Here is a 456,401-nt window from a genome sequence, read left to right on the forward strand (position 1 = left end):
TGTGGCCGTGACGCGATGGCTGGACGACGACGAGCAGCGCACCTGGCGCGCCTTCCTGGCCGCCTCGCAGCTCGTCCAGGAGGAGCTGGACCGGCAGCTGCAGCGGGACTCCGGCATGCCGCACGCCTACTACGCCGTGCTGGTGAAGCTCTCCGAGGCGCCCGAGCGGATGATGCGGATGAGCGAGCTGGCGACGGAGGTCAACTCCTCGCAGAGCCGCCTGTCGCACGCGGTGAAGCGGCTGGAGGAACGCGGCTGGGTGCGGCGCGAGCCGTGCGAGGCGGACAGGCGCGTGAGCTGGGCGATCCTCACCGACCAGGGCCTCGCGATCCTCACCGCCGCCGCCCCCGGCCACGTCGAGGCCGTACGCCAAGCCGTGTTCGACCGCCTCACCCCCGACCAGCTCCGCCACCTGACCGAGATCTGCGCCGCGCTCCTCCCCACCCCGAACCCCTCGTGACCTCGCGGGACACGCCCACAGGACGGGCACGGGAGGGGCGCTGACCGGCCCCTGCTCCAGACGTGCGTTCAGACCGCTTCGGCGCCGTGGCCGGTGGCGATCACGTCAATGTGGCGGGCGAGTTCGAAGATTTCTGTCTCCCTCTTCTTCCCGCCCCGAGCCGCCCGTCCCGGCCGCGCCCGCGGAGCCGCTGCCCAAGCGGATGCCCCGCCCGGCTGTACGGCCCGCCACCGCGACGCCCCGCGCCTCGGCCGGTCGAGACCGCCGAAGACCGCGCGGGCCGCTTGGCGCTCGCCCGCGACTCCCTCGGCCGCCGCCGGGCTCGCACCACGGCCCGCGCGCATGGCGGCCCGCCCCCGAGCACGAGCCAGCCGACCGTCCGGTCGCCGCTCACCCTCCTGCCGAACCCCCTCGATCACCAGACTCTCCGGCCGGGGCCACTCCCCGGACACCCCTCCGCCCCGACGGCACCAGCCCTCCCGATGGGAGGTCGCGGCATGAACGCGACCCCGCAGCAGGGCGATGCCCCCATGAGCAGGCGCGGCGACAGTCACGCTTTTCAGGCGAACGCCGCCGCGCTGATTTACTCTCCGAAGTGTGGTCATGACTGTGGTACTCGATATAGGTGAGACGCTGGTTCGCGATGACCGCTACTGGGGATCTTGGGCGGATTGGCTGAACGTCCCTCGCCATACCCTGTCCGCTCTGGTCGGCGCGGTGACAGCACTGGGCATGGACAACGCGGAGGCAATCCGCATTCTCCGGCCCGGCATCGACCTGCACGCAGAGCGCCGGGCCCGCGAGGAGGCCGGCCATGGCGAGCACCTTGACGAGACCGACCTGTACCCCGATGTGCGGCAGGGCCTACAGGCCCTGCGTGATGCGGGATTTCGTGTTTGCGTCGCCGGGAACCAGACACGCAGGGCCGGTGACCTCCTACGAGGGCTGTTGATTCCGGCCGACGCCATCGTCACGTCGGAAGAATGGGGCACCGCGAAACCCGATCCCGGGTTCTTCGCCAAAGTCCTACAGCTTGCCGAAGCGCCTGCTCGTGAAACGGTTTACGTAGGCGACCATCCCGCGAACGACATCATTCCCGCAAGGGCCTTCGGCCTGCGCACCTGCATAATCCGGCGCGGCCCTTGGGGACACCTCTGGGGAAACGACGCAGCCACCTTGAACGCCGCCGACTGGCAGATCGACAGCATCACACAACTGCCTCCTCTCCTAGCCGGAAGTGCGCACCGAAATGGCCCGCCAAGCTCCTAGAAACCGTCTCGGAAAGCGCGTCGCCGCGATTCGCAGCGCGCGCCGTATGTACCAGGCCGACCTCGCCCAGGCGGCCAACGTCTCCGTCAGCATGCTTCGGAAGATCGAGCAAGGCACACGCGTACCCAGCGACCAGGCCCTGGACGCCATCGCCGCAGCGCTGGGTGTTGATCCATCACGGCTCTTAGGGGACTCCGGCCGCCTCGACAGCCGCGTCCACGATGCGATCCCCGCGCTGCGTGAAGTCATCGCCGCTTATGACGTCCCTGACGAGGGTCCGGTACGACCCCTGCCCGCACTCCGAGCGTCCGTTACCGGCGCGGTCCAGAAACGCCTGGGCGCTCAGTACGTACTGTTGTCGCAGATCCTTCCTGGGCTACTCGGCGAACTCATCCGCGGGGCTCACACAACCGCTAATCCCGACGACCTCGCGGCGTTGCTTGTCGCCGCCTACCGAGCCTCCGATGCGGTCGCCTACAAATACGGCTACCTGGATTTGTCGGCCCGGCTGATCGAGCTGATGCGCCAGACCTCGGCCGCCGCCGAGGATCCCCTCCTGACCGCGTCAACAGCGTATGTGCGGACCGAAATCTTCTTCGCCGCACACGCGTACCAGGCGGGGTTGCGTGCCATTGAGTTGGCCATTGACCGCCTGCCAGAAAAAGCGGGGCGCCCACGTCTCGGCGTCCTGGGGTCCCTGCACATGCGAGCGGCCGTCATCGCGGCGCGGGCGGCCAACGCTGACGCCGCGATGACCCACCTGAGCGAGGCGCGGCGACTCGGCGACCTCGTTCCCGAGGACATCTACTACGGGACCGCGTTCGGCCCCTGCTCGGTCCGCGTCCACGAGGTATCCGTCGCGCTCGGCCTCGGAGACCGTCACCTCCGGCTCGCCCTCACCCTGGGCAGCAGTTGGTCACCGCCTCTGGACATGCCCGCCGAACGCCGCAGCGGCTTCTTTATCGACCTGGCCAGGGCGCAGCTGTGGGCCGGTCTGAAGGGCGCGGCATTTGAATCGTTGCGAACGGCCCGCCGGATCGCGCCGCAGCACACCCGAGAGCATCCATGGGTCCGTGAGGATGTCGAGACTCTCCTACGCCTGGAGCGCGCCAGCAGCGAAGCCCTGGTCAGTTTCGCCGAATGGGTCGGCGTGATCTAACAGCCGCTCCAGTGACACAAGGTGTGGCACTTCGCGGATTCCCTGCGAAGCACCATTGGGGTCGTCCGAGTCAAGGCGTAGACAAGCGGTGACGCTCCGTTTCTCTACGCGAAAGACGGAGCCCGCAGGCGCTGACACGCCGTACGGGCCCCTTGATCAGGAAGGCTCTCCTGACCCGTGAACAACCCTAATGCTCCGGTTCTCGACCGGACTACGGCGAGCGGCTGTGGCTGCTTCGCCGAAAGCCCGCCGCTGCCGATGGGCTGTGCCGACTGCGGCCACGCCCCCTACGCGCACGGCTGCCCTGGCCGACCCGCCGACCACGAGTACGCGCAGCCGTCGGCCGAGCTGATGGCCGTCCGCCTGGAGGCCCGCCGCCTCGGCGTCCTCCTGCCCGCCTTTGTGCCGACCGCCGATGAGGCGTCCGTCGAAGCCATCCCCCTCGTGCCCGCACAGGGCCGCCCCGAGCCGCCCGTCCCGGCCGCGCCCGCGGAGCCGTTGCCCAAGCGGGCCCCCCGTCCCTCCCTCCGGTCGGCGGCACGGCCTGCCACCGCGCCACCCCGACGCGACGACAGCCGGCGCCCCGCGCCTCGGCCGGTCGAGACCGCCGAAGACCGCGCGGCCCGCCTGGCGCTCGCCCGCGACCCGCGCTCCCGCCGCCGGGCCCGCACCACGGCCCGCGCGCACGGCGGCCCGCCCTCGAGCACGAGCCGGCCGACCACCTGGCCGCCGCTCACCCTCCTGCCGAACCCCCTCGATCACCAGACTCTCCGGCCGGGGCCCGCCGTCGCCCCCGGCCGGGGCCACTCCCCGGACACCCCTCCGCCCCGACGGCACCAGCCCTCCCGGCGGGAGGTCGCGGCATGAACGCGACCCCGCCGCAGGGCGACCCCATGAGCAGGCGCGGCGGCCGTCACACTTCCCAGGCATACGCCGCCGCGCCGCCCGTCACCGAGCCGAGTGAGAGCCAGGCCGCCGTACGAGCCGTGGAGCTCTCCGCCGTCCTTGACGACGTCTACGGCATCCCGTCCGACGTCCACGAACTCGCCTCCGGCAACGCCATCGTGTCCCTCTACTACGGGCTCCTGGCCTACACCGACGGCGAAACGTTCTGGTGGACCAGCCCCGAGCTCAGCGACGCGGGCAGCCCGCTGCTCAGCTCCGAACTGACACTGCCCGCCGCCGCCGAGCAACTCGCCCGGCACTACCGGATCCTGCGCGTCCGCCCCGCCACCAGCATCCTGGAAAGCGAGCTGCCGCTGCTGGCCGACGTCCTCACGGCCGATCATGTTGTCCCGCGCTGACGCCGACGCGGCCCGCGCCGCCAAGCAGGTGCAGGAACACGCGCCCACCTGGTGGGTCATCTGGAGCCTGCGCTTCCGCCGGTTCGAGGCATGGGAGTGGGCCCGGTGCCGCACCGTCCACGCCGACAGCGCCGGTGAACTGTGGGACTCCATGCAGCAGGTGGACCTCGACCTGTGGCGGACCCGGCCCCGAGACGACCAGCCGCCTGCGCCCGGTGCGGCCGGTCGCCTGGGCCCGCCACTCCCGGCGCCCCCGGGACCTGACCTCACCCCCCGTGGCCAGCCTCCGGAGCCACGGGGAAAGGTCCCGGAGCCACGCCTCCCGTTCGACGAAAGGAGCCGGGCATGCTCCCGCCCTATGGCACACCGGTAAGCGGACCGCTGAGCGCGGCCGTCCTGCGGCGCGACGCCGTCGCCGCTCTCCAGCTCCTGCGCGTCGAGCTGCACACCCACCGGATCTACCCGGAGATCTCCTACGACCAGGGCGAACCTCGCCTCGTGATCAGCGCCGACCTGACCGTGTGGGCCGACTCCGCGGGCATGTTCTTCTGCTGGGGCACCGCCTACCTGGAGGAACCGGCCGACCATGCCCCCGTGGACGACGTGCCGCAGGTCGCGCGCCGCGTCGCCGGACGACTCGGGAGGCACTACGTCGAACCGGCGGACCCTCCCTGAACGACGCGGCGGCACGGTGATCCCACCTCCCGTGCCGCCGTCCCCAACTCCCCGCGGGCGGTGGTGCGCAACCAGGGGCCGCCCGCGGGGCCGGACGCGACCGGCGACGCATCAGGAGGAAGCTCCGCACTGTCCGGCAACGCATCATGCCGCCGGAAACGAACCGACCAAGGAGGCGTTCGTGAGCACTGCCGCAGCGAGCACACCGCCAAGTCCCGGCGTGAACACCTACGGGTGGATCGGTGAAGGAGAGGCGTGAACCCTAGGACCGAGCCGTAGGCCCGGCCCGGCTCAGGACCGAGGCTGGCGGCGGGCGGCGGCACCGGCGCCCTGCTCTCCTGCCACGCCCGAGGCGATCTCGCTCCCGGCGTGAGCCCGCAGGGCGCCCTCGCCGGACAGGGCACGCCCCCCGACCGCGTCTTCGCCCGGCCAGGCCCCGAAGGAGCCCGGATCACGCCATGGCCGGCGCGGCAGCCGCGATCAGGCCCACGCCGTCTACAGGTGACTCCAGGGGTCGGCGATGACCCGGTGGATGACCTGCCCGGCGGCGCCCAGGGTCGCGGCGTCGCCGCCGAGGCGTGAGACGGTCAGCTCGGGGACGGCGCGGCGCATCACGCCCAGCCGCGAGGTCATCGTCTCGTGCGCCGGACCCCGGACCCACGGGAACAGCGGGGCGAACACCCCGCCCAGCACGATGGTCCCCGGGTCCATCAGGTGCACCGCCGAGGTGAGGGCGACGCCGAGCGCCTGTCCGGCGCGCTCGCAGGCCTCCAGCGAGTCCCGCTCGCCCGCGTGCAGGCGCGCCAGCAGCGCGGCCACCCCGTCGGGGACCCCGGCGAGTCCGGCGGCCCTCAGCAGCGCGTCCTGCCCGGCGTACTGCTCCAGGCACCCCCTGCCGCCGCAGCGGCAGGCCGGGCCGTCGGGGGAGACGACCACGTGTCCCAGCTCCCCGGCGAGGCCGCGGGCGCCGCGGAACAGGGTCCCGCCGACCACCAGGCCCGCGCCGATGCCGATCTCCCCTGACACGTGCAGGAAGTCGCCGGGCACGGAGCCGAACCAGAGCTCGCCCAGGGCCGCGAGGTTGGCCTCGTTGTCCACCTCGACGGGGAAGCCCAGCAGGTCGGAGACGCGGACGTCGTGCCAGCCGAGGTTGGGCGCCGCGTGGACCAGCCCTCCGTCCACGGGGCCGGGTACCGCGAGGGTCGATCCGGCGATGGAGAGGCCCTCCCCGCGAGCTTCCTCCACAGCCCTGTGGGCAAGTTCTTCCAGGTGGGAAAGGGTTTCCACAGGCGATGCCCTACGGTTATCCACAGCCTGTGTATATCTGAGCCGCACCGCGAGAGTGAGGTCGACCACGCAGGCCGACAGGTAGTCGACGTTGATCTCCAGGCCGAGCGCGGCGACCCGTCGCCCGCTGAGCGCGACGGCCGTGCCGGGCCGTCCCCGCTCGCCGTCCCTGAGCGCGCCCGACTCGGCGACCATGCCCGCCTCGATCAGGTCGCCGACCATCTTCGACACCGTGGTCTTGGTCAGCCCGGTGATCTCGGCCAGCGCCGCACGGGTGATCGGACCGCTCCTGCGGACCTCGCCGAGGACCACGCCGAGGTTGCGGGCGCGCATCGAATTGTGGCGCACGGCCTGTGTCATGAAGCAACCACCCCTTGACGATCCCACCACCTCGATCCATATTAAGTCCATAAAGTGGATTAAATCGGAGGAACGCAAATGAGCGCCTACACCCCCAAGCCCGAAGACCGCTTCACCTTCGGGTTGTGGACCGTCGGCTGGCAGGCCCGTGACCCCTTCGGGGACGCCTCCCGGGCCCCGCTGGACCCGGTGGAGAGTGTCCACCGGCTCGCCGAGCTCGGCGCGTACGGCGTCACCTTCCACGACGACGACCTGCTCGCCGTCGAGCCCGACCGTGACAGGGCCATCGCGAATTTCAAGAAGGCGCTGGCCGAGACCGGGCTCAAGGTTCCGATGGCCACCACGAACCTGTTCACCCATCCCGTCTTCAAGGACGGCGGGTTCACCAGCAACGACCGCGACGTCCGCCGCTACGCGCTGCGCAAGGTCATCCGCAACGTGGACCTGGCCGCGGAGCTCGGCGCGACCACCTACGTCTGCTGGGGCGGGCGCGAGGGCGCCGAGTCCGGGGCCGCCAAGGACATCAGGGCCGCGCTCAGCCGCTACAAGGAGGGCATGGACCTGCTCACCTCGTACGTGATCGAGCAGGGCTACGACATCAGGTTCGCCATCGAGCCCAAGCCGAACGAGCCGCGGGGCGACATCCTGCTCCCGACCATCGGCCACGCGCTCGCGTTCATCAACGAGCTGGAGCACTCCGAGCGCGTCGGCCTCAACCCCGAGGTGGGCCACGAGGAGATGGCCGGGCTCAACTTCGCGCACGGCATCGCGCAGGCGCTCTGGCACGGCAAGCTCTTCCACATCGACCTGAACGGCCAGCACGGCCCCCGCTACGACCAGGATCTGATCTTCGGTCACGGCGACGTGAAGAACGCCTTCTTCCTGGTCGACCTGCTGGAGAACGGCGGCTACGACGGCCCCAGGCACTTCGACTACAAGCCGCTGCGCACCGAGGACTCCGAGGACGTCTGGGTCTCCGCCGCGGCCAACATGCGCACGTACCTGATCCTGAAGGAGAAGGTCGCGGCGTTCCGCGCCGACCCCGAGGTCGCCGAGGCGCTCGCCGCGAGCAAGGTCGCCGAGCTCTCCGAGCCCACGCTGGCCCCCGGTGAGACGATCGCCGACCTGAACCGCGACGACTTCGACCTCGACGCGGTGGCCGCGCGCGGCTTCCACTTCACGCGTCTCAACCAGCTCGCCATGGACTACCTCCTCGGGGTCCGCGGATGACACTGGTGGCCGGGGTCGACTCGTCGACCCAGAGCTGCAAGGTGGTGATCAGGGACGCCCGCACGGGCGCCCTGGTCCGCCAGGGTCGCGCGACCCACCCCGAGGGCACCGAGGTCGATCCCGGAGCCTGGTGGGACGCGCTCCAGGAGGCGATCGCACGGGCGGGCGGGCTGGACGGCGTCGAGGCGATGAGCGTCGGCGCGCAGCAGCACGGCATGGTCTGCCTGGACGAGTCCGGCGACGTCGTCAGGAAGGCGCTGCTGTGGAACGACACCCGTTCCGCCGGAGCCGCCGCCGACCTGGTGAAGGAACTGGGCGGCCCGGAGGTCTGGGCCGAGGCGGTCGGCAGCGTGCCGGTCGCGTCGTTCACGGTGACCAAGCTCCGCTGGCTGGCCGAGCACGAGCCCGACTCGGCCCGCCGCACGGCGAGGGTGTGCCTGCCGCACGACTGGCTCACCTGGCGGCTGGGCGGGGAGTTCGTCACCGACAGGGGTGACGCGTCGGGCACCGGGTACTGGTCGCCCGCGACCGGCACCTACCGGACGGACCTCCTCCAGACGGCCTTCGGCGCCGTACCCGGCCTTCCCGAGGTGCTGGGTCCCCGCGACCCCGCGGGCGAGGTGCGGCCCGCAGCCGGCGTCTCCGGCGCGGGCGCGGTGCGGCTCGCACCGGGCACGGGCGACAACATGGCGGCGGCCCTCGGGGTCGGCGCCCTGCCCGGGGACGTGGTGGTGTCGATCGGGACGTCGGGGACGGCCTTCGCGGTCGCCGCCGGCCCGAGCGCGGACCCGACCGGTTCCGTGGCCGGGTTCGCGGACGCCACGGGGCGGTTCCTCCCGCTGGTGGCCACGCTCAACGCCGCCAGGGTGCTCGACGCCGCCGCGCGGATGCTCGGGGTCGGTCTCGACGAGCTCGGCAGGCTGGCCCTGGAGGCGCCCTCGGGGGCCGGAGGGCTCGTCCACGTCCCGTACCTGGAGGGCGAGCGCACCCCGAACCTGCCCACCGCCACGGGCTCGCTGCACGGGCTGACGCTGGCCACCTCCACCCCGGCGTACCTCGCCAGGGCGGCGGTGGAGGGCATGCTCTGCCATCTCGCCGACGCCTTCGACGCCCTCGGGCTCGACCCGGCCAGGGTGCTGCTCATCGGCGGAGGCGCCAGGTCGGAGGCCGTACGGCGGATCGCCCCCGCGGTCTTCGGGCGGCCGGTGGTCGTCCCGGAGCCGGGGGAGTACGTCGCCGACGGGGCGGCGAGGCAGGCCGCCTGGCTGCTCGGCGGTGACGAGCCCCCGGCCTGGGAGGCGGGCAAGGCCGAGCACTACGAGGCCGATCCCGCGCCCGAGGTCAGGGCCCGCTACGCCGAGGTCCGCGGCCTCGGCTGAGAGCTGAGAGCTGAGAGCTGAGACACGGGCACGCGGTCACGCGAACTCGCTCGCGGCGTGCTCCCGCCCCGGCGCGGAGCACGCCGTCGCGCGGGCTCCGCGCCGGGACGGTCCGGCCTCCTCCGCGGGGGACGGCCCGTCCCGGGGCGGGGCGTCTCAGGGGCGACTCAGGGTTGGATCAGGGGTGCCGCCGGATGTCTGAAACGTCCTCCGGCGGACAGTCTTGGCACATGCTCGCGTCAAAGAGGCTCTACCCCCTGATCGCATGTGCCGGGATCGTCGTGGCCGCCGTGGCCGCCGTCGCGGGACAGGCCGACCCGGTCCTCTACCCGGACCCGCTCGATCTGACGATCAGCGAGTACGCCGCGCTGGACCGCACCGGGGCCACCGGGTTCGCGATGACGGCGCTGGGGATCGCGGCCTTCGCGGTGGTCGCCGGGCTGCGGGCCGTGGGGGCGCCGGTGGGTGTCCTGGCCGAGCGGCTGATGCTGGTCTGGGGCGCGGGACTCATCGTGCTCGCCGTGGTGCCCGCGGCCCTTCCCGGTACGGGGACGGACCTGCTCGCCCAGGCGTACCGCTACGTGTCGATCGCCGTGCTGGCCGCGGTGCCCGCGGCGGGCGGCCTGACGGTGGCGCGGTTCGGCGAGGACGAGCGGTGGCGGCCGGTGGCCAGGCCGGTGGAGTGGCTGACGCTGGCTGGGGGTTTCGGACTGCTGGCGCTCACCTACGTGATGCTTCCCGGGGGCGGGGCGCTCGTCGGTCTCGTCGAGTGGACCCTGCTCGGCGCCGAGGTCGCGCTGGTCGGGGTGCTGGCCTTCCGGCTCGTACGACTGACCTGGACGCGGGACGCCGCTCCCGCATCACGCGCCGCTCTCGGCTGACGTACTCACTTCCGAAAACTCTTTCATGACATGTCACAAATAGGCTACAAATAGCAGGAGCCGCCAGTGCTATTCTCGTCGGCGATCTAGAGATCGTCCGGGGCCTCCCCCGGCGCTCCGAGAGCGAGCCGTTGAGGTGACATGGCAGCGAGCAGGTCCATCCGGTTCAAGGTCTCGGTGCTGCTGGTCATCCCGCTCGTCTCGCTGGTGGCGCTGTGGGGTTTCGCGACGGTCGTCACGGTCGGCGACTCGGTGAGCCTGCTCTCCGTCGGCACCCTGTACGACTCCATCGGCAAGCCCGCGGGAGACCTGGGCACCGCGGTCCAGCGTGAGCACATCCTGTCGGCCGAGTACCTGGCCACCCGCTCCGACGCGGACCGCGACACCCTCGCGGGACAGCGCTCGGTCACCGACCAGGCCCGTTCCCGTCTGCGCAGGCAGACGACCGGGGAGGCGGCGCAGGCGGAGATGTCCGACGAGATGCGGACGCGCCACGCCGAGCTGATGCGTCAGGTGGACGGCCTCGACGCGATCCGCGCCAGGATCGACTCCGGGCGGATCGGCCCGGTGAACCTCTCCGAGGAGTTCTCCCGGCTGCCGGACGCCCTGCGCCGGCTCTTCAACACCCTGAGCCTCAGCAACGACCTCCCGCTCTACCGCCAGTCGCACGGCATCACGATGATCAACCAGGCCATGGACCTGCTCAGCCGCGAGCGGGCACTCGCCGCTGGCGCGCTGGCGCTCGGGACCCCGATGACGGCGAGCGAGATGCGGCTGTTCGCCCGGCTCGCCGCCAACCGGACCTTCCTCATGGACCAGGCGCTCCCGGACCTGGAGCCCGCGCTGCGCGCCCCCTTCTCGGAGATGATCGCCTCCTCGACGTACGCCCGCTTCACCAGCCTGGAGAACCGCCTGCTGTCCGGCGCGGTCGGCGTGCCGTCCACCGTCTGGCGCACCGTCGGGGACGAGGTGGACGCCGCCTACCAGCGGTCCCTGACGGCGGCCGCCCCCGCGCTCGTCGAGCGGGCCACGCCCGTGGCCGTCGGCGTCTTCGTCCGCGCCGGTGTCGTCGGCGTGCTCGGCCTCATCGCGGTCGTCGCGTCGCTGCTGGTCTCGTACCGGATCGGCAGCGGGATCACCAAGGAGCTCGCCGCCGTGCGGCGGGCCGCCACCGACCTCGCGCGGACGCGGCTCCCGAGGGTGATGGAGAAGCTGCGCCGCGGCGACAGGGTGGACGTGGAGGCCGAGGCGCCCGAGCTGAGGCCGCCGGGCAGCACGGCCGAGATCCACGACGTCGCCGCCGCCTTCAACAGCGTCCAGCGCAGCGCCGTGGACGCCGCCGTGGAGCAGGCCAGGCTGCGCGAGGGCGTCTCACAGGCCTTCCGCAACCTCGCCCGCCGGAGCCAGTCGCTGCTGCAGCGCCAGCTCAAGCTGCTCGACGGAATGCAGAAGCAGGCGGAGGACCCCGCGGCGCTGGAGAACCTCTTCAGGCTCGACCACCTCACCACCCGCATGCGCCGCCACGCCGAGGGCCTGGTGATCCTGTCCGGCGGTGCGGCGGGCCGCAAGTGGCGCTCGTCGGTGCCGATGGAGGACGTGCTGCGCGGGGCCGCCGCCCAGGTCGAGGACTACGCCCGGGTGCGGATCTACCCGACGGGCGGCACCACCCTGGTCGGCAACGCCGCCGCGGACATGATGCACCTGTTCGCCGAGCTCCTGGAGAACGCCACCGTCTTCTCCCCGCCGGGCAGCCAGGTCTCGGTCAGGGGCGAGCTCGTCGGGCGGGGCTTCGCGGTCGAGATCGAGGACAGGGGGCTCGGGCTGACCGACGACAAGCGCGCCGCGATCAACGAGCGCCTGGCCAGCCCGCCGGAGTTCGACCCGGCCGACACCGACCGGCTGGGCTTCGCCGTGGTCGGGCTGCTGGCCGCCAGGTACGGGGTCGAGGTGGCGCTGCGCGCCTCGCCGTACGGCGGCACCGGGGTGGTCGTCCTCCTTCCCGAGCAGCTGCTCGGAGACCCCGAGCCCGTCGAGGAGTCGCTGGAGCCGCCGGTGCTCACCGTCATCAGCGTGCGGCCCGAGTCCGTGGGACAGGGCGCCGGGACCGTCGTGGAGCGGGTGGAGCGGCCCGGCGACTCCGGTGAGGTGCCGATCCCCGCGGACCTGTGGAAGCCGATGCGGCGCGGTGCCGACGGCCTGCCCCGCCGGGTGCGGCAGGCGAACACGCCGCCGCGCCAGGCCCAGGTGCCCCGCCCGCCCGCGGCCGAGGTCGAGGGACGGTCGCCCGAGGAGGCGAGGGCGCTGATGAGCGCCCTGCAGTCCGGCTGGCAGCGCGGGCGTGACGAGGACGAGGACGGCGGTGCCAAGCGGTGAACCGGGATCGTGAGGGCAGGGGCGGAGCCGCGGGACGGGGTTCGCCGAGCCTCGGCCGCGGGCCGCGGGCGCGGCCGGGCGACGCCGGTGGGAGTGAACCGGCGGGAACGGGTTCATCGAGCCTGTGGGTGCGGTCCGGCGACGTCTGTGGGAGCGGATCGGCGGGAACGGGTTCATCGAGCCTGTGGGTGCGGTCCGGCGACGTCTGTGGGAGCGGATCGGCGGGAACGGGTTCACCGAGCCGGTGGGGGCCGGCGACCAACGAGATCATCAGAGGGGAAGGGGTTTAACCACGTGCCGGGTGAGCTTTATTGGCTTCTGGATGACTTCGTCACGAGTGTGGCGGACGTCTCGCACGCGCTGATCCTGTCCAACGACGGGCTGATGATGGCCTCGTCCCGAGGGCTGAGCAAGGAGGACGCCGAACACCTGTCCGCGGTCGCCTCCGGCTTCCAGAGTCTCGCCAAGGGCACCAGCCTGCAGTTCGGCGGCGGTGCCGTACGCCAGACGATGGTGGAGATGGACTCCGCGTTCCTCTTCGTCACCTCCGCGGGCCAGGGAAGCTGCCTGTCGGTCCTGACCACCGGCGCCGCCGACGTGGGCCTGATCGCCTACGAGATGGCCCGCCTGGTCACCCGTGTCGGCCAGCACCTGGCCACCGGTCCCCGGATGGCAGGCCAATGAAAGACGACGTCGAGTGGGTCGACGAGGAGGCGGGTCCCGTCGTCCGTCCCTACGCGATGACGGGGGGACGCACTCGGGCGTCGTCCTCCTCGTTCGACATGCTCGCGATGGCGGTGGCGACGGGAGCGCCGGTCGCCTCGGGGGCGAACCTGGGCTCCGAGCACCGGCGGCTGCTCAACCTGGTCAAGCGGGCCCGCCCGGTCGTGGAGATCGCCTCGGACGCGGGCCTGCCGGTCGGCGTGATCAGGGTCCTCCTGGGCGACCTGCTGGACCAGGGCCTGATCCTGGTGCGGTCGCCGCTTCCCGCGGCCTCCATGCCCCCGGAGAACCTCCTGAGGGAACTGATCAGCGGCCTGCGGGCGCTGTGACCCCTCTCGCGGCCTCACCGGCCGGCGCGCCCGCCCTCCGGCCGTAGCGCCCGAGCCGGTGTCCGGCCCCCGGCACCGGGGGCCGGGGGGATCACCACCCCGGCCCGCTCCTCAGCTCTGGCTGGCCGTCAGCACCCTCAGGGAGTGCTCCACGAGCGTCACGAGCACCGTCTTCGCCGAGACGCGGCGTCGCACGTCGCAGAGCAGCACCGGCACGTTCGCGTCGAGGTCCAGGGCGACGCGCACGTCCTCCGCCTCGTGCTGTTCAGCACCGTCGAAGCAGTTGACGGCCACGATGAACGGCGTGCCGCGCTGCTCGAAGTAGTCGATGGAGGGGAAGCAGTCGGTCAGCCGCCGGGTGTCGGCGAGCACCACGGCGCCCAGCGCGCCGTAGGACAGCTCGTCCCACATGAACCAGAAGCGCTCCTGGCCCGGCGTGCCGAACAGGTAGACGACCAGGCCCTCCCTGATCGTGATGCGGCCGAAGTCCATCGCGACCGTGGTGGTGGTCTTGCCCTCGACGCCGTTGACGTCGTCGATGCCGATACCGCGGTCGGAGAGGACCTCCTCGGTGCGGAGCGGCCGGATCTCGCTGATGGCGCCCACAAGCGTGGTCTTGCCCACCCCGAAGCCACCCGCGATGAGAATCTTGAGGGCGACGGGTTCGTCAGAGGGCCCGAAGTCCATTGATCACTTCCTTGAGAATGCGCTCGCTCGCGGAAGCGCGCCCGATCGAGATGAGCTTGTGGTCCTGCAGGTCACCGAGCAGGACCCGCACCACGCCGAGTGGCAGGTTGAGGTCCGAGGCGACGTCGGCGACCGAGGTCGGAGTGGTGACCATGGCGAGGATGCGTTCCTGTTCGGGGCCTGGGAGGAACCCCCCGGACGGAGCGCCGCGAGTCGAGGTGACCATCGCGACCAGGTCCAGCTTGTCACCGGAGGAGCGGGTGCGACCCCCGATGAGCGCGTACGGCCGGACGACCGGTCCGGCCTCCTCGTCCATCCAGTGTGTCATCCGGACCTCCAGCACCGGGCTCGGGGATCCACCGGTCCGTCGACGACGTCGACGACGCGGCCACCCGCTCCCTTCCTCACGAGAGACCTTGACGTGGATTGGTGGAGATGTGCTGGCCGACCCGCTTGACCAGCATCGCCATCTCGTAGGCGATGTGGCCGACGTCGGCGTCGGAGCTGCTCAGCACGGCCAGGCAGGTGCCCTGTCCCGCGGCGGTGACGAACAGGAACGCCGACTCCATCTCCACGATGGTCTGGCGCACCTCGCCGCCGCCGAAGTGGCGTCCCGCTCCGCGCGCCAGGCTCTGGAATCCGGCGGCGACCGCGGACAGATGCTCGGCGTCCTCGCGCAGGAGTCCCTTCGAGAATCCGACGGCCAGCCCGTCGGTGGAGAGGATCACCGCTTGGCGTACCGCGCCCACCCTGGTGGTCAGGTCGTCGAGGAGCCAGTTCAGCTCGCCGGTGTTGGTCAATTTCCCGGTCATTTGTCCCCCTTGTCGCCTGTCGTATGGTGCGCGAAGTCATTGTCCTGCTCCTCGCGCCCGCGTCGAGCCCCCGCCTGGAAGGCGGAGAACAGTGCGCGGACCTCGTCCGGCGAACGCTCCTCGCTCGGTTCCGCCTTCGGCTCGGGCTCGGCCGACTCGGCCTCCTGGCGGAGCTGAGGCGCCAGGTTCGCCTGCCGGACCCGGCGGGGCAGACCGCCCGGCCCCGTGGGGGGCTGTGTGGCCGTCTGACGCGTCGGGCCGCCGTTGCCGCCCTTGTCCCGGGGGCGGGCCTCCCGGGGCGTCTCGTGGGTCTCACGGGGCTCCTGGGGTGATCCCTGGGGCCCGGAGGGCGCTGCCTGGAACGGCGCGTTGGGGGGTGCCTCGCGGGAGGCCGCGTCCCAGCCCGTCTCCCACCCCGCCTCGCCGCCCGTCCTCTGATCCGGGAACGGGGCGCGGGCGGGCAGGTCCGTCACCACGCTGAGGGACGGGGCGGCGGGCTGGGCCGGCTGGTTCGAGGAGGCCTGCCTCGTCCTGCGCGGGAGGTTGTTGCCGTTGGCCGGGGGAGCGAGCGCGCCGGGAGGGGCGGACTCGAACAGCTCTCCCGAACGCCCGGTGACGCGCTCGGCGGTGAAGGACGTCCGCTCCGAGGTGAGGGCGAGCGGCGAGCCCTGCTGGGCGATCACCGAGCGGGGAATGAGGACGATGGCCGTGGTGCCGCCGAACGGCGAGCCGCGCAGGATGACCTGGATGTCGTGCCGGGAGGCGAGCTGGCCCACCACGAACAGGCCGAGCCGGTCGCTGTCCGCCAGGTCGAACTCCGGCGGGCTGGCCAGCCGTTCGTTGATCGCCGCGTACTCCGCGGTGCTCAGGCCCAGGCCGCGGTCCTCGACCTCGACGGCGAACCCGTTGGCCACCACGTCGCCGCGCACGGTCACCGCGGTCTGCGGCGGCGAGAAGATCGTGGCGTTCTCGATCAGTTCGGCCACCAGGTGGGTGATGTCGGCGACCGCGGCCCCGTCGAGCGAGACGTCGGGCACCGGCGCCACGTTGACCCGGGTGTAGTCCTCGACCTCGGCGATCGCGGCCCGCAGGACGTCGATCACCGGTACCGGCTTGCGCCACGACCGGCCGGGCGCCGAGCCGGACAGGATGATCAGGCCCTCCGCGTGCCGCCGCATGCGGGTGGTCAGGTGGTCCAGCCGGAACAGGTCCTCAAGGCTGTCGGGGTCGGTCGCCCGGCGCTGCATGCTGTCGAGCAGGGTGAGCTGGCGGTGCAGCAGGCTCTGCTTGCGCCGCGCCAGGTTCACGAAGACCTGGCTGACACCGCGCCGCAGGTTGGCCTGGCCGACGGCGGCCTCCACGGCGGTGCGCTGCACCGAGCCGAACGCGTGGGCCACGTCGTGCACCTCGGTCGAGCCGCCCGCCTGGATCGGCGGCGCCTCGGCCCGTACGTCGACCTCCTCGCCGCGCCGCAGGCGTTCCACGACGCGGGGGAGCCGCACGTCCGCCAGATCCAGGGCTGCCGAGCGGAGCCCGGCCAGCTCGGCGGCGAGGCGGCGGCCGAAGCGGACCGAGATGATGATCGACGCGACCACCGCGATCAGGCCGACGCCACCCGCGATCACGATCCGGATCAGGACGCCGGTGGCGACCTCCTGGGCCCGGTCCGCCAGGATCTTGGAGGAGCCGAGGTTGACCTTGTCGAGCCAGGTCGAGATCGCGTTCGTGGTCGCCTTCCACTTGCTCGCCTCGGGGGTCAGCCGGCCGCCGGTCGACCCGACGATGGCCTTCTCCAGGTCGGTGAACTTCTCGAAGGCGGAGGAGGCGAAGGTGTCGCGGTACTGCGCGCCCAGCTCGGGATCCAGCGAGGCCGCGCCCCGGGCGTGCAGGAAGCGCCGGGTGGCGACGTACTCGCCGAAGGCCCTGCGCTCCTCCTCGGACAGCCGATAGTCGATCAGCGCCCCGCTGATCAGCGCGTTCTCCCTGGCGATCATGTCGTGGGCGTTGCCCATGCCCTGCATGGCCGTGGCCTGCTGGAAGATCGAGAGGTCGGGCACCGCGGCCATCTGGTCGTACACCAGGAAGACCGCGTCGAGGATCTGGTTGTAGTTCGACAGCACGCCCAGCCGGGTGTGCTGCCCGCTGTCGACGCCCGAGCGGACGCTCGGCAGCTTGTCGAGCTGGCGGAGCAGCTCGTCCAGCGAGTTGCGTAGTTCCGGGCTGCCGGAATCATCGGTTGTGGCGGCCTGCCTGAACCCCTCGACCGCGCGGTCGGTACGGGCGCGCTGGTCGCCCATCCCGCTCGTGAGGACCCGGGAACTGATCGCCACCGACGACTGCGTTCGCTCGGCCTGAAGCTGAAGTCCCAGCTCAGTGGAGGTGACGCCCACCGTCTGGTAGAGGGCGTTCGCCCTCAGCAGCGCGATGCCGTCACCGACGGTCAGGTTGAGTACGAAGCCCCAGAGCGCGCTCAGTGACAGCAGCGGCAGGAGCAACAGCAAGAAAATCTTGAACCGAATCGAGCGGTTTCTAGAGCCCATGTCCACTCGTCCCAACCTCTGAGCGTGTGGAGGCTCGTGCCGGTTTAGGGATGGATACGCCTCCGGAAGATCGCACAGGAGACTAGCACCGAATAAGGTTTTTGCGCAGTGGAGGATCTGATGATTAGTGTGATTACCGGGGCTAGTGCCGGAATTGGCGAAGCTGCGGCGGTAGAGCTCGCGAGACGCGGGCAGACGGTAGTTCTGGTCGGCCGTAATCCCGACAAGACAGCTCGGGTAGCGGAAAGGGTGCGAGAGGTCTCCGGGGTACTTCCGGATACGTTTACGTGCGATTACACCCTTTTGGATGATGTGCGTAGTTTGGGGGCTGAACTCCTGTCCCGCTACGACCGGATCGACGTGCTCGTCAACAACGCGGGCGTCATGACCACCAGGCGCACGCTCACGCGCGACGGTCACGAGACGATGATCCAGGTCAACCACCTGGCTCCCTTCCTGCTGACGAACCTGCTGCTCGAACGGGTCGTGGGGCGGGTGATCACCACGACCTCCAGGGCGGGCAAGACCGGGGGCCTCGACCCGTCCGACCTCGACCGCGAGCGGCGGCGCTGGAGCGGCTGGCTCCAGTACGGGGACTCCAAACAGGCGGGCGCCCTGTTCACGGTGGAGCTGGCCCGCCGCCTTCAGGGCACCGGGGTGACCGCGACCTGCTTCCATCCGGGCGTGATCAAGACCGAGTTCGCCCCGTCGACGTTCATGATGTGGATGGTGAAGAACGTTCCCGGCATGGGCCAGACCGTCGAGGAGGGGGCGAGCACCATGGTCCACCTCGCCACCCATCAGGACGGCGCAGCCCATCCGGGCCGCTACTTCGCCAAGAGCGCCCCCGCGGCCGTTCCCAAAAGGATGACCGACCCCGCGCTGGCCCGCGCCCTCTGGGACGCCAGCGCCGCCGCCGTCGCGTAACCGCCCGCGGGCCGTACGGCGGCGTTGCCCGCGCGGGTACCCGCGCGGGCAACGTGCCGTGGTCGCGACCGCGACGGGCGGTCGTACGGCGGGTGGGCGGTCGTACGGTTTCGCAGCGGGGATTTCCCCGCGCGTCACCGGGCGTTCGCCGGGCGTTGGGCGGGTCCGGTTACCGTCCGGGGCTGTGAGCGTCGCAACCCCGCTGCGGGCCGTCCTGCCGCCCGCCGCGGCCAGGGACCCGTTCTTCGACAACGCCAAGTTCCTCGCGATCACCCTGGTCGTGTCCGGCCACCTGATCGAGGACCTGCGGGACGTTCCGGCCGCGCACGCCGCCTACTTCTTCGTGTACACGTTCCACATGCCGCTGTTCATCGTGCTCAGCGGCTACCTGTCACGAAATTTCACCTTCTCGTCGGGCAAGGCGCGCAAGCTGATCAGCACCCTCGCCGTCCCGTACGTGATCTTCGAGCTGATCTACTCGCTGCCCCGCCTCTTCCTGTACGGCAAGCTCGACATCAGCCTCCTCGACCCGTACTACCTGACCTGGTTCCTGATGTCGCTGTTCCTGTGGCGGCTGTCCACGCCGGTCTGGCAGCAGCTGCGGTGGCCGCTGGTGGTCGCGGTCGGGCTGTCGCTGCTGTCGGGGATGAGCAACCTCCCCGACGAGCTGTCGATGAACCGCACCCTCGGCCTGCTCCCGTTCTACGTGCTCGGGCTCATGCTGCGGCCCGAGCACTTCGAGTGGCTCAGGAGGCGGTGGGTCCGGGTCGCGGGCGCGGTCATCCTGGTCGCCGGCGCGGTCCTGGCGTTCGCCGTGCACACCTCCGTGAAGACCGAGTGGATCCGCTGGCGGCACGCCAACGACGTGATCGGGGTGGACGACCTCACCGGCAGCCTGATCCGCCTGGGCATGTTGACCGCGGGGGCGCTGCTCGTCGCCGCGTTCCTGGCGATCACCCCGTCCAGGCGCACCTGGTACTCCGGGCTCGGCATGGCGACCATGTACGCCTACCTCCTCCACGGCCTGGTGGTGAAGGTCGCCGAGCGGTTCTACGGCGACTGGTCGCAGACCCTGCCGGGGGTGGCGGCCGTGGCTCTCCTCGGGGTCGGGCTCGCCGCCCTGCTGTGCACGGCGCCGGTGCGGCGCGTCACCCACTGGGCGGTCGAGCCCAGCATGAGCTGGGCCTTCACCAGACTGAGAAAGCCGGGCTGAGCAAACCGGGCTGAGCAAACCGGGCTGAGCAAACCGGGCTGAGAAACCGGGCTGAGAAACCGGGCTGAGAAAACCGGATTGGGCGGCCCGTCCTGTCGCCGGGTCAGGTCAAGAACGGGACCGTCCTGTCGCGGAATCAGGCCAGGAGCGGGGCCGTCCGGTCACGGGAGTCAGGCCAGGAGCGGCCCGCGGGAGGGGCGCGCGGGCCCGCTCCCGAGCTCCTCGACCGCGCGGTAGGCGGCGGTGACCGCCGCGTCGGCGCGGGCGGCGGGAACGGAGTCGGAGTTGGCGATCGCGATCCGGCCGTGCGTTCTGCGGGCGACGGCCGCCGGGGGCTGCCCGTCGGGGTAGAAGTCGAGGTCCCACGGGGTGGCGTACTCCGGCGCGTAGCCGTGTCCCCACCGGTTGACCGTGATCGCCTCGATGTCGCGGGCCGCGTCGAAGCCTCCCGGCCCGAGCAGCCGGGTGAGCTGGTCGCGGATGCTGTACTCCAGGTGCTCGTACGGCGTCTCGATCAGGGCGTACCGCCCGGCGACCGAGCCGTGCGCGGGTGACAGTCCGGGGGTGACGGGGGTGCCGACCAGGTGCGCGGTGATCGGCTCCTCGGGCCTCCTCGGGCACCGGTGGCCGCCGGTGTCGGCCGGGTCGTCGAGCTCGGCCACGCACCAGCGGGCGCCGGTGAACCGGGCGCGCCTGATCCCCATCCTCCGCCAGGCCCGCCAGTCGCGGAGCTGGACGGTCGCGTACAGCAGGGGCACCTTGACCGCCCGTCGCAGGGCCGCCTGTTGCGCGGGCGGTAGGTCGTCGACCAGGTAGGGGATCATCGAGTTCCAGCAGGCCATGATCACGCCGCCCGCCCGTACGGTCCTCACCCGCTCGCCGTCGAAGTAGCCGACGGTGGCGCCGACGGCCGTGTCGGGAAGGCCGTCGTTGGCGGCCGAGACCACCGGGCTGGACAGGCGTACGCGGACCCGGTTGCCCGGCCGGTCGAGCACGCCGTAGTCGAAGCTCGCGGTGGTGACGTCCCGCGCGCCGCAGGCCGTGGCGAAGCCGGGGATCATCCGGGCGGCGATCATCCGGACGATCGCCTGGTTGCCCTCGGGGAAGCGGCAGGCGCGCGGTTCGCCCGCGTCCCACTCCTTGATCACGGTCGGGGAGTTGTACCTGGACGGCTTGGACCTGTCGAGCCCGAGCCCCTGGAACCCCGCGTACCGGTGCTCGTCGGCGCTTCCCCAGGCGTCGATCGCGCCGAAGGCGTCGGAGCCGTAGCCCCACTCCTCGCTCGGCATGGTCCTGACGAACGCCGGCACGTCCGGGTGGACCCCGCAGACGTCCCTGAGGAAACCCGAGTAGGTCAGCCGGGCCAGCCGCGCCTGTTTCTCCTCGGCGGACAGGCCGGGGAACCAGTCGGGCGGGTCGCCGTACAGCATGAGCAGGTCCCTCCTGGCCCGCTCCGCGACGGGCAGCTCGGCGATCCACCGGGGGGCGCTCTTGCCGGGCGTGAGCACGACCAACCTCTCCTTGGAGAAGGTCTCCCGGTCGCAGAAGACGCTGTCGTGCATCCCCAGGCTCGCGTACAGCCCCCGGCCGGAGGACTCCGCGAGCCTCTCGGGGCGGATGCCCAGCTTGGCGAGCAGGTCCTTGCCCTCCGGGGTCCACGCCGACGGGCGCTCCATCGACCGCGAGCCGCCGTACGCGACCAGCGGCCCCTTCCCGGCCGCCGGGCGGAACTCGTTGCGTAAGGCGTGCCCGCCGATGTCGTCGTGGTTGTCGAGGATCAGGATCCGCGCGCCGGGGTCGCGCTCCAGCCACCGGTGGGCCGCGCTGAGACCGCTGATCCCCGCGCCCACCACGACCAGGTCGTAGTGCTCGCCGGTGGGCTCCGGGGCGCCCGCGTACGGCCAGAACCGTTGGTCGCGGAGGGCGTGGGGCACGCTCAGCGCCTCCGCGGTGTCGCCGCGCAGCCCCGTGCGGGACGGCGGATAGGACATGTCCGGCGAAAGCTCCAGATCCTCCGGGCGTGCGGGACGGGCGTCTCCCCCGTCGGCCCCGGGCAGCGAGCATGCCGCCGCGATCCCGGTGGCCGTGATCACCCCATCGAAGAAGTCCCGGCGGGAGATGGGCCGGTCCATGCCGAGTTCCAGGGCCTTACGTGGATTGATCTCGTGAGGATCTGTCATGGGGCGATCATCACGATGTGAATGGATCGGCGGGGCTGCCTCGCTGCGTTTTCGGGAAGTTTTTACCCACGCCATTAACGCACTGTCATGATATTTCCCATATAGGGGTTATCTCATGGTCATGAGGAATCAAAGGGAGTGAGGGGGTGATATGGCATTGGCGGTACGCTGACCCGTCCGGTCCGGGGGAAGGGGCCCTCGCCGCGAGCGCCCGGATGCGCACCACTCCGCGGCCAACCGTCCTTACCTGCTGCTCCATCCCTTTCCGCCCGTCCGGCCCCGGAAGTCGCCGAGCGAAGGCGTGCCGTGACGATTGTCGCGACAATGCCCGTCCGCGTGAAGGGAACCGGGAGGATCGGCGCCGGAAGTCCGGCCTCCCCGTGCCGCCGGACGGCGTGTGGTTAAGCGGGGCATGCCGGGTCTGGACCCTTATTCGGCCCCCCTTTTCGCGGCCGGTAAGGAAAGTGTCGCGCGGAAGGTAACCGGGGCCGCGACACCGGAAAGAGGCGCGCGGAACGAGATCCGGGGAAAGCGACGAGCGAAGTGGTGGCACCGGGAAAAGGGGCCGGGTAAAGCGGTTCCCAAGGGGGCGAGGAGCTGCTCGCCGGAGCCCTCATCCCCGGCGGTACCGGGTCTGTGCTCCTGCGATCCCTCCCGGACGGCGTCGCTCCCCGCGTCGGGAACACCGGGACGGCCCCCGATTCCCCGCCACCGGCACCGGTGCGCCCGGCCTTCGAACCCCGGTCGGAACCGATTCGCGGCCCCCTTGCGACGTGTCCCGTACGAGCTCAGGACGTGTCCGTACGAGCGGCCACCAATTTCGGGTCACCCCGTTATGTGTTGTTCCTCTTTCCCAGGGCATACGCCTGGCAGCTGAGCAGACAGGGAGCGTGGAACATGACAGTCACCGGCATCATTACCGCCATCGTCATCGGCGCCATCATCGGTGCCCTGGGTCGGCTCGTCGTGCCCGGCAAGCAGGGCATCCCGATCTGGCTGACCATCGTGATCGGTATCGTCGCCGCACTCATCGGCACCGCGATCGCCGGAGCCCTGGGGGTCTCCGCCACGTCCGGTATCGACTGGATCGAGCTGATCATCCAGATCGCCCTGGCCGCAGTCGGCGTCATCCTGGCGGTGAGCCTGTACGGCAGGCGAGGCGTCCGCTAGCCCGTGACCCGAGGTGGCCGGGTTCCGCGAGGAGATCCCGAGGAACCCGGAGACCACCGCCCCGGGCACCCATGACGGCCCCGCCCCGGATCTTTCCGGGGCGGGGCCGTCGTCGTGCGCGTCACCGTCATCCCGAGAACCGAGAACCGAGAACCCCATCCCGAAAACCGAGAAGACCGCCTCGCCCCCCTGTACCGAACCGGCCCCGAACGCGGCCCCACCGGAGGGGTGACGCTCACCCGGACACGCGGTCTTGCCCGGACGGCCGACGGTCAGTCCTGACCGTTCCCCGCCGGGGAGGCCGAGGGGAAGGCGCGCCGGTAGTCGGTGGGCGACACCCCCATGTGGAGTGCGAAGTGGTGGCGGAGGTTGTTCGCGGTGCCGAGCCCGCTGTGCTCGCTGACCTTGTCGATCGGCAGATCCGTCGACTCCAGCAGGCTCTGCGCGCGGGAGAGTCGCTGGTTGAGCAGCCATCTCATCGGGGTGGTCCCGGTGGCGGCACGCAGATGCCGGTGGAAGGTGCGCTGGCTCATCCCGGCACGTTCGGCCAGCGCGTCGACCGTGAGCGGGCGGTCGAGGTTCTCCACGGCCCAGTGCAGCACGGGAGCGATGCCGTCGTCGTCGGTCACGGGCACGACCTGCTCCACGAACTGGGCCTGGCCGCCGGGCCGGTGCGCGGGGACCACCATGAGACGGGCCAGCTGGTTGGCCACCCGCGCGCCGAGATCGCGCCGGACCAGGTGCAGGCACAGGTCGAGCCCACCGCTGAGACCGGCGCTGGTGAGCACGTCGCCGTCGTCGACGTACAGCACCGACTCGTCGACCCGCACCTTCGGATAGCGCCTGGCCAGGGTGGGGATGTGCGACCAGTGGGCGGTGGCGCGACGGCCGTCCAGGAGCCCGGCGGCGGCGAGCGCGAAGGCGCCGTTGCACAGGGAGACCATGCGCGCGCCGGCGGCGGCGGCCCGGCGGAGCGCCCGGAGCAGCTCTTCCGGGAGTTCCAGGTCACCGTCGATGCAGGCCTCGGGCACCGCGGGAACGATCACGGTGTCGGCGTCGGCCAGGCGGTCCATCCCGTGGGGGGTGTTCAGGACGAAGCCGGGTCCGCTGAGCGCGGTGCCCGCCTGCATGCCGCACAGCCACAGGTCGTACCACGGGTCCGCCAGGTCGGTGTGGGGCACGCCGAAGACCGTGCAGGCGATGCCCAACTCGTACATGTCCCACATCGGGATGGATTCGTCGTTGATCACGGCCAGGGCGACGGAACCGGCTCTCATGTTCGTCATCCTATGGCGGGAATTTGGTGTATGTCGTCAGTCCTGCCACTTTCGGGCCATGGCGGGCACTGCGAGGCTGATCGCGGTCCGGAGCCACCGGTGCCATGTCAGCGAACGGGGAACGAGCGGATGACTCGCACGACGAGCAATGACAGAACCGACGGCCGTCCTGCGGTGACGGTGATCGGACTGGGCCTGATGGGCCGGGCCCTGGCCGGCGCCCTCCTGGCCGGGGGCCACCCGACGACGGTGTGGAACCGTACCCGCGACAAGGCCGGCGAACTGGTCGCCGCCGGAGCGGTCGAGGCGGCCACGGTAAAGGAGGCGGTCGCGGCGAGCCCGTTGGTGATCGTCTGCGTACGGGACTACGACGCCGTGCGCGAGATCCTCGACCCGGCGGGCGACGCCCTGTCCGGCCGCGTCCTGGTGAACCTCACGTCCGGTTCCTCGGACGAGGCCCGCGAGATGGCCGGGTGGGCGGACGACCGCGACGCCGGGTATCTGGACGGGGCGATCATGATGACGCCGCCGGGCATCGGCACCCCCGAGGCCGTCATCCTGTACGGCGGGCCCCACGAGATCTTCACGGCGCACCGGCCCACGCTGGAGCTGCTCGGGGGCGGGACCACCCACCTGAGCGCCGACACGGGCATCCCGTCGCTGTACGACGTGGCCCTGCTCGGCATCATGTGGGGGACCTTCAACAGCTTCATGCACGCCGTGGCGCTGGTCGGCACCGAGAAGATCACGGCGACGACGTTCCTGCCGTACGCGACCGGCTGGCTCACCGGCGTGGCCTCGTTCATGACGGAGTACGCCCATCAGATCGACGCGGGCGAGTATCTGGCCACCGACGCCACGCTCGAAACCCAGCTGCCCCCGGTCGAACACCTCGTCCACGAGAGCCGGGCCCGGGGCGTCGACGCCGCGATGCCCGAGTACACCAGGACCCTCATCAAGGAGGCGATCGCCGGGGGCCACGCGCTCGACAGCTACGCGCGCATCGTCGAGCACTTCAGGGGCGCCCCTTCCCCGAGCGTCGCCGCCGCGCCCCTCGTCATGAGCGAGGATCGCCGCTCGTGACGAACCCCTGGCCACGCCTTGTCGGCGAGGCCACCGCCGAATGCGTGTCCGTGCTGGGCAAGGGGGTCGGGCACGACTGGTCCCGTGGCGCAGGGGACCTGGAGTGGGACTGCCGGAAGACTCTGGACCACATCGCCCTCGGCGTGGTCGGGTACGCCGGACTGCTCATCGCCCAGCCGACCGACCGCTACATCACCCTGTTCGCCTCGCTCGACGAACGGGCGCCCATCCCCGCGTGTCTGGAAGGCATCCGGATCGCGGGGACCATCCTCGCCTCCGCCGTCCGCGAATCCGGGCCCGAAGTACGCGCCTGGCATCCGTGGGGACACTCGGACGGCCCGGGATTCGCCGCCATGGGCGTCGTCGAACTGGTCGTCCACAGCCACGACATCGCGCGTGCCTTCGACCTCGCCTGGACCCCGCCGGACGACCTGTGCGCCCCCGCGGTCGAGCGGCTCTTTCCCGGTGCTCCGGACGGTCACGGCGCCTCCGACACGCTGCTGTGGTGCACGGGCCGCATCCCTCTTCCCGGTCTCGGCCGCAGAACGCGGTGGCAGTGGGACGGAACCGTCCGCTGACGCCCTGACCGGCGCGCGGGAGACGCCCGTGAAACCGGGACGTGCCAGGACCGGCCCGCTCGGTTCCTCTCCGGGTCCACCGGTGGAAACCGGGGCCGGACTTTCGTCTCCGAGGAAGGCGTGGCGGTGCTCCGGGTCCGTGTCGTACCCGCTGCCCCACAGCCTCGAACGACCCGGATGGCCGACCTCCGCCAGGGCCTCCAGAGGTGCGGCGGGAGCCCCGTGGGGATGGCCCGGCTCCGCCGCACCTGTGGAGGGGGTGGTCAGTCCCCCTTGGGCGGGCCGAGCGGGGCCTCGGTGCTGTCGACCAGCACGCAGTCGGCCACGGGGCCGTTGGAAACGCGCGCCCAGATGCCGGCGACCGCCATCCGCGGCTGCTCGGAGACGCTGAACTCCAGCACCGCGACCTGGCCGTCCCCGACGGCCCTGGGGTCGATCGTGAAGCCGGACTCCTGGGTCTCCGGTCCCGGCCAGACGGTGAGGGAAGGCTCCTCCTTGGGCAGGAAGCTCTGGCTGCGGGGCTGCGGGCTGCACTTCTTGCCCCTGGGGATGTAGTCGACGACCGCGTTGAGACCCATGTCCCGCAGGTCCGCCTGCAGGCTCTTGGGGTCCCTGGCCTCGTTGATGGTGATGAAGATGGTGCCGTCGTCGTTCTTGGAGACGGCGTGGGCCGCACCGCCGCCGAGGGCCGGCGGGGCGGCGACCGCCACGGCGGCGGCGACGGCGAGCAGGGGGACCAGGAGGGCAGGGCGCGGCAGCCGCCACTTCGGCCCGGCGGGCTGGGCGTCCTGGTGGATCTCGGTCATCAAGAACTCCTTGAGCGGTCGGCGACGGCCCGCCGGAAGATCCCGCTCCACCGGGACCGGCAGCAGCCGGGCCAGCTCCTCGATCTGATCGTGATCGGCCTGGGGCTTGGGGACATTCACAGGTGCTTCTCCCGAACGAGCCGGACCGCGTTGTCGCGGTCACCGTTTACCTGTCTGGACCGCGCCCGCGGTTCCCGACTCTCTCCCGTCGCCGTCGCCGTCGCCGTCGCCGTGTTCGTGTTCGTGTTCGTGGCGAGCCTCCGCAATCTCCTCCGCGCCCGCGAGAGCCGGGAGCGGATCGTGCCCACCGGTACGCCGAGGGCCTCAGCCGCCTCGGCGTACCCGAGCCCGGCCCACACGCACAGCGCGAGCACCTCCCGCTCCGGCCTGCGCAGCGCGTCCAGGGCCGCCCGCACGGAGGCCAGCAGCTCGTCGTCGTCGACTCGGCCCGCCACCTCCTCGGCGATGTCGGGCACCGCCTCGCCCGGAGGCAGCCTGGCCAGCGCGTCCGCGTGCCGCCGGGAGGCGCGGTTGACGTTGCGGGCCACGTTGGTCGCGACACCCAGCAGCCAGGGCCGCAGCGAGCCGCCGTCCGCGTCGACCCTGCCCCGCAGCCGCCACGCCTCAAGGAAGGTGAGGGACACCACGTCCTCGGCGGCCGACCAGTCGCCGGTCAGCCGGAAAGCGTGGTTGTAGACCGAACGCGCGTGGTCGTCGAACAGCCGGCTGAAGGCATCCGGATCCCCGGCGCGTACCCGGGCACGCATAGTCGTTTCCACACACATGTACTGTCCGCCCGAACCCGCCGGTTCCTGGATTCAGGACATCATGCCCATATGCCGTGCGGCCCCGGCCGACGGTCAACGCGACCCGCGGTTCCGGAAAATAAGACTTTCTTGACAATATAATTTGTCGGAAGTAGTCTGCGGACATGCAGGACATCGCCGTGATCGAGGACCCGGCCGCAGCCGAGGCCTCGCTGGACCCCATCCGGGCCCGGCTGCTGGCCGAGCTGAGCGAGCCCGGATCCGCGACCATGCTGGCCGCCAAGGTCGGCCTGCCCCGGCAGAAGGTCAACTACCACCTGAAGACGCTTGAGGCGCACGGGCTCGTCGAGATGATCGAGGAGCGGCGCAAGGGCAACGTCAACGAGCGCATCATGCGCGCGACCGCGGCCTCCTACGTGATCTCCCCGACCGCGCTGGCGTCCGTCGAGCCCGACCCGGCCCGTTCCCCCGACCAGCTGTCGGCGAGCTGGCTGCTGGCGGTCGCGGCCCGGCTGGTCCGCGACGTCGGGGCGCTCCTCACCGGCGCCGCCAAGGCGCGCAAGCGCGTCGCGACCTTCGCGATCGACGGCGAGGTGCGCTTCGCCTCGGCCGCCGACCGGGCCGCGTTCGCCGGGGAGCTCGCCGGTGCCGTCACGGCCCTGGTGTCCAAGTACCACGACGAGTCCGCCGAGAACGGCCGCGACCACCGGATCGTCGTCGCCCTGCATCCGAGCGTGAAAGAAGCGGGCTGACGCATCAGGCCGGCCGCGCGGGACGCCCGGCGGCCTGACCGGTTCGTGGTGGTCCGGACGCGCACGTGCTCGTCCGGACCGGTGACGCCACCCCTCAGAACACACCCCCCAGAGGAGCGGATTCCATGCGCATCATGATCATCGAGTTCATCAGCCTGGACGGCGTCGTGCAGGCGCCGGGCGGAGCCGAGGAGGACACCGACGGCGGCTTCGCCCACGGCGGCTGGTCCCACCCGTTCTTCGACCCCGACGTGGTCGGCGGCGCCTTCGACGGCGCGCTGATCGGGACCGAGGCACTGCTGTTCGGGCGCCGCACGTGGCAGAACATGGCCGCGGCGTGGCCCGAGCGGGCCGGTGACCCGTTCGCCGACCAGATGAACGCCCTCCCGAAGTACGTCGTGTCCCGGACGCTGGGCGACGACGAGCTGACGTGGAACAACACCACGCGCATCCCTGGCGGCGAGGCCGTCGCCCACATCCGGAAACTGCGCGAGACCGACGGCGGCAACCTGCTGGTCATGGGGAGCCCCATGCTCGCGCGCACCCTCCTGGGCGAGGGCCTGGTCGACGAGCTCCGGCTCGTGGTCATGCCGGTGATCCTCGGCGGCGGGAAGAGCATCTTCCCCGCCGACGGCGCCCTGCGTGCGTTCGAGCTGGTCTCCACGACCACCAGCGACGCGGGCGCGTACCTGTGCACCTACCGGGCGGCCGGCGAGTCGTGATCACCTGACGTCCCGGTGGTCAGAAGGTGACCGGGGTCTCCCTTTCGAGGCGGGCGAGCTCGTCGTCCGAGAGCCGCAGCGCTCCGGCGGCCACGTTGGCGACCAGGTGGTCCGGATTTCCGGTGCCCGGGATGGCCAGCACATGCGGCCCGTGCCGCAGCGTCCACGCCAGCCGGACCTGCGCGGCCGTCGCCCCATGGGCGCGCGCGACGGCGAGGACCGCCTCGTCGTCGGCGCCGCTCGCGCCCGCCTCGCGCCCCTCCCCGGCGATCGCGAAGAACGGCACGAACGCGATGCCCTGCTCGCCGCAGGCGCGCAGGAACCCGCGACGCTCGGGGCTCGCACCGAGGCCGTACCTGTTCTGCACGCAGACCACCGGGGCGATGGCGAGGGCCTCGGCGAGGTGCTTGGGCCTGACGTTGGAGATGCCCAGGTGGCGGATGAGCCCGGCGTCGCGCAGCTCGGCCAGCGCGCCGAAGCGCTCGGCGATCGAGTCGGGCCCGTGGACGCGCAGGTTCACCACGTCGAGGTGGTCGCGGCCGAGCTGGCGGAGGTTCTCCTCGACCTGGCCGCGCAGTTGCCCCGGCCCGGCCGGCGGCAGCCACGCGCCCGAGGGGTCCTTGCCCGGCCCGACCTTCGTGGTGATGACCAGGTCGTCGGGGTACGGGGCCAGCGCCCGGTTGATCAGCTCGTTGGCGGAACGCAGCGGCGAGAAGTAGAACGCGGCGGTGTCGATGTGGTTCACCCCGAGCTCGACCGCGCGGCGCAGCACGGCGATCGCCCGGTCACGATCGCTCGGCGTGCCGTCGGCGTTCGCCGTCAGCCGCATCGCGCCGAACCCGATCCGGTTGACCGTCAGGTCACCGAGCTCCCAGGTGCCCGCCACCGCCGCCGTGATGCTCTCCGAGTCCATGAGCGAAGTCTGTCACCACCCTCAGGACACCCGGAGACGGCGACCCGCGGGCGCGGATCTCCGCCAGACCGAAGCCCTTCGAACGGCTCGCCGGCGGGTCCGGTCCGCACTCTCGCCCGGAGCGGGTGGCCTCCGGCCAGGTAGGACGCGGCGATGTCCCGAATCCTATGAATCCTGTCGGTGGATACGTTTACCGTCCTCGGTGAGTGCAGATGATTCGATCATCCTGAAGCGCTTCAGTCGGCGACGGCAAAAGTCGGCTGACGGCTGCGGGAACCCGCCGGACACTGTCGGGAAGGGCATACATGTGCGCAGCACCATCGCATACAGGACTGGTCGGGCGAGACGCGGAGATCGCGCGCATCGAGGACGCGCTGAAGGCTCTCGCCGAGGGCCGGAGCACGGTGCTGGAGATCACCGGTAATCCGGGGATCGGCAAGACGAGGCTGCTGGGCGTCCTGAGGACGCGAGCGGCCGACAGCGGGATCCAGGTGCTGCACGCTCATGCCGTACGGGGCACGAAGATGGCCCTGCAGGTGTTCATGGACGCCTGGGGCGACCAGCCCGGCATCGAGATCCCCCGGATCCCGAAGCGGGACCGGGAACCGGTTCCGTGGCACACGCTGGGCTTCACCCCCACGCGCATCTTCCGGCTGGGCGTTCTCGTCCGCGAGCTGCTCGCGAACTGGGTGTCCGGCTCCGGCGGCGTGCTGATACTGGACGACCTGCACCTGTGCGACGAGGAGTCCGCGCGGCTCGCGGCCCACCTTGTTCGTACTCCCGTGCAGGGCCCCTTCCTGCTCGCCGTGGCCCACTGCCCCCGGCGGACCCCGTCCATGCTGCTGCAGGCGCTGGACCACGGCGCGCAGGCCGGGACCGTGATCCGCGTCGAACCGGGTCCGCTGGACACCGGAGCGGTGGCCGCCCTCGTCGAGGGCCGCCGACCGGTCGGCGGCCTACCGGCAGTCTTCCCGGTGGCCGGCGGCGGTGCGAGGCCCGCCGGATTCCAGTGGCGCGACGATCCCCGCGAGTACGCCGATCCCCGCGAGTACGTCGACCCTCGCGAATACGTCGACCCTCGCGAGTACGCCGACCGGCTGCGGGTCGCCGCCTGTGGCAATCCCCGCAACGTGCGCATCCTTCTCGCGGCGGGCTGGGATCCCGACCTCTGGCCGGACCAGCCGGGGACCGACAGGAACGGCCTGCTCCGCGAGTCGGTGGAGCTGGTCGTGGAGGTCGACGCGCTCACACCCGACGCCGGTCTGGTCGTCGAGGCGGCCGCCGTGCTGGCCACCCCGTTCAGCCTGGAGGACGTCGCCGAGGTCTCCGGTCTCGGCCTGGAACGGACCCTGCCGGCGCTCACCGAGCTCACCCGGGGCGACATCGTGCGGCCGTTCGCGTCGGGCCAGCGCTTCGCCGTACGCCACCCCCTGCTGGGACACGTCATCTACGAGCGCGCCGATCTCTCGTTCAGGTTGTCGGCCCACCGCCGGGCGCTGGACCTGCTCACCGCGCGGGGGGCCTCCGCCGTGGCGCGGGCGAGGCACGCCGAGCACGTCCTGGGCGCGGGCGAGCCCCTGGCGCTGCGGACGCTGGTCGAGGGGGCGGAGGAGGCCGTCGCCGAGGCGCCGTTCACCGCGGCGCGCTGGTTGCGCCTGGCTTCCGAAGCCCTGCCGGGCACGGAGCGGCCGAACACGTTCCGCGTCATCCTGACGCTCGCCCGTTGCCGCGCCCTGATCGCCGCCGGGCAGTTCAGGGATGCCCGGGACCTGGTTCACGAGGTGCTGCGCGACGACCGCGAGCTCCCCGTGGACCTCCGCCTGAAGGCTCACGCCGTCTGTTCCGACGTGGAGCGGCTGCTGGGCCGGTACGACGAGGCGGAGGCGGTGGCGCACACCGCGCTTGAGGCGCTGCCGCGCCCGCTGCCCGACCCGCTTCCCGCCGGGACCGCCGACCTGACGTTCAAGTACGGGCTGGTGCACATGGTGCGCGGGACCTTCCGGCAGGCGCGCCCGCTGGTCCGCGAGGTCGCGTGGTCTGCGGGGTCCGCGGGGTCCGCAGCGGGAGAAACGTGGGGAGGAACGGATGGAGAAGCGGACGGAAAGGCGGAGGGGAAGAGCGACGCCGCGATGTTCGGCCTGCGGATTCTCTCCGCGTTCGGCGACACCTGCATCGGCGAGGTCGACACCGCGGTGCCCGAACTGGCTCGGTGCGTCCGGCTGGTCGACGGGCTGCCCGACGCCGCGGTGGCGCGCGTTCCCGAGGCACTCGCCATGGTCGGCTGCTCGGAGATCTATCTGGAGCGATTCGCGGACGCCTTCAGGCACCTGCACCGGGGACTGAGAGGTCCGAGCGGTGGCGCGCAGCAGCACGTCGTGGTGCACTGCCTGCTCGCGCTCTCCATCCTTCACCAGTGGACCGGCCAGCTGGAGCAGGCCCGGCAGCGGGCGCTGGAGGTGGAACGGCTCGCCCACGGCATCGGGGCGGACAACGCGGTGGGACTGGCCATGGCGATGCGGGCCGGGGCCCTGATGTGGGCACGGGGGCGGCGGGACACCGCCGAGATCGTCGCGCTCGCCGAGGAGGGGGTGCGCAGGACCCTGCCCGTCCGGGGCTGGTGGGCGGGCACCGCGGTCGGGTTGCTGGCCCAGATACGCCTGATGGACGGAGACGCCTCCGGGTGCGTGCGGGTTCTGCTGGAGGAGGGCGGCGGCGAGGGACTGCCGCTGCTCCAGCCGATCTTCCGTCCTTCGATGCTGGCGCTGCTGTCGACGGCCGCGTCCCGGTGCGGGGAGCGTGACCTGGCCCGGCGCTCGGCCGACGGCGCGGACGCCGACGCCGAGCGGTTCGGGCTGCCCGCCCAGCGGGCGTACGCTCGCCGGGCTCAGGCCCTGGTCCATCTGACGGACGGCGGGCACGACGCGGCGGCCACGCTGTTCGAGCAGGCGGCCGAGGGCTTCCGCCGCGCGGGGCTGCCGGTGCAGCACGCGTGGACGCTGGTGGCCGGAGCCCGCTCGGCCGGGGCGGCCCGCGGGCCGGAGGTGGCGGCGGGCTGGCTGGAGGTGGCCGTGGCCGTCGCCGAGGGCTGCGGGGCGGTGCGTGTGTGCGAGGAGGCGTCGCGCGTACGCGAGGAGGAGCCGCGGGTGCGGAGCGCGTCGGAGGTCCGTGAGGAGAGCGCGCCGCCCACCGGCGCGCCCGGCGCCCTTGGGCTGCTCACCGGCCGGGAGTGGGAGATCGCCCGTCTCGCGGCGATGGGCAAGCGTTCGCGGGAGATCGCTGAGGAGCTCTTCCTCAGCCCCAGGACGGTGGAGACCCATCTCGCCCGGATCTACCGGAAGCTACAGGTCTCCTCCCGCGTCGCCCTGGCGAGTGCCATCGGCCAGGGCGAGATCCCCGGCACGACGGACCGCTGACCACTAACCGCTGACCACTGGCTGCCGGCCATTGACCGATGCCTGTCGGCCACTGACCGGCTGACCGCTCCATGAGGCGTCCGCCCGGCTGCGTCTCCACAGACCCCACGTGGCTATTTTCAGCACCAATGCACGTAATGCTCTGTGAGATTGAGTTATCGACACCGAATGCGTGGCCAAAAAGAGGTTACGTACACCGAATACGTAGTTCAACGGACGACGTGGATTCGCGTCTCTGTGAAGGTCAACTCCTGCCGGCTCGTTCGGAGTTCGCTCCGGGACGGCCCGCTGCGCCGCCACGTCGTGGCGGAACCGCGAGGCGATATCGACGGGAGTTGCCATGCCGATCGGCGAGAAGGGGATCCTCCCCGCCGCTGACTTCCCCCTCCAGGGACTCGTGCGATTGGTTCTTTCCGACCAGGGCGCGGACGACTGGGAGATGGTCGAGGACGACTTCTGGTGCCGCGTCACCCCGCCGGAGGTCCCCTCCCGCGTTCAGGGCTGGAAGCTGCACGTCTCCGCCACCCCGCTGTCCGCCCCCGAGGTGCTCCACCGGGCGGCGCGCGTGCTCGTCCATCACGGATGCTCGTTCAAGTTCGCGGCCCGCGCGGAATACGTCGAGGATCTGACCTCCGCCCGGTACGACCGGGCGCAGTGCGGCAAGTTCATCACCGCCTACCCCCGCGACGACGATCACTTCCGCGTGCTGGCGGAGGCGCTCGACCTGGCGACGGCCGGGCTGCCCGGTCCCGCGATCCTCTCCGACCGGCCGTACCGCAAGGGGAGCGTCGTCCACTACCGCTACGGCGCGTTCAGGGGCGTGCCGCACGTGAGCCACGAGGGTGTGCGGGAGGCGCGGCTGCGCGCGCCGGACGGCACCACGGTCGAGGACGCGCGCAAGCCGTGGTTCTGCCCGCCCCCGTGGGCCACGCTGCCGATTCCCGGGCCCGAGGGCAGGGCGGACGCGGCGTCCGCCAAGCCGAAGCAGGTCCTCCTGCGCGACAGGTACGTGGTCAGCGAGGCGATCCGGCACTCCGCGCGCGGCGGCGTCTACCGCGCCCTCGACCGTGAGACGGACCAGGACGTCGTGATCAAGCAGGCTCGCGCGCACGTCGGCGGCGGGCTCACCGGGCGCGACGCCCGCGACGGGCTGCGCGACGAGGCGGCGGCGCTGACCGCGCTCTCCGGCCTGGGCCCCGAACTGGTCGAGGTGTTCGAGCAGGACGACCACGTCTTCCTCGTCGAGACCGTGGTCCCGGGTCTCACGCTGACGCACTGGGTGCAGCGGTGCTTCGGCGAGCTGGAGGACCGTGACCTCGGCCTGCCCGCCGAGGACGTCCTCGCCATGGCGGCGAGCCTGGCCGGCCTGGTCGCCGAAGTCCACGACCGGGGACTGGTGTACCGGGATTTCAGCCCCAACAACGTGATGGTCACCCCCGAGGGCGAGCTGCGGCTGATCGACCCGGAGTTCGTCACCACGGCCGGGCGGTGGGGGCGACGTGCCTACACCCCGGGCTACGGGGCGCCGGAGTACGCGGCCGCCGAGCTCTACGGGCCCGCCCCCGGCCAGTCCGCCGATCTCTTCTCCCTCGGGGCGATGCTGTTCTACCTGGTGACCGGCCTCAACGCCGCCTTCGCCGCCGACCGGCCGGAGCCCCGGCCGGCCGTCGAACGGTTGGACGCCCTGCTGTCCCCGATCGGCGGGAACAACCACTCCGCGCGGCTGCTGGCCCCGGCGATCCGCGGCCTGTGCGCGCAGGATCCGCTGCGGCGCTGGTCGCTGGAGCGGTTGGCGGCGTTCCTCGCCGATCCGGAGTCCCCGTCCCCGGAGTCCCCGGAGCCCTCGCTCACCGGCGCCTCGTCAACCGGGCCGTCCACACCGGCCCCGCCGTCCCCGTCCACCGGCACTCCGCTCGCCGTCGCGGAGCCGTCGCCGCTCCCGGCCGGTGACCCCTCGTTCGTCCGGCTCGGCCGGGCACTCCAGGAACGGATGATCGACGACGGCCTGGGGCACGTCCTCGCCACGATGGCAGGGAAGGGCGCCGGCCGGTTGTGGCCGAGCACGCCGTTCGGCACGGGCACCGACGCGTGCGCCGTGCAGCACGGCGCGGCCGGGGTCCTCGGCGTTCTCACCCGGGCGGCCGGGGTTCTCGGCCGAGACGACCTGCGCGCGGCGACCGCCCGCGTGGCGGCCTGGATCGACGCGAGCCACACCGCCGCGCCGAGCGTGCTGCCCGGCCTGTACTTCGGCCGGGCGGGAACCACGTGGACCCTGTACGACGCGGCCGGGTACCTGGGGGACGACGACCTCGCGGAGAAGGCCGTACGGCTCGCGCTGGAGCTGCCGGTGCGCTGGCCCAACCCGGATCTCTTCCACGGCGCCGCGGGGGCGGGCCTGACCCAGCTCCACTTCTGGCGGGAGACCGGGCGGCAGGAGTTCCTCGACCGGGTCGCCGACTGCGCGGACGGCCTGCTGGCCGCGGCCGGGCACGCCGACGACGGCGTGTTCTGGCAGGTCCCCCCGGACTTCGACTCCATGCTGGCGGGCATCACCCACCTCGGGTTCGCCCACGGAGTCGCCGGGGTGGGCACGTTCCTGCTGGGCGCCGCCGAGGCGACCGGCCGGGAGGATTATCTCGACACGGCCCGTGCCGCCGGCCGGACCCTCGCGGACGCGGCCGAGCACGGTCCCTGGGGCGCGCGCTGGCGCACCGACCGAGGGGGCGGTCAGGGCGAGGGCATGCTCTACAACCTGTGCAACGGGGCCTCGGGCGTCGGCACGTTCCTGCTCAGGCTCTGGCGCGCCACCGGCGACCCCGTCGCCCTCGAGCTGGCCGAGGGGGCGGCGAGCGCGGTCTACCGGATCCGCTGGAGCAGCGGTTCCGCCATGTGCCACGGGCTGGCCGGCAATGGCGAGTTCCTGCTCGACATGGCGGACGCGGTCGGCGGGCCCTACCATGGCTGGGCCGAGGAGCTGGCGGCGTGCCTGCACGCCAGGCACGCTCTGCGCGACGGGCGGATGGTCGTGCCGGACGAGTCGGGCACGCAGGTCACCGTGGACTACGGCGTCGGCCTGACCGGCGTCGTCGGGTTCCTGCTGCGCCTGCGGCACGGCGGGCCGCGCATGCTGACGGCCGACGCCGGGTGGCCGGGATCCCTGGCGGGCGCGCACTCGGCCGCCGACCTCGTGGGCGGGCTGCGATGACCGGCCCGCCGATCATGTCGCGCGGCGGCGCGAGGTTCTCCACGGGAGGGACGCGCGCGGCCTGCCTGGCGTCCGACGACCGGGAGACCCCGTACGTCGAGGGCTGGGAACTGACCGGCGGCGGACCACGGGTGACGCTGCGCGCCGAACTCACCGGCGAGTCCGCGATGGCCCAGATCGTCGTCCTAGAGGACGGCGGGCTGGTGCTCGCCTGGCACGAGCCGGGGCGCCAGGTGGTCCGGCTGTTCGGCCCGGACGGGCGGGGGCGCACGATCGGCACCGTCGAGGGGTCGCTGCGGCTGCTGCCCGGTCCCGGCCGTCCGGGATGGCTCGCGACCGCGGTCGGCGTCGAGGCGGACGGATCCTCGGTCGTCCATCGGCTGACCGGGGAGGACCCCTGGCTGGAGCCGGTGGCGCGCGTCCCCGGCCGCCTGGGCGGCGCGGTGTTCCACGACGGGCGGATCGTCGCCACCGCGATCCTCGACGGCACGCCCACGCCGGTCACCGTCGACCCCGGCACCGGGACGACCGGCCCGTTCCTCGATCCGCCGGTGGACGGGGCCTGCCATGTCCTGCTGGCCGGTGCCGGCCGGGTCCTGCTCGCGGTCGAGACCGGAGCCGGGCCGCGGCTGGGCCTGGTCGAGTCGCGCGAGCCCGGCCCCGTACGCCTCCTGGAGGGGCTCGACGGGCTGCCCGGCGTGATCGCGCCGGTCGCGCTGGACCCGGCCGGTAGGAGCCTGGCGTTCGCCGTCACCCGAGGTGCCCGGTCGGAGCTCGCGCTGTACGACATCGAGGCGGAGACGCTCCGGTGGATCGCCGTGCCGCCGGGAAAGATCTCTCCCCCCGCGGTGTGGACCGGCCACGGGCTGTGGTTCCCGTTCTCCCCGTCGGCGCGGCCGACGGCCTTCGGCTGGCTGCCGCCGGGAGAGGCGGACGTCCGGATGGGCGAGGAGCCGGAGCCGGTCCGGGAGCCCGCCCGGTGGCAGGCCAGGCTGGAGACGTTCCGGGGACCGGCGGGACCGGTCGAGGCGGTGGTGCACGGTCCGGACTGGCGGGCCGGCGGCCGAGTGGTGGTGGCCCTGCACGGCGGCCCCGACCGGCACTGGAGCCTCGCGTTCGACGGGTTCTTCCAGATGCTCGCCGACGCGGGCCTGACCGTGGTCGCGCCCAACCAGCGCGGCAGCACCGGATACGGCAGGGCGCACGCGGAGGCCATCGTCGGCGCCTGGGGCGGTCCCGACCTCGACGACATCCGCGCCCTGTGCGGGACCCTCACCGCCGGGCGGCCTTCCGGCGCGGAGCCGCCCGCGCTCTACGGCAGCAGCTACGGCGGGTTCCTCGCGCTGCTCGCCGCCGCCGCCGATCCCGGCGCCTGGTCGGCCTGCGTGGCCGTGGCCCCGTTCCGCTCTGCCGCGTCGCTGTACGCGCAGGCTCCCCAGCCGGTGCGCAACCTCATCGACCGGCTGGGCGGCCTGGGCGAGGTGACCGACGCGCTGGGCCCCCGGGACCTGGCCTCGCTGGTCCCCCGTATCCGCGCGAGGGTGCTCATCGCCCACGGACTGCTGGACGAGACCATCCCGGTGACCCAGTCGCGCGAGCTGGTGGACCGGCTGATCTCCGCGGGACACCCGGACGTCACCTACCGCGAGCCCGCCAACCGCGGGCACATCGCGTTCGGAGCGCGGTCCGGCGACCCGCTGGCACGCGAGATCACCGCGTTCCTCACCCAAGACGGCCATCGGGTACGCGCCGCGGAGGCGGCGACGCCGATGGCGAGATGAGTCCACGGAGCGTGGACGGACGTTCCGCGCGGGTGCGCGTGAGGTACCGCCTCGCGACGGAACCACGCGAGAGGAGAGGAGGTGAGACGAATGGAACTCGAACTGGAGGCGCTGCAGCTGCTCAGCCCCATGGAGGAGGCGCTGGAGATCCCGGGGCCCGGCAACAACTGCGGGTGGACCTGCAAGGGATCGAGCTGCGAGGTGACCTGCTTCATTTCCTGTCTCGTCACCAACAACTGATCATCTCCGGGCCCGTCCCGGAGGCGACGACCGGTTTTCCGAGGGAGGTGAAAAAGATGGAACTGGACCTGGAATCACTGCAGATGCTCGAGGAGCGCTCCCTGTTCGTTCCCCCGGTGGACAACTCCAAGTGTCCCTTCACGTGCATGCTCAGCTGCCTGTTCTCGTGCGAGAAGAGCTGTGACATCACCGGGTGCGGCGGGACCTTCTAGCCGCACGGACACCTAGGCGCGGACCATCGTCCCGCACCCGTAGATGAGCGGGCTGTCCACATCATGATCGAAGGGAGGTGAGAAGTATGGAGCTGGACATCGAGGCGCTGCAAATGCTGCCGGACGATGAGTCGCGGCTGGAAAGGCCCATAGAGAACACCCCGGGCTGCCTGGTGACCTGCACCGCGAGCGGTGGGGGTGGCACCGGCTGCTGGTACACCTGCCACGTCACCGACCCCTGACCCGGGGCCGGCACACGTGATCTTTCGTCGCCGGGGGTGGGGAGTCGCCCGCCCCCGGCGACCATCCGATGGCACAGAGAAACTTCGACCCCGCGAGGAGAGCGTCCGGCGATGATCGAGCAGGAGGCGGTGAAGGTGCGCGGTGACGGGAGCCTGCGGCTGCTCGCGGCCACCGCGGCACGGGTGCGCGGCCGGTTGACGGTGGTCGTCGTGCTGCTGGTGGCGCGGGTGGGGGTGTCGCTGGCCGTGCCGGCTCTCCTCGCCACCGCGGTGCACGCGGCGCTGAACCGGGCCGACGTGGCCGGGGCGACGGCCACGCTGGGACTGTTCATCGCCGGGGGCGGGGTCCTTGAGGTCACGCTCGCCATGGTCGGCGTGTCCACCATGGGCGTGGCGGGCGTCTGGCTGCAGACCCGTACGGTGGGTCACCTACTGGCGCTGGGATCACGGTCGCCGCTGTCCCCGGGGGAGGCCACCGCCCGGGTGATGCAGGGCGCTCCCGGTGCGGCCGGCCTGCCGCTCACGGTGGCCGCCGCGGTGGTGTCCCTCATCGGCTCGGTGGTCGCGCTGGTGCTGCTCTGGTCGCTCGACTGGTCCGCCGGCCTCGTCTTCACGGTCTCGCTGCCCGTCGCGGTCCTGATCGCCAGGCGGTTCATCGGAGGGGCGACCACGGCGCAGACGCAGTACCTGCGGGCGCAGTCAGGCATCGCCGCGCGCCTGCTCTCCGCGCTCGCCGGGGCGCGCACGATCCAGGCGGCCGGCACGGTCTCCACCGAGACGGACCGGGTGCTCCGGTCGTTGCCCGAGATGTCGGCGTCCGGACGGGAGATGTGGAAGCTGCAGCGCGGCGCGGTGTGGCAGTTCAAACTGCTCACGCCGCTCACCCAGGTGGCCGTCCTGATGGTCGCCGGGCTGAGCGTGACCGGCGGCCGGATCGCCCCGGCCCAGCTGCTGGCCGTCGCAGGCTACCTGGGGATCGCCTCCGGGGCGCTGGGCCAGATCGACACGCTGCTGGAGATCGCGCAGGTCCGCGCGGGAACCCGCCGCCTGGCCGAGGTCCTTGCCCATCCGGAGCCCGTCGACGGCACCCGGCCCGGCCCGGTGCCGTCCGGTGAGGTGACCTTCCGCGACGTCACCGTGGCGCGCGACGGGGAACCGGTCCTGACGCACCTGTGTCTCGACGTTCCCGACGGGGCCGCGGTGGCGCTGGTCGGCCGCTCGGGAGTGGGCAAGAGCCTGGCCGCGGCGCTGATCGGACGGCTGGCCGACCCCGACGAGGGCGAGGTGGCCGTGGGCGGCGTGCCGGTCGCCGACCTGCGGCTGGCCGACCTCCGCCGCGACGTCGTGTACGCCTTCGAGCGTCCCTTCCTCGTGGGCGGCACGGTGCACGACGCGATCGCCTACGGACGCCCCGGCCTGTCCCGCGAGGACGTGGTCTCGGCCGCCGTGGCCGCGCGCGCCGACGCGTTCGTCCGGCGGCTGCCGGAGGGCTACGACACGCCGCTCGACCGGGCGCCCATGTCCGGCGGCGAGCGCCAGCGTCTCGGCCTGGCCCGCGCGCTGGTCCGTCCCGCCCGCGTGTACGTGCTCGACGACGCGACCTCCGGGCTGGACATGGTCACCGAGGCCGAGGTGAGCGAGGCGATCACCACGATGCTGGCCGGCCGGACCCGGCTGGTGGTCGCCCATCGGGCCGCCACCGCCGCCCGGTGCGACCTCGTCGCCTGGCTCGAGTCGGGCCGCGTCAGGGCGTTCGCCCCGCACGCCGAGCTGTGGAGTGACCCCGAGTACCGCGCGGTCTTCGGCCGCGACCCCGCCGAGGCCGACACCGAGGCCGACCCCGACACCGAGGCCGACCCCGACACCGAGGCCGACCCCGACACCGAGGCCGGCCCCGGCCCTGATGCGGAGGCCGAAGGCGACGCCCGTACCCGCACCCACACCCGTGACGAACCCATGCAGGAGGCGGCACATGCCTAGCACGACGGCGGCCCCGACGGCCCCGGCGCAGGCCCCGGACGGGCTGGGCCTGCTCAAGTCCGGGCTGCGTGGCAGCCGCACCCCGGCGACGCGGATCGCGGGCTGGTCGGTGCTGGAGGCGGCCCCGGCGCTGGTCTCCGGCTGGGCGACCGCCACCGCGCTGGACCAGGGCTTCCTGGCGGGCCGGCCGGGGACCGGCCTCGCCTGGCTCGCCCTGCTGGGCGTGCTGTACCTGGTACGGGCGGTGGCCGAGCGCGCGATGTTCCCGCATCTCGCCGACATCGTCGAACCCCTGCGAGACCACCTGGTGCGCCGCCTGGTCGAGGCCACCCTGGCAGGGGCGGCGGAGCGCGACCTGGCCGTCGACTCCGCCGGGGTGTCCCGGCTCACCCGCCAGGTCGAGTCGGTCCGCGGCCTGGTGGGAACCCTGCTGCGTACCGCGCGTCCGCTGGTGGTGACGCTGCTCGCGGCGATCGCCGGTCTGGTCACGCTCAACCCCGTCGCGGCCGTACTGGTGCTGCCGCCGCTCCTCGTCGCGCTCGCGGTCTTCCCGCTCTCGCTGCGCGCCGTGATGCGCCGCAGGCGGGAGGTGATCCTCGCGGAGGAGAGGGTGTCGGTGGAGATCGGCGCCGTACTCGGCGCGAGCCGCGACGTCGCCGCGCTCGGCGCCCAGGAGCACGCGGCCGGTGTGGCCGGCGAGGCCGCGCGGGGGTACATGGCGGCCAACGTCGCGGTGGCCCGCCTCGGTGTCCTGCGCGTGCTCATCGTCTTCCTGGGCGGCCACGTCCCGCTGCTGGCGCTGCTGGTGGCCGGTTCCCAGCTGGTCGGCGACGGGGGAATCACCGCGGGCGAGCTGGTGGGCGCCGTCACCTACGTGACCGGCTACCTGGTCCCCGCCCTGCAGTCGCTGACCGGTTCCGTGGGCGAGTACTGGGCCCAGCTCTCGACGACCCTCACGCGCCTGGCCGCGGCGACCGCCCCGGAACGGGTGCCGGAGTCCGCCGGGATCGAGGTCCTCGACGGGACCGGTCTGGAGGTCGACCGTCTCACCTTCGGGTACGGGCCGCACGCCGAACCCGTGCTGCGCGACCTGTCGCTGACCATCCCGCCCGGTGACCACCTGGCCGTCGTCGGCGCCAGCGGCATCGGCAAGTCGACCCTGGCAGCCCTGCTCGCCGGGCTGCGGACCCCCGACGAGGGAGGCGTCCGGATCGGCGGCGTGCCCGTCGGCGAGATCGGGCTACGCGTCCGGTCCGAGACGATCGCGTTCGTCCCGCAGGAGGCGTACGTCTTCGCCGGGACCGTGCGCGAGAACCTGTGCTACCTCAACCCGGCGGCCGGTGACGCCGACCTGGCGTCGGCGGCGCGGGCGCTGGGGGCGACGGAACTCGTCGAGCGGCTCGGCGGGTACGACGCGGAGATCGACGATCCCGCCACGCAGCTGTCCAGCGGCGAACGCCAGCTCCTCGTCCTGGTCAGGGTCCACCTGTCGCCCGCCGGGGTGGTGATCCTCGACGAGGCGACCTGCCACCTCGACCCGGTCGCCGAGGCGCGGGCGGAGGCGGCCTTCGCGGCCAGGCCCGGCACGCTCGTCGTCGTCGCGCACCGCCTCGCGTCCGCCTACCGCGCCCGCCGCGTCCTGCTCCTCGACGGATCGCGCGCCGACCTCGGCACCCACGCCGAACTGCTCGCGGGCAACCGCAAGTACGCCGACCTCGTAGGCCACTGGTCGCCCACCGGCCAGGAGCTGTAGCCCCGCCAATCGACAAAATGCCAGGGCGGCATGGTCGGGCCGCTCCGTTCGCCACCCCGCGCACCGGGTCCCGTGGACGCGCGGGTTCACCACGTCGAGGTGGTCGCGGAGGTTCTCCTCGACCTGTCCGGGCGCGGCGCTACCTGCCGGCGCACAGGGCGGTGTCGAGAGCGGCGTTGACCTGCTGGCCGACGGCCGGCGTGCCGGGCAGCGCGGTCACCGCGACCATGGCCGAGCGGCCGTCCTCGGTGACGCCGTTGCGGGTCTCGTATCCCGGGACGTCGCCGCCGTGGCCCCACGCGTAGCCGCCGCAGCTCAGCCTGATCTTCATCAGGCCGAGCCCGTAGCCCCAACCGGCCGGAGGCGCGGGCATCTCGACGGTGCGCCTCATCTCCTCCAGCTGCGCCGGCTTGAGCAGTTTGCCGCCCAGCAGCGCGACGAGGAAGCTGTTGACGTCACGCGGGGTGGCGATGAGCTGTCCGGCCGCCCATGCCGTGGACGGGTCCATTCGCGTGACGTCCACCATGGACGCGGGTCCCGTGGGTGCGTAGCCGTGGGGGTGGGCGCCGCGGATCTCCTGCTCGCCGACGCCCGGCCAGTAGGTGTCACGCAGCCCGAGCGGCTTGATGATCCGGCCGGTGACCTCCTCGCCGATCGGGCGGCCGGTGACCTTCTGCACGAGCAGGCCGAGCACGACATAGCCGGTGTTGCTGTAGCTCCACCCCTCGCCCGGAGCCGCCACCGGCTTTTGCGCGAGCCCCCTGTCGAGCAGTTCGCGAGGCTCGAAGTAGCGGTGCTGGAACTCGGAGAAGGGCGGCAGGTCCCTGGCGTAGTCCGGCAGGCCGGAGGTGTGCTGCAGCAGCTGGCGGATCGTGATGTTCCGGCCGTCGTTGCCGTTGCCGCGGATCAGACCGGGAAGATACTCCTCCACCGGCGCGTCCAGATCGAGTTTGCCTTCCCCGGCCAGCTGCAGCACGACCACGGCGACGAACGTCTTGGTGTTGCTGCCGATGCGCACCCGCCCGTTGACGGGGACCTTCGCCCTCGTCTTCAGGTCCGCCACACCGGCGGTGTAGTCGCGGGTACGCCCGTCACGGCCCCGCACCGCCGCCAGGGCGGCGGGGAAGCCGCCGTCGCGGACCAGGTCGTTCAGGCTCGTCTGCACGTGGTCGGCGGGACCGGTCCGCGGGGCGGCGTCGGCGGTGGCCGGAGCGGTGGCCAGGCCGAGGGTACCCAGCGCGACGGCGGCCGCGGTGGCCAGGGCCAGCAGGCCACGGCGCCCGGCGGACGCGGGCCTGGTCGACGGGGAGGCGACGGTGGAGTGGGGCATCGGGGGGCTCCCTGCTTAATGGCCTTTGGTGCGGTGCCAGTAAGCATGTCGGTGCGAGCAGATCATGATCGATCCCGCCCACCGGCCTGTGTGAGGTGCCGCACACCGGTCTGCGTGGGGTACGGCCAGCACTACCGCCGCACCGGGAGGGATGCCGCCACCAGCACGCCGACACCCACGGCGCCTTCTTCACGTTCGACAGCCCTGACCTGCCGCCACCACCTCAGCCCATCGCGTTGGCACCTCCAAGGGGAGGACGACGCGCCGCTCCCGCGCGGGCTGGTCTCATGAGGTGAGTCGTGAGATCGAGTTCCTGATCGCGGCCACCCGATCGGTCAGCCTCCCGGCTGCGATGTCGACGAGCTCGTAGCCGAACGCGCGATAGCTCTCCTCGTGCACGCGCTCGAACTCCAGCGAGTCCTCGAAGCTGATTCGCCGGGCGGCGGTGGGCTCGCAGAACCCGAGGTTGCGAACGAAGAACACCTGGCGCTCGTAAATCCGCTTGTGTGTGATCCGGTCGATCTCGGCGGACAGCGCCGCGGAGATCGGGTGTTCCAGATAGGTGCTGAGCGCATGGGTGCAGATCGGCGAGCGGTCGTAGACCTGGATGTTCGCGGCGGCGGATGTCCGCGTTTGCCGCTGTCGCTGCAGGGCGACGATGTCGTCGACGAAGGACGGCCGCGCCCACGGCTCGGCCTCTCCCCGCGCCTGCTCCAGCGCGATCACCGTGGTCGCCGCTTCCTCGACGACGCCATACCCCTGTGCTTCCAGAACCCGGAGAATCGACGTCTTCCCGGCACCGGGGGTGCCCGTGAGGATGTATCTCCTCACGGTTCTCCCGCCGCTGTCGTCCGTCGTGTCGATCACGGTTCTCTCTCTCCTTGATCTGAGGTACGTACGACGAGAGGATCTGAGCGGTCAGATAGCGTTCCGCACGTCGATGACGATCACGGTGATGTTGTCGGGGCCGCCGTGGTCGATGGCGAGTGTGACGAGGCGATCGGCCGCTTCTTCCGGATCGTTCGACGAGCGCAGGACGTCTCGGACGAGCTCACCGGGAACGGCTGAGCTCAGCCCATCCGAGCACAGCAGGAACCGGTCGCCGGAGCGGAGCTCCCGGGCGGTGAGGTCGGGGGAGCGGCCATCGGCCCGGCCGTCGAGGAAACGGGAGATGCGCCCGGCCAGGTGCGGCACGCTGTCGGCGTCGGCCACCAGGTTCCCGTAGGTGTGGTCCTCGGTGATCTGGACGATCCCTGACGCCCGTCCGGCGTCGCGCAGCAGGTAGGCGCGGGAGTCGCCCACGTTCGCCAGGACCGCTGTCGTCCCGGACCACAGCATCGCCACCAGTGTGGTGCCCATGCCCGCCACCTCGGGTTCGGCGTCGATCCTGCGGCGCAGGGCCCGGTTGGCCTCGTAGACCGCCCGTCCCAGAACGGTGGGCAGATCCGCCGGGTCGACCTGGCGGTCGTGGGGCCGCAAGGCTTCGATCACGGTGGTGCTGGCGACGTCACCGGCGGTGTGGCCGCCGAGACCGTCGGCGACGGCGAACAGGGAACGGCCCGAGTAGACGGCGTCCTCGTTACGTCGGCGCACGAGTCCGACGTGAGTGCGGGCGGCGGCTTCGACGGCGAGGGTCATTCGTTCACGCCCGTCTCGGTGTCGTCGGGCCACGGGACCTGTGCGGCTTCCTCGCGATGGAGAACGTGCACGGTTTCGACACGGTCACTGGCCACGATGTACTCGGTCACCTCGATGGGCCGGCCGTCGCCTCCCGAGGTGCCCACGCGCACGATCTCCAACACGGGCAGGCTGGTGGGGATCTCCAGCAGACCGGCCTCGTCCTTGGTCGGCATCCGTGCCCTGTGGATCTCCATCCAGCTGATGGGCCAGTGGCCGGCCCTCTCCAGCCGGTACAGCCAGTCACCTGGACCGGGAGCCTGGGCATCGACCTCGGGCGCGTCGGTGACACCACGCGGATGGATCCACGAGATGTTGATCTGGAACGGGGGCTCCGACTCGGGGCCGGTGACCCGGAACCGGCGCATCACCGGACTGCCCGCCGGAACACCCAGCAGCTTCGCGATCCGTGGATCGGTCAGAGGCTCGACGGACGCGGTCGGCGGGATGTGGTGCTTCCATACTTCCTGGGCGGAGGCTGACGGGAAGGAGTAACCGGGACCGTCGGTGGCGACGTTCCGTTTCACCAGGTTCCCGCGTGGTCTGCGCAGCCGCATCATGCCGTGCCGGACGATGATCCCGCGCCCCTGCACCGCCCAGACGAAGCCCTCCGACTCCAGCACTCCGATCGCCCGGCCGATCGTGTCCCGGTTCGCGCCGTACTGCGCCGCGAAGTCGTCCAAGCGCGGGAGCTTGGCTCCGGGCTCCCACTCCCCGGCCTCGATCCGTGCCCGGATCTGAGCGGCGAGATCAAGGTAACGCGAGTACACGGCCATCACACAACTCTCCCTTCCTTCAAAAATTGTCTTGGGATAATTGACAGAGGGTCGACGTGGGCTGACTATAGTCCCAAGACTATTTCCCCAGAAGAGCTAGTTCACCCTGACGACCCGACGTGATCAGCGGTCGTACGGCAGCGCGTACCAAACCCCTCCTGCGCATCTCATAAGACGGACTCATCCGACGCTCACGACATCGGGACGGGTCCTTGATCGGATGGAGGTCCAATCCATGCATGATGGTGGTTTCACACCGTTCGAGCCGGTGATCGTGGGCCGGCGGGTGTTCCTCAGCGACGGAGGGCGGCTGTGGGCCTCCCCTGTCGTGCCGTTCACCAGCGCCGAGACCGACGTCATCGTCTCGGCGGCGATCGCGTGAACGCGTACAGGCAGGCCGCCTGCCGCTACGAACGGCAACGGGCGGCCTCGGAACGCTGGGCCGTGCTGCACCCGCTGGGCCACGCCGAGTTCGCGGGAACCCCCTGCTCGGTCGCGACGGTACGCGCCTGGGCGCGACACCTCCTGAACGGGAGAGTCGCCGATACCGTCCTCGACGACGTGGTGCTGCTGCTCAGCGAGGTCGTGACGAACTCCGTCGTCCACTCCGACTCCGGACGCACGGCCGGAGGGTCGGAGGGTCGGTAACCGTCTGCCTGGGCCTGGGAGGTGGCATGGTGCACGCCGAGGTGATCGACGACGGCTCGGCGACCAGCCTGCCCTTCGTCCGCGCGGCCGGACTCGACAGCGACGGCGGGCGCGGCCTGCTCCTGGTGGAAACGATGGCGGCCGGGTGGGGCGTCCACCACGACACCGAGGCGGGCACCGCCGTCTGGTTCCACGTCGCGGACGGCTCGGCGGGGCCGGTTCCTTGACCCGCTACCGGCCGCGCCTACGGGGTGGTGATCGGGCGGCCCGCCTGGCGTGAAGGCTGGTTCCGGTGGTGGGGGACGCGACCGTGTCCCCCGAACGGTCGTCGACGAACCGTCGCGATCCTGGACAGGGCCAGGCTCAACTCATGGGCGGGTCAGCGGAGCTGGTGGGTGATGGACGGGTCGGTGATGGTGGTGTCCGAGGCCAGCAGGAACGCCTTGGAAAGGATGACCGACAGCATGCCGCCGTCTTCCTCGAACGGGAGGAAGACGCGGTCGACGGCACCGCCGGGAACGACACACAGGTAGGCGTCGTTGGGCTCCATCAGGATGTTGCCGGAGCCGAGGTGGATCCTGTAGGTGCGAAGGTCGCCCCGGACACGGAGAAAACGGTCGGTGAGTTCGAGTCGGTCGGCGATGGCCAAACGGGGTATCAGCCTGGTCAGGGCGTCGCGGCGGACCTGAGCGGTTTCGGTGAGGTCGCCGACGTTGTAGGAGTGCCAGTAGTCGTCATGGCCATCGGGGGCGAGGCCGGTGGAGGTGACGCCGACGGCCAGGTCGGCGTCGCGCAGCGCCTCTGACAGCACTCGCGGCGGCACCTCTGCCAGCGAGACCCGGTGCCCGTGTTCGTCGGTGAAATGGATGTCCCCGCTGACGCAGACCGAGGCGGTGCCGTACCCGTCGCGCTCGCCCGACGCCTCGTCCAGGTGGAAGTCCCAATGGGCGGTCAGCCCCGGGAGCTCCTTGACGGCCTCGGCCCGGTCGTATCCACCCTCCGCCCACCAGTGGCCCAGCGACAGACCGGTCCAGCCGCGTTCGGTGAGCAGCGCCTTGGCCTGGCCGTACCTGAGGAAGTGGTCGGCGAAGCGCCGCGAGTGGTCGCCGGTGCCCTCCTCGGCGGGGGTGAGCAGGTAGACCTCACGGAACGCCTGCTTGAACGGCTGCCGCAGGCCGATCGTGAGGACGTGGTCGCGCCAGGCGCGTACCTCGTCCACGGTGGCGGAGATGGGGTGCCACAGCTTCACCGGGGTGTCCGGGAGGGGCCGGACGCTCCGTCCTCGCGGGTCCGTCAGCTCCCAGCCGTCGGCGGTCCGGACGGGGAGACCGGCGAAGTCCTGTGAGATCTCCCAGATCAGCGCCCTGCCGTACCTGCCGGTCACCGGGTGGTCGAGGTAGTAGGCGCATATGTCGCGCCAGTGCCAGATCCGCTCGGTGGCCAGGGCGCGTTCGACCCGGAAACGCTCGGCGGGGAGCGTCTTCCTCAGCTCCTTGGCGGTGGCCTTGAGTTCGGCCAGCAACTCGCCGTGGGCGGAGCGCACGGTCTTGGGGATCGTCTTGCGGACCTTGCCGCCGTCGTCGACGAAGGCGATCACGCCGTCGGCGGACAGTCGCAGGCCGTGCTCGGTGCGGGTGCCGTCGGGTTCGAGCCCGAAGAACGGGACGGTCCGGTCCAGGAGCTGCTCGGGCGACAGGCCGGTCTGCTCGGCCACCCCGTCCAGGGTCCTGGCCGCGAGCGCGAGGATGCTCTTCCTGCGGACCTTGGCCTGCACCCGGGCGAGCTGGGTGACCGCGTCCAGGCCACCGCGCCGAGCCAGTACGCCGAGGGCGGCGTTGGTCGTCCGCTCGTTGCGCGAGTTGGGGCCCGAGCCGCCGACGCCGGTGCCGGTCGCGACGGCCACGTCGCCGAGCAGCCCCGTCACCCACGGCTCGTCGACCAGCTCGCACGTCCACACCATGCCGCGCACCAGGACCGCGGTGTGCTCGTGGAAGTAGGTGACGACGGTCCGGTAGGGATGCGGCTCGACGCGCTCGCGGTAACCGGGGATGCGGCTCAGCGCGTCCCTGACCAAAGTGACCGCGTCGGGCGTGAGCAGCGCCGTGGCCTGGTCGAGCCAGGCGGCGTTGGGCCGGGGGTTCGTGGCCGTGGTCCAGTGGCGCAGCAGCGGCAGCACCTCGGGAGCGCCGAACCGGGCGGCATATTCCTCACGCAGGAGCACGGCGAAGGGGTCCAGCTCGTTGATGAGGTCGCGGGCGGCGACCGCGGGATCGCCCGCGTGGTCGGCCAGCAGGTTGTCGATGACGCGTTTGACCGAGTCGGTCGCCACCCATGGCAACTCGGCCAGATGGTCCTTGACCTGCCGTAAGAACGTCACGTATGGCTCGCGTCCGGCGACCGGCAGCCGTCTGGTCGCGGCGAGGGGCAGCCGGTAGAGGTCCGCTATCTGCCTGTCTCCGGCCAGCGGGGTGACGGCTACGCGCCACAGCAGCTCGATATCCGCCGGGGTCCATCGGGGATCGCGCCGGAGCACCGGGGTGAAGACACTGGTCAACGCCCGGTGATAATCGCCCTTGCCCAGGCTGATGTGCAGGCGGAGCTGGCCCCACAGCCCCAGGGCGTGCCACTCGGCACCGCCGAACTCCTTCGCGAGCCTCCCCATCGGAGTGTCGGCGAGCTTCACGTCCCACGGCGCGTGCTCCGCCGGGTCGAAGACCGCGTCCAGCCGCTCGAAGACGTCGAACGTCGCCTCGTCCAGGCAGTCGAGCCAGGCCCGCTGAGCCGGGGGCAGCTCGTCCAGGATCGCCACGTCAGCCTCCCACCCGGGCCACGAATCCGACGACGGACCCCATCGAGTGGATCGGGCCGCTGAAGTGGTGGGTGGGCAACGCCATCGGTACATCCCTTGATCGTCGGGGGGGTGACAGCGTCATCTATAGCAACCCGAGCCGACAAAGACGCGGCCGACTTCACAGCGACGGGGGCGCGGCCCGCCCCCCCGGTGGAGGTCGTGGACACCGGATGGGGATCCCGGAACGATCACACGCACCCCCTGCCGCGAACTACGGTGAGCGCCCCTGCGCTCCCTTCCGCACGGGCGCTTCAGCTACGGCGCTCGGCCGCCAACGGCCCCGTACGGATCGCTTCAGCGTCAAAGGGCCCGATGGACGGTCCGTCGCAAAGCGACTACGGTCCGCACGGCGTACGGCGAGGCGGGGCGTGTGCGGAGGTGGGTGGGTGTTCCGGGCGGCTTATAAAAATCCGTAACCAGCGCGCCCGCCAGGCCGGAGGCCTGACACACCGGACGACCACCAACGACGGCCGCCCGGAGCACCCACCCACCGGAGCGCGAACCCACCCGGCCCTCAGCACCCACCCACCGGCCAGGAAGCCGACGAACAGCCACCCACCCGGCCCTACCGGCACCCACCGGCCAGGAAGCCGACGAACAGCCACCCATCGGAGCGCGAACCCACATCACACGCCGGCTCCACCGGCCAAGCACCCGACGAACAGCCACCCACCGGAGCAGTGAACGCACCTGACCGGCCGGGAAGCCGACGAACGCCGATACCCACCCGGCGGACGCCGTGTCCACGACCAGGGAAGGAACCCCCGGCCATCGGGAACCGCTCCGTGCCAAATCCGCCACAGCGAAAGCGAAAACGAATCAGATCATGACGTGCGCTTCCGGGTGCCCGGCGAAGGAGAACTGGGCGTTGCGGGTGAGCTTGATGTCGTCGGCCTGCCAGGTGTGCATGGTCTTGTCGCCGCTGCGCCAGTAGACGAAGTTGAAACGGTCGGCGGAGTAGATCTTGACGCGGTCTTCCTTGAGGCGGCGGACCAGGCGGGTGTCCTCGCCGCGGGTGACGTCCTCGAAGCCGTAGTGGCGGAACATGTCGGCCTTGCCGAGGAAGGTGCCGCCCTGGACGAGGAAGGCGTAGCGGTGCTCCAGGCCGGGCAGGCGCAGCATGGTGGTGTTGCCGCCCTCGAAGTAGGCGTAGTGGGCGCCCTTGCCGACCAGCTCGGCGTCGGAGTAGTCGAAGGCGCGGGCCAGGTCCGACAGGTAGTGCTCGCCGTACAGGTTGTCGTCGTCCATCTTGGCGATCAGCTCGCCCTCGGCGGCGGCGATGCCCATGTTGAGGCAGGCGCCCAGCGACAGCGACTCGTCGGCGGGCAGGACCACCACGTCGGTGATCCCGGCCATCCGGGCCTTGTCGGCGACGACGACGGGGTCGATGTCGAGGCCGTGCAGGACCATGACGAGCTGGACGGGCCGGTGGATCTGCCGGGCCACCGAGGAGATCGCGTGCTCGATCTGGGCGGCGCGGTTGGTGGGCAGGACCACGGAGATCGACCGGGTCCGCTGCTGCACCGGCTTGCCGAGGATCCCCAGGATCTGGTCCACGCGGTGTGAGAACAGGTGCTTGTCGAAGACCTCGCGCATGGCCAGGTGTCCCTGCCGGGCGCGTAGCTCGGGACTGTTGATCAGGTGCAGGACCTGGTTGTACGACTCCAGCTCGTCGCGGGCGATCGGGATCAGCGACCCGAAGGTCTCCTCGATGGCGCGGGACCAGCCGGAGACCATCGACGTCGAGCAGGCCGACAGCTCGAAGACGCGGCGGGCGCACATGGTCGGCGAGTCGAGCACCGAGTTCACGTTGAGGAAGACCTTGTACATCTTGTACGCGGCCAGCATCTGGTCGTACGGGAGTTCGCCCACGATGTGCGGGACGTACTCCTTCGGCCAGGCGTACTTCGGGTCCACGGTGCCGTTGCGGGCGAAGATGTGCAGCCCGAGCTCGCGGATCGGGGCGATGACGGTTTCCATCTGCTCGCGGCGCTCGGGGTGCTTGTCCCGGAAGTACATGCCCGCGAAGACCACGTCGTTCACGCGCCCGCGCTTCTCCTGGATGGGGTTGTGCACCCGGGGCTGCGCGGCGAACTGCAGCACGTCGACCCGGTCGTGGCCCAGCACCTCGCGGTAGCGGGGGACCATGTCGCCGTCGCAGGTGAAGACGTAGTCGAACAGCTTGGCCGTGTCGATGAAGAAGTCGAAGTTCGGCGGGTCCTCCTTGTTCCAGAAGACCGTGGGGATCCCCTCGGCGCGGCACCAGTCGATCAGGGCGAGCAGCTCCGGCTTGGGAGCCTTCGTGCCGGTCATCTGGTAGCGCCAGCGGCCCTGGTTGCCGTGCCAGGCCGACTCCACGAACAGCAGCTCCGGACGGCGTTCGGCGAAGATGTCCGGCCAGTCGCGGAGCCCGAACTCGATCTGGTCCCACTCGTACTTGAACGCCATCCGGGAGAAGTCGTCCAGGATGACCGCGACCTTCATGTCGGGGCGGACGATCGGACCGGCAGGCCACTTGACCTGCGGCACGTCGACCACGGGCCCCTGCTGGTCGAGCTCCGCGACGACCTCGGCCACCGGGCGGGGCGGCTTGGGCCCCTTGCGGGCCTGCATCGCGGAGCGCAGCCTGCCCGGCAGCGCGGTGACCCCCGGCCCCTTGGCCGCCGTCAGTGCCTCGGCCACCCGGTAGGGGCGCTGCACCTTGGTGGACTCCAGCTTCCACTGCGCGTAGTCGGCCCGCGCCTCGGCGATGGCGAGCCGCCGTTCCAGATCGTGAACGCGTTCCTCGAGGCGCTCGACGACCTTGCGCTCCTCGGGCAGCCAGTTGATCGGCCCGAGACGCTGGAACTTCGGCTCTTCTGGGGTCTCATCGCTCATGGGGAATCGCCTTTGTCAGGGGTCGTGCCAGCGTACGACCATAGCCGTACCGAAATAGTCGTTTTAAAGGGATTTGGGCGGTACGGATTGACCGGCCGGTGAGAGGTTGCCGCCGCGCAGCCAGCTCTCGATCACCCGGGCGATTCGGGGACCGGCCTTGCCGTCCCAGAGCGGGGGCAGCTCGCCCGACGGCGTCGCCGCGCCCTCCGCCAGCGCCCGGTCGGCGGCGGCGGGCAGCTGCGCGGGGGTGACGAGCCGGTTGGTGCCGTGCGTGATGGTGATCGGCCGCTCGGTGTTGGGCCGCACCGTGAGGCAGGGGACGCCCAGCATGGTCGTCTCCTCCTGCACGCCGCCGGAGTCGGTGACGACCAGCGTCGCGCCCCGCACCAGCGACAGGAAGTCCACGTAGCCCAACGGGTCGACGATGAGCAGGTTCTCCCCGTTCACCAGCCCCGCCTCCGCCAGGCGGGTCCGGCCGCGCGGGTGCAGCGGCACCACGACCGGGAGACGCTCGCTCACCGACAGCACGGCCTCGACCAGCTCCTTGGCGGAGGCCGGGTCGTCGACGTTGCCGGGACGGTGCAGGGTGGCCACCGCGTACCGCCCGGGAAGGCCGAGCCGGGAGCGGACCGGGGCGGGGTCGAGGTGGTCGAGCGCGGAGAACAGGCTGTCGATCATCGGGTTGCCGACGAGGTGCACCCGCGCCGGGTCGACGCCCTCGGCGGCCAGGTGGGAGAGCGCGTCCGGCGAGGTGGCGAAGAGGATGTCGGACAGGCCGTCGGTGACGATCCGGTTGACCTCCTCGGGCATCTCCCGGTCGAAGGAGCGCAGGCCCGCCTCCACGTGCGCGGTCGGCACGTTGAGCTTGGCGCAGACGAGGATCGCGGCGAGCGTCGAGTTCACGTCGCCGTAGACGACGACCAGGGTGGGACGGTGTTCGAGCACCACGTCCTCCAGACCGACCAGCAGGGCCGCCGTCTGGCGGGCGTGCGAGCCGGAACCGACGCCGAGGTTGGCGATCGGCTCGGGGAGACCGAGGTCGGCGAAGAACACGTCCGACATGAGCGCGTCGTAGTGCTGACCGGTGTGGACGATGCCCTGCCGCACCCCGAGCTCGGTGAGGGCGCGCACCACCGGCGCGGCCTTCACGAAGTTGGGGCGCGCGCCGAGCACGTGCAGGACGAGGGGATTCTCGGGGCCCTGAGCAGCGCCCGGACGGGCAAAGTCCCTCATTGACCTCGCCTTTCATGCGGCAGTGGGGCAAACGTTGCCTATGGTACGGTCACGGCGTGGTATCCGATGCCAACAGGCCAGACTCCCCCTCGGTTCCAGCGAAGGTTCCGGCGAAGCCCCCGGGTCCGGCGACGCCCTCGGTGCCGGCGACACCATCTCCTTCGGTGACGCTTCCAGCCGTTGAGACCCCCGCCGAGACATCCGCCGAGACCTCGGCCGCGGTGACGCCTCCGGCCGCCGCGCCCGCCGCGCTCTCCGGGCTCTCCGCCGAGACGGAGCCGGTGACGACCCCGGAGGCGGTGACGACCCCGGGGCCCGAGGGTTCCGAGAGGAAACCCTCCGCGCCGGAGACACCCTCGGAGCCGGAAGCCCCTGCCGCCGGGGAGACGACTCCGGTCGTGGCGGCACCCGCCGTGGACACGCCCACGGAGCCGCCACCCCCGCCGAGCGCGGAGACACCCCCGCCCGCGGACGCGACCCCGGATCCCACCGCGAACCGCGACACGGACCCCGTCGCGAACAGTGCCGCGGAACCGGACGGCGCCGCGGAACCGGACGGCGCCGCGGAAGTGGACGGCGCCGCGGAACCGGTCGCGGAGACGCCTCCGGCCCCGGACGCGGTCCCGGTCTCCGACATGCCCACCGTCACGGCGAGGCCCTCCGACGAGGACGAGGAGAAGGTCCCCGCGTCGCTCCCGGCCTCTCCGGGCTCCCCGGCGTCTCCGGGCTCCCCGGTCACCCCGGCGTCCCCGGGCTCCCCTGTGTCGGCGAAGTCGGCCAGGGCGGGACTGCGCGGGCTCATCAGAGGGTTCGTCCAGCACCCGGTGATCGTTTCCCGGGTCGTGGCGACCAAGGTGAAGTCCGACCCGGTACGCGTGGCGCAGGCGGCGGCCGAGACGCTCCCGCCGAGTGTCCGCCCCGTCGTGGGCCGGTTCGCCTGGCCCGTCGCGCGCCGCGCCAAGATCGTCGTACGCAAGCTCGGCATGCGCCTGGTGAAGGGCCCGTGGAGCGAGGCGAAGGAGCACTTCGACTCCGGCCGGATGAGCGAGGCCGCCGCGGTGCTGCAGGCCCACACGCGCTATCCCTTCATCAAGCGCCGGGCCGCCTACTACGCCGGAGAGCTGGCCGCGATCCAGCCGAACCCGATCCCGCCCAAGGCCAAGGTGATCGTGGGTGAGCGGTTCCAGGGCCGGGTGCTGCACTGCGTGACCAACGCGCTGCCGTACACGCAGGCCGGGTACACCGTCCGCACGCACCGCATCGTCACCTCGCAGAAGGCCGCCGGGCTCGATCCGCACGTCGTGACCAGCTGGGGCTGGCCGATGATGCAGGGTCACGCCGACGCGACGCCGTACGAGGAGATCGACGGGATCCCCTACCACCGGCTGATCCCGAGCGGCGAGGTGCCCTTCGAGACGCAGGGGCGGATGATCCGCGGTGCCGGAGAGGTGACCGAGCTGGTCAGGACCCTGCGCCCGCAGGTGCTGCACGCCGCGACCGACCACCGCAACGGGTCGGTGGCGCTGGCGGTGCGCGAGCGTACCGGCACGCCGATGGTCTACGAGGTGCGGGGCTTCCTGGAGGAGACCTGGGCCTCCCGCGACCCCAAGCGCATCGGCAGCCAGCGGCACGTGCTCCAGCGCGACCGCGAGGCGTTCATCATGCGCTCCGCCGACGCCGTGGTCACCCTCGCGGAGACCATGGCCACCGAGATCGTCGAACGCGGGGTGCCGAGGGAGAAAATCTATCTCGCGCCGAACGCGGTGGACGACTCGCTGCTCAGCGCCGAGTACGACGGTGCGGCGTTCCGCGCCGCGTACGGCATCGAGCCCGGCGAGATCGTGATGGGCTCGGTGTCGAGCATCGTGGCCTACGAGGGCTTCGCCACCATGATCAACGCGGCCGCGCTCCTGCGGGACGAGGGCGCGCCGGTCAGGGTGCTGCTCGTCGGCGACGGCGTGGAGCGGGCGGCGCTGCTGGAGCAGGTCGAGGAGCTCGGGCTGGGCGACATCGCGATCCTGCCGGGACGGGTCGGTCCCGATGAGGCCCTGCAGGCGCAGGCGGCCATCGACATCTTCGTCTGCCCCCGCGAGGACCTGCGCGTCTGCCGACTCGTTACGCCATTGAAACCCGTCGAGGCGATGGCTCTCGGCAAGCCGGTCGTGCTGAGCGACCTGCCGGCCCTCTCCGAGCTCGTGGGCTCCGACGGGGCCGGGCTTCTGGTGCCCGCGGGGGACCCGGAGGCGCTGGCCAAGGCGATCGCGGGGCTGCGTGACGATCCGGGGCGAAGAGCCGAGATGGGTGAGGCCGGACGGGCAGAGGTGGCGGCGAAGCGTACGTGGAGCCGCGTCGCGGAGACGTACCGTGATATTTACCGATCGATTGCTGGTTGATGGTCTCGTGTTGGTAACGGGGATCCCAGCCGTTTGTGATGCGTTCAATCGCATTAGGCGTAGCTCGTTCGGACTTGAGATAGCCTTTGCGACCATGAAGTGTTGTTTCCGGCGTTCCAAGGTCATCCAGTGACTGCCTACGACCTGGCCATCATCGGTCTGGGCTACGTCGGCATGCCCCTGGCCAAGGAGGCCACGGCGGCTGGTCTGCGGGTCGTCGGCTTCGAGGTCGACGCGGCGAAGGTCGAGTCCCTCAACGCGGGCACCTCCTACATCGACGACCTGACCGACGCCGACCTTGAGCACATGCTGGCGGGGGGCTTCACCGCCACGCTGGACGAATCGGTCCTGGCGGACAGCCGGACCGTCGTCATCTGCGTGCCGACCCCGCTGGACGAGGACCACCGCCCCGACCTGTCGGCGGTCGAGGGCGCCACCGGCACCGTCGCCCGCAACCTGCGCGCCGGCACGCTGGTGGTCCTGGAGTCCACCACCTGGCCCGGCACCACCGACGAGGTCGCCCGCCCCATCCTGGAGAAGGGCTCGGGTCTCACCGCGGGCACCGACTTCCACCTCGCCTTCTCGCCCGAGCGCATCGACCCGGGCAACCCCAAGTACGGCCTGCGCAACACCCCGAAGGTCGTCGGCGGTTACACCCCGGCCTGCAAGGACCGCGCGGTCGGGTTCTACTCCCAGTTCATCGAGCAGGTCGTGCCGGTCAGCGGCACCCGCGAGGCCGAGATGGCCAAGCTCCTGGAGAACACCTACCGCCACGTCAACATCGCCCTCGTCAACGAGATGGCGATCTTCTGCGACGAGCTCGGTGTCGACCTCTGGGAGTCGATCGAGGCCGCGGCCACCAAGCCGTTCGGGTTCCAGAAGTTCCTCCCCGGACCCGGCGTCGGCGGGCACTGCATCCCCGTCGACCCGTCCTACCTCTCCTACACGGTGCGCAAGCTGGGCTACCCGTTCCGCTTCGTCGAGCTGGCCCAGGAGATCAACGAGCGGATGCCGTCGTACGTGGTGGCCCGCGTGCAGCGTCTGCTCAACCGGCAGAAGAAGCCCGTCAACGGCTCCAGGGTGCTGCTGCTCGGTGTCACGTACAAGCCCGACATCGCCGACGAGCGCGAGACCCCGGCCCTGCCGGTCGCGCGGGCGCTGCTGGAGCTGGGCGCGGAACTCGTCTTCGCGGACCCGTACGTCAAGGAGTGGCGGGTCGACGACGTCGACGTGCCACGTGAGGAAGACCTCGCCAAGGGCGTGGCCGAAGCCGACGTGACGCTGTTGCTGCAGCAGCACGCCGCCTTCGACCTGTCGATTGTCGAGGACCAAGGCAAGCTCGTGCTCGACACCCGAGGCGTGCTCGCCGAGGGTGAACGCGTCGAGCGGCTCTAGCGACGGAGGGCTGCGCGCAGTGCACGTGCTCGTCATGACGGTGGTGCATCACCCCGAGGACGCCCGGATCCTGCACCGGCAGATCCGCGCGCTCGTGGACGCCGGTCATGAGGTCACGTATGCGGCCCCGTACACGGCGCGGGGCGTGATGGCCCGCTCCTGGGTGAACGGCGTCGACCTCCCCCGCGCCGCGGAGCGCAAGCGGTTCGCCGCGGTGCGCGCCGCGCGCAAGGTGTTCAAGCGCATGCGCGGGCAGGTCGACCTCGTGGTCATCCACGACCCGGAGCTGCTACTCGCGGTGGTGGGGGTGCGCAAGCGGCCCCCGGTGGTCTGGGACGTCCACGAGGACACCCCGGCGACGCTGTCGCTGAAGCCCTGGCTGCCCGCGTTCCTGCGCCCGCCGGTACGGTTCCTGGCCCGCCTGCTCGAAGGCACGGCCGAGCGGCACCTGCACTTGCTGCTGGCCGAGACCGCCTACGCGGGAAGGTTCCGCCAGGCCCACCTGGTGGTGCCCAACGAGACCTGGGTGCCCGACGAGGTGACCCCGCCGGGCGACGACCGTGTCGTCTACCTCGGCTGGCTGTCGGGAGCGCGCGGGGTGCGCGAGGCCATCGAGGTGGCCCGGCTGCTCCAGCCGTACCGGGTGGCGGTCGAGCTGATCGGCTACGCCGACCCGCAGTCGCGGCCGACGCTGAACGAGGCGGTGGCGGAGGGCGTGCTGGAATGGCGCGACTTCATGCCGAACGACGAGGCGCTCAAGCGGCTCGACGGCGCGCTGGCCGGACTCTCCCTGCTGCACGACGAGCCCAACTACCGGCACTCAATGCCCACGAAGATCGTGGAGTACATGGCGCACGGCATCCCGGTGATCACCACTCCCTCGCCCCGGGCGGTGGAGCTGGTCGAGCGCTACGACAGCGGCATGGTCGTGCCCTGGCAGGACCCCAAGGCCGTGGCCCAGGCCGTGCTCTTCCTGCGAGACGACGCCAGGGAGCGGTATGCCCGGGGCGCCCGAGGGTATGCGGCGGCTCGTGCGAACCACCACTGGCCCAACTCGGCCCGCCGTTTCGTCGCCCAGCTGGAGGCGTGGGCGGGCGTCAAGAGCTGATCTCCGGTACGGGGAGGCTCGCGGTGTCCGCCCGGCTCCTTATGTCTGCCTGATCACAAGAACGGTAGTGTCCTGAACGTGCGCTGGCTCATCGCTTTCCTGGGCGTGGCGATCCTCGCGGGTGTGGCGGCGTTCGTGATGACCACGCCCGCCGGGAACGGCTCCCCGACGGCGGGCAGCTCGTCGCTCGCGGCATCGCCCTCGCCCTCCGCCACCCCCTCGGTGCCGGTGCCGGAGGTGGCCGAGTTCACCGACCCGTGTGGAACGTTCGACACGACGATGCGCTGGCCGTACGCGATCACCGGCTACTGGCTCATCCCGACCGCCGACCACTGCACCTGGCGGCGGCAGTTCGGCGCCATCCACGAGGTGGGCGGCGACACGGTGATCCGGATCGGCTGGGGCCTGCAAGCTCGCAACCTCGACGACGGCGGCCGGGTCCTCGACGGCGAGGGGAACGTCGACGCCCGCTACGAGCCGTGCGAGGAGGACGGGGTCCCGTGCGCGCTGGCGGCGGAGAACGACCTCAAGGCCGCCAACCCCGGCAACCGGGTGAGCTGGACGTTCGTCTACCGGACCGACGAGGCGTTCGGCCCCGGCCTGTTCCGCTGCCCCGAGTTCGAGCGGAAGATCGTCACGGAGAAGACCGTCTTCTACCGGATCGTCGCCCCCGACGACGGTACCGACGACCCGAGCTGCTCGAACATCCGGACCAAGGGCCGCGGCTACCACGTGATCCTGGTCGCGGCCGCGCACGAGGACAGTCTCACCGAGCTGCTCGACCTCGGCGACCGGTTCGGGGTGAAGGTCTACCCCGCGCTGCCGCTGGCCCCCCGCGACCCGGCGCAGAAGACCCGGGCCGCCAAGCAGGGCACGGACACGCTCGCCACGCTCACCCGGCGGATCATGCAGGACTACGGGGCGCGCTTCCAGGACCGGACCTCGCTGGGCGGTTTCTACCAGCCGTTCGAGCTGCAGATGCGCGAGATGGAGTATCTCGGCGACTCCGACGACGACCACCCGACGCTCAGGGTCTACGCCTCGCAGCACGAGATCGTCGAGCAGGAGATGCCCGGCAGGCCCGTCCTCGTCAGCCCCTACCTCGACGCCCGCAAGCAGCGGCCGTTCAGCGCCACCCCCAAGCAGGTCGCCAAGGGCTTCGAGGCCCTCGCCAGGACCGGCGTCGGGATCATCGCCCCGCAGGACAGCCGGGGCACGGGCAAGGTCGGGCTGTTCTGGGCCGACCAGCGCGAGGACGAGATCGACGAGCGGCTGCGCCCGGCCGTCGAGGAGAAGACCAACGGCGACGCGTACCACGGCTCGACCCGCGACTACTACCGCGAGATGTCCCTCGCCAGGACCAGGATGGTCGAGCAGGGCTTCAACGTGCAGCTCTGGGCCAACGTCGAGGCCTTCGAGCCGTCCGGCGACGAGCCCTGCGCCGCCGGTTCCAAGCGGGGGCGCACCGACAAGGAGCGGCTCGACACGGCCGTGGCGCAGGTCGGGCGCTACGTCTCCAAAATCGTCTCCTACATGTGGAGCGACTTCTACACCTGCGGCTCCCCGTCCCTCGCCGAGGAGATCGCCCGCGACTACAACCGGCCCATCGCGGCCGACGCGATCCGCATGCAGCGCGACATCCAGGACGGCATGGAGATCCGCGGCTACAACATCCCGATGGGCTCCAAGGTGACGATCACCTGGGAGGGCCAGGAGGAGCCCCGCGTCGTCGACGTGGCCGGGGTGAACCTGACGGAACCGCCGCCGGACCTGCCGGTGCGGATGGGAACGGCGTGGATCCCGTTCGACTGGACCCAGGTGCCCGAGGACACCTGGGTCAAGGTCTCGGTCGCGGCGGCCGACGGACGCGCCGCCACCGAGACGCTGCACGTCCGCGTGCGGGTCTGACCGGTGTAACGTGCCTGCCATGGTGCCGCGCATTCCCGTCAGCGTGGACCTTGTCGTCCTCACGGTGCGCCGCCAGGTGCTGAGCGCGCTCGTCTGGCGGCGCGACAATCCGCCGTACGAGGGACGCTGGGCCCTGTCAGGCGGTTTCATCCAGCTCGACGAGGACCTGCCCGCGGCCGCGGCCCGTGTCCTCGCGGAACGGGCCGGCCTGCCGGGCGCCCCCGTGCACCTGGAGCAGCTCCAGACCTACGGCTACCCCGACCGCGATCCGCGCCAGCGCGTGCTGAGCGTGGCCTACCTCGGCCTCGCCCCGCACCTGCCGACGTCCACCGAGGTGCACATGAGCTGGCAGCCGGTCTCCGCGCTGCTGTGCGAGATGGCCTTCGACCACCGGCGCATCATGGTCGACGGGATCGAGCGGGCCCGCGCCAAGCTTGAGTACACCCCGCTGGGCGCGGCCTTCTGCCCGCCGGAGTTCACCGTCGCCGAGCTGCGCCGGGTCTACGAGATCGTCTGGGGGCGCGTCCTCGACCCGCGAAACTTCCACCGCAAGGTCACCAAGGCCGAGGGCTTCCTGGTGCCCACCGGCGGCACCACCACCCGCGACGGCGGACGCCCCGCCAAGCTCTACCGCCGAGGCCCCGCCGTGGCGCTGCACCCCCCGATGCTCCGCTCCCTCAAGGAGTAGCCGGGCCCCCGCTGTTGTGAGCCATGGGGGCCGTCGCCGATCGGAGGTCGTCTCAGAGGTCGTCGATCTCCGTCAGGTCGACGTCCACGTCGAACGGCACATTGATCTTCAGTCGGTCGTGGTGGATCCCCATGAGCGCGTACGCCTTGGTGGCCGGGTCCAGCTCGTAGACGTAGACGACCGGGCGGCCGTCCTTCTCCTCGATCCGCCAGAAGTGGTCGATGCCCGCCTGGGCGTACAGGACCGGCTTGCGCTCCCGGTCGCGGATCTCCGACTCGGCGGAGACGACCTCGACGGCGAGGACGACGTCGGCCGGTTGGTAGGTGGTCTGCTTCAGATCTTTCACGGCTTCGGCGTGGACCACCAAGAGGTCCGGCTCGGGACGTTGCCGCTTTCCGAGCGTCATCGTCATCTCCCTGCGAACGCGCAGGTCGGCCGGAACGGCCCGACGCAGCTCGCTCTCCAGGAGAAAGAGCGTCGACATGTGGAAGTTGGTCTGGGGGCTCACGAAGATGAGAGTGCCATCGACGAGTTCCGTGTGCGGAGGGATCCCTCGAAGTCGGTCGAGATCCTCGGCCGAGAAGCCCTCTTCGGGGGGAAACACCCAACTGGGCAGCGGCTCCAGCTCGGGCGACCCCGTCTCGTCCGCCTCGGCGCTCGGCGCCTCAGCGCTCGGCCTCTCGGCCAGCGGTGCGATGCTCATGTCGTCCTCCCGGTCGGGCATGCCTCTCACCTCCAGTGTTACAGGATGCCCTACCCGCCCGCTGCTCATAAAGTAAGACCATGCCTCGTTTCCGCGCGATCCTGGACACGATGCCCGCCTACCGGGCGGGCAAGGCCGTGGTGTCCGCCGACGGCCGGTCCTACAAGCTCTCCTCGAACGAATCCCCCTACGAGCCGCTGCCCTCGGTCGTCGAGGCGGTCGCCAGGGCCGCGACCCAGATGCACCGCTATCCCGATCCGGCGGCCACGGAGCTGACCGAGGCGATCGCCGGGAGATACGGCGTTCCGGCCGAGCACATCGCGCTCGGCGCGGGCTCGGTGACGGTGGCCCAGCAGCTCTTCGAGACCGTGAGCGAGCCGGGCGCCGAGGTGATCTACGCGTGGCGGTCCTTCGAGGCGTACCCGCTCCTGGCCGACCTGGCCGGGGCGACCTCGGTGCGGGTCCCGCTCCTGGGCGAGACGCACCACCTGGAGGCCATGGCCGACGCGATCACCCCGCACACCCGGATGATCTTCGTCTGCAACCCGAACAACCCCACCGGCACGGTCGTCCACGCGGCCGAGCTGGCGGCCTTCCTCGACCGGGTGCCGGAGAACGTGCTCGTCGTGCTCGACGAGGCCTACCGCGAGTACGTCAGGGACGCCGGGGTCACCGACGGACTCACCGTCTACGGCGACCGGCCGAACGTGGCCGTGCTGCGCACCTTCTCCAAGGCGTACGGCCTGGCCGGGCTCCGGGTGGGCTACATGATCGCCAACGAGCCGGTGGCGTCCGCCGTCCGCAAGACGACCGTGCCGTTCGCGGTCAACCACCTCGCCCAGGCCGCCGCGCTCGCCTCGCTCGCCGCCGAGGACGAGCTGATGGAGCGGGTCGACGCCGTGGTCAAGGAGCGCGACCGGATCCGCGAGGCGCTGATCGGCCAGGGCTGGGAGGTGCCGGTGAGCGAGGCCAACTTCGTCTGGCTGCGGCTGGGCGAGCGCACGCTCGAATTCGCCGCGTCGTGCGCGACCGAGGGCGTCGCGGTGCGGCCCTTCGCCGGGGAGGGCGCCCGGGTCTCCGTCGGCGACCCCGAGGCCAACGACACCTTCCTGGCCGCCGCGGCGGCCTTCGGGAGCGCCTGACCCGGCCGCCCCGCCGCGACCCGCGATCTCCTCCGGGGGCTTGCGGCGGGAGCCCGGGGCGTCGCCCGCCGGGCTCGCACCGACGCCGGACCGCTTCCGCGTGGGATCGCCTTCGCGCCGGGCTCGCACCGACGCCGGACCCGTTCCCGCTGGACCACCCATCGACCGGCGAATCCCGTGCTGGACCCCGCGCCGGACCGCTTCCGCGCCGGACCGCTTCCGCGCCGGACCGCTTCCGCGCCGGACCGCTTCCGCGCCGGATCGCCTCCGCGCCGGGTGCCCGCGGCCTACGCGGGCGCGGGTTCCGGCTCCGGTACGGGCTCCGGCCTCCTGCGCCGTTCCGTGGAGACCACCAGGGCCACACCGATGACGATCACCACGCCGGCCGCGACCATCGAGCCGGTGATCGGCTCGCTCAGCACGAGGGCGCCCAGCACGACCGCCACGACCGGATTGACGTAGGCGTAGGTGGACACCAGCGAGATCGGGGCGTTGCCGAGCAGCCACGCGTACGCGGTGAAGCCGATCAGCGACCCGATCATGATCAGGTAGACCAGCGCGGTCCACGACCGCGTGGAGACCGCGGCGACGTCGAGGCGCTCGCCCATCACGGCGGCGGTCAGGGCGAGTCCGACGCCGCCCGCCGCCATCTCCACAGTGCTCGCGGAGAAGGGGTTCGCGGGCATCGGGATGCGGGACGCCAGGAACGAGCCGGCCGCCCACGACAGCGACGCCAGCAGGATGATCACGATTCCGGAGCCGTCGGCCACGTCGCTCCCGCCGCTCAGCGACAGCACCGCCACGCCGCCGAACCCGATGAGCACCCCCACGAGCGTCAGCACCTGCGGCCGGTCCCTGAACAGGATCCTGAAGACGACCAGCCAGAGCGGTGTCGAGGCCACCAGCAGCGCCGCTACGCCGCTGGAGATGTGCTGCTCGGCCACGGCGACCATGCCGTTGCCGCCGTTCAGCAGCAGCAGGCCGACCAGGGCCGCCCCGCCCGCCTCCCTCCAGGTCATCCGGAAGGCGCTCCGGCCCTTCAGCAGCCACACCGCGACACCCAGGACGAGCGCGGCCGTGACGAAGCGGACAGCCCCGCTGAGCAGCGGCGGGATCGTCTCGATCGTGATCATGATCGCCAGGTACGTGGAACCCCACACCACGTACACGATCGCCAGCGCCCCCCAGATGAGGAGCGCCTTGCGGCTGTCAGGACTGTCTTGGCGCATAGCTCATGACAATAGCGGCCGAAACCGACATTACGCTCGCGGGTTTCGGCCCTTGAGACGCGGCGAGGCGGAGTGTGACCCGGGAGGGTGCTCCGTGACACCGCCCCCGGCGGATCGCGCCGTGGGGATCGCGGCCGGGGGGCCTCGCCGTATCGGGACGGGCGGGCCGTAATGACCGGGCCGGAATGAACAGGATGCCGTGAACAGGCCAAAACAAACAGGCCGGAATGAACAAACCGCAGTGAACACGCCCGGAGGAACGGGCCGTGGTGAACAGGCCGCGGTGAACACGCCGCGACGGGCGCGCCGGGCGCCGCCAGGTCACGCCACGCCGGGATCGGCGTGCCGTGACCTGGGAGGTTCCGCCGCCCGGGTGCGGCGGAAGCCTCCAGGTCGGCGGAGGGCTCAGCGGGCGCCGAGCTTCTCCACGATCAGCCGGTACAACTGCCGGGGACGCCCCGGCTGCGGCGTCCGGTTCGGCGGAAGCGGCCACGCGAGTCCCTCGTCTACCAGCGTGCGCAGCAACCGCCGTGCCGTACGCGGGGTGACGCCGAGCATCTTGCCCGCGCCCTCCGCGTCCACCACCGTGTCCCCACCCTCCAGTTTGGCCGCCAGCCGGGCCAGAACCTCCACACCCTTCGGCTTCAGCGGTCCGGCGCCCTGAGGGGGCATCCTGGGGGCCGGGATCAGCGCCCTGCCCTCACGGTCGACCGCGAAGCCCTGGGCCTGCTTGCCCGCCTGTGTGCGCGCCAGCGCGGCCCTGGCGTGCGACTCGGCGTCGTGGGTGGTACGGCCCATGCCGACGCCCACCTCGACCGCCAGGCCCAGCTCGTCGCGGACCCGCGCGGCGAACGGCAGGACCCGGAAGCCCTCGGTGGCCGCGGCCACCGAGCCGCGGGTCGCGGTGACCATGTAGCTGTGGTCGTCGACCGCGGTGACCGACGCGTTGATCCGGTTCGCCTCCTGCACCAGTAACCGGTGCAGGGACAGCCGGAGCTCGTCGCGCCAGTAGCGTGGCGCGGCCCGGCGAACCGGCTCGCGCAGCGTGGGCACCTCCACCAGGACCACGGTGAGCTGCGACTCCTCCAGCCTGTGGTGCGCGCCCAGCAGGGCCGCGGTGTGCAGCGCCGTGCGCACCGCGGCGGAGGTGGGGCGGATCCTGACCACGGGCACCCCCGCCGTCTGAAGGCGATCGGCGACCGCGGGCAGGCAGGTGAGCGCCCCGCTCGTGCTGCCCTGGCGGGCGAGGCGTTCATGGAAGGCCGCGATCGTACCGGTGGCGCCCGGTTCGTCGCGGCTCTGCACATCCCCTGAGGGAAGGCTCAGATCGTTGTACGCCTCCTCGACCTCTGCTCTGCCCAGGACGTCGATGCTGACCCTGCGCGGGTCTATCCGCTCGTCCAGCGCGGCCCTCGCCAGCGCGGCGATCAGTGCGGCGCCGCCGAGCTGGACATACGTCGCGGGCATCGTCAGCACCCCCGATCGCCGGGCCAGATCGTAGGGGACCGGGCTGGCGAACAGGCATGCGTCCACCCCGGCTCCCAGGCGGGTGACCTTGTCGGCGGCCTCCTGCTCGTCTCGGTATGCCGCCGCCACCAGGCGGCAGGGTAACGGGGCGGCCGCATGCCCCATCAACATCACCCGTTCGACGAGGTCATGGGGGCCCACCACACCGATAGTGAGGTCCGGTGTCATGGCACCCGGGCGTGACACTCGTGGCGCTTCTTCGGCCCGCTCGACCAATGTTCGTCCCATCATGCCGTCCGTTTGTTTTCGGCTCTCTTTTGGAACGATCGCTTGCGAGGGCCGTAATGTCACGCCCGATTTGCGGCCAATTCCGGAAGCCACTTCCGGGTTAAAGCCATGACTAGCACCGTTTACACAGGTCAGAGCGGTTTTTGAGCGTCTCAAACCCGCTGATTATGAAGCTGAAATCTCTCGCCGCACGTCGGCCCCCAGGGCCTGCATACGCTCGGCCAGATAAGAGTGCCCGCGGTCGATGAGATATCCCGATCCGATCACGGTCTCCCCCTCGGCGGCCAGACCCGCGAGCACGAGCGCGATTCCCGAGCGCAGATCGTGAGCGGTCACCTCTGTCCCGGTGAGCGGAGTGGCGCCGCGAACGACGGCACTGTTCTCTTTCACTTCAATATCGGCGCCCATCTTGTTCAGTTCTGAGGCCAGAGCGAAACGTCCGTCGAAGATGCGTTCATGAATGTAACTGGCGCCGTCGGCGAGGCACGCGACCGTCATGATCGGCGACTGCAGGTCCGTGGCGAAGCCGGGGTAGGTGTCGGTGATCACGTTGATCGGGCGCAGCGGGCGGTCCCTGCGCACGTGGAGCACCGCGCCGTGGTCGGCGAACTCCACCCCCATCTGCTCCAGCTTGTAGCGGACCACGCCGAGGTGGTCCAGGTCGGCGCCGACCAGGTTGACCTCGCCGCCGGTGACGGCGGCGGCCATGGCGAACACGCCCGCGTCGAGGCGGTCCGGCATCACGGTGTGCTCGACGGCCTGGAGCTCCTCCACGCCCTCCACGGTGATGAACCCCGTGCCGCCGCCGCTGATCTTCGCGCCCATCCGGGTCAGCATCTCGATCACGTCGAGGACCTCGGGCTCCAGCGCCGCGTTCTCGATCACGGTGGTGCCGCGCCCGAGGGCGGCGGCCATGATCAGGTTCTCGGTGCCGGTGTGCGAGGGGGTGTCCAGGTACAGGGTGGCGCCGGTGAGACCCGCCGACTTGACGTGGATGACCGAGTCGCCCTCGTCCACGATCGCGCCCAGGCGCTTGTAGCCCAGGTAGTGGAAGTCGAGGTTGCGGCTGCCCAGGTTGCAGCCGCCCACGCCCTCGATGATCGCCTCACCGAGGCGGTGCAGCAGGGCGGGCACGAACAGCACCGAACCGCGGAAGCGGCGGGCGATCTCGGCGGGCAGGACCGGGCTGCTGAGCGTCGAGGCGTCGATCACCAGCGTGCGTTCCGCCTCGTGGAGCTCGACCGTGGCGCCGACCGTCTGGGCCAGCTCGACCGCGCGGCGGACGTCCTCGATGATGGGGACGTTGCGCAGGACCGTACGGCCTCTGGACGCCAGCAGCGCCGCGCCGATCATGGGCAGCACGGCGTTCTTGGCACCCTGGATGAAGGCGGTTCCACGAAGTGGGTTGCCACCGCGCACGCGGTAACGGACCATGCGTCATGCTCCTTGAAGTGGTTTGGGTGATTCGTGTGGCGCGGGGCGGCAGCCGAGGTTTATCCGGCCAACAGTAGCCGTTAGATGCCCCTGAACCGGCCACTTCAGGGGGGAACTACCCCTCGGAGGGCCGGTAATCATCGGCCCCGGCGGCGACGGGCGTCGGAGGCCCGTCCGGCCTGTGTTCCCCGGTGTCTCCGCGCCCCCTCGGCCATGTGTCCCGGCACCGCTCACAACCGGGTCGTGCGGAAGATCATCTCATGGTCGGCCGTGGGATACGGAGGCGGCGCCACGGGCGTTACCCGTGCTTCGCGCCGCCCGCGGTGGTGAGCGGTGAGGCGGCCGACAGGAGGGTGTCGGCCCGCTGGTCGACGAAGCGGGTGACGACCTGCTGGCCGTACCCGAACGCCATCGCCCAGACCAGGATCGCGGGCTGCGAGCCGAGCCCCGCGAAGCCGGGCACGAAGCCCGAGTTCAGGATCAGCAGCCCCAGTACCGAGGTGGCCACCCCCGCGGGCGCCTTGAGAAGGTTCTGGACGACCGCCAGCGAGTAACGGGTGGACAGCTCCGAGCGGGTCGACAGCGAGGCCGCGGTGGACAGCGCCGCGCCCAGCATGCCGATCAGGGCCACGAGGGGGACGTCGCCGTGGCCGGGCCGCAGGCCGCCCGTCGGGCAGATCTGGGCGGGCATCAGCCCCTGGGTGGGGATCACCGACTGATTGCCGCACATCGGGATGGCGTTCGGCCAGATCGCGCCGATGACCACCACGCCCAGCACGATCAGGGTCAGCATGACCACCCCGCCGAGCAGCAGGTTGCGGAAGCTGCGGACCCGCCCGGTCTCCATCGCCTGCGCGGTGTACGCCGCCCGCAGCACCGACTGCATCAGCGGCCTGTCGTTCTCCGTCAGGTCCCCCGCGGCCAGCCTGGCCTGGAGGTGGACCAGCCGGGGGTCGTCGCCGGGCAGGTAGGCCCGGCCGATCGCCGCCACCTCAGGGCCCCGCCCGCACAGCTCCGCCGTCGGCAGCACGCCGTACAGCATCACGGTCGCGCTGTTGACGTTGGACCAGGCGCCCTCGATGGCCTGGCCGGTCAGCCAGCGCCGCACGCCGTGCCTGCTGCGCGCGTACGTCTCCGCGCGGGCCAGGTGCGTGCCGATGCCCTCGCCCACCGAGACCAGCCGGCCCGCCTCGTCGCGCATCGTCAGGGCCCGCTCGGCGTCGGCCCTGATCTCCTCGCTCCGGGTGGCCACGTACACCCGCCAGGTGCCGGGCCAGCGCAGCACGCCGGTGTCGCCGATCCGCTCGGGGGGCATCGCGGGGTCAAGCGACATCGTTCCTCCGGGGGAGCGGCCTGGGACGGGCACGTGACTGTCCCAGGCTTATCGCGACATGTCGATCAAGCGCTACGCCTCCCGGGGAACCGGGGTTCAGGCGCCGCGGCCCGCGATGTCGGTGCGGTGGTGCGAGCCGCGCATCCGGATGCGCTCCACGGCCTCGTAGGCCGCCGCTCGCGCCGCGGGGACGTCGGGCCCCGTACCGACCACGCTGAGCACCCGGCCCCCGTTGGAGACGATCCGGTCGCCGTCGAGGGCGGTGCCCGAGTGCAGCACGTAGGCGTCCTCGACCGGGTCGGACAGCCCCTCGATCACGTCACCCCTCACCGGCTCCGCGGGGTAGTTCTCCGCGGCGATCACCACGGTCACCGCGGCGCCGTCGCGGTAGGAGAGCGGTCCGAACCGGTCGAGCGTCCCGTTCGCACAGGCGAGCAGCAGGGCCGCGAGGGGCGTCTCCAGCCGGTCCAGCACGACCTGGGTCTCCGGGTCGCCGAACCTCGCGTTGAACTCGATCACCTTCGGGCCCTTGGACGTGAGGGCGAGCCCCACGTACAGCACCCCCGTGTACGGCGTGCCGCGCCTGGCCAGCTCGGTCACGGTCGGCATGACGGTCTCGGCCATCACCTGGTCGGCGAGGTCGTCCGGCGCCCACGGCAGCGGCGTGTAGGCGCCCATCCCGCCGGTGTTGGGACCCTGGTCGTCGTCGTAGGCGCGCTTGTGGTCCTGGGCGGGCTGGAGCGGCACGGCGGTGGAGCCGTCGCAGAGCGCGAACAGCGACACCTCGGGGCCGTCGAGGAACTCCTCGATGACGACCCGCCCGCAGGCGGCGGCGTGCCGGAGCGCCTCGTCGCGGTCGCCGGTGACCACCACGCCCTTGCCGGCGGCGAGGCCGTCGTCCTTGACCACGTACGGCGTGCCGAACTCGTCGAGCGCGGCGGCGACCTCCTCGGGCGTGACGCAGGTGTGCGACCGCCCGGTGGGAACGCCCGCCGCGACCATGACGTCCTTGGCGAAGGCCTTGGAGCCCTCGATCAGCGCCGCCTGCCGCGAGGGCCCGAAGCACGGGATCCCCGCCTCCCTGACGGCGTCGGCGACCCCGGCGACCAGGGGCGCCTCGGGGCCGATCACGACCAGGTCGGCCTCGAGTCTCCGGGCCAGCTCGGTGACCGAGGCCGGGTCGGTGGGCACCACCGGGTGCAGGGCCGCGACCTGCGCGACACCCGCGTTTCCGGGAGCACAGTGAACCTCGGTGACCTGGGGGTCCGCCGCCAGCGACCGGCACAGGGCATGCTCACGCCCGCCGGATCCAATCACAAGAACGCGCACTCGTCAGAGCCTATCGTCCTCCCGGCATCCCTCTCGGGCCCCGTGCCCGCCTCCCGGGTCCCACGGCCCAGGGCGGCTTTCCCGGCCCGGGTCCGGCGTCTTCCTCGGGCTCGCGCCCCTCACCCACGGATCTCGCGGTCCCGGACGGCTTCCCGGGCCCCGCGGCCTCGGCGGCTTTCCCGGCCCGGGGCCAGCGGCTTCCCCAGCCTGCCTGCGCCATGCTTTACCTCGCGCCCACGCCCCCGGGAGGCCCGTCCTCGTCCCGGATCCGCACGGTTGTCCACAGGCTGTGGACAACCCCGAAGGCCTGCGAGCGGGGAAGGTGCCGTAAAGGCCGTGTGAATTTTGTCTGGTTGCGCATGATCAACAGTTGAACCTGGGAGTAAACTGAGAGGCATCCCCTCAATCGTGTTAACTTTTGGGTGGCTTTGCGTGTCTCTTGCTGATTGGAGGTGGTTCGGGATGTCCTCTGGCGATCCCAGCAGTACGTGCTCGCGCACGCCTGCTGTGCGCACCCTCGACCACCCCATCTCGGTGCCCGACCGGCGCCACACGCATCACCTCCTTCACCGGGGGTGACATCGCATCGCGTGTGGATCCCGCCAGGTTGGGCGGGAAAGGCTCGCCATGCGCTCCTCGCTTCTTTTTCCCCGTATCAAGCACACCCGTACGATCCGTGCCGCGCACACGTCCGCCGTCTCGCTCCGTGAGCGGATGACCGGCGTCTGCGTCCCGCCGAGCGACTCGCTCGTCGAGTACGCCGCCTACGTCGGCGGCAAGAAGATCGACGCCCTGGGCATCCCCGACGCCCTGGAGCTCGTCCGCGCCCACAACGCGGCCCACGAGGCGGCCTCCGGCGCGGCCTCCGACGGGGGCTCCGGCAAGGGTTCCGGCGGGGGCAACGCCTTCGTCTGGGTCGGCCTGCACGAGCCCGACGCCCCCGAGGTCGAGTGGCTCGCGGAGGTCTTCGCCCTCCACCCGCTCGCCGTCGAGGACGCCGTCAAGGCTCACCAGCGGCCCAAGGTCGAGCGCTACGGCGACTCGGTGTTCGTGGTCCTGAAGACCGTCGCCTACATCGACCACGACGTGCTGACCGCCACCAGCGAGATCATCGGTACCGGTGAGCTCATGGTGTTCGTCGGCCCCGACTTCGTGGTGACCGTGCGCCACGGCAGGCACTGCCCCCTCTCGGAGGTGCGCGCGCGCCTCGAGGACAAGCCCAAGCTTCTCAACCGGGGGCCCACCGGCGTGCTGCACGCGATCGCCGACCACGTCGTCGACAGGTACCTCAGCGTGGCCGACCGCATGCAGGCCGAGCTGGAGGACGTCGAGGCCATGGTCTTCGCCGACGTCAGCGCCCGAGACATCGGCCGGATCTACAACCTCAAGCGCGAGATGATCGAGATGAAGCGGTCCGTCATGCCGCTCCAGTCGCCGATGTCCACGCTGGCCCAGCGCCGGATGATCCCCTCCGAGATGCGCGAGTACTTCCGCGACGTCGTCGACCACCTGGCCCGCGTCTGCGAGCAGGTCGAGTCGTCCAACGAGCTCTGCAACTCCATACTGCAGGCGGCGCTCGCCCGCTCCAACGCGCTCGCCAACGAGGACATGCGGAAGATCTCCTCGTGGGTCGCCATCATGGCCGTCCCCACGATGATCGCCGGCATCTACGGCATGAACTTCGAGCACATGCCCGAGCTCGACTCCGTCTTCGGCTACCCGCTGGTGATCGGCGTGATGGTCATCGCCTGCACGCTGCTCTACCGGGGCTTCCGCCGCAACGGCTGGATGTGACCCGGGCTCTCCGGCCGGTCCTCAGGCGCTCAGGGGACGCGCGGGGGTGACTGTGACCCGCGTCCTCACGCGGGCCCTCAGGCGCTCAGGGTACGACGGGGATGACTGTGACCCGCGTCCTCATGCGAGCCCTCAGGCGCTCAGGGGACGCGCGGGGGTGATCGGCCGGGGGACGGGCATGCCCCGCCCGGCCCACAGGGCGATCATCCGGTCGGGATAGTCGGTGACGATCGCGGCCACCCCGAGGTCGAGCAGCTCCGCGGCCCGTCCCGGCTCGTTGACGGTCCACACGGCCAGCGGCAGGTCGGCCTTCTCGGCCCGCCGGGCGAACTCCTGGTCGACCAGCACGTGCTCGGGGGAGAGCGTGGTGCCCCCGGCCTCGGCGGCGGCGGCCGGGACGTCGCCGCCGAAGTCCTCCAGGTGGAGGCCGTCGAGCCAGGCGCTGTCCATGGTGGCGCGCTCGATCAGGGCGTACCGCAGGGTCGCGGGGGTGAGAGAGCGGGCGATCCGCAGGACGCGCCAGTCGAAACTGAGGATCGCCGCCCGCTCCAGCCTGCGGTGCCGGTCGAGCTCGGCGACCACCATCTCGGTGAACTCGGCGGGGTCGGCGCTCAGGTCGGGCCTGGTCGGGTCGGACTTCAGCTCCACGTGCACCCGCACCCCGTCGGCGCCGTACGCGTCCATCAGCCCCAGCACGGAGCCCAGGGTCGGCATCCGGGTGTTCGGCACCGGCACCTGCGTCGGGGCGAAACGGTCGCCGGGGTGGCGCGGCACCCGTATCCCGCACTCCAGCGTGCGCAGCTGCGCCAGCGTGAGCGCGCCGACGGGCCGGCCCACGTACGGGAAGACCGGGTCGTCGCGGAAGGCGGGACGGACGTCGGCGCTCGTCACCGGTGACACGGTGAGATCGTGCGTGAGCACCAGCCGCCGGTCGGCCGTGAGCGCGACGTCGAGCTCGAGCGCGTCGACACCCAGCTCCAGGGCGTGGGCGAAACCGGGCAGGGTGTTCTCGGGACGGAGCCCGCGGGCGCCGCGGTGACCGTGAATCTCGGCATGCACACAGGGACCTTATCCACCCCGCGCGCCGATCGTCCGGTACGGCTCGCGCCCGGTGACGCCGGGCGCGGGCCGTACCGGCGGAAACTAGATCATCGAGTGGATCTGGAGCGTCTCGGTACGGCCGGGGCCGACCCCGACGGCCGAGATCCTGGAGCCGCTCATCTCCTCCAGGGCCTTCACGTACGCCTGAGCGTTGGCGGGCAGGTCCTCGAAGCTCCTGGCACCGGTGATGTCCTCCTTCCAGCCCGGGAACTCCTGGTACACCGGCCTGGCGTGGTGGAAGTCGGTCTGGGTCATCGGGATCTCGTCGTGGCGGACGCCGTCGACCTCGTAGGCGACGCAGACGGGGATCGTGTCCAGGCCGGACAGCACGTCCAGCTTGGTGAGGAAGTAGTCGGTGACGCCGTTGATCCGGGTGGCGTAGCGGGCGATCACCGCGTCGAACCAGCCGCAGCGGCGGTTGCGCCCGGTGGTCACCCCGTACTCGCCGCCGGTGGTGCGCAGCCACTCGCCCATCTCGTCGTCGAGCTCGGTCGGGAACGGGCCGGCGCCGACACGGGTGGTGTACGCCTTCAGGATGCCGATCACGCCGGTGAGCCGGGTCGGCGGGATGCCGGAGCCCGAGCAGGCGCCGCCGCTCGTCGGGGAGGAGGAGGTGACGAACGGGTAGGTGCCGTGGTCGATGTCGAGCAGGTTGCCCTGCCCGCCCTCCAGCAGCACGACCTTGTTCTCGTCCAGCGCCCTGTTGAGGATCAGCGAGGTGTCGGCGATGTGCGGCTTGAGGCGCTCGGCGTAGCCGAGATACTCCTCCAGGACCTTGCCCGCGTCGATCGCCCGGCGGTTGTAGATCTTGGTGAGGATCTGGTTCTTCTCACCCAGCGCGACCTCGATCTTCTTCTGCAGGATGCCCGGGTCGAGCAGGTCCTGGACCCGCACGCCCATCCGGTAGATCTTGTCGCCGTACGCGGGGCCGATGCCGCGCCCGGTCGTGCCGATCTTGGCCTTGCCGAGGTAGCGCTCGGTGACCTTGTCGAGGGCCTTGTGGTGGGGCATGATCAGGTGCGCGTCGGCGGAGATCAGCAGCCGCTCGGAGGAGACCCCCCGGGCCTGGAGCCCGTCGATCTCGCCCAGCAGCACCCCCGGGTCGATGACGACACCGTTGCCGATCACGGGGACGACGTTCGGGGAGAGCACTCCCGTGGGCAGCAGGTGCAACGCGTACTTCTGGTCGCCGATGACGACCGTGTGGCCCGCGTTGTTGCCTCCCTGGTATCTGACGACGTAGTCGACCTGGTCTCCAAGCAGGTCGGTCGCCTTACCCTTGCCCTCATCGCCCCACTGGGCACCAACGAGAACGACAGCCGGCATCGTGAGTCTCCCACCACAAAAACGAAAACCCCTGGCGCAATCGCGACAGGGGCTCTTGCGTGGAGAGAATACCCGACCGCGTCCGAAATGGGGATCTCCCACCTCGCGAAAGGGGGCGTGATGGGAGATCCCGGAGACGGATCGGAAGCTGACCGGCGGCTCAGGGGGACGGATCAGGGGCGGGGCCGGCGGCCGGACACCGGCAGGTCAGCGGCTGGTCAGCTCCTCGGACGCCTCGGCGCTGGAGTCCTTCAGGAACTGGAAGCACCGCTCGGCCTCCTCCTTCTCCCCGATGCTCTGGGCGGCGCGGGCCAGCGCGTGCAGGCAGCGCAGGAACCCCTGGTTGGGAAGGTGCTCCCAGGGGATCGGGCCGTGCCCCTTCCAGCCCGCCCTGCGGAGCTGGTCCAGGCCGCGGTGGTAGCCGGTGCGGGCGAAGGCGTACGACGTCACGGCGTGCCCCGCCGCGAAGTACTCGTCCGCGAGTATGGCCCAGGCGGCCGGGTACGCGGGGAAACGCGCGGCGACGTCGGATGCTTGGGCGCCGGATTCCAGCGCCTCCCGGGCCTCGGGCAGGTCCGGGAGCAGGGTGGGCGGCGGGCCGGCGAGGAGGTTCTCGTGCGATTCCATAACGACAGTCCTACCCGGTGGACCCATGTCAGGCCAAGATCGGCCCCCGGAGTCTTTCCGGAAGCCGATCTCTCGGTCTCTCCCGTGACCCTTTCGGGGCCTTAGGAGATCTTGGTGCCCGCGGACTTCAGGTGCTGGGCGGCCTCGACGATGCGCGCCGCCATCGAGGTCTCGGCGGCCTTGCCGTACGAGCGGGGGTCGTACACCTTCTTGTTGCCGACGTCGCCGTCGACCTTGAGCACGCCGTCGTAGTTCCTGAACATGTGGTCGGCGATCGGGCGGGTGAAGGCGTACTGCGTGTCGGTGTCGATGTTCATCTTCACCACGCCGTAGGAGATGGCCTCGTGGATCTCCTCGAGCAGCGAGCCGGAGCCGCCGTGGAAGACCAGGTCGAACGGCTTCTCCGTGCCGTACTTGGCGCTGACCGCGTCCTGGATCTCCTTGAGCACGCTCGGGCGGAGCTTGACGTGGCCCGGCTTGTAGACGCCGTGCACGTTGCCGAAGGTCGCGGCGAGCATGTAGCGGCCCCGCTCGCCCAGGCCCAGGGCGTCGGCGGTCGCGAGGGCGTCCTCGGTGGTGGTGTAGAGCTTCTCGTTGATCTCGCCGACGACGCCGTCCTCCTCACCGCCGACCACGCCGATCTCCACCTCGAGGACGATCCGCGCGCGGGCCGTCTTCTCGAGGAGCTCCTTGGCGATCTCCAGGTTCTCGTCCAGCGGCACGGCGGAGCCGTCCCACATGTGCGACTGGAAAAGGGGGTCCTCGCCCCTGGCCACCCGCTCGAGGGAGATGTCGAGCAGCGGGCGCACGAAACCGGCCAGCTTGTCCTTGGGGCAGTGGTCGGTGTGCAGGGCGATCGTCACGGGGTAGTTGGCCGCGACGACCCGGGCGTACTCCGCCAGGGCCACCGAGCCGGTCACCATGTTCTTGACCGTGGTGCCCGAGAGGAAGTCGGCGCCGCCGGTCGACACCTGGACGATGCCGTCGCTCTCCGCCTCGGCGAACCCCCTGAGCGCCGCGTTGAGGGTCTGTGATGAGGTCACGTTGATGGCCGGGTAGGCGAAACCGCCTGCTTTAGCCCGGTCGAGCATCTCGGCGTAGACCTCTGGAGTAGCGATAGGCATCGTGTCATCTCCCTGGAGACGGCTGTGAAAAGCTGGCGCGCGGCTATGAGGACATAGCCTGTAGGCCAGTATTCCGGGTTCCTTCCCGGCCGGATAGCTCCGACACCACTTCGGTCCGTACCGGTGTCTCCTCCACCGTATCCCCGCCCCCTCCCCGGCCGAAGACGCCGGGGTCGTCGGCACGAGCCGGAGGGGGTGCGGACGATCTTCCTGGTCGCGCTCCTCCTGATGGATCCACCGGGTCGGTCGTGAAATCTCCTCACGAACCGCTAATCTCCACACTGTGGGACGCCACAGGTCTGACCCCATGGGTATCGCGCGCCTGGTCCTCGTCGGACTGGCGGTGCTGGTGGTCGTCGCCCTGATCGTGCTGGGAGTCCTCTCACTGATCGGCAGCCTGGGCTCCGGCGCGGAGACGACCCCGTCGCCCGTGCCCTCGGCCACCACGTCGTCCGCCGCCGCCTCACCGGCCTCCTCCACCTCCGAGCGCGTCCCGACGGTCCTCGTCGAGTGCCTGCGGGAGCAGTGCCCCACGGTCTTCCTGAAGGTCACCGGGGGTGACGTGCTTTTCGACCGGGAGATGGCCCGAGGCGAGCAGTTCCGGTCCTTCGACCCCAAGGTGGACGTCGTCCTGGCCGACTCCGCCGCCGTCCGGGTCCAGGTGAACGGTGCCGTCCGCTCCCCGGGCAAGGCGGGGGAGCGCCAGGAGTTCACGGTCCCCCGCAAAGACTGACCCCGCCTCTCCCGCCGACCCCGCCTCTCGCGTCGGCTCCGAACCTCCCACCGGTTCCGGGTCCCCCGGGGAAAGTCCTCCGGCGGCTAGGCCAGGCCGAGGTCGGCCAGGGTGTAGGCGGTCAGGTACGGCAACCCGGCCCCGGCGATCGCCGGGGCGGCTCCCCGGTCCACGATCGTGGCGACCGCCACGACCTCGGCGCCCGCCTCGCGCAACGCCTCCACCGCGGTCAGCGGGGATCCGCCGGTCGTGGAGGTGTCCTCCACCACCAGCACCCGCCGCCCCGACACGTCCGGCCCTTCGATCCTGCGCTGCATGCCGTGGGTCTTCTGCGCCTTGCGGACCACGAACGTGTCGAGCCGCCCGCCCCGCGCGGCCGCCGCGTGCGTCATGGCCGCCGCCACCGGGTCGGCGCCCAGCGTCAGGCCGCCGACCGCCTCGTAGTCGAGGTCCTCGGTGAGGTCCAGCATGACCCGCCCCACCAGCGGCGCCGCCTGCCCGTCGAGGGTCACCCTGCGCATGTCCACGTAGAAGTCGGCCTCCATGCCCGAGGACAGCACGACTTTGCCGTGTACCACGGCCTTGCCCTTGATCTCCGCCAGCAGGCTCTCGCGATCGCTCATGGCACAAGGTTAGGGCGACCCCGGGGCCCGCCCGATCGGGCCCCGTCGGAAAACAGGTCCGCCGTAACGCCGGTTTCGGGCCGGGGGTGGCAAAAGTGCGATCCGGGTTTACTCGCGGCGCGTACTGCGGGATTATCCGGCAGGCAACTCCAGGTAATGGTGAGGTCACAATGAGTGTGAAAACATCTCAAGGCGACGCTGAACTGCTGGCTGCCACCAGGAACGGCGACGTGGCCGCCTACCGGCTGCTCCATCAGCGGCACGCCCCCGCGACGTACGCCCTCGCCCGCCTGCTCCTGCCGGGCGAGACCGAGGTCGAGGAGGTCGTGGAGAGGACGTTCGCCAGGGTCCACCACGTGATCGCCCGGGGAAACGGCCCGGAACAGGCGTTCCGCGCCTACCTGCTCACCGTCCTGCGCCGTACCGTCGGCGACCGTTCCGGTACGACGGGCGGCCCGCCGGCCACCGGGTGGCCGCTACCGGAAGCCGGCGGGCGGGCGGACGGCAAGACCGGTGAAGCCGGTGAAGGTGAAGAGGCGAACGGGGAGACCGGTGAGCAGGCGACGGGGAAGGTGGCCGGGCAGGCGGATGGAGAAACCGGAGAGCGGGCGGATGGCGAGATCGGCGAAGGGGCGGAGGGGGAGACCGATGAGCGGGCGGACGACGGGGCCGGCGAAGAGGGGGACGACGAGACCGGCGAAGGGATGGACGGGGAGATCGACGAGCGGGCGGACGGGGAATTCGACCCCTTCGGTCCACGCGCGTTTCTCGTCGACCCCTCACTGGAGGGCCTGGAACGCTCACCGGTGGCCAGGGCGTTCCTCTCCCTGCCCGAGCGGTGGCAGCTCGTCCTGTGGCACGCCGAGGTCGAGAGGCTCAGGGGCGAGGACGTCGGGCTCCTGCTGGGCCTGACGGTCAACGGCACGGCCGCGCTCGCCCACCGGGCACGGGAGGGGATGCGCCAGGCGTGCCTGCGCATCCACCTGGCCGAGACGTCCGCCCCCGAGTGCCGGCCCGTACTGACCAGGCTGGGGCCCTACACGCGCGGTGGCTTGGCCAGGGAACAGGGCAGGGTCATCGACAGGCATCTGGAGGGCTGCTCCGGCTGCCGCGCGGTGCTCACGGAGCTGACCGGCATCGGCCACGGCGTCCGCTCCGTCATCGGCCCGCTCGTCGCCGGTCCCGCGTTCCCCGCCTACCTGACGGCGCTCGCCAGGATGGGCGCCACGGCGGGGGGTGGGCTGTCGGCCCGCTGGCGGAGGGCTCCCCGATCCGTACGGCGCGCCGTCGTGGCCGGTGCGACGGCCGCCGCGGTCGCGGTGGCCTCGGCCCTCGTGCTGGTGACGGCCGAGGAGCCCGTCCGCCGGCCCAGCACGGCCTCCGAGCCGATCGTCGCGGCCCCGGTGCCCGACTCCCCCGCCCCGGTGGAGTCCTCGGGAGGGCCGGAGATTTCGGGCCCTCCCGTACCGTCGCCCTCGGGGGGGCCGACGGGACCCGACCGCGAACCCGGCGACACCGGAGCGGCACCCGGATCCGGCGTCGGGACGGGCCCCGGCGGCGAGTCCGGTGAGACGGGATCAGGGGACGCGGCCGGTGAGTCCGAGGGGGGCGACCCGGCCGGAACGGGGCAGGCCGGCCGGCCGGGTTCCTGGCTCGCCCCTCGCCTCGTGGCCAGGATCGACGCGCTCGGCGCCCTGGTCAGGTCCGAGGCCGGAATCGTGGTGGTGCGGCTGCGCAACGCGGGCCGGGGGCAGAGCGAGGAGGTCGTCGCCGACGTCGGCCTGCCACGGGGCGTGACGCTGCCCTCCGGCTCCCGCCGGGGAAACGCCGTCGGCGGCGTCACGCCGGTCGGCACGGTCGACGGCTGGTCCTGCCGGGCTCGGACCCGGGGCGCCCGGTGCGTCCGCGGCCCGCTACCGGCGGGCCGGGCCACGGCGGTCTTCCTGCGGGTCCTGGTGTCGGGCGACGCGACCTACGGGGCGTCGCCCTCGGTCACGGTCTCCACCGCGGGAACGCGGGTGGCGGCCAGGTCGCGCAGCGGGGTGCGGGCGACGGGAGCCCCGGCCCGGTTCGCCACCGACGGCCGGGTGGCCGTCTCCGCGATCGGCAACACCCTGATGAGCTGCGCGTCCTCGGAGCCCGCGTGCGAGGCCGCCCGCTCGCGGCGGGGCGGCAGGCGCGACAACAACAGCTGGGAGATGCGTCCCCTCGACCGGGACGGGGATCCGTCGACGGGCAGTTCGAGCGCCGCCCGGCTCGTCCTGCCGGCGGCGAGCAAGGTGGTGTGGGCGGGCCTGTACTGGTCGGCGAGCGCGCCCCCCAGCGGGCGGGTCAAGCTCAAGGTGCCGGGCGAGGAGCGATACCGGCAGGTCAGGGCCACGCAGGTGGTGGAGAGGGAACTGCCCGCGGGGCGCGGTTACCAGGCGTTCGCCGACGTGACGCGTTTGCTGGGCGCGGTCCGCGGGACGTACTGGGTGGCCGACGCCTCGGTGCGGCCCGGTGTGGCGCGTCATGCCGGCTGGAGCCTGGTGGTCATCGTGGCCGACCCGCGCCGGCCGTACAGCCAGGCCGTCGTCGTCGACACCGCGACGGTGCTGGACGGGGGACGCCGCTCGGCGCGGATACCGCTCGGAGGTCTGACACCATCCGGCGCGCCCGCGAGGATGGCCCTGGTGACCTGGGAGGGTGACGCGGGCGTCATGGGTGATCGGGTGAGGCTCGGCGGCCGGACCCTGCGGCCCGCCGGCGGGGAGCGGGACCCGCGCAATCCCTTCGACGGGTCCGCAGCCGGGGCGCGGGGCACCGGCACGACCTTCGGTACGGACGTGGACCGCTTCCGGTCGCCCCTCGGCCGTGACCCGGTGCTGGAGCTCAGCACGCGCCAGGACGTCCTGCTGTTCGGCGCGGCGGCGGTGAGCGTACAGACCACTCCGTAACGGCCCGAGGCGTCAGCGGTGCCGTGGAGGAGATGTCCGGTTACGGCGTCGATGGGGGGAGAGGGGCGCACAGTTCGCCCGGGTCCGTTGTGCGGTGAAGGGGTCACGCGGAGGCCCGGGACACGGGTGGCGGGACGGCGGGAAACCCGAACGAGCGGCACCTCGCCGAGGGGGTTCACGAACGGGACAAACTGGTACGGTCTGCGTGAACGATCCAGCGTATGGTCGAGCGCGGGTGGAATCGTCGGGATTCACCCTCGGATGGTCAGCTGCTTGATTACCCTGAGGAAGGGCCGTCTGTCCGGTCTCTTAGGGGTTCTTTCAGGCTTGTCTGAACCGAAGGATCGGGCCACGTAGGAAGGGCGGTGTCGTGTGGATCGTTGCGCGCTGTTCGTGGACGCCGGCTACCTGCTGGCCGACGGCGCGATGGCGGTGCACGGTACCCGCCACCGCGAGTCCGTCTCCTGGGACTACCCGGGGCTGCTCCAGCTGCTCAACAAGTTGTCGAGGGAGCGCACCGGCCTGCCGCTGCTGCGCTGCTACTGGTACGAGGCGACCGTGGAGGGCCGCCGGACCCCGGAGCACGACACGCTGGCCGACATTCCCGGCCTCAAGCTCCGCCTGTCGCGCATCCGCCCCGGCCGCCGCGAGGGCGTCGACGCCCAGGTCCACCGCGACCTGATGACGCTGGCCCGCAACGGCGCGGTCTGCGACGCGGTCGTGGTCAGCGGTGACGAGGACCTGGCGCAGGTCGTCTGCGACGCCCAGGATCTCGGCGTCCGGGTCACCGTGGTGCACATCAGCGCCGACGGCAGCTGGGCCGTCTCCCGTACGCTGCGCCAGGAGTGCGACGACCTGATCGAGATCGGCGCCGGTCACCTGCGCCCGCACGTCAGCCTGCTCAGCGGCGAGCCTCCCGCCCTGGCGACCAACGGCCACCAGCACGGCGCCACCAACGGCCAGTCCGTCACCTCCCGTGGCACCGGTGGCATCGGCGTGAGCAACGGCGCCCCGGTCACCAGTCCCATCCCCGCGGTCCAGACGTCCCGCGCGGCCCACGCCCAGCCCGCGCTCCCCTCCGCCTACCAGAGCTACACCCAGGAGTCGCCGATCCCCCAGGCCGCTCCCGCCGCACCACCTCCGCCTCCGCCTCCGCCGCCACCCCCGCCACCCCCGCCCGCCTCCACGCCCTCGCACGCCGCGGTCAGCACCCAGACCGGCCCGCTGCCGGCCGCGCCGCAGTACTCGATGGGCAACACCGGCAGCATGCCGAGCTACCAGGCCCCGCCGCAGATGGGCGCCTACACCGGCCCCCAACCGGCCCCGGTGCCGCTGCAGAGCACCGGAACAGGAACAGGGACCGGCGCCGCGACGACCCTCTCCGACGCGGTGCAGGCCGCCCACAAGGAAGGCCACGACTTCGGCGAGTCCGTGGCCAAGGACGCGCCCGCCCTGTGGCTGGAGGCGGTCCTGGCCCGCAAGCCCCGGATGCCCTCGGACCTGGAGGCGCGCCTGCTCCAGGGTTCCTCCCTGCCGATCGACTTCCTCCTGCACGACGAGGTCCGCCACGCCCTGCGCCGAGGCTTCTGGGACGCCCTGGAGCGCGCCCGCCGCTGAGGCGACGCGTACAGCAGGCAGCAGCCCAGGACCCTTGGAGCGCGCTCGGCGCTTCGGGTCCTTGGAGGGCCCTGGCGCTCGGGTCCTTGGAGCGCGCACCGCGCTGAGACGCGCACAGCGCGCCGCGCTCAGGACCCCTGGAGCGCGCCCGCCGCTGAGACGCGCACCGCGCGCCGTGCTCAGGATCGCGCTGGGGGAACGCCCGTCAGGTAAGGGCGTCGAAGCCCGCGCGCAGGTGGTCGAGGCGGTTGGACAGGTCGGCCATCGGCCCCGTGAGACCGGGGTCGCCACTCTTGCGGGCCAGCTCGACGACCCGGCCGAGCTCCTCCTCGACGGCGGTCAGGCGCCTGGACAGCTCGGGCAGCACGGCGGCCTGGTCGGACGCCTCACCGGGCGGCAGCTCCGTGGCGAGGCGCTCGCGGAGCAGGGTGGCCTGCTCGGACAGCCTGCGGTTCATGTTGTAGAGCTCCACGAACACCGCGACCTTGGCCCGCAGCACCCACGGGTCGAAGGGCTTGGTGAGGTAGTCGACGGCGCCCGCCGCGTAGCTGCGGAAGGCGTAGTCGGGCGCGCTGTCGACCACGGTCAGGAAGATGATCGGGATGTTGCGGGTGCGCTCGCGGCGCTTGATGTGGGCCGCCGTCTCGAACCCGTCCATGCCCGGCATGCGGACGTCGAGCAGGATCAGCGCGAACTCCGTGCCGAGCAGGGCCTTCAGCGCCTCCTCCCCCGACTTCGCCCGGACGGGTATCAGATCGAGCGAGCTGAGAATGGCCTCGAGCGCGATCAGGTTCTCCTCCCGGTCGTCCACCAGGAGGATCTTGGCTCTGTCCGGCATCGATCACACGCCTTCGTTGGAGTCGCCGGCCGGCTTGCCCCGGGTCAGCCAGCCGCGCAGCCTTTCCAGCAGGCGGTCGACGTCGACGGGCTTGGGCACGTAGTCGGAGGCGCCGGACGCGATGCTTTTCTCCCGGTCGCCTCGCATGACCTTAGCGGTTAGCGCGATGATCGGCAGGTCCGCGAACTGGGGCATCCGGCGGATCGCGGAGGTGGTGGCCCAGCCGTCCATCTCCGGCATCATGATGTCCATCAGGACGAGGGCGACGTCCTCGTTGCGTTCGAGCTGCTCGATGCCCTCGCGGCCGTTCTCCGCGTAGATCACCGTGGAGCCGTAGCGTTCGAGCACGCTGGTCAGCGCGAACACGTTGCGGATGTCGTCGTCCACGATCAGGATCTTCGCCCCGGTCAGCGGGTCGTCGCCCTTCCACGGCTTGCCCTCGCCCTGCGGGAACTGCGGCAGGGGCATGTCGTCGTTGAGCGTGAGCTCCGGCAGTTCGTCGGACTCCTCCAGCACGCCGATGAGCGCCGGGTTGCGGGGGGAGGAGGGGGCGCTCGCCCCGCCGTCGCGCGAGGCCAGCGGGCCGCCGTACGACGGGGGCAGGTAGAGGGTGAAGGTGCTGCCCTCGCCGACCTCGCTGATCACGTGGATCTCGCCGCCGAGCAGGCGGGCGATCTCACGGCAGATGGACAGGCCCAGGCCCGTCCCCCCGTACTTGCGGCTGGTGGTCCCGTCGGCCTGGCGGAACGCCTCGAAGATGACCTCCAGCTTGTCGGAGGCGATCCCGATACCGGTGTCGACCACCTCGAAGGCGAGGATGCCGTCGGCGCCGCGCAGGGTGTCGTCCACGAAGGCGACGGCGCGCCTGGCGTGGATCACGCGCAGCCGCACCTCTCCCTTGGGGGTGAACTTGATCGCGTTGGAGAGCAGGTTGCGCAGCACCTGCTGGAGACGCTGCTCGTCGGTACGGAGCTCCTGCGGGATCGACGGGTCGACCTCGACCGTGAACGACAGGCCCTTGTCCTGGGCGAGCGGCGCGAAGGTGGCCTCGAAGTAGTCGACGAGCTTGGGCAGCGAGATCTGCTGGGGATGGATGTCCATCCGGCCGGCCTCGACCTTCGACAGGTCGAGGATGTCGTTGATCAGCTGCAGCAGGGCGGAGCCGGCGCCGTGGATGGTCCTGGCGAACTCCACCTGCTGGGCGGTGAGGTTGCCCTCGGCGTTCTCGGTGAGCAGCTTGGCCAGCACGAGGAGGCTGTTCAGCGGGGTGCGCAGCTCGTGGGACATGTTGGCGAGGAACTCGGACTTGTAGCGCGAGGAGACCGCGAGCTGCTCGGCGCGCTCCTCCAGCGTGCGGCGGGCCTGCTCGATCTGGAAGTTCTGGATCTCGATGGCCCGGTTCTGCTTGGCCAGCAGCGCGGCCTTGTCCTCCAGCTCGGCGTTGGAGCGGCGCAGCTCCTCCTGCTGGCGCTGGAGCTCGTCGGAACGCTCCTGCAGCTCGGTGGTGAGGCGCTGCGACTCGGTCAGCAGGTCCTCGGTCCTGGAGTTGGCGATGATCGTGTTCATCGTGACGCCGATGGTCTCGACGAGCTGGTTCAGGAAGTCGTGGTGGACCTCGCTGAACTCGCTGAACGAGGCCAGCTCCAGGACGCCGAGCACCTGCGTCTCGAACAGGACCGGCAGCACGACGATCTGCGCGGGCGTGGAGGTGCTGAGGCCGGTGTCGACGGTCAGGTAGCGGGCGGGCACGTTGCCGAGGATGATCCCCCTGCCCTCCATCGCGGCCTGGCCCACGATGCCCTCGCCGGTCGCGAACCGCTGCCGGGGGCCGTTGCCGGGACGGGCGCCGTACCCGGCGATGAGGTGCAGGTCGCGGTCGCCGGTGGGCTCGGCGAGGTAGAAGGCGCCGTAGCTCGCCGACACCAGCGGGGTCAGCTCGCTCATGATGAGCTTGGCGACCTCCATCAGGTCGCGGTGGCCCTGCATGAGGCGGGAGATCCTCGCCAGGTTGGACTTCAGCCAGTCCTGCTCCTGGTTGGCGGTGGTGGTGTCGCGCAGCACCGCCACCATCATGTTGATGTTGTCCTTCAGCTCGCCGATCTCGCCCTCGGCGTCGACGGTGATGGAGCGGGTCAGGTCGCCGGTGGCGACGGCGGTGGTGACCTCGGCGATGGCGCGCACCTGGGTGGTCAGGCGGGCGGCGAGCTCGTTGACGTTCTCGGTGAGGCGCTTCCAGATGCCCTCGGCGCCCTCGACGCGGGCCTGGCCGCCCAGCTTGCCCTCGGAACCGACCTCGCGGGCGACCCGGGTGACCTCCGCGCCGAAGGACGACAGCTGGTCGACCATCGTGTTGATCGTGGTCTTCAGCGCGAGAATCTCGCCCTGCGCGTTCACGTCGATCTTGCGCGTCAGGTTGCCCGACGCGACGGCGGTGGTGACCTCGGCGATGTTGCGGACCTGGTACGTCAGGTTGTTGGCCATGGAGTTGACGTTGTCGGTGAGGTCCTTCCAGACCCCGGAGACGCCGCGTACGCGGGCCTGGCCGCCGAGCTGGCCCTCGGTGCCGACCTCGCGGGCGACGCGGGTGACCTCGTCGGCGAACATCGACAGCTGGTCCACCATGGTGTTCAGGGTGTCCTTGAGCTGCAGGATCTCGCCCTGGGCGTCCGCGGTGATCTTCTTGGACAGGTTGCCCTGGGCGACGGCCGTGGACACCGCGGCGATCTGGCGCACCTGGGTGGTCAGGTTGTTCGCCATCACGTTGACGTTGTCGGTGAGGTCCTTCCAGGTGCCGGAGACACCGGGCACCTGCGCCTGACCGCCGAGCTGGCCCTCCGAGCCGACCTCGCGGGCGACCCGGCTCACCTCGGAGGCGAAGGACGACAGCTGGTCGACCATCGTGTTGATCGTGGTCTTCAGCGCGAGGATCTCGCCCTGCGCGTCGACGTCGATCTTGCGGGTCAGGTCTCCGTTGGCGACGGCGGTGGTGACCTCGGCGATGTTGCGGACCTGGTACGTCAGGTTGTTGGCCATGAAGTTGACGTTGTCGGTGAGGTCCTTCCACACGCCCGACACGCCGCGTACGCGGGCCTGGCCGCCGAGCTGGCCCTCGGTGCCGACCTCGCGGGCGACGCGGGTGACCTCGTCGGCGAACATCGACAGCTGGTCCACCATGGTGTTCAGGGTGTCCTTGAGCTGCAGGATCTCGCCCTGGGCGTCCGCGGTGATCTTCTTGGACAGGTCGCCCTGCGCCACCGCCGTGGACACCGCCGCGATGGCGCGGACCTGGGTGGTCAGGTTGCCCGCCATCACGTTGACGTTGTCGGTGAGGTCCTTCCACACGCCCGACACGCCGCGCACCTGCGCCTGGCCGCCGAGCTGGCCCTCGGTGCCGACCTCGCGCGCGACCCGGGTGACCTCCTCGGCGAACGCCAGCAACTGGTCGACCATGGTGTTGACGGTGTTCTTCAGCTCGAACATCTCGCCGACCGCGTCGACGGTTACCTTGCGGCTCAGGTCGCCCCGCGCGACTCCGGTGGTCACCGCGGCGATGTCGCGGACCTGCGCGGAGACGCGGCTGGACATGGTGTTGACGGCCTCGGTGAGGTCGCGCCAGCTTCCCGACATGCCGCGCACGTTCGCCCGGCCGCCCAGGCGGCCCTCGGTCCCGACCTCCCTGGCCACCCGCGTCACCTCGGACGTGAACAGCGACAGCTGGTCGACCATGCCGTTGATCGCCTTGCCGAGGCGGCGCACCTCGCCCCTGGCACTGCGGTCGAGATCGATCCGGCGGGACAGATCACCCTTGGCCACCGCGTCGATCACGTCCGCGGCCCCGCTGACCGGGCCCACGAGCGCGTCGATCAGCGTGTTGACCGAGTCGACGCTCTCGGCCCACGAACCCACGCCGGGACCGGGGGTGAGGCGCTCGCCGAAGCGGCCCTCCTTGACCACCTCGCGGCGGACCCGGTGCAGCTCGTTGGCCAGGTGCTCGCGGCGATCGGCCACCTCGTTGAGCAGCAGGCGGATCTCGCTGAGGATTCCGGGCGGGGCGTGGGGCACCCGGCGGCGGAAGTCACCGTCGCGCCAGGTGATGAGCGTCTGCAGGATCGGTCGCAGATCCGATTCGCTGTAACGTCGCTCCTCGACGTCGGGCACGGTGTTGACCGTGGTCATATGACCTCCTTGACTCCCGGGGGCGCAGCCGTGAGTCACCCCAGTCTGTCACGGTGCGCAATGTGTAGTCCCACCTTCGATTCACCCCATGTCAACGGGAAGTGTGGTAGTCACGGAACAGTGACCAGTGCTCCACGCGCCGTCCTGGCGGCGACCTTCGCCCCGGGACACACGGCCGTCCCTGCCGCCAGGCGATTCACCATCGAGGTGATGACCGCCTGGGCCGCCGCGTCCGTTCTGGGGGTCGCCGAGCGGCTGGCCGCCGACCTGTCGTCGCAGGTGACCGACGTCCCCTTCGAGATCGTCTGGAGCCATCTGGGCGACGGGCTGCAGATCGAGGTGCGCCAGAGGCAGGCCCCCGAGAGGAGCCCCGGCGCCCCGTCCGTACCGGTGGAGGAATGGGGTGTCACCTTCGCCGGTCAGCAGCGCACGCACTGGGCCAGGATCCGGCTGCCCGGCTCCTCCGGACGGCCGTCCTCGGAGTGGACCGCCGAGGAACCCAGCCGCGGGCCGATATGGATGGGTTTTCTCGCCGACGCCAGCGATCTCCTGGCGGGCACCCTCGACCCTGACATGGTGCCCGCGATCATCTCGCAGATCGTGGTGCCGCGGCTGGCCACCTGGTGTGCCGTCTACACATGGAGCAACGGCGGCGGCCCGCAGCGTCCAGCCTACCTCTGGCACACCGACGAGCGGCGCATCGACGAACTCCGGGAGGAGCTCGCCAGTGTCCAGATCCCGCAGGGCGGCGGGTCCATGCAGCTCGCCGACTCGCAGATGCTGGTCATCCCGCTCCTCGCGCGCGGGCGCACGCTGGGCGCGATGTGCCTGGGGCGGCCCGACCGGTTCGCCGAGGACGTGTTCCAGTACGCCGAGGACATCGGCCGCCGCGCCGCGCTCGCCCTCGACAACGCCCTGCTGTACGCCACCCAGGCGGCGGCCAACCGGGCGCTCCAGCGCAGCCTGCTCCCTCCCGACGAGCCGGGCGAGATCCCCGGTCTCGACCCCGCGGTGGTCTACGAGCCCGCCGGGGAGACCAACGAGGTCGGCGGCGACTTCTACGACCTCTTCGCGGCCGGTGACGGTTCCTGGCGGTTCGCGGTGGGCGACGTCTGCGGGACCGGCCCCGAGGCCGCCGCGGTCACCGGCCTCGCCCGCCACACCCTGCGCCTGCTCGCGCGGGAGGGGTACGGGGTGGCCGCCGTCCTCGACCGCCTCAACCAGGCCATCCTGGACGAGGGCGAGCGTGCCCGGTTCCTGACGCTGCTGCACGGGGAGATCACGCCCGTGCCGAGCGGCCTGGACGTGGCGATGGTCTCCGCCGGGCACCCGGAGGCGCTGCGGCTGCGGCCCAGCGGCGTCGTGGAGGCCGTGGTGACCTCGCAGTCGCTGCTGGGCGTCTTCCCCGAGGCGACCTTCAAGGCGGAGCTCGTCCACCTCGACCCCGGTGACGTGCTTCTCGCGGTGACCGACGGGGTCACCGAGCGTCGCAGGGACGGGCGGCTGCTCGACGACGACGCGGGGCTGGCCAAGCTGCTGGCCGAGTGCGCGGGACTGTCGGCGCGGGCGGTCGCCGAGCGGATCCGCCGCGCGGTCCAGGACTTCGCCCCCGAGCCGAGCGCCGACGACATGGCGATCGTGGTCCTGCGGGCCCGCTGACGGGACCCGCCCACCGACCGGGCGGGTTCGCCCGCCCACAGGCTGGACGGTCCCGCCCGCCTGCTGATCGGCCGGGCGGGGCCGCTGCTGGTCTCTCTCATTGACCGGGTGGGGCCGGTGGTGGTTTCTTTCACCGACCGGGCGAGACCGCTCGTGGTTTCTTTCACCGACCGGGCGAGACCGCTCGTGGTCTCTTTCACCGACCGGGCGAGACCGCCCGCGCGCCCGCCGGCCCGACCGGGCGGTCCCGTACGCCCGCCCACCGGCTGGACAGGGGCGCCCGCGCGCCCCTGGAGCCGTACGGGCCGACCGTCACCCCTCTCGCGGGGTGATACGGGCTATATGTCGGTCTTCACGTGCTTTCGGGCGAATTCCAGCTGCGCCGACATCTGCGCGATGCGCTCGGAGACGACCAGGGAGCCGTGGCCCGCGTCGTAGCGGTACACCCTGTGATCGTGGTCGCGCTCGGCGAGCCGGGTCACGTACGCCTCGATCTGCCCGATCGGGCAGCGCGGGTCGTTCTCCCCGGCGAGGATCAGCAGCGGCGCCTCGACCTGGTCGACGTAGGTGATCGGCGAGCTGTTCACGTACCGCTCGCGCTGCTCCTCGGGTGAGCCGCCGAGCAGCGCGCGGTGGTAGGAGCGCAGCGCCTCCGTCTCCTCCTCGTAGGTGGCGACGTGGTCGGCGATCGGCACCGTGGCGATGCCCGCCGCCCACATCTTGGGCTGGGTGCCCAGGCCGAGCAGCGTGAGGTAGCCGCCCCAGGAGGCGCCGGACAGCACCAGCCGGTCGGGGTCGCAGACGCCGCGGTCGACCATGGCGTCCCTGACGGCGGCCACGTCGGCCAGCTCGATGTGCCCGACGTCGCCGTGCAGGGCGTTCCGCCAGGCGGAGCCGTAGCCGGTGGATCCCCGGTAGTTGACCCGTACGACCGCGAAGCCGAGATCCACCCAGGCGGCCACCTGCGGCACGAAGGAGTCGTCGTCCTGCGCGGTGGGGCCGCCGTGCAGCACGAAGACCGTGGGGAAGGGGCCGGAGCCGCGCTCGGGGCGCGAGACCAGGGCGTGGATGCGGCCACCGGGCCCCTCCACGTCCACGTCCTCGACCGGGACCGACGGGGGTGAGGTGGGACCGCCGTGGTTCATCACCACGTGGCCGCTGGTCGACCGGATCAGTGGCGGGTGGGCCCCGCTGGACCAGGAGTACTCGACGGAGCCGTCGGGGCGGGGCGCGGCGGCGTCGATCACGCCGTGCTGGGTCTCGATCGGGAAGAACCCGCCGCCGGGAAGGTCGTAGCGGGTCAGATAGGTGCGGCCCCGGTTGCCTCGCACGACGAGCAGCGAGCGGCCGTCGCCGTACCAGTCGGCGGTGATCTCGCCCGGGTCGCGCAGCCAGATCTCCCGCTGGTCGCCGGTCTCGGGGTCCCAGACGAGAGGCTCGCGACGGCCCCTGCGCTCGTGCAGGGTGAGCAGGCGGCGGTCTCCGGACACCGGTGCGAAGCGCAGGCCGACGACGCCCTTGCCGGGGCCGTCGTGCAGGTCGCCGACGACCTCGCCGTTGCGCCGGAGCACGCGCAGCCCGGGGTGCCGGGCGTCGCCGCGCTCGCTGTGGCTGATCGCGATCAGCGAGCCGTCCAGGGAGACCGCGGAGACGGCGGCCGCCTCGGCGTGCTCGTAGATCGTCCGCGCGGGCTCGCCCGGCTGGATGAGATGGATGGTGAAGCCCTGCCCCGGCCTGGCCATGCCGATGACCGCGTCGCCCGTCGCCGAGAGCCCGAGCCCGGCGGGGAAGCCGGGGGCGAGGTCGATCGGCTGGTCGGGGCCGCCGTAGAAGGGCTGGCGCATCCACCGGCCCCACTCGTCGCCGTCGGTGTCGTCGAACCACCAGATCCACTGCCCGGTGGGATCGATCGCGCCGTGCGAGGTGCCCTTGGGCCGTGAGGTCGCCTGGCGGGTGGAGCCACCCGCGCGGTCCCAGGCGTAGACCTCCCACGCCCCCGAGGCGTTGCTGCGGTAGACGGACCGGCTGGGAGCCTGGCCCGCCCACACGGGCAACGTCGCGCGCGGCGCACGGAACCTGGCCTGCCAGCGCTCCTCCGCCTTCATATGGCGCTTCCCTCCGTCAAGGCGTCAGCTTCACGCGTCCAGGCGCGGGCTCGCCGGATTGCGGTCCAGTATGTCGTCTTCACCGGCTAATTGCTTGAGTAATGTCTGGGAATTTCGGACTAAAAGTCACATCAGTAACAGGTGCCTCGAAGGTGGCTGTCAAGCACACAGCTTGCTCACAGGTGGTGCTTAAAGATAGACATACGGAAAGAAGCCTCCACGAGGCTCAATTCTGGAAGCTCTACGATTTTTCTTCGCATAACTTCCGTCTCCGTATGCCAGGCGCTGGGTCCCATTCCCACGACCGCCTCGACCGCATCATGCCCCAGGGTCATCTCGAACGCGAGAGTGCTCCGGCCGGTCTCGACGAAGTGCTCGCTCAGGCTCTCCGCCACACGTCGCTCCTTCGATTCGTCCACCGACAGGAGCCCCAGCCGCTCCACCAGCGGCGCGAGGTGCCGTGAGGTGGGTGTGACCACTACGAGCTCACCATCCCCCTTGAGCACCCGTGCGAACTCTGCCCCATTTCTGGGGGCGAACACATTGAGAAGCACATCTATCGTGCCATCTCCCAACGGCAGTGGCCTCCACACGTCGGCCACCACCGCCCCCAGCCGGGGATGGGCCCGCGCGGCCCGCCTGATCGCGTGCTTGGAAACGTCCAGTGCCACCCCCGTGGCTCCCGGCAGCGCGTCGAGCGCCCGCGCGAGATAGTAGCCCGTCCCGGCCCCGGCGTCCGCGACCACCTTCGCGCCGGTACGGCAGGCGCCGGCGACCGCCTCCGCCAGCGGGGCGTAGTGCCCGGCGCCGAGGAACGCGTCCCTGGCCGCCACCATGGCCGCGCTGTCGGCCGTTCCCGGCACCCGCGACCCGGTCAGCAGGCTGACGTATCCCTGCCTGGCCACGTCGAAGCCGTGCCCCAGGGCGCACCTGAGGACCCGCTCCCCGAGCTCCAGCGAGCCTCCGCAGACCGGGCAGGCGAGGTGTTCGACGACATCGTCCAGCATGTCCTCATCATCTCGCGTCCCGCCGCGGCCGGATTGCGGCTGGATTGTGGGGACCTTCGGGGGATCCTCGGGGGATCTTTGGGGGACGACGGGTCAGGCGGTCTGCTGGATCTGCTGGAGGAAGACCGCGTTGGAGGGGGTCTCGCTGAGCCTGCCGGTGAGGAGCTCCAGGGCCTGCTGCCGCTCCAGGCCGCCCAGCGTGCGGCGCAGCCGCCAGGTGAGCTGCCGCTCCCGGGGGTCGAGGAGGATCTCCTCGCGGCGGGTGCTCGAGGCGTCGAGGTCGACGGCGGGGTAGAGGCGCTTGTCGGCGAGGGCGCGGCTGAGGCGCAACTCCATGTTGCCGGTGCCTTTGAACTCCTCGAAGAGGCTGTCGTCCATCCGCGAGCCGGTCTCGACCAGCGCGGTGGCGAGGATGGTCAGCGAGCCGCCGTCGCGCAGGTTGCGTGCGGCGCCGAAGAAGCGGCGCGGGGGGAGCAGGGCCGTGGCGTCGATGCCTCCGGCGAGGGTGCGCCCGCCGCCGGGGGCGAGGTTGTTGTACGCGCGGGCGAGCCGGGTGAGGGAGTCGAGGAGGAGGACGACGTCGTGCCCGGCCTCCGCGAGACGCTTGGCGCGCTCGACGGCGAGCTCGGCGACGGCGGTGTGGTCGCGGTCGGGACGGTCGAACGTGGACGCGGCGACCTCGCCGTGGATGGACTCGCGCATCTCGGTGACCTCCTCGGGGCGCTCGCCGACGAGCACGACCATGAGGTGGCAGTCCGGGTGGTTGGCGGTGACGGCGGCGGCCAGGTCCTGCAGGACCATCGTCTTGCCCGCCTTGGGCGGGGCGACGATCAGCCCGCGCTGGCCCTTGCCGATCGGCGTGAACAGGTCGACGACCCTGCCGGTCAGCGATCCGGTCTCCAGGCGGAGCCGGTCGCGCGGGTGGATCGGGGTCATGTCCGCGAAGTCGGGCCTGTGCCGCCGGGCGGCGGCGCCGTTCACGCTCTCCACCCCCTCCAGCCTTTCGTATGGGGCGCGTGCGGTGGCCACGACGAGGTCGCCGGGGCGCAGGCCGTACTCGGAGATCTGGGAGTGGGGCACGCGGACGTCGCGCGGGGACGGCAGGTATCCGCCGGTCCGGATGTATCCGGTACGGTCGCGGATGTCGAGCAGGCCGGTCACGGTCTCGACGGGGGCGTCGTGCCCGGAGGACCGGCCGGTCGTGGCCGCGCCGTTCCGGCGGGGGGCTTTCCCGGTGCTGCCCGGGTCGCCTCCTCGGGGACGCGGCACCTTCTTCGCGGTGATTTTTTCGATGGTGGGTTCTTTGAAAACGGGTTCCGTGGTCATGAGTGACCTTTCACGGGAGATGGGGACCGCACGCCTGACACAGGGGCGGTGGTGAGAGAAAAAGCGAGAAACGGGGGCGGATCATCGCACGCGGCCTAGCCAGCGGTGCGTCACGCCCGGTATCACGGTAGCACCGTTGCCCCATCCCGAACAGGAGAGCGGATGCTACATCAGTCCATAACAGTCGCCGGGGTCGAGGTGTTCCCGCTGTGCGACGCGGTGGGGCCGATGGGCGAGGCGATCCGGCGGCCGATGTCGCAGATGTTCCCCGGGGGCCGCCACGGCGAGTCGGACGAGTGGATCCTGCACTTCCACTGCTACCTGCTGCGCGACGCGGCGGGCCGCACGGTGCTGGTCGACACCGGCATCGGCCCCCACGACTCGCCCGCGGCGAGCTGGGCACCGGTGCCCGGCGCCCTGGGCGCGGAGCTGGCCCGGGTGGGGACCGCTCCCGGCGAGGTGGACGCCGTGGTCATCACGCACCTGCACAGCGACCACGCGAGCGGTGCGGTGGTCGCGGGGTCGCCGGTCTTCGGCAACGCCCGGCACGTCCTGCAGCGCGCCGAGATCGACGCGGCGGGCGAGGCGATCCTCGATCACGTCGTCCGGCCGCTGGGCGAGCGGGTACAGGTGGTGGACGGCGGGGCGGAGGTGCTGCCCGGCGTCCGGGTGCTGCTCACGCCGGGCCACACCCCGGGCCACCAGGTCGTCCAGGTCGGTGATCTGGTGCTGACCGGCGACGTGGTGCTGCATCCGGTGCAACTGGAGGATCCGCGGGTGCCCTACCTCTACGACGCCGACCCCGAGCTGGCCGCGGTCACGCGCGTGGAGCTGCTCGACCGGGTCAGGGCGGAGGGCGGGACGATCGGCACCGCCCACTTCGCCGAGCCCTTCACGAGGATCGTCTGAGCCGAACCTTTCACGAGGATCGTCTGAGCCGAGCCCTTCACGAGGATCGTCCAACCGGGTCCTTCACGAGGATCGTCCGAGCCGGGTCCTTCGGGGCGTCAGGAGCTCGCCTGGATGGCCGGGAGCGAGCGCCGCCGTGCCTTGCCCCGGTAGCGGACGACCTGGACGGCGCCCAGCGCCCAGATCGGGTACTGCGCGGCGAACGCCCAGCGGAAGTCGTCCAGGCCGTTGTCGCCCATGAGGTCGAGGGTGACGCCGATCAGGGCGATCACCGACACTGACGCGACGAAGCCTCCGCCGTTCACGATGCCGGTGGCCGCGCCGATCCGGGTGGCCGGGTTGAAGGTCCTGGCGTAGTCGAAGCCGATCATCGACCCCGGGCCGTTCGCCGCCAGCACCACCACGAGCGCCACCAGCAGCCAGAGCGGTGCCCGTCCCGGCCAGACCAGCACGGCGGTCCACGCCCCGGCGGTGGTGCCGATCACGATGAGCACCATCCGGGAGCGGTGGAAGGGGAACCGTCCGGCGAGGTAGCCGAGCAGCGGCCCGCACACCATGCCGCACAGGGTCAGCGTGGTCAGCAGCACGCCCGCCGTCGCGGGGGTCAGTCCCTGTCCCCGGACCAGGAACGGATACCCCCACAGCAGCAGGAACGCCGCCGCCGAGCACTGGGTGGCCGCGTGGGTCCACATGCCCAGCCGGGTGCCCGGCTCGGCCCAGGCGGCCTTCAGGCTCGGCGGCGCCCCCGTACGCTCGGGGCGGGCGTCGCGCAGCACCGTGACCAGCAGGAACGCGGAGACCAGGCCCACGACGGCGGCGCCCGCGAAGGTCGGCGTCCAGCCGTACGTGTGCAGGGAGTGGATGAGGGGCACCGCGGAGGCGATCGCGCCGAGCTGGCCGAGCAGGCCGGTGAGCTGGACCATCAGCGGGTTGCGGTGGGCGGGGAAGGAGAGGCCGACCAGCCTGATCACGCTGATGAACGTCATCGCGTCCCCGCACCCGATCAGCGCCCGCCCGGCGATACCCGGCAGCAGCCCTGCGGCCAGGGCGAAGACGAGCTCGCCGCAGGCCATCACCACGGCTCCCAGGACCAGCATGCGCTTGGAGCCGAGCCGGTCGACCAGTATCCCGACGGGCACCTGCATGCCCGCGTAGACCAGCAGCTGGCACATGGCCAGGACCGAGAGCCCCGCCGCCCCGACGCCGAGCCTCGCCGCCGCCTCGATGCCCGCCACCCCCAGCGACTGCCGGTGGAAGACGGCGACGACGTAGGCGAGTACACCCGTGGCCCAGAAGAGAATCGCCATGGACCGTGGTGTCATGGGGTAAATATTACTTTTTAGGTATTTTAAGTATGCAATCGGGTTGACCGGGGCGCCGGGATCAGCGGCGCGGGTAGCGGATGAGCAGGCTGGCGTGGACGTCCTGGTCACCGAGGACGACGTACGCGTGCGGGACGTCCGACCGCCAGGAGATGTGCTCGCCGGGGCCGGCGCGCAGGGGAGCCCCGGTCGGTCCCGCGCTGAGCGTTCCGGCGAAGACGGTCATGTGCTCGGTGACGCCCTCGTGGTGGGCGGGCGAGACCTGCGCCACCCCGGGGCGGATCACCATCCGGTAGAGCTCGTACGTCACCCCCTCGTCCTCGAAGACCTGGAGCAGCGTTCCCTCGGCGGCCGTCCCGTGGATGACGGGGGCCGTCTCGGCCGTCTCGCTCCCGCCCGCGTCCACCGGCGGGGTGCCGACGGCCATCGCGAGGGGGACGCCGAGCTCGGCGGTGATCGCCCAGAGGGTCTCCAGGGTGGGGTTGCGGGTGCCGTTCTCCAGGCCGGAGAGCGTGGCCTTGCCGACACCGGCGCCGCGGGCGAGGGCCGACAGGGAGATGCCGCGCTCCTCGCGCAGCCGGCGAATCCGCCGCCCGATGTCGAGCGTCCCGCCGTCCACGGCGGGCCGGTCGGTGGCCGCTGAGGGCCTGCCGGGCGTATGGGTGCCCGCGGCGGGCCTGACGGGCGTGCCGGTGTCCGTGGTGGGTCGTTCGAGGGTGCCGTCGTCCGCGGCGGATCGGTCTGGCGTGCCGGTTTCCCCGGCGGGCCTGGGGCTTTGTGCTCCGGAGTCCATGGGGCTATCGTGCAGCACGACGCCCGTTCCGTTTACGGAACGCCTGGCACCCTTTCCCCCGCGAGGACCGAAGATGACACGCCTGCTTCAACCCGTGCTCGCCGGAGTCGTGACCGCGGTGGTCGGTTTCGCCAGTTCCTTCGCCGTGGTCCTGGCGGGGCTCAGGGCCGTGGGCGCCGACCAGCGGCAGGCGGCGTCGGGGCTGCTCGTCCTCTGCCTGTTCATCGGCGTGGTGGCCGTCTGGCTGGGCCTGCGGCAGCGCGTTCCGATCGTCATCGCCTGGTCCACCCCGGGGTCGGCGCTGCTGGTCGCGACCGGGACCGTGGAGGGCGGTTTTCCCGTCGCGGTCGGGGCGTTCGTGGTCTCGGGACTCCTCCTCACCGCCGCCGGTCTCTTCCCCGTCCTGGGCCGGTGGCTCGCGGCCATCCCCACGCCGATCGCCGGTGCCATGCTCGCCGGGGTCCTGCTCGATCTGTGTGTCGCGCCGGTCAGGGCGCTCGCCGAGATACCGCTGATGGCGGGTCCCGTCGTGCTCACCTGGGCGCTGCTGAGCAGGTTCGCCCGCAGGTGGGCGGTCCCGGTGGCCCTCCTCGTCGCCGTCGCGGCCATCGCCCTGACCGGTCCGGGGCTGGGGGCGGTGGACGTGCGGCCGGTGCTTGAGGTGACCGTCCCGTCCTGGAGCGCCCAGGCGATGGTCAGCGTCGCGCTCCCGCTGTTCCTGGTCACCATGGCCTCGCAGAACGTGCCGGGCATGGCGGTCCTCGCCGGGTACGGCTACCGTCCCCCGCTGCGCGGGATCCTCGTCTCCACCGGCCTGGCGAGCACGCTCGGTGCCCCGCTGGGCGGCCACGCGGTGAACCTGGCGGCGATCAGCGCCGCGCTGTCCGCCGGGCCCGACGCCGATCCCGATCCGGCCCGCCGGTGGATCGCCTCGGTCACCTCGGGCGCCTCGATGATCGTTCTCGGTATCGGCTCGGGGCTGGCCACCGCGCTCGTCCTGCTCTCCCCGCCGCTGCTCGTCGAGGCCGTCGCCGGTCTCGCCCTGCTCGGCGCGCTCGTCTCGGCCGTCGCCTCCGCCGTCGCCGACCCCGAGGGCCGGGAGGCCGCGGCCGTCACCTTCGTGGTCACCGCGTCGGGACTGACGCTCCTGGGCGTGGGCGCCGCCTTCTGGGGACTCGTCGCGGGCGGGCTCATGACACTCCTGCACCGTCGAGGGAAAACCGCCGGGACCCCGGCAGACGAGATCCCAGCGGACGAGACCGTGTCAGATGAGGCCGTACCGGGTGGCGACGGGGGTTCGCCGGTCGCGGGCGAGGGGGGTCCGGACATGCCGCAGCCGGTGCGGCCCGAGGGGCGCACCGGCTGAGGGAAGACGGGGACTAGCGGTGGTCCGAGCGCCCGTGGCGACCGGCCACGAGCTGGTCGGTGGAGGACTGCCGGGGCACGTCGACCCGGGGGTGGGGCGCGGTGTCCTCGGCACGGTCGTCGACGCCGTCGCGGTCGCGGTCGACCACGGGGGCCGTCGCGGTCGCGGGGGTCGCGGGGGTCGCGGGGGTCTCTTCGAGCTTGCGCTCCAGCTCCCGCTTCTCCTCCTCCAGGCGGGTGACGCGGTCACGCGCCTCCGTCCGCGAGGTACGGAGCCTGCGACGGTGCGCGGCCGAGCGCCGCATACCGGAGAACATGATCCCCAGGCCGAGCAGGAAGACCGCTCCCGTGGCCACCCCGGCGAAGAAGAGCTCCAGCTGGGTGAACTGGAACAGGCGGTCGAACACGGTGAAGGAAGCGGTGGTGGTCGATGCCGCGGTCTCGTCCCAGGAGACCGCGATCACGGTCGCACCCGCGAGTACGATCAAGAGAAGTCCCAGCACTATCATGTGGCTACCACCTCAGGCTTTGGCTGTTGTGGTAGCCACTGCTGCCCTCGCCGAGCGGGATTATTCCTCGGATCCCGATGTCGCCGGGAAATCCGACGGACAGGCCGCCGGAAGCCGCCGTCGACATCCGGCGCCGGGGCCGGCGCGAGGGGTGGGAAATGTGGATCTCCCGATGATTTCCGGGCTGTCGCGGCAGGTCTAAGGTTGGCGCCCATGGACCGTACCCGCCTGTATCGCAACGGCGTCCTGGAGGCCGAGGGCTTTCCCATCGACGACATCTCCGAGCACGTGGGGGACGAGTCCGCCGTCGTCTGGTTCGACCTCTGTTCGCCCACGCAGGCGGACCTGGCGAAGATCAGCGAGGAGCTGGGTCTCCACCCCCTGGCCGTCGAGGACGCGCTCCACAGCCACCAGCGTCCCAAGCTCGACACCTACGACAGTCACCTGTTCATCACCACCTACGCGGCGAGGCTCATGGAGGAGGGAATCGACTTCATCGAGGTCTCGATCTTCGCGACCAAGAACGCCCTGGTCACCGTGAGGGAGAACCCCGAGTTCGACATCGACGAGGTGCTCAGGCGCTGGGACGCCAACTCCGTCATGGTCAAGTTCGGGGTGCCGTACCTGCTGCACGGTCTGCTCGACTACATCGTGGACGGCTACTTCGACGTGCTGCAGGGGGTGGACGACCGGGTCGAGGAGCTGGAGGACAATCTCTTCCAGGACAATCCCGGGGACATGCCGCACATCCAGCGCCGGACCTTCGAGATGCACAAGAAGCTGGTGCGCTTCCGGCGGCTGGCGGTGCCGACGCGCGAGGTCGTGGGCAGCCTGCTGCGCAGGCAGGACGTCATGGATCCCAAGCTGGCCCCGTACTACCAGGACATCTACGACCACACCCTGCGCACCGCGGAGTGGAGCGAGTCCCTGCAGGATCTGGTGAGCAATGTCCGCGAGGCCCACATGAACCAGCAGGGGTTCCGGCTCAACGACATCATGAAGAAGATCACCAGCTGGGCGGCCATCATCGCGGTGCCCACGATGATCACCGGTTTCTACGGGCAGAACGTGCCCTACCCCGGCTTCGACCAGTCGATCGGGTTCTGGACCTCCACGATTCTGATCATCGTGGGCACCGTCCTGCTCTACCGGGCGTTCAAGAAGCGCAACTGGCTCTGACCCGGCCGTCGTCCTCCGCCGCTCACCGGGTCACCCGATCAGCGGGGAGACCGTCCACCGTAGCCTGGCCTCAGGGAAGAACAGCCGGGTCCGGCCCGGCGTCCGGCAGGTATCGGTGATCGGCGAAGGACGAGCTGCATGGCACGCGGACGGCTGCGCGTCTATCTGGGGGCGGCCCCCGGAGTGGGCAAGACCTTCGCGATGCTGGCCGAGGGGCGCCGGCGCCAGGAGCGCGGCACCGATGTGGTGATCGGGCTGGTGGAGACGCACGGGCGGGAGCGCGTCGAGAAGCTGCTGGAGGGGATGGAGATCGTCCCGCGCGTGGCGGTGGAGCACCGCGGGACCGTGGTCGGCGAGCTGGACGTCGACGCCGTCATCGCCAGGCGGCCGGGGGTCGTCCTGGTCGACGAGCTGGCCCACACCAACGTGCCGGGCTCGCGCAACGCCAAGCGCTGGCAGGACGTGGAGGAGATCCTGGAGTCCGGGATCGACGTCGTCTCCACCGTCAACGTCCAGCATCTGGAGTCGCTCCGCGACGCGGTCGAGGAGATCACCGGGGTGGTCCAGCGCGAGACGGTGCCCGACGAGGTGGTGCGGCGGGCCGGGCAGGTGGAGCTGGTGGACATGACCCCGGAGGCGTTGCGCCGCCGGATGGCGCACGGCGACGTGTACGCGCCGGAGAAGGCGGACGCGGCACTGTCGAGGTACTTCCAGCTGGACAACCTGACGGCGCTGCGCGAGCTGTCGCTGCTGTGGGTGGCGGGCAAGGTCGACGACCAGCTCGGTCGCTACCGCACCGAGCACCGCGTCGCCGGGGTGTGGGAGACCCGGGAGCGGGTGGTGGTGGCGCTGGCCGGAGGCCCGGAGGGGGAGACCCTGGTACGCCGGGCGGCGCGGATCGCGGCCCGGTCCCCCCGGGCGGACCTGCTGGCGGTGCACGTGACGATGGCCGACGGGCTCGCGGGCGCCGACCCGGCGCACCTGGCCCGGCAGCGCGCGCTGGTGGAGAGCCTGGGCGGCAGCTACCACCAGGTGGTGGGCGACAACGTGTCGCGGGCGCTGCTGGAGTTCGCCCGGCGGGTGAACGCCACCCAACTGGTGCTGGGGGTCTCCCGGCGCGGGTGGCTCGCGCGGATCCTCTCCCGGGGGGTCGGCGTGACCACGGCCGCGTACTCGGGGACGGTCGACGTCCACATGATCACCCACGGGGAGGTGGGGGAGTTCGGCGGACGCGGCCCTTCACGCGCCGCGCTCACCCGTTCCCGCAGGCTGGCCGGCTGGGGGACGGCACTGCTCGGACTTCCCCTGCTCACCGCCGCCCTCCTGGAGTTCAGGCAGGCGACGACGCTGCCGAGCGTGATATTGCTGTTCCTGCTGATGGTGGTCTGCGTCGCGCTGGCCGGTGGGATGTGGCCCGCGATCACCGCCGCGGTGGCAGGTTTCGCCCTCCTCAACTGGTTCTTCACGCCGCCGTTCCACTCGCTGGCCGTGACGCGGCCGGAGAATCTGCTCGCCCTGGTCGTCTACGTACTGGTCGCGATCATGGTGAGCGCGGTCGTCGACCTCGCGGCCCGCCGCGCCAGGGAGGCCGCCCGCGCGGGCGCGGAGGCCGAGGTGCTGGCGACCCTCGCCGGGTACGTGCTGCGGGGCGAGGCGGCGCTGCCGTCCCTGCTCTCCCGGCTCAGGGAGACCTTCGGGCTGGTCTCCGTCACCCTGCTGGAACGCCGGAGCGATGGCCCTGCCGGTTCTGAGGACAGGCCGGACGATCCGGACGGCTGGCGGATCGTGGCGACCGGGGGCGGGGAGCCGTCCACCCGTCCCGGCCTCGCCGACACCGACGTGGTCGTCGACGACGATCTGGTGCTGGCCGTACGCGGATGGCTGCCCGGGGCGTCCGGCCGCAGGGTGCTGGAGGCGTTCGCCGCCGAGGCGGCGGTGGCACTGCGCCACCAGCGCCTCGCCGAGCAGGCGGAACGGCTGCGCCCGCTCGCCGAGGCCGACAGGATGCGCACCGCGCTGCTCGCCGCGGTCAGCCACGACCTGCGCACCCCGCTCGCCTCGGCCAGGGCCGCCGTGGAGGGCCTGCGCGCCACCGACGTCGACTGGTCGCCGGAGGACAGGGAGGAGTTGCTCGCCACCGCCGGCGAGTCCCTGACCAAGCTGGACCGCCTGGTCGCCAACCTGCTCGACATGAGCCGCCTGCAGGCGGGGGTGCTCGGGCTGACACTGGAGCCGACCGCGCTCGAGGACGTCGTTCCCCGGGTCATCGACGACCTGGGCCCGCTCCGCGACCGGGCGCGCGACCGCCTGCCCGAGGACCTCCCGGAGATCGCCGCCGACCCGGTGCTGCTCGAACGCGTACTGGTCAACCTCGTCTCCAACGCCGTCCGCCACAGCCCGCCGGGCGTCGCCGTGCTGATCGGCGCGGGCGTGAGCGGCGACGGCGAGCACGTGGAGATCAGGGTCGTCGACCGGGGGCCCGGCATCCCCGAGGAGGCGCGCGACCGGGTCTTCATGCCCTTTCAGCGGCTCGGCGACCGTGACAACGCCACCGGTGTCGGTCTCGGCCTCGCGCTCTCCCGGGGGCTGGCGGAGGCGATGGGCGGCACCCTCGTACCGGACGAGACACCGGGCGGTGGCCTCACCATGATCCTGACCCTGCCCGTCTTCCCGCGGCACCGGGCCGCGCCCGAACCCGTGGAGGACCCGTGACGCGCATCCTCGTCGTCGACGACGAGCCCCAGCTCCTGCGGGCGCTGCGGATCAACCTGGCCGCCCGCCGGTACGAGGTGGCCGTGGCCGCGGACGGCGCCGCCGCGCTGCGCCAGGCCGCCGACTGGCACCCCGACCTGGTCGTGCTCGACCTCGGCCTGCCCGACATGGACGGGGTGGACGTCATCCACGGCCTGCGCGGCTGGACCAGCGTCCCGATCATCGTGCTGTCCGGCAGGGTCGAGGGCCACGACAAGGTGGAGGCCCTGGACGCGGGCGCGGACGACTACGTCATCAAGCCGTTCGGCGTCGACGAGCTGCTCGCCAGGATCCGCGCGGTGTCGCGCCGCACCTTCGCCCCCGAGGAGGAACCGGCCCGGTTCGTGATCGGCGATCACGAGGTGGACCTGGCGGGCAAGACCGTCTCCGGCGGCGTGCGGCTCACGCCCACCGAGTGGCGCCTGCTGGAGATCCTGGTCCGCAACCCCGGCAAGCTGATCACCCAGCGCCGCCTGCTGAACGACGTCTGGGGTGCCTCCTACAGCAAGGAGACCAACTACCTTCGCCAGTACATGGCCCAGATGCGCAAGAAACTGGAACGCGACCCCGCCCACCCGGTCCACCTGCTCACCGAACCGGGCATGGGCTACCGCTTCCAGCCCTGACCGGCCCCTTCCGGGTACGGTCTCAACCAGCGGACACCCCCGTGTCAACCAGGGGATTACCGGGAATCGGTCAGGCATGAGCCCGTAGACCCTCCTGGAGGTATGGGTGAGCACGCGGGGGGTGGTCACCGTGGTGCTCGGCGCCGCGGTGCTCTTCTCACTGTCGACGCACGGCGACACGCGTGCGAGGGCCGCGCCGGCCCGGGTCGCGCCGTTGGACAACCCTGACGGGGTGGGCCCCGGTCTGGCGCCCGTCAGGTCGGCCGGAGACCGGGGCGCCGCCGTCAGGCTGATCGGGAAGCTCCGGGTCAGGCCGATGGGTTCCAAGGCCGGCTACAGCCGGACCAGGTTCGGCGAGAACTGGGCCGACACCGCCAAAGGGGTGCCGTACGCGCGCAACGGCTGCGGTACCCGCGACGACCTGCTGGCCCGCGACGGCGAGAACGTGCGCTACCGCCGCGGATCCGACTGCGTGGTCGTCTCCATGAGGCTGCGCGACCCCTACACCGGCCGGATCGTCCGCTGGACCAAGAAGCGCTCCGACGAGATCCAGGTCGACCACGTGGTCCCGCTGTCCTACGAGTGGCGGATGGGAGCCTCCCGCTGGCCGCTGTCCAAGCGGAAGCGCATCGCCAACGACCCGCTCAACCTCCTTCCGGTGTACGGCGACGCCAACGAGGCCAAGGGCGGCTCGGGGCCCGCGTCCTGGCTCCCTCCCGTACACCGGGTCCGCTGCGCCTACGTCGTCCGCTTCGCCCAGGTGGCCCTGAAGTACAACCTGCCGGTCACTCGCGCGGACAAGAACATCATGCTCGCCCAGTGCCGGTGACCTCCGCGCGGCCGTCCGGAGGCGGGTGCCGCTCGGGAGGCGGGTGCCGTCCGGAAGGGCGTGCCGCTCAGCGGGACGGGTGCCGTCCGGAGGCGGGGCTGCTCAGAAGGACGGGTGCCGCTTAGAAGAACGGGTGCCGCTCAGAAGGGCGTGTCGCTCAGAAGGGCGGGTGCCGTCCGGAGGGATGTCGCTCAGAAGCGGCGGAGCAGGGCCTGCTTGGCGGTGGTGAACTCCTCGTCGGTGAGGATGCCGTCCCTGTGCAGCTCGCCGAGCTCGCGCAGGCGGCGCAGGAGCGAGTCCGGGTCGTCGCCGCCCGCGGGTGCCGCGGGCGGCTCGATCGACGGGGGCTCGGTGGCGGAAGGCAGCTGGGCGTCCGAGGGGTGCGGCAGCCTGGCGAGGACCGCGGCGACGAGCAGCGCCGTCGTGCGGGTCTCCTTGTCGAAGCCCCACAGGACCAGGCAGCTCGGGTCGTGCTTGGGAGCGAGCTTGTGCGCCGCCGCGCCTCTCACCTGGAAACGGAGGTAGCCGTTCTCCAGGCCGGCGGTCGGGAACCACTCCACGCCGCTGAGGTCCTTCAGCGCGAGCCGCTGGGGACCGGCCGACTTCTTGCCCTCCTCCGCGGCCCAGTTCCATTCGAGGCGGATCGACTCGCCGTCGAACGTCGCCGTGCCGTCGCCCGCCGGAACCACCACGGGCAGTGCCGGGCCCGGCATGAGGTAGCGCTCCGAGGGGCCGTCCGGCACCTGCTCGATCACCAGCGCGTTGCGCACCTCGTCGACGAAGTACTCGGCGGCGCCGGTGCGGTCGGCGTCCACGACCAGCTGGTAGGGGTCGGCGGCGTCGGCGATCCGCCCGCGTGCCGCCTGGTTGAACGGGTCGGCGCCCTCCCGCAGGCGAAGCCGCAGCCTGCCGCCCTTCTTGCCGGGCTCGTACGCGATGCCGGCCACCGCCTCCAGCGGCACCCGCACCTCGCCCAGCAACTGCCGCAGCTTCTTCACGCTCCGGTCGCGACCGGGCACGATCCGCAGGATCTCGCCGTCGAACGTCCAGGTTCCGTCACGCACCATGACCTCAGCCATACGGTGATCGTATGGCGAGCCGGTGGCGCGACGCTCGCGATCGAGCGGCTGAATCGTCTCCGAGCGGCCCGGCGCGAAGGGTCCGGCTTCCGATCGGGCGGAGAGGTCTTCTATTCTTCGAAGTTGACCCAGGCCACCTTCGGAGCCGCTCCCTCACCGGCTTTCCAGCCGGTCGCCGACCGCCTCCGGAGCCGATCACCAGCAGGCGAAGGAACTCCCGTGACCCCTCCGGCCCTCACCATCGACGAGCTGACCGCCCAGCGGGACGCCGCCCGGCGTGACTACGACGCGCTCGTCCGGCGCGGTCTGTCCCTCGACCTGACGCGGGGCAAGCCGTCGGCGCGGCAGCTCGACCTCTCCGAGGCGCTGCTGGACCTGCCCGGCGGTCACAGCGCCGCGGATGGCACCGACTGCCGCAACTACGGCGGGCTCCAGGGCCTGGCCGAGCTCAGGGAGATCTTCAGCGGCCCGCTCCAGGTGCCCGCCGCGCAGCTTGTCGCCGCGGACAACTCCAGCCTCTCGCTGATGCACGACTCGATCGTCCACGCCCTGCTCGGCACGCTGCCCGGCGCCGAGCGCCGCTGGGCCGACGAGCCGCGGGTCGCGTTCCTGTGCCCGGTTCCCGGGTACGACCGCCACTTCGCCCTGTGCGAGCGGTTCGGCATCGAGCTGATCCCCGTGCCGATGAACGCCGAAGGGCCGGACATGGACGTCGTGGAGCGTCTCGTGCTCGAAGACCCCCAGGTCAAGGGCATCTGGTGCGTGCCCAAGTACAGCAACCCCAGCGGTGTCTCCTACGGTGACGAGACGGTGCGGCGCCTGGCCGCCATGCCGGCCGCCGCCCCGGACTTCCGGATCTTCTGGGACAACGCCTACGCCGTGCACCACCTGACCGACACGCCCGTGGAGATCGCCGACATCCTGGCGCTGTGCGCCGAGCACGGCAACCCCGACCGCGTCTTCGTCTTCGGCTCCACCTCGAAGATCACCTTCGCCGGTTCCGGTGTCTCCTTCTTCGGGTCGTCCCCGACCAACGTGGCCTGGCTGCTCGGGCACACCGCCAAGCGCACCATCGGCCCCGACAAGATCAACCATCTTCGCCACGTGGAGTTCCTCCGCGACGAGAACGGCCTGGCCGAGCACATGCGCCGCCACCGGGAGCTGCTCCGGCCGAAGTTCGACGCGGTCGAGACGATCCTCACGAAGGAGCTGGGCGGCACCGGCCTGGCGACCTGGTCCAGCCCCTCGGGCGGCTACTTCATCAGCCTCGACGTGCTGGAGGGATGCGCTCGCGAGGTGGTGAGGCGGGCGGGAGAGGCGGGCATCGCCCTCACCCCCGCGGGCGCCACCCACCCGTACGCGACGGACCCCCGCGACAGCACCATCCGCATCGCCCCCACCTACCCCGAGCTCGACGAGGTGGAGCTGGCCATCTCCGGCCTCGCCACCTGCGTGCGCCTCGTCGCCACCGAGAGGCTCCTGGGCAGCGCCCGCTAGATGCCGCTGGGCGCCCGTCGGCCCGTTGCGTTGTTGAGGATCTCGGCGAACCGGCTGCGCGCTTCGGCGACGCTCATCTGTCCGGATTGCATGCACGCCAGGGCACAGGGGCGCACAATTGATCCGTGCAGCTCAGGTACAACTTCCGCCTTTACCCGTCGCCGGGTCAGCGTCAAGCGCTGGCGCGGGCGTTCGGGTGCGCGCGGACGGTGTTCAACGACGGGCTGTGCATCCGGCGGGATGCCCGGATACGGGGCTTGCCGTACATCTCGGACGGGGAGTTGTCCAAGCAGGTCATCACGCGGGCCAAGGCGACGCCGCAGCGGGCGTGGCTGGGCGAGGTGTCGGCGGTGGTCTTGCAGCAGGCGCTCGCGGATCTGAACACCGCCTACCGCAACTTTTTCGCCTCCCTGTCCGGGAAGCGGAAGGGCCGCACGATCGCGCCACCCCGGTTCCGATCCCGCAAGGATTCCCGGCAGGCGATCCGGTTCACCAGGAACGCCCGGTTCGCGGTGACAACAGGGGGAAACTCCGGCTGCCGAAGATCGGCGAGGTGGAGGTGCGCTGGTCGCGGTCTTTGCCCTCGGACCCGTCGTCGGTGACGGTGGTCAAGGATTCGGCGGGCCGCTACTTCGCGTCGTTCGTCGTCGAAGCGACCGGGGAGGCGCTGCCGCAGACGGACTCCGAGATCGGCATCGATCTGGGTCTCACCCATTTCGCGATCACCTCGGATGGTCGGAAGGTGGCCAGCCCGCGTTTTCTGCGGCGGGCGGCCAAAAAGCTGCGCAGGGCGCACAAGGCGCTGAGCCGCACGCAGAAGGGGTCGGCGAACCGGGCCAAGGCCAAGCTCAGGGTCGCCAGGGCGTACGCCAAGGTGACCGATACCCGCCGCGACTTCGCCCATAAGTTGTCCACCACGTTGATCCGCGACAACCAAGCGGTGTACGTGGAGGATCTCGCCGTGTCCGGCATGGCGCGCACGAGGCTGGCCAAGAGTGTGCATGATGCGGGCTGGTCGCAGTTCGTCGCCATGCTGGAGTACAAAGCTGTCAGGTATGGCCGCCATTTCGGCAAGATCAACCGCTGGTTTCCGTCGTCGAAGTTGTGCTCGGCCTGCGAGACCATTGCCACCTCGATGCCGTTGAACGTCCGGTCGTGGACCTGCCCCTGCGGGGCCGGCCACGACCGGGACGTCAACGCGGCGATCAACATTCTCGCCGCCGGGCAGGCGGAGAGGCTAAACGACTGTGGAGCGCGGGTAGGACCGGGAGCGATCCCGGCACCGCGCGACGAAGCAGGAACCCGCCAGGAGCCGCACACGCGGCAGACCGGAATCTCCGTCTCTTAGGGCGGAGTGGATGTCAAACCGTACGGCTCGCCGGACGGGTCTCCCGCGAGGGGCCGCGCTCGTTCACGGTCGTCGGCCACCACTGCGAGACGGGCGACACGATCGCGGAGGACGTCCCGCTCCCCGCCGACCTGCGCCCGGGTGACCTCCTCGCGCTGGCGGCCACCGGGGCCTACCACCACTCGATGGCCTCGACCTACAGCCTCATGGGCAGGCCGCCGGTCGTCGCCGTGCACAACGGCCGGGCGAGGCTGCTCGTCCGCCGGGAGGTGGAACAGGACCTGATGCGCCGCGACGTGGGCCTGTAGGAACCGGCCCACGGGGCCGGCGGCGGGTGAGGAACAGCGTAAACGAACGTAGTGAAAGGGTGAAGAAAGCATATCGACATTGGTCTGCGGGCATTTCCCGGGATTTCATGGAGGGGCGGAGACCTGTTCCCCGGCAGTTGCCCGTTCCGCAACGAATGTCCGTTTTGTGAAAGGCGTGAGTGCGATGTTCGAGTCCGAACCGGTGGGATTCTCGCTCGCCGGGGGGTTCGTCACCGTCGTCGCCACGGCCGCGACCGCCTCGCTGCTCCTCGCTCCGGCTGAGGTCGCCGGCCGCGTACTGATCATGGCGATCGCCGTGTGCGCCTACGCCGCCTGCGGGGTCCGGGCCGGGGTCGCGCTGGTGACGGCCGTCATGGCATGGTTCTTCGGTACCGGATTCCTGGTCAACGGTGCCGGGGAGCTCAGCTTCGGCAGGCCGGACCTGCTCCGCCTCGGCTTGTTCGTCGTCGTCGCGCTGGGCGCGAACGCGGGCACCGCCGTGTGCCGGGCGGTCGCCGCCAGGCGTCGCCTCCGCGTCCCGCTGCCCAGCGAGGACCCCTCGCGGCTCGTCCTCGCCCGGAACTGACGCGCTCCACGGCCCGCGTGCGCGCCGTGTGCTCGCGGGGCACTGTACGGCCAGGTGCGTTCGAGGGATTCGACATGGCGAACGCCGTACCCGGCCGGTGCCGGGCACGGCGTTTTCCGCTATCCCGTCAGGCACTCGTCCCGTCGGGCTCCGAAGTCCTTCAGAGCGGAGGTGTCTCGTTGGTGAACCTGTCGCAGTTCGCGGGGTACGCGGAAGGCCCGAGAGGCGTCCCGGGAGCGTAGAAGCCCCCCGTCAGCGGAACCGGTCGTCCGAGAAGACACCTCGTCCGGGCGACCTGACCGGCCGAATTCTGGACCGTGAGGTGAAGGTACGGAAGGGCGCCGTCCTGGAGGATCGTCGTCGTGACGTCCACCACATCGGTGGGATGACCGGGGATCTTCGAAAGGCTGTGCCAGGGTGGAGTCGTTCGCGGGTCGCGGAGTTGTGCCGTCCCGTCGTTCCGGACCGACGCGGTGATCGGTTCGGAGAGCAGGTACGACACGGACACGGCGGACGTCGGCGCCGCGGGGCCCGCCGGTCCTACGGGTCCCTCCGGACCGGCCGCGCCCGGCACGCCCGCGGCTCCCGTGGCACCGGTCGGTCCCACCGGTCCGGTGGCACCCGGTTCGCCCGCCGGGCCGACGGGTCCCGCCGCGCCGTCCGTTCCCGCGGGCCCGGGGGCGCCGGTGGCTCCTTCGGGGCCCGCCGGTCCTGCCGGTCCTTCCGGACCGATGGGGCCCGCCGGTCCTTCGGGTCCTTCGGGGCCCGCCGGTCCTTCGGGTCCGATCGGTCCGATCGGTCCCGTGAGTCCTTGGGGTCCCGCCGGTCCTTCGGGTCCGATCGGCCCGATCGGTCCGGTGAGTCCTTCGGGTCCGGCCGGGCCTGCGAGTCCGGCCGTACCCGCAGGCCCGGCAGGGCCCGTGGCACCCGTCGCGCCCGCGGGTCCCATCGCGCCCGCCGGGCCCGGCGCCCCCGGCACGCCTGGGGCGCCGGTGTCGCCCTTCGCCCCTGTCGCTCCCGTCGGTCCGGCGGGACCGGCGACTCCCTTGGCGCCTGCCGGGCCCGCCGGCCCTGCGGGTCCTTCCGGCCCCGCAGGGCCGAGTGATCCGAGCGGGCCGTCCGGAAGGCTCGTTTTGGTGGGGTCCACCGGGGTCGGGGATTCCGGCGGCAGCCCGAGGCTCGACGATTTCTTTCCGCTGTCCCGGCCGCTCCTGCTCTTTCCGCTGTCCCGGTTGTTCCTGCCGGGACGGTCGCGGTCGCACACGCAGTTCAGCTGCCCCTGGCACTTGCAGTTTTTCTGGCCCAGGGTTCTCATCGGGGGCACACGCACGTCGTCCAGCGCGCCGGTCATTCTCCGAACCGGAACGGTCTCGCTGCCGGCGTCTCGCGTATTGAGAAGAATGGTGCCCGTGGTATCGGTCACGGCGTTGGCCGACGTCTGGCAGGAAAGTGCCAGAATGGCACCGATTGCTGTTGTTGCGACGGACCAGTTTCGAGCGTATTTGCCGGAATTAATGGTTTGAGCCCGTCTTTTACCGCTAGAAGTCATAGCATTCCATGTCTTTTGTGATTCCAGGGAATCGGATTGCTTAAACCGCGACGGTGGCGGCAAGCAGGAGTTACCCGATGATCGACACGGCAAAGCTCGGACCTGGTTAACGAGGTTTAAACGTATTCGTCAACGATGGGAATGTGTCCAGGTTGTTGAGCTTGAAAGCCATGTTTTCCAGAGGCCTCCTGCTCTGTGATTAATCGCCGGAATTCGGATTTCTTGGGCGTCGCGAGAATTTTGGTGTGATTCACCGACCGTGGCCCGCGGTGAGATCGCTGCGGTTTCGCCGACGACTTTCCGATCCGGGCCGGACGCTCCACACCGCTTTCCGCGCCGTCGGGGCCGGCCGGATTCCCGGCCGTCTGGGCGGTCTCGCAATGAGCTGGAGTGGACCACACCGCTCGGCGGCCCCATGCCTGTTTCCGGTGATCATTTTTTCGAGCGATCGCCGGACGGGGAGGGACCGGTCCGGCGCACCGCCGGTGAACGGACGACGAGACCGCCGACGAGACCGCCAACGTAGGCGATCCCCGTCGACCGCGGTTCCCGTCGAGGGGCTCGCCGCCCACCGGCGATGGCGTGATCCGGCCACAGCCATCCGGTATCCATCCCCGGACGAAACCCCTCCACCTCGACCGCCCGTCACCGTGAGCGACCGAATCCACTCACACTGCCCAAGAGAACTCTCGTACGGAGGCTCGTACGGAGGACTCTCGATGGAGGGCTCTCGTACGGAGGGCTGGATCACGCCGCCACCGCGGTGAACACGAGCCCTTACGCGGGCCCCATACATGAGCTGGAGACCGTCACGAGGGGTGAGAGCGCTCCGCCGTTGGCGAATGTGACACTCCATCGGTTGCCGACCACCGACTCGGAGGCCGTCACGTCGACCCCCAGGGCGCTGCCACTCCACTCTCCGGCGACGGCGAGCGTGCCCACCGGGCATATGCCACCGAGAACGGTCACCGTCGTGCCCGGAGGAACGAGAGTCGCCGTTCCCTCGACGGCCTGCATGGTGATCAGGATGCTCGGCCCCGCGGGCCCCGTCGCTCCGGTGGCTCCGGTCAGGCCGATGGGCCCCGCTGGTCCCGCCGGCCCCGCCGGTCCTGCGGGTCCGGCCGGTCCTACCGCGCCGTCCGCGCCTGCGGGGCCGGTGGCCCCGGTGGTTCCGGTCAGGCCGATGGGTCCCACCGCGCCGTCCGCTCCCGCCGGGCCTGCTGGTCCTGCCGGACCTTCCGCTCCTGCGGGTCCTGCGGGTCCGACGGCGCCTTCCGCTCCTGCGGGTCCTGCTGGTCCGGCCGCGCCGTTTGCTCCTGCCGGACCTTCCGCTCCTGCCGGACCTTCCGCTCCCGCCGGTCCTGCGGGTCCGACGGCGCCATCAGCTCCCGCTGGGCCTGCCGGTCCTGCCGGTCCTGCGGGTCCTGCCGGTCCGATCGCGCCGTCGGCTCCCGCTGGGCCTGCGGGTCCTTCCGCTCCTGCCGGACCTTCCGCTCCCGCCGGTCCTGCGGGTCCTGCTGGTCCGGCCGCGCCGTCGGCTCCTGCCGGGCCTTCCGCTCCTGCGGGTCCTTCCGCTCCTGCCGGTCCTGCGGGTCCTACCGCGCCGTCGGCTCCCGCTGGGCCTGTGAGACCGATGGGTCCTGCTGGTCCGGCCGCGCCGTCGGCTCCTGCGGGTCCGGCCGGTCCTACCGCGCCGTCCGCGCCTGCGGGGCCGGTGGCCCCGGTGGTTCCGGTCAGGCCGATGGGTCCCACCGCGCCGTCCGCTCCCGCCGGGCCTGCTGGTCCTGCCGGACCTTCCGCTCCTGCGGGTCCTGCGGGTCCTGCGGGTCCGACGGCGCCATCAGCTCCCGCTGGGCCTGCGGGTCCTGCCGGTCCGGCCGCGCCGTCGGCTCCCGCTGGGCCTGCGGATCCTTCCGCTCCCGCTGGGCCTGCGGGTCCGGCCGCGCCGTCGGCTCCCGCTGGGCCTGTGAGACCGGTGGGTCCTGCTGGTCCGGCCGCGCCGTCGGCTCCTGCCGGTCCTTCCGCTCCCGCCGGTCCTGCGGGTCCTGCCGGTCCGATCGCGCCGTCGGCTCCCGCTGGGCCTGCGGATCCTTCCGCTCCCGCTGGGCCTGCGGGTCCGGCCGCGCCGTCGGCTCCTGCCGGACCTTCCGCTCCTGCCGGACCTTCCGCTCCTGCCGGACCTTCCGCTCCTGCCGGACCTTCCGCTCCTGCGGGTCCTGCGGGTCCGACGGCGCCATCAGCTCCCGCTGGGCCTGCGGGTCCTGCCGGTCCGGCCGCGCCGTCGGCTCCCGCTGGGCCTGTGAGACCGGTGGGTCCTGCTGGTCCGGCCGCGCCGTCGGCTCCTGCCGGACCTTCCGCTCCTGCGGGTCCTGCGGGTCCGGCCGCGCCGTCTGCTCCTGCGGGTCCTGCGGGTCCGACGGCGCCGTCTGCTCCTGCTGGTCCTGCTGGTCCTGCTGGTCCGATCGCGCCGGCTGCTCCTGCCAGGCCTGCCAGGCCTGCCAGGCCTGCTCGGCCTGCCGGGCCTGTGGGTCCGATGGGTCCTGCTGGTCCGGTGGGTCCGATCGGGCCGGCCGCGCCGTCGGCTCCCGCTGGGCCTGTGAGGCCGGTGGGTCCTGCTGGTCCGATTGCGCCGTCGGTTCCTGCCGGTCCTGCCGGGCCTGCTGATCCTGTGGGGCCGACCGGTCCGATGGGTCCTGCGGGTCCTACCGCGCCGTCGGCTCCCGCCGGGCCTGTGAGGCCAGCGGGCCCGGTAGGCCCGGCAGGCCCGATGGGGCCCGCGGGTCCTGTAAGGCCGTCCGCTCCGTCCGCTCCGTCCGCTCCGGCGGGTCCGATGGGCCCTGCGGGTCCTGTCGGGCCCGTGGCGCCGGGGGCGCCGTTTGCTCCCGCCGGTCCCGCTGCTCCTGGCTCGCCCGTCGCTCCGGTCGCGCCCGTGGCGCCTGCCGGTCCGGTGGCTCCGGTCTCTCCGGGCGGCCCCGCCGGTCCTGCCGGTCCCGCAGGCCCCGCCGGCCCGGTTGGGCCGGGGGGACCGCCCGCTGGACCCACCGGTCCCACCGGTCCCACCGAACCCGTGGAACCGGCAGGGCCGCGAGGACCGGGCAGCCCGATTCCCGGCAGCCCGTCCTCGCCGTCACGGCCGTCCTCGCCGTCACGGCCATTACGGCCATTACGGCCGTCCTCGCCGTCCTCGCCGTCCTCGCCGTCACGGCCGTCACGGCCGTCGCGGCACCAGCAGCGCTTCCTCCGGCACTTGCAGCCCTTCCGTGCGATGTTCCCCATCACATGGACACGTGAATGGTCGAATCCGCCGGCCGCCTTGCGAACCGGAGCGGTCTCGTCGCCGGTGGTCCCGGCGTTGAGGAAAGGGATTCCCGTGATGCCCGCGACGGCGTCGGCCGGTGCCTGGCAGGAAAGCGCCAGAATAGCGCCGATCGCTGTTGTCGCGGCGGACCAGTTTCGAGCGCGTTTGCCGGAATTAATAATGTGAGTCCGTCTTCTACCGCTAGAAGTCATCGCATTCCATGTCTTTTGTGATTCCAGGGAAACAGATTGCTTAAACCGCGATAGTGGCGGCAAGCAGGAGTTACCCGATGATCGACACGGCAAAGCGCAGCCCTCGTTAACGAGGTTTAAACGGATTCGTCAATGGCGGGGATATATCTAAATTATTGAATTTTCCCGCCGCATGTGCTCGGCGGGCCGCCGCCCTATCGGCTCACATATCCGAGATGGGTGTTATTTATTGTCTGTAAGGATTTTTGGGATGATTATTCGGATAAAAGTCAGTGGTGTGGCTCTCGCTGCCGAGCTTCCGATCCTCACCCGATGTCTCCCGGTGCTTTCGTGCCGGCGGAACAGGCCGGACGCCGTGCGCCTCGTCCGGACTCCGGCTAGCTGGACTCCCTGACCACGAGCTGGGTCGGAAGGATCACCGGGGTCGCGGGCTCGCCTCTCAGCAGGCCGAGCAGCAGGCGGGCCGAGGCGGCGGCCTGCTCGCCCATGGGGCTGCGCACCGTGGTGAGCGGGGGATCGGTGTAGAGGGCCGCCTCGATGTCGTCGTACCCCACCACCGCCACGTCGTCGGGCACCCGTCGGCCCGCCCGGCGCAGCGCCCGCATGGCGCCGATCGCCATCAGGTCGTTGGCGGCGAACACCGAGTCCAGTGCGGGGTCGTCCTCAAGCAGTTGCGCCATGGCCTCGGCCCCGGAGATCCGGGTGAAGTCGCCGATGGCCACGATCGAGCGCCGTCCGGTCTCGCTCAGGACCTCGCGGTAGGCGCCGAGCCTGTCCTGGGCGGCGGACATGTCCAGCGGCCCGGAGATCGTGGCGATCCGGCGCCGTCCCCGTTCCAGCAGGTGCCGTACCGCCTGGGCGGCCCCGCCGGTGTTGTCGTTGTCGACCCACGGCACGTCCAGCCGGGAGGCGGGCCTGCCGTGGGAGACGAGGGGGACGCCCGTGGCGGCGAGCGCCGCCGGCAGGGGGTCGGCGCCGTGCATCGAAACGATCATGACCGCGTCCACATGGCGGGCGGCCACGAACTGCCGGGCCCGCACGCGGGCGTCGTCGGAGCCGGCGAGCATGAGCATGACCTGCTTGCCCGCCGCCTCGAACTCGCGGCTGGCCGCGCGCACGACCGTGGAGAACATCGGGTCGTCGGAGACGAGTCCGGCCGACGGGTCGGAGACGATCACCGCGATGGAGTCGGTGCGCCGGGTGACCAGGCTGCGCGCCGCGGGGTTGGGGATGTAACCCAGCTCGTTCACCGCCCGCATGACGAGGTCGCGGATGTCGGTGGCGACCGTCGGCTCGCCGTTCACCACCCTGGAGACCGTTGACTTGGACACGCCGGCCCGGGTGGCGACAGCCTCCAGGGTGGGTCGTCTCATGTGGTTCTCCCGCAGTTCGTACCGCCGGTTGGTCGGTGGTGCCTGAACGTGCGGTCCCACCCTTTCCCAAGCTTAGCTCGGTGATCATGAAGAGAGCGCTCCCTCACAAAGGGTGACCGGAAGGGAGATTTCTGTCAATGTCCCGAACGGCGCCGGTTTTTCCCTCGCAGCGGCCGACGAAGAAAATCCGGGAAAGCGCTCCCCGGAAAGGATCTTCTTAGGCCCAGCTCACAGCGTGTTGTAACGATGCAAAGGATTATCCGGGAGCGCTCCCCGAGGTGTGCAGTTGATTGCCGGATCATGTGTAGCCCGTTTCATCCTGGTTAAACGGACACTTGACAGCCCCTGTCGGACGAGAGCAATCTCTGGTTGAGAGAGCGCTCCCCGACTCGCTACCGGTACGCACCCCCCACCCCCGAGGAGACGCGATGCCCTCGTCCCGAAGTCCCGGCCGCCGCATGGCCCTACTGATAGCCGCGGCCGTCACCCTCGTCACGTCCTGTCTCGCGATCATGCCCGCGGCGGCCGCCGACGCCCTGCTCTCACAGGGGAAGACGGCGACCGCCTCGTCCTCGGAGAACGCGGTCTTCCCCGCGTCCGCGGCCGTCGACGGCAACGCGGGCACCCGCTGGTCCAGCGGGTTCAGCGACCCGCAGTGGATCCAGGTCGACCTCGGCGCCAGCGCGACCATCACGCAGGTGTCGTTGAACTGGGAGACCGCCTACGGCAGGGCCTTCCAGATCCAGACCTCGCCCGACGGCACCACCTGGACGCCGATCCACTCCACGACCACCGGCACCGGCGGCAACCAGACGCTGGCCGTCAACGGCACCGGCCGCTACGTGCGCGTGTACGGCACCCAGCGCGCCACCCCGTACGGCTACTCGCTGTGGGAGTTCCAGGTCTACGGGACCATCGGCGGCACTCCTCCCACTCCGACCCCCACTCCCACCCCCGACCCCGACCCGGGCGCGCTCAAGCTGCTGTCCTACGGCAGGCCCGGCGCGGCCTCGACCTCCCAGAGCGACGGGAACTGCTGGGAGTGCACCCCGGCCAGGGCGTTCGACCGCGACGCGGCCTCCCGCTGGGCGACCAGCTCCACCACCGGCTGGGTCGACCCGGGCTGGATCTCCGTCGACCTCGGCGCGACAGCGCAGATCAAGCAGGTCGTCCTCCAGTGGGACCCGGCCTACGCCAGGGCGTTCCAGATCCAGGTGTCGGACAACAACACCACCTGGACGCCGATCTACACCACGACCACCGGCACCGGTTTCAAGCAGACGCTGACCGTCAACGGCACCGGCCGCTACGTGCGCATGTACGGCACCCAGCGCGCCACCCCGTACGGCTACTCGCTGTGGGAGTTCCAGGTCTGGGGCACCGGTGGCGCCCCGATCACGCCGCCGCCGCTCCCGCCGGACCCGGCCAACCCGCCGACGACGCTCGTCTGGAGTGACGAGTTCAACGGTGGCGCGGGCACCAGGCCCGACGCGGCCAAGTGGACCCAGGACCCGGGAACCGGTCCGAACAACGAGCTTGAGTACTACAAGCCCGAGAACACCGCGATGGACGGCAACGGCAACCTCGTCATCACGGCGCGGCAGGAGACCACCGCGGGATCGGCCTGCCCGGGTGGACCCTGCCAGTACACCTCCGGCCGCATCAACACCGGCGGCAAGTTCACCTTCACCTACGGCAAGGTCGAGGCCCGCGTCAAGGTCCCGAAGGGCAACGGCCTGTGGCCGGCGTTCTGGATGATGGGCGCCGACTTCCTCACCGGCAGGCCCTGGCCGTACAACGGGGAGATCGACATCCTCGAGGTGCTCGGCAAGGACGTCAAGACCTCCTACTCGACCATCCACGCCCCCGCCTACAACGGTGGCGGCGGCATCGGTGCCCCGTACACGCTGCCCAACGGCGCGGACTTCTCGGACGACTTCCACGTCTGGGCCGCCACCTGGGACAGCAAGGGCATCGTCTACACCCTGGACGGCCGGACGGTCCTCACCCTGAGCAAGGCGCAGGTCGAGGCGACACGGGGACCGTGGGTCTTCGACCACCCGTTCTACATCATCCTCAACCTCGCGGTGGGCGGTGACTGGCCCGGCCCGCCGGACGCCAGCACCGGCTTCCCGAAGCAGATGGTCGTCGACTACGTGCGCGTCTACAAGTAGTCCCTCCCCTCCGGCACGGCTCGCCCGAGCCGTGCCGGAGCCTCCCCCAGAACCGGAGCCCCAACGGCCGGAGTCCCCCCAAAAAGGAGTCCATCCATGCACCCGGCACTAGCCCCAGCCCGCCTACGAAGCCGGTTACGCCCACTGACCCTGGTGGCCGCCATAGTGGCGCTCCTGGGCACGTCCCTCGTCATCCACACCACCCAGGCAAGCGCGACCTCGAAGGCCCAGGCAGGGAGTTCGTCCGCGGCGGTCGTACGGGTGGCGGAGTTCCTCGCCGACTGCCCGTTCAGCCACCGGCTGCCCGACGACCCGATCATCTTCCCGGGCATGCCCGGCGCGTCGCACATGCACAGCTTCTTCGGCAGCACCACCACCAACGCCAACACGACCCTCGCGTCCCTGCAGAACTCCCCCACCAACTGCAACCCGCGCACCGACCTGTCGTCGTACTGGGTGCCGACCCTGTACAACGGCAACACCCCGGTGGAGCCGACCATCACCACGTTCTACTACCTGGGTGAGGGCGTGCGCGCCGACATCGTCGCCAGGACCCAGGCGCTCCCCCTCGGCCTGCGGATCGTCGCGGGCAACGCCAAGGCGACCACCCCCAACGACCCGACCAGCAACGCCCGCTGGTCGTGCCTGCACGCCGGTCACGTCCCGCCGTCCAAGGACTTCGTGAACTGTCCGGCGGGCACCATGATGGAGTCCTACCTGGACTTCCCGCAGTGCTGGGACGGCCAGAACCTGGACTCGCCCGACCACAAGAGTCACATGGCCTACCCGGTCAACCAGGCCTGCCCGGCCTCGCACCCGGTGCCGGTGCCGAAGCTGCGCCAGGTGCTGCGCTACCCGGTGAGCGGGAACCCGGCCAACTTCAGGTTGGCGTCGGGCGCCGGATACACGATGCACGGCGACTTCTTCAACGCCTGGCCGGTGGCCGAGATGGAGCGTCGCGTGCGTGACTGCATCCGCCCGGTCATCAAGTGCGGCGCGGACGGTACCCCGTCCTGACGCCGGAGTGCCGTATTCGCATCCCGTCCTGACAGCGGTGTGCCGACACGGCATCTCGTTCTGACGGCACCGGTGCGGGAGCCGACCTCCGCACCGATCCCCCGTGCCGTCCCCGGCGGCGGGACCCGGAACATCGGGTCCTGCCGCCATGGGCGTTGCGAGGAACGGAGTACGCCTACTGACCCTCGCTCGCCTGGGCCTGCTCGTCCTGCTCGGCGAGCGTGCCGCACTTGTAGCCCGCCTCCCGTTCGGGCTGGAGCTGGATGCTGCCGAGGTTCGTGGTCTCGATCGGGCGCCGGAAGGTCTCCAGCTTGTCGCAGTCGTAGAAGACGTACGTGCCCTCGCTCTCGCCGAGCAGCATCATCCACCGGCCCTCGTAGAGGGGCTTGTCGTCCTCGGCGTTCTTGATGACGGTCCACTGGTCCTGGAAGCCGACGAAGGGGAGGAGGTCGTTGGCCTGGCCCGTCTCCTGCACCTTGACCGCTCCCGTCATCATCTGCAGGATCAGCAGGAACCCCAGGCCGATGCCCGTGAGAGCGCCGGTGAGCACCTTCATGCCGGCGCGGCCGACGGGCTTGCGGCGCAGCAGCCGGAACGGCACCAGGAACGTCAGCACGCCCAGTCCCACCGCCACGACGACCATGGCGGCGAGGTCGAGTCCGCCCATCAGGTCCAGCAGGCCCCAGTAGGTCGCGCCGCACCACAGCGCGGCGATCAGGGCGGCCACCCAGGGCCGTCGCCGTACGGCCGCCGTGGACCTTCCGACCGCGCCGCGGGTCACCTTGTCGGCCAGCCAGCCGATTCCGACGACGAGGCCGAGAAGCGGCAGGACGACCAGCAGGAGCAGGATCAGCGTCCCCATCAGCCGGCCGAGCAGGACGGACTGGTCGATTCCCGCCTGTTGCGGGCTGATGTTAAACACCCCGTACATCTGCTCCACGCCGAGGTAGAGGACGGCGTAGAGCGCGACGCCGATCGGGACGACGACCGAGCCGATGCGCTCGATCATCGCCAGGACGCCGCTGTTGTTCTCCTCCTCCACAGACTCCACAGGTTCCACAGGCTCTACGGGAGGTTCGACCGGGGGCGCAGAGGGAATGTATGTCTGTCGCCCGGAAATATCCTGACTTGTCACGATGGACGATGGTAAGTCATGGTGGTTGACACGACGTTGACTAACCATAAACGCGGCAATTCGCCCCTCAACTGGGCGGGAGCACGGGAACCGGCTCCGCTCAGGAGAGCTGCCACCGGGGGTCGATCCGTCGCCCGGGGTCTCCCCGGATCACAACGGCCCGCAGTCCGGAGTGTTCCCACTAACCGCCGTGATGTCCTCCTGATCTGTGAAAAGTAACTATAAGTTTTTGCTGCGCGACCCAAAGTGATGGGGCTAACCTGCCTACCGGCACAGGCTGACCGTGGCGAGGGCCGCGGTAACGCGTAGGCGGCAGGGACAGTAAGGGCGGCAAGGACAGTGAGGGCATGGTGACGGAAGGCGCGGTGGCCATGGTCACCGGTGCGGCACAGGGCATCGGAGAGGCGGTGGCGCGAGCCCTGACTGCGACAGGCACACGCGTCGCCGCTCTCGACGTGAACGCGGAGCGGGTCGAGCGGGTCGCCGCCGGGCTCGGCGTCGCGGTCGCCTACCCCTGCCAGATCACCGACAGCGCCGCCGTCGACGACGTGGTCGCGCGGGTCGAGGCCGATCTCGGCCCGATCGAGCTGCTCGTCAACGTCGCCGGAGTGCTCTGCTCAGGACCGGCCGTCGCCATCAGCGACGACGACTGGGCCCGCACCTTCGCCGTCAACACCGGCGGGGTCTTCCACCTGTCCCGCGCGGTGGCCCGTCGGATGATCCCCCGCAGATCCGGGGCGATCGTCACCGTGGGGTCCAACGCCGCGGGCGTGCCCCGGATGAACATGTCGGCCTACGCCGCCTCCAAGGCCGCCGCCGCGCAGTTCACCAAGTGCCTCGGCCTGGAGCTGGCGCCGTACGGCATCCGCTGCAACGTGGTGTCGCCCGGTTCCACCGACACCCCCATGCAGCGTGCTCTGTGGACCGGCGGCCACGACGCCCGGACGGCCATCGAGGGCTCACCGGCCAGTTTCCGGGTGGGCATCCCCCTCGGCAGGCTGGCCGATCCCGCCGACATCGCGGACGCCGTCCTCTTCCTGGCCTCCGACCGTGCCAGGCACATCACCATGCAGGACCTGTACGTCGACGGGGGCGCCACGCTCCGGTCGTAGTGCGGCACCCCCATTCCTGGATCCCTCCCGACAGGAGACCTCTTAACCATGTCGCCGAACGACGCCCTCACCATGTCTCGAATGCCCGACCTTCTGGGAGATTACGAGCCCGGCACCTTCTTCTTCACCTCGCCGACCCGGACCCTGCTCGCCAGAGGGGTGGTCCGGGAGGTTCCCGATTCCGGGACGACGAGCCTGCAGGGCCGCGTCGCCTCGACCCTGCGCGACGCACGGGACTCCGGTCACCCCAACCCCGTCGTGGTGGGCGCGATCCCCTTCCGCGACGACCGTCCCGCGCGCCTGCTGGTACCCGCCGCCGTCTGCTGGACGAGCCCACCGGCCGGTCTCTCCGCCGCCCCCGAGCGGATCACGGGGACGTTCACCGGATTCGGCCCGGTCTCCGACCCCGGCGACTACGTACGCGGCGTGGAGAAGGCGCTGGCCAAGCTGACCGCCGGAGAGCTCCAGAAGATCGTGCTGGCGCGTACCCTGGACATCACCATGGGCGCCCCCGTCGACGTCGGCCGCGTCCTGCGCAACCTCGTCCGGCGCGACCCGCAGGCCTACGGCTACGCGGTCGACCTGCCGTCGGGCGACGACACGGCCCGCACCCTCCTGGGAGCCAGCCCCGAACTGCTCGTCTCCCGCTCCGGCCGCCGGATCACGACGAACCCGCTCGCGGGATCCGCGCCCCGCCACCCGGACCCCGTCGTCGACCGCGAACGGGCCCGTGCCCTGCTCGCCTCGGACAAGGACCTCCGCGAGCACGCCCTGGTGATCGAGAGCATCGTGGAGGCGCTGCGCCCGTACTGCAGCAAGCTGTCGGTTCCCGCCGGGCCCTCGCCGCTGTCCACCGCCTCCATGTGGCACCTGTCGACCCGGATCACCGGCGTGCTGGACGACCCGGCGGTCACGTCGCTGGAGCTGGCCACCATGCTGCACCCCACCCCCGCCGTCTGCGGTACGCCCGCGGGTGCCGCGCGCAGGGCGATCGAGGAGATCGAGTCGTTCGATCGCGGCCTGTACGCCGGCCTGGTCGGGTGGGGCGACGCGACGGGCGACGGCGAGTGGGTGGTGACCATCCGCTGCGCCGAGATCGCCGACCAGACCCTGAGGCTGTTCGCGGGCGCGGGGATCGTCGCGGGGTCGGTACCGGAGACCGAGCTCGCCGAGACCACCGCCAAGTTCCAGACCATGCTCCGCGCCGTCGGCCTGGACCAGGACCGCTGACCCGCCGTCACGGGAAACGACCCGTCGTCATGGAACGGCCCGTCGTCATGGAACGGCCCGTCGTCATGGAACGGCCCGTCAGCGTGGGAGCCGGCCTGTCGCGTGGGAGCCGATTCACCACGCCGGGAGACGGCCCGCCATCGCAGGAAAGATCCGCCACCGCAGGAAAGCAGGAAAGGAGACAGTGCCCGTGGCCCTTCCCCAGATCGCCCCTTACCCGCTGCCGGGAGAGGGCGACCTTCCCGAGAACCGGGTGAGCTGGCGCCCTGAGCCGCGCCGCGCCATCCTGCTGGTCCACGACATGCAGAACTACTTCCTCGCCCCCTTCGCCGCCGGTGTCTCACCGCTGACCGGGCTCATCGCCAACATCGGTCTCCTGCGCGACGCCTGCGCCGGGCTGGGGATCCCCGTCGTCTACTCGATGCAGCCCAGTGGCCAGAGCAGACACGAGCGCGGCCTGCTCCAGGACTTCTGGGGCTCGGGCATCCCCGGCCTCCGCGAGAGCGAGATCGTCGCGAGCCTCCTCCCCGCGGAGCCCGACATCCTGCTCACCAAGTGGCGCTACAGCGCCTTTCACCGGACCGACCTGCGTGCCCGGATGGAGGCCATGGGGCGCGACCAGATCATCGTCTGCGGTGTCTACGCGCACATCGGCTGCCTCATGACCGCCTGCGACGCCTTCATGCAGGACCTCCAACCGTTCCTCGTCGCCGACGCCGTCGCCGACTTCTCCCCGGAACACCACAGCATGGCCCTCACGTACGCCGCGCAGCGCTGCGCGGTCACGGTCGCCACCCGGGGGCTGCTGCGCGGGTGGGAGTCCGTGTCGCCTCCCGCCGAGGCGGTCGGCGGCGGGTAGCCGGGTCCGGTTCGCGAGGCTGCCTTAAATACTATCGGGGGGTATTCTTTGACAGGGGAGGCCAAGCGGAGGGGGAGAGATGCACGGATACACTGCCAGCAAGCAGGACCATCTGCGGCGGCTGCGCCGGATCGAGGGACAGGTGCGGGGCCTGCAGCGGATGGTCGAGGAGGACAAGTACTGCATCGACATCCTCACCCAGGTGTCGGCGGCCAACCGGGCTTTGCAGTCCTTCGCGCTGTCCCTGCTGGAAGAGCACCTGGCGCACTGCGTGGCCGAGGCCACCGCCAAGGGCGGCGCCGAGGCCGAGGAGAAGGTGAGGGAGGCGTCCGACGCCATCGCCCGCCTCGTCCGTTCCTGAACGTGCCGCGACGGGCGCCGCTCTCACCGAGCCCGTCGCGCACGGTCACACGCCGATCTTCTCCGCCAGGGTGCGCTGGAAGTGGGCGCAACCGGTGAAATCCTCATGGTCGCAGCTCAGGGCACATTCGATCATGTGGAGCGACGACCGCGCCTGGGCGACGCGTCGTGTCAGGTCCGCGTGCCTGCGGCGCAGGATGTCGCGCCGCGCCTCCGGATCGCCGGTGGCGATCATTTCCCGGATGTCGGCGAGGGAGAACCCGGCTTCCTTGGCCCGCAGGATCACCGCGACCCGGCAAAGATGGTCACGGTCGTAGCGGCGACGGTCGGCCCCGGCACGGGCGGGGGTCAGAAGTCCCATGGACTCCCAGTGCCGCAGGACATGGGTGGGCAGGCCGAACCGCCGGGCGATCTCGCCGATGCTCATCATCGCGCCATCGTCACTTGACTTCATGTCGGCATTAAGTCGCATCCTCGATGACATGTCCAATGACACCGTCACAGACCGAGCAGACCATGCGGACCGGGTAGAACCGCTAGAACCGGTAGGCCAAGCGGACCGGGCAGGGTCGGAAGAGCGGGAAGAACGGAAAGAACGGGAGGAGCCGGAAGGCGACACCGTCACCGAGCTGGTCCGGCTGCTCGACGCGCTCGACGCCCTTCCCGACTCCATCCGGCTGCGCGCCCGCTCCTACGACCTGCTCCACCTCACGCCCGGGGCCCCCGTGGTCGACGTCGGCTGCGGAACCGGCCTGGCCGTCGCGGAGCTGACCCGGCGTGGCGCGCGGGCGACCGGTGTCGACCTCAGCGAGCCGATGGTCGCCGAGGGGCGCCGGCGCGAGCCCGGCGCGGATCTCCGCGTCGGCGACGCCCGCGAGCTGCCGTTCCAGGACGGTGAGCTGGCCGGGTATCGCGCCGAGAAGCTCTACCACGAGTTCGGCGATCCCGCCAGGGCGCTCAGCGAGGCGCGACGGGTGCTTGCTGCGGACGGCCGCGTCGTCCTGATCGGGCAGGACTGGGACACCTTCGTCATCGACTCCGACACCCCGGCCCTCACCCGGACCATCGTGCACGCCCGCGCCGACCTCATCCCCGCGCCCCGCGCCGCCCGCGCCTATCGCGCCCTCCTGCTGGACGCCGGATTCGACGACGTCACCGTGGAGGTCCACACCGGTGTCCTCACCGGCCCGCTGATGCTGCCCATGCTCGCGAGGACCGCCGGTGCCGCCCGTGACGCCGGCGCCGTCACCGCGGATGACGCCGGTACGTGGATGGCGGAACAGACCGAACGCGCGCGTACCGGACGGCTCCTCCTGGCCGTGCCGCTGTTCGTCGCGGCCGCGCGCCGCCCCTGACGACCGGCGGGGATGCCGCGGGGATGCGGGGACGCCGTCACCTCGGTGAGGTGGACCCGTCCCCGCCGATCGTCAGGACCGGACCGGCCGGTGGTGCCTCACGCCGTCGCCGGACGGCCGTCAGGACCGGACCGGCCGGGAGTGCCTCACGCCGCCGCCGGAGCGGCCTCCGGTGACGTCGCCAGGCGTCCCGATCGGTCCAGGGCGGCGACGGCCGCGGCGCAGCCGAGGCCGATCAGCGCCAGGGCCAGCCATGGCAGGCTCGGCAGGCCGATCCGCGCGCCCAGATCCAGGGACCACCCGGTGAGGAGGTTGCCCGCGGCGACGCCGACCCCGGCCAGGGTGCTGTAGAGCCCGTAGTACGTGCCCACCATGTGCCGGCCGCCGAAGGCGGCGATGGTCGCCATCTCGAACGGGTAGATGATCATGGTGGCCAGGCTGAGCAGCACCGCCGTCCCCAGGACGGGGACCAGCGCGAGCACCCCGGCGGCACCGCCGGACGGCATGACGGCGGTGCCCGCCCAGGGGGCGGCCAGGGCCAGGGGGGCGAAAGCGAGCCCCATCAGGACCAGGCCCCACGCGATGGCCCGCTGCGGTCGCCACCGCCGGGTCGCCCACGCCGTCAGGCGGGCCTGGCCGGCGAGGGTCATCACCGCCGAGACGGCGAACACGAGAGTGATCCCCAGTTCGCCGCCCGTCACCCGGCGGATCTCCAGCGGCAGCCCCAGGTAGACCTGGAAGTTCAGCACGTAGGAGCCGATCATGGCCAGGGAGAACAGCAGGAACGGCCGGTCGCCGACCACCCCGCGCCAGGCCGGCAGCACCCCCCGCCCGTCCCCGCCCTCCCGGGCGGCTCCCGCGGGCAGGGCTCGCGTCTGGGCGACCGTCAGGACCGCGAACATCACGCCCGCGACCAGGCAGACGAGCCTGAAGGCCACCGCGTTGAGCAGCAGGCCGATGAGCGGCCCGATCAGGATGCCGGCCTGGGAGAAGGCGTTGAACGCGGCGAACGCCTCGACCTTCCGCGCCCCGGCCTCGCGGGCGAGGTAGGCCCGTACGGCGGGATTGAACAGCGCGCCCGCGAACCCGGTCAGCGCCGAGGCGATCACCAGCGCGGGCAGGGAGTCGGCCACGGCGAGCAGCAGGAACGCGACCGTGCGCAGCCCGCAGCCCGCGACGATCATGGGTTTGTGGCCGAGCCGGTCGGCGAGGGTGCCGCCGACCAGGAACATGCCCTGCTGGCTGAGGTTGCGGATGCCCAGGACCAGGCCGACCAGCGCGGCCGGCAGTGCCAGCGTTCCCGACAGGTGGCCGGCCAGATAGGGCATCAGCATGTAGAAGCCGGTGTTGATGGTGAGCTGGTTGATCAGCAGCAGTTTCACCGGCCGGTCGAAGGAGCGGGCCAGGGCCAGGGTGCTCCTCACCGCGGGACACCTTCCCCGGCTGTCTTCTCGACGGCTTTCCCGGTTGCCCTCTCGACGGCGGTGACCTCGGCGCGGGCACCGCCTTCCGTGGCGGCCGACGGCGTCTCCGCGACGCCGTCTCCAGGAAGGGCGACGCCGTTTCCCGGGATGGCGATGCCGTCTCCGAGGCCGGCGACGCCGTGTCCCAGGAAAGCGGCCGGGTCGAGCACGGTCGCGCAGCGCGTCCAGCGCGTCGGCTCGCGCTCGGCCGGATGGGCGATCTCGTCGGGGTCCGTCACCGGAGGCGTGCCGAGCAGACCGTGTTCCGCGCAGTAGTCGTCGTTGAAAACGGTGTCGAAGTAGCGGTGCGGGCCGTCGGGGAAGATCGCCGCTATCCGGGTGTGTCCGGGCAGTGCGCGGGCCAGCCAGGACGCCACCAGGGCCACCGCGCCGACGCTCCAGCCGCCGGTGGCGTACCGCAGCGCGGCCAGGCGCCGGCAGGCCCAGACCGCCTCCGCGGGCGCGACCCAGTGGACCTCCCCGAAGGCCTCGTACGCCACGTTGCGCGGGTAGATGCTGCTGCCCAGGCCGCGCATGAGCCGCGAGCGCGCGGGCTGGCCGAAGATGGTCGAGCCGATCGTGTCGACGCCCACGAGCCGCAGGTCGGGGTAGAAACGCCGGAGCACGCGATAGACGCCGGCGCTGTGGCCGCCGGTGCCCACGCTGCACACCAGGACGTCGATCCGCCCGAGCTGGCCGGCCAGCTCCACGGCCAGTCCCGCGTAGGCGGCGACGTTGTCGGGGTTGTTGTACTGGTCGGGGCAGTAGGCGTCCGGGTGCTCGCCGAGCAGTTCCCGCACGCGCTCGCGGCGGGCCTGCTGCCAGCCGCCCACCGGGTGAGGTTCGGTGACGATGACGAGGCGGGCCCCGTAGGCCGACAGCAGCCGGCGCATCAGCGGTTCCATGCCCGGGTCGGTCACCAGCGTCACCGGGTGGCCGTGGACGATGCCGGCCAGCGCCAGGCCCAGCCCGAAGGTCCCGCTGGTGGATTCCACGATGGGCGCTCCCGGCCGCAGCAGGCCGCGCTCGCGCGCCCGCTCGACGATGTAAAGCGCGGAGCGGTCCTTGATCCCGCCGGGATTGCCGCCCTCCAGCTTCGCCCAGAATCCGTGCCCCAGCCCCGAGGCGATCTCGGGAACCCAGAGCACCGGGGTGTTGCCGACCACGCGGTCGGGAGTGTGGCAGGTGGCCCCGGTGATCAGCCGGCTGAGCGAGGCGGTGTCGATCTGCGGCGGCTCGGCAGCGACCTGCAGTGAATTAAGTGTGTATGTCATGATCCGTTTCCCCTGGATGCGATGTGATCAACTCGCTTCTGGGCACGCGTGAGCGACGGCTCGTACCGCTCGTGAGAAGCTCGCGAGGAGCTCTGAGGAGCGCGGAGTCGTTGACGAGCGGGCCCGCGGGGCGGGCTATATACGGGAAACGGATTTGAGAAGGAGTAACGCCGCCCCCGGGGGCGGACGGACCGGTCGCGCGCGATGCCGCGCGGGCGGCGGTGAGGGCGCCGAGACGTCCTCGGCGGCCACCGGGTCACCGATGACCGGGCCGGTCGGCACCGGGGCACGCGCGCCGGTGATCTGCGCCCCGGCCGCCGCGCCGCACAGGTGGTGATCCTCGTCGGCAGGCGGTGGCGCCGGGCACGGTACGTGGTCCGCGGGTACCTCCGCGCCGATCACGGTGAGGAGTCCCGCGGCGGCGATCACGCCGGTGTCCGGGGTGGCCGGTGGCAGGTGGCCGGGCGCGTGAAGGTGTCCCTGATGCGCGGGAACCACGACGCACAGCGCCAGGTGCATCAACATGACGGCGCCGAGCACGGCCAGCCCTAGCGCGAAGGCGACGCCTCCGTGCTGAGCGACTCGCCGCATCGACACGATCATGACCACAAACGTACATTACCGTCTGTCGCCGCCTGACTCCGGGGGGTTACTTTATGCCACTAAAGAGTGCTAGATGGGCAGTTATGAGGCTGAGGAACCTGGTGATACCGGTATGGAACTATCCCGTCGGATCCGCCTCGTGGACGTCGTGGTGGTCGGGATCGACGGCGAGCACGACGTGGACGAGGTCCTCGATGGCGTGGGCGAGGCGCTGGTCGGCCAGCTCGTACCGGGTCTGGCGCCCCTCGGGCACCGCGACCACCAGGCCGCAGCCGCGCAGGCACGACAGGTGGTTGGACACGTTCTGGCGCGTCAGCCCGAGATCCTCGGCCAGTCGCGCCGGGTAGGTGGGTCCCTGGAGGAGGGCGATGAGCATCCGGCAGCGGTTGGGATCGGCCAGCGCCCTTCCGAGGCGGGCCATCGCGTCAAGACGCGTCGCGGCGGTGAGCATGGTTATCACAATACATCAGTTGCTGTATATACAGTGATTGCTGTATAAACACTGGAGACTGTATCGACGGACGATGGAGACGGAGCGTCATGGGGCACGGACACGGGCACACGAAGCCGACGGCGGCGGCGGCACACCGCGGGCGTCTGGTCGTCGTGCTGCTGCTGACCGTCGTCGTGCTCGTCGTCGAGGTCGTCGGCGCGGCGCTGTCGGGCAGCCTGGCGCTGCTCGCCGACGCCGGGCACATGGCCGCCGACGCCGCGGGCATCGCGCTGGCGCTGTTCGCCGTCTGGATGGCCGGCAAGCCGGCCAGTGCCCGGCGGACCTTCGGCTACCAGCGGGCGGAGATCCTCGCCGCCGCGATCAACGCGGTCATCCTCCTCGCCCTGAGCCTCTACATCCTGTACGAGGCCGTCCGGCGCTTCGCCGATCCCAAGCCGGTCGGCGGAACGGTGATGCTCGTGACGGCCGTGGTCGGCCTGGCCGCCAACGCGGTCGGGCTGTGGCTGCTGCGCTCCGGCCAGGCGGAGAGCCTCAACCTGCGGGGCGCCTACCTGGAGGTCCTCGGCGACCTGCTGGCCTCGGTCGCGGTGATCGTCGCGGCGGTCGTCATCGCGCTCACCGGCTGGACGACGGTGGACCCGATCGTCTCCGTCGTCATCGCCCTGCTGATCGTGCCGCGCAGCTGGAGCCTGCTGCGCGAGGCCGTGGACATCCTGCTCGAAGCCGTTCCCCGGGGCGTCGACCTGGAGGAGGTCCGCAGGCACCTGATGGAGACGCCGGGCGTCATCGACGTCCACGACCTGCACGCCTGGACCATCACCTCGGGGCTCCCGGTCATGTCCGCCCACGTCGTGATGGCGGACGGCGTCCTGGTGGACGGCTCCTTCGGCCCGGTGCTGGACCGCCTGCACGAGTGCCTGGCCGGTCACTTCGACGTAGAGCACTCCACGCTGCAACTGGAACCCGCCGGCCACGCCGACCACGAGGGCGCCCGGCACCGCTGAGGTGTCGTGCCATGGCAGGTAGACCACCTGATGCCTGCCTGCCCATGGCAACTGCGATGCGCGGGCGTCGCGTGGCGGTGTAGACGCGGCGGACAGGATAGGGGCATGCTGTGGCGTGCTTTTGCGCCAGTTGGAATATCTTGTCGCGCTGGCCCGCGAGCGGCACTTCGCTCGGGCGGCCGCCGCCTGCCACGTCTCCCAGCCGTCCCTGTCGGCGGCGATCCGGAAACTGGAGCGCGAGCTGGACGTCCCCATCGTGCGCCGGGGCCGCCGGTTCGCCGGGCTCACCCCCGAGGGGGAGCACGTGCTGCTGTGGGCGCACCGGATCCTCGCCGAACGCGACGCGCTGCTCGACGACCTCTCGACGATGCGGGGCAGCCTGTCGGGCACGCTGCGGATGGGGGCCATCCCCACCGCGCTGACCGTCGCGCCGCTGCTGACCACGCCGTTCTGCGAACGCCACCCCCACGTCCGGGTGTCGCTGGAATCGCTGTCGTCGCACGAGATCACCCGGCGGCTGGCCGAGTTCGATCTCGACATCGCCATGACCTACCTGGACGGCGACTCCCTGGGAAACGTGCGGACGGCGCCGCTGTACGAGGAGCGCTACCTGCTGCTGACCCCGGACGACGGCGAACTGGCCGGACGCGCCGTGGTGCGCTGGGCCGAGGTGGCCACGCTCGCGCTGTGCCTGCTGGCACCGCAGATGCAGAACCGGCGCATCCTGGACGAGATCTTCGCCGAGGCCGGCGCCGTCGTCGTACCGGCGATCGAGACCGACACCGTCTCGGCGCTGTACGCCCACGTCGCCACCCACCGCTGGTCCAGCGTGATCGCGCACGCCTGGCTGCACATGTTCGGGGTGCCCGACGGGATGCGGGTGATCCGGCTGGAGAACCCGTCGCGGGCACCCCGGGTCGGCCTGGTCGTCGCCGACCGTACCCCCGAACCCGTGCTGGCGCGCGCCCTCCTGGACGCCGCCCGCGGCGTCGACATGCGTGCCGTCCTGGACGGGCTGCTGCACGGCTATCTGTCCGGCCCTCCCGCGCGAAAGAACGACACATAGATATCGTCTATCTATACATAGGGATTTTCGTTTTGACGTTTTATGGCAATGGCGAGGAAGGTGAAAAGCAGCTGCACGAAATCCGTATGTAAAAAGACGAGGAGTAGATGTCATGGCGAAGGTGCTGTGTGTCCTGTACGACGACCCGGAGAACGGCTACCCGACCTCCTACGCCCGCGACGACCTTCCGCACATCGCGCACTACCCCGGCGGACAGTCCCTGCCCACCCCACAGGGAACCGACTTCACCCCCGGACACCTGCTCGGCAGCGTCTCCGGAGAGCTGGGCCTGCGCGCCTTTTTGGAGAGCCGCGGCCACACCCTGGTCGTCACCTCCGACAAGGACGGGGAGAACTCCGCGTTCGACCGCGAGCTCCCCGACGCCGACGTGGTCATCTCCCAGCCGTTCTGGCCCGCGTACCTCACCCCCGAGCGGCTCGCCAGGGCGGCCAACCTGAAGCTGGCCATCACCGCGGGCATCGGCTCCGACCACGTCGACCTGGACTCGGCCATCGAGCACGACGTCACCGTGGCCGAGGTCACCTTCTGCAACAGCATCAGCGTCGCCGAGCACGTCGCGATGATGATCCTGTCCCTGGTCCGCAACTACCTGCCCTCCAACCAGCGGGTTCTCGACGGGGGCTGGAACATCGCCGACTGCGTGGCCCGCTCCTACGACCTGGAGGGCATGCACGTCGGGACCGTCGCCGCCGGACGCATCGGCCTGGCCGTGCTGCGCCGCCTCAAGCCCTTCGACGTGCACCTGCACTACACCGACCGCCACCGGCTGCCCCGGGAGGTCGAGGAGGAACTCGGTCTCGTCTTCCATCCCACCACCGCCGACATGGTCCCCGCCTGCGACGTGGTGACCGTCAACGCGCCCCTGCATCCCGAGACCGAGGGGATGTTCAACGACGAGCTGATCGCCACCATGAAGCGCGGCGCCTACCTGATCAACACCGCCCGCGCCAAGATCTGCGACCGCGACGCCATCGTGCGCGCCCTGGAGAGCGGGCAGCTCGCCGGGTACGCCGGTGACGTGTGGTTCCCCCAGCCCGCCGGCCCCGACCACCCCTGGCGGACCATGCCCCACCACGGCATGACCCCGCACATCTCCGGCTCCTCCCTCTCCGCCCAGGCCCGCTACGCCGCGGGAACCCGGGAGATCCTGGAGTCATGGCTGGACGGCACCCCCATCCGCCCGGAATACCTCATCGTCCAGGGCGGAAAGCTCGCCGGAACCGGCGCTCACTCCTATTCCGTGACCAAGGACCGCAAGTAGACGGTGCCCCTGACCGGCCCGTCGATTCGCGGCGGTGAGAGAACCCTCTCCGCGGACGGGACCTGATCCCTCCGGGCCGCCGGGCGGCGGATTCACGTCGCCCGGTCGTCGCCCATGGTGGCGCGCCCGCGTGCGACGGCCCGGAGGATCGCGCCGCGGTGCCCGGCGGGCGGGGCCCCGCCGACGTCCGCGACGCGATCCCGGCGGAGTGGAACGTCGCCCAGCCGGTCGACTACGTCTGGCTGCGGCACGCCGGCCTCGAGGGTCCGGGCCATCCGCTCGGGGCGGGCTGATCCCGGCCGCCGGGCAGCGGTTCACCGGCCGGCCATGGCGGGGGCGGGCACCAGCTCGACGAGCGCGTCGATCGGCTCGCGGGTCTTCCCTCCGCGCCCGGCCAGGCGGATGAAACGATTGATTCAGGTTCCGAGGCCGAGAGCGCCCCGTTCGTGGTCGCGTGTGCCGAGGCCCGCCGTTCCGGCTCGTCGTGGACGAAATGGTCCCGAGCCCGATAAGGAATGGCTTTTGGGCCCGATAAGGAGTCCTTATGACGCCCCCGTTGCCCAACGGTATTACCGCGCCTAGCGTGAATATCAGCCGTGGTCGTATCGAACGGAGGAGGAGATGTAAGCGGGATATATCCCGCTTACATCGGCGGCCGAGATGTCACCGGCGACAACGCCCGGTTCGTTCACACGCTCACCGCTCGGGCCCTTATCGAGGACACCTTCCCCAGCCTGCGGCTCAAGCGTGACCTCGACCTGGGAATCACCGACCCGTACGCGGCGGGGGAACGCGTCGTGGGGGCGTGCGTCGTCGCCGACGAGAGCATGACGGCCCTGGCCCTCGAATCGGCCGCCCGCGCCGCCCCCGAATGGAGCCGCGTCCCGCTCGGCGAGCGCGTCGAGATCGGACGCCGCATCGCGGAACGGCTCCTTGAGCACCTCTTCGCCGGGTTGTTCGCCCTACTACGCATCCTCGCCGGAGAGCGGATGATCCCGCTGCATCGACGCATGCCGGCCGATCTCCTCGACATACCCTGCTGGTGACCATAGTGATCGACTCCGGATTGAGCCCGGTCCTTAGAAACCGCGTCATACGAACGATCGACATAGCGCCTGAGCTTCAGAAGACGATGGGCGTGTCGAGCGCGCGCGATTGACCGCCTGAGCAAAGCAGGTCAGCGCCCGAGAGCCCTTGCGGGTGCCCAGTCGGCGGCGTTCGGCCGCCAGGAGCAAGGAGAGGGCAAACCAGCTCCCGTGGGACGTCGAGCGTGGCACGATAGGTGATCACTTGGGGCTTTCTGGACTGAAGAAGACTTGTGGTGAGACCTCTTCTACCGAAAGCTCCACGCCTGTTTCAGGCGCATCGCGATCCATTCCGGTTCATTCCCGCCGGCGCTATTCCGACGACATCAAGCGCCGATTGTCCATGTCGATCTTTCTGAGATCACCTCAGTGAGCCGGGCGGAAGGTCGTCGCCAAGCGAGGAGTCAGCTCGGTTTCGGCCCGTGTGTGCCCCATCCAGAGACGATGAGGTCACCATCGAAGATCAACACTTCGTTGGACATCTGTCCCGCCTGGTTCCGATAGTTGATGACGACGGAGTCGATACCGGCGTAGACCCCAAGGATGTGGAAATGTAGATCCGGGTTATGCCGTAGGCCCTGGGCCCAGTACGCCCGCAGCGCTTCCTTGCCGCGCACCGTCCCGTCCGAACCGTCAAGCAGCCGAACTGCGAGCGGAGAGCGAAACACCACGTCGTCGGCGTAGTGCTTCATGATGCGATCGATGTCTCCGGAGTTCCAGTCGGCTGCCCACTCATCGGCGAACGCCTGCGCGCGATCAAGTTCCATGGCCTCATTTAAACATGGATGGCATGTTCTTGTGGGGCTCCGACCCCGAATCCGGGGCCTCAACACAAATAAGCCCCCGGCCGAAGCCGGGGGATTGTTTGCAGATTAGGGCCAAATAAAACCGTTCCAGTCTTGGTCGTTGTAATCAGCGCACGCAGATTGCACCAACTGGGTGCCAGGCGTTGTGCCTCGGGCGACAAGACACTTATTGCTGTTACGGTTTCGGAATTTCATCCCATCCCAGCCGTTGGTGTAATCCACATACCAATGCTGGTCCGCGTAATTAGCGCAACGTGTATGCTTCGCCGGCGCGTTATTTGCCCCGCCTTGAACGACTACACACATGCCGCTGTTGACGTTGCTTATCCAGTAGTAATCTTCGCCGCTAACCGGCTCGGTTCCCCTTTTATTGAAGACCCACAGCTGGTCATCGTATTTCATGCATGGATACTGGGTGACGGGACCCATCACAGTTTTACCCTTACCGAGCATGCATCGCTTGTTTGGGTCGCTAAGAAGAGTAACCTGGGTTGTCAGCCACACCGCTCCAGTTGGGGGGTCCACCGGTGCCGCGCTGGCCGCGGACACAGGCATGACAAAAACGAGGCAACCGCGGCAATTGCCAGGGCCGCGAACTTGGATTTCAGGCGCATGTGGTGACTAACCTTTCCCTTTCGCGGTTTGGGATGATCCCGATATAAACGAATTGAAAATAACAGAGGAAGCAGTCCGCTTGCTTGACTATCCGCGCCACCTTCTTGACTGCCCGCGCCGAGGCCGTGAACCCTCGGGAGGTCTGTAACCGTAGGGCTCGCGGAGGGGGATGATGGTTATACGTACTCTCCAGTCGGGCCACACCAGCACCGCGGATTAGCTTCATGCAGGACGAGCAGGGCTCGTCGGTGCAGTCGTCCTTGCTGGCGTAGAGCAGGGCGTTGGCCTCAGTATGAACAGACCGGCAATCGCTGTAGCCAGCGCAGATACTGCTTCCGCGCAGCGCTTTGCCGACTCGCTCACACGGCGCAGAGAGACACCCGTCGTCTCCTGGGGGTACGCCGTTGTATCCGGTGGAGGCGATACGGCGGTCGGGGCGAAGCAGGACGGTGCCGATCCCGCCGGCGACGCTGGAGCGGATGAGCCGTCTCATGCAGGGGCGGTCGCGCGAGGCACTGGTGTTCTCGGCGCCCGAGGGCAGCCCGGTCGACGACGGGCACGTGCGGCTTCGGGTCTGGTATCCGGCGATCGAGGCGGCGTGCTTGTGCGGCAACCGGTCGCCGGGCGAGGAGTCGAAGCGGACGTTCGCGCCGGGGGAGTGCGGGGAACTGTGTGACGTGCCGGCGCATCGGATTCGCCGGTACCCGCCGAGGATCATGCGGCACACGGCGGCGAGCTGGCTGGTGCAGGACGGGGTGCCGCTGTACGACGTGCAGGCGCTTCTCGGCCAGAGTCGTTTGAGACTACGCAGCGTTACGCGCATCTGGCTCCGGACGCTCACGACAAGGTGAAGGAGTCGTGGGAGCGGCGTGCGTCACGGAAGGCGAATTAGTGATCTTGACGCACCTGCGACGCACGATCACCGAATCCGGGAAAGCGAAAGGCCGTTCCTGATCTCTCAGAAACGGCCCTTGACCTCGGGACTTTACTCAACGTCGGGGTGACAGGATTTGAACCTGCGGCCTCTTCGTCCCGAACGAAGCGCGCTACCAAGCTGCGCCACACCCCGGTCACACGCCCGGTCTTGCTCGTGCTTGGAAAAGTCTAGCGGACTTCATGGGTGCTTGCGTCGCCCCGGCGGCGGGGCATCAGAGTCAGGAGGCTGGCCTCGGGGTAGCAGGCGAAACGGGCCGGGGCGTAAGGGCTGGTGCCGAGGCCGGCGGAGACGTGGAGGTAGGCGGAGTCGTGGCGGCTCATGCCCTTGACGCGGGCCCGGTCGATGCCGCAGTTGGTGACCAGGGCGCCGTAGAAGGGGACGCAGAGCTGGCCGCCGTGGGTGTGCCCGGCGAGCAGCAGCTGGTAGCCGTCGGCGGCGAAGCGGGTCAGGTTGCGGGGCTCCGGCGAGTGCATCACGCCCAGGCGCAGGTCGGCCGCGGCCGGGGCGGGACCGGCGATCAGGTCGTAGCGGTCGAGGTTGATGTGGGAATCGTGGATGCCGCCCACGGCCACGTCGAGATCGCCGACCTTGAGGCGGGCGGTGGTGTTGTTCATGTCGAGCCAGCCCTCGGCGGCCATGGCGGCGCCCAGCTCCTCCCAGGGGAGGTTGGGGATCTTCTGGCCGTAGTCGGCCTTGGAGGTGCGCCAGAGGTAGCGTGCGGGGTTCTTCGGCCGCGGCTCGTACATGTCGTTGGAACCGTAGACGAACAGGCCCGGCCGTGACAGCAGGGGTTCCAGGGCGTGCAGGAGGGGCGCGATCGAGTCGGGGTGCGCGATGGAGTCGCCGGTGTTGACCACCAGGTCGGGGTTGAGGGCTCCCAGCGAGCGCACCCAGTCGATGAGCATCCGCCTGCCGGGGGTGAGGTGCAGGTCGGACAGGTGGAGGATGCGCACCGGCCGCTGCCCCGGCTCCAGAACGGGCACGTCGAAGCGGCGCAGCCGGAACGCGTTGCGCTCGACGATCGAGGCGTACGCGAGGCCGGCCAGGCCGACGCCGAACAGGGACAGGGGCACCGCGGCTGCTTTCCTCACCTTCTCATCATGCCCGAGATCGGGCCCTCGAACGGAAACTCGGGATACAGCTGGGCTGGTGAGGCGGCAAGATGGACGTCATGAGCGCATTGAAGGACAAGCTGAAGGCCGATCTCACGGCCTCCATGAAGAGCAGGGACGAGATCCGCACCCGCACGATTCGCATGGCCCTCGCGGCCGTGAACGTCGAGGAGGTCTCGGGTAGGACGGCACGCGAGCTCAGTGACGACGAGGTCGTCAAGGTGCTGGCCAAGGAGGCCAAGAAGCGCCGTGAGGCCGCCGAGGCGTTCAGCGGTGCCGGCCGGGTGGAGCAGGCTCAGGCGGAGGTCGACGAGCAGGCCGTGCTGGAGGCGTACCTGCCCGCGCAGCTGTCCGACGAGGAGCTCGCCGGGCTCGTGGACGAGGCCGTCGCCGAGAGCGGCGCCACCGGGCCGCAGGCCATGGGCCAGGTCATGAAGATCGTGAACCCGAAGGTCGCCGGCCGCGCCGAGGGCGGTCGCGTCGCGCAGGCCGTACGGGCCCGCCTGGCGTCATCCTGACCGGGCTGACCCGGCCGATCCGCCTGACCTGATTGATCCGGCTGACCGGGCTGACCCGATCGACCCGGCTGACCGGGCTGATCCGGCTGACCGGGCTGACCCGATCGACTCGGCCGATCCGAGAACGAGCGCGAGGCCGCGCCGGCGCTACCGGCCCGCCTCGTTGAGACGCGCGGCCCCGTGCGGGGCCCGTACGGCGAGAGACCTCCTCGCCGGACCTTCGAGAGGTCCGGCGAGGAGGGCTCCGGTGTTTCCGGGGGCTCCGGTGCCGCTACGGGACGGCCGGGGCGATCGGGGCGCCGCCGAACGGGCCGAACGGGGCGCCGTCGTTGACCTCCTGGCCACCGTTGTCCGGCCTGAACGGGCTGTCGCCGTTGTCACCGTTGTCGCCGTTGTCACCCCGGCCGTCACCGGGGCCGTCGCCCTCGCGCTTCGGCGGGGGCTTGGGCGCGCACCGGCCGCCGGAGCAGCCGCCGAAGCGCTCCATGTTCACCGGGGTGAAGGGGGTCGCCTCGACGCCCTTGAGCGCGTCGAGCATGGAGTCCTTCCAGATCCGCCCGGAGATCGAGGCGCCGTACACGTAGCTGTAGTAGCGCCCGCCGATGGTCACGCCGGTCAGGTCGTACTTGAAGGCGCCGCGCGGGTCGCCGAGGCTGACCGCGGAGGCGAGATCGGGGGTGAACCCGGCGAACCAGGCGGCGGTGTAGGCGTCGGTGGTGCCGGTCTTGCCCGCCGCGGGCCGGCCGATGCCGCCGACCTCGGTCATCGTGCCCTTGGTGAAGACCCCGGACATGATGTGGCTGGCCGCGTCGGCGACCTCCTCGTCCAGGACCTGCTTGCACTTCGGCTTGTAGGAGGTCTTCTTGCCGTCGCGGTCGGTGCTCTCGGTGATCACCATCGGGCTGCAGTAGGTGCCGCGGGCGGCGATCGTCGCGTAGGCGGCGGAGACCGTCACCGGGTCCATCTCGTTGATACCGAGGGTGAAGGTCTCGAACTCCTTCAGAGCCCTGCCGTCGGCGCGCTTGATGCCCAGGTTCTTGGCCATCTTGACCGTCTCGCAGAGGCCGACCTCCTGCTCCAGGCGCATGAAGAAGGTGTTCACCGAGCCCAGGGTGCCGGTGGTCAGGGTCTTGAAGCCGCCGCCACCCTCGCTGGAGTTCTTGACCTCGTGTTCGGGCTCGCCGACCCTGTTGCCCTTGCAGTCACGGAACGCGCTCTCGCTGGGTGCCCGGTAGCCGGAACCGGTGCCGAAGCCGTCGTTCAGCTTCAGACCCTGGTCCAGGGCGGTCAGGAGGGTGAAGGGCTTGAACGTGGAGCCCGCCTGGAAGCCCGCCCCGCCGCCGTGGGCCTTGTCGCCGACGAGGTTGTAGCTGATCTCGTTCTTCTTCTTGTTCCTGCCGAAGTTGCGGCTGGCGGCCATCGCCTTCACGGCGCCGGTGCCGGGGACGACCATCGCCTGTGCGGCGACCGGCTTGTCGCTGGCCTTGACGTACTCCCTGATCGCCTTCTCCGAGGCCTTCTGGGCCTTCGTGTCGAGCGTCGTCCTGATGACCAGGCCGCCTCGCTGCAGCAGCCTCTCGCGCTGCTTGCGGGTCTTGCCGAAGTCCTCGTTCGTCGCGATCTCCTGCCGCGCGTAGAGGCAGAAGTACGGGTAGGCGCTCTCCTCGCAGCCGCCGGGGGCCTCGATGTTCTTGAAGCCGAGCTTCTTCTTCTTGGCCTCCTCGGCCTCCTGCGGCGTGATCTTGCCGAGCTCGGCCATCCGGTTCAGCACGATGTTGCGTCGCTCGATCAGCCGGTCGCGGGAGGCCTTGCCCGCGCCGGGGTCGGTCACGCTCGGGTTCTGTACGGCTCCGGCGAGGGTGGCCGCCTCCCACAGGGTCAGCTTCGAGGCCGGCTTGTTGAAGAAGCGCCTGGCCGCGGCCTGGATGCCGTAGGCGCCCGCGCCGTAGTAGGAGATGTTCAGATAGCGCTCGAGGATCTCCGACTTGGTGTACTTCTCCTCGATGGCCAGCGCGTAGCGCAGCTCGTTCAGCTTCCTGGAGAGCGTGGGGGCGATCGCGGCGTCCTGCTCCTCCTTGGTCTCCGCGGCGTTGAGGAGCACGAGCTTGACGTACTGCTGCGTGATGGAGGAGCCGCCCTGGACGACCCCGCCGCCCGAGACGTTCTTCACCGCCGCGCGGAAGGTGCCCTCAAGGTCGATCGCCCCGTGCTCGTAGAACCGGTAGTCCTCGATCGCCACGATCGCCGTCTTCATGACGTCGGCGACCTCGTCCAGCTTCACCGACTCGCGGTTCTCGAAGTAGAACTGGGCGAACTGCTTGCCGTCGGCGTCGAGCAGGGTGGTCTTCTCGGCGAGGGGGGGCTCCTTGAGCTCCTCGGGGAGAAGGCGCAGCTCGTCGGCCGCCGCGTTCACCGTCATCCCCGCGCCGCCCACTGCCGGAAGCGCCACGGCGGCGACAAGCACACCCGTGACAGCCGCCGCGCCGACCAACTTCAGCACATTACCGACAGCGCCGATCACAGACCCCTGGTCTTTGCCTTGAGCTTGCACGAGTCCCAGGGTACGTCGGACGGATGGCGCAAACGGTAACGGATCGCCATCTTAGCTTGGGTTTGTCCTGTATCTCAGGCAGGTGACTAGTCATTCCCGGCCAGATGGCCGTGGATGACCATGTGAGAATTTGGTCCCGCCGGGGTCTGTCGGCCCGAACGTCTGGTTGCGTACGTTCTCTTTCTGCAGCAATTGAATACCGAGGCCCGACGCCCGCGCCCGTCGGCCCAAGTCACGACTGACCACCTAAAGGGGAGTGGGGTCGAATGTGGATCACGGATTGGACCTCCCGTGCGGCCTGTAAGGGTGCGGATCCTGACGCTTTGTTCGTTCAGGGTGCTGCCCAGAACCGAGCGAAGCTGATCTGCCGAGGATGCCCGGTCCGGACCGAGTGCCTCGCCGATGCGCTGGACAACCGCATCGAGTTCGGGGTGTGGGGCGGGATGACCGAGCGCGAACGCCGAGCGCTGTTGCGTCGGCGACCGGATGTCGACTCCTGGCGAGACCTGCTGGAGTTGGCCAAAGAAGAATACGAGCGGACTAATGAGCTGATCGCCGGCTGAGTTCGCGCCGATCCCGTACGGCTGGCGCCGGGCGCCAGCCGTACACGCATGTCACGGGCAGGGGACGCACGCCGCCACGCGCGTTCCCGGTCTCGCCCGGTCTTCCAGTGGGGTGCGTCTCCTGGTGACTCCTAGCGGACGGCCAGGAGGTTGCCCACCTCGCGCAGTCCCTCCAGGTCGTGCACGTCCTGCGACATGGCGGGGACCCGCGCGACGGGCACCGTGGGATGGGCGGAGATGAAGTGCTCCTCCTCGCGTTGTTCGCGGGCGGCCAGTTGCATCCGCCCGGCGTGCAACCGCAGCACGGCGGAGGTGAGCTCGTGCTCGCCGCGCGACTCCAGGTCCTCCGCGGCGGCGGTGCTCCGCGCCCCGGACAGCATGGACGCGGGCGAACGGTGCACCCGGTTGACCACGAGACCCGCCAGGGGCATGCGCTCCTCGGCGAGCCTCTCCACGAAGTAGGACGCCTCGCGCATCGCGTCGCGCTCGGGCGAGGCCACGACGACGAACGCCGTCCCCGGGGCCTGCAGGAGCCGGTAGGTCTGCTCCGCCCGCGCCCTGAAACCGCCGAAGACGGCGTCCAGCGCGGACACGAACGTCTGCAGGTCCTTGAGCACCTGCGCGCCCAGCAGCTTGGTCAGCGCCCCGGCGACGATGCCGAAACCCGCGTTGAACAGCTTGAACGCGCTGCGTCCCCCGGCCTTGGCGGGAAGCATGAGCAGCCGGATGAGCTTGCCGTCGAGGAAGCGGCCGAGCCGCTCGGGAGCGTCGAGGAAGTCGAGCGCGGAGCGGGACGGCGGGGTGTCGACGATGATCAGATCCCATTCGTCCGACCGCCTGAGCTGGCCCAGCTTCTCCATCGCCATGTATTCCTGCGTGCCGGAGAAGCTGGACGACAGGGACTGGTAAAAGGGGTTCGTCAGGATCTGACGGGCTCGCTCGGGGTCGGCGTGCGCCTCGATGATCTCGTCGAAGGTCCGCTTCATGTCGAGCATCATGGCGTGCAGGCGACCCTCCCCCTCGACGCCCATGACAGGCCTGGGGGTGTTGTCGAGTTCGGTGAGCCCCATCGACTGCGCCAGCCGTCGCGCGGGGTCGACCGTGAGCACCACGGCGGAACGGCCGCGCTCGGCCGCGCGCAGCCCCAGTGCCGCGGCGGTGGTGGTCTTCCCGACGCCACCCGAACCGCAGCAGACGACGATTCGGGTGTTCGGGTCGTCGATGATCGCGTCGAGGTCGAGGAACGGGGGGGTCTTCACGCTGCTCCCTGGGTGCGGATCGATTCCGCCAGCTCGTACAGCCCCGACAGGTCCACCCCGTCGGCCAGCAGCGGCAGGTCGTAGCGGGGGCGGGCGGCCTTGTCCAGCGCCAGCCTCTCATACCGTTCCAGCTCGGTGCGGCGGGCGTGCTCGGCGATCTCCTCGGTCAGGGCCTCGGCCACGGCGACCGCAGCGGAGCCGCCGTCGGTGAGCCCGGCGGCCTTGAGGCCGAGCACCAGCTCGGCCGGGTCGAACCTGTCCTCGGCGGCGGCGTCCAGGACGGGGGCGGGGAGCAGCGACTCGCGGATCATGTTGACGAAGATCCCGCCGGGCGGGAGCCCGGCGGCGCGGAGCTCACGCAGGCCGTCCAGGGTCTCCTGGACCGGCATCTCCTCCAGGAGCGTGACGAAGTGCACGGCGGTCTCGGGGGAGGACACGACGCCGTTCACCAGGTCGGCGTGGTTCTTGATCGGGCCGACCCTGGCCAGCCCCGCGACCTCGCTGGTGACGTTGAGGAAGCGTGCGATCCTGCCCGTCGGCGGCGCGTCCAGCACGACCGCGTCGTAGATCCTCCTGCCGTCCTTGCCCTTGCGCCGGACGGCCTCGCTCGTCTTGCCGGTGACCAGCACGTCGCGGAAGCCGGGGGCGATGGTGGTGGCGAAGTCGACGATGCCGATCTTGCTGAGCGCCCTGCCGGCCCTGCGCATGCCGTAGAACATCTCAAGATATTCGAGCATGGCCTCCTCGGCGTCGATGGCCAGCGCGTAGACGTCCCCGCCGCCGGGCGCGACAGCGATCTTGCGCTCCTCGTACGGCAGCGGTGGCAGGTCGAATACCCGGGAGATCCCCTGGCGGCCCTCGACCTCGACCAGCAGGACCTTTCTGCCACCCGCCGCGAGGGCGAGCGCGAGTGCGGCGGCCACCGTGGTCTTGCCGGTGCCGCCTTTGCCGGTGACGACGTGAAGGCGTACGCCGTCCCAATCGGTGTCGCGAGCTCTCACTCTTCGAAGGCTACCCAACGGGTACTTGACAACTCCTCGGCGCCTTCCCCGGAGACCGCGCACCGGCATCGTTCCCCCGGCGGGCGGGGGATGGGCGCGCCCGGTCACGGGCGCCCGTCCGGGACGCCTCCACCGGGCGCTCCCACAGCCGTTTTCCCTGCTCGCCGGGGTCGTGCGGGCCGTACGCGCCGAGGCGGGGGCCACCGGGGACCCGGTGCGCGGCCCGGTGAACCGTACGCGGCCGTCTCGCTAATCGATCGGATGCGGAAAGTAAATATGCAGATTCTCACAGCGAACCGTCCGGATCACCGGTTCGGTTCCGGCGGCGAGGGAGCGGCGGGGGAGCGGCGGGGGACCCGTGCCGGTACCCGATCCGGAGCCGGGTGGGAGTCAGGCCGGGTGCCCGAGGGGGCACGGTGGGCCGTTTGCCGGGGGCGGTCTCGCTAATGTGTCCCGCATGACGAAATGGGAGTACTCGACGGTGCCGCTGCTGGTCCACGCGACGAAGCAGATTCTCGACAACTGGGGTCAGGACGGCTGGGAGCTCGTCCAGGTCGTGCCGGGTCCCAACCCCGAGCAGTTGGTCGCCTATCTGAAGCGGCCCAAGCAGTGACGGCCGAGGAGAAGCTGGCGGAACTCGGTCTGACCCTGCCGGAGGTGGTGCCGCCGCTGGCGGCGTACGTCCCGGCGGTGCGTTCCGGTGATCACGTCTACACCTCGGGGCAGCTCCCGATCGTGGACGGCAAGCTGGTGGCCGCCGGGAAGGTCGGCGCCGAGGTGGACGTCGAGGACGCCTACGAGCTCGCGAGGGTGTGCGCGCTCAACGCCCTCGCCGCGGTCGCGTCGGCGGCCGGAGGGTTGTCGAACATCGTCCGGATCGTCAAGGTGGTCGGTTTCGTGGCCAGCGCCCCTGGCTTCACCGGCCAGCCGCAGGTCGTCAACGGCGCCAGCGACCTGCTCGCCGCGGTGCTCGGCGACGCGGGCAGGCACGCCCGCAGCGCGGTCGGTGTCGCGGTCCTGCCGCTGGACGCGCCGGTCGAGGTCGAGGTGATCGCCGAGGTTCGCTGAGGTCGCCGGGGTGCCCCGGGATCGGGAAGGCCCCGGCGGGCGGCGAAAGTCGTACCCTCGGCCGGATCCGCGTGGTGTCGACCGGCAGGTGGTGGGAGATCCCTGGCGGTCCCGAGGTGCGGTGAAGCTCGCCCCCTGATGCCGACCGGTAGACGCTGGGAGAGCCCCGGCGGCCCCCAGCGGGCCCCTGGGGTCACTGCCGACGGCCCGCCGGGGTCGCCGGAGGGCGGGAAGGCCCTCGGTGGCCCGGTGAGGCCCGCCGACGGCGGGTGTGGCGCTCGGGGCGGGTGAGGTTCGCCGGGGCCGCACAGGCGCCGTGGGGGCTCGCCGGGGGCCGTGCGAGCGCGTCGCCCGGCCGCGTCGCGCCGTGAGATGTCGCTGCGGGGCCTGTGGCCGTGGTGCGGGGCCTGTGGGGCGTACGGTGCGGGGCCGTGATCGTACGGTGCGGTGACCGCCGAGGCGGAACCGTGATCGCCGAGGGTGGACCCGTGATCGTACGGTGCGGTGATCGCCGAGGGTGGACCCGTGATCGCCGAGGGCGGAACCGTGATTGTCCGGGGCGGACCCGTGCCACATGATGGACCTGAAACCGAGCGGTGTTCTGGTGGAGGGTCTCAATGGGCGGTATTCCGCTTTCCGGTGAGCTGGGCGAGCGTGCACGCGACATCCTGGCCGGGCGGATCGCCCCCGTCCCGGCCCGGGACGCCGCCACCGTGGTCGTCCTCCGAGAGGACGCCGGCGGGCTGGAGATCTACCTGCTGCGGCGCAAGGCGAGCATGGCCTTCGCCGCGGGGGCCTACGTCTTCCCCGGCGGGTCGGTCGACCCGCGCGACACCGACCAGGTGATCACCTGGGCCGGTCCCTCGCCGGCCGCCTGGGGCGAGATCTTCCGCGCGGACGAGCGGACCGCCCGGGGCCTGGTGTGCGCCGCCGTGCGGGAGACGTTCGAGGAGTCGGGGGTGTTGCTGGCCGGGCCGTCCGCGGAGTCCGTCGTGTCCGACACCACCGGCGACGACTGGGAGACCGACCGGCTCGCCCTGATCGGCAAGACCCTGTCCTTCGCCGACTTCCTCGGCAGGCGCGGACTGGTCCTCCGCTCCGACCTGCTCCGTCCCTGGGCGCACTGGATCACCCCCGAGGTCGAGACCAGGCGCTTCGACACCCGGTTCTTCGTCGCGGCGCTCCCGCCTGGCCAGCTCACCCGCGACGTCGGCGGCGAGGCCGACCAGGTCGCCTGGGTACGGCCCGCCGACGCGCTCGACCAGGGCGGGACGGGCCAGATCTTCCTGATGCCCCCGACGCACCGCACGCTCACCGAGCTGAGCGCCTACGAGAAGGTGCCCGAGGTGCTCGCGGCCGAGCGTGAGATCGTGACCTACATGCCGAAGATCGCCGAGGTGGACGGGGAGATGCGCATCGTGCTCGACGACGACTACCGGTTCGGTGCGCGGTGAGCGGGCTGCGGATCCCCCTTTCGGGACCCGACGGAGCCGGTACGGACCACGCGTTCAACCTCCTCGCCCCCAACCCCTCCGAGATGACCCTGGACGGTACGAACACGTGGGTCATCGGCCTCGCGGAGTTCGGGGAGGAGGTGATCGTCGTCGACCCGGGACCGGACGACCACGAGCACCTCGCGCGGGTCGCCGGGCATCTGGAGGGCCGCAGGGTCGCCGCCATCCTGCTCACCCACGGTCACCACGACCACAGCGGCGGCGCCGCGACGTTCGCCGGGCTGGTCGGCGCGCCCGTCAGGGCCCTGGACCCGGCGCACCGGCTGGGCGAGGAGGGGCTCGGCGACGGCGACGTGCTCACGGCCGGGGACCTGGAGGTGCACGTCGTGGGCACGCCCGGTCACTCGTTCGACTCGCTCTGCTTCTGGCTGCCGCGCGACCGGGCGATCCTCACCGGCGACACGGTGCTCGGCCGCGGTACCACCGTGATCGCCCCGGACGGTGACCTGGCCGACTATCTACGCTCCCTCGACCTGCTCCGGGCGAGGGCCGAGCGGGTCGGGGCCGAGGCGCTGCTGCCCGGCCACGGCCCGGTGCTGCCCGACCCGATCGGCGCCCTCAACGGCTACATCGCGCACCGGCGGCGGAGACTGGAGCAGATCCGGGAGGCCCGGCGGCGTGGGGCGACGACGCCCCGGGAGATCGTCGAGATCGTCTACGCGGACGTGGACGGGTCGCTCTGGCCCGCCGCGGAGATGTCGGTCCGCGCGCAACTCGCCTACCTCGACGGTTAGACCCGCCTCCGGGCCCGTCGGGCACCCGCGACGGCGGCGTCGAGGCGACCGTCGTCGGACCCGCCTCCGAGGCCCGCTCCCCGGAGGGACCGCCTTCGGAACGGTCCTTTTCCGGGTGATCCGTCCTCCCGGGCCGGGACTCTCCCGGGGGTCAGCGCGAGCGGTTGTGCAGCCGCTCCAGGTCCATGATGACCACGGCCTTGGCCTCGATGCGCAGCCAGCCTCGCTGGGCGAAGTCGGCCAGCGCCTTGTTCACGGTCTCCCGCGAGGCGCCGACCAGCTGGGCCAGCTCCTCCTGGGTGAGGTCGTGGTGGACCCGCACGCCGTCGTCGATCCGCTGGCCGAAGCGCTCGGCCAGGTCGAGCAGGGCCTTGGCCACCCGGCCCGGCACGTCGGTGAAGACCAGGTCGGCCAGCACGTCGTTCGTACGGCGGAGGCGCTGGGCCAGGGCCCGCAGCAGATGGAGGGCGACCTCGGGGCGGCCGGTCAGCCAGGGCCGCAGGTCGTCGTGTCCGAGCCCGGCCAGGAGGACGTCGGTCAGCGCGGTGGCCGACGCCGTACGGGGACGGGGGTCGAACAGGGACAGTTCGCCGAACATCTCGCTCGGGCCCAGCACGCTGAGCAGGTTCTCCCGGCCGTCTGGCGAGGTGCGGGAGAGTTTGATCTTGCCTTCGAGCACCACGTAGAGGCGGTCTCCGGTCTCGTTCTCGCTGAAGAGGGTCTGTCCCTTGGACAGCTCCACCTCGGAGATGCTCGTGCGCAGCGCGGCGGCGCTCTCACGGTCGAGCGCGGCGAACAGAGGGGCCTTGCCCAGCACGTCGTCGGAGTTCACAGTGCCTCCTGTTTCACGGCTCACGCAGTCATTGTGACCCATCCCACCGTGCCGCTCTCCGGGGGGCCTTGAGCGTAGGCTGTCGGAGTGCTTCGCAACGTCAGCCCCGGTGGTGAATCCCAGCTTGCCCTGGTCCGTCGAGCTCGTCGAATGGACCGGATCCTGGCGGAGACCTATCCTGACGCCCACTGCGAGCTCGACTTCCGTGATCCTCTCGAATTGCTGGTCGCGACGATCTTGTCCGCCCAGTGCACGGACAAAAGGGTTAATACAGTCACTCCTACCCTTTTTGCAAAATATCCCACAGCGGAAGACTACGCCGGTGCCGACCGGGCCGAGATGGAGGGGATCATCCGGCCCACCGGTTTCTTCCGCGCCAAGACCACCAGCATCGTCGGCATGGCCCAGGCCCTGTGCGAGCGCCACGGCGGTGAGGTCCCCGGGAGGCTCAAGGATCTGGTGGCCCTGCCGGGAGTCGGCCGCAAAACGGCCAACGTCGTGCTCGGAAACGCCTTCGGGGTGCCCGGCATCACCGTCGACACCCACTTCCAGCGGCTCACCCACCGCTTCCGCTGGACCTCGGAGACCGATCCGGTGAAGATCGAGCAGGTCGTCGCCGGGCTCATCCCGAAGCGCGACTGGACGATGATGTCCCACCGCCTGATCTGGCACGGCCGCCGCGTCTGCCACGCCCGCAAACCGGCCTGCGGCGCCTGCCCGCTCGCCGCGCTCTGCCCCTCGTACGGAATCGGCCCCGTCGACCCGGTCCTGGCCGCCAAGCTGGTGCGTCCCGGCCCTTTCTCGTGATTTTCCCCTGACCGTCGCCGGATGGCCGCCCGGCCGGTGTCTCCCCGTCCCGCGGATCCGCGGGCGCCGGGAAGCCCGGGGCGGGACACCGTGTTGCAGAGAGCCGGAGGTGTGCCCGTGGAAGAGGTTCCCGGATGGTTGGAAACGCTGGCGGAGCGGGTCGCGGGAGCACCGGTGCCCCCGATGTTCCGCCCTCCGGCGTCCGGAGGGCGGGCGGCCGCGGTGCTCCTGCTCTTCGGCGAGGGGCCGCTCGGCCCGGACGTGCTGCTCATCCAGCGGAGCTCGCGCGGGCGCACGCACGCGGGACAGCCCGCGTTCCCCGGCGGCGGGGTGGACCCCGAGGACGACGGCCCGATCGCCGCCGCGCTGCGCGAGGCGGGCGAGGAGACCGGTCTGGATCCGGCGGGCGTCCGGGTGCTCGGGACCATGCCCGAGCTGTACGTGAGCCACAGCGACAACCGGGTGACCCCGGTGCTGGCCTGGTGGCACACGCCCTGCGTGGTGCACGCGGCCTCTCCCGACGAGGTGGAGTCGGTGGAGCGGGTCCCGATCCGCGAGCTCGTCGACCCGGTCAACCGGATCAGGCTGCGCCACCCGAGCGGTCACCTGGGACCGGCGTTCCGGGTGCGAGGGCTGCTGGTGTGGGGGTTCACCGCCGGAGTGCTCGACGGGGTACTCGGCGATTCGGGTTTCGAGCTTCCCTGGGACCGGTCACGGGTCGAGGACATCCCGCCCGACGTCCTCAACCTCGCGTCCCGTTGACAGGGCGAGGCCGAGGCGGGCCCAGTCGGCCACGTCCTCGTCGGGATCGAGGGTGAGCCGCCGCAGCGCGGCCAGGCCCGTCGGGTCGGGCGGGTTGCCCATGATGTTCGGCAGCGCGTAGGCGGCCCCGTACCTGATCCGGGGATCGTCGTGTTCGGCGAGGGCGATCACCGACGGCAGCGCGCGGCGGTCCCTGAGATGGCCGAAGGCGATCAGCACCGAGTAGAGCACCAGGCAGTCGTCCTCCCGGATGGACATGGCGCGGAGCACCGGCAGTGTCCGGTCGACGAAGCCGAGCCGTCCCAGAATGTCGACCCCGAGCATCCGCTCGGCGGTGGTCTTCCCCGAGCACAGCCTCCGTGCCGCGGTGAAGGTCTCCAGATCGCCGCGTTCCTGCAGCTGGGTGATCGCGCGCCAGCGAGCCGCGCCCTCCTGATCCTGTTCCCGCAGCGCGGTCTCGATGAGAGACTCCACCGCCGCCGCCCCTCCGATCATCGCCATCCGGCCACGATAACCGCAGAGACCTCACAGAAGGTGTGCACGCGCGGGGCGGCGGCTGGATACCGTAAGGGAGTGAGCGGTGATCTCCTCGATCTCATCCTGATCGCCCTGATGGTGGCCTTCGCGGTGTCGGGATACCGCCAGGGGTTCATCATCGGTGCCCTGAGCTTTGTCGGTTTTGTCGGTGGTGCGCTGCTGGGCATGTTCGTCGCCCCGCCCATCGCCGAAGCCGTGGTCGACGGCGAGACCGAGCGTGCCCTGCTCGCGATCGTCATCGTCTTCCTCGCCGCCACGATCGGGCAGTTCGCGTCGTCCACGATCGGCGCGGTGGTCCGCAGCCATGTCACCTGGGAGCCCGCCAAGGTCGTCGACGCGGTCGGCGGCACCTTCGCGAGCGCCTTCTCCGTGCTGATCGTCGCGTGGCTGATCGGCTCGCTGCTGGCCTCGTCGCAGTTCACCCTGATCAGCGAGCAGATCAACAGGTCCCTGCTGCTGAGCACGGTCGACCAGACGCTGCCCAGCGCGGCCAAGGAGCTGCAGGTGCCGTTCAAGAACCTCATCGACACCTCCGGCTTCCCCAAGGTGTTCGACGCCATAGGGGGCGGCCAGCTCGTCGACGTCTCGCCGCCCGACCAGAGCGTGGCGAAGGGCAACAGGCAGCTCACGCGGGCGCGCCGGGGCATCGTCAAGGTCCAGGGCGTCGCCACGAGCTGCCGCAAGCACATCGAGGGCACCGGGTTCGTCTACGCCCAGAACAAGATCATGACAAACGCGCACGTGGTCGCCGGGGTCAACCAGGGGCTGCAGGTCACCGACTACCTCAACAAGACCCACCCGGCCAAGGTCGTGCTCTACAACCCCGACCGCGACATCGCCATCCTCCACGTCACCGGGCTCAACATGCCGATCCTGCGCTTCGACGGCACCGCGGAGAAGGGCGACGACGCGATCGTCGCCGGATTCCCGCACGGCCACGGCTACACCATGAACGTGGCCCGCATCCGGGTGCAGCAGAAGGCCAAGGGCCTCAACATCTACGAGCGCAAGACCGTCGTCCGCGACGTGTACGCCATCCGCGGCCTGGTCCGCCAGGGCAACTCGGGCGGCCCGCTGCTCACCACCGACGGCAAGGTCTACGGTGTCGTCTTCGCCGCAGCCCTCGACCAGCAGGAGACCGGTTACGTGCTCACCGCCGCGGAGGTCGCGCCGGACGCCGAGGACGGCTCCAGGCTCCTCAACCAGGTCGACACCCAGGAGTGCGACCAGAACTAGGGCCTGTACGGGATCGGGGTCAGAGGGATTCGCCCGCGCGGTGGTCCGCGGCCTGGTGGGCCATCGCCGCGGTGCGTGGAGACCTCACCGACGAGGAATGGTCCGTGATCGATCCTCATCCGCCCCTGGGGGAGTGAGGCTCGATCCCGGGCCTGCGGCAGCGGTTCGACGCGGTGGTGCGGTGGTTTCGTACCGGCGGCCCATGGCGGGATCTGCCCGCCGCGTTCGGCCGCACCCGTTCAGGGGTGCGTGATGCCCGCGGTGCGTCTGGGCGCGTTCCGGGGAACCCGTCAAAGAGCGCGGTACATGATGTGCAGTCCGACGTAGCCCTTCACCGGGTGCCGGAAGCCCTCCGGCACGGTGCCGAGCACCTCGAATCCGAGCCGCCGGTACAACCGCACCGCTGTCTCGTTCGTCTCCACGACCGCGTTGAACTGCATCGAGCGGAAACCCGCCGCTCGGGCCCACTCGATTGTGTACTCGCACAGCGCGCGGCCCACACCGCGTCCGGAATGCGCTGGATCGACCATGTAGCTGGCGCTCGCGACGTGCGAGCCGTTGCCCATCTGGTTGTTGTTCATCTTCGCGGTGCCGAGGATCAGGCCGTCGTCGTCGACCGCGACGATCGTACGGTTCGGGGCGGACAGCAGCCACCAGCCGCGACCCGCCTCCTGGTCGAGAGCGAGAGGGTAGGTGAAGGTCTCACCAGCGGCGACGATCTCGTGAAAGAAAGGCCAGATGGCCGGCCAGTCGTCCACGCGGGCTTCCCTGATCAGCATCCGCTCAGTATGCCGAGACGGTCGCCGGGGGCGCGAACGCTTTCCCGGCGTCGGCGGCCCGCCCGCGCCGCCCGTGTTTCCGCCGCCGCCCCTCCACCGCCGTCCTGCGCCCGGTCTGGGGCGCGGTGCCCGGCGATCCGCCTGACGCTCCCGGCCCACGGACCGCCTGTGGAGCACCCGGGAACCGTCCGTGGACCGTCATCGGGGCCTTCTCCGTCGCGCGGCCGGGCCGGGACGAGGCGTGCGGGTCAGAGAAGGGCCTCGATCCTGGCGATGGCCACCTCGGCCGCCAGGTCGTCGAGCTCGTGGGCGATCCCGGCGATCCGCTCGTACGGCATGCCGTAGCCGCTGATCCGGTCGGCGCCCCGTGCGAACAGCGTCGCGGCCCCGCGCCGGTTGCCCCGCTGCAGATGGGTGAGGCCGACGCAGATCTGCGCCAGTCCCTGCCACAGCTCGCGCTCCTCCTCGGGAGAGGTCTTCCAGCGGCCCTCCAGCACCTCGTGGGCGTGGAACGGCCGCCCCTCGCCGAGCAGGCGGCGCGCCTCGGAGACGGCCTCCTCGGCGCTCGGCGCGTAGTCGTCGGGGATGCGTTCCACACCCTCGGCGCCGTGGGGCAGCGGACGCCCGAACGCGTCGCGGGGACGCTGGTTGCGCGGCCTCCCGTCGGGATCCCGGTCGCGCCCCTTCACCGGTCGGGCTCCGGGTCGGACAGCCAGGCGACGAGCTCGGCGTCGAACTCCTCGGGGCGCTCCTCGTGCGGGAAGTGCCCGGCGCCCTCGATCAGCCGCCACCGGTAGGGGGCGGCGACGTAGCGGCCGGAGCCCTGGGCGGTGCGCGGCAGGATGTGCCCGTCGAGCGCGCCGTGCAACTGCAGGGTCGGCGCGTTGATCTGGGTACGCATGGTCCTCGCGTAGCGCCATCCGTCCGGACGGATCTGGGAGCGGCCGAACCAGCGGTGATACTCCAGCGCGCAGTGCGAGACGTTGCGAATGCGGAACGCGTCGCGGTAGGTCTTCGCCACGTCCTCCTCAGGCCAGCCGGGACCCGACCACTGATCGAGCAGCCGCCCCACCTTGGCGCCGGAGTTGGCGGTCAGGCGCCGCTCGGGAAGCAGTGGCAGCTGGAAGCCCAGCGCGTAGCGGGCCGCCTTGAGCTGGCCGAAGGGCTCGGTGAACAGCGTGGTGCGGAGACGGCGGGGGTGCGGTGCCGAGACCGGGACCAGCCGCAGGACCGCCTTGGGATCCGTCACGGCCATGGTCCAGGCGAGCAGCCCGCCCCAGTCGTGGCCGACGACGATCGCACCGGTCTCACCCAGCGCCCGGATCAGCCCGGCCGCGTCGGCGGCCAGGGTGTGCAGGTCGTAGCCGCGCGGAGGCTTGTCGCTGGCCCCGTAGCCCCGCAGGTCGACGGCGACGGTGCGATAGCCGGCCGCCGGGAGCGAGACGAGCTGGTTGCGCCAGCTCCACCAGAACTGCGGGAACCCGTGGAGCAGCAGCACGAGAGGGCCCGTACCGGCCTCCACGACGTGGAAGCGGGTACCGCCGGCGTGGACGGAACGGTGGGTCCACGGGCCCTCGACCCCGACCAGGGACTCGTCGGGCCTGCTCACTGGCCCGGTCTCACCGGGTCGCGATGGCCACCCGTCTGACCGGCCGTGATCGGAGCCGCGTCGAGAGCGGGGTCGTGCTCGCCGCTCTTGATGGTCTTGAGCGAGCGCAGGGTCCGCTTCATCCCGGTCAGACCCTTGAGCCGCCGCATGCCGATGAAGACCAGCAGCCCGGCCACGAGCAGGTAGAACACGGTGACGATCAGGAAGGCGGCCCAGGTCCACAGGCCCGCGGCGACCAGGGCGTGGGCGATCGTGAAGGAGGCGAGGATCAGGCACAGGTGGGCCATGAACGCCGCGGCGCCGAAGAGCCCCGCCGCCACACCGACCCGTTTGGCGTCGAACCTGAACTCGGCCTTGGCCAGTTCGATCTCGGCGCGGACCAGGGTGGATATGTGGTCGCTGGCGGCGGCGACCAGCGCGCCCAGTGACTCCTCCTGTGGTTCCGCGGGCGGGATGTGTGTCATGGACGATCTCCTATCGAGGGCCTTTGTCGAACATCATGCTGCGCGCTGAGGCGGTCGCGCACGCACACCCGCAGCGGAACCGGCGCCGCGAGCATGCCGGTGGTCATCGCGTACGTGTCATCAAATACCTGCGTCGTCAAGACTTCAGACTTTAGTCCCGGGGAGGAAGAGAGGCGTGGGACTGCACCGGTTTGGTGAGGTCTCGGTTGTCCGGTGGTGAGAACCTGCACCACAGGTTCACCGCCGGGCGGGTGGTGGGTGAAGCCTGTGCGGGCCCGTTGGGCCCTTGATCGGGGCAGCGGCCGCCGGGGCGACTCCCGGCCCGCGAGGGAGGGAGTTCCCCGATTTCGGCGGCCTTCGGCCAGGAGGACGATGTCAACGGGCCGGAGCTACCCGGGCGGCGACCCGGTGAACGTCGCAGGACCTGTGGAAGTCGCAGGACCTGTGAACATCGCAGGACCTGTGAACATCGCAGGACCTGTGAACATCGCAGGACCTGTGGAAAGAGCCTCCTGAGCGGGAATCTCCGTCACCGAGGACATCGCGGGGACGCCCGCCGGGGACGTCGCTGGAGACATGGCCGGGAGCATCGCCGGAAGGCGTCCGGGAAGCATGCTCCGGAGACGTCCCGGAGACGTCGCCGAGGTGTCCGGAGACGCAGCCGGAAGCCGCCGGAGATCCTCCCTTCGGGAGAACCATGGGGTGAAGGACCCTTCGGGAGCTCACCGGAGCCGCACGTGAGTTCACGAGTTCACGGAGAGTCGCGTGTAGCTCAGGCGAGCTCACGGGAGCTCCCGTGAGGTTTTCACGAAGGGCTTTTTTCGCGAGGACCCGAAGTGCTCTGGGGCCTTGGGGGACCCGGCCGATTCGGGTGGGCCGCGTTTCCGGCCCACCCGGATGTCCCGGTCCGCTCAGTCTTCGCTCTTGGCGCTGGGCAGCTTCTCCGAGATGAGGTTCATCACCGTGCTGTCGGCCAGGGTGGTGACGTCGCCGACGCTGCGGTTCTCCGCCACGTCACGCAGGAGACGCCGCATGATCTTTCCGGAGCGGGTCTTGGGCAGCTCCGGGACCACGAGGATCTGGCGCGGCTTCGCGATCGGGCCCAGCGCCTTGGACACGTGGGCGCGCAGCTCGGCCGCGATGTCCGCGCCCTCCTCGGCGTTGCCGCGCAGGATCACGAACGACACGATGGCCTGCCCGGTCACCGGGTCGGTCGCGCCGACCACGGCCGCCTCGGCGACCTTCGGGTGGGAGACCAGCGCCGACTCGACCTCGGTGGTGGAGATGTTGTGCCCGGAGACGAGCATGACGTCGTCCACCCGGCCGAGCAGCCAGATGTCACCGTCCTGGTCCTTCTTGGCGCCGTCGCCCGCGAAGTACATGCCCTCGAAGCGAGACCAGTAGGTGTCGATGTAGCGCTGGTCGTCGCCCCAGATCGTGCGGAGCATCGACGGCCACGGGTCGCGGATCGCGAGGTAGCCGCCACCGCCGTTGCCCACGCTCCGGCCCTGGTCGTCGACCACGTCGGCGGTGATGCCCGGCAGCGGGCGCATGGCCGCGCCGGGCTTTCCCTCGGTGACGCCGGGCAGCGGACTGATCATGACGGCGCCGGTCTCGGTCTGCCACCAGGTGTCGACGACCGGGGTGCGGTTGCCGCCGATGTGCTCGCGGTACCAGACGTACGCCTCGGGGTTGATCGGCTCGCCGACGCTGCCCAGGATCCGCAGGGACGACAGGTCGTACTTGGCGGGGATGTCGTCACCCCACTTCATGAACGTACGGATGGCCGTCGGGGCCGTGTAGAGCAGCGTGACCCCGTACTTCTGCACGATCTCCCAGAACCGGCCGCGGTGCGGGGTGTCCGGGGTGCCCTCGTAGATGACGCTGGTCGCGCCGTTGGCCAGGGGGCCGTACACGATGTAGGAGTGGCCGGTCACCCAGCCGATGTCGGCGGTGCACCAGTAGACGTCGGTGTCGGGCTTGAGGTCGAACACCGCGTCGTGGGTGTAGGCGGCCTGGGTGAGGTAGCCGCCGGTGGTGTGCAGGATGCCCTTGGGCCTGCCGGTAGTCCCGCTGGTGTAGAGGATGTAGAGCGGGTCCTCGGCGCCGTTCGGCGGCGCCTCGTGGACGTCGGACTGCCGGTCCACGATGTCGTGCCACCAGACGTCCTTGTCGGTCTGGTCGACGTCCTGGCCGGTCCGCCTCACGACGAGGACGTGCTCGATGCCGGGGCACTCCTTGACCGCCTCGTCCACGGTCGGCTTGAGCGCGCTGGGCGCGCCACGGCGGTAGCCGCCGTCGGCGGTGACCACGAGTTTGGCGTCCGCGTCCAGGATCCGGCCGCTGAGCGCGGTCGCGGAGAACCCGCCGAACACCACCGAGTGGATCGCTCCGATGCGGGCGCAGGCCAGCATCGTGATCGGCAGCTCGGGGATCATCGGCATGTAGATCGCGACCCGGTCGCCCTTGCCGACGCCCAGCTCCTGGAGCGCGTTGGCGGCCTTGGAGACCTCGCGCAGCAGGTCGGCGTAGGTCAGCGTGCGGCTGTCGCCCTCGGGCTCGCCCTCCCAGTGGTAGGCGACCTTGTCGCCGCGGCCCGCCTCCACGTGGCGGTCGACGCAGTTGTAGGCGATGTTGAGCTCGCCGCCGACGAACCACTTGGCGAAGGGCGGGTTCCACTCAAGGGTGGTGTCCCAGCGCTTCGACCAGGCCAGGCGGTCGGCCTGCTTCTCCCAGAAGGCGAGGCGGTCCCGCTCGGCCTCCACGTAGGCGTCGGCGGTCACGTTCGCGGCCGCGGCCAGGTCGGCAGGAGGTGCGAACCGCCGGGTCTCGTGCAGCAGGTTCGACAGCGTCTCCTGGGTCTCACGCGACTCGGAACCAGGGTTCTCCGGGGCCACTACGCACTCCTCACGTACTGCTATCGACTGGTCGTGTCCCACTTCACCAGGCCACCCGTGTCCGCCACAAGAGGTCTAGACAGGTCTGTACCAATCGGTGATGGGAGACCATATGCATTCAAAACGCCTTGCTTCTGGGGAGAATCACCCTCGAAACGTTGCGTTTTCGACACCGTAGGAATGTAGACGGCGTTATTCAACGTGCATTAGCGGGATGGTGCGCCGGGCGGTGTCATGCGCTCGGTGAACGGTTCGCCCGCTGTTTCCGGGGGTGACTCCCGGGAGCCTCCCGAAGGGGGTTCCCTGATCCGAGGTCCCCGAGGTCCCCGAGGTCCCCGAGGCCTTCAGGGGCGGCTTCCTGGAGGAGGGCTCCTCGAAGGAGGGCCTCCCGGAGGGCCGGAGGTGCGACAGAGGTGCCCGTGGTCTGGCCGAAGTCTCGTCCGGCGGTCCCGATAGGGTCGGGCAGCGTGAGCGACCCATTGGCTGTCATCGCGGGAATGCCCGGAGTGTCCGAGGCGGTCACCGACGCGCGCAAGGCCGTCGACCGGCTCTACGGGCACCGCGTGCTGCGGCGTAAGAGTCCGGAGGTGTCGGCCAGATCCGCGCTGCGCGGTGCCCGCGCGTCAGCCGCCCTGGAGGGCGTGGACGTGCCCCTCGACGTCATCCCCGAGGTCACCGACCCCGTGGTGCAGGGCGCGCTGCGTGTCTCGGCCGAGCTGGGGCGGCTCGGCGCGACCTGGCGTGCGGCGCCCCGCCAGGTGCTGGCCAGGCTGCACACGCTCGCCGCCTCGGGGCTCACCGGGGACGGCGGAGGCGCGGGAGACCTCGGCCGCCCCAGGACAACCGCCGGGGCGCCCGACCCGCTCGGCCTGGGACCCGCCCCCGGGCCGCAGGAGGCGGTGGCACGGGTGGACGGGCTGGTCCAGCTGGTGACGGCCTCCTCGAAGGCCCCGGCGCTGGTGCTCGCCGCCGTCGTACACGCGGAACTGGCCGTGCTGCGCCCGTTCGGGACGGCGGACGGGGTGGTCGCACGGGCGGCGGAGCGGCTGACGCTGGTGGAGTTCGGCCTGGACCCGAAGTCGCTGGTGGCCGTCGAGGTGGGCCATCTCGAACTCGGCCCCGCCTACGGGGAGGGGCTGCGGTCATATCTGAGCGGCACCCCCGAAGGCGTCGCCGCGTGGGTGCGGCACTGCGCGTCGGCGGTCACGCTGGGCGTACGCGAGGCCACGGCGATCTGCGAGGCCATGCAGCGCGGCTGACCCCGGGCGGGTCACACGCTCGTCCTGGAGGCGGGTCACCGCTCGTCCGGGAGGGCGGTGACCGATCGCGCCGGTTGGCGGGTGGTCGGCGGGTGGTCGGCGGCCGGTCTGGGTGGGCCTCAGTGAGGCCTGACAGATCTCGGATGCCGGGTTTCGGATGTCGGCCGGAACGTGCCGACATGACGGGGGTGCCGGCCGTGACGGTGGCCGATCGCGCTGGTCCAAGGTGGCCGATCGCATGGCGGCCGGCTGCCCGGTGGCGGATCACCAAGAGGACGCCTGCCCGCGTGCTCGCTTGCCCGCGTCCTCGACCCGCCGGGGTATCCGCTTGACCGCGCCTCGGCCCGCCCGCCTACCTGCTCGTTCGTGCCTGCTCGTTCGTGTCGCTGAGCGACGACCGGCCGCACGTCTGACTACTGAACGTCACTGATTACGGACATCCCGAGAGGTCGTCCTTACGTACCGACGGCGCCCCTGGTGTGGGGCGCCGCCGCCGACGCGTCCTGACCGAGTTACCAAGCGTGCACCTGATAATCGCTGGAGCGGGACAAGCCCACTCCAGCGCGCCTCCCGCGGCTGACGGCGCGTGGGTACTCGGCGGCCGTGCCCGGACAAGTGGTCCGTAAAACCTTTGTACGTCCGATCCGTGCTGATGGGAACCCCTGGGAGCAAGACCTTTACGGATCAGGGGGCATTAATGGACGAATCCTCTCTTATGCCGTTTTGTGCCTTGGGAGACCCGGTCGGTGTGGCGTCCGGCGGGCGGCGCGGCACCTCGGTGATGATCACTGAGCGTCACCGTCGTTCGCCCGTGTGTGGAGCGCGTCTTGGCGGGGTCGCATCGGGAGACTGGACCGTTACATTAAAAAAACTAGTGGAAATCAAGGATTACTCCTCGACGAAACTTGAGTTGATCGGGCAGCATGAGGTGGTATCTCCCCAAACCGGAGTAACTGCGCATGGGTTGCAACGCAATCCTCCCGCCACGCTCCGGCTGACTGTTGAAGGCTTTCTTCTGAAACGGGACCGGCTCTACCCCCCCAGAGCCGGACCGGTTGGCGACCCCCGCTCTCCCCCCCCGGCGGGGGTCGCCCCTTTTTCAGCCGTCCTCTGCCCGGGGCCGGCACGTCTTCCCGGTCTCCTGCCCGGCGCGGAGGTCTCCCTGATACGGCCCTTCGGCGGTACGTCACCTTCGGGGCCGCGGATCCTCGGCGACGGGGCTCCCTCGGAGGACCTCCTGGTGACAGGACGCCCATCGGCCGTGAGCATGTATGGCAAGGCTCCGGTGCGTTCAGCGCCCTCGGCCTGCGCACGACCCTCGCTTCGCGCCTGATTTCCCGGCCTGATCCAGCCGGATCAGGCCTGATCCGGCCTGATTGGGTCTCGGCTTGGGCTTCGGCTTGGGTCTCGTCCGCGTTTGTCCGGCTCCTCCCGTGCCGGCGGACCCCGCGTACGGAGCCGTACGCGGATGTCCCGGCCGCTGGTTTTCCACAGGCCGGGCCGTCGGTGGCTGGTTGTCCACAGTGCGGCGTTCGGTTTCCCGGGGAGGGGCGGTCGTCACGGAAAGTGGGGTCCCCGCACCCCAGGGAGGCATCCGTGGACCGCCCGTTGGTCATCACCGAAGACCACGATCTGCTCGACGACCTGCTCCGTATCGCCGCCGCGGCCGGAGCCGAGCTCGATGTCGCCCACGTGCCCGCGCACGCCCGGCCCTACTGGAACCGCGCCCCGCTGGTCGTCGTCGGGGGCGACGTGGCCGACGCCCTGGCCGCGACCGGCCCGCCACCTCGCTCCCGTGTCTTCCTGGCCACCCACACCTCCGAGGATCCCGACACATGGCGCAAGTGCGTGGCGGTCGGAGCCCAGGGCGTGCTGGAATTGCCCGCTGCGGAGCGACAGCTGGTCGACGAGTTCGCCGACGCCGTCGAGCCACCCGCGAGATCCGGATCCGTGGTGTGTGTCGCGGGCGGCCGGGGAGGAGCGGGAGCCAGCGTCCTGGCCGGTTCGCTGGCGCTGGCCGCGTCCCGGCGGCGCATCCGCACCCTGCTCGTCGACGCCGACCCGCTCGGCGGAGGTCTGGACCTCCTGCTCGGCCAGGAGGAGTCCGACGGAGCGCGCTGGTCCGACCTGGTCGCCCGTGAGGGCAGGGTCAGTTACACCGCGCTCCAGGCGGCCCTGCCGACCTTCGCCGGGCTGACGTTGCTCTCCTTCCATCGGGGCGAGGTCGGTCCGATCCCGGCCGAGGCGATGCGCTCGGTCCTCGAGGCGGGCCGCAGAGGCTTCGACCTGGTGGTCGTCGACCTGCCGCGCCACCTCGACCAGGCGGCGGTGGAGGCGCTCGGACGAGCCGCCACGACCCTTCTGGTCGTCACCGCCGACGTGCGTGGCGTGCTCGCCGCGGACCAGGTGCTCGCCGGGCTGCGCGGGCACACGGGTGAGGTGCGGGCCGTCGTGCGCAGCGGGGTCCTGAACGACGACGTGGTGGCGACCTCACTCGGCATTCCGTACGGCGGCAGCCTCCCCGACCAGCCTCGTCTCGCCGCCGCACTCGACCGGGGGGATGTTCCCCCAATCGGCCGCCGCACCTCTCTCGGACGGTTCTGCGCCGCGTTTCTGCACGAGCTGTTCGGAGCGGACGCGTGAAGCGGGCCGAGAGCGCCGCGACGGTCCCGCCGGAGTTGGTGGAGGCGGTCCGCGTACGGCTGGCCCGGACGGGCGTCGAGCCCAGTGCCGCGCACGTCGCGGTCGCGCTACGGGCCGAGCGGGCGATGCTCGGCGACGCGGAGATCCTGGCGGTGGCCCGGGTCCTGTGCGCCGATCTCATCGGGGCGGGTCCGCTGGAGCCGTTGCTGGCCGAGGCCGAGGTCACCGACGTGCTGGTGAACGGCCCGCGCGAGGTGTGGGTCGACGACGGCGGTGGGCTGCGCCTGACCTCGGTCGTCTTCCCAGGCGAAGACGCTCTCCGGCGGCTGGCGCAGCGTCTCGCCTCCGCGGCGGGCAGGCGCCTCGACGACGCGTGCCCGTACGTCGACGCCCGCCTCGCCGGAGGCGTCCGGCTCCACGCCGTCCTTCCGCCCGTGGCGCCCAACGGCACCTGCCTTTCCCTGCGGCTTCCGCCCAGACGCACCTTCACCCTTCCCGACCTGGTCGAAGCGGGCGCGATCAGGGCCGACAGCGTCGCCGTTCTCACCGCGGTGATCGAGTCGAGGCTCGCCTTCCTGGTCACGGGCGGCACGGGTACGGGTAAGACGACCATGCTCTCCGCCCTGCTCTCCCTGGCCCACCCCGGTGAGAGGTTGCTGCTGGTCGAAGACTCCGCGGAGCTGAGACCGCTGCACCCTCATGTCGTCCGCCTGGAGTCGCGCCCGGCCAACCTCGAGGGCGCGGGTGGTGTCGGCCTGCGCGACCTCGTCCGCCAGGCCCTGCGGATGCGCCCCGACCGGCTTGTCGTCGGAGAGGTCCGAGGAGCCGAGGTAGTTGATCTTCTCAGTGCCTTGAACACCGGTCACGAAGGAGGTTGTGGCACCCTGCACGCCAACACCGCGACCGATGTGCCACCCCGCCTGGAAGCGCTGGGGTGCGCGGCGGGTCTCAGCCGGGAGGCGGTCCACAGCCAGATCGCCGCCGCCCTGGACGTTGTCGTCCACCTGGCCCGCGACCGCGCCGACGGCCGTCGCCGGGTCGCCGAGATCTGCATGATGGTCCGCCGCCCTTCGGGGCTGGTCGAGGCCGAATCGGCCCTCACCTTCGCCCCGGACGGCCAGGTGACCCCCGGCCCCGGCCTGCCCGCCCTCGCGGCCCGAGCGCCCGGCGTGCACGCCTCGCCGACCCCTCGCCGCGGGCATCACGTCTCCTCCCGTCTGCCGCAGTCGTACGAGTTCCCCGAAGCATCCCGGGCCAGAGTCTCTTCAACCGGAGCTCCTTCCTCCTTCAGGGGCATCCCCTACCGAAATGCCGCCTCCTCGTCTTTCAGCGGCCCACCCCCGGATATCCGGGATCCTTCACGTCATCCTCCACGTCCGCGAGAGTTTCCTCCCGGCGTCGCGGATCCATTTCCGGCGATGTCCACGTCTCATCACCGCCGGGAGCCTCGACCGGACGTCACGGGTCGTCCGGGCTTCGACGAGCCGATGCCGCGGCCGATGTCACGGCCGGTTCCATGATGGCGACCGCCCTGGTTCTCGCCGCTCTGGCGGCGTGGCTGTGGGCGGGAGCGGACCCCGGCACCGCCCGCCTGCGCCGGATGAGGTGTGGCCGTCCGGTCGCGCCGGTTTCTCTCCGCGAGAGGTTCACCGTCCGGGCACGACCTTCCAAGCGTGCGGACGCCTGGCGGATCGCGTCGATCGAGCTGTGCCAGGGGCTCGCCGCCGAGCTGGCGGCGGGGCGGACGGCGGGCGAGGCGCTGGCGCGGGCCGTGGGGGCGGCGGGGTTTCCCGATCCCGTGGCCCTGCGCCCGCTGGTCGCGGCCGCGAGAGACGGAGGCGACGTCCCCGCCGCTCTGCTGGCCGTGGCACCCGAACACGGAGGTGAGGCGTTCCGGGGGCTGGCCGCCTGCTGGCAGGCGAGCATGACCGCCGGGGCAGGCCTGGCCGTTCTCGTCGATCGTGTCGCCGGTTCCCTGCGAGAGACCCAGTCGCATCGTCACGACGTCGCCGCCCAGCTCGCCGGTCCCCGCGCCACGGCCCGGTTGCTGGCGGGTCTACCCGTTCTCGGTCTGCTGATGGCGGCCGGTCTCGGTATGCGCCCGCTGCACTTCCTGTTCGGCAGCCCGGCGGGTGTCGGCTGCCTGGTCGTCGGCCTCGCGCTCGACGCCTGCGGGCTGTGGTGGACCCACCGTCTGGTCACTCGTGCCCAGCGGGTCTGACGTCCCCGCGCGGCCAGGAAGTGAAGAGGAGAGACAATGATCATCTTGTTGCTGGCCGTGGTGCTCGCCGGAATCGCCGGTCGGCTGTGGAGCACTCCGAGAGGACCCATCGACCGGCTCCACAGTGTGCGGCGCTCACCCCATTCGGCCGGGCTCCCGGGAATGTGGCAGGAGGCCGAAGCACCCGTGTTCTCCCCGTCTACGGGGACGGCTCGTGATCTCTCCCCGCAGTCCTCCTCGCGAACGATTCGCGGTGCGCCACCGCGAACGGCTCGTGATGTGTCGGTGCGAACGATTCGTGGTGCGCCACCGCGAATCGTTCGCGACGCGTCGGTGCGAATGGCTCGCGACGCGTTCGCGGGCACGGCTCGCGACGCGTCGGCGGGTGTGGCTCGAGATACGTCCGCAAGCACGGTTCGCGACGCGTCTGAGAGGGGGGCCCACGATGTGTTCGACAGGAAGGCCCACGATGCGTCCGTAAGGAGGGCTCGCGAGCCGAAGGAGCCGAAGGAGAGGCGACGGCCGGGCCGGGGCGAGCTCGCGACCGCCCTCGCCCCCGGACTGGCGGCATTCCTGGCCGTGGGCGGCTTACCGGGGGCGGTCGCGGGTATCGCCGGTTTCTGGATCACGCTGGTGATCCTGCGAAGGCGGGAACCATCCGAAATACGCGAGGAACGCCGGCGGGTGACGGCGGATCTGCCGCTGGCGGCCGACCTCATGGTCGCCTGCCTGCGCGTCGGCCAGCCGGTCACCGGAGCCATCGACGTCACGGTGGAGGCGATCGGCGGGCCGCTGGGCGAGAGGCTGGCCTGGGTGAGCGGCCAGTTGAGGCTCGGAGCCGCTCCGGAGAGCGCCTGGCAGGCTCTGGCCTCCGAGCGCTCGCTCGCGCCTCTGGCTCGGGCCATGAGCCGGGCGGCGCTGAGCGGTGCACCGGTGGCCGATGTCCTCGCGAGGCTGTCCGACGATTCCCGCCGCGCCGCTCGTGCCGCGTCGTCGGCGGCCGCCCAGCGGGTCGGGGTCCAGGTCGTCGCTCCCCTGGGGCTGTGTTTCCTGCCCGCCTTCGTCTTTCTCGGGATCATCCCTGTCGTGGCCGGTCTCGCAGGTGAGGTGTTGCTTCCCTAGGTTATCCACAGGTTTTTCCCCGCCGAAACGGGATTATCCACAGAAAAGTGGCGATCCCTGTGGATAGACCTCTGGAAATTTCCCCATCTAGAGCCTGAAACGGCTCCCTTTCGCCATAGGGAGCCGTTTCAGGCTTTCCATCGCCATTCTCTGCTTCCAGGCTGTGGATAACCCGAAGGTTTTCCCCAGAATGCTGTTCGGGTCAGCGGCACCCGGGGCGTATGGAGAACTCTGGCGTGACCGATGCCGGGCGGTGGGTCCGGTGGAGATCTCCAGGAGGAGCGGATGGCTCGAACGAGTGCTGTTCACGCGCGGCGCGACTGGTCACGGTGGCCGCGTGCCCGATGGGCGCTGCTGACCACCGGCGCGCACCGTGACCGAGGCATGTCCACCGCCGAGTACGCGGTCGGAACGATCGCCGCCTGTGCTTTCGCCGCCCTCCTCTTCAAGGTGGTGACGAGTTCCGACGTTCAACAGATGATCACAGCTCTGATCAATCGGGCGCTCACCGTGGCCGGATGATCCTCCCGGCGTCGGTGACCTCTGCCCTCCGCTCTGACTCCCGTCAGTTCGGCCTCCGTTTCCGCTGTTCCGGCTTCCGTCAGTCCGGCTCCCGCAGGTCCAGAGGGTCGGTGACGGCGGAGACGGCCGCGGCGCTGCCCGCCCTCATGGTCGTTCTGGGAGCCGGGCTGTGGGCCGTGGCGGCGGTCGAGGCGCAGCTGGAGTGTGTGGACGCCGCGCGGGCCGGGGCACGGGCCGCCTCCCGCGGCGAATCGCTTGAGCGGGTTCGAGGCGGTGTCCTGTCCGTGGCTCCGGCGGGCGCCGTGGTCGCGGTGACCCGGAGTGCGGAGACGGCAAGGGTGGAGGTGTCCGTGAACGTCAGACCTCGCTGGGGTGCATCACTCCCGGGCGTCACCGTTCACGCGACCGCGGTGTCCATCACCGAGCCGGGGTTGGAGCGGTAGGGCCATGGCCAGTGACCGGGCTCGCAGGGGCTACAACCGCAGTCGTCATGGCGGCTACCGGCCGCGCCCGTGGCGGCGCGAGTCATGCGCCAACCAGGAGACGCGGGAAACCAGGCCCGGGGGACGAGGCAAGGCCAGGGGGCGAGCGGAAAACCAGGCCGGCGGACGGAGCCAGGCCAGGAGACGAGGGGAGAAGGCGGCTGTGGCACAGCGGGAAGTCGGTACGAATACGAGTACGGACATGAGTGGAGAGGCCGATACGGATGCGAGGAGTGAGGTGGGGGCGGGCACGGATGTGAGGAGGGAGGGCGGCACGGGCACGGACGCGAGGAGTGAGGTGGGGGCGGGCACGGATGCGAGGAGTGAGGGCGGCACGGGCAGGGCGAACGCGCAGCGGGGGTCGGCGACGATCTGGACGGTCGGGCTCATGGCGCTGGTCTTCGCGGTCGCGGTGGCGGTCGTGTTCGCGGGCATGGCCAGGGTCGCGCGCCACCGGGCGCAGAGTGCCGCCGACCTGAGCGCGCTCGCCGCCGCCAAGCTGGCCTTCGCGGATCCGGGCCGAAGCTGTCTGAGGGCCTCCTCGCTCGCCGTGGACAACGAGGCCAGGGTCACCCGCTGTTCTCTGAGTGATGGCGGCATCGCGGACATCGAGGTGGCCATGGAGATCTCGCTTCCCCTGAAGGGGCCGGTGGCGGTCACCTCCAGGGCACGTGCGGGACCTGTTCACATCGCTGATCCCGGCCCTTGACGACGGGCTGACGAAAGCAGCCGGGAAGGGCTCATCCGCCGTCCGTCACTCCGGTGGCCCTCCCGGCTGTCACGTCCGCGGTGTCCGTGGTGTCCGCGGTGTCCGCGGTGTCCGTGGTGTCTGCGGGGAGCAGGGGCGCGTCCATGGTGTTTTGAGAGAGCAGGTCCGCGTCCGCAGTGTCCGCAGTGTCCGTGGTGTCTGGGGAGAGCAGAACGGCGAGAAGCCGGAGGGCTCCGGCTTTGTCGAGGGGTTCGTTGCCGTTGCCGCACTTGGGAGACTGGATGCACGACGGGCAGCCGCGTTCGCACTCGCAGGAGGCGATGGCCTCGCGGGTGGCCGTGAGCCAGTCGCGCGCTCGGGCGTAACCACGTTCGGCGAAACCGGCGCCCCCCTCGTGGCCGTCGTAGACGAAGACGGTGAGCAGCCCGGTGTCGGGGTGGAGTTCGGTGGAGACACCCCCGATGTCCCAGCGGTCGCAGGTCGCGAAGAGCGGCAGCAGGCCGATGGAGGCGTGTTCGGCCGCGTGCGCGGCGCCGCCGAGGTCCAGGCCCTCCTCGGCCAGGGGGATGATCGCCGAGATGGGCAGCGTCCACCAGACGGCGCGGGTCCGCAGCGTGCGCGGGGGCAGGTCGAGGGGCTCGTCCCCCATGAGCTCGCCGCTCTGGGCCCGGCGCTTGAGATAGGCCACGACCTGGCTCGTCACCTCGACCGCGCCGAAATGGAGCTCTCCCTGCCCGAGGGGGTGCGAGCGAAGGGACTCGATGACGGAGATGTCGGTGACATCCCTGGCGAAGGTCGTGTAGTCGGGAGTCCCGGCCTCGACCAGCGCGACCCCCGCCTCCAGGTCGAGCTCGGCCACCAGGAACGTCTCCCCCTGGTGCACGTAGACGGCGCCGGTGTGCACGGCCGAGTGCGCCGAGGGTTCGTCCACGGTGCCGAGCAGCCGCCCGGTGGACATCTCGACGACCTGGACGGGCGCGGCGCCCGCCCCCCGGATGTCGGCGAGGTCGGTGGCGCGTCCCCGGCTGGTCCAGAACCAGCCTGCGGCGCGTTCCCTGAGCAGGCCGTCCCCGACCAGATCCGCGAGCACCTCCTTGGTGGTCGGGCCGAAGATGTCCAGCTCGTCGTGGGTGAGCGGGATCTCGGCCGCCGCCGCGCACAGGTGGGGCCCCAGCACGTACGGGTTGCCGGGGTCGAGCACGATCGTCTCCACGGGACGGCCGAACAGGGCTTCCGGGTGGTGGACGAGGTAGGTGTCCAGGGGGTCGTCCCTGGCGATCAGCACCGCCAGCGCGTCCTGGCCGTCCCGCCCGGCCCGCCCGGCCTGCTGCCAGAGGGAGGCGCGGGTTCCCGGCCATCCCGCGATGAGCACGGCGTCCAGTCCGGAGACGTCGACCCCGAGTTCCAGCGCGTTGGTCGTCGCCAGGCCGAGCAGTTCGCCGGAGCGCAGGGCCCTTTCCAGGCTCCTGCGATCTTCGGCCAGGTATCCCGCCCGGTAGGCCGCCACCTTGCCGGGCAGGTCCGCGGGCGCCTCCCCGTCGGCGACGAGGTCCTGGAGCTTGGCCCGCGTGGTGAGGGCCACAGTCTCGGCGGCCCTGCGGGAGCGGACAAAGGCCAGGGTCCGCACGTCGGAGGCGACGAGGTCGGCCAGGAGGTCCGCGCTCTCGGCGGTCGCGGGCCGACGGACAGGGGCGCCGCCCTCGCCGCGCAGATCGGTCAGGGGTGGCTCCCACAGCGCGAAGGTGGTCGCGCCCCGGGGCGAGGTGTCCGTGGTCACCTCGGCCATCTGGAGGCCCGTCAGGCGCCTCGCGAAGATCCCCGGCTCGTTGGCCGTCGCGGAGGAGAGCAGAAACGTCGGGCGGGAGCCGTAGCGCGCGCAGATCCGGCGCAGGCGGCGCAGGATCTGCGCGACGTGGGAGCCGAACACGCCCCGGTAGCCGTGGCACTCGTCCACGACGACCATCCGGAGCCGCCGCCAGAAGAGCGACCACTGGGCGTGACGGGGCAGCAGGCCGCGGTGGAGCATGTCCGGGTTGGTGAGGACGTAGTTGGCGTGCTTGCGCACCCAGGCCCTCTCCTCGAAGGAGGTGTCGCCGTCGTAGGTGGCGGCCCGGAGCCCGGGAGGGTCGAGCTCGCGCAGCGCGCGGAGTTGGTCGGCGGCCAGAGCCTTGCTGGGCGACAGGTAGAGGATCGTGCCGCCGTCGAGTATCGAGGAGAGCGCCGGGACCAGGTAGGAGAGGGACTTGCCCGACGCGGTCCCTGTGGAGATGATCACGTTTTGGCCACGGTGGACCAGGTCCGCGGCCTCGGCCTGATGTGGCCACAGGCCGGAAATACCGTGGTTCGCCCAGCGCGTAACCAGCCGCTGGTCGACCCAGTCGGGCCATCGGGTCTCACCGGCCTGACATGCGGGAACGTGCTCCACGTGGGTCACACGCTCCCGACGTGCGGGAACGTCGAGGAGGCGGCTGAGGGCGGTGCCCGCTCTGAGGGGCGAGGATGAGGGCGGGGTCACTGGTTTCCAGTCTCACATCTGTGGGCAGAGTCGCCGGGAATCGTGATTTCGTATAGACACTGAGCGTACGCATGGTTGAATGCCGCGCGTCGGGGCTTGTCGTCCGGGGGTCATCCGGTCCCAGGAAGGCATGCTCGAATCGGTACTTTCGCAGGCAAGGCGCTGGAGGATCTGTGGATCTGAAGTTGGACCACCATTCCGAGGACCGTCTCACCATCGTTGAGGTCGAGGGTGAGATCGATGTCTACACCGCGCCCAGATTGCGTGAGCTCCTGATCGACCTGGTCAACAAGGGGAATTTCCACCTGCTCGTCAACATGGAGAAGGTCGACTTCCTTGACTCCACGGGCCTTGGTGTCCTGGTCGGCGGGCTCAAGCGAGTTAGGGCGCACGATGGCTCACTGGAGCTTGTCTGCACCCAGGAGCGCATCTTGAAGATTTTCCGGATCACCGGACTGACAAAGGTCTTCGGGATCTACGCCTCGGTCGACGAGGCCAAGGAAGCTCACGGTCGAGACAAGTAGTCGTGGCTACCGTCGAGCTGACGTTCAGCGCTCTCCCCGCGCATGTGCGGACGGCACGCCTGGTCGCCACGGCCATCGCCAGGCGCACCGGCGTGCAGGAGTCGCTGCTGGACGAGGTAAGGCTCGCTGTCGGTGAGGCATGCTCACGGGCCGTGGAGGCACATCGCCTCCACTGTCCGGGGGAGCCGATCCGGATCGAGCTACGTGATGACTTGGGGCGTTTCGAGGTGACAGTCACCGACTCCGCCCCCAGCGATAGTGACGAGCTGGAGCATGATCGCGCCCTTCTGGGGTTCGACGATCCGTTCGGGCAGCTTCCCGATGACCTGATGGCCGGTTTCGGCATCGCGGTCATCGCGGGGCTGGCCGACGACGTTCAGGTCTACCCGAGCCAGAAGGGCATGTGCATTCGCATGAGCTGGCCGGCGGCGACGAACGGAATGTCTCCGGTCTGACAAAGAAGACTTCGGCGGCCGGGCGTGTCCATGTGGACGCGCCCGGCTGTTCGTTGGGGAGGGTACGCGGCCGGTGAGTCACGCGGACATGCCCGGTTGTTCGTCGGGAAGCGGGGAGGACGGGCGTCGCCCGGTGGGAGGGGCGCCGGTGCGGTTGGGGAGGGCGAACGGCCGCCTGACCGGACGCCTGTGACGTCCACATGGACATGCCCGGTTGTTCGCCGGGAGGACAGCCTGTCGCCTGGCCGGAGGGCCGTCTGCGGTTCGGTCGGGGAGGGCTGGTCGTCGTCCGGTCGAAGGGGCGCCGATGGCGTTCACGTGGACGCGTTCGGAGGGGTGGCCGTCAGCCGGATGATCTTCCGTGGCGCGCCCGGTCGTTCCCCGAGGGGATCTCAATTTCGGTCAAAACTTAATTTGGATGTTTCTTGCCTGAAACTGGGGAGAAACAGGGGTCGAGGGACAGGTGTGACGGGTGAAATGACCTCATAAGCAGGTCGGGCGCCGAGAGGCACCGGTCGTGCCGTCAATTGGACCTGGGCAGAGACTTCATATCCGCGTCGTCGCTGCGTAGACTCCCGGAACCGGCCAAGGTTTATCCTTCGGAGCGGCCCGCACGCGAGCCGCACTCCGTGGGGGTCTGCAACTGGAAGCGGCACTGCCAACCATCCCGGATGTGCGCCGCTCCAGCCGCCTAACACTCACCGCAGCGCACTCCGGGCAGGACGTGTTCCCGTCTTGCCAAGGAGAGTCGGATGTCTGTGCTCCATCTCGCCGCTGCAGAGCCAGCGGTATCCCTGAGTGGTTACCACTCCACCATCGTGATCGTGGTCGCCGCCGTCGCCCTGCTCGCACTCGCCGTCGCCGGCACGTTGGTGCGGGAGGTGCTGGCCGCCGATCAAGGCACCGAACGCATGCAGAACATCGCGAGAGCCGTCCAGGAAGGGGCTTCCGCGTATCTTACGCGGCAGTTCCGGACGCTCGCGTTGTTCGTCATTCTGATCCCGTTCCTGCTGTATCTTCTCCCCGCCGAGACGACCAGCGTGAGGATCGGCAGATCGGCGTTCTTCGTCGTCGGCGCGCTGTTCTCCGCGCTCACCGGATTCATCGGCATGTGGCTGGCTGTCCGCGGCAACGTCCGCGTCGCCGCCGCGGCCCGCACGGCCGGTGAGAAGGTCGCCATGCGGATCGCCTTCCGCACCGGCGGCGTGGCCGGAATGATCACCGTTGGCCTCGGCCTCCTCGGCGCGGCCGTGGTGGTGATCACCTACGGGGGCGACGCCCCGGCCGTGCTGGAGGGCTTCGGCTTCGGCGCCGCGCTGCTCGCCATGTTCATGCGAGTCGGCGGAGGCATCTTCACCAAGGCCGCCGATGTCGGCGCCGACCTGGTCGGCAAGGTCGAGCAGGGCATTCCCGAGGACGACCCGCGCAACGCCGCCACCATCGCCGACAACGTCGGCGACAACGTGGGCGACTGCGCGGGCATGGCCGCCGACCTGTTCGAGTCCTACGCGGTCATGCTCGTCGCCAGCCTGATCCTGGGCAAGGTGGCCTTCGGCGTCGAGGGACTGGTGTTCCCGCTGATCGTGCCCATGATCGGTGTGATCACGGCGATCATCGGCATCTTCGTCACCGCTCCGCGCGCCGGCGACCGCAACGCGATGGCCGCGATCAACCGGGGCTTCTTCATCTCGGCGGCCATCTCGGCGATCCTCGTCGCCGTCGCGGCCTACCTCTACCTGCCGGCCAGCTTCTCCGGGCTGACCGGTGTGAGCCCGGAGATCGCCGCGGTCACCTCGGACCCGCGCCTGATCGCGATCGGGGCGGTGCTCATCGGCCTGGTGCTGGCGAGTGCCATCCAGATCCTCACCGGCTACTTCACCGAGACGAACCGCCGTCCGGTGCGGGACATCGGCGAGAGCTCCCGTACGGGTCCCGCCACGGTCATCCTGTCCGGCATCAGCGTCGGCCTGGAGTCGGCGGTCTACTCCGCGCTGATCATCGGAGCCGCCGTCTACGGAGCCTTCCTGCTGGGCTTCGGCAACGTCACGATCGCGCTCTTCGCCGTGGCGCTGGCGGGCACCGGCCTGCTGACCACGGTCGGCGTGATCGTGTCGATGGACACCTTCGGCCCGGTCTCCGACAACGCCCAGGGCATCGCCGAGATGTCCGGCGACGTCGAGGGCGAGGGAGCCCAGGTCCTCACCTCGCTGGACGCCGTCGGCAACACCACCAAGGCGATCACCAAGGGCATCGCGATCGCCACCGCCGTGCTCGCCGCGACCGCGCTGTTCGGCGCGTTCCGTACGGCGGTCGAGACCGAGCTGACGGGCGCGACGGCGAGTGTGAAGGAGGCGCTGGGCTCGTTCAGCGCGTTCAGCCTGAGCGTCGACTCCCCGAACGTGCTGGTCGGTCTGATCATCGGCGCCGCGGTGGTGTTCATGTTCTCCGGCCTGGCGATCATGGCGGTCGGCCGCGCGGCCGGGCGGGTGGTCTTCGAGGTACGCGAGCAGTTCCGCACCAAGCCGGGCATCATGGCGGGGACGGAGCTGCCCGACTACGGCAGGGTCGTCGACATCTGCACCCGCGACTCGCTGCGGGAGCTGGCCACGCCCGGCCTGCTGGCCGTGCTGACCCCGATCGCCGTCGGTTTCGCCCTCGGGTACGCCCCGCTCGGCGCGTTCCTGGCCGGTGCCATCGCGTGCGGCACGCTCATGGCGGTGTTCCTGGCCAACTCCGGTGGTGCCTGGGACAACGCCAAGAAGCTGGTCGAGGACGGCCATCACGGCGGGAAGGGCTCGCCGGCCCACGAGGCCACCATCATCGGTGACACCGTCGGTGACCCGTTCAAGGACACCGCCGGACCGGCGATCAACCCGCTCCTCAAGGTGATGAACCTCGTGGCGCTGCTGATCGCCCCGGCCGTGGTGACCTACGCCGACAACCCCGTGCTCCGCATCGGCATCACGGTGCTGGCGGTGGGTGTCGTCGTCGCCGCGGTCGTCGTCTCCAAGCGTCGTTCGGCGAGCATCGCCCCGACGGAGGAGGTCAACCCCGACCGGGAGCCGGAGCAGGTCTCCAGCTGAGCAACGTTTGACGAAGGGGTGCACGGGCCGCGTGCACCCCTTCGGCGTGTGCGGACCACCCCGGTGGGAAACTGGCCGGTATGGAACAGCAGCCCTCCGGAGGCAAGACACTCGTCCTCATCCTGCTGGCGATGGCCGCGGTGTTCGCGGTGATCGTGGGTCTGGCCATGTGGGCGTCGCGATGACGGCGCGCACACTCGTCATCCTGCGCCACGCCAAGGCGGTTCACACCTCCGGTCTCGCCGACCGTGAGCGTCCCCTCACCGATGTCGGCGAGCGCGACGCGCTCAAGGTCGGCGCGGCCCTCGCCGGCATGGGCCTCACCCCCGACCTGGTGCTCTGCTCGCCGTCGGTACGCACCAGGCAGACCGCCGACCTGGCACTCCCCGATGCGGAGATCCTGATCGAACCGGCCATATACGAGGCCTACTCCGACGAGTTGCTCACGCTGATCCGGCGGAGCGACCCCGAGGTGCGCACGCTGGTCCTGGTCGGCCACAATCCCGGGGTCCACGAGCTGGTCAGGCAGCTCACCGACGTCGACGGTGACGCCGGGTTCCCGCCCGGCGCGTTCGCCGTCATCGAGGTCGACGGCGGGTGGGCCGGGCTCGACGCCGGTCGCGGGATCGCCCACTGGAACCCCAAGAAGCACTGAAACCCGGCGCGCTTCCGGGAGGGGAGGCGCGAGGGGCGCGATCGGGGGTGGCATGCGGGGGCTCATCGGCGCGCTGCGCGCCGACTTCCGGCTCTCCGGTCGTCCGGCCTGGGGCTACGGTCTGCTGTGCGCGCTGGCCATCTGCCTCCCCCTGATGGCCGGCGTCCTCCTCGGTCGCCTCCAGGGGGGCGCCTCGGTGGCCCTGGGCGGCTATCTCACGCTCTTCGGCGACGCCCCGGGACAGCCGTACGGCGACCGCGTCCGCAGATTGCTCGTCACCACGACCACGGTCACGTGCGGCGTCGGTCTCGGCGCGCTCATCCGGCCCGGCCCCTGGCCGGTCGTCGTGGTGGTGGTCGGCCTGGTCGCGGCGGCGGGTGTCTACTGGCCGGCGTTGGGCATCCCCGCGGTGCTCTCCGTGACCCTGACGTACTTCGCGCTTCCCGGCATGAGCGCGCCGCTCCACATGGGGACCACGGCCGCCGGCGGCCTGCTGGCCGTGCTGCTGGTCGTGGCGGTCTGGCCGGTACGGCGGCTCCGGCCGCTCCGCAGGGCCGTGGCGGAGGCCGGTACGGCGCTGGCCGACCTCCTGGCGGCCGGGGGAAGGGCACCGCTCGCGGACGAGAGCTGGGAGCCGCTGCGCCGGCGGGCCGTCACCGCGCTGAAGGACCTGGACAGGGCGCTCTGCCTCTACCGGATCTCCGTGGAGGACGACCGGTCGCCGGAGCGGCTGCCGGCCACGCTGACCCGTGTCTTCCAGCAGACGATCGCGCTGCGCGTACTGCGCGCGGCGGTCGTGGAGACGGGCGTCGAGACGGAGTGGGACCGGGAACTGGACGAGGCGGTCGGGGCGCTGGCCCGCGCGCTGCGGGAGGCTGCGCTGCTCGGCGGTTCGTCGGAGCTCCCGGAGGCGCTGGCCGCCATCGGGCGGTTCGCCGACCGGGTGGACGAGATCCGCGGAACCGCCCGCGCGGGCGAGGCACCGCTGCCCGCGGCCGTGCTGCTGGGGCAGATCCGCGGGGGTGTGGACCGGATCGCGATGGCGGTGCGCTCGGTGGCGCGGCAGGCCGCCGGGGGCGTCGAGGTGGGCCCCCGCCTGCCGAGGTTCGTACGGCCCCGCAGGCCGGCGGTCTCGGCCGGTCACCACCCGGTCCGGGTGGGGCTGGCGGTGGTCACGGCCATGACGCTGATGGTGCTGATCCACGAGCACTACGCGAAGTGGTTCGTGGTGACCGTGGCGGTCAGCCTCCGCCCCGCCTACCGCGACACGGTGGAGCGGGTGCTGCTGCGGGTGCTGGGCACGGCCGTGGGCGCGGTGGCCGCCGCGGTGGTGCTGGCGGTCGCGCCGGGTCACCTGTACCTGACGCTCTTCATCTCCGTCTGCGCGGCGCTGGGCTTCGCGCTGCGCGGGTCCGGCTACGGATACTGGGCGATCTTCTCCACACCGCTCTCGCTGACGCTGTCCGACTTCTCCCTGCCGCTTGACTGGGGCGCGGCGGCGGCCAGGGTGGGACTCACGGTCGCGGGCGGCGCGCTGGCGCTGCTCTTCGCCCGGCTGCTGTGGCCGAGGGGACACCGGACCCGGCTGACCACCGGGATCGCGGAGATGCTCGACAGCCACGCCGCCCTGGTGCGGTCGCTGATCGACCGGGACCTCGCCGAGGTGGGCCCCCGGGGCTTCGCCGCGGCCGACGCCGCGGGGCGGCTCGCCGACTCCCTGGACCTGCTGGACAAGGAACCGGGCGGCAGCGCGCCGCGTCGGCTCAGGGAGGCGCTGACGGCGGCCAGGCGGCTGCGGGACAACGCGCTCGCGCTGCTGGCGGTGCCGCCGCCCGAGGAGGGGGCGGGGCCCACGGTGACGGTCCTCGACCTCGTCGCCGACCGGCTGGAGAAGGTCGCCGAGGCGGTCAGGACGGAGAGGGCCGGAGTGCCGCCCGACGATCTCGACGCCGTGCTCGACGAGGTCGGCGCGCACGTGGACGCGCTGGCCGCCCGCCGCCTGGACGAGCTCGCCGAGCTGGCCGATCTGCACGAGGACGCGGCCGACAGGATGACCGGTCTGCGCCGGCGCATCAGGCACGCCGCCGCCGCGCAGCCCGCCCTGCGGGGTCTCGGTGCCGAGGCCGTACGGCTGGCCTCCCTCACCACCCCGAGGAGCCGGTAGCCCTGAGGAGCCGGTTAGCTCTGAGGAGCCGGTGGTTCAAAGGAGCCGGTAGCTCACCGCCCCGAGGAGCAGGTGGCCGCGACCGCCCACGGGCCCGGGACGGAGGCGGTGGCCGCGACCGGCTGTGGGCCCGGTTCGAAGCCGGTAGCGGTGATCGTCCGCAGGCCCGGGATGGAATCGGTGGCCGTGACCGGCTGTGAGCCCGGTCCGAAGCCGGTGGCCGTGATCGTCCGCGGGCCCGGTTCGGTCAACGGTCGGCGGGGGTGACACCGTCCTCGGCGTCGGCGTCCTCCACCTCGGCGCGGGGGATGCCGAGCAGGTAGAGGATCGAGTCGAGGTAGGGCACGTTGACCGCGGTGTCGGCGGCGCGGCGGACCACCGGCTTGGCGTTGAACGCGATGCCGAGACCGGCCGCCGCGATCATGTCGAGGTCGTTGGCGCCGTCGCCGATGGCCACGGTCTGGCTGATCGGGATCCCCGCCTCGCGGGCGAAGCGCTCCAGCGCCCGTGCCTTGCCCGGCCGGTCGACGATCTCGCCGACGACCCGCCCGGTCAGCACGCCGTCGACGACCTCCAGGGTGTTGGCCGCGGAGTAGTCGATCCCGAGGTCCTCCACGAGGGCGTCGGTGAGCTGCGTGAACCCGCCGCTGACGATGGCGAACCGGTAGTCGAGCCGCTTGAGCGTCCGTACCAGCGTCCGGGCGCCGGGAGTCAGCACGAGCTCCTCGCGCACCTTCTCGAAGACCTCCTCCGAGAGACCCTCGAGCAGCGCGACCCGGCGGCGCAGCGACTCGGCGAAGTCGAGCTCGCCGCGCATCGCCTCCTCGGTGACCCTGGCGACCTCCTCCAGGCAGCCGGCGTGCGCCGCCAGCAACTCGATCACCTCGGCCTGGATGAGCGTCGAGTCGACGTCCATCACGATCAGGCGCTTGGCCCTGCGGTGCAGGCCGGTCCGCTGCACAGCCACGTCGACCTGCTGGATGTGCGCCTCGACGGCGAGCTCCGCCCTGAGGGTGTCGGGGTCGGCGCCGGAGAGGGACAGCTCGATGCAGGTCACCGGGTAGCTGGACAGGCGCTCGATCCGGTCGATGTTGGCACCGGCCGCGGCGATCCGCCCCGCGATGCCCGCCATGGCGGCGGGCTGCAGCGGCGAGCCGAGCACGGTGACGTCGAGCCGCCCCCTGCGCCGCTTCTCCTTCGGGTCGGAGCCGGTGGACAGTTCCACCTGCAGTCCGAGATCCTCCGCGGTCCGCTCGACGGCGGTCCAGAGGGCACCGAGGGTGCCGCCGGTGCCGGTCGGCGTGTCGCCCGCGTACGAGACGAGGACGCCGAGGGTGAGCCGGCCGCGGATGACGACCTGCTCCACGTCGGCGACGATGACGGGAAAGCCGGCCAGGACCGAGAAGAGGCGTGAGGTCACGCCCGGTCGGTCGGGGCCGTTCAACGTGATCAGAAGCGTGCGCTGGTTCATCGGTTCCTACGGTACTTGGCTCCGGATTCGACCGTGAATGCGGTTCATCATCCGGACGCCTGGAGTTCGCGGGGCCCTCCGGTCCCGTGTCACCTGCGACTGTCTTCATGAACTCATGACGACCCTTCCCATGGAGCCGCGCCTCGCCCGCTACAGCGTCGGGCTGGCCGCTACCGCCGTCGAGATGCGTGAGGCCCAGCGCCTGCGCCACCGCGTCTTCTCCGAGGAGATGGGCGCCCGGCTGGACAGTCCCATCACCGGCCTGGACGTCGATCCGCTCGACGCCTACTGCGACCACCTTCTGGTGAGGTGCGACGACACGGGTGAGGTCGTCGGCACCTACCGGCTGCTCGGCCCCCGCCGGGCCGATCGCCTCTACTCCGACTCCGAGTTCGACCTCGGCGCGCTGGCCGGTATCCGGGGGAACATGGTCGAGGCCGGCAGGGCCTGCGTGCACCCGAGCCACCGGGGCGGTGCGGTGCTCGGGCTGATGTGGGCGGGAATCGCCCGCTACATGGTGGCCGGGGGGTACGGCTGGCTGGCCGGGTGCTGCTCGGTGCCGGTGGCCGAGGCCGCCGGGATCATGGAGCGGGTGCCGCTCTCCCCGCCGGGCTACCGCGTCACGCCGCACCGCCCCTGGCGAGAGGGTCCGGCCTCCGGCTCTCCGCGCCGGAGAGACGATCCGGCCCCCTCGGCCGGCTCCGGGCTCGTTCCGGCACCCCCGGTCGGGCCCGGGGCCGTGCCGCCGCAGCGGGAGGACGCCTCGGAGCGTACGGCCGCCACGAGGCCGGGACGGGCGCCGCTGCCGCCGCTGCTGCGCGGGTACGTGCGGCTGGGCGCCTGGGTGTGCGGCCCGCCCGCCCACGACCTCGACTTCGGTACGGCCGACTTCTTCGTTCTGCTCTCGATGGCCGAGGCCGACCCCCGCTACCTGCGCTACTTCCTGGGAGCCACCTCGTGAACCCGTGGGTGCCGGTGGCGCCGTGCACGCCCGCCACCTGCCTGTTCCCGCCGGGATCGAGGGCCGCCGGGCCGCGCAGGGCGCTGCGGCTGGTGGCGGCCGTACTGGTCGTCCTGGCCGGGGTGGCGCTCGCGCTCGCGGCCCGCGGGCTCGGTACGACGGGCAGGATCCGGCTGACGAGCGCCTGGTCCCGGCTGGTGCTGCGGGCCGTCGGCGTACGGGTCGAGGTGCGGCAGGGGTTCGCGTTCATGGCCGGCTCGGGCTCCGGGCCCTATCCGGTCATCGACGGGCCGTCCGGGGCCGCTCCGCTGGCCGTGGCCAACCACGTGTCGTGGCTGGATCCGCTCGTCATGGCGGCGGTCCTGCCGTGCCGCGTGCTCGCCAAGCACGAGGTCCGGGCGTGGCCGGTGATCGGCCTGCTGGCGGCGGGCGCGGGCGCGCTGTTCATCGACAGGGAGCGGCTCTTCGCGCTGCCGGAGGCCGTCGGCGGTGTGGCCGCGGCGCTCGCCGACGGCCATCCGGTGGCGGCCTTCCCCGAGGGGACGACCTGGTGCGGGCGCGGGATGGGTTCCTTCAGGCCCGCCGTGTTCCAGGCGGCCCTGGACGCCGGGGCCCCGGTCAGGCCGGTGGCGATCAGGTATCTGGAAGGGGAGGACGTCCTGGCCAGCGGTCCCGCCTATGTCGGTGACGACCTTCTGTGGGCCTCGATCCGCCGAGTGGTGGCCGTCCGGCGGCTGACGGTGGAGGTGACGATGCTGCCCGCCGTGCGGGGCCGCGACCGCAGGGAACTGGCCTGGGCGGCCGAGTCGTCCGTCGCCTCGGTGCTGGTCGCCGGAACCGCGCACGGACTCCCCGTCGCCGCCTGAACCGAGCGGCGGGCCGGTCTCCACCGGCGAGTACCGGCGCTCACGGCGAGTACCGGTGATCACGGCGAGTACCGGTGATCACGGCGGCATATGGCGACCGAACCGCTTCCGCGCCGGTCCCGCGTTCCGGCTGAGCCGAGCCCGGAGCGCCCCGGCCCTGGCTAGGCCGAGCCCAGATAGGTGATGACGGCCGCCACCCGGCGGTGGGTGTCGGGGCTGTTCTCCAGGGCCAGCTTCATGAAGATCGAGTTGACGTGCTTCTCGATCGCGGAGACCGACAGGTGCAGGGCGCGGGCGATGCCCCCGTTGGACAGGCCGTGCGCCATCTCCCTGAGCACGTCCAGCTCCCTGGGCGTCAGCTCCGCGGGCGGGGGACTGCCGCGTACCCCGCGCTTGGCCAGCAGGCCCTCCACCACCTTGGGGTCGATCACCGAGCCGCCCCCGGCCACCGACCTGATCGCGCCGAGCAGCTCGTCGATGTCACCGACCCGGTCCTTGAGCAGGTACGCGCGACCCTCGGTGCCGTCCCTGAACAGGTCTAGGGCGAACATCGCGTCGGAGAACTGGGAGAGCACCACGACCCCGATGTCCCGTGAGGCGGCGCGGATGAGGTGTGCCGCGTCGATGCCCTCCATCCCCGGGCGGACGAGATCGGCCGAGCCCGGCATCCGGATGTCGGTCACCACCACGCCGGGACGCAGCCGCCTGGCGGCGTCGAGCAGCTCGTCCGCGGTGCCCACGGCGGCCACCACCTCGATCTCGCCGGAGGTCTCCAGGAGCCTGCGGGTGCCCTCGCGCACCAGGTAGTGGTCCTCGGCCAGGACGACTCTCAGATCAGCCATGGATCGCGCACCGTCCTGAACTCGCCATGGGGAGATCCTGCCTGGTTCGCGGGCGCGGTGTATATGAGGTTGCCCGCACCGTTGCGGGGGACCGGGTCCGCGAACGACGGCCTCCCGGCGGATCGGAATCCGGATGCCGAGCCGAACGCGGGGACGCGAGGACGACGCGTCGGCCCCCGACGGGGGCGGGAAACGCGTCGGCGCGGGTGACGTTCCCGAGCGAAAAGTTCAGGGGCACGAAAGGTCCCGGAACGTGAAAGGTCCCGGAACGTGAAAGGTCCCGGAACGCGAAGGGGGCCGGAGCGCGAAGGGGTCCGGAAAAGGGCGGAGGCCCCGGCCTGCGGCAGGACGGGGCCTCTTGAAGGGCGGGGTCAGCGCGCGATCTGGGTCTTGACCTTCTTCACGAAATACCAGTGCTTGAGGCCCATGCGCTCCAGCTCGTCCCTGGAGAGGGTGTCGGCGCCGGTCGGGACGTCGTAGCTGTCGACGCCGAGGACGGCCTCGGCGGTCCGTCCCGACTTCTTGCCGAGCTTCACCGTGATCGCCATGGTCTCGTAGTCACCGACTTTCACGATGTGGGGGACCCAGCACCAGAACCCGTCCTCGTAGCTGTCACATTCGGTGCCCTTGGGGCCGCCGACCGCAGTGAGCTTCGAGCCCTTGGGCAGCTGGCCGCCAAAGTAGAGGAGGTCGGCCTCGTAAGGGCCTTTGTTAACGGCCTTGATCTTGTAGGTGATCTTCCCGTTCGCCTTGACCTTCTTCGGCGCGGAGACGGTGACCGCGAAGGTGGAGTACGGCTCCGCCTTGACGGCCGCCGCCGGTGCCTGCGCCGAAGCGGCCGACGCGGGGGCGGCGAGGAACATGCCGCCGGCCAGCGGGGTGACCAGAGCAAGAGCGACGATCTTGGAGATCGGGTGGCGCATCAAACGTCTCCCAGCTGAAGAGTCAGGGGGACGTGTGGAACGTCCCATAAAGTCCGCAGCGTTTTATCACATACATAGATGTAAAGAGAAATTATATTTCGTTGCATGATTTGAATGGAGCCGTTCGATGTGGCGTCGTACCGGACGGCACAAGGTTCCGCGCGGGCCCGTCCCGCGCGACCGCGTCGTTACCGCCAGGAGCGTTTCCGGGCGCGCCATTTTCTCTGGCCTTCGGTAATCGCCCCTGGTCAGAAGGTCGCGTGCGAAATGTGCGGCTAGCGGAGGACCTGGGTCTTCACCCGCACGTACTTGACGTCGGTGCCGATGTCGATGCCGTGGATGTCGAGGGTTTCCAGCCCGCCCGCGGGGACGTCGATCGAGACCGAACCGAAATTGGCGGTCGCGGTGCCCCGGGCGCCGTTCTTCAGCCAGACCCTGACCTTGAGGGTGGCCGTCCTGCCGGGGTTCAGGGTGTCGAGCAGGCAGCCCACCTCGCGCCCCGAGACCTCGCAGTACGAGCCGGAGGGCTTGCCCGTGATGCGGATCCTGGAGACCTGCGAGGGAAGGTGTCCGCCGACGTAGGCGATGTCGGTGTACCACCTGCCGACGTTCTTGATCTTGAGCGTGTAGACGTACGAGTCACCCGCCCAGGCCCTGCGCGGATAGAAGACGGTCGTCCTCAACGGCGCGAGCGGCTGGTTCGCGGCCCCCTGCGGGGCGGTGATCCGGGGAGCCGCCGCGTTCGCGGTCCCGGGGGTGAGCAGCATGCCTCCCGCCAGGGCGATGGCGGCGAAGGCGGTCAGGTGCCGGCGCATTTCTTTACTCCAGTCGGATTTCGTCGATCTCCGTCGAACACCGATCAGCATGCGAGGCCCGACTTGGAAAACCCTTGTGACTGACTGGCCGGCTAACCGGTGATCAGGTGGACGTCGCCGAATTCGTGCCAGAGATAGCCCTCTCCGAGCGCCTCCGCGTACGACCGCGAGAGCAGGTCGCGGCCGGCGATCGCCGACAGCATCAGCAGGTGGCTGGAGCGCGGCTCGTGCAGCCCGGTGAGCAGGCCGTTCACCGCCCGCACCCCGACCTCGGGGGTCACGATGTGCGAGGTCCAGCCGTCTGCGGCCCGGACCCGGCCGGTGGCCAGCGCGGCCGTCTCCAGCGCCCTGACCACGGTCGTGCCGACCGCGATCACCCGGCCGCCGGACTCGCGCACGAGCTCCACCTGCCGCGCGGTGGCCTCGGGCACCTCGAACCGCTCCGGATACGGCGGCTCGTCCTTCTCCGGGGACGCCACCCCGGTGTGCAGGGTGATCGGCGCGATCCCGACCCCGCGCGACACCAGGGAGGTCACCAGCCCGGTGGTGAACGGCCGCCCCGCGCTGGGCATCTCCGCGCTGCCCGGCCGCACCCCGAACACGGTCTGGTAGTCGGCCAGCGGCCAGTCCCTGTCCACGTACGAGTAGCGGATCGGCACGCCGTACCGGCGGAGGTAGCCCGTGACCTCGCGGTCCAGGCTCGCCCGCCACAGGCGTGGCGTCTCGCGCCCCAGCAGCCGCAGCGTCGCCCCGCCCGGCAGCGGCAGCCACTCCCCGTCCGCGCCGCCCCGGTAGGGCCCACCGGCCGGCTCCGCGCCCTCGGGGCCTCCGGGAGAGCCCGCCCACTCCCGGCGCCGGCGGAGCTCGACCAGCCAGGTCCCGTCCTCGCGCTCGGTGGAGAAGTGCACCGCGAGCCGGTCCAGCCGGACGGCGGCGGGAAGCGTGCCGGAGTTGTTGACCACCAGCAGGTCGCCGGGACCCAACAGGCCGGGAAGCTCGGCGAACGTGTGGTGGCCGACCTCTCCGGTGCCCCGGTCGGAGACCAGCAGGCGCACCCCGTCACGGGCCAGCCCCCGGGCCTCCGGAGGTTCGTGCGCCTCCAGCTCGCGCGGGAGCACGAAGTCCGCGGCCATGGCGTCCGCCGCGGGCGTGCTCATCTCCCCTCCCCGCACGCCCGTACGGTTCTCATACGCTCTCCTCGCTCGATGACCCGTACGTTCATCCGTGCCTCACCCGGCCGCTGTCCGGGCGGTCGGCGATCAGCCGCCGCAGGGTGGGCACGACGGTCTCCGGGCTCGGGGCCTCCGCCGCCTCCCCGGCACCGACCGCGTCGGCGAGCATGGCGGTGGACATCTCGCCCGGATCAACCCACCAGATCGCGACGTCGGGCTCCTCGACGGCCAGCACGTGGGAGAGCTGCTCCAGGGCCGCCTTGGTCGCGCCGTACCCGCCCCAGCCCTCGTACGCCTCCACCGCCGCGTCGGAGGAGATGTTCACGATCGCGCCGCGCCGCTCCCTGAGCCAGCGCAGGTTCGCCTGGATCAGTGCCAGCGGGGCCAGCACGTTGGCCCGGAAAAGCTCCTCAAGCGTGTCGACCGGGTATCCGGCCAGCGGCGGCAGCGGGACCGCGCCCAGCCCCGACGCGTTGTTGACCAGCAGGTCCAGCCCGCCGTGTTCCCGTACGGCCCCCGCCAGCCGGTCCCGGTGAGCGGGGTCGGCGACGTCTCCGGCCAGGGCGAGGGCGCCGAGCTCGTCCGCGGCGGATCGCAGCGCGTCCTCGCCCCGCGCGGTGAGGATGAGCCGCCAGCCGTCGGCGGCGAGGGAGCGGGCCAGTGCCAGGCCGAGGCCACGGGAGGCGCCGGTGATGAGTGCGGTCTTCGTCATGCCTCGACGCTAGGAGCCGCGCCCCCGCCGCACATCGGCCGCCGGACCGGGCCCGGGGTGGGCTGATGGGCCTAGGACCGATGGCGTACGCGGCGGGTGTCCGCCGCCGCCTAGAGTCGGTTCGTGAGCTCAGAGAGCGAGGACCGGGACGCCGTGCTGCACGCGGTGAGCTCGGCCGTCCTCGCGGTGACCAGGCACCTGTCGGTCCGTGAGGTGCTCCAGGTCATCGTGCGGTCGGCGCGGCGGTTGCTGGACGCCCGCTACGCCGCGCTGGGGGTGCCCGACGACCAGGGGGCGTTCGCCGAGTTCGTCGCCGAGGGCATCTCCGACGAGCAGTGGGACGAGATCGGGCCCATGCCCCGCCAGCACGGCATGCTCGGCGCCATGTTGCGCGAGGGCGCGCCGGTCCGGCTGCCCGACATCCGCAGGGACCCCAGGTTCGAACACTGGCCGCGCGCCCATCCGGTGCTCAAGGACTTCCTCGGGGTGCCGATCCTCGACGGGGACGAGGTGCTCGGCATCATCTTCCTGTCCAACAAGCGGGCCCCCGGCGGTTTCACCGAGGCCGACCAGCGGCTGCTCACCATGTTCGCCGCGCACGCCGCGATCGCCCTCACCAACGCCCGCCTGTACGAGCGGGGCCGGGAGCTCACGCTGGTGGAGGAGCGCACCCGGATGGCCAGGGAGCTGCACGACGCGGTGACCCAGAAGCTGTTCTCGCTGCGCCTCACCGCACAGGCCGCCGCGTCGCTGGTCGTGGCCGATCCCGCGCGGGCGCTGCGGGAGCTCGACCGGGTGGAGCGGCTGGCCGGAGAGGCACTGGCCGAGTTGCGCGCGGTGATCGTGGAGCTCCGCCCGGCCGAGCTCGACCGGCACGGCCTGGCCGAGACGCTCCGCAAGCACGTCCGCCTGCTGGACCGGCTCCACCCGGCCTCGTTCTCGTTCGAGGAGTCCCCGGTGTGCGAGCTCGAACCCGCGATCGAGGTGGCCGTCCTGCGGGTGGCCCAGGAGGCACTGCACAACGCCTCCAGGCACTCGGCGGCGCGTGCCGTCGAGGTGCGGCTGGGCTGCGCGGGCGGGCGCGTGTTCCTTGAGGTGAGCGACGACGGGGCCGGGTTCGACGTGACCGACGCGGCGGGGCGGGGGCTGGGCATCGCCTCGATGGGCGACAGGGCGGAGGCCGTCGGCGGGAACATGCGGGTGAGGTCGGAGCCCGGGAGGGGCACGCTCGTCCGGATGGAGGTGCCCGTGTGATCGGCGGTCCGGAGGGAGATGACCGAGGTGCCCGTGTGATCGGGGGCGTGAAGGGGGACGACCCTGTGACCCGTGGTCCGGAGGGGCCGTGCGATCCGCTGTCCGCTGTCCGCGATCCCGACGGAGGGGCCGTGCGATCCGCTGTCCGCGATCCCGACGGAGGTGACCGGGTGATCCGCGTCCTGATCGCCGACGACCATCCGGTCGTCAGGCAGGGCCTTCGTACCTTCCTGGACCTGCAGGAGGACCTCGACGTGGTCGGCGAGGCCGCCGACGGCGCCGCGGCGGTCGCCCTGGTGGAGTCTCTCGCCCCTGACGTGCTGCTGCTCGACCTGAGGATGCCGGTCCTCGACGGGCTCGGCGCGCTGCTCCTGCTGGGAGAACGGGGGCTGTCGCCGAGGGTGCTCGTGCTGACCTCGGTGAGCGACAGGGGCGACGTGGCCCCGGCGATGCGGGCGGGCGCGGCGGGTTTCCTCTACAAGGACGTCGAACCGGCCGCGCTCGTGCAGGCGATCCGGGCGGTGTACGGCGGCCAGGTGCTGCTCGCTCCCGAGGCCGCCGAGGCGATGCTGTCCGGTCCCGGGCCCGTCCAGGCCGCGCGGGAGGGCGGGCACGAGGGCAGGCAGGTGGCGCCGCTGACCGATCGGGAACACGAGGTGCTCGCGCTGATCGCGTCGGGCCGCTCCAACCGGGAGATCGCCAGGCAGCTCGCGGTGGCGGAGAAGACGGTGAAGACCCACGTCTCCAACGTGCTGATGAAGCTGGGCGTGCAGGACAGGACCCAGGCCGCTCTCTACGCGGTGCGGAACGGCCTGGCCTGACGGTGGTGCCCGGTTGGAGGCCGGGACCTCTACGGCGTCAGGTGTCCTTCTTCTCCTCGCGCCGGTCCGGCGGCGGCGGGGGTGGGGGCGGCGGGGGTGGCGGTGGTGGCGGGTTGTAACCGCCCCCTCCGCCCTTGGGCTTGGGTTTGGGCGGCGTGGGATGGACGATCTTGGTTTTGACCGTCTTGAGGTAGTACCAGTGGGGGAAGGCCAGCCGCTCCCATTCCGAGCGGCCGAGGTCCCCGCCCCCGGTCGGGACGTTCCAGCTGTCGGCACCGAGCTTGGCGACCGCGGTGCCCTTGGTCCGCTTGTTGAGCTTGACCCAGATGCGTACCGTGTCCGACTCACCCTTCTCAAGGATCCACGGCGTCACGCACCAGAAGCCGTCGTCGTAGAAGTCGCAGTCAGTGCCTTTGGGGCCTTTGTAGTAAACGGTGTCGTTAATGCCTTTTGGCAGCACGGTCCCGCCGACGTAGTAGTAGTCGGCCTTGACAGGTCCCCGGTTGGTGACCTTGACCTCGTACATGAACTCGCGGCCGTTCCTGACCCGTTTCGGGGCCTTCACCGTGACCTTGAACGCAGACCACGGCTTGTCCTGCCGTACCCCGGACGGGGCCGCGGCCAGAACGCCCGCCGCGGACGCGGGCGGGACTCCGGAGGGAGCCAGGGACGGCGCGTTCGTGGCGGCGGCCGAGGCGGTGGGGACAATCGCGAGCGGAGTGATGAGGCTGAGACCTAGAAGCGTGCCGAAGCTTCGGCGCATGGGCGTCTCCGCACGAGCTAGGGGTGATCGTAGTCACCATTTGTTTCATGAATTATGACGTAAGCAGGACACGCCGGAAGAGTGAATGATCTACCTGAACATTACTTGTTTGCGTATCTTTGGTTACTCGGGGATACCAGCACCTCACGGCTGGACAACGGGGAGGCTCACGTGCCGGACACGAACCCGCTGCGCAGGGAGGACCCCGAGTCACTGGGCGACTACCGGTTGCTCGGTCGCCTGGGCGAGGGAGCGCAGGGGGTGGTCTACGCGGGCCGGGGCCCCGACGGGGTGATGGTCGCGATCAAGCTGCTCCATCCCCGGCTGAGCGACACCGGCATGGACGGCGACCGGTTCCTCCGCGAGGTCTCCGCCGCCCGCCGGGTGGCGCCGTTCTGCACCGCCCAGGTGCTGGGCGCCCACATGGACGGCGATCGCCCCTACATCGTGAGCGAGCTGGTCGAGGGCGTGTCCCTGCAGCGGGTCGTGCAGTCCGAGGGGCCACGGAGCGGCAACGTGCTCCACCGGCTCGCGGTCGGCACCGTGACCGCGCTGGCCGCCATCCACCGGGCGGGCATCGTGCACCGCGATTTCAAGCCCAGCAACGTGCTGCTCGGCCCCGACGGACCCCGGGTGATCGACTTCGGCATCGCCAGGGCCCTGGACTCGGCGATGACCGTGACGAGCGGGGTGGTCGGCACCCCCGCCTACATGTCGCCGGAACAGGTCTCGGGGCATCGCGTCGAGCCCTCGTCCGACATGTTCAGCTGGGGTCTGACGATGACGTTCGCCGCGACCGGGCGGCCCGCGTTCGGCCAGGACAGCGTGCCCGCGGTCATCTACCGGGTGATGAACGAGACTCCGGACCTGTCCGCGCTCCCCGACACCCTGCGGCCGATCGTCGCCTCCTGCCTCAGCAAACACGCCGAGGAAAGGCCCAGCGCCTCGGAGGTGCTGTTCTCGCTCCTGGAGACCCAGTCCGACGAGGTTCCCGTCGTGCCCGCGACACCCGCCGTCCCGTCCGGCACCCCTTCCGGGGCCGGCACTCCATCCGCCACCCCGCCCGCGTCCGGCACCCCGTCCAGGCCCGTCACCCCCTCCAGGTTCGGCGTCCCGTCCGGGTCCGGCACCCCGTCCGGGTCCGGCACCCCGTCCGGGTCCGGCACTCCGCCGGCGACCCCGCCCGCGCCCGTGACCCCGTCCGGGGCGGCCGTTCCTCCCGTGCCCACGTCCGTCGCCCCGTCCACCTCCGCCACCCCGTCCGGGCCCACGTCGCCGTCCGGGGGCGCCGTGCCGCTCGCGTCCCCGCCGCGCGCCGACGAGCGGGCGCCCGCCCCCGAGACGCTGTGGGTGCGGCCGTCGGGGGAGGACCAGGAGGGCGGGAGGCCCGGTGCCGCCCCCGGCCGTACCCCGGGCGGCCGGGCGGACGCTCCTGATGGCCGCCCTGATGGCCGTCCCGATGGCACCCCGCGCGGTGGGCCCGGTGCGGCTCCCGGTGCCTCCCGGAAGCGCCCCGGTGCCCCGGGCGGTCCATCGCCCGCGCCCAACCCCTTCGCCTCCCCCGCCGGGCCCGCGCGCTACCCCGGCAACCTGACGCCCGTGGGCCGGCAGCCCGCTCCACCTCCCGCGCCGCCCGAGGGGGCCTACCCCCCGCCGCCACCACAGCGCCCCGACCTCTTCGGCGACGCGCCCCCCGCCGCGCCCGGCGAGCGCGGCAAGCGGCGCAGGCGTGCCATCCTCGTGACCGGGGTGCTCTCGGGAGCCCTGACCCTGGCCGCCGCCGCGCTGATCGCGGTGCCGAACATGCGGGACGATCTCGCGACCCCTGACGACCCCCCGGTCACGCGGAGCGCCCTAGCCGGTGACGGCGCGCGGAAGCCGCCACCCCCTGCTCCCTCCACACCGTCCCCGGCGCCCGTCTCCCAGACTCCCTCCGCGCAGGTCACGCAGGCCCCCACACCCGCCACGCAAGTCCTGACTCCCGCCCCTACGGCGAGCCTCACGGCCGCCCCGACCTCGGGGCCGCCCGAGCCGCCCACCCCGCCGGCCACGACGGTGGTCTTCGACGGCCAGGACGGCAAGACGCTCAAGGGGCACACCAAGGCCGTCCAGTCTCTCGCCGGCATCAAGATCGGGAAGAGGTCCACGCTGCTCTCGGGCAGCCAGGACGGTTCGCTCGGGCTCTGGGACCCGGCCAAGCACAAGAGGCTCCACCGGCTCCGCGGCCACCGGGGCGAGGTCTACGCGGTCGCCACCGTCACCTTCGGTGGAAAGCCGTACGCGGTGACCGGCGGCTACGACCACTCCGTCCGCCTGTGGAGCCTGAAGTCCCGCAAGAGCAAGGCCCTGGGCTACCACCCCATCGCGGTCTTCGCCGCCGCGGCCGGCACCGTGAACGGCTCACCGGTCGCCGTCACCGGCGACGGCGACGGCACGCTCTACTTCTGGAACCTGAAGAGCCGCAGGCTGCTCAAAACCATCTCCGCGCACCGCAACGACATCAACTGGCTCGCCTTCGGCAAGATCGGCAAGCGGTCCGTCGTCGTGTCCGCCAGCGCCGACGAGACGCTGGGCGTCTGGGACCTCGTCACCAGGAAGCGGTACGGCAAGGCCTACAAGGGGCACAGCGGACCGGTCTTCTCGGTGGCCTTCGGCAAGCTGGGCGACCGCGCCGTGATCGCCTCGGGCGGCAAGGACAAGAAGATCAGGATCTGGGACCCGAAGACGTCCAAGACCATCGGCAAGCCGCTCGGGGGCCACGGCGGCAACGTCTACTCCCTGGCGTTCGGCAAGGTCGACGGCCGCACCGTGCTGGTGTCGGGCAGTACGGACGGGACCGTCCGGCTCTGGGACCCGGCCGAGGGCAGGCCCCTCGGCAAGCCGGTCAAGGCTCACAAGGGCGGGGTCTACGCGGTGGGCGTCATGACCGTCGGCGACCGTACGCTGGCCGTCTCGGCGGGCAAGGACCGCGCCGTCAAGCTCTGGAGGCTCACCTCCGTTCAGTAAGCCCGCCTCCCGGGCCCCGAGCCGTCAGACCAGCTCGGTGATGGCGTGGTGGGCGACCACCCGGGCCCGGCGTACCGCGCGGTCGAGCTCGCGCATGGCCTCACCGCGTACGGCGATCTGGCCCGAGGTGAGGCCGCGGTCGTCGGCGACGCGGAGCACCGCGGCGAGGCGGGCGGCCAGGGCGGCGACCCGGTGGGCCCTGGCGGGATAGCCGGGGGCCAGGCCGTCGTCCACGATCTCCAGCCGCCGGTGACCCTGGGCCGGGCCCTCCACTCCGAGCAGGGCGTCGGTGGCCACGCGCATCGCGCGGGTCAGCTCGTGCTCGGCCTCGGCGAGGGACGGCAGGTCGGGGGCCGCGGTACGGGCCTCCAGCACGGTCCAGCGAACCCCGGCGTACGATGACCCGCGGCGGTCGTTTACCGGGATCAGGCCGAGGCATCTGTCGGGAAGCACGGCTGTCGCCGCCTGCCCGGCCTCGATGGCCGCGGAGTTGAAGGGGGGCGGTCCGGTGAGCCCGAGTGGGTCGCCAGCGACGGGGAGGGCCAGTCGCAGCGACTTCATGCCCTCGATCCGCAGGTCGGCGAGGAACCCGCGGAGGGGGAGGTCGCCGGTCTCACCGGCGACGAGTTGGGGGCCTGCCTGCCGTTCCACGCGGTCGGCGGCCTCGTCGAGGCCGACCTGTCCGGCGAGCCAGGCGTTGCCCCAGCAGACCAGGGTGGCCGAGATCGGTGAATCAGGGTGCACCGATCCACGATATGCGCTTGTCCTGCAATAGGTTTTGTTCCAGCGATTCACAAGGAGGCGTAAGGGATGGGCGGTCAGGTGCTTCGGCTACAGGACGTCACCGTCCGCAGGGACGGAGCGGCCCTGCTGCGGGAGATCGACTGGACCGTTCACGAGGACGAGCGGTGGGTCGTCATCGGTCCCAACGGCGCGGGGAAGACAACGCTGCTGCAGGTGGTCGGGGCGATGCTGTTCCCCACCGAGGGCATCGTCGAGATCCTGGGCGAGCGGCTCGGCCAGAGTGACGTCTTCGAACTGCGGCCCCGCATCGGGCTCGCGAGCGCCGCGCTGGCGGAGAAGGTGCCGGCGGAGGAGAAGGTCATCGACCTGGTGCTCACCGCCTCGTACGCGATCCTCGGCCGCTGGACGGAGGAGTACGACTCCCACGACGTCACGCGCGCCGTCGAGCTGATCGACCAGTTCGGCTGCGCCCACCTGATCCGGCGCCGGTTCAACACGCTGTCCGAGGGGGAGCGCAAGCGGGTCCAGATCGCCCGCGCGCTCATGCCCAACCCGGAGCTGCTGCTGCTGGACGAGCCCGCCGCGGGCCTGGATCTGGGCGGGCGCGAGGACCTGGTCCGCCGCCTGGCGATGTTCGCGCACGACCCGAAGGCGCCGACCATGGTGCTGGTCACCCACCACGTGGAGGAGGTGCCCAGCGGGTTCACCCACGCGCTGCTGCTCCGGCACGGTTCGGTGGTGGCTCAGGGGCCGATCGACCAGGTGATGACCGCGGAGAACCTGTCGCGCACCTTCAGCGTCCCGCTCACCCTGGATCGGGGGCGCGACGGCCGCTGGTACGCGCGGGCGCACCAGCTCTGAGACGGCCCCGGGCCGCTTCCAAGACTGTTTCGGTCGTTCAAAGGCCGGTGAAGGGAAAAGCAAATATCCTGCCGGGTCAAGAGTTCCACGTGACTCGACCGCCCGGGATGGTTCATGGAAGCGCTTGTCGCCGCACTCGTCGTCGTGGCCGTGGCGGCGTTCGCCGTCCACCGGACGGTTCGCGTCGTGCCGCAGGCCACGGCGGGCGTCGTGGAGCGGTTCGGGCGCTACCACAGGACGCTCGGTCCCGGGCTGAACCTCGTGGTGCCGTTCATCGACCGGATCAAGGACATGGTCGACCTTCGCGAGCAGGTCGTCGCCTTTCCACCGCAGGCGGTCGTCACCTCCGACAACCTCGTCGTCTCCGTCGACACGGCCGTCTCCTTCGAGGTGGCCGATGCCCGCGCGGCGACCTACGAGATCGCCAACTTCCTGGTCGCCGTCGAGCAGCTCACCGCGACCACGCTGCGCGACGTGGTCGGCGGGATGGACGTGGACCGCGTGCTGGCCTCCCGCGAGGAGATCGGCGCCGAGCTGCGCCAGGCGCTCGACGACGCCACGGGCGCGTGGGGTCTTCGCGTCGGCCGGGTCGAGCTGAAGGCGATCGACCCGCCCGTCTCCGTCCAGGAGTCGATGGAGAGGCACGCCCGCGCCGACCGCGACAGGCGGGCCGCGCTGCTCGCGGCCGAGGGGGAGAAACAGGCGGCCGTCCTCGCCGCCGAGGGCCGGAGGCAGGCCGCCGTGCTGGCGGCCCGCGGCGAGGCGGAGGCCACCGTGCTCAGGGCGCGGGCCGACGCCGAGGCCAGGGCGACGCGGGCCAGGGGGGAGGCCGACGCGATCGTCATGCTCCTCCGCGCCGTCCGCGAGGGCGGGCCCGACCTGGAGCCTCTCGCCCGCGAATGCCTGCGGGCACTCCCCGAGCTCGCCAAGGGGGACGCCGGCAAGCTGTGGATCGTCCCGCCGGACCTGAGGCGGGTCCTCGAACGCCTCACGGACCTTCTCCCGGACAAGGACGGGCCCCCGGACCTCTTGGACCCTCCTGACCTCTTGGGCCCTTTGGGCAAGGACGAGCCCTCGGATCCCTTGGACTTCTCGGACCCCTTGGACTTCTCAGACCTTTTGGGCGACGGGTCCTCGGACCTTTTGGGCAAGGACGGGCCCTTGGACTCCTTGGACTTCTCGGCCCCCTTGGACAAGGACGGGTACTCAGACCCCTCGCCTCCCTCGGTCAAGGACGGGCCCTCGGTCGGAAAGGAATCCCCGCTCAAGGAGGGATCCCCGGCCAAGGACACTCCCGTTAAGGACACCCCCGCGACCGGATAACCCTCGATCTCCTCCTAGCATCCGGTGAGTGCCGTGCACCTGTCATGGGCGCGAGCCTTACCAGTGAGGGGAAACGCATGACACCGTGGGAGGCGGCCGCGATCTTCGTGGCCGGCATCGGGGCCGGGGGCATCAACGCCGTCGTCGGTTCCGGGTCTCTGATCACGTTCCCGACGATGGTCGCGCTGGGCATGCCACCGGTCGTCGCCAACGTCTCCAACACCATCGGCCTGGTCCCCGGGTCGCTGACCGGCGCGCTCGGCTACCGGGCGGAGCTGAGGGGGCAGCGCCGGAGGCTGGTCAGGCTGGCGGTTCCCGCGGTGGTCGGCGCGGTGGTCGGCGGGGTGCTCCTGCTCTACCTCCCCTCGGAGACGTTCGACATCGTCGTGCCCGTCCTGATCGGCGTGGCGTGCGTGCTGGTGGTGATCCAGCCGAGGCTCAACAGATGGCTGAGCGCCCGGCGGGAGCACCCCCACCCGCACGGTGGCCCCTGGCTCTGGGCCGGTGTCCTCGTGTGCGGCATCTACGGCGGCTACTTCGGCGCGGCCCAGGGCGTGCTGCTCATCGGGCTGATGGGCAGCTTCCTCGACGACGGCCTGCAGCGGATCAACGCGACCAAGAACGTGCTCGCGCTGCTGGTCAACGCGGCCGCCGCGCTGCTGTTCGTCGTGGTCGCGGAGGTCGACTGGCTGGCGGTCCTGATGGTGGCGCTGGGCGCCGCGATCGGCGGTTTCCTCGGCGCGAAGGTCGGCAGGAGACTGCCCGCCCCGGTGCTGCGCTGGTTCATCGTCTGCATCGGAATAGTGGCGATAGTCAAACTGGTGTACGGGTGAACCTGCCCGCTACCGGGTACCTATACAGGTATGAAAGGTGACAAAGTCGAGGTTGTCATCGACGCAGGAGACAGTTCCCGTACCTACGAGGTCAGCGCCACCAGAGCGGGGCGCCGCGTTGAGGTGGCCAACGCCCGAGGCGGCGTTGTCGAGGTGAGCGAGGTCACCCGGAGCGGAACGGCCGTGCGCACCGCCCGCTTCATGTCCAGCCGTATTCTCGCCCTGGTCGAACACCCCGCCGACGGCAAGCCGGCGTAGGCCGAGCCGGCGGCGGGCCGGTTCTCGTCACGCCTGGGTGGGACATACCCGTCACGCCTGGGCGGGGCGCAGGAGCCGCGCCGGACCGGACGGACACGGCTCACCCCGCGGGGAGGTCCCCGCGGGGCTCAGTCACGTCTGCGTCATGTCCGCGCGGGACGGACGGGCACGGCCCACTCGCGGCTCACCCCGCAGGGAGATCCCCGCGGGGTACGGTCATGTCTGCGCGGGACGGACCTGGAGCACCCCGTCGCGGCGGACCCGGGTCTCGAAGGACGGCTGGGGCGCGGTGGCCGGGCCGTGCACGACGGCTCCGTCGGAGAGCCTGAAGGTGCTCCCGTGCCACGGGCAGACCACGCAGGCGGTCCCCTCCTCCGAGATCAGACGCCCCTGGTGCAGCGGGCCCGCCAGGTGGGCGCACTGGTCGGCGAGCACCGTGACACCGGCGCCGACGCGCAGCACGAACAGGTCGATGTAGCCGAGCCGCCTCGTCACCGGGCGCCCGTCCGGCAGGTCGCCGATCTCGCACAGGTCGTGCCAGCCCAGCGGGACCAGATGGGCGACGGACTCGGCGTGGTTGGCCCCGGCTGCCTGCCGGTAGGCCAGGTGGCCGCCGAGGTAGCCGCCCACGCTCGCGGCACCCAGCCCGGCGAACGACAGCACCCGTCCGGTCCGGTCGCGCCCGGCCATCCGGAACACCAGCGAGCCGGCGTAGAACCCGAGGGCGGTCAGGTTGGCGATCGCGTGCACGAACCCCACCCGCTGCTGCTCGCGGTGGAGCGCGGACCAGTCGGTGACGCCCGCCGCCATTGCGGGCATCGCGGTGAGAAGACCGCCGGCGACCAGCACCCGCGACGCCCGCGGATCGGCGCGGGTCACGTCGAGCACGGCCGTCGCCGCCCAGAGACCCAGGCTGAGGTTGGCGAGCGGTGGATGGAGCGGTTTGCCGATCGGCACCCCGTGGAGCAGGTCACGCAGCGGTCCGGGACCGATCCGCCGGCGCACGGCCTTGGCGAGCACGCGGATCGGTCTGTCGGCCCTGGGTGAGCGCTCGATCCGATCGGTGAGCTCGACCCCGGGCACCAGACGTCTGAAGGTCCGGCGCCCTGTTTTGACGGTTTCCTTCACCATCGCCCCCTTCTCGACCATAGGGACCTACCCGAGAACGGCGTTATGCACGCGCCAAATGCCCTCGGCTGACGGAGAGAGCGATGATTTCGGTGGCGTAGGCGCCCAGTGTCGCCGACCCCTCCTCGATGATCTTCACCTTCTCCAGCACCTGCTCGGCCGTCACCTTGTACAGCGACCAGGTGCCGCCCTCGTTGTGATGGTTCGCCATGATGGGCGCGATCCGGTCGAGGGCCTTGGCGAACCTGGCCTCCGGTGTCCTGCGTTCCTCGAACTCGTCCCAGAGCTCGCGCAACCGCGCGGCCTGGTCACAGGGGAGCAGTCCGAAGATCCGGTCGGCGGCCTTGCGCTCGATGCCCAGCTGGGCCTCGACGGCCGAGGCGTCGTAGATGAACGTGTCTCCCGCGTCGATCTCGACGATGTCGTGGACGAGCAGCATCGCGACGACCCTGTCGAGGTCGGTGCCCGGTGGTGCGTGCTCGGCCAAGACCATCGCCAGCATGCCCACGTACCAGGAGTGCTCGGCGTCGTTCTCGCGCCGCGACCCGTCCATGAGGGTGTTGCGGCGGACGATGCGTCTGAGCTTGTCGATCTCCATGGCGAAGGCGAGCTGAGCGTGCAGACGGTCCTGTGCTGGAGGGGTGGTCACGCGCGCAAGCCTAATGCGCGTCGATCCCGCTTTTCCGAGCGATCATGGGATCACGCCCGGCCGAGTGTGACGGGAACCCCGTTGAACACGGCGTTTCCCGAGGGTACGTCCACGACGGAATCGTCCGTCAGCGTGTTCGCGTTGATCCCCGGGTGCCTGGCGGCCACCGGTTGCGAGGTGCCGGCGTGTCCCCACCCGTGGGGCAGGCTCACCACCCCCGGCATGATCGTGTCGGTCGGCTCCAGCGGTACGACCAGCTCGCCGGCGGCCGAGCGCACCACGGCGTGCTCGCCCAGCCCGAGCCTGCTCACGTCGTCCGGATTGATCTGCAGGGTGCACCGGTTGGTCCCGCCGACCAGCGGTCCCACGTTGTGCAGCCAGCTGTTGTTGGAGCGCAGGTGGCGCCGTCCGATCAGCACGATCTCCGCGGGCGGGACGGCCAGCCGCCCGCGCAGCCGCTCGGCGTCCTCGACCAGCTGCGGCGGGGCCAGCTCCACCCGTCCCGAGGCCGTACGGACGATCTCCGCCAGCCGGGGCTCCAGCGCGCCCAGGTCGATGCCGTGCGGGTTCGCCAGGAGGGTGGCCAAGGAGAGCCCATACGGGCCGAGCCTGAGCATGGCGTCCAGTCGCGTCTCCGCTCCGCTGCCGCCGTCCAGGGAGGCGCGCAGCTCGGCCGGGTCCGCGCCCTCCACCGGGGAGCCGGGCGTCTCGACGGCCCCGCGGAGCATCTGGTCGAGGATCAGCTCGTCGAGCAGGGCGGGATCGGCGTCCGCGCCCTGTCCCGAGGCGATCATCGCCAGCCGGGCCATGATCTCGGCCTCCGACGGGCGCCCCGGCTCCAGCGGCAGGACCGGCGGGGAGAACCTCGCGTAGTTGCGGACCGCCAAGGACAGCAGTGTCAGGTCGTAGTGCGGTGACTGCGTCACCCGCGGCGGCGGCAGGATGACGTTCGCGTGCCGGGTGGTCTCGTTCAGGTACGGGTCCACGCAGACCATGAACTCCAGGTCGCGGAAGGCCCGGTCCAGCCGGGGTCCGCCCGGCGCCGACAGCACCGGGTTGCCGGCCACCACGACCAGCCCCCTGACCTGCCCCTCACCCGGCGTCTCGATCTCGTCGGCGAGGGTGGCCACCGGGAACTCGCCGTTCGCCTCCGGCAGCCCCCGGACGCGGCTGTGCCAGCGTCCCGTGGCGTACGGCCTGCTCCGGCGGCCGTTCTCCACGGCGGGCTTCGCGAACATGACCCCGCCGGGACGGTCGAAGTTGCCGGTCAGGACGTTGACGACGTCGACCAGCCACTGCGCGACGGTGCCGAACTCCGCGGTGCAGGTGCCGATGCGGGCGTAGACGGCGGCGGTCGGAGCCGCGGCCAGCTCGCGCGCCAGCCGGACGATCTCCCCGGCGGGCACCCCGCACATCGGGGCGACCGCCTCGGGGGCGAAGTCCCGTGCCAGCCGCCTGACCTCGTCCAGCCCGTTGACCCCGACGCCGTCGATGCCGGCGCCGACCGAGGCGAGGTCCTCGGCGAGGAGGGTGTGGACGATGCCGAACAGCAGGTAGGCGTCCATGCCGGGGCGTACGAACAGGTGCTCGTCGGCGAGGGCGGCGGTTCGGGTGCGGCGCGGGTCGACGACCACGAGCTTGCCGCCGCGCCCGCGCAGCGCCTTGAGGCGGCCGGGGAAGTCGGGGGCGGTGCAGAGCGAGCCGTTGGACTCCAGCGGGTTGGCGCCGAGCATCAGCAGGTAGTCGGTGCGGTCCAGGTCGGGCACCGCGATGGCCAGCGGGTCGCCGAGCATCAGGCCACAGGAGACGTGCTTGGGCATCTGGTCCGCGGTGCTCGCGGAGAAGACGTTGCGGGTGCCGAGGGCGCGGATCAGCGGCCTGCCGTAGAGGGCGCCGGCCATGGAGTGGGCGTTCGGATTGCCGAGGTAGACGGCGAGCGACCGGCGGCCGTGGGCGTCGATCACGCCCCCGAGGCCCTCCTCGACCGTGCGGAACGCCTCGTCCCAGGACGCCTCGCGCCACTCGCCGCCCGTCCGGATCATCGGTACGCCCAGCCGGCTCGGGTCCTCGTCGAGGCGGCCCAGGCTCGCGCCCTTGGGGCAGATGAACCCCTTGGAGAAGGGGTCGTCCCGGTCGCCCTTGACCGAGGTGACGTGCCCGGCGTCGTCGAGGGTGAGCCGGAGGCCGCAGACGGCCTCGCAGAGAGGACAGGTCCTGTGAGCTGTTCTCATCGGCACTCCTGGGTTCGGTGAGTGAACTCATCATGGCCGCCGGCCCCGGACGGGGGGAAGCCCCGGAGTACGAACTCCGGGGCTTCCCGTTGACGCGGGCCGGGGAACTCACGCGGCCCGTTGGCACCGGCGGGGGAGCTCACCTGGCCCGTCGGCGCCGGCGGGGGAGCTCACGCGGCCCGTTGACACGGTCCGGGGAACTCGTCCGGTCCCGGGGGCGGGACGGTGGCGAGGCGGACATCCGGTTCCTGCTCCGCCCGCAGGTTCACCCAGTCGGCCCGCGCGTAGAGCCGGTCGAGACCCACCGGGGGGCCGGGAACCTCGTCCCCCCGGACGATCTCGACGGTCAGCAGGTTCGCCCACCTGCCGTGCCGGGAGACCACGGCGTCGCGGGCGTAGCACGCCGCCGCGATCTCGGCGGAGAAGGCGTCGAAGTCCTCGGCGCAGGTTCCGGCCCTGGCGAGGACGAGCGCCTTCTCCCCGGCGGCGGAGGGGGTGATCCACAGGATCAGCGGCAACCGGCCGGAACGGGTGTGTATCCCGGTCTCCGCGCACGCCCTCTGGATGCGGTGCCGGGAGACCAGGCACCACACGTGTGCGATCACCCAGCTTCTCCCGAAGCCGGAGGCTGCGGGGACGCCGACGGCGCAGATCGCGACGAGAAACGGCCACCAGTCGCCCTCCCCGAGCGAGAGGACCACGGTGACCGTGAGGAGCGAGGCGGTGGCGAGCAGGATGACCTCCGTCCGCCAGCGCCACAGCCGGACGAGGAGACCCGCCCGGCTGGGGGGCCTGCCGCCGAAGCGGCCGTGGCGGTCGCCGCGGGGGTTACGCCGCGACATCGCCGCCCACCCCCTTGTCGTGGACGGGTGCCAGGGCGAGGGCGGGAGCGGCGGTCCGCTCGGCCTTGAGGAGGTCGAACCGGGGCTCGCGGTAGTGCCTGGCCCCGAAACCGGTCCTGGTCACGGTCCAGCCGAGCCGGTGGGCCCACTCGTCCTGGTCCATGCAGAGCTCTCGGTCGCTCACATAGATCAGATCGAGGATGAAGGTCTTGATTCCGTGGGTTCTGTTGGTACGGTGGAAGGACATAGGAGACTCCCTTCGTGGCTTTGACGCGGAGTTCTTGTGCCAACCGGGTCGGTGGCCGCCGGCCCGGTGTTTTTTGCGCCCGATCAGGGCGCCCTCTTGTGATGCGTGCGACTCTGGGCCGTCGCCGGCCGACTCCCGTGCTCCCCCTGCTGGCCTCCCCGCGTCAACTCCGTTCCGTCAGAGACGGCGCCGTTGCCGAACGGCCGCGCGTCCGTCCCACGCCGCGCGGCTCACGAAGGTCCTCGAAGACGCCCTCCGGATGATCGCCGGTGACTCCCCCGACCTTTCGGGAACCTTCCTGTTCTGATAGTCGCTCAGCATAGATTTGGCTGCAAGACTTGCCGTAAGGAAAAAAGCAATAAACTTTCACAGATGCACTGCAATCATCCGTGTAATTTGCACTACCATTCGTCAGGTTCCTGTTGAGGCCGTGACACCCGCCCGCCCGTCATGGTGAGGAGGTCGTGATGCCGCAGCGCGGCAGTCCAGCGCTCCGTCGACGTCGGCTGGGTCTGGAGTTACGCAGGCTTCGCGAGAGCCTGAACATGACCGGCGACGAGGTGTCCAGCCGCCTGGAGTGGTCGACGGCCAAGGTCAGCCGCATCGAGACCGCCAGGACGCTGGCCAAGGAGGCCGACGTCGAGGCGCTCATCGAGCTTTACGAGGTTGACGAACCCCTTCAGGCGATCCTGGTCGCGCTACGGCACGACGCCGCCCAGAAGGGGTGGTGGGAGAAGTATCGAAGCTCCGTTCCCGATGACTACATCACGCTTATCGGGATGGAGGCGGAGGCCACGGTGGTGCGAAACTGGGAACCCCAGATCGTCCCCGGCCTTCTCCAGACAGAGGATTACGTCCGGTCCGTCGCTCAGGCGAACCAGCATGCCAGCCAGGTTCCGCCGAGCTGGCTCCGGGACCGAGTCGAGATACGGATGGCACGGCAGCGCACCCTGCTGCACAGTTCCGATCCGCTGACCTTCATGAGCGTGTTCCACGAGTCCGTGCTGAGGAACCAGTACGGTGACGCCCGCGTCATGCGGGACCAGTTCGTGCACCTGATCGAGGTCTCGAGGTTGGAGCACGTGGAAATGCGAATTCTTCCCCAGGCCGTTCCGCCGCCCGTGTCCACGGGTGCGTTCCTGCACCTGGCCTTTCCCGATTTCCCGGACGTCGTCTACATGGAATCCCTCTTCGGGGGAAGATTCGTAGAGGAGGCGGAAATGGTCTACGGCTACGAGCTGGCATTCGGCCACCTTATGGAGTGTGCGCTCGACGAGGTGGCATCGCAGGAGCTGATCAAACAAACAATCGACTACTGGAACAGGTAGCGGCATCGGGATTTCAGTTGCCGTTATTTTGTCATTTTCGGAAAGAATGATGAACGCGAATAATCACAACGATGTGATCTGGAAGAAGAGCGCGCGAAGCGGCACCAACGGCAACTGTGTCGAGGTGGCGTCGCTGGGTGGCGGACACGTGGGGGTCCGCGACAGCAAGGATCGGTCCGGTCCCGTCCTCTCCTTCACTCCGGGCGAGTGGAAGGCCTTTGTCGAGGGCGTCAGGGACGGAGAGTTCGACCTGTAAGCGGAAGCGGCCCCCGGCGCTCACTGAGGAGCACGGGAGCCGCCCACTGGGATTAACGTGAATCTCTGATTCCTCGACCGCCGGATGGATTGACGGCCCGCCGACGGCCTCGGGGAATCATCGCACATCGAGGCGCCGCGGCAGCCTTCGTGCCGGGTGCGATGGTCACTCTTTAATGTCTTGTAAGTTCCCGATTGCACCTTCATCCTTAAAGTGCCTCGTGGTGTCTTGTGGGAGAAAGGTGGCGATGTGTCTGACATGGACCTGTCTGTGGCGTTGTGGCGAAAGAGCCGGCTCAGTGCCGCGAGCGGTAACTGCGTCGAGGTGGCTCGCCTGCCCGGGCGGGGATTCGCGGTCAGGGACAGCAAGGACAGGACCGGGCCGGTGCTGGTCTTCGGCGGGCACGGGTGGATCGCGTTCGTCGCGGCGGTGAAGGGCGGAGACTTCGATCTCTGAGTGGCCGTCCTTCCAGGATCCGGGGGCTTGCCCAACGACGGGACAGCCCCCTTCCGTGTCTCCGGGGGCAGCCGGGGCGGCCCTTGAAGGCAGGGAAAAGCCCTGGACGGCCAGGACAACACCTTTGAAAAGCAGGGGAAGGCCCTGGAACAGCCGTACGGCCCGCATCTCCGGGGAGAAACGAGCCGTACGAGGAGAAACACCGTGACTAATCGGCGGTGACGCCGAGGCCCTGGGCGACGCCCTGGCCGAGGTCCTTGTGGACGTTCGTCCAGTACTCGACGACGCGCTTCTTCGTCTCGGCGGTGACCTCCGGGGCGGAGGCGTGGCCGACGACGTTGCTCACCAGGTGGGAGCGGTCGGTCTCGGACAGGACGTTCTCCCACAGGGCGCGGGGCTGGACGAAGTCGTCGTCCTCGCGGTGCAGGGTGTAGGCGGAGCGGATGATCTCACCGGTCACCTGGTAGTGCTCGCCCGCGTACAGCGCCGGGTCGGCCGCGGGGCCGCCGACGGTGTTGGGGGCGTAGACCGGGTCGCCCGGGTTGTTGAAGCGCATGTGGCCGTCCTTGTTGTAGCTGTGGACGGGAGCCTTCGGCGCGTTGATCGGCAGCTGCTGGTAGTTGACGCCGATGCGGTAGCGGTGGGCGTCCGGGTAGGAGAACAGCCGGCCCTGGAGCATCTTGTCCGGGGACGGGCCGATGCCCGGCACCAGGTTCGCCGGCTCGAAGCTCGACTGCTCGACCTCGGCGAAGTAGTTGGCCGGGTTGCGGTTCAGGACGAACCTGCCGATCGTGATCTCGGGGTAGTCGGCGTGCGGCCACACCTTGGTCAGGTCGAACGGATTGAACCGGTAGTCGGCGGCGGCCTCGAACGGCATGATCTGGACGTTCACCGTCCAGGACGGGTGGTTCCCGCTCGCGATCGCGGTGTGCAGGTCGCGGATGTGGAAGTCGGCGTCCTGCGCGATGACCGCGCCGGCCTCGGCGTCGGTGAAGTTCTTGATGCCCTGGTCGGTCCTGAAGTGGTACTTGACCCAGAACTTCTCGCCGCCGGCGTTGTACCACAGGAAGGTGTGCGAGCCGAAGCCGTGCATGTGGCGCCAGGACGCCGGGGTGCCGCGGTCGGTCATCAGGAACGTCACCTGGTGGGCGCTCTCCGGCGAGAGCGTCCAGAAGTCCCACTGCATGTCGTGGTCGCGCAGGTTGGTGTCGGCGCGGCGCTTCTGGCTGTGGATGAAGTCGGAGAACTTCTGCGGGTCGCGGATGAAGAAGATGGGCGTGTTGTTGCCGACGAGGTCGTAGTTGCCCTCCTCGGTGTAGAACTTCAGCGCGAAGCCGCGCGGGTCACGCTGGGTGTCGGGGCTGCCGAGCTCACCGGCGACCGAGGAGAAGCGGATGAAGAGCGGGGTCTCCTTGCCCTTGGCGAACAGGCCCGCCTTGGTGAACTGGCTGACATCCTCGGTGATCTGGAGGATGCCGTGCGCGCCTCCACCCTTGGCGTGGACCACTCGCTCGGGCACGCGCTCCCGGTTGAAGTGGGCCATCTTCTGGATCAGGTAGTGATCCTGCAGCAGCAGGGGCCCGTTCGGGCCCACCGACTGGGAATGCTCGTCACTCGGCGCGGGGATTCCCGCATCGGTGGTGGTGATGGGCCTGGTGCTCATAAGAGGTTCCTCCGGGTGTTCTCTTCATCGAGTGTCTTCGGAACGACAGCCGGGGCACACGCCCCAAAAAATCACATCCGCCTCGTCGACCAGGTATCCGGCGTCGGAGACCGGGTCGAGACAGGGGGCGTGGCCGACGGCGCAGTCCACGTCGGTGACCTTCCCGCATCGGCGGCAGACGAGATGGTGATGGTTGTCATTGATTCGCGTCTCGTACCGGGCGGGACTGCCCGCGGGTTCTATCCGCCGGAGGAGCCCGACCCTGTGCAGCGCGTGCAGGGAGTCGTAGACGGCCTGCAGGGAGACCTGGCCGACCCGGCCCCGCACGCCGTGATAGACGGCGTCCACGTCGAGGTGGTCGCCCTCCCGCACGGTCCGCATGATCGCCAGCCGGGCCGCGGTCACCCGCAGGCCCGCCTGTCGCAGCCGGTCCTCGTCCTCCATGACCACACCGTACGACCCAAACCGGAATCATTCAAGTTAGTGAGCAACTCCAGTTTTGGGGAAACAAATCTGGTAGGGCGAGTTCTGACACAGGCGATGGGTGAAGTGGCATCCTCGAATACCGATGGACACGTACACAGCTCGCCGCCTCGCCCTGGCCGCCACGGCCGCCGCCTCAGCCGTGCTTCTCGCGGCCTGCTCGGCAGCCGAGTCGGCCGCCCCGGAACCGTCCCCCGACGTCGTGGAGAAGCCCACCGAACAGGCCGAGGCCACCCCCACCCTCACCCCCACGCCCGAGCGCAGACCGTACACCATCTCCTTCGGCGGGGACGTGCACTTCGAGGGCGTGTTGCGAACCCGGCTGAACGCCGATCCGAAGACCGCGCTCGGCCCGATCGCCAAGGTGCTCAAGCGCTCTGACCTGGCGATGGTCAATCTGGAGACCGCGATCACCACCGGCGGCACCCCCGCTCCCGGCAAGCAGTTCACCTTCCGCGCCCCGGCGGCGGCGCTCACCGCGCTGAAGGCGTCCGGGGTGGACATCGCCTCCCTGGCGAACAACCACGGTATGGACTACATGCAGAGCGGGCTGAAGGACTCCCTCGCCGCCATCAAACGATCCAAGTTCCCCGTCGTGGGCGTGGGCAGGAACGAGGCCGAGGCGTACAAGCCGTGGCGGACGACCGTGAACGGCAACCGCGTCGCCATCATCGGCGCGACCCAGGTGCTGGACGCGGAGTTCGTCCAGGCGTGGACGGCCTCCGGCGACCAGGGCGGCCTCGCCTCGGCCAAGGACGAGGAACGGCTGATCCAGGAGGTGCGCAGGGCGCGCAAGAACTCCGACACCGTGATCGTCCACCTGCACTGGGGCACCGAGTTGCAGAAGTGCCCCAACGAGGCACAGCGCGGCCTGGCGCCCAGACTGGTCGCGGCCGGGGCGGACGTCGTCGTCGGCGGACACGCGCACATCCTGCTCGGCGCCGGATACCTGAAGAACAGCTACGTCAGCTACGGCCTGGGCAACTTCGTCTTCTACAACTGGGGTCCGGACACCGGCAGGACCGGCGTGCTCACCCTGACGATCAACGGCCGCAAGGTGCTCAAGGACCAGTGGACCCCGGCCACCATCCAGGGCGGGGTGCCGGTCCCGATCACCGGGACCGGGCGGCAGCAGGCCATCGCGGGCTGGAAGGCACTGCGCGACTGCACCGGCCTGACCGCCAGGCCCGGCCGGTCCGGGTAGTCCCGGCCGGAGCGGCGACGGAAGACGTTCCGGACACCCCGTGCGACAGGGGGCCGTGACGCGGCGGGCCGGCATCGTCCGCGCCGTCACCGTGACCCCGCCCGTCGTCGCCGTGAACGCGGAGGGCGGGATCGGCCACACGCTCTCGCGGACCTCCCCGGCGCTCACGCGTCGCCGCGCCGGGTTCGTCCGGCTCACCGGGGGTGGAGAAATCTCGCGATTGACGAATAAGCACTGACCCCGGCGTGTCAGAGGGGCAAGATGGTGTGGTGTCCACCATGTCCTGCGAGGAGCCCGGAGAGGCTCCACTGCGGCGTCAACCCACCCAACGACGGAGCGCGCGACGTGTCGAGCGGATGCTCGACGCGTGTGCCGACCTGCTGGACGAGATCGGCTACGACGCGCTCTCCACCACGAGGATCGCCGAACGCGCGGGGGTCGCGATCGGTTCGGTCTACCAGTTCTTCCCCGACAAGCGGGCCCTCACCCAGGCGGTGACCCGGCGCCACGTGGAGGGGTTCGTCTCCCGGATCGGCCGGCGCTTCCTGTCGGAGGACTACAAGGGCTGGTGGGACGCGGTCGACGCGATCATCGACGAGTACGTGGAGATGCACAGGACCGTCCCGGGTTTCCGGTCCCTGCACTTCGGCGACGTGGTCGACCTCAACCTGCTCGACGCCGGGTCCGACAACAACACGGTGATCGCCGGACGGTTGCGCGGCCTTCTCCTGGAGGAGTACGGGCTGGCCGACAGCGAGGAGTTCGACCTGGCGATCCTCGTCGCGGTGGAGGCCGGGGACGCCGTGCTCAAGCTGGCCTTCCGACGCGATCCGAACGGTGCCCCGGAGATCGTGGCCGAGGCCAAGCGCCTCATCCGCGGCTACCTGAACCGTCAGTTCGCCCGCGTCTCGGCCTGAGGCGTTCGAGGATCGAGCCGTCGGTTCGCCCGAGTCTCGGTCTGAGGAGGCCGGGAGCCGAGCCGTCGGTTCGCCCGCGTCCCGGTCCGAGAGGAGCCGGGAGCCGAGCCGTCGGTTCGTCCGTGTCTTGACTTGAGGGGCCCGAGGGCTGAACCGTCAGTTCACCCGAGTCTCGGTCTGAGGGGCCCGGGAGCCGAGCCGTCAGTTTGCCCGCGTCCCGGTCTGAGAGGGGCCGGGAGGGGAACCCTCGCCGGGGGACGCGCCGGTGCCCTCCGGCGGGCTCTCGACGCCGACCGCGTCCGGCGCGGTGGACGCGTGCTCCTCCCGTGCCTCCCCCTCCTGATGCCGCCTGCCCCGGCGTTCGAGCTGGGACCACCGCTCCAGGGGAGCGGCCTCGCCGGTCATCCCGGCCCCGGGGCGCCCCTGCGCCGTCAGTCTCTGCTCCGCGGGCTCCCGTACGTCCTGCCACGGCGTTCCCGGCCCCCGCGTGTCCGGTGCGCGCGCGTCCCGTTCCCGGGCGTTCTGTGCCTGCGGGACGTGTCTCTGGACGACGTGTCTCCGCGCGCGCAGCCGCTTCTCGTGCGGCCGTCCCGCGTCCGCCACCGGCACCGGCACGACCGCCGCGGGCCCGGACGACCGCGTCCCCGGCTCGTCGCGGGACCTTCCGGGGGGATCGCAGGGCTCGCCGTCGGACGCGATGACCGGCTGGAGCCGCCGGTCCCGGCGGGTTCGTTCGACTTTCTTGATCCGGGCGGCGAGCCTCTCGTCACGGATCCGGTTCTCCAGGGTGACCAGCTCCCGGTGGGCCTGCCCGAGCTCCTCCATCTTGACCGACAGGTATCCGGCGGACCCCGGAACGATCACCGAGAAGGCCAGGAGGAGCATCAACGTGAACGATGTCTGCTTGGACATGCCCATCGCGGCTCCTCCCCGTGACACTCTCCTCTGGCAGGACTCGTTGCTCATATGCCCGTTTTGCTGGGGAAAAACGCGCAGCGTAGTCGTTCGTTTGCCTAAGGTAACGTGGCCAATACCTGCCGTTGGCCGTACGCGGTCGAGCGTCGCTCGGTACTCTCGCGATGTGGCGCATGTGACACGTGAGCAACTTGATCGATTGCTTGAGCAGGCACTTCTGGCCGACGATCACGAAGACCTGGCCCGACGACTCGAAGCCCTGGTCGAGGCGTACGCGTCCGGCGACATATCACGGGCGGCGATCCTCGTGCTCGCCGCCGAGGAGTGGCGGCAGGCCGGACAGCCGGCCCGGGCCTTCGACTGCTTCCAGCGGGCGATGGACGACGGCGGCGAGGTGAGCGTCGATCCTCGGGCAGGGATCGCCGACACCCTCTTCGAGCTCGAACGGCCGGACGAGGCGAGGGAGGTGATCGCGGCGATCCGCGCCGTCGGTGACGTCACCGCGGCCACCGCCCTCACGGTCGCCGAGACCCTCGTCGCCTACGGCGACCTGGGAGAGGCCCATCAGTGGGCCACCGAGGGGGCGCACCGGGCGGTGGAGGGCAGCGGCGAGCACATCGCCCTGCTCAGAACCCGCTACCGGATCCGCGTCGACCTCGGCCTCCCCGAGGACGAGCTCGACGCCCTCCTGGACGCCTCGCACTGACGACTCCCCCGGCCCCGCCGACCTGACACGCGGCAGGGGAGGGCCGTGCCCCGTGAGGCACGACCCTCCCCCGCTACGGTTTGGCGGTGGATCCGTACCGGTCCGCGGACCGGTGGCCGATTCACCGCCTCCTACTTCGCGCTTACTTCGCGTCGAGGGCCGGGAGCGTCCCCTCCAGCGAGGGAAGGGCGGGAAGGGCGGGAACCGCCGCGGTGCCCTCCGCAGTGGTGCCGCCCGTGGTGCCTTCCGTCGTGGCCTCGCTCGTCGTGGCCTCGCTCGTGGTGCTCTCCGTCGTGGCCTCGCCGGCCGCGGGAGCGTCCGGCAGCGCGGGGGGCTCCGGGTTTACGGCGGCCGGCGGCTCCACCGCGGGCATGTCGGGGGAGGGCGCACTGGCGGCGGGCATGTCGGCCGTCGGCAGGTTCTCGGTGACGGCGTCCGTCGGGGTGGGGGCCGACATCGGGGATGCGGGCTCGTTGGCCAGCGTGGCCAGCGTGGCTGGCGCGGCCAGTGCGACCGGCGTGACCGCCGCGACCGGTGCGACCGGCGCATCCGCTGCGATCGGCGCGGCCAGCGTGACCGGTGCATCTGGCGTGACCGGTGCGACCGGCGTGACCGGCGTGACCGCCGCGACGGGTGCATCCGCCGTGACCGGCGTGACCGGCACATCCGCCGCGACTGCTGCGACCGGCGCATCCGCTGCGATCGGCGCGGCCGGCGTGACCGGTGCATCCGCTGCGATCGGCGCGACCGCCGCATCCGCTGCGACCGGCGCGGCCAGCGTGACCGATGCATCTGGCGTGACCGGTGCGACCGCCGTGACCGGCGTGACCGCCGTGACCGGTGCATCCGCCGCGACCGGTGCATCCGCCGTGACCGGCGTGACCGGCGCATCCGCCGCGACTGCTGCGATCGGCGCGGCCGGCGTGACCGGTGCATCCGCTGCGATCGGCGCGACCGCCACATCCGGTGCGGCCGGTGCCTCGATGAGCTCGCTGGGCGCCGGGGGTGCCGGGGCCCGCAGCCAGCTGATGCCGTCGCCGGGAGCGCCAGGCGTGCCCGGCAGGCCGGGCAGGTCCGGTGCCTCGGCCATGACACTCACCCACGAGTTCGTCCACTCGTGACCGGGAAGACTTGACAGCCCGAAGGGCAGGGTGTGGAAGCCGGTGCCCGCGGCGACGCCCCCGGCGTCGGCGAAGCTGACCACGGCGGAGGGCTGGGAGAGGGAGAGCTCGGGCAGGCCGGTGACGCGTGCGAGCCGGTCCGCGGTCACGGACGTCTCACCGACGGTCGCGGCCACCGGTGCCCCGGCACCGGCCGCGAGCACCGGCGTCTCCGCGCCACTCATCGTCGCGGGCATCGCGGGCATCGTCTCCGCGCCGCTCGTCGTCGTCGGCGTCGCGGGCGTTTCCACGCTGCTCACCGCTGCGGGCGTCTCCACGCTGCTCACCGCTGCGGGCGTCTCCACGCTGCTCACCGTCGCGGGCGTCTCCGTCGCGGGCAGCTCCGTGCCGCCCGCCGCCGTCTGCGCCTCACCGGTGCTCGCGGCCGGCAGCGTCACGGCGTCGTCCGTGATCAGCGGCGTCACGACGCCGCTCGCGGTCTGTGCCCCCTCGGGGGTCGCGGCGGTCCCGACGGCGCCGGTCTCCTCGCACTCGGGCTCCACCGCTCCCGGCGCCCCCAGCACCCCCGCCGTTGTGCCCGGCTCCTGGCAGGGCACGACCTGCGCCGAAGCCGGAGAGGCCATCGTCAGGCCGGCGCCGACCGTGAGCACCGCCGCCGCGAGGACTCCCCGGATGTTCCGTGATGAGTTCGACATGCGCATCCCCCTGTTGCGTTAGGTAATCCGACGAAAACCGAACGTAACAGGGGGGTCTCGTTCAGGGGCGCGCTTAGCTCAATGGTGGTCAAGCCATTACCGGGCCACGTCCGGTCGCGGTCAGGCCCGCACCGGGCCGATGACCAGGGAGTCGCTCGTCTCGTCGAGGTCGACCAGCACCTCGTCGCCGTCCTGGACCTCGCCGGAGAGCACCTCCTTGGCCAGCTTGTCGCCGATCGCGGACTGGACGAGGCGGCGGAGCGGACGCGCGCCGTACAGCGGGTCGTAGCCCGTCAGCGCCAGCCAGTCGCGCGCCGCGGGGGTCACGGTCAGGGTGAGTCGCCGGTCCGCCAGGCGCCTGGCCAGGTGGGTCACCTGCAGGTCCACGATCCTGGACAGCTCCTCCGTGCCGAGCGCGTCGAACTGGATCACGTCGTCGAGCCGGTTGAGGAACTCCGGCTTGAACGCGCTCCTGACCGCGGCCATCACGGCGGTCCGCTGGGCCTCCTTCGCCATGCCCGGGTCCACGAGGAACTGCGAGCCGATGTTGGAGGTGAGGATCAGGATCACGTTGCGGAAGTCGACCGTCCGGCCCTGCCCGTCGGTGAGCCGCCCGTCGTCGAGCACCTGGAGCAGGATGTCGAAGACCTCCGGGTGGGCCTTCTCGACCTCGTCCAGCAACACCACGCCGTAGGGCCTGCGCCGGACGGCCTCGGTGAGCTGGCCGCCCTCCTCGTAGCCCACGTAGCCGGGAGGGGCCCCCACCAGGCGCGCGACGCTGTGCTTCTCGCCGTACTCGCTCATGTCGATGCGGACCATCGCCCGCTCGTCGTCGAACAGGAAGTCCGCCAGGGCCTTGGCCAGCTCCGTCTTGCCGACACCCGTCGGGCCGAGGAACAGGAAGCTGCCGGTCGGCCGGTCCGGGTCGGAGATGCCCGCCCGCGCCCGCCGTACGGCGTCGGAGACCGCCTCGACCGCCTGCCGCTGGCCGATCAGCCGCCTGCCGAGCTCCTCCTCCATACGGAGCAGCTTGCTGGTCTCGCCCTCAAGCAGCCGGCCCGCGGGGATGCCGGTCCACGAGGAGATCACCTGGGCGATGTCGTCGGAGCCGACCTCCTCCTTGACCATGGGGTCCTCTGGCTGGGCGGCCTTGCTGGCCTCGGCGAGCTCGGCCTCCAGCTTGGGCACCTCGGCGTACATCAGCCGCGAGGCGGCCTCGAAGTCGCCGTCGCGCTGCGCGCGCTCGGCGGCGCCGCGCACCTCGTCGATCTGCTTCTTCAGGTCACCGACCCGGTTGAGCCCCGCCTTCTCCTGCTCCCAGCGGCCGACCAGGGCGTTGAGGTCCTCCTGGCGGTCGGCGAGTTCCCCGCGGAGCCGCTCCAGTCTCTGCAGGCTGCTCTCGTCGGTCTCCTTGGCGAGCGCCAGCTCCTCCATCTTCATCCGGTCGACGTTCCGCTGGAGCTGGTCGATCTCCACCGGACGGGAGTCGATCTCCATACGGAGCCGGGAGGCCGCCTCGTCGACGAGGTCGATCGCCTTGTCGGGCAGGAAGCGGGAGGTGATGTAGCGGTCGGAGAGCGCCGCGGCGGCCACGAGCGCGCCGTCGGAGATCTGAACCTGGTGGTGCGCCTCGTAGCGGCCCTTGAGGCCGCGCAGGATGGCGATGGTGTCCTCGACGGTGGGCTCGCCCACGTAGACCTGCTGGAACCGCCGCTCCAGCGCCGGGTCCCTCTCGATGCGCTCGCGGTACTCGTCCAGCGTGGTCGCGCCGATCATCCGCAGCTCGCCGCGGGCCAGCATGGGCTTGAGCATGTTGCCCGCGTCCATCGCGCCCTCGGCGGCACCCGCCCCGACCATGGTGTGCAGCTCGTCGATGAAGGTGACGACCTGGCCGTCACTCTCCTTGATCTCACCGAGCACCGCCTTGAGGCGCTCCTCGAACTCGCCGCGGTACTTGGCGCCGGCGACCATCGCGCTGAGGTCGAGCGCGATCAGGCGCTTGTCGCGCAGGCTGGAGGGGACGTCGCCCGCGACGATCCGCTGGGCCAGCCCCTCCACCACGGCGGTCTTGCCGACGCCGGGCTCGCCGATGAGCACCGGGTTGTTCTTGGTACGGCGGCTGAGCACCTGGATGACGCGCCGGATCTCCGAGTCGCGGCCGATCACCGGGTCGAGCTTGCCCGCCCTGGCCCGCTCGGTCAGGTCGATCCCGTACTTCTCCAGCGCCTGGTAGGTGTCCTCCGGCGTCTCGCTGGTCACCCTGGCGTGCCCGCGCACCTTCTCGAAGGCGTCGAGCAGCGCGTTCGGGCTCGCGCCGTTCGCCTTGAGCAGCGTGGCGACGGGGCCGCCGTCGGTGGCGAGACCGACCAGCAGGTGCTCGGTCGAGACGTAGTCGTCCTCAAGCCCGCGGGCCCGCTGGGCCGCGGTGTTCATCACGGTGAGCAGCTGCCGGGAGCTCGACGGGGCGCTGACCGTGGAGCCCTGCGCCTTCGGCAGGGCCGAGAGCTGCTTCTCGGCCTCGACCTTCAGCTGCTTCCAGTCGGCGCCCACCGCTTCGAGCAGGGGTACGGCGGTGCCACCGGTCTGGGTGAGCAGCGCGGTGAACAGGTGGGCCGGGGCGACCTCGGGATTGCCTTCGGCGGCCGCCCGCCTGATGGCGGAGGAGACCGCCGCCTGGCTCTTCTGGGTGAGCTTGTAGTCCATGCTTGTCAGGCCTCACTCGAAAGTGCTGTGTTCGATGGCGACGCCGGCCCGGCGCGTCCTCACGGAGCCCTGTGCGCCGACGCGTTCTCACGGGCCCGGTCACAGGTGCGTCCCCAAGGCGCGGGACGGAGTCTCAGGCGGGGGGCAGCTGGTACTGGATGAGCGCGCGGATCATGTTCATCTCCGCGCGCAGGCGGTGGTTCTCGTCACGCAGGCGCAGGGCCTCCGTCTCGAGGACCAGGATTCGCTTGATGCCCGCGAGGTTGATGCCCTCCTCCTGGGAGAGCCGCTGGACCTCGCGGAGCATCACGATGTCGCGGGTGGAGTACAGGCGTCCGCGTCCCGCCGTACGGCCCGGACTGACCAGGCCGAGACGGTCGTACTGGCGCAGGGTCTGCGGATGCAGACCCGACAGCTGGGCGGCCACCGAGATCACGTAGACGGGTGTGTCGTCCGACAGATCGAAGTAGTTGGCTTCCATGGCTACTCGCTTCTGGCCTGTTCGATCAGGTCCGCCCGCGGGTCACCACCCGAGGTGGCGTCGCGGAACTCCTCAAGGGCGCCCCTCGCCTTGTCCTCCAGTTGCTGCGGCACCAGGACCTCGATCGTGGCGAGCAGGTCGCCCTTGGTGCCGTCCTTGCGCGCCACGCCCCTGCCGCGCACCCGGAAGGTGCGGCCGTTCGGGGTGCCCTCGGGGATGCGCAGCGTGACCGGCAGCCCCTTCAGGATCGGCACCTTGATCTCGGCGCCCAGCGCGGCCTCGGTGAAGGTCACCGGGACGGTGACCGTCAGGTTCTCTCCCGTCCTGCCGAACACGGGGTGCGGCTTGACGTGGATCTGGACGTAGAGGTCACCGGCGGGACCGCCGTTCTCGCCGGGCGCGCCCTTGGCCTTGAGCTTGATGCGCTGGTTGTCGCCGACCCCCGCCGGGATGCGGGCCTGGATCGTGCGGGTGCTCTTGCCCCGCCCGCTCCCGTCGCACACCGGGCACGGGTCGTCCACCAGCAGGCCGCGGCCCTTGCAGTCGCGGCACGGCTCGGAGAAGGCGAAGTTGCCGAGGTTGCGGCTGGCCGCCCCGGTGCCCTCGCAGGTCGGGCAGACCCGCGGGGTGGTTCCGGCCTTGGCGCCGGTGCCTCCGCATCCGTTGCACGCGGAGGAACTGGTCAGGCGGAGCGACACCGTGGTGCCCTCCACCGCCTCGGAGAAGGAGAGCGAGACCTCGGACTCGATGTCCTGGCCGCGCCGCGCCCTGGTCGCGGTCCCCCCGGGGCGGCTCGCGCCGCCCCGGTTGAAGAGCCCGCCGAAGATGTCGCCGATGCGCTCTCCGGTGCCGCTCTGCTGCTGCTGGCCGGTCCCCCCGAACAGGTCCCCCAGGTCGAACGGGAAACCGCCCGAGCGCGGAGCCCCCCCGCCCCCGGCGTAGCCGCCGAGGCCCGATCCGAACAGCGTCCGCGCCTCGTCGTACTCCTTGCGGCGCTTGGTGTCGGAAAGGATGTCGTACGCCTCCGAGACCTCCTTGAACTTGGCGGTGCTCTCGGAGGCCGTCGAGCTGCCGGGGTTGGCGTCCGGGTGATACTGCCTGGCCAGCTTCCGGTACGCCTTCTTGATCTCGTCGGCCGTAGCGGTCTTGGGCACACCAAGGACGGCGTAGTAGTCCTTCTCCAGGTAGTCCTTGGTGCTCATCTACGTTCCTTCTCAGAGATCAGATGTGGGGGTGTCAGTTGTCGTCCGCGGCGGGCTCTTCTGGCTCCGCGACCGCGACGCGCGCGGGGCGGAGCACTCGCTCGCCGATCCGGTAACCGGGCTGCAGGATCTCCACGCAGGTCGGCTCCGTGACGTCGGGGGAGTAGCTGTGCATCAGAGCCTCGTGCACCGTCGGGTCGAACGGCTCACCCTTGGTGCCGAAGGTGCTCAGCCCCAGCTTCCCGGTGGCCGCCTCCAGCGACTCGCTCACCTTGGCGAAACCGCCGGTCAGCTCCCCGTGGTCGCGGGCCCGGCCGATGTCGTCGAGGACCGGCAGCAGCTCGGCCAGCACGCCGGCCACCGCCTGCTCCTTGACCGCCACGCGGTCCCGCTCGACCCGCTTGCGATAGTTGGAATACTCGGCCTGAAGGCGCTGCAGGTCCGCGGTGCGCTCGGCGAGCTGGGTGGCCAGCTCGATCGAGGCCAGGTCGGACGCCAGGGAGGACGGCGGCCTGTCGGACGCCTGCTCCTTGTCGTTCTGGCCCGTGGTCTCGGCCGGCTTCGCCTCGCGTACCTGCCCCGTCTCCGGGTCTATCTTCCGGTTGTCGCGGATCACCGGCTCCTCCTCGGAACCGTTCTCGCGCGTGCTCACGCTGGTGCTCCCCTCGGCTTTCCGACCGTCACTTGGCGCCGCTGTCGCGCTTCGGCTCGTCGTCCACGATCTCGGCCTCGACCACGTCGTCGTCGGACTTCTGCCCGTCGCCGGCGTCCGCGCCGGGAGCGCCGGCACCGGCCGAGGCCTCGGACCCCTGCGCCTGGGCGTAGATGGCGGACCCCATCTTCTGGCTGACCGTGGCGAGCTTCTCCGCGGAGGTGCGGATCACGGACGAGTCGGTGCCCTCCAGAGCCTTCTTGAGCTCGGCGACGGCCTCGTTGACCTCGGTCTTGATGTCGTCGGGGACCTTCTCGGCGTTCTCGCCGAGGAACTTCTCGGTCTGGTAGACGAGCGAGTCGGCGTTGTTGCGGACCTCGGCCTCTTCGCGGCGCTTCTTGTCCTCCTCGGCGTAGGACTCGGCCTCGCGCATCATGCGCTCGATGTCGTCCTTCGGCAGCGCGGAGCCGCCGGTGATCGTCATCGTCTGCTCCTTGCCGGTGCCGAGGTCCTTGGCGGAGACGTTGACGATGCCGTTGGCGTCGATGTCGAAGGTGACCTCGATCTGCGGGATGCCGCGCGGCGCCGGGGCGATGCCGGTCAGCTCGAAGGTGGCCAGCTTCTTGTTGTACGCGGCGATCTCGCGCTCGCCCTGGTAGACCTGGATCTGCACCGACGGCTGGTTGTCCTCGGCCGTGGTGAAGACCTCGGAGCGCTTGGTCGGGATCGTGGTGTTGCGCTCGATGATCTTGGTGAAGATCCCGCCCTTGGTCTCGATGCCCAGGCTCAGCGGGGTCACGTCGAGCAGCAGGACGTCCTTGACCTCGCCCTTGAGCACGCCGGCCTGCAGGGCGGCGCCGATGGCCACGACCTCGTCCGGGTTGACGCCCTTGTTGGGCTCCTGGCCCGCGGTCAGCTCCTTGACGAGCTCGGCCACGGCGGGCATGCGGGTCGAGCCGCCGACGAGCACCACGTGGGCGATGTCGGAGACCTTGATCCCGGCGTCCTTGACGACCTGGTTGAACGGGCCCTTGCACCGCTCGAGGAGGTCGGCGGTGATCCGCTGGAACTCGGCGCGGGTGAGCTTCTCCTCCAGGTGGAGGGGACCCTCGGCCGAGGCGGTGATGTAGGGGAGGTTGATGGAGGTCTCCGACTGGCTGGAGAGCTCGATCTTGGCCTTCTCAGCGGCCTCGCGCAGGCGCTGCAGGGCCATCTTGTCCTTGGTCAGGTCGACGCCGTGCGCGTTCTTGAACCGGTTGGCCAGCTCGTCCACGACGCGCTGGTCCCAGTCGTCGCCACCGAGGTGGTTGTCGCCGCTGGTGGCCTTGACCTCGACGAAGCCGTGGCCGTCCTCCTGGCCGACGTCGAGCAGGGACACGTCGAAGGTGCCGCCGCCGAGGTCGAAGACGAGGATGGTCTCGTCCTTCTCCTTGTCGAGGCCGTAGGCGAGCGCCGCAGCGGTGGGCTCGTTGATGATGCGCAGCACGTTCAGGCCGGCGATGGTGCCGGCTTCCTGGGTGGCCTGGCGCTGGGCGTCGTTGAAGTAGGCGGGAACGGTGATCACCGCGTCGGTGATCTTCTCGCCCAGGTAGGCTTCGGCGTCCTGCTTCAGCTTCTGCAGGACGAACGCGCTGATCTGCTGCGGGTTGGACTTCTTGCCGTCGATCTCGACGGACCAGTTGGTGCCCATCTCGCGCTTGACCGAGCGAATCGTCCGGTCGACGTTGGTGACGGCCTGCCGCTTGGCGACCTCTCCGACGAGGACCTCGCCGTTCTTCGCGAACGCGACGACGGACGGCGTGGTCCGCGAACCCTGAGCGTTGGCGATGACGGTGGGCTCACCGCCCTCAAGAATCGAGACGACGGAGTTGGTCGTCCCCAGGTCGATACCTACCGCACGTGCCATGAGTACGTCCTTGTAGTCAAAGTTGAGTCGATGAGACTCATAGTGGAACCTCGTGTGACGTTTGTCAAACGACTTGAGTCTACTGGGCTCAACCTTCGGCCGCGCGGCGGCATTCCCGGTTTACGGGGAGGCAAAATGGTGCCCGCCATCCCCTCTGACGAGGGAACGAGCGCGAATGTTCCCGGGCGGTGACCGGAGCCGTCAGATCACCGCCCATGGGACTCGTGCGACGCCCGGCCCTTCCCCCGGGACGAGGTTCGCCCCGAAGAAGGGTGGCTCGGCCACCGCCGCCCGCGAGGGGCGTACTCCGGCATGGCGTCTTCCGCCGTCTCCGGTGTCTTCGCCGTCTATGGCGTCTTCGTTGCGAGGGGCCGCGTCAGCGGGCGCCGTCGACCACCTTGCGGGAGCCGAGGGGCTTCTTGAGCTTGACGGTCGTCACCTTCTGGATGGCGATCTCGATGCAGGCGACGTTCTGGGCCTTGCTGCTCGGACCCTCCCAGAGGGTGACGGTCACCCGCTTGGAGGTCTCGCGCACGGTGACCCGGTCGAGCACGTTGCACGGCTCCACTCCGGACCACCAGGTGATCCGCAGGCTCCGGCCGTCCTGGGACGGCTTGGCCTTCAGCCACCTGACCTTGCGGGGGTTGTCGGTGTGGCCCTCGGGTTTCGTCGGTTTGGGAGCACCGCTCGTGGGCTCCTCCCGGGGAGCCACGCTGTGGCCCGCCGGCGCGGAGGGGCTGCCGGGGATGGAGGTGGCCTGACTCATCGGTCGCGAGGGAGAGGCGGCGATCGTGGCGCTGGGTTCGGTGCCGCAGCCCGGTGCCAGCAGAAGGCTTCCGGCCAGGATAGAGGTCGCGATCATACGCATACCCCTAAGACGGATCGGGGCCGGGAGAGGTTCAGGACGCTCCGACATCACATCACCACGATCGTCGAGATGGGTGGCCACACGTCACCGGTGGCGGTTACGCGGAATGATTCCCGCCGGTGGCCGGGATGATTCCCTCCGGTGGCGGGGCCGATAGGCTGCGGGGAGTTCCGATCCACTATTTCGAGGTGCTCACATGATCGCGATTCTTGGAACCGGCAAGATGGGGGAGGCCCTGCTGTCCGGGCTGCTCAGGGCCGGGTTCAAGCCGGGCGACGTGATCGCGACGGCGCGGCGCGCCGAGCGGGGCCAGGCCCTCGCGGAGCGGTACGGCGTGCGGGTGGCCTCCAACGCCGAGGCGGCCAAGGACGCGGACACGATCATCCTCGCGGTCAAGCCGCAGGACATGGGGGCCCTGCTCGCCGAGATCGCGGGGCACATCCCGGCCGACCGCCTGGTGGTCTCGGCGGCGGCGGGGATCACGACCTCGTTCGTCGAGTCGCGGCTCGGTGCCGAGATCCCGGTGGTCCGGGTCATGTCCAACACGCCGGTGCTGGTCGACGAGGCGATGAGCGTGATCTCGGCGGGCGCGCACGCCTCCGAGGAGCACCTCAAGCGAGCCGAGGACCTGTTCAGCCCGGTCGGCAAGGTGCTGCGCATCCCCGAGTCGCAGCAGGACGCGGCCACGGCCCTGTCTGGCAGCGGTCCCGCCTACTTCTTCTACCTGGTCGAGGCCATGGTCGACGCCGGCATCCTGCTCGGCATGCCCCGCGCCACCGCCCTCGACATGATCACCCAGTCGATCGTCGGGGCGGCGATCATGCTCCGTGACTCGGGGGAGCACCCGGTGATCCTCCGCGAGGCGGTCACCTCGCCGGGCGGTACGACCATCGCGGCCATCGCCGAGTTGGAGCGGCACAGCGTCCGTGCCGCCTTCCTGGCCGCCATCGAGGCCGCCAGGGACCGGGGACGCCAGCTCGCCGAGGGCTGAGCCCACCCCTGCTGGTCCCCGCCGTCAGGGGGCTGCGCCGGGTCTCCTCCGCCTGACGTCCGCGCCGGGGACACGGCGATCCCGGGGTGTCCGGGCGTCCGGCGTGGCCTGCCGAACCGGCCCGCTGACAGCAGTGAACCAAGATATTTCGCTCGGACAAAACGGGTCCCTCCTCCGAGACGGCTGCGTAAACGCCATTCCGTACACGTGCGGTAACGTCGAGCCGGGAGCAGGAAGATCGGGCCGTGACGCGCGGCGTCGCGACCAGACAGGGAGTGCGCATGAGCCGGTCCGTGCGGGTTGTCTGGGACGATGCGCTCACCTCGTACGACTTCGGCCCGGGGCACCCGCTCGCGCCCGTGCGGGTCGAGCTGACCATGGCGCTGGCCCGGGAGCTCGGCGTGCTGGATCGGGTGGAGATGGGTGGCTGCGCGCCCGCCACCGACGACGAGCTGGCGCTCGTCCACGAGCGCGACTACATCGAGGCCGTGAGGCGGGTCTCCGCCACCGGGCGGCCCGATGTGGCCTACGGGCTCGGCACCACGGACAATCCCGCCTTCGCCGGGGTCCACGAGGCGTCCGCGCTGATCACCGGCGCGAGCCTGGCCGCGGCCCGCGCGGTGTGGAGCGGCGAGGCCGAGCACGCGGTCAACATCGCGGGCGGCCTGCACCACGCGATGGCCGCCGCGGCGAGCGGGTTCTGCGTCTACAACGACCCGGCCGCGGCGATCGCGTGGCTGCTGGCCCAGGGCGCGTCCAGGGTCGCCTACGTGGACGTGGACGTGCACCACGGCGACGGCGTGCAGGCGCTGTTCTACGACGACCCCAGGGTTCTCACCATCAGCCTGCACGAGAGTCCCCGCACCCTCTTTCCCGGCACGGGGTTTCCTGAGGAGCGCGGCGCGGAGGGCACCGCGGTCAATGTGGCCCTGCCCGCCGGATGCGGCGACAGTGGCTGGCTCAGGGCCTTCCACGCGGTGGTCCCGCCGCTGCTGCGGGAGTTCGCCCCCGACATCCTGGTCACCCAGCACGGTTGCGACAGCCACGCCCTCGACCCGCTGGCCAACCTGATGCTCAGCGTGGACGGCCAGCGGGCCGCGTACGCGGCGCTGCACGAGCTGGCCCACGAGACCGCGGGCGGGCGGTGGGTCGTGACCGGCGGCGGAGGGTACGAGCTGGTGCAGGTCGTGCCCCGGGCGTGGACCCACCTGATCGCGGAGGTGGCGGGCCACCCTCTCGATCCCCGGACCGCCACTCCCGACGCGTGGCGCACGTTCGTCAAGGAACGGACCGACCAGACGGCGCCGTTGACGCTGACTGATGGCCGAGATCCGGAATTTCGCGATTTCTCCGCTGGTTATGACCCAGCAGATCCGATCGACCGGGCCATCATGGCGACGAGGAACGCCGTCTTCCCCTTCCACGGGCTTGATCCCCTTCCGTGACCCATGGTCCGCCGGTGAACCGGACCGGGGAACGAAGTGGCTCGTGAGGGTGCGCCGGTGAACCGGACCGAGGAACGAAGTGGCTCGTGAGGGTGCGCCGGTGAACCGGACCGAGGAACGAAGTAGCCCGCGAGGGTGCGCCGGTGAACTGGACTGAGGAACGAAGTAGCGAGGAACGAGCGGATGAGTGACGAGGGAAGTCACCGGATTCCAGCACCCGAGCCGCGACGCGAAGCGCCGCGTTCGGCGGTGGGTGAGCGGATGAGTGACGAGGGAAGTCACCGGATTCCAGCACCTGAGCCGCGACGCGAGGCGTCGCGTTCGGCGGTGGGCGAGCGGATGAGTGACGAGGGAAGTCACCGGACTCCGGTACCCGAGCCGCGGCGCGAGGCGTCGCCGATGACTCGCGCCGAGCTTCGCGAGCACCTGGTCCGTACCCGGATCGCCGGTGACGTGGCGACCAGCCGGGAGAACAACCTGGACCACTACCGGTCGCTGTCCAACCGTGATCCGCACTACATGTTCGGGCTGACGATGGACGGCGCCTGGTCCTACCGGGACGTGCTGGAGCTGATGGCCAAGTCCGCCGGGGTCGTGGCCGACCCCGGGCACCGGGAGGGGCAGGACACCATCGACCCCGACCGTACGATCGAGGCGGCCGAGAAGATGGGCGACACGATCGCCGGCGTGCTCCGGGGGGAGAGCCCCAGGATCCTGATCGCCACCGGGCACCCCACCGGCCTGCTCACCGTCCACATGGCCCTGGGCCGGATGCTCAGGGCACGCGGCGTGACCCTGATGTCACCGGCCGAGGGCTGGTCGTACTGGGGCAGCGGGTTCGGCCGCAGGCGCAAGATCCGCTACATGGACGACGTCGCGATGCTCGACGACAAGGGCGCCTTCGTGCACACCCACGACCCCGCCCCGATGCGCGCCATGATCGCCGAGCTGGACGCGGACCGTCCCGATCTGGTGATCGCCGACCACGGCTGGGCCGGGGCGGCGGGCGAGGCGGGCATCCTCACGGTCGGGTTCGCCGACAGCAACGACCCGGCCCTCTTCGTCGGGGAGGCGGAGGGCAAGATCGCGGTCACCGTCCCACTTGATGACAACGTGCTACCACGGTATTACGAACCGCTGACGCACCACCTGGTCGAGAGGGTCATGCGGGCCCTCTGAGGCGGGGGATGCGCAAATTAGGTCATCCCTATACGGGCATTTCGCGCCTGCATTCCACCTACCTCGCCGACCGTTTGCCAACTTTTTGGTGATTGTGGGCGACTCTAATGGGAGACAGTTGGTCCGTTCCAAGATCAATGCGAGGGGCACGATCCACCTGCTGGCCAGCGATTTCATGCGTTTCGCAGACGTGGGACTCTGAAGGCTGAGAAAATAGGGGGTTTGCGTGACAGGGGTCCCGACTTACGCTGACGGCAGTACACGTGCGTGAGCAATGGCACCAGTGGGGATAACCCGGATACACGTGCGGAAGAGGCGTCCGATGGGTGCAGGCGAAAGACCTCTCAGCGAGGTGAAGTTCCTGACGGTGGCAGAAGTGGCCACTGTCATGAGGGTGTCCAAGATGACTGTGTACCGACTCGTGCATTCGGGCGAGCTGCCGGCCATCCGGGTCGGTCGATCCTTCCGGGTGCCGGAGCAGGCGGTGCACGATTATCTCAGGGATGCCTACATCGAGGCAGGTTGAGACAGGGTGAGCTCGACGCGTCGAGCCGAGCGGCCGGGGGGAACGATCCGGTCGTGAGGTGAGCCAGGCGTGCTGGGCCGCTCATGGTCCTGCTTCTTCCGGTCTGACCGGGGCACGATTTCCGGTATGACCGTTGGAGAGCCGGTCCGTGTCTCATCGGGGTAGCGACGTGGTCGCCACGTCGTGAGTTCATGCGCCCGGGGTCCCCCCAGGGGCGATCTACCGTGGATCGCCGGTAGTCTGTTGTGCCGGTGTGCTCTCGCGCACCGGTTCGACAATCTCGGCTACCAGCTACCTGGGGGTCCCGTGGGCTCTGTGATCAAGAAGCGCCGTAAGCGCATGGCGAAGAAGAAGCACCGCAAGCTTCTGAAGAAGACCCGCATCCAGCGGCGTAACAAGAAGTAGCGCGGATCTGCGAGGCGCCGATGACCCACACCGTGCTTGTCACCGGGGTCTCGCGCCACATCGGCGCCCGAGTGGCGAGCGTTCTCGCGGATGACCCGGACATCGACCGGGTCATCGGAGTGGATACGGTGCCGCCGCCCTCGCTCTCACGTGATGGCGGCGTACCTCTCGGCCGGACGGAGTTCGTCCGCGTCGACCTGCGCAGCCCCGACATCGCCCAGGTGATCGCGGCCGCCGACATCGACACCGTCGTTCACATGAGTCTGGTGAGCGCTCCTTCCAGGAGCGGTGGCCGGGCACTCATGAAGGAGCACAACGTCATCGGCACCATGCAGTTGCTCGGTGCCTGTCAGCGGTCCGCGACGGTTCGCCGTGTCGTCGTGCGCTCGACCACCGCCGTCTACGGTTCCTCCCCGCACGACCCCGCGGTCTTCACCGAGGACGCCGAGCCGGGAGAGCCTCCGAGCCGTGGCTACGCCAAGGACGCCTCCGAGGTGGAGGGCTACGTCCGGGGCTTCGCCAGACGGCGGCGCGATGTCGCGGTGTCGACGCTCAGGTTCGCCAACTTCATGGGACCCGGCGTCGACTCACCGCTGACGCGTTACTTCACCCAGCCCGTCCTGCCGACCGTGTTCGGGTTCGACCCGCGGCTGCAGTTCGTCCACGAGGACGACGCGGTCGAGGTGCTGCGGCGGATGGCGATGGAAGATCACCCGGGTACGTTCAACGTGGCCGGGGACGGCGTGCTGCTGCTGTCGCAGTGCGCGCGCAGGGCGGGCCTGCTCCCGATACCCGTCCCCTCTCCCGTCTTCCGCTTCATGGGCGAGCTCGCCCGGGGCGCGGGACTGGTCGGTTTCTCCCCCGAGCAACTCCGTCTGATGTGCCACGGACGCGTGGTCGACACCACCGCGCTGTCCACCGCTCTCGGCTGGAAGCCGAAGATCTCCACCGCGGCGGCCTTCGAGGATTTCGTCCGCGCACGTGACCTGGCCGGAGGTCTTCCCGCCGCCCTGATGGACATGGTGTCCCGGCCGGTGACGGGGTGAGCGAGACGGCGGATGAGAGCGGGGACGCCGGGGAGGACGACGATCACCGGCTGGCCGAGGCGCTCGCCTTCCTGCGCCGCCGGGTGACCGGAGAGTACGAGGTCGACGAGTTCGGGTTCGACCCGGAGCTCACCGACAGGGTGCTGCTGGAGCTGATCCGCCCGCTGTACCGCCACTGGTTCCGCACCGAGACCGTCGGCATGCGCAACGTGCCCGGTGACTCGGGGGCCCTGATCGTGGCCAACCACTCGGGCACCCTCCCGCTCGACGGGCTCATGCTCCAGGTGGCCCTGTACGACGACCACCCCGAGCGTCGCGCGCTCCGCCTCCTGGGAGCCGACCTGGTCTACCGGCTCCCGGTGCTCGGCCACCTGTCCCGCAAGACCGGCCACACCCTCGCCTGCCGCGAGGACGCCGACCGGTTGCTTCGCAAGGGCGAGATCGTCGGGGTCTTCCCCGAGGGTTTCAAGGGTGTCGGCAAGCCGTTCTCCGACCGCTACCGGCTGCAGCGCTTCGGCCGGGGCGGCTTCGTCGCCTCCGCCATCCGCGCGGGCGTGCCGATCGTTCCCTGCGCCATCGTGGGCGCGGAGGAGATCTACCCCAAGATCGGTGACCTGCGCTTCCTGGCCAGGGCGCTCGGCCTTCCCTACCTGCCGGTCACGCCGCTGTTCCCCTGGTTCGGGCTCCTCGGACTGGTGCCGCTCCCGTCCAAGTGGATGATCGGCTTCGGCGAGCCGATCCGCACCGACGAGCTCGACCCCGCCGACGCCGACGACCCCATGCTGGTCTTCAACCTCACCGACCAGGTCAGGGAGGTCGTCCAGCAGCAGCTCGACGAGCTCAGGCTCAGGCGCGGCCACGCCTTCACGCCCTTTCTCTGAGACTCCTCCGAGCCTCGAGGCGGCGTACCGCGCGGGGAGTCTCAGCGGCCGGAGCGGTAGTGGCGGCGCAGGGCGACGGCGGCGGCGATGCCGCCCGCGACGGCCCCCGCGCCCGCCGCGATGGGCAGGCCGATCATGGTCGCCTTGCGTCCCGTACGGAAGTCCTTGATGTCCCAGCTGTTCTGCCGGGCGAAGTCGCGCAGCTCGGCGTCGGGGTTGATCGCGGTGGCGTGGCCGACGAGGGAGAGCAGGGGCAGGTCGTTGGCCGAGTCGCTGTAGGCGGAACAGCGGGACAGGTCGAGGCCCTCCCGGCGGGCCAGGGCCCTGACGGCCTCCGCCTTGGCGGGGCCGTGGAGCAGGTCGCCGACCAGGCGGCCGGTGTAGACGCCGTTCTCGGTCTCGGCGACGGTGCCGAGCGCGCCGGTCAGGCCGAGGCGCTGGGCGATCACGCGGGCCAGCTCCACCGGGGTCGCGGTGACCAACCAGACCCGCTGGCCCGCGTCGAGGTGTGCCTGCGCGATGGCGCGGGTGCCCGCCCAGATGCGGTCGGCCATCACCTCGTCGTAGATCTCCTCACCGAGCCGGACGATCTCCTCGACCTTGTTGCCCGCCACGAACGCCAGCGCGGTCTCCCTCGCCTCCTCGATGTGAGCGGGGTTCTCGTCGCCGCGGATCCGGAAGACCATCTGGCCGAGCGCGAACCTGAACAGATCCCTGCTGGTGAACAGCCCCCGGGAGGCGAGGCCGCGGGCGAAGTGGTAGATGGAGGCGCCGCGCATCATGGTGTTGTCGACGTCGAAGAAGGCGGCGGACACCGGGTCGGGCTCGGCCATCGGCATCGCGACGGCGGCCGCGGCCGCGACCTCCCCGGCCGCGATCTCCCCGACCGTCGCCTGCCCGGCCGTTCCCGCTTCGTCCCGCCGTCGTAGTAGCCGCCTCATAGCACCTCAGCTTAACCATGACAGGGGGGTGAGATCGGTAGCGTCCGTGTTAGCCGGATGTGACGTCTTGGCGTCGTACGACGGTCGTACGGCGTCGCGCGAGCCCGGCGGGGCCGGGTTTCCGGGGTTCGGCGTCGCGGTGAGGGACGCCGCGGACGGGACGGTCGCCGGGTTCCCGCCCGTGGCGGTCCGGGAGGGCGAGGCCGGGTTCGTCCGGGAGCGGCTATTCGGGTGGGGCCAGGCCCTCGATGTAGTTGAGGTAGACGTGGGCCTTGCGCTGGTTCTCGGCGCCCATCTTGGGGATCATCCCGGCGATCTGGGTGCGCTGTTTCTGGACGAAGCGCTTGAGCTCCTTGGCGCGGGCGGAGTCACGGCGCCGTATCTGCCTGAGGGAGGTCACCGCGGAACGCGTGGTGTCCTCCATGGCCTGGAGGGTCTCCCCGATCACCTCCTCGCGCTCGCCGGAGCCCAGGAGCTCCTTGACCTCCAGGGCACGGGTCTCGGCGTAGCCGAAGGAGCGGTCGGCCCGCTCGGCGTCGTCGCTGCTCAGGTGGAACAGCGTCCTCTCGGCGGCGCGCTTGAGCGGGTAGAAGGTGTCACCGGGCATCGACCGGTAGGTCCACATCCCGGATACGACCATCGCGGCCACCAGGGCGACGCTGAGCAACTGTGGGAACAGCCCCACCCGGGATCTCCGCCGGGAGTGGCGGGGCCCCACCGGGGGGCGCTCGGGGACGTCCTCTCCGGAAGGGGGCCGGGTGAGCTGCTCACGGAGCCTGGCGTTGAACTCGGGCCGGGGGCCGGCCGTCATGCGGGCTCCCAGCCGTGACACCCGGTTTTGGATGCGCGTCTGCGACCTCCATGAGAGTCCGGGCAGCCACTTCCCCATGAACGCTCCCTGCCGCCCCCAGCTCATGATCCATCGGTGTCACTTGCCTAACGACGACTCGGCACGGCAGGTTACGCGCTGCGCCACATCGGCATGGGGAACATCGTTCCGGGCGTGGCGGCCGAGGCCGGCACCGATCGGGCCGATGTCAGCTGAGGTCCGAGGGCAGGGCGCGGGCCAGGGCGCGGATCGCGCGGAACTGGAGCGCCTTGATGGCGCCGCTCTTCTTGCCCATGATGAGCGCGGTCTCCGCCAGTGACATGCCGTGCAGGAAGCGCAGCACCACGCATTCCTGCTGCTCGGGGCCGAGGTCGCGGACGGCGGTGAGCACCCGGTCGCTGATCATCGCGGTGACGACGGCGTTCTCCGGGATGTGCGGGCCGTCGAGCGGTGTGTCGATCACCTCGGCCGTCGTGACCTCAAGGCGGTACCTGCCGGACTTGAAGTGATCGGTGATCAGGTTCCTCGCGATGGTCACGAGCCAGGCCCCGAAATCACGCCCTTGCCACGTGAAGTCCGTGATCCGGCGGAGCGCGCGGAGAAAGGTCTCGCTCGTGAGATCCTCGGCCAGCGGGTGTGAGCCGACCCGGAAGTAGACGTAGCGGTACACCAGGGTGAGGTAACGATCATAGAGCGTGCCAAAAGCATCCGAGTCTCCGGTTTTGGCACGCAAAACAAGCCTCCGGAGTTCTTCGGAGGCATCCTCACGCACGGTGAGGTCACTACTGCGGACGGGCTGGGCTACCCCGGCTTTCGCGGGGAGGTGCCCGGCGAGCGGCCACGTTTCAGGCATCCGGTATCCCTGAGGGGAGGGGGTGCGGCGTGCTCGATCACTCTAGAAATCAACGGGTAATTCCACAATCCACTTTGAAGCGTCGTGACTGGGGGTAATCGCCGGATACGGTGTGGGGTCGGTTGTTTCAGACCGGCTCCGGGAGCCAACCTAGGGTTCGGCTACCGGTTAGGGGGTAATGTCCGGCAGCATTGGAGACACCATGGAAGTCCTCGTCGCTGTCATCGCCTTCGCCGGTGCATTGCTCGCAGCCATCGCCACCGGTGCTCTCGTCAGTCGCCTCCGTAGTGAGCCCAAGGGCTGGCTGATCGCCTGGAGTATCACGACGGCGTCTCTCTCCGTCTCACTCGGAGTAATCGCCACTGGTTACTTGATCGGTTTTGGGGCGGGCACATTCCGTATTTATCAACTGACCGGATCCATGTTGGCGCCCCTGTGGCTCGCCGTCGGGGTCATTCAGTTGCTGGCCCGCAAGGGCGCGGCCAGGTTCTCCTCCTGGCTCCTGGGGATCGCCCTCACCGTCATCGCCACGGTGATCCTGGCGGTCGACCCGGTCCTGCTGGAGAAGGACTTCGCCAAGGTCCTCCCGCTGGGCAGCCGCCACTGGGGCCTGCCCCCGAGCTACCTGCTCACGGCCGTCCACGTGATCGTCGCGCTCGCGCTGCTGGGCGGGCTGCTGCTCGCGGTCGCCCGCTGGCGCGGCGGTGACGACTACGACGCCGACAACATGCACGCGCTCCTGGTGCTCGGCCCCACCGGCCTCGCCCTTGTCGGAGCCGTCAGCTTCGCGGTGCCCGGGATGTTCACCGCGCTCCTGCTATTCATCACCGCCGCCGCGGTCTGGTACGTCATGCTCCGCCCGCTCGCGCCCTACGAGGACGAGGACGAGGACACGGACGACGCGGACGACGATTGGGAGAACAACCCCCCGCGGCCCCGCCCCCCCGAGTACCAGCCCCGTGACGTGCAGGTCGCCGGCCGCCGCGTGACCCCGGAGAATCCCCCCGCCCGCGCTCTGGCCGAGGAGGCACCCCGCCGCTCCGGCCTCGGTGATCTCGTGGCCGAGTACCGGGCGGGCGAGCAGGACGTCGACTACGCTGCGCGCATGCGGCAGCAACCCTCCCCAGGCGACGACAGGTTCGGCGGCCCCGCCACGGGGATGTTCATGGCGGGTGAGTACGGAATGCCGTCCGCCGACCAGCCGCCCGGCGGTGACCCCGGCAGGCGCGCCGGTGATCCCGGCAGGCAGCCGCCGCCACCGGTCACCGGCCAGTTCGGCATGCCGACCGCGGGCCCCGCGACCGGCGAGTACAACATCCCGGCCCACGAGTTCGGCAGGCACGGCGCCGCGGGTTCCGGCAGGCAGCCGGGGCCGGGCACCGGCGAGTTCGGCAGGCCGGGAGGCACGGGAGAGTTCGGCAGGCCCGGAGGCGCCGGAGAGTTCGGCAGGCCCGGCGAGTTCGGCAGGCCCGTGGGGCCCGGCACCGGTGAGTTCGGCATGCCGGGCGTGCCCGGCCCCGGCAGGTCGGGCAGTCTCCAGCCCATGCCCGCCGACCAGGCCTTCGGCGGCGCGCCCTCCCCGGGCTCCGAGCAGGGGCGCGGAGGCTCCCGGGGCTATGACCGGGGGGGCTCCCCGGGCTACGACCAGGCGTTCGGCGCCGCCCCCCCGGCCGGTGGCCGGTATCAGGGCGGGCCGGGAATGCCGGGTGGCGCCGGTGACCTGCCGGGTGGCTCGAACCGTCCCTCGCCGAGCATCTTCGGCCTGCTCACCGTCTTCACCCTGCTCGACGGCACCGGCGAGAGGTTCGACCAGCTCGCGGAGGAGACCGTCGAGGCGGTGCGCCGCTCCGAGCCGGACACGCTCGTCTACACCTGCCACTCGGTGAAGTCGGCGCCTCTCCAGCGCATCGTCTACGAGCTCTACCGTGACGAGGTCGCCTACACCGACCACCAGCGCCAGTCCCACACGCAGCGGTTCGTCACCGAGCGCCAGGTGATGGTGCTCGCCACCAATGTGATCGAACTCACCGTGAACGCCGCGAAGGTGATGCCGCTCCCGACGGCCTTCAGGCTGTGAGCGCGGCGCGGGCGGCCCGGTGGGTGGCCGTCCGCGCGCCGGAGACGACGTCCCCACGGTGACGGCCGGTCACCCGCCACGGCCCGCGAGTGCCGTAGGGGAGGAGCTTCCCGGCTCAGGCGCCGAGGGCGGCGCGGAGGCGGCTCTCGTCGACGCGCCAGAAGTCGTGCTGCACCCCGTCGACGAGGGTGACCGGGATCATCTCCCAGTAGCGGGCCTGGTCCTCCTCGGAGGCCGTGATGTCGCGTTCCTCCCACGGGACGCCGAGCTCCGTGGCGACCCGCTCGATCACCGCCCGCGCGTCGTCGCACAGGTGGCAACCGGGTTTGCCGAGCAGGGTGATGCGATGGTCTCGCGGTGACATGACCGCCACGGTAGCCGAATCGCGGCGCCGCGCCGGTCCTCGCCACAGAGGGCGAAGATCCGGTCCCTCGGACGGAAAAGCCCGGCGACGACGGTGCCCGCGCCCGACGAAGGCGCAGGTCCAGGGCCTGGTGAGGGGGCGGACGGCGGACCGGAGGGGGACGCGGCCAAGATTGTGAACACTCACTTTGTGCATCGGTTCACAAAAGGACTAACCTGAATGACAGTGGTTTCACCTCGTCATCCGTCGCGTCCGGGCCGCGCCGGCCGCCTGTCCCCCTGGAGTTCCGGCACGTGATCCGCCGTCTGTCCCAAGCCCGCGAACGCGGCATCCCCGAGGCGACCGTCGCCCGGCTGCCGCTCTATCTGCGAGCGCTGAACGGCATGGCCGAGCGTGGCCTGGCGACCGTGAGCTCGGAGGACCTCGCCGTCGCGGCGGGTGTCAACTCGGCCAAGCTTCGCAAGGATCTCTCCCACCTGGGGTCGTACGGGACCCGCGGGGTCGGTTACGACGTCGAATATCTCATCTACCAGATCTCCCGTGAGCTGGGCCTCACCCAGGACTGGGCCGTCGCCATCGTCGGAGTGGGTAACCTCGGGCGTGCGCTCGCCAATTACGGTGGGTTCGTCTCCCGCGGGTTCAGGGTCGCGGCGCTGCTCGACGCGGACCCCGAAGTGGTGGGCGACCACATAGCGGGATTGAATGTGGAGCACATCGACGAGCTGGAAGCCGTGATAAGACGGCGGGGAGTGTCGATCGTGGTGCTCGCGACACCGGCCGTGGCGGCCCAGCAGGTGGCCGACCGGGTCGTCGCCGTGGGGGTCACCAGCATCCTGAACTTCGCCCCCGTTGTCCTTTCTGTGCCAGAAGGCGTGGATATCCGTAAAGTCGACCTATCGATAGAACTGCAGATCTTGGCGTTCCACGAGCAACGCAAGGCGGATCGGATGACTGGGGGGCCCGCGATGGCCGAGGAGTGGCCCGAGGCGGTGGACCTGTGAAGAGGCACGGCGCACGAGCCGGCGGGCACGGGGTCTCCCGGAGTGACCGGAAGGCGGGGGAGGGCCGATGAGCGTTCTCGTCGTCGGCCTGAGCCACCGGACGGCACCGGTGGCCCTGCTGGAACGGGTCTCCGTCTCCGGGGAGTCGCTGGTGAAGCTGCTCCGGGACGTCCAGCAGGACGTCCACGTCGCCGAGGCCATGATCGTTTCGACGTGTAACAGGGTCGAGGTCTACGCCGAGGTCGACCGGTTCCACGCCGCGGTGACCTCGCTCTCCCGGCTGCTCAGCACCCACTCCGGCGTTCCCATGGAGCAGCTGGCCTCCCACCTCTACGTGCACTACGAGGACCGCGCCGTCGAGCACCTGTTCTCGGTCGGCTCCGGTCTCGATTCGATGGTCGCGGGAGAGGGTCAGATCCTCGGCCAGGTGCGTTCGGCGCTCAGGCTCGCCCAGAAGGAGGGCACGCTCGGCCCGACGCTCAACGAGCTCGTCCAGCAGTCACTGCGGGTGGGCAAGCGCTCCCACACCGAGACCGGCATCGACCGGGCGGGCGCCTCCCTCGTCGGGGTGGGGCTCACCCTCGCCGAGCGTGTCCTCGGTCCCCTCCAGGGGAAGCGGGCCCTGGTGGTCGGCGCGGGCTCGATGAGCGCCCTGTCGGCCGCGACCCTGCAGCGGGCGGGCGTCACCGACATCGTGGTGATCAACCGGACCCACGACCGCGCGGTGCGGCTGGCGCAGACGGTCGGCGGCAGGGCCGCCGGATTCGGCGACCTGGTGGCCGAGCTGGCGGGGGCCGACCTCGTCATCTCCTGCACCGGCGCCACCGACGTGGTCATCACGGCCGACATGGTGACCCCCCGCGAGACGTTCCTGCTGGACCTGGCCCTGCCGCACGACATCGACCCCGCCGTACGGCGGCTGCCCGGTGTGACGCTGGTCGACCTGGAGACCATGCAGAAGAGCGAGGCCGACGCCGACACCGACGACGGCGGTCGCGCCGAGGCGGTCACCGCCGTGCGCGACATCGTCGCCGAGGAGGTCACCGCCTACCTGTCGGCCGAGCGCGCCGCGCGCGTCACGCCGACCGTGGTGGCGCTGCGGAGCAAGGCGGCCCAGGTGGTCGAGGCGGAGCTCGGGCGGCTCGTCGCGCGGGTCCCCGACCTTGAGGGACGCGTCAGGGACGAGGTCACCCAGACCGTCAGGCGCGTGGTCGACAAGCTGCTCCACGAGCCCACCGTGCGTGTCAAGCAGCTGGCGGAGTCCCCGGCGGGCGATCATTACGCGGAGGCGCTGCGCGAGCTGTTCAATCTTGACCCGAAGGTGCCCGAAGCGGTGAGGCGCATCGAGACGATCGACCCGGAGCCGGGTAAGAACACCGAGCCGAGCAAGAAGGAGGCAGGCCTGTGAGCAGCGTTTCCCCTCCGCTCCGGCTGGGGACGAGGCGGAGCGTCATGGCGACGACGCAGTCGGGCCTGGTCGCCGCTCGCCTCACAGAGCTGACCGGCACGGCCGTCGAGCTGGTCGGTGTCACCACCTTCGGCGACGTGACCAAGGCCGACCTCACGCAGCTCGGCGGCACCGGGGTCTTCGTCAGCGCGCTGCGCGACAAGCTGATCGAGGGCGCGATCGACTTCGCGGTGCACTCGCTGAAGGACCTGCCCACCACGCCCGACCCGCGCGTGGTCATCGCGGCGATCCCGCCGCGCGACGACCCCAGGGACGCCCTGGTGAGCGTCGCCAAGCTGGCCGACCTGCCGCCCGGCGCGACGATCGGCACGGGCTCCCCGCGCCGGATCGCCCAGCTCCGGATGATCCGTCCTGATCTTGACTACGTGCCCATCCGCGGCAACGCCGACACCCGCATCGGCAAGGTGACCTCCGGCGAGCTGCAGGGCGTGGTGCTCGCCGCCGCCGGGCTCGGCCGGCTGGGCCGCGGCGCCGAGATCTCCGAGATCTTCGAGGTCGAGGAGATGCTGCCCGCCCCCGGGCAGGGGGCGCTGGCCGTGGAGTGCCGCTCCGACCGGGCCGACCTCATCGAGCTGCTGAGCGTGCTCGACGACGCGCGCACCCGCGCCGCGGTCACCGCCGAGCGCGCGGTGCTCAACGCCCTGGAGGCGGGGTGCGCCGCCCCGGTGGGCGCGTACTCGGTCGAGAGCGGGCACAACCTGATCCTTACCGCCGCCGTCGTCGCCGTCGACGGCAGGCGCGCGGTGCGCAAGTCCACCGCCGGAAGCTCTTCCGCGCCCATGGATCTCGGTCGCGACCTCGCGGCCGAGATGATCGCGGAAGGGGCCGGCACGTTGATAGGGGAGCGAGCACATTGAGCTCCGGAAGTACCACCTTCGAGCGCCCGTCCGGGTTCGTCGCCTTCGTCGGCGCAGGTCCCGGTGATGAGGGTCTGCTCACGCTGCGCGGCGCCGACCTGCTCTCCAGGGCGGACGTCGTCATTCTCGACCGGGAGGCGTACGGCCCGCTGTTGCGCCACTGCCGCGAGGACGTCGAGATCGTCGACGCGGCCGAGGACGGCGCCGTCTCGCTGAAGGTCGTCAAGGCCGCCAAGGGCGGCAGCGGCGTCGTACGGCTGTGCGCGGGCGACCCGATGTTCTTCTCCTCGATCACCGAGGAGGTCGCGGTCTGCGCCAAGGCGGAGGTGGACTTCGAGATCGTGCCCGGCGTGCCGCCGGCGACGGCGGTGCTCACCTACGCGGGGATCCCCGCCGCGGTCTCGGTGCCCGAGTTCCGGGTCGTGGACGCGACCCAGATCGACGACTGGTCCGCGTACGCCACCGGGGCGGGCACCCTGGTGATCTACAACGGCGTCGCCGAGGCCGTCCCGATCGGCAAGGCGCTGATCGCGGCGGGCCGTCCCGACTCGACGCCCGTGGCGGTCAGCAGCGCGGGCACCACGACCGAGCAGCACACCGTGGTGACCACGCTGGGCCGGCTCGCACCCGATCTCAAGCACGCGGGGATGACCGAGCCCGCGCTGATCGTGGTCGGCGAGGCCGTCGGCATGCGTGACCGGCTGTCGTGGTTCGAGACCAAGCCGCTGTTCGGCTGGCGGGTGCTCGTGCCCAGGACCAAGGAGCAGTCGGCCAGCCTGGTCGAGCAGCTGCGCTCGTACGGCGCGGTGCCCGAGGAGGTCCCCACGATCTCCGTCGAGCCGCCGCGCACCCCGCAGCAGATGGACCGCGCGATCAAGGGCCTGGTCACCGGACGCTACGAGTGGGTGGCCTTCACCAGCGCGAACGCGGTCAAGGCCGTGCGCGAGAAGTTCGAGGAGTACGGCCTGGACGCCCGCGCGTTCGCCGGGCTCAAGGTCGCGGCCGTGGGCGACAGCACCGCGCGGGCGCTGGTGAGCTTCGGCGTCAAGCCCGACCTGATGCCGTCCGGCGAGCAGTCGTCGGAGGGCCTGCTCGCCGAGTGGCCCCCGTACGACTCGATGCTCGACCCGATCAACCGGGTGCTGCTGCCGCGCGCCGACATCGCGACCGAGACGCTCGTGGCCGGGCTGACCGAGCTCGGCTGGGAGTGCGACGACGTGACGGCCTACCGGACCGTCCGCGCCGCGCCGCCGCCCGCCCCGACCCGCGAGGCCATCAAGGGCGGCGGGTTCGACGCGGTGCTGTTCACCTCGTCGAGCACCGTCCGCAACCTCGTGGGCATCGCGGGCAAGCCGCACAACGTCACGGTCATCGCCGTGATCGGTCCGCAGACCGCGAAGACCGCCGAGGAGTTCGGGCTCCGCGTCGACGTCATGGCCGACAAGCCTTCGGCTTCCGCCCTCGCGGCGGCGCTGGCGGAGTATGGTGCCAGGCAGAGGCAGGCCGCGGTCGTGGCGGGGGACACCCCCCGCAGGCCCTCGCAGACCCGGCGGGGAGCCCGGCGCCGCGCGAAGTAACCTTGGAAGTGGCCGCCGCCCGCGCACGACGGGCGGGCGGGCCGCGTTCGACGGCCCCGGACGAGCGCCGCGGGTCGTGACCGGCATCGCGGTCGGCGTCGCGGTCGGCACCACGATCGGCATCGCCTCGCGCCGATCGGGCATCGTGACCGGCGTCGCGCCGTGCTGATCGGCATCACGATCGGCACCGCGTCGCGTTGGTCGGGCACCACGATCGGCGCCGCGCTGATCGGGCACCACGTCGCGCCGAGCGGCGAGCCAGGAACACACAACCGAGCTCCTCCGGCCCGCAGTCCCCTACCGGCCGGGGAGAGGGGGAGACACCAATGACGGCCCAATTCCCTGTCGCCCGCCCGCGCAGGCTCCGTCGTACGGCACCGATGCGCCGGATGGTGGCCGGGACCCGGCTGCACCCGGCGGAGCTCGTGCTGCCGATGTTCGTGAAGGAGGGCATCACCGAGCCGAATCCGATCGGCTCGATGCCCGGGGTGTTCCAGCACACCCGCGACTCGCTGCGCAAGGCCGCCCACGAGGCCGCCGAGGCCGGGATCGGCGGGCTGATCCTGTTCGGCATCCCCGCGGTGAAGGACGGCAGGGGTTCAGCGGGCGACGATCCCGAGGGAATCGTCCAGCTGGCCGTGGCCGACCTGGTCGCCGACGTCGGTGACGCGATGGTCGTGATGGCCGACACCTGCCTGGACGAGTTCACCGACCACGGCCACTGCGGCGTCCTGACCCCGGACGGGGAGGTCGACAACGACGCCACCCTGGAGCGCTACGCGGCCATCGCGGTGGCCCAGGCGCGGGCCGGGGCGCAGGTCATCGCGCCCAGCGGCATGATGGACGGCCAGGTCGCGGCGATCAGGACGGCACTGGACGGCGACGGCTTCGAGCAGGTCCCGATCCTGGCCTACTCGGCCAAGTACGCCTCGGGGCTGTACGGCCCGTTCCGCGAGGCGGCCGAGTGCGCTCCTCGGTTCGGCGACCGCAACGCCTACCAGCAGGACCCGGCGGGCCCGGTCGGCGAGGCGTTGCGCGAGGTCAGGCTCGACCTTGAGGAGGGCGCCGACGCCGTCATGATCAAGCCCGCGCTGGCCTACCTCGACATCCTGCGCCAGGTGCGCGACGCCGTGGACGTGCCGGTGGCGGCGTACCAGGTCAGCGGCGAGTACGCCATGGTCGAGGCCGCGGCGGCGAACGGCTGGGTCGACCGGGACCGGGTGATCATGGAGTCGCTGGTCGCGATCCGCAGGGCGGGGGCCGACATGATCCTCACCTACTGGGCCACCGAGGTGGCCGCGAAACTGAGATGAGACCGGCGGCACGTGCCGAGAACTGGAGGTTCGTCGCTTGATGGAGAAGCGTGTGCGTTAGAGTGCGATAACCGGTGCGGATGTGTCCCAGGTGGCGTAAACCCTGGGTATTTGACGTTCCCACGGACCAGAGTGTGGACAGGTCGATCGCATCCGGGTGGCACGCGGGATGCGCGGACGACGGAGGACACAATGGTCGGGGTACCGATGGTTCGTCGAAGTAGACGGCATGGCCATCCGAAGCAGATGATCAACTCTGTGCTGGAGTACGCCGCCCTGGGCTGGGCGAGCTGTCCCGGCGCGAGGCCGCTGAAGGGCGGTTCGCGCTCCTGCTCCTGCGACCGCGTCGGCTGTCCCGACCCGGGAGCCCACCCGCTCTCGCGGGCCTGGCAGATGCAGGCCACCACCGACCCGACCCTGCTCACCAACTGGTGGCGGTACGAGCCGGAGGCGAACGTGATCCTCCCCACCGGGCGGGTGTTCGACGTCTTCGACGTACCGCTCGCCGCGGGGCGCACCACCCTCGCGAACATGGACTCCGCCGGAGCAGCCTCGGGCCCGGTCGCCGTCAACGGCGACCGGGCCCTGTTCTATGTGGCCACCAGGAACGCCTCCGACGACGAGGACGAGTGGTGGACCTGCGCCCTCGACTTCGGCCCGTCCACCATCGAGGAGATGCCCGGCCTGCGCTGGCACTGCCGCGACAGCTACGTCCTCGCCCCGCCCTCGCTCCTGCCGACCGGCGGGTCCGGCTCGTGGTTACGCCCGCCCGACGGACGTCCGCTGCCCGATCCGCTCCGCGTCCTCGACTGGCTCGCCGACACCTGCGAGTGAGCCTTCTCCGGGTCGTTCTGAGGCTCTCCGGGCCGTACCGACGGGGGCCCCTTCTCCGGTGGCTACCCTGTAGGGCGTGAGCCGTACTGAGAACTCCGAGGCCCTGTTCGCCCGCGCACGCGAGATCGTCCCCGGGGGCGTCAACTCCCCGGTCCGAGCCTTCGGCGCCGTCGGCGGGACGCCGCGCTTCATGACCTCGGGGCAGGGCCCCTACATCATCGACGTCGACGGCAACCGCTACGTCGACCTGGTCTGCTCGTGGGGGCCGATGATCCTCGGGCACCGGCACCCCGCCGTGATCGAGGCCCTGCGGGAGGCGCTGCGCGACGGCACCTCGTTCGGTACGGCGACACCCGGCGAGGTCGAACTCGCCGAGGAGATCGTCGCCCGGGTGGAGCCGGTGGAGAAGGTCCGCCTGGTCAGCTCCGGTACCGAGGCCACCATGTCCGCCGTGCGGCTGGCCCGGGGGTTCACCGGCCGGTCCAAGATCGTGAAGTTCGCGGGCTGTTACCACGGCCATGTCGACGCCCTCCTCGCCTCGGCCGGTTCCGGCGTGGTCACCTTCGGTCTGCCCGACACCCCCGGCGTGACCGGTGCCTCGGCCGCCGACACCGTGGTGCTGCCGTACAACTCGGTCGAGGCGGTCACTGAGGCCTTCCAGACCTTCGGTGCCGACATCGCGTGCGTGATCACCGAGGCGTGCCCGGCCAACATGGGCGTGGTCCCGCCGCTTGAGGGGTTCAACGCCACGCTGCGCGAGCTGTGCACCGCGCACGGCGCCCTGCTCATCGTCGACGAGGTGCTCACCGGCTTCCGGGTGTCGGAGTCCGGCTGGTACGGGCTCGACCCGGTCGACGCCGACCTCATGACCTTCGGCAAGGTCATGGGCGGTGGCTTGCCCGCCGCCGCGTTCGGCGGGCGCGCGGACGTGATGGCCCACCTCGCGCCGGAGGGGCCGGTCTACCAGGCGGGCACCCTGTCGGGAAACCCGCTGGCCTGCGCGGCCGGCCTGGCCACCCTGCGCGCCTGCGACGAGGGGGTCTACGACCGGGTCGACGCCGCGGCGCTGGTCATCGGCCGCGCCGCCGCCGACGCTCTGGCCGCGGCCGGGGTGCCGCATCGCCTGCAGCGCGCCGGGAGCCTGTTCTCCATTTTCTTCACCGACGAGCGGGTCACCGACTTCGCAGCCGCCCAGAAGCAGGACACGGCCGCCTACCGGGCGTTCTTCCACGCGATGCTCGACCAGGGGGTCTACCTGCCGCCGTCGGCGTACGAGGCGTGGTTCCTGTCCTCCGCCCACGACGACGAGGCCCTCTCCCGCATCGCCGAGGCCCTTCCCGCCGCCGCGAAGGCAGCCGCGCAGGCTTCCGCTTAAAAGTGCGGTTGTTCGTCTGTTGTCTGGTCGGTGGGTGCTGAGGGCCGGGTGGGTTCGCGCTCCGGTGGGTGGGTGCTCCGGGCGGCCGTCGTTGATGGTCGTCCGGTGTGTCAGGCCTCCGGCCTGGCGGGCGCGCTGGTTACGGATTTTTATAAGCCGCCCGGAACACCCACCCACCTCCGCACACGACCCGCCTCGCCGTACGCCCCGCAGACCGTAGTCGCTTTCTTACGGGCCGCCCATCGGGCTCTGGGACGCTGAAGCGATCCGTACGGGGCCGTTCGGAGCCTGGCGCCGTAGCTGAAGCGCCCGTGCGGAAAGGAGCGCAGGGGGCGCTCGCCAGGGCTCGCTCGCCGTACGAGGCTCATCCGGTCCTGTCGGAGAGTACGCCGTCGGCCGCGACGTGGAACCAGACGGCGGTGCCCGCCTCGGTGTCGTGGTGAACACCCCATCCGGCCGCCATGGCCTCCACCAGGAGCAGGCCGCGTCCGCCGTCGCTGTCGAGTTCGGCCACGCGGACGAAGGGCAAGCTGGTCGCCGCCCCGTCGTCGATCACCTCGGCGTGCACCATGCCACCGCCCAGACCCAGGCAGACGGTCACCGACCCTCCGGCCGTGCGTCCGGAGTCGGAGTGGACGACGGAGTTCGTCACGACCTCGCTGAGCAGCAACACCACGTCGTCGAGAGCGGTGTCGGTGACTCTCCCGTTCAGGAGGTGTCGCGCCCAGGTGCGTACAGTCGCGACGGAGCAGGCAGTTCCCGCGAACTCGGCGTGACCCAGCGGGTGCAGCACGGCCCAGCGCTCCGAGGCCGCCCGTTGACGTTCGTAGCGGCAGGCGACCTGCCCGTACGTGGTCACGCGATCGCCGCCGAGACGATGACGTCGGCCGCGTTGTCGGCCTCGGCCCATACCGCTTCGCCGGGCCGCCACACCCTGGCCCACCAGGGTCGCCAGACGAACACCCACCCGCAGGCGCGATGGACGACGGTGATGCGGACACGGGTTTCGCTGCCGGACATGACCTCCAGCACCGGCTGCCCTGTTTGAGGAAGCACCAGCGAGGTGCACAAGCCCAGACCCCGTAGGTCCCAGCCGAGCCGTACCAGGTGAGTGAACTGCTCTTGCGGATCGCGTGACTTCACAGCCCTTCCTTCCGTTGCAGATCGAACTGACCCACTTGCGCTTTCGGAGACATTGCTGTTTACGGAGTGTCATCGACCGTATGCTCAGAGCATGCAGTCTCTGCAGCCCCATATGCAACCCCAAATGCATATGCACGAAAGGAACTTCATGGAAGGCTCGGTTTGCGAGATAGGCCAAATCAGTAGAAATCTCATGAAGGCGAACACATGACCGAAGGTCAGAGCCCTACTGTCCGGCGGCGGCAGCTCGGCATGGAACTGCGTCGGCTACGTGAGCGTGCGAATGTATCCGCCATTGAGGCGGGCGAGCGCATCGGCCGCTCCGATTCGACGATCAGTCGCTTCGAGACCGGCAGAGTCACCATCCGCCAGAAGGTCCTCGCTCAACTCCTCGATCTGTACGGTGCGGCCGACGACGAAACTCAAGCCGTACTCGACCTCGCGCGTGAAGCGAGCAAGCGAGGATGGTGGCACGCTCACGGGGACGCGGTATCGCCCTGGTTCGAGGTCTTCATCGGGCTCGAAGCCGAGGCCGCGACAATCCAGACCTACCAACCCCAATTGATCCCCGGCCTTCTTCAGACCGAGGCGTATGCGCGTGCTGTCATCGAAGCCGACCACCCTGGAATGCCTGAGGAGGAGATCGACAGGCTCGTCGCTCTGCGCTTGGCCAGACAGAAGCTCCTTGCCCGGCCCAACCCGCCAGAACTATGGGCGGTGATGAGTGAAGCGGCTTTACGGCACGCCATCGGTGGCCCGGCGACCATGCGCGAGCAACTTCTCAAACTCCGCGACGCGCGACGACTCGCCTGTGTCACTCTGCAGGTGTTGCCCTTCGCCGGAGGCGCCCACCCTGGAATGCTCGGCCCCTTCCACCTCCTGGAGTTTCCCCCACCCTCGGAAACCCGCGTTGCCTACGTCGAGTACTTGACGGGCTCCCTATATCTAGAAAAGCCAGAAGAAGTACGCAGGTATAGACTCATTTTCGACCACCTTCGCGCGGCCGCCCTGCCGCCGAACGAGTCCGTCGCGCTGATGAGCGCGGTCGTAGAGGAGACGACTTCATGAGCGTAGAAGAGCGTGAGCCGCGAGACCTTCCTGACCTGTCTCGCGCTACGTGGCGTAAGAGCAGCCTCAGTGGCAACGGTGGTGCCGACTGCGTCGAGGTCGCCTCCGTGTCGGGCCTGATCGCTGTCCGCGACTCCAAGCATCCCGGTGGCGCCACACTTGTGTTCTCGCCGAGTAACTGGACCGCGTTCCTCGGCCGCGTCAAGACTGGAGACTTCGACACACGCTCCTGACCGCGCGACCGGTCAGAGGAGATTTCCAAGTGCGGGGAAGAGGAACGCGGATGCCCCAGTGCTGCCTGATGAATGCCAACTGGCAGAAAAGTTCGCGTAGTCAGGGAACGACGGACAACTGCGTTGAGGTCGCACGTAATCTGCCCGGAATCGTGGTTGTCCGGGACAGCAAGGACACTGACGGCCCGGCGCTGGTCTTCTTTCCTGACGAGTGGCGAGCCTTTGTCGCGGGTGTCAAGGGCGGCGGGTTCGACGGCCTGGGCTGATCTGAGTGCCTACTTGGGCAGGTCGCCGAGGTCGATGGTGATCGGGAAGGGCACCGGGACGGTTAGCCGGTCGTGGTGGATGCCGGTGAGGGCGTACGCGTGGGTGGCGGGGTCGAGCTCGTAGACGTAGACCACGGGGGAGCCGCCGTTGTTCTCCACCCGCCAGAAGTGCGCGATGCCCGCCTCGGCGTAGCGGGACGGCTTGGTCTTGCGGTCGCGATCCTCGGATTCGGGGGAGACCACCTCGACGGCGAGGTGCACCTCGCCGGGGGTGTAGAACGTCCGCTCGTCGTCATCGGCGGCCTTCGCGTCGATGACCACGACGTCGGGGCAGGGGCGCATCCGGTGGCCGAGCTTGACGTCCATCTGATCAACCGCTGACAGGTGCTCCGGGGCTTGACTGTCCAGCGCCTCGGTGAGACGACGGATCATGCGCTGGTGAAAGCGTTTCTGGGGGGACATGAAGACGAGAGCTCCATCGATGAGTTCGACGTGCTTGAAGAAGTCAGGTTCGCCGTTCGGTCCCTCCGTCGGGAGGTTGTCGAGATCGTCGGAGGTCCATCCCCATGGGGGTGGGGAGGGCCAGTAGTCGAGTGCGGCGCTCACGTCGGTCACCGTAACATCGTCTCCGTCACTCGGTGTGTTCATTCAGATCATCTCCGTCGCCCTCGTTCTATTCTCTCCCGTTTCGGAGCGAGCGGAAGGAGTAGACGCCGAAGAAGGGAGAGAACGAGCGCGGGTGCCGGTGTAGAGGACGCCAGAGATGATCAGGTCCTGCAATCGTCGTTTCATGCGATATTTCAGCACAAGTGAGACTTTCTTGCCGGTCGCGTTTAGGATTGCTTACATGTTGGATCTCAACCGGCTCAAGGCCCTGCACGCGGTCTCCGTCTACGGCTCCGTGGGCGCCGCGGCCGAGGCGCTCATGGTGACCCCCTCCGCGGTCTCCCAGCAGCTGGCCAAGCTGGAGCGGGAGACCGGCGCGGTCCTGCTGGAGCGCAACGGGCGCGGGGTGCGGCTGACCGACGCGGCCGGGCTGCTCGCCGACCACGCCGAGCGCATCCTCGCGCTGGTCGAGACGGCGGAGGCCGACTTCGAGGCGCTGCGCGGCGAGGTCGTGGGGCGGCTGAGCATCGGCGCCTTCCCCACCGCGGCCCGGGGCCTGATGCCCGCCGCGCTCGCGCTGCTGCGCAGGCGCCACCCCGACCTTCGCCTCCAGCTGATGGAACGCGAGCCGGAGCGGCAGGTCCGCGAGGTGGCCAGGGGCGAGCTCGACCTCGCGGTGATCCAGGACTGGATGAACCGCCCGGTGGCGATCCCCGAGGGGCTGTCCCGGGCCACGCTCTTCGACGACATCGCCGACGTGATCCTGCCCGCGTCCCACCCGCTGGCGGATCGTCCCGAGATCGAGCTCGCCGAGCTGTCCGGGGAGCAGTGGATCAGCTCCTCACCCGGCACGGTCTGCCACGACTGGCTGGTCTACACGCTGCGCTCGGCCGAGCTGGAGCCGGAGATCACCTGCATGGCGGACGAGTACGCGACCCAGATCGCCCTCGTCGCGGCGGGGCAGGGATGCGCGATCATCCCCAGGCTGGGCCGCGACCTCGTCCTGCCGGGGGTGCGGGTCGTCCCGATCCGGTCGCGCCCGACGCGCAGGATCTACGCGCTCTGGCGGAGCGACGCCGCGCGCCGCCCGGCCATCCGCGCCGCGGTCGAGGCGCTGAAGGCCGTCTCCGCCGACTTCCGCGGCCCCGTGTCCGAGCCCGCCGGGCCGGTGGGGGTCCCGGTGGCGGCTCCGATGACGGTTTCCCCGGTTTTTCCGGTGGCCCCGGGCGGTCCCGTCGTTTCCGGGTGACGTCCCGGGCGGCCTCCGGTCTCCGCTCACCTCCGGTCTCCGGCGGCTTCCGGTCTCCGGTGGTCTTCGCTTCTCCGGTGGTCCTCGGTGTCCGGCGCCGTTAGCCGAGGGCGATCGTCACCACGCCGCCGACGATGACGCAGGCGGCCAGCAGCCGCCGGGTCAGGTCGCCCTCGGCCAGCAGCCTGCCGCCGAGCACCACCGCCACGAGCACGCTGACCTCCCGTACCGGAGCCACCACGCTGATGGGTGAGAACGTGTACGCGGTCAGCGCCAGGAGGTAGGAGAGCGGCATCAGCACCGCCGCGCCCAGTACCTGTGCCCGGTGCTCGTGCCAGACGTGCAGGATCAGGCCCCTGCGGCGGGAGCCGAGCACCGGCGAGGTCAGGACCAGGGTGCGGCCGAGGTCGCCGCCGTAGTTGAGCAGGATCGGCGCGACCGCGAAGACGCTAACGACCTGCTTGTCCCAGACGGTGTACGCCGCGATGAACAGCCCGGTGGCCAGCCCGAACCCGATCCCGCCCAGGTCCCGGCGGCTGGGCCGACGCGCCGCGCCGAGCAGGAGGACGCCCGCCCCGACCAGCAGGATCCCCGCGACACCGACCGGGCCCGGCCGCTCGCCCAGGAACAGGACGGCGACCAGGCTGGCCAGCAGCGGCCCGGTACCGCGGGCGATCGGGTAGACCATCGACAGGTCGCCGTGCCGGTAGCCGCGCTGAAGCAGCATGAAGTAGCCCAGGTGCAGCGTGGTGCTCGCGGCGATCACCCCGAGGTCGGCCCAGGAGGGGCCGGTGCCGCCGAGGAGGAGGTAGCCCGCCGCGACCGGGGTCCAGACCAGTGTGGAGGCCGCGGCCACCATCCAGACGAAGACGACGCCGTCGGCCTGGGCCGCCTGCTTGCTCATCAGGTTCCAGCAGGCGTGGGCGACGGCGGAGGAGAGGACGAGGGCGAGCGCGAGGGGGCTCACGCGGTGACCCTATCCTGCCCCATCCCGCCCCACCCGACCCGAGTGGCCCACCTGCCCGGCCACCAACCCATACCTGTCGGTAGGCTGGCGACACCATGGCTGAGACCACCGTCGTTCACCTCCTGCGCCACGGTGAGGTGCACAATCCCGCTAACGTCCTGTACGGCAGGCTTCCCGACTACCACCTCTCCGACAACGGCCGCCAGATGGCCGAGACGGTGGCGAAGACGGTCGCCGGACGGGACGTCACCGCGCTGTTCTCCTCGCCGCTGGAGCGTGCCCAGGAGACGGCGGCCCCGTTCGCCGCGATCTTCCACCTGGACGTCACGGTCGACGAGCGCCTCATCGAGGCCGAGAACATCTTCGAGGGCCTCTCCCTCGGCAGGGGCGACGGTCTCTTCCGCAACCCGCGCTTCTACCGCTACCTGTGGAACCCGCTCCGCCCCTCCTGGGGAGAGCGCTACACCCACCTGGTCAGCCGGATGAGGGCCGCGATCGACGCCGCCCGCGACGCGGCGCGCGGGCATGAGGCGATCATGGTCAGCCACCAGCTCCCGATCTGGACCATCAGGCTCGCGGCCGAGGGTAGGCGCCTGCCGCACGATCCGCGCCGCAGGCAGTGCGGTCTCGCCAGCCTGACGAGCTTCTCCTTCGAGGGAAACCGTCTGATCAGCGTCGGATACAGCGAGCCCGCGGCGGCGCTCGTCAAACGCCCCACTGTGCCGGGCGCCTGACCCCGCCGGTACAGTGATTGCTCTACCGCTTGTAGTACAGGGAGCCTCCGTCACCCATGCGCGCACAATCCTTCGCCGCCGCCGTGCTGCTGATCGCCGTGGCGGGATGCGCCGGAAACCAGGGATCGCAGCCGCAGACCGGCGACACCCGCTTCGTGGCGGGTGACGGTAAGATCACCCTGTTCCAGGCCGCGGACCGCAAGGTCGCCCCGCAGGTTCAGGGGGAGACCCTCGACGGGGGCACCGCGTCCCTCGCGGCCCACAAGGGCAAGATCGTGGTGCTCAACTTCTGGGCCTCCTGGTGCCCGCCCTGCCGGGCCGAGGCGCCGGCGCTCAAGGACATCTACGCCAAGACGAAGGCGGACGGCGTGGAGTTCCTCGGCGTCGACTTCAAGGACCGCAAGGCCGACGCGCTCGCCTTCGAACGCAACCACCAGCCGGGCTACCCGAGCATCTTCGACCAGCCGGGCAAGGTCGCGCTCTCCTTCCAGGGCACGGTCCCGCCCGCGGCCATCCCCGCCACCCTGATCATCGACCGTCAGGGCCGGATCGCCGCCAGGGCCCTCGGCGCGGTCAAGTACAACGACCTCCTCGACGCGGTGACCAAGGTCGGCGATGAGCGATAACGGCTCCGGGCGACGGCCGAGGCCGGCATGAGCGCCGACCTCGTGGGCACCGTCGCCGGTGGCTCGCTGGTGCTGGCGCTGCCGATCGCGGTCGCGGCCGGGCTGGTGTCGTTCCTGTCGCCGTGCGTGCTGCCGCTGGTCCCCGGCTACCTGTCGTACGTGACCGGCATGAGCGCCGACCCCAGGCGGGGGCGCATGGTCGCGGGCATCGTGCTGTTCGTCCTCGGCTTCGCCTCCGTGTTCGTAGCCGGGGGAGCGCTCTTCGGCGGCCTCGGCGCGGCCCTGTTCGGCAACGCCGGGATCATCACGCGGGTGCTGGGCGCCCTCACGATCGTGCTCGGCCTCGCCTTCATGGGGGTCATCCCGGGCCTGCAGCGCGACTTCCGCATCCACCGGCTCCCGGCCGCCGGGCTGGCCGGGGCGCCCCTGCTCGGCCTGGTGTTCGGCCTGGGCTGGACCCCCTGCATCGGCCCCACCCTCGCGGTCGTGCTCACCCTCGGCCTGAACGAGGGCAGCGCCGGTCGCGGCGCGCTGCTCGCCTTCGCGTACGCGCTCGGCCTCGGCCTGCCGTTCGTGGCGGCCGGGCTGCTGTACAGCAGGGCACTGCGGACGTTCAAAGCGGTACGCCGGCACTCGCAGCTGATCACGCGGATGGGCGGCGTCATGCTGGTCGTCGTCGGCGTGCTGCTCGTCACCGGGCTGTGGGAGCAGCTCGTCGCGATGACGCAGGGCTGGGTCGGCGGATTCGAGCCGGTGATCTGATGGTGTCCGTCGACCCGAAGACGGGGGAGCGAGCGGTGAACGAGGCGCGGCGGCCCGCCGGGCTCGGGGTCGTGGGGTGGGCGCGCTGGTTCTGGCGGACGCTCACCTCGATGCGGACCGCGCTGATCCTGCTGTTCCTGTTCGCCCTGGGCTCCATCCCCGGCTCGATCTGGCCGCAGCGCGGCGTCTCCGACGCCAAGGTCTTCCAGTACTTCGACGACAGCCCCCGGCTCGCCGAGTGGCTGGACAGGTTCTGGCTGTTCGACGTGTTCAGGGCGCCCTGGTTCGCCGCGATCTACCTTCTGCTGTTCGTGTCCCTGATCGGCTGCGTGCTCCCCCGTACCGCGACCCACCTGCGGGAGCTGCGCAAAAAGCCGCCCGCGGCGCCGCGCAACCTGGGCAGGCTGCCGCAGCACGCCTCCTTCGAGGCCGATCTCACCGTCGAGGAGGCCGCCGCGAGGCTGCGCGCCAGGCGGTTCCGGGTGACCACCGGTCCCGGCTGGGTCGCCGGGGAGAAGGGCTACCTGCGCGAGACCGGCAACCTGCTGTTCCACGTGGCCCTGCTCGGCCTGCTGGTCGCGGTCGGCGCCGGGACGCTGTACGGCTACCGGGGCAACGTGCTGGTCGTGGAGGGCGAGGGGTTCGCCAACACGGTCGCCGCCTACGACCGCTACATGCCCGGCCAGCAGGTGAACGCCGAGTCGCTGGAGCCGTTCTCCTTCACCGTCGACGACTTCCAGGCGACCTACATCGCGAAGGGCGAGAAGGCGGGCCAGGCCCTCGACTACGAGGCCAGGCTCAAGGTCGAGGACGCCCCCGGCGCCGCCCCGCGCGACTACGTCCTGAAGGTCAACGAGCCGCTGGACGTCAACGGCACGCTGAGCTACCTGATCGACCACGGCTACGCGCCGACCTTCAGGATCACCGACGGCAAGGGCCAGGTCGCGTTCGACGGGCCGGTGCCCTGCCTGGTCGTCCAGCCCGCCACCTTCACCTCCGAGTGCGTGATCAAGGTCCCGGACGCGCGGCCCGAGCAGCTCGGCCTCCTCGTCGGCTTCCTGCCGACGACCGTCCCGATGGGCTCAGAATGGGTCTCGGTCTTCCCCGGCGCGGCCAACCCCACCGCCCAGGTGTACGGTGCCTTCGCCGGTGACCTGGGCCTGAAGGACGGCCGGCCGCAGTCGGTCTACGAGCTCGACCCGGCGAGCCTGAAGAAGATGAAGCCGCTGGTCATGAAGGCCGACCCGCTGGCGGTCGGCAAGAAGCTCACGCTCCCGAACGGCGCGGGCTCGATCGAGTTCACCGGCGTCAGGGAGTGGATCGCCCTGCAGATCACCCACGACCCGGGCCGGATGCCCGCGTTCGTGGCCTCGGTCCTCGCCGTCGTCGGCCTGGTGCTGACCCTGACCGTCCGCCGCCGCAGGATATGGGTGCGGATCCACGAGAACCGCCAGGTCGAGGCGGGCGGTCTCACACGCACCGAGGGCGGCGATTTCAGCGAGGAGTTCACCGAGATCGTCTCCGCCTTGAACCCAGGAGTTCCGAATTCAGGAGTAAAGGATGTCCGCTGAGGTTGACGCCGGCCTCGCCACGTTGAGCGACCAGCTCATCTTGGCGACGGTGCTGCTCTACGTCTCCGCAATGATCGCTTACGCCCTCGACCTGGCCTTCGGCCGGTCCGCGGGGGCGTCGGCCCGCGCGGCCCAGCCCATCCTGGACACCGCCGCCGGTTCCGCCCCCGTCGAGGGCGGTCCCGCGACCAAGGCGCCCCCCGCCTGGGCGGTGTGGGCGGGGCCGGTGGCCGTCGGGCTGAGCTGGCTCGGCTGGGCCGCCAACCTCGCCTCCCTCCTCACCCGCGGCCTGGCCGTGGACCGGTGGCCGTGGGGCAACATGTACGAGTTCGTGGTCGCCATGTGCTTCGCGGCGGTGAGTGCGTTCCTGTTCATGCAGCTCCGCTACCCGGTCCGCTTCCTGGGCGCGTTCGTCACGGTCGCCGCCGCCCTGGGGCTCGGTTTCGCCGTACGGTACCTGCACGTGCAGGCCGGTCCCGTGGTGCCGGCGCTGAACTCGTACTGGGTCGCGATCCACGTGTCCGCGGCCATCGTCGCCAGCGGGCTGTTCATCGTGGCCGGGGTCTCCGGCATCCTCTACCTGGTCAGGAAGGACAGCGCGGTCCGGCTGCCGTCCCGGCAGGACCTGGAGCGGGTCGCGCACCGGGCCATCGTGATCGGCTTCCCGATCTGGACCTTCGCCGTCATCGCCGGGGCGCTCTGGGCGGACAAGGCGTGGGGCCGCTACTGGGGCTGGGACCCCAAGGAGATCTGGGCGTTCATCACCTGGATCGCCTACGCGGCCTACCTGCACGCCAGGGCCACCGCGGGATGGAAGGGCAGGGCGGCCATGATCGTGCAGCTCGTCGCCTTCGCCTGCCTGCTGTTCAACCTGGTCGGGGTGAACATTTTCCTCGGGGGTCTGCACTCCTACGCCGAGGTTCCCGGCTGATTCTCGACGCCGAGATTTCCCCGGGCCGAATTTTCGCATCGGAATTTTCGATCGAATTCCGGGACCGGGGTTTTCGTCGATTCTTCATGCCGGATTCCCCGAGGGTTTCCGCATCAGAATTCGGGCGGCCGTAACGTCTGTATCGGCCACACCGGCCGATCGATCGCTCGTTGTCTCAGTCGTCGTCGCGCAGACGGCGGTCGAGATCCTCGAGGAAGTCGGGGTCGTCGTCGGGGCCCTTCGGGGCCTCGGGGCGCGGCGGCCTGTCCTCCGCCAGGAGGGAGCGGGGGGCCCTGGGGCCGGTCGGCCGACCGAGCAACAGCCAGAAGACTCCTCCGGCGAGCGGCATCAGCACCACGATGAGCACCCAGAGGAGCTTGGGCAGGTTCCTGGACTCCTCGTCCGGCGTGGTGATGACGTCGAACAGGCAGTAAAGCCAGAAGGCGAGTATCGCCAGACCGACAAGCAGGGGCATGCCCGAACTGTAAGCCATCATGGGACCGGTTGCGGTCCGGCCTCGCGTTACGGATGACTGGCAAGGGTCCCACCCCGTACCTTGGAGCCGTTGCCACTTCCCCAGGGGGTGTGATGGCACATTCGGGAGACAAGGGCCGCCATCGACGGCGGTGGTGGCAGCGGGGTCCGGCCACGCGTGCGGAGAGTGCCGTCAGGGAGGCTCCGCGTGAGGTCCCCCGCGAGGCCGAGCGCCGGGTCGGGACGGTCACGGCCCCGGTGGCCGACCGCCCGCAGTACACCTGGAAGGACTTCGAGCTCGACGACGAGAGTCCCCGGGCCCAGCCCAACTCCCCCGACACCCCCGACCTGGGTGACGGCCTGCGCCACTGCGGGCGCCTGGAGCGCATCCTGCACCGCCAGTGGGACTCGCGGCGGGAGGCACCGCCCCCCGAGGTCGTACGGGCGGTGGAGAGCCTGGCGCGGCTGCCCGACATGCTGAAGGACAAGCTGGCCGACGGCCTCGACGGCATCTACGTCGGCGCGGGCGGGGTGCCCGACCTGGACGACATGGGATACCTGCGCGGCGCGCCGCTCCCCTCGGGCCGGGCGACGTGGGACGTCTGCGCGGGGGCGTACGGCGACCGCAAGATCGTGGTGGGAGACCGGCCCTCGCCCACCCCCGACGTGATGATGCACGAGGTCGGGCACGCCCTGGACGACGTGGACGCCCCCCACGGCGACTGGGTGTCCGACTCCCCGGAGTTCGCCGCCCTGTACGCCCAGTGCGTTCCCGTGCTGGCCTCGGGGTTCCATCTGCAGTCGGGCGACCTGGGCCGCAAGGAGTTCTTCGCCGACGCCTTCGCCGCGATCGTCTCCCGGCAGCGCCCCGCGCTCGTCGACATGCTGGGCGGCGACACGCGGATGGCGCTCAACGTCATGTTGTTCTTCAACCGGCGCTACGGAATCTAGGTGATCTGGGATGTACGTCGTCAGGCTCGCTGACGGGACCCTGCGCGTGCCGCAGACCCTGGCCGGCGATGACGGGCGTCTGATCGGCAACGCCTACGTGGAGATCTCTCCGGGGGACCCCGACTACGACCGCTGGCTGGCCGAGTCGCTCACCGAGGAGGAGTGGGCCGAGCGGCGCCGACGGTGGCTGGAGGAGAACGACGAGCTGGAGCGGGAGTTTCTCGCCTTCAAGGCCGAGCAGGAGACCTAGAGGCTTCGGCCGGGCCGGCTTCGGGGCCGGGCGGGCCGGAACCGGGGAGAGCGGGGGCCGGAGCGCGCCGGGTGGTTCCGGGTGCGGAACGCGGCGGCGGGCCCGGCGGGGCGGGTGGCCCGGTGACGGGGGAGGTCACCGTCCGTATCGTGTCGTATTTCACACGACTCCACGGTGACCCTGCGGCTTCCGGGTAAGGCGCGCAGGATCACCGATGGTGTGACGTCCTAAGCCGTCAGACGCGCGGGGACTCGCCTGCCGGCCGTTCGGCCGTCAAGACGTCCTCTCCACGCAGAAGGGCGTGCACTTCCGACTCGCGGAAACGCCGGTGCCCTCCGGGGGTACGGATGCTGCTGATGCGGCCTGCCGCGGCCCAGCGTGTAACCGTCTTTGGGTCGACCCGAAAGAGGGCGGCAACCTCTCCGGGCGTCAGCAGACGCTCGCTGCTACTCTCCACAATCTCTCCCCCTCGCATCCCGCTTCCTGCCAGCGGGCGGACAGGTAACCAGTGTGCCGAGCGAAGCCTGATTTATCCGTGGTTTTCAACAAAGATCACGGGTTGTTATCTACTGCCTGCCCGATTGTTATATGATAGAGCCTTTTTGGGACTCTCGTGGGTGTTTCTTTACGAAACAGATCTCTTGGGAAGACTAGCAGCGCTCGCAGTCGATGCGAAGAGTTACCCGTACAGCCACCGCGATCGCGACGCTGTGAGTGGAGTGACGTAGCCTCGACGCTGTGCATCCCGTCATCGTTTACACAGCGTCCCGGGTCGGCCTACTGGCCGTGAGCCTGGGAGTGCTCTATATCCTCGGCCTGCGCCAGCCCCTGGTCCTGTTGATCGCCGCATTCCTGGTCAGCGGTGTGGCCAGTTACGTCCTGCTCTCGAAGCAGAGGGACGCGGTGAGCGAGCGAATCACTAAGAATCGGGAGTGATCGGCAACGGGAACATGCCGACTCGGGCATGGTACTCGTGACCAAGGCGGGTTGTGTCACTACCAACCAGTAATCCGCCGGGATGCGCGAGGAATGCCTTGACCCCGATTCCGCGTGCCCTCGTCGGGTTCCATGTCAGGGCCTTGCCGGTGCGCGGATGGATCGCGCCGATGCCCGGCCGCGCCACCGCTCCGGGGCCCGCGGAGTCGTGGCCGCCGGGATTGTCCAGCCAGCGCTGGTGCCCGCCGACATAGACGGCCGACCCCGTCGCCGCCACCGCGTACAGCGAGTCGCCCCCGGTGTGGTTCACCCACGTCGGCTCCACCGCGCCGCGCGCACCGGTCTCGAAGCGGGCGGCGGTGTCGCACATCCTGTCCCGGCCCCCCGGCCCGCCGGTCGTGACGACGGCGAGATAGCTCCCGTCGGGGGCGAAGTCCAGGCCCCGCACGTAGCCGGGGAAGTCGGCCATGCACCTGCCCCGGTAGGCGTCGGTCCGCCACGGCGCGACCGCGGCCGGTGAGGCGGCGAGGCCCGGCGCGGGGGTGCCGGACACGGTGGCGTCCGGCGTGGAGGCGTCCGGGGCGGTGGCCGCCGGAGGTGTGACGGCGATCAGGCCGAGCTGGGCGCGCGGCAGGCCGCCGAGGGTGGTGAAGTCGCCGCCGACCGCGAGCATGCCGCGGCTGAGGGAGATCGCGTGGACCCTGGTCCTGCCTCCCCTGGGCGCGCCGGGCTCGATCGTGAAGGACGGGTCGGCCGCGCCGGTGACGGCGTCGAGCCTGGCCAGTGCCGTACGGGCGACGCGGCCGACGTGGGTGAAGTCGCCGCCCGCGTACAGGTGGCGGCCGAGCCTGGCCAGGCTGGTGACCGTGCCGCCGCGGACCTGGGCGTCGAAGTGGGCGACCGGGGAGCCGTCGGAGAGCCGGAGCAGGGCCAGGCCCCGCGTCTGCGCGCCGCCGGCCCTCGTGAACCGCCCGCCCGCGTAGACGGTGCCGCGGACCCCCGCCGCCAGGGCCTGGACCGGGCGGTCGAGGCGCGGCGCGAAGCCGGGCAGGATCCGGCCCGTGGCCAGGTCGTAGGCGAAGAGGTTGGCGCGCGGCAGCACCCGGGTGCCCCGGGCCTCGCGCACCTCGCCGAACGAGCCGCCGACCACCACCGTGCCGCCCACCAGTGCGATGGCGTTGACGATCCCGTCGAGCACATGGGGGGTCGTGTTCACCGGATCGGCCGAGACGACCCTGCTGTGCTTCGTGGTGCCGGCGGCGGCGATCCCCGGGGGGACCAGGATCAGGGCCGCGACCAGCGCGTAAGTGGCTCTGGCAAACATTCGACAATTTTTAGCATGCTCTGGGTAATGGAATGACTACTTTCCGTGGATTGTCGGGGCGGCCCTAGGGTGGGAGCCATGACGCGCGCTTCTCTGGACAAGCAGCCGCACGAGGTCGCCGCGATGTTCGATCGCACGGCCAGGCGGTACGACCTTGTCAACGACGTTATCTCCCTGGGCCAGGTCCGGCTGTGGCGCAAGGCCACCGCCGCGGCCGTCGACGCGGGCCCCGGTGAGCTGGTCCTCGACCTCGGCGCGGGCACCGGTACGTCCACCGACGCGTTCACCACGCTGGGCGCCCGCGCCATCGCCTCCGACTTCTCGCTCGGCATGCTGAGCACCGGGGTCAGGCGCAGGGGCGGCTCGGGCGTCTCCGGAGGGGGAGTGCGGGGCGTCAGCTTCGTCGCGGGCGACGCGCTGCGGCTGCCCTTCGCCGACGGCGTCTTCGACGCGGTGACGATCTCCACGGCGCTGCGCAACGTGCACGACACCGGCCAGGCGCTGCGCGAGATGTACCGGGTGGCCAGGCCGGGCGCGCGGCTGGTGATCCTGGAGTTCTCGCACCCCACGCCGAAGTCCTTCGACCTCGTGTACTCGCAGTACCTGATGAGGCTGATGCCGCAGGCCGCCAGGCTCTTCGGTTCCAACGACGACTCCTACGAGTATCTGGCGGAGTCGATCAGGGCCTGGCCGGACCAGGCGGGGCTGGCGAAGATCATTCAGGGAGCGGGCTGGGAACGGGTCGCCTGGCGCAACCTGACGTTCGGGATCGTGGCCCTTCACCGTGCGTACAAGCCCGCTTAGAAGATTCGCGGGCGATAGCAACACCCGCCTGACACTTTGCCCTGCAAAGGCGTTAGACTTCGGCCCGACAAGTTTGTGAAGACCTTCACAAAGGAACGAAAGGCCCCTTACCCCGAGGCCCCAAAGCATGTAGGACAGGACAGGTCCCGTGACCGTGCCAGCCGCCACACAGCGGAAAGTCGCTGAGGCTGACGCCGACGTCATCGTCGTCGGCGCCGGGCCCGCCGGTTCGACAACCGCTTTCCATCTCGCGCAGGCCGGGCTCGACGTCCTGCTGCTCGAGAAGACCACCTTCCCCCGTGAGAAAGTCTGCGGCGACGGGCTGACGCCCCGAGCGGTCAAGCAGCTCATCGCGATGGGGATCGACATCGACGCCCCCGGCTGGGTCCGCAACAAGGGCCTGCGCGTGGTCGGCGGCGGGATGCGCTTCGAGCTCGACTGGCCGGAGCTGTCGAGCTACCCCGACTTCGGCCTGGTCCGCACCCGCCAGGACTTCGACGAGATCCTGGCCGCCAACGCGGTCAAGGCGGGCGTCCGCCTGCTGCAGGGGGTCAACGTCACCGCCCCGGTCCTCGACGAGCGCAGCGGGCACATCGTCGGCGTGGTCGCCAAGCGGGACGGCGAGGAGGTCACCTACCGTTCGCGGCTGGTGGTCGCCGCCGACGGCAACTCCACCCGCATCTCCCTGGCGATGGGGCTGCACAAGCGCGAGGACCGCCCGATGGGCGTCGCGGTGCGAACCTACTTCGAGAGCCCCCGCCACGACGACGACTACCTGGAGACCTGGCTGGAGCTGTGGGACGGCGACACCCTGCTGCCCGGCTACGGCTGGATCTTCGGCGTCGGCGACGGCACCTCCAACGTGGGCCTGGGGCTGCTGAACACCAGCGAGTCCTTCAAGGGCATGGACTACCGCGACCTGCTCAAGCGCTGGGTGAAGGGCATGCCCCCCGAGTGGGGCTACGTCGAGGAGAACATGACGGCCCCCATCAGGGGCGCCGCGCTGCCGATGGCCTTCAACCGCCAGCCCCACTACACGCGGGGCCTGGTGCTGGTGGGCGACGCCGGCGGGATGATCAACCCGTTCAACGGCGAGGGCATCGCGTACGCGATGGAGACCGGCCACATCGCCGCCGAGATGATCGTCCAGGCGCTCGGCAGGGTCACCCCGGCGCAGCGGGAGCGCGTGCTGCGCGCTTACCCCCAGACGCTCAAAGACGCATACGGTGGTTACTTCACCCTCGGCAGGGGGTTCGTGGAGCTGATCGGGCACCGCGGTGTGATGAACTTCGCCACCCGTCACGCGCTGCCGCACCCGCACCTGATGCGGTTCGCGCTCAAGCTCCTTGCTAATCTCACCGACCGGCGGGGTGACGCGTCCGATCGCATCATCAACGCCCTGTCGAAGGTGGCGCCACCGGCATGAGGTCGACGAGGTCAACGAGTGCCGAGCACCTGGAGCCGGGGGCGATGATCGCTTTGCCTAGACTTTCGAAATACACCACAACGCAGAGCTACGCGCCGGCGCGCGTGGAGATGGGAGAGGAGGCGTAGCGATGGAGTTGTACGCACCCATCCTGGTGCTCGCCGTTCTCGCGGCGGGATTTGCGATCTTCTCAGTGACGATCGCCCCCTTCACCGGTCCCAAGCGCTGGAACCGCGCGAAACTCGACGCCTACGAATGCGGCATCGAGCCGACGCCCCAGCCCGTGGGCGGAGGACGCTTCCCGCTGAAGTACATGGTCACCGCGATGCTGTTCATCGTGTTCGACATCGAGATCATCTTCCTCTATCCGTGGGCGGTCGCGTTCGACCAGCTCGGGATCTTCGGACTGGTCGAGATGCTGCTGTTCATCGTCACCGTGCTCGTGGCCTACGCGTACGTGTGGCGCCGCAAGGGTCTGGACTGGGACTAGATATGGGTCTTGAAGAGAAACTTCCGAGCGGGTTCATGCTCAGCACGGTCGAGCAGGTCGCCGGCTGGGCACGCAAGAACTCCGTCTGGCCGGCGACGTTCGGCCTCGCCTGTTGCGCCATCGAGCTGATGTCCACCGGCGGTCCCAAGCACGACCTGGCGCGCTTCGGCATGGAGCGCGCCTCGGCGTCTCCGCGCCAGGCCGACCTGATGATCGTCGCGGGACGGCTGTCGCAGAAGATGGCCCCGGTGCTGCGCCAGATCTACGACCAGATGGCCGAGCCCAAGTGGGTCATCGCCATGGGCGTCTGCGCCTCCAGCGGCGGCATGTTCAACAACTACGCGATCGTGCAGGGCGTCGACCATGTCGTCCCCGTCGACATCTACCTGCCCGGCTGCCCGCCGCGGCCCGAGATGCTCATCGACGCGATCGTCAAGTTGCACGACAAGATCCAGAACACGAAGTTCGGCGCGCACCGTGCCAAGCAGATCGACGAGCTCGAACTGCAGGCCCTGCGGACGCTGCCGCTGATCGACCAGGGAACCGCCAAATGACGAGCGAACCCGCTGACAACCTCCCCAGGGTGCCGGAGGAGCCGGTCGCCCACCTGGGCATGTTCGGCGCCTCGGGCACCGGTGACACCTCGGGCTACGGCCGCCTCGTCGTGCGGCGCAAGCCCGAGCTGTCCAGCGCCCGCCCGTACGGCGGCTACTTCGACACCATCGCCGACGAGCTGGAGCGCGCCCTCGGCGGCGATCTCGGCGACGCCGTCGAGCGCGTGGTCGTCGACCGCGGCGAGCTGACCTTCCACGTCAGACGCGAGCGCCTGCTCGACGTCGTCAAGACCCTGCGCGACGACCCCGCGCTGCGCTTCGAGCTCTCGCTCGGCGTCTCCGGCGTGCACTACCCCCACCTGGCGGGCCAGGAGCTGCACGCGGTGATCCACCTGTGCTCGATCACGCACAACCGCCGCCTGCGCGTCGAGGTCTCCTGCCCCGACGACGACCGGCACATCCCCTCCACGGTCTCGGTCTACCCGACGCACGACTGGCACGAGCGCGAGACCTGGGACTTCTTCGGCATCATCTTCGACGGGCACCCGGCGCTGACCCGCATCATGATGCCCGACGACTGGGACGGTCACCCCCAGCGCAAGGACTACCCGCTCGGCGGCATCCCGGTCGAGTACCGCGGCGCCGAGATCCCCGCGCCGGACCAGAGGAGGTCCTACACATGAGCGTCCCCTACCAGGAGACCAAGGAGACCCTCGGGTCCTCGTACGACGAGGCCGCCGAGGGCAAGGTCTACACGGTCTCGGGCAACGACTGGACGGAGCTGGTCGAGACCCTCTCCGGCCAGCAGGACCAGCAGCTCGTCATCAACATGGGCCCCCAGCACCCGTCCACGCACGGCGTGCTCCGCCTGATCCTGAACCTGGACGGCGAGACGGTCACCGAGGCCCGCACGGTCATCGGCTACCTGCACACCGGCATCGAGAAGAACCTCGAATACCGGACCTGGACCCAGGGCACGACGTTCGTCACCCGGATGGACTACCTGGCGCCGATCTTCAACGAGACCGCCTACTGCATGGGCGTCGAGCGGCTGCTGGGCATCACCGACCGGATCCCCGAGCGGGCCCAGGCCATCCGCGTGATGATGATGGAGCTCACCCGGATCTCCTCGCACATGGTGGCCATCGGCACCTTCGGCATGGAGCTGGGCGCGACCACGCCGTTCCTCTTCGGGTCCCGCGAGCGCGAGATGGTGCTCGACGTGATGGAGTACATCACCGGCCTGCGGATGAACATGGCCTACGTCCGGCCCGGAGGCGTCTCCGTCGACCTGCCCGCCGGCGCCGTCGACAAGGTCGGCGAGCTGCTCAAGGTCATGCCGGGGCGCATCAAGGACATGCGCAAGATGCTCGACGCGAACCCGGTCTACCTGGCCCGCACCAAGGACGTCGCCTACCTCGACCTCACCGGCTGCATGGCGCTGGGCGTCACCGGCCCGATGCTGCGGGCCGCCGGCCTGCCCTGGGACCTGCGCAAGTCGCAGCCCTACTGCGGCTACGAGACCTACGAGTTCGACGTCCCGACGGAGAAGACCGCCGACGTCTACGGCCGCTACCTGGTACGGGTGGCCGAGATGGAGGAGTCGCTCAAGATCATTGAGCAGGCGCTCGACCGCCTCTCCGGGCCGCTCAAGAACGACCGGGTGATGGTCGACGACAAGAAGATCGGCTGGCCCGCGCAGCTCGCGCTCGGCCCCGACGGCCTGGGCAACTCGCCCGACCACATCGCGCACATCATGAGCGGCTCCATGGAGGCGCTGATCCACCACTTCAAGCTGGTGACCGAGGGCTTCCGGGTCCCGGCCGGGCAGGCGTACGCCTCGGTCGAGTCGCCCCGCGGCGAGCTCGGCGCCCACGTGGTCAGCGACGGCGGAACCCGCCCCTACCGCGTACACTTCCGCGACCCGTCCTTCACGAACCTGCAGGCCATGCCCGCGACGTGCGAGGGCGGCATGGTCGCCGACGTCATCTCGGCGGTGGCCTCGATCGACCCGGTGATGGGAGGTGTCGACCGATGAGCGCGACTACGGGCCCGGCCGACGGCAGGGCAGGCTCGACGAGCGGCGAGGCCGCCCGCGCGGGCGGCGAGGAGGTGAGCGCGACCGTGTCCAAGGGGTACGCGCCGGAAGTGCGTGAGCGCCTGGAGCGCGACGCCAAGGAGATCATCGGCCGCTACCCGAAGCCGCGGTCGGCCCTGCTGCCCCTGCTGCACCTGGTGCAGTCGGAGGACGGCTACGTCTCCGACGACGGCCACGAGTTCTGCGCCGAGATTCTCGGCCTGAGCAAGGCCGAGGTGGTGGGCGTCTCCACCTTCTACACCATGTACAAGCGCAGGCCGATGGGCCAGTACCACGTGGGCGTGTGCATCAACACACTCTGCGCGGTCATGGGCGGCGACCAGATCTGGGACGAGCTGTCCGAGCACGCCGGCGTCGGCCACGACGAGACGACCCCCGACGGCAAGGTCTCGCTGGAGCGGCTGGAGTGCAACGCCGCCTGCGACTTCGCCCCGGTGATGATGGTCAACTGGGAGTTCTTCGACAACCAGACCCCGGCCTCGGCCAAGCAGCTCGTCGACGACCTCCGGGACGGCAAGGAGATCTCCCCGACCCGGGGCCCGAAGAAGCTCTGCACGTTCAAGGAGGCCTCGCGGGTGCTCGCGGGGCTGCCCGACGGCCTGGCCGGCGACGGCCCCTCGGCGAACGGCCCCTCCCTGGAGGGCCTGAGGATCGCCAAGGCCAACGGATGGAAGGCTCCGGAGGCGTGAGCGTGCTACGACGCGGAGCCACCACGAGCGGGCGTATCGGTCAGACCGGCGCGTGCGGGTGTAACGAGCGTGCCAGCGGGCACGGCACGGCCTCGTCACGGAGCGACGGGCTGTCAGGCGAGGAGACGAAGTGACCACTCTCACCCCGGTTCTCACCGCGAACTGGGACCAGCCCAACTCCTTCACCCTGGAGGGCTACGGCGACTACTCGGCGGCCAAGAAGGCGCTGGGCATGGACCCCGACGCCGTCATCCAGGCCGTCAAGGACTCCGGACTGCGCGGCCGGGGCGGCGCGGGCTTCCCCACCGGCATGAAGTGGGGCTTCATCCCCCAGGGGGACGGCAAGCCGCACTACCTGGTGGTCAACGCCGACGAGTCCGAGCCCGGCACGTGCAAGGACATCCCGCTGATGATGGCCAACCCGCACTCGCTGGTCGAGGGCGTCATCATCACCGCGTACGCGATCCGGGCCAACCACGCCTTCATCTACGTGCGCGGCGAGGTGGTGCACGTCATCCGCCGCCTGCAGGCGGCCGTGGCCGAGGCGTACGCCAAGGGCTATCTCGGCACCGACCTGTTCGGCTCCGGCTTCGACCTGGAGCTGGTCGTGCACAGCGGGGCCGGCGCCTACATCTGTGGCGAGGAGACGGCGCTGCTCGACTCGCTGGAGGGCTATCGCGGCCAACCTCGGCTCAAGCCCCCCTTCCCCGCCGTGGCGGGCCTGTACGCCTCGCCGACCGTCGTCAACAACGTCGAGTCGGTCGCGAGTGTTCCCTCCATCATCGCCAACGGCGCCGACTGGTTCGCCGGGATGGGCACTGAGAAGTCCAAGGGCTTCGGCATCTTCTCGCTGAGCGGCCACGTGACCACGCCCGGCCAGTACGAGGCCCCGCTCGGCATCACGCTGCGTGAGCTGCTGGAGATGTCCGGCGGCATCCGCGAGGGCCACCGGCTCAAGTTCTGGACCCCCGGCGGGTCGAGCACCCCGATCTTCACCGACGAGCACCTCGACGTCCCGCTGGACTTCGAGTCCGTCGGGGCGAAGGGCTCGATGCTCGGCACCCGGGCCCTGCAGATCTTCGACGAGACCACCTGCGTGGTGCGCGCCGTGCTCCGCTGGACGGAGTTCTACGCGCACGAGTCGTGCGGCAAGTGCACCCCCTGCCGGGAGGGCACCTTCTGGCTCAAGCAGGTGCTCAAGCGGCTGGAGAAGGGTCAGGGCACCGAAGAGGACCTGACCACGATCACCGACATCGCCGACAACATCCTGGGACGCTCCTTCTGCGCCCTGGGCGACGGTGCGACCAGCCCCATCCACTCGTCGGTGAAATACTTCCGCGACGAATACCTCAAGCACTTCGAGATCGGCGGCTGCCCGTTCGATCACGCCCCGTCCACGGTGTGGGGTGCCCAGTGAGCGCGCGGACCCAGGCAACCGGCAAGCACACCGGCAAGCACAGCACCGTCTCGGTCATGAGGCCGACGGAGGAGACGCCATGACCGTCGAAGCCACCACCCCGGCGCAGCAGGTGCCGGTGAACCTGGTCACCGTCACCATCGACGGCTTCCAGGTGAGCGTCCCGAAGGGCACTCTGATCATCCGGGCGGCCGAGCTGCTCGGCATCCAGATCCCCCGGTTCTGCGACCACCCGCTGCTGGAGCCGGCCGCCAACTGCCGCCAGTGCCTGGTGGACATCCCCGACGCCGGCAACGGCCGGGGGTTCCCCAAGCCGCAGCCCTCCTGCGCGATCGAGGTCGCCGAGGGCATGGTCGTCCAGACCCAGCTCACCTCCCCGGTCGCCGAGAAGGCGCAGCGCGGCGTGATGGAGCTGCTGCTCCTGAACCACCCGCTCGACTGCCCGGTCTGCGACAAGGGCGGCGAGTGCCCGCTGCAGAACCAGGCGATGTCCAACGGCCAGGGCGAGAGCCGCTTCACCGAGAAGAAGCGGACCTTCGACAAGCCCGTCGCGCTCTCCTCCGAGGTGCTGCTCGACCGCGAGCGCTGCGTTCAGTGCGCGCGCTGCATCCGCTTCTCCGACGAGATCGCCGGCGACCCGCTCATCGACTTCTTCGAGCGAGGGGCCAAGGAGCAGGTCGCCACCGCCGACGGCCGCCCGTTCGAGTCCTACTTCTCCGGCAACACCGTGCAGATCTGCCCGGTGGGCGCGCTGACCGGTGCCGCGTACCGCTTCCAGGCCCGCCCGTTCGACCTGGTCTCCACGCCCAGCGCCTGCGAGCACTGTGCGAGCGGCTGCTCCCTGCGCACCGACCACCGGCGCGGCAAGGTCACCCGCCGCCTGGCCGGGGACGACCCCGAGGTCAACGAGGAGTGGAACTGCGACAAGGGCCGCTGGGCCTTCACCTACGCGACCCAGCCGGACCGGCTGAGGACCCCCCTCGTCCGTGACGAGGAGGGACGCCTGGTCCCGGCCTCCTGGCCCGAGGCGTTCGCCGCGGCGGCCAAGGGCCTGTCCGCGGCGCGCGGGCGCGCGGGCGTGCTGGTCGGCGGTCGCCTCACCGTCGAAGAGGCGTACGGGTACGCGAAGTTCGCCCGGATCGCCCTCGGCACGAACGACGTCGACTTCCGCGCCAGGCCGCACTCCGAGGAGGAGGCGCGGTTCCTGGCGCACGCCGTCGCGGGCAGGGGCATCGAGGTCCGCTACGCCGACCTGGAGAAGGCGCCCGCGGTGCTCCTGGCGGGCTTCGAGCCCGACGAGGAGTCGCCGATCGTCTTCCTGCGCCTGCGCAAGGCGGCGCGGAAGAAGGGACTGAAGGTCTTCTCGGTCGCGCCGTTCGCCGGTCCCGGGCTGGCCAAGATGGGCGGCACCCTGATCCCGGCGGTGCCGGGCTCGGAGACCGCCGTCCTGGACGACCTGGCCGCCGCGGACGCGCTCGCCGCCGAGGCGATCAGGCAGCCGGGCGCGATCATCCTGGCCGGTGAGCGGCTCGCCACCGTGCCGGGCGCGCTGTCGGCGCTGCTGCGGCTCGCCGACTCCACCGGCGCCCGTCTCGCCTGGATCCCGCGCCGCGCCGGTGAGCGCGGGGCCGTCGAGGCCGGGGCGCTGCCGAACCTGCTGCCGATCGGCCGCCCGGTCGGCGACGAGACCGCCCGCGCCGAGGTGGCCAGGGCGTGGGACGTCTCCTCCCTGCCCGAGGCCGAGGGCCGCGACACCACCGCCATGCTGGCGGCGGCGCTCGACGGCCGGATCGACGCCCTCGTCGTCGCCGGTGTCGACCCCTACGACCTGGCCGCGCCGCAGGCCGCACTGCTCGCCCTGGAGAACACCCCGTTCATCGTGAGCCTGGAGCAGCGCGCCAGCGCGGTCACCGACCGCGCCGACGTGGTGCTCCCCGTCGCCGTGGTGGCCGAGAAGTCGGGCACCTTTGTAGACTGGGAGGGACGCGGGCGCACCTTCGAGGAGGCGCTCCCGGTTCCGGGGATCATGAGTGACCTGCGGGTCATCTCCGCCATCGCCGACGCCATGGACGTGCACCTCGGCCTGCCCGACCCCGCCGCCGCCCGCCGCGAGCTCAGCGCGATCGGCGCGTGGCGCGGCCCCAGGGCCGCCGCCCCGGAGGCGGCCGGCCGGGCCGCCGCCAGGCCGGAGGCCGGAGAGGCCGTCCTGGCCAGCTGGCACCTGCTGCTCGACGACGGCCGACTGCAGGCCGGGGAGCCGTACCTGGCGGGCACCGCCCGCCCGGCCGTGGCGCTGGTGTCGGAGTCCACCGCGGCCGAGTCCGGCCTGGTCGACGGCGGCGAGATCGTCGTCGGCACCGAGTACGGCTCGCTGAGCCTGCCCGTGCGGATCGCGGACCTGCCCGACCGGGTGGTGTGGCTGCCGGCCAACTCCGCGGGCCGCTCGGTCACCCGGGACCTGCGCGCCGTCGCCGGTGACGTGGTCAGGGTCGGCGCCTCCGCCGGGAACGCCGCGCCCGCCGCCACGAGCCAGGTCACGCCCGGCAGCGCCGTTTCGGTCGCGCCCGTCGTCGCCGCCCCGGTCACGCCCGGTCCGGCGAGTACCGTCGCGGGCACCGTCGTGGGCACTGACACGGGGCCCGACGAGCGTGCCACCGGCACGACGGCCGGCGAGGCACGTGCCGCCGGCGAAGCTAACGAGGAGCGGTAATGAATGCCCGGACTCTTCTAGCGGCCGATCCGACCCTCGCCGACTTCGGCAAGGACCCGCTCTGGATCAGCATCATCAAGGCCGCCGTCATCTTCATCGTCCTGATGCTGGGCGTGCTGTTCGGCGTGTGGTTCGAGCGCAAGCTCATCTCCCGCATGCAGAACCGGTACGGCCCCAACCGGGCGGGCAAGTTCGGGTTGCTCCAGTCGGTCGCCGACGGTCTCAAGATGGGGCTGAAGGAAGACCTGATGCCCCGGACCGTCGACAAGGTGATCTACTTCATCGCCCCGGTCGTCCTGGCGGTCCCGGCCTTCCTGGCCTTCTCCGTCATCCCGATGGGCCCGATGGTCTCGATGTTCGGGGTCCAGACGCCGCTGCAGCTCACCGACCTGCCGGTCGCGGTGCTGCTGGTGCTCGCGATGGCCTCGATCGGCGTGTACGGCATCGTGCTGGCCGGCTGGGGCTCGCGCTCCCCCTACTCGGTGCTCGGCGGCCTGCGGGCCAGTGCCCAGGTGGTCTCGTACGAGATCGCGATGGGCCTGTCGTTCGTGGGCGTCTTCCTGTTCGCCGGGACCCTCTCCACCTCGGAGATCGTCGCGGCACAGGCGACGGGCGGGGTGGTCACCCTGTTCGGCGTGCAGTTCTCGATGCCCTCCTGGTACATGATCCTGCTGATCCCGTCCTTCCTGATCTACATCGTCACGATGCTGGGCGAGACCAACCGGGTCCCCTTCGACCTGCCCGAGGGCGAGGGCGAGCTGGTCGGCGGCTTCCAGACCGAGTACTCCAACTCGTTGAAGTTCGCGGTCATCATGCTCGCCGAGTACGTCAACGTCTTCGTGGTCTCCGCGGTCTCCATCACCCTGTTCATGGGCGGCTGGCGGGCCCCGTGGCCGATCTCCATGTGGGACGGGGCGAACGCCGGCTGGTGGCCGCTGCTGTGGTTCTTCCTCAAGATGGTGCTGGTCTTCTCCTTCTTCATCTGGTGCCGGGCCTCGCTGCCGCGCGTCAGGTACGACCAGCTGATGGCCCTCGGCTGGAAGATCCTCATCCCGGTCAACCTGGCCTGGATCCTGCTCGTCGCCACGGTCAGGGCCCTGCAGCTGGAGAGCGTCGACCGCTCGCTCGTGCTCATCCTGGCCGCGCTCGTGATGATCGCCTGCCTCGGGATCTGGTGGCGCTTCGACAGCGTGCTGCAGAGGCGCAAGGAGGCCAAGGCCGCCCAGGTCGAGGCCGAGTTCGAGCAACTCCAAGCCGAGCCGTCCGCGGGTGGCTTCCCGGTGCCGCCGCTCGACCTGCCGCACTACCACGGTGTAGCGCGCAAGGAGGTTCCCAGTGGGAGCAACTGATTGGCTGAACCCCATCAAGGGGTTCGGCGTGACCTTCCACACGATGTTCAAGAAGGTCGAGACGGTCAACTACCCCGAGGAGCAGCGGCCCACGGCTCCGCGCTTCCATGGCCGGCACCAGCTCAACCGCTGGCCCGACGGCCTGGAGAAGTGCATCGGCTGCGAGCTGTGCGCCTGGGCCTGCCCGGCTGACGCGATCTTCGTCGAGGGCGCGGACAACACCGACGAGGAGCGGTTCTCGCCGGGTGAGCGTTACGGGCGCACCTACCAGATCAACTATCTGCGGTGCATCCTGTGCGGCCTGTGCATCGAGGCGTGCCCGACACGGGCGCTCACGATGACCAACGAGTACGACCTCGCCGACAGCAGTCGTGAGAGCCTGATCTACACCAAGGAGATGCTGCTCTCGCCGCTCGGTCCCGGCATGGAGGCCCCGCCGCACGCCATGCGTCTCGGCGAGACCGAAGAGGACTACTACCGGCTGGGACGCAACAATGGGTGAGACCATCACGTTCTGGGTTCTCGCGGTCGTCTCGGTGGGGGCCGCCTTCGGGCTCGTCTTCAGCCGCAAGGCGGTCTACTCGGCCCTGATGCTGGGCGTCGTCATGCTGTCGCTGGCCGTGCTGTACGCGGTCCAGGACGCCCCCTTCCTCGCCGCGGTGCAGATCATCGTCTACACCGGCGCGGTCATGATGCTCTTCCTGTTCGTCCTGATGCTCGTCGGCGTCGACTCCGCCGACTCGCTGGTCGAGACGATCAAGGGACAGCGCCTCTGGGCGGCCGTCGCGGGCCTGAGCTTCGCGGCCCTGCTCGCCCTGGGCGTCGGCAACGCCACCTACGCCGCGCCCACCGGCCTCGCCGGGGCCGTGAAGGAGGCGGGCGGCAACGTGCCCTCCCTGGCGCAGCTGATCTTCACCAGATACGTCTTCGCCTTCGAGGTCACCTCGGCGCTGCTGATCACCGCCGCGCTCGGCGCGATGGTGCTGGCGCACCGCGAGCGCGTCCGGCCCAAGGCCACCCAGCGCGACCTGGCCCGCGCCCGCTTCAACGGCCCGCAGCCCTCGCCGCTGCCGGGGCCCGGCACCTACGCGTTGCACAACGCGATCGACATGCCGGCCCTGCTGCCCGACGGCACGGTCGCGGAGAAGTCCATCAACCGGGTGCTCGCCCGGCACGAGATCGAGGACGGCTTCGCGCCGACCGACCCGGCGAAGGCGGCGCTCATCAAGCAGGTCCTGGAGAAGGACGCGGCACAGGGCCGTGACTCCGATCCGGACGACGAGCCCGTCCATGTGAGGGACGCGGCACTCCAGCAGGAGGACGGCAAGTGACCACTCACTACCTGGTGCTCTCCGCGCTGCTGTTCGCGATCGGCGCCGTCGGTGTGCTGGTGCGGCGCAACGCGATCGTGGTGTTCATGTGCGTGGAGCTCATGCTCAACGCCTGCAACCTCGCGTTCGTCACCTTCGCCAGGCAGCAGGGCAACCTGGACGGCCAGATCATCGCGTTCTTCGTGATGGTGGTGGCCGCGGCCGAGGTCGTCATCGGCCTCGCCATCATCGTGATGATCTTCCGAACCCGCAGGTCCGCGTCGGTGGACGACGCCAACCTGCTGAAGTACTAAGAGGTGGCCGTGGAACCCGCTGAGATCATCCAGCATTCCGGGGGCGTGATCGGAGTCTCCTGGCTCATGATCGCACTCCCGCTGCTCGGCGCCGCGGTCCTGTTGCTGGGCGGGCGCCGCACCGACCGCTGGGGACACCTCCTCGGCGTCGCGATGTCCCTGGGCGCCTTCGTGGTGGCGGTCGCCGCCTTCGTCGAGATCCTCGGACTGTCCCCGGACCAGCGCCGCCAGGGCGTCGCGCTCTACCAGTTCATCCCCGGCGTCGCCGACATGGGGCTGCTGATCGACCCGCTGTCGATCAGCTTCGCCCTGCTGATCACCGGTGTGGGATCGCTGATCCACATCTACTCGATCGGCTACATGTCGCACGACGTCGACCGGCGCAGGTTCTTCGCGTACCTGAACCTGTTCGTCGCGGCGATGCTCCTGCTGGTGCTGGCCGACAACTACGTCGCCCTGTTCATCGGCTGGGAGGGCGTGGGCCTGGCCTCGTACCTGCTCATCGGGTTCTGGCAGTTCAAGCCCTCGGCGGCGGCCGCGGCGAAGAAGGCCTTCATCGTCAACCGCGTCGGTGACTTCGGCCTGCTGATCGCGATCTTCACGGTCTTCACGACGTTCGGCACGGTCGCCTTCGGCGAGCTGTCCGGCGAGACCGTCCGCGGGGCGCTGGATTCCGGCGCTGCCTCGCAGGGCACGATCACCGCGATCGGCCTGCTGCTGCTCCTGGGCGCCTGCGGCAAGTCGGCCCAGCTGCCGCTGCAGTCGTGGCTGCTGGACGCGATGGAGGGCCCGACCCCGGTCTCGGCCCTCATCCACGCGGCGACCATGGTCACCGCGGGCGTCTACCTGGTCGTCCGCTCGGGCGCGTTCTTCGAGGCCGCCCCGACCGCGCAGCTCGTCGTGACGATCGTCGGTGTGGCCACGCTGCTCGCCGGTGCGATCATCGGTTGCGCCAAGGACGACATCAAGAAGGGCCTCGCGGGCTCGACGATGTCGCAGATCGGCTACATGATGCTCGGCGCGGGCCTCGGCCCGGTGGGCTACGCCTTCGCCATCGCGCACCTGATCGGGCACGGCTTCTTCAAGGCCAACATGTTCCTCGGGGCGGGCTCGGTCATGCACGCCATGAACGACGAGGTCGACATGCGCAAGTACGGAGGGTTGTTCTCGGTGATGAAGGTCACCGCGGCCACCTTCATCGTCGGCTACCTCGCGATCATCGGCTTCCCGCTGCTGTCCGGTTACTTCACCAAGGACGGCATCATCGAGACGGCCATGCACCAGAACCCGATCCTGGGCTGGCTCGCGGTCGTGGGCGCGGGCATCACCGGCTTCTACATGTCGCGGATGGTCTTCATGACCTTCTTCGGCAAGAAGCGCTGGGCCGACGACGCGCACCCGCACGAGTCGCCCTCGGTGATGACCGTGCCGCTCATCCTGCTCTCGATCGGCTCGATCGTCCTGGGCGCCTTCCTGGTCCTGGACAACCGGTTCATGAGGTTCCTCGCCCCGGCGGTCGGCGCGCCCGAGCACGAGCCCGTATTCGACCCCTTCACCCCCGCCGGCCTGGCCACGCTCGCGCTGGTCGCCGTCGGCGTCGCCTTCGCCTGGTTCCGCTACGGTGCCGCCGAGGTGCCCGCGGTCGCTCCGCGCGGCTCGTTCCTCACCACCTTCGCCCGCCGTGACCTGTACGGCGACGCGCTGAACGAGGCGCTGTTCATGCGCCCCGGCCAGTGGCTGGCCCGCATCGCGGTGTTCTTCGACAACCGCGGCATCGACGGCCTGGTCAACGGCCTGGCGGCGGGGATCGGCGGGACCTCCGGGCGGCTGCGTCGCATCCAGACCGGCTACGTGCGGTCCTACGCGTTGTCCATCCTCTTCGGTGCCGCCGTGGTCGTTGGCGCGCTGCTCTACGTAGGGAACATGTGATGCCCTGGCTCTCGACCCTGATGGCCGTGCCCGTTCTGGGCGCGGTGGGTGTCTCCCTTGTCAAGAGTGACAAGCTCGCCAAGCAGCTGGCCCTGGTGGTCTCGCTGGTCGTGCTGGCGCTGACCGTTGTCCTGGCGGTCCGGTTCGACCCGGCCTCCGAGACGCGTTTCCAGTTCGCCGAGGTCTACGAGTGGATCCCGAGGTTCGGCGTCCACTACGGCGTCGGCGTCGACGGCATCGCCCTGGTGCTGATCGCGCTGTCGGCGGTGCTCGTGCCGATCGTGATCCTCGCCTCCTGGCACGACGCCGACGGCTCCGGGGCCGCGGCCCCGCCCAAGCGGTCGGTGAAGACCTACTTCGCGCTGCTGCTGGTGCTGGAAGCGATGATGATCGGCGTCTTCGCGGCGACCGACGTCTTCCTGTTCTACGTCTTCTTCGAAGCCATGCTCATCCCGATGTACTTCATGATCGGGTCGTACGGCGGGGCGCAGCGGTCCTACGCGGCCGTGAAGTTCCTGCTGTACTCGCTCTTCGGCGGCCTGCTCATGCTGGTCGCGGTGATCGCGCTCTACGTGGTCGCCGGGAAGAACACCTTCATGTTCCCCGAGCTGATCGCGGCCGTTCAGGACCCGACCACGCAGAAGTGGCTCTTCGCGGGCTTCTTCATCGCGTTCGCGGTCAAGGCGCCGCTGTGGCCGTTCCACACCTGGCTGCCCGACGCCGCCGCGCAGGCCCCGGCCGGCGCCGCGGTGCTGCTGGTGGGCGTGCTGGACAAGGTCGGCACGTACGGGATGCTCCGCTTCTGCCTGGAGCTGTTCCCCGAGGCGTCCAAGTTCTTCACCCCGCTGGTGATCGTGCTGGCGGTCGTGGGCATCGTCTACGGCGCGGTCGTGGCGATCGGCCAGACCGACATGAAGCGCTTGATCGCCTACACCTCGATCTCGCACTTCGGCTTCATCGCGCTGGGTGTCTTCGCGATGACCTCGAACGCGGGCGCGGGCGCGACCCTCTACATGGTCAACCACGGCTTCTCGACCGGCGCGCTGTTCCTGATCGCCGGCTTCCTGATCTACCGCCGGGGGTCCAGCCAGATCGCCGACTACGGAGGCGTGCAGAAGGTCGCCCCGCTGCTCGCGGGCACCTTCCTGATCGCCGGGCTGTCCGGGCTCTCCCTGCCGGGCCTGTCCACGTTCGTCAGCGAGTTCATGGTCCTGCTCGGCACCTACGAGCGCTACCCGGTCCCGGCGATCATCGCGACCAGCGGCGTCGTCCTGGCGGCCGTCTACATCCTGTGGATGTACCAGCGCATGATGACCGGCGCCCCGAAGGAACCGGCGTTCGCCGTGGCCGGCTCCCCGGAGGAGGCGGCGCACGTCCTGCCCGGCTCCCCGAAGAAGCCGGCGTTCGGTATGCCCGACCTCGACCGGCGTGAGAAGTTCGTGGTGGCCCCGCTGATCGCGGTGCTCCTGGTCCTGGGCTTCTTCCCCAAGCCGGTGCTCGACGTGATCAACCCCGCGGTGGAGAAGACGCTCACCAGCATCAACATCGAACAACCCAAACCCGCCGTGGCGGACCAGAAGGGGGCCGGCGAGTGAACGGCACCATCCAACCCCCAGTGATCGAGTACGCGCTGCTCTCGCCGATGCTGCTCGTCTTCGGCGCGGCCATCATCGGCGTGCTGGTCGAGGCGTTCGCGCCCCGCTACCTGCGCAAGTCGATCCACATGCCGCTCACGCTGCTCGCCCTGCTCGGCGCGTTCCTGATGACGGTGCTCAACGCCGTCAACGGCCTGCCGGACGCCCCGGCGGCGATGGGCTCGGTCGCGGTGGACGGGCCGTCCCTGTTCATCTGGGGCATCATCCTCGTTCTGGCCCTGGTCAGCACGCTCCTGATCAACGACGAGGAGCAGTTCGTCGCGCAGGCGGCGGCGGTGCCGGGAAGCCCCGACGAGGAGGAGGCGATCCTCAGCGGGTACGCCCAGACCGAGGTCTACCCGCTGCTGCTGTTCTCGGTCGGCGGCATGCTGCTCTTCGCCTCCGCCAACGACCTGCTGATCATGTTCGTCGGCCTTGAGGTCATGTCCCTGCCGCTGTACCTGCTCTGCGGCCTGGCCCGCCGACGCCGCCTGCTCTCGCAGGAGGCGTCGGTCAAGTACTTCCTGCTCGGCGCGTTCTCCTCGGCCTTCTTCCTGTACGGGATGGCCCTGATCTACGGTTACGCCGGGTCGGTGGACCTGAAGGCCATCAGCGCCGCGCTCAGCGCGACGAGCGGCCAGGAGACACTGTTGCTGATCGGTACCGCGCTGCTCGGCATCGGCCTGCTCTTCAAGATCGGAGCCGCGCCGTTCCAGGCGTGGAAGCCTGACGTCTACCAGGGCGCGCCCACCGCGGTCACCGCTCTGATGGCCTCCACCGTGCTCGTCGCGGCCTTCGGAGCCGTTCTCAGGGTCTTCTGGGTGGCTCTGGGCGGTCTTGAGTGGAACTGGAAGCCGGTCATGTGGGGCGTCGCGATCCTGACGATGATCGTCGGCGCGGTCCTGGCCATCACCCAGACCGAGATCAAGCGGATGCTCGCCTACTCCTCGATCGCGCACGCGGGCTTCCTGCTCACCGGTGTCGTCGCGATCGGCGCCGCCGAGCAGAACGCGCAGGCCCTCTCGGCCATCCTGTTCTACCTGGCCGCGTACGGCTTCACCACGGTCGGCGCCTTCGCGGTCGTCACCATGGTCCGCGACGCGGGAGGCGAGGCCGGGCACCTGTCCCGGTGGGCCGGCCTGGGCAAGCGCTCCCCGATCCTGGCGGGTATCTTCGCCTTCTTCCTGCTGGCCTTCGCCGGCATCCCGCTCACGAGCGGCTTCTTCGGTAAGTACGCCGTTTTCTCGGCGGCGGTCGCCGGTGACGCCCTGCCGCTGGTCGTCGTGGGTGTGGTCAGCTCGGCGATCGCGGCGTTCTTCTACGTCCGCGTCATCGTGCTGATGTTCTTCAGCGAGCCCTCCGCCGACGGGCCGTCCATCGCGGCGCCCACGGTGGGCACCTCGGCTGTGGTCGCCCTGGCGGCAGCGGCTACGGTAGTGCTCGGGGTCTTCCCGCAGCCGGTGCTCGATCTCGCGGATCAGGCTGCGTCCGCGCTGTTCATTCGCTAGAGGAGTAACGTTTCATGGCTGCGCCACCGGTTGTTGATCTTCCGTTTGTCGACGAGCGGCTGGCGCAGGACCTCGCTACCGGACTGGCAGAGGTCGAGAAGCTGTTGCGGTCCTCGGTGCAGAGCGACGACGCCTTCGTCACGGAGGCGTCCAAGCACCTCATCGAGGCCGGCGGCAAGAGGTTCCGGGCCATGCTGGTCCTGCTCGCCGCCCAGTTCGGTTCGCCGGAGGCCGCGGGTGTGGTGCCCGGAGCCGTGGTGATCGAGCTGACCCACCTGGCGACGCTCTACCACGACGACGTGATGGACGAGGCCCCGGTCCGCCGGGGCTCCCCGTCGGCGAACGCCCGCTGGGACAACACCGTGGCCATCCTGACCGGCGACTACCTGTTCGCCCAGGCGTCGGAGATCCTCGCCGACCTCGGCCCCGACATCATCAGGATCCAGGCCCAGACGTTCTCCCGCCTGGTGCGCGGCCAGATCCGCGAGACCATCGGCCCCCGCCCCGGTGACGACCAGGTGGCTCACTACATCGGGGTGCTGGCCGACAAGACCGGCTCGCTGATCGCCACCTCGGGCCGGTTCGGCGCCATGCTCAGCGGCGCCTCGCCCCAGGTGGTCGAGCGGCTGACCCGGGCCTGCGAGGCGATCGGGGTCGCGTGGCAGCTCGGCGACGACCTGCTGGACGTCGCCTCAGAGACGGTCGAGTCGGGCAAGACACCCGGAACCGACCTGCGCGAGGGCATCCGGACCCTGCCGGTGCTCTACGTCCTCGCCTCGGACGCCCCCGCCTCGGACGCCCCGGAGAGCGCCCGCCTGCGCGAGTTGCTGGCCGGTCCGGTGGCGGAGGAGGACATCGAGGAGGCCCTGCGCCTGCTCCGCGCCGACCCCGCCATGGAGCGCGCCCGCGCCGAGCTGCTCGCCTGGGCCGACCGCGCCCGCGAGGACCTCGCGAGCCTTCCCGACATCCCGGCCCGCGCCGCCTACCTGGCACTGTGCGACTACGTGGTGGAGCGTTCCGGCTGACCACCGCGCTTTTCCGGCACGCTTTCCTGCCACTGTTTCCTCGGCGCTGCGCGTCCACGTGGTGGGTGTTCCGGGCGGTACCGCTTCCCCGGCACGGTGCGTCCACATGGGGTCCCGTTTCCCCCTGGCACCGCGTGACCGCGTCGCGGGTGTTCCGGCCGGTCCCGTTAGCCTGACAGTGTGCGACCACGTCGTGAAGCGTCCGGGCCGGTCGGCGCAAGAGTGATCACCCGGCTCGCCCACCCGGCCGAGCCGGGTTTTTCGTGCGTCTTCCACGATGTTCCTTGCATGTCTAAGCAAATATTGTACGTGCATGTAGACTCCTGCCGATAGAACACTCCAGGAGGAATCACCATGTCGTGGGACCGTTTCGCCCTCTTGCACGCACGTGTGGAGGCGGAGTTGACCAAGGCCCTCCAGCGCGGGCACGGCCTCGGCCTGTCGGAGTACCGCGCACTGGTACGGCTCGCCACCGTCCCCGGCGGCTGCATGCGCATGCAGGAGCTCGCCGAGGCGGTGGGGCTCAACCAGAGCTCGGTGACCCGCCTCGTCGCCCGGCTCGAGGAGGCCGGGATGACCCGGCGCGACCTGTGCTCCGACGACCGCCGCGGCGTCTACTCGGTGATCACCGACGAGGGACGCGCCCGCCTGGCCGGGGCCACGCCCACCTACGAGCGCTCCCTGGCCGCGGCCCTGGAGCAGGCCGGCGTCGACCCGGACCTCACCCCGCTGGTTCTCGCCGTACGCGGCTCCTGATCGTCCCGGACCCCGTGGCGCCACCCTGTGACGCCACGGGGTGTGCCAGGGGTTCCTCTGCGAGTTCCTGCGCCGGGCCTGCCGGGGGCGACCAGCTGGACGAAAGTCTGGTCAGTGGTCGTAGACGATCAGGGATCGGGTGATGGGCCGGCCGGTGGCGCGCTTCTGCCAGGCGTCGGACAGAGCCGGATCGGCCGGACGCCTCACGGCGCGACCTTGACGATCATCTTTCCGGTGTTGCCGCCGCGGAGCATGCTCAGGAAGGCGTCGACCATGTTGGGCAACCCGACGACGACGGTCTCGTCCAACACGACATGGCCGCTGCGGATGTGGGGGATGAGGAAGTCCTCCAGCTCGGACTGGAGATGGACGTGGTCGCGGACCATGAAGCCCTCCAGGCGCAGGCTCTTGCCCACGATGTCGAAGAGATTGCGCGGTGCGGGCGGCGGCGTGAGGGTGTTGTACTGCGCCACCGCCCCACACCACGCGATCCTGCCCCGGTCGCGCATCGCGCCGATGGCGGCCTCGAGGTGATCACCGCCGACGTTGTCGAGATAGACGTCCACGCCCTCCGGGGCCGCGGCGGCGAGCTGGGCGGCCAGGTCGCCGGCCCGGTAGTTCAGGGCCGCGTCGAAGCCCAGATCCTTGAGCAGGTGCTCGGCCTTGGCCGCCGAACCGGTGCTGCCGATCACCCTGCCTGCGCCGAGCAGCCTGGCGATCTGGCCGGCGGCGCTGCCGACACCGCCCGCGGCGGCCGAGATGAACACGGTCTCGCCCGGCTGCAGGCGGGCCACACGGGTCAGTCCGACGTAGGCGGACAGGCCGGTGCCACCGAGCAGGCTCAGATAGGCGGAGAGCGGCACTCCCGGCGACTCCCGCAGGACGCGTACCCCGCCGGACGCCACCACCGCGTGACTGCGCCAACCCTGCCGGTGGGACACCAGCTCGCCCACGGGGAGGGCGGGGTCACGGGACTCGACCACGCGCCCGATCGCCCTGCCCTCCATCGGCGTGCCCAGCGCGCGCTCGTCCATCTCCTCGCGCATGTAGGGGTCGACGGACAGGTAGACGTTCTCCACGAGCGCCTCACCGGGTCCCGGCTCCGGAGTCGGGACCTCGACATAGGAGAACTGGTCGGCGGCGGGCCACCCGTCGGGGCGCGCCACCTGATGCACAAGAACAGCCATGGGCCCAGCCAACCGCTCTCAGCCGGTCGCAGGACAATGATTTAGCGTATGGCTTAATGGTCAGCTACCGCCTGGAGGTCGACGACCTCGCCGACATGCGCTTCGCCTGCTCGCCGCTGCTTGAAGCGGTCACGAGCCTCTGGGCGTTGCGCTGGCCGGAACGGCACGCGCTGCACCTGCCGTGGATCAGGCGGACCCGCACGATGCTCGCCGCGTCGCCCACGGCCGATGCCACCCTGCTCGACGCCCTGATCGGCGCGGAGCGCGGCTGGCTGCCCGACTTCGTCACGCCCCGGCCGGACACGCCGCTGCCCGGCATCGACGAGGAGCTGCGCCGGGTACGCGAAACCGATCCGGACAAGGCGACGGCCGACATCCGGCACGTCTACGGGCGCCATCCGATCCCAGCCGTGCTGCGCCAGGGGCCCGAAGTGGTCGCCGAGGCGCTCGGGCGGTACTGGCATCTGGCGATCGAGCCCCACTGGCCCCGGATGCGAGCCGTGCTCGAAGCCGACATGCTCTACCGGGCCCGGCGGCTGGCCCGCGACGGGGCGGCCTCGATGATGACCGAGCTGGATCAGCGGGCGCGCTGGGGCGGCGGCGAGCTGCGCGTCTTCGCCGGGCAGACCCTCGAGTACGACGTGGCCGTCGCCGGACGCGGCCTCTGGCTGATCCCCGCGCTGTTCGTGCCGCAGACCATCAGCCCGGTCGGTCCGGAGGAACCGCCGACCGTGATCTACCGGGCCCGCGGCATCGGCACCCTCTGGGAACGAGGGGAGTCCCGGGCGCCTGAAGCGCTCGCCGAGCTGATCGGCCGGTCCCGGGCGAACCTGCTCGCGATCCTGGACGGGCCGATGTCGACCACGGAACTCGCCGGACGGCTCGGCGTGACCCCGAGCGCGGTGTCCCAGCACCTCAAGGTGCTGCTCAGGTCGGGTCTGCTGACCCGGTCCCGCGTCGGCCGGGTCGTGCTCTACGCCCGAACGGAGGTCGCGGACCTGCTGACGGGTCCATGACCGGCTGTCGACGCCGGCTGAGAACCGGCCCCGTGTCGCCGCCCGGCGGTTGGCACGAAGGGCCGTTCCTGAGATGGCCCGATCAGGTCAAGGACCGCTTCCAGGGCATTGGAAGCGGCCTTCGGCATTGCCGGATGTCCGCCGGCCGACAGCCGCGACCCGTCGGGCCGGTACCCCGACGTACGGGGAGTCAGCGGCGCGAGTAGGTGAGGCGCCGCAGTGCGGCTTCGGCCGGTCCTCTTCGCCCGCCGGGTGCCAGCAGTGCGGCGAGCACCACGGTGGCCAGCCAGGTCGCCACGGCGATGCCGGACGCCGCGGCGTCGCCGACATGCGTGCCGAGCCCTCCGGTGTACGGCGCGAACACCGCTACGAAGATCACTGACTGGAGGAGGTAGCAGGTCAGTGACCATTGGCCGCACGCGGCCAGGGCCCTGACGACCGGGCCGGGGTGGCCGCGCCGCATCCGGCTGACGGCGAGTCCGATGATGGCCGCGTACGCGAGTCCGCCGGCGATGCCGGTCACGCTGTGCAGTGCGTACGCCGACACGGCCACCATGTCCGACGGCGTCCAGATGCGGGTGTCGATCAGCATCATCGGCACCGCGCCGGCGAGGGCCGGTCCGGTGCCCAGGACGGCGACCCGGGAGAGCAGGTCCCGGTGGGAGATGGGGTCTTCCAGCAGGCGGCGTCTTGCCGCCCAGATCCCGAACAGGAAGGCCGGCACGACGCCGGCGGCGAAGTAGGTGGGCGTCATTCCGGACCAGCCGATGAGCCGCATCACGGTCGCCTCGATCGGGTCCGCCATGGCGGCGGGCGTGTCGCCCTTGGGCGCGGAGATGGTGAGCAGTCCGAAGCCGAACAGGATCACGACGTGCAGTACCAGCCCTACGACGGCGGCCCGTAGCACGACCTTGTCCTCGCGCCGGATGAACCCGACGAGCACGAGCCCGACCAGCCCGTACGCCCCGAGGATGTCACCGAAGAACAGCAGCAGCGCGTGGCAGAACCCGAACGCCAGCAGCCACAGGCTCCGCCGGCGCAGCATCTTGCGCACCTGTGGCCAGCTCCTGCCCGTGGCGAGCTGCCGGTTGGCGAGTTGCACCAGGCCGTAGCCGAACAGGGCGGCGAACATGGGCAGCGCGCGTCCGTCCACCAGCAGGATCTGCGTCCCGGCGACCAGTCGGTCCAGGGCGCCGCCGTCGAGCGCGTAGCCGCGGAAGCCCGTGTCGTGGCCTGACAGGTACATGTGCGCGTGTGCCACCGCGATGAGCAGCAGCATCAGCCCGCGTGCGAGATCGGGCGCGAGCGCGCGCTGGGTGATGGGAGTGGCCCCGTGAACGGGGGCCGGTGGGGCGATGGACATGGTTGTCCCCTCAGAATTAGATACAGGAGTGTAGCTAATGTTGAGAGTAAGATACACCCGTGCAGCTAAGCAAGAGGGGTGGGGATGGGCGATCACAACGTCCGGATGCGCCGGCGCGGAGAAGAACTGCTGAAGGCCATCCACGATGCCGTGCTGGAAGAGGTGGTGGAGGTCGGTGCGGGCCGGCTGACCATGGACGGCATCGCCCGGCGCGCGGCCACGCCCCGCACGACCCTGTATCGCCGCTGGTCGGACCCGTTGGAGGTGCTCCTCGACGCGCTCTACCACCAGCACCCGGTCGAGGAGCCGACGGCGGGGGCCGACGACCTGCGCGGTGACCTCATCCGCGCCCTGCGCCTCATGGTGGACTGGGCCTTCAGCCCGGCGGGCCGCGCCGTCGCGGCCATCCTCACCGACCCGAAGAGCGCCGCGCTGATGTCCGAGGCCCTGTTCGAGCGGGTCTTCGCCAACCGGGGCGGCACGTTCACCCGCACCGTGCTGCAGCACTACGCCGACCGGGGCCACTTCCCGGCTGAGCTACTTACCCCGGTCGTGGCCGACATCGGCGAGGCCCTCGTCACCAAGCGCCTGATCGACGCCGGGGCACCGCCCAGCGACGAGGACCTCGCGGCGATAGTCGACCAGGCGATCCTGCCCGCGATCGGGAATCCCACCGGCAGCCGGTCCGACCCTGGCAGAGGACCGCGTTGACGATCTCCCGCATCTCGTAGCCGGCTGCGTGACAACAGGCACGGCCGACCACGAAGGAGGTCGGGCCGACCGGGCAGGAGCCCCCGGTTCCGCCGATCTCGCAGTAGCCGTTCGGGTTCTTGTACAGGTATCGCTGGTGGTAGAGCTACAGCTCATGCACGAGTTCGGCAGGCCGGTCGCCGTCCTCGCCCACCTGGCAGTAGCGGCAGGTTCCGCGTCGGCGCAGGCCGTAGGCGCAGGCGGCGGCGCCAAGGGCCGCGCCCCACACGACCCACAGCATGCCTGGCGCGTTGGCGCCCCACGTGGCGAGATCGACGCCCATCCGGACGTTCATCAGCCCGGCGGGTATCAGGACGACCGCCACGATGGAGGCGGGGATCACAGCCAGTGCCGGTGGGACTCGTTCGCCCGCCTTGAACCAGACCCAGCGTGGGTAGACCTCGCCCCACCGGCTGACGAGGCCGTGGGTGAGGACGCATCCGCAGATCGACGCGATGGCGCCGCCGAGTCCCACCTCCAGCATGCCGGGCGTCTCCTGCATCATCCGCGTGAAGTCCTCGGGAATGCCGAGCGGGATTCCGAAGTACCAGGCGATTCTGGTGACCTCGTACGGGATGGGTGCGGCGCACGCCACGTAGACGGCCCACCGGCCCCAGCGGCGCAGCGCGTCCGGCGTGGTCCATCGGCCGGTCACCGCGCCACGCCGGCCGCAATGTGCGCACGCCTGCCTGGTACGCCTCCGGTAGGCGAGGGTCGTCAGGGCCCACAGCAGGCCACCGGCGAAGACGACGATCAGGTTCAGCCGATGCCAGTACAGGATGTCCCCGATGCCGTCCTGCGGCCCGGGTACCCCGGTGAAGGCGAACACCAGCAGCAACGGGGCGAAGGCCAGCAGTACGAGCAGGGTGTAGTCAGGGATCACCAGGGCGAGCGTGCCGGCCAGGGCCCAGCCGAAGACGACCAGTGCCGTACGGGTGCCGTCTCGTCCCCATTCCCGCGCCATCGCCAGTGCCGCGATCGCGCCGACCAGCCCGACGACGGCCATGCCCGGCGCGACGATCCCGACCTCGCTGCCCTCCAGGATCGAACCCGACGCACGGTCGTCGTCGACGGGCGCGAACGGGAATCCGCCGCCGCCCAGCGCCCAGAAGAGCCCGAGCGCCCCGTATGACAGCGACCACACGGCCGCGGCGTATCCGGACCAGGCCGGCCAGTACCTCCACCAGCGGAGCATCCGTCCATCACGTCCTCACGTTCGGGAATCACGTTCTGGATTCAGCGTCGAGGAGACCGGGCCGTCGGCCCATGTGCCGAAAGGCCTGGGTGGAGATGGATTCGGACGGGTGAATGTGCCGTTCGGCACGGGGCGCTGGAACGGCCGGACATCTAGGCTCGGGGTATGCGCACACGAACCAGCGGAGCCCCGCGGTGGCGCGTGCGGGCCGGTGTGGCCGCCGCCGTCCTCGTGGCGCTGACCGGGATCGCCGCCGCGCCCGCGTACGGCCCGTCGGCCACGCTGCCGATGTCTCTGACGACGGCGGCCGCCCTCGGAGTGCTCGTCGCCTGGCCGTTCGACGGCCGCCGGATCGCGGCGGTCACCGGCGGGGCGGGCATCGTCTCGCTGGCCGCGACCGCCGGCGTCCTGCTGCTCGGTGCGGAACACGGAGCGGGAACCCCCGCCACCGGCTGGGTCGTCGGCGAGTCCGCGAGCCTGCTCGTCCTGATCGTTTTGGTGGTACGCGCCGCGCCCGTCCGCGCCGCGCTGATCGCCGCGGGTCTCGCGGGCGTGGCCACACCGGTCTTGCTGCTGCGGTACGGGCTGGGACCGCCGACCCTCGCGGCACTGGGCGGATTCGTCGGCTGGGGCCTGTCGGCGGCACTCGCGGCCACGATCGGGCTCTATCTGCGCTCTCTGGACGCCCATCGGGCCCGCTCCGTACGCGCGGCCCGCCAGGCACAACGCACGCGACTCGCCCGCGACCTGCATGACTTCGTCGCCCACGACGTCAGCGGGATGCTCGCCCAAGCCCAAGCCGGCCGGATCCTCGCCGAACAGGACCCGCGGCAGGCGGTGGCAGCCTTCCAGCGCATCGAGCAGGCCGCGCTCCAGGCATTGACGTCGATGGACCGGACCGTACGGATGCTGCACGACGCGGACGATCTCGTCGGCCGGACACCGCTCCCGGCGCTGGCGGACCTTCGGGAACTGGCCGATCGGTTCTCCTCCTCCGGCACCGCGGCGGTCCACCTCGACATCGACGCGGGGCTCGAAGACCCGAACGGCGTCGTGCCCCGGGAAGTGGCCGCCACGGCGTACCGGGTCGTCGTGGAGGCACTGACCAACGTGCGCCGCCACGCGGCGGCGGCGAGCCGGGCGGAGGTGACCGTCCGCCGCATCCGTACTCTCACCGGGCACGCCCTGGAGGTCACCGTGACGGACGACGCCCGAACCGGCCCCACACCCACCCGGCACGGGCTCGGCAGCGCGGCCCGCAGCGGCGGTTTCGGCCTGGCCGGCCTGGCCGAACGCGTCGAAGCGCTCGGCGGCGACCTGGCCACAGGCCCGAATCCTACGTACGGATGGCGTCTCACCGCCACCATGCCACTGGCCGCCTCGCCTCACCGCGAGGGCGTCCGGCCGGTGACGGCATGACCGGCCGGCCGACCCGCATCCTGGTCGCCGACGATCAGGAGAACATCCGCAGCGCGTTCCGGATCATCCTGGACGCCCAGCCCGACATGACCGTCGTCGCCGAGGCGGCCTGTGGGGCCACCGCCGTGGAACAGGCCCGCCATCTGCGCCCGGACGTGGTGCTCGCCGACATCCGGATGCCCCGCATCGACGGACTTGAGGTCACCCGCCTGCTCGCCGGACCACAGGTGACCGACCCGATCCATGTCGTGGTCGTCACCACCTTCGACCTCGACGACTACGTCCACACCGCACTGCGCAACGGCGCCTGCGGCTTCCTGCTGAAACGCTCCAGCCCGGCCATCCTGGCCGAAGCCGTCCGCGCCGCCATGTCCGGTGACACCCTCATCAGCCCGCAGATCACCGTACGACTCCTGCGCGCTCTCACCGCGAGACCGCAACCCACATCCGGCCGCGTCGACTCCACGCGACTCACCGATCGCGAACTCCAGATCACCCGCCTGGTCGCCCAAGGCCACACCAACGCCGAGATCGCGACCGCCCTGTTCATCTCGCCCGGTACGGTCAAGAACCACATCGCCGGCATCCAGCGCAAGCTCAGCGCCCGGAACCGCGTCGGCATCGCCGCCTGGGCCTGGGCCACCGGCAACGCCACCCCGTGACCGGACGTGATGACCCCGGGTTCGACTCCCGGAGTTCTGCACATTTCTTCGAAGGAAGAACCGCGATTCGCCGGTGACCGTCCCACAGACGAACAGCGGAGGGGCCGGATGAACCTCGCTCCGGTCCGGCGCATGGAAGGAGCCGGCCAAGGACCGGCCGTTCAGGGCGAAACCGCAGCTCTACACCTCACCAGAAGTAAGACCGGCAGGACAGGTCACGCCCGTCTCCCCGATCCCGCAGTAGCCGTTCGGGTTCTTGTACGAATACTGCCGGCGGTAGTGGTTCGCCTCCGGCGGCAGTTCCGGACGCTGACGCCCGGCGGTCACGTCGCGGGCGGTTTCAGACATGGACCACCTCCACGGGTTTCCCACACAGTTTGCCCATGTCGTCCTCATCATCCTGTTGTCCCCACCCAATACGTGAGGTCGACCAGGAAGCAATGGGGCGGGGAGTTGGAGCACTTCATTACGAGTTGGAGCCCGCTCGTCCAGGACCGTCCTTCGCCGTCTTGCATACCTGGTTAGGCGTGGTCTGGGCACTCCGTGAGTCTCGGTGTATCCACACCCGTCCAGGGCCGTTGTTACTGAGCCGATCATATGTTTTGGAACTGTTGGCGCTACCGGCTGATGTAGGCCAGGTGAGGGCCGGCGGAGAAGGCCCGGACGATGTCGGGGCGCTTTTGCAAGCCGGTGCATGCCGCTGTGCATGGCCGCGGCCAACTCGTGCTCGTCGGCGACCGCCTCACAAGCCGCCCAGGCCTTGAGGTTCTGGTCGACCCACTCATCGGGGTTGAGATCGGGTGCGTAGCCGGGCAGGAAGAACAGGCGCAACCGGCCGCCGGTACGCGCGACGAAATCACCGACCGCCCGGGCGGTGTGGATCGAGGAGCCGTCGACGATCAGGAAGATCGGCCCGGTGACAGTCCGCAGCAACCGCCCGCAAAGCCGATGAACGCCCACCGATCCATCGAGCCGTGCCACAGCCGGTAGCGCAGCGTGCCGTCCGCCCCGAACTCGATCTCCCACCGCCACTCAACAAGTACCAAAACTTATGACCGTCTCAATAACGGCTTTCTTATGCGCCGGGCTGCCCAGATGCTCCCTAAACCGATGATCATCACTTTTCCGCCATGTCCAGAAGCGGACAATTAATGGCATGTGCTATTGGCTGGAATTACGGAAGTCTTTAGGCGTATATCCGCAGGTCAAGCTCCAGTGATCGTTTTCACCTTCCCGTAGATGCGAAGCCGGAATACCGGCATGCGGCCGGTGCTTTACCAGCCTTAATAACTGTAGTCAAGTCATTGATTAACAACTTAATGCATGGAATATCGGATGTATCCGAGCAAGCGAGTCACCAAGGAGCATTCAGGTGGAAATCCCCCCAACCGCCACAAGATCCCCACGATCCCCTCGTCGTCTGGCAGTGGCACTTAGCACCGCCCTCGTCCTTGTCGGGATGGGCGCCGGGCAGGCCGTCGCGGCCCCCGCGCCTGCCCCCGTCAAGGACACCACCACCCGGCCCATCGAGCCGGCCGGCGCGGTCCCGGGCGGTTTCGCCTCCTGGAAGGACCTGCTGGCCACCCAGGAGAAGCTGGTCAAGGCCGCCGACCGTGTCACCGCCGCGGTCAAGGCGCAGGGCGGCGCCGGGTTCGCCGGCATCGTGGCCGCGCCGGAGAACCATGAGCTGCGCATTTACTGGAAGGGGGACACCCCCAAGCCCGTCCGCGACCTGCTAGGCCAGGTGCGCCAAGAGGTGCCCGTCAGCGTCCTGTCCGCCGCCTACTCGGCCCGCGAGCTGGAGCGGGAAATGAACCGCCTGGCCCGCAAGTCCGGCGACGTGATCACGGCGATCGCGCCAAACGTCGACGGCTCGGGCCTCACGGTATCGGGCGCCGACTACGGCCTCACCCGCTCGAAGGTCGCCGACTCGGCGGTGCCGGTGACCGTGGAGGCCGGCGTCAAGCCGACGCTGACCACCCGCTGGGACGACTCCCCGCCCTGGTGGGGCGGCGCGGCCTGGCGTAACGCCAGCACCGGCGGCGGCTGCTCGACGGGCTTCGCCGTCACCTACGGCGGGACGAGCAGGATGCTGTCCGCGGGCCACTGCGGCAACGTCGGTCAGACGGCCACCGACCCGACCGGCCAGGTGATCGGCTCGATCTCGCCGGACAACGACGGCCTTGACGTGCTGCTGATCAACGGCACCTCCGCGGGCCGGGTCTTCAACAACAACCCCGGCTCCACCTCGCCGGAGTTCAGCAACCCGGTCATCGGCACCTCCAGCTCCTACGTGGGCCTGTGGGTGTGCACCTCCGGCGCGTACTCGGGCACCAACTGCAGCATCCAGGTGCAGCAGATCAATGTAACGATCAATGTGGGGTACCTGATCACGGGCACGGTGCGGGCCGAGCAGTCGGCGCGCACCAACGCGGTCGGCCAGGGCGACAGCGGTGGCTCGGTGGAGGTCATCAACTCGGCCAACACCACCCAGGTGTACGCGGCGGGCGTCAACACCGCGATCGACACCAGCACCGCGGTGCCCTGCACCGGCTACGTGACCAGCGGCCGCACCTGCGCCTGGCGGATGTACTACTCGCCGTGGAGCAACGCGACCGCCGCGTTCCCCGGTATCGCCATCGTCCTCGGATGATCGACGAGATCTGATTCGAGCGATCAGGGGCCGGTGCGCAGGCGCCGGCCCCTTTTCGTCGCCCGCACACGGACGGCCAGGCCCCAGCCAACGTGGACGAAGTACTGACCGGCCGTCGCTTGCGTGAAATGCCGAGATCGTCGCTTAGAAGGATCACAAAGGTGAACAACCCCCTGAGAACCCGCAGGTCACCCCGATTCCGTTACCTCGCCACGGCGGTCGGCGTCATGATCGCCGCCGCCGGGATGGGCACCGCCCAGGCCGCCGGCGCACCGGACCCGGTCAAGCCCTGGACCACCGGATCCGTCGAGCACACCGGGCCGGTGCCGGGTGGCTACGCCTCATGGAAGGATCTGCTGCTCGATCAGCAGAAGATGGTGAGAGCCGCCGACCGGATCACCGCCGCGCTGGCGGACGGCGGCGAAGGCTACGCCGGCGTCATCGCGGCGCCGGAGAACCGCGAGCTGCGCGTGTACTGGAAGGGTAAGCCTGCCAAGGCGATCAACGACCTCGTGGGCCGGCTGCGGCGCGACGTGGCGATCAGCGTCCTGCCGGCGCGGTACTCCGCTCGTGAGCTACGCGAGGCCGCCCGCCTGATCCGCGCCGGCAGCGGCACGCTCTCCTCGATCGCGCCACTGCAAGACGGCTCAGGACTGACGGCCTCCACCACCACGCTCGGCGCGGCCCGCACGGCGATCGCCGGCGCGGCGGTACCCGTCGACCTGGAGTACGGCGTGCGACCCGAATTGGCCAGCCGCTGGAACGACATCCCGCCGTGGTACGGCGGCGGCGCATGGCGCAACGCCGGCACCGGCGCCGGCTGCTCGACCGGCTTCGCGGTGGCGTACCAGGGCGCTCAAGGGATATGGACGGCTGGGCACTGCGGGAACCCCGGCCAGGGCGCGACCGACCCGACCGGCCAGGTCATCGGTCAGGTCTCCACCAAGGTCGCGTCCCTCGACCTGCTCTTCATCAGCGCCGGCGGCGGAGGCCGGATCTTCAACAACCCGGTCGGCAACGTATTCACGGAATACAGCAACCCGGTGATCGGCACTCAGAGTTCCTACGTCGGCCTTTTCGTCTGCACCTCCGGCGCCTATTCCGGAACCAACTGCAACATCCGGGTCACCGCGGTGGGTGTGACCCTCAGCATTCCGAGCGTCCCTGGAGGATCTCTCTTCGGCATGGTCCGGGCCGAGCAGCAGTCGTTCACCAACGCGATCGGCGGGGGCGACAGCGGCGGTCCGGTCGAGGTCGTGAACCCCAGCGACAACACCCAGGTGTACGCCGTCGGTGTGGCCTCCGCCCACGACAGCGGCACCTCCGTACCGTGCACCGGTTATGTGACCGTCGGCCGTACCTGCGCCTGGCGCATGTACTACTCCCCGTGGAGCAACGTGATCGCGGCCTTCCCTGGAATGGCCATCGTCACCGGATGATCGGCGGGCTTGGGTGTGACATGCAATGACCGAAAAGGGGTCGGCGCTCAGCGCCAACCCCTTTTTCGCGCCATGAGCCGATCGTTCCCCGGAAACGGCGGTTCACGTTTTCAAGCCCGGTTCGAACGCATCCCGTCCACTTTTCGTTCTACTGTTTGTCGGGCAATGTGATCGGAGACGTCCTCATGAATGCGAAGCATCACATCCGCACCACGGCCACCGTCCTGGGCGCGGCCCTCTGCCTGGCCGCCACCATGGCGGCATGCGCGGCCCCCGGCGGCGACACGGCCGCGACCCCCGAAGGCCCCACGCCCCCCGTTCCCCAGCCCGCCGCCGCGAGTTCCACGCCCACGGGCCAGGCCGAGGCGCCCTTCCTGGCCGACCGCGTCGGCGAGTACCTACGCCAGACCTACCCCGACCAGTACGCCGGGATAACCATCGACGGCTCCAAGCTGATCGTCTACCGCGTCCCGTCTTCCACCCTGGACAGCACTCTGCGCAGCAGGTTCCCCGCCGCCCCCGTCGAACTCCGCGACGCCGCCCACTCCGCTCGCCGCCTGGAGGCCCTGGCCCAGCGCATCACCGACGACATCGACTACTGGACCCGCAAGGGTGTCCCCATCACCACGGTGGCCGCCCGCTTCGACGGCGCCGCCGTAGAGATAGGCACCACCGACCTCCAAAAGGCAGCCGCCGAACTCCCCGAACGTTACGGCCCCGTCCCCCTGCGATTCACCGAAGCCTCCCCCACCCTCCTTCTCCCCACGACGACCCCCACCTAGCCTCGGGCTTTCACCTGGACGGTGGGGGATTTGATCGTTTACATGTGAAAAGTGCCCTCTGAACCGCCTGCCGGGGCATCGCCGCCGCCGGCTCCCGCCACGGCGGACGGCGCGGTCTTGGTGAACGGCCACGCCACGAGATCGGTGAACGGGCGCGTGATCACCCATGACGCCAGCGGATGATCCTCGGTCCTGGCTTTTCCGGGTTCCGTGCTGAGCACGTAGCCGACGAACCGGTCCGCCTCAAGGGCCATGTCCAGCTGAGAGAGCAGACGCGACCGGACACCGAGCCGTAGAAGCCAGTGTCGCAACGACAGGTACGTGCCCGTGGAGATCTCCATCAGTGGGCGTCGCCCGGATTCCCCCCTGAACCGTCGTGACGTCCAGGCCAAGGCGTTCGGCGAACCGTTCCTGGGTCAACCCCGCGGACTCACGAATGACCTTGAGCACATACCCGGAGATCCGGCCCTCACGGCCGCGCTCAGCGTTACCCCGACGGGTGGTCAGGGTTCCCGCGCCGTGGACAGTCATGAGAGGGAGCCACCGCCGTCCGCACTCGTACTTCCGGTCAGTTCTGCGACATCCGCGCTGTTCCTGGCGTTGTCACCAGCACGGACAAGCCGATCCAGAGTAACCCGCAAGGGCCTGGCGCGACCGACTCATTCAGGCGGAGCAAGGGCACGGTAGCCCGCGAGTTTCGCAGGGTCGAACGGAAATACCCACGGCCACGGCGGCGCCGATGCCCGCTCGCCTCGGACGCGACGAGGGAGACGGGCCGACTGATGAGACGTTCCCGTGGCGGCCCGGGCTTCCAGCCGGTGCCACTATCCGATGGGGAACGGTGCCTGCCAGGCAGCGATTGCTCTCGCGGCAGTGACGGTGTCCCGCTCGTCTTGCTTCAGTCTGGCTGTGGATCACCGTCAGCTCGTTCAAGAGACGACCGCATCGCGGTGCGCGTGGATGGCTCGGGCCAGGATTCGGCGGACATAGTCGGTATCGGCGGGGGCGTTGTCGATGAGGATGGCGGTGCACAGACCATCGGAGGCGGCGACGAGTGCGGCGATGGCGTCGGGGTCGTCGGTGAGGGTGGCTGCGAGCTCGGCGATGTTCTCCCGCCAACGACGGGCGACGGGCGCCAGCGCCGGGCGGCGAGCTGCCAGGGTGGACAACTCGCGCTCGGCCAGGGCATGTTCACGGCCGGGACCGGCGGATTCGGCGATCAGCTCGGCCAGGCCGCGAAGCTTGTCCCCGGGGCCGTCAATGATCTGGCGGATGCGCGTGGTGTAGGTGCCGGCGACGCTGGACAGGGCCGCGACGAGCAGGTCGTCGAGGGTGGCGAAGTAGTAGGTGCTCAGGCTGGTGGTGATGCCGGCCTGTTTGGCGACGGTGCGGTGGGTGACGCCCGCAGCACCGTCCCGCGTGACGATGGCGAGGGTGGCGTCGATGATCTCGGCGCGGCGCTTGTTGCCCCGGGCCTTGCGCCCATCGATGTGCTCGCTCTCGCCGTTCATGCTCCCCTCCTGTGTGTTCCAGGGTAGTCAAGCACATCACCGCTGCTCCGTTCCGTCGTGCTGACTCTCCCCAAGCGGACGCACGTGCCGTAATGCCGTCAGGCAGAGCACGGACGCTGCGACGATCGCGACACCGGCCACGGCGGAGGCGATGTTCACCCCGCTGGTGAACGTCCGCTGCGCTTCCTGCACCACCTGGGCGGGCACTTGATCGGCGACCGACAACGCCCCGGAGAGGCTGTCAGTGAGACGCCCCTCGATCTCGGGCGAGACGTCCGCAGGAGTGGCCATGCGGGCGGTGTAGAGGGCGGTGGTGAGGCTGCCGAGGACGGCCACGCCGACGGCGATGCCGAGTTCCTGGACGGTCTCGGACATCGCGGCGGCCGATCCGGACTTCGAGGCCGGTGCGGCGCCGACGACCATATCGGTGCCGAGGGCGGCGATCGCGCCGAGGCCGAGGTAGACGAACGCGAACCCGGCCACCACCATCACCGCATCCCCGGTGCCCGCGGTGGCCAGCAGCGCGTAGCCGATCACCGAGAGGCCGAGCGTGATCGCCATGACCAGGCCGGGACGCACCCGCCTGGAGATGAGCGGTGCGCCGATCGCCGCGGCGAACATCGCCAGAGCGGGCGGCCCCATCCACAGGCCCGCCGCGAACGGCGTCAGGCCTTCGACGAGCTGGAGGTACTGGGTGACCAGGTACATGGTTCCGCCCACCCCGACCAGTCCGATCAGCAGTACGGCCAGCGCCACGGAGAACGTCCGGCTCGTGAACAACGTGACATCCAAGAGCGGTGAGGCCAGGCCGCGCTGGCGACGTACGAAGACCACCCCGGCTACGGTGCCGAGTACAGCGAGGATCACAGTGCTGAGGTCGAGGCCGTGCGCTGCGGCGTGCTTGATCGCATAGATCACCGGCAGGATCGCGGCCAGCGACAGGACGACACTGACCAGATCAAGGCGGCCTGCCTGCGGGTCGGCATACTCGGGCAGCAGCGCCCGTGCCCCGGCCAGCACGACGACCGCGATGGGGACGGCGAGCAGGAACGCCGCTCCCCACCAGAACGTATCGACCAGAGCGCCGCCGACCACGGGGCCGGCGGCCATGCCCAGGGCGAACATCGTCGCCCAGACCCCGATCGCGACCGCGCGCTGACGCACATCGGCGAACATGTTCGAGATCAGCGACAGCGTCGAGGGCATCAGCGTGGCCCCGGCGACCCCCAGCAGCGCTCGGGCAAGAATCAGCAGCTCGGCACTCGGGGCGAAGGCTGCGAACACAGAGACTGCGGCGAACGCGGCCATTCCCATCACCAGCAGGCGACGCCGTCCGATCCGGTCACCCAGGGTCCCCATGGTGATGAGGAACCCGGCGATGAAGAACCCGTAGGCGTCCATGATCCACAGCGTCTGCGTCGCCGACGGGTCCAGTACCTCGGCCATGCTCGGAAAGACCAGATACAGCACGGTGACATCCAGGCCAAGCAGCACCGTCGGCAGCGCCAGCAATCCCAGGCCCGCCCACTCACGCGTTCCCGCACGCCGGGTCGTGATTTCTGGCATGACGTCCTCCCTCGATGATACTACTTGAACGATAGTACAACTAGGACTATCGTTCAAACATATACGAGAAGAGTGGGCACCAGGAGTCTTCGGAGGCTTGGCGCCTGCTCTGGACGTCATGTGCCGGCGGTGTTCCCTTGGCTAAGCGATCACTGCCCGGGGGCGCGGCGAAGACGTTCACGCTGATCGCTGCGCGCACTCGTGCGGTTCACTCACCCATCGCGCCGCTCGCATACAACTGTGTGAAGCTCATCGTCGTCCGGTCGGAGTCTGCGATCTTGCTTGGAAGCCGGCGCCTTGCCGCCGCCCGTGGCCCAGGCCCGGTGCCATCGGTTCGCCGACACGCGGGTGACCCGCAACTCCTTGGCGACCTGCGCATCGGTATATTCCCGTGCGAACAGCTCCGCCGCGCGCAGCCGTACCCGTTCTCGCTTGGTCCGTTGTGCGGCGGTCGGCCCGCCGCCCTGCGCATACCGCATGACCAGGGCATGCCCACGCCGATTCCCTTACGCCGCCAAGCCGCCAAACACCACGAGTCAAAGATCAGTGAGCGGTAGCCGTCCCTGGACAGCTGGGGGATGACAAATGCTGATCTTGCTAACGCGGATGCTGACAACAGGTCTGGACGGTCCTGGACGCCCATGGACTGAGGAGCCTCGTAACGCCCGCTTGGCCAGGCATAGGAGACAGCGGTGGACGGTCCTGGACGATCGTCCCTTAACTCGTAATGAAGGGGTCTTGGGTTCGGATCCCGAAGGCGGCTCCAGGCCAGAAGCCCCCCAAGGGATCTTGGAGGGCTTCTGAGCGGGTCTCGTTGCATGGCGACTACAAGGTCTGGCTGGTCAGCGGCGCGAATACGGGCAACGCCCACATCAAGCTGCGTCGGGCGGACGGCAGTCAGGTCACGCTCAACCCGCGCAGCAGCTTCGCCGGTAGGACCGCTTCGGCCGAGAACAACGTCAAGGTGCTTCGCTGATCAAGGGCCGGTTCTGACGGCGGCTCCCTCGCGTCGCGAGGGAGCCGCCGCGATCAGGCCCGGACGAGAGTGTCCACAGTGGTCCGAAGGCGCGGAAGGCAGATCACCGCGGCAATACCCAAAAGGATCAACAGGATGGGCAACGCCGTCTGCCGCCACGGCCACGCCGGGCCGTCCAGTTGCAGGCCGTCGGTCGGCAGTTCCATGGTCTCGGCGGTCCAGCGGGCGGTGGCCACATCCGTTGTCCGGGCCAGGTCCCGCACGGCGTCGTTGTAGGCGAAGTCCTGTCCGGAGTGGACGTACACCGGCTCCAGGCCGTCGGGGACCTGGCCCAAGCGAACGCCTGCTCCGGGCACGAGCAAGCGATCCAGGTCCGGGGCCGCGCTGGCAAGATCGGCGCGGGGCAGGAACGTCAGGCCATGCCGTGACCGGATCGGGCCGCCGTCCGCGCTCACGGCCAACGTCCGGTCTGCGAGCGACTTGTCGTGCGTGTCGAACACCGACGCCAGGTCGATTTCGCCGACGCCCGGCGTCAGCATCACGCCGACGGTCGGCGGCGCCCACGTCCAACCCGCGTTGACGATCGCGGCCGGGGCGGGCATGGCGATGCCGGTCACGACCGGTGGCGTGTTGCCGTAGTAACGCCAGCCCACGGCCTTGGCCGCGTTCGCCGCCACCGTCGAACCGGCCAAGCGTTCGATCATGTGCAGGGTTCCGTCGATGCCGGACAACACGCCCGCGGTCGTGACGACGGTACCGCTATCGACGAAACGCTTGCCGTGCACCCAGTCCACCGCGGGATAGTCCGACTCGAACGAGCCGATCCGCATCCAGTGCGCGGTCGCGGGCCGGCCGTCGAGCAGGCCCGCCGAGGCGAGGACACCGGCGCCGTTGCACACGCTCAGCAACAGCGTGCCGTGGCTCACCTGATCACGCAGCCACGTCGTGACCGGACCGGTACTGGGCTTGCCGACGTCCGGCATCGCCGGGATGACCGCGAGCGTCGGCGCGGCACCGCCGGTGAGTTCGGCAAGATCCGCGAAGCTCAGATCCGGCACCAGGTCCAGACCACCGGTCAACGGCAGCGGACGCCTTCGCGGCGCGACGGTGTAAACGTTGAACCGGCCCGAGGCGACCAGGATCTCGTATGGGGCAAGGGCATCCGACACGACGGCCCCGTTGTCGCCGATCACCACGACCGCGGTCGGTTTGGCGGGGTCGAAAGCCGGGGAAGTGGCGGCGGGAATCGGCCGGTCCGGCCCGGGTGCGGACTGGGCGTCGAACGTGGCGAGGGCGGAGATCGCCCCGCCCGCCACCGGAATCAGGAAAACCGCGATCACCGCGAGCGCGCGGCGCAGGAAGGTGCGCATCGAAACCTCAGTGCCAGTAGTGGTCGCGGCGCCACACCATGGCGGCCAGCATGAGCGGGAACATGATCACGTGCCCGGCCGTCATCAACCCCATGGCGGACAACGCCCCGAGCCAGAACGGCACCAGCAAGACGAGGAACGGTAAGTACATCGCGGCCGCCATCTCACCGATCCGCGCCCACGAATGCCCGCGCAAGACCATCGCCACGGTCATTCCGATGGTCATGTTGGTCGCCATGACGAGCGCGTCGACCTCCGGCCGCGCCAGCCAGGCGTCCGGCCACAGCGGTGCCAGCGCGAACATCCCGGCGAGCATGGCGATCACCATCTCGACGTAGTGCCAGACGAACCGGCCCAGCTTGCGACTCGTACTTCGGGTGGTTCCCATGGTCGTCATGACGTCCCCTTGGACTCGGCATCGACTGATACCGACAAGAGTCGCCGCCGGCCGCCGTCCTGCCATGTGCCGGAGGTCATGCCCGAGGTCATGACGTGGTCATGACCCTGGCGGGAATGGTCAGAGCAAACCGAGTGACCGTGCGCGTAATGCGGCTTGGGTGCGGTCGCGGGCGTTCAGTTTTGACAGGACGTTGGTGACGTGGTTTTTCACGGTGCCCTCGGCCAGGTGAAGCGTTGTGGCGATTTCGCGGTTGCTGTGGCCGGTGGCGAGGAGGCGGAGGACTTCGAGTTCGCGGTCGGACAGCGGCACGACCAATGGCTGCGGTTCCGGGGCGCTGGTCGAGGGCAGGCGGACGAACTGGGCGACCACCTTCGCGGCGACGGACGGCTGCAACACCGACTCGCCGCGGGCGGCGGCCAGGACGGCCTCGATCAGCTGAGCCGAGGAGACGTCCTTGAGCAGGTAGCCCAAAGCTCCAGCGCGAAGGGCGGCGAACACGTTCTCGTCGTCGTCGAACGTCGTCAGCGCGATAATGCCGATGCCGGGGTGGTCGGTACGCAAGCGGCGGGTCGCGGCGACGCCGTCCAGGACGGGCATGCGCAGATCCATCAGGACGACGTCCGGGGTGAGCTCGGCGGCCTGGCGGATCGCTTCGTCGCCGTTGCCTGCCTCGCCGACGACCTCGATGGCGTCGTGCGTGGCCAGGAGGGTGGCCAGGGCCTCGCGGAACAGAGCCTGGTCGTCGACCAACAGGACGCGGACCGGGCTCATCCGGGAACCTCCATGCTCAATGTGTAGCCCGCCCCCGGTGCCGACTCGACGCTCAACCGTCCGCCCAGGTGCTCGGCGCGTTCCCGGAGCCCGACCAGGCCGAAACCGGACGCAGGCGTCGAAGCGGAGCCGGCGCCGTCGTCGCGGATGGCCAGCCGGACGGCGGTGTCAGCGTAGTCCAGGACCAAGTCGGCACGGGTTGCCTGGGCGTGCTTGCGGACGTTGGTCAGACCCTCTTGCGCCGCACGGAACAAGGCCTCGCGCGTCTCGTCAGGCAACGGTCGCTGCTCGCCGGATATCGCGACGCTGGTGGTCACGCCCGCGGCGGATGTCAGTTCGGCCAACGCCTGCAAGGCGTCGGGCAGGGGAGGGGTTTCGCGTGGTTCGCGCAATGTGCGGACCGAGCAGCGTACTTCGGCGAGTGCGGCCTCGGCCTGGTCCTGGGCCTTGGCGAGTATCTCGTCGGCCTTGGCGGTGTCGGTCGGCAGGACCGCCCGGGCGGCCTTGACCTGCATCTGGACGACGGTGAGCGAGTGCCCGAGTCCATCGTGGATGTCGCGTGCGACCCGGTTGCGTTCCTGCACGGTCGCGAGCCGCTCCGCCTGCACGGCGTAGTCACGCAACTGCTCGTGCGCCTCGGCTAGTTCGACACGGGCGCGTTGTTCGCGTTGCAGCAACTCCGTCACGATCGCGGCGAACACCGCGGCGAGAAATATTCCAAGCCCTTCCCGCAGCCCTTCGCCCCACGACATGCCGAGGTGGACGAACGGGACCAGCCCGACCACGACCGCCGTCGCGGCGATCGGCAACCGTAGCAGCACGCACTGGCTGACCAACACGACGAGCAGAAGCGTCGCGGCGACCCCTGCGCTCAGCGAGAACACGACGAACGCGATCGGCAGCTGCACGGCCACGTACCCGAGCGACCAGGCCAGCTGATTGCGCGCACGTACCCACGAGAAGCCGGCGGTGGCCAATGCGGTGAACACCGCGCCGAGCACAAGCGACGGCAGGGACTCTCCAGATGCGACGACCCCGATCAGCAGCGTGAGCAGCGCGCCGAAGGTCAGCACGGGCAGAGCCCTGTTCATGCGCTCACTGTGGACCGTCCGGCGGCGCACGGTCAACTCACGGTAAAAACGCGCCACGATCTCGCGGGTGTGGCTTGTCGCTGCCGTACTGCTGCTCGTCGGCGCGTGCAACGGGCCGCAGGAGCCGGGCGAGCTGGGCCCAGCGGCCGGGAAAGTGACTGTGGTGCGCGGCGACGAGGTCTACCCGACGACCGCCGAGATCACCGGCTGGACGGTCACGGTGAACCCGCAGGTGCCCGACCGGGGCGCGGCCGTGCGCCTCACATATCGGTTCTCGGGTTTCATCCCGGAGCGGATCCAACTGCTGGCATGCGCGACCGACGACCACCGCGTGGTTCTCCTCTGCGCCACCGTGTACAGCTCGGACACGGTCGATCTGTGGATCGGCCCTGACCCATCCCTGTCGCGCATGGCGTACGTCCTGTTGCTGCCCAACCAGATGTACCCGGGATTGCGCGCCGGTGACCCCAAGGATCACGACGACTACCGGGCGGTGCGCGCCCTGCCCGGCGGCGACGCCGTGGCGGACGCGTGGAAGGCCCGCGGCACGGCGCTGGCCGCCTACCAGCAGGTGCTTGCCGGGCAGCGTGACCCGGCTTTGGGCGTCCTTGTGAGGCGTCTGTGCGAAAGGCTTGCCGACCGCCTGAGTGACGTTGCGAGTGACAACGACGAAGTTCGATCACGGATGTTGGCGGACTATGACGGACGCTCTTCGGGTTCTTGTACAGATACTGCTGGTGATAGACCTCTCACTCAGGCAATAATTCCTGTGGAGGTCCCCATGGCACAGGTCGGCTCGGCTATCCCCGTCGTCTCCTACGCTCGCATCTCCGCAGACATCAGGAGGGACGAACACGGAGTTCAGGACCAGCACAAACTCAACCGCAAGACGGCGGCACGACAGGGTTGGGCCGTGGTCCACGAGTTCACGGACAACGACAAGTCCGCGGCCAAGGCCGACGTGGTCCGTGACGGCTTCGAAGCGATGCTCAAAGCGCTTCGTGCCGGTGAGCTTTCCGACGGTACGGCGGTCCAGGGCGTCGTCATCGTGGCCGAAGACCGTCTTGCCCGTCGTCCGGGTGACTACGAACGTTTCGTAGAGGCGATCACATACCGGGACGGCCGCGTGTTCGCCGACGCCCGTGGGATGAAAGATCTCTACAGCGAGGACACCGAGAGCATGGGTCTCTTCGGCGCGGTCATCTCCAAGATGGAAGTCCGGAAGATGCAGCGCCGGATGCGTCGCTCTCACCGGACACGGGCAGAACAGGGAGTACCCGTCGGCGGAACGCGCCCCTTCGGCTGGCTGCCCGACCGTCTGGCGCTCGACCCTCGGGAGGCTCCCCTCGTACGGCAGGCAGCCATGGATGTCATCAGCGGCCGTTCGCTCAACTCGATTGTGGGCGAGTGGCAGAGAAAGGACATCAAGACATCCCTTGGCAACAACTGGAGCTCACGGTCCCTGAAACTCATGGTCACGAATGCTCGGCTGTGCGGTTGGAGAGAGCTCGACGGTGAGCTCGTACGAGATGCCTCGGGAGACCCGATCGTCGGCCAGTGGCAGCCGATCATCACCTCTGAGCAGTGGATCGCGATCAAGAATATCTTCGAGACACGGAAGGGTCATTACATCTACCCCGACGGAACAGTCGGCAGCATCCTCGCGAGAGACTTCAAGGAACATCGGTACCTCCTGACCGGCTTCCTACGTTGCGGACGCACTAAGCCCGATGGCTCGATCTGCAACGCCTCCCTTCGCGTCACCCGTGTGAAGGAGTGTGTCCAGCACATCTACTCCTGCCCTGCCAAGACGGTGGGTGGTTGCGGTGGGCTCGGCAGGCGTGGGGACATGGTTGACCTGTACGTCTCCGAAGCCGTTCTGGCCAAGCTTGAAGAAGTTCAGATAGCGGCATCCGTCAGTCCTGCCGAATGGGAAGGAAAGCAGGACTACGAGGACACGAAAGCTCGTCTCGAAGAACTCCGCAGCCAGTGGGCCGCAGGGAACATCAGCAACGAATTGTTCTTCTCCACAGCGCCTGACCTTGAAAAGCGCATCAGCCGTCTACGCGCGGAAGGGCAGAACTTCACGGCGTCCGCCGAACGTCATCTGGCCCGGTCCACCACGGACGTGGCCGAGATCCGGCGACGCTGGTACCTCACCGAGGAAGAGGGCGGCCTGCCCCTGTCCATCAAGCGGTCGTACATCCGCGAAGCCCTGCATGCGGTGATCATCTATCCCAGCGGCGGAGGTCGCAGGCCCTTCAATCCCGATCTCCTCGAACCGATCTGGCGGGAGACCTGAGTCTCAGGACGTCCTGGACGTCTTCCGCGAGCAGACGAACCGTTGCCCTTACCCAAGGGTGACGGCTCTCTTACTTCATGCCCGGTGTAGCCGGACGTCATAGGACTTCAGAGGACGCATACGGACGCCAAGGCCCTCTTTGGCAGGGTCAGGTGAGACATCGGGAGGAAGTACCCTTCTGAGCTGCGACTAGGGCGAGATAGGACCGTTGACGATCGTGACCTTGACTGCTGCCGACCTGGGTGTCGGCGTGCGTGATGATGGACGTGTGAGTTCGGAGCCACAGGGGCCGCGGGCCGAGCGTGGTGCATGCCGACAGAGGCCCCTCGATGACCTCGGGCGATGTGGCCGCGCTGCTGGCCGACCTGCAGATCAGCCGCTCACATTCGCGGCCGAAAACCTCCAACGACAACCCCTACTCCGAAGCGGCGTTCAAGACGCTGAAGTACTGCCCGGCCTTTCCTGAGCGGTTCGGGAGCATCGACGACGCCCGCGCGTTCTGCGAGGCGTTCTTCACTTACTACAACCACGAACACCGCCATTCGGGAATCGGGTTGCACACCCCGGCCTCGGTGCACTTCGGCACCGCAGAGCAGATCCGCACCCAGCGGGCCGCGACCCTGCACAGCGCCTACCAGGCCAACCCCGGACGGTTTCGCAGGAGGCCAACCCCACCCGCGATTCCCACCACGGCATGGATCAACGACCCGGGCAAACGAGAGAAACAGGCACAGATCAGCTAAAGCATCCGTGTCTCACCAAGCTTGACAAGTTCCGCGGCGCCACCGTGTCGACGTCGTCCGAACCGTGACCCCCTATCGGCGTCTGAAAGCTGACCCCTGTCGTGTACTTGATTGTTACTGGTCATTGCTGGGATTGGCCGCTGGCACGCGGCCAAGGTCACGATTTTTGAGGCGGTAGCTGTCTCCCTTCAAGCTGATGACTTCGGCGTGGTGGACCAGGCGGTCGATCATGGCGGCGGCCACGACATCGTCGCCGAACACTTCTCCCCAGCGTCCGAAGGGTTTGTTGCTGGTGACGATCAGACTTGCCCGCTCGTAGCGGCTGGAGACCAGCTGGAAGAACAGGTTGGCCGCCTCGGGTTCGAAGGGGATGTAGCCGACCTCGTCCACGATCAGCACCGGGATCCGAGACAGCTTGATGAGCTCGCCCTGCAGCGTGCCGGCGGCGTGGGCGTCGGCCAGCCGGGCGACCCATTGGGCGGCGGTGGCGAAGGCGACTCGGTGGCCGGCTTGACAGGCCCGGATGCCCAACCCGATGGACAGATGGGTCTTGCCGGTTCCGGGCGGCCCGAGGAAGACCACGTTGTCCTTGGCGGTGACGAAGTCCAGCGTGCCCAGATGTGCGATGACCTCGCGTTTAAGAGAACGCTGGTGGTCGTAGTCGAAGTCTTCCAACGCCTTGCGGGCCGGAAAGCGGGCGAAGCGGATCCGGGCCTCGCCGCCGTGTGATTCCCGGGCGGCGACCTCGCGTTGCAGACACGCGGCCAGAAACTCCTCATGCGTCCACGACTCGGCCCTGGCCCGCTCAGCCAGCCGATCGATGGCCGCGGCCAGGGACGGGGCCTTGAGCACCCGGGTCAGATAGGCCAACTCGGCCGCGACGTTACGTCCACTGCTCGGCTGGGTTTGGGCGGTGGCCATCACGCCACCCCCTCGACGCCGAGCAGTGCATCGTAGTCACTCAATCGGCGCTGCTCGACCTCGACCTCGACCTCGACCTCGGCTTTGGCCGGGGCAGCGGCGGTGCGCAGGCAGGTGCGGCGCATCGCGGCAGCGGCTTGGGCATGCAGCGCATCGGTGATGGTCTGGTGCGGCGCCCAGCACCGCCGGTGGCGGCCCACCAGCTGCCCGCCGCAGGTCACGGTGACCTCCTCCAAGTCGGCGACCACCTCCACCAGGCGGCCGATCACCGAGGGGTGCACCGAGTAGTCACACGAGGCGACACGCACATAGTGATCACGCGCCAGCCGAGTCGAGGTGCGCCAGCCAACGGCCGGCGCGACCGGTGGCAACGCCACCATCGCCGCCAGGTCGACGTGCAGCCGATCCAGCGGCCGACACTGGATGCGCCGGTGATGACGGCTGTTGGCCTGGGGGAGCCAGTTGGCCAGTTGGGCGTTGAAGTCCTGCGGGCAGGCAAACTCCCTGCCGGGCAGAAACGAGGTCTCCAGATAGCCGTTGGCCCGCTCCACCATCCCTTTGGCCTCGGGATCGCCCGGCCTGCATTGCAGGATGCCCACTCCCAGCGCTCCGCGGAAGGCGTTGGCATCCGCTGTGAGCTGCGGTTTGCCGCCCCGCCACCGGCCGATCGCGCTCTCGTTGTCCCATACCAGCGTCTTGGGCACCGCGCCCAGCTCCGACAACAAAGCCCAGTGTCCGGCGAACAGATCCCCCGCGGTGCGCGAGGGTAGCATCCGGGCCATCATCCACCGCGAGTAGCCGCTGACCATGACCAGCACCGGCGGGCTGGCCAGATGCCCGGCTCCCACCGCCACCTTCACCGGCGGGAACCACAGATCACACTGGGCCAGCTCGCCCGCTTGATAGGCGGTCCGCGACGCCGGATCGACCGGCTTGAACTGCGGCCGCAGCACACGGATTCGGTCTTTGAGGACCGTGAGCGACCGCGTCCAGCCGATCCGCTCGGCGATCACCGTCGCGGGCATGGTCGGAAACTGCGCCAACAGCGCCCGGATCTGCGGCTCGGCCGCGTCCACGATCGATCCCTTGCTCGGCCGCTCATACTTCGGCGGGCTGTCGGCCGCCAGCGCCCGTTTCACGGTGTTCTTCGAGATGCCCAGATGCCGAGCGATCGCCTTGATCGGCATCGCCTCGGCTCGATACAACCGGCGGATCTCCGCCCAGTCCTCCACCTTGATCACCCTCCAGAGTGACTACAAGGGGGTCACCATTCGGCCGTCGCCAGGGGGTCACCGTTCGCGCGTCGTCAACACACCGAGGTGACTGACGTCCTCGCGATGAATATAGAGCGGAATTCGGCGAGTATCGCACCACCCTGCCTGTGGCAGGATGCTGAGGCACGCCGCCCAAAGCCGGGCGCAGCCACCTGCTCTTCGACGCCGTTAGCCTGTGCGCGTTGAAACCTTTGGCGGGGAGAAGTGATGCGATCAGACATCGGCCTGGATGAGATGGCTGCTGAACTCTCTCGGCTTGCTGAACTCTCAACGGCTGTTCCTCTGCCGGAATCCGAGGTTGTGGCCCTTGAGGAAGTGATCGGCGCGCCGCTTCCTGACGAGTTCCGGTCGTTCCTGTTGCGATTCGGCCGGGGAGTCTCTCCCGGTCGCCTGCTCGACCTGCATTGGATCGTGGAAGAGACCCAACGGGAGCGTGAGTACTTCCAGGAGGAACCCGAGGTCGCCGCCTACCCGTGGGAGCCCTTCCCGGTGACTCGGGATGATGTGCGGCAACTGCGGCGCCTCGCAGGCGATGGCGCAGACCCCACCTTGTCGATGGACAAGCCCTCGCCCGGAACCATGTTCCTGTGCAGCCATGGATGCTCGTGGATCAGCATGCTCGCCATGAACGGTGAGTACGCCGGCACCGTCTGGCTCACCGAGATGGGATGGGTGAAGGACATGGACTGGTGGCCGTCGGCCCCCTGGAGGGCTGTCGAACCGTCAGGCCGTCTGCATGGGGGTTGGAGCGAGCCGGTGCCGTTCCTGGACTGGTACATGCGCTGGACACGGCAGATCGTCAGCCGACATCGGCACTCGCGACAGCCTGACTTGCCTTGATCGCAGAGGCATTCATTCTTCCTCGCGCGGGCGAACTCCCGCGCCTTGGTCCACTCCATACCTGGCAATCCCCTGAAAGCGTGGAGACTTTTCTATGCGGCGATGAACTGCTGACGCCTCGCCGTGGTGGCCGCTCTGGCGGCGGTGATCTGCTGTTCGTAGATGATCGGTGGTAGCCCGTCGGCGGCGCTGTGCCGGCGCCGGGCGTTGTAGAAGTCGGTGATCCAGGTAGCGATCTTCAAGCGGGCCTCGGCCCGGGTGGCGAACCGATGACGGTAAACGAACTCGACCTTGAGCGTGGAATTCAGCGACTCGGCGGCGGCGTTGTCCAGCGCGCAGCCGACCCGGCCCATCGACTGGGTCACGCCCCAGTGCCGGCAGGCGACCTGGAAGCGGGCAGCACTGTATTCGCTGCCGCGGTCGGAGTGGAAGATCACCCCGTCGACGTCGCCGCCCCGGGTCACCGCGGCCATCTGCAACGAGGCCACCGTGAGGGCGGCGTCGTGATGGTCTGACATGGCGTAGCCGAGCAGTCGGCGTGAAAACAGGTCCTCGACCGTGGCCAGATACAGCTTGCCCTCATCGGTGACGATCTCGGTGACATCGCCGCACCACAACACATCCGGCGCGACGGCGGTGAACTGGCGGCCGACCAGATCCGGTGCCGCCGGCCGCCGCCCTTGGCGGGTCAACGACCGGGGCTTCCTACGCACCCGGGCGACCAGACCGAGCTCGGCCATCCGGGCCGCGACCGTGTTGGCCGACACCCGCCAGCCCTTCTCGTGCAGGTCCCGGGTGATCCGCGGCGATCCGTAGGTTCCGCCCAAGGCGACGAACTTCGCCTCGATCGCCGTATCCAGCTCGGTACGCCGCTGTCGGCGGGCGCTCGGCGCGCGCTCGCGCCATTTATAGAACCAGGACTGCGAGACCCCAAGGATCCGGCAGGCCACGGCGTGGGGAATGTCGTAGTCGGTCTTCTGGCAGGCGATGAAAGCCACCATGCTCATCGGCCCGTCGCCTCCCTCACCCACAAGACCACCGAGCGTTTGAGCACATCACGCTCCATCTCCAGCTCAGCGCGCTCCTTGGTCCACTCGGCCTTCTGCCGACGCAACCGGGCCAGTTCTTCGCGCTCGGACTCGGTCAGCTCGCCGGTGGCGCTTTGCTCGCGAGCCAGCCGATCCATCTGCATCCAGTTGGCCAACGTGCCTGCGTTGATCCCCAGGTCTTTGGCCACCTGGGCGATCGATTTCCCGGTCTCCCGCACGATGCGCACCGCACCTGCCCGGAACTCCGGATCGAAACTACGTCTGGTTTCCCCCATGACCCAACCTTCCCCTTAGGCCAGATCTCCACGGTACGAGGGTGGCAATCCCCTCGAACCGTAGAGACTTCTGTTGTGGTGATCTTCGCTTTTAGGATCTTGCTGGTGCGCTGCGCGTCCTCGCTGGGGCAGGCCCTGGCCTGCCCGTACTCCTGCCGCCAGGGGCCGTAGAGGTCTCCGGGGTCAAGGGCGGCCGAAGGCCGTCGCGCAGCGATCGCGTCAGCGACCCTTGAGGCCGGAGCAGGCGGCCCCGGACACTGCGCGGCGCATCCCCCGGCCCGCACGAGGTGTTCGATCAGGAGAACGCGGCGGCTCATGCCGCCTCCTTCCGTTCGTGCCGCGCAGCGGCCTTGCGTTTCCTCTTGTCCTCCTTGCGCTGCCGTGCCGCGGCCCGCAACCGCTGCTGAACCGACGGATCCAACCGCTCGAACTCCACCGGCGAAAACATCGCGTTCGTCGAATGCAGCCGCATCGTGTTGAAGTCGTCGATCCAGGCGGCGATCGCACGACGGGCCTGATCATGGGTGGCGAACGGCTCACGGCGCAACAACTCGAACTCCAAACTGGAGAAGAACGACTCGGCCGCGGCATTGTCCAGCGCCGAGCCGACCCGCCCCATCGACTGCACGATGCCCATCCGCTCACAGGCCCGCCGGAAGTCGGCCGCGGTGTACTCCGACCCTTGATCACTGTGAAACCTCACACCCGCGACGCCACCGCCCCGCAGGGCGACCGCCATCTGCAGCGACGCGGTGGCCAGCGCGGCTCCCTTGTGCGCGCTCATCGCGAACCCGAGCACTCGGCGGGAGAACAAGTCCTCGGTGGCCGCCAGATACAGCGCTCCTTCAGCGGTGGGGATCTCGGTGCCGTCCCCGCACCAGGTCACGTCCGGCCCGGGTGCGGTGAAGTCCCGCCGCAGATGGTCCTCGGCCCGCCACCGGCCCCGGCCCGGCCGGGTGGTGTTCTTGCGCTTGGTCTTGGGCCGGGCCGCCAAAGCGCGCTCAGCCATGACCTTCGCCACCGTGTTCTTACTCACTCGCCAACCGGCCCGACGCAGCCGGGCGGTGATCCGCGGTGATCCCTCAGTGCCTTTGCGCTGATGAAACGCCGAGACGACGGCCTCGATCAGACCAGCCCGACGGCGTTCGCGCTCGCCAGGACCCTCGCGCCCCCGCCGCGACCACTTATAAAACCAGGACTGCGACACCCCCAGCGCCCGGCACGCAACCGCGTGCGCAACACCGTGCTCGGCCCTCTGAGCGGCGATGAAGCCGGCCATGCTCACCGGCCCATCGCGTCCTTGACCCAGAGGGCCACCGAGCGCTTGAGCACATCACGCTCCATCGCCAGCTCGGCGACCTCCCGACGCAGCCGGACCAACTCGGCCCGCTCGTCCTCGCCCAGGCCGCCGTTTCCGGCTCGCCGCCGCTGCCGGGCCATGTTCACCCAGTTGGCCAGAGTGCCCGCATTGACCCCCAGATCCTGGGCCACCCGCACGATCGGCCTACCGGTCTCCTCAACGATCCGGACCGCACCGTCTTTGAAGTCCTGATCGAACCTCCGTCGTGTCTCAGACATCGCCGTTCCCCCTTTAAGGCGATGTCTCTACGTTACGAGGGAAAGCCCAAGGGGAGAGCCAGTGTTGATCTACTCGACAGCGTTGTAAAGGTTGAGCCGGCCGCAATTTGCCGACTCGCACAAGCCATAGAGCAGGCTTATCACAAGCCACGATGAAGAACTTTTGAAGCTCAGCAGCCTCGTTAAGGGCGAAAGGCGCGTGGGCGGCGCGGGCCGCGACCGGCCGAAGAGCCGCAGCGCGGCCAGCGACCGCCCGACGCGCAGGCCGCCGCAGGCGGACTGCCTTGACCCTGTAGTGATACTTGTCGCCGAAAACAGCTCTGGCCCAAGATCGACACCGGATGCACCGGGCGATCCAGGGCCAGAATCTAGCTAATTCCGCAGGTCTACGCCTCGCCGGAAGTCAGGCCAACCGGGCACGAGACACCGGTCCCCCCGATCCCGCAGTACCCGTTAACGTTGCGGTGAAGGTACTGCTGGTGATATTCCTCGGCAAAGTAGTACTCCCCCGCCGGGGCGATCTCGGTGGTGATGGGGCTGTAGCCCGACTCGGTGAGCACCTTCTGGTAGGCGTCGCGCGAGGTGAGGGCCGACTTTTCCTGCTGGGGTGAGTGGAAGTAGATCGCCGAGCGATACTGCGTGCCGACGTCGTTGCCCTGGCGCATGCCCTGGGTGGGGTTGTGGGCCTCCCAGAAGACGCGCAGCAGCTCCTCGTACGAGACCTTGGCGGGGTCGAAGACGACGCGGACGAGCTCGGTGTGGCCGGTCTGGCCGGTGCAGACCTCCTCGTAGGTCGGGTTCTGGGTGTAGCCACCCGCGTAGCCGACCGAGGTGGAGATCACGCCCGGGGTCTGCCAGAAGATGCGCTCGGCGCCCCAGAAACAGCCGAGGCCGAAGTCGGCGATCTCGCTTCCCTCGGGGTACGGCGGAGCGAGCGGGGCGTCGAGGACCATGTGGCGGCCGGGTGCCGTGATCCGTGTGGGGCGGCCCGGGAGCGCGTTCTCCGGGGACACCATCGTCGTCTTGTCCTTGCCGAACAGCCAGCCCATTGTGAACCTCCTCCTGACACGTTCTCATCAGGAGGCAACCGCGGGCGACCTTCCCGTGTTCCCGTAAGACTCTCTTAACAGATAGAAAAGTACTGCTAAATTGTATTAAATCAAGTAAGCAGCGAAGATGGGCGTCATGCCTGAAACGCGCCGTGGAGTCCTGTACGGCATCGCCGCCTACACCATGTGGGGCCTGTTCCCGCTGTACTGGCCGCTCCTGAAGCCCTCGGCCGCCCTGGAGATCCTGGCTCACCGCATCGCGTGGTCCCTGGTCGCCGTCGTCGTCATCCTGGCGGTACGACGTCACTGGTCCTGGTTCCGCGCGCTCCTGCGCACCCCGAGGAAGCTCGGCCTCCTCGTCCTGGCAGCAGTGATCATCACGGTCAACTGGGGCGTCTACATCTACGCCGTCAACAGCGGCCACGTGGTCGAGGGCGCGCTCGGCTACTTCATCAACCCGCTGGTCAGCGTGCTCTTCGGGGTGTTCCTGCTGAAGGAGCGGCTGCGGCGGTGGCAGTGGGTCGCGGTGGGGCTGGGCGCGGTGGCGGTGGTCATCCTGGCCGTCGACTACGGGCGTCCGCCGTGGATCGCGCTGGTGCTGGCCGTCAGCTTCGGCACGTACGGGCTGGTCAAGAAGATCGCCGGGGTGGGCTCGGTGGAGAGCATGACGGTCGAGACGCTGGTGCTGCTGCTGCCCGCGCTGGGCTACCTGCTCTATCTGGGACAGCAGGGGACGAGCACCTTCGGGAACGCGGGAGCGGGCCATGCGCTCCTGCTGGCCGGAGCGGGTGTGGTCACCGCCGTCCCGCTGCTCTGCTTCACCTCCGCCGCGATCCGGGTGCCGCTCACCACGATCGGCCTGCTGCAGTACATCGCGCCGATACTGCAGTTCCTGTGCGGGGTGTTCGTCGTGCAGGAGGTGATGCCGCCCAGCCGCTGGCTGGGGTTCGGCGTCATCTGGCTGGCGCTGTCGGTCTTCACCTGGGACAGCCTCCGGACGGCCGCCCAGGCCCGCCGGGCGGCTCCCGAGTCCGTCCCGGCATAGGAAGCGCGCGGCAGATGACGGTGGATCACCGTGGACCGTCGGGTTCATCTGGCCGTTGAGGTCCGCGAGGTGGCGAACCTCAACCATCGGGCCTACCGGCTCGGCGAGGCCACCGTGTCGCCGCAGTTCAAGCGGGAACCGGAGGCGGTCGTCTACGCTCTGTGCATGATCCACCGAAGGTGAGAGGGGACTTCCATGGCGGAGGAACTGTCGAAGCTGACGGGCCTGCTGTACGAGATCGGGCTGCTCAAGCGATACAAGCGCACCGGCTGGTTGGTCGCGGGGGTACGGGACCCCGAGAGCATCGCCGACCACTCCTTCCGGACGGCGATCATCGCGAGTGTGATCACGGCGTTGGAAGGCGGCAACCCTGAGCGTGCGGCGTTCATGAGCCTGTTCCACGACACGCAGGAGACCCGCATCACCGACATCCCCTACCTCGGCAAGCTGTACCTGAAGGCTGCGCCGAACGAGGAGGTCACCGCCGACCAGGTGCGCGGTGTTCCGGAGCCGGTGGCGGAGATGGTGAGCGGCGCGGTCGGCGAGTACGAGGAGAAGACCAGTCTCGAAGCGGTCTGCGCCCGCGACGCCGACAAGCTGGAATGCCTGATCCAGGCCATCGAGTACCGCGAGCAGGGGCATCAGAACGTCCAGCCGTGGATCGACAGCTCACTCGCCGCGCTGAAGACGACGTCCGCGAAGCGCCTCGCGGACGAGGCGCTCAGCACGGGCTCGCTGGAATGGGTGAAACGCGTCCTGAACGGAGACTGAGACACCTGGCGCTCAGTTACGCGGGGGGAGTCCGGCAGATGCGTAAGCGCGATTGTGACGTCGGAGTAGGAGACGTGGCCGGTTGCCTCGGGCGGAGCCGTGCGATACCGGCCGGTACGGGCATCGTCGTGGTCGAAGTCACCCGCGGGGCTCATAATCAGTTTCGATTAAATCGGACGGTACTTCTCCGGAGAGAACGTGGTCCTGGAGAGACGGCGAGCTTGCTGTACTGACACGACGATTGCCGCGCTTACCGCCACTGCGGCCAGGAGGGCTCCCGCGGCGGTCAGCGTCAGGCCGTCCGGGTGGGCCAGGGCTTGGCCGCGCTGAGCCTGCCACAGCAGGAGGCCGATGACTCCGGCGTAGCCGAGCGCGGCGACGATCACGAGGGCGGTGCGGGTCGTCATGTCGTGCAGGACGGGGAAGCGGCGTGCGAGCAGCCGGAGTCCGACCGCGATCAGGGGGAGTGCCTGCAGGGCGTGCAGGCCGACGAAGTGCGCGACGCGGAGGTCGCCTGACTCGGTCGCCCATCCGGTGAGCGGCATGGTGGCGCCGCCGTCGAACCCGCCGATGGAGTGTGCCCCGATCGTGGTCGGTTCCAGCCCGTTCCTGAGCGCTTCCGCCTGGTCCGGGGTCGGACTGGTCATCAGGTAGCCGATCGACATGCCGCCGAGGGACAGTGCGATTCCGAGGGGAATCGCCCATGCCATCGCCCTGTCGAGCCGGCGCTGGAAGAGGAGGAAGACACCCACGGCGAAGGTCATCAGCCAGCCCAGGTAGGCCGCACCGCCCATGATCGCGAAGAGGGTCTCGTCCAGCGGCGTGGAGAAGTTGAAGTGGCTGCGTACACCGCGCGCAGCCTGAAAGGTGATGACCGCGATCTCTGGGAGGAGGAAGCCCAGGACGGCCACCGTGGCCAACCACCAGAGCGTTCGCCGCCATCGCTGGACTTTGCTGAGCATCCACGCCAGCGTGGCCGCGTACAGCGCGAAGGACACGGCGAACTTGAACGGCTTGAGCCAGACCGGCTCGCCGAGCACGGTGCGCTCGTCGATCACCATTCCGATGCCGCTGAACACGGTGAGTACGGTCATGCCCGCCGCGCACAACAGCAGCGGGCGGTGAGCGGTCATCAGGTTGCGGCGGGCTTCCTGGTGAGGGTGAGGGTGGGGGCGGGTGAGCAGGTTCGTCATGGTTGACAGCCTGTTGAACTGGGCCGACGCGAACCAGAGACATGGTCATCTATGGGATATGACCTCATCACGATCAGGACCTTTCGCTACATAACGCGTGTGGGTCCCAGTGCCGCCCGGAGGTCCGCCATCTCGTTGCCGAGAGTGCAAGGGGGTACCTTCTCAGCCAATGAGGCGTTTGCGCCAGTCGAGGGGGACAACGGTCATGGTCTGCCGGGGATCGCCGTTCCACTCCACCGAGAGGCCGGTTTCCCTGAGTGCGGCCACGATCTCTCGTCCGATGGACGCCGTCGTGTCTGATGAGCCGTCGAACCCGGAGTACAGGAGTGCCAGCCCATGTCCGGCCGCGGCTGAGTCCGTGCACTGGCCGTGGAAGTAGACATAGCCTCGAGCATCCGGTGAGCCCGCCTCTCTGATCTCTGCCTGACCGCACGTACGGCAGCAGGTGAAGTTCTCCCTCGCCGTGATGCCCGTGGCTTCCAGCGCGGTGAAGGCCCGGCTGAGCCGTTCCGGGTCCGTCTCCCCCTTCTAGGAGGCCTGTTCCTCGACTTGTTCCAGCCACATTCGGTCCACCAGCCGGCGCGCCTGTTCGGGGGAGACCGGGCGGCGGTCCCCTGACACGAGATACTCCTGTGCGATCTCGGTCAGTTGCGCCCGCGTCTCGTAACCGCCCACGATCACTTCGCGGACGCGCGCGTCGAGCTGCTTGCGTTCGTCCTCGTCAAGTTCGAGAGGAGGCGGAGGTTCGGGGAGGCCCAGGTCCAATGGGGTCCAGTTCAGCCCGGAGTCCCATTCTTCCTCCAGGCACGCCCAGCGGGTCATGGCCGTGATCATCGGCTCGGGCCTGTCGAGCACCGTATGAAAGTGCCGGTCGGGTGCTCCGTCGCGGTGTTCCAGCACATAGTCGCCCCCATCCTCGTGCCATACCTGAACGAAGACCTCGGGCAGGTCGGGAATCCGCTGCATGACCAGGAACCTGTCGCCCTGACCGCCCAGCCGGTTGACCAGTTCGGCGAGTTTCCCAGCGTTTGCCCGGACGTGCCGGTGACCGTCCTCTGTCAGTACGGTGATCGCGAACATACCCGTCACCCTGGCACAGGGCGCGGGCAGACGGCCAGCCCGGAGGGGAGGAGGCACCTGCCGGGCACGATCGACCGCAGCCCGACATCGAGACCTACCGGACACGACCTATCCGGTGGTGGGCCTGACCTCCGGCGAGGCGTAGACCTGCGGAGTCAGCCGGATCCCGGCTCAGGGTCGCTCGGAGTGTCCGGTCACGAAAGGGCGACCGCGGCCCGTGGCCGCGGTCGCCCGCTCCCGTCGAAACCGTCGGCCGTTACGGTTTGACCGGCTTCCGGTCGGTCCACTCGGCCTTGACGATCGCGTTCCAGTTGACGACGGTGCCCGGCTTCGCCCAGCCGTAGGTCCCGGCCGGGGCGACGGCCACGAACCGGTCCGTCAGCAGGATGCCGGTCTGCGGGTCGACGATGAGCTGCCGCTCGAACTCGCCGGTGGGCCACGTCTCGGCTCGGGCGACGCCCTGGCCCCTGCGATCCAGCGCGTCGGTCACCTCACCCAGCGACCGTACGCCGTCCAGCCCGGCGAGCACCTGGTAGGCCGCGGCCCGGACATCGGGCTTGACGGGCATGTCGCTCAGCAGGCCCGCGGTCACCTGGAAGAGCCAGGAGTCGGCATCCTGCGGGGCGTTGGACTCGGTGCCGTGCCCCTCGTACCCCTTGAGCAGGTACGCCTTCAGCTCGGCCGCGGTCGTGGGCAGAGCGTGGAGCTCGGCCACCGAGACGTTCTTGCCGGCCAGGTCGGCGACCTTGTCGCCCACGTTGATCGCGTTGCCGAAGGGCTTGCCGCCCTTGGCCTCGACGGCCAGGTGTGCCCTGGTGTCGGCGTTCTTGGTCACGGTCACCGTCCACCTGGTCGGCGAGCCGTCCTGCTTCCAGGCGGCCTCCGAGTCGGGCGCGGGTTTGGTGCCGAGGTTCTGGGACACCCACCAGCTTTCCCGCTTCGGCGAGCGGGCGATCCATGTCCGGCTGAGGCCCAGGCTGTTCACCGTGTAGTGCACCTTGGTGCCCACCTGCTGGGCGTTGCCGCTCGTGCTCTCGACGTACCAGTAGGCGCCGCTGCCCTGCCGGGCCTTGAGTGACGACTCGGCCGCGACGAGGAGGATCTGCTTGGCCGACAACCGCGTCACCGGCTGCTCGTCCCCGGCGACGGCCGGGGAGCTCGGGGCCGGTGTCGTGCCGCCGGTCGCGGTGATCGTCAGGGCCACGGCGGTGGCGGCGGCCACGCCCGCCAGGCCGAGCGCCCACCCGGGCCTGAGGACGCCGGTCTTGCGGGTCCGCGCCGGCCTGGCCTGAGACATGGCGTGGGAGAGCTCGGCGGCCCGGGTGTGCTCGTCGGCCGGGGTGTCGAGATGGTCCGGGCGGGCCGCCCGCAGTTGGTCCATCGGGTTCATGACCACTCCTCACTGAGATTGCGCACCCGGGTTCGGGGGCGGGCCGCCGGTGCCGACCTCATCACCTGGACCAGCCGTTTGCGGGCCCGATGGAGCCGCACCCGGAAGGCCGCGGCGGAACATCCGATGACGCGTGCCGCGTCGCGCGGTGTGAGCCCCTGCCAGGCCACCAGGATCAGCAGCTCGCGTTCGTCCTGGTTCAACGAGGCGAGCGCGGTCATGACGGCGAGGCGTTCGGCCACCTGATCGGCGTGGTCCTCCTCCGTCCACGCGCGCAGCTCGCCGGCGAGCGACTCGCGCCGGATCTCGGCGCGGATGTTGTCGCGCAGCACGTTGCGGGCCACGCCGAGCAGCCATGGCAGGGCGGGCTCCGGTATGTCGTCGAACCGCCGCCAGGCGATCGCGAACGTCTCGCTCACCACCTCGTCGGCGATCTGCCTGCCCGCCTGACTGACCACGTAGGCCCAGACCCGCTGTCGGCACTCGTCGTACATCGTGGTGAACCGCTGTGAGTCGTCCGTCACCGCCTGGCCCCCCCTTCGTCCCGGGTAATTGCTTCAACACCAGGAAGTGGGCCGAGACCCTCAAATGTTACAAACAACTACAAATCACCTCCTGATCCGGTGCCACAGGGACGCCCGCCGCGCGATGCCGGATCCTTCGGCACCGCGTGCGGCGGCATCCCGGCGTCCCGCGTCCGTTCGCGTACGGGGACGTGGTCGACGCGCCCGATCCTGTGGAGGATCTCGCCCGGCCCACGGTCCGCGGCCGGTGGAGACCTGTCGGTGAGCCGTGAAGACCTGTCGGTGAACCGCCGGTACGGCCCGCGCTCGTCGACGGGGATTAGGCTGAGCCCGTGACACCCAACGCTGAGCGGGGGACGGCGTTGCGCGCGGACGCCGCGCGCAACCGCGCCCGGGTGTTGCAGGTCGCCAGGGAGCAGTTGGCCAAAGGCGACGACTCGCTCATGCTGAACACCATCGCCCGGCTCGCGGGAGTGGGCGTCGGGACCGTGTACCGGCATTTCCCCAACCGGCACGCGCTGCTGGAAGCGCTGCTGGCGGAACGCTTCCAGCAGCTTGTCCGTGAGGCGCAGGCCGCGGCGGCCGACGAGGATTCGCTCGCGGGTCTGCATCGCCTTCTGCGTTTCGCTCTCGGACGCGCGCTGGACGACGCCGGGTTCGCGGCGGTGCTCGGATCCGCCAGCGACGCCGACGCGCAGACCTCGGCGATGAAGGCCGAGCTTGACCGTGCCGTCGCTGAACTGCTTGACCGTGCTCGCCGTGCGGGGGCCATCCGGCATGGCATCGAGGCGGACGATGTCCGCCGCCTGCTCTGCGGCATCGAGCACGCGGTCCGCTCCGGCGACGATGACGCCAAGTACGCGGAGATCTACCTCGACGTTCTCCTTGAGGGACTGCGCCCTCCGCGCTGACGGCGGTTCGGAACTCCCGGCCCGGAAGCATGTCCGGTCTTCCTAATCGGATAGCTATCCGCTTATGCTACGGTGCGACCCGAAAAGCGGATAGCTATCCGTTGATGACCGGCCGGCGAAGGGTGGGGCGATGGGAAAACGGGCTGTGGTGACGGCGGGGACCGGGGGAATCGGTCTGGAGACCGCGATGGGGCTGGCGGCGATCGGTCACGCGGTGACCGTGGTGGGCCGGAACGCCGAGCGGGGTGCCCGCGCGGTCGAGCGGATCGACGCGGTGGCGACCGGTCCGGAGGCGAGGTTCGTCGCCGCGGACCTCGCATCGCTCGGTGCCGTACGAGCGCTCGCCACCCGCCTCGCCGAGGAGGGGCCGTTGAACGTCCTGGTCAACAACGTCGGGGCGATGTTCGCGGACCGGCGACAGACGGTGGACGGGATCGAGGCGTCGTTCGCCGTGAACCACCTTTCCCCGTACCTGTTGACCGAACTGCTGCTGGAACCGCTCCGGGACGGAGGGCCAAGCCGGATCGTGAACGTCACCTCGGGCTCGGTCCGGGTCGCCAAACGCTCCTTCGGCGCCGTCGAGCCGCCGGGCGGCTACTACGGCTTCCACTGGTACGGCCGGGCGAAGCTCGCCAACCTCGCTTACACGCTGGATCTGGCGGAGCGGCTGCGAGGCACGGGCATCTCGGTCTTCGCGGCCGATCCTGGCGGCGCGGCCACCGAGATGACCGACGGCACCATGCGGTCACCCAGGATCGTCTCGCCGGGGCTGCGGCTGCTCTGGCCGCTGGTCCGGCGAACCTTCGAACGCGCCACGTCCGGCTCCGCGTCGGTGGCGGCACGGCCGTCGATCCTCGCCGCGGCCGACGCCTCACTCGACGGGCGGACCGGCCTGGTCATCGGGCCCGAGGCTCGTCCTGTCGCCCCCTTCGCCCCGGCCACCGACCCACGAACGGCCAAGGCCGTCCTGGGGCTCAGCCGGCGGTTGGCCCCGCTCACTCCGCCCGCGAGCGTGATCGCATGAAGTGACCCGGGACCTGGACGGCTACTGCGGCACCGGGGGCGAGGGAGGAATGAGCCGGCATCGACATCCATCCGAGGCCCGCGATCATTCCGCCGTGCTCGCAGCGCCGGCCGATATGACGGGCACGGGCGGTTCGCCGGTGAGAGTTCGCGCCGAACTCCTGCGTACGGGGATCTCCAGGACGGTGGCCTGCGCGCCGTCGGTGTCCACGAGGTGCTCCTCCACATTGGGGCCGGCGATGTCCATGTGGTGGCGGTCCAGCCAGCTGAACAGGTCCTGCCCGGCTTGGACGACGCCGGTGGCGGGCGGGACGACGGCGCGTACGACGGTGCGGGCGGGCAGGACGAGCTGCTCCCCGCCGAGGTCCGTGGTCACCGCCGCGGTGAACTCACCGGTCGGGGGCCGGCGCAGCCAGGTCAGCAGGGTCGCGGGCGGTGCCGGGCAGACGGTGGCCAGCCTGGCCGGGTGATCGAGGCGTAGGTGGCGTACGCGCAGGCGGCGCGGGCCCACCGTGGTCTGCCGGGGCAGGATCGACATCGGCGTCGCGAGGTGGTCCTCCGCGTGGGCCGCGGTCGTGGCCAGGGCGGTGATGTCACGCCGGATGCCCGTCAGGGTCTCGGCCACGGCCTGTCGCAGCTGCGCCTCGGGAGCCTCCAGCAGGTCGGCGATCTGACGCAGCGGCAGGCCGAGGCGCCGCAACGCGCGGATGCGTTCGAGCCGGGACAGCTCGGCCACGCCGTACCAGCGGTAGCCGGTGGCGTGGTCTGTCGCGGCGGGCATGAGCAGCCTGATTTTGTGGTAGTGGCGCAGGGTGCGTTCCGAGACGCCGGCCATGTGCGCCAGTTGTCCGATCCGCCACATCTCGACTCCTCATGCTTGACCTTGTCCCTGCGTCAGGGTCCTACCGTCACCGTCCATGACCGACTCGAACCCTGGAAACCGGCTTACCGGTGTACTGCTGCTGAGCTCGCTTATCGCCATGGTCGCCGGTGCGGCCGTCGTGGTGCCATCGGGGCTTACCCTGAATCCTTCCGATCCCGCCGTCGCGCTGGCCGCGGTGGGCGAGCATGTCGGGTTGCACCTGGCCGAGCTCGCCCTCGACGTGCTGGGCTGGCTGGCGCTGACCGCCGCGGGGCTGGTGATGGCCGCCGGTTCCGCCGGGGCGCCCAAGCCCTACCTGGTGGTGCTCGCCGGCGGGCTGCTGGCGGCCGCCGGGCTGGCGGGCCTGCTCCATGACGCCGGCAACCTGGCACTGACCCAGCTGACCGCCCTCCCCACGGGCGCCGCCGTGGCCGCGGCGGTACTTCTCACCGCCAAGTGGACGGTCAACCTGGCCGGGCTGCTGTGGGTCGCGGCCACCGTCGCCGCGGCGGCCGGTGTACCGATGCCCGGGGGGCTTCGCCGTGTCGGTGTGATCGCCGCGCTCCTGGGACTGGTGGCGGTCGCGCTTCCGTGGACGACCGGCGCCAGGGGGCCCTCGGTGGCGATGGAGCAGCTTGGGTACGCCCTTCACCTGCCGATCATCCTGTGGTACGGCGTACTGGGCCGGCGATTTCTACGTGACAGGTGACCAGGCGGTACGGCCGGGCCGGGTGGCCGAGCGTCTCGGCACGCCGGTCGATCACCTCACTCCGTGAGATCCCCGAGAGCGGGCGGGCCGCGTAAGCCCACAACCCGAACGGGGTGGGTCTCAAAGGAGGTTCTCGCGGGCGAGAAGCCCGTTTCGGGCGCCACGCGCTGATACTCGGGAAGTTCGGTTCCCAATTGGAATCGTGATATCCGACCGGAATTTCCCCGGTACTACCGGGATCCCGATTAGGCGAACGGACAAATTCCCATTACGCCGAAGCCCTGGTTTTGAGACGTGCCCGTGATCAAGGTTCGGCAGGATTTCCTTTCCGTATCAGGTTGAGAGGAAATTACTGTGAAGCGAGTGATCGCGTGCATCGCCGTGGCCACGGTCACCACATCCGTGGCCGTGTCACCTGTCCAGGCCGCCGCCGCGGATCCGGTCACGGTGTTGAAGAGCCGGTTCGCCGTGGGCAAGGGAGTGAAGTTCACCGACGTCACCACCCTGCTGGACTTCACGGGAAACACGTCCTTCCTCAGGCGCACCGGTTCCTTCCAGTTCGGCAGGGCCGGGATCGTCGCCTCCGACACCAGCGCGAAGCGCACCGCTGACGGGGCCGAGATTCCCCTCGGCGTCTCGTGGATAGTGGACAAGCCGGAGCGGACCATCAGGATCGGCACCACCAGCTATTACTCCGGCGGTGTCTGGGCGCCGCCGAAGGGCAAGACCTGGATCAAGCACCCGCACGGTATGAACGCCGGCTTCAGCGGCTGGTACAGCCAGCTGGTGAACGTGGCCGAGCCGGCGACCCTGAAGGCCCTGATCACGAAGGGGAAGCGGACGGGCCGCACCTACTCGGGCGCGATCAGCTTCGGCGCGCTTGAGAAGATCTCCCCCTGGATGCGGAACGTCAGCCTGACCAGGCTGTCCGGGGAGAGCAAGACCGCGGTGCTGCGCTTCAGGCTCACCTTGGGCTCCGACCAGCTTCCCCAGCGACTGGTCACTGTTTATCCGGGGAGTACCCACGTCAGTGCGGCGGTGGGGGAGGACAGGCAGCTCAGCGTCGAGACCCGTTACACCGGGTGGGGGAGCCGGGTGACCGTCAAGGCGCCCCCGGCGAGCAAGGTGGAGAACATGGGAAACCGGGAGCCGACCGTCCGCGGCGGCGGCCGGGGTTAGGCCCGGGAACGCGCCGCCGCCGGGCCAGGGATCGTGGCCGCCCCTGCCCGGCCTACGGGGTGGGGCGGTCACGCCCGGGGTGGCCGATCCCGGTCCTGGAGGCGGGCGCCCCGTGGTTATCTCCTCGGGCCGGTCAGGCCACCTTGGACGCCGGAGCCTTGAAGGTGTTGCAGGCGCCGGGGGACTGGGCGTCGAAACCGCGCCGCATCCAGTGGATCCGGTTCTTCGTCGTACCGTTTCCCTTGACGCTGCTCTCCACCGAGCGCCGGTCGATGAGGTAGTCGTAGCCGTGCTCCTTGGTGTGGCCCAGGGAGTCCCAGACGCTCCCGAGGAAGGCGCCGGTGAAGCAGATGTTCTGCAGCGCGACCTTGCTGCTCAGGGCGAGAGCCCCGGTCCTGGACAGCTTCTTCGCGGCTCTGGCCTCCTGGGCGAGAACGCCGATCAGCCGCTGGACATGGTAGCCGTATCCGATGGACAGGCTTTCGAGCATCTCCGGCGAGTCGAGCTCACCCGTTATGCCGTACTCGGTGACCATCAGGTAGACGGTCCTGTTTTTCTGGCAGTACAGGCCGAACGTGTCGCCCGGACGGTAGACACCGCAGGCGGTCTTGATCCGGTCTCCGTAAGCGACCGTGACCTTCGGTTTACTGAACGGGATCCCGGCCTTTTTCAACTGTGTCTGCCATGCTCTGCCGAGGCAGGCCGCCATGTTGTCGGCATAAATCTGGACGGACTCGATATCGCCGCCCCGGATGGTCGGCTCCTCGCAGGTCTTGGGCACGAACTTGCCGGCCTTGTAGACCGGGTTTCCGGTCAAGGCGGCGGTGCCGGTCGGTACGGGTCCTGTCGAGTCCGCGCTCGCGGTTCCGATGAGGGACGTGCTCATGAGCGCGCCGATCGCCAACGCCACAAAAAGGGTACGCATGCCAGCGAACCCTACTAACCTCGGGCTTTCGCCTGGGCTGCGGGGAATCAGATCGTTTACATAAGAAAAGTGCTCTCTGAACTGGGAGGATAGGACTTGTCGAAGGACCTGTCCGCGCCGAGTTCCGGAGCACTTTTCCCGTGCACACTACCGCTTCCAGCCACAAGATCGTCGTGTCACCGGACGGCCGGGGAATCCTCAGCCAGGCCGGTGGGCTGCTGCTGGTCGAGACCCTGCGGGTCAGCGGCCTGCAGCGCGGGTTGTCACAAGCCCTGTCCCGATGGCGCAAGCCCCGGGCGGTCCATGACCCGGGAAAGACCATCACCGATCTGGCGGTCACGCTCGCACTGGGCGGGGATTGCCTGTCCGATGTGGCGGTGCTGCGCTCCTCCCCGGAATTGTTCGGGCCGGTGGCCTCCGACCCGACGATCTCCCGCCTGGTCACCACGCTGGCCGAGGCTGGGCCGAAAGCATTACGCCTGATCCGCGCGGCGCGGGCGGCAGCACGGGAACGGGTCTGGAGACTCGCCGCAGAACACGCTCCGGGCGCGAACGGCGCGCTGATCCCGGTGGACCTGGACGCCACCATCGTGATCGCGCATTCGGAGAAGGAATCGGCGGCGCCGACCTGGAAGAAGAGTTTCGGGTTCCACCCGATGACCGCGTTCGTCGACCACGGCCCGGGCGGGACCGGTGAGGCCGCGGCGCTGCTGCTGCGCGGCGGGAACGCCGGCTCCAACACCGCGCAAGACCACATCACCGCAGGACGCCTGGCCCTGGCTCAGGTGCCCGCCCATCTGCACAAACAGGTTCTTATCCGCACCGACTGCGGGGGCGGCACCCGCGAGTTCCTCACCTGGGTGAGCGCCCGCCGCCTGAAGTACTCGATCGGGTTCACCCTGACCGAGGACATCTGCGCGGCGATCCTGGCCTTGCCGAAGGACATGTGGGAGGTCGCCTACGACGCGGGCGGGCAGGTCCGGGACGGGGCGTGGGTGGCGGAGCTGACCGGGCTGCTGGACCTTTCCTCCTGGCCGAAGGGGATGCGGGTCATCGTCCGCAAGGAGCGCCCGCATCCGGGCGCGCAGTTGCGGTTCACCGATATCGACGGGCACCGCTTCACGTGTTTCGTCACCGGCACCCGGCCCGGCGGCGGGCGTGGCCAGCTCGCCGATCTGGAGTTGCGGCATCGGCGGCGGGCCCGCTGCGAGGACCGGATCCGGGCGGCCAAGGACACCGGCCTGCGTAATCTGCCGCTGCACGGGTTCGCCGCCAACCAGGTCTGGCTTGAGCTGGTCGCTCTGGCCTGTGAGCTGACCGCCTGGACTCAGTTACTGGCTCTCCAGGGTGACCCGGCTCGCCGGTGGGAACCCAAACGGCTGCGCCTGCGCCTGTTCTCGGTCGCCGGACGCCTGGTCAGAGGCGGCAGAAGAGTACGGCTCCGCTTGGCCGGGCGATGGCGTTGGGCTGGTCTGATCACCGTTGCGGTCACGCGCCTGCAGACCCTGCCCGCACCCTGACCAACGCCGACTCGTCCCGATAACCCCAGGAAGGAGCACAGGCCCGGGCTCGTGGAACCCCGCCCACCCGACGCGAAAGTCGGGCCGCCGGGCTGACAGGCGACTGAAAAGCATCAGTTGGTCGGCTCGCTACGCGACCCGACCAACATCACGAAACATCGAGGCTAAGAAACCATAAAGTCGGTCTTTCGTGGTGATATGTGTACTTTTCCGCCGAGAATCCTGATCCGCTTCATTTCGAACAAGCCGCGGGAAGTCATCACGGGCCGGCGGGTAACCACTCGGATCAGGGCCCTTGATCGCCCAATGTGTCCGGTGTCCGTGGTTCACCTGTCACGTCTCCAGAGCTTGCCCGTCGCCAGTTCGAGGTAGTAGACACGTTCGCTCTGGTAGCCGCGGACCAGGAAGGGGCCCTCCTTCGACCAGCCGAGGCCGATCTCAAGGAAGTCGTCGCCGGGGAACGTGGGAGTGACCTTGGACAGGCGCCTGCCGGTCTCCGGGGCGAAGGTCTCGACACTCATCTCACGGCCCCGGATGGCCACGAAACGCCTTCCGTCCTGCCGGAGGTGGTACGTGTCCTCGGGAGCGTCGTCCTCGATCTTCCTGAGGGGAAGGTCCATTCGTGTCCTTCCCCGATGGTCGAGCACGAGCACCTCGGAGGCCGTCGTGACCACGATCCCGCTCTTGTTGAGGTCGTGGACCTTTCGAACACCGGGGACCGACACCGTGGTCCAGGTCCTGGTGTCGGTGATCCGCGTGCCGTCCCTGGTCAGGGTGACGTACCTGCTCTGGCCGGCGAACGTGGGCGTGGGCACCTCGGTGTCGGCCAGGGGGCCGGTGAGATGGCGGATGCCGTCGGTGTCCTGGTACACCATGCGGCGATCGTGCCTGTCCAGATAGACGACGGCCTTCTTGTCGGGGCTGCGCACGAACGGCGCCCGCTCGGGTGCTCCGCCCTTCCTGATGACGTACGGCGCGGCCTGCGGAAACGGCTCCCCGTTCACCAGCCACGACCGGCAGGGGCTGTCCACCTCGTCGATCCACGGACAGGTGGGCCCCTTGTATTCGTCCACCGTCGTGAACTCGGCCGTCTGCTTCGGGAACGGCCTGGGCATCGAGTATTCGGACAGTTCCCGCTGTGGCGGCTGCCAGGGCGTGAGCAGCGCGCCCGACAGCACGATCGCGGTTCCCGCGAGGTAGAGGTTTCGTGTCGACCATCGGCGGATGGCCGGCTCGGCCCGGGTCGTGTCGTCCGATCCCTCGGATGTCGGCTCGGCGGCCAGGTTCCGGGCGGCGAGCGGTACGGCCGCGGCCACGATGATCACGATGACGGCATGGGCCAGCCGCGTCGGGGTGGCCCCCCTGTCGATCAGCAGATAACCGCATGCCATCACGGAGCCGCCCAAACCGAGCAACCATGCTCCTCGGTAGATCTTCGCGTCGTCATGGGCATGCGGCACCCGGGCCGGTAACCGTACGGCGCGGAAGACGGAAACGGCGCACCAACCCAGGACCAGATAGAACGGGTCGTCGGTCAGGAAGGCCAAGGGGACGGCGACGGTGAGGGCGATCAGCCGCCATCGGCGCAGGCCGGTGAAATGGTCGATGACCTGGCGGGCGTTGGCCATTGTGACGGAAAGGCCAATCAGTGTGGCGAACCTGGTGAGCCGTTCCGATGTGATCGGCACGGCCGCTGCCAGCACGGTTATCACCGCGGCCAACCAGAAAATCATCGAAGGTATCGTCACGAGATATCACCGTATATGGTTTTACATCATGACTTCAGGCGACATATGGCAGCAATTCGGCGTCGCCACCTGGCGTGCCGGGCGTGCGCGGTCGCTGTTACGGATTGCGGTGCCCGGTTTCCTGACGCTGACGGTCGTCGCGGCGGTTCTGTGGTGGTCGGGAGCGATAACCCCGCATATCCGGTGGAGCACCAATGCTTTCTTCCTCCACGCGGAGGTGGACAAGAATGGCGTCCTGTCCACCACCGTGGATATCGAGGTTGAAAACGACGGGCCGGTCCCCTTCACCCTCACCGGTGTCTCGGCGAAGATACCGGGGATTCTCCTGCTGCCCGCCGACGAGGAGAAAAAGGTACGTTCCCCGCTCACCGTGGCGAGCGGTGGTGTGAAGACCCTGAAGAGGCGCGTTGTCATCACCGACTGCGCGGCGGTGCCACACGAGCCCCAGCCGGTCGAATTCACCTACAGAACCTGGATGGGCTCGGGATCGGTGGAGGTGATGGGGGACTCATGGGAGCTGACAGGACCCGGAGAGAGGCTGCAGGTCGCCTGGCAGCGAGGTCTCGCCACCGAGGTCTGCAATGACGCGGTGAGCCCGGAGTGGCCCTGACGGCCGGCTCATCCATGGACAACGACAAACCTGGGAGGTTGTGACGCGTGCTGCCCGTCACGAAGATCGCCACCGGTTTCCTCTTCGCCTTCTGCGCCTTCCGTCTCAACGGCCTCGACCTGCTGTTCGACCCCGTCGGATGGTTCCTGTGCGTGTCCGGACTGTCCCAGCTGCAGCGGTCCGCCGACGACCCCTTCGGCCGGGCCAGGTCCTTCGCCGTCGCGACGCTCTGCGCCTCGCTCGCCGCCATGGTCGTCTCCGGCGCGCCCTCGAACGGTCTCCTGACGCTCTCCCCCGTCGAGCACGGGATCGGCATCGCCAACACAGCCGGTGCCCTGATCACCGTCTGGCTGTCCGCCGACGCCGTCATCAGGCAGATCCGTCCCCGCGGAGACATCTCCAGGGTCGCCCTCCTCGACGTGCTGCGCTGGGCCGTCGTCAGCCTGGGAGTGCTCGGCATGCTGGTCGGGTACGGCTACGCCGACCTGGGACCTGTCCTGCCCGTCGTCTGGTTCGCGGCCGTCCTGGCCCTGATCGTCGTGCTCTACCGCTCGGCCCACCTGCCGTGCCTCTCCCCGATATGGGGGCCCGTGGTGATTTAGGCACGCGTGATTTTGTCCGTGGGCAGGCCGCGAGTGGATCAATGGCGGCATTCGACGCGGACGGCCTGGAAACGACACATAGACACGTCCTACGCGCGGTTTTCCCCTTCAGTCGGGGCGGTGCCACGGGACGAGACGCCATCCCCCCGCGGAGGCGTACCGGCCCGGTGTCCCGGGCCGCCCGCGGGAGGTGATCGTCGTGCGTGCGGCGGGGGCGGTGTCTCAGACCGTGATGACGACCTTTCCCGGCGAGTGCCCCTCTTCCTGGTATCGGACGGCCGTCCGGATCTCCTCGAACGGGTAGCCCCGGTCGATGACCGGGGTGACCTTCCCGGCCTCGATGAGCTCGGTCAGCGTCATCAGGTTCCGTTTCTTCTCCGCGCATCCGACCGCGTCCGCCCTGGCCGTCCTCTGGGACACGAAGGGCGAGGCCGCGAACGCCGAGAACATGTGACCGACGGGGCGCAGCCATCGGCCGCCCGGTCCGCCGACGATGACGTAGGTCCCCTTGGGAGTCAACGCCCGACGGCACGCCGACGCCGGGCGGCCTCCCGCGATGTCCAGCAGGAGATCGTAGCGCTGCCCGTTCCGGGTGAAGTCCTCCTTGGTGTAGTCGATGACCTCGTCCGCGCCGATCGATCGGACCAGGTCCACGTTCCTCGGACCGCAGACGCCGGTGACCTTCGCGCCGAACGCCCGGGCGAGCTGTACCGCGAACGTCCCCACACCTCCCGAGGCCCCGTTGACGAGGACCCGCTGCCCCGGCTGGATCCGTCCCTCGTCGCGCAGGCCCAGCAGGGCGGTGACGGCCGCCATCGGTACCGCCGCCGCCTGCTCGTACGACAGGTTCTTCGGTTTCGGCGCCAGCTCGTCCTGCCCGACGCACACGTACTCGGCGAAGCCGCCCTGCTTGAGCAGCGCGAACACCTCGTCACCGGGGCGGAAACCCGTCACGTTCCTGCCGACGGCCTCGACCTGCCCCGCCATGTCGGCACCCAGGATGCTGATCCTCGGCTTGCGCAGCCCGAGGCCGCCCATCAGGCGAGCGACGTACGGCTCGCCTCTCATGTGGTGCCAGTCGTAGGGCTGGACGGAGGTGGCGCGGACCCGGACGAGTATCTCCTCGTCGCCGGGAACGGGTTTGTCGATGTCCGTCAGATCGAGGACGTCAGGTGAGCCGTACGAGCGCAGGACGAACGCTTTCAACGCATTCTCCTCATCCATCGCGGGTGGGTACGGGACCGCCGGGAGCGTCCGGGAGCTCGTACTCGCGGACCGACGTCGTGGCCGGCGTCGGTGAGTCGGAGGCGCCGGCCGGATGGCGTCGAGCGCGTGTCTCGTGCCACGAAAATCAATGTAGAAGAGCTCCGCGAAGGGCTCATCAGCCGAAAGTACGCCCGATCGGTGGATGATCGGCCACCTTGGTTCTGACCGTTCTGGCGATGAACCGCCCCCGTCCGAGCCGTCACGATCGGGACATGACCAACCAGAGCACGACGGGACATCGCCCGTCTCCGCGACAGCCGCGGAGCGGCGGACCGGCGGATGGCCGGAACGGAAAAGTCTCCTCCTCCAGGGCGGACAGGCTCGTGCCCGCCGGGCTGATCCTGCTCAGCGTCGTTCCGCTGGTCGCCGGCGCCGTCCGCCTGACGGAGCTGACCGGTGGCGCGACGGTCACGCCGGAGAACGCGCGGTTCTTCGCGGCGCCGGTGCCCGTGGTGCTGCACATCTTCAGCGTCAGCCTGTACAGCCTTCTGGGGGCCTTCCAGTTCGCCCCGGGTTTCCGTCGCCGCAGGCCCGGCTGGCACCGCGCCGCCGGGCGGCTTCTGGTCCCGAGCGGACTGGTCGCGGCGCTTTCCGGTCTGTGGATGACCCTGTTCTACGCCCGCCCGCCCGGTGACGGTGATCTCCTCGCCGTCTTCCGGCTTGTGTTCGGCTCGGCCATGGTCCTGTCCATCGTTCTCGGCCTCGCCGCGATTCGGCGGCGGGACTTCACCCGGCACCGCGCCTGGATGATCCGCGGATACGCGATCGCGCTGGGCGCGGGCACGCAGGCGCTGACCCACCTGCCCTGGTTTCTGATCGTCGGCACGCCCGGCGAGTTCAGCAGGGCGTTGCTCGTGGCCGCCGGTTGGGTGATCAACCTCGCCGTGGCCGAGTGGATCATCCGTAGGCGGCCCCGCGCCCGGATCAGCTCCTGACGCGCCTGGTCTCGTAGGCCCATATGGCGATCTCGACGCGGTTGCGGGCGCCGAGCTTGGCCATCAGGCTGGCGATGTGGGACTTGACGGTGCTGAGGGAGATGTGGAACTCACCGGCGATCTCGCTGTTGGTCCGTCCCCGTGCCACGGTGACGAGAATCTGTTCCTCCCGGTCCGTGAGCGCCTCGACGGGCCGCAGCGGCGGTGAGGCGGGCCCGGCCTCGGCGAAGGCGCCGAGCAGCCGCGCGGTGATGCTCGGGGCGATGAGCGCGTCGCCGTTGGCGGCGGCGTGGACGGCCTGGGAGAGCAGGACGGTGCCCGCGTCCTTGAGCAGGAAACCCCGGGCCCCGGCCCTCAGGGCGGCGTAGACGTATTCGTCGAGGTCGAAAGTGGTGATGACGACGACGGCGAGGGGGTCGTCGACGGCCGGTCCGGCGAGGAGACGGGTGGCCTGGATGCCGTCGATGCCCGGCATGCGAATGTCGAACAGGCACACGTCGGGGCGCAGGCGCCGCGCGAGCTCGACGGCTCGCCGCCCGTCGGCGGCCTCGCCGATGACCTCGATGTCCGGCTGGGCGTCGAGAATCATCGCGAGCCCGGTACGGACGATCTCCTGGTCGTCGGCGACGAGCACCCGGATGCTCATTCCGCCGCCCCGGACCGGGGCAGCGCGGCGGTGACGGTCCAGCCTCGATCGGAGTCCGGGCCCGCCTCGCAGGTGCCGCCGAGCAGGTCGGCGCGTTCGACCATGCCGATGAGCCCGTACCCCGGCGGTCCGGGCGGGCGGATGGAACCGGTGTCGCCGTCGTCGCTCACGCGCAGGTACACCGACGTGTCGTCGGCGGTGACCCGGACCTCGACGCGGGTGGCGTGACGAGCGTGCCGCCGGGCGTTGGTGACCGCCTCCTGGGCGAGGCGGTAGATCGCCGCCTCGACCGAAGGGGGGAGGTCGTCGAGGTCGCCCGAGATCTCCACGTCGACGGACGGACCGGACGGGCCCTGGTCCGCGAGCTGCCGGAGATCGGTGACGCGCCGGCCGGGCGCCAGGTTCGCCGGTTGGTCCCGGCGGAGGACGCGGACCATGGCGCGCATCTCGGCGAGGGCGCGCGACGCCTCGGCCTCGATCACGTGGAGTGCCTCGGTCGCGGCGCTCGGCCGCGACGCAGAGGTGGCGATGCCCGCCTGGGCGCGGATCGCCATCGCCGAGACGTGATGGGCGACGGTGTCGTGCAGGTCGCGGGCCAGCTGCTCGCGTTCGAGCAGCTTGACCTGGTCGAGCTCGCGCATCCTTGCCCTCGCCCGGTATCGGAACGCCCCACCCAGGGCGACGGCCGAGAACATGACGGCGAACGCGGCGACCACGTCGGCGGGGGCGAGGCGGTCGAAGGCGATCGAGAGGTAGACCGCGACGAGCATGATCGTCAACCCGATCACGACCTCGCGCCCCGATCCCCACCGGACCAGCGCGTACACCACGATCAGCAGATATCCCATCGTGTACGTCTCGGCGGAGTCCCCGCCTGTCAGCAGCGGGGCCAGGCTCGTGGTGACGAAGACGATCGCGACCACCGGCAGCGGCCTGCTCCGGCGCCACAACAGCGTGGGTATCAGCCCGATGGTGACCGCCACCGAGACGACCCGCCACGAGAGATCCGGCCGCAGCAATCCTTCGAGCAGTGCGATCGGCGCGAGCAGCCCCACCAGCGCCCAGTCCCGCCACACCCGTACCGGCGGGTTGGGGGGACGGGGCTCGTCCCACACGGATCGAACAAGGGGGAGCACCTCATCATGGTACGAGAGCCCGTACCGATCCGGATCGGCCCAAAGTACGAGAGACGCCTTCCCTGACGCTCCGGCCGTCGCGCGGGGGACCGGCGAGTACGTCGCGGGAAAGGCCGGCGAGTACGTCGCACGGAGGATCAGCGAGTACGTCGCGCGGGAAGACCTGCGAGTACGTCGCGCGGGAAGACCGGCGAGTATCCGGAGGCCCCCGGGGGTTCCCCGTGGTCACCGCCGTCTCGGCGGCACCTTCCTCGTCACGCCTTCAGTCGCTCGAACTCCCACACGGACACCCGGTCACGCAGGCTGGGAACGATCGTCCGCCACGCCGCGTCGTACGGGATCTCGGCGCTCGCCACGATCAGCGGCTCGCTCCACCCCGGGATCTCGGCGTCGGCCAGCTTGAGCACGCCGGCCGCGGTGGTGCGGACCCGGGTGGCGCCCGCGTGGGCCAGCACCAGCCGCATCCCGTCCAGACCGTCCTGGCCCCCTCCCTCGTGGAGGTGCCGCAACTCGGGATCCACCTCGGGAAGTAGCGACGACGGACGCTGGGGCGGATTGACCGCCAGCAGATCCGCGCGCATCGGGCCGAGAAGGCTCCAGTCGGCCTCCCACAGGCTCAGCCGCCTTCTCGCGTCCGGTCCGATGAACCGCTCCACGTTGCGGGCCGTGTCGGCCAGTGCCGCGGGGTCGTAGTCCTGGGCCACCACGTGAACGGCCCCCGCCGAGAGTGCCGCCAGGGTGACCAGACCGGCACCGCATCCGGCGTCGATGACGACCTTTCCCCCGCAGTCGCCCATGGTCGCGGCCAGCAGCGCGGAGAAGGACGACGGCCGGTGAACGGCCGGGCTCGACTCAAGGTCGCGGCCGACCGCGACCCAGCGGTCAATGTCCACCCGATCCTCCGATCTCGCGTCACCCATGGGATTCACGGTTGTCGAGACGACAGTCCGTGGTCAGGCGGAAATCCTACCCACCCCAAGATCGTCATAACGGAGGCCCGTACGGCTCCGGGGGTCGCCGTCACTTCGCCTCGGGGGCGGTGCTCGCCACGATGGCCCGCAGCCCGGCCACCACCTGGGCCGCGGACGGTGCCTGCTCGGGATCGAGGAGCCACTGCGTCATGACGCCGCTCATCAGGGCCAGCTGCGCCGCGCCAAGGGTGCGTGTCATGTCGTCCCCGACCGCGTCCTCCTCGACGCCCGCCAGGATCGCCGCCAGCCCTCGACGGCCCTCGCGCTGGCCGCGAGCCAGGTGTTGCCGCAGCTCGGGATAGTGCTCGGCTTGCAGGAGGGCCTCAAGGCTGGCGATCCACAGCGGCCGGTGAGCGGTGAAGGACTCGATGATCCTCTCCCACATGGCCTCGTACTGTTCGGCCGGACCGGCGCCCGGCTCGGCGTAGCCGGACAGGGTGCGGCCGGTCTCGGTGCCCCACTCGTCGATGGCCTCGATGAGGGCCGCGTTCAACAGCGCCTCGCGCGAGCCGAAGTGGTAACCGATGGCGGCCATGCTGACCCCGCCCGCGGCGGCCGTGATGTCACGGATGGTGGTGCGCGCCCACCCCTTCTCCACCAGGCAGCGCCGGGCCCCCGCCAGCAGATCCTCGCGATTTCCCATGCCGGGCATGCTATCGGCGTCTGGAGCGGGCGCGCTATGCGAGCGCCTAAGGCAAAAGCCTAAGGCAAACGCCTTGCGCAAATGCCCAAATCCGTCCTATGGTCGCTGACATCGCAGGCAACGACCCTCGGGAGGCCCACCGTGACCGATTCCATCCGCGCCGAGTTGCGTATCGACGGCCGCCGCCTGTCCTACCTCGACTTCGGCCACCTGGGCCGCCCCCTGCTCGCCCTGCACGGCCACATGTCCGAAGGCGCCGATTTCGCCGACCTGGCCGCCGGGCTGGCTCCCGGCTGGCGCGTCATCGCTCCCGACCAGCGCGGCCACGGCGACTCCGACCGGGCGGCCGACTACTCGCGCCAGGGCTACCTCGACGACATCCTCGCCCTGCTGGACCACCTCGGCCTCGACCGGATCACGATCCTGGGCCATTCGCTGGGGGGCATCAACGCCTACCAGTTCGCCGCCCGCCACCCCGACCGGGTCGAGGCCCTGGTCAACGCCGAGGGGCCGGTCTCGCTCGATCCGCACGGCCCCAACCCGCTGGCCTTCGTCCTCACCCTGCGCACCCAGGCCCCCACCCGCCAGGCGCTCATCGAAGGGCTCGGCCAGGCGGCCCCCTTCTTCGCCGACGCGTTGCGTGAGAACGCCGACGGCACCTGGCGGCTGCCCTTCCACCCCCAGGACATGGTCGACTCGGAAGACCTGGTCCACGGCGACCACTGGGACGACTGGCTGGCCGGCACCTGTCCCGCCCTGCTGGTCCGGGGTACCCAGGGCGTCATCCCCGCCGACCAGGCCCGAGCCATGATCGAGCGGCGTCCGGGCACCCGCCTCGCCGAGCTGGACACCGACCACTTCGTCTACGCCAACGACCCCGCCGGATTCGTCAGGGTCGTCCGCGAGTTCCTCACCTCGGTGGCGGGCCCGCGTCAGAGCTGACCGGGGAGGGCCGGACCCGCGAAGCCCTGCTCGAAGCCCTCATGGGCGGCGGATTCGACTGCCGACGGGTGACGAGTGACAGCGGATGGGTGCCTGTTCCACTCGAATCCGAGCCCGGAGCCCAGCAGCCGGCCGCCGGGCCGCACGGGGGGCAGGCCAGGTCGTGAAGGAGGCGGGTTGAGCCGCGAAGGGGCAGATCAGACCGCGAAGATCTGCGAGTCGTCGGCGAACGCCTTGAACTCCAGGGCGTTTCCGGCCGGGTCGTGCAGGAACATCGTCCACTGCTCGCCGGGCTGCCCCTCGAAGCGCAGATAGGGTTCGATGACGAACGCGGTGCCCGCCGCCCTGAACCGGTCGGCCAGTTCGTGGAACTGCGGAACCGTGAGAATCAGCCCGAAATGCGGGACCGGTACGTCGTGGCCGTCGACCGGGTTGCGCACCTCGCGCCCGCGGCCGGGTGCGAGGTGCGTGACGAACTGGTGGCCGCGCAGGTTCCAGTCGGTCCAGGTGTCCGCGCTGCGGCCCCGCTCACAGCCCAGTATCTCGCCGTAGAACCTGCCGGCCGCCTCCAGGTCGTCGACGGGAACGGCCAGGTGGAACCGCGGGATCGGTGATGAGCCTGTCGTGTTCATCCGGACTCCTACCTTTTCGAGGGGCGCCGGGCGCCACACGGCCGGGCTACCGGATTCGTCCCCAGTGTTCCGGGGTTCACGCCGGAGGTCGGAGGTCAGAGGTCGGCGAGTCGGTGGCGGTTACCGGCCGAGCGTTTCGACGGACACCTGCCAGAGCCGGGCGGCCGCCTCGGGGTCGAGCGCGTACGCGGCGACACCGTTGGGGGAGCCGGGCTGGTTCGGGACCGCCTCGTTGCAGTCCTCGAAGTAGCGCCCGCCGACGCCTTCGAGCAGCGGCGACGTCGCGACCAGCACGGACGTGGCGGCACCCTGCTCGGGCGTCTTCCACGTGATGCCCGTGCCCCTGGCCGCCGCGATCGCCCGGTCGAGTTCCTCCTGGGTGATGTGCCGCTGAAGGTTGGTCCGGATGCCGCCGGGCATGAGCGCGTTGACGGTGATGCCGTCGCTCGCCCAGCGCTTCGTCGCCTCGACCGCGAACAGCACGTTGGCCGTCTTGGACTGGCCGTAGGCGGCCCACGGCTCGTACGCGCGCTCCCTGAAGTGGATGTCCTCGAAGACGACCGGCGAGCGCAGGTGCGCGCCCGAACTGACCGACACGACGCGGGCGTCACCGGCCGCCGCGAGTGCCGGGTGCAGTCCGGTGGCGAGCGCGAAGTGGCCGAGGTGGTTGGTGGCGAACTGCAGCTCCCAGCCCTCCGGCGTGCGGGTCTCGGGCGAGGCCATCACGCCGGCGTTGTTGACGAGGATGTGCAGCGGGCCGTCCCACGCGGCCGTGAACGACGCCACGGACGCCTGGTCGGCGAGGTCCAGCGGGGCGACGAGGACCTGCTTGTTGCCGGTGGTCGCGATGATGTCGTTCGCGGTGCGCTCTCCCGCGTCGAGGTCGCGTACCGCCAGGGTCACCTCCGCGCCCGCTCCGGCGAGCGCCCGTGCGGTCTCGACGCCGATGCCGGACGCCCCGCCGGTCACGATGACGCGGCGGCCGGTGAGGTCGACGCCGTCCACGACCTCGGCGGCGGTGGAGGCCGCGGTGAACGGCGTGGTGATGCGTGTGGTCTCAGTCATGATCCTGCCCGTCCTGCTTGGCGGTTTGCTCGGCGATGCGTACGGAAGGTCCAGCCGGTACGATGTGCAAACGGAGGAGCCTCCACTACGAACGACTCTAAGCGGAGTTTCCTCCGTTTAGCAAATCACCCTCGGCGTCAAGATCGCCGACTGCCACGTCCAGACGGACTGACGAGGAGAAACCGTGCCGGCCACCGGCCCCCGACCGCTACGCGCCGACGCGCGGCGCAACCGCGACCGGCTGCTCGAGGCCGCCGTGCGCGCGTTCTCCCACGACGGGCCGGACGTGACGCTCGACGCGATCGCGAAGGCCGCGGGGGTCGGCATCGGTACGCTCTACCGCCATTTCCCCACCCGCGAGGCGCTCATCGAGGAGGCGTACCGCAGCGAGCTGAACAGGCTGTGCGACGTCGTGTCGGACCTGCTGGGGAGCATGCCGCCGGACGAGGCGACGCGCGCCTGGATGGATCACTTCGTCGACTACATGACGACCAAGCGCGGCATGGCCGACGCGTTGCGCGTGGTCATCGCGTCCGGCGGGAATCCGTACGCGCAGAGCCTCGACCGGCTCGTCGAGGCGATCGCGACGCTGCTGCGGGCCGCCGCAGCCGCCGGGACCGTGCGGTCGGACGTCGAGCCGATCGACGTGCTCGCGAGCATGGGCGGTGTGTCCCTCGCCGCGGGCGAGCCCGAGCAGCGTGACCAGGCCCGCCGCCTGCTCGACCTGCTGATGGACGGGCTGCGCTATCGCGCCCCCGCCGCACCCTGACCCGGGAGACGGTCGGCCGCTCGCGGGTCGCGTGACGCGGAACGCCGTGGGCCTCCGCTGGCGGAGACCCACGGCGTGGGGTGGAACGCCTGATCAGCGAGGAGAGCGCTGTGACCACCGCTGATCAGGCGGGCTCAGGAACTCAGGGGTAGGAGACGAGCTTGGACGGGATCGTCGCGGTACCGAAGGCGGGACCGCCGACACCGTTGATCACGTGGTTGACCCGGCCGTTGCCGCCCAGGGAGACGGTGAGCAGGCTGTGGAACTTGATGCCCGGCTTCACCGGCGCCTCGAAGCCGTTCTCCACCTCGATCGTCGGGTCGACGTTGAAGTAGACGTAGCTGCCGAGACCCCAGCCCTCGTGGGTGTTGACCGCGGGGCCGACCTTGTAGGCCGCCCATCCCTTGCTGGTGCCGTTCATGTAGGCCGCCTGGTTCGGCGGGTCGTACGCCTTCTCGTTCTGGAAGAAGATCGTCCGGCCGCGCTCGCCGTACCACTCGACGTCGTACTTGCGGTAGTGCTCGACGAACAGGCCGGTGGCCAGGACGTCGTCGCCGTTGACGATCAGGCCGGTCTCGGCGGTGTTGACGTTCCAGCCGATGCCGTCACCGTGGTCACCGCGCCACAGCCAGGTGTGGTCGATGATCACGTCGTCGCTGTTGATGACCACGCTGGTGGTGGCGTTGCCGGCGAAGGCGCCGCCGATGCGGACGAACACGTCCTGCAGCGTGGTCGGGTTGGCGGCGTGGTCCGCGCTCGACCCCTGCGGGCCGACCTCGATGAGCACGTCGGACTTCTGGGGGCCCGCGTCGACGAGGAAGCCGGCGAGCTTCACGCCGTCCACGTCGGCCACCTTGACCGCGCTGACGCCGCCGCCGGGGATGATCGTCGCGAGACCGAGGCCGAGGACCACGGTGTTCGCGCGGGTCACGTTGATCGGCTGGTTGAGGTTGTAGATGCCGGGGGTGAGCAGCAGGTGCAGACCCTGGCTGAGCGCGGCGTTGATGGTCGCGGCCGAGTCGCCGGGCTTGGCGACGAAGAACTGGCTGAGCGGGAGCGAGGTGCCGGGGGTGGGGCCGTTCGCCCAGCTCACGCCGCGTGCGTCGGTCCGCTTGGCCGGGACGAACACCCGGTAGGCGCCGGCGCCGTCCACGTAGAGGTACGGCTTCTCGCGGCTGATCGGGGTGTTCTCCAGCGTGGTGTAGGACTTGCCGAGGAAGTCGGTGGCGGGAGCGCCCTGCACCCCGGAGAAGACCATGTTCCACACGCCGTTGACCCAGCCGCCGACGGAGCTGTCACGGGTGTACCACTGCTGCTGCGAGTACGGGCCGACGGCGCCGTCGATCTTGCTGTCGGCGATGTAGCCGCCGCTGGCCCAGCCGTAGCCGGTGGGAGCCAGGTTCAGCGCGCCCTTGATGTGCATGCGGCGGAACGGGGCGGCCTGGGAGACGGCCCACTGGTTGGTGCCGCCGGGAGGCTGGACCGACAGGTTCTCCGTGGAGCGCCAGAAGTTCTGGGTCGCGTTGCCGCCGAACCAGCCCGCGTCGACGGTCACGCCGTTGAGGGTGACGTCGTCGGGGTTCTGGCCCAGGCCGATGATCGAGGTGTAGAAGCCGACCTTGGCGTTCACGTTGTAGGTGCCCGGCTTGAACAGGAAGGCGTGGCGCCCGGTGCCGAACTGGGCCGACTCCTGCTGGGTGAACACCGCGTCGAGCTGGCTCTGGATGGTGGCGCTGGACATCGACGGGTCGAAGACGTGGACGTTCGGGCCCAGCGGCCCGCCGCCGGGGATCTCGGGACCGGGGTCGTCCGATGTGGTGTACACGGCGAACTCCCACAGTGAGTAGCCGTAGGGGGTGCCTCGCGTGGTGCCCAGCATCCGGACGTAGCGGGCGGAGCCGGTCACCTCATGCGACTGAACGCCGCCGGTGGCACCGGTGACGGTCTTCAGGTCGGTCCAGGTGGTGCCGTTGGTCGATCCCTGGAGCTTGAAGGCGCTCGCGTACGCGGCCTCCCACCTCAGGTCGATCTTGCAGAGGGTCTGGGCGGAGCCGAGGTCGACCTGGACCCACTGCGGGTCGCCGGCCGCGCTGGCCCAGCGGGTTCCGTTGTTGCCGTCGAAGGCGGCGCTCGCGGGAAGCTCGGCGTTCTGGATCGACGAGGCGCTGTAGGTCTTGCTCAGCGCGGCATTGGTGGTCCCGCAGGGACCGCCAGGGCCGGGACCGCCGTCAGGGCCGAAGACCTGGAACTCCCAGAGGGAGTAGCCGTAGCCGGTGGCCCGGGTGACGCCCTGCACGCGGACGTACCGGCCGGTGCCGGTGACGTCCCAGGTGTCGATCCCGCCGTCACCACCGGTGACGGTCTTCAAATCCGTCCACGTGGTGCCGTTCGTGGAGAGCTGGACTTTGTATCCGCTGGCGTACGCGGCCTCCCAGTTCAGCACGACCTTGTTGACGCTGGTCGAGGTGCCGAGGTCCACCTGGAGCCATTGGGCGTCGGTGCTGGCACTGGACCAGCGGGTGCCGGCGTTGCCGTCGACCGCGGCGCTCGCGGGGGTTCCGGCGTTCTCGGTCGATGAGGCCGTCGCGGTCTTGCCCTGTGACAACAACGTGTCGGCGAAGGCGGGGGTCGACGGTACTGCGATCAGAGCTGCCGCGACTGCCATGGCAGTCCATAAGGCGGCAGGACGGAACAGACCTCTCATGCATGTCTCCACTGCGGATCCGGGGGGTGGAAGGTCTAACAGCAGGTGAAGGGCGACTTACGGGGAACGGTAAATCAACGCCTTATTTCTACACTTAATTTAACTTGTCGGAAACATGACGTCAATGGGTCAAAAGTCGTTGATGGTGGCCTTGAGGGGAGATTTCGGTAACCACCTGGCCGCGGGCTCATATGCGCCCCGGATTCGGGCCGTGGCGGCAGCCGGCGCGGAAGTTCGGCGCGGAAGCTCGGCGCGGAAGCCGGGGCGGGAGTCACTACGGGAGCCGGGAGCGGAAGTCGGCGCGGGAGTTCAGCGCGGGAGCTGGGGGCAACAGCCAGTGCGGGAGTTCAACGCGGGAGCTGGGGGCAACAGCCAGTGCGGGAGTTCAACGCGGGAGCCGGAAGCGACAGTCGGTGCGGGAGCCGGGAGCCGGGAGCCGGGAGCCGGGACGGGAGTTCAGTGCGGGAGCCGGGCGCGGGAGTCAGGGGGACCCCGGGGTCGGACGGATGCGAGCGAGGCGCGGTCAGTCCTCGTCGGCGGGCATGGCGAAGAGTCGGACGTACATTGGGCGCGCACCGGGGGAGGCGTCCTCGGGCCGGGGGCTGTATTTCATCAGCAGCGCGATGTAGGCCTCGAAGAACTCCTTGAACTCGGCCTTGGTCATCCGGCCCAGGCCGCGCGAGCCGGTGGCCCACTCGGGATCGCGCAGGTAGGCCTCGGGGAAGCGCTCGAACAGCTCGCGGTCCTCTTCCAGGCCGATCCGGTGGAACTCGGCGAGCGCGGGACGGTCCTCGGGGGCGAGCTGGCCCGGTGTGGGGAGCCGCAGGTCGCGAGGGCCCTCGGCCTTGCGCCACCAGCGCTCCCTGCCGGCCGAGCGTTCCGGGACCTCCTCGATGAAGCCGTACTTCTCAAGCTGGCGCAGGTGGTAGCTGGTCGTGCCGGTCTTCGCGCCGAGCAGCTCGCCGAGCGTCGTGGAGGTCGCGGGACCGTGCAGGTTGAGATGACGCAGCATGAGCCGCCGCATGGGATGGGCCAGGGCCTTGAGTTTCCCCGGATCGTCAAGCAGGAACGGCTCGTCATCCTTCATGAGGAACAGCCTAGTCCTGCAGAACGATATCTGCAGAGAAACCTTTGCCGAGAACTCTCTGCAGAGTAGATTCGGCATATGAGAAGAATCGTCCCGGTCTCCACGGGACTCCGGGCTGCGGCCGTCACCGCCGCCCTCTGCCTGCTCACGCTTCCGACGGTCCCCGCCGCCGCCACCGTCATGCCCGGGTCCGCGACCACGGCCACGGCCCCGACCACGGCTCCCGTGACCCCCGCGATCACGACCACGGTCCCCGCGACCGCGGCCTCGCCCCCCGCGGCCCTCACGACCACAATCCCCGCGACCGCGGTCCTCACGGCCCCGACCCCCGCGACTTCGACGACCCCGACGAACGCCACACCCCCCGGCGTACCCTCCGACCTCGTGGCGACGGAGGTGAGCTTCCGTGGTGGCGACGGCCTCGCCATGCACGGCACGGTCATCTCGCCCACCGGCGCGGGATCCGCGCGTCCGGGCATGGTCCTGGTACACGGCGCGGGTACCGGTACGCCCCGCGAGAAGCTGATGGGCGAGGCCGTCGCGTTCGCCCGCCAGGGAATGGCCGTGCTGATCTACGACAAGCGTTCGGAGGGCTACTCGCTCTTCGAACGGTCCTACTCGCTGCTCGCCGACGACGCGCTCGGCGCCCTGGCCGCGCTCCGCTCCCAGCCGGGCGTCGACCCGGCGAAAACCGGAATGTGGGGGCTCAGCGAGGGCGGCTGGGTGGTCCCCATCGCGGCGGCGCGGTCGAGTGACATCGCCTTCGTCGTGCTCGTGGGCGCCAACGGGCTGCCACCGCTGCGGCAGCAGACCTGGGCCGTGGCGGCCGGGCTGCGCAAGGCGGGGGTGTCGGGATCGCTGATCGACCGGGCCGAGTTCAACCTGTACCGGACGATCGCCGACGGCGGCATGTTCCCCGAGCCGTACTACGACCCCGAGCCGACGATCGCCGCGGTACGCCGGCCGGTGCTCGGCATCTGGGGGACGCACGACCTGCTGACCCCGCCCGAGGAGAGCCCGCCGATCTTCGCCAGGGCGCTGGAGAAGGGGGGCAACAAGCACTACACGTTCCGCTTCTTCCCCGGTGCGGACCACGCCGCCCACCGGACTCCCGACGGTGGCGTCACCCGGTCGCCGGAACTCGCCCCGGGCTACGCCGACCTGGTCAGCTCCTGGGTCGGCGACGTCACGGCGGGCCGGCCTCCGACGGCGGGGACGTCCGGGCCCGCTCCCGTGCAGGCCTCACGGACCGTGCCGGTGGAGCCCCCCGCGCTCTGGGAGTCGGCGCCGGTCCAGCTGACGGCCCTGCTGCTGATCCTGGTCGCCTTCACCGGCTACCCGGTGGTCGCGCTGGCACGGCGCCTTCGCGGCCGGTCGCGACCTCCGGTGACCGGGGCCGCGCGGCTGCTCAGCGCCGGAGGGCTCACGGCGGTGCTCGGATCGTTCTCCTACCTGTTCTACCTGGTGATGACCGGCGGCAAGCTGGCCGCTCCCGGGCCGGTGGTGGCGGGGCGCCCGCTGATCTGGCTGGTGTTGCAGGCCCTCGCGGTGGCCTCCGTGGTCGCGACGGTCCTCACCGCGCTCGCCTGGCGCCGCGCCCGCGCCTCGGTGTCGCGGGGGGAGGGGGTACGGCTCGGCCTGCTGCTCACCGGTGGGGCGATGTTCGTTCCGTGGGCCCTGTACTGGGGGTTGCTGCTGCCCTGACGGAAGGCCCGGCGTGGCGCCTGGCCCGGCTGTACCCGCGGAGGCGACCGTACGCCGGGCGAGGGTGTCCGGCCCGGCGCCCTTTCCGCGGCACCTTTCCACAGCTCCACAGCGCCTTTCCGTGGCGGCCTTCCGCAGTGGCCTTCCACGATGGCCTTCCGCGGTGAAGGGAACGGGGCCGTGCGCCGCCGGGAAGGTCCATATCGCTGAAACCGAGGAAGGGAAGTGGTATAAGTGCTAATAAATCATTTATCTGTAGTAATTCTGGCATACGGAACATTTGTGGTGGTATGAGAGCTTTCGTATTGTCCGTGGCGGCCGTTGGCATCCTGATCGCCGTGATCGGCTGGCTGGGGGCCATCGACATCCGGGACACCTTCTCCGCCTCGGCCGTGAGCGCCACGGGTCCCTCCGCGAGCGACAAGCGGGAGATCAGGAGTTTCGTGGAGGCGGGCAAGGGCGCGAGCGGCGCCTCCACGCTGGTGGACAGCGGGGTGAGCACCGCTCCCAAGGCGACGGACAAGCGGGTGGTCAAGACCTCCGTCACGAGGGCCGGCGGCAAGTCCTACCTCAGGGTGCAGGTGACGAGCGGGTACGGCACCACCAGGCGGTTCTCCGTGAAACAACGTGTCTGCGTGAAGAAGAAGTGCCGGACGGTGACGACCGGCCTGTCGGTGAGCGCCGGGCGGACGGCCTGGCAGGAAACGTATCTCGGTACCGGCACGTACAAGAAAAGCGGCGCCTTCTCCGTTTCCGTGACGACGCCGCAGCCGGCGAAGTCCACCCCCGCGCCCCGGGTGACCGTCACCGTACGGCCCACGACCCCGGCCGTGACCACCACGATCACGGTGACCGAGACCGTGACCGAGACCGTGACGGCGACCGCGACGGCGACCGCGACCGTCACCGCGACGGCGACCGTCACCGCGACGGTCACCGCCACGCCCACGCCGACCCCCACCCCGACTCCCACGCCCATCCCGACACCCACCCCGACGCCCGCCGTGGCGCCGACCGGCCCGCTCTGCGACGCGCCCTCCAACCCCTACGGGTTCACGTTCTGCTCCACGGGGAGCAGGGTGTATCCGCCCGCGGCCGACGCCTGCCTGGTTTTCCAGTGCATCGAGAACTTCCCCAACGGGACGGGCTACCTGGTCGTGTGCAAGGACGGCAAGGTGAGCATGTCGGGTGGGCTCAACGGGGTCTGCTCCTACCACGGCGGATGGCAGCGGGACGTGTACCGGAACACCGCGTAGACCGGGGTGACGGCCCGCTCGCGGAGATCCCGCGGCTGAGGCCGGGCGGTGATCTCACGGCCCGGCCGCGACGATCATCGCCTCGCCGCGCCTTCCCGAGAACGTCTCCCGTGGGTGTTTCCCACGCCGGAGGGGAAGGCGCGGTCCCCCTCACCACGACCGCGCCTCCCGGTGCCTCCTGAGGTCTCTCCCCGTGCCTCTCGGTGCCTCTCGGTGCCTCTCGGCGTCTCCCGAGGCCTCCTGGTGTCTCCCGAGGCCTCCCCGTGCTGGTACGGGGGCACCCGCCGTTCCCGTCCCCCGGTGTCGCTCGTCGTGTTCAGTCGTCCTTGTTCCGTTTGGCGGGAGTCCGTTGATCCGCCTCGTCGGCCAGTTGGTCCTCCACGATGGCGCACCAGCGGTGCCATCGCGCGAGATCGAGATGTTCGTCCACATCGCCCACACCCGCCTCGGCCATGAGCTGGTGGCTGCTCGCCGCCGCCTCGTGGGCGTTGACCAGCGCGTGGTGACCGTGGTTGGCGAGTGATTCGCTGACAGCCAGATTCACGGCTATCTCTCCCATTGTCTTGGGCCGGCCCGAAAGTCCGTCGCCGAACCCCTTCCCGGTGAAGTCGCGGCTCTCCGAATCGTCGCTCATAGCTGCTGAGTGCCCCGCAGGTCCTAGATCTATCTGGGACCTCCGATCCGATGTGGACGACTTCCGGATGTGAAAGCCGTGAGCCGGGTCCGGGGGGTCCCAAGCCCAGGACGCGATTCGCTTACGGGCGTGTTGCAGTTGGCCGGAGAGTGTCTTCTCACCAAGATCTTTAAAATAACCTCGAGGCAACCGGCGTAAGGATCGTGGGGGGATGACGACGCGGCTTGATCTCTCGGTCCGCAGGCACGAAGGCGCCTCGGTGATCGTGCTCGCCGGTGAGCTGGACAAGTTGTCCAGCCCCCGGCTCCGTGACGTCATGGTCACGCAGCTGGACGACGGGGCGTGTCACCTGGTCCTCGATGTCACCGGCCTGAGATTCTGCGATTCCACCGGCCTGTGGACCATGCTGGAGTTCCAGCGGCGCGCGGGCGCGGCGGGAGGCTACCTGCGGCTGGCCGGTGTCCACGGGGTCCTGGCACGGATCCTGACGATCACGGGCCTCGCGGGCGCGTTCTCCCTCGACCCCGACGTCCCCGCGGCACTGCGGGCCGTGAGGCCGTCCACCCCGGACACGAAGCCCCCATCCGTGTCTCCGGCCGCCCCGGACACGAGGCCTCCCTCCGATCCACGCTGAGGAGACCGGCTACGACGTCGGGGTGGTGGAGCACGTCTTCGACGTCTACCCGAGCCCCGGCTCCGTGACCGGGCGCCGGGCACTACCCTGCACGGATGACGGAAGTGGAGCTGCGCGGATGGCGGCCCGACGACATGCCGGTCGTGCTCGACGCGTTCAGCTCCCCGGACATGGCGGAGCAGGCGGCCCGGCCCATCGACACCGCCCAGGCGGCGCTGGAGTGGATGGGGGTCTGGGGGTTCCGCGACGACGCGCGGGCGTTCGCCGTGGTGTCCAACGGCGAGGTCGTGGGAAACGTCGCGGTGAGCAACATCGACGCGCACGGCACCGGCTGGGTCTCCTACTGGACGCTCCCGCGCGCCAGGGGACGGGGTGTCGCGGTGGCCGCCACCAGGAAGATGGCCCAGTGGGCGTTCAGGGAGCGAGGGCTGTTCCGCCTGGAGCTGGCACACCGGGTCGGCAACGTCGCCTCCTGCGCGGTGGCCACCAGGGCCGGATTCCTGCCCGAGGGCATCGAGCGGTCCAAACTGAGCTACGAGGGCGTCCGCTACGACGTGGAGCGGCACGCCCGCCTGGCCATCGACTGAGCGATGGGGATCACGGGATTCCGAGACCGGTGAGGTGGCGGCTCGGCTACCCGGGCCGCCACCTCACCGCCCGGGATCAAAGGGTTCTGAGACCGGCGAGGAGATCGCGGAGCAGGCTCTCGCGGGGGAGCGCGGATGGACGCGTGGGGGGCCGCACGTTGATGAGGCCGCTGTCGCGCAGGTCGCCGAGGAGCACCCGGAGCACCCCGACGGCCAGCGCGGTCCGCGCGGCCAGCTCGACGACCGGGATCGGCGTGCGGCAGGCGTCCAGGATCGACAGATACTCGGGCTGCAGCTCCCGCTGGGGGGCACTGACCGTCACCACCACGGCCATCAGGTCGAAATGGGCTCCCGCGGCCCTGGTCCGGCCACGGGTCACGGTGTAGGGGCGGATGATCGGACCGGGCTCCTGGTCGAGCGGGTGCTCGGCTGTCACGGTCCATTCTCCTGCCCGGCACGCCGCCATCCGTCGGGAAGTGACCAGGACACACCGCTCGGGACGGCGCTCCCGCCCTCGCGGGGCTCCCGGGTTCCCGAGGCCGGGTCCTTGGGGGAGGTCCGCTCGGTGGGCACGGTCTGACGCACCCGTTTGGGCAGGCCCCCGCCCGAGGGTAACCGTTCGACCTCGACCGAGTAGGTGAACAGGGGTTCGACCGGTTCGACCACCAGTTCGCCCGGGAGCATCACGATCGCCGTGGTGCCGCCGAAGGGGGAGGGCCGCAGGAAGACGCGGATGCCGTGCCGGACGGCGAGCTGTGCGACGACGAACAGGCCGAGCCGGTCGCTGTCGGCCAGGTCGAACTCCGGCGGGTCGGCCAGCAGCGCGTTGAGCCGGGCCGTCTTCTCGGGGGAGATGCCGAGCCCCCTGTCCTCGACCTCGATGGCGTAGCCCCTGGCGACCATGTCACCGTGGACGCGTACGGAGGTGTGCGGGGGAGAGAACATGGCGGCGTTCTCGACCAGCTCGGCGACCAGGTGGATCACGTCGGTGACGACCGCGCCGATCACGGACGGGCCGTGCGGGACGCCGATCGTCACGCGCGGGTAGTCCTCGACCTCCTCGACCGCGGCGCGGACCACGTCGTAGATCGTGACCGGTTTCCGCCATCCCCGGCCGGGAGCGGCGCCGGACAGGATGATCAGGCCCTCGGAGTGACGGCGCATCCGGGTGGTCAGGTGGTCCAGGCCGAAGAGGTCCTCGAGGGTCGCCGGGTCGCTGGCCCGCCGCTGCATGGCCTCCAGCATGGCGAGCTGCCGGTACAGCAGGGACTGGCTGCGCCTGGCCAGGTTCACGAAGACCTTGTTGACGCCCTTGCGCATCTGGGCCTGGCCGACGGCCGCCTCGACCGCGGTCCGCTGCACGGAGGAGAACGCCCTGGCGACCCCGGCGACCTCGGTGGTGCTGCCGACCATGAGCTCTGGGGCCTCGGAGCAGACGTCCTCGCCCCGGCGGAGCCGCTGGACCACGTCCGGCAGCCGCTTGCCCGCGAGGTCGAGGGCCGCCTGCTGGAGGCCGACGAGCTCGCCAGCCAGCCTCCGGCCGAACCGTACCGAGACGAAGACGGACAGCCCGACCGCGACCAGGCCGAGCCCTCCGGCAAGGCCGATCCGGATCATGGTGTCCCTGGCGAGGGGCATGGATCGCTCGCTGATGCGCCTGCTGACGTCCCCGGCGCGCTTGTCGAAGTCGTCGGAGAGCCGGGTGGCGATCCCGGCCCAGGAGGGCTCGGGCACGGCCGACGCGGCGACGGCGTCCTCGATCCTCTCGAACGAGGAGTAGTCGGAGGAGTCGCGCAGGGGGGTGTAGAGGGACTGGAACTCGGCGTCGAACTGGTCGAAGCCCAGGGAGTAGAGGAGCCTGCGGCCGGTGACCAGCTGGCCGAACCTCTCGCGCTCGCCGGGGCTCATGGCCCCCTCGACGACGGCTCCGGATATCAGCGCGGCCTGCTGGCTGAGCATCTCGCGGCTCCGCCCGACCATGACGACGGCTCGCGTCTGGTCGGTCAGCTCGACGTCGGCGGATATCCGGATCTTCTCGTAGGCGTCGAAGGCGGCCGCGATGATCCCGCTGTAGGCGTCGAGGACCCGCAGCCGGGGCTCGGTACGGGTGTCGACCCCGCTGCGGATGTCGGTGATCCGGTCCAGCGAGGAGAGGAGCCGGCTCAGGCGTCCCCAGGTGGCGGGGGAGATGCCGGGGCGGATCTCGGCGGTCAGCCGTTCCAGCTCGGCTCTGGCGCCGTTCGTCCGGAGGCGCTGGGCGTCCAGCTCAGCCCGGGGGACGCCGACGTCTCCCAGGACGGAGAGCGATAGCATCCGCTCGTGCTGGAGCGCGGTGGTCACGTTCCTGGTGGGCACGACCACGTGCTCGTAACCGCCACGGATCTTGAGCAGCTCCTGCCCGTCCTGGACCGTAAGGTTGGCCGCAAATACCCAAATCACTACAAGGGATATAATAGGTACCAGGAGTAAGGCAAAAATCTTTACCCTGATTGAGTATTTTCGGGTGGCCATAATACCTCGCACACCTTGAGATGCGTGGTTAACAATGGCCAAACATAGCAATGTGGGTCACTTGGGACCAGACGTGCACGCGAGTCACGTTGAGATGATTTATCGCGCTGTGTCGGTTCGGAACCATCGGCCCCTTACACGCGTCTCTTTAGATGGGAGGGGGGTCAACGATGCAGAGGATCGCGGACCTGATCGGAATCGAGGCTGATCGCGCCGGTCAGGCGGCGCTGGCCCGTGGCGGCGAGCTGGCGAGGGCGGGGGCGGTGCAACTGGTCCGGTTCGGGCCACCGCAGGTGACCGCCGAGGTCGACGACGGCGCCGCGTGCGTCGAGTTCCGGATCGTCGACGAGGCCCTCCGCTGGCACTGCAGCTGCCCCGAGGGCAGGAACGGCGTCTTCTGTGCCCACTGCGTGGCGACGGCTCAGTCGGTCAGGATGAGGACGGACAGGAAGGACTCTCCCCCGGTGCCGTCGGCGACCGCCTCGGTGAGAACGGTGCGGATGGCGTCGTAGGCCGGGCGGTCTCCCGCCCGCAGCGTCGACGGCTCCGACCAGACCAGCGTGTGCTCGCCCGGCGGCAGCCACGATAGGTCGGTCAGCACGTCGTAGAGCGCGTCGAGGTTGTGCCCGAAACGGTCGGGCAGGTCGAGGGCCTCGGCGATCGCGTCCATCGCCTCGGCCGAGGTGGTGATCTTCACGCCGTCCAGCGGGTGCGGCGTGGCGCCGCCGAGCATGGACTCGACCTCCCCGGCCGACCCCTGGCGGAACGTCCCCCTGGACACCGTGGTCATCGTCGTCCCCGGCCGGTGTCGGCGGGCGCGCCACGGCTGCCCGGCTGGCTCGTCTCGCGGGCGGTGCCCTGGATCACCATCGGCCATGCCCCCTGAGCTGCTGGTTCGTGCTGTCTATCGGACCTCTCACCCCGCCGAACTACCCGCGCGCGAACCCGCGAAAACGGGATGACGGGCGTGTCTTCGCCCCCGGACACCTAGCCCTTCGCCGGCCCCGTTCCCGGCTCTCCGGCCGCAGGTTGAAATAGCATTGTCTAGTTGTCATACAATCTGCCTACAATCGGCCCATGAAAATCGCCGTGATCGGAGCCGCCGTGCTCTGGGGGACCGCGGGAACCGCGGGCCTGCTCGTCGCCGGGGTCGATCCCGTCTCCCTCGCCGCCGCGCGCCTGGTGATCGGCGGCTTGGTCCTCGCGGCCGTCACCGCTCCCGCCGCGCGGCTCCTGCTCTCCTCCGCGGGCTTTTCCACAGGCTCCTCCGCGGGCTCCTCCAAGGGGTCCCTTGGAGGCCCTCCAGGTGGCCTCTCCGGGGTGCGGGAGGGCGGGAGGCCGGGGACACGTCTCGGCCCGCTCGTGGCGGCGGCGGTGGCCGTGGCGGCGTACCAGCTGTGTTACTTCGCCGCGGTCGGCAGGACCGGGGTGGCGGTGGGCACCGTGGTCGCCGTCGGCAGCGGTCCCGTCTTCACCGGGCTGCTGTCCTGGCTGCTCGACCGCGTGCGGCCCGGCCGCCGCTGGGCGGGGGCGACCGCGGTGGCGATCGCCGGCTGCGCCGTGCTCACCGGCGGGGGAGGCGAGGTGCGGGCCGACGGTGTCCTGCTCGCGCTGCTCGGCGGCCTGCTGTACGCGTTCTACGCGGTCACCGCGGCGCGGGCGATCGGCGCGGGAGCTTCCTCCGACGCGGTGATGGGGCTGATGTTCGGCGGGGCCGCCGTCGTCATGGTGCCCGTCCTGCTGTGGACGGGCACCGGCTGGCTCGCCGAGCCGCGCGGCCTGCTCACCGCCCTCTACCTGGGCTGCGCCACCACCGCGCTGGCCTACTTCCTGTACGGCAGGGGGCTGCGCACGACCCCGGTCGCGATCGCCGCCACCCTCGCCCTGGCCGAGCCCGCGGTGGCGGCCCTGCTCGGCGTCGTCGTGCTCGGCGAGCGGCTCGCGCCCGCCACGGTCGCCGGGCTCGTCCTGCTCGGTGCCAGCCTGGTCGCGGTCTCCCTGCCCGAGCGCGTCCACCCTGGAGGCCGAGACCGGAGGGCAATAGGGTCGTCGGCGTGACTCTCCCGCTCCATCCCGTCTCCGCCGTCGGCGCGCTCGCCGACGCCCTGCGCCGGAGGGTGCTGTCCGGCGAGATCGCCCCGGGTACCACGCTGCCGGAGCAGGAGCTCTCGGCCCTGTACGGGGTGGCCCGCCCGACCGTCCGCGAGGCGCTCGCCGTGCTCGTGCACGAGGGGCTGCTCAGGCGCGAGCGGCACCGCAGCGCCCAGGTGGCCGAGGTGACCACGGCCGACCTGGACGACCTGATGTTCGTTCGGCGCCCGCTGGAGGAGCTGATGGCCACCTCGCTGGCGGGGCGGCGGGTCGGGGAGGCCGACGCGGCGCTGGCGCGGATGGCCGCGCTGCCCGCCGACGCCCCCTGGTCGGAGCTGGTGGCCGAGCACATGGCCCTGCACCAGGCGCTGCTCGTCGCGGTGGGCAGCCCCCGGCTGGAGCGGCTCTACGGCATGCTGGCCACCGAGACGAGGCTCGGCATGGTCAGGCTGCGCGCGGTCTACTCCGACCGGCACGTGCTGGTCGCCGAGCACGGGAACCTGCTCGACGCGATCGGCCGGGGTCCCGGGGAGGCCGCCAGGGAGGCGGTCGCCGCGCATCTCGATCACCGCTGGGGCGATCATTAGGCACCGACTTGCATGGCTCTATTGCACGCGGAGCCCTGAAGTCGTCACAATCGCGGCCATGCACGGCAACTCAGTGCCGGACTCCTACGTATATGTCACCGAAGAAGGCGTGACCCGTCACTACGCGGACGGCAGCGTTGACGCCCTCGCGTGGGAGGACGTCGTCGAGGTGCGGATAGTGGGCGATACGGACTCGGACATCCTGTACATCCTTCTTGATCGACAGGGTGAGGGGTGCGTGGTGCCCCACTCGGCGACCGACGCGACCTTCCTCGCCCGCCTTCGATATCTCCCGGATTTCGATCTCGACAGGCTCGGTGCGGCGGTGGAGTCCGCGCGCGACGATTACGTCGTCGTATGGCGCAGTCCCGAACCGCCTTCGGCCCTCCCGGATTTCGAATACGACTAATTTCCAATTATTTCCGATATGTGGCGGTCAAACTTACACGTTTGGACCGTTCCGTCAAGATGCCATCTCTGCCGTAGTTCGGCCAATAGTGGACAGTAGCCGGTATTCCCCTACTCAATGGTGATCACTAGGATTTCCATGGGTATCCACGCTCCTGATGCATTAGGGAATGCTGTCAACCATTGAATGAGATGTGCGGCAACTTTTTCGGTCGCGCCGGGGCATCTTGAGTGGGACGGGGTGGTATGAGAGTGGAAACTGAGGAGCTCGTCCTCGGGCTTCTCAAAGGTCCTGCACGCACTGCTCCAAGCATTTGGACGCGCTCTTATGTCCGTATTCTGCTTGCCGGAGACGTCGCGTGTTCCGTGATCGCCTGTGAGACCGTTCTGGGGGTCCGACTGTGGTTCGGCGCCTTCATCCCCGGGACGGAGGCCCTGCTCGGGCTGGGTCTCGCCCTGATCTGGCCGCTGGCCCTGGCGTCGGGAGGCGCCTATCGTCAGCGTACGCACGGTGAGGGGACGGACGAATTCCGAGCGGTTTTCAATGGTGCCGCCGGTCTGACTGCGACTGTTGCGATCGGTGCATATATCACGCAAACTCCGATCGCTCGCAGTTTTGTCATGGCGATGTTCCCGCTCGGTTTCGCCCTCACCCTCTTTTTTCGCTACCGGATGCGCAAACGGCTCCACCGCAGGCGCTCGCGCGGCGACTACATGCGTCATATGGTCGCCGTCGGACATCGTGAGTCGGTGCTCGACCTGGTGATGCAGTTGCGCAGGCAACCGCACCACGGCATGACCGTCGTCGCCGCGTGCCTGCCCGCGGGGCCAGACCTGGTGGAGGTCGACGGGGTTCCGGTCCTCGGCAACTTCTCCGACGTCCCCACCGTGGTGGCCGAGGTCAACGCCGACGCCGTCGCCGTTCTGGCCTGCCCGGAACTGGACGGCGCGGCGCTGCGCAGGCTCGCCTGGGGCCTGGAGGACGCCCGCACCGACCTGTTCGTGGCGCCCGCGCTGATGGACGTGGCCGGCCCGCGCATCAGCATCAGCCCGGTCGCCGGCATGCCGCTCCTGCATGTCGAGCACCCCGACTTCCGCGGCGCCCGGCGGCTGGCGAAGAGCCTGTTCGACCGGGCGGGGGCGGGCCTGGCCCTGCTGACGCTGGGGGCGCCCATGCTGGCGATCGCCGCGCTGATCCGCGCGACGAGCCCGGGACCCGCCCTCTTCCGCCAGATCAGGGTAGGTAAGGGAGGCGTGGAGTTCCATGTCGTGAAATTTCGCACGATGGTGGTCGACGCGGAGCAGCTCAAGATCGACTTGGAGCGCGAGAACGAGTTCGACGGTGTCCTCTTCAAGATTAGGAACGATCCAAGGATCACCCGCGTGGGCGCCTTCCTGCGCCGATACTCCCTCGACGAGCTACCCCAGCTGCTCAACGTGCTGCGCGGCGAGATGTCCCTCGTCGGCCCGCGCCCTCCCCTCCCCGACGAGGTCAGGCAGTACGGCGCCGACGTACGCCGCCGCCTGGTCGTGAAACCCGGAATGACCGGCCTGTGGCAGGTCAGCGGGCGCTCGGACCTGACCTGGGAGGAGTCGGTCCGCCTGGACCTCCGCTACGTCGAGAACTGGTCGCTCTTTCTGGACCTGCAGATCCTCTGGAAGACCTGGAGCGCCGTGACCGGCGGAGAAGGGGCCTACTAGTGAAAGCACTCGTGCTCGCCGGAGGGTCGGGCACCCGGCTGAGGCCGATCACCCACACCTCCGCCAAGCAACTCGTCCCCGTGGCGAACAAGCCTGTTCTGTTCTACGGGCTGGAGGCCATCGCCGCCGCGGGCATCCGTGAGATCGGGATCGTCGTGGGCGACACGCACGCCGAGATCGAGGCGGCCGTCGGCGACGGCCGCGCGCTCGGCCTGGAGGTCACCTACGTCCGCCAGCGGGCACCGCTGGGCCTGGCCCACGCGGTGCTCGTCGCCCGCGACTACCTCGGCGACGACGACTTCGTCATGTATCTCGGCGACAACTTCATCGTCGGCGGCATCAACGACGTCGTCGAGCGCTTCGCCCGAGAGCGGCCCGCCGCCCACATCATGCTCACCAAGGTCGGAGACCCCCGGCAGTTCGGGGTCGCCGAACTCGACGCCGCCGGCCGGGTGATCGGGCTGGAGGAGAAGCCGCCCGTTCCCAAGAGCGACCTCGCCCTGGTCGGTGTCTACCTGTTCACCGCCGCGATCCACGAGGCGGTGGCCGAGATCAAGCCCTCGTGGCGCGGGGAGCTGGAGATCACCGACGCCGTCCAATGGCTGATCGCCGACGGGCGGAGGGTCGAGTCCTCCGTCATCTCCGGCTACTGGAAGGACACCGGGAACGTCACCGACATGCTGGAGGTCAACCGGCTGGTGCTGGAGTCCCTGGAACCCCGGGTGGACGGCCTGGTCGACGACGCCAGCCAGCTGATCGGCCGGGTGGTCGTCGAGGCGGGCGCCGAGATCGAGCGGTCCCGCGTCGTCGGGCCCGCGATCATCGGTCCCGGAGCCCGGGTCAGCGACAGCTACATCGGCCCCTTCACCTCGATCGCGGCAGGCTGCACGATCAGCGGCAGCGAGATCGAGTATTCGATCGTCCTGCCCAGGTCCTCGATCGCCGGGGTCTCGCGCATCGAGGCGTCCCTCATCGGCCACGACGTCGAGGTCACCCCCGCCCCCACCACCCCCAGAGCCCACCGTCTCGTGCTGGGCGATCACAGCAAGGTCCAGATCAGTTCATGACAACAGCCGACAGGGGGACGACCCCCACCCCATCGAAGGTCCTGGTCACCGGGGGAGCCGGATTCATCGGCTCCCACTTCGCCCGCGCGCTCGCCGCGAGCGGGGCCACCGTGACGGTCCTCGACAAGCTCACCTACGCGGGCAACCCGGCCAACCTGGAGGGGACACCCCACGACTTCGTCCTCGGCGACGTCTGCGACACCGGGCTCCTGGCCGGGCTGGTCCCCGGTCACGACCTCGTCGTCAACTTCGCCGCCGAGTCCCACGTCGACCGGTCGATCGACGGCGCCGCCGACTTCGTACGGACCAACGTCCTCGGCACGCAGGCGCTGATGCAGGCCTGCCTGGAGGCGGGCACCCCGCGGGTGGTGCAGGTCTCGACCGACGAGGTGTACGGGTCGATCGACGAGGGGTCCTGGGACGAACACGCGCGGCTCAGCCCGCGCTCGCCCTACTCCGCGGCCAAGGCGAGCGGTGACATGGTCGCCCAGGCGTACGCGGTCACCCACGGCCTGCCGGTCTCCATCACGCGCTGCGGCAACAACTACGGCCCCCGCCAGTATCCGGAGAAGGTGATCCCGCGCTTCATCACCCACCTTTTGCGGGGCCGCAGGGTCCCGCTCTACGGCGACGGCGGCAACGTCCGCGACTGGGTCCACGTCGACGACCACTGCGAGGGCATCCGCCTCGTCGCCGAGCGCGGCGAACCCGGCGAGGTCTACCACATCGGCGGTACGGCGGAGCTGAGCAACGTCGAGCTCACCGCCCGGCTCCTCGAGGCCTGCGGGGCCGGATGGGGCATGGTCGAGCGCGTCCCCGACCGCAAGGGGCACGACCGCCGTTACTCCCTGGACGACTCCCGGCTCCGCGCGCTCGGCTACCGGCCGTCCGTGTCGTTCGAGCGCGGCCTGGCGGAGACGGTCCGCTGGTACGAGGAGAACCCCGGCTGGTGGGAGGCCACCGCGGGGGAGGTGGGTGCCGGCCCGGCGTCGGGTGGCGGGGGCTCGCCCGGTCCGGTGAACTCGGCGGCCCCTGCCGGTTCGGTGGGTTCGGCGGGAATGGCCGGTGCGGCGGGCGGCCGGCGGGGAGGCGAGACCGGATGACCCGCTGGATGATCACCGGCGCCTCCGGCATGCTCGGAACCGAGCTCGTGGCCCGCCTGCGTGCCGAGGGGCAGCCCGTCCTCGCGTTCCGCAGGCACGAGCTGGACCTCCGCGACACGTCCGCCGTGCACCACCTGGTCGAGGCCTGCAGGCCCGACGTCGTGGTCAACTGCGCCGCGTGGAACGCCGTCGACGAGGCGGAGACGCGAGAGGACGAGGCACTCGCGGTCAACGGCACCGGGGTGCGCGCGCTCGCCGAGGCGTGCGGGCGCGTCGGCGCGCGGATGATCCAGCCCTCCAGCGACTACGTCTTCGACGGCGCCGCGCTGGACCCCTACCCCGAGGACGCGCGGCCCCGCCCGGTCAACGCGTACGGCAGGACCAAGCTCGCGGGTGAGCGCGCCGTGCTGGAGGCGCTGCCGCGCGGCGGCTACGTGGTGCGCACCGCCTGGGTGTACGCCGCGACCGGCCACAACTTCATCCGCACGATGGCCCGCCTGGAGGGGGAGGGAGTGGCCCCCGGCGTCGTCGGCGACCAGTTCGGCCAGCCCACCTGGGCCGGAGACCTGGCGGCGAGGATCGTCGACCTGGCCGGGAGCGGGGCGCCGCCCGGCGTCTACCACGCCACCAACTCGGGCCAGACGAGCTGGTACGGCCTGGCCAGGGAGATCTTCACGCTGCTCGGCGCCGATCCCGTCCGGGTGACGGAGATCTCCTCCAAGGACTTTCCGCGCCCCGCGCCCCGGCCCGCGTACAGCGTGCTGGGGCACGACGGCTGGCGCAGGGCCGGGCTGCCGCCGATGCGGCACTGGAGAGAGGCGCTGAGGGAGTCCCGTGTGCTCGCGGCGGACTAGCGGGAGCGAGGCCGGTCCGTGGTACCGCGGGACGGGCCGGACACCGCCCGCCCCGCCGCCGGTGGTGGTGGTGCGGTGTGCCGGGCGGTGTCCGACCCGGTCGCCGGGCACGAGAACGACCCTGTCGGAGAACCGTCGGACCGCGTCACGCGGCGAGGGAGCGCATTCATGACAACCTGCAGGCTGTGCGGCTCGACGAGTCTCGCCAGCGTCGTCGACCTCGGGGCGACACCGCCCTGCGAGCGGTTCCTCACCGAGGGGCAGCTGGAGGAGCCCGAGGTCACCTACCCGCTGCACCTGCGGGTCTGCACCGGCTGCTGGCTGGCGCAGATCCCGCCGATGATCACGCCGGAGGAGACCTTCACCGAGTACGCCTACTTCTCCTCGTACTCCACCTCGTGGGTGGAGCACGCGCGGGAGTTCGTGCGCGGGGCGGCCGACCGGCTCGGGCTGGGGGCCGGGTCGTTCGTGGTCGAGGTGGCCAGCAACGACGGATACCTGCTGCGGCACGTCGTCGAGCGGGGCGTCCGCTGCCTGGGCATCGAGCCGTCGGAGAACGTCGGCCGGGCGGCCAGGGACGCCGGGGTGCCGACCGTCACGGCGTTCCTCGGCCCGGAGACCGGTGCGGCGGTGCGCGCGGAGCACGGGCCCGCCGACCTGGTGGTGGCCAACAACGTCTACGCCCACATCCCGGACGTCATCGGGTTCACCCGGGGGCTGCGCGCCCTCGTGGCCGACGACGGCTGGGTCTCCATCGAGGTCCAGCACCTGCTCACGCTGATGGAGCACAACCAGTACGACACGATCTACCACGAGCACTTCCAGTACTACACGGTCGCCTCCGCCCAGCGCGCGCTGGCCACCGGCGGGCTCGCTCTCGTGGACGTCGAGTCGCTGCCCACGCACGGGGGCTCGATCCGCCTGTGGGCCAGGCCGCTGGAGGTCGTGAACGAGCAGGGCGGGCAGGACGGGCAGGGCGAGCGGGTGGCCGCGCTGCTCGCGGCCGAGAAGGCCGCCGGCCTGCACGAGCTGTCCGGGTACGCCGAGTTCGGCGAGAGGGTGGCGCGGGTGCGGCGGGACCTGCTGGGCTTCCTCCTCGACGCCGCCCGCGAGGGCAAAACCGTCGCCGGCTACGGGGCGCCGGGCAAGGGAAACACCCTGCTCAACCACTGCGGCATCCGGCCCGACCTGCTCCCCTTCACGGTCGACCGCAACCCGTACAAGCACGGCAGGTTCACCCCCGGCACGCGCGTACCGATCCTGCCGCCCGAGCGGCTCGCCGAGGAGCGGCCCGACTACGTGCTGGTCCTCCCGTGGAACCTCCGCGAGGAACTCGTCGGCCAGCTGTCCTTCGTGCACGCCTGGGGAGGCCGGCTGGTCTTCCCCATCCCCAATCTGGAGATCGTCGAGGTGAACCCGTGAAGGTCGTCCTCTTCTGCGGCGGATACGGCACCAGGATGCGCACCGGCACCCCCGGTGACGCGCCCAAGCCCATGCAGCTCGTGGGACCCCGGCCGCTCATCTGGCATGTGATGCGCTACTACGCGCACTTCGGGCACACGGAGTTCATCCTCTGCCTGGGGTACGGCGCGCACCACATCAAGGACTTCTTCCTGAACTACCAGGAGACGACGTCCAACGACTTCGTCCTGCGCGGCGGCAGGATCGAGCTGCTGTCCACCGACATCTCCGACTGGTCGATCTCGTTCGTGCAGACCGGGATCGCGTCGCCGATCGGCGAGCGGCTGCGCCGGGTCCGCGACCATCTGGACGGCGAGGAGATGTTCCTGGCCAACTACGCCGACGTGCTCACCGACGCGCCGCTGCCGGAGATCGTCGACCGCTTCACCCGGTCGGGCGCGGGCGCGTCGATGATGGTGGTGCCACCCTCCGACACCTTCCACTGCATCGAGCTGGGAGAGCACGGCACGGTCGGCGGCATCACGCCGGTCAGCGAGATGCCGCTCTGGGTCAACGGCGGATACTTCGTGCTCCGCCAGGAGATCTTCGACCACATCCCGGTGGGCGGCGACCTGGTCGCGGACGGCTGCGCCGAACTGGCCAAGCGCGGCAGGCTGCTCGCTTACCCGCACCGCGGCTACTGGCGGCCCACCGACACGGTCAAGGAGCGGGTGGCCCTCGACGAGGCCTACTCGCGCGGCGACCGTCCCTGGGCGCTGTGGGAGCGCGAGCGGGCGCCGGTGTCCGGTCTGCCCGTACGCGGACCGGTGACGGTTCTGGAGCGCGAGCACGGGCCGGTGCTCGGACAGGTGCCCGGGTACGGGGCCGCGGCGGCGCTTGAGGATGGACCGGCTGCGGTGTTCGAGGGGGGACCGGCGGCGGTGACGGTCACGTGATCCGGTTCCGGGCGGCCAGAACGGGCCGGATCGCGCTGCTCGCCGCGCACTGCGACGACCTCGCCATCGGGGCGGGCGGCAGCCTGCTCACCCTCTGCTCCGCGCGCCCCGGCGTCCAGGTGGACGCCCTGGTGCTCTCCGGCGGCGGGACCGAGCGGGAGGACGAGGAGCGCGCCGCGCTGGCCGCCTTCTGCCCCGGCGCCGACCTGCGGCTCACCGTGCTCAAGCTGCCCGACGGGCGGCTGCCCGCGCGCTGGGAGGAGGCGAAGGAGGCGGTGGAGGAGCTGCGGGCGCGCACCGACCCCGACCTGCTGTTCGCGCCGAACCCCGCCGACGCCCACCAGGACCACCGGGGCCTGGCCAGGCTGGTGCCCACAGCCTTCCGCGACCACCAGGTGCTCGGCTACGAGATCGCCAAATGGGACGGCGACCTCGGGCGGCCCACGGCCTACCAGCCGCTCACCCCCGAGATCGCCGAGGCGAAGGTGGGCCTGCTCCACCGCCACTACCCCTCACAGCGCCACCGCTCCTGGTACGACCGCGAGGCGTTCCTGGGGCTGGCCCGCATCCGCGGGATCGAGTGCCACGCCCGCTACGCCGAGGCGTTCCACGTCAACAAGCTGACCTTCGATCTGGCTGGAGGCTGAACCGGATGCGCGTGTTGCTGACCGGGCACCAGGGCTACCTGGGGAGTGTGATGGCCCCGGTGCTCGCCGCCGCGGGTCACGAGGTGACCGGGCTCGACTCCGGGCTCTTCGCCGGATGCCTGCTGGGCCCCGCGCCCGACGACCCGCCCGGACACGCCGTCGACCTGCGGGACGTCACCCCCGAGGTCCTGGCGGGGGTGGACGCGGTGGTGCACCTCGCCGCGCTGTCCAACGACCCGCTGGGCGCGCTGGCGCCCGAGCTGACCTACGACATCAACCACCGCGCCTCGGTGCGGCTGGCCCGGCTCGCCCGCGACGCGGGCGTGCGCCGGTTCCTGTACGCCTCCACCTGCTCGGTCTACGGCGCCTCCGGCTCGGACCTGGTCGACGAGGACGCGCCGCTGCGCCCGGTCACCCCGTACGCCGACTCCAAGGTCCGGGTGGAGAACGACCTGCTCAAGCTGGCCGACGACGACTTCAGCCCGGTGTTCCTGCGCAACGCCACCGCGTTCGGGTTCTCGCCCAGGCTGCGCGCGGACATCGTGCTGAACAACCTCGTCGGGCACGCGCTCCTGTCCGGGGAGGTCAGGGTGCTGTCCGACGGCACCCCGTGGCGCCCGCTGGTGCACGCCGCCGACATCGCGAACGCCTTCGCCATGACGCTCGCCGCCCCGCGCGACGCGGTCCACGCGAGGGCGTTCAACGTCGGCACGGAGGAGAACAACGTGACGGTGGCGGAGATCGCCGCCGAGGTCGCCGAGGCGGTGCCCGGCTCCAAGGTCGTGATCACCGGGGAGACCGGGGCCGACCCGCGCTCCTACCGGGTCGACTTCTCCCGCATCCGCGACGCGCTTCCCGGCTACCGGGCGCTGTGGACGGTCAAGGCGGGCGCGGTCCAGCTGGTCGAGGCGTACGGGAGGTTCGGCCTGACCGAGGAGGGCTTCCAGCGCCGCTTCACCAGGCTGGCGTGGCTGTCGGCCCGGCGCGAGGCCGGAACCGTCGACGGCGCCCTGCGACCGCGCGGGGCGGCCGGTGGTGACGGTGCCCCTACTCCGGGCGGAGCGGTTGGTGGTGGCGGTGCCCTGACATCGGCTGGGGTGGGCGGTGGTGACGGTGCCCTGCCCCCGCGAGGGGTGGTCGGTGGTGACGGCGCCCCGATCCCGGGCGGGGTGGTCGATGGTGACGGGGCGCCGGTAGCCGTGCGGGACGGTGAACGGTGACGGGCGACACCGGCGGCCGGGTACCGGAAGCGGGGGGCGGTGACGAGGCGCGCGAGATGCACGCCCTCGTGGAGCGGCTCTACCCGCTCTGCAGGAGCATCACCGGCGACGGCGTGCGCCGCACCCTGGAGATCGTCGGGGAGTCCCTCCGCCTGCAGGTCCGCGAGGTGCCGACGGGCACCCAGGTCCTCGACTGGACGGTGCCCAGGGAGTGGAACATCCGCGACGCCTACGTCAAGGACGCCTCGGGGACCAGGGTCGTCGACTTCGCCGCGTCGAACCTGCACGTGGTCGGCTACAGCGTCCCGGTGGCGGCCACCATGTCCCTGGACGAGCTGCGCGGGCACCTGCACACGCTCCCCGAGCAGCCCGCCCTGGTCCCGTACCGCACGAGCTACTACGCGGAGACGTGGGGCTTCTGCCTGGCCCACGACACCCTGGAGGGCCTCCCCGACGGGCCGTACGAGGTCATGATCGACTCCACGCTCTCCGACGGGCACCTGACCTACGGCGAGCACGTGGTGCCCGGCCGGGTCGCCGAGGAGGTGCTCGTCTCCTGCCACGTGTGCCACCCCTCGCTCGCCAACGACAACCTGGCGGGGATCGCGGTGGCGGTCCGGCTCGCCCGGCGGCTGGCCGGGGCCGACCCGTGGTACACCTACCGCTTCCTGTTCGCGCCGGGCACCATCGGCGCGATCACCTGGCTGGCGCGCAACCGGGAGCGCGCCGGGCGGATCAGGCACGGCCTGGTGCTGGCCTGCGCGGGAGACCGCGGCCCGCTGACGTACAAGCGCAGCAGGCGGGGCGACGCCGAGATCGACAGGGCCGTGCGGCACGTCCTGCGCAGCTCGGGACGTGCCCACACGGTCGTGGACTTCTCCCCGTACGGCTACGACGAGCGGCAGTTCTGCTCGCCCGGCTTCGACCTGCCCGTCGGCTCGCTCACCAGGACCCCGTACGCGGGCTACCCGGAATACCACACCTCCGCCGACAACCCGGACTTCGTCTCTCCCGAGGCGATGGCCGACACCCTGGAGACCTGCTGGGAGGTCACCCGGGTGCTCGAGGACAACCGCGCCTACCTCAACCTCAGCCCGTACGGGGAACCGCAGCTGGGCAGGCGGGGCCTGTACGGGTCGCTGGGCGGGCGCAGCGACACGAAGGAGACCCAGATGGCGATGTTGTGGGTGCTGAACCTCTCCGACGGGAGGCACAGCCTCCTGGACATCGCGGAACGGTCCGATCTTCCCTTCGGTGCCGTGGCGGAGGCGGCACGGGCCCTTCGTGGTTCGGGACTTCTCAAGGAGTGTTCGCTGTGACGCGGTTCCAGGTCGTGACGGGCTCCCGGGCGGGCGAGGCGCTCAACCTCCGGGTCGGCGAGACGGTGGAGGTGCTCGGCGAGGCCGAGATCATGGCCACGCTGGATGAGAGGGGGGAACTGGACGAGCTGCCCTTCATGCCGGAGATGCTGGCCTTCTGCGGGCGGCGGCTCACGGTGCACAAGGTGGCGCACAAGCTCTGCGACACGATCAGCAGCAGCGGCATGCGGCGGATGGAGCGTGCCGTCCACCTGACCGGGGCCCGTTGCGACGGGCAGGCGCACGGCGGCTGCCAGACGGCCTGCCAGTTCTACTGGAAGGAGGCCTGGCTCAAGCGGGTGGACCCGGACTCCCCGGCCTCTCCCGTCACGGGTCCCACCGCGGGGAACGGCCTCGCCGAGGGCAGGCCCCTGCTGCCGATCCTGCAGGCCGCCACCAGGAAGGAGCCCGGCCCCGACGGGGAGGAGCGCTTCTCCTGCCAGGCGACCGAGCTGCTGCGCGCCGCGCCCACCTGCCTGCCGTTCAAGGACGTCGGGCAGTACGTCGCCGACGTGCGTACCGGGAACGTGGGCGTGCCCTGGATGCTGCGCTCGTTCCTCGTCGGGCTGTTCAACCGCTTCCAGCAGGCCAGCAAGCGCGTCCTGCCCAGGTGGCTGTGGATCAGGGGCGGGATGCGCTGGGGGTTCGTCAGGGGTGAGTCGGGGCCCACCACCCCGACGCTGAGCCTGGACCTGCGGCCCGGAGAGCTCGTCCGGGTCAAGTCCAAGGAGGAGATCCTCAAGACGCTCAACGACGGCCTGCTCAACCGCGGCATGGGGTTCGAGGAGGAGATGTCGCGCTACTGCGGCCACGTCGCGCGGGTGAGCGCCCGCGTCGAGAGGTGCCTGGACGAGAAGACCGGCCGGATGCTGCGGATGAAGAACCCCTGCATCATCCTGGACGGCGTCGTCTGCGCGGGCGCGTACAACGTCAGCTGCCCGCGCGAGTTCGTACCGTTCTGGCGGGAGATCTGGCTCGAACGCGTCGAGGAGCCCAGTTGAGCGGGTCCTCCCACGAGACGGGCGGCGAGACGGGCGCGGTCGGTACGGCCGACGAGACCGACCCGGTCAGCGGGGCCGGTGGCGTCGGCACGGCCGGTGAGCAGGTCGGGACGATCGGCAGGAAGGCCGGTCGCGGGCTGCGCTGGAGTCTCCTGGGCAACCTGGGGACGAAGGCGACCACCTTCGTCATGGGACTCGTGCTCGCCCGGCTGCTCGTACCGGAGGACTTCGGCCTCTACGCCATCGCGCTCGCCGCGACCACCTTCGTCATGCACGTCAACGACGTCGGCATCATCGCCGCCACCGTGCAGTGGCGGGGCCGCGTCGAGGACATGGCGCCGACGGCGACGGTCATGGCCATGGCGTTCAGCGCCGGGATGTACGGGATCTTCTGGGTGGTGGCCCCGTACTTCGCGGAGCTGGCGGGCAGCGCGGAGGCCACCCCGGTGGTCCGGCTGCTCACCGCGATCATCCTCATCGACGGCGTCACCGCCGTGCGGGCGGGCTCGCTGATGCGCGGCTTCGGGCACGACCGGCTGACCAAGGCCAACATCGCGGGCTCGCTGGTCAACGCCGGGGTGGCCGTCACGCTCGCCGCGAACGGCGCCGGTGCCTACAGCTTCGCCTGCGGGCAGGTGGCGGCCAACACGGTCACCGGCGCGCTGGTGCTCGCCTGGGCCGGGCTGCCGTTCCGCCTCGGCTTCGACCGGGAGGTGGCGGTGAGGCTCCTGCGGTTCGGGGCGCCGCTGGCCCTGGGACTCGGCATCGAGGCGGTGCTGATGAACGCCGACTACGTCATCGTCGGCGCCGTGCTCGGCCCCGCCGCCCTCGGCTTCTACCTGCTGGCGTTCAACGTCTCCAGCTGGGTGCCCAGCGTGATCGGGACCGCCCTGCGGTACGTCACCGTGCCCAGCTTCTCGCGGCTGGCCGAGCAGCGGCCGGAGTCGCTGTCGCTGGGGGTGCAGCGCTCGGTGCCGCTGCTGGTCGCGTTCGTGCTGCCGGTCGCCGTGGTGACGGCCACGCTGGCCCCGGCGATCGTGGCGTTCCTCTACGGCGGGAAGTGGGCCCCGGCCGCCGGGGTCCTGGCGGTGCTGGCGGTCCTGATGGTCGTGCGGATGCTCATCTCCCTCGCCTTCGACATCCTCACCTCGGCGGGCGCCACCAGGGCCACCGTGTGGATGAACCTCGGCTGGGCCGTGGCGCTGGTGCCCGCGCTGTGGGCGGGCACGCACTGGTACGGCATCCGCGGCGCGGCGATCGGGCACGCGCTCGCCGGTGTCCTGGTCGCCCTGCCGGTGGCGGCACTGGTGCTGAGCCGCGCCGGGGTGCGCCTGGCACCCGTCCTTCCGGCCCTCGTACGCCCGCTGCTGGGCGCCGTGGTCGCGGCGGCCGTCACGGTGACGCTCGCCGGCCTGACGAGCGGGGTGATGGGCGGGGCGACGGGCGGCGGGATGACCGCGGGCTCCGCGTTCGTCCAGCTCTGCGTGGCCGGCGGTGGGGGACTGCTCGCGTACGTCCTGATCGCCGTACCCGTGACGCGGCTCAAACGGTTCGGCGCACGGATGGTCCCGGCCCGTGCCCGCTGACCACCGGCAGGACCCACGGGACCCGTGAACCCACGAGATCCACGAACTTACAAGACCTACGAGACCTACGAGAGGAGAGACCGGGTGGAGAACTCCGACGCGCTGGTGTCCATCGTGCTCCCCGTGCGCAACGGGGCCGGGCGGATCGAGGGCGCGGTCCGCTCGGTGCTCGGCCAGGACCACGAGCGCCTCCAGCTGGTGATCTCCGACAACGCGTCCACGGACGGCACCGAGGAGATCTGCCGCGACCTGGCCGCGACCGACCGCCGGATCGTCTACCGCAGGCACCCGGAGAACGTGGGCCTGTTCGACAACTTCGTCCGTACGACCGAGCTGGTCGAGGGCACGTTCTTCCGCTGGGTCGGCGACGACGACCGGCTGGAGCCCGGGTGCGTCTCCCGGTCTCTCCAGGCGTTCGCCGAGGACGACCGGCTCGTCCTGGTCACCACGCAGGTCGCCTACACCGGCCCCGACGGGACCGTCACCACCGCCCCCCTCGACCGCGCCGGGCTGGCCTCGGACGACCCGGTCGAGCGGTTCGCCGAGATGCTGCGGCTGCTCAACGAGAGCCACCTGCTCATCGACCCGCTGTACGGCACGCTGCGGCGCGACCCCCTGGCGAGGATCCCCCGGCGGAACATGCTCCGCGAGGACGAGGTGTTCGCGGCGAAGCTCGCGCTGGCCGGACCGTGGGGACACGTCCCCGAGGTCCTCGCCCACCGCAACTGGAAGCACGACAGCCTGTCCGCGATCGCCCGACGCCTCGACGTGCCGCCCTGGCGGGCCCGCTGCTCCACCCTCCTGCAGTGCGGGGAGCTGTTCCGCTGGCTGCGGGGGGCCGGTCTCACCGCCGACCAGCACCGCCGCGCCCGCGCGGCCGTACTCGGCATGTACGCGCGCCGCCAGCGGCTCACCGCGGCCCGCCGGGGCCGCAAACTCGCGCTGATCGCCTCGGGGCTCGTCCCCGGCAGATCTCCCCAACTTCACCGATCCCAGAAAGGAGAACCCCGTGACCACCGTCTTCTCTAACAGCGTGGTGGATGACAACACGCGCAGGGAGCTGCTCTACCAAGGGCAGGTCTTCGTCTACTCGGCGACGCCCGCCTCCGCGCTGCTGGCCGCCTTCGCCAGGGAGCTGATCGCCGAGGCGTTCGGCGAGCGCGACCCGGAGACCGCCCAGTTCGACATGCCGGTCGAGGAGTTCGCCGAGCTGCTCGCCGGGCTCAAGCCCCGGTTCATCCATCACCCCCGGTGCAAGGAACTGCTGCCCGCGGTGCTGAAGGAGCTGGGCTGCGACCTGGACCGCACCTACTTCGACGTGCCCCGGCTGCGCACCTCCACCTCCCACGACTACCTCACCTCCGGCATCTCCTACGCCTTCCACCCCCATCGCGACTGCTGGTACTCGGCCCCGTTCAACCAGCTCAACTGGTGGATCCCCGTCTACGAGGTGGTCCCGGAGAACGTGATGGCCTTCCACCCCCAGTACTTCGGCAGCCCGGTGCGCAACGGCAGCGCGCGCTACGACTACGCAAAGTGGAACAGGACCAGCCGGGTCACCGCCGCCCAGCACGTACGCGGTGACACCAGGGACCAGCCCCGTCCCGAGGAGGCCGTCGTTCTCGACCCGCAGGTGCGGGTGGTGCCGGAGCCCGGGGGCGTCATGGTGTTCTCCGGAGCCCAGCTGCACTCCACGGTGCCCAACACCTCGGGCAGGACCCGCTTCAGCATCGACTTCCGCACGGTGCACATCGACGACGTGCGCACCCGCCGTGGCGCCCGCAACGTGGACGCGGAGTGCACCGGTACCACCCTGCGTGACTTCGTACGTTCCTCCGACCTCGACCCGATGCCGGAGGAGCTGGCGCTGGAGTACGAGGCGGAGGCCCTGACCAGGGTCGGGTGAGCGGCGGAGCCCAGGCCACCGCCACACCGTCGTGACGCCCGTAGTGACAAGGAGTTCGTGTGCTGCGATCAACAAGCATCGTGTCCTGGGCGTCTGGCGCGCTCGGGAGAGTGGGGACGACGTAGTGGAGTTCTGGAAGACCATCCTCGACCTCGCCAGAAGGAAGCGAGTCGGGTTTCCGCTGGTCGGCCTGGCGCTCCTCGCCGCCGTGGCCGTCTTCCTCCTGGTGCCCCCGCGCTACGTGTCGAGCGCCTCCATGGTGCTGACCACGCCCCCCGCCGGAGGAACGACGGACCCGGCCAAGCCGCTGGGGCGGAGCAACCCGCTGCTGCAGTTCAGCGACGGTCTCAAAACCACGGCGGGCATCCTCATCCTGTCCATGAACACCGAGGCGGTCGCCACGGAACTGGGCATCGTGAAGGACGGTCCCGTCGAGGTCACGATCAACGACGGGCGCACCAACCCCAGCATGCTGGGCATCCTCATGAACGGCCCGTTCGTGTACGTGGAGGTGGAGAGCGACTCCGTCGACGTCACCCGTACCGTCATGGCCAGGGCCCAGTTCCGCCTCAGGACCGAGCTGGTTCGCAGGCAGGAGGTGCTCGGCGCCCCCCGCCCCACCTTCATCGGGTTCGTCGAGGTGGTGCCGGCCGGCTACCCCGCGATGGACCGGAGCGGCACGTGGCAGGCCGCGGGCGGGGCGTCGTTCGTCGTCGTCCTTCTCGGCCTCGGCGCCGTGTACGCCGTGGAGCGCCGGAGGGTGTTCCGGCGGAGGTCCGATGCCGGGTGGTCCGGCGAGTCCCGCCCGGCCACGGACGCCGCCCCGTTCCTCGCCCCGGTACCGGTCCTGGCCTCGGACGCGGCACCGGCCACGGCGGACCAGGTCGGCGAGGCGCGTCCCGGTGACCTCCCCGAGGAGGGCGGGGAGTCCGAGGACGGTAAGGAGGGCGGGGAGCCCGGGGGCGGCGAAAGTCGCGGGGGCCGTAACGGCAGGGGCGGCAAAAAACGTGGGGGTCGTGACCACAGGGGTGCTCCCGAGCCGCCCGTCACCGTCTATCCGGCGGAGGCGGTGTCCCCGACGCCCCCGGCCTCGGAGGGCGCAGCGTCGCGCGAGTCCTCCGGCTGGGAGGACGGCGACCTTACGGAGGCCGGTTCCGGTTCCGGTTCCGGTGTCGGCGCCGTGGCGGACGGCGGGAAGCGGGAGGCCCAGCAGGATCCGGACACCGTGGCGGTCCTGCGCACCGGGGGCGACGACCGCGACAAGTAGACGACTACGACAAGTAGACGACTACGACAAGTAGGCGACGGCGACAAGTAAACGATCGCGACGAGCAGGCGACGGCGACAGGCAGGACGAAGGGAAACGCGTGGACTTCTGGGGGACCGTACTCATCGTGTTACGGCGCTGGTATGTCGCCCTGCCGGCGTTCCTGCTGTCCATCGGCGCCGCGGTGGGCGTCTACTCGTCGATCCCGACGCTCTACGTCTCGAACGCGGTGCTCGTGCTGACCATCCCGCCCACCGGCGGAAGCCTGCCGAGCGACCCCGAACGCCCCAACGGGCTGACCAATCCCCTGCTGAACTTCGACTGGGGCCTGAGCATGTCCGCCTCGATCCTCATCCAGGTGATCAGCGCGCCGGAGACGGCGGAGTCGCTCGGCGTGCGGCCCGAGGGCGACACCACCTTCATAGCCACCAACGGCAGCACCAACCCGGAGGCGCTGGACGGCGGACCGTTCGTGTACATCGAGGGCACGAGCATGTCGCCGTCCGGGGCCCGGGACATCGTGACGCGGGTCAGGGACCGGGCGAGAGTCGAGCTGGCCGGTCGCCAGCGGCAGCTCAACGCGCCCCTGGCGACCTACATCACGATGAACGAGATGGTGTCGCCGACGGAGCCGCAACCCCAGCGCGGAGGGAAGACGCGCGGGGCCGCCGCCGCACTGCTGCTCGGGGTGCTCGCCAGCCTCGCCGCGGTGTTCTCCCTGGAGAGCTTCCTGGACGCCCGGAAGCGGAGACGCAGGGTGCCCGTGGCGGCGTCCGGGCTGCCCGCCGAACCCTCCCTCCTGAGGCGGTGAGAGCTCCCGTGGCTCGCACGTTTCCCACGGTCCCGGCCCCCGCGCCCGTCGCCTCCCTCGACCGTCCCGGCCTCCGCAGTGCCGACGGGGCCACCCTGGCCGCCGCGTTCGCGGTGGTCCTGATGCTGTCTCCGGCGCGGCTGGTCTTCCGCGGCCTGCCCTTCTCGCTCACCCCCGCCGACGCGGTCGGCCTCTTCGCCGCGCTGTGGTGGTTCTGCGCGCACCTCACCACCACGCTCGGCGCGGCCAAGGGCTCCAACCCCGTACGTACCGCGCTGTTCATGTACACCGCGGCGATGCTGGCCACCTACGGATACGCCAGCGCCGCCTACCTGCCGCCCGACGAGCTCGACATGGCCGACCACAGCATCGTCCTCGTCGTGGCGACGGTGGGCATCGGGCTCGGGGCGTGCGACGGCATCCGGGGCCGGGAGCGGCTGGACTTCGTCCTGAGGTGCCTCGTGATCTCCGGTGCGGCGGTCGGGGTCATCGCGGCGCTCCAGTTCGTGCTCGAATTCGACCTGACGAAGTACCTGGCCTTTCCCGGTTTCCGCTTCACCGCGGAGCTGCCGGCGATCCTCGAACGGAACACCCTGCGCCGGGTCGCGGCCACCACGGGACACCCCATCGAGCTCGGCGTCGTCTGCGCGATGATCATCCCTCTCGCGCTGCACTACGCGTTCGGCGCCCGCGACCGGGGTGAACCCTCCCTGCGGTGGTGGGTCTGCTGCGCGCTGATCGGTGCCGGGCTGATGTTCTCCGTCTCGCGGTCGGCGGTACTCGGGCTCGCCGTCGTCAGCGTGGTGCTGGTCGCCGGTTGGCCCGCGCGCAGGCGGCTGTGGGCGGCGCTCGGCGGCGCGGGTTTCCTGGTGGGGATGAAGGTGGCGGTGCCCGGCCTGATGAGCGTCTTCCTGGGGCTGTTCACCAGCCTGTCCAGCGATTCGAGCATCCAGTACAGGACACATGACTACGCGGTGGCGGCCACCGAGATCGGGAACCACTTCTGGGTCGGCAGGGGACTGGGCACCTGGTACGCGCCCAAGCATCTGATCTTCGACAACCAGTACATCCTGTCGCTGGTGGAGACCGGGGTCATCGGCCTGGCCACCTTCTCCGGGATCTTCCTGACCGGCATCTGGGCGGCGTTGCGCGTCCGCCGCCTCAGCTCCGACCCCGCCGTACGGGACCTGGGACTGACCCTGGCCGCATGCCTGGTCGTCCCCCTGGTCGGGGCGGCCACCTTCGACCTGCGCTCGTTCGCGACCGTGACGGGCCTGTCATTCCTGATCATCGGAGCGGCCGGCTCGCTGCTGCGCACCACCCGGCGGACACGGTCCCCGGCCGTCCGGCCACCGGAGAGGCCCGCCGGAGAAGCCGGGCGGGTGGATCGATGAGAAGCCGGGCGGGCGGATCGATGAGGAGGCCGGTGAGGTCGCCGGAAAGGTCACCCGACCAGCCGGTCGCGCAGGTCCGCCCAGGAGCCCGCGGCCAGGTCGCGCTCGCTGATCGCGGTGACCGGCAGCGGCCACCGGATGCCGAGATCGGGGTCGTCGTAGCGGACGGCGAGGTCCTCGGAGGGATCGTGCTCCCGGTCGATCCGGTAGCAGACGTCGGCCTGATCGGTCAGTGCCTGATAGCCGTGCAACAAGCCAGGAGGAACGTAGAGGTGAACGAACGTCTCATCGTCGAGAACCACCGACATCTGGCGGCCGAAGGTCGGGGAGTCCGGCCTGGCGTCGACGAGCACGTCGTGCACGGCCCCGCGGGCGCACCGGACGAGCTTGGCCTCCCCCCGGCCGCCCCGGCCGTGCAGGGCCCTGATCGTCCCCAGGCGGGACCGCGACTGGCTGTCCTGGACGAACGCGTCGGGCCGCAGCCCGTGGGCGGCGGCGAGCGTCGCGTCGAAGGTGCGGGTGAACAGCCCGCGGTCGTCCCTGTGCTGGGTGGGGACGAACAGCAGGACACCGTCGATCTCGGCGCGCTCGACTCTCATACGCCCATCTTTCCGACTCCTGAACCTCCCGGCCATGCAGAAGCGAAAAACGGCACCGGTCCGCGTACGAAACCGTTCGGCCGTGAGGGAGCGGAGAACGGTGCCGGACCTTCCGGCCATGGGGGAGCGGGAAACGGTGCCGATCGGCGTACCCCGGAGAACGTTCCTCTCGCGGACCGGCCGTCCCCGCCGGTGGTGCGCTCGGTGACGCCGGAGGGGGCCGGTGCGGGGTTCGCGCGCGTCCGGGTCGGGGCCGTCGAGGTCATGGCGGTCAGCGAGGCGGAGCTTCTCGACCATGTGGCGGCCGGGTGGCGACGGGGGCGCGGCGGTGCGATCGTCACCGCGAACGTCGACATCGTCCGCGCCGCCACGCGCGACCTCGCCCTGGCGGACCTCGTCACCCGCTCCGAGATCGTGGTCGCCGACGGCATGCCGGTGGTCTGGGCGTCGAGACTCGCCGGGCTGGCCGTTCCCGGAAGGGTCACCGGTGCCTCGCTCGTGCACTCCCTGACCGGGCGGGCCGCGCGCGAGAACCGCTCGGTCTACCTGCTCGGAGGGGAGCCGGGCGTGCCGGAGGCCGCGGCGCGGGTTCTCGCCGGACGCTACCCGGGACTGCGCGTGGCGGGCACCTGCTCGCCTCCCTTCGGGTTCGACGGCACGCCGGACGGGGTGCGCGAGGCGGTCGAGGGGGTGGTCGCCGCCGCACCCGATCTCGTCCTCGTCGGGCTGGGCTTCCCCAGGCAGGAAAGGGTCATCGAGGCCCTCAGGGCGGAGCTGCCCGACGCCTGGTATCTCGGCTGCGGAGCCGGGATCCCCATGGCGGCCGGACGGTTCAGCCGTGCCCCGGGGCCGGTCCAGCGGGTGGGCGCGGAGTGGCTGTACCGGCTCGCCCTGGAACCGCGCCGCCTGGCCCGCCGCTACCTGCGCGACGACGCGCCGTTCGCGATCGCCCTCCTCGCGGGCGCCCTGCGCACCCGCCTGACATCGAGGCGCCACGCATGACGGGCGACCTTTCTCCCGACCGGGGAGCGCCGCGTATGACGGGTGATCTTTCTCCTGACATCAAGGCGTCGCGTATGACCGGCGACCTTCCTTCCGATACCGGGGCGCCGCACCTGAGCGGCGATTCCGCGTCCGGGATCGAGACGCCCTGCACGACCGGCGACTCCCCGCCCTCCGGCGCGACCGCCTTCCCGGTGCGGTCCTCCCTCACGAGAAACGGCTCCCGCATGGCTGTTCCAGATTGGCCTCCGCTGGCCATAGTGATCGTCACGTATTCGAGTGGCGAGGTCGTCGAGGGCTGCCTGCGCTCGCTCGACGCGGCACTGGCCGGTGCCGGTCCGGCACGGGTCGTGGTGGTGGACAACGCCTCGGCCGACGACACCGTCGAGCGGGTGCGCGAGGTCGCGCCGGAGGCCGAGGTGATCCAGACCGGCCGCAACGCGGGCTTCGCCGCCGGAGTGAACGCGGGCATCGCCGCCGCGGACGGCTGCGACGTACTGGTGCTGAACCCCGACATCCGGCTCGCGCCCGGCTCCGTGCTCCTGCTCCGGCAGGCGCTCGCCCTGCCGGGAACCGGGATCGCCGCCCCCCGTCTCACCGGCGAGACGGGCAAGCTCCACCTCTCCCTGCGCAGGCGTCCCACCGTGCCGAGGGCATTCGGGGAGGCACTGCTGGGCGGGCACCGGGCCGGACGCATCCCGGCGCTCGGCGAGCTGGTCGTGGACCCGGCCGCCTACGGCAGGCCGCAGACGGCCGACTGGGTGTCCGGCGCGGCCTGGATGGTCTCCCGTGCGTGCCTGGACGCCCTGGATCCCCTCGACGAACGTTACTTCCTGTACTCGGAGGAGACCGAGTACATGCTCAGGGCGGGGGAGGCGGGGTTCGCCGTCCGGTACGAGCCCCGTGCCGTGGCCGTACATCTCGGAGGCGAGCAGTCCACGTCGAGCCGGCTGTGGGCGCTGTCGTCGGCGAACCGGGTCCGGATGCACCGGGAGCGGTACGGCTGCCCGCGCGGGCAGCTGATGCGGCTGGCCGTCGGACTCAACGAGCTGGTCCGCGCGGTCGCCAAGGGTGGGGCGGGCGGGAGGCGGCACCGGGCCGCCCTGCGCCAGCTGGTCCCCCTGCGCGAGTGGCCGCTCCTGCCCGACGAGGAGGGGGCCTCTCCGACGACCCGGCCCACGACCGCCTCCCCCGTCCACGGGATCCCGGCCCCGGAGGCGGGTTCCCCGGCCCGTGAGGCGGCCTCCCCGATCGGAGAGGCGGCCTCCCTGGCCCGTGAGGCTGGTTCCCCGGCCCGTGAGACGGTTTCCCCGGTTCGCCGGATGGCCGATCCCGCCCATGCGACGGCCTCTCTGGCCAGGGAGGGGTCCTCCCCGGCCGAGGAGAGGGCCTCTCCCGGCTACGTCTGCTTCTCGGCGCAGGACTGGTGGTACCACAACCGGGCGCACTCGGACTTCCAGCTCATGCGCTCGGTCGCCGCCCACAGGAAGGTCCTCGTGGTCAACAGCATCGGGATGCGCATGCCGATGCCGGGCAGGTCCACGCAGGTGCTGCGGCGCGTCGGGCGCAAGCTGCGCAGCGTCGCGATGCTCGTCAGGAGGCCGCTGCGGGAGCTGCCCGGCTTCTACGTGATGTCCCCGCTGCCGCTGCCCTTCTACGGGTCGCCGCTGGCCAGACGGGTGAACGCGCTGCTGGTCCGGGCCCAGGTGCTGGCCGTCTCGCGAGCACTCGGGCTGCACCGGCCCGTGATCATGGTGACCATCCCCACGGCGTGGGACGTGGTGCGGCCGATGCGCAGGCGCGCGCTGGTGTTCAACCGCTCCGACCGGCACTCGTCGTTCCCCGAGTCCGACCGGCCGACCATCGAGGCGCTGGAACGCGGCCTGCTCGAAAGCTCCGACCACGTGGTCTACGTCAGCACCGCGCTGATGGGCGAGGAGAGCGGCATGACCGGAGACCGCGCGCACTTCCTCGACCACGGCGTGGACACCGACCACTTCCGGCGGCGCCCGGAGAGCGAACAGCCCGCCGACCTCCGCGCCATCCCCGGGCCGAGGGTGGGTTTCTTCGGCGCGCTGGACGACTATCTCGTCGACTTCGACCTTCTCGAACGGATCGCCGTCGAGCTGCCCGACGTCTCGCTGGTCCTGATCGGCGACGCGACCGTCCCGATGGAACGCCTCACCCGCCATCCGAACGTCCACTGGCTCGGATTCAGGCCGTACGAGCGAATTCCCGCGTACGGATCGGGGTTCGATGTCGCGATCATGCCGTGGCTGGACAATCCGTGGATCAGGAATTCGAATCCGATCAAGCTCAAGGAGTATCTCGCGCTGGGCCTGCCGGTGGTCAGCACCGATTTCCAGGAACTCGTGAACTATGCCGACCGCGTGAGAATCGCGGCCGACGGCGACCTTTTCATCGACGCCGTTCGCGCGACGTTGCGCGACGGGGGTCTGCAGCCGGCGGACACCATGCGGGGATCCGTGCTCGGTGCCTCCTGGTCGTCGCGTGCCGCGCAGCTGATGGCGCTCGCCGAGCTGTCGCCGGGTCCGCGATGAGGAGGACAGGATCATGAGATCTGGAAACCACGCACGGACGGAGGGACGCCGGGTCAGGCGACCGCTGCCGGTGCTGGCCGGGGTGGGAGCCATCTCGGTGTCGGCGGCGGTGCTCGGGCTCACCCTGATCGACGCGCCCGGGAGCCAGGGCCAGGGCCCGCTCGCGGGCGCGTCGGCCGGCGCCCTCCCGGAGACGGCGGCCCCCGGGAGGGCACCGGCCGACGCGTGGTCGGCCGCGGGGCCTCCCGCGACGGCCGCGCGGGTGCCGTGGGAGGGCGGCCCCGCCTACTACGGGCGGTTCGCCGCACCGGCGGCGGCGGGCTGGACGAACCCGTCGTTCTTCCCGGTGGGCGTCTGGTTCGAGTCCGTGATCACCCAGGCCGACGTGGACAAGGACCGGGCCGCCGGGATCAACACCTACGTGGAGCTGACCGGGACCAGCGACATGGCGCTGGTGCGGAAGAACGGCATGTCGGCGCTGACGAGCGCTCCGCTGACCGGCTATGGCAAGGAGACGGTGGGCTGGCTGCTCAACGACGAGGTCGACATGTGGGCGAAGGCCGGAGACGCCGGGTGGACCGGCAACCACCCCGGCGAGGGTCCCCTGTGCGTCCCCGAGGACAGGGGATGCGGTTTCACCGTGCTGCGTACCCAGAAGGAAAGGCTCCCGAAGGGCGACGGCAGGATGCACTACGCCAACTACGGCAAGGGCGTGATGATGTGGGAGCGGGACGCGGACGCCGCCGCGTTCGTCAACCGCTTCACCGACGTCGTCTCGTCCGACGTCTACTGGTACACCAGCGCGAGCGTCTGCCTGGACGGGCAGAACTTCCTGTCCCTGCCGGTCTCCAAATGCCGCAGGGCCGCCAACTACGGCTCCGTCCTCGACCGCCAGCGCGAGCTGGACGTGCTGGACGGCCGTCGCCAGCCGATCTACGGTTTCGTCGAGGTCGGCTGGCCCGCCGAGAACGACACCCGGGCCATCCAGCCGCAGCAGGTGACGGGCGCGGTGATGAGCTCGCTGATCCACGAGGCCCGGGGTATCATCTACTTCAACCACAACTTCGGCGGGCCGTGCCACTCCCAGCACGTCCTGCGGGAGAGGTGCGGGCAGAAGGTCAGACCCGCGGTGGCCGAGGTCAACCGGCGCATCGGGCAACTGGCCCCCGTGCTGAACACCCAGTCGTACGCGCACCGCTTCGGCCCCGGCCTCGACACCATGCTGAAACACCATCAGGGTTCGTACTACGTCTTCGCGATGCCCAGCGCGAACGCGGCCCCCGGCAGGCACACGTTCACCCTGCCGCGCGGGCTGCGGGCCACGCGTGCCGAGGTCCTCTTCGAGAACCGGACGGTCCCCGTCGACGGCGAGGGCAGGTTCACCGACTCCTTCGCCGCCGAATACTCCCACCACATCTACCGGATCACGCCTTAAGGCGTGATCCGGTAGATGTGGTGTCGGCTTGGTGTAGATCATCCATGTGGATGAGGAGCGTCTGAAACGTCACGACCTGACGGACGAGGAGTGGGCGCGACCGGAGCCGCTGCTACCGGTGAGCACGAGCTGGGGGAGTCCGTCCGGATCCCGCGCAGGGCACTGGGACGGTCGCGCACGCGCCCGGCGCGGGTGCTGGCCGACAAGGTGTACTTCGCTCGCGCACAACCGCCGTTATCCGCCGGCATCGCGCCGCGGCCACCCGCTACGACGAGCGTGAGCGGATCTACCAGGGCACCCTCGCCGTCGCCTCGATCTGCATCTGGCTCCGGCACCTCGTCATGTGATCACAGGACACACTTCATGTCGCCGGGCAGAACACCGACTTGAGAGCGTCCGTGATGCGCCGCGGTGCGGTGACGCGCTCGGCGTCGTCCATGGCCACCGTCACGGACACGGCGAACTGCACGCGGCCGTCCGAGGAAGTGACGGTCGCGGCGGAGAAACCGGGCGCGCTGCCACCGCTCGCTGGGGCGAACTCGGGGTTGCCCGCGCACGGGCCGCCCGGGGGCAGCGGCGGCAGGCCGGGCGGCGGGTCGGTGAGTAGTTTGCTCAGGGACTCCGGCAGGAGCCTGCCCTGGCGGAGGGCGCGCTGGAAGGCGCTCACGTCGCGCGCGGTGGAGACCACGCCGCCGGCGCCGAGCATGGTGGTGACGTTGATCTTGTCGACATCGCGCAGCGTGCCCGTCTCGTCCGGGGCGTAGCCGTGCCCGTGCGGGCCCTTGATGCCCTCGGGCGCTTTTGCGGGCAGGTAGGTATCGCTCATTCTGAGCGGGGTGAAGAGCCTCCGGTTGAGTTCGGCCGCCAGTGACCTTCCGGACAGCTTCTCGATGATCATGCCGAGCAGGATGTAGTTGGTGTTGGAGTAGTTGAAGGTCCCGATCTCCACGGGCCGGGGCTTCTCACGCGAGGCCGCCAGCAGGTCGGCCGGGCGGTAATTGCGCGTGGGGTCCAGAGGATCCACGTCCGGGCTGAGGTAATCGGGAATGCCCGAGGTCAGCTGGATCAGGTGGCGCACCGTGATCTCGTCGGCCCGCTCCACCAGGTTCTTTTCCGCCACCTTCGGCAGGACCGCGCTGAGTTTGTCGTCCAGGCTCAGCTCGCCTTCCTTGACCAGTTGCAGCACCACGGTGGCGGTCATGTTCTTGGTCTGCGAGCCGATCCGGTAGCGGGCGTTCGACGGGATCGCGCCGCCCTTGCCGTGGAGCAGGCGGGACCCGGCCGATCCCTTCCCGACCCGCTTGCCGTCCATGTACACCTCGCCGATGGCGCCTACCACGTGGCCCGTCTTCACCAAGCCTTCCATCGCCTTCTGCACGTCCCCGACCTTGACGGGGTCGGCAGATGCCGAGGCGGTTGCGGGCGAGGCCATGCTCAGAGCCAGCGCCACGCACGCCACTGAGGCGACGTGAGCCGCTGTCGCTCGACGCGAAACCATAAAGTCTCCCTCTGCGGAAGTCCGAGACTCGGATGTCGAGCCACAGTTCTAGGGCAGGGAGTGTTTCCTTGATGTTAGGCCTGAAGACGCGGCTACGGTTTGCGCCCCCGTAATCGCGCAACGCAGCGGCAGCGGCCGCGGTCCCCTCCCCGGCGAAGTCGGTGACCTTGCCGGCGGGATCTCCTGCCCACCGCCATCACATGATCACGGGACACGCTCTAGTGCCCCTCGTCCTGAAAAGGAAGGCGCCAGCGGGCCCAGACGGTCTTGCCGGGGCGGTCGGGGAGAGGCGTGACGCCGTGGTCGTGGGCAAGAGCTTTGACAATGGCCAGGCCACGACCGTGAACGGCCTCGGCGTCGAGGGCGAGGTGGCGGGGCTGCCCGCTTCCCCGGTCGGTGACCTGGACCTGGAACTCGTCCGCGCTTGCCCACAGGGAGAGCCTGACCACGGGCTCACCGTGAACGATCGCGTTGGCGAGCAACTCGTCGGCCACCATAACGACATCGTCGACGAGGTGACGCAGCTCCCAGGCGACGAGGGTCTCGCGCACCATGACACGGGCCTCGCCGACGATCGGCAGGTCATGCGGCAGGTCCCAGCAGACGGCCCGAGGGTCGTCCGGGAGGTGTGGAGCGTCCAGAGCCGGTGGGACGTCCGGGTTCTCGGGCATGGATCCTCCTCGGGGTGGCGGTGTGCCGTGTTCGGCCTCGCGTATCAGGTCGCGTAGCTCGTCGGCGGTGTCGGCCCGCACGATCAGGGGTTCGGGAGCGGGCCACGTGGCGATGGCGTGGAAGTGCCGGGTGCCCAGGCCGTACCAGACGGTCCAGGCGGGCTCGATCCGGTCGAGCCGCTCGGCGGCGGCTCGTTCGGCCGGGTCCCAGGGCCGGGAGTCGACCTGCGCGATGGCTGCTCCTCGCCGATGCCGCCCGCTCTGCCGGGCGTGAGGATCACGTCCGTTCACGCTGTCGCTCCCTGCCGGTACGGGGTGTGCTTGGGGGTACGGGGGCCCGGTGGCCGTCCACGCCGGTACGGCACCGAGGTCGTGGCCACAGGCTGATCCGGCCGCCGGTGCCGACCAGGGGAGACCTCCGGAGACCGCGCGGGGAAATCGGTGGGGGTCGGGCGGATGGGCGTCGCGACGGGTGGGCGGCCGGAGAGATTGAGGCGGCGGCGGACGCTCATTCGGGCGTGGACCTGGGCGGGGGTGGGCTGCTCCCAGTGGTGGTGGGCGCGGTGCGGGAGGCTGGCGGCCTCGTGCGCGTACGGGGGATGGCCGCACCAGCGGCAGCCGAGCGGCATCGGCGGCCGGTTCGCGTGCCAACGCACCCGGATCGGCCTGGGGTTTCCTCTAGGGTTGCGCATCAGATCGGACCTCCAGAGTCCGGTCGAGGGGCTTGTCATGGCGTGCTGTGCCGTGGCAGGCCCCGCTCTGTTTGTGGGTTGGGGACGATGTACCGGTGTGTGTTCGCCTTGCGGGGGAGGCGACGCCGCAGGACTTACTCAGCGGTGACAGGTGTGTGTCCGGCAGAGGTATGAAGTACGACCGGAAGTGCGTTTTTCGCTGAATCGACGGCCATTTCTACTCCTCTTATCCGGACATACGTGTTGATTTTTCCGACGGCCTTGGAGGGGTGCTCTCCGAGCGCAGGGAAGGGCCGCTCCGGCGGTGTTTTTGCTTTCCTAACCCTCTTCACAGGGTGCTCTCGGATGGCTACTTTGGGTATCGAAAGTCGAGGCACATCAGTGTGACAGTTTGTGGAAGTCTGTGCCCCTCGTGTCGCCATGTGGAATTCCCCGCTAGACGGAGCCGAAATGTCCATGAACCCCAAGCCCAACCCGAAAAACGAAAAATGGGTTCTCTTTGGTGCGGAACTCCGTAAGTACCGGAAAAAGGCAAAAATGACCCAGGATGATCTGGCCGAGGTGACTCAGTTCAGCAGGAGCCTGCTGAGCTTCACAGAGAGAGGCGAGCGCAACCCCAGCCACAATCTGGCGCGACGCTGCGACGAGGCTTTGGGCGCGAACGGGGAACTCCTCCAGTGCTGGACGCACATCACCCATGCGGCGAGCCCCCGATGGTTTCGGGATTGGCTAGAGGTCGAACCGGCAGCGCACACGCTGCACACTTGGCAACCGCTCGTCGTGCCTGGTCTTCTTCAAACCGAGGAGTACGCGCGAGCAGTGCTGCGCGGAAAGCCCGGCGTAACGGATGATGAGCTGGAGAAACTCGTGGCTGCTCGAATGGAGCGGCAAGCCATCTTCGCCCGGCCTGCCCCGCCGATGCTGCGAGTGGTGCTGGACGAGGGCGTTCTGCGTCGCCCGATCGGCGGTAAGGAAGTCATGCGTGCTCAGATCGAACGCCTGCTCATAAGCTTCGCGTCACCCAAGATCGTTATCCAGGTGCTTCCACTGGTGCTTGGAGTGACCACAGGGGTTCTTGGTGGTTTTGTCATTGCGCAGATTCAAGGGAGTGCGGATATTGTGTATCTCGAATCTGCACTAAACGGCCAAGTTACCAATAAGTCGGAGGATGTCGAAGCCATCCAAGCTACGTACGACACCATCCGAGCTGAGGCACACTCTCAGCATGTCTCGATCGACGTGATCAGAGAGGCAGCAAAAACATGGATCTGAGCGACGAGCTGAGGACCGCTGACTGGCGTAAGGCCACCAAGAGCGGGCCCAACGGCGGGGACTGCCTTGAAGTGGCTCCGCTGTCGGGTGGTCGGGTGGGTCTGCGTGACACCGAGGCTCCCGAGCGGGCGCCCTTCGTGGTGAGCGCGAGTGTCTGGGACGCCTTCGTGGATGGGGCGAAGAAGGGCGAGTTCGACTTTTAGCCCAATCTCGGAACACGGGAAGGCTCTCGGCTACCACCAGGGGCTTTCCTGTCCGTGCCGCTACCGGTAGAGAGGCGGAGCGATCGTGGGCTTGAGTGAAGAACTGAGGACCGCTGACTGGCGTAAGGCCACCAAGAGTGCGTCAAATCAGGGCGATTGCCTGGAGGTCGCTCCGCTGTCGGGTGGTCGGGTGGGTCTGCGCGACACCGAGGCTCCCGAGCGGGCGCCCTTCGTGGTGAGCGCGAGCGTCTGGGACGCCTTCGTGGATGGCGCCAAGAAGGGCGAGTTCGACTTCTAGCCCCAACCTCGGAACACGGGAAGGCTCTCGGTCATCGCCAGGGGCTTTCCCGTCTGAGGATGCGGCCGCCTGACCTTCCCTACGACACAACCCCCCCAGGACCGGGAGGCCGGGCTCTCGCCACGGCGGGCACGCCCCCCGGGAAGTTGCCACCGGGTGTGATCACGGGTGGTCCGCAGGACGAGCCAGCGGGCCGCCTCGTCGAGGACGAGAAGATGGGCGGTGACCGCCCAGCCGTACGGCCCGCCGGTGGAAGCGGGCCGTACATCCGGCCCGGTCATTTCCGGGTGGCGGTGATCAGGTTACGGGCGCCCTGGTGGAGCAGGTCGGCGGCGACACGGGCGCCGAGGGTGGCGGGGTCATCGTGGGTGCCCCAGGCGTGGGAGCGGACGAACGCGCTGCCGTCGCGGTTGAACACCATGCCGAACATGGACATCTTTCCGTCGGCGGTGGTGGAGGCGTGTCCGGCGATGGGGCTGTTGCAGTGGCCGAAGAGCATGTGCAGCATGGTTCGCTCGGCGAGGATGTGCTGGGCGGTCGCGGGGTGGTTGAGTTCGTCCAGGAGCCGCATCACAGGGGCATCGGAGCCGCGGGCCTGGATGCCGACGACGCCGGCGCCCACGGGCGGGACCATGGACACGACGCCTTCGTCGGCGCTGTGGAACTCCAGGGGCAGGATCTCGTGGTGGCGGTCGAGCAGTCCGAGGCGGAGCAGGCTGGTGCGGGCGAGGATCAGCGCGGCGTACTTGCTGCCGTCCTCGTCGAGTTTGGCCAGGCGGGTGTCGACGTTGCCACGGATGCGTTCGGTGCGCAGGTCGGGCCGGTGGATGCTGAGCTGGGCGCGGCGTCGTACGGAGCTGGTGCCGATCAGTGACCCGGCCGGGAGGTCGGCCAGGGCTACGCCGTCGCGGGTGACCACGACGTCGCGAACGTCATCGCGTGGCAGGTAGGCGCCAAATGCCGTCCCCTCGGCCAACGGCACGTCGCCAGGGACGTCCTTTATGCAGTGGACGGCTATGTCGATCCGGCCACTGGTCAGCGCGCGGTCGATTTCCTTGCTGAAGGCGCCCTTGCCGCCGATTTCGGCGAGGTCGCCGGGCCACAGGTCGGCGCTGACCTGCGTGGGCACGATCTCGATGGGTACGCCGGGTGCGAGCTGGGTGACCAGTTCGGCGACGTGGCCGGTTTGGATCTTGGCCATGGTGGAGGTACGGGTGCCGATCCGCAGCGGGTGCGAGGCGAAGCGGGACATCAGAATCTCGGTCAGCGGGTTCACGGATTCTTCCTGTTAGAGGATGGTCGCGGGTAGCACGGCCGCGCGACGAGCTATGGCAACGGTGATTATTCGATTGCGAAGCGTAGTCATATTTCTCGAAGTGACGACCACGCTTCGCGGGAGAACCGTCGCGGCACCATCCTTGCGAGCGGTGACCGCGCCCCTCTGATCAGGGGGCACTCGATCTGCTGCGTCAGGTGCGTACTGGCTGAAGGTCGTGGACTTGGACGATCAACTGGGTGGCGAGCGCACGGCGAAGGAGGTCCCACTGCGGCGGCCCCTGCCGGTTGTTCAGGACGCGGGCACGCAGCACCCCGTTGGCCCGGTCGCTGCGACGTTCGCCGTCGAAGGCGAGCCGTAGCCCGCCGAGCGGGCGCCGGGCGAACCGCAGGGGCTGCGGTGCGACCTCGTGTTCGTGGGCGATGACGTAAGGGACACGAAGCTGTGTCGGCGCGACGCCGGTCACTTTGTCCTCCCGTCCGGTGCGAGGGACCACGTCACCCGCGCCGCCGGGCATCCCAGCTCAAGATCTCGGATCGTCGTTCCGGTCACGTCAGCGGGGTCACTCGCGGGGCCGCCTTTGCGGCGTGCCTCAAGAGAACCGTCCGGGTTCTTCGTCACGTCGAACTCCGGTATCTCCAGCGTCACGCCTTCTCCTTCGGGAGCGCGGCAAGGATCAGATCCACGACCGCGTAAGGCTGGTCAGCGTTCACCAGCTGGGTCGTGACCCCCACCGAAGGCAGCGAGACCACGAAGTAGCCGGAGCGGTCTCCCACGGTCACGCTCGCCACCTCCCAGCCGTCGAGGCTGTGCGCGATCAGCTCGAAGCGGTCCTCTCGCGGAAACGGAAGCGGCCGGTGGCTACGGAGGCGGAGCCCCACGTAGTGAATGATCGACGTACGAACACCTTGCGCACTGACCAACCGTGCGAGGCCAATCAACCCCTCGGGAAGTTCTTGCCCGACAGGGCTCGCTGTCTCGTCGCCCTCGCGCCCCCCGACACGGGCCTCTGTCACTGTCTGTCCGGATGCCATAACCCAGACGTTAGAAGCGAACGCTTTCGCGGCCGGAAAAGTTGTCCAAGTTTGCCGTCTACTAAGAGGGCAAAGCCTCGATCGCTTGAAGAATCAGTGCCTTCGCAGACTCACCGATAGCGCCTATGAAGAACAGGCGTTCCCAGGCTGACACGTACATGGCGACTTCCTCGGGCTGCGTGATCGTCAGATAGCCCGACACCAACTCCACGTTCGTCTGGGCAAAGTCGGTCATTGTGAACGATTCCTCGGGCCACACGCCCCACCCGGTGGTGGTGCGGTCGGCAGTGCGAGGAATGATCGCGATCAGTACCGACGGCATCAGCATCACCGACAACAGATGTCGTAGTTGCTCGGCGTGGACGCTGGGTCTCGTGGTTCGGTACCACAGCACGCTCTCTTCGAGGAGGAACACGAAGCGGGCGTCAGCCCGATGTAGCACACGGCGGCGTTCCATCCGCTCTGCCACCGCCTCCGTGACGTCGTTCACTGCGACGGCCTGCTCGTGCCGCACCGCCTCCAGCGCGGCCGTCGTGTATCCCTCCGTCTGGAGAAGGCCAGGGATGACCCTGTTCGAGTACACGCGCATCAAGCGCACACGCTCGTATCGCTCCCTGACCGACTCCTGTGCCCCCTTGAGCCCACGCCGGTTGAGCTGCTGGTAGCTGACCCACATGCTGGCCGCCGCACGGAGCTCGGCCAGCAGTTCCTCCGTACGCCCAGGTGGCACACCGCAGATCCGGCACCATGTGCGCAGGTCTTCGGGTGAGATGGGGCGTGCGGCATGCTCAATCTTGGAGATCTTGGAAACCCCATGCCAGCCCGCTAGCTCAGCCAGCTTGCGGCCGGTAAGGTCCGCGTCCTCGCGAATCTCGCGAAGTTGATCGGCGAGACGTTGCCGTGCGGCTTGAGCGCTGGAAGAGGACGAAGGCGATGGCGACATGATGAAGTTCTACGTACCGATCTGAGCTATTGCGGCTGGTACTCCTCGTGCGGAGTCGCCCGTTCCCAGATCTGCTCGAACATGGCGATACACCGAGTGACCATGTCCGGGTCGTTGGTGAACTGGTCCGCTTCTGTGTCTACTCCCGCACCAGAGTTGAAATTGAAGCAGACCACCCGGCCGTCGAACATCCAGAAGTCCGTACCAGGCAGTACCAGGTCGAACGCTCGGCGGCGCGGCAGCCATCGCACCTCCTCACCGGCCTTCACGTTCTCGTCGGTGATCATGTGCTCCCAGCGGATGTAGTCGCTGATGGGCTCAGATACTACGCGTGCCCGTCGTATCCGCACTCCGCGCCCTACAGCCTCTCGAACCGTGTCCGTCCATCCGCTTCTGTCGTAGCGGCCCGAGCCACCGGCCAGGAAGTCCTGGAATGCCGGATGGTTGGGATCGTAGGTGTCACGTGTCTCCAGGTGGACGGCTGAATGCCGAACCCCGCGAATCATGTCTCTGATCGACGTCGGTCCGTGCCCTGCCCGGCCTTCCTCGAAAGTGCCCGCGATGGCTTCAGCGATGATCGGCTTCATTCTGCCGGGTTGCCACACCACCACCTCATCTGCCCCTATGGGACTGTGCGCAGCGATCTTGGCCAGTAGTACCGGATCGGTGACCAGCTTCCCTTGAAAGAGGATCCTGTCTGCCTCGTCATCGACGAACACGGCGCAACACTTGTCGTCCGGCGAGTTGGGGTCCATACCTACGAAGTGGAATGCCATGTGGTGCTCCTCGCTCGTGGTTGCCCGATGTTGTCCTCAACCGGGGAGCCTGAACGCAGGTTGCGGCACAGTCAAGGGACTTGGGAAAGTTGAGGTCATCACGAGTCAGCAGCCGTACTGGCAAGAGCGGCGATGAGCCCGAGCGATCAAGCCTCGGTTGCCGAGGGATGGTGGCAACAGTTTGCATTGCGACCGCCAGGGGCTTTTTCGTCCGTATCGCCAACAGCGGAGAAGTGGGAAGCTGTGGATCCGAGCGACAACCTGAAGACCGCGACCTGGCGTAAAGCCACCAAGAGCGGACCCAATGGTGGGGACTGCCTTGAAGTGGCTCCGCTGTCGGGCGGTCGGGTTGGCCTGCGTGACACCGAGGCTCCCGAGCGGGCGCCCTTCGTGGTGAGCACGAGCGTCTGGGACGCCTTCGTCGACGGCGCCAAGAAGGGCGAATTCGACTTCTAGCCCCAACCCCGGAAACGTGAGAAGCCCCCAGCCAGGCGGCCGAGGGCTTCTGTCGTCGTGCGAGCTATGCCACGGTGTATTCGACGTCACCGAAGTCGGCCACCACACGCAGTCGCCCGCCAAGGGCCTCGACATAGGAGCGCAGGGTCGCCACCTCGACACGGTCGACCTCGCCGTGTTCGATGGCCGAGACTCTCGGGCCGGAGACCCCCATGGTGGTGGCCACGTCGCGCTGGGTCAGATCCTGCTCACGCCTGATCTCCGCGAGCTTGTGCGCCCTGACCTCCGCGGCGAGCTGTTCCATCGCAGCGGACTTCTCGGCATCCGATTGCACAGGCAGTCCCGCAGCCTGGCGCCGCTCCCGCGCCCGCTGCTTCACCTCGTCCCAGTTGACCGCGCTCATTCGTACTCCCTGCTAGCCAGTTCCGCTATGTGCTCGGCGTACCGCTTCTCCGCCATCGGTACGTTCGTGTCATACCAATGACCCCAGTTGCCGGCCTTGTCACCCGCGACCAGCAGCACTGCCCGGCGAACCGGGTCGAATGCGAACAGAATGCGGATCTCACTTCCTTTTGACGAACCAGGTCGCAATTCTTTCAAATGGTGGTTGTCGGCTCCCTTGATGCGATCCACCAGCGGTCGGCCAAGTGTCGGCCCGACCTGCGCCAGCATGTCTATGGCGTTTTCAACCTGCTCGGCGCTGTCCCAGTCGTCCTGGCATAACTGGTCGTACCAGTCGGCGACCTCAGTAACCAGCACGACCTGCCATCCAGCTCCATCCATAGCTTAACCCTGGCATTAAGGCAGCAGCAAGGAGGCGCTTTTCTGATCAGCGGAGCAGGCCGCCTGCTCCGCTTCTACCGGCTTGTCCTTTTGTGACTGTTTGCAGGTGCGGACCGTCCCTGGTGGTGTCAAGCGGTGAAGGCGTCGTCGCTGAGGTACTCGACGTCGCCGAAGTCGGCCGCCACGCGCAGTCGCCCGCCGAGAGCCTTGACATAGGAGCGTGAGGACGCCCGGCAGGGCCGGGCGCTCAGCCGTTTTCGCGGGCGAACCAGTCGACGGTCCGGCGCAGACCCTCCTCAAGTCCCACGGCGGGCCGCCAGTGGAGGATCTCGGCGGCTGCGGTCGTGTCGGCGATCCTGGCGCTGTCCAGCGCTCTGTCGGTGAGCGCGCCGTAGCGGGGGCGGGCCCGGCCGCCGACGATCCGGGAGAGCAGTTCCACGGTGTCGCGGATGGAGGTGCCCGTCCCCGTGCCGATGTCGAAGGCGCGGCCCGCCGCGTCCGGGGTCTCGCCTGTGGCGAGGAAGGCGTCGACCACGTCGTCGACGTACACCCAGTCGAGATGGCGCGTTCCACTGCCGAGCTCGGGTTCGCGCCCGCGCAGCAGCGACAGCGCCACGTAGGGGACCAGCTTCCGGGTGTCCTGGCGGCCAGGGCCGTAGACCATGCCGATCCGCAGGTTGCTGACCTGGACACCCCACAGGTGGTGGAACATCCGCGCGTAGCCGTCGGCGGCCCACTTGGACACCGCGTACGGCGAGGACGGCGCCTTGTCGCCCTCCTCGGGGCGGAGCTCCTCCAGTGAGCCCGCCAGCACCACCCTGGTCTCAGGAACCTCGGTGACCGCCGTCAGCAGGTTGACCACGCTGGTGAGGTTGCTGTGCAGCATCGGCAGCACGAGCCGCGGATCCCTCGCCCCGGCGACCTCGCTGGCCAGGTGGAACACGACGGCGGGGCGGGTCGAGCCGACGAGCCACTCGACCGCGCCCGCGTCGGCGACGTCCGCGACGTGCCACGTCTCGCCGTTCGAACTCTCCCCGGGTCGGCGGCTGACCGCGTGCACCCGCGCGCCGAGCGCGCTCAGGCGCCGTACCAGGTGGGTCCCGATGAAGCCACCGGCCCCCGTCACCAGCACGGGCCTCGCCCGCCAGTACTCTTCCGCTACCGGGCTGGCCATACGCTTTTCTCCTGATTTAGGGGGATTTGTGGCAGATAAGCGCTAAGGCCCGCTCCGAAGAGCGGGCCTTAGCGTTTGGTGCCGTGCGTTTGTTTCCGATCAGCCGATGCGCCAGGTGTCCCCGCCGAGCAGCAGGTCGTTCAGGTCGCCGGGCCCTCGCTCGCCGACGGCCTCCTGGAGCTGCTCGGCCATGAGCTCGTCGTAGGAGGGGCGGTCGACGTTGCGGAAGACGCCGATCGGGACGTGCTCGAAGGCGGGCTCGTCCAGCCGGGAGAGCGCGAAGGCCAGCGACGGGTCGGCGCGGTGGGCATCGTGCACGAGGATCTCGTCCTCGCTCACCGCCGACCTCGGGACGACCTCGATGCCGCCGTCGGCCGCCCTGCGCACGGCCTTGGACGCCGAGGCGATGGGCTGCCCGTGCTCCAGGCGCAGCGTGATGTCGTCGCGCTGCTCCGGGTCCTTCAGCTGCTCGAAGGCGTTGTCGTTGAAGATGTTGCAGTTCTGGTAGATCTCGACCAGGGAGGTGCCCCGGTGCTCGACGGCCTCGCGCAGCACCGACTGGAGGTGCTTGCGGTCGGAGTCGATGGTCCTGGCCACGAAGGAGGCCTCGGCGCCGATGGCCAGCGAGATCGGGTTGAACGGCTTGTCCAGCGAGCCCATCGGGGTCGACTTCGTGATCTTGCCGACCTCGGAGGTCGGGGAGTACTGGCCCTTGGTCAGGCCGTAGATCCTGTTGTTGAACAGCAGGATGTTCAGGTTGACGTTGCGGCGCAGCGCGTGGATGAGGTGGTTGCCGCCGATGGACAGCGCGTCGCCGTCACCGGTGATCACCCACACCGACAGGTCGGGACGCGAGGCGGCCAGGCCGGTCGCGATCGCCGGGGCGCGGCCGTGGATCGAGTGGAACCCGTAGGTGTCCATGTAGTACGGGAACCGGGAGGAGCAGCCGATGCCCGAGACGAACACCATGTTCTCGCGCTTGAGCCCGAGCTCCGGCACGAACGACTGGACCGCGGCCAGGATGGCGTAGTCACCGCACCCGGGGCACCAGCGCACCTCCTGGTCGGTCTTGAAGTCCTTCATGCCGAGCTTCACCTCGGACTTCGGGACCAGCGAAAGCGCTCCGCCCCTTCCGGGGACGGACACCGCGGGCAACTCAGCACTACTCACTGTCGATCACGTCCTGGATCACGCCGGCAAGTTCCTCGGCCTTGAACGGAAGCCCGCGCACTCGGTTGTAGCTGATGATGTCGACCAGGAAGCGGGCGCGGAGCAGCAGCGCGAGCTGGCCGAGGTTGATCTCCGGCAGGAGCACCCTGTCGTACGCGCGCAGCACCTCGCCGGTGTTGGCGGGCAGCGGGTTGAGGTGCCTCAGGTGGGCCTGGGCGACCTTGCCGCCGGCCCTCCTGATGCGCCGCGCGGCCGCCGCGATCGGCCCGTACGTGGAGCCCCAGCCGAGCACCAGCACGCGCGCGTCGCCGTCCGGGTCGTCCACGGTCAGCGGCGGGATGTCGTTCGCGATCCCGTCGATCTTGGCCTGGCGGACCCGGACCATCCGGTCGTGGTTGTTGGGGTCGTAGGAGATGTTGCCGGTGTTCTCGGCCTTCTCGATGCCGCCGATCCGGTGCTCCAGGCCCGCGGTGCCGGGGATCGCCCAGGGGCGGGCGAGGGTCTCGGCGTCGCGCTTGAACGGCAGGAAGGTGACGCCGTCCTCGTCGTTCGGCCCCGAGGCGAACTCGGTGGAGATGTCGGGAAGGTCGGCGGCGTCGGGCAGCTTCCACGGCTCGGAGCCGTTGGCGAGGTAGCCGTCGGAGAGCAGCATGACCGGGGTGCGGTATTTCACCGCGATCCTGACCGCCTCCACCGCCGCGTCGAAGCAGTCGGAGGGGGTCGAGGGCGCCACGATCGGCAGCGGCGACTCGCCGTTGCGGCCGAACATCGCCATCAGCAGGTCGGTCTGCTCGGTCTTGGTGGGCATGCCGGTGCTGGGACCCGCGCGCTGCACGTCGACCACGATGAGCGGCAGCTCGGTGGTCACCGCGAGGCCGACGGTCTCGGCCTTCAGCGCGACACCCGGCCCCGAGGTCGTCGTGACGCCCAGCGCCCCGCCGAAGGCCGCGCCGAGCGCCGCCCCGACGCCCGCGATCTCGTCCTCGGCCTGGAAGGTGCGGATGCCGAACCGCTTGTGCTTGGACAGCTCGTGCAGGATGTCGCTGGCCGGGGTGATCGGGTACGACCCGAGGAACAGCGGCAACCTCGACTGCACCGAGGCGGCGATCAGGCCGTAGGCGAGCGCCTGGTTGCCGGAGATGTTGCGGTACACCCCGGGGGCCAGCTTGGCCGGCTTGACCTCGTACGAGACCGAGAAGGACTCGGTGGTCTCGCCGTAGTTCCAGCCCGCCTGGAAGGCGGCGATGTTGGCCTTGGCGATGTCGGGCTTCTTGGCGAACTTGGTCTCGAGGAACCGGATCGTCGCCTCGGTGGGCCGGTGGTAGAGCCAGCTCAGCAGCCCGAGGGCGAACATGTTCTTCGACCGCTCGGCGTCCTTCTTGGACAGCGCGAAGCCTTCGAGGGCCTTGACCGTCAGCGAGGTCAGCGGCACCGGGTGGACCCGCCACTCGGCGAGCGAGTCGTCCTCGATGGGGTTGGCGGCGTAGCCCACCTTCTGCAGGTTGCGCTTGGTGAACTCGTCGGTGTTGACGATAAGGTCGGCGCCGCGCGGCAGGTCGGAGAGGTTGGCCTTCAGGGCGGCCGGGTTCATCGCGACCAGGACGTTGGGAGCGTCGCCCGGTGTGAGGATGTCGTGGTCGGCGAAGTGGAGCTGGAAGCTCGACACACCCGGCAGGGTGCCCGCGGGGGCGCGGATCTCGGCCGGGAAGTTGGGAAGCGTCGACAGGTCGTTGCCGAACTCCGCGGTTCCGGCGGTGAAGCGGTCACCGGTCAGCTGCATGCCGTCGCCGGAGTCTCCGGCGAACCGGATGATCACGCGGTCGAGTTGCTGAACCTGCTTGGTCACAGCTCAGTCCTCCTCGACGCGACAGGGCGCCGTTGCTCGTGGCACATTCTTTTTTCCATGCTAGATCCTCGGGGTCACGCGTAGTCTTTTCGCGTTCCACTCGGCGTAGGAAAGTGACCTTTGTCCCATATCCTTGGTGACCGCTGAGTCGAATCTGAGTCGAAGCCTGGGCGCGGAGTCGCGCGTCGCGGCCGTCGTACGGCCTACGGAGAAGTCTCGATCACGGACGGTAGACCCGACACAGCCCGGCCGCGAGCCGACACAGGTCAACGTGCAGGCGGCCGAAGAGGACAGTTGGGATCACGATGCCCAACTATATGTCCCGCCGCGAAGACGCTCTCATCGCCTCCGGCTATGGCCCCATAGCCCCAGGTTATGACACGGACTGCTTTTCCAGCGCGGCCGACACGGTTCCGGAGTCGTAAGTCCGGCCCGGTTCCATCGCGCGCGGGCCGTACAGTTCCGGGACGGTGACAAAGGTATAACCCTTGGCGACGAGCCCACGCAGGATCTCGGGGGCCGCGTCCACGGTCGCGCCGCGGAAGTCGCGCATGAGGACGATCGATCCGGGCCTGACCTGGGCGACGGTCCGACGGGCGATCGCCCGGGGGTCGGAGTCGTGCTCGTCCTTGGCGTCCACGTTCCAGCGCACCACGGACATGCCCAGCCGGCGCGCTATGGAGGCCACCTGCACGTCGGTCACGCCGTACGGCGGGCGCATCAGCGTGGGGACCTGGCCGATCGCATGGGTGATCGCGTACTGCGCGCGGGTGAGCTGGTCGGCGAGCATGGTGGGGGGAAGCACGGTGAGGTCGCGGTGGGACCAGCTGTGGTTGGCCACCAGGTGGCCCTCGTCGCGCATCCGCCTGAGCAGTTCGGGACGCGCGGAGGCGTTGGAACCGAGAACGAAGAAGGTCGCCCTCGCCTTGTACGCGCCGAGGATGTCGAGCAGTCGCCCGGTCTCGGGGCCCGGCCCGTCCTCGTAGGTCAGCGCCACGCACTTGACCTTCGCGCAGTCCACGCTGCCCGCCCCGGAACTGCGCGCCGCGGGCCTGTCCCTGCTCGCCGCGAGCATGTCCTCCTCGGAGGTGAGGGTCGCGGTCCCCATGGCCGCCTGCCGCGCCCGCAGCCCGGTCGCCGACAGCAGCGGTGCCGCGGTCGCGGACGGTACGGCGACCGCCACCCGGCCGGCGACGCCCAGGCCCACCTGCTCGTCGTCGAACTCCACGACGAGGTCGCCGCGCGGGTTGAAACCGATGGAGTCGAACATCGCCGGGTCCGGCCTGAGCGCGTTGGGATTCACCAGCGGCCCCCGCAGGGCCAGTTCCCCCCTGGCGAGCTCGGTCAGCGTGGCCAGCGCCGCGCCGTCCCTGAGCAGGTCGGGGGAGTCCAGGGCGCGCCGGCTCACCCGGTCGTACCAGACGGTGGTCCGGGACTCGCTCCAGCCGGAGCCCATGGACTGGCCGATGCGCAGCCGCACCCCCAGGACCTCGGGGGAGGCGGCGGCGAGCTGCCAGTCCACGTTGAACTCGGGGTTGGACAGGGCATCGGAGGGGGCCTTGTGCCGGGTGAAACGGTCGAGACTCCCGGTCATCGTCCTGCGGAGCTTCTCGGTGAGGAGGGGGGCCTCGGCGACGGCGGGGTAGGTGGCGTGCACGCGCCGGCCCGTGGTTTCCTTCGCGGTCAGAGTTCTCGTGCTCAGGCCCTGAACCATGGAGGGATCCACGTAGTTGATCAGCGTTGGCTCCGAGGGGACGGGGAGCTTCACGTGAGGGGAGGCGGTGGCTATGCCGCAACCTGCCAGCATTGCGGCCATCCAAGCGATTCCTCCGGCGAATCGCAGTTTAGGCATAAAATAACGTTATATGGGCTTATGGCGTGTTTGCCCTGACTTGATGTGAAGTGGACGGAGGCTTTAGCCGTTCCGCGGCCGGTGGTTTCCCCGCGTGACGGGAAGGGCGGATACTGCTATAGGTAGGGCGGAGAGCCCCCGTACGGCAGGTCCGGAACCGTCCGTCCGGGCAGGTTCTCCGAGCACGTCCGGCGTTCTCCGGAGCTGTCCGTCCGGCGGGTCCCGGAGCCGTCCGTTCGGCGTTCTCCGGAGCGTCCGTGCGGTGGGTCCTGGAGTGTCCGTGCGGCGTTCTTCGGAGCGTCCGTGCGGTGGGTCCTGGAGTGTCCGTGCGGCGGTCCCGGGGAAGACTCGTGTGGCGGTCCCGAGGGAGAGAGGCCATGAGCGGATATTTCGGCTCTTATGTGGTGGTCCTCGCGCTGTTCGCGATCGGCCTGCTGATCGTCGCCGGGGCAATGCTGGTCAACCGGGGACTCCGGCCCAACCGCCCCACCCCGGAGAAACTGCTCACCTACGAGTGCGGCGTCGACCCGGTCGGCGACGGCTGGGCGCAGTCCCAGATCCGCTACTACGTGTTCACCTACCTGTATGTGGTCTTCGCGGTGGACGCGGTCTTCCTGTTCCCCTGGGCGACGATCTTCGCCGCGCCCGGCTTCGGGACGACCACCCTGGCCGAGATGTTCGTCTTCCTCGGCTTCATCGCGCTCGGCATCCTTTACGCCTGGCGCAAGCGCGTGCTCACCTGGACCTGAGGGCCCGCGAGGCCGGACGAGCGCGAGCATCGACCCTGAAGGAGAATGCGTGCCATGGCGGATCTCCCGATGCCCACCGTGGGGCCAGTCTCGCGTCTGGCCCCGAAACCCATGCGCCTCATCCTCAACTGGGGGCGCCGCTACTCGCTGTGGGTGTTCAACTTCGGCCTGGCCTGCTGCGCGATCGAGTTCATCGCGACCTCGATGAGCAGGCACGACTTCATCAGGTTCGGGGTCATCCCGTTCGCCAACGGTCCCCGGCAGGCGGATCTGATGATCGTCTCAGGCACGGTGACCGACAAGATGGCACCCGCGGTCAAGCGGCTCTACGAGCAGATGCCCGACCCGAAGTACGTGATCTCCTTCGGCGCCTGCTCCAACTCCGGCGGCCCGTACTGGGACTCCTACTGCGTGACCAAGGGAGTCGATCAGATCATCCCGGTCGACGTCTACGTCCCCGGCTGCCCTCCCCGCCCCGAGGCGCTGCTCCACGGCATCATGATGCTCCAGGAGAAGATCGCCGCGGAGAACCTGGGTGACCGCTATGCCTGACCTGCCCGAACCCCCGCACCACTCCACACCCGGTTCCGCGTCTGGTTCCACCTCTGGCTCCGCTGATTCCGCCTCTGGCTCCGCTGGTTCCACCTCTGGATCCACGCCCGGCTCCGCGTCCGGCTCCGTGCCCGAACCCGCGTCCGGCTCCGTGCCCGAACCCGCGTCCGGCTCCGTGCCCGAACCCGCGTCCGGCTCCGCGTCCGGCTCCGTGCCCGGCTCCGCGTCCGGCTCCGTGCCCGAACCCGCGTCCGGCTCCGCGTCCGGCTCCGTGCCCGAACCCGCGTCCGGCTCCGCGTCCGGCTCCGTGCCCGAACCCGCGTCCGGCTCCGCGTCCGGCTCCGTGCCCGAACCCGCGTCCGGCTCCGTGCCCGGCTCCGCGTCCGGTTCCACGTCCGGTTCCACGCACGGCTTCGCGTACGGCGAGGGCGCCCGGGTGTCGGAGTCCTTCGGCCAGACCACGGTCGACGTGGATCCCGGTGACTGGCTCGGCCTGCTGGAGTCCGCCAGGGCCGGAGGCTACGAGTTCTTCGACTGGCTGACCGCGGTGGACGAGCCGCCGGAGGCGTTCGCGGTCGTCGCCCACCTTTTCGCCCCCGTCTCGCACGCCCACCTGCTGCTGCGCACCCGGGTCTCGCGCGCCGACCCCCGGCTGCCCAGCGCGGTCGGCGTCTTCCGCGGAGCCGACTGGCACGAGCGCGAGACCTTCGAGATGTTCGGCGTCGTCTTCGAGGGCCATCCGAACCTGGTGCCGCTGCTGCTCCCCGACGGCTTCGAGGGCTTCCCGCTGCGCAAGGACTTCGTGCTGGCCGCCCGGGTCGCCAAGGCCTGGCCGGGGGCGAAGGAGCCCGGGGAGTCCGGCCACGGCTCGCCGAGCCGCCGTAAGACGCTCCCGCCGGGGGTGCCCGCCGACTGGGGGCGCGAGCGTGACACCTGAGACACCCCGAAGGCCGTCTCGCGCCCATGAGGCCCGTGGGATCCGTGGTGGCCGGGGAGTTCCCCCGAGGAACCGGAGGTGCCCGTGATCGCCGAGGTGCTCGACGTCGCGGTACGGCTCGTCGTGATCGTCGCGGCCTTCCTGGTGCTGCCGCTGGTCGCCGGGCAGATGGAGCACAAGGTCATGGCGCACATGCAGGCGCGCCTCGGTCCCATGTACGCCGGGGGCTTCCACGGCTGGGCCCAGCTGATCGCCGACGGGGTCAAGTTCATGCAGAAGGAGCAGGTGATCCCGGCCGCGGCCGACCGCCGGGTCTTCACCCTGGCCCCCGGCGTGGCACTGATCCCCTACCTCCTGGTGATGGTCGTCATCCCGGTCGGACCCGGGCTGGTCGGGGTCGACCTGGACGCCGGGCTGTTCTTCGTCCTCGCCGTGATGGGGGTCGGCGTGCTCGGCTCGATCATGGCCGGGTGGTCCTCGGGCAACAAGTACTCCGTCCTGGGCGGGATGCGCTCGGCGGCCCAGCTCATGGCGTACGAACTGCCGCTGGTCCTCGCGGCCTCCAGCGTCGCGATGGCGGCGGGCACGCTCTCCCTGCCGGGCATCGTGGAGGCCTGGCAGTGGTGGTGGCTGCCCTGGCAGGCGATCGGCGGGGTGGTCTTCTTCGTCGCCGGGCTCGCCGAGCTCCGCCGCCCGCCGTTCGACATGCCGATCGCCGACTCCGAGCTCATCATGGGCCCGATGACCGAGTACACCGGCATGAGGTTCGCCCTGTTCATGCTGGCCGAGTACGCCGGGATCATCGTGGTGTCCGCGCTCACCAGCGTGCTGTTCCTCGGCGGCTGGCACGGCCCCTTCCTGCCGGGGCCGGTGTGGATGCTCCTCAAGGTCTTCCTGCTGGTCTTCGTGATCATCTGGCTCCGGGTGAGCTATCCCCGCCTCCGCGAGGACCAGCTGCAGAAGCTCGCCTGGGTCGTCCTGGTGCCGCTGGCACTGGTCCAGCTCGCGCTGACGGGAATCGTCGGTATCGCCGTGGGGTGACCCGGCTGTTTTGCGCCGTCCCGGCCGTCGTACGGGGCGATCTGACGTTCGAAGTGCCCACGCAGGGCAGGGAGTAAATACACTCTGTGACACCACCTGCCAAGGACGGAACGCATGACCCTCGCGCTTGCCGTGGAAAAGGATGAACTGGTCGTCGATGTGCCGGAACATCCGCCGGTGCGGCTGCCGCTCGCCGGGGAGGGCCGGGCGAGCACGTTGCTGATCTTCGGCTATCCCGGCAGGGGGAGGACGAGATACGGCCTGGCGGTGCTCGACGAGTCCGGCCTGGTCATGCTGGAGGCTCCGGGGTCCCGCTCGAAGAGGGCGGTGAAGACGTTCGCCGCGGACAACGGGCTGGAGTTCGAGTTCCGGGCGTTCGAGACGCCGCAGCTGGCCAGGGTCGCCCTCGCCCGCAGGTCGCCGAGGTGGCGCGCGGTGACCTGGCGCCGGGCGCCCGCGCCCCTGCCGCGCCTGCGCGTGCCCGGCGCGCGAAGCCTCAGGCCACCGCTGAGCTCACCGAAGGTGTGGTGGCGCGAGCAGCTGCTGTACGTGCTCATGTGGGCGGTGCTCGCCTACGGGGCGGTCTTCGTGGCGCTCGTGCTCCTCAACCTGACCGAGACCCGCGCCGACGTCACCCGGGGGATGGGCCCGCTCGGGATCGCCGCCCTGGTGCTGGCCGCGCTGACGGTCGCCGGGGCCGTCGTCGTGGTCGGGGTCGGCCGTCGCAGGTCCCGCAACCAGACCGCTCAGGGACGCGTGCTCAGGCGTGAGGGCCAGCCGCACTGCCGCCTGGTGGTCGTCCACGGCCGCCTGCTGCTGGAGACCGCGCGCAGGACCCGCGAGCTGGACGCGTCCGAGCTGATGCTGTACTCGGCGGAGTCCGGGGTGGCCGGCCTGCTGGTGGGCGGGGAGCTGTTCCATCTGCCGGGACGCTGGGACGCCGTGGAGGTCGAGCGCTTCGCCACCGGGAACGGCCTGGGGCTCACGGTTCGCGCGCTGACCCGCGACGAGTACCTGGACCTGACGACGCGGGCGAAGGACGCGGTTCCCTAGAGCCGGAGCTCTGCCGGATTCGCCCGGCGGGGCCGCCCCAGGGCTTGCCCGGCCTGTTCGGTGCGGACTTCTTGGTACGGCCTTCCCCGCGCCGATGGCCGGGGTTTTCACTGCACGATCCGAAGCATGATGTCGGCGGCCGTGGGCCGGTTGCCCGGCTCCTTGTCCAGGCAGGCGGCGGCCAGCGGGCGCAGCGACTGGGGCAGGATCGTCAGGTCCGGATGGTGGTTGATCACCCGGTTCAGGATGGCGGGGATGGTGTCCTCCCCGAAGGCCACCTTTCCCGAGGCGGCGAAGATCATGGTTGCGGCCCAGCTGAACACGTCGGTCTCCGGGCCGATCGTCCTGCCCGCGAGCTGCTCGGGCGACATGTAGGCGGGGGTGCCCATGATGTTGCCCGACGTCGAGGTGACCTGGTCGAGGGCTCGGGCGATGCCGAAGTCGATGACGCGGGGGCCGTCGGCGCCGATCAGCACGTTGGCCGGTTTGAAGTCCCGGTGCACCACGCCGGCCCGGTGGATCGCGGCCAGCGCACCCGCCGTGGCCAGGGCCAGCCGGGTCAGGCCGTCCTCGTCGCGCGGGCCCCTGTCGCGGACCAGCTGCTCCAGGGAGTCGCCCTCCACGTACTCGCTGACGACGTACGCCTGGTCCTCGTTGATGTTCACGTCGAGCACCCGTGCCGTGGAGAACGTCGCCACCCTGCGCGTCGCCTCCACCTCCCGCAGGAACCGCTCCCTGACCACCTGGTTGCCGTTGAAGTGCTCGTGCAGCACCTTGATCGCGACCTTCTGCCCCTGCGGGTTCAGCGCGAGGTGAACCGTTCCCTGGCCGCCCTTCCCCAGGCTGCCGATCAGCCGGTACGGCCCCAGCCAGCCCTGGGGGGTGTGGGTGCTCTGGCTTCGCGAGGGGTGGGCGGGCCGGTCCTGCGTGAAGGGGGTGTGCGGGCCCTGCGAAGCGTGGGCGGGCCGGCCCTGCGGAAAGTGGCCCTGGGTGTACTGGGGCGGCGCGTACTGCTCAGGGCGGAGCTGGGGCTGGTACCCGCCGTGGTGCGGGGGCTCCGGGAGACGTGGCTGCGGCCGTTGCGCGGGCGGGTGCGTCATCGAGGCCCCCGTGGGGCCCGTCTGGTACGACGACATCTGGGGCGGGCCCTGGACGTGGCCGTACCCGGGCGGCGGCCCGGGGTGGAATTCCCGGGACGGCCCCTGCCGGAAGACCGACCCCCTGAGGATCAGCGCGTGGCCCAGCCCGCCGATCCAGCTGCCGAACAGGCCGATCGTCCCGATGGTGTCCAGCACGACAGGGATGTTGTCGGAACTCCCGTAGATCGTCGCGGCGACCATGAAGATGCCGATGCCGAGGCCGTAGAGGACGGCGGCGATGGCCAGCAACGGGCTCCGCAGCCGGCGCGCGGCGTGGCCGATGACGAACGGCGTCCCGATACCGCAGGTCAGCAGGGGTACCAGCGCCCACACGACGCTCCACGCCGTGTTGGATCGCGCCGGTGGTTGCGACTGCCAGGCCGGCCCGTACTGGTGGGACATGTGGCGAACAATACGATTTTTTCAGGATCTCCGCAGTCGCTTCGATGGTGAGCCGGTGGTTGGTGGGCGGTTATCGAACACACAGTCTGTGGATAACTTCTGTGGATAACTCGATCCCCTGGTTGATTCCCCTGCCGTGACGGTCTCCTGGGCCTACGCATTCCCGAGCGCCCCGCTGTGCGCCATGATGTTGAGTTGTGGCACGGATACCAGGAGTGGGGCTGGCGAAGGGACTTTCCGTCACCCTTCGCCACATGCTGAGCAGGTCGGTGACTCAGCAGTACCCCGAAGTCCGGCCGGAGTTGCCCCCGAGGAGCAGGGGGGTGATCGCGCTGGTCGAGGAGAACTGCACGGTGTGCATGCTCTGTGCCCGGGAGTGCCCCGACTGGTGCATCTACATCGACTCCCACAAGGAGACCCTCCCGGCCCCGGAGGGCGGCCGACCCCGTGCCCGCAACATGCTCGACCGCTTCGCGATCGACTTCTCCCTGTGCATGTACTGCGGGATCTGCATCGAGGTCTGCCCCTTCGACGCGCTGTTCTGGTCTCCGGAGTTCGAGTACGCCGAAGGCGACATCCGTAACCTTCTCCATGAGAAGGACAAGCTGGCGGCCTGGGCGCAGACCGTCCCGCCACCTCCGGCCCACGAGCCCAACGCCGATCCGCCGAAGGAACTCGCGGCCGTCTCCCGCCCGGTTCGCCCCCGTCCCGCCCCATCCGGACCCGCTTCCGGACCCGCTTCCGGACCCGCTTCCGGGTCCGCTTCCGGGTCCGGGGTCACTTCCGGGTCCGCTTCCGCTTCCGGGTCCGAATCCGCATCCGGGTCCGGGTCCGGGTCCGGGGTCACTTCCGGGTCCGTTCCTGGGGCCGCTCCCGCTCTTGGAGCCGCTCCCGGGGTCGGTGCCGTTTCCGGGGCCGCCTCCGCCTCCAGTCCCATCGCCGGACCGGGCCCCGGAGCCTCCTCACCCGGCGCGTCGGCTTCCCCGTCCGATGCCCCGGCCTCCACGGCCGATTCCCCCTCCGGATCCGGTCTCCCGTCCGGCCCTATCGCCGCTCCGGACGCTCCGGACCACGCGGCCTCCGCGTCCGGCACCCCGTCTTCGCCGTCCGGCCCCTCCTCTCCGCAGTCTTCCCCGCCTGCCGCACCCGCTTCCGGCACCCCCGACGCGCCACCCGCGCGGCGCGGTCCACCGCCGGGTAGATCGTCCAGACCGGGCACCTCGGCGGGGCACGCGAGCGTCCGGGCCATCCGGCCGCCGGGTGCCCTTCCGAAGAAGGACGCTCCGTCCACAGGCGGATCGTCCGTCGAGAAGTTATCCACAGGCAGGGGCGACGCGCCTCCGACGGCGGCCGCACCGGGGCAGACTCCTCCCACGGATCCGAGTGGAGAGCCCGAGGAGGAGACGTGACCGAGGCGCCGTCCTACCTGTCGCCGACCGGGCAGGAGATCGTCTTCCTTCTGCTGGGCGCGGTGGCCGTCGGGTCGGCGCTGCTCGTCGTGACCACCAGGCAGCTCGTCCACGCAGCCCTGTGGCTGGTCGTCTGCTTCGGCGCGCTGGCCGGGTGCTATCTGGTGCTCACCGCCGAGTTCGTCGCCTGGGTCCAGGTGCTGATCTACGTCGGCGCGATCGTGGTCCTGCTCCTGTTCGGCATCATGCTCACCCGCGCGCCGATCGGCAGGAGCGCCGACCTCGACAGCCCGAACCGTCCGACCGCGGCGATCGTGGCGATCGCCACCGCGGCCGTGCTGGTCACCGTCGTCGTCGACGGCTTCCGCATGGCCTACGTCCCGCTTGAGCCCGGTGCCGGCTCGGCCAGTGAGCTCGGTGCGAGCATCTTCCGCAACTGGGTGCTCCCGTTCGAGGCGCTCTCGGTCCTGTTGCTCGCGGCTCTGATCGGCGCCATCGTCCTGTCCCGCACGGACATCCGCGGGAGGGACTGACGTGCACATCGTCTACCCCGCGGTCGTCTCGGCGCTGCTGTTCTCCATCGGCGTGTACGGGGTGCTCGCCCGCCGCAACACGATCCTCGTGCTGATGTCCGTCGAGCTCATGCTCAACGCCGTCAACCTCAACCTGGTCGCCTTCGACGTGTGGTTGCGCGACCGGCTGCACGGCGGGCAGGTCCTCACGCTGTTCGTCATCGTGATCGCCGCCGCCGAGGTCGGCCTCGGTCTCGCGATCATCCTCGCGCTCTACCGCAACCGCCGGACCGTCGACCTCGACCGCCTCCGTTCCCTGTCCGACCCCGCCACCACCGGCTCCCGTGACATCGACCCGGCCCACACAGGTTTCCGCGACGCCGACCCGGCCACCACCGACCCGGCCTACACCGATCCGGCCTCCGCCGGTTCCCGTGACCCCGATCCGGCCCACACCAACCCCACTCACACCGACCGGGCAGCCGCCAGACCGGGTGACGCGACATGATCACTATCGCCTCGCTCGTGATCCTGCTGCCCTTCCTCTCGGCGGCCACCGGGCTTCTCGGTTCCCGCTTTCCCCGGCGTCCGCGCAGCGTGCCGCCCCCGGAGACCGGCGACGGCATCACCTCCGAGGCCGGCACCTCCGAGGCCGGCACCTCCGAGGCCGGCACCTCCGAGGCCGGCACCTCCGAGGCCGGCACCTCCGAGGTTGACGCCAGCACCGGTGCCAACCGCAGGGCCGCCTGGATCGCCGTGGTGCCCACCGCGATGTCCACGGCCCTGGCGATCTGGCTGGCCTACGCCACCTGGGTGGCCGGCGGGGACGTAACCGAGCCGTCCGCGCCGGTCGGGCCAGGGGCTCAGGGAGCGATCGACGGTGTCACCGCGACGTTCACCGTCATCGAGACGGGCTCGGTGCCGATCTCGGTCGGGCTGCTGGTCGACGGCCTCGCCGCGTCGATCGCCGTGCTGGTCGGCGTGGTCGCGCTGGCCGTGCAGGTCTACTCCGTCGGCTACATGCGCGGCGACCGGCGCTACCCGTCCTACAGCTCCTTCATCAGCCTGTTCACCAGCGCCATGCTGCTGGTCGTCTACGCGGCCGACCTCATGGTCCTCTACGTGGGCTGGGAGATCATGGGCCTGTGCTCCTACCTGCTGGTCGGGCACTGGTGGGAAGACAGGGCCAACTCGCGAGCGGCGATCAAGGCGTTCCTCGTCACCCGGATCGGCGATGTCGGCTTCCTGTTCGGCATCTTCGTCCTCGGGACGGCGGCGGGCAGCTTCAAAATCGCCGACGTCATCGCCGGGGTTCCCCAGATGTCGTCCGGCACGCTCATCGCCGCCACCATGCTGCTGCTGGCCGGGGTGGCGGGAAAGAGCGCCCAGGTGCCGCTGCACGTCTGGCTCCCCGACGCGATGGCCGGACCGACACCGATCAGCGCCCTCATCCACGCGGCCACCATGGTCGCCGCGGGCATCTTCGTCGTCGCCCGGCTCTACCCGGCCTTTCTCGGTGCCCCTCCCACCCTGGACGTCCTCGCGGTCCTGGCCGCCCTCGGCATGCTCGGCGCGGCCCTCGCCGCCCTGGCCCAGGACGACCTCAAACGCGTCCTCGCCTACTCCACGATCAGCCAGCTCGCCTACATGGCCGGTGCCCTGGCCGCCGGGTCCCAGAGCGCCGCGATCTTCCACCTGATCACTCACGGCGCTTTCAAGGCACTTCTCTTCCTCTGCGCCGGAGCGGTGATCCACGCGGTCGGCTCCAACCTGATGAGCACCATGGGAGGCCTCAGAAGGCAGCTTCCCGTCACCTTCGCCGCGATGACGATCGGCTTCGCCGCACTGATGGGCCTGCCCCCGGCCAGCGGTTTCTTCAGCAAGGACGAGGTGCTGGTGGCCATCGAGCGTTCCCTGTCCTCGGGGCCGCTGACCGGCACCGCGGCCCTGCTGCTCTACGGCTGCGCGCTCGCCACGGTCGCGGTGACCGGCGCCTACGCCACCCGCGCGTGGCTGCGCACCTTCTTCGGGCAGCGTGCCCCCCGGCCCGCGTCCGAGTCCGGGCCCGCGTCCGGTGCGTCTCACGCCCTCCACACCGTCGTTCACGAGGCTCCGGCCACCATGCGCTGGCCTATTCTCGTTCTGGCCGTCCCCGCCCTGCTCCTCGGCTTCGCCCGTGTCGGCGACGTCCACTGGGGCACCGCCGCCCTCAGTCTCGCGGTGGCACTGCTGGGCGCGGGGGTGGTCTACGCCGTGTGGCGCTCCGGCCCCCTGGACGACCCGGCCCGCCTGCTCGGCCCCCTCAGGGCCCCCTGCGAGCGCGCCTTCTACGTCGACTCCCTCTACACCGGGCTTTTCGTCCGGCCCGTGCTGCTCCTCGCGAGTCTCGTCGCCCGCACCGACAGCCGCGTGGTGGACGGTGCCGTGCGCGGCTCGGGTCAGGCGACCCTTGGCCTGGCGGGCCTGGTCCGCCTGGTGCAGAACGGCAACGCCCAGCTCTACATCACCGGCCTGCTGGCCGGAGTCCTCCTGATCGCGGCCGGGGCGGTGATTCTGAGATGATCTCTCTGCTGTTCTGGGGTGTCGTGGCCCTCGTCGTGCTGCTCCTCATCCGTCTGGCGGTGACGCGCCGTTGACCTCCCCTCCACGACCGAACCCGCAACCGAACCCGGGGCCGACCACGAGGCCGAACCCGGGGCCGGTCGCGACACCGACCACGAGACCGAATCCGGGGCCGGTCCCGACACCGACCACGAGGCCGAACCCGACACCGAACTTAACGCCGACCACAATGCCGGCCCCAGCACCGATCACGGGGCCGAGCCCGGCACCGGACACAAGGCCGAACGCGAGGCTGAAGCCAAGGCTGGACACAAGGTTGAAGGCGAGGCCGGACACAAGGCCGGACGCGAGGCTGAAACCAAGGCCGGGTACAGGGGCGAACCCGGGGCCCGACTTCTGTGAGGTGGCCACACCATGAGCTGGGTGCTGATCGCGCTCCTCGGCGTGCCGCTCGCCGGAGCCGCCGCGCTGCTCGCCCCGTCCGGGGCGGACGGCACGGCCGGGAAGCGGCTGCTCAGGGTGCACGGCCTGGTCGTCTCCGGGCTCACGTTCGCGCTGTCGGTGCTGCTGGCCGCCGCGTTCGACTACGGAAACGCCGCCCGGCCGCAGTTCGTGACCGATCTGGCCTGGATCCCCGGCCTCGACCTCAGGTTCCACCTCGGCGTGGACGGGATCTCGCTGCCGCTGGTCGTGCTGACCACGCTGCTGACCTTCCTCTGCTTCGTCTACCTGTGCCGGGGCCGTGCCGACGGCCCCGGACAGTTGCTGGGGCCCCGGCCCGGCGGCAACCGGCCACGGGCGCTGGTGTTCACCCTGCTCATCCTCGAAGTGGGCATGATCGGCACGTTCCTCGCGCTCGACCTGCTGCTGTTCTTTGTGTTCTTCGAGGTCGTCCTCATCCCGATGTACTTCGTGATCGCCATCTGGGGCGGGCGTGCCCGCCGGGCGGCGGCGATCAAGTTCATCCTCTACACCCTGCTCGGCTCGGTGGTCCTCCTGCTCGGCCTGCTGCTCATCTGGTCGCAGACCGGCACCCTGGACATGACCGCCCTCGCGCGGGCACGGGGGACGGGCATGTCCCCCTCGGTGCAGATCCTCTCCTTCCTGGCCGTCGGCATCGGTTTCGCGGTCAAGACCCCGATGTGGCCGCTGCACACCTGGTTGCCAGACGCCCACACCGAGGCGCCGACCGTCGGCTCGGTGCTCCTGGCGGGCGTGCTGCTCAAGATGGGCACGTACGGCTTCGTCCGCGTCGCGATCCCGATCCTGCCCGACGGCGCCGCCGCGATGGCCCCCTGGCTCGGGGCCTTCGCGGTGATCGGCATCGTCTACGGCTCGCTGGCCTGTCTCGCCCAGCGCGATCTCAAAAGGATGATCGCCTACTCCTCGGTCGGCCACATGGGTTTCGTGCTCCTGGGCTTCGCCACGCTCACCCCGGCCGGAGTCAACGGCGCCCTGTTCGGCAACATCGCCCACGGCCTCATCACCGCCCTGCTGTTCTTCGTCGCCGGAGCGATCAAGGAGCGCTACGGCACCTCCGACATACCTGCCCTCGGCGGTGGCATGCTGACCCGGCTTCCCCACCTCGCCTCCCTGCTCACCTTCGCCTGCGTCGCCTCGCTCGGACTGCCGGGACTGGCGGGCTTCTGGGGCGAGATGCTGGCCCTCCTCGGTGCCTTCGAACCGGCCGCGGGTCTGTCCCGCCCCCTCTACCTGGTCTTCATGGCCCTCGGAGGTCTCGGTACCGTGCTGACCGCCGCCTACTTCCTGCTCATGCTCTCCCGCGTCACCCACGGCCGGAGCACCGAGACCGTCCACGTCCCGGTCCTGGCCGCGGTCACCGCGGGCGGTCTCCCCTCCACGGGCCCGACCGGGGAGGAGGGCGACTACGAGGGGAGAGCTCCCGAGGCGGGCGAGAGGAAGAGCCTCTCCGAGGCGCCCGTCGGCGGAGGAGACGCCTCCCCTCCGGCGGCGACGTCGGGAACGCCTTCGTCGGCGACCTCGGAGACGTCGCCGACGACGACGGGCACGGCTTCGCGAGTGACCTCGGGGGCGACGAGCGCGGGCAGGCCGCGCATGCCCGACGTCATGGGCTACGAACTGGCCGCCTGGGTGCCGTTGATCGCGCTGATCCTGCTGTTCGGGCTCTGGCCCAAGGCACTCCTCCTCCTCACCGACCCGGTGGTCCGGACCCTGGTGGGCGCGCCGTGATCCAGTCGATCGACTACTACGCGGTCGCGCCGCCCCTGATCCTCGCCCTCACCGCCGGGCTCGTCCTGCTCCTGGACGTCTTCCTGCCCCGCAGGCCGTACGTCCGGACGGCACTCGGCGCGGTCACGCTGGCCGGGGTGATCGGCGCCCTGGCGGTGGTGATCTCCCAGGCCGTACGCGCCGGAGAGCCGCTGAGAACCTTCTGCGTGCCGGAGGGGCTGCTCGGCTCCCCCCGCGCGGTGATCGGTGCCATCGTCCCCCCGGTCGCAGAGCCGACGGCGTCCACGGCCGCCGTGGCGCCGTGCTCGTTCGTGGTCGACGACTTCACGCTGGTCTTCGCGGGGCTCGCGCTGTTCGCCGGGATCGTCGTGGTGCTGCTGTCGGCGGCCGAACTCTCCTCCGGGGACATCCCCGTCGGAGAGTGGTACTTCCTGCTGCTCTGCACGCTGGCGGGTGCCGTCGCCCTGCCCGCCTCCCGTGACCTGATCATGCTGGTGGTCGCGCTGGAGCTCGTCTCGCTGCCGGTGTTCGCGCTCACCGCGCTCAGACGTTACGACGGTCGGAGCTCCGAGGCGGCGGTCAAGCTCTTCCTGGTCTCCGTGGTCTCCACGGCGGTGATGCTCTTCGGGGTCTCCCTGCTGTACGGGACGACCGGCACCGTCTATCTCGACCGCATCGCCCACGTCCTGCGGCAGGATGTTCCCGCCGCCACCGGTCTCGGGCCCGGACAGGGCGGCCTCGGCGACGGCAGTGCCTACGAGTCCGCGCTGCGGGTCGGCTACGACCTGCCCGCCGTGGTCACCGTGGCCGTGGTCCTGGTCCTCGCCGGGTTCGCCTTCAAGATCGCAGCGGTGCCGTTCCACGCGTGGGCGGGCGACGTCTACCAGGGTGCCCCCGTCCCCATTGCGGCCCTGCTGTCCGTCATCTCCAAGGCGGCGGGATTCGCCGGGCTGATCCTCATCCTGGTCGTCGCCCTGGGCGGGCAGGGGGCCACCTGGGTCCCGCTGATCGCGATCCTCGCCGCGCTGACCATGACCGTGGGCAACCTCCTGGCCATGCGCCAGCGCCACGCCGTGCGGCTGCTCGCCTGGTCGTCCGTCGCCCAGTCGGGCTACATCCTCGCTCCCCTCGGCGTCAGGAACGGCGAGGCGATGAACGCCTCGGTCGCCTACCTGGTCTTCTACGCGGCGATGAACCTCGGGGCGTTCGCCGTGGTCACGCTGGTGTCGAGACGGTCGGGCGGGGGAGAGCTGGACGACTACCGGGGCCTCGCGTTCCGGAGCCCGGCTGCCGGGCTGGTGCTGGCCTTCTCCCTGATCTGCCTGGCGGGTCTGCCCCCGGGGCTGGCCGGGCTCTTCGCCAAGATCGTGGTGTTCCGGGAGCTCCTCGGCGGAGGCGGCGGCTGGCTGGCCGCCGTCATGGCGGTCAACACGGTCGTGGGCCTCTACTACTACGTCGCCTGGGTCGTACGGATCTTCACGCCGGTGCCGGTGACGGAGGGCGCCGCGATCGGGAGCGCCACGGCGGGTGGCGCCGTGACCGGAAGTGCCGTGACCGGGGGTCTCGTGACGGGAAGCGCTGCGACCGGGGGTGCCGTGACCGGGAGTGTCGTGACGGTAGGCGTTGAAACCGGGAGCGTGGGAACGGGCGGCCGCGGTGCCGGATGGATACCCGCGAGTGTGGCGGTCACGGTGGCGGCGATCGTCGCGATCGCCTTCTCGGTCGCCCCCCAACTGGTCTTCGACCTCGTCCCCGCGGCACTCATCGCCGCGCGCTGAACCACCTGGGAACGTTCGACCTGGCCGGAGACGTTGTCACAGGTGAGTCAGCATCAACCGAGAGGGGGGTGTAGTGCATCACAACGGTCTGCGTACCGCGGTCCTCCTCGGCGCACTGTCCGCGGTGATCATCGCGGTGGGGGCGTGGTTCGGAGGCGGCGTCGGCGTGCAGATCGCGGTCCTGGTCGCGCTGGCGACCAGCGGCGTCGCCTACTTCTTCTCCGACCGCATCGCGCTGTCCGCCATGCGCGCCCGGCCGGTGGGCGAGGTCGAGCAACCGCTCCTCTACCGGATCGTGCGCGAGCTCTCCACCGAGGCGCGCCAGCCCATGCCCCGGCTCTACGTCTCGCCGACCATGCAGCCCAACGCCTTCGCGACGGGGCGCAACCCCCGCAACGCCGCGGTCTGCGTGACCTACGGGATCACCCAGCTCCTCGACGAGCGCGAGCTGCGCGGGGTCATCGGGCACGAGCTCTCCCACGTCTACAACCGCGACATCCTGATCTCCTCGGTGGCCGGCGCGCTCGCCACCATGATCACCTATCTCGGCTACGCCGGACTGTTCTTCGGCGGCGGGGACGACGACGAGGGCCCCGGGTTCATCGGCGCACTCCTCATGATCGTGCTTGGCCCGGTCGCGGCCGGAATGATCCAGATGGCCATCTCCCGCTCCCGCGAATACCAGGCGGACGAGTCCGGTGCCCGGCTGACGGGTGATCCGCTGGCCCTCGCCTCGGCACTGAGGAAGATCGAGATGGGCACCCGTCAGCTGCCCCTCCCGGAGAACGGCCGAATCGCCTCCGCCTCCCACCTGATGATCGCCAACCCCTTCCGCGGCGCCGGGATCGGCAGGATGTTCTCCACCCACCCGCCCACCGCCGAGCGCGTAGCCCGCCTGGAGCGCATGGCCGGCTACCGCCGCTGACCCGTGCTCCCTGCCCTCGCGAGCCCTCACGGCCCGCGACGGGTCAGGGAGTCAGCCCGGTGACGATCGGGTTGTAGACGGATCCGGGCACGACGAAGCCACCCACCCGCTCCATCCCGCCCGACTCCTGATCGACCCGATACCAGGTGTAGCGGGTGCCTCCCCCCTTCCTGATCCTGCGCGGGGTGACCGTCTGCAGGTCGAGGTGGCCCTTGCCGTTCCAGCGCATCCGGGTCGGAGTCCTGTTCACGGGGACGGCGATGGGGTCGCGCCTGGGGATGCCGCCGGTGGGCACGTCCCACAGGCGGATCCCCGCGTCACGTGCCGTGAAATGGGCGACGACCTCGCCGTCCGGGCCGAGCGCGCCCCCCACCGGGACACGCCCCCGCTCGGCGAAGGGCGACACCGAGTAGATCCCCGCCTGGAACGTGTCATCCACCACGAGTACGAACTTCGCGTCAGGGCTGAAACTCCAAGGCCGCAGTCCGGGTGGCACCGGGACACTCTCCCCGCTGTACGTGTCCAGGATCCAGTGCTCCCCGCCGAGGCCCAGCACCGCGTACCGCCCGCCGGGAGAGAGTTCGACCCGTGCCGTGCGCATGGCGTTCGACCACATCACACCCGGCACCGCGCGCACCTCGCCGGTGGACATCTCCCGCACCACCAGCGCCCCACCCTCCAGCTGGAAGTACGCGACATACCTGCCGTTCGGCGACAGGGCCAGCGGTGCTCGTTGCCTGCGCACGGAGAACACCCGGGCGTCGGGGAGAGCGACCACCCTGCCGCCGCGTACCCAGAGTTTCCACGGAGCGCAGACGCACCCGTCGAGTCCCGCGTACCGGACCGGAGGTCTCGCGCCCCCGGCCTCCGCGGGGACGCCCGCCCCGATGACCACGGCGATCGCGCCGACGCAAACGCTCAAGCGGCAGAACAACCCCACCGAGGCCCCCCTGAGTCTCCCGGACATCCGGGGGGCGTCCGTCACGTACGGGTTACTGTACGCCTCGGGGAGGGCCGGTCGGCGGTGCCGCCGTGAGGGCCGGTCCCGGCCGGGACCGGCCGCCTCAGGAGTGCTGCGTGACCGGGTCGGTCTCCTCCGAGGAGAGACCGGGGATGCCGTCGATGCTCTCGCGGTTCTTCTGTGCCCGGTAGGTGCGCCGCTGCTGGACGTCCTTGCGTCCCGCCCACTCGTCCAGCAGCGTCCGGTCCTTGTCGAAGGACATGAACGGTACCGAGAAGCCGCAGGAATCGGAGATCCGGTCACAGTCGACGACGATGATCGACCGCACGCCCGGATGCGGGCCGAAATTCTTGATCAGTGTCGCGAAGTCGGGGTTCTCCGGTACGACGACCCGGCCGGTGCCGTACAGGCGGAGGATGTTGGGAGGGCCGGAGAAGGCGCAGAACATGACCGTGATGCGGCCGTTCTGGCGGAGGTGCGCGATGGTCTCCACCCCGCTGCCGTCCAGGTCCAGGTAGGCGACGGTGGTGTCGTCGAGAACGGCGAAGGTGTCGGCGTATCCCTTGGGGGACATGTTGACGTGGCCGCCCTGCTCGGGGGCCGTGGCCACGAAATAGACCGGCTGCGCTCCGATGAACTCACGCAGCCGGTCGTCGATCCTGTCGTGAATTTTCCCCATGAACAGGACGATAGTTCTTTGTCGTTCGCCGGTCGGCAGCGCGTCCGGTAGTTGCCTCCGACCGGGAGGACGACCCTGCTCGGGCTCTCTCCCCCTCCTCCCGTCGAGGGGTGCGTGAACGTACCGGAATTCAGACAGCCCGGCCTGGGCGGACCGCCTTCTCGAACGTGAGAGGACGGGGCGGCCCCCGCGCGGGCCGCCCCGTCCTCTCCTTCGGGTGAGAACGTTAGACGATCTATGCGATCGCCGGTTCGCCCGAGAGGCGCGGCGTGCTCACCGGAGCCTCGTCGAGCGGCTGCGGGGGAGCGTTGAGCACCGCCTCGTCGAGACGGCCCTCACTGCGGGCGACAAGGACCGGCACCACGATCTGTCCCGCGACGTTGGTCGCGGTGCGGATCATGTCGAGGATCGGGTCGATGGCCAGCAGCAGGCCGACGCCTTCGAGCGGCAGGCCCAGCGTGCTCAGTGTCAGCGTGAGCATCACGATCGCGCCGGTCAGACCGGCCGTCGCGGCCGAGCCGACCACGGAGACGAACGCGATGAGCAGGTACTCGCCGACCCCCAGCGGGATGTCGAACACCTGCGCCACGAAGATCGCCGCCAGCGCCGGGTAGATCGAGGCGCAACCGTCCATCTTGGTGGTCGCGCCGAACGGCACGGCGAAGGAGGCGTAGTCGCGGTCGACGCCCAGGCGCTCGATCGTGACCTTCTGCGTCAGCGGCAGCGTGCCGACCGAGGAGCGGGAGACGAAGGCGAGCTCGATCGCGGGCCACGCGTTGCGGAAGAACGTGATCGGGTTGACCTTGCCGACCAGCGCGAGCAGCGTCGGGTAGACGACGAGCAGGACGATGAAGCAGCCGACGTAGACGCCGAGGGTGAGCTTGGCCAGCGGCGCGAGCAGGTCCCATCCGTACGTGGCGACCGACTTGCCGATCAGGCCAGCGGTCCCGATGGGGGCCAGGCGGATGACCCACCACAGCGCCTTCTGGACCAGTTCGAGGATCGAGCGGCTGAAGTCGAGGAACGGCTCGGCCTTCTCGCCGATCGCGAGGGCCGCCGCGCCGAGGACGATCCCCAGGAAGACGATCTGGAGGACGTTGAGCTCGGTGAACGCCGTGACGATGTTCGTCGGGATGATGCCGGTGAGGAAGTCGACCCACGTGCCGACGTTCTCGGGCGCCTTCGCGCCCGCCGTGTTCAGGGTGACGCCCTGGCCGGGGTTGATGATCAGGCCGAGGCCGATGCCGACGATGACGGCGATCAGCGCGGTGGCCAGGAACCAGAACAGCGTCTTGCCCGCCAACCTGGCCGCGCCGTTGACGTTGCGGAGATTGGCGACGCTGACCACCACGGCGGTGAACACCAGCGGCGGCACTGCCAGCTTTAGCAGCTGGACGAAGATTTTTCCGACTTCGGTGAGGGTGGTGGCCAGCCAGGCGAGGTCCCAGACGCGGGCGGCGAAGCCGAGGGCCACGCCCACGACCAGGCCCAGCAGCAACTGCAGGGAGAAAGAGAATCTCTTCACGATGAGGAAGGCTCCGAAAGATGGCATGCCGAAGAGGGCATGCGAAAGAGAGGTGGTGAGAGGTGGGGGATCGAGCGCTCGTCAGAGCGCGATCGGTGACAGGTTCGTCAGAGCGTGATCAGCGACAGAGGGAGCCGGTCAGACGACAGAGGTCGACGTGCAGCCGCCCAACGAGCCACACAAACAGGACGTAAAACCTCACAGGATGAGTAAGCCGTAGTGAACGGGACAGCATTCCGACTGTAAGAGTGATCTGCCTCTCAAATCAAGACTTTTCCGACCGGAAGTAAAGGGATTGAGTTGCGAACCGGCGCCGACAGGCGTCGTGCCGTGGAGACACGACATGGTCAGGGCGAGCAGGGCCGCACCGCACCGAGGTCGGACTCGTCCCGGAGACGGCTCGCGGAACACCCGTGGCCGGGCGCGAGCCGCGACGCGAGCGGGACGCGGGACTGACTGTCCTGGAGGGCGGTTCGGGCGGTTCGGGCGGGCGGCGAGCGGCGGTTCGGGCGGCCGGACGGCGAGGGGTGGAAGCACGCGAAGACGCCGGCTCCCGTGGTGGGTTCCGATGCGGGCCGGCGTCAGCGGGCTCCCGGGGGCGTCGGGCGGCGCGGGCCGAGCCGTTCAGTGATCACCGGGGCCTTTGGCGAGCCTCGGTACCGGCCGGGTGCGGAATTCCGGTTCAGGCCTGCGTCGAGCTGGAGCGGCGATTGCGGGGGGCGGCGGAGCGGGGCGGCTGGGTGCGCATGTGGTCGCGGACGCGGGTCATGATGTCGCCGAGGTGGTGCAGGTCCTCGTCGGCCAGGGGATCGAACAGCAGGCTGCGGCAGACCTGGATGTGGCCGGGCAGGACGCGGTCCAGGAGAGCCCGGCCGTTTTCGGTGATGGCGACCAGGGTGGCGCGCTCGTCGTTGGGGCAGGGGCCACGGGTGATGAGGCCGGCCTTCTCCAGCAGGCCGGCCTGGTAGGTCAGGCCGCTACGGCTGTAGACGACGCCGTCGGCCAGCTGCGTCATGGTCAGGTGGCCGGGCGCGTGGGCGAGGCGGGCCAGAAGCTGGAACTGCACGTAGCTGATGTCGCCCTCGGTACGTAACTGCTGTTCGACCTGGTGCTGGAGCAGGCTGACGGCTTCCATGAGCACGAAGTAGGCCCCCAGCTGCTGTGGATCGAGCGCCTGACCATCGGCGGGGGCGGGGCGGGTGTCCGTCATCCCTCCACCGTATATGTTCGAATTCAAAGCACTGTGAGGAAGGTCACTCGCTCGAGGGATATTGCTTTGAAGTTGAAGCAGGTTACTGTCATCATCTGCTTCAACTTCAAAGCATCGGGTGAGGAGAGATCATGAAGGCAGTGCGTTACCACTCCTACGGCGACAGCTCCTACGGCGACAGCGACGTCCTGGTCCACGAGGACGCCGACCGTCCGGTGGCGGGAGCGGGGCAGGTGGTGGTACAGGTCGCCGGCGAGTTGAAGATCGAGGTGGCCGAGCGGCGCCCCCTGGCCGACCTGGCCGCCGTCCACGACGAGGCCACCGCCGGACGGCTGGCCGGGAAGACCGTCCTGACCCCCGCCTGAACGGCGACATTCCCCATGACGACCAATGGAGCGAGCATGATCTGGACAGCCGGCTTCCGCACCGCCGTGATCAGTCCCTACGAGCAGATCCAGCTCACCGAACCGCGCGGCTTCGCCGACCAGACGGTGCGTCAGGTGCTTCACATGGCCGGCGGCGGAGAACGCCTCCGCGTACGCCTGACGAACCTCTACGGCCGTACCCCCCTGACCATCGCCGCCGCGACGGCCGCCACCGGGCACAGGCAGGCCGCGCTCACCTTCGACGGCGCCGATAAGCTCACCATCCCGCCGGGAGAAGAGGTCGCCAGCGACCCGGTGGATCTCCCCGTCGCCTCCGGTGCCGACCTGTTCCTCAGCCTCTACCTCCCCGAGGAGACAGGCCTGGCCACCTATTCCCACCGGCCCATGGAGACCGCTCACATCGTCGGCGGGAACCACGTCACCTCTCCCGTACTGCCCGAGGCCGAGCGGGTGGAAGCCAGGTTCTACGTCTCGGGTGTCGACGTGCTCACCCCGGACGACACCTCGATCGCCGTGGCGTTCGGCGACTCCTGGTTCGAAGGGGTCGGCTCCACGATCGGCGCGAACAATCGCTCCGTGGACGTCCTCAACCGGCGCCTCAACCGGGGATGGGTCGTCAACCAGGGCATCGCTGGAAACCGCCTACTGCGGGACGAGATCGGCGAGCACGCGCTGGCGCGCTTCGACCGCGACGTCCTCTCGATTCCCGGCCTGACCCACGTCCTGGTGCACTTCGGTATCAACGACCTCGGCCTCCCCGGCATGTCCGGCGAGCCTCCCGTCACCTCCGATGCCCTCATCGAGGGCTTCACGGCCCTGGCCCACCGCGCCCACACGGCCGACCTGAAGATCCTCGCCGCCACCATCGGCCCCTTCGCGGGCGCCGTCTATCCCGGAATCAGCACCCCCGAGAGCCTCACCGCCCGACGCGAGGTGAACGACTGGATCCGTACCACCGACACTTTCGACGCCGTCTTCGACGTGGCCCGAGCCGTCGAGAACCCCGAGGCGCCCGACTACATCCACCCCGCCCTGGACAGCGGCGACGGCATACACCTCAACGACAAGGGCGCCCAGGCCATGGCCAACGCCGTAGACCCGGAAACCCTCGCCCTCTAGGACCTGCACGGGGGTGAGATTCAGAGGGGTTCGCCCGCGCGGTGGTCTGCCGTTCAGGTAGGCCATCGCCGCTGAAACCACAGGTCAGAGCCTTGTTTTCGCTTCTGTTAGCGGTAGTTCGAGAACTGAAGGGCGATCTCCAGGTCCTTGCCCTTGAGAAGGGCGATGACCTCCTGCAGTTCGTCCCTCTTCTTCGAGCTCACTCGCAGTTCCTCGCCCTGGATCTGGGCCTTGACGCCCTTGGGCCCCTCATCGCGAATGATCTTCGAGATCTTCTTGGCGTTCTCCTGGTCGATGCCCTCCTTGAGGGTCACCAGAAGCCGATACTCCTTGCCGGACAGCCTGGGCTCATCCGCGTCCAGGATCTTGAGGGAGAGTCCCCGCTTGATCAGCTTGTCCTTGAAGACGTCGAGGACCGCGTTGGCGCGCTCCTCGCTGTTAGCCTTGATCTCAACGGCCTTCTGACCGCCCGACCAGGCGATGGTCGCGCCGGTGCCCTTGAAGTCGAATCGGTGCCCGACCTCCTTGACCGTCTGGTTCAGCGCGTTGTCGGCCTCCTGGTGGTCGATCTTGCTAACGATGTCGAACGATGAATCCGCCAAAGCACAATCCCCTCTGACCTGCTAGAACTATGAATCGCTACCCGGCTCCCGGAGGCCACGGACCTCGAATCGCGGCGGCGCCCGCGAGCCGGTTCGGTAGACGCGTACGTAACGGATCAGCCTAGCCAGCATCTCCCGCCGATGCCGAGGCGGCAGCATGTCCCCGTCCCACCCTCAGCGGGCGCTGTCCCGCCCCGGCGTGTCTTATTTCCACTCCCGCCCTCCCGCTCACCCTGGCGTGTCCCTCTTCCTCCGCTCCCCCCACGCCACCTCCCGGCCATTCCTCAGACGCTCCTGCCAACGAGCCCTGTCCCACCCCGGCGCCGCGGTGCCTCCGGCGTCACTCCCTCCCCAGGTTCCCCAGACGACACCGGTGCAAGCGGTGACATACGCAACGAAAGTCCTGATAGGAGCGGGTATCCGGAGGTGCCCTCCGTCGATGTCACGTCACACCCGGAAGTCCGCTATTCTTCTTCCTGTCGCCGCCGCAAGCGGAAGACATGGCAGGTTGCCCGAGTGGTCAAAGGGAGCGGTCTGTAAAACCGTCGGCTCAGCCTACGCAGGTTCAAGTCCTGCACCTGCCACACCAGCAGAAACAGCCCTCTCACCAGCGAAAACGCGGTGCGGGGGCTGTTCTCGTATGTCCGGCTGTCCCCGGCTCTCAACGGGTAGCTACGGCTCGTCGCGGCTAATACGCGGCCAAGTTTCGCGGGCCAAGGAGGCGTCCCTAGAACGCCAGCCACGCCTGATCGTTTTGGGTTAACTTGCTCGGAGCGGCGTGGGAAGGTGGGTTGATGGCGACTTGGTTACAGGTGGTAAGCAGCCTGGTTGCTGCCCTTATCGGAGGGGTGATCGCTCCGCAGATCACCCAGTCGAAAGAACGGCGTGAGGCGCGGGCGGTGGTGCGTGAACGCATAGCCGATGTTGAGGCGCTTCGGTGGCTAGAACAGCCATACCAAGATTACAAACGTGCGTTGGCCGCGCTGGAGGCGGCTGCTCTCGTTGCGCGTGTCCCACGGCCTGTCGTGCAACGCTACGTCCGTGCATCTGAGGCGGCTCGCGATGTGATGGTGGAGGCGCCGGGACCGGATGGCGAAGACGCAAGTTTTCTGCCTGATGGCCCTGAAGCTCTCGCCGTCGCGTCAGCCTTGGAAGGACTAAGTGCAGCCCTGTGGCATCCATGGCTCGCCCGTTTGCCGGGCATCTCTTCACATTCTCGCCGCTCTCTTAAAGCTTCGTAGCATCCCATATGCGACGCATGGCCTCCGCTTGTTGTCCATGGATGCATTTGGCGTAGACCCGCAACAGGACATCCACGCTGTGGCCAGCCCACTCGGCGACCTGGGGCGCTGGAACGCCGGCGTTGAGCCACGTGGAGACGGCGGCATGCCGAAGGGTGTACGGCACTTCCATGAGAGGTGAAGCGGCCTCCTCCATGGTGAAGGCCGCGGCCCTGGCTTCGTGGAAGACCTTGAGATAGGCGCGATCGGTCATCTGTCCACCCCGGGGGCCAACGAAGACGCGCCCATCCGGGCCGGTGCCGAACCGCTTGAGATGCGCTCGCAGGAGAGCGACCAACTCAGGATGGATCGGCAACGGGCGCGTCTCGCCTTCCGCGCGGTGCTTGAGCGCGCGCCGCTCCCGCGGCTGGCCACTGTTGGTCCAGCGGCTTCCAGCTCGTGGCTCGGCGTTGGTGAGCCGCATCTCTCCCCAACCATCATCGGGCAGGCTCACCAGGTGCGTGCGGCGGAGATCCACAACTTCCTCCGGGCGGAGCGCGGCGTAGTACATGCAGCCGAAGAACGCTTCCATGCGTTCCCCACGTCCGCTGTGCTTCCGCACGGAGGTGAGGAAGCGTCGGGCCTGCTCGATGTTGATGACCGTGCGAGGGTCCACCGCAGTCAAAGTCCGAGGTCGGGTCCACTTCACGGCCTTGAGCGGATTGGCCGGCAGTGCTCCAATCTCTCGGGCGTACTCCATCGCGTTGTTGAGCACCATCCGCTTGCGATTCGCCGTGTTGCCTGCGGCCAATTCCCCGGCTTTCGTGCGGCTGATCCTGTCCAACACCCCCCGCGCGAGCACAGCCCCCTTGCCAGGCTCGTTAAACGCAGTGAGCGGGATGGTGTGCTGTTCTAGCCAGCGAAGTGCTTCGGAAAGATCAGCGGGTGGCCCTCCGTTGTTCCGCACGCGGGTGCTGTAGGTCCAGCGCAGGGCAGCGCGGCATACGTCCCGCGACGGCGCGCCGCTCTCACTGGTGAAAAGCGCCTCGGTGGCGTCGGTGAGTGCTTCGGCGATTCCACGGCGGTGGTTGGGCGAGGCGTAAGGCCATTTGATGTCCACATAGGCCACCGTGAAGGCGTACCAGCTCAGGGCGGATTCCTCACGGCGCCACGAGAGCGGCAGCCCCGTCCCCAGATCGAATGCCTCACCGGCGCGAGCGGCCGTCATCAGACGAGCGCGGAAGCTCTCAGCCTGTGCCGCCGCGCGAAACGGCTCCTTCCGCTCTTTGCCTCCCACAACCCACCGAACGGTGTGAGTGGTGACCTTCTTGCCCTTGTAGGTCTTGGTCTTCCAGAAGCGGACGTCATAAGTGGTGTTGTTCATCAGGCGGCGAGATCCTCTCGCTCGTTCAGCCAGCGGTCCAGGTCAGCACGGCGGACGCGAAGACTCCCGTTCGGGAGCGTGATGCACCTGGGTGCGCGTCCCTTTGCGCGCCAGTCGTAGAAGGTGCTTCGGCTAATCCGGAGCTCTTCGCAGACTTCCGGGACGGTGAGTTTCTTACTGGGGTTGGCCGTAGCCATAGGTGGTGTCTCCTTATGGGTGGCACAGGTCGGGGTGGACGACGTAGCGCGGGGAAGGACGCCGGCCGGGGCCAAGGCGAGGCGGTTCGGGCTCACGGCGGATCCAACCGAGCTGCTCTAGCAAGTCGAGGGCAGGTTCGAGGTCGGCGACCTTACGGAAGCGGCTACGCGGGAGAGCAGTGAATGCCTCGCGGACGGTGAAGCGTTCGGAGCGGGTGCGGGTGAGCCATTCGTGGAGGGTGCGGGCGGCTTCTTGGTCGGGGTCGGTGCCCATGGCGTCGAAGGCTGCCAGGGCGTGGGTGGTGAAGTATTCGCCGAGTTCCATGGCGGCGGCCATGGTGTCGCCTCCGATAGGGCGGCGCCATCCGTCGTCGATGTGGCCGGCCAGGTGCAGCAGGCCGGCGAGGCGGGCTACGGCGCCGTCGAATTTGGCGGCCCAGTCCGCGATATGTCCCAGGTCGCCGGTTTCGGGTCGGAGCCGTGGTTCGGTGCGTTCGCGTTGGGCGGTGAACAGCTCAACCGCTTCGGGGCTGAGGTTGAGGCGGGCGGGGTCTTCCCAGCCGTGCATGGTCAGCACGAGCCGTTCCAGGTTCGCGGCGTAGGCGGCGGAGACCAGGTCGGGGATGGGGGGTGAGTCGATGCGGCGGTATCCGACGTTGGAGGGCGGCAGGCTGTAGAGGATGCGGCCCAGCAGTCCTCTGCCGCGAAAACCGGGTGATTTGGCGAGTTCGGTGATGATCTCAGGTTGGACGGCCAGGCCGAGGGTGAGGGCGGGGTTGTCGACGCGTTCGCGGCGGTCGCGCCGATCCACGATGAGCAAATCGCCGGCGTGGCCTTTGAGGAAGAGGTCGAGGTTCGGGGTGCCGGAGTAGCGGCCGGCGAGGGTGGCGAAGATGCCGCCCTCGGCTGAGAGCACGGCCAGGCGTCCGCCTTGTTCGGTGAGCAGGGTGGTGGCGGTTTCGGGGGTGGCGTCGTCGCTGACGAGCCGAGGGGCGATTGGGACGGTGATGTGTTCCACCGCCAGGGCGGCGCTTTGAGCCTCGGCCAGCGCGGTCGGGGCGCTGTCGCCGCGGGCGGTGGTGGCTTTGTGGGTGGCTTTCTCGGCGGCTTCTTGGGCGACTTTCTGGGCGATGCGGGCTTCGGTGATCTGCGGTTTGATCTGCTCTTGGAGGAGTTTCTCGGCGGCCAGCAGCGGGGTGACGAGTGCCCGGAAAACTGGGCTTTTGCGGCTGCCGGGGGGCATGGCGACCACGGTGTAGATGTTGACCGGCTCACTCCAGGTACCGCGGACGTTGACCATGGCTCGCCCGCCGGCAGCGGTAGAGACGGCGGCCAGGGCGATGCAGCCGGCGAGGTCGGGCGGGGTCTGGGTTTCGTCGGCCAGTGCGGTGACGAATTCGGCCAGCCAGGGCGGGAAGACGTAGGCGGGAAAGACGGGCAGCGCGCCGCGGGCACCGAGGGGAACCGGCTTGTCCCAGGGCTGTCGGTAGCCGGCCGGCATGGCAGGAGGAGGCGGGGTTGGCTGCACAGGGCTCTCCGTCGCACTCGCGGCCTCGGTCTTGGTGTCGGTTTCGGTGAAGCAGCCGCATCCGCCCCAGTCGTTGGTATCGACGGCGCCGCCCGTGATGCGCTGACGCAGCTCAATCAACGGCAACGGGTAGGTAACCCCACCGATGCGCTCGCGTAGAACGGCCACGTCTTTGCCGAGGTGGGCGCGCAGTTGTTGTTCGTGGGCTTCCTCGGTGGCGAAGCGTTCGGGGTTGACGTTGTGCAGGTGCGCCCATTGCGCCTGGCCACCGCGCACGCATGCGCCGCCACAGTTGTTATGCGGAAAGCCCAGCTCATACAAGCGCGGCGTGGCCAGGCCAACGGCGTTGGCCTCAGCGATCAGTTCGTCTTTGCTGGCATACGGCGGCTCACACAACGGGGCGCGGGCGGCCCAGGGTCGGTAAGCGGCCTCGATCGCTGGTAGGCGGTGGGTCTCGGTCCAGTCGATACCGACATACACCGTGGTCGTAGCCGGGTCAGCGTGGGCTTCGAGCCATTGGCGGCAGGGCACCTGCTTGAGGTACTTGCTGCATGGGGCGACGCGGGAGTTGCCGATGAAGCGCACGTCCTGGAAGACCTGCCAGGGGGTACGGCCATCAGCCACCCGCACCAGCCGGGCACCAAGCTGAGCGGCGGCCTCGTCGAGGAACCGGTACAGATCGGGATCTTCAACCAAGGTGTCGGCGAACAGCAGCACAGTGGAGGCGGCGCCGTGCTGGGCGATGACGCGGCGGGCGGTGGCCCAGGAGCCGATACCGCCGCTCATCATGACTACATGCCGCACCTGGGTGAACTCGCGCTCGGTAGCGCCGGTCACTGTGCGGGGGGTGGTCATGCTGCGCCGTGCCGGGGGCGGCGCTGGCCGGCGTCCAGACCAGATCGCACGGTGGGCAGCACTTCCCAGGCGGGCAGGCCGGCGGCTTGTCCGGCGGCGTGCAGGGCGTCTTCGGCGAGCGGGCGGGGCAGCAGGCCGGCGCCGATGAGCTGGCCCAGGGCGAACGCGGCGGTGTTGAGGGTGTGGTTGCGGCTACCGGGCGCGGTGGTCTTCACCCTTTGCACCTCGTTGTGCAGCGCGGCCAGCGCGTAGCGGGTGGGCCGCTGGCCCTGGCCGGGCGGGGGCGCCGAGGCGGGGCTGGCCGGCGGCAGGTCGGGGGGCGTGAGTCGGGTGGTGAGCCAGTGGGGCAGGGGTGCGGGGTTGCGGGAGTCGATGACGTGGTAGCCGCCGGCGCCGTCGGGAAGGTGGACGTAGCTGCCGGGGCCGACGACGTAGCCGCCGGATGCGCGGGTGTCGATGAGCCAGCCCAGCGCACCGGAGGTGTTGCGTAGCTGCACTGCGGTGGGGGCGGTGAAGTACAGGTGTGCGCCACCGCGGCGGGTCAGCACGGTGAAGGTGTCGTCCGGGCGTTCCTGCTTGGCCTGCTCGCACAGGCGGGTGAGGACGGCGGAGCCGTCGCAGATGCCGGGCAGGTGCCAGGCCGGCGGGGGTGCCTGGCGGGGTTTGGGCATGTCCAGGTCGAGCACCACCAGCCCGGACGGGCCGCAGGCGATGCCGATGTTGAACGGCGCCCGCGACCAGAGGCGGCGGATGTGGTCGGGGTCGGTGGTGGCGTGGCGCTCCCAGTCGGTGAACCCGCGCACGGGGCGCTTGTCGCGGGGGGTGAGCGGGAAGACATGCCAGCCGCGAGCGGCGGCAGCCAGCGCGTAGCGGAGCAGATCGGTGCTCAGTGCGGTGTTCGCCACGTCGGGTTTCCCTTCCGGGTGCGGGTAGCGGTGGACGGGGATGCCGGCGCGCTCAGCCAGACGGGCGGCATGGGTAGCACCGGGGCTGGCGTCGCGGATGAAGGCCAGGCAGACCGTGGCGCCGAGGGCGACCATGTCGGCGTTGCGCAGCAGTCCGGCGCGCTTGCCGTGGGTGTCCCAGTCGGCGGGGTGGCGCTCGACGTGCCCGCCCTGCTCGGCCCAGAGGGTTTCAGCGATGGCGTCGGCACCACGCGGGCAGGCACCGGTGACTAGGACGGCGCTCCCATTGCCCCAGTGCTCGGCCAGGGCGGTGCGGATCGTTTCGGTGTCGGTCCAGGTGCGCGAGCCGGTCAGCAGAATGCGGCGCGCGGCTTCACGGTTGGGGGCGCTCATGCCGCCTGCTCGGCTCGGGCGGGAAAGGCGATGAGGGGCGTCGGGTGGGTGAGGAAGGGCGTCATGATGGGTGTGCCTCTTTCATCTGGCCTTTGGGCTGGTTGATCGGTTGAGGTGGGCGGGCGCGCCCGGTGTGGATTGACTTGGCGGTTGGCCACGTCGGTGCGCGCCCGTCTAGAAGTCGCCGGTTGGCTGGTCAGTGGGGGGCGTTGGTGATGGCCATGTGCGTGGTGGTGGCCGGGATTGTGGCGTGGGTCAGGCGGTCGCGCAGTGCGGTGGCCAGGGTGATGAGCCGGTCGGCGGCGGCGATGCCGGCGGGGATGTCGAGCAGCTGACCGTTGCCGGGGACGGTGGCGTCGGGGTGGGTGGTGAGGTAGGCGTCCCAGCGGTTCAGCCAGCCGATCGTGTCGGCTTGCCGGATCAGCACCTGAGCGGCCTCGGCCAGGTCGGCGCCCTCAGGTAGGCCGGCGCGGTCCCAGTACAGCTCCTCGTGGGTGGGCGTTTCGGTGGGGTAGTCGGTGGGCGGGTTGAGGCTCACGGGCGCGGTCAGTTCGGCGTCGCACCGCTCACACAGCTGCCAGGGAAGGTGCTCAACGCCGGTGCGCGGGTTGCTCCACGCGCCGACGGTGTAGGGCAGGTGGCCGGAGGTGGCGCAAGTGCGCTTGACGATGCAGGAGGGGCAGCGCCACCGCTCGGCGGCGTCTGGGATGTCCTGACTGCTGGGCTCGGTGTCGTGGGCGCGGCTCCAGCCCTCTGCTTCGAGGTCGCCGCGGGCGGCGTCGGCGGTGGGGAAATGCACCTTGCCGCCGTCGTAGCCGTCGTAGCTGAGGGTGTGTCCGCAGTCGTAGCAGCTGGCCAGGACGCAGGCAGTGGTGGTGAAGGTCGGGCGGGCGGTGGTGGTGTCCGGGGTGGACATGGCGGGATCTCCTGGAAGTGAGTGGGGTGGCGGATCAGGTCGGGGTCAGCAGCTGCTCGCGTCGTCCTCGTTCTGGTGCTCGTCGGGCTCGGGCGGGACGTCGGCCTGCTCGGCCTCCTGCTCGCTGCCATCGCGGTAGCTGCCGTCCTCGGTCGGCTCCGGAGGAACCTCCTCGCTGTCGTCGTTGGAGCCGTCGCGGTAGGTACCGTCTTCGATCGGCTCGGGCGGGGTGGCCACCGTCGCGCCGGTGGCGGCGCATGCCTGCTGGGTGGGCTGGCAGGCGGTCAGCGTGAGGGCGGCGGTGAGGGTCAGGAGAAGGGCGACGGTGCGGGTGGTGGCGGGTGGGGTGGTCATGGGTGGGTGCTCCGATCCGAGCGGGTTAGCGGGTGTGGTCGCGGTAGAAGCGGGTGAGGTAGACGAACAGTTGCCAGCCGAGGCGGGGTCGCATGCCGGTGCCGTTGCAGGCGCGGCAGGTGCGGTTCTTGCCGCCGGGACGGCACCGGGTGCAGGTCCCCCAGGGGGAGGCAGCGCACCAGAGGATGTAACCGAGCGTGATGACGAGTAGGCAGAGTCCTAGTAGGACGATGAGGGGGGTCACGGTGGCCTCCAGGGCCGTTTTCAGGGCTTTGTGCAGGTGGGCGCTAGGGCATTAGGTTGCTGGTAGATCAGCGGGTGGGGTGCTAGCGGGGGTGCTAGGTCTAGCGGGCTGTAGTGCTAGACCTAGCGGTCCCCGGCGGGTCAGGAAGCGGTCCCGAACCCCTTCTTTCCGTCACGCTCGGTGATGGCTTTGAGGATGTCGTCGCGGGTGATGCCGCGCCGGTTGCCGCCCTTGCCGCCCTCGGTCGGGGTGCCCCATACCTGGCCGGTCTTGACGCCGTAGGGCTTCAGCGCGGTGGTGAGCTGAGCCGGGCGAGCGTCGTCTTCCAGCTCCATCCACGGCCCGTAGATGGCCGGGCGCAGCTCGGCCAGCCGCGCCACCACGGTTTCGTTCCACACCTTCGGCTCGTGCACCACCGCGGCGATGTCGGCCAGCAGATCGAACGACGGTCCCGTCTCGGGTGCGGTCTCCTCGTTGAGGGCGTAGCCGGACAGGGTGCCGGCCTGCTCGCGGGCGGTGCGGGCGCGGGCGGCGATGGCCTTGGCCGCGGGGGCGTCGATGTAGACGCCTCTGACGATGCGGGCGGCGTCGCCCTCGCCGGCGAAGTAGCAGATGCCCTTGTCGGAGAAGGAGAACATGGTGGCGCGGATGCCGTTCTTGTATGACGAGGTGCCCAGTACCATGTCGTTTTCGGTCTGGCCCATGACCTTCAGGCACATCCGCACCACCGCGTTCGCTGAGATGCCGGTGGGCAGGCTTTTGGCGTCGGGGCGCTGGGTGGCCAGGATCAACACCATGCCCAGCGCGGGGCCGCGCTTGACCAGGTCGGTGCAGATGGCCTCGAACTCCTCACCATGAGTGGGGTGTTCGAACCACACCTGGCATTCGTCCACCTCGATCACGATCGGGTGCAAACCGAGGTGCTTGGTGCTGGCCAGCTGGGGGGTGACCTTGTTTTCCGGGCACAGGTCCGGCGGCAGGTCCCGAATCACCTTCGCTCGCCGGCGCAGCTCGTCTTTGAGTTCGCGCATCGCCAACAGGCCGTATTCGATGTCCTCGGCCTCTTCGCCGGCGCGGTAGCGGTGCGCGCAGGGGGCGAGCGGGGACAGGTCGCCGGTGCCTTTGAGGTCGAACAGGTACAGGGCGGTGCGCGGGTCGAGGGCGGCGATGATGCCCAGCAGGCGCAGCAGGAACGTCTTTCCCATCCGGGGGATGGAGCCGATGATGACCGAGACGAACATCAGGGTCAGTCCGACGAACCGGCCGCGCTGGTCGGTGGCGAACGGGGTGGGCTTGAACAGGTCCGCGGCTCCGGTGCGCATGAGCGGCCAGGCGGGCTGCTTGGCCTTGTTCATGTCCTGGTCGCCCACCCACAGCATGAGCCGGCCGGTGTGCTGGTCGGGAACTGCCTCGGGCCACACACAGCCCAACTGGCGGCGCAGTCCGGAGGCGAGCTTGTCGCGGCGGTCCATCACCTCGGCGACGGTGACCCCGTAGGGCAGGTCGACGTCAGCGCGCCAGCCGGGGCCGTCACGGGTGATGGGGGCGACGAACTTGATGCCCTCGCGCGGATTCTTGGCGATGGCCTGGTTGATCGCGGCGTTGCCAAGCGCGCCGAGGGCGCGGATCACGACGTCAGAGGTGAGCTTTTCGCGGGCGGTCGGGATGACGGTGCGGTCGATCAGCGGCCGATCGGCCGGCGCACCGAGCGCGCCCAGCAATCCCAGCGCCAGGGCCAGGGCGCTCCATTGGGCGATGGTGGGTGCAGTGGTGATGAGGATGGCGGCGAGCAGCAGGGTAACCAGGGCGATCCCGGCGACCCAGACGCGCAGCCGCACCCGCGAGTCCCGCTGACGGCTCAGTTTCAGGTATGCCTCGGGGTCGGCCTTTTCCACCGCGGAGCGCCGTACCGGCTCGCCTTCCAGGTCGAAAGTCCAGCGCACCGCACCACCGATGAAACGCGCCGCGCCGCGCGGCGAGCGGGCGGCGAGCTTGGCGGCGTACTTGGGGGTGCGGGTGAGCTGGTAGCCGGCCACGTAGGCATAGTGCGCACCCACCCACTTCAAGGTGGACAGGGCCTCGGTACGCGAGCGCAGCCACAGCGGCACGATCGGGCGCCGCTCCTTGGCCTTGACCTCCAGGTCAGCCAGCCAATCGCGGTCCACCTCGCCGGGCCGATCCACCCGCACAACTTCGCCCTCCAACACCGGGCCGTCCCCCGGCGCGCCGGCCGCGGAATCCAGGCCGGCCGGGTCGGTGGGGTCGGTAGGCGGGTAGGGGTGGCGGCGGTCGCGGGCGGTGTCGAGGGATACCACCTCGGCGCGCGGCCCGTCCCCATCCGGCGCGGTCCGCTGCTGGGGCAGGGCGGTCAGGTCCGGGGGCGGCGCGGTGGGGTGGTGGCCGTTGGTGTCGGTCGGGATGTCGGTCATGATGAGGTCACCTCGTGCGTGTTGGATCGGGCGGGGTTGCGGGGCGCGGCCACTGTTCTTGGCGGAGTGGGGGCCGCGCCCCGTACAGGACGAATCGGGAACGACGTGTGGTCGGGGGTCTCGACGGCGGCGGTGATGAAGTCGAAGCCGCTGGCGGTGGGGCGAAACCGGTCCAGCAGGATGCGCGTGGTGAAGCCGCGCATGTCGCGGGTGTTGCTGAACGGGCTGCCTTCGGGGCATCGGGCGGCCAGGGTGAGTTGCCGTTGCACCTCGTAGGAGTTGGTGAGCGTGATGCAGACGGCGCGCTCGCCCTCGATGCGCTCCACTCGCAGCGTGCGCGTGCCGAACAGGTCGCCGCGGTCACGCCAGACGCTTCCGGGGGTGACAGGGTGCGTTGGCGGGATCTTCTTGGTCATCGGTCTCTCCTTGTCCTGTAGAGACGGGTGGTGGGGGTGTCGGTGCTGGGGGTGCGGGTCATGTCGCCTCCTTGACGAGGGCGTCACGCACGGTTCGGGCGGTGTCCATCCCGCACCGGGCCGCTCGGCGGATCGCCGCGGCGCTGGGGTAAGGCGGCAGGTCCCCGGCGGCGATTAGGTTGCGCACGTGCGCGGTCACGGCGTCGATGCCGGGGCTGTCGAACCGCTCGCGGGGGTCGGGATCGGTGGTGGTGTTTGTCCTGTACTCCAGAGCAGTAAGGGGGTTACCGGATCTTGCCTCTGTGTCGTGGTCGAGGCGGGTGAAAGCGGCCAGGATGATCGGTAGGGCGGTGACGATGGCCACCGCGACGATCGGTCCCAGGATGTGCAGCACCAGACGCGAGATGCTGAACTCGGCAGCGACGCCGGGCAGGTAGGGCCAGGCGTTCATGCCGAGGGTCAGGGCCAGGAACAGCCACTCGATCCGGACCAGGGTGGGTGAGTCGATGGGCTGTCCGCGGGTGCCGAGGTAGGCGCGGGCGCCGACGACGACCAGCAGGGCTAGGGACATGAACGGTTCGACCAGCCAGGCGAACACCCACGACGGCGACCACGGGGCAGCGCCATCGGCGGCGAAGGTCTGCACACCGGCCGTGGACCACGCCAGTGCCAGCGTGAGTGAGATCATGCCCGCGGCCACCAGCAGGCGGCGCATCCGCGCGGCCTGCCAGGCGCGCATAGCCGGGTCTTGGCCAAGCTCGTGCAGCCGGGCCGCTTCCTGGGCCTGCTTGCGGCGCTTGCGCACCTTGGCGGTGTCCAGCAGCAGCGGCGCGGCGTCGTCCTGGAGATCGGCCAGCAGGTGCGCTTCGGCCACCTCGGCGCGCAACTGCCGGACCCGCTTGGTTTCCCCGCTGCTGTCCACCGGCAGCGCCGGGGGAAGGGCGGGAACCTGCTCGGCCAGGTGGCGTTCGAACTCGGCCAGACCGCGCGCGACGTCATCAGGGGTCGGCTCGGGGGTGGGGGTCGTGATGCTCATGCGGCCACCTCCGAAGCGTCGGCGCAGTCCAGGCAGGTGCCCAGGTGGCGCGGCAGCACGTAACCGGCGTCGCGTCGGCAGTCGGGGCAGGTGCGGCGGGCGGCGTTGGCCTTGGCCAGCGCTTCGAGCTGGGCGGGGGTGGCGGTGCGCTTGGGCAGCGCGAACCGCACGTCGTAGAGGTAGGCGGCGCGCACGCCGGGGGCGCCGTGTCGGGTCGAGGCCCACAGCACTTGGGCCTGTACGCCCTGCCCGCCGGGCCGCAGTCCTTCGGCGGTGAGCTGGCGGCGGGTGAGCAGGTGCGGCGGCGACATCCGCCAGGGGTAGGTAGGGATGCCGTGCCGGGTGCCGGCGGGGTCCCAGAAGCGGGCGCGTATACGACTCATGGGTTTCTGTCCTTTCAGTTCTGGCCGGGGGCGCGGCGGGGACGGCGCGGCCGGCTCGGGATGGACGGCGGGCGGGGGGTGCACACGTCCCCGGAGCGCGATCGGGCATCGACCGTCAGCGCGCCCTCGGCGACCAGGGCGGGCGGTGCGGTGACGGTGATGTCACCGGAGATGGCCGAAGCCGACAGGTGGCCGGGTTCGGTAGCCTGCACGGTGATGTCACCGGAGACGGTGCTCAGGCGGCCGGTTCCGCCGAAGTCACCGATGCGGATGTCTCCGGAGGTGGCCGCGGCGGTGACGGTCTCGGTGCGGCCCAGGCGGATGTCTCCGGAGACGGTGCGCGCCGTGGCGTGGTCGGCATACCCGGCGCGAATGTCTCCGGAGGTGGATTCGGCATTGAGGGTGGTGCACGCTTCGGCATCCAGGCTTCCGGAGACGGCGGTGAAGGTGATGAACTCCAGCTCCCCGCGGGTGGTAACGGCGGCGCCGGTGGTACGCATCCGCAGCGCTGAACCGCGCGGCAGCACGACGGCGGCATGCACACCGGGGGTGATGTTCACCCCAGAGCGGCCGGTGACGTGGTTGCCGATCCCGATCACGCTGCCGGAGATGTTGACGGAGCCGCCGGAGACGATGATCCCGGAGTTGATGTTTCCCGAGACGGTGACGTGTCGGCCGTTGCCGTGGCTGATGACGGTGATTCCGTCCGGCTGCTCAGGGGTGGGAACGGTGACGGTCAAGACGCGGGCATTGGCGGTCAGGGTGGCCGCGGCGATGGCTTGGGCGGCGGGGCTGTCGGCGGGGGCGGTGCTGGTCAGGGTGATGTGCGCGCGGTCGGTGTCGGTGACGGTGAGGTGCACCGTGCCGAACGACATGCTCAGGTCCAGGGCGACGGGGCCGGGTATCGGCGCGGTCAGGGTGCGTTCGGCGCTCACCGGTGCTGTCCCTTCGTGAGAACCGGCTTGGTGATGTCGCGGTGGCTCACCTCGGCCGGCACACCGAGGGTGCGCAGCCGGGCGGTCACCTCCTCGGCCAGTGCGACCGAGCGGTGCCGGCCTCCCACACAGCCGATGGCCACGCGCACCTGTCGCTGCCTGATGTCGTCGAGGTCGGCCACCATGCCGACGGCCAACAGGGTCAGGTGGGCGGCGAGGCCAGCGGCGCCGGCGGTGGTCATGACGTGGCGGCGAACGGACTCGTCCAGGCCAGTCAGGAAGCGCATCGCCGGATCGTGGTGCGGGTTGCGCAGCGAGGCGCGGGTGTCCACGGTGACGTCAGCCAGCGGCGCGGCAGCGTGCCCGTAGCCGAAGGACTCAACAACAACCCAGGCGAGCGGGGTGCGCGGGGGCGCATCGGTGGGGGTGGGGTGGTTCATGGCGGTGGCTCCTAAGCGGCGATGATGAGAGCGGCGATGAACAGGAACCCGATGTGCCAGGACTGATCGAGGGCGTAGGCGCCGGTGCCCAGGTGCGGGGCGTCGGTCGTGCCGGGGCGGGGGGCGCCGAGGCGGTAGAAGTCGCCCTTGCCGATCCGCTCTGCCAGGCGAGCCAGCGTCACGCGCCGGTCGGCCCAGTAGTGCGAGAGGGCGTCCACGGCGAGGCCCGCCAGCAGCGCGATCGGGTGCAGCGTCAGGCCAGTCACCAGGGCGAGCGCGGCCAGGGCGGCGGCCTTGGTGGCGGTGAGGGTGATCAGGTGCCCGAGGCAGGCCAGCCGTCCGGCGGCGGTGGGCGCTCCCTTGGTGCACGCCTGGCCATGAGTCTGCACCCAGTGATCTCCCACGGAGTGGGCGGCGAACAGGGCCGCGAAGACGGCGGCAAATGTAGCGGCGGCAGTCATGCCGATCTCCTTTCTCCTTGATCAGATGGACTGGGAACGGACGAGGGTGCGACACAGCCGGCAGGCGGCTCGGCAGCGGGCGCCGTGAACGGGGCAGCGCTGGACCTGACGGCCGGTGGTGGTCCCGCAGCGGCGGCAACCGATGGCGCTGGCCGAGCGGGAGCGGCAGTCCAGGCAAAAGAAGCGGGCCACCTCAGGCCACCTCCTGTCCGCTGCCGGCCGGGGAGCGGCGGTACAGGGGTGAGGTGTGGATCTCCTCGGCGGTCAGTCCCGCCCACACGCCCTCGGTGGGATGGATGAACCGGGCGTAGGCCAGGCACTCGGTACGAGCCGGGCAGGTGGCGCAGATCTGCTTGGCCGTGGCCTCCCGCTCCTCGCGCACCGCATCCGGCTCGATCTCGAAGACGTCGGGAGCGGTGAACAGGTCGGCGGTGGTGTCATCGCAGGCCGGGCCAGCGGCGAACATCGCCATCCGCAACGCCTTCCGGTGCGCCTTCTGGGCGAGGTAGACACGGCGCATCGTGGACAGGGAGGTCATCGCCGGCACCTCCGGCACGTCGTCGAGGTGCGCGGGTTGATGCCGCCGCAGCGGCACACCCAGGTGCTCGCGGTACCCGGCGGCAACCAGGGAGAACCGGTTGCGGCTCTCTTCTTCATGGACCCGTGGGTCATGATGGTGGTGCTCCTTCTGGGGAGTAGGGGAGCGGCCCATGTCTTGGCGGATGGGGGCCGCTCCCGCTTTGTTGGGCGGGTCAGCCGAGAGCGTTGGCGAAGGTCACCAGCGAGTCGGTGACCGTCATCAGGCCGGTGAAGGCACCCGTCGCGAACTCCGCAGCATGAACGGGCTCCCGAACGACGAAGAACAGGAACGCGATCACGAGAAGGACGGGGAGAAGACGACGAGGCTTCGGGGTTGGAAGCATGGTGATAACGCCTCTCTGAGGTGTCGGGGAGAGCTAGTCCGGCAGCTTGGATTGCCTCTGACCTGCCGTTTCTACCTGGCCAACTTTGCTAGGTAGGTTGGATAAGTGCAATGCTGTCTGGCTTGGCTAGTCATGTCAAGGGGCATGGCTAACTTGCTTAGAAATGTTGGGCAGGTGGCAGTAGTCTTACCGTGTGGAACTAGATCCAGATGACCCGCGCCCGCCCTACCTGCAGGTGGCTCACCAGCTGAGGGCCGCCATCCTGACCAGAAAGTTCACGCCAGGCGAGAAGCTTCCCTCTGGTCCCGAGCTGGCTAAGCGCTTCGGCGTTGCCCGCATGACCGTGCAACAGGCCATCCGCGAACTCCGGGATGAAGGGCTCGTGATCTCTCGTCAAGGGAGCGGCGTGTTCGTACGGGAGCGCACCGCGCGGCCGGTCGGGCTCCGCCCGCACATCGAGCAGGCATTCAAGAAGTCTGAGGTCTCGATCGAGTTCGCCGGGTTCTCCGGAGAGACCTTGCACGGCGCGATTCAGGAACCGCTCGACAGCATCCGTGCCGGCCGCTTGGTTCCCGAGAGCATTACGATCCGGATGCTCGTGCCGGACACAAGCCGTCCCTGGTCTCTGCCCGTCCGGGCGGACAACCTTGAAGACGAGCCGCTCATCCGAAAGCGCATGGAGCGGATCTCATCACGACATGCTCAGGCCATCGTTGATTCCGTGCAGGAGCTGCGAGACCTCGGCCTGGTCAAATCCGCTTCAGCAGAGGTTCGGATCAATGGAGAGCCTCCACGATTCAAGCTCTACGTTCTCAACGGCGAGGAAGCGTTTTTTGGCTTCTATCCGGTCTTCGAGCACACAATCACCCTTGGCGGAGAGTCACAGGCCATCTACGACATGGGCGGCAAAGACGCGGAGCTTTTTCACTTCGCCGTGAGCGACGGGGGAGACTCCACCTCCGGGCAGTTTGTCAACCAGTCCCGCATGTGGTTCGACAACATGTGGACCACCGTGGCTAGAGAGATCCCATGACAATACGGACAGGACTGCAAGCCGTACGGGACGTGATGCAGAGTACCCGGTACGTTCTTCTCGACTTCGACGGGCCGATCTGCGATGTCTTCGCCGGATTCCCCGCGCCAGAAGTAGCTAACAGATTGCGCGTGATGCTCAAGGCTGCTGGCGCGGAGTTGCCTCAGAGCGTGCAGGAGCAGGACGATCCAATGGAGGTCTTTCGCTTCAGCGCGGATCTCGGCAGGGACCTCAACCATGCGACACTCAACGCCCTGACTGATCTGGAAGTCGAAGCAGCAGCCACCGCACGGCCGACACCGGGTGCCGCCGAACTCATTCGGCGATCGGGGGAGGCAAATAAGTCAGTTGCGGTGGTCAGTAACAACTCGGTAGCCGCTGTCACCGCATTCTTGGAAGCACACGGCCTTCTGACGGCCGTTGACCTCATATCGGCCCGGCTGGACCCTGACCCAGGGCTCATGAAGCCGAACCCTCATCTCGTCCGGCAAGCACTCGACCAGCTCGGCGCTGATGTGACTCTCTCGCTCCTGGTCGGTGATTCGGTGACCGATATGCAAGCCTCCAAGAGCGCGGGCATCACCGCCGTAGGCTACGCCAACAAGCCAGGAAAAGCAGATAAATTGGTGGCGGCTGGCGCCGATGTAGTTGTGACGAGCATGAAAGAATTGGCCAATTCAGTCTAGAAAAGGTGAATGAATATTTTACCCCCATTGTGAAGGGAACTTACCTCCAAAGAGAAGATTCAGATAATAGAAGGCTATGTCTGAATTTCCAGCGTTATATGCATCGAGAGCATTGCGGGCCCGTGTTGCAGCCGTGTGCAACTTCGACAACGCTTCGATTTTTTTCACATCTGATGAACATGCGTAGAAACGAGCCGCCGCCCCCTTGGGATCGTTCATTCCAGCTAGTTGGTGGCCCTCAAGCTTTTCGAGCAGCTGGCAGATATCCCAGACTGGGATAAAGGTTGATTGTGTTGCCACATGCTGTGCCGCTCGCATCTCAAGGTAGAACGACGATACCGGGACACTATTATAGTACTTCCACGCCTTGGCGAGTCGCGCGAGTTTCTTAGCGCCTCCTTTTGTCTGCTCGCGTTGATTGCACTCGTTAACGTACTTAAGATGCTCGACAGGAGCTGTGTCTATCCAACCGCTGGCGGCACCAGGAATGTCGTATACGTATACACCCTCGTCACCTCGCCCCGTAATGAAACCAGGCGTTATTTCCCATGTTTCCGTACCGTTGGAAAAATTAACGACAACTGCGGGCCGCCTTACTTCAACGGGCGTTTGAGGAAATCTTGCTCGAAGGCTATCCTTAATCCAGCGAAGCGCTGTATCCGAACTTTCCGGTCGATCGCTGATGACGCTAACTAAGATATCCGTATCGCAGTGATGGCGGACGCCAGTGCCATGACTGAACGAGCCGATCTCACGAAACAACCTCACAGGCAGGGCAGCTCTTATAGCGTTCTCCACGCTTTGCCGATGTCTGGCGGCGACTGTCCGCTGAGTCGATAGCGGCGTTAGCCTCTCTAAGAAGACGTCGAATGCTTGGCCAACTGTCAGTTTCACCTGTGTCCTAACCAGCGTTCGTTGGTACCGTTTTGATTCACAGCCTATCCTGTCTCAGCCGTCTGGCTGCCCAGTTTTTCCCGCCCGTCTGTGAAGCCGAGCTTCAGCGATCAGGTCTTCGGCGCTGGTTCGCATCTCTATCTCTTTCGCGTCCCGCCGCCGGTCATTAAACCAATTTGGTATTACAGCGTTGGTTCGTCGAATTCCTAGGAGGCAGTCTTGTAGGCCACGACATTCTGCGTCGGTCACCGAGCTCTCTGGTAACAAGCTTTTTCGCCAGAGGGACATAACTTTTTGTTCTGTGTTGATTTTTTCTTGCGCACTATCGCTGTGAGCTCGAAACGTGTCAGTGCCCTCTCGAAGTATTGGGACGAGGGGTACAATAACCGCGATTAAGAATTCGCCAACCGTAAATTTCCCTATTGCTCCTATGGAAATAGCAGACGCCGCTATGAGTAGAAGACACCAAAAGACTGCTCTTGCCCATAGCTTATGCAGCGACACCCCCCACCCGAGATTGCTACGTTGGCAAATAAGGATATCCAATGGCCGGTGAACATCTTCTGTGTCCGGGTACCAATCTTGCAAGGTAGGAGGGCCTGAATATCGACGCGCAGCATCCGCGATGATCGTTGGGGTCGGTCTCTCAACTAGTAGGTCATTCCAGGGGAGCTGAAAAATAGCCACGTCGAACTGCTCTTGTACCGATGCCGCTTCGCGGTTTAGTCGCTTTTCCTTAGCGCTTCCTAGTAGGTGAACAAGCATCAAGATTATCGTAAATACGCTACCGATAATTGTTCGGCCATCCTTAAACAACAGGGCGGCAATCGGCGCCAATATGCTTCCTGCGATCAGCAGAGATATACGTACCGTGTAGAATTTCTTGGCATCCGTGTAAAGTTGTCGTTGGGCAGCGAGTAAGCGCAGTTGCTTATCCTCGTTTTGGGCGTCCGAGATTGATGGTGTTGTGAATGGTGGGGGAGTAGACACAGGTCAAACTCTTTCGATCCAGGCATCGGAGAGGGGAGATCGTTCGTCCATCAGAACTTTTGATTTCACGAACGAATCGAGGAACGCGTGCAAGCCCGTGATCTGACCACCGGCCGTACCATTGGCTTGACCTTCGATCACGGTGACAACTTCATGATCCCCTGGCCAGGCTCTGCCGTGAGCACGGCGTTCGGCAAGATCAAACGCGTTGATAAAAGCTTAACCATGAGCGACGTTAATTTAGTAGCTTCGATAAAGCTCCAATCACTACCTCCTCGGCGGGTCTTTCGAAGCCATCCAAAAGTAGCCTGAATTCGTGCAGAGGGCTGTCTCCTCCTATCATTCCATTAAATTTGATGACCGTACCGTCGGGGCGACGTCCAAGACCAGATTCTGTTGCTACAAGATTAAACATTTGTAGAGTTTCGTGGGCTGCATAAGTATCTCTGCCGACGCCGAAACGGCTGAGTCTCTCGAAGTTATCCACCTTAATCAATGGTGAATATCTTCCTCTCCGAAGGAAGGGAGGATACGCTTCTCCTTGCAGGAAGCTTAAGAGCATTAGGAGAAATAGTATTTCGGAGTCCTCTAGTGCGTGGATCCATCCATTTTCAAAGAAAGAGCAAGGGATTGCGATGTGGTGCTCGCTCTTTCTGGGAACAAGGTAGGGGATGGCCCCGCCGTCTGGCCTAACTCCTCCCTCGTCAAGAATTTGAAATCCTTCATACTTGGCGTAAGACTGTTCGCGACGAGGAAGAGAGATTAGCTGAACTTCTTCGGAAGATAGGCGTGAAAGAGCAGAGACTATGGTCCTTCTCTTCCTCTCGGCGATGCTATGAGGAATGCGACTGTACGGGGTTATTGGCGATATTGTGATTAGGTCGGTCCATCCTATTTCTGCGCCTCCCGCTATGAGGGGGCGTCTATTAATCGGATGGCCACCTCCGCGATGAAACATTTGCGCTTCATACAACAGTGTAAGATAAAATCTTAAGGCAATCCCTCGCGGAGATATCAACCTAGCCGCCGGGGGGCGTTGATTGACGGGCGGAAGTGTTCGCCCTGAAAAGTTCGCTTTAGCTGGACGTTCGGAGTATATAAAGCGCTTCCTTATGCGGATAGCTTGCAGATGCCACTTTGGCCTTCTCAGCCTTATTAGCTGGTCTTCGGCATGCTTTGCCATCTTGGTAGTTTGTATTAGCTGCAAACGCTTGAGGCGCTTCCTTAGCACCTCTCGTTGCTTGTCTCTCACACGTCTCCGTACGGTCGTCGCCTCCTGCTGCGGAGCAACGAGGCAGCTTCTACGTCTTGACCCGCCCCTCCAGTCTTTCATGGTGGTTCGGGCTAAGCCCATGATCAGCTGCCATACCTTGGCGGGTCAAGGCGTTGAGGAGGAGGGACAAAGCGGGACGGAAGAGTGCCGCATGATGGGTTCAGTCGCGCGGGGCCCCGGATGCCGCCGGGGCCCCGCATACGGCGATCCCAGTTAGGTGACACAGGAGAGTGCCGCATGCCCAAGCGTAAGTCCCAGGAGCCCTCTGACGACTCCCGCCTCCCCCTGCGGTGGGTTGTCATCCTCGCCATGTCGGGAGCCGCAGCGGTCCCTGCTCACATGGCAGGAGGGCCTGCTCTGGCAATTGCCACCGCGGCCACCGTGCTTCTCGCTATGCAAACGGTGATCAAGTAGGGGATGCGGTGACTTGACCGCAGGGCTGCCGCGGGGCCTCCGCGCCTCGGGCCTGGCAGCCCTGCGGTACGGGTGCTTGCCATTGGATGACGGGGCGGGTGGCCACGGCGTAGGCCAGGCACTCGGCCCTACGCATGCGTGGATAGCCCCGGCGCTGCGTCCGGCCGCTGCTGGCGACGTTGTCGGCGTGCGTCCGCGTGGATGACCCTTGGCTGAACCCACCGCAGAATCCGCAGAATCTACAAAAATCTCCAATCAATGGCGTCTCCGCAGCTCAGCGCATGTATAGTTCGCTGTTGATCGTTATCCGCAGAATGCCGCAGAAATCCGCAGAATCGAAAAGTAAGCCGCTCAACGAGTCGGTGGGCTGAATTCTGCGGAATATTGCGGCATTCTGCGGAGGATGCTCCACCTTGGCAATCTACAGCGCTGACCTGCGAGAACGGTCCTTGAATCAACATTCTGCAGATTGTGCGGATTCTGCGGCGCCCCGTCTACTTAGAGGCCCGCTGTGCTGCCTTGAGTAAGCTTGCCCTACTCCCGGGCGTGTTGCCCTCCCACCTCCCACCGGTCCGCCAGATCGCTTCGATGTCGAGTGAGGTTAGGAGCTCGGAGAAGGCTTCACCTACTGGTTCGGAGAAGAGCGCTACCAACGCCGGGTCTGCCTTCCCATGCTCGCGATAGCAGAAGTGGCGATAAGAGAACAGCTGGCCAATGGCCTCTCGGACCACCTTTTCAGCGTTTGCCGGCACGATCTTGGCCTCGATGAGCCAGTGTTGATCATCGGCATCCACAGTTAGATCACGAGGGTGCACGTTGGTCGCGGGCACAAGCCCGCACTGCTGCATCCACTTGCCGAAGGCTTCCACGAGAGTCTCGTGGCGAGGCTCTCGTGTCTGCATTTGCGCCTTAACCTCTGCGACGTACGCCGCAGAACTCTTAGGGCGGAAGATGGGTGGCTTGGCTTTGGGTGAAGTCGTCACCTTCTTCGCTGCCGCAGTCGTGTTGATACGGCCGGGTTCCGTTGCGAGGATCTCCTTTTTGATCTCTACACAACTGGAGTACAGGGCCAGCAACCGGGTCAGATCATCGCTCAGCGTCGTGCTATCGGGCAACTGCTCGGGGTCGTACTCGATAGCTGCTACGTTGCCAACTTCGTAACCGCGGGGCAGGAAGTAGGTCGGAGCGCCCAAGTCGATCTCGCTTAGCAACCCCGCCATCGCGGCCTCGCTAAGGCCAGCTCGCAGCAGTGTGCTTTCGTTCTCAAGCTCCTGTAGAGCAGCCGCTTTCGCTGCGACCCCCTTGAGGCCGCGTGCTTCGGCGTTGAGGAGGTGTTGGGTGGTGCCTTGGTTCATGCTCAGGTACACCCGGGACAGATCTTTTCGATACAGGTAGACGACGTACAGGCCTTCCTGCGCGGTCTTGGTTACGCCGGGGTCTAGAACGGCGATCCACGGCACCACCGGCAAGCTTTGCCCTGACCCGCTGGCTCTGACGAGCATTCCGGCCGGGACTAGGTTGGCGAGGGCTTGCCGTGCTGCCTGTAGATGCCGCTGTGCCGGCTGGTTCTGGCCGGCAGGATGCTGGTACTGGTGCTCACGCACCCCCGCGAGTATCTGAGGAAGATCCATAGCAAAGGAGCGTAGGAGCTTCAGCCGACAATGTCGTAATATTTCCGTCGCCGCGGGCTCGTCTGATCACAAACGGTGTGTCCTGGAAGCTCCGTGGCGCGACGTTTCGGCATGCTGCCGGTACATCTGAAGGCTCGGCGAGGTCTTGTCGGCCGGCTTCTCAGGCAAGATCCGCTGACGTAGCGGCCAATGCGCGGCCAGACACGACCTACACAGAGAGAGTGTGCAGGTCAGAGCGTTTTCGCGGCGGGTCTGTAAAACCGTCGGCTCAGCCTACGCAGGTTCAAGTCCTGCACCTGCCACACCAGCGTAAAGAGGCCCCTCACCAGCAGAGATGCGGTGAAGGGCCTCTTCTCGTTTGTCCGGCTGTCCATGGTCGTCAACGGCGCTCTACGGGTGCTCGCGTCGTATGCGCGTCGGCGCTCAGGCGGTCTTTTGCGGGGGTTTCAGCGCCTCGGTGATCAGCTTCCGGGCGAAGTCGTCTTGGCCCACAATGCACTTGGCGTAGACCCGTAGCAGGATGTTCACGCTGTGCCCTGCCCGCTCGGCGACCTGGGGCGCGGGGACGCCGGCGTTGAGCCATGTGGAGACGCAGGCGTGCCGCAGGTCATAGGGCCGCGCGGCGAGCGGTGAGGCTGCCTCTGCCTTGCTCAGTGCTGCCGTACGTGCCTTCTGCCAGACACGGCCATAAACGCTCTCCGAGAGCGGGCCGCCGCGCTCCCCGACGAACAGGTGTCCATCGGGGCTCACGCCGTACTCGGTGAAGTGGTTCCGAAGAATGGTGACCAGGGGCGGCGGGATCAGCACCGGCCGGACTGCCTTGCGCGCCCGGTGCTTCAGCTCCCGTGACTCCCGACGTTTCCCGTTGCCCGTCCAGTCGGCCCCCACCGCCGGCGCGGAACCGCCGAGACAGAACCATCCCCCTCATCGCCGTTCTCGGCCCCGGGAAGGTCGATTTCATCAGCGGTCAGGTCTACGGCTTCCGCAGGGCGCAGGGCCGAGTAGTACATGACCGCGAAGAACGCCGTCAGTTGATCCATCGTTTTTTCAACTGAGGTCAACAGCGCCGCGGCTTGCTGCGGGTTGACCACGCGGCGGGGAGAGACTTCCTCGGCAACCTTCGGGGTCTTCCATTTCACGCTGATCAGCGGGTTACTGGTCAAGAGCTTCGCCGGGCTCACCGCGTAGCCCAGGATGTTGTAGAAGACCGCACGTTTGCGGGCGATGCTGGAGAGATCGACCTACAATCGGTCATTCACTTGTCCGACTGAGTTGAAGATAGCTTACAGTAACTTGTCCGCACAAGTGATTGAATTGAAGAGTGGCTGGGAGCCGAGGGTCAGCAGTACCTGTCAACGCATCCGGACGCTGCCCTGATCAGGCTGAAATCGGTACCGATGTGTCCAGACGCCACTGAGGAATCGATCAACAGGGCACTGCTCGACAGATAACTCGTACGATCCACGAGTGACCGATCAACAGGTGGAGACGAGCCCGGTACTCAGACGGGCCATGATCGCCGTTGCTGTCTTGCTGGGAGACGGGGTGCTTTTCACCGCAGCTGATTGGATCTTGGGGCGTGTTCGGCGCCGCGGAGTGCTCTGCGATGGGGACAGCGTCTTTTGCGCCGGAGGGGAACCGACCCGTGCGGAGTGGTTGGCGGAGATGCAGGTTCGCAACACTGTTGCGTACCCGCTGTTGGCAGCCGTGGTCGTGATTCTGGCGCTGACCGCCGCAGTCGCCTGGAAGTATCGTCGCAGGGAAATCGTGCTGACCCAGAGCCTCGCGCTCCTTCTGGCCTTCACACTGCTGGTTGTGTGGAAGCCATACAGGCACGCAGAGGACTTCCAGCCTCCTCTGCTCGGCAGTCGTATGGATGTGGCCACAAATCATCAGCCGCACAAAGCGACCTCCTCATCTGTTCGCAAGCCCCACAGAGTGGCGCTCGAACTCGCCAGCATCTCTGGGCTGCTTGATCGCTGAGCGGCGTCGGAGCCAACCGGCACATGAAGTTGCTTTTCGCAGCATGGCTGAGTGTCCGGCTCACTCTCTCGGGCGTCTTAGCAGTGCTCGGTGCTCAAGGAGAATGCGCGATCATGTCGGTCATGGCCTCCATGACTTCGCCGGAGTACGGCACTACCGAGAACTACCGGATCAAGGTCTGGTTCCGGTTCGTGCCACGTGAGGGCTGGCTTCCCTACAGCACCGAGGGGATCTGGGCCACGCGGCTCGGCGAGGACACCGCGCGCCTGGACAACGTCCCCTTCCTACAGGAGGGGGTGGCCGAGGGAGATGTCGTGCGGTTCGTTACCGATGCCGACGGCCTTCACTGGTCCACGGAGCGGGTGGAAGCGTTGGGAAACTGCACCGTTCGGGTCCTGCCTGTTCCCAGCGGTCCACTTGGGGCAAGCGCCGAGGCCGTGCATGAGCGGTTGGCGCCGTTCGGCCTGGGGGGAGAGGTCTTCAGTAAGGAACTGCCGCTGGTCGCCTTCAACGTGCCGGCCCGCGCGGAACTCGGCCGGATAAAGGCGCTACTGACGCGTGGCGAGGAAGACGGTTGGTGGCACTTCGAGGCTTCCTGCGTCACGGATGTCTGGCGCAACGCCTAGTTAGCTCACCGGGTAGACGTCCTGGAGTTCGTGAAGGTCACCGGGGAGCGCCACGCTCATCACCAGGAGCACGGCCCCGGCAGCATCATGCACGCTGGCCAGCACACCCATGACGGGCTTCGAAGAGCCGAGCAGCTCGGCCTCTTCCCTGGTGGGGTTGCGCGCGGTCAGCCGCTCGGTGACGTGATCGAAGCGCAGATGCTTCACCGCCTGGAGGTGATGGCGCACCCCGCGCGCGAGCGGTTCGGGCTTGTCGACGTCGGTGCCCAATGCGATCTCCAACGGGAACCACAGAGTTTCCACCGCAGACAGCCGACCACCCTGTTTGGCCACTCGTCGACGCGAGATGACTGGGGTCTTGTCCTCAACGCCGAGAAGGCGGGCAATGTGGCGAGGAGCCGGAACACGGGCGACGTCGGTGACCATGTCACCGCTCTCGGCCTGCTCGGCCACGGCCAGCCCCGGCCGGATGCGATCGACGGCACTCTCGGGACGGCCCTTCACGAACGAGCCGCGGCCGTGCTCACGCTCGATCCAGCCCTGCATGGCCAGCGTCTGAAGCGCCCGCACCACCGTTGTGCGACCTACGCCGAACTCGCGGACGAGCTGCGTCTCCGAGGGCAGCATGTCACCGGCCGCGTACTGCCCGGCCTCGATGCGCTCCTGAATCGTGCCCATCACCTGGGCATACTTCGGAGGGGCGAAATCCTTGCTCATCTTGACCGCCCGATCACTCTTCCACTTGTCTGCACAAGTACAGTACCGGCTAAGAGCAGCCCTGTCAGGACCCGCGACAGCAGGAAACAACTATCGGGCCAGCCCTGCCAGAACTCTGATCCACACCACCCGCGCCTGAGCAGGCGACCACGCGTCACTGTGAAACACGGTCACCTTCCCTTTGTCCTGAACCGTCTTACGAATGAACGACAACCCGCCCGCATCGCACAATTCGTAAAACGTCACCCGATGCTCATGACAGGTCCAGGCCACCACCCGAACCCGCCCGAAACGCCGCGACCTATGCCAGGCCAAAGGCATGCATCCCGGAGCAGCCGGCACGAGATGCTCGGACAGACATGACACGCCCCGTCGGGAGAAATGCTCACTCACGATTCCCGCCGCTCGAAACGCACCGAACCGGCCAGATCCACGGTGGCGTGAAATGGCGTCCTCACCGGCATCGACCAGGCCGCCCGGGAAGCTCGCAGCCCCATCGGTCGAACAGGAACCGGTGCCGTCACATCATCAGCACCCGGTTCTGCTCGTCGACCACCACGGCGATCGCCGCCCGATCCGGATGCACCGCGTGATGCTCGAACCGCTTCCCATCCGGGATCGCCACATCGACGAGCCCCAACCGGATCCACCGGTTGTCATAGATCAGCCGTTCCCCGTGCACGATCCACCGCGACCGCTCTTCGTTGGTAGTCACCAGCGAAGTTACCGCTCCACATCCCCGACGTACACGGGCATCGGGACAGAGTCACTGCAGACATTCGTCGAAGAGAATCAAACCCATGTTCTTCTCAACTTGGAAGGATCGGGCCCCACCCCTGAATACCGAAGGTGGTCTTATCAGGTTTGCCCACGAAATCTTGTCCCCGATCGCCTTCCTCGATGAACCGGAGAGCACGGGCGACACGTCCTAGTGGGATGCGATCTTTTCGGGTAGTTCTCGTTCTGCTCTTCATCGTCGCCCTCACCGGGTGTGACCGTTCGGAAGGCAGGACCGAGCAGTTGGATCATGTCGTCGCCGCTTCCTGCCCGAAGATGTCAAGCCCGGATCTGCTCTCCATGCCGCGCCAGGTGCTTCCCGACGGCTTCGTCCCGGTCCAGGTCATCCGCTGCCGATGGGAATCCCGCTATCTGCCCGGCAAAGGACGTTGGGAAATCGTGGTCGAGGAGCACGCCGACGGTCCGGCGAGCGAGCTGATGAGTGAGTTGCGCCGCCCCTCCGAAAAGTCGATATTCAGCCAGAACTGCCTGATGGTGGGCATCGTGGTCGACTACTTCGTCGTGGTGGACTCCTCCGGCAGGGCGGTGCTGCCCGATGCGCCAACCAGCGTGTGCGGTGGGCCGTTCAAGTCCGTCCTGGACGCCATCCGTCGTCTGTCGTACCGGGTCGACAAGCAGACGCCCATTCGCAGAGTTGAGAGCGAAAAAGCCTTCCGGGCCGGCTGCGGTGACGAGTACAGCGACTTGATCTACCGTCTGGGACGGCCAGGGGCAGCCGCGCGGATCTGGAATCCCCCGCCGACGGGTCTGCGGGTGTGCGTCTTTCGTATCGCGGAGAAGATCTCCGGCAGGGCCAAGACCTCGAACACGCTCACAGGGAGGTTCGAGTCCTCGCACATCCTCAAGGGTGACCGCCTGCGCTCTCTGCTCACCGCCCTGGATACCGCGCCGGCGACCGACTGCCCGAGCGACCACACCCGATTCGCAGTACTGGACCCCGGCCATCACACACGGGCGTACGTCGAGCTTGACGGCTGCCGTAACCTGATGCGCCCCGACGGAACCCTTGGCCGTCTCACCCCGGATGCCGTAGCACTTCTCACCGATTGATCAAACCCGCCGGATGCTCAACGATCAGGAACTGAAGACGGCACCAAGGAGATCCCGCCAGGCCGCCACAGGACGCCGCCACAGATCATTGCCGAATTAATTTTTTATGGATCAAGGTCTGCCTCATTGGCGCACAGATTTGCTTTGTCGTCACCATCGGGGACATCGAGTGCCGCATCCTTGAATGCCGATCTCGGTGCTATCTCACCTTGGCGGCTCGAACGGCGGCGGGAACCTGCTGGAGATAGAGCCGGAATCCTTCTGCTTCCGGCTCGAAGCCCAGCGAGGTATAGAGGCGATGGGCGCCATCGGTGGCGTGGCGCTTGTGAGACAGGAGTTGGACCTTGTTGCAGTTGGCGGATCGAGCGTCGCTGAGGAGCCGGTGCATGATCGCGGTGGCTATACCTTTGCGGCGATGGTCGGCGGCAATCACGACTGCCTCGACAAACGCGGTCGGGGCACAGCCGTAGGTCAGGTTCGGCATCGTCATCATCGTCGCAGTCCCGACCACCTGCCCGTCAACCTCAGCAAGATAGACGGTGAGGTCGACGGACCTCATCATCCGCATCCAGGTTTGCCGTTCGAGATCCGAAATAGGGCCGGGACCGTCATCGCCAGAGTCACGTTGGGCGTGAACCCGCAGGACCGCTGGTAAGTCCTCCGGGAAAGCAGTTCGAACAGTGCAGGTTATGGCAGCGTCTACCACCTGATCAGCATGCCCGACTTGAGCGGTCATCGCCACCAGGACGACGGCTGCAAAGCCGATGGGGCAAACGTTGGCTGACGCGACACCAGTCCAACCCTGAGCCTGGAAGCCGGTACCGCCCTACGATCGCCTGATGACGGTTGATCCCCGTGCATGGTCGGGGGCGATCGACGGTCCGGGACTTCGTTCCTGATGACGGTGCGGCCGAAGCGTGCACGGTTCGATGGGCGGGGACTGGAACAGGACGACGGGCACCTGGTCAGCGACGGCGTTGAGCAGGGCAGTCGTTAGATCGTGCTGGCCGGATGCGGCAGATATGCCGAGGACGTCGGGCTTCTTGTCACCTACGGCGTCGACGAGCTCGTCGAGAGTGGTTTCGAGTTGCGTGTCCATCAGCTCGACCCCGCGGGCGAGTGTGGAGCGAGCGGCACGAGCCAGGTCACTGATCCCGAGCGGGACCGAAGCCCTCGCAGGCAAGGGGGTGATCCCCTTGAGCTGACCACCCGCCGGGACATCACATGGCCACCAATCCGGACATCACACAATCACCCATCTGGAAGACCTGATAGCCGTTGACAGGCACACATGGTCCGTGTCATCTTTTTTCAGGAAAGATCAGTGATCTTCGGGAGGCGTGATCCAACGGGGAGACGAACCGTATCGCTGGCCGACGTTTCTACGGCTCGACCACCCAGAGTTACACGGCGGCTATCTCGTCGTCCCTGCCAAGCCTACGGGGTCGCGTGCGCGCTGCAGGGTGAGCAGTGCGGCGCCGCTCGCTTATCTATACGAAATCGGCTCCGAGTTCGAGCCGGAAAACGAACTGAGGCTGGCCGCCGGCCATTACGACGCGACCCATCTGGTCTGGTCCTTCTCCGGCGAGGTTTCAGGGCTCAGTGGGATCACCGAACCAACCACATTAGAAATAAAATCCCCGCAGTAAGAAAAAGGTAATCCATGTCTAACGTCATCACGCCGCCCCCGCTCCGTACCAGCCGTCCCTTCCTGTCACCGGACCACGCCAACATCGACCTGTCATTGATACCGGGATCCGAGGGCGACGAGCGGCCGTTCGCCTACGCCTACGCCGAGCCGTGGAATCCGGCCTTCGTCGACGGCCCTGACCCCCAGGCCGGTTACTACGATCCCGAATCCCAGACCTGGGTTGCCCCGGAGGGGGACATCACGGCCGGATACAGCTCGTACACCAGATCATATTACAGCCCGCCGTTCGACAAGACCCTCGACGACATTTGCGCCTGAGACATGGTCGCACGATCACCTGAGGTCCTGATACTCACGCAGGACTTCGATCCCACCGTCGACCCGGTCGTCCGGAGCCTGAAGTCAAAAGGCGCAAGGGTCGTCCGAGTCGACACCAGCTACTTTCCACAGACGCTCAGTCTCACCACCTCCGACTTCGGGGGCGGGCGGCAGGTACTCAGACACCGCGACAGCGAACTCGACCTCAGCGCGATATCCGGCGTCTGGTACCGCCGGCCCACCGCGTTCGAGTTCGGTGACGAGATGGGGGAGGCTGAGCGGCAGTTCGCCCGCTACGAGGCGCTGCACGGCGTCGGCGGGATCCTCCGCGCGACCGACTGCCTGTGGATCAACCGTCCCGATATCGACGCGGTCGCCGATCTCAAGCCGTACCAACTCGCGACGGCGAAGAAGTTCGGAATGCGGGTTCCCCGGACACTGCTGACCAACGACCCTGACGAGGTCGCCAGGGTGCTGGAAGGAGGTGAAGGGAAACTGGTCTACAAATCCTTGAGCGGAGGTGTGATCCACTATCCCGGCGCCTTTCCGTCCGGATTGCTCACCACCGTGGTCGGGGATGAGATCCAGGAGCATCTGGGCCGGGTGCGCCACACGATGTGCCAGTTCCAGGAGTACATCGAAAAGGCGTACGAGGTGCGGCTCACCGTCATCGGGAACACCTATTTCCCCGTGACGATCGACTCGCAGCGCCGTGAGGCGACCCAGGTCGACTGGCGGGCCGAGCAGGATCAAATGCACTACGGCGACTATCAGCCGCTTCCCGAGCAGATCGTCAAGCAGACACAGGCATTGTTGGAAGAACTCGGGATCGTCTACGGCGCACTGGATTTCATCGTCACACCGGATGGTGAATACGTCTTCCTGGAGGCCAATCCCACCGGCCAGTTCATGTGGATGCAGAATGACCTGGGACTACCGATGAGCGACTGCATATCCGACCTCCTGATGGAGGGAGGGCCTTTCCAGCGCGGCGAGGTGAAGCAGGTCGGCTACTGAATGAGCGATCCCTCGCTCTCACCGGTCACCGTGGCCGAGTTCACGGAGCCGCCGCAGGTCGAAATGCGGCGGCTCCCCGGGCTCCTGGGCGGCGCGCTCAGGCTCACCTTGGCCGCGGCTCGTCGTGAGTTCCTCCTGATCACAGCGCTGCAGGCGGTTGGCGGACTCGGTCTGGTGTTGCCCATCCTCGGTGGCCGTGACCTGCTGGACGGGATCCTGGTGGCGGGAGCCGGATCGTCACTGGCCGAGATGCTGCTACAGGGCGCGCTGATCCTCGGCCTGCTCGGCGTCATCGGCCTCGCCACCGCCGTGGCGGCCTCCCGCGACGACGTTCTCAGCGAGCAGCTGAACCGCTACGCCCTGGGACGCGTCCTGGACGTCGCCTGCACCATCGAGCTGGAGCAGTTCGAGCGCCCCGAGTTTCACAACCGGCTGGAACGCGCCTCGATGAGCGCCCGGATCCGTCCGCACCAGCTCACCCAGGGACTCGGCGCGCTGACCAGCGCGGTCATGAGCACCGTGGGGATCGCGCTCGCCCTGGCCGCCATCGAGCCCCTGCTGGTCCCGGCCACCCTCCTGGCCGGGGTGCCGCTGTGGTTCGCGGGCCTCAGTAGCGGGCGGGTGCTCTTCGACACGCTGTTTCGGCTCACGCCCGCCGAACGCGAACGCAGCTACCTGCTCGACGTCCTGACCACCCGCCGTGCCGCGAAGGAGATCCGTGCCTTCGGCCTCGCCGGTTACCTGCGAGCACGGTGGGAGCGGCGCACCGACGAGCGCCTGGCCGAGATCAGGGTGACCGCGCGGCGGCGGTTGCGGATCACCATACTGGCCCGCCTCACCAGCGGCGTCGCGCTGGGATCGGTTCTGGGCCTGGTGCTGGCGATGGCCGTGACAGGTGGGATGGCCGTCGCCGACGCCGGTGCCGCCGCCACGGCGGTCCTGTTGCTCGGCGTACGGCTGCGCGCCGCTGCCGCAGGCACCGATCAGCTCTTCGAGGCTGCTCCGTTCCTACAGGATCTGCAGGGATTCGTCGCGTTGGCTCCCGGGTCAGCACCGCCCCCGCGGCCGCCGGAGCTTCCGCGACCCGGGAAGGCCCCGCGGGCCTCGACGTCACCGCCGTCCCCGCAGGCACGTCCGGAGCCGGTCGGTTTTCAGCGGCTCAGGGTCGAGAACCTGACTTTCCGCTACCCATCGAGCCAGCACCCAGTGCTGCGGGATGTCAGCATGGAGATCGGCGCAGGCCAGGTCGTCGCCCTGGTCGGTGAGAACGGCTCGGGGAAGACCACCTTGGCAAAACTGCTGTCGCACCTCTATCGGCCGCAGGCCGGGCGGATCCTGTACGACGACGTCGATGTGACCGCAGCCGATCCAGATCGGCTGCGCCATTCGATCACGGTACTGTTCCAGGACTTCCAGCGCTACCTGCTCTCGGCCGCCGACAACGTCGGGATGGGCCGCTGGGAGAGGGCCGACGATCGTGCCGCCGTGATGCAGGCGGCCAGGGCGGCCGGTGCCCACGACCTCCTCACCGCGCTGTCCCAGGGATATGAGTCGCTACTGGGACCCGAGTTCGTCGGCGGCATCGACCTATCCGGCGGGCAGTGGCAGCGTGTCGCCCTAGCGCGCGCCTTCTTCCGGGAGGCCCCGTTCATCATTCTGGACGAGCCCACCGCCGCCCTCGACGCTCGGGCCGAACACCTGCTCTTCGAGCAACTGCGCACCCTGTTGGCCGGGCGCACGGTGCTGCTCATCTCTCACCGCTTCGCCACCGTACGGATGGCCGATTACATCTACGTACTCGATGGCGGCCAGGTGGCCGAGCACGGCACGCACGACCAGCTGATGTCCGCGGAAGGGCGCTACGCCGAGCTTTTCACCCTCCAGGCCGCGAGCTACCTTGATCCTCAGCCTCGGAATTCGGGGTGATGTCGGGTGCGCCGCTCGGACTCGGCGCAAACCTGGGTTTGACCGAGGTCGTGTCGATTCCTATGGTGAACGATTCGACTTCCGTTACGAAGATCACTGACTGGAGGAGGTAGCAGGTCAGCGACCATTGGCCGCACGCGGCCAGGGCCCTGACGACCGGGCCGGGATGGCCGCGCCGCATCCGGCCGACGGCGAGTCCGATGATGGCCGCGTACGCGAGTCCGCCGGCGATGCCGGTCACGCTGTGCAGTGCGTACATCGACACGGCGACCATGTCCGATGGCGTCCAGATGCGGGTGTCGATCAGCATCAGCGGCACCGCGCCGGCGAGGGCCGGTCCGGTGCCCAGGACGGCGACCCGGGAGAGCAGGTCCCGGTGGGAGATGGGGTCTTCCAGCAGGCGGCGTCTTGCCGCCCAGATCCCGAACAGGAAGGCCGGCACGACGCCGGCGGCGAAGTAGGTGGGCGTCATTCCGGACCAGCCGATGAGCCGCATCACGGTCGCCTCGATCGGGTCCGCCATGGCGGCGGGCGTGTCGCCCTTGGGCGCGGAGATGGTGAGCAGTCCGAAGCCGAACAGGATCACGACGTGCAGTACCAGCCCTACGGCGGCGGCCCGTAGCACGACCTTGTCCTCGCGCCGGATGAACCCGACGAGCACGAGCCCGACCAGCCCGTACGCCCCGAGGATGTCACCGAAGAACCGACCTTTCTGGCTCTGATCCGCTCGTGATGAAGTAGTGGCAGAGCGTGAGTCGTATTGGCCGGTAATTCTGCGATCGCTCGCGGACACGTAGGGATTGAAACCCCCTGAGCGTTCGGAAGGTCTGACGAGGATGACGCGTGGATGAAACAGACAACCGGTCTCGGTTCGAGGCCGTGTACCGGCGAACGTACGAGCAGATCCTCGGTTACGCCATGCGGCGCTGTTCCTGCGCCGAGGACGCGGCCGATGTCGTGGCCGAGACCTATGTGATCGCCTGGCGGCGGATGGATGAGCTCCCGCACGGCGAGGCCGGCAGGCTCTGGTTGTACGGCGTGGCTCGACGGGTCCTGGCCAACCACCGTCGTGGCGAGCGACGCAGAGCCACCCGGCATGCCGAGCTCACGGCCCAGGCCGAGCTTCTCTACCCTCCGGCCTTCCCCCTGAGCGGGCCTGACGAGGTGGGCCAGGCCCTGGACACGCTTTCGGACGATGATCGCGAGCTGCTGACCCTGGCCGTCTGGGAGGATCTCGACCCCGGACAGATCGCCGAGGTGCTGGGCTGCTCACGAACCGCCGCCCGCACCCGCCTGTACCGGGCCCGCAAGCGCTTCACCAAGGCCCTGCAGCAGATCCGCCCATCGGCCTGTCTCGAAACGCGGCCTCTCGTCGAGAAGGAGTCACGATGAACAATCAGATCCTCAAGAACCGGGCAAAGGTGCTGGACGAGGACCTGGCCGGCCGGGCATTCTCCGCTGAGGCGGACGCGCTGCTGGCGGAGATCGTCCTGCTGGAGCAGGCTCCGGCCCAGCGACGACGCATGCCCTCTCCTCGCCGCGTCCTGCTCGGCGTGGCCGCGAGCGCCGTCCTGGCGGGAGCCCTGGTCGTCGGGCCGTCCCTGATCGGGGCGTCCGAGCGGGTGTATGCCAGTCAGGCCGTGACGATCGACCGTGACGGCGACGGGTACGTCTTCTACATCACCGACGGTGATCCCACCCCCGCCGAGCTGGAGAAGGCCTTCCACTCGGTCGGTCTGGACAAGGTCACAGTGAAGCTGATCCCCGTGTCGCCGCAGGAGCGAGGACCTGTCTTCGGGTTCGACAGGCCCGACCTCGAGGGGGGCGCGTCGGCGACCGTGTTCGATTGCGCCGAGCGTGTCGAAGGATGCCTGAAGGCCTTCCGCGTCGCCGCGGACATCAATGGGCCCGCGCAGTTCTTCCTGGGCCGTCCCGCGAAGCCCGGCGAAAAGTACGCCTTCCGCGCCGACGCGAGCTGGCCAGGTGAGGCGCTGGCGGGTGTCAAGATCCAGGGACGTTCCGTCGAACAGGCGGTGAGCGTCGTACGCAAGCATGACTTGAAGGTGGCCTATGAGCTCGACTGGCCGGCGCGGAATGGGGGCCGGGGCGGCCACACGGAGCAGAACGTGCCTGCTTCCAGCATCGATCCCAGATGGTCGGTCTCGTCGGCTGAAACCTACAACGATGGCGTGATCGTTCTACGCGTCGTGCCAGGCCTGGACGCGACCCGGCCGCCCGGCTTCTGACCAATGCAGGATCGATGAACACACGTCGCCCCCAACGTCCCCCACAACGGCGGGCCCTGGGGGCGGCGTCCTCGCGCGCCCTCGATGTCCGGGCGGCAGTAGAAGCTCTCGATGCCGTAGTGGGAGCGAAACGCGGTCCAGCGTTCGTTCTCCACCCGCTGGCGCGAGAATCCCAGGATCTGGGCGACCGCGGCTTTGAGGTTGTCGTAGCGGATCTTGCCGAAGGGCACCCTGCCCAGCACGCCCAGCACGCCCAGCACGCCCAGCACGTGGACATGGCCCTCGAAGAACGCCTCCTGACCGCAGGAGAGGAAGACCCTTCTGCACTAACCCAGAGCGAGGAATCTCGCGGGCCTCATCCTTGGAAGGGCTCGACGTCCAGAACGATCATTTTCTCCTGGCGGAAGCGATCCAGGTGCGTGTACCAGCCTTGGTCTGGGCGGATCTGGTGGAACCTGAACGTTGCGTTGGTATCGCCCGCCGAGATGATGCAGCGCACCGGAGTGAGCGGTTCGAGGGCGTAGACGAGCTTGGAGAACTCCAGCGCGAACGCGACCGCATGCAGGAGCAGGATCCGCTGGTCATCCTCGGTGATCACTGGAGCGTCGTCGACGGTCGTGGCATCCACCGGGACGAAGTCCTCCAGGTGGAAGGAACTGTCGTCGCATTCCCACCGGTTGAGATCGTCGAGGAACAACCGTGCATTTTCAGCCCCGGTGGAGTCGGCCCAGGTCAGCACTTCCCCATGATGGGTGATACCGCGGGCCACCCATTCTTGCAGGCCCGGCGCCAGGCCTCCGGGCGGCTCCACCCCACCGAGTCCCGTCAGGACACCAAGGGTCTTGACCGCCACATCGTTCATCTTCAGCGAGAGCACGCCGACCAGGATCTCAGCTGGACCGGCGTGTAGTTCCTGGCAGGTCTGGCGTGATGCTCGTCGAAGCGCTTGGGTGGTTACCGGGCCCAGCCGATGACCTGGTCGATCTGAAGATCATTGGTGATGGCGTCGTCGAACCTGGCGCCGGTGACGTCGGTCAGGCCGTGCGGTGGCGCACCGGTGTTGACCAGCCCTAACTGCCCTGCAGTCAGGTTGGTGTCGCGCAGATCAGCGTCCCGGAGATCACATCCGGCCCAGCTCACGTCCCTCAGCGATGCGCCTCGCAGATCGGCGCCCCGCAGGTCGCACAGTATGAAGGAGCAGCCATCCAGGGTGGCATGACGAAGGTCGGCTCCGACGAAGGAACACCGCTTGAACCACAGGTGCATCGCCTGTAGCGAGGTTAGGTCCTGGCCGTCGAACACCTGGCGGCTGACGGCGGTGTAGCGCGTAAGCGCACTGAGCGTCTGTCTCGACGGCGCTCCATCAGCCATGGACGCGATTGTGTCACCTCTGCCGACGCTCCGGCCTCTTGATTAACCGGGTGGGCTGTCCCAGGTATCGCCGTTGCCGGCCTGTTGCCGTAGACGGTCGGCCTGTTGTTTCTTATCCGCGATATGGTAGAGGCTCTCTTCGAGTGCTGCGACTTCGCCAAGCCATTGCATCTGATGGGCCTCTTTCAATCGCTCGCGGGTGTTATCTGCGATTTGCAGCAGGCGTGGTACTTGGGCGAGGCCGAGCCGCAGTATCGGGCAGCGAACGCAGGCGTGTTCGTGCTGGCAGGGGGCCGTAGGGGCGGTGGAAGTTGCCGAGGGCGACCTTGCGAAGGCTGAAGTGGTCACGGAATTCCAGCCATTCGGAGTCGGTCGATTCGCGATACTCCTCGCTCGGGCGGTGACCTCGCCGATCGGAGATGAACTGCCGGTGGTGGCCCGCTCCACCTGACGGGAAATACGCGGGATGATTTTCCTTGTTTGGGTTCCCGCGCGACGCGCGTACCTCACCCAGTCTGATCTTCCCCTCCGCCTCGTCCCACCCGGAGGACAGCGGGCCGGAGACGGAGAAGCAGGCCCGTCTTCGTGTGTCCATCGCCGGCCGATCTCCTCGGTCATCGGATGCCGACGGTCACAGACGGGTTTGAGCCGGAAGAGTTGGTTTGCCGGGCTCTGCCTGGGACGTGGCAGGCGGGACGATCAGGCTCTACGTCAGCCACCTACGTTCTCCGGCGACTCGGTCGCGATCATTCCGGAGCCGAGCGCGGTGGCGAAGGGGAAGAAGGAAGGGGACATGACCATGAAAGACCCCGCCTGGCATCGCTTTGGCGGGGTCTTTCATGGTGTGCGGATGGTTCTGCGAGGATCGGCTACTCGGCCGCTCGGGACTACTCGGCTCCTCGGGACCACTCGGTTACACGGCTACGTCTCGGTTACGTGGCCACGTACTGGCTGTACGGCCGCGTTCGACGTCGTTCACGGGCGGCTCGGTCAGGGGCAGCCCAGAGCCCGGTATTCCCAGCCCTCCGCGCGCCAGGTGTTCGCGTCGAGCGCGTGCCGGCCGTCCACGATCCGGGGGTATTTGACCACCTTCGCCAGTGCCGAGGGCTCGATCTCGCGGAACTCGGCCCACTCGGTGAGCAGGACCACCACGTCCGCGTCGCGGGCCACGTCCAGTGCGCTCGTGCCGTACCTGAGCTCCGGATAGGTGCGGCGCGCGTTGTCCAGCGCGGCCGGGTCGTACACCCGGACGTTGGCGCCCAGCCCGTGCATGGTCCGGGCCACGTCCAGTGCCGGGGCGTCCCTGATGTCGTCGGAGTTGGGCTTGAAGGCCGCCCCCAGGCAGGCGATCCTCTTGCCGTCGAGCTGGCCGCCGAGCAGTTCCCTGACCAGGTCGATGGTCCGGGAACGCCGGCGCCGGTTGATCGCGTCGACCTCGCGGAGGAAGGAGACGGCCTGGCCGACACCGATCTCCTCCGCCCGGTGCGCGAAGGCCCGGATGTCCTTGGGCAGGCAGCCGCCGCCGAAGCCCAGACCGGGCTGGAGGAACCGGCCGCCGATCCGGTCGTCGTAGGCGAGAGCCTTGGCCAGATCGCGGACGTCGGCCCCGGTGGCCTCGCAGACCTCGGCCATCGCGTTGATGTAGGAGATCTTGGTGGCCAGGAACGAGTTGGCGGCCACCTTGACCAGCTCCGCGGTGGCCAGATCGGTGACCACCACCGGGGTGCCGAGGTCGAGGATCGGCTGGAACGCCGCGGCCAGCCGCTCGCGCGCCCACTCCGAGGTGACGCCGAACACGAGCCGGTCGGGCTTGAGCGTGTCGTCGACCGCGAAGCCCTCCCGCAGGAACTCCGGGTTCCAGGCCAGCTCCACCTCCTCTCCCGCCGGGGCCAGCTCGCGCAGCAGGCCGGCCAGGCGGGCGGCGGTGTTCACCGGGACGGTCGACTTGCCGACCACCAGGCAGCGCCGGGTCAGGTGGGCGGCCAGGTCACGTACGGCGGCGTCGACGTAGCTCAGGTCGCAGGCGTCCGAGCCCGGCTGCTGAGGGGTGCCGACGCAGACGAAGTGGATGTCGCCGTGCTCGGCGGCCTCCGCGTAGGAGGTGGTGAACCGGAGCCGGCCCGATGCCAGGGCCTTGCCCAGCAACTCGGGCAGGCCGGGCTCGAAGAACGGTACCTCCCCGGCCTGCAGTCTTTCGATCTTCTTGCTGTCCACGTCGAGGCCGACGACGTCGTACCCCAGCGACGCCATACAAACCGCGTGCGTCGCCCCGAGGTAGCCGGTTCCGATCACCGTCAGTCGTGGGAGCTCGGCTTCGCCCATGTCCGTCTTTCCTATCTACTTGTCCTTGGGGCCGTGTTTAGGAACAGTCACCGGTTTTGGAAATGATGCCGCCGGTGACCTTGTTGTCGCAGGCGATCGTGTTTCCGCCGGCTGTGTCGTTGATGCCGATGCCGCCTGAATTGCCAAGATTGATGATGTTGGCCCGGAACACGTTGCCGGTGCCCCAGCCATTCACGATCTTGTGGGTCTGGAAGCCGTCCGCGTTGGTATTGCTACCGGTATTACCTTGGATGAGATAGCCGTTGCCCTTGACGTCGACCCAGGAATCGTTGTGCTTGGAACCGCCGAGGGTGGAACCGTCGAAGATGTTGTCGACGATGTGACCGTCGGAGGTGCCCTCCTTGATGTCGATCGCCTCGGCGGTGGCCCGGATGACGTTGCCGCGCACGACGTTGCGATCGCTGCGGTCCATCTTCCCGCCGGAGTAGGCCGCCCAGTTGCTTTGCGCGGTGCCGAGGTAGACGCCCTCGCCGAACTTCTCCCGGCGCAGGCCGGTCGCGTAGATCATGCAGTACTGGACGGTGTTGTCGCTGCTGAAGTTGCGCAGGTGAATGGCCTCGTCCCCGATGTGGTGGACGGTCAACCGCTGGATGATCGTGTTACTGGTCTGGTCGGCCATCACTCCCTTCTGGCTGTTGCGGACGGTGAAGCCGACCAGCCGCCAGTGGCTGACCCCGTTGAGGTGGAAGGCGTAGCCCTTCTTGACCCCGCCGCCGTCGATGATCGCCTCGGGCGGGCCGCAGACGAAGATCGGTTCGCTCTCCGTCCCCGGGATCGTCGCCACGAACCGGCCGCTGTAGACGCCGGGCTCCAGTGCGATCACCGCGCCCGGCTCGACCGCCTCCAGGGCTTCGGTGAGCCCGGCGGCGTCGCTGACGGTCACCGTGGCCTCGGGGCAGTCGACCATGCCTTTCCCGGTGGGGACGGCGATGTCGGGCGGCTCCTGCGAAGCGACGAACTCCTCCACGTCTTCCTCTTCTTCCTTCTCTTCCTCTTCCTCCGCCGGCGCGGTGTCGTTCTCCGACTGCGAGGCCGGCGTGTCCGCGCTCCTCGGCCGGATGTCCTCGATCGGGGTGCCCGAACCCTCCGCGCCGCCGAACAGCCCGCGCAGCAGCACCACGACGATGATCGTGATGGCCGCCCCGGCCAGCATTCCCACCAGGGTCTTTCTGTCAATGTCCAGGCGCATCGCCCAAACTCCTCTCCGCTGAAGTCCGGGCGGTGGCGGTTCTCAGGAGCCGAGCCGGTCGCTCTTCCATCAGTGTCTGCTTCTCGTATGGACGAACGAACCGCTGGCCGACCCGCGGGCCGTCGCCGCGCAGTGCCCGGAGCGCCGAGAGCACGATCAGGGAGATCACTCCCAGCCAGATCAGGTTCATCGGCTTGGCGATCCGCTTGACCATCGTCCAGAAGCCGGCGGTGTCCTGCCAGCCGGCGGTGTTGTTCTGCTCGACCGTCGTGGTTCCCTTCGCCCGGCTCGTGTCGAGCGCGCTGCGGCCGGCACCGCCCAGGGTGTTTTCGGTGATCTTGGTGCCGTTGGCCGTGCCGAGCAGTGAGATCGCGTGCAGTGAGGCGGACTCGACCGTGTTGGCGGAGATGGTGGCCTCGGAGTTGCGGAGGTAGATCGCGGTCTGGGTGTCCCGCACGATGTTGCCGCTGATCCGGGCACCCCGCACCCCGTCGCGGAGCGCGATTCCCTGGCTGCGCTGGCCGGTGAGGCGGTTGCCGGTGACCCGGACCCCGGTGGCGTCCTGGCTCACCACGATGCCCATCTCCCCGCCGATCACCTCGGTGGTCTGTACGACGAGTTTGACGCCGCCCTGGATCTCCACGCCGTAGCGGCCGTTGTCCCGCGCCGTGCTGCTGGTCACCGAACTGCCGCCGAAACTGCGCAGCGACTCCCCGGACGCCGACGGTCCCCGGGCCAGCGGCAGGCCGCTGATGGTGAAGCCGTTGCCGTTGTTGCGCTCGGCCTCCGAGCCGGTGATCGTGACGTTCTGCGTGCCTCTGGACAGGACGAAGCCGTCACCCCTGCTGCCGGTCACGCTGGTGTTCTCGATGGTGGCGTTGCGCGCGAACCGGTGCAGCAACACCCCGTGGACCAGGCTCCCGGTGACCGAGACGTCGATGATCCGGGTCTCGTTGGAGGCCGTGATGAAGATTCCGTACGCGTTGCCGGTGATCTTGGTGTCGGTGATGTCGCCGGTGACCAGGTTGGCCTCGGGCATCCGGTAGGAGACCCTGCCCCGGCCCGCTCCGTCGGTGATCTCGATCTGGTTGCCGTCGCCCCTGCTCGGCACGAGCAGGCCGTTGGGCAGGAGCGCTCGCTGCTGGGCGGCGGTCGGCTTCGGCGAGGGGGTGGACGACGACTGCGGGAGGGAGGACTGCGGGGGCGTGGCGGGGAGGGCCACCAGGTCCGCGTTCTTGGTCGGCCGGTCGCTGCCGGTCAGCGCCAGCCCGCCGGTCGGGCCGCTCCAGAATCCGAGATATTCCACCACCGCGTGGCTCATCTTGAGTTCCCCGCCGACCACGCGCAGGTAGGCGCGCCCGTCGGAGACCTTGGTGTCCGCCGTCCTGTCGTGCGCGTTCCAGCTCGTTATCCGCACCGGGTTCCGTGCCGAGCCGTTGATCCGGATGTTCGCGCCGAAGCCCACGATCGAGACGAAGGCGCCGGGGTCGCTGCGCATCCGGATCACCAGCGGGCCGGTCGCGTTCTGGAGCACCAGTTTGGCACCCGGGCCGGCGAACAGGTTGATGCCGAGCACGTAGGAGTCGTCCGACTGCTTCTGGAAGTACTCCTGGCCCAGGCGTTCCAGGTCGGCGATCCGGTACGGCTCGCGGCGCTGCGGCAGCACGAGCGTCTGGCCGTTGGCCGAGCTGGAGATGTGCGGCACGCGGGATCTCGCGGCGGCGGGTCCGCCCCGGGCCAGCGCCGAGGACAGCGTCGCGCGGGTCTGCATGATCCGCAGATCCTCCTGGTCGACCAGGGCCGACTGCTGCTGAGCCTCCGCCTGGGACACCTCGTTGACACCGGGAGGCGGGGCAGGACGATCGACGTAGGAGAGGTACGCCCAGGTGCCGGCCGCGGACAGGACCAGTACCAGGACCATGAGGAGGGAGCGGCCCTTCCGCCGGCGTGGGCGGCTCATCCCCTGCCTCCCACGGGGGCCGAGTCGGTGTGCAGCGACGACGGCTGCCGGCGCCGCGAAGGATGTCCGGCCGCGGGCGTCGAGCGGTCCGGCGCGGGCGGGGCGGCATGGCGCAGCAACGCGAATCGCCCCTCGCCGAGCAGCTTCTGCTGCTCGTAGGGGTTGCGGATCTCCCTGTGGCGTTGCCGCCGTTCGAGGACGCCGCGGGATCGGATCGCCGACACGATCACCAGGAGGATGACCGCGGCCCAGATCACGTTCATGGGCTTGACGTAGCGTTGGGCCTTGACCCAGAACGACGACGTGTCATTCCACTGGTCCTCGTCGTTGTTGTGCTTGTTCACCGTGTCGCCGGCCCGTGCGACGCTGATCGCGCTCGTCCCCGAACCGATGACGGTGTTGCGGGTGACCTCGGAGCCCGTGGCGTCGCCGACCACGGTGATCCCGTGGGCCTTGGGAGTCGACAGGGTCGTGATCTTGTTTCCGACGATCATGCCGACGGAGTCGCGTAGATAGATCCCGGTGACGGTCCCCGTGATCGTGTTGCCGGCCACATGCGCACCGGTCGCCCCGTCGCGCAGTGCGATCCCCTGGCGGCGCTGGTTCGTCAGCTTGTTGCCGGAGATCTGCACCCCGCTGGCGCCCTCGCGTACCACGATGCCCATGTCACCGCCGATGATCTCGCTGGTCTGCACGGCCAGCCGGCTGCCGCCGAGCACCTCGACGCCGTACCTTCCGTTGTCGCGGGCGGTGCTGTTGCTGACCGAACTGTCGCCGTAGACGGCGAGCGACTCGCCACTCGCGGACGGGCCTTCCGCGAGCGCCCGCCCGTTGAGCGTGAAGCCGTTGCGCTTGTTCCGTTCGGCCAGGCAGTCGACGACCTTCACCTTCTCGGTCGCCCGTGACAGCACGAAACCGTCACCGCCGCTGCCGATCACCTCGGTCGCCTCGATCGTCGCGTTCTTGGCGAACCGGTGCATGAACACGCCGTGTACCAGGCTGCTAATGATCTTGTTGTTGATGATCTGTGTCTGGTTCGAGCCGGAGACGAAGATCCCGTAGGCGTCGCCGGTGATGACGCTGTTCTTGATCGATCCGGACACCAGTTCGTCGGCGAGCACGTGTGAGGCGGTACCGGGGCCGATCGGGATGGTCTCCACGTCGCCGAAGTTGCCCCCGCCCCGCTCGCCCTTCTTGGTGTTCGCCAGCCGCTCCTGTTTGTCCTGGTGGCGCTGGTCCTTCGTCCGGTGCCGGTAGACGCTGGCCGGTCGCTCGGTGCCGGTGAGCGCGATGCCCCCCGTACGGCCGCTCCAGAATCCCAGATGGGAGATCTGCGCGTGGTTCATCTCGAACTCGCCGCCGACCGCCCGGATGTAGGCGCGGCCATCGGTCGTGGTCGTGTCCGGCTTCTTGGTCCGCACGTCCCAGCTGGTGATCCGCACCGGTTTCTTGGCGGTGCCCTTGATCTCGATGTCGCCACCGAACGCGATGATCGAGCTGAACGAACCGGGCAGGCTGCCCATCCGCAGCGTCAGCGGACCGCGCAACTGCAGGCGCGCCCCGTCGGCCACGAAGACATGGACTCCGAGCAGGTAGGAGCCGTCCTTCATCCGCCGCAGGTACCGGCCCTTCTCGACGCCCGCCAGGTCCTTGAGGGTGTACGGGGCCTCGGTGCTGCGCGCGGGCAGCACCAGCGTCCTGCCGTGCGCCGACACGAAGATCTGGGGCTGCTTGCGCTGGGCGGCCGCGACACCACCGGTCTGCAGCATGGCCGTGAGCGCGGCACGAGTCTGGATGATCCGCTGGTCCTCGACGTCCACCAGGGTCGCCTGTGCCTCGGCGTCGCCCGCGGTGAGGGTGCCGGCCTTCAGGATCGCGTCGTCCGCCATGATCGCGTCTTCGACCAGGGCCGGGGTGTCCTCCTCGGCCGGGTCGGCTGTCGGAGCCGGTCCGGAGGTCGAGGCCGGTCCGGAGGTCGGGGCCGGACGGGTGGTCGGTCGCGAGTCGTCTCTCGTGGCCGGACCGGTTGTCTGGGTCGCACTGGCAGTCGGGGTCGGTTTGACGGTTGGGGTCGAGGTGGCCTTCGGGGGAGGGGAATCCTCGGGGGAAGGCTTTTCCTCGGGCACCGGCTCGTTCAGGAACGGGTTGTTGTCCGGTTTCGCGCTGCCCGTCGGAGATGGGTCGGCCCCCGAGTTCACTTCGGAGTCACCCGGGGGGTTGGGGGACGAGAGGGCGGCAGCGGCGGCCGGCCCGATCCCCAGCCCGAACGCCAGCGTCACGGCGCCCAGCAGAACAGGGATGGGACGTGCCATCTCAGGCCATTCCCTTGAGTGTGGCGGCGCTCTGACCCGCCCCGCCCACCTGGTCGGAGGTACGGGTGAGCCAGCCCTGCTTGTTCATCGTCAGGAACGCGTACAGCTTGATCGGCAGCGCGATCATGATGACCACCAGGCAGAGCAGCGGCAGCAGCAGGATCTCCCCGGGGTGGCGGCGCAGGTGCGACCAGCCGCGCACGCCCCGGCCGAGGAGCAGCCAGCCGACGGCGAGCCCGATGCCCAGTGGGGTGAGCTCAAGCCTGCTGAAGAACAGGTAGGCGAGCGTGACGCCCATGGTCACCGGGGTGAGCAGGATCTGTAGCACGGTCACCTTGGTGACCAGGGGAGTCTTCCACAGCCATCCCTTCCACAGCGCGGTCAGGTAGCAGCGGTAGGAGTTCCGGCTCCACCGGACGCGCTGCTTGACGAAGGCGCGGAAGGAGTCGGGGAACATCGAGATGGCACGGGCCGAGGACTGGTGCACGGTCTTGTACCCGGAGGCGAGGACCAGCCAGGTGAGCCGGCCGTCGTCGCCGGCGATGCACCGGCGGCCGAGGAAGAACTCGTTCTCCAGGTGGGTGAGGACCGGGAGGATGGCCTCGCGCCGGTAGGCGGCGGTCCGACCGGACAGGCAGGCCACCCCGCCCCTGCTGCCCATCGCCGGCACGTAGTCGTAGTAGCGCAGGTTGACCAGCCAGTCCGCGATGCGTCGCCAGACGCTGCTGGTCCGCTGGAACACGTTCTGCTGGGTGCCGACCCCACCGACAGCCGGGTCTTCGAAGGGCATCTGCACGGCGGCCAGCAGGCCGGGCTGCCACCAGGTGTCGGAGTCGGCGAAGACCACGACCTCGCCCCGGGCCGCTCGGATGCCCACCCCGAGCGCGGAGCGCTTGCCCGAGTGCTCGTACACCAGGACACGCAGCCGAGGGTCTGTCACCTCTTGGAGCTTGGCGTGGCAGTCGGTGTCCGCGACGTCCACAACAATGATCACTTCTTGCGGGTCCTGGGCCAGCCAGGTGGCCAGGCAGCGCACCAGGATCTCGGCGTCCTCCCGATAGGACGGGACGACCACGGAGACCGTGGTCCGGTAGCTGTTCACGACCGGCTTGGCCAGCCGGGACAGCACCACCCGATAGATCCACAGGCCCCAGACGAGCAGGCCGGCCAGGCCCAGAGGGATCAGGTCTCGCCAGGTTCCGTTGGCGCTGGAGCGAACGATCCATTCATAGACAGCATCAAACCAACCCAAAGCGGACTCCACTGATCCTCTTGGGCGGATCGTCCCAAGATGCCCATGTTTAAACCGGTGATGGGGACATTACTGGGCCCACCCTTGTTAAGTATCTTGGAACGGTACAATCGTTACAGGATTGAGGGGGTTTTCACATGGTGTGACCGGGGCTGATGAGGCGATGTCAAGATCATTAAGGGCCTGGCGGATTCTCCCCTCGGTGCCCGCAGAGATTTGGGCGAAATGTCCGATATGTCGCTTTTGGGATGGCGGTGAGGGTTACGGGTTCGGCCGACTTGGAACTCCAACTATGTTGAGAGGTCCCAGTGAAGTGATCTTCGCTGTATTCGGGGGGTTCGCTGGTCCTTGATCGGCGGGCGAGGAGGGGGAGAGGCCACCGCGGATCGTGGCGGATGGCTCGCGGGCCGGGCCGGGCCGCTGTCGCCGAGACGCCGGTGCCACCCCGGTCGCGGGCGACCGGATGACCGTGGGGCGCCGCTCGGCGGCGGTCGGGCCACGAAAGCGGCGGTTGGGCCACGAAAGTCGCGGTCAGATCATGGACGCGGTCAGATCATGGAAACGGCGGTCGAGGCGCGAGAACCGGTAAACGCCGAGAAGTGGCGCCGGCGAAGTGACGACGACAAGGTGCGCCCACGGTTCCGCGGCAAGGTCCTGTGATCCGCGCCCCCGTTTTCGAGTGCTTTTCGCGGATCCGGAAAGCGGCCTGGAATCCGGGCTCCCCACTTGTTTCCATAATGCTGGAATTTGTAAGTTTCGGTTATGGGGGACCGGGTGTCCGCGAGAGGCGAAGTGCTCCGGCCGGGATTCGCGCCATTCCCTGGCCGTCGCGGACGGGCGCCGCGTCGTGACCCTGTGTGCCCGACGCGTCTTTCGGTCGACGTCAGGCGATGTGCTTCAGCAGGGCGGCTGCCGCCGGCGACGGCGCCCTGCGAGGCCGTACGACCATGATCTTCCAGCTCGGCCCATGCTGGACGAACCGGCGCACGAGCAGGTCCGGGAAGCGGGCGGCGATCGACTCCGGCATGATGCACACACCCAGATCGTGGCGGACGAGTTCGGCCGCCGCGAGGATGTCGTTCACCTCGAACGTGGTGCTGTGCTCGACAAGGGCCGTGCGGAAGGCCCGGTCGACCGAGTGACGGATCGCCCAACCGTACGGGAAGTCCACCAGGGGCAGGCGGGCCACCTCGGCGAGCGTCACCGGATCGTCGCCGACGAGTGCTGACCTGGGCAAGGTCAGCAGCCCCATCTCCTCGCGTGACAGCAGCCTGGTCACCAGCCCCCGCTGCTGCTGGCGGTTCAGCGCCACCACGGCCAGGTCCACGGTGCCCTCGCGCATCGACTGCCTGATGTCGGCCACCGACGTCTGCTGGAGCCGGACCACCACACCCGGGTGCTCCTCCCTCAGGCCGGCCAGCGCTTTGTGAAGATCAGCCCAGACACCCTGCATCGTGCCGACCGTGACCCGACCCCTCACGACGTCGACCGTCGCTCGTGCCTGATCCGCGGCCCGCAGCGTCGCGCGTGCGGCCGGTATGAACGCCTCGCCGGCCGGTGTCAGGACCACCCGGTGCGTGGTGCGGTCGAACAGGGAGGTCCCCAGCTCACGTTCCAGCGCCCGCACCGCGCCGGACACCGCGGACTGGACCACGTGCAGACGTCGCGCCGCCATTGTGAATCCGCCTTCTTCGGCGACAGCCACGACGACTTCCATGTGCCGTAGATCCATACTGTCCTCCGCGGTGATTCCATCTCGATCCGAGATGACAGTCTTCACCAATTATCGCATTCACTGCGGAACGACGGTTTTCCCTCTGGCGTTAAAGAATATTAAAGGAGCTGGAAAGCGGCAACAGGACAGATCCGAAATGTTCGCTGTCACGATCGTCTTCATCTGCGTCGCCTACGTGGTCTACGTGGTCGGCGTGCCGGTGGCCGCGACGGTACTCGTGGCGCGCTGGTTCGTCACTCGCGCACCGAGTGCACCGAGTGCACCGGGCGCACCGGGCGCACCGGGTGGTCCGCGCATCGCCGGCCGTACCGATACCGCTCAACGCCGGTCCCTCTTCGCCGCAGGTGGACGGGGCCTGGGTAGCCGACGGAGAGAACCTCGAAAATGAACACGTTGCCCCGATGGTCGGTCAAAACCGGCTTCACGCTCTTCGCCGGCGCGGTGGCGGCTTTGCTGTGCACGCTGTGCGCCACGGTGTTCATGGTGGCCACCCACTACCTGGCCGGCGAGTATCTCACCGATGAGGTGACCGCCGCGGGCGACCGCGTCGCTTCGCAGCTGGAAATGAGGGGTCATGTCCAAGACCCTCTTCCACAGGACCAGATCCGCTACATCCAGGTGGTCAGTCCTCAGGGAAAGGTCGCCGCCGCTACCAGGGTCCTGCGGGGCAGGCCCCCCATGGCACCTCCTATCCCCGAGAAGGCGAAGAAGATCACGACTTCCGTCGTGTGCGGCAAGGTCTTCCCTCGCCACGAGTGCGACCTCGTGGTCGCCCAGCAGGTCTACCTCGACGGTCAGCGCTGGACTGTCTACAGCGCCGCTCCGGTCGTTCCCGCCATGGTCGATCCGCGACTGGCCGGCGTGGTGCTGGGCGGCATGGTGCTACTGCCCACCTCCGTCATCGTCTATCTGAGCCGCCGGATCGCCGCCCGAACCCTTCGGCCGGTGAACGTCATCCGATTCGAGCTGGACGAGGTCAACGCCACCTGTCCTGGCCGCCGGGTACCGATTCCACCGGGCCACGACGAGATCCACGACTTGGCGGAAAGCATCAACCACACCTTGGGCCGACTGCAGACCGCCCTGGAACAACAGTGCCGGTTCGCCTCCGACGCCTCCCACGACCTGCGCAGCCCGCTCACCGCCATGCGCGTCGAGGTGGAGGACGCGCTGGGGGCGCCGCAGCTGACCAGCGTGAACGCGGTGGGCTCGGCCGTACTCCGCGGCCTGGACCGGCTTGAGGGGATCGTGAGTGATCTTTTGACGATCACCCGGCTGGATGCCGACGTGCCCGGTCCCTGCGACCAGGTCGACCTGGCCGAACTGGTCACCACCGAGATGTACGGCCGCCCGCGTCGGACCAAGACGATCGAGTGCCGACTGCGGGGCGGCGTGCTGGTGCTGGGTGATCGGCTGCGGTTGGCTCGGCTGCTGGTCAACCTTCTCGACAACGCCGAACGGCACGCCGACACCGCGATCACCATCAGGGTGTACCACCACCCCGACACGGACGGCGATCGACGCCCGGCCTTCGGTGCCGCGGTGCTGGAGGTCCTCGACGATGGGGCCGGAATCACCCCCGACCAGCGCGAGCTGGTGTTCCAGCGGTTCGCCCGGCTGGATGCCTCCCGCAGGAAGGACCCCGGCGGCACCGGGCTCGGCCTGCCGATCGCCCGGCAGATCGCGGAGATGACCGGCGGCACCCTCACCATCCAGGACAGCCCGTGCGGCGCGCGTTTCGTGCTCTGCCTCCCACTCGCACCAGGGGTCACACCAGCCGACTGACGTCATCACTCTCACGACCCGGCCGGCACGGCGGTCACACCGCTCCTCCCGGCCGTCGGCGTCGAGCGCCTTGAGCATGTCGAGGCCGGTCGCGGGACCGTGTGCCATGGCGGCGGCGAAGTCTCCGAAGCGCCGGGTGAGCACGCCGACGACCTGCGGCACCGGCCGGCGCGGCAGGTCGTTGACGGCGGGGCCGTCCAGCGGTCACGGAGCCGGGACGCGGAGAGCCAGGATGGCCATGTCGTCGGTCATGTGCTCTCGGCTGTGGTCGAGCGCGGCGTCCCCGATCCGTCGCACGATGTCTCCCGCGTCGAGATCCTGGCACTCCGACAGCAGGGCGATCAGGCGTTCGTCGCCGAACAGGTCCTGCTGTCTCGGCGGATGCGCCTCGGTGACGCCATCGCTGTACAGCACCAACGTGTCACCGGGCCCCAGGTCGAAACGGACGTTCCCGAGCCTCGTCTCCTCCATGATGCCCAGCACGACGCCGGGCGTCCTCAGGGACTCCACGCTTCCGTCGGCCCGTCGCAGCAGGGCGGAGGGATGTCCGGCCGTGGACAGCATTCCCGTGAAACCGTCCCCGTCCGGGCGGAAGATCGCGCACACCACCGTGAGGAACCGCCCGTCCTTGATCCGCTGTGCCAGCAGAGCCCGGTTCAGCTGCTCCAGCACCCTGCTGGGCGAGACGTGGCGGGGTGCGTCGGCCCGCAGCGTGTACCGGGCCAGGGCGGTGATCTGCGCGGCCTCCACACCGTGCCCGCACACGTCGCCCAGGACCGCGCACCAGCGCGAACCACTCGCCAGGAACAGGTCGTAGAAGTCGCCGGTCACGTCCACCTCGCCCGTGGCCGGAATGTAGGTGGCGGCGGCCTGCAGGCCGGGAACCGTCGGCATCATCGGCGGCAGCAGGCTGTCCTGGAGGGTCCGGACCAGTCTCTCGGACACTTTGCCCGCGGCCTGCAGCTCCACCACGTGCCGCTCGGAACGGGCCAGCGCGTCCCGGAGCCGGATCTCGCCCGACACGGCACGCGCCAGGATGGCCAGCGTCTGCGCGTCGGTGTCGGACCACGCGCGCGACACCGAGTCCACCACGCAGAGCCCGCCCAGGACCTCGCCGTCCGGGCCGTGGATGGGATACCCGGCCCACGCGCCGATTCCCAGCCGCTCCACCGCCGGCAGGTCGCGCACGCGGGGGTCGGTGGCGGCGTCGGTCACGAGCAACGGCTCGTTCGTCGCGACCAGAATGTGGCAGGGGCTGTCGGACACCGCGTTCCGCCGCTCGGACATGGACGGCTCGCCCATTCCGATGGCGCTCTTCCAGAACGACCGCCGGTCGTCGACCAGGGTCACGAACGCCCGCCGTGTTCCGGTCACCCGCGCGGCCAGACGGGCGAGGTCGTCGAACGACGGCTCGGGCTCGGTGTCGAGCAGGCCGGTGGCCCACACCGCCGACAGGCGTTTGGGATCGAACACCGCCGCCGGGATCTCAACGCCCATGTGCGCAACTGCCTTCTTCCAGGTACGTCATCCACGAACGCGCCGCTCATACCCGAAGCCACCGGATTCAGCCCGTGGCAGGCGATTGTGCCTCACAGAACAAACCACTACAGATCAAACTCTAAGCCAGCGCCCCCGAGACGGCGAGGCTCTCTCCCGCTCAGGGGTGACACGGCCGGTCTTCCGGCTCCGAGGGTTGTGGATCCAGCGCCCGGCGAGTGTCCCCGTCCACGTCGACCACTCACGGACGCCTGGACGCGGCGGGTTGTCGAGGCGACGGGCGGTACGGGAGCGGACCTCGTTTTCGACGGGGCCGGGCGTGGGTTTCCCGCACCCGCCGGTGGATCTTCCCGGCGGGAGGCGGACGGTTCTCGGGGGCGGTTCTCATGAGGGCGGCAGGTCTCATGGGGGCAGCCGGTCTGATGAGGGGAGCCGGGAAGGGGGAGTCGGGAGGGGCGTGCGGGTGTGGCTACAGGCCCATCTCGCGGGTCAGTAGCAGCTGTGCCTGCTCGATGTCCTCGGAGGTGTAGCCGGGGATGCTCCGGTCAAGCTGCTGGAGGAGATCCATCAGGGCCTGTTTCTGTGCCATGTGCCGGACGGGAAGCTGGTCGAGATCCACGCTCAGGAGCCAGTCGAACAGCACCACCGCGTCGGCGGTCCACAGGCTCAGCGCGGTCATGTCCGAGGCTGCCATCCTCAGGCCGGGCGTTCCGCTCATGCGAGCAACTTACTCCTATGCATATATGCGAAATAACCCACTTTGTCATCCCGATGTGGCGATGTTATGGCGCGGCCGGAACGACGGCTGACCAGTGGTCGAAAACATTCGAAAACCGATGTGAAGAGATGGCGAATACCATTCGTCGTCCGCCGGACTCATGTGTGATTGACGAATGTCCGCATTCGCGCTCCGTCCCGGTCGCGAAGCCACGGCCCCGCCCCGCCCCGCTCAGCCCGGACCTGGCCCGAAGTCCTTCCGGGATGCGTGCTCCCGCCGGCCGAGGTCGTTCTCACAGCCCCGGGGCCGGGGCGAAGCCGTGGCCTTGACCGTGGCCGACGTCGGCTGCGGCGCGGCCGGTGACCAGGCCGGGCCGTACCCCTGGATCTGGAGCGTGTGACGGGAGTGCCCCCATCACTCCTGGACGGGGTGCGTGGCGGGAGCGCCCTCACCCGCCGAGCGCGGCCCACAGGGTGCCGAACTCCTCGGGGGTCAGGGCGTTCAGGCCGAAGTCGCCGGGATAGATCGGGCCCTCGGCCAGGAAGCCGTGCTCGTCCTCGATGTGGCGCCACGAGTACGTGCGGGCGATGCCGTCCGAGCCCAGTTCGGCGTGTCTCACCGGCCAGTACTCCCCGCCGCTGTCGATGACGGTCTCGAACAGCCACACGTGGCCGTCGCCGTCCACCCCATGCCAGTACAGGTGCGGCCGGTCGCTCTCGTCGAGCGCCCGGATCGTTTCCCTGCGACGATCCTGCAGCATCGTGCTCCTCGGTGTTCGTCAAAAGGCTCGGTGATCCCTCAAACGGGCTCGGTGTTCACCAAAAGGCGTCGAAGGGCACATACCCTGCCTTTTGTTATGTTGCGTGTTCTCGGTCCGCTCCAGGCGGAGATCAACGGCCGTACGGTGGACCTGGGCACCTCCCGGCAGCGGGCCGTGGTGGCCAGGCTCGTCGCGGCGGGCGGGCACGTGGTCTCCACCGATCGTTTCATCGATGACCTGTGGCGCGGACAACCGCCGCCCAAGGCGCTGGCCGCCCTCCAGGTCTACGTGTCCAACCTGCGGCGGGTGCTCGAGCCCGAACGGCTGCCGCGCACGCCCGCCACGGTGCTGGTCAGCGCCGTCCCCGGCTACCGCCTGCGGCTGGATCCCGAGCGGGTGGACGCCTGGCTCTTCCCCCGCCTGGTCGACACGGCCGGGGTCGCGCTCGCCGAGGGGGACGGGGTACGGGCACTGGAGGTGGTGGACCGGGCACTCGCGTTCTGGCAGGGGCCCGCGTACGCGGAGTTCGCCGACGACGAGTGGGCGGAGCCCGAGGCCGCGCGGCTTGACGAGCTGCGACTGGTCGCCGTGGAGCACAGGGCGGGGGCACTGCTCGCGCTCGGCCGCAACGCGGAGGTCGAGCTTGAGCGGCACGTCCGCGCCCACCCGCTCAGGGAGAACGCGGTACGGCTGCTCGCCCTGGCCTACTACCGGGCCGGGCGGCAGGCCGACGCCCTGGGCGCGATCAGGAGGGCACGCGAGACCCTCGCCGACGAGCTTGGGGTGGACCCGGGCCCCGCGCTGCGCGCGCTGGAGGCCGACATCCTGGCCCACGCCGACTCCCTGAACCGGACGGCCGCGCCCGTCTCCGTACGGACACCGCTCTCGGACGCCGCCGGGACCGGGGCGAGAGAGCCGGATCGGGGTGACCCGGGGCGGGCGGGACCGGACCGACCGGGGCCGGACCGGGCAGGTCGCGATCATGACCGGGATCGGGACCGCGACGGGGGTCACGACCGCGACTGCGACCGGGATCAGGACCGGGATCAGGACCGGGATCGGGATCACGACCGCGACGGGGGGCACGATCACGACCGCGACCGGGATCAGGAGCGGGGCCGGGATCAGGACTGCGGCGATGTCCGTGACGGGGACGGGGGCCGGGATCTCGCCGATCCCGTTCCCGGTCTGGTGGGCCGTACGGAGGAGCTGGCGGCGTTGCGGACGGTCGCGGACCGGGGCGGGTTGCGCACGGTGTGGCTGGGCGGCGATCCCGGAGCGGGCAAGAGCGCGCTGGCGGCCGCGTTCGCCCGGCGGCTGGCGGCGCGCGGCTGGCTCACCGCGACCGGGCAGTGCCCGGAGACCGACGGCGGGGCGCCGCCCGCGTGGGCGTGGAGCGAGGTGCTGCGCGCCCTGGCCGTGGAGCGGCCGCCGGGGGGCGATCTGGCGGTCCGGCTGGCACCGCTGCTGGACGACGACGCCCCGCCGGCGGGGCCGTTCCTACTGGCTCGGGCGGTGGGCGACTACCTCCGCCGGGTCGTCGCGCGGGGCACCCGGCTGCTGGTGGTCATGGAGGACGTGCACCGGGCCGACAGCGAGACACTCCAGCTCCTGCGCCACCTCGCCACGGGAGTCGCCGACGCCGACATCATGATCGTCGCGACCTACCGGCCCACCGAGGCCGTCGACCACCTGGGGGCGACCTGGGCGGCCCTGGCCGGGCGCGACACCCACCGGCTCGACCTGGGCGGGCTCGGTGACGAGGACGTGGCCCTGCTGCTGCGCGAGCGCTCGGGGCGGGAGGTGGACGCGGTGACCGCGCGTACCGTGGCCGAGCGGACCGGCGGCAACCCGCTCTTCGTCTGCGAGACCGCGCGGTTGATCACCACGGACGGCACCTCGGCGGCCCGCGCGCTGCCGCCCGGCGTGCGCGACCTGATCCGCCGCAGGATCGCCCGGCTGCCCGCGACGGCCCAGAGGATCCTGCGGGACGCGGCCGTCGTCGGGAGGGACGTCGACGTCGACGTGCTGCTCGCCCTGGAGGGCACCGACGAGGACGCCGCCCTTGAGGCGCTGGAGGCCGGCGTGGTGACCGGGCTGCTGACCGAGCCCGTCCCCGGCCGGGTGCGTTTCGCCCACGTCCTCGTCAGGGAGACCCTCTACGAGGACACGCCCGGACTGCGCCGTACCCGCCTGCACGGCAGGGTCGTCGGCGCGCTGGAGCGGGTCCGGCCCGGTGAGGTCACCGCGCTTGGGCACCACGCGCTCGCCGCGGCCACCCCGGCCTCGGCGGGGCGGGCGGTGCCCTACGCCAGGGCGGCGGCCGAGCAGGCGCGGGGCATGCACTCGTACCGGGAGGCGGGGACGTTCTACCGGGGAGCGCTGGACCACGCCGACGACGACGCGCTCCGGCTCGACCTGCTCTGCTCGCTGGTGGCGGTACAGGCGCACGAGGGTGACGTGCTGGCCGCCAGGGAGAACCGCGAGCGGGCCGTCGCCGTCGCGCGGCGGCTGGGCGGCGGCCTGAACCGGGCGCTGACCGCGTACGACGCCCCGGTGACCTGGTCGATCCAGCCGAGCCGTCACGTGGACCAGCCGCTCGTCGACGCGCTGGTGGAGGCGCTGGACGGCGCCGACGACGAGACCCGCTGCCGGCTGCTGGCCACACTCGTCTTCGAGCTGGAGGGACACGACGACGAGCGCTGCCGGGCCTACAGCGCCGAGGCGGTCGAGATCGCCAGGCGTCTGGGCCGTACGGACCTCGTCTGCCTGGCCCTCAACGCCCGCTACTTCGTGCTGCTGACGCCTGATCGCCGCGACGAGCTGGAGGTCGTGGCCCGCGAGCTGGTCGAGCTGGGTGACGGCGCGGGGCTGCCCGGGTACGCGATGCAGGGACACCACGCCCTGTTCATGGTCAGCCTGGGCCGCTGTGACCTGGCCGCGGCCAGGCGGCACGCGGACCGCGCCCTGGAACACTCCACCACCGGCCAGCTCGGCCTCGCGCTGGGCGTGCTGTCCATGCTCGACACGCTGATCCTGCTGATCGAGGGCGACTTCGAGGGGGCGGAACGGTCCTACCTGGCCATCGCCGAGCGCATGGTGGCCGCGGGAGGGGCCAACGCCCACGCCATCGGTCCCATCAGCCGGTTCGCGACCCGGCTGGCGGGCGGCCTGCCGCAGGACATCCCCGAACTGCTGGCGCTGTACGGGCTCGCCCCCGAGGGAATGGGCGACATCGTGGTCAGGGCGCTGATCGCCGAGGGGCGCGTGGACGAGGCGCGGGCGTACTGGCGGCCCGATCAGGAGCCCCACCTGGACTACTACTGGCTCCTCTGGCAGGGCCTGCGCGGGGAGAACGCGATCGCGCTCGGCGACCGGCGGGTGGCCGAGCGGTGTTATCGGGCCCTGCTGCCCTGGGACGGCGAGCTGGCCGGGATGCACTCCGGGTCGGTCACCCTGGGACCGGTCGCCCTGATCCTGGGCGATCTCGCCGCCTTCCTCGGCCGTGACGCGACCGCCCACTACGAGCGGGCGGTACGCGTCGCCGAGCGGATCGGCTCGCCGCACTGGGCGCGCAGGGCGGCCTCGGCGCGTACGGGGTGAGGGGCCGGATCAGAAGGCGGCGAGGGGGCCGAAGACCAGTCGCCGGCGCCGCCGGTGGCCGGGCCGGAACAGGGCGAGCATCACCGTCAGCGGGGGACCGGCGAGCCTGTGCAGCCGGGCCAACTCGTCGGGCCCGGCGTACTGTTCGAGCCTCGGCAGGTCGATCCTGGCGCTCCCGCCCTTGCGGGCCTCCGTCTCGACCCGGTGCCAGTCGGCGACGGACACGTACTTCCTGATGATCGGGAAGAGCAGCCGCTCCTCCTCCGTGATGTGCTCGTCGAGCATGTCGGCCAGCCGGGTGAGGGACGTGGCGAGCGCGGCGGCGTCGCCGGTCGAGGCGAACGCGGCGGCCTGGCCGTTGATCTCGGCCAGCAGCGGGTCGAGATCGGCGTGATCGTCGCTCAGGTCGCGCAGGTCCACCTCGGCCCCGGCGGACCGTTCGAGGACGGGCCAGAGGACCTCGTCCTCCATCGTGTGGTGGTGGTGGATGCCCTGGTTCAGGGTCGTGATGAAACCGGCGATGGCGGCGGCGCGGGCCGGGCCGGCGGACTGCCGGCCCTCGGCCAGCTGGGTGGCGAGCATGGCCAGGCGGCGGACGTCACCGCGCATCGCACGGTGGATGAGCTGGAATCCCAGCAGTTCGGGGGTCATGTCGAGGGCTCCTCGGTCGGTACGGGCTGCTTACCCGACACACGATGCGACGGCCCTCTTATGACCTACTTGGTAACCACTTGGTGGCGCGACGTGGCCTCTTGGGGTGACCGGCCCGGTGTGACCGGTTTGCCGCGTGACCGGCCTGGTGCGCGACCGGTCGCCCGGTCCGGCGGATCCGACCGGACCGATCAAGCTCGGCAGGCCCGGCGGCTTCGGCGGAGGGGCACGGCGGCACGCCCGTTTCCCGGCGTTCCGCGGCGGGATTCGAGGGGGCGGACCGGACCTTGGGCGGGGGGCGTCGCGGGGCGACGGCGCGGGCGCTTCGAGGGGAACGTGTGGTGTTCCGGGGGGACCTCGATTGATTTCGCATCCCGCTGCGGAGCCGTGTATGGTTACACCTGTCCGCAAGCGAGAGCGACACGGACAGGCCCCTTTAGCTCAGTCGGCAGAGCGTCTCCATGGTAAGGAGAAGGTCTACGGTTCGATTCCGTAAAGGGGCTCAACAGCCTAAAAGCCCTAACCTTCCGGTTAGGGCTTTCGGCTTGGTTGGCCTTAAAGGCAGGTAAGGGCGAGCCAGAAAATACTCAAGGTTCCTGACGCGCGAGCGGGCATACTGGGGCAACCCAGAAGAGATCGCCCTGACCTGCACAAGTACGCAGGCACTCTGCGGGTCGGGTATCCTTGCGGGGTCGGTCGATTTTGTCGGCCCAAGGCGGAGTAGCTCAGCCAGGCAGAGCAAACGGCTCATAATCGTTGTGTCGCCGGTTCAAGTCCGGCCTCCGCTACTACCCATCCGGGGCTTCTCCCACCAGAGAGGTCCTGCCGTGGGTTGTCCACTGTCCAGAACGTAGAAAGGCACTCCCAAGTGGCTGCCACCGACGTTAGGCCGAAGATCACGCTGGCCTGCCAGGAGTGCAAGCACCGCAACTACATCACGCGGAAGAACCGGCGCAACGACCCGGATCGGCTTGAGCTGAAGAAGTACTGCCCGAACTGCAAGACGCACCAGGCGCACCGCGAGACTCGTTAGTCTGCGCGAAGCCTTCCGCCGCGGCGGAAGATGAGTGCTTCATCGGCACGCACACACTCCACGGAAACCGGCGTCCTCAGACGAGGCGCCGGTTTGTCGTATCCGCACAGTTTTCTCGCACGAGCGTTGACCACGCGAGAGAGCCGGCGGGAGAGCGGGCCGGGCTACGGTTTCCTGACGGCCCGCCTCCCGGTGATCTGCCCGAGGGCACATCCTGGAATCTTGTTCTGTCAATGTCTCGTCCAATCCGCCGGTGTCGGCCCCACCGGTTCGGTATCCGCAAAGGAGCACGATGGCTCTGAACCGTGACTTCGTCGGGCGGGCGTCCGCGCCCTCCTCCCCGTACGAGGTCAGTCGCGTGAAGATCAAAGAATTCGCGACGGCGATCGGGGACAACAACCCGATCTACCGGGACACGGAGGCCGCCCAGGCGGCGGGGCATCCCGACGTGATCGCGCCGCCGACCTTCCCCATCGTGTTCAGCCTGGCCGGAGGGTCGATCCTGACCGATCCCGAGCTCGGCCTGAACCTCGCCATGGTGGTCCACGGCGAGCAGCGCTTCGAGTACCGGCGGCCGATCCACGCCGGAGACGAGCTGGTCAGCGTCTCCACCGTGACCGACATCCGCAGCGTCGGCCGCAACGAGCTGATCACCGTCAAGAGCGACGTCAGCACCGTCGACGGTGAGCCCGTGTGCACGACCTACAACACCATCGTCGAGCGTGGAGGGGCGGGCTGACATGGCCGCGACGGTCAAGTACGACGAGGTCGAGACGGGTCAGCAGATCCCGCCCGCCGAATACGTGGTGCGCCGCGTCAACCTGGTGATGTACGCCGGGGCCTCGGGCGACTTCAACCCCATCCACTGGAACGAGCGCTTCGCCAAGACCGTCGGGCTCCCGGACGTCATCGCGCACGGCATGTTCACCATGGCGCAGGGTAGCCGGTTCGTCACCGACTGGGTGGGCGACCCCGGCGCGGTCGTCGACTACGGGGTGCGGTTCTCCTCCATGGTGGTCGTCCCCGACGACGACCAGGGCGCCGTCATCACGGTGAGCGGGATGATCGAGGAGAAGCTCGAGGAC

The 456,401-nt window shown here is 69.7% G+C and carries 422 protein-coding genes, 5 tRNA genes and 9 pseudogenes (1 of these 436 running past the window's edge); 235 read left to right on the forward strand and 201 right to left on the reverse strand.

The features are described 5' to 3' along the window. The first annotated feature begins 1 nt into the window (after position 1). The 6 genes from OG587_RS09095 to OG587_RS09120 all read left to right on the forward strand — a co-directional run bounded on the left by OG587_RS09095 (position 2) and on the right by OG587_RS09120 (position 4,867). Positions 2-460, forward strand: a complete 459-nt coding sequence (locus tag OG587_RS09095; protein WP_329088659.1) for a MarR family winged helix-turn-helix transcriptional regulator — start codon at positions 2-4, stop codon at positions 458-460. A gap of 603 nt (positions 461-1,063) precedes the next feature. Further along, on the forward strand, positions 1,064-1,729 hold the full coding sequence (locus OG587_RS09100; RefSeq protein ID WP_329088661.1) for an HAD family hydrolase: 666 nt from the start codon (positions 1,064-1,066) through the stop codon (positions 1,727-1,729). After that, positions 1,698-2,888: a helix-turn-helix domain-containing protein gene (locus OG587_RS09105; protein WP_329088663.1), complete on the forward strand. Its 1,191-nt coding sequence runs from the start codon at positions 1,698-1,700 to the stop codon at positions 2,886-2,888. Before OG587_RS09100 ends, OG587_RS09105 begins: the two co-directional genes overlap by 32 nt. 177 nt (positions 2,889-3,065) lie before the next feature. Then, positions 3,066-3,755, forward strand: coding sequence for a hypothetical protein (locus tag OG587_RS09110; RefSeq protein ID WP_329088665.1), 690 nt, complete (start codon positions 3,066-3,068; stop codon positions 3,753-3,755). Next, positions 3,752-4,192: a hypothetical protein gene (locus tag OG587_RS09115; protein ID WP_329088667.1), complete on the forward strand. Its 441-nt coding sequence runs from the start codon at positions 3,752-3,754 to the stop codon at positions 4,190-4,192. Before OG587_RS09110 ends, OG587_RS09115 begins: the two co-directional genes overlap by 4 nt. 345 nt (positions 4,193-4,537) lie before the next feature. Beyond that, a complete protein-coding gene (locus OG587_RS09120) occupies positions 4,538-4,867 on the forward strand; it encodes a hypothetical protein (protein ID WP_329088669.1) in 330 nt (109 codons plus the stop codon). Positions 4,868-5,362: 495 nt separating this feature from the next. Here OG587_RS09120 and OG587_RS09125 read toward each other — a convergent pair whose 3' ends face one another. Then, positions 5,363-6,514, reverse strand: coding sequence for an ROK family transcriptional regulator (locus OG587_RS09125; protein WP_329088671.1), 1,152 nt, complete (start codon positions 6,512-6,514; stop codon positions 5,363-5,365). 78 nt (positions 6,515-6,592) lie between these two features. On the opposite strand from OG587_RS09125, the gene xylA reads away from it, so the two are divergent. From xylA to OG587_RS09155, 6 genes are all read left to right on the forward strand, one after another. After that, positions 6,593-7,744, forward strand: a complete 1,152-nt coding sequence (xylA, locus tag OG587_RS09130) for a xylose isomerase (RefSeq protein ID WP_329088673.1) — start codon at positions 6,593-6,595, stop codon at positions 7,742-7,744. Further along, a complete protein-coding gene (gene xylB, locus OG587_RS09135; protein ID WP_329088675.1) occupies positions 7,741-9,123 on the forward strand; it encodes a xylulokinase in 1,383 nt (460 codons plus the stop codon). Before xylA ends, xylB begins: the two co-directional genes overlap by 4 nt. 230 nt (positions 9,124-9,353) lie before the next feature. Continuing rightward, a complete protein-coding gene (locus tag OG587_RS09140) occupies positions 9,354-10,004 on the forward strand; it encodes a DUF998 domain-containing protein (protein WP_329088677.1) in 651 nt (216 codons plus the stop codon). Positions 10,005-10,145: 141 nt separating this feature from the next. Continuing rightward, complete coding sequence (locus tag OG587_RS09145) at positions 10,146-12,377, forward strand: sensor histidine kinase (protein ID WP_329088679.1); 2,232 nt, start codon at positions 10,146-10,148, stop codon at positions 12,375-12,377. Between the two features lie 294 nt (positions 12,378-12,671). Then, positions 12,672-13,061: a roadblock/LC7 domain-containing protein gene (locus tag OG587_RS09150; protein ID WP_329088682.1), complete on the forward strand. Its 390-nt coding sequence runs from the start codon at positions 12,672-12,674 to the stop codon at positions 13,059-13,061. Next, positions 13,058-13,429: a DUF742 domain-containing protein gene (locus OG587_RS09155; RefSeq protein ID WP_329088684.1), complete on the forward strand. Its 372-nt coding sequence runs from the start codon at positions 13,058-13,060 to the stop codon at positions 13,427-13,429. The genes OG587_RS09150 and OG587_RS09155 overlap by 4 nt, the downstream gene beginning before the upstream one ends. 111 nt (positions 13,430-13,540) lie before the next feature. Here OG587_RS09155 and OG587_RS09160 read toward each other — a convergent pair whose 3' ends face one another. The 4 genes from OG587_RS09160 to OG587_RS09175 all read right to left on the reverse strand — a co-directional run bounded on the left by OG587_RS09160 (position 13,541) and on the right by OG587_RS09175 (position 17,429). Beyond that, positions 13,541-14,116 carry a GTP-binding protein gene (locus OG587_RS09160; RefSeq protein WP_329088686.1) on the reverse strand — a complete coding sequence of 192 codons (576 nt, stop codon included), beginning with the start codon at positions 14,114-14,116 and terminating at the stop codon, positions 13,541-13,543. After that, on the reverse strand, positions 14,097-14,444 hold the full coding sequence (locus tag OG587_RS09165) for a DUF742 domain-containing protein (protein WP_329088688.1): 348 nt from the start codon (positions 14,442-14,444) through the stop codon (positions 14,097-14,099). The genes OG587_RS09160 and OG587_RS09165 overlap by 20 nt, the downstream gene beginning before the upstream one ends. Positions 14,445-14,520: 76 nt before the next feature. Next, entirely contained in the window at positions 14,521-14,928 is a 408-nt protein-coding gene (locus tag OG587_RS09170) for a roadblock/LC7 domain-containing protein (RefSeq protein ID WP_329088690.1), read from the reverse strand. Further along, positions 14,925-17,429: a nitrate- and nitrite sensing domain-containing protein gene (locus tag OG587_RS09175; RefSeq protein ID WP_329088692.1), complete on the reverse strand. Its 2,505-nt coding sequence runs from the start codon at positions 17,427-17,429 to the stop codon at positions 14,925-14,927. Before OG587_RS09175 ends, OG587_RS09170 begins: the two co-directional genes overlap by 4 nt. 159 nt (positions 17,430-17,588) lie before the next feature. Here OG587_RS09175 and OG587_RS09180 point away from each other — a divergent pair, with 159 nt between their 5' ends. Next, on the forward strand, positions 17,589-18,395 hold the full coding sequence (locus OG587_RS09180) for an SDR family NAD(P)-dependent oxidoreductase (RefSeq protein WP_329093792.1): 807 nt from the start codon (positions 17,589-17,591) through the stop codon (positions 18,393-18,395). Between the two features lie 184 nt (positions 18,396-18,579). After that, positions 18,580-19,608: an acyltransferase family protein gene (locus tag OG587_RS09185; protein ID WP_329088694.1), complete on the forward strand. Its 1,029-nt coding sequence runs from the start codon at positions 18,580-18,582 to the stop codon at positions 19,606-19,608. 170 nt (positions 19,609-19,778) lie between these two features. Here the strand turns inward: OG587_RS09185 and OG587_RS09190 are convergent, their stop codons facing one another. Beyond that, on the reverse strand, positions 19,779-21,788 hold the full coding sequence (locus tag OG587_RS09190; protein ID WP_329088696.1) for an FAD/NAD(P)-binding protein: 2,010 nt from the start codon (positions 21,786-21,788) through the stop codon (positions 19,779-19,781). An 897-nt stretch (positions 21,789-22,685) separates the two neighbouring features. Here OG587_RS09190 and OG587_RS09195 point away from each other — a divergent pair. Beyond that, positions 22,686-22,958, forward strand: a complete 273-nt coding sequence (locus OG587_RS09195; RefSeq protein WP_329088698.1) for a GlsB/YeaQ/YmgE family stress response membrane protein — start codon at positions 22,686-22,688, stop codon at positions 22,956-22,958. Positions 22,959-23,230: 272 nt separating this feature from the next. On the opposite strand, the gene OG587_RS09200 is transcribed toward OG587_RS09195, so the two are convergent. Continuing rightward, the gene (locus OG587_RS09200; RefSeq protein ID WP_443075611.1) at positions 23,231-24,184 is read right to left on the reverse strand and encodes a GlxA family transcriptional regulator; all 954 of its coding nucleotides are present in this window, start codon (positions 24,182-24,184) and stop codon (positions 23,231-23,233) included. A gap of 180 nt (positions 24,185-24,364) precedes the next feature. Here OG587_RS09200 and OG587_RS09205 point away from each other — a divergent pair, with 180 nt between their 5' ends. Further along, a complete protein-coding gene (locus tag OG587_RS09205) occupies positions 24,365-25,318 on the forward strand; it encodes an NAD(P)-dependent oxidoreductase (RefSeq protein WP_329088703.1) in 954 nt (317 codons plus the stop codon). Continuing rightward, a complete protein-coding gene (locus tag OG587_RS09210) occupies positions 25,315-25,896 on the forward strand; it encodes a hypothetical protein (RefSeq protein WP_329088705.1) in 582 nt (193 codons plus the stop codon). The genes OG587_RS09205 and OG587_RS09210 overlap by 4 nt, the downstream gene beginning before the upstream one ends. Positions 25,897-26,159: 263 nt before the next feature. Here OG587_RS09210 and OG587_RS09215 read toward each other — a convergent pair whose 3' ends face one another. Both OG587_RS09215 and OG587_RS09220 read right to left on the reverse strand, forming a co-directional pair. Beyond that, complete coding sequence (locus OG587_RS09215) at positions 26,160-26,822, reverse strand: hypothetical protein (RefSeq protein ID WP_329088708.1); 663 nt, start codon at positions 26,820-26,822, stop codon at positions 26,160-26,162. After that, positions 26,819-27,469 carry an RNA polymerase sigma factor gene (locus OG587_RS09220; RefSeq protein WP_329088710.1) on the reverse strand — a complete coding sequence of 217 codons (651 nt, stop codon included), beginning with the start codon at positions 27,467-27,469 and terminating at the stop codon, positions 26,819-26,821. The genes OG587_RS09215 and OG587_RS09220 overlap by 4 nt, the downstream gene beginning before the upstream one ends. 164 nt (positions 27,470-27,633) lie before the next feature. On the opposite strand from OG587_RS09220, the gene OG587_RS09225 reads away from it, so the two are divergent. Both OG587_RS09225 and OG587_RS09230 read left to right on the forward strand, forming a co-directional pair. Next, a complete protein-coding gene (locus OG587_RS09225; protein ID WP_329088713.1) occupies positions 27,634-28,221 on the forward strand; it encodes an ArsR/SmtB family transcription factor in 588 nt (195 codons plus the stop codon). A 125-nt stretch (positions 28,222-28,346) separates the two neighbouring features. Beyond that, complete coding sequence (locus OG587_RS09230; protein ID WP_329088715.1) at positions 28,347-28,943, forward strand: dihydrofolate reductase family protein; 597 nt, start codon at positions 28,347-28,349, stop codon at positions 28,941-28,943. 19 nt (positions 28,944-28,962) lie between these two features. Here OG587_RS09230 and OG587_RS09235 read toward each other — a convergent pair whose 3' ends face one another. Further along, positions 28,963-29,856 carry an aldo/keto reductase gene (locus OG587_RS09235; protein WP_329088717.1) on the reverse strand — a complete coding sequence of 298 codons (894 nt, stop codon included), beginning with the start codon at positions 29,854-29,856 and terminating at the stop codon, positions 28,963-28,965. Between the two features lie 305 nt (positions 29,857-30,161). Here OG587_RS09235 and OG587_RS09240 point away from each other — a divergent pair, with 305 nt between their 5' ends. From OG587_RS09240 to OG587_RS09275, 8 genes are all read left to right on the forward strand, one after another. Beyond that, complete coding sequence (locus tag OG587_RS09240) at positions 30,162-33,269, forward strand: helix-turn-helix transcriptional regulator (RefSeq protein WP_329088719.1); 3,108 nt, start codon at positions 30,162-30,164, stop codon at positions 33,267-33,269. Between the two features lie 340 nt (positions 33,270-33,609). Continuing rightward, positions 33,610-36,474: a class IV lanthionine synthetase LanL gene (lanL, locus tag OG587_RS09245; RefSeq protein ID WP_329088721.1), complete on the forward strand. Its 2,865-nt coding sequence runs from the start codon at positions 33,610-33,612 to the stop codon at positions 36,472-36,474. Beyond that, positions 36,471-38,255, forward strand: coding sequence for an alpha/beta hydrolase family protein (locus OG587_RS09250; RefSeq protein ID WP_329088723.1), 1,785 nt, complete (start codon positions 36,471-36,473; stop codon positions 38,253-38,255). Before lanL ends, OG587_RS09250 begins: the two co-directional genes overlap by 4 nt. A gap of 81 nt (positions 38,256-38,336) precedes the next feature. Continuing rightward, positions 38,337-38,495 carry a hypothetical protein gene (locus OG587_RS09255; RefSeq protein ID WP_329088725.1) on the forward strand — a complete coding sequence of 53 codons (159 nt, stop codon included), beginning with the start codon at positions 38,337-38,339 and terminating at the stop codon, positions 38,493-38,495. Positions 38,496-38,551: 56 nt separating this feature from the next. After that, positions 38,552-38,707, forward strand: a complete 156-nt coding sequence (locus tag OG587_RS09260) for a hypothetical protein (RefSeq protein ID WP_329088728.1) — start codon at positions 38,552-38,554, stop codon at positions 38,705-38,707. 86 nt (positions 38,708-38,793) lie between these two features. Beyond that, entirely contained in the window at positions 38,794-38,949 is a 156-nt protein-coding gene (locus tag OG587_RS09265; RefSeq protein ID WP_329088729.1) for an ALQxL family class IV lanthipeptide, read from the forward strand. Positions 38,950-39,060: 111 nt separating this feature from the next. Further along, a complete protein-coding gene (locus OG587_RS09270; RefSeq protein WP_329088731.1) occupies positions 39,061-40,929 on the forward strand; it encodes an ABC transporter ATP-binding protein in 1,869 nt (622 codons plus the stop codon). Beyond that, positions 40,922-42,682, forward strand: a complete 1,761-nt coding sequence (locus OG587_RS09275; RefSeq protein ID WP_329088733.1) for an ABC transporter ATP-binding protein — start codon at positions 40,922-40,924, stop codon at positions 42,680-42,682. The genes OG587_RS09270 and OG587_RS09275 overlap by 8 nt, the downstream gene beginning before the upstream one ends. A gap of 139 nt (positions 42,683-42,821) precedes the next feature. On the opposite strand, the gene OG587_RS09280 is transcribed toward OG587_RS09275, so the two are convergent. From OG587_RS09280 to OG587_RS09295, 4 genes are all read right to left on the reverse strand, one after another. Beyond that, positions 42,822-44,012 carry a serine hydrolase domain-containing protein gene (locus OG587_RS09280; protein ID WP_329088735.1) on the reverse strand — a complete coding sequence of 397 codons (1,191 nt, stop codon included), beginning with the start codon at positions 44,010-44,012 and terminating at the stop codon, positions 42,822-42,824. A gap of 285 nt (positions 44,013-44,297) precedes the next feature. Continuing rightward, positions 44,298-44,879 (reverse strand): ATP/GTP-binding protein, encoded by a 582-nt coding sequence (locus OG587_RS09285; protein ID WP_329088737.1) that lies wholly within the window; start codon positions 44,877-44,879, stop codon positions 44,298-44,300. 51 nt (positions 44,880-44,930) lie between these two features. Continuing rightward, a complete protein-coding gene (locus OG587_RS09290) occupies positions 44,931-45,605 on the reverse strand; it encodes a PP2C family protein-serine/threonine phosphatase (protein ID WP_329088739.1) in 675 nt (224 codons plus the stop codon). 41 nt (positions 45,606-45,646) lie between these two features. Continuing rightward, positions 45,647-46,465, reverse strand: a complete 819-nt coding sequence (locus tag OG587_RS09295) for a GntR family transcriptional regulator (RefSeq protein WP_329088741.1) — start codon at positions 46,463-46,465, stop codon at positions 45,647-45,649. Between the two features lie 235 nt (positions 46,466-46,700). Between OG587_RS09295 and OG587_RS09300 the strand changes: the two genes are divergently transcribed. From OG587_RS09300 to OG587_RS09310, 3 genes are read left to right on the forward strand one after another with little or no spacing between them, the layout of a single operon-like run. Further along, entirely contained in the window at positions 46,701-46,847 is a 147-nt protein-coding gene (locus tag OG587_RS09300) for a hypothetical protein (RefSeq protein ID WP_329088743.1), read from the forward strand. Then, positions 46,844-47,113, forward strand: a complete 270-nt coding sequence (locus tag OG587_RS09305) for a hypothetical protein (RefSeq protein WP_329088745.1) — start codon at positions 46,844-46,846, stop codon at positions 47,111-47,113. Before OG587_RS09300 ends, OG587_RS09305 begins: the two co-directional genes overlap by 4 nt. Before the next feature lie 26 nt (positions 47,114-47,139). Then, on the forward strand, positions 47,140-47,340 hold the full coding sequence (locus OG587_RS09310) for a hypothetical protein (protein ID WP_329088747.1): 201 nt from the start codon (positions 47,140-47,142) through the stop codon (positions 47,338-47,340). Between the two features lie 152 nt (positions 47,341-47,492). Here the strand turns inward: OG587_RS09310 and OG587_RS09315 are convergent, their stop codons facing one another. The 3 genes from OG587_RS09315 to wecB form a co-directional block, all read right to left on the reverse strand. After that, on the reverse strand, positions 47,493-49,922 hold the full coding sequence (locus OG587_RS09315) for a DUF4132 domain-containing protein (protein ID WP_329088749.1): 2,430 nt from the start codon (positions 49,920-49,922) through the stop codon (positions 47,493-47,495). Between the two features lie 861 nt (positions 49,923-50,783). Beyond that, the gene (locus OG587_RS09320) at positions 50,784-52,841 is read right to left on the reverse strand and encodes a glycosyltransferase family protein (protein ID WP_329088751.1); all 2,058 of its coding nucleotides are present in this window, start codon (positions 52,839-52,841) and stop codon (positions 50,784-50,786) included. A 63-nt stretch (positions 52,842-52,904) separates the two neighbouring features. Next, positions 52,905-54,074, reverse strand: coding sequence for a non-hydrolyzing UDP-N-acetylglucosamine 2-epimerase (wecB, locus tag OG587_RS09325; protein WP_329088753.1), 1,170 nt, complete (start codon positions 54,072-54,074; stop codon positions 52,905-52,907). Between the two features lie 164 nt (positions 54,075-54,238). On the opposite strand from wecB, the gene OG587_RS09330 reads away from it, so the two are divergent. The 5 genes from OG587_RS09330 (at position 54,239) to OG587_RS09350 (ending at position 61,566) form a co-directional block, all read left to right on the forward strand. After that, on the forward strand, positions 54,239-56,467 hold the full coding sequence (locus OG587_RS09330; RefSeq protein WP_329088755.1) for a glycosyltransferase: 2,229 nt from the start codon (positions 54,239-54,241) through the stop codon (positions 56,465-56,467). A gap of 129 nt (positions 56,468-56,596) precedes the next feature. Beyond that, complete coding sequence (locus OG587_RS09335) at positions 56,597-57,862, forward strand: nucleotide sugar dehydrogenase (protein ID WP_329088757.1); 1,266 nt, start codon at positions 56,597-56,599, stop codon at positions 57,860-57,862. A 19-nt stretch (positions 57,863-57,881) separates the two neighbouring features. Beyond that, entirely contained in the window at positions 57,882-58,970 is a 1,089-nt protein-coding gene (locus OG587_RS09340) for a glycosyltransferase (protein ID WP_329088759.1), read from the forward strand. 78 nt (positions 58,971-59,048) lie between these two features. Further along, complete coding sequence (locus OG587_RS09345; protein WP_329088761.1) at positions 59,049-60,878, forward strand: DUF4434 domain-containing protein; 1,830 nt, start codon at positions 59,049-59,051, stop codon at positions 60,876-60,878. 19 nt (positions 60,879-60,897) lie between these two features. After that, entirely contained in the window at positions 60,898-61,566 is a 669-nt protein-coding gene (locus tag OG587_RS09350; protein WP_329088763.1) for an NUDIX hydrolase, read from the forward strand. 52 nt (positions 61,567-61,618) lie between these two features. Here the strand turns inward: OG587_RS09350 and OG587_RS09355 are convergent, their stop codons facing one another. Next, on the reverse strand, positions 61,619-62,290 hold the full coding sequence (locus OG587_RS09355; RefSeq protein WP_329088765.1) for a Uma2 family endonuclease: 672 nt from the start codon (positions 62,288-62,290) through the stop codon (positions 61,619-61,621). A gap of 59 nt (positions 62,291-62,349) precedes the next feature. On the opposite strand from OG587_RS09355, the gene hisC reads away from it, so the two are divergent. Beyond that, entirely contained in the window at positions 62,350-63,411 is a 1,062-nt protein-coding gene (hisC, locus tag OG587_RS09360) for a histidinol-phosphate transaminase (RefSeq protein ID WP_329088766.1), read from the forward strand. A 287-nt stretch (positions 63,412-63,698) separates the two neighbouring features. Here the strand turns inward: hisC and OG587_RS09365 are convergent, their stop codons facing one another. The 5 genes from OG587_RS09365 to purD form a co-directional block, all read right to left on the reverse strand. Further along, the gene (locus tag OG587_RS09365; RefSeq protein ID WP_329088767.1) at positions 63,699-64,640 is read right to left on the reverse strand and encodes an EamA family transporter; all 942 of its coding nucleotides are present in this window, start codon (positions 64,638-64,640) and stop codon (positions 63,699-63,701) included. A 405-nt stretch (positions 64,641-65,045) separates the two neighbouring features. Beyond that, positions 65,046-66,335, reverse strand: coding sequence for a GTP cyclohydrolase IIa (locus OG587_RS09370; RefSeq protein ID WP_329093793.1), 1,290 nt, complete (start codon positions 66,333-66,335; stop codon positions 65,046-65,048). Between the two features lie 225 nt (positions 66,336-66,560). Beyond that, a complete protein-coding gene (gene murA / locus OG587_RS09375) occupies positions 66,561-67,829 on the reverse strand; it encodes a UDP-N-acetylglucosamine 1-carboxyvinyltransferase (RefSeq protein ID WP_329088769.1) in 1,269 nt (422 codons plus the stop codon). A 298-nt stretch (positions 67,830-68,127) separates the two neighbouring features. Continuing rightward, on the reverse strand, positions 68,128-69,162 hold the full coding sequence (locus OG587_RS09380; RefSeq protein ID WP_329088771.1) for a hypothetical protein: 1,035 nt from the start codon (positions 69,160-69,162) through the stop codon (positions 68,128-68,130). 96 nt (positions 69,163-69,258) lie between these two features. Continuing rightward, positions 69,259-70,491: a phosphoribosylamine--glycine ligase gene (purD, locus tag OG587_RS09385; protein ID WP_329088774.1), complete on the reverse strand. Its 1,233-nt coding sequence runs from the start codon at positions 70,489-70,491 to the stop codon at positions 69,259-69,261. Between the two features lie 627 nt (positions 70,492-71,118). Here purD and corA point away from each other — a divergent pair. Beyond that, positions 71,119-72,285: a magnesium/cobalt transporter CorA gene (gene corA / locus OG587_RS09390; RefSeq protein WP_329088777.1), complete on the forward strand. Its 1,167-nt coding sequence runs from the start codon at positions 71,119-71,121 to the stop codon at positions 72,283-72,285. Positions 72,286-72,417: 132 nt separating this feature from the next. Here corA and OG587_RS09395 read toward each other — a convergent pair whose 3' ends face one another. The 4 genes from OG587_RS09395 to fbaA all read right to left on the reverse strand — a co-directional run bounded on the left by OG587_RS09395 (position 72,418) and on the right by fbaA (position 76,463). Next, complete coding sequence (locus tag OG587_RS09395) at positions 72,418-73,344, reverse strand: glycerophosphodiester phosphodiesterase family protein (protein WP_329088779.1); 927 nt, start codon at positions 73,342-73,344, stop codon at positions 72,418-72,420. 84 nt (positions 73,345-73,428) lie between these two features. Beyond that, a complete protein-coding gene (locus tag OG587_RS09400) occupies positions 73,429-74,712 on the reverse strand; it encodes an adenylosuccinate synthase (protein ID WP_329088780.1) in 1,284 nt (427 codons plus the stop codon). A gap of 207 nt (positions 74,713-74,919) precedes the next feature. Then, positions 74,920-75,339: a DUF3151 domain-containing protein gene (locus OG587_RS09405; protein ID WP_329088782.1), complete on the reverse strand. Its 420-nt coding sequence runs from the start codon at positions 75,337-75,339 to the stop codon at positions 74,920-74,922. 101 nt (positions 75,340-75,440) lie between these two features. Beyond that, positions 75,441-76,463, reverse strand: a complete 1,023-nt coding sequence (fbaA, locus tag OG587_RS09410) for a class II fructose-bisphosphate aldolase (protein ID WP_329088784.1) — start codon at positions 76,461-76,463, stop codon at positions 75,441-75,443. Positions 76,464-76,770: 307 nt separating this feature from the next. Between fbaA and OG587_RS09415 the strand changes: the two genes are divergently transcribed. Continuing rightward, positions 76,771-77,196 carry a hypothetical protein gene (locus OG587_RS09415; protein ID WP_329088786.1) on the forward strand — a complete coding sequence of 142 codons (426 nt, stop codon included), beginning with the start codon at positions 76,771-76,773 and terminating at the stop codon, positions 77,194-77,196. Between the two features lie 86 nt (positions 77,197-77,282). Here OG587_RS09415 and pyrE read toward each other — a convergent pair whose 3' ends face one another. Then, a complete protein-coding gene (pyrE, locus tag OG587_RS09420) occupies positions 77,283-77,819 on the reverse strand; it encodes an orotate phosphoribosyltransferase (RefSeq protein ID WP_329088788.1) in 537 nt (178 codons plus the stop codon). A 170-nt stretch (positions 77,820-77,989) separates the two neighbouring features. Here pyrE and OG587_RS09425 point away from each other — a divergent pair, with 170 nt between their 5' ends. Both OG587_RS09425 and OG587_RS09430 read left to right on the forward strand, forming a co-directional pair. Then, complete coding sequence (locus tag OG587_RS09425; RefSeq protein WP_329088790.1) at positions 77,990-80,755, forward strand: zf-HC2 domain-containing protein; 2,766 nt, start codon at positions 77,990-77,992, stop codon at positions 80,753-80,755. A 372-nt stretch (positions 80,756-81,127) separates the two neighbouring features. Next, entirely contained in the window at positions 81,128-82,372 is a 1,245-nt protein-coding gene (locus tag OG587_RS09430; protein ID WP_329088792.1) for an NYN domain-containing protein, read from the forward strand. 205 nt (positions 82,373-82,577) lie between these two features. Here OG587_RS09430 and OG587_RS09435 read toward each other — a convergent pair whose 3' ends face one another. Both OG587_RS09435 and OG587_RS09440 read right to left on the reverse strand, forming a co-directional pair. Then, on the reverse strand, positions 82,578-83,210 hold the full coding sequence (locus OG587_RS09435) for a response regulator (protein ID WP_329088794.1): 633 nt from the start codon (positions 83,208-83,210) through the stop codon (positions 82,578-82,580). A 3-nt stretch (positions 83,211-83,213) separates the two neighbouring features. Continuing rightward, positions 83,214-87,386 carry a HAMP domain-containing protein gene (locus tag OG587_RS09440; RefSeq protein ID WP_329088797.1) on the reverse strand — a complete coding sequence of 1,391 codons (4,173 nt, stop codon included), beginning with the start codon at positions 87,384-87,386 and terminating at the stop codon, positions 83,214-83,216. A 120-nt stretch (positions 87,387-87,506) separates the two neighbouring features. Here OG587_RS09440 and OG587_RS09445 point away from each other — a divergent pair, with 120 nt between their 5' ends. Next, complete coding sequence (locus tag OG587_RS09445) at positions 87,507-89,045, forward strand: PP2C family protein-serine/threonine phosphatase (RefSeq protein WP_329088798.1); 1,539 nt, start codon at positions 87,507-87,509, stop codon at positions 89,043-89,045. 338 nt (positions 89,046-89,383) lie between these two features. Here OG587_RS09445 and OG587_RS09450 read toward each other — a convergent pair whose 3' ends face one another. The 3 genes from OG587_RS09450 to rho all read right to left on the reverse strand — a co-directional run bounded on the left by OG587_RS09450 (position 89,384) and on the right by rho (position 93,483). Beyond that, on the reverse strand, positions 89,384-91,150 hold the full coding sequence (locus OG587_RS09450) for a S9 family peptidase (RefSeq protein ID WP_329088800.1): 1,767 nt from the start codon (positions 91,148-91,150) through the stop codon (positions 89,384-89,386). Between the two features lie 176 nt (positions 91,151-91,326). Further along, on the reverse strand, positions 91,327-92,157 hold the full coding sequence (locus OG587_RS09455) for a putative RNA methyltransferase (protein ID WP_329088802.1): 831 nt from the start codon (positions 92,155-92,157) through the stop codon (positions 91,327-91,329). Between the two features lie 93 nt (positions 92,158-92,250). Further along, positions 92,251-93,483 carry a transcription termination factor Rho gene (gene rho, locus OG587_RS09460; protein WP_329088804.1) on the reverse strand — a complete coding sequence of 411 codons (1,233 nt, stop codon included), beginning with the start codon at positions 93,481-93,483 and terminating at the stop codon, positions 92,251-92,253. Between the two features lie 162 nt (positions 93,484-93,645). On the opposite strand from rho, the gene OG587_RS09465 reads away from it, so the two are divergent. Then, a complete protein-coding gene (locus OG587_RS09465; protein WP_329088805.1) occupies positions 93,646-94,392 on the forward strand; it encodes an MBL fold metallo-hydrolase in 747 nt (248 codons plus the stop codon). 98 nt (positions 94,393-94,490) lie between these two features. On the opposite strand, the gene OG587_RS09470 is transcribed toward OG587_RS09465, so the two are convergent. Then, positions 94,491-95,714 carry an MFS transporter gene (locus OG587_RS09470; RefSeq protein ID WP_329088807.1) on the reverse strand — a complete coding sequence of 408 codons (1,224 nt, stop codon included), beginning with the start codon at positions 95,712-95,714 and terminating at the stop codon, positions 94,491-94,493. A 61-nt stretch (positions 95,715-95,775) separates the two neighbouring features. Continuing rightward, complete coding sequence (locus tag OG587_RS09475) at positions 95,776-96,507, reverse strand: helix-turn-helix domain-containing protein (protein WP_329088809.1); 732 nt, start codon at positions 96,505-96,507, stop codon at positions 95,776-95,778. A gap of 73 nt (positions 96,508-96,580) precedes the next feature. On the opposite strand from OG587_RS09475, the gene OG587_RS09480 reads away from it, so the two are divergent. Continuing rightward, a complete protein-coding gene (locus OG587_RS09480; RefSeq protein ID WP_329088811.1) occupies positions 96,581-97,873 on the forward strand; it encodes a benzoate/H(+) symporter BenE family transporter in 1,293 nt (430 codons plus the stop codon). 13 nt (positions 97,874-97,886) lie between these two features. Here OG587_RS09480 and OG587_RS09485 read toward each other — a convergent pair whose 3' ends face one another. Next, the gene (locus tag OG587_RS09485) at positions 97,887-98,360 is read right to left on the reverse strand and encodes a hypothetical protein (RefSeq protein ID WP_329088813.1); all 474 of its coding nucleotides are present in this window, start codon (positions 98,358-98,360) and stop codon (positions 97,887-97,889) included. A 234-nt stretch (positions 98,361-98,594) separates the two neighbouring features. Between OG587_RS09485 and OG587_RS09490 the strand changes: the two genes are divergently transcribed. The 4 genes from OG587_RS09490 (at position 98,595) to OG587_RS09505 (ending at position 103,766) form a co-directional block, all read left to right on the forward strand. Continuing rightward, positions 98,595-99,560 (forward strand): magnesium transporter CorA family protein, encoded by a 966-nt coding sequence (locus OG587_RS09490; RefSeq protein ID WP_329088815.1) that lies wholly within the window; start codon positions 98,595-98,597, stop codon positions 99,558-99,560. A 138-nt stretch (positions 99,561-99,698) separates the two neighbouring features. Then, the gene (locus OG587_RS09495) at positions 99,699-102,272 is read left to right on the forward strand and encodes a sensor histidine kinase (RefSeq protein WP_329088817.1); all 2,574 of its coding nucleotides are present in this window, start codon (positions 99,699-99,701) and stop codon (positions 102,270-102,272) included. After that, a complete protein-coding gene (locus OG587_RS09500) occupies positions 102,269-102,937 on the forward strand; it encodes a response regulator (RefSeq protein WP_329088819.1) in 669 nt (222 codons plus the stop codon). The genes OG587_RS09495 and OG587_RS09500 overlap by 4 nt, the downstream gene beginning before the upstream one ends. Before the next feature lie 106 nt (positions 102,938-103,043). Further along, complete coding sequence (locus OG587_RS09505; protein ID WP_329088821.1) at positions 103,044-103,766, forward strand: HNH endonuclease family protein; 723 nt, start codon at positions 103,044-103,046, stop codon at positions 103,764-103,766. 191 nt (positions 103,767-103,957) lie between these two features. Here the strand turns inward: OG587_RS09505 and OG587_RS09510 are convergent, their stop codons facing one another. Then, a complete protein-coding gene (locus tag OG587_RS09510) occupies positions 103,958-104,845 on the reverse strand; it encodes a DUF4429 domain-containing protein (protein WP_329088824.1) in 888 nt (295 codons plus the stop codon). Between the two features lie 219 nt (positions 104,846-105,064). Here OG587_RS09510 and OG587_RS09515 point away from each other — a divergent pair, with 219 nt between their 5' ends. From OG587_RS09515 to OG587_RS09530, 5 genes and pseudogenes are all read left to right on the forward strand, one after another. Beyond that, positions 105,065-106,342, forward strand: a complete 1,278-nt coding sequence (locus OG587_RS09515; protein ID WP_329088825.1) for an aminotransferase class I/II-fold pyridoxal phosphate-dependent enzyme — start codon at positions 105,065-105,067, stop codon at positions 106,340-106,342. A 125-nt stretch (positions 106,343-106,467) separates the two neighbouring features. Continuing rightward, a pseudogene (locus OG587_RS09520) lies at positions 106,468-107,690 on the forward strand (RNA-guided endonuclease InsQ/TnpB family protein). After that, positions 107,588-107,848 (forward strand): annotated as a pseudogene (locus tag OG587_RS47095) (hypothetical protein); the annotation flags it as partial. The pseudogenes OG587_RS09520 and OG587_RS47095, both read left to right, overlap by 103 nt. Before the next feature lie 27 nt (positions 107,849-107,875). Then, complete coding sequence (locus tag OG587_RS47100; protein WP_443075654.1) at positions 107,876-107,998, forward strand: hypothetical protein; 123 nt, start codon at positions 107,876-107,878, stop codon at positions 107,996-107,998. Between the two features lie 184 nt (positions 107,999-108,182). Beyond that, positions 108,183-108,584, forward strand: a complete 402-nt coding sequence (locus tag OG587_RS09530) for a hypothetical protein (RefSeq protein ID WP_329088827.1) — start codon at positions 108,183-108,185, stop codon at positions 108,582-108,584. Between the two features lie 2,326 nt (positions 108,585-110,910). Here the strand turns inward: OG587_RS09530 and OG587_RS09535 are convergent. The 4 genes from OG587_RS09535 to OG587_RS09550 form a co-directional block, all read right to left on the reverse strand. Continuing rightward, a complete protein-coding gene (locus tag OG587_RS09535) occupies positions 110,911-111,327 on the reverse strand; it encodes a hypothetical protein (protein WP_329088829.1) in 417 nt (138 codons plus the stop codon). After that, on the reverse strand, positions 111,309-111,515 hold the full coding sequence (locus OG587_RS09540) for a hypothetical protein (protein ID WP_329088831.1): 207 nt from the start codon (positions 111,513-111,515) through the stop codon (positions 111,309-111,311). Before OG587_RS09540 ends, OG587_RS09535 begins: the two co-directional genes overlap by 19 nt. Before the next feature lie 351 nt (positions 111,516-111,866). Then, positions 111,867-112,370, reverse strand: coding sequence for a hypothetical protein (locus OG587_RS09545; protein WP_329088832.1), 504 nt, complete (start codon positions 112,368-112,370; stop codon positions 111,867-111,869). A gap of 1,650 nt (positions 112,371-114,020) precedes the next feature. Then, complete coding sequence (locus OG587_RS09550) at positions 114,021-115,016, reverse strand: LacI family DNA-binding transcriptional regulator (protein ID WP_329088834.1); 996 nt, start codon at positions 115,014-115,016, stop codon at positions 114,021-114,023. A 428-nt stretch (positions 115,017-115,444) separates the two neighbouring features. Here OG587_RS09550 and OG587_RS09555 point away from each other — a divergent pair, with 428 nt between their 5' ends. After that, complete coding sequence (locus OG587_RS09555) at positions 115,445-117,190, forward strand: discoidin domain-containing protein (protein ID WP_329088835.1); 1,746 nt, start codon at positions 115,445-115,447, stop codon at positions 117,188-117,190. Positions 117,191-117,343: 153 nt separating this feature from the next. Then, positions 117,344-118,207, forward strand: coding sequence for a DUF1996 domain-containing protein (locus OG587_RS09560; protein ID WP_329088837.1), 864 nt, complete (start codon positions 117,344-117,346; stop codon positions 118,205-118,207). Positions 118,208-118,382: 175 nt separating this feature from the next. On the opposite strand, the gene OG587_RS09565 is transcribed toward OG587_RS09560, so the two are convergent. Then, positions 118,383-119,267 (reverse strand): hypothetical protein, encoded by an 885-nt coding sequence (locus tag OG587_RS09565; protein ID WP_329088840.1) that lies wholly within the window; start codon positions 119,265-119,267, stop codon positions 118,383-118,385. Positions 119,268-119,689: 422 nt separating this feature from the next. On the opposite strand from OG587_RS09565, the gene OG587_RS09570 reads away from it, so the two are divergent. The 4 genes from OG587_RS09570 (at position 119,690) to OG587_RS09585 (ending at position 122,904) form a co-directional block, all read left to right on the forward strand. Further along, positions 119,690-120,454 carry a 2,3-dihydro-2,3-dihydroxybenzoate dehydrogenase gene (locus tag OG587_RS09570; RefSeq protein WP_329088842.1) on the forward strand — a complete coding sequence of 255 codons (765 nt, stop codon included), beginning with the start codon at positions 119,690-119,692 and terminating at the stop codon, positions 120,452-120,454. Positions 120,455-120,535: 81 nt separating this feature from the next. Next, positions 120,536-121,684, forward strand: coding sequence for an isochorismate synthase DhbC (dhbC, locus tag OG587_RS09575; RefSeq protein ID WP_329088844.1), 1,149 nt, complete (start codon positions 120,536-120,538; stop codon positions 121,682-121,684). Between the two features lie 190 nt (positions 121,685-121,874). Beyond that, entirely contained in the window at positions 121,875-122,543 is a 669-nt protein-coding gene (locus OG587_RS09580) for an isochorismatase family protein (RefSeq protein ID WP_329088846.1), read from the forward strand. Between the two features lie 79 nt (positions 122,544-122,622). After that, a complete protein-coding gene (locus OG587_RS09585; RefSeq protein WP_329088848.1) occupies positions 122,623-122,904 on the forward strand; it encodes a metal-sensitive transcriptional regulator in 282 nt (93 codons plus the stop codon). 45 nt (positions 122,905-122,949) lie between these two features. Here the strand turns inward: OG587_RS09585 and OG587_RS09590 are convergent, their stop codons facing one another. After that, positions 122,950-123,357 (reverse strand): MerR family transcriptional regulator, encoded by a 408-nt coding sequence (locus OG587_RS09590; RefSeq protein WP_329088849.1) that lies wholly within the window; start codon positions 123,355-123,357, stop codon positions 122,950-122,952. Positions 123,358-123,385: 28 nt separating this feature from the next. On the opposite strand from OG587_RS09590, the gene OG587_RS09595 reads away from it, so the two are divergent. Then, entirely contained in the window at positions 123,386-124,258 is an 873-nt protein-coding gene (locus tag OG587_RS09595; RefSeq protein WP_329088851.1) for a methyltransferase domain-containing protein, read from the forward strand. 146 nt (positions 124,259-124,404) lie between these two features. Here OG587_RS09595 and OG587_RS09600 read toward each other — a convergent pair whose 3' ends face one another. From OG587_RS09600 to cmtR, 4 genes are all read right to left on the reverse strand, one after another. Beyond that, positions 124,405-125,682 (reverse strand): MFS transporter, encoded by a 1,278-nt coding sequence (locus OG587_RS09600; protein WP_329088854.1) that lies wholly within the window; start codon positions 125,680-125,682, stop codon positions 124,405-124,407. Continuing rightward, complete coding sequence (locus OG587_RS09605; protein ID WP_329088856.1) at positions 125,679-126,995, reverse strand: PLP-dependent cysteine synthase family protein; 1,317 nt, start codon at positions 126,993-126,995, stop codon at positions 125,679-125,681. Before OG587_RS09605 ends, OG587_RS09600 begins: the two co-directional genes overlap by 4 nt. Before the next feature lie 135 nt (positions 126,996-127,130). Continuing rightward, positions 127,131-127,586 (reverse strand): hypothetical protein, encoded by a 456-nt coding sequence (locus OG587_RS09610; protein WP_329088858.1) that lies wholly within the window; start codon positions 127,584-127,586, stop codon positions 127,131-127,133. A gap of 130 nt (positions 127,587-127,716) precedes the next feature. Beyond that, positions 127,717-128,049 (reverse strand): Cd(II)/Pb(II)-sensing metalloregulatory transcriptional regulator CmtR, encoded by a 333-nt coding sequence (cmtR, locus tag OG587_RS09615; RefSeq protein ID WP_329088860.1) that lies wholly within the window; start codon positions 128,047-128,049, stop codon positions 127,717-127,719. 89 nt (positions 128,050-128,138) lie between these two features. On the opposite strand from cmtR, the gene OG587_RS09620 reads away from it, so the two are divergent. From OG587_RS09620 to OG587_RS09640, 5 genes are all read left to right on the forward strand, one after another. Then, on the forward strand, positions 128,139-129,056 hold the full coding sequence (locus OG587_RS09620; protein WP_329088862.1) for a cation diffusion facilitator family transporter: 918 nt from the start codon (positions 128,139-128,141) through the stop codon (positions 129,054-129,056). A gap of 130 nt (positions 129,057-129,186) precedes the next feature. After that, positions 129,187-130,122, forward strand: a complete 936-nt coding sequence (locus tag OG587_RS09625; RefSeq protein WP_329088864.1) for a LysR family transcriptional regulator — start codon at positions 129,187-129,189, stop codon at positions 130,120-130,122. Positions 130,123-130,234: 112 nt separating this feature from the next. Continuing rightward, positions 130,235-131,404: an NAD-dependent formate dehydrogenase gene (locus OG587_RS09630; RefSeq protein ID WP_329088866.1), complete on the forward strand. Its 1,170-nt coding sequence runs from the start codon at positions 130,235-130,237 to the stop codon at positions 131,402-131,404. Positions 131,405-131,562: 158 nt separating this feature from the next. Next, a complete protein-coding gene (locus tag OG587_RS09635; RefSeq protein WP_329088869.1) occupies positions 131,563-131,697 on the forward strand; it encodes a hypothetical protein in 135 nt (44 codons plus the stop codon). Positions 131,698-132,000: 303 nt separating this feature from the next. After that, complete coding sequence (locus OG587_RS09640; RefSeq protein WP_329088871.1) at positions 132,001-132,450, forward strand: hypothetical protein; 450 nt, start codon at positions 132,001-132,003, stop codon at positions 132,448-132,450. A 443-nt stretch (positions 132,451-132,893) separates the two neighbouring features. On the opposite strand, the gene OG587_RS09645 is transcribed toward OG587_RS09640, so the two are convergent. The 3 genes from OG587_RS09645 to OG587_RS47105 form a co-directional block, all read right to left on the reverse strand. Beyond that, positions 132,894-133,256 (reverse strand): nuclear transport factor 2 family protein, encoded by a 363-nt coding sequence (locus OG587_RS09645; RefSeq protein ID WP_329088872.1) that lies wholly within the window; start codon positions 133,254-133,256, stop codon positions 132,894-132,896. A gap of 105 nt (positions 133,257-133,361) precedes the next feature. Further along, entirely contained in the window at positions 133,362-133,850 is a 489-nt protein-coding gene (locus OG587_RS09650; RefSeq protein WP_329088874.1) for an RICIN domain-containing protein, read from the reverse strand. Positions 133,851-133,899: 49 nt separating this feature from the next. Then, positions 133,900-134,403 (reverse strand): hypothetical protein, encoded by a 504-nt coding sequence (locus OG587_RS47105; RefSeq protein ID WP_443075517.1) that lies wholly within the window; start codon positions 134,401-134,403, stop codon positions 133,900-133,902. Here OG587_RS47105 and OG587_RS09655 point away from each other — a divergent pair. Further along, positions 134,390-134,761 (forward strand): hypothetical protein, encoded by a 372-nt coding sequence (locus OG587_RS09655; protein WP_329088877.1) that lies wholly within the window; start codon positions 134,390-134,392, stop codon positions 134,759-134,761. The genes OG587_RS47105 and OG587_RS09655 overlap by 14 nt on opposite strands. Positions 134,762-134,905: 144 nt before the next feature. Here the strand turns inward: OG587_RS09655 and OG587_RS09660 are convergent. Beyond that, a tRNA-Pro gene (locus OG587_RS09660) sits at positions 134,906-134,979 on the reverse strand. Between the two features lie 35 nt (positions 134,980-135,014). After that, a complete protein-coding gene (locus tag OG587_RS09665; RefSeq protein ID WP_329088878.1) occupies positions 135,015-135,938 on the reverse strand; it encodes a metallophosphoesterase in 924 nt (307 codons plus the stop codon). A gap of 80 nt (positions 135,939-136,018) precedes the next feature. Here OG587_RS09665 and OG587_RS09670 point away from each other — a divergent pair, with 80 nt between their 5' ends. After that, positions 136,019-136,477, forward strand: a complete 459-nt coding sequence (locus tag OG587_RS09670) for a GatB/YqeY domain-containing protein (protein WP_329088880.1) — start codon at positions 136,019-136,021, stop codon at positions 136,475-136,477. A 271-nt stretch (positions 136,478-136,748) separates the two neighbouring features. Here the strand turns inward: OG587_RS09670 and OG587_RS09675 are convergent, their stop codons facing one another. Next, positions 136,749-138,977 carry a transglycosylase domain-containing protein gene (locus OG587_RS09675; RefSeq protein WP_329088882.1) on the reverse strand — a complete coding sequence of 743 codons (2,229 nt, stop codon included), beginning with the start codon at positions 138,975-138,977 and terminating at the stop codon, positions 136,749-136,751. Positions 138,978-139,294: 317 nt separating this feature from the next. Here OG587_RS09675 and OG587_RS09680 point away from each other — a divergent pair, with 317 nt between their 5' ends. Next, positions 139,295-139,591 (forward strand): WhiB family transcriptional regulator, encoded by a 297-nt coding sequence (locus OG587_RS09680; protein ID WP_012887233.1) that lies wholly within the window; start codon positions 139,295-139,297, stop codon positions 139,589-139,591. Positions 139,592-139,722: 131 nt separating this feature from the next. Here OG587_RS09680 and OG587_RS09685 read toward each other — a convergent pair whose 3' ends face one another. Further along, complete coding sequence (locus OG587_RS09685; protein ID WP_329088888.1) at positions 139,723-140,850, reverse strand: ArsA family ATPase; 1,128 nt, start codon at positions 140,848-140,850, stop codon at positions 139,723-139,725. Then, positions 140,847-141,851 (reverse strand): ArsA-related P-loop ATPase, encoded by a 1,005-nt coding sequence (locus OG587_RS09690; RefSeq protein ID WP_329088890.1) that lies wholly within the window; start codon positions 141,849-141,851, stop codon positions 140,847-140,849. Before OG587_RS09690 ends, OG587_RS09685 begins: the two co-directional genes overlap by 4 nt. Before the next feature lie 457 nt (positions 141,852-142,308). Between OG587_RS09690 and OG587_RS09695 the strand changes: the two genes are divergently transcribed. The 4 genes from OG587_RS09695 to OG587_RS09710 all read left to right on the forward strand — a co-directional run bounded on the left by OG587_RS09695 (position 142,309) and on the right by OG587_RS09710 (position 145,167). Next, positions 142,309-142,464 carry a DUF4177 domain-containing protein gene (locus OG587_RS09695; RefSeq protein ID WP_012887236.1) on the forward strand — a complete coding sequence of 52 codons (156 nt, stop codon included), beginning with the start codon at positions 142,309-142,311 and terminating at the stop codon, positions 142,462-142,464. Then, complete coding sequence (locus tag OG587_RS09700; protein WP_329088894.1) at positions 142,461-142,919, forward strand: RidA family protein; 459 nt, start codon at positions 142,461-142,463, stop codon at positions 142,917-142,919. The genes OG587_RS09695 and OG587_RS09700 overlap by 4 nt, the downstream gene beginning before the upstream one ends. A 617-nt stretch (positions 142,920-143,536) precedes the next feature. Further along, positions 143,537-144,373 carry an NUDIX hydrolase gene (locus OG587_RS09705; RefSeq protein WP_329088895.1) on the forward strand — a complete coding sequence of 279 codons (837 nt, stop codon included), beginning with the start codon at positions 143,537-143,539 and terminating at the stop codon, positions 144,371-144,373. Beyond that, positions 144,370-145,167 carry an MBL fold metallo-hydrolase gene (locus OG587_RS09710; RefSeq protein ID WP_329088897.1) on the forward strand — a complete coding sequence of 266 codons (798 nt, stop codon included), beginning with the start codon at positions 144,370-144,372 and terminating at the stop codon, positions 145,165-145,167. The genes OG587_RS09705 and OG587_RS09710 overlap by 4 nt, the downstream gene beginning before the upstream one ends. A gap of 151 nt (positions 145,168-145,318) precedes the next feature. Here OG587_RS09710 and OG587_RS09715 read toward each other — a convergent pair whose 3' ends face one another. Beyond that, the gene (locus OG587_RS09715) at positions 145,319-145,999 is read right to left on the reverse strand and encodes a Crp/Fnr family transcriptional regulator (RefSeq protein ID WP_329088899.1); all 681 of its coding nucleotides are present in this window, start codon (positions 145,997-145,999) and stop codon (positions 145,319-145,321) included. An 87-nt stretch (positions 146,000-146,086) separates the two neighbouring features. On the opposite strand from OG587_RS09715, the gene nth reads away from it, so the two are divergent. Then, complete coding sequence (gene nth / locus OG587_RS09720; RefSeq protein ID WP_329088900.1) at positions 146,087-146,806, forward strand: endonuclease III; 720 nt, start codon at positions 146,087-146,089, stop codon at positions 146,804-146,806. Positions 146,807-146,923: 117 nt separating this feature from the next. After that, complete coding sequence (locus tag OG587_RS09725) at positions 146,924-147,568, forward strand: NUDIX hydrolase (RefSeq protein ID WP_329088901.1); 645 nt, start codon at positions 146,924-146,926, stop codon at positions 147,566-147,568. Here OG587_RS09725 and OG587_RS09730 read toward each other — a convergent pair. Continuing rightward, complete coding sequence (locus OG587_RS09730; protein WP_329088903.1) at positions 147,518-148,069, reverse strand: HEAT repeat domain-containing protein; 552 nt, start codon at positions 148,067-148,069, stop codon at positions 147,518-147,520. The two genes, OG587_RS09725 and OG587_RS09730, sit on opposite strands and share 51 nt — an antisense overlap. Before the next feature lie 72 nt (positions 148,070-148,141). On the opposite strand from OG587_RS09730, the gene OG587_RS09735 reads away from it, so the two are divergent. After that, positions 148,142-149,341 carry a MarP family serine protease gene (locus OG587_RS09735; protein ID WP_329088905.1) on the forward strand — a complete coding sequence of 400 codons (1,200 nt, stop codon included), beginning with the start codon at positions 148,142-148,144 and terminating at the stop codon, positions 149,339-149,341. 290 nt (positions 149,342-149,631) lie between these two features. Here OG587_RS09735 and OG587_RS09740 read toward each other — a convergent pair whose 3' ends face one another. The 5 genes from OG587_RS09740 to acs form a co-directional block, all read right to left on the reverse strand. Further along, positions 149,632-150,120: a GNAT family N-acetyltransferase gene (locus OG587_RS09740; RefSeq protein ID WP_329088908.1), complete on the reverse strand. Its 489-nt coding sequence runs from the start codon at positions 150,118-150,120 to the stop codon at positions 149,632-149,634. Positions 150,121-150,368: 248 nt separating this feature from the next. Beyond that, on the reverse strand, positions 150,369-150,809 hold the full coding sequence (locus OG587_RS09745; RefSeq protein ID WP_329088910.1) for a DUF309 domain-containing protein: 441 nt from the start codon (positions 150,807-150,809) through the stop codon (positions 150,369-150,371). Next, on the reverse strand, positions 150,806-151,729 hold the full coding sequence (locus OG587_RS09750) for an alpha/beta fold hydrolase (protein ID WP_329088912.1): 924 nt from the start codon (positions 151,727-151,729) through the stop codon (positions 150,806-150,808). Before OG587_RS09750 ends, OG587_RS09745 begins: the two co-directional genes overlap by 4 nt. After that, positions 151,726-152,193: a phage holin family protein gene (locus tag OG587_RS09755; protein WP_329088914.1), complete on the reverse strand. Its 468-nt coding sequence runs from the start codon at positions 152,191-152,193 to the stop codon at positions 151,726-151,728. The genes OG587_RS09750 and OG587_RS09755 overlap by 4 nt, the downstream gene beginning before the upstream one ends. A gap of 911 nt (positions 152,194-153,104) precedes the next feature. Then, positions 153,105-155,090: an acetate--CoA ligase gene (gene acs / locus OG587_RS09760; protein WP_329088915.1), complete on the reverse strand. Its 1,986-nt coding sequence runs from the start codon at positions 155,088-155,090 to the stop codon at positions 153,105-153,107. A gap of 467 nt (positions 155,091-155,557) precedes the next feature. On the opposite strand from acs, the gene OG587_RS09765 reads away from it, so the two are divergent. From OG587_RS09765 to OG587_RS09800, 8 genes and pseudogenes are all read left to right on the forward strand, one after another. After that, on the forward strand, positions 155,558-156,349 hold the full coding sequence (locus tag OG587_RS09765; protein WP_329088916.1) for an oxidoreductase: 792 nt from the start codon (positions 155,558-155,560) through the stop codon (positions 156,347-156,349). A gap of 1,596 nt (positions 156,350-157,945) precedes the next feature. Next, entirely contained in the window at positions 157,946-158,992 is a 1,047-nt protein-coding gene (ssd, locus tag OG587_RS09770) for a septum site-determining protein Ssd (RefSeq protein ID WP_329088918.1), read from the forward strand. Beyond that, positions 158,989-160,152, forward strand: a pseudogene (locus OG587_RS09775) (TadA family conjugal transfer-associated ATPase); the annotation flags it as partial. The gene ssd and the pseudogene OG587_RS09775, both read left to right, overlap by 4 nt. A 356-nt stretch (positions 160,153-160,508) precedes the next feature. Further along, the gene (locus OG587_RS09780; protein ID WP_329088920.1) at positions 160,509-161,213 is read left to right on the forward strand and encodes a type II secretion system F family protein; all 705 of its coding nucleotides are present in this window, start codon (positions 160,509-160,511) and stop codon (positions 161,211-161,213) included. A gap of 447 nt (positions 161,214-161,660) precedes the next feature. Beyond that, complete coding sequence (locus OG587_RS09785; protein ID WP_329088922.1) at positions 161,661-162,335, forward strand: type II secretion system F family protein; 675 nt, start codon at positions 161,661-161,663, stop codon at positions 162,333-162,335. A 285-nt stretch (positions 162,336-162,620) separates the two neighbouring features. Next, the gene (locus OG587_RS09790; protein WP_329088924.1) at positions 162,621-162,857 is read left to right on the forward strand and encodes a DUF4244 domain-containing protein; all 237 of its coding nucleotides are present in this window, start codon (positions 162,621-162,623) and stop codon (positions 162,855-162,857) included. Positions 162,858-162,967: 110 nt separating this feature from the next. Continuing rightward, a complete protein-coding gene (locus OG587_RS09795; RefSeq protein ID WP_329088926.1) occupies positions 162,968-163,300 on the forward strand; it encodes a TadE family type IV pilus minor pilin in 333 nt (110 codons plus the stop codon). A gap of 337 nt (positions 163,301-163,637) precedes the next feature. Beyond that, complete coding sequence (locus OG587_RS09800) at positions 163,638-164,048, forward strand: Rv3654c family TadE-like protein (protein ID WP_329088928.1); 411 nt, start codon at positions 163,638-163,640, stop codon at positions 164,046-164,048. A gap of 31 nt (positions 164,049-164,079) precedes the next feature. Here the strand turns inward: OG587_RS09800 and OG587_RS09805 are convergent, their stop codons facing one another. Next, positions 164,080-166,482, reverse strand: a complete 2,403-nt coding sequence (locus tag OG587_RS09805; RefSeq protein ID WP_443075518.1) for a DEAD/DEAH box helicase — start codon at positions 166,480-166,482, stop codon at positions 164,080-164,082. Between the two features lie 254 nt (positions 166,483-166,736). Between OG587_RS09805 and OG587_RS09810 the strand changes: the two genes are divergently transcribed. The 5 genes from OG587_RS09810 to OG587_RS09830 all read left to right on the forward strand — a co-directional run bounded on the left by OG587_RS09810 (position 166,737) and on the right by OG587_RS09830 (position 173,444). Next, positions 166,737-167,087, forward strand: a complete 351-nt coding sequence (locus tag OG587_RS09810) for an STAS domain-containing protein (RefSeq protein WP_030916965.1) — start codon at positions 166,737-166,739, stop codon at positions 167,085-167,087. Positions 167,088-167,089: 2 nt separating this feature from the next. Next, positions 167,090-167,542, forward strand: coding sequence for an ATP-binding protein (locus OG587_RS09815; protein WP_329088933.1), 453 nt, complete (start codon positions 167,090-167,092; stop codon positions 167,540-167,542). A gap of 752 nt (positions 167,543-168,294) precedes the next feature. Then, on the forward strand, positions 168,295-170,625 hold the full coding sequence (locus tag OG587_RS09820; RefSeq protein ID WP_329088935.1) for a sodium-translocating pyrophosphatase: 2,331 nt from the start codon (positions 168,295-168,297) through the stop codon (positions 170,623-170,625). A 181-nt stretch (positions 170,626-170,806) separates the two neighbouring features. Next, the gene (locus tag OG587_RS09825; protein WP_329088937.1) at positions 170,807-171,280 is read left to right on the forward strand and encodes a SixA phosphatase family protein; all 474 of its coding nucleotides are present in this window, start codon (positions 170,807-170,809) and stop codon (positions 171,278-171,280) included. A 52-nt stretch (positions 171,281-171,332) separates the two neighbouring features. After that, positions 171,333-173,444, forward strand: a complete 2,112-nt coding sequence (locus OG587_RS09830; protein ID WP_329088938.1) for an FUSC family protein — start codon at positions 171,333-171,335, stop codon at positions 173,442-173,444. A 247-nt stretch (positions 173,445-173,691) separates the two neighbouring features. On the opposite strand, the gene serB is transcribed toward OG587_RS09830, so the two are convergent. After that, complete coding sequence (serB, locus tag OG587_RS09835; RefSeq protein WP_329088941.1) at positions 173,692-174,915, reverse strand: phosphoserine phosphatase SerB; 1,224 nt, start codon at positions 174,913-174,915, stop codon at positions 173,692-173,694. Positions 174,916-175,030: 115 nt separating this feature from the next. Between serB and OG587_RS09840 the strand changes: the two genes are divergently transcribed. Next, positions 175,031-175,876 (forward strand): GNAT family N-acetyltransferase, encoded by an 846-nt coding sequence (locus tag OG587_RS09840; protein ID WP_329088942.1) that lies wholly within the window; start codon positions 175,031-175,033, stop codon positions 175,874-175,876. Then, positions 175,873-176,742, forward strand: a complete 870-nt coding sequence (locus tag OG587_RS09845; protein ID WP_329088944.1) for a lysophospholipid acyltransferase family protein — start codon at positions 175,873-175,875, stop codon at positions 176,740-176,742. Before OG587_RS09840 ends, OG587_RS09845 begins: the two co-directional genes overlap by 4 nt. A gap of 161 nt (positions 176,743-176,903) precedes the next feature. On the opposite strand, the gene OG587_RS09850 is transcribed toward OG587_RS09845, so the two are convergent. The 5 genes from OG587_RS09850 to OG587_RS09870 form a co-directional block, all read right to left on the reverse strand. Continuing rightward, positions 176,904-177,584: a response regulator transcription factor gene (locus tag OG587_RS09850; protein WP_329088945.1), complete on the reverse strand. Its 681-nt coding sequence runs from the start codon at positions 177,582-177,584 to the stop codon at positions 176,904-176,906. Positions 177,585-177,955: 371 nt separating this feature from the next. Beyond that, positions 177,956-178,507, reverse strand: a complete 552-nt coding sequence (locus OG587_RS09855; RefSeq protein WP_329088947.1) for a hypothetical protein — start codon at positions 178,505-178,507, stop codon at positions 177,956-177,958. 275 nt (positions 178,508-178,782) lie between these two features. After that, positions 178,783-179,322: a hypothetical protein gene (locus OG587_RS09860; protein ID WP_329088949.1), complete on the reverse strand. Its 540-nt coding sequence runs from the start codon at positions 179,320-179,322 to the stop codon at positions 178,783-178,785. A gap of 92 nt (positions 179,323-179,414) precedes the next feature. Continuing rightward, complete coding sequence (locus tag OG587_RS09865; RefSeq protein ID WP_329088952.1) at positions 179,415-180,479, reverse strand: S-adenosylmethionine:tRNA ribosyltransferase-isomerase; 1,065 nt, start codon at positions 180,477-180,479, stop codon at positions 179,415-179,417. A 61-nt stretch (positions 180,480-180,540) separates the two neighbouring features. Beyond that, complete coding sequence (locus OG587_RS09870; protein ID WP_329088954.1) at positions 180,541-181,206, reverse strand: SDR family NAD(P)-dependent oxidoreductase; 666 nt, start codon at positions 181,204-181,206, stop codon at positions 180,541-180,543. A 123-nt stretch (positions 181,207-181,329) separates the two neighbouring features. Here OG587_RS09870 and OG587_RS09875 point away from each other — a divergent pair, with 123 nt between their 5' ends. After that, complete coding sequence (locus OG587_RS09875; protein WP_329088956.1) at positions 181,330-182,460, forward strand: GAF domain-containing sensor histidine kinase; 1,131 nt, start codon at positions 181,330-181,332, stop codon at positions 182,458-182,460. Positions 182,461-182,630: 170 nt separating this feature from the next. Continuing rightward, positions 182,631-183,281, forward strand: coding sequence for a response regulator transcription factor (locus tag OG587_RS09880; protein ID WP_329093798.1), 651 nt, complete (start codon positions 182,631-182,633; stop codon positions 183,279-183,281). A 37-nt stretch (positions 183,282-183,318) separates the two neighbouring features. On the opposite strand, the gene OG587_RS09885 is transcribed toward OG587_RS09880, so the two are convergent. Continuing rightward, positions 183,319-184,044, reverse strand: coding sequence for a hypothetical protein (locus tag OG587_RS09885; RefSeq protein ID WP_329088957.1), 726 nt, complete (start codon positions 184,042-184,044; stop codon positions 183,319-183,321). A gap of 171 nt (positions 184,045-184,215) precedes the next feature. Here OG587_RS09885 and OG587_RS09890 point away from each other — a divergent pair, with 171 nt between their 5' ends. Then, positions 184,216-187,050 carry a protein kinase domain-containing protein gene (locus OG587_RS09890; protein WP_329088959.1) on the forward strand — a complete coding sequence of 945 codons (2,835 nt, stop codon included), beginning with the start codon at positions 184,216-184,218 and terminating at the stop codon, positions 187,048-187,050. 24 nt (positions 187,051-187,074) lie between these two features. Here OG587_RS09890 and OG587_RS09895 read toward each other — a convergent pair whose 3' ends face one another. Beyond that, the gene (locus OG587_RS09895) at positions 187,075-187,794 is read right to left on the reverse strand and encodes a hypothetical protein (protein WP_329088961.1); all 720 of its coding nucleotides are present in this window, start codon (positions 187,792-187,794) and stop codon (positions 187,075-187,077) included. Positions 187,795-187,860: 66 nt separating this feature from the next. Between OG587_RS09895 and OG587_RS09900 the strand changes: the two genes are divergently transcribed. The 4 genes from OG587_RS09900 (at position 187,861) to OG587_RS09915 (ending at position 191,069) form a co-directional block, all read left to right on the forward strand. Beyond that, positions 187,861-188,655, forward strand: coding sequence for an ABC transporter ATP-binding protein (locus OG587_RS09900; RefSeq protein WP_329088963.1), 795 nt, complete (start codon positions 187,861-187,863; stop codon positions 188,653-188,655). A gap of 114 nt (positions 188,656-188,769) precedes the next feature. Next, on the forward strand, positions 188,770-189,978 hold the full coding sequence (locus tag OG587_RS09905) for an SPFH domain-containing protein (protein WP_329088965.1): 1,209 nt from the start codon (positions 188,770-188,772) through the stop codon (positions 189,976-189,978). A 77-nt stretch (positions 189,979-190,055) separates the two neighbouring features. Next, a complete protein-coding gene (locus OG587_RS09910) occupies positions 190,056-190,811 on the forward strand; it encodes a sulfite exporter TauE/SafE family protein (RefSeq protein WP_329088966.1) in 756 nt (251 codons plus the stop codon). 30 nt (positions 190,812-190,841) lie between these two features. Beyond that, positions 190,842-191,069: a hypothetical protein gene (locus tag OG587_RS09915; protein ID WP_329088968.1), complete on the forward strand. Its 228-nt coding sequence runs from the start codon at positions 190,842-190,844 to the stop codon at positions 191,067-191,069. 216 nt (positions 191,070-191,285) lie between these two features. Here the strand turns inward: OG587_RS09915 and OG587_RS09920 are convergent, their stop codons facing one another. The 5 genes from OG587_RS09920 to OG587_RS09940 form a co-directional block, all read right to left on the reverse strand. Continuing rightward, complete coding sequence (locus tag OG587_RS09920; RefSeq protein ID WP_329088969.1) at positions 191,286-192,200, reverse strand: Rieske 2Fe-2S domain-containing protein; 915 nt, start codon at positions 192,198-192,200, stop codon at positions 191,286-191,288. A gap of 40 nt (positions 192,201-192,240) precedes the next feature. Continuing rightward, positions 192,241-192,795, reverse strand: coding sequence for an HD domain-containing protein (locus OG587_RS09925; RefSeq protein WP_329093800.1), 555 nt, complete (start codon positions 192,793-192,795; stop codon positions 192,241-192,243). A 101-nt stretch (positions 192,796-192,896) separates the two neighbouring features. Then, on the reverse strand, positions 192,897-195,077 hold the full coding sequence (locus OG587_RS09930; RefSeq protein ID WP_329088970.1) for a molybdopterin-dependent oxidoreductase: 2,181 nt from the start codon (positions 195,075-195,077) through the stop codon (positions 192,897-192,899). Between the two features lie 170 nt (positions 195,078-195,247). After that, a complete protein-coding gene (locus OG587_RS09935) occupies positions 195,248-195,919 on the reverse strand; it encodes a hypothetical protein (protein ID WP_329088971.1) in 672 nt (223 codons plus the stop codon). After that, entirely contained in the window at positions 195,906-196,166 is a 261-nt protein-coding gene (locus OG587_RS09940) for a hypothetical protein (protein ID WP_329088972.1), read from the reverse strand. Before OG587_RS09940 ends, OG587_RS09935 begins: the two co-directional genes overlap by 14 nt. 467 nt (positions 196,167-196,633) lie before the next feature. Between OG587_RS09940 and OG587_RS09945 the strand changes: the two genes are divergently transcribed. The 3 genes from OG587_RS09945 to OG587_RS09955 all read left to right on the forward strand — a co-directional run bounded on the left by OG587_RS09945 (position 196,634) and on the right by OG587_RS09955 (position 198,206). Then, positions 196,634-197,494, forward strand: a complete 861-nt coding sequence (locus OG587_RS09945; RefSeq protein WP_329088974.1) for a helix-turn-helix domain-containing protein — start codon at positions 196,634-196,636, stop codon at positions 197,492-197,494. Positions 197,495-197,567: 73 nt separating this feature from the next. Next, positions 197,568-197,750, forward strand: a complete 183-nt coding sequence (locus tag OG587_RS09950) for a DUF397 domain-containing protein (RefSeq protein ID WP_329088977.1) — start codon at positions 197,568-197,570, stop codon at positions 197,748-197,750. Between the two features lie 258 nt (positions 197,751-198,008). Further along, the gene (locus tag OG587_RS09955) at positions 198,009-198,206 is read left to right on the forward strand and encodes a DUF397 domain-containing protein (RefSeq protein ID WP_329093802.1); all 198 of its coding nucleotides are present in this window, start codon (positions 198,009-198,011) and stop codon (positions 198,204-198,206) included. Between the two features lie 208 nt (positions 198,207-198,414). Here the strand turns inward: OG587_RS09955 and OG587_RS09960 are convergent, their stop codons facing one another. Beyond that, complete coding sequence (locus tag OG587_RS09960; RefSeq protein ID WP_329088978.1) at positions 198,415-199,869, reverse strand: catalase; 1,455 nt, start codon at positions 199,867-199,869, stop codon at positions 198,415-198,417. A gap of 24 nt (positions 199,870-199,893) precedes the next feature. Further along, positions 199,894-200,313, reverse strand: a complete 420-nt coding sequence (locus tag OG587_RS09965; RefSeq protein ID WP_329088980.1) for a Fur family transcriptional regulator — start codon at positions 200,311-200,313, stop codon at positions 199,894-199,896. Between the two features lie 124 nt (positions 200,314-200,437). On the opposite strand from OG587_RS09965, the gene OG587_RS09970 reads away from it, so the two are divergent. Both OG587_RS09970 and OG587_RS09975 read left to right on the forward strand, forming a co-directional pair. After that, positions 200,438-201,556 (forward strand): CapA family protein, encoded by a 1,119-nt coding sequence (locus OG587_RS09970; protein ID WP_329088981.1) that lies wholly within the window; start codon positions 200,438-200,440, stop codon positions 201,554-201,556. A gap of 278 nt (positions 201,557-201,834) precedes the next feature. Further along, entirely contained in the window at positions 201,835-202,473 is a 639-nt protein-coding gene (locus OG587_RS09975) for a TetR/AcrR family transcriptional regulator (RefSeq protein ID WP_329093804.1), read from the forward strand. A gap of 201 nt (positions 202,474-202,674) precedes the next feature. Here OG587_RS09975 and OG587_RS09980 read toward each other — a convergent pair whose 3' ends face one another. Then, the gene (locus OG587_RS09980) at positions 202,675-203,385 is read right to left on the reverse strand and encodes a hypothetical protein (protein ID WP_329088983.1); all 711 of its coding nucleotides are present in this window, start codon (positions 203,383-203,385) and stop codon (positions 202,675-202,677) included. A 169-nt stretch (positions 203,386-203,554) separates the two neighbouring features. Between OG587_RS09980 and OG587_RS09985 the strand changes: the two genes are divergently transcribed. Beyond that, on the forward strand, positions 203,555-204,094 hold the full coding sequence (locus OG587_RS09985; protein WP_329088985.1) for a hypothetical protein: 540 nt from the start codon (positions 203,555-203,557) through the stop codon (positions 204,092-204,094). Between the two features lie 142 nt (positions 204,095-204,236). Here the strand turns inward: OG587_RS09985 and OG587_RS09990 are convergent, their stop codons facing one another. Then, positions 204,237-205,184, reverse strand: coding sequence for a hypothetical protein (locus OG587_RS09990; RefSeq protein ID WP_329088987.1), 948 nt, complete (start codon positions 205,182-205,184; stop codon positions 204,237-204,239). A gap of 73 nt (positions 205,185-205,257) precedes the next feature. On the opposite strand from OG587_RS09990, the gene OG587_RS09995 reads away from it, so the two are divergent. Further along, on the forward strand, positions 205,258-205,932 hold the full coding sequence (locus OG587_RS09995; RefSeq protein WP_329088989.1) for a hypothetical protein: 675 nt from the start codon (positions 205,258-205,260) through the stop codon (positions 205,930-205,932). Positions 205,933-206,030: 98 nt separating this feature from the next. Here OG587_RS09995 and clpB read toward each other — a convergent pair whose 3' ends face one another. From clpB to OG587_RS10025, 6 genes and pseudogenes are all read right to left on the reverse strand, one after another. Continuing rightward, a complete protein-coding gene (gene clpB / locus OG587_RS10000) occupies positions 206,031-208,613 on the reverse strand; it encodes an ATP-dependent chaperone ClpB (RefSeq protein ID WP_329088991.1) in 2,583 nt (860 codons plus the stop codon). Between the two features lie 228 nt (positions 208,614-208,841). Next, positions 208,842-209,094: pseudogene (locus OG587_RS10005) on the reverse strand (heat shock protein transcriptional repressor HspR); the annotation flags it as partial. 2 nt (positions 209,095-209,096) lie between these two features. Next, positions 209,097-210,296 carry a molecular chaperone DnaJ gene (gene dnaJ / locus OG587_RS10010; protein WP_329088993.1) on the reverse strand — a complete coding sequence of 400 codons (1,200 nt, stop codon included), beginning with the start codon at positions 210,294-210,296 and terminating at the stop codon, positions 209,097-209,099. Positions 210,297-210,330: 34 nt separating this feature from the next. After that, entirely contained in the window at positions 210,331-210,948 is a 618-nt protein-coding gene (gene grpE / locus OG587_RS10015; protein ID WP_329088995.1) for a nucleotide exchange factor GrpE, read from the reverse strand. Between the two features lie 28 nt (positions 210,949-210,976). Next, positions 210,977-212,854 (reverse strand): molecular chaperone DnaK, encoded by a 1,878-nt coding sequence (gene dnaK / locus OG587_RS10020; protein WP_329088997.1) that lies wholly within the window; start codon positions 212,852-212,854, stop codon positions 210,977-210,979. A gap of 376 nt (positions 212,855-213,230) precedes the next feature. Next, the gene (locus OG587_RS10025; protein ID WP_329088999.1) at positions 213,231-213,716 is read right to left on the reverse strand and encodes a hypothetical protein; all 486 of its coding nucleotides are present in this window, start codon (positions 213,714-213,716) and stop codon (positions 213,231-213,233) included. A gap of 202 nt (positions 213,717-213,918) precedes the next feature. Here OG587_RS10025 and proC point away from each other — a divergent pair, with 202 nt between their 5' ends. From proC to OG587_RS10060, 7 genes are all read left to right on the forward strand, one after another. Further along, positions 213,919-214,713, forward strand: coding sequence for a pyrroline-5-carboxylate reductase (gene proC / locus OG587_RS10030; RefSeq protein WP_329089000.1), 795 nt, complete (start codon positions 213,919-213,921; stop codon positions 214,711-214,713). 281 nt (positions 214,714-214,994) lie between these two features. Next, positions 214,995-216,158, forward strand: coding sequence for an acetoin utilization protein AcuC (locus OG587_RS10035; protein WP_329089002.1), 1,164 nt, complete (start codon positions 214,995-214,997; stop codon positions 216,156-216,158). A gap of 399 nt (positions 216,159-216,557) precedes the next feature. After that, positions 216,558-217,337, forward strand: a complete 780-nt coding sequence (locus tag OG587_RS10040; protein ID WP_329089003.1) for a phosphatase — start codon at positions 216,558-216,560, stop codon at positions 217,335-217,337. 322 nt (positions 217,338-217,659) lie between these two features. Further along, a complete protein-coding gene (locus OG587_RS10045; RefSeq protein ID WP_012887307.1) occupies positions 217,660-217,863 on the forward strand; it encodes a helix-turn-helix domain-containing protein in 204 nt (67 codons plus the stop codon). Positions 217,864-218,169: 306 nt separating this feature from the next. Continuing rightward, positions 218,170-218,268, forward strand: coding sequence for a 30S ribosomal protein bS22 (locus OG587_RS10050; RefSeq protein WP_018654693.1), 99 nt, complete (start codon positions 218,170-218,172; stop codon positions 218,266-218,268). Between the two features lie 20 nt (positions 218,269-218,288). Then, a complete protein-coding gene (locus tag OG587_RS10055; RefSeq protein WP_329089011.1) occupies positions 218,289-219,314 on the forward strand; it encodes an NAD-dependent epimerase/dehydratase family protein in 1,026 nt (341 codons plus the stop codon). Beyond that, positions 219,311-220,195, forward strand: a complete 885-nt coding sequence (locus OG587_RS10060; RefSeq protein ID WP_329089012.1) for a lysophospholipid acyltransferase family protein — start codon at positions 219,311-219,313, stop codon at positions 220,193-220,195. Before OG587_RS10055 ends, OG587_RS10060 begins: the two co-directional genes overlap by 4 nt. 41 nt (positions 220,196-220,236) lie before the next feature. Here the strand turns inward: OG587_RS10060 and OG587_RS10065 are convergent, their stop codons facing one another. The 3 genes from OG587_RS10065 to OG587_RS10075 all read right to left on the reverse strand — a co-directional run bounded on the left by OG587_RS10065 (position 220,237) and on the right by OG587_RS10075 (position 222,818). Beyond that, the gene (locus tag OG587_RS10065; RefSeq protein WP_443075520.1) at positions 220,237-221,136 is read right to left on the reverse strand and encodes an HAD family hydrolase; all 900 of its coding nucleotides are present in this window, start codon (positions 221,134-221,136) and stop codon (positions 220,237-220,239) included. 223 nt (positions 221,137-221,359) lie between these two features. After that, positions 221,360-221,947: a DUF5667 domain-containing protein gene (locus OG587_RS10070; protein WP_329089015.1), complete on the reverse strand. Its 588-nt coding sequence runs from the start codon at positions 221,945-221,947 to the stop codon at positions 221,360-221,362. Positions 221,948-222,173: 226 nt separating this feature from the next. Beyond that, on the reverse strand, positions 222,174-222,818 hold the full coding sequence (locus OG587_RS10075; protein ID WP_329089017.1) for a sigma-70 family RNA polymerase sigma factor: 645 nt from the start codon (positions 222,816-222,818) through the stop codon (positions 222,174-222,176). Between the two features lie 421 nt (positions 222,819-223,239). Between OG587_RS10075 and OG587_RS10080 the strand changes: the two genes are divergently transcribed. Beyond that, complete coding sequence (locus OG587_RS10080; protein WP_329089019.1) at positions 223,240-224,895, forward strand: antibiotic biosynthesis monooxygenase; 1,656 nt, start codon at positions 223,240-223,242, stop codon at positions 224,893-224,895. 115 nt (positions 224,896-225,010) lie between these two features. Here OG587_RS10080 and OG587_RS10085 read toward each other — a convergent pair whose 3' ends face one another. After that, positions 225,011-225,259 carry a glutaredoxin family protein gene (locus OG587_RS10085; protein ID WP_329089021.1) on the reverse strand — a complete coding sequence of 83 codons (249 nt, stop codon included), beginning with the start codon at positions 225,257-225,259 and terminating at the stop codon, positions 225,011-225,013. Between the two features lie 293 nt (positions 225,260-225,552). On the opposite strand from OG587_RS10085, the gene OG587_RS10090 reads away from it, so the two are divergent. The 7 genes from OG587_RS10090 to hemL all read left to right on the forward strand — a co-directional run bounded on the left by OG587_RS10090 (position 225,553) and on the right by hemL (position 233,684). Next, positions 225,553-226,260 (forward strand): redox-sensing transcriptional repressor Rex, encoded by a 708-nt coding sequence (locus OG587_RS10090; protein ID WP_329089022.1) that lies wholly within the window; start codon positions 225,553-225,555, stop codon positions 226,258-226,260. A 67-nt stretch (positions 226,261-226,327) separates the two neighbouring features. Then, positions 226,328-227,668, forward strand: a complete 1,341-nt coding sequence (locus OG587_RS10095) for a glutamyl-tRNA reductase (RefSeq protein ID WP_329089024.1) — start codon at positions 226,328-226,330, stop codon at positions 227,666-227,668. Continuing rightward, entirely contained in the window at positions 227,665-228,585 is a 921-nt protein-coding gene (hemC, locus tag OG587_RS10100) for a hydroxymethylbilane synthase (protein ID WP_329089026.1), read from the forward strand. The genes OG587_RS10095 and hemC (OG587_RS10100) overlap by 4 nt, the downstream gene beginning before the upstream one ends. Next, positions 228,582-230,162, forward strand: a complete 1,581-nt coding sequence (locus tag OG587_RS10105; RefSeq protein WP_329089028.1) for a uroporphyrinogen-III synthase — start codon at positions 228,582-228,584, stop codon at positions 230,160-230,162. The genes hemC (OG587_RS10100) and OG587_RS10105 overlap by 4 nt, the downstream gene beginning before the upstream one ends. A 326-nt stretch (positions 230,163-230,488) precedes the next feature. After that, positions 230,489-231,475, forward strand: coding sequence for a porphobilinogen synthase (gene hemB, locus OG587_RS10110; protein ID WP_329089029.1), 987 nt, complete (start codon positions 230,489-230,491; stop codon positions 231,473-231,475). A gap of 192 nt (positions 231,476-231,667) precedes the next feature. Then, on the forward strand, positions 231,668-232,309 hold the full coding sequence (locus tag OG587_RS10115; protein ID WP_329089031.1) for a bifunctional DNA primase/polymerase: 642 nt from the start codon (positions 231,668-231,670) through the stop codon (positions 232,307-232,309). Positions 232,310-232,385: 76 nt separating this feature from the next. Continuing rightward, entirely contained in the window at positions 232,386-233,684 is a 1,299-nt protein-coding gene (hemL, locus tag OG587_RS10120) for a glutamate-1-semialdehyde 2,1-aminomutase (protein WP_329089034.1), read from the forward strand. Between the two features lie 364 nt (positions 233,685-234,048). On the opposite strand, the gene OG587_RS10125 is transcribed toward hemL, so the two are convergent. Then, positions 234,049-234,543, reverse strand: a complete 495-nt coding sequence (locus tag OG587_RS10125; RefSeq protein WP_329089036.1) for an ATP-binding protein — start codon at positions 234,541-234,543, stop codon at positions 234,049-234,051. Next, positions 234,540-234,827: a hypothetical protein gene (locus OG587_RS10130; RefSeq protein WP_329089038.1), complete on the reverse strand. Its 288-nt coding sequence runs from the start codon at positions 234,825-234,827 to the stop codon at positions 234,540-234,542. The genes OG587_RS10125 and OG587_RS10130 overlap by 4 nt, the downstream gene beginning before the upstream one ends. A gap of 207 nt (positions 234,828-235,034) precedes the next feature. On the opposite strand from OG587_RS10130, the gene OG587_RS10135 reads away from it, so the two are divergent. The 3 genes from OG587_RS10135 (at position 235,035) to OG587_RS10145 (ending at position 236,394) form a co-directional block, all read left to right on the forward strand. After that, a complete protein-coding gene (locus OG587_RS10135) occupies positions 235,035-235,895 on the forward strand; it encodes a helix-turn-helix domain-containing protein (protein ID WP_329089039.1) in 861 nt (286 codons plus the stop codon). Further along, positions 235,892-236,128, forward strand: a complete 237-nt coding sequence (locus OG587_RS10140) for a DUF397 domain-containing protein (RefSeq protein WP_329089042.1) — start codon at positions 235,892-235,894, stop codon at positions 236,126-236,128. The genes OG587_RS10135 and OG587_RS10140 overlap by 4 nt, the downstream gene beginning before the upstream one ends. Before the next feature lie 68 nt (positions 236,129-236,196). Continuing rightward, a complete protein-coding gene (locus OG587_RS10145; RefSeq protein WP_329089044.1) occupies positions 236,197-236,394 on the forward strand; it encodes a DUF397 domain-containing protein in 198 nt (65 codons plus the stop codon). A gap of 9 nt (positions 236,395-236,403) precedes the next feature. Here OG587_RS10145 and OG587_RS10150 read toward each other — a convergent pair whose 3' ends face one another. Then, on the reverse strand, positions 236,404-237,009 hold the full coding sequence (locus OG587_RS10150; RefSeq protein WP_329089046.1) for a Uma2 family endonuclease: 606 nt from the start codon (positions 237,007-237,009) through the stop codon (positions 236,404-236,406). 232 nt (positions 237,010-237,241) lie between these two features. Here OG587_RS10150 and OG587_RS10155 point away from each other — a divergent pair, with 232 nt between their 5' ends. After that, entirely contained in the window at positions 237,242-238,249 is a 1,008-nt protein-coding gene (locus OG587_RS10155) for a LysR family transcriptional regulator (protein ID WP_329089047.1), read from the forward strand. Between the two features lie 100 nt (positions 238,250-238,349). Here OG587_RS10155 and OG587_RS10160 read toward each other — a convergent pair whose 3' ends face one another. Then, complete coding sequence (locus tag OG587_RS10160) at positions 238,350-239,216, reverse strand: DMT family transporter (protein ID WP_329089048.1); 867 nt, start codon at positions 239,214-239,216, stop codon at positions 238,350-238,352. 95 nt (positions 239,217-239,311) lie between these two features. Here OG587_RS10160 and OG587_RS10165 point away from each other — a divergent pair, with 95 nt between their 5' ends. The 5 genes from OG587_RS10165 to ccsA are packed head-to-tail and all read left to right on the forward strand — an operon-like array spanning position 239,312 to position 243,840. Beyond that, a complete protein-coding gene (locus OG587_RS10165; RefSeq protein WP_329089049.1) occupies positions 239,312-239,950 on the forward strand; it encodes a histidine phosphatase family protein in 639 nt (212 codons plus the stop codon). Positions 239,951-240,006: 56 nt separating this feature from the next. Further along, on the forward strand, positions 240,007-240,576 hold the full coding sequence (locus OG587_RS10170) for a TlpA family protein disulfide reductase (protein ID WP_329089050.1): 570 nt from the start codon (positions 240,007-240,009) through the stop codon (positions 240,574-240,576). 27 nt (positions 240,577-240,603) lie between these two features. Further along, a complete protein-coding gene (locus OG587_RS10175; protein ID WP_329089051.1) occupies positions 240,604-241,338 on the forward strand; it encodes a cytochrome c biogenesis CcdA family protein in 735 nt (244 codons plus the stop codon). 35 nt (positions 241,339-241,373) lie between these two features. Continuing rightward, positions 241,374-242,909: a cytochrome c biogenesis protein ResB gene (resB, locus tag OG587_RS10180; protein WP_329089053.1), complete on the forward strand. Its 1,536-nt coding sequence runs from the start codon at positions 241,374-241,376 to the stop codon at positions 242,907-242,909. Continuing rightward, positions 242,899-243,840 (forward strand): cytochrome c biogenesis protein CcsA, encoded by a 942-nt coding sequence (ccsA, locus tag OG587_RS10185; RefSeq protein ID WP_329089055.1) that lies wholly within the window; start codon positions 242,899-242,901, stop codon positions 243,838-243,840. Before resB ends, ccsA begins: the two co-directional genes overlap by 11 nt. A 175-nt stretch (positions 243,841-244,015) precedes the next feature. Here the strand turns inward: ccsA and OG587_RS10190 are convergent, their stop codons facing one another. Then, positions 244,016-244,315 carry a PLD nuclease N-terminal domain-containing protein gene (locus OG587_RS10190; protein WP_329089057.1) on the reverse strand — a complete coding sequence of 100 codons (300 nt, stop codon included), beginning with the start codon at positions 244,313-244,315 and terminating at the stop codon, positions 244,016-244,018. A 113-nt stretch (positions 244,316-244,428) separates the two neighbouring features. On the opposite strand from OG587_RS10190, the gene OG587_RS10195 reads away from it, so the two are divergent. Together OG587_RS10195 and OG587_RS10200 are read left to right on the forward strand one after the other, a co-directional pair. After that, complete coding sequence (locus tag OG587_RS10195) at positions 244,429-245,265, forward strand: hypothetical protein (protein ID WP_329089059.1); 837 nt, start codon at positions 244,429-244,431, stop codon at positions 245,263-245,265. Positions 245,266-245,275: 10 nt separating this feature from the next. Continuing rightward, positions 245,276-245,515: a hypothetical protein gene (locus tag OG587_RS10200; protein WP_329089060.1), complete on the forward strand. Its 240-nt coding sequence runs from the start codon at positions 245,276-245,278 to the stop codon at positions 245,513-245,515. 235 nt (positions 245,516-245,750) lie between these two features. Here the strand turns inward: OG587_RS10200 and OG587_RS10205 are convergent, their stop codons facing one another. Continuing rightward, on the reverse strand, positions 245,751-245,990 hold the full coding sequence (locus tag OG587_RS10205) for a BldC family transcriptional regulator (RefSeq protein WP_012887349.1): 240 nt from the start codon (positions 245,988-245,990) through the stop codon (positions 245,751-245,753). A gap of 263 nt (positions 245,991-246,253) precedes the next feature. On the opposite strand from OG587_RS10205, the gene OG587_RS10210 reads away from it, so the two are divergent. After that, complete coding sequence (locus tag OG587_RS10210) at positions 246,254-246,451, forward strand: DUF4229 domain-containing protein (RefSeq protein ID WP_329089065.1); 198 nt, start codon at positions 246,254-246,256, stop codon at positions 246,449-246,451. On the opposite strand, the gene OG587_RS10215 is transcribed toward OG587_RS10210, so the two are convergent. Further along, positions 246,435-247,775, reverse strand: a complete 1,341-nt coding sequence (locus OG587_RS10215; RefSeq protein ID WP_329089067.1) for a hypothetical protein — start codon at positions 247,773-247,775, stop codon at positions 246,435-246,437. The two genes, OG587_RS10210 and OG587_RS10215, sit on opposite strands and share 17 nt — an antisense overlap. A 78-nt stretch (positions 247,776-247,853) precedes the next feature. Here OG587_RS10215 and OG587_RS10220 point away from each other — a divergent pair, with 78 nt between their 5' ends. From OG587_RS10220 to OG587_RS10305, 18 genes are all read left to right on the forward strand, one after another. Next, the gene (locus OG587_RS10220) at positions 247,854-248,579 is read left to right on the forward strand and encodes a demethylmenaquinone methyltransferase (RefSeq protein WP_329089071.1); all 726 of its coding nucleotides are present in this window, start codon (positions 247,854-247,856) and stop codon (positions 248,577-248,579) included. Between the two features lie 148 nt (positions 248,580-248,727). Next, positions 248,728-250,005, forward strand: a complete 1,278-nt coding sequence (locus OG587_RS10225; protein WP_329089073.1) for a geranylgeranyl reductase family protein — start codon at positions 248,728-248,730, stop codon at positions 250,003-250,005. Between the two features lie 130 nt (positions 250,006-250,135). Further along, the gene (locus OG587_RS10230; protein ID WP_329089076.1) at positions 250,136-250,495 is read left to right on the forward strand and encodes an NADH-quinone oxidoreductase subunit A; all 360 of its coding nucleotides are present in this window, start codon (positions 250,136-250,138) and stop codon (positions 250,493-250,495) included. Between the two features lie 2 nt (positions 250,496-250,497). Then, a complete protein-coding gene (locus OG587_RS10235) occupies positions 250,498-251,049 on the forward strand; it encodes a NuoB/complex I 20 kDa subunit family protein (protein ID WP_030916695.1) in 552 nt (183 codons plus the stop codon). Beyond that, positions 251,046-251,732: an NADH-quinone oxidoreductase subunit C gene (locus tag OG587_RS10240; protein ID WP_329089078.1), complete on the forward strand. Its 687-nt coding sequence runs from the start codon at positions 251,046-251,048 to the stop codon at positions 251,730-251,732. The genes OG587_RS10235 and OG587_RS10240 overlap by 4 nt, the downstream gene beginning before the upstream one ends. After that, on the forward strand, positions 251,729-253,087 hold the full coding sequence (locus tag OG587_RS10245) for an NADH-quinone oxidoreductase subunit D (RefSeq protein WP_329089079.1): 1,359 nt from the start codon (positions 251,729-251,731) through the stop codon (positions 253,085-253,087). The genes OG587_RS10240 and OG587_RS10245 overlap by 4 nt, the downstream gene beginning before the upstream one ends. Continuing rightward, positions 253,084-253,836, forward strand: a complete 753-nt coding sequence (nuoE, locus tag OG587_RS10250) for an NADH-quinone oxidoreductase subunit NuoE (RefSeq protein WP_443075523.1) — start codon at positions 253,084-253,086, stop codon at positions 253,834-253,836. The genes OG587_RS10245 and nuoE overlap by 4 nt, the downstream gene beginning before the upstream one ends. A gap of 130 nt (positions 253,837-253,966) precedes the next feature. Continuing rightward, complete coding sequence (gene nuoF, locus OG587_RS10255; RefSeq protein ID WP_329089080.1) at positions 253,967-255,253, forward strand: NADH-quinone oxidoreductase subunit NuoF; 1,287 nt, start codon at positions 253,967-253,969, stop codon at positions 255,251-255,253. 79 nt (positions 255,254-255,332) lie between these two features. Then, positions 255,333-257,963, forward strand: coding sequence for an NADH-quinone oxidoreductase subunit G (locus OG587_RS10260; RefSeq protein WP_329089081.1), 2,631 nt, complete (start codon positions 255,333-255,335; stop codon positions 257,961-257,963). Next, on the forward strand, positions 257,963-259,312 hold the full coding sequence (gene nuoH / locus OG587_RS10265) for an NADH-quinone oxidoreductase subunit NuoH (protein WP_329089083.1): 1,350 nt from the start codon (positions 257,963-257,965) through the stop codon (positions 259,310-259,312). The genes OG587_RS10260 and nuoH (OG587_RS10265) overlap by 1 nt, the downstream gene beginning before the upstream one ends. Next, entirely contained in the window at positions 259,299-259,814 is a 516-nt protein-coding gene (nuoI, locus tag OG587_RS10270) for an NADH-quinone oxidoreductase subunit NuoI (protein WP_329089085.1), read from the forward strand. Before nuoH (OG587_RS10265) ends, nuoI begins: the two co-directional genes overlap by 14 nt. Continuing rightward, positions 259,807-260,643 carry an NADH-quinone oxidoreductase subunit J gene (locus tag OG587_RS10275; RefSeq protein WP_329089087.1) on the forward strand — a complete coding sequence of 279 codons (837 nt, stop codon included), beginning with the start codon at positions 259,807-259,809 and terminating at the stop codon, positions 260,641-260,643. The genes nuoI and OG587_RS10275 overlap by 8 nt, the downstream gene beginning before the upstream one ends. Further along, the gene (gene nuoK, locus OG587_RS10280) at positions 260,640-260,936 is read left to right on the forward strand and encodes an NADH-quinone oxidoreductase subunit NuoK (protein ID WP_329089089.1); all 297 of its coding nucleotides are present in this window, start codon (positions 260,640-260,642) and stop codon (positions 260,934-260,936) included. Before OG587_RS10275 ends, nuoK (OG587_RS10280) begins: the two co-directional genes overlap by 4 nt. 66 nt (positions 260,937-261,002) lie before the next feature. Next, entirely contained in the window at positions 261,003-262,865 is a 1,863-nt protein-coding gene (nuoL, locus tag OG587_RS10285; protein WP_329093809.1) for an NADH-quinone oxidoreductase subunit L, read from the forward strand. Beyond that, a complete protein-coding gene (locus OG587_RS10290; protein WP_329089091.1) occupies positions 262,865-264,460 on the forward strand; it encodes an NADH-quinone oxidoreductase subunit M in 1,596 nt (531 codons plus the stop codon). The genes nuoL and OG587_RS10290 overlap by 1 nt, the downstream gene beginning before the upstream one ends. Continuing rightward, positions 264,457-266,007 carry an NADH-quinone oxidoreductase subunit NuoN gene (nuoN, locus tag OG587_RS10295; RefSeq protein WP_329089093.1) on the forward strand — a complete coding sequence of 517 codons (1,551 nt, stop codon included), beginning with the start codon at positions 264,457-264,459 and terminating at the stop codon, positions 266,005-266,007. Before OG587_RS10290 ends, nuoN begins: the two co-directional genes overlap by 4 nt. Before the next feature lie 14 nt (positions 266,008-266,021). Beyond that, positions 266,022-267,032 carry a polyprenyl synthetase family protein gene (locus OG587_RS10300; RefSeq protein WP_329089095.1) on the forward strand — a complete coding sequence of 337 codons (1,011 nt, stop codon included), beginning with the start codon at positions 266,022-266,024 and terminating at the stop codon, positions 267,030-267,032. 354 nt (positions 267,033-267,386) lie between these two features. After that, positions 267,387-267,788, forward strand: a complete 402-nt coding sequence (locus OG587_RS10305) for a MarR family winged helix-turn-helix transcriptional regulator (RefSeq protein WP_329089097.1) — start codon at positions 267,387-267,389, stop codon at positions 267,786-267,788. Positions 267,789-267,991: 203 nt separating this feature from the next. Here the strand turns inward: OG587_RS10305 and OG587_RS10310 are convergent, their stop codons facing one another. After that, entirely contained in the window at positions 267,992-268,975 is a 984-nt protein-coding gene (locus tag OG587_RS10310) for an NADP-dependent oxidoreductase (RefSeq protein ID WP_329089099.1), read from the reverse strand. 56 nt (positions 268,976-269,031) lie between these two features. Here OG587_RS10310 and OG587_RS10315 point away from each other — a divergent pair, with 56 nt between their 5' ends. Beyond that, entirely contained in the window at positions 269,032-269,991 is a 960-nt protein-coding gene (locus OG587_RS10315; RefSeq protein WP_329089101.1) for an ArsR/SmtB family transcription factor, read from the forward strand. Between the two features lie 190 nt (positions 269,992-270,181). On the opposite strand, the gene OG587_RS10320 is transcribed toward OG587_RS10315, so the two are convergent. Then, a complete protein-coding gene (locus OG587_RS10320; protein WP_329089103.1) occupies positions 270,182-271,354 on the reverse strand; it encodes a DUF418 domain-containing protein in 1,173 nt (390 codons plus the stop codon). An 84-nt stretch (positions 271,355-271,438) separates the two neighbouring features. Here OG587_RS10320 and OG587_RS10325 point away from each other — a divergent pair, with 84 nt between their 5' ends. Further along, the gene (locus OG587_RS10325) at positions 271,439-272,065 is read left to right on the forward strand and encodes a TetR/AcrR family transcriptional regulator (protein ID WP_329089104.1); all 627 of its coding nucleotides are present in this window, start codon (positions 271,439-271,441) and stop codon (positions 272,063-272,065) included. A gap of 145 nt (positions 272,066-272,210) precedes the next feature. Here OG587_RS10325 and OG587_RS10335 read toward each other — a convergent pair whose 3' ends face one another. Continuing rightward, positions 272,211-273,299, reverse strand: coding sequence for a hypothetical protein (locus OG587_RS10335; RefSeq protein WP_329089106.1), 1,089 nt, complete (start codon positions 273,297-273,299; stop codon positions 272,211-272,213). Between the two features lie 165 nt (positions 273,300-273,464). Between OG587_RS10335 and OG587_RS10340 the strand changes: the two genes are divergently transcribed. Further along, positions 273,465-274,718 (forward strand): sensor histidine kinase, encoded by a 1,254-nt coding sequence (locus OG587_RS10340; protein ID WP_329089109.1) that lies wholly within the window; start codon positions 273,465-273,467, stop codon positions 274,716-274,718. Continuing rightward, positions 274,715-275,380, forward strand: a complete 666-nt coding sequence (locus OG587_RS10345; protein ID WP_329089110.1) for a response regulator transcription factor — start codon at positions 274,715-274,717, stop codon at positions 275,378-275,380. Before OG587_RS10340 ends, OG587_RS10345 begins: the two co-directional genes overlap by 4 nt. A 180-nt stretch (positions 275,381-275,560) precedes the next feature. Here the strand turns inward: OG587_RS10345 and OG587_RS10350 are convergent, their stop codons facing one another. Next, entirely contained in the window at positions 275,561-275,728 is a 168-nt protein-coding gene (locus OG587_RS10350; protein ID WP_329089111.1) for a hypothetical protein, read from the reverse strand. Between the two features lie 444 nt (positions 275,729-276,172). Beyond that, positions 276,173-276,412: pseudogene (locus OG587_RS47110) on the reverse strand (transposase); the annotation flags it as partial. A 394-nt stretch (positions 276,413-276,806) separates the two neighbouring features. On the opposite strand from OG587_RS47110, the gene OG587_RS10360 reads away from it, so the two are divergent. The 3 genes from OG587_RS10360 to OG587_RS10370 all read left to right on the forward strand — a co-directional run bounded on the left by OG587_RS10360 (position 276,807) and on the right by OG587_RS10370 (position 280,254). Continuing rightward, complete coding sequence (locus tag OG587_RS10360) at positions 276,807-278,033, forward strand: hypothetical protein (RefSeq protein WP_329089115.1); 1,227 nt, start codon at positions 276,807-276,809, stop codon at positions 278,031-278,033. Between the two features lie 161 nt (positions 278,034-278,194). Beyond that, the gene (locus tag OG587_RS10365) at positions 278,195-279,472 is read left to right on the forward strand and encodes a hypothetical protein (RefSeq protein ID WP_329089116.1); all 1,278 of its coding nucleotides are present in this window, start codon (positions 278,195-278,197) and stop codon (positions 279,470-279,472) included. A 185-nt stretch (positions 279,473-279,657) separates the two neighbouring features. Next, positions 279,658-280,254 carry a hypothetical protein gene (locus tag OG587_RS10370; protein ID WP_329089117.1) on the forward strand — a complete coding sequence of 199 codons (597 nt, stop codon included), beginning with the start codon at positions 279,658-279,660 and terminating at the stop codon, positions 280,252-280,254. A 38-nt stretch (positions 280,255-280,292) separates the two neighbouring features. On the opposite strand, the gene OG587_RS10375 is transcribed toward OG587_RS10370, so the two are convergent. From OG587_RS10375 to OG587_RS47115, 4 genes and pseudogenes are all read right to left on the reverse strand, one after another. Further along, the gene (locus tag OG587_RS10375) at positions 280,293-280,595 is read right to left on the reverse strand and encodes a hypothetical protein (protein WP_329089118.1); all 303 of its coding nucleotides are present in this window, start codon (positions 280,593-280,595) and stop codon (positions 280,293-280,295) included. A gap of 588 nt (positions 280,596-281,183) precedes the next feature. Then, a complete protein-coding gene (locus OG587_RS10380) occupies positions 281,184-281,765 on the reverse strand; it encodes a TetR/AcrR family transcriptional regulator (RefSeq protein WP_329089120.1) in 582 nt (193 codons plus the stop codon). A gap of 36 nt (positions 281,766-281,801) precedes the next feature. Next, positions 281,802-283,331: an MFS transporter gene (locus tag OG587_RS10385; protein ID WP_329089121.1), complete on the reverse strand. Its 1,530-nt coding sequence runs from the start codon at positions 283,329-283,331 to the stop codon at positions 281,802-281,804. A gap of 281 nt (positions 283,332-283,612) precedes the next feature. Continuing rightward, positions 283,613-283,810: pseudogene (locus tag OG587_RS47115) on the reverse strand (helix-turn-helix domain-containing protein); the annotation flags it as partial. Between the two features lie 335 nt (positions 283,811-284,145). Between OG587_RS47115 and OG587_RS10390 the strand changes: the two are divergent. Then, positions 284,146-284,307: a hypothetical protein gene (locus OG587_RS10390; RefSeq protein WP_329089123.1), complete on the forward strand. Its 162-nt coding sequence runs from the start codon at positions 284,146-284,148 to the stop codon at positions 284,305-284,307. A 53-nt stretch (positions 284,308-284,360) separates the two neighbouring features. On the opposite strand, the gene OG587_RS10395 is transcribed toward OG587_RS10390, so the two are convergent. The 4 genes from OG587_RS10395 to OG587_RS10410 form a co-directional block, all read right to left on the reverse strand. Next, positions 284,361-285,677, reverse strand: coding sequence for a DJ-1/PfpI family protein (locus OG587_RS10395; protein WP_329089124.1), 1,317 nt, complete (start codon positions 285,675-285,677; stop codon positions 284,361-284,363). Positions 285,678-285,684: 7 nt separating this feature from the next. Beyond that, on the reverse strand, positions 285,685-286,074 hold the full coding sequence (locus tag OG587_RS10400) for a hypothetical protein (protein ID WP_329089126.1): 390 nt from the start codon (positions 286,072-286,074) through the stop codon (positions 285,685-285,687). 120 nt (positions 286,075-286,194) lie between these two features. Next, entirely contained in the window at positions 286,195-286,848 is a 654-nt protein-coding gene (locus OG587_RS10405; RefSeq protein WP_329089128.1) for a response regulator transcription factor, read from the reverse strand. Next, the gene (locus OG587_RS10410) at positions 286,845-287,939 is read right to left on the reverse strand and encodes a sensor histidine kinase (protein ID WP_329089130.1); all 1,095 of its coding nucleotides are present in this window, start codon (positions 287,937-287,939) and stop codon (positions 286,845-286,847) included. The genes OG587_RS10405 and OG587_RS10410 overlap by 4 nt, the downstream gene beginning before the upstream one ends. A gap of 67 nt (positions 287,940-288,006) precedes the next feature. Here OG587_RS10410 and OG587_RS10415 point away from each other — a divergent pair, with 67 nt between their 5' ends. Next, positions 288,007-290,241: a recombinase family protein gene (locus tag OG587_RS10415; RefSeq protein WP_329089132.1), complete on the forward strand. Its 2,235-nt coding sequence runs from the start codon at positions 288,007-288,009 to the stop codon at positions 290,239-290,241. A 296-nt stretch (positions 290,242-290,537) separates the two neighbouring features. Continuing rightward, positions 290,538-290,984, forward strand: a pseudogene (locus tag OG587_RS10420) (transposase); the annotation flags it as partial. A 114-nt stretch (positions 290,985-291,098) separates the two neighbouring features. On the opposite strand, the gene istB reads toward OG587_RS10420, so the two are convergent. Next, entirely contained in the window at positions 291,099-291,905 is an 807-nt protein-coding gene (gene istB, locus OG587_RS10425) for an IS21-like element helper ATPase IstB (protein ID WP_329093758.1), read from the reverse strand. Next, a complete protein-coding gene (gene istA, locus OG587_RS10430) occupies positions 291,905-293,146 on the reverse strand; it encodes an IS21 family transposase (RefSeq protein WP_329083819.1) in 1,242 nt (413 codons plus the stop codon). Before istA ends, istB begins: the two co-directional genes overlap by 1 nt. Before the next feature lie 240 nt (positions 293,147-293,386). On the opposite strand from istA, the gene OG587_RS10435 reads away from it, so the two are divergent. Next, positions 293,387-294,019 carry an SMI1/KNR4 family protein gene (locus OG587_RS10435; RefSeq protein ID WP_329089134.1) on the forward strand — a complete coding sequence of 211 codons (633 nt, stop codon included), beginning with the start codon at positions 293,387-293,389 and terminating at the stop codon, positions 294,017-294,019. Positions 294,020-294,111: 92 nt separating this feature from the next. Here the strand turns inward: OG587_RS10435 and OG587_RS10440 are convergent, their stop codons facing one another. From OG587_RS10440 to msrA, 5 genes are all read right to left on the reverse strand, one after another. After that, entirely contained in the window at positions 294,112-295,026 is a 915-nt protein-coding gene (locus tag OG587_RS10440; protein ID WP_329089135.1) for an IS3 family transposase, read from the reverse strand. Then, the gene (locus OG587_RS10445) at positions 295,023-295,343 is read right to left on the reverse strand and encodes a transposase (protein WP_329089137.1); all 321 of its coding nucleotides are present in this window, start codon (positions 295,341-295,343) and stop codon (positions 295,023-295,025) included. Before OG587_RS10445 ends, OG587_RS10440 begins: the two co-directional genes overlap by 4 nt. A gap of 313 nt (positions 295,344-295,656) precedes the next feature. Beyond that, entirely contained in the window at positions 295,657-296,622 is a 966-nt protein-coding gene (locus OG587_RS10450) for an IS3 family transposase (protein WP_329093759.1), read from the reverse strand. Positions 296,623-296,624: 2 nt separating this feature from the next. After that, positions 296,625-296,921 carry a transposase gene (locus OG587_RS10455; RefSeq protein ID WP_329087702.1) on the reverse strand — a complete coding sequence of 99 codons (297 nt, stop codon included), beginning with the start codon at positions 296,919-296,921 and terminating at the stop codon, positions 296,625-296,627. Between the two features lie 386 nt (positions 296,922-297,307). Beyond that, positions 297,308-297,970 (reverse strand): peptide-methionine (S)-S-oxide reductase MsrA, encoded by a 663-nt coding sequence (gene msrA, locus OG587_RS10460; RefSeq protein WP_329089139.1) that lies wholly within the window; start codon positions 297,968-297,970, stop codon positions 297,308-297,310. A gap of 136 nt (positions 297,971-298,106) precedes the next feature. Between msrA and rarD the strand changes: the two genes are divergently transcribed. Genes rarD through OG587_RS10475 form a run of 3 tightly spaced genes read left to right on the forward strand, consistent with a single transcriptional unit; the run spans position 298,107 to position 299,786 of the window. Further along, complete coding sequence (gene rarD, locus OG587_RS10465; RefSeq protein ID WP_329089141.1) at positions 298,107-299,015, forward strand: EamA family transporter RarD; 909 nt, start codon at positions 298,107-298,109, stop codon at positions 299,013-299,015. Between the two features lie 30 nt (positions 299,016-299,045). Beyond that, complete coding sequence (locus OG587_RS10470; RefSeq protein ID WP_329089143.1) at positions 299,046-299,198, forward strand: hypothetical protein; 153 nt, start codon at positions 299,046-299,048, stop codon at positions 299,196-299,198. A 12-nt stretch (positions 299,199-299,210) separates the two neighbouring features. After that, the gene (locus tag OG587_RS10475) at positions 299,211-299,786 is read left to right on the forward strand and encodes an HD domain-containing protein (RefSeq protein WP_329089145.1); all 576 of its coding nucleotides are present in this window, start codon (positions 299,211-299,213) and stop codon (positions 299,784-299,786) included. A 167-nt stretch (positions 299,787-299,953) separates the two neighbouring features. On the opposite strand, the gene OG587_RS10480 is transcribed toward OG587_RS10475, so the two are convergent. The 4 genes and pseudogenes from OG587_RS10480 to OG587_RS10495 all read right to left on the reverse strand — a co-directional run bounded on the left by OG587_RS10480 (position 299,954) and on the right by OG587_RS10495 (position 303,973). Continuing rightward, positions 299,954-300,979, reverse strand: coding sequence for a hypothetical protein (locus OG587_RS10480; RefSeq protein ID WP_329089147.1), 1,026 nt, complete (start codon positions 300,977-300,979; stop codon positions 299,954-299,956). A gap of 162 nt (positions 300,980-301,141) precedes the next feature. Next, positions 301,142-302,059 (reverse strand): annotated as a pseudogene (locus tag OG587_RS47120) (DUF6891 domain-containing protein). 256 nt (positions 302,060-302,315) lie between these two features. Further along, entirely contained in the window at positions 302,316-303,449 is a 1,134-nt protein-coding gene (locus tag OG587_RS10490; RefSeq protein WP_329089151.1) for a CU044_5270 family protein, read from the reverse strand. Continuing rightward, complete coding sequence (locus OG587_RS10495; RefSeq protein WP_329089153.1) at positions 303,446-303,973, reverse strand: RNA polymerase sigma factor; 528 nt, start codon at positions 303,971-303,973, stop codon at positions 303,446-303,448. Before OG587_RS10495 ends, OG587_RS10490 begins: the two co-directional genes overlap by 4 nt. Positions 303,974-304,305: 332 nt before the next feature. Here OG587_RS10495 and OG587_RS10500 point away from each other — a divergent pair, with 332 nt between their 5' ends. Both OG587_RS10500 and OG587_RS10505 read left to right on the forward strand, forming a co-directional pair. Continuing rightward, positions 304,306-304,884: a TetR/AcrR family transcriptional regulator gene (locus tag OG587_RS10500; RefSeq protein WP_329089155.1), complete on the forward strand. Its 579-nt coding sequence runs from the start codon at positions 304,306-304,308 to the stop codon at positions 304,882-304,884. A gap of 130 nt (positions 304,885-305,014) precedes the next feature. Beyond that, complete coding sequence (locus OG587_RS10505) at positions 305,015-305,908, forward strand: SDR family NAD(P)-dependent oxidoreductase (RefSeq protein WP_329089157.1); 894 nt, start codon at positions 305,015-305,017, stop codon at positions 305,906-305,908. An 84-nt stretch (positions 305,909-305,992) separates the two neighbouring features. On the opposite strand, the gene OG587_RS10510 is transcribed toward OG587_RS10505, so the two are convergent. Beyond that, complete coding sequence (locus tag OG587_RS10510) at positions 305,993-306,769, reverse strand: MerR family transcriptional regulator (RefSeq protein WP_329089159.1); 777 nt, start codon at positions 306,767-306,769, stop codon at positions 305,993-305,995. A 55-nt stretch (positions 306,770-306,824) separates the two neighbouring features. On the opposite strand from OG587_RS10510, the gene OG587_RS10515 reads away from it, so the two are divergent. Together OG587_RS10515 and OG587_RS10520 are read left to right on the forward strand one after the other, a co-directional pair. Next, positions 306,825-307,478 carry a hypothetical protein gene (locus tag OG587_RS10515; RefSeq protein ID WP_329089160.1) on the forward strand — a complete coding sequence of 218 codons (654 nt, stop codon included), beginning with the start codon at positions 306,825-306,827 and terminating at the stop codon, positions 307,476-307,478. 354 nt (positions 307,479-307,832) lie between these two features. Then, entirely contained in the window at positions 307,833-308,657 is an 825-nt protein-coding gene (locus OG587_RS10520; RefSeq protein ID WP_329089161.1) for a hypothetical protein, read from the forward strand. A gap of 133 nt (positions 308,658-308,790) precedes the next feature. Here the strand turns inward: OG587_RS10520 and OG587_RS10525 are convergent, their stop codons facing one another. Beyond that, the gene (locus OG587_RS10525) at positions 308,791-309,582 is read right to left on the reverse strand and encodes a neutral zinc metallopeptidase (protein ID WP_329089162.1); all 792 of its coding nucleotides are present in this window, start codon (positions 309,580-309,582) and stop codon (positions 308,791-308,793) included. Positions 309,583-309,722: 140 nt separating this feature from the next. Between OG587_RS10525 and OG587_RS10530 the strand changes: the two genes are divergently transcribed. Further along, positions 309,723-311,102, forward strand: a complete 1,380-nt coding sequence (locus OG587_RS10530; RefSeq protein WP_329089163.1) for an IS1380 family transposase — start codon at positions 309,723-309,725, stop codon at positions 311,100-311,102. 326 nt (positions 311,103-311,428) lie between these two features. On the opposite strand, the gene OG587_RS10535 is transcribed toward OG587_RS10530, so the two are convergent. Next, on the reverse strand, positions 311,429-312,730 hold the full coding sequence (locus OG587_RS10535; protein ID WP_329089164.1) for a hypothetical protein: 1,302 nt from the start codon (positions 312,728-312,730) through the stop codon (positions 311,429-311,431). A 22-nt stretch (positions 312,731-312,752) separates the two neighbouring features. Between OG587_RS10535 and OG587_RS10540 the strand changes: the two genes are divergently transcribed. Continuing rightward, positions 312,753-313,460, forward strand: coding sequence for a hypothetical protein (locus OG587_RS10540; protein ID WP_329089165.1), 708 nt, complete (start codon positions 312,753-312,755; stop codon positions 313,458-313,460). Between the two features lie 47 nt (positions 313,461-313,507). Beyond that, positions 313,508-314,062, forward strand: a complete 555-nt coding sequence (locus OG587_RS10545) for a hypothetical protein (RefSeq protein ID WP_329089166.1) — start codon at positions 313,508-313,510, stop codon at positions 314,060-314,062. A 222-nt stretch (positions 314,063-314,284) separates the two neighbouring features. On the opposite strand, the gene OG587_RS10550 is transcribed toward OG587_RS10545, so the two are convergent. Beyond that, positions 314,285-315,286: an NAD(P)-dependent alcohol dehydrogenase gene (locus OG587_RS10550; protein WP_329089167.1), complete on the reverse strand. Its 1,002-nt coding sequence runs from the start codon at positions 315,284-315,286 to the stop codon at positions 314,285-314,287. A 365-nt stretch (positions 315,287-315,651) separates the two neighbouring features. Between OG587_RS10550 and OG587_RS10555 the strand changes: the two genes are divergently transcribed. Beyond that, on the forward strand, positions 315,652-316,263 hold the full coding sequence (locus OG587_RS10555) for a DUF2306 domain-containing protein (RefSeq protein ID WP_329089170.1): 612 nt from the start codon (positions 315,652-315,654) through the stop codon (positions 316,261-316,263). On the opposite strand, the gene OG587_RS10560 is transcribed toward OG587_RS10555, so the two are convergent. The 4 genes from OG587_RS10560 to OG587_RS10575 form a co-directional block, all read right to left on the reverse strand. After that, on the reverse strand, positions 316,253-316,909 hold the full coding sequence (locus OG587_RS10560; protein WP_329089172.1) for a response regulator transcription factor: 657 nt from the start codon (positions 316,907-316,909) through the stop codon (positions 316,253-316,255). The two genes, OG587_RS10555 and OG587_RS10560, sit on opposite strands and share 11 nt — an antisense overlap. Then, the gene (locus OG587_RS10565; protein WP_329089174.1) at positions 316,906-318,045 is read right to left on the reverse strand and encodes a sensor histidine kinase; all 1,140 of its coding nucleotides are present in this window, start codon (positions 318,043-318,045) and stop codon (positions 316,906-316,908) included. The genes OG587_RS10560 and OG587_RS10565 overlap by 4 nt, the downstream gene beginning before the upstream one ends. Before the next feature lie 254 nt (positions 318,046-318,299). Further along, positions 318,300-318,965, reverse strand: a complete 666-nt coding sequence (locus OG587_RS10570) for a 50S ribosomal protein L11 methyltransferase (RefSeq protein ID WP_329089176.1) — start codon at positions 318,963-318,965, stop codon at positions 318,300-318,302. Positions 318,966-319,065: 100 nt separating this feature from the next. Further along, complete coding sequence (locus OG587_RS10575) at positions 319,066-319,659, reverse strand: TetR/AcrR family transcriptional regulator (RefSeq protein ID WP_329089178.1); 594 nt, start codon at positions 319,657-319,659, stop codon at positions 319,066-319,068. Between the two features lie 141 nt (positions 319,660-319,800). On the opposite strand from OG587_RS10575, the gene OG587_RS10580 reads away from it, so the two are divergent. After that, positions 319,801-320,601 carry an alpha/beta fold hydrolase gene (locus tag OG587_RS10580; RefSeq protein ID WP_329089181.1) on the forward strand — a complete coding sequence of 267 codons (801 nt, stop codon included), beginning with the start codon at positions 319,801-319,803 and terminating at the stop codon, positions 320,599-320,601. Positions 320,602-320,798: 197 nt separating this feature from the next. Here OG587_RS10580 and OG587_RS10585 read toward each other — a convergent pair whose 3' ends face one another. Next, on the reverse strand, positions 320,799-321,233 hold the full coding sequence (locus tag OG587_RS10585) for a VOC family protein (RefSeq protein ID WP_329089183.1): 435 nt from the start codon (positions 321,231-321,233) through the stop codon (positions 320,799-320,801). A 120-nt stretch (positions 321,234-321,353) separates the two neighbouring features. Continuing rightward, positions 321,354-322,298, reverse strand: a complete 945-nt coding sequence (locus OG587_RS10590; protein WP_329089185.1) for an SDR family NAD(P)-dependent oxidoreductase — start codon at positions 322,296-322,298, stop codon at positions 321,354-321,356. Positions 322,299-322,482: 184 nt separating this feature from the next. Between OG587_RS10590 and OG587_RS10595 the strand changes: the two genes are divergently transcribed. Next, entirely contained in the window at positions 322,483-323,067 is a 585-nt protein-coding gene (locus OG587_RS10595) for a TetR/AcrR family transcriptional regulator (protein ID WP_329089187.1), read from the forward strand. 142 nt (positions 323,068-323,209) lie between these two features. On the opposite strand, the gene OG587_RS10600 is transcribed toward OG587_RS10595, so the two are convergent. Together OG587_RS10600 and OG587_RS10605 are read right to left on the reverse strand one after the other, a co-directional pair. Beyond that, the gene (locus OG587_RS10600; protein ID WP_329089189.1) at positions 323,210-325,732 is read right to left on the reverse strand and encodes a discoidin domain-containing protein; all 2,523 of its coding nucleotides are present in this window, start codon (positions 325,730-325,732) and stop codon (positions 323,210-323,212) included. 562 nt (positions 325,733-326,294) lie between these two features. Then, positions 326,295-326,858 carry a helix-turn-helix domain-containing protein gene (locus OG587_RS10605; protein WP_329089191.1) on the reverse strand — a complete coding sequence of 188 codons (564 nt, stop codon included), beginning with the start codon at positions 326,856-326,858 and terminating at the stop codon, positions 326,295-326,297. A gap of 78 nt (positions 326,859-326,936) precedes the next feature. Between OG587_RS10605 and OG587_RS10610 the strand changes: the two genes are divergently transcribed. Continuing rightward, entirely contained in the window at positions 326,937-328,562 is a 1,626-nt protein-coding gene (locus OG587_RS10610) for an alpha/beta hydrolase family protein (protein WP_329089192.1), read from the forward strand. A 311-nt stretch (positions 328,563-328,873) separates the two neighbouring features. Then, a complete protein-coding gene (locus OG587_RS10615; protein ID WP_329089194.1) occupies positions 328,874-329,818 on the forward strand; it encodes a hypothetical protein in 945 nt (314 codons plus the stop codon). Between the two features lie 316 nt (positions 329,819-330,134). Here OG587_RS10615 and OG587_RS10620 read toward each other — a convergent pair whose 3' ends face one another. Continuing rightward, positions 330,135-330,362, reverse strand: coding sequence for a hypothetical protein (locus tag OG587_RS10620; protein ID WP_329089196.1), 228 nt, complete (start codon positions 330,360-330,362; stop codon positions 330,135-330,137). A 301-nt stretch (positions 330,363-330,663) separates the two neighbouring features. Between OG587_RS10620 and OG587_RS10625 the strand changes: the two genes are divergently transcribed. Together OG587_RS10625 and OG587_RS10630 are read left to right on the forward strand one after the other, a co-directional pair. Beyond that, on the forward strand, positions 330,664-331,086 hold the full coding sequence (locus OG587_RS10625) for an STAS domain-containing protein (RefSeq protein ID WP_329089198.1): 423 nt from the start codon (positions 330,664-330,666) through the stop codon (positions 331,084-331,086). A 95-nt stretch (positions 331,087-331,181) separates the two neighbouring features. Beyond that, positions 331,182-331,673, forward strand: coding sequence for a GNAT family N-acetyltransferase (locus tag OG587_RS10630; protein ID WP_329089200.1), 492 nt, complete (start codon positions 331,182-331,184; stop codon positions 331,671-331,673). A 76-nt stretch (positions 331,674-331,749) separates the two neighbouring features. Here the strand turns inward: OG587_RS10630 and OG587_RS10635 are convergent, their stop codons facing one another. From OG587_RS10635 to OG587_RS10650, 4 genes are all read right to left on the reverse strand, one after another. Further along, positions 331,750-332,109 (reverse strand): DUF742 domain-containing protein, encoded by a 360-nt coding sequence (locus OG587_RS10635; protein WP_329089202.1) that lies wholly within the window; start codon positions 332,107-332,109, stop codon positions 331,750-331,752. After that, entirely contained in the window at positions 332,106-334,112 is a 2,007-nt protein-coding gene (locus tag OG587_RS10640; RefSeq protein ID WP_329089204.1) for a sensor histidine kinase, read from the reverse strand. Before OG587_RS10640 ends, OG587_RS10635 begins: the two co-directional genes overlap by 4 nt. 236 nt (positions 334,113-334,348) lie before the next feature. Next, on the reverse strand, positions 334,349-334,549 hold the full coding sequence (locus OG587_RS10645; RefSeq protein WP_329089205.1) for a hypothetical protein: 201 nt from the start codon (positions 334,547-334,549) through the stop codon (positions 334,349-334,351). 56 nt (positions 334,550-334,605) lie between these two features. Continuing rightward, positions 334,606-334,974, reverse strand: a complete 369-nt coding sequence (locus tag OG587_RS10650; RefSeq protein WP_329089207.1) for a barstar family protein — start codon at positions 334,972-334,974, stop codon at positions 334,606-334,608. Positions 334,975-335,261: 287 nt separating this feature from the next. On the opposite strand from OG587_RS10650, the gene OG587_RS10655 reads away from it, so the two are divergent. The 19 genes from OG587_RS10655 (at position 335,262) to OG587_RS10745 (ending at position 355,542) form a co-directional block, all read left to right on the forward strand. Next, the gene (locus tag OG587_RS10655; RefSeq protein ID WP_329089209.1) at positions 335,262-336,242 is read left to right on the forward strand and encodes a DMT family transporter; all 981 of its coding nucleotides are present in this window, start codon (positions 335,262-335,264) and stop codon (positions 336,240-336,242) included. Further along, positions 336,239-336,862 carry a GntR family transcriptional regulator gene (locus OG587_RS10660; RefSeq protein ID WP_329089210.1) on the forward strand — a complete coding sequence of 208 codons (624 nt, stop codon included), beginning with the start codon at positions 336,239-336,241 and terminating at the stop codon, positions 336,860-336,862. Before OG587_RS10655 ends, OG587_RS10660 begins: the two co-directional genes overlap by 4 nt. Before the next feature lie 58 nt (positions 336,863-336,920). Then, positions 336,921-337,271 (forward strand): hypothetical protein, encoded by a 351-nt coding sequence (locus tag OG587_RS10665; RefSeq protein WP_329089212.1) that lies wholly within the window; start codon positions 336,921-336,923, stop codon positions 337,269-337,271. Between the two features lie 245 nt (positions 337,272-337,516). After that, positions 337,517-338,971: a sugar transferase gene (locus OG587_RS10670; protein WP_329089214.1), complete on the forward strand. Its 1,455-nt coding sequence runs from the start codon at positions 337,517-337,519 to the stop codon at positions 338,969-338,971. Continuing rightward, positions 338,971-340,038: a glucose-1-phosphate thymidylyltransferase gene (locus OG587_RS10675; protein ID WP_329089216.1), complete on the forward strand. Its 1,068-nt coding sequence runs from the start codon at positions 338,971-338,973 to the stop codon at positions 340,036-340,038. Before OG587_RS10670 ends, OG587_RS10675 begins: the two co-directional genes overlap by 1 nt. After that, positions 340,035-341,141: a dTDP-glucose 4,6-dehydratase gene (rfbB, locus tag OG587_RS10680; protein WP_329089218.1), complete on the forward strand. Its 1,107-nt coding sequence runs from the start codon at positions 340,035-340,037 to the stop codon at positions 341,139-341,141. Before OG587_RS10675 ends, rfbB begins: the two co-directional genes overlap by 4 nt. Next, positions 341,138-341,995, forward strand: a complete 858-nt coding sequence (gene rfbD, locus OG587_RS10685) for a dTDP-4-dehydrorhamnose reductase (protein ID WP_329089220.1) — start codon at positions 341,138-341,140, stop codon at positions 341,993-341,995. The genes rfbB and rfbD overlap by 4 nt, the downstream gene beginning before the upstream one ends. 168 nt (positions 341,996-342,163) lie before the next feature. Further along, on the forward strand, positions 342,164-343,417 hold the full coding sequence (locus OG587_RS10690; protein ID WP_329089222.1) for a class I SAM-dependent methyltransferase: 1,254 nt from the start codon (positions 342,164-342,166) through the stop codon (positions 343,415-343,417). Further along, positions 343,414-344,352 (forward strand): sugar phosphate nucleotidyltransferase, encoded by a 939-nt coding sequence (locus OG587_RS10695; protein WP_329089223.1) that lies wholly within the window; start codon positions 343,414-343,416, stop codon positions 344,350-344,352. Before OG587_RS10690 ends, OG587_RS10695 begins: the two co-directional genes overlap by 4 nt. After that, positions 344,349-344,999 (forward strand): PIG-L deacetylase family protein, encoded by a 651-nt coding sequence (locus tag OG587_RS10700; RefSeq protein ID WP_329089225.1) that lies wholly within the window; start codon positions 344,349-344,351, stop codon positions 344,997-344,999. The genes OG587_RS10695 and OG587_RS10700 overlap by 4 nt, the downstream gene beginning before the upstream one ends. A 5-nt stretch (positions 345,000-345,004) precedes the next feature. Further along, a complete protein-coding gene (locus tag OG587_RS10705; RefSeq protein WP_329089228.1) occupies positions 345,005-346,219 on the forward strand; it encodes an NAD-dependent epimerase/dehydratase family protein in 1,215 nt (404 codons plus the stop codon). Beyond that, entirely contained in the window at positions 346,216-347,538 is a 1,323-nt protein-coding gene (locus OG587_RS10710; protein WP_329089229.1) for a DUF4910 domain-containing protein, read from the forward strand. Before OG587_RS10705 ends, OG587_RS10710 begins: the two co-directional genes overlap by 4 nt. Continuing rightward, complete coding sequence (locus OG587_RS10715; protein WP_329089231.1) at positions 347,535-348,578, forward strand: hypothetical protein; 1,044 nt, start codon at positions 347,535-347,537, stop codon at positions 348,576-348,578. The genes OG587_RS10710 and OG587_RS10715 overlap by 4 nt, the downstream gene beginning before the upstream one ends. After that, positions 348,575-350,164, forward strand: a complete 1,590-nt coding sequence (locus OG587_RS10720) for a lipopolysaccharide biosynthesis protein (protein WP_329089233.1) — start codon at positions 348,575-348,577, stop codon at positions 350,162-350,164. The genes OG587_RS10715 and OG587_RS10720 overlap by 4 nt, the downstream gene beginning before the upstream one ends. 84 nt (positions 350,165-350,248) lie before the next feature. After that, positions 350,249-351,193 (forward strand): glycosyltransferase family 2 protein, encoded by a 945-nt coding sequence (locus tag OG587_RS10725; protein WP_329089235.1) that lies wholly within the window; start codon positions 350,249-350,251, stop codon positions 351,191-351,193. After that, a complete protein-coding gene (locus OG587_RS10730) occupies positions 351,174-352,070 on the forward strand; it encodes a hypothetical protein (protein ID WP_329089236.1) in 897 nt (298 codons plus the stop codon). The genes OG587_RS10725 and OG587_RS10730 overlap by 20 nt, the downstream gene beginning before the upstream one ends. A 124-nt stretch (positions 352,071-352,194) precedes the next feature. After that, positions 352,195-353,337, forward strand: coding sequence for a hypothetical protein (locus OG587_RS10735; protein WP_329089238.1), 1,143 nt, complete (start codon positions 352,195-352,197; stop codon positions 353,335-353,337). A gap of 100 nt (positions 353,338-353,437) precedes the next feature. Then, positions 353,438-354,148, forward strand: a complete 711-nt coding sequence (locus tag OG587_RS10740) for a hypothetical protein (protein ID WP_329089240.1) — start codon at positions 353,438-353,440, stop codon at positions 354,146-354,148. Positions 354,149-354,156: 8 nt separating this feature from the next. Beyond that, positions 354,157-355,542 (forward strand): O-antigen ligase family protein, encoded by a 1,386-nt coding sequence (locus tag OG587_RS10745; RefSeq protein WP_329089242.1) that lies wholly within the window; start codon positions 354,157-354,159, stop codon positions 355,540-355,542. A gap of 50 nt (positions 355,543-355,592) precedes the next feature. On the opposite strand, the gene OG587_RS10750 is transcribed toward OG587_RS10745, so the two are convergent. Beyond that, positions 355,593-356,141: a dTDP-4-dehydrorhamnose 3,5-epimerase family protein gene (locus tag OG587_RS10750; protein WP_329089244.1), complete on the reverse strand. Its 549-nt coding sequence runs from the start codon at positions 356,139-356,141 to the stop codon at positions 355,593-355,595. A 204-nt stretch (positions 356,142-356,345) separates the two neighbouring features. Here OG587_RS10750 and OG587_RS10755 point away from each other — a divergent pair, with 204 nt between their 5' ends. From OG587_RS10755 to OG587_RS10765, 3 genes are all read left to right on the forward strand, one after another. After that, positions 356,346-357,143 (forward strand): WecB/TagA/CpsF family glycosyltransferase, encoded by a 798-nt coding sequence (locus tag OG587_RS10755; RefSeq protein WP_329089246.1) that lies wholly within the window; start codon positions 356,346-356,348, stop codon positions 357,141-357,143. Positions 357,144-357,370: 227 nt separating this feature from the next. Beyond that, a complete protein-coding gene (locus OG587_RS10760) occupies positions 357,371-359,704 on the forward strand; it encodes a glycosyltransferase (RefSeq protein WP_329089248.1) in 2,334 nt (777 codons plus the stop codon). A 13-nt stretch (positions 359,705-359,717) separates the two neighbouring features. Beyond that, the gene (locus OG587_RS10765; protein ID WP_329089250.1) at positions 359,718-361,139 is read left to right on the forward strand and encodes a hypothetical protein; all 1,422 of its coding nucleotides are present in this window, start codon (positions 359,718-359,720) and stop codon (positions 361,137-361,139) included. Between the two features lie 361 nt (positions 361,140-361,500). On the opposite strand, the gene OG587_RS10770 is transcribed toward OG587_RS10765, so the two are convergent. Together OG587_RS10770 and OG587_RS10775 are read right to left on the reverse strand one after the other, a co-directional pair. Further along, positions 361,501-362,589 (reverse strand): serine hydrolase domain-containing protein, encoded by a 1,089-nt coding sequence (locus tag OG587_RS10770; protein WP_329089252.1) that lies wholly within the window; start codon positions 362,587-362,589, stop codon positions 361,501-361,503. A 266-nt stretch (positions 362,590-362,855) separates the two neighbouring features. Next, on the reverse strand, positions 362,856-363,599 hold the full coding sequence (locus OG587_RS10775; RefSeq protein ID WP_329089254.1) for an ATP-binding protein: 744 nt from the start codon (positions 363,597-363,599) through the stop codon (positions 362,856-362,858). Between the two features lie 857 nt (positions 363,600-364,456). Between OG587_RS10775 and OG587_RS10780 the strand changes: the two genes are divergently transcribed. From OG587_RS10780 to OG587_RS10790, 3 genes are all read left to right on the forward strand, one after another. Further along, positions 364,457-365,272: a helix-turn-helix domain-containing protein gene (locus tag OG587_RS10780; protein WP_329089256.1), complete on the forward strand. Its 816-nt coding sequence runs from the start codon at positions 364,457-364,459 to the stop codon at positions 365,270-365,272. After that, on the forward strand, positions 365,263-365,475 hold the full coding sequence (locus OG587_RS10785; RefSeq protein ID WP_329089258.1) for a DUF397 domain-containing protein: 213 nt from the start codon (positions 365,263-365,265) through the stop codon (positions 365,473-365,475). The genes OG587_RS10780 and OG587_RS10785 overlap by 10 nt, the downstream gene beginning before the upstream one ends. Before the next feature lie 85 nt (positions 365,476-365,560). Then, positions 365,561-365,773 (forward strand): DUF397 domain-containing protein, encoded by a 213-nt coding sequence (locus OG587_RS10790; RefSeq protein ID WP_329089260.1) that lies wholly within the window; start codon positions 365,561-365,563, stop codon positions 365,771-365,773. Between the two features lie 277 nt (positions 365,774-366,050). Here the strand turns inward: OG587_RS10790 and hemC (OG587_RS10795) are convergent, their stop codons facing one another. From hemC (OG587_RS10795) to OG587_RS10820, 6 genes are all read right to left on the reverse strand, one after another. Continuing rightward, positions 366,051-367,049 (reverse strand): hydroxymethylbilane synthase, encoded by a 999-nt coding sequence (gene hemC / locus OG587_RS10795; protein WP_329089262.1) that lies wholly within the window; start codon positions 367,047-367,049, stop codon positions 366,051-366,053. A gap of 193 nt (positions 367,050-367,242) precedes the next feature. Further along, positions 367,243-367,515 (reverse strand): hypothetical protein, encoded by a 273-nt coding sequence (locus tag OG587_RS10800; RefSeq protein ID WP_329089264.1) that lies wholly within the window; start codon positions 367,513-367,515, stop codon positions 367,243-367,245. Then, positions 367,512-367,697 carry a hypothetical protein gene (locus OG587_RS10805; protein WP_329089265.1) on the reverse strand — a complete coding sequence of 62 codons (186 nt, stop codon included), beginning with the start codon at positions 367,695-367,697 and terminating at the stop codon, positions 367,512-367,514. Before OG587_RS10805 ends, OG587_RS10800 begins: the two co-directional genes overlap by 4 nt. Next, entirely contained in the window at positions 367,694-367,930 is a 237-nt protein-coding gene (locus OG587_RS10810; protein WP_329089266.1) for a hypothetical protein, read from the reverse strand. The genes OG587_RS10805 and OG587_RS10810 overlap by 4 nt, the downstream gene beginning before the upstream one ends. A 214-nt stretch (positions 367,931-368,144) precedes the next feature. After that, positions 368,145-369,026, reverse strand: a complete 882-nt coding sequence (locus OG587_RS10815; RefSeq protein ID WP_329089269.1) for a helix-turn-helix domain-containing protein — start codon at positions 369,024-369,026, stop codon at positions 368,145-368,147. A 26-nt stretch (positions 369,027-369,052) separates the two neighbouring features. Further along, positions 369,053-369,802, reverse strand: coding sequence for a DUF6879 family protein (locus OG587_RS10820; protein ID WP_329089271.1), 750 nt, complete (start codon positions 369,800-369,802; stop codon positions 369,053-369,055). A 243-nt stretch (positions 369,803-370,045) separates the two neighbouring features. Between OG587_RS10820 and OG587_RS10825 the strand changes: the two genes are divergently transcribed. Further along, a complete protein-coding gene (locus OG587_RS10825; RefSeq protein WP_329089273.1) occupies positions 370,046-370,258 on the forward strand; it encodes a DUF397 domain-containing protein in 213 nt (70 codons plus the stop codon). A gap of 64 nt (positions 370,259-370,322) precedes the next feature. On the opposite strand, the gene OG587_RS10830 is transcribed toward OG587_RS10825, so the two are convergent. From OG587_RS10830 to OG587_RS10855, 7 genes are all read right to left on the reverse strand, one after another. Next, on the reverse strand, positions 370,323-370,661 hold the full coding sequence (locus OG587_RS10830; protein ID WP_329089275.1) for an XRE family transcriptional regulator: 339 nt from the start codon (positions 370,659-370,661) through the stop codon (positions 370,323-370,325). Beyond that, positions 370,658-371,041 (reverse strand): type II toxin-antitoxin system RelE/ParE family toxin, encoded by a 384-nt coding sequence (locus OG587_RS10835; RefSeq protein ID WP_329089277.1) that lies wholly within the window; start codon positions 371,039-371,041, stop codon positions 370,658-370,660. The genes OG587_RS10830 and OG587_RS10835 overlap by 4 nt, the downstream gene beginning before the upstream one ends. A gap of 247 nt (positions 371,042-371,288) precedes the next feature. Next, positions 371,289-372,215 (reverse strand): NAD-dependent epimerase/dehydratase family protein, encoded by a 927-nt coding sequence (locus OG587_RS10840; protein ID WP_329089279.1) that lies wholly within the window; start codon positions 372,213-372,215, stop codon positions 371,289-371,291. A 99-nt stretch (positions 372,216-372,314) separates the two neighbouring features. Continuing rightward, a complete protein-coding gene (locus OG587_RS10845) occupies positions 372,315-373,298 on the reverse strand; it encodes a 2-oxoacid:ferredoxin oxidoreductase subunit beta (protein WP_386266844.1) in 984 nt (327 codons plus the stop codon). A gap of 79 nt (positions 373,299-373,377) precedes the next feature. After that, complete coding sequence (locus OG587_RS10850) at positions 373,378-375,231, reverse strand: 2-oxoacid:acceptor oxidoreductase subunit alpha (RefSeq protein WP_329089283.1); 1,854 nt, start codon at positions 375,229-375,231, stop codon at positions 373,378-373,380. A gap of 220 nt (positions 375,232-375,451) precedes the next feature. Further along, positions 375,452-375,535: a putative leader peptide gene (locus OG587_RS47125; RefSeq protein ID WP_443075612.1), complete on the reverse strand. Its 84-nt coding sequence runs from the start codon at positions 375,533-375,535 to the stop codon at positions 375,452-375,454. 69 nt (positions 375,536-375,604) lie between these two features. Continuing rightward, positions 375,605-377,047 (reverse strand): polysaccharide deacetylase family protein, encoded by a 1,443-nt coding sequence (locus tag OG587_RS10855; RefSeq protein ID WP_329089286.1) that lies wholly within the window; start codon positions 377,045-377,047, stop codon positions 375,605-375,607. Positions 377,048-377,460: 413 nt separating this feature from the next. Between OG587_RS10855 and OG587_RS10860 the strand changes: the two genes are divergently transcribed. The 5 genes from OG587_RS10860 (at position 377,461) to OG587_RS10880 (ending at position 381,415) form a co-directional block, all read left to right on the forward strand. Further along, positions 377,461-377,832, forward strand: a complete 372-nt coding sequence (locus OG587_RS10860) for an NADH-quinone oxidoreductase subunit A (RefSeq protein WP_329089288.1) — start codon at positions 377,461-377,463, stop codon at positions 377,830-377,832. A gap of 54 nt (positions 377,833-377,886) precedes the next feature. Further along, a complete protein-coding gene (locus tag OG587_RS10865) occupies positions 377,887-378,384 on the forward strand; it encodes an NADH-quinone oxidoreductase subunit B (protein WP_329089290.1) in 498 nt (165 codons plus the stop codon). A 127-nt stretch (positions 378,385-378,511) separates the two neighbouring features. Then, a complete protein-coding gene (locus OG587_RS10870; protein WP_329089293.1) occupies positions 378,512-379,321 on the forward strand; it encodes an NADH-quinone oxidoreductase subunit C in 810 nt (269 codons plus the stop codon). An 87-nt stretch (positions 379,322-379,408) separates the two neighbouring features. After that, positions 379,409-380,362, forward strand: coding sequence for an NADH-quinone oxidoreductase subunit NuoH (gene nuoH, locus OG587_RS10875; protein ID WP_329093811.1), 954 nt, complete (start codon positions 379,409-379,411; stop codon positions 380,360-380,362). Positions 380,363-380,476: 114 nt separating this feature from the next. Continuing rightward, the gene (locus OG587_RS10880; RefSeq protein ID WP_329089295.1) at positions 380,477-381,415 is read left to right on the forward strand and encodes a hypothetical protein; all 939 of its coding nucleotides are present in this window, start codon (positions 380,477-380,479) and stop codon (positions 381,413-381,415) included. 107 nt (positions 381,416-381,522) lie between these two features. Here the strand turns inward: OG587_RS10880 and OG587_RS10885 are convergent, their stop codons facing one another. Beyond that, positions 381,523-382,956 (reverse strand): serine/threonine-protein kinase, encoded by a 1,434-nt coding sequence (locus tag OG587_RS10885; protein ID WP_329089298.1) that lies wholly within the window; start codon positions 382,954-382,956, stop codon positions 381,523-381,525. Between the two features lie 359 nt (positions 382,957-383,315). On the opposite strand from OG587_RS10885, the gene OG587_RS10890 reads away from it, so the two are divergent. From OG587_RS10890 to OG587_RS10905, 4 genes and pseudogenes are all read left to right on the forward strand, one after another. Beyond that, positions 383,316-384,365 carry a 4Fe-4S binding protein gene (locus tag OG587_RS10890; RefSeq protein ID WP_329093813.1) on the forward strand — a complete coding sequence of 350 codons (1,050 nt, stop codon included), beginning with the start codon at positions 383,316-383,318 and terminating at the stop codon, positions 384,363-384,365. Then, positions 384,362-384,898 carry an NADH-quinone oxidoreductase subunit J family protein gene (locus tag OG587_RS10895; protein WP_329089300.1) on the forward strand — a complete coding sequence of 179 codons (537 nt, stop codon included), beginning with the start codon at positions 384,362-384,364 and terminating at the stop codon, positions 384,896-384,898. Before OG587_RS10890 ends, OG587_RS10895 begins: the two co-directional genes overlap by 4 nt. Position 384,899: 1 nt before the next feature. Continuing rightward, positions 384,900-385,181, forward strand: a pseudogene (gene nuoK, locus OG587_RS10900) (NADH-quinone oxidoreductase subunit NuoK); the annotation flags it as partial. 200 nt (positions 385,182-385,381) lie between these two features. Continuing rightward, positions 385,382-387,439 (forward strand): NADH-quinone oxidoreductase subunit 5 family protein, encoded by a 2,058-nt coding sequence (locus OG587_RS10905; RefSeq protein ID WP_329089302.1) that lies wholly within the window; start codon positions 385,382-385,384, stop codon positions 387,437-387,439. A 45-nt stretch (positions 387,440-387,484) separates the two neighbouring features. Here the strand turns inward: OG587_RS10905 and OG587_RS10910 are convergent, their stop codons facing one another. Beyond that, complete coding sequence (locus OG587_RS10910; RefSeq protein ID WP_329089303.1) at positions 387,485-387,775, reverse strand: hypothetical protein; 291 nt, start codon at positions 387,773-387,775, stop codon at positions 387,485-387,487. A gap of 78 nt (positions 387,776-387,853) precedes the next feature. On the opposite strand from OG587_RS10910, the gene OG587_RS10915 reads away from it, so the two are divergent. The 3 genes from OG587_RS10915 to htpX all read left to right on the forward strand — a co-directional run bounded on the left by OG587_RS10915 (position 387,854) and on the right by htpX (position 392,353). Then, positions 387,854-389,650, forward strand: a complete 1,797-nt coding sequence (locus tag OG587_RS10915; RefSeq protein ID WP_329089305.1) for a complex I subunit 4 family protein — start codon at positions 387,854-387,856, stop codon at positions 389,648-389,650. Next, positions 389,647-391,428, forward strand: coding sequence for an NADH-quinone oxidoreductase subunit N (locus tag OG587_RS10920; RefSeq protein WP_329089307.1), 1,782 nt, complete (start codon positions 389,647-389,649; stop codon positions 391,426-391,428). The genes OG587_RS10915 and OG587_RS10920 overlap by 4 nt, the downstream gene beginning before the upstream one ends. Before the next feature lie 73 nt (positions 391,429-391,501). Further along, positions 391,502-392,353: a zinc metalloprotease HtpX gene (gene htpX / locus OG587_RS10925; protein ID WP_329089308.1), complete on the forward strand. Its 852-nt coding sequence runs from the start codon at positions 391,502-391,504 to the stop codon at positions 392,351-392,353. A 43-nt stretch (positions 392,354-392,396) separates the two neighbouring features. Here htpX and OG587_RS10930 read toward each other — a convergent pair whose 3' ends face one another. The 5 genes from OG587_RS10930 to OG587_RS10945 form a co-directional block, all read right to left on the reverse strand. Continuing rightward, entirely contained in the window at positions 392,397-393,275 is an 879-nt protein-coding gene (locus OG587_RS10930; RefSeq protein WP_329089310.1) for a hypothetical protein, read from the reverse strand. A gap of 142 nt (positions 393,276-393,417) precedes the next feature. Next, complete coding sequence (locus tag OG587_RS10935) at positions 393,418-393,993, reverse strand: pyridoxamine 5'-phosphate oxidase family protein (protein ID WP_329089312.1); 576 nt, start codon at positions 393,991-393,993, stop codon at positions 393,418-393,420. Between the two features lie 235 nt (positions 393,994-394,228). Continuing rightward, positions 394,229-395,518, reverse strand: coding sequence for a dicarboxylate/amino acid:cation symporter (locus tag OG587_RS10940; RefSeq protein ID WP_329089315.1), 1,290 nt, complete (start codon positions 395,516-395,518; stop codon positions 394,229-394,231). A 118-nt stretch (positions 395,519-395,636) separates the two neighbouring features. Beyond that, on the reverse strand, positions 395,637-395,753 hold the full coding sequence (locus OG587_RS47130) for a putative leader peptide (RefSeq protein WP_386266854.1): 117 nt from the start codon (positions 395,751-395,753) through the stop codon (positions 395,637-395,639). Positions 395,754-396,200: 447 nt separating this feature from the next. After that, a complete protein-coding gene (locus OG587_RS10945) occupies positions 396,201-396,728 on the reverse strand; it encodes a MarR family winged helix-turn-helix transcriptional regulator (RefSeq protein ID WP_329089317.1) in 528 nt (175 codons plus the stop codon). A gap of 131 nt (positions 396,729-396,859) precedes the next feature. Between OG587_RS10945 and OG587_RS10950 the strand changes: the two genes are divergently transcribed. Both OG587_RS10950 and OG587_RS10955 read left to right on the forward strand, forming a co-directional pair. Further along, on the forward strand, positions 396,860-397,093 hold the full coding sequence (locus OG587_RS10950; protein ID WP_329089319.1) for a hypothetical protein: 234 nt from the start codon (positions 396,860-396,862) through the stop codon (positions 397,091-397,093). 36 nt (positions 397,094-397,129) lie between these two features. Further along, complete coding sequence (locus OG587_RS10955; protein WP_329089321.1) at positions 397,130-398,233, forward strand: SGNH/GDSL hydrolase family protein; 1,104 nt, start codon at positions 397,130-397,132, stop codon at positions 398,231-398,233. A gap of 107 nt (positions 398,234-398,340) precedes the next feature. On the opposite strand, the gene OG587_RS10960 is transcribed toward OG587_RS10955, so the two are convergent. After that, complete coding sequence (locus OG587_RS10960; RefSeq protein ID WP_329089323.1) at positions 398,341-398,835, reverse strand: YajQ family cyclic di-GMP-binding protein; 495 nt, start codon at positions 398,833-398,835, stop codon at positions 398,341-398,343. Between the two features lie 502 nt (positions 398,836-399,337). Between OG587_RS10960 and OG587_RS10965 the strand changes: the two genes are divergently transcribed. Further along, positions 399,338-399,419, forward strand: a tRNA-Tyr gene (locus tag OG587_RS10965). 643 nt (positions 399,420-400,062) lie between these two features. Here OG587_RS10965 and OG587_RS10970 read toward each other — a convergent pair. The 16 genes from OG587_RS10970 to OG587_RS11045 form a co-directional block, all read right to left on the reverse strand. Continuing rightward, entirely contained in the window at positions 400,063-401,439 is a 1,377-nt protein-coding gene (locus tag OG587_RS10970) for a tyrosine-type recombinase/integrase (RefSeq protein ID WP_329089325.1), read from the reverse strand. Further along, positions 401,439-401,636: a helix-turn-helix transcriptional regulator gene (locus tag OG587_RS10975; protein WP_329089328.1), complete on the reverse strand. Its 198-nt coding sequence runs from the start codon at positions 401,634-401,636 to the stop codon at positions 401,439-401,441. Before OG587_RS10975 ends, OG587_RS10970 begins: the two co-directional genes overlap by 1 nt. A gap of 13 nt (positions 401,637-401,649) precedes the next feature. Continuing rightward, a complete protein-coding gene (locus tag OG587_RS10980; protein WP_329089330.1) occupies positions 401,650-404,019 on the reverse strand; it encodes a YfjI family protein in 2,370 nt (789 codons plus the stop codon). Next, positions 404,016-405,317 carry a bifunctional DNA primase/polymerase gene (locus OG587_RS10985; RefSeq protein WP_329089331.1) on the reverse strand — a complete coding sequence of 434 codons (1,302 nt, stop codon included), beginning with the start codon at positions 405,315-405,317 and terminating at the stop codon, positions 404,016-404,018. Before OG587_RS10985 ends, OG587_RS10980 begins: the two co-directional genes overlap by 4 nt. A 196-nt stretch (positions 405,318-405,513) precedes the next feature. Further along, positions 405,514-406,233 carry a hypothetical protein gene (locus OG587_RS10990; protein WP_329089333.1) on the reverse strand — a complete coding sequence of 240 codons (720 nt, stop codon included), beginning with the start codon at positions 406,231-406,233 and terminating at the stop codon, positions 405,514-405,516. A gap of 45 nt (positions 406,234-406,278) precedes the next feature. After that, on the reverse strand, positions 406,279-406,587 hold the full coding sequence (locus tag OG587_RS10995; protein ID WP_329089335.1) for a hypothetical protein: 309 nt from the start codon (positions 406,585-406,587) through the stop codon (positions 406,279-406,281). 25 nt (positions 406,588-406,612) lie between these two features. Next, positions 406,613-406,831, reverse strand: coding sequence for a hypothetical protein (locus tag OG587_RS11000; protein WP_329089337.1), 219 nt, complete (start codon positions 406,829-406,831; stop codon positions 406,613-406,615). A 140-nt stretch (positions 406,832-406,971) separates the two neighbouring features. Then, entirely contained in the window at positions 406,972-409,260 is a 2,289-nt protein-coding gene (locus tag OG587_RS11005) for a cell division protein FtsK (protein ID WP_329089340.1), read from the reverse strand. Then, the gene (locus OG587_RS11010) at positions 409,257-409,676 is read right to left on the reverse strand and encodes a hypothetical protein (protein WP_329089342.1); all 420 of its coding nucleotides are present in this window, start codon (positions 409,674-409,676) and stop codon (positions 409,257-409,259) included. Before OG587_RS11010 ends, OG587_RS11005 begins: the two co-directional genes overlap by 4 nt. 58 nt (positions 409,677-409,734) lie before the next feature. Further along, positions 409,735-410,712 carry a hypothetical protein gene (locus OG587_RS11015; RefSeq protein ID WP_329089344.1) on the reverse strand — a complete coding sequence of 326 codons (978 nt, stop codon included), beginning with the start codon at positions 410,710-410,712 and terminating at the stop codon, positions 409,735-409,737. After that, entirely contained in the window at positions 410,709-411,095 is a 387-nt protein-coding gene (locus OG587_RS11020; RefSeq protein WP_329089346.1) for an RRQRL motif-containing zinc-binding protein, read from the reverse strand. The genes OG587_RS11015 and OG587_RS11020 overlap by 4 nt, the downstream gene beginning before the upstream one ends. A gap of 14 nt (positions 411,096-411,109) precedes the next feature. Next, complete coding sequence (locus tag OG587_RS11025) at positions 411,110-412,030, reverse strand: DUF4097 family beta strand repeat-containing protein (protein ID WP_329089348.1); 921 nt, start codon at positions 412,028-412,030, stop codon at positions 411,110-411,112. Then, on the reverse strand, positions 412,027-412,470 hold the full coding sequence (locus OG587_RS11030; protein ID WP_329089350.1) for a RapZ C-terminal domain-containing protein: 444 nt from the start codon (positions 412,468-412,470) through the stop codon (positions 412,027-412,029). Before OG587_RS11030 ends, OG587_RS11025 begins: the two co-directional genes overlap by 4 nt. 11 nt (positions 412,471-412,481) lie before the next feature. Beyond that, positions 412,482-412,931 carry a DUF3307 domain-containing protein gene (locus tag OG587_RS11035; RefSeq protein WP_329089351.1) on the reverse strand — a complete coding sequence of 150 codons (450 nt, stop codon included), beginning with the start codon at positions 412,929-412,931 and terminating at the stop codon, positions 412,482-412,484. Positions 412,932-413,124: 193 nt separating this feature from the next. Further along, entirely contained in the window at positions 413,125-413,643 is a 519-nt protein-coding gene (locus tag OG587_RS11040; protein WP_329089353.1) for a WhiB family transcriptional regulator, read from the reverse strand. A gap of 40 nt (positions 413,644-413,683) precedes the next feature. Continuing rightward, positions 413,684-413,809, reverse strand: coding sequence for a hypothetical protein (locus tag OG587_RS11045; RefSeq protein ID WP_329089355.1), 126 nt, complete (start codon positions 413,807-413,809; stop codon positions 413,684-413,686). A 238-nt stretch (positions 413,810-414,047) separates the two neighbouring features. Between OG587_RS11045 and OG587_RS11050 the strand changes: the two genes are divergently transcribed. Together OG587_RS11050 and OG587_RS11055 are read left to right on the forward strand one after the other, a co-directional pair. Further along, positions 414,048-414,887 carry a GntR family transcriptional regulator gene (locus OG587_RS11050; RefSeq protein ID WP_329089358.1) on the forward strand — a complete coding sequence of 280 codons (840 nt, stop codon included), beginning with the start codon at positions 414,048-414,050 and terminating at the stop codon, positions 414,885-414,887. 35 nt (positions 414,888-414,922) lie between these two features. Continuing rightward, positions 414,923-415,573 carry an HAD family hydrolase gene (locus OG587_RS11055; protein ID WP_329093815.1) on the forward strand — a complete coding sequence of 217 codons (651 nt, stop codon included), beginning with the start codon at positions 414,923-414,925 and terminating at the stop codon, positions 415,571-415,573. Positions 415,574-415,591: 18 nt separating this feature from the next. Here the strand turns inward: OG587_RS11055 and OG587_RS11060 are convergent, their stop codons facing one another. The 4 genes from OG587_RS11060 to OG587_RS11070 all read right to left on the reverse strand — a co-directional run bounded on the left by OG587_RS11060 (position 415,592) and on the right by OG587_RS11070 (position 420,775). Then, a complete protein-coding gene (locus OG587_RS11060; protein WP_329089360.1) occupies positions 415,592-416,467 on the reverse strand; it encodes a nucleotidyltransferase domain-containing protein in 876 nt (291 codons plus the stop codon). Between the two features lie 54 nt (positions 416,468-416,521). Beyond that, positions 416,522-417,457, reverse strand: a complete 936-nt coding sequence (locus tag OG587_RS47135) for an S-4TM family putative pore-forming effector (RefSeq protein WP_443075528.1) — start codon at positions 417,455-417,457, stop codon at positions 416,522-416,524. 235 nt (positions 417,458-417,692) lie between these two features. After that, positions 417,693-418,640, reverse strand: a complete 948-nt coding sequence (locus OG587_RS11065) for a hypothetical protein (RefSeq protein ID WP_329089361.1) — start codon at positions 418,638-418,640, stop codon at positions 417,693-417,695. A 998-nt stretch (positions 418,641-419,638) separates the two neighbouring features. After that, positions 419,639-420,775, reverse strand: a complete 1,137-nt coding sequence (locus OG587_RS11070; RefSeq protein ID WP_329089363.1) for an MrcB family domain-containing protein — start codon at positions 420,773-420,775, stop codon at positions 419,639-419,641. Between the two features lie 223 nt (positions 420,776-420,998). Between OG587_RS11070 and OG587_RS11075 the strand changes: the two genes are divergently transcribed. Continuing rightward, positions 420,999-421,082 (forward strand) — tRNA-Tyr (locus tag OG587_RS11075). Positions 421,083-421,198: 116 nt separating this feature from the next. On the opposite strand, the gene OG587_RS11080 is transcribed toward OG587_RS11075, so the two are convergent. Both OG587_RS11080 and OG587_RS11085 read right to left on the reverse strand, forming a co-directional pair. Continuing rightward, complete coding sequence (locus OG587_RS11080; protein ID WP_329089364.1) at positions 421,199-421,582, reverse strand: tyrosine-type recombinase/integrase; 384 nt, start codon at positions 421,580-421,582, stop codon at positions 421,199-421,201. Between the two features lie 29 nt (positions 421,583-421,611). Continuing rightward, the gene (locus OG587_RS11085; protein ID WP_329089366.1) at positions 421,612-421,956 is read right to left on the reverse strand and encodes a hypothetical protein; all 345 of its coding nucleotides are present in this window, start codon (positions 421,954-421,956) and stop codon (positions 421,612-421,614) included. A 286-nt stretch (positions 421,957-422,242) separates the two neighbouring features. Between OG587_RS11085 and OG587_RS11090 the strand changes: the two genes are divergently transcribed. Together OG587_RS11090 and OG587_RS11095 are read left to right on the forward strand one after the other, a co-directional pair. Continuing rightward, positions 422,243-422,758, forward strand: a complete 516-nt coding sequence (locus tag OG587_RS11090; protein ID WP_329089368.1) for a hypothetical protein — start codon at positions 422,243-422,245, stop codon at positions 422,756-422,758. Between the two features lie 113 nt (positions 422,759-422,871). Beyond that, positions 422,872-423,384, forward strand: a complete 513-nt coding sequence (locus tag OG587_RS11095; RefSeq protein WP_329089371.1) for a DUF4265 domain-containing protein — start codon at positions 422,872-422,874, stop codon at positions 423,382-423,384. Here the strand turns inward: OG587_RS11095 and OG587_RS11100 are convergent, their stop codons facing one another. Together OG587_RS11100 and OG587_RS11105 are read right to left on the reverse strand one after the other, a co-directional pair. Beyond that, complete coding sequence (locus OG587_RS11100; protein WP_329089372.1) at positions 423,385-424,101, reverse strand: GntR family transcriptional regulator; 717 nt, start codon at positions 424,099-424,101, stop codon at positions 423,385-423,387. A gap of 520 nt (positions 424,102-424,621) precedes the next feature. Then, positions 424,622-424,816, reverse strand: coding sequence for a hypothetical protein (locus OG587_RS11105; RefSeq protein ID WP_329089374.1), 195 nt, complete (start codon positions 424,814-424,816; stop codon positions 424,622-424,624). A gap of 305 nt (positions 424,817-425,121) precedes the next feature. Here OG587_RS11105 and OG587_RS11110 point away from each other — a divergent pair, with 305 nt between their 5' ends. Then, positions 425,122-425,949, forward strand: a complete 828-nt coding sequence (locus OG587_RS11110) for a hypothetical protein (protein ID WP_329089377.1) — start codon at positions 425,122-425,124, stop codon at positions 425,947-425,949. 199 nt (positions 425,950-426,148) lie between these two features. Here OG587_RS11110 and OG587_RS11115 read toward each other — a convergent pair whose 3' ends face one another. Both OG587_RS11115 and OG587_RS11120 read right to left on the reverse strand, forming a co-directional pair. Beyond that, positions 426,149-426,685: a GNAT family N-acetyltransferase gene (locus OG587_RS11115; protein ID WP_329089379.1), complete on the reverse strand. Its 537-nt coding sequence runs from the start codon at positions 426,683-426,685 to the stop codon at positions 426,149-426,151. Positions 426,686-426,775: 90 nt separating this feature from the next. Next, positions 426,776-427,048 (reverse strand): hypothetical protein, encoded by a 273-nt coding sequence (locus OG587_RS11120; RefSeq protein ID WP_329089381.1) that lies wholly within the window; start codon positions 427,046-427,048, stop codon positions 426,776-426,778. Positions 427,049-427,612: 564 nt separating this feature from the next. Here OG587_RS11120 and OG587_RS11125 point away from each other — a divergent pair. Genes OG587_RS11125 through OG587_RS11135 form a run of 3 tightly spaced genes read left to right on the forward strand, consistent with a single transcriptional unit; the run spans position 427,613 to position 430,861 of the window. Beyond that, positions 427,613-427,918, forward strand: a complete 306-nt coding sequence (locus tag OG587_RS11125) for a hypothetical protein (protein WP_329089383.1) — start codon at positions 427,613-427,615, stop codon at positions 427,916-427,918. A gap of 3 nt (positions 427,919-427,921) precedes the next feature. Continuing rightward, a complete protein-coding gene (locus OG587_RS11130) occupies positions 427,922-428,935 on the forward strand; it encodes an MvdC/MvdD family ATP grasp protein (protein ID WP_329089386.1) in 1,014 nt (337 codons plus the stop codon). Continuing rightward, positions 428,936-430,861, forward strand: a complete 1,926-nt coding sequence (locus OG587_RS11135) for an ABC transporter ATP-binding protein (RefSeq protein ID WP_329089388.1) — start codon at positions 428,936-428,938, stop codon at positions 430,859-430,861. Here the strand turns inward: OG587_RS11135 and OG587_RS11140 are convergent. Beyond that, entirely contained in the window at positions 430,809-431,654 is an 846-nt protein-coding gene (locus tag OG587_RS11140; RefSeq protein WP_329089390.1) for a DUF418 domain-containing protein, read from the reverse strand. The two genes, OG587_RS11135 and OG587_RS11140, sit on opposite strands and share 53 nt — an antisense overlap. Before the next feature lie 50 nt (positions 431,655-431,704). On the opposite strand from OG587_RS11140, the gene OG587_RS11145 reads away from it, so the two are divergent. Then, positions 431,705-432,253: an RNA polymerase sigma factor gene (locus OG587_RS11145; protein WP_329089392.1), complete on the forward strand. Its 549-nt coding sequence runs from the start codon at positions 431,705-431,707 to the stop codon at positions 432,251-432,253. Further along, positions 432,250-433,107 (forward strand): hypothetical protein, encoded by an 858-nt coding sequence (locus OG587_RS11150; RefSeq protein ID WP_329089394.1) that lies wholly within the window; start codon positions 432,250-432,252, stop codon positions 433,105-433,107. The genes OG587_RS11145 and OG587_RS11150 overlap by 4 nt, the downstream gene beginning before the upstream one ends. 355 nt (positions 433,108-433,462) lie before the next feature. Here the strand turns inward: OG587_RS11150 and OG587_RS11155 are convergent, their stop codons facing one another. The 8 genes from OG587_RS11155 to OG587_RS11190 all read right to left on the reverse strand — a co-directional run bounded on the left by OG587_RS11155 (position 433,463) and on the right by OG587_RS11190 (position 445,266). After that, positions 433,463-433,984 (reverse strand): hypothetical protein, encoded by a 522-nt coding sequence (locus OG587_RS11155; RefSeq protein ID WP_329089396.1) that lies wholly within the window; start codon positions 433,982-433,984, stop codon positions 433,463-433,465. 77 nt (positions 433,985-434,061) lie between these two features. Beyond that, positions 434,062-434,478, reverse strand: coding sequence for a pentapeptide repeat-containing protein (locus OG587_RS11160; protein WP_329089398.1), 417 nt, complete (start codon positions 434,476-434,478; stop codon positions 434,062-434,064). A 990-nt stretch (positions 434,479-435,468) separates the two neighbouring features. Beyond that, positions 435,469-436,800 (reverse strand): UDP-glucose dehydrogenase family protein, encoded by a 1,332-nt coding sequence (locus OG587_RS11165; protein WP_329089400.1) that lies wholly within the window; start codon positions 436,798-436,800, stop codon positions 435,469-435,471. Between the two features lie 37 nt (positions 436,801-436,837). Beyond that, positions 436,838-438,010 (reverse strand): right-handed parallel beta-helix repeat-containing protein, encoded by a 1,173-nt coding sequence (locus OG587_RS11170; protein WP_329089402.1) that lies wholly within the window; start codon positions 438,008-438,010, stop codon positions 436,838-436,840. Continuing rightward, positions 437,994-439,970 carry a right-handed parallel beta-helix repeat-containing protein gene (locus OG587_RS11175; protein WP_329089403.1) on the reverse strand — a complete coding sequence of 659 codons (1,977 nt, stop codon included), beginning with the start codon at positions 439,968-439,970 and terminating at the stop codon, positions 437,994-437,996. Before OG587_RS11175 ends, OG587_RS11170 begins: the two co-directional genes overlap by 17 nt. Next, positions 439,967-442,282 carry a right-handed parallel beta-helix repeat-containing protein gene (locus OG587_RS11180; RefSeq protein WP_329089405.1) on the reverse strand — a complete coding sequence of 772 codons (2,316 nt, stop codon included), beginning with the start codon at positions 442,280-442,282 and terminating at the stop codon, positions 439,967-439,969. The genes OG587_RS11175 and OG587_RS11180 overlap by 4 nt, the downstream gene beginning before the upstream one ends. A gap of 1 nt (position 442,283) precedes the next feature. Beyond that, positions 442,284-443,534: a glycosyltransferase family 2 protein gene (locus OG587_RS11185; RefSeq protein ID WP_329089407.1), complete on the reverse strand. Its 1,251-nt coding sequence runs from the start codon at positions 443,532-443,534 to the stop codon at positions 442,284-442,286. An 883-nt stretch (positions 443,535-444,417) separates the two neighbouring features. Beyond that, the gene (locus tag OG587_RS11190) at positions 444,418-445,266 is read right to left on the reverse strand and encodes a LysR family transcriptional regulator (protein WP_329089409.1); all 849 of its coding nucleotides are present in this window, start codon (positions 445,264-445,266) and stop codon (positions 444,418-444,420) included. A gap of 387 nt (positions 445,267-445,653) precedes the next feature. On the opposite strand from OG587_RS11190, the gene OG587_RS11195 reads away from it, so the two are divergent. Beyond that, positions 445,654-447,054 (forward strand): sensor histidine kinase, encoded by a 1,401-nt coding sequence (locus OG587_RS11195; RefSeq protein ID WP_329089411.1) that lies wholly within the window; start codon positions 445,654-445,656, stop codon positions 447,052-447,054. A 204-nt stretch (positions 447,055-447,258) separates the two neighbouring features. Here the strand turns inward: OG587_RS11195 and OG587_RS11200 are convergent, their stop codons facing one another. The 3 genes from OG587_RS11200 to OG587_RS11210 form a co-directional block, all read right to left on the reverse strand. Further along, positions 447,259-448,551, reverse strand: coding sequence for a PP2C family protein-serine/threonine phosphatase (locus OG587_RS11200; RefSeq protein ID WP_329089413.1), 1,293 nt, complete (start codon positions 448,549-448,551; stop codon positions 447,259-447,261). Positions 448,552-449,020: 469 nt separating this feature from the next. Next, positions 449,021-449,269 carry a hypothetical protein gene (locus OG587_RS11205; protein WP_329089415.1) on the reverse strand — a complete coding sequence of 83 codons (249 nt, stop codon included), beginning with the start codon at positions 449,267-449,269 and terminating at the stop codon, positions 449,021-449,023. 448 nt (positions 449,270-449,717) lie between these two features. Further along, the gene (locus OG587_RS11210; protein WP_329089416.1) at positions 449,718-450,029 is read right to left on the reverse strand and encodes a hypothetical protein; all 312 of its coding nucleotides are present in this window, start codon (positions 450,027-450,029) and stop codon (positions 449,718-449,720) included. Between the two features lie 96 nt (positions 450,030-450,125). On the opposite strand from OG587_RS11210, the gene OG587_RS11215 reads away from it, so the two are divergent. Continuing rightward, positions 450,126-453,632 carry a BTAD domain-containing putative transcriptional regulator gene (locus tag OG587_RS11215; protein WP_329089418.1) on the forward strand — a complete coding sequence of 1,169 codons (3,507 nt, stop codon included), beginning with the start codon at positions 450,126-450,128 and terminating at the stop codon, positions 453,630-453,632. A gap of 9 nt (positions 453,633-453,641) precedes the next feature. Here OG587_RS11215 and OG587_RS11220 read toward each other — a convergent pair whose 3' ends face one another. After that, positions 453,642-454,283: a hemerythrin domain-containing protein gene (locus OG587_RS11220; protein ID WP_329089420.1), complete on the reverse strand. Its 642-nt coding sequence runs from the start codon at positions 454,281-454,283 to the stop codon at positions 453,642-453,644. A 430-nt stretch (positions 454,284-454,713) separates the two neighbouring features. Here OG587_RS11220 and OG587_RS11225 point away from each other — a divergent pair. The 5 genes from OG587_RS11225 to OG587_RS11245 form a co-directional block, all read left to right on the forward strand. After that, positions 454,714-454,786, forward strand: a tRNA-Thr gene (locus OG587_RS11225). A gap of 211 nt (positions 454,787-454,997) precedes the next feature. Then, a tRNA-Met gene (locus tag OG587_RS11230) sits at positions 454,998-455,071 on the forward strand. Positions 455,072-455,151: 80 nt separating this feature from the next. Continuing rightward, entirely contained in the window at positions 455,152-455,316 is a 165-nt protein-coding gene (gene rpmG / locus OG587_RS11235; protein ID WP_030921771.1) for a 50S ribosomal protein L33, read from the forward strand. 292 nt (positions 455,317-455,608) lie between these two features. Beyond that, a complete protein-coding gene (locus OG587_RS11240; RefSeq protein ID WP_329089423.1) occupies positions 455,609-456,055 on the forward strand; it encodes a MaoC family dehydratase N-terminal domain-containing protein in 447 nt (148 codons plus the stop codon). A 1-nt stretch (position 456,056) separates the two neighbouring features. After that, positions 456,057-456,401, forward strand: partial view of a MaoC family dehydratase gene (locus tag OG587_RS11245; protein ID WP_329089425.1) — the 5' portion only. It continues 84 nt past the right edge of the window; 345 of the gene's 429 nt are visible here — the first part of the coding sequence; the start codon lies at positions 456,057-456,059; its stop codon lies beyond the right edge, outside the window.

Origin of the sequence: Streptosporangium sp. NBC_01469 (assembly GCF_036227305.1) — a bacterium.
Taxonomy (GTDB): domain Bacteria; phylum Actinomycetota; class Actinomycetes; order Streptosporangiales; family Streptosporangiaceae; genus Streptosporangium.

What these genes read in the sequence shown, in the direction of transcription:
- corA (WP_329088777.1), top strand. Translation starts at nt 71,119, where the DNA reads ATGCGCTCCTCGCTTCTTTTTCCCCGTATCAAGCACACCCGTACGATC.
- nuoE (WP_443075523.1), top strand. Translation starts at nt 253,084, where the DNA reads ATGAGCGCGACTACGGGCCCGGCCGACGGCAGGGCAGGCTCGACGAGC.
- OG587_RS11035 (WP_329089351.1), bottom strand. Translation starts at nt 412,931, where the DNA reads ATGACTGCCGCCGCTACATTTGCCGCCGTCTTCGCGGCCCTGTTCGCC.
- OG587_RS10405 (WP_329089128.1), bottom strand. Translation starts at nt 286,848, where the DNA reads ATGAGCCCGGTCCGCGTCCTGTTGGTCGACGACCAGGCTCTGTTCCGC.
- OG587_RS09350 (WP_329088763.1), top strand. Translation starts at nt 60,898, where the DNA reads ATGGTGCCGCGCATTCCCGTCAGCGTGGACCTTGTCGTCCTCACGGTG.
- OG587_RS11135 (WP_329089388.1), top strand. Translation starts at nt 428,936, where the DNA reads ATGAGCGATCCCTCGCTCTCACCGGTCACCGTGGCCGAGTTCACGGAG.
- OG587_RS09610 (WP_329088858.1), bottom strand. Translation starts at nt 127,586, where the DNA reads ATGCGGCGAGTCGCTCAGCACGGAGGCGTCGCCTTCGCGCTAGGGCTG.
- rho (WP_329088804.1), bottom strand. Translation starts at nt 93,483, where the DNA reads ATGACCACGGAACCCGTTTTCAAAGAACCCACCATCGAAAAAATCACC.
- OG587_RS09265 (WP_329088729.1), top strand. Translation starts at nt 38,794, where the DNA reads ATGGAGCTGGACATCGAGGCGCTGCAAATGCTGCCGGACGATGAGTCG.
- OG587_RS10820 (WP_329089271.1), bottom strand. Translation starts at nt 369,802, where the DNA reads ATGGCATTCCACTTCGTAGGTATGGACCCCAACTCGCCGGACGACAAG.
- OG587_RS10035 (WP_329089002.1), top strand. Translation starts at nt 214,995, where the DNA reads ATGAGCCGGTCCGTGCGGGTTGTCTGGGACGATGCGCTCACCTCGTAC.
- xylB (WP_329088675.1), top strand. Translation starts at nt 7,741, where the DNA reads ATGACACTGGTGGCCGGGGTCGACTCGTCGACCCAGAGCTGCAAGGTG.
- OG587_RS09595 (WP_329088851.1), top strand. Translation starts at nt 123,386, where the DNA reads ATGTCCAATGACACCGTCACAGACCGAGCAGACCATGCGGACCGGGTA.
- OG587_RS09935 (WP_329088971.1), bottom strand. Translation starts at nt 195,919, where the DNA reads ATGTCGCGGCGTAACCCCCGCGGCGACCGCCACGGCCGCTTCGGCGGC.
- OG587_RS10955 (WP_329089321.1), top strand. Translation starts at nt 397,130, where the DNA reads ATGATCTGGACAGCCGGCTTCCGCACCGCCGTGATCAGTCCCTACGAG.
- OG587_RS10815 (WP_329089269.1), bottom strand. Translation starts at nt 369,026, where the DNA reads ATGTCGCCATCGCCTTCGTCCTCTTCCAGCGCTCAAGCCGCACGGCAA.
- OG587_RS10515 (WP_329089160.1), top strand. Translation starts at nt 306,825, where the DNA reads ATGACCGACTCGAACCCTGGAAACCGGCTTACCGGTGTACTGCTGCTG.
- OG587_RS10890 (WP_329093813.1), top strand. Translation starts at nt 383,316, where the DNA reads ATGCTCTGTGCCCGGGAGTGCCCCGACTGGTGCATCTACATCGACTCC.
- OG587_RS10025 (WP_329088999.1), bottom strand. Translation starts at nt 213,716, where the DNA reads ATGATCGCGACCTCTATCCTGGCCGGAAGCCTTCTGCTGGCACCGGGC.
- OG587_RS09170 (WP_329088690.1), bottom strand. Translation starts at nt 14,928, where the DNA reads ATGACCGGGAAATTGACCAACACCGGCGAGCTGAACTGGCTCCTCGAC.
- OG587_RS09570 (WP_329088842.1), top strand. Translation starts at nt 119,690, where the DNA reads ATGGTGACGGAAGGCGCGGTGGCCATGGTCACCGGTGCGGCACAGGGC.
- OG587_RS09530 (WP_329088827.1), top strand. Translation starts at nt 108,183, where the DNA reads ATGTTCGAGTCCGAACCGGTGGGATTCTCGCTCGCCGGGGGGTTCGTC.
- OG587_RS10085 (WP_329089021.1), bottom strand. Translation starts at nt 225,259, where the DNA reads ATGTCACCGCGAGACCATCGCATCACCCTGCTCGGCAAACCCGGTTGC.
- OG587_RS11180 (WP_329089405.1), bottom strand. Translation starts at nt 442,282, where the DNA reads ATGGCACGTCCCATCCCTGTTCTGCTGGGCGCCGTGACGCTGGCGTTC.
- hemB (WP_329089029.1), top strand. Translation starts at nt 230,489, where the DNA reads ATGACGGCCCAATTCCCTGTCGCCCGCCCGCGCAGGCTCCGTCGTACG.
- OG587_RS09225 (WP_329088713.1), top strand. Translation starts at nt 27,634, where the DNA reads ATGCAGGACATCGCCGTGATCGAGGACCCGGCCGCAGCCGAGGCCTCG.
- OG587_RS09965 (WP_329088980.1), bottom strand. Translation starts at nt 200,313, where the DNA reads ATGGAGGACGAGGACCGGCTGCGACAGGCGGGCCTGCGGGTGACCGCG.
- OG587_RS10605 (WP_329089191.1), bottom strand. Translation starts at nt 326,858, where the DNA reads ATGAAGGATGACGAGCCGTTCCTGCTTGACGATCCGGGGAAACTCAAG.
- OG587_RS09620 (WP_329088862.1), top strand. Translation starts at nt 128,139, where the DNA reads ATGGGGCACGGACACGGGCACACGAAGCCGACGGCGGCGGCGGCACAC.
- OG587_RS09470 (WP_329088807.1), bottom strand. Translation starts at nt 95,714, where the DNA reads ATGACACCACGGTCCATGGCGATTCTCTTCTGGGCCACGGGTGTACTC.
- OG587_RS09830 (WP_329088938.1), top strand. Translation starts at nt 171,333, where the DNA reads ATGCGGGGGCTCATCGGCGCGCTGCGCGCCGACTTCCGGCTCTCCGGT.
- lanL (WP_329088721.1), top strand. Translation starts at nt 33,610, where the DNA reads ATGCCGATCGGCGAGAAGGGGATCCTCCCCGCCGCTGACTTCCCCCTC.
- OG587_RS11120 (WP_329089381.1), bottom strand. Translation starts at nt 427,048, where the DNA reads ATGGACACGCAACTCGAAACCACTCTCGACGAGCTCGTCGACGCCGTA.
- OG587_RS10510 (WP_329089159.1), bottom strand. Translation starts at nt 306,769, where the DNA reads ATGTGGCGGATCGGACAACTGGCGCACATGGCCGGCGTCTCGGAACGC.
- OG587_RS10240 (WP_329089078.1), top strand. Translation starts at nt 251,046, where the DNA reads ATGACGAGCGAACCCGCTGACAACCTCCCCAGGGTGCCGGAGGAGCCG.
- xylA (WP_329088673.1), top strand. Translation starts at nt 6,593, where the DNA reads ATGAGCGCCTACACCCCCAAGCCCGAAGACCGCTTCACCTTCGGGTTG.
- OG587_RS10335 (WP_329089106.1), bottom strand. Translation starts at nt 273,299, where the DNA reads ATGCTCCGCTGGTGGAGGTACTGGCCGGCCTGGTCCGGATACGCCGCG.
- OG587_RS09970 (WP_329088981.1), top strand. Translation starts at nt 200,438, where the DNA reads ATGGACACGTACACAGCTCGCCGCCTCGCCCTGGCCGCCACGGCCGCC.
- OG587_RS10410 (WP_329089130.1), bottom strand. Translation starts at nt 287,939, where the DNA reads ATGAACAGGGCTCTGCCCGTGCTGACCTTCGGCGCGCTGCTCACGCTG.
- msrA (WP_329089139.1), bottom strand. Translation starts at nt 297,970, where the DNA reads ATGGGCTGGCTGTTCGGCAAGGACAAGACGACGATGGTGTCCCCGGAG.
- OG587_RS09630 (WP_329088866.1), top strand. Translation starts at nt 130,235, where the DNA reads ATGGCGAAGGTGCTGTGTGTCCTGTACGACGACCCGGAGAACGGCTAC.
- OG587_RS09370 (WP_329093793.1), bottom strand. Translation starts at nt 66,335, where the DNA reads ATGACACCGGACCTCACTATCGGTGTGGTGGGCCCCCATGACCTCGTC.
- OG587_RS10670 (WP_329089214.1), top strand. Translation starts at nt 337,517, where the DNA reads ATGAGAGTGGAAACTGAGGAGCTCGTCCTCGGGCTTCTCAAAGGTCCT.
- OG587_RS11240 (WP_329089423.1), top strand. Translation starts at nt 455,609, where the DNA reads ATGGCTCTGAACCGTGACTTCGTCGGGCGGGCGTCCGCGCCCTCCTCC.
- OG587_RS11170 (WP_329089402.1), bottom strand. Translation starts at nt 438,010, where the DNA reads ATGCGCCTGGACATTGACAGAAAGACCCTGGTGGGAATGCTGGCCGGG.
- OG587_RS09270 (WP_329088731.1), top strand. Translation starts at nt 39,061, where the DNA reads ATGATCGAGCAGGAGGCGGTGAAGGTGCGCGGTGACGGGAGCCTGCGG.
- OG587_RS10230 (WP_329089076.1), top strand. Translation starts at nt 250,136, where the DNA reads ATGGAGTTGTACGCACCCATCCTGGTGCTCGCCGTTCTCGCGGCGGGA.
- OG587_RS11210 (WP_329089416.1), bottom strand. Translation starts at nt 450,029, where the DNA reads ATGCTGCAGGATCGTCGCAGGGAAACGATCCGGGCGCTCGACGAGAGC.
- OG587_RS10310 (WP_329089099.1), bottom strand. Translation starts at nt 268,975, where the DNA reads ATGGCTGTTCTTGTGCATCAGGTGGCGCGCCCCGACGGGTGGCCCGCC.
- OG587_RS09605 (WP_329088856.1), bottom strand. Translation starts at nt 126,995, where the DNA reads ATGACATACACACTTAATTCACTGCAGGTCGCTGCCGAGCCGCCGCAG.
- OG587_RS09905 (WP_329088965.1), top strand. Translation starts at nt 188,770, where the DNA reads ATGGAAGCGCTTGTCGCCGCACTCGTCGTCGTGGCCGTGGCGGCGTTC.
- OG587_RS09980 (WP_329088983.1), bottom strand. Translation starts at nt 203,385, where the DNA reads ATGTCCAAGCAGACATCGTTCACGTTGATGCTCCTCCTGGCCTTCTCG.
- OG587_RS10045 (WP_012887307.1), top strand. Translation starts at nt 217,660, where the DNA reads ATGGGTGCAGGCGAAAGACCTCTCAGCGAGGTGAAGTTCCTGACGGTG.
- OG587_RS10490 (WP_329089151.1), bottom strand. Translation starts at nt 303,449, where the DNA reads ATGAACCCGATGGACCAACTGCGGGCGGCCCGCCCGGACCATCTCGAC.
- OG587_RS09260 (WP_329088728.1), top strand. Translation starts at nt 38,552, where the DNA reads ATGGAACTGGACCTGGAATCACTGCAGATGCTCGAGGAGCGCTCCCTG.
- OG587_RS09140 (WP_329088677.1), top strand. Translation starts at nt 9,354, where the DNA reads ATGCTCGCGTCAAAGAGGCTCTACCCCCTGATCGCATGTGCCGGGATC.
- OG587_RS11055 (WP_329093815.1), top strand. Translation starts at nt 414,923, where the DNA reads ATGCAGAGTACCCGGTACGTTCTTCTCGACTTCGACGGGCCGATCTGC.
- OG587_RS10935 (WP_329089312.1), bottom strand. Translation starts at nt 393,993, where the DNA reads ATGGGGAAAATTCACGACAGGATCGACGACCGGCTGCGTGAGTTCATC.
- OG587_RS09190 (WP_329088696.1), bottom strand. Translation starts at nt 21,788, where the DNA reads ATGACAGATCCTCACGAGATCAATCCACGTAAGGCCCTGGAACTCGGC.
- OG587_RS09180 (WP_329093792.1), top strand. Translation starts at nt 17,589, where the DNA reads ATGATTAGTGTGATTACCGGGGCTAGTGCCGGAATTGGCGAAGCTGCG.
- OG587_RS10440 (WP_329089135.1), bottom strand. Translation starts at nt 295,026, where the DNA reads ATGAGCATGGTGGCTTTCATCGCCTGCCAGAAGACCGACTACGACATT.
- OG587_RS10505 (WP_329089157.1), top strand. Translation starts at nt 305,015, where the DNA reads ATGGGAAAACGGGCTGTGGTGACGGCGGGGACCGGGGGAATCGGTCTG.
- OG587_RS11100 (WP_329089372.1), bottom strand. Translation starts at nt 424,101, where the DNA reads ATGAGCAAGGATTTCGCCCCTCCGAAGTATGCCCAGGTGATGGGCACG.
- OG587_RS10650 (WP_329089207.1), bottom strand. Translation starts at nt 334,974, where the DNA reads ATGACCACGGTGTCCAGGGGGACGTTCCGCCAGGGGTCGGCCGGGGAG.
- OG587_RS09205 (WP_329088703.1), top strand. Translation starts at nt 24,365, where the DNA reads ATGACTCGCACGACGAGCAATGACAGAACCGACGGCCGTCCTGCGGTG.
- OG587_RS10610 (WP_329089192.1), top strand. Translation starts at nt 326,937, where the DNA reads ATGAGAAGAATCGTCCCGGTCTCCACGGGACTCCGGGCTGCGGCCGTC.
- OG587_RS09855 (WP_329088947.1), bottom strand. Translation starts at nt 178,507, where the DNA reads ATGCGCCACCCGATCTCCAAGATCGTCGCTCTTGCTCTGGTCACCCCG.
- OG587_RS09840 (WP_329088942.1), top strand. Translation starts at nt 175,031, where the DNA reads ATGACGACCCTTCCCATGGAGCCGCGCCTCGCCCGCTACAGCGTCGGG.
- OG587_RS10885 (WP_329089298.1), bottom strand. Translation starts at nt 382,956, where the DNA reads ATGTCCCACCAGTACGGGCCGGCCTGGCAGTCGCAACCACCGGCGCGA.
- dhbC (WP_329088844.1), top strand. Translation starts at nt 120,536, where the DNA reads ATGCCCGACCTTCTGGGAGATTACGAGCCCGGCACCTTCTTCTTCACC.
- OG587_RS10585 (WP_329089183.1), bottom strand. Translation starts at nt 321,233, where the DNA reads ATGAACACGACAGGCTCATCACCGATCCCGCGGTTCCACCTGGCCGTT.
- OG587_RS10525 (WP_329089162.1), bottom strand. Translation starts at nt 309,582, where the DNA reads ATGCGTACCCTTTTTGTGGCGTTGGCGATCGGCGCGCTCATGAGCACG.
- OG587_RS10380 (WP_329089120.1), bottom strand. Translation starts at nt 281,765, where the DNA reads ATGAACGGCGAGAGCGAGCACATCGATGGGCGCAAGGCCCGGGGCAAC.
- OG587_RS10915 (WP_329089305.1), top strand. Translation starts at nt 387,854, where the DNA reads ATGAGCTGGGTGCTGATCGCGCTCCTCGGCGTGCCGCTCGCCGGAGCC.
- OG587_RS11160 (WP_329089398.1), bottom strand. Translation starts at nt 434,478, where the DNA reads ATGGCTGATGGAGCGCCGTCGAGACAGACGCTCAGTGCGCTTACGCGC.
- OG587_RS10840 (WP_329089279.1), bottom strand. Translation starts at nt 372,215, where the DNA reads ATGGCCAGCCCGGTAGCGGAAGAGTACTGGCGGGCGAGGCCCGTGCTG.
- OG587_RS10435 (WP_329089134.1), top strand. Translation starts at nt 293,387, where the DNA reads ATGCGATCAGACATCGGCCTGGATGAGATGGCTGCTGAACTCTCTCGG.
- OG587_RS11030 (WP_329089350.1), bottom strand. Translation starts at nt 412,470, where the DNA reads ATGAACCACCCCACCCCCACCGATGCGCCCCCGCGCACCCCGCTCGCC.
- OG587_RS47100 (WP_443075654.1), top strand. Translation starts at nt 107,876, where the DNA reads ATGGCCTCGACCTACAGCCTCATGGGCAGGCCGCCGGTCGTCGCCGTG.
- OG587_RS10175 (WP_329089051.1), top strand. Translation starts at nt 240,604, where the DNA reads ATGAGCGCCGACCTCGTGGGCACCGTCGCCGGTGGCTCGCTGGTGCTG.
- OG587_RS11130 (WP_329089386.1), top strand. Translation starts at nt 427,922, where the DNA reads ATGGTCGCACGATCACCTGAGGTCCTGATACTCACGCAGGACTTCGAT.
- OG587_RS09915 (WP_329088968.1), top strand. Translation starts at nt 190,842, where the DNA reads ATGAAAGGTGACAAAGTCGAGGTTGTCATCGACGCAGGAGACAGTTCC.
- OG587_RS10235 (WP_030916695.1), top strand. Translation starts at nt 250,498, where the DNA reads ATGGGTCTTGAAGAGAAACTTCCGAGCGGGTTCATGCTCAGCACGGTC.
- OG587_RS09945 (WP_329088974.1), top strand. Translation starts at nt 196,634, where the DNA reads ATGCCGCAGCGCGGCAGTCCAGCGCTCCGTCGACGTCGGCTGGGTCTG.
- OG587_RS09480 (WP_329088811.1), top strand. Translation starts at nt 96,581, where the DNA reads ATGACACGCCTGCTTCAACCCGTGCTCGCCGGAGTCGTGACCGCGGTG.
- OG587_RS10220 (WP_329089071.1), top strand. Translation starts at nt 247,854, where the DNA reads ATGACGCGCGCTTCTCTGGACAAGCAGCCGCACGAGGTCGCCGCGATG.
- OG587_RS10325 (WP_329089104.1), top strand. Translation starts at nt 271,439, where the DNA reads ATGGGCGATCACAACGTCCGGATGCGCCGGCGCGGAGAAGAACTGCTG.
- OG587_RS09125 (WP_329088671.1), bottom strand. Translation starts at nt 6,514, where the DNA reads ATGACACAGGCCGTGCGCCACAATTCGATGCGCGCCCGCAACCTCGGC.
- OG587_RS11200 (WP_329089413.1), bottom strand. Translation starts at nt 448,551, where the DNA reads ATGGGCGTTGAGATCCCGGCGGCGGTGTTCGATCCCAAACGCCTGTCG.
- OG587_RS10570 (WP_329089176.1), bottom strand. Translation starts at nt 318,965, where the DNA reads ATGGGTGACGCGAGATCGGAGGATCGGGTGGACATTGACCGCTGGGTC.
- OG587_RS09820 (WP_329088935.1), top strand. Translation starts at nt 168,295, where the DNA reads ATGTCTGTGCTCCATCTCGCCGCTGCAGAGCCAGCGGTATCCCTGAGT.
- OG587_RS09940 (WP_329088972.1), bottom strand. Translation starts at nt 196,166, where the DNA reads ATGTCCTTCCACCGTACCAACAGAACCCACGGAATCAAGACCTTCATC.
- OG587_RS11020 (WP_329089346.1), bottom strand. Translation starts at nt 411,095, where the DNA reads ATGAGTCGTATACGCGCCCGCTTCTGGGACCCCGCCGGCACCCGGCAC.
- OG587_RS10350 (WP_329089111.1), bottom strand. Translation starts at nt 275,728, where the DNA reads ATGTCTGAAACCGCCCGCGACGTGACCGCCGGGCGTCAGCGTCCGGAA.
- OG587_RS10780 (WP_329089256.1), top strand. Translation starts at nt 364,457, where the DNA reads ATGAACCCCAAGCCCAACCCGAAAAACGAAAAATGGGTTCTCTTTGGT.
- OG587_RS09380 (WP_329088771.1), bottom strand. Translation starts at nt 69,162, where the DNA reads ATGTCGCTTGACCCCGCGATGCCCCCCGAGCGGATCGGCGACACCGGC.
- OG587_RS10195 (WP_329089059.1), top strand. Translation starts at nt 244,429, where the DNA reads ATGGCACATTCGGGAGACAAGGGCCGCCATCGACGGCGGTGGTGGCAG.
- OG587_RS10760 (WP_329089248.1), top strand. Translation starts at nt 357,371, where the DNA reads ATGGCTGTTCCAGATTGGCCTCCGCTGGCCATAGTGATCGTCACGTAT.
- OG587_RS09455 (WP_329088802.1), bottom strand. Translation starts at nt 92,157, where the DNA reads ATGCTGGACGATGTCGTCGAACACCTCGCCTGCCCGGTCTGCGGAGGC.
- OG587_RS10600 (WP_329089189.1), bottom strand. Translation starts at nt 325,732, where the DNA reads ATGGCAGTCGCGGCAGCTCTGATCGCAGTACCGTCGACCCCCGCCTTC.
- OG587_RS09240 (WP_329088719.1), top strand. Translation starts at nt 30,162, where the DNA reads ATGTGCGCAGCACCATCGCATACAGGACTGGTCGGGCGAGACGCGGAG.
- OG587_RS11095 (WP_329089371.1), top strand. Translation starts at nt 422,872, where the DNA reads ATGTCGGTCATGGCCTCCATGACTTCGCCGGAGTACGGCACTACCGAG.
- OG587_RS10765 (WP_329089250.1), top strand. Translation starts at nt 359,718, where the DNA reads ATGAGATCTGGAAACCACGCACGGACGGAGGGACGCCGGGTCAGGCGA.
- OG587_RS10550 (WP_329089167.1), bottom strand. Translation starts at nt 315,286, where the DNA reads ATGGATGAGGAGAATGCGTTGAAAGCGTTCGTCCTGCGCTCGTACGGC.
- OG587_RS10575 (WP_329089178.1), bottom strand. Translation starts at nt 319,659, where the DNA reads ATGGGAAATCGCGAGGATCTGCTGGCGGGGGCCCGGCGCTGCCTGGTG.
- OG587_RS10385 (WP_329089121.1), bottom strand. Translation starts at nt 283,331, where the DNA reads ATGCCAGAAATCACGACCCGGCGTGCGGGAACGCGTGAGTGGGCGGGC.
- OG587_RS10070 (WP_329089015.1), bottom strand. Translation starts at nt 221,947, where the DNA reads ATGACGGCCGGCCCCCGGCCCGAGTTCAACGCCAGGCTCCGTGAGCAG.
- OG587_RS10115 (WP_329089031.1), top strand. Translation starts at nt 231,668, where the DNA reads ATGGTCGGGGTACCGATGGTTCGTCGAAGTAGACGGCATGGCCATCCG.
- OG587_RS11175 (WP_329089403.1), bottom strand. Translation starts at nt 439,970, where the DNA reads ATGAGCCGCCCACGCCGGCGGAAGGGCCGCTCCCTCCTCATGGTCCTG.
- OG587_RS10985 (WP_329089331.1), bottom strand. Translation starts at nt 405,317, where the DNA reads ATGAGCGCCCCCAACCGTGAAGCCGCGCGCCGCATTCTGCTGACCGGC.
- OG587_RS09450 (WP_329088800.1), bottom strand. Translation starts at nt 91,150, where the DNA reads ATGAAGGCGGAGGAGCGCTGGCAGGCCAGGTTCCGTGCGCCGCGCGCG.
- OG587_RS09860 (WP_329088949.1), bottom strand. Translation starts at nt 179,322, where the DNA reads ATGCGCCGGCACCTGACCGCCTTCGCCGCCATCGCCCTGGCGGGAGGC.
- OG587_RS09590 (WP_329088849.1), bottom strand. Translation starts at nt 123,357, where the DNA reads ATGAAGTCAAGTGACGATGGCGCGATGATGAGCATCGGCGAGATCGCC.
- OG587_RS10630 (WP_329089200.1), top strand. Translation starts at nt 331,182, where the DNA reads ATGACGGAAGTGGAGCTGCGCGGATGGCGGCCCGACGACATGCCGGTC.
- OG587_RS09790 (WP_329088924.1), top strand. Translation starts at nt 162,621, where the DNA reads ATGGCTCGAACGAGTGCTGTTCACGCGCGGCGCGACTGGTCACGGTGG.
- OG587_RS11190 (WP_329089409.1), bottom strand. Translation starts at nt 445,266, where the DNA reads ATGGATCTACGGCACATGGAAGTCGTCGTGGCTGTCGCCGAAGAAGGC.
- dnaJ (WP_329088993.1), bottom strand. Translation starts at nt 210,296, where the DNA reads ATGAGCACCAAGGACTACCTGGAGAAGGACTACTACGCCGTCCTTGGT.
- OG587_RS11115 (WP_329089379.1), bottom strand. Translation starts at nt 426,685, where the DNA reads ATGACCGCTCAAGTCGGGCATGCTGATCAGGTGGTAGACGCTGCCATA.
- OG587_RS10835 (WP_329089277.1), bottom strand. Translation starts at nt 371,041, where the DNA reads ATGGATGGAGCTGGATGGCAGGTCGTGCTGGTTACTGAGGTCGCCGAC.
- OG587_RS09400 (WP_329088780.1), bottom strand. Translation starts at nt 74,712, where the DNA reads ATGCCGGCTGTCGTTCTCGTTGGTGCCCAGTGGGGCGATGAGGGCAAG.
- OG587_RS09280 (WP_329088735.1), bottom strand. Translation starts at nt 44,012, where the DNA reads ATGCCCCACTCCACCGTCGCCTCCCCGTCGACCAGGCCCGCGTCCGCC.
- OG587_RS10750 (WP_329089244.1), bottom strand. Translation starts at nt 356,141, where the DNA reads ATGAGAGTCGAGCGCGCCGAGATCGACGGTGTCCTGCTGTTCGTCCCC.
- OG587_RS10300 (WP_329089095.1), top strand. Translation starts at nt 266,022, where the DNA reads ATGGCTGCGCCACCGGTTGTTGATCTTCCGTTTGTCGACGAGCGGCTG.
- OG587_RS10065 (WP_443075520.1), bottom strand. Translation starts at nt 221,136, where the DNA reads ATGAGGCGGCTACTACGACGGCGGGACGAAGCGGGAACGGCCGGGCAG.
- OG587_RS10275 (WP_329089087.1), top strand. Translation starts at nt 259,807, where the DNA reads ATGGGTGAGACCATCACGTTCTGGGTTCTCGCGGTCGTCTCGGTGGGG.
- proC (WP_329089000.1), top strand. Translation starts at nt 213,919, where the DNA reads ATGATCGCGATTCTTGGAACCGGCAAGATGGGGGAGGCCCTGCTGTCC.
- OG587_RS10320 (WP_329089103.1), bottom strand. Translation starts at nt 271,354, where the DNA reads ATGTCCATCGCCCCACCGGCCCCCGTTCACGGGGCCACTCCCATCACC.
- OG587_RS10170 (WP_329089050.1), top strand. Translation starts at nt 240,007, where the DNA reads ATGCGCGCACAATCCTTCGCCGCCGCCGTGCTGCTGATCGCCGTGGCG.
- OG587_RS10975 (WP_329089328.1), bottom strand. Translation starts at nt 401,636, where the DNA reads ATGGCTACGGCCAACCCCAGTAAGAAACTCACCGTCCCGGAAGTCTGC.
- OG587_RS10375 (WP_329089118.1), bottom strand. Translation starts at nt 280,595, where the DNA reads ATGGAGATCTCCACGGGCACGTACCTGTCGTTGCGACACTGGCTTCTA.
- OG587_RS10190 (WP_329089057.1), bottom strand. Translation starts at nt 244,315, where the DNA reads ATGCCCCTGCTTGTCGGTCTGGCGATACTCGCCTTCTGGCTTTACTGC.
- OG587_RS10475 (WP_329089145.1), top strand. Translation starts at nt 299,211, where the DNA reads ATGGCGGAGGAACTGTCGAAGCTGACGGGCCTGCTGTACGAGATCGGG.
- OG587_RS11040 (WP_329089353.1), bottom strand. Translation starts at nt 413,643, where the DNA reads ATGGGCCGCTCCCCTACTCCCCAGAAGGAGCACCACCATCATGACCCA.
- nuoH (WP_329089083.1), top strand. Translation starts at nt 257,963, where the DNA reads ATGAATGCCCGGACTCTTCTAGCGGCCGATCCGACCCTCGCCGACTTC.
- OG587_RS10165 (WP_329089049.1), top strand. Translation starts at nt 239,312, where the DNA reads ATGGCTGAGACCACCGTCGTTCACCTCCTGCGCCACGGTGAGGTGCAC.
- OG587_RS10560 (WP_329089172.1), bottom strand. Translation starts at nt 316,909, where the DNA reads ATGAGCATCCGGGTGCTCGTCGCCGACGACCAGGAGATCGTCCGTACC.
- OG587_RS09545 (WP_329088832.1), bottom strand. Translation starts at nt 112,370, where the DNA reads ATGGCGCCGTCGGACCCGCAGGACCCGCAGGAGCGGAAGGTCCGGCAG.
- OG587_RS10155 (WP_329089047.1), top strand. Translation starts at nt 237,242, where the DNA reads ATGTTGGATCTCAACCGGCTCAAGGCCCTGCACGCGGTCTCCGTCTAC.
- OG587_RS09540 (WP_329088831.1), bottom strand. Translation starts at nt 111,515, where the DNA reads ATGGCGCCGTCGGACCCGCAGGACCGGCGGGAGCGGAAGGTCCGGCAG.
- OG587_RS09695 (WP_012887236.1), top strand. Translation starts at nt 142,309, where the DNA reads ATGACGAAATGGGAGTACTCGACGGTGCCGCTGCTGGTCCACGCGACG.
- hisC (WP_329088766.1), top strand. Translation starts at nt 62,350, where the DNA reads ATGCCTCGTTTCCGCGCGATCCTGGACACGATGCCCGCCTACCGGGCG.
- OG587_RS10340 (WP_329089109.1), top strand. Translation starts at nt 273,465, where the DNA reads ATGCGCACACGAACCAGCGGAGCCCCGCGGTGGCGCGTGCGGGCCGGT.
- OG587_RS10995 (WP_329089335.1), bottom strand. Translation starts at nt 406,587, where the DNA reads ATGACCACCCCACCCGCCACCACCCGCACCGTCGCCCTTCTCCTGACC.
- OG587_RS10980 (WP_329089330.1), bottom strand. Translation starts at nt 404,019, where the DNA reads ATGACCACCCCCCGCACAGTGACCGGCGCTACCGAGCGCGAGTTCACC.
- OG587_RS09495 (WP_329088817.1), top strand. Translation starts at nt 99,699, where the DNA reads ATGGCACGCGGACGGCTGCGCGTCTATCTGGGGGCGGCCCCCGGAGTG.
- fbaA (WP_329088784.1), bottom strand. Translation starts at nt 76,463, where the DNA reads ATGCCTATCGCTACTCCAGAGGTCTACGCCGAGATGCTCGACCGGGCT.
- OG587_RS09115 (WP_329088667.1), top strand. Translation starts at nt 3,752, where the DNA reads ATGAACGCGACCCCGCCGCAGGGCGACCCCATGAGCAGGCGCGGCGGC.
- OG587_RS47130 (WP_386266854.1), bottom strand. Translation starts at nt 395,753, where the DNA reads ATGCTGTCCCGTTCACTACGGCTTACTCATCCTGTGAGGTTTTACGTC.
- OG587_RS10305 (WP_329089097.1), top strand. Translation starts at nt 267,387, where the DNA reads ATGTCGTGGGACCGTTTCGCCCTCTTGCACGCACGTGTGGAGGCGGAG.
- OG587_RS11220 (WP_329089420.1), bottom strand. Translation starts at nt 454,283, where the DNA reads ATGACCCCCGAACTGCTGGGATTCCAGCTCATCCACCGTGCGATGCGC.
- OG587_RS09310 (WP_329088747.1), top strand. Translation starts at nt 47,140, where the DNA reads ATGGTGCACGCCGAGGTGATCGACGACGGCTCGGCGACCAGCCTGCCC.
- OG587_RS09925 (WP_329093800.1), bottom strand. Translation starts at nt 192,795, where the DNA reads ATGGAGATCGACAAGCTCAGACGCATCGTCCGCCGCAACACCCTCATG.
- OG587_RS09355 (WP_329088765.1), bottom strand. Translation starts at nt 62,290, where the DNA reads ATGCCCGACCGGGAGGACGACATGAGCATCGCACCGCTGGCCGAGAGG.
- OG587_RS10205 (WP_012887349.1), bottom strand. Translation starts at nt 245,990, where the DNA reads ATGCGAGGGGGAGAGATTGTGGAGAGTAGCAGCGAGCGTCTGCTGACG.
- ccsA (WP_329089055.1), top strand. Translation starts at nt 242,899, where the DNA reads ATGTCCGCTGAGGTTGACGCCGGCCTCGCCACGTTGAGCGACCAGCTC.
- OG587_RS09825 (WP_329088937.1), top strand. Translation starts at nt 170,807, where the DNA reads ATGACGGCGCGCACACTCGTCATCCTGCGCCACGCCAAGGCGGTTCAC.
- OG587_RS10590 (WP_329089185.1), bottom strand. Translation starts at nt 322,298, where the DNA reads ATGACTGAGACCACACGCATCACCACGCCGTTCACCGCGGCCTCCACC.
- OG587_RS09975 (WP_329093804.1), top strand. Translation starts at nt 201,835, where the DNA reads ATGTCCTGCGAGGAGCCCGGAGAGGCTCCACTGCGGCGTCAACCCACC.
- OG587_RS09155 (WP_329088684.1), top strand. Translation starts at nt 13,058, where the DNA reads ATGAAAGACGACGTCGAGTGGGTCGACGAGGAGGCGGGTCCCGTCGTC.
- OG587_RS11010 (WP_329089342.1), bottom strand. Translation starts at nt 409,676, where the DNA reads ATGACCAAGAAGATCCCGCCAACGCACCCTGTCACCCCCGGAAGCGTC.
- OG587_RS09230 (WP_329088715.1), top strand. Translation starts at nt 28,347, where the DNA reads ATGCGCATCATGATCATCGAGTTCATCAGCCTGGACGGCGTCGTGCAG.
- OG587_RS09235 (WP_329088717.1), bottom strand. Translation starts at nt 29,856, where the DNA reads ATGGACTCGGAGAGCATCACGGCGGCGGTGGCGGGCACCTGGGAGCTC.
- OG587_RS11195 (WP_329089411.1), top strand. Translation starts at nt 445,654, where the DNA reads ATGAACACGTTGCCCCGATGGTCGGTCAAAACCGGCTTCACGCTCTTC.
- OG587_RS09920 (WP_329088969.1), bottom strand. Translation starts at nt 192,200, where the DNA reads ATGGTGAAGGAAACCGTCAAAACAGGGCGCCGGACCTTCAGACGTCTG.
- OG587_RS09585 (WP_329088848.1), top strand. Translation starts at nt 122,623, where the DNA reads ATGCACGGATACACTGCCAGCAAGCAGGACCATCTGCGGCGGCTGCGC.
- serB (WP_329088941.1), bottom strand. Translation starts at nt 174,915, where the DNA reads ATGAACCAGCGCACGCTTCTGATCACGTTGAACGGCCCCGACCGACCG.
- OG587_RS09200 (WP_443075611.1), bottom strand. Translation starts at nt 24,184, where the DNA reads ATGTGGGACATGTACGAGTTGGGCATCGCCTGCACGGTCTTCGGCGTG.
- OG587_RS09865 (WP_329088952.1), bottom strand. Translation starts at nt 180,479, where the DNA reads ATGAGCACGCCCGCGGCGGACGCCATGGCCGCGGACTTCGTGCTCCCG.
- OG587_RS09365 (WP_329088767.1), bottom strand. Translation starts at nt 64,640, where the DNA reads ATGCGCCAAGACAGTCCTGACAGCCGCAAGGCGCTCCTCATCTGGGGG.
- rfbD (WP_329089220.1), top strand. Translation starts at nt 341,138, where the DNA reads ATGACCCGCTGGATGATCACCGGCGCCTCCGGCATGCTCGGAACCGAG.
- OG587_RS09160 (WP_329088686.1), bottom strand. Translation starts at nt 14,116, where the DNA reads ATGGACTTCGGGCCCTCTGACGAACCCGTCGCCCTCAAGATTCTCATC.
- OG587_RS09195 (WP_329088698.1), top strand. Translation starts at nt 22,686, where the DNA reads ATGACAGTCACCGGCATCATTACCGCCATCGTCATCGGCGCCATCATC.
- OG587_RS10075 (WP_329089017.1), bottom strand. Translation starts at nt 222,818, where the DNA reads ATGCCTGAAACGTGGCCGCTCGCCGGGCACCTCCCCGCGAAAGCCGGG.
- OG587_RS10785 (WP_329089258.1), top strand. Translation starts at nt 365,263, where the DNA reads ATGGATCTGAGCGACGAGCTGAGGACCGCTGACTGGCGTAAGGCCACC.
- OG587_RS09910 (WP_329088966.1), top strand. Translation starts at nt 190,056, where the DNA reads ATGACACCGTGGGAGGCGGCCGCGATCTTCGTGGCCGGCATCGGGGCC.
- OG587_RS11165 (WP_329089400.1), bottom strand. Translation starts at nt 436,800, where the DNA reads ATGGGCGAAGCCGAGCTCCCACGACTGACGGTGATCGGAACCGGCTAC.
- OG587_RS09780 (WP_329088920.1), top strand. Translation starts at nt 160,509, where the DNA reads ATGATGGCGACCGCCCTGGTTCTCGCCGCTCTGGCGGCGTGGCTGTGG.
- OG587_RS10345 (WP_329089110.1), top strand. Translation starts at nt 274,715, where the DNA reads ATGACCGGCCGGCCGACCCGCATCCTGGTCGCCGACGATCAGGAGAAC.
- rfbB (WP_329089218.1), top strand. Translation starts at nt 340,035, where the DNA reads ATGACAACAGCCGACAGGGGGACGACCCCCACCCCATCGAAGGTCCTG.
- OG587_RS09275 (WP_329088733.1), top strand. Translation starts at nt 40,922, where the DNA reads ATGCCTAGCACGACGGCGGCCCCGACGGCCCCGGCGCAGGCCCCGGAC.
- OG587_RS09250 (WP_329088723.1), top strand. Translation starts at nt 36,471, where the DNA reads ATGACCGGCCCGCCGATCATGTCGCGCGGCGGCGCGAGGTTCTCCACG.
- OG587_RS10245 (WP_329089079.1), top strand. Translation starts at nt 251,729, where the DNA reads ATGAGCGTCCCCTACCAGGAGACCAAGGAGACCCTCGGGTCCTCGTAC.
- OG587_RS10445 (WP_329089137.1), bottom strand. Translation starts at nt 295,343, where the DNA reads ATGGGGGAAACCAGACGTAGTTTCGATCCGGAGTTCCGGGCAGGTGCG.
- OG587_RS11070 (WP_329089363.1), bottom strand. Translation starts at nt 420,775, where the DNA reads ATGGATCTTCCTCAGATACTCGCGGGGGTGCGTGAGCACCAGTACCAG.
- OG587_RS09680 (WP_012887233.1), top strand. Translation starts at nt 139,295, where the DNA reads ATGTGGATCACGGATTGGACCTCCCGTGCGGCCTGTAAGGGTGCGGAT.
- OG587_RS10905 (WP_329089302.1), top strand. Translation starts at nt 385,382, where the DNA reads ATGATCACTATCGCCTCGCTCGTGATCCTGCTGCCCTTCCTCTCGGCG.
- murA (WP_329088769.1), bottom strand. Translation starts at nt 67,829, where the DNA reads ATGGTCCGTTACCGCGTGCGCGGTGGCAACCCACTTCGTGGAACCGCC.
- OG587_RS09550 (WP_329088834.1), bottom strand. Translation starts at nt 115,016, where the DNA reads ATGAGACGACCCACCCTGGAGGCTGTCGCCACCCGGGCCGGCGTGTCC.
- OG587_RS10880 (WP_329089295.1), top strand. Translation starts at nt 380,477, where the DNA reads ATGACCCTCGCGCTTGCCGTGGAAAAGGATGAACTGGTCGTCGATGTG.
- OG587_RS10865 (WP_329089290.1), top strand. Translation starts at nt 377,887, where the DNA reads ATGGCGGATCTCCCGATGCCCACCGTGGGGCCAGTCTCGCGTCTGGCC.
- OG587_RS10655 (WP_329089209.1), top strand. Translation starts at nt 335,262, where the DNA reads ATGAAAATCGCCGTGATCGGAGCCGCCGTGCTCTGGGGGACCGCGGGA.
- OG587_RS10950 (WP_329089319.1), top strand. Translation starts at nt 396,860, where the DNA reads ATGAAGGCAGTGCGTTACCACTCCTACGGCGACAGCTCCTACGGCGAC.
- OG587_RS10260 (WP_329089081.1), top strand. Translation starts at nt 255,333, where the DNA reads ATGACCGTCGAAGCCACCACCCCGGCGCAGCAGGTGCCGGTGAACCTG.
- OG587_RS10945 (WP_329089317.1), bottom strand. Translation starts at nt 396,728, where the DNA reads ATGACGGACACCCGCCCCGCCCCCGCCGATGGTCAGGCGCTCGATCCA.
- OG587_RS09100 (WP_329088661.1), top strand. Translation starts at nt 1,064, where the DNA reads ATGACTGTGGTACTCGATATAGGTGAGACGCTGGTTCGCGATGACCGC.
- OG587_RS09850 (WP_329088945.1), bottom strand. Translation starts at nt 177,584, where the DNA reads ATGGCTGATCTGAGAGTCGTCCTGGCCGAGGACCACTACCTGGTGCGC.
- OG587_RS09300 (WP_329088743.1), top strand. Translation starts at nt 46,701, where the DNA reads ATGCATGATGGTGGTTTCACACCGTTCGAGCCGGTGATCGTGGGCCGG.
- OG587_RS09465 (WP_329088805.1), top strand. Translation starts at nt 93,646, where the DNA reads ATGCTACATCAGTCCATAACAGTCGCCGGGGTCGAGGTGTTCCCGCTG.
- OG587_RS10970 (WP_329089325.1), bottom strand. Translation starts at nt 401,439, where the DNA reads ATGAACAACACCACTTATGACGTCCGCTTCTGGAAGACCAAGACCTAC.
- OG587_RS10455 (WP_329087702.1), bottom strand. Translation starts at nt 296,921, where the DNA reads ATGTCTGAGACACGACGGAGGTTCGATCAGGACTTCAAAGACGGTGCG.
- OG587_RS09165 (WP_329088688.1), bottom strand. Translation starts at nt 14,444, where the DNA reads ATGACACACTGGATGGACGAGGAGGCCGGACCGGTCGTCCGGCCGTAC.
- OG587_RS47105 (WP_443075517.1), bottom strand. Translation starts at nt 134,403, where the DNA reads ATGAGACGGCTCATCCGCTCCAGCGTCGCCGGCGGGATCGGCACCGTC.
- OG587_RS11150 (WP_329089394.1), top strand. Translation starts at nt 432,250, where the DNA reads ATGAACAATCAGATCCTCAAGAACCGGGCAAAGGTGCTGGACGAGGAC.
- OG587_RS09705 (WP_329088895.1), top strand. Translation starts at nt 143,537, where the DNA reads ATGGGCGGTATTCCGCTTTCCGGTGAGCTGGGCGAGCGTGCACGCGAC.
- OG587_RS09475 (WP_329088809.1), bottom strand. Translation starts at nt 96,507, where the DNA reads ATGGACTCCGGAGCACAAAGCCCCAGGCCCGCCGGGGAAACCGGCACG.
- OG587_RS09655 (WP_329088877.1), top strand. Translation starts at nt 134,390, where the DNA reads ATGAGCCGTCTCATGCAGGGGCGGTCGCGCGAGGCACTGGTGTTCTCG.
- OG587_RS09220 (WP_329088710.1), bottom strand. Translation starts at nt 27,469, where the DNA reads ATGCGTGCCCGGGTACGCGCCGGGGATCCGGATGCCTTCAGCCGGCTG.
- dnaK (WP_329088997.1), bottom strand. Translation starts at nt 212,854, where the DNA reads ATGGCACGTGCGGTAGGTATCGACCTGGGGACGACCAACTCCGTCGTC.
- OG587_RS09120 (WP_329088669.1), top strand. Translation starts at nt 4,538, where the DNA reads ATGCTCCCGCCCTATGGCACACCGGTAAGCGGACCGCTGAGCGCGGCC.
- istB (WP_329093758.1), bottom strand. Translation starts at nt 291,905, where the DNA reads ATGGCCACCGCCCAAACCCAGCCGAGCAGTGGACGTAACGTCGCGGCC.
- OG587_RS09930 (WP_329088970.1), bottom strand. Translation starts at nt 195,077, where the DNA reads ATGAGAACAGCTCACAGGACCTGTCCTCTCTGCGAGGCCGTCTGCGGC.
- OG587_RS10990 (WP_329089333.1), bottom strand. Translation starts at nt 406,233, where the DNA reads ATGTCCACCCCGGACACCACCACCGCCCGCCCGACCTTCACCACCACT.
- OG587_RS10395 (WP_329089124.1), bottom strand. Translation starts at nt 285,677, where the DNA reads ATGCGCACCTTCCTGCGCCGCGCGCTCGCGGTGATCGCGGTTTTCCTG.
- OG587_RS11205 (WP_329089415.1), bottom strand. Translation starts at nt 449,269, where the DNA reads ATGAGCGGAACGCCCGGCCTGAGGATGGCAGCCTCGGACATGACCGCG.
- wecB (WP_329088753.1), bottom strand. Translation starts at nt 54,074, where the DNA reads ATGAGGGACTTTGCCCGTCCGGGCGCTGCTCAGGGCCCCGAGAATCCC.
- OG587_RS09730 (WP_329088903.1), bottom strand. Translation starts at nt 148,069, where the DNA reads ATGGCGATGATCGGAGGGGCGGCGGCGGTGGAGTCTCTCATCGAGACC.
- OG587_RS10215 (WP_329089067.1), bottom strand. Translation starts at nt 247,775, where the DNA reads ATGTTTGCCAGAGCCACTTACGCGCTGGTCGCGGCCCTGATCCTGGTC.
- OG587_RS10480 (WP_329089147.1), bottom strand. Translation starts at nt 300,979, where the DNA reads ATGACGAACCTGCTCACCCGCCCCCACCCTCACCCTCACCAGGAAGCC.
- OG587_RS10140 (WP_329089042.1), top strand. Translation starts at nt 235,892, where the DNA reads ATGAGCGTAGAAGAGCGTGAGCCGCGAGACCTTCCTGACCTGTCTCGC.
- OG587_RS10665 (WP_329089212.1), top strand. Translation starts at nt 336,921, where the DNA reads ATGCACGGCAACTCAGTGCCGGACTCCTACGTATATGTCACCGAAGAA.
- OG587_RS11065 (WP_329089361.1), bottom strand. Translation starts at nt 418,640, where the DNA reads ATGGCAAAGCATGCCGAAGACCAGCTAATAAGGCTGAGAAGGCCAAAG.
- OG587_RS10845 (WP_386266844.1), bottom strand. Translation starts at nt 373,298, where the DNA reads ATGAAGGACTTCAAGACCGACCAGGAGGTGCGCTGGTGCCCCGGGTGC.
- OG587_RS10040 (WP_329089003.1), top strand. Translation starts at nt 216,558, where the DNA reads ATGACTCGCGCCGAGCTTCGCGAGCACCTGGTCCGTACCCGGATCGCC.
- OG587_RS09900 (WP_329088963.1), top strand. Translation starts at nt 187,861, where the DNA reads ATGGGCGGTCAGGTGCTTCGGCTACAGGACGTCACCGTCCGCAGGGAC.
- OG587_RS10145 (WP_329089044.1), top strand. Translation starts at nt 236,197, where the DNA reads ATGAATGCCAACTGGCAGAAAAGTTCGCGTAGTCAGGGAACGACGGAC.
- OG587_RS09870 (WP_329088954.1), bottom strand. Translation starts at nt 181,206, where the DNA reads ATGACGAAGACCGCACTCATCACCGGCGCCTCCCGTGGCCTCGGCCTG.
- OG587_RS09645 (WP_329088872.1), bottom strand. Translation starts at nt 133,256, where the DNA reads ATGGAACTTGATCGCGCGCAGGCGTTCGCCGATGAGTGGGCAGCCGAC.
- OG587_RS10095 (WP_329089024.1), top strand. Translation starts at nt 226,328, where the DNA reads ATGAGCGTTCTCGTCGTCGGCCTGAGCCACCGGACGGCACCGGTGGCC.
- OG587_RS09440 (WP_329088797.1), bottom strand. Translation starts at nt 87,386, where the DNA reads ATGACCACGGTCAACACCGTGCCCGACGTCGAGGAGCGACGTTACAGC.
- OG587_RS09650 (WP_329088874.1), bottom strand. Translation starts at nt 133,850, where the DNA reads ATGCCTGTGTCCGCGGCCAGCGCGGCACCGGTGGACCCCCCAACTGGA.
- OG587_RS10080 (WP_329089019.1), top strand. Translation starts at nt 223,240, where the DNA reads ATGTTGGCGCCCCTGTGGCTCGCCGTCGGGGTCATTCAGTTGCTGGCC.
- rarD (WP_329089141.1), top strand. Translation starts at nt 298,107, where the DNA reads ATGCCTGAAACGCGCCGTGGAGTCCTGTACGGCATCGCCGCCTACACC.
- OG587_RS09425 (WP_329088790.1), top strand. Translation starts at nt 77,990, where the DNA reads ATGAGTGTGAAAACATCTCAAGGCGACGCTGAACTGCTGGCTGCCACC.
- OG587_RS10400 (WP_329089126.1), bottom strand. Translation starts at nt 286,074, where the DNA reads ATGACGACCATGGGAACCACCCGAAGTACGAGTCGCAAGCTGGGCCGG.
- OG587_RS10705 (WP_329089228.1), top strand. Translation starts at nt 345,005, where the DNA reads ATGCGCGTGTTGCTGACCGGGCACCAGGGCTACCTGGGGAGTGTGATG.
- OG587_RS11125 (WP_329089383.1), top strand. Translation starts at nt 427,613, where the DNA reads ATGTCTAACGTCATCACGCCGCCCCCGCTCCGTACCAGCCGTCCCTTC.
- OG587_RS09885 (WP_329088957.1), bottom strand. Translation starts at nt 184,044, where the DNA reads ATGCGCCGAAGCTTCGGCACGCTTCTAGGTCTCAGCCTCATCACTCCG.
- OG587_RS10135 (WP_329089039.1), top strand. Translation starts at nt 235,035, where the DNA reads ATGACCGAAGGTCAGAGCCCTACTGTCCGGCGGCGGCAGCTCGGCATG.
- OG587_RS09955 (WP_329093802.1), top strand. Translation starts at nt 198,009, where the DNA reads ATGGACCTGTCTGTGGCGTTGTGGCGAAAGAGCCGGCTCAGTGCCGCG.
- OG587_RS09990 (WP_329088987.1), bottom strand. Translation starts at nt 205,184, where the DNA reads ATGGCCGAGGCACCGGACCTGCCCGGCCTGCCGGGCACGCCTGGCGCT.
- OG587_RS10535 (WP_329089164.1), bottom strand. Translation starts at nt 312,730, where the DNA reads ATGGCCAACGCCCGCCAGGTCATCGACCATTTCACCGGCCTGCGCCGA.
- OG587_RS10690 (WP_329089222.1), top strand. Translation starts at nt 342,164, where the DNA reads ATGACAACCTGCAGGCTGTGCGGCTCGACGAGTCTCGCCAGCGTCGTC.
- OG587_RS11005 (WP_329089340.1), bottom strand. Translation starts at nt 409,260, where the DNA reads ATGACCGACATCCCGACCGACACCAACGGCCACCACCCCACCGCGCCG.
- OG587_RS09740 (WP_329088908.1), bottom strand. Translation starts at nt 150,120, where the DNA reads ATGCTGATCAGGGAAGCCCGCGTGGACGACTGGCCGGCCATCTGGCCT.
- OG587_RS09510 (WP_329088824.1), bottom strand. Translation starts at nt 104,845, where the DNA reads ATGGCTGAGGTCATGGTGCGTGACGGAACCTGGACGTTCGACGGCGAG.
- OG587_RS09670 (WP_329088880.1), top strand. Translation starts at nt 136,019, where the DNA reads ATGAGCGCATTGAAGGACAAGCTGAAGGCCGATCTCACGGCCTCCATG.
- clpB (WP_329088991.1), bottom strand. Translation starts at nt 208,613, where the DNA reads ATGGACTACAAGCTCACCCAGAAGAGCCAGGCGGCGGTCTCCTCCGCC.
- OG587_RS10315 (WP_329089101.1), top strand. Translation starts at nt 269,032, where the DNA reads ATGGTCAGCTACCGCCTGGAGGTCGACGACCTCGCCGACATGCGCTTC.
- OG587_RS09555 (WP_329088835.1), top strand. Translation starts at nt 115,445, where the DNA reads ATGCCCTCGTCCCGAAGTCCCGGCCGCCGCATGGCCCTACTGATAGCC.
- OG587_RS09435 (WP_329088794.1), bottom strand. Translation starts at nt 83,210, where the DNA reads ATGCCGGACAGAGCCAAGATCCTCCTGGTGGACGACCGGGAGGAGAAC.
- OG587_RS10200 (WP_329089060.1), top strand. Translation starts at nt 245,276, where the DNA reads ATGTACGTCGTCAGGCTCGCTGACGGGACCCTGCGCGTGCCGCAGACC.
- OG587_RS10450 (WP_329093759.1), bottom strand. Translation starts at nt 296,622, where the DNA reads ATGGCCGGCTTCATCGCCGCTCAGAGGGCCGAGCACGGTGTTGCGCAC.
- OG587_RS10830 (WP_329089275.1), bottom strand. Translation starts at nt 370,661, where the DNA reads ATGAGCGCGGTCAACTGGGACGAGGTGAAGCAGCGGGCGCGGGAGCGG.
- OG587_RS11015 (WP_329089344.1), bottom strand. Translation starts at nt 410,712, where the DNA reads ATGAGCATCACGACCCCCACCCCCGAGCCGACCCCTGATGACGTCGCG.
- OG587_RS09405 (WP_329088782.1), bottom strand. Translation starts at nt 75,339, where the DNA reads ATGGAATCGCACGAGAACCTCCTCGCCGGCCCGCCGCCCACCCTGCTC.
- nuoL (WP_329093809.1), top strand. Translation starts at nt 261,003, where the DNA reads ATGATCGCACTCCCGCTGCTCGGCGCCGCGGTCCTGTTGCTGGGCGGG.
- OG587_RS10855 (WP_329089286.1), bottom strand. Translation starts at nt 377,047, where the DNA reads ATGGCCGCAATGCTGGCAGGTTGCGGCATAGCCACCGCCTCCCCTCAC.
- OG587_RS09755 (WP_329088914.1), bottom strand. Translation starts at nt 152,193, where the DNA reads ATGACACACATCCCGCCCGCGGAACCACAGGAGGAGTCACTGGGCGCG.
- OG587_RS09320 (WP_329088751.1), bottom strand. Translation starts at nt 52,841, where the DNA reads ATGAGCGATGAGACCCCAGAAGAGCCGAAGTTCCAGCGTCTCGGGCCG.
- OG587_RS11215 (WP_329089418.1), top strand. Translation starts at nt 450,126, where the DNA reads ATGTTGCGTGTTCTCGGTCCGCTCCAGGCGGAGATCAACGGCCGTACG.
- OG587_RS10290 (WP_329089091.1), top strand. Translation starts at nt 262,865, where the DNA reads ATGCCCTGGCTCTCGACCCTGATGGCCGTGCCCGTTCTGGGCGCGGTG.
- OG587_RS10860 (WP_329089288.1), top strand. Translation starts at nt 377,461, where the DNA reads ATGAGCGGATATTTCGGCTCTTATGTGGTGGTCCTCGCGCTGTTCGCG.
- OG587_RS09145 (WP_329088679.1), top strand. Translation starts at nt 10,146, where the DNA reads ATGGCAGCGAGCAGGTCCATCCGGTTCAAGGTCTCGGTGCTGCTGGTC.
- pyrE (WP_329088788.1), bottom strand. Translation starts at nt 77,819, where the DNA reads ATGAGCGATCGCGAGAGCCTGCTGGCGGAGATCAAGGGCAAGGCCGTG.
- OG587_RS10370 (WP_329089117.1), top strand. Translation starts at nt 279,658, where the DNA reads ATGAATGCGAAGCATCACATCCGCACCACGGCCACCGTCCTGGGCGCG.
- cmtR (WP_329088860.1), bottom strand. Translation starts at nt 128,049, where the DNA reads ATGCTCACCGCCGCGACGCGTCTTGACGCGATGGCCCGCCTCGGAAGG.
- OG587_RS10055 (WP_329089011.1), top strand. Translation starts at nt 218,289, where the DNA reads ATGACCCACACCGTGCTTGTCACCGGGGTCTCGCGCCACATCGGCGCC.
- OG587_RS09490 (WP_329088815.1), top strand. Translation starts at nt 98,595, where the DNA reads ATGGACCGTACCCGCCTGTATCGCAACGGCGTCCTGGAGGCCGAGGGC.
- OG587_RS10625 (WP_329089198.1), top strand. Translation starts at nt 330,664, where the DNA reads ATGACGACGCGGCTTGATCTCTCGGTCCGCAGGCACGAAGGCGCCTCG.
- OG587_RS09415 (WP_329088786.1), top strand. Translation starts at nt 76,771, where the DNA reads ATGGGTATCGCGCGCCTGGTCCTCGTCGGACTGGCGGTGCTGGTGGTC.
- OG587_RS09295 (WP_329088741.1), bottom strand. Translation starts at nt 46,465, where the DNA reads ATGGCCGTGTACTCGCGTTACCTTGATCTCGCCGCTCAGATCCGGGCA.
- OG587_RS09960 (WP_329088978.1), bottom strand. Translation starts at nt 199,869, where the DNA reads ATGAGCACCAGGCCCATCACCACCACCGATGCGGGAATCCCCGCGCCG.